Below are 461,373 nucleotides of genomic sequence, written 5' to 3'. Positions count from 1 at the left end.
CCTTAATAATAGGAACTAAGTTGACGGCTCGAGTATTGGGAACTAGAACCGTATAAACCTTACCATCACGCTTTAAAAGCCCAAATACTGGTACTTTTCCCAAAGCTCCTCATCCACGCTTCCCCTTGCGCCTTCCTCCAAAATAAGATTCGTCAGCCTCAACTTCACCTTCAAACATTTCCAAATGATCACTATGAAGATAAATCAGACAACGAAGGCGATGAAAATAATAAGCAGCTGTTGTTTTGTTAACACCAACTAAGGCAGCTGCTGTTCTCGCTGTTGAGCCAGCTATAAATAATTCTAGGGGCTGACACCTGACTTTATATAAGTTAGGGTCTCTTTATGTATGTAAAGCATTGTAAACTAACAAGAAATAAGCAGTTAGAGCTTATGAAATACTTCATTGAGGGTTCAACCGCTAGAACAGCTGCTGATTTGGCTGGTATTCATCGCAATACAGCTGTACGCTTTTTTCATAAATTGCGATGTTCAATTGCCGTAAAACAACAGGAACGTGCGGAACAATTTGCGGGTGAAATCGAATTAGATGAAAGTTATTTTGGAGGTCATAGCAAAGGCATGCGCGGTCGAGGAGCTAGCCAAGTAAAGTTGCTGTCTTTGGTATTCTTAAGCGAGGTGGTCAAGTTTATACACAAATCATCTTGGATGCTAAAACAGATACGCTTATGCCTATAATCCGCCAGAAAATCGTACCTGACAGCATTGTTTATACAGATTGTTGGCGAGGATATAATGCGCTTGATGTTTCAGAATTTAAACATTTCCGCATTAATCATTCAATCTTATTTGCGAATGAAAAGAACCATATTAATGGCATTGAAAATTTTTGGAACCAAGCCAAACGACATATGAGAAAGTTTAACGGAGTTCCAAAAGAGCATTTCAATCTTTTCTTGAAAGAATGTGAATGGCGCTTTAATATCGGTACACCTAAACAGTTGCTAGATGATCTTAAAATCATCCTTAAATCACAATCTTAGGTGTCAGCCCCTAATTCTATAAGCTTGCATTGCTTATACCAACTTAAACGACTTTTTCTCATGGGCTAACCTTAGATAATTTACGTTATCTAGGACAGCCCCTAATAAATTATATTGAACGCCTTTATGCCTATGTTAGATATGCCATAACAAACAGGTTATTGATTATCACGGCCTGCCTTATTTTTTGCCAAAGCGATGCGCGCAACAAGGTCAGGAAGATTATCAAGTTCACGTATAGCAAAATCATTTTGGTTCATTTTTTCCTTACCAGCCTTCGGCAAAGTTGCACGTTTAAAGCCAAGTTTTTCAGCTTCCTTCAAGCGTTGCAAGGCATGTGCAACAGGGCGAATTGCGCCAGAAAGACTAATTTCACCAAAATAAACGCAATCAGCTGGCAATGCGACACCGGCAATTGACGAAACAAGAGCGGCGGCAACAGCTAAATCTGCAGCAGGCTCGCTGATACGATAGCCACCTGCAACATTTAAGTAGACATCATGACTACCAAAACGTACACCGCAATGCGCTTCAAGAACGGCTAAAATCATAGCCAAGCGGCTACTATCCCAACCAACGACGGCGCGGCGCGGTGTACCCAGCGAAGATGGTGCAACAAGCGCTTGAATTTCTACAAGAACGGGTCGCGTTCCCTCCATACCAGCGAACACAACTGCACCAGGTGCTTTTTCGTTACGCTCGCCCAAGAATAATTCAGATGGATTAGCAACTTCCCGCAAGCCTTTATCTGACATCTCAAACACGCCAATTTCATCCGTTGCACCAAAACGATTTTTAACCGTGCGCAAAATACGATAATGATGGCCGCCCTCACCTTCAAAATAAAGTACGCCATCAACCATATGTTCTACAACACGCGGACCGGCAATCTGACCATCTTTGGTGACATGTCCAACTAAAACAACCGCAGCCCCCGTTTGTTTTGCATAACGTATCATGCTTTGTGCGCCTATGCGCACTTGAGTCACCGTACCAGGGGACGAATCTGCGCCATCCGACCAAAGTGTCTGTATAGAATCTATGATAACCAAATCAGGCCTACGCGCCGTACTAAGGGTTGCCAGAATATCTTCAACATTGGTTTCAGCTGCCAATTGCACAGCTGAATCGGCAACACCCAGCCGCTGCGCACGCAACCTTATTTGAGCAATCGCTTCTTCACCCGACACATAAACAATATTATGGCCTTGGCGTGACAAAGCAGCGGCAGCTTGAGTTAAAAGTGTTGATTTGCCAATACCCGGATCGCCGCCCACCAAAAGAGCCGAACCACGAACAAAACCGCCACCGGTAACGCGATCAAGCTCAGCAATGCCCGAGCAAATACGCGGCGCATCTTCAATTTCACCAGAAAGATCAGTTAGCTGTACAGCGCGCCCCTTACGCGCGCTTGCCTTTGCAGGGCCAGAACCGATACCACCATTGGTCCCCTCTTCGACCAATGTATTCCACTCACCGCAAGCATCACACTTACCTGACCAGCGCGAATAGACTGTACCGCAATTTTGACAAATGAACTGAACCTTTGAACGCGCCATAAATCTTTACTAAAATCCTTTTTAATATAGCCTAATAAAGAGCAAAATCATGAATATATTTTACCGATAGCCTGATAATTAGCACTATATAGGAACTTTCATCTCATATTTTCAAGATAAATCAAAAAGGGAAAGTCTTACCAACTTTCCCTCATTTAGTGCACGCGATTACCGCATATCAATTACCACTTTATTCAAAACGTTCTGGCAAACGATCTTCTTCTGCAAGGTCAGAAAAGCGGGTAAATTCTGATTGGAAAGCAAGCTTCACCGTACCTGTTGGACCGTGACGCTGTTTTGCAACAATAACTTCAGCCTTACCGAAGGCTTCTTCCATGTCGGTTTGCCATTTCATATGCTCTTCCGTACCAAGTTTTGGCTCACGGTTTTTAATATAATATTCTTCACGGAAAACGAACAATACAACGTCCGCATCCTGCTCAATCGAACCAGATTCACGAAGATCTGAAAGCTGTGGACGTTTATCTTCACGCGATTCCACCTGACGAGAAAGCTGGGAAAGTGCGATAATCGGCACATTCAACTCTTTGCCCAATGACTTTAAGCCGGTGGTGATTTCGGTAATTTCCTGCACGCGATTTTCTGATGAGCGCTTGGATGAGCCAGACATCAGCTGCACATAGTCTACGACCAAAACATCAAGGCCGCGCTGGCGCTTTAAGCGGCGTGAGCGTGCAGCAAGCTGAGCAATGGAAATACCACCGGTCTGATCGATATAAAGTGGTACTTGCTGCATGGTCTTGGTCGCGCGAAGTAATCTTGTATATTCTTCTTCTGAAATATCACCGCGTCTAATTTTTGATGACGAAATTTCTGCCTGTTCAGCAATAATACGGGTAGCGAGCTGTTCTGACGACATTTCCAGCGAGAAAAAGCCAACCACACCACCTTCATTGGTGCCATTATTTTCCTTGGCTTTTTCCGCATTATATGCAGCAGCAACATTAAACGCAATATTTGTTGCAAGCGAGGTTTTACCCATACCCGGACGACCAGCCAAAATGATAAGATCGGAGCGTTGCAAGCCACCCATACGCTCATCAAGTGTATGGATTTGTGTTGGAATACCTGATAATTTTGATGTACGTTTATGAGCAGCTGCAGCAAGCTCAACGGCCTTGGTTAATGCTTCACCAAAATTTTCAAAACCGCCACCATAGCGGCCTGTTTCAGCCAATTGGAAAAGGCGTTGCTCAGCTTCTTCAATTTGTTTACCTGGCGCATGGTCAACTGGTGCATCATAAGCATTATTAACCACATCCTCGCCAACGCTGATCAAGGCACGGCGAATATATAGATCATAGATAGAACGACCATAATCGGTAGCATTAATAACAGTCACTGCTTCAGTTACCAAGCGTATAACATAGTTAAATACCGTCATATCGCCAAGTTTTTCATCCGCTGGAATAAAAGGCTTTACCGTTACTGGATTTGCAGTTTTACCCATACCAACAAGACTGGAGATAACTTCAAAAAGCTTGGCGTGCAACGGCTCGTAAAAATGTATAGGTTTTAAAAAATCCGATACGCGATCGAAAGCATCATTATTAATCAACAATGCGCCAAGCAATGCCTGCTCAGCTTCAAGATTATGGGGAGCTTGACGATAACTATCACCTTGGCCCTTGGCTTTATTGATTGAATGGATTGTCGCTTCTGCCATAATGAATCACCTGAATTTGTCTAAGCTCATCAAATACGCCGATCATCAAGCGCAAGCAATAATATTAACCAAAAAACAAGATTAAATAAATTCATCCACACTTGATCCACACCCTAAAAAAAAGAACAGACATATAGCAGTTTGACGGTGTATTTAATCTATATCTAATTTAAATTGGTGGTAATAAAACGATTTTACTTTAAAGCCCATCAACACATTAAACATCTAATATAATACAGTAATATTAATTATTCTAATTAAAAATAAAAAATAAATAAAAACATGTATAATTAAAATTGCTTTATACATCGCTAGTAAAATTTAAAAAAATATATTATGGCGCTGACATTATTCCCCAACGAATGAACCTTTGTTGTCAAATTCACATTTTTGAATTTGTTTAAAGTCATTTTTAGCACAAATGGCTTTCTTAAAATCTTGCTGTTAAGGAAACATCAATGCGTAAAAATTGGAAACTTGCTATATTGTTTTTAGCGCTTCAACCATGCAGCATCAATTATATTTATGCGCAGAGCAATAGCAATGAGACCGATGATGAAACCTTAGATACAGTCATCGTTAATCGAGCAAATTTTCGCAGTTTAACGGAAGGGACAGGCAGCTATATTATTGATGATATAAGTTCTGCCACAGGCTTAACACTTACTGCGCGTGAAACACCGCAAAGCGTGTCAATTGTAAGCAATCAAAAACTAAAAGACCAAGCATCAAGCAATATTGCCGACGCCTTAAAAAATACCACTGGCATCAATGTGTTACGCGAATCTGGCATGTATCGCTTCCAATCGCGTGGTTTTTATATGGATCAAATTCAAGAGGATGGTGTTAATTCCTACGCGCCAGGCGCCCGAATAAATGCCTATAGAGATGCTGGTGATTATAGCGATCTTGCAATCTATGATCACATTGAAGTTTTACGTGGACCAACTGGCCTTATGCAAGGAACGGGAGAGCCTGGCGGTACGATAAATCTGGTTCGCAAACGTGCAAAAGATGAGTTTTCAGCAACCAATACATTTTCTGTTGGCACTTGGAGCAAAATCCAAGAAACTATAGATATAACCGGCCCACTCAATGCTGACAAGAGCCTACGTGGCCGCTTTGTTAGCAATTTTGATAAGGCTAATTCCTTTAAAGATAATGTCGACAGCAAAAATGGTATGATTTTTGGTGTTATTGAGGGCAACATTGGCGATAAAACCACTTGGCAATTAGGCGGTCTTTTCCAAAAACGCAATGAAGTACCCGATTTTTACGGTGTCCCCATGACACGCGATGGCAAAGATGCTGGACTATCACGTTCGACCTATCTTGGTGCTAAATGGAACCGTTTAGAAAAACAAAAAGCCAATGGATTTTTTGAAATTGATCATGAATTTTCCAGTAATTGGAAGTTGAATGCATCAGTTAATTACAACCAATTTAACTCACATAATGCATTTGCAGCTCTTATCGCTAGAAATGGTTTAGGAATTGACCGTCTCGCCAGCGTTAATAATGCTGTTCGCTATGATAATGACGGGCAACAATTTAGCGCGCAGGTTAAACTCAATGGTGATTTCGAGTTTTTAAATCGCAAACAGGAAATTTTTAGTGGTATTGATTATTCCTACAATGATTATGATTCACATATGCGCGTAGTACGTAATCAAACATCTTATAATATTGATAATTTTTCAGGTAACGAAATTATTGAGCCCAATTGGTCTAATAACAGCATCCTTTATACCGATGTTGAAATTAATACTAAATTTAAGGAAACGTCGGGGCGCCTTGGTGGTCGCTTCAACTTTATTGACAATTTATATGCAATTATTGGTACCCGCGTCACCAATTACCAATTTGATAGTACATCTACCTATTTCCGCTTTATGGGACGGCCAGATGATGATATTATACGCGACCATTATGAAAAAACAAAATTCATTCCCTATTATGGGCTAAACTATAATCTTAATGATAATGCTACACTTTACGCTAGCTACACAGAAATATTTCGGCCGCAATCAGCGCTTGATAAGAATGATAATTTTCTGCCTCCAGTCACTGGCACCAACAAAGAAATTGGCATAAAAAGCACTTTCTTTGACGGACGCGTTGATGCTTCCTTTGCATTATTTGAAATTATTCAAGCAAACCGCGCAATCTATAATAATATTGAAAGATATTATTATGCTGATGGAAAAGTGCAAAGCCGCGGCTTTGACATAGAACTTAGTGGCGAGATTACGAAAGGTTGGAATGTATTTACAGGCTATACCTATAATCGCAGTAAATATCTTGAATCAGAATCGACTTCAATTATAGCGGGAGACAATTACAGTCCTGCAACACCTCAACATATGTTTCGCCTAAACACCACTTATGTCTTACCCGTTGATAATGACAAATGGAAAATCGGCGGCGGTGTTCGTGCGCAAAGCAAGACTAAAAGCGTCTATAATATTGAACAAAAAGCCTATGCAGTTTGGGATTTGAGCCTACAATATAATTTCAAAGAGAATATTTATTTGCAAATTAATGCTAATAATATTTTTGATGAGCGTTATTATGAAAATAATCGCGTACGTGACAAAACCTTCAACAATTACTTTGCTGATCCAAGAAGTATCTTGGTTACCTTTAACGCGACATTTTAGTTTTTGCCCACCAAAAGATTTTATTGGCTGAGATATTTCAGCCAATATAAAATAGCTTACCTTAAAAAAAATCAAAGCTATAAAACTTGGATTAGCAATTTACCAATTTATTAATAAGGCTGAGATGAAATATTCCTATTATTTCAAACTATTTTTGGCACCTTTCAGCCTTAAAACATTTAACTGGCAAATCTGGGCTTCGCTTATCCTAACCATAAGCTGCCAATTCTTGTTTGTATATATGAGTGTTTTTATCAATGAATGGCAAAAGCTGTTTTACGATGCGCTTCAGCAATTTGATAGTGAAGCGGCATTTCACTTAATTTTTATTTATATATTTTATTTATCAATTGTTGTTTTAAGCATTGTTGTTGGCAGTGCATTCGGCAAAATTTTAGTGTTTTTATGGCGACGAGAACTGAACAATTATTTTAGTGACAAATGGCTAGATGACCATCGCCATTATATGTTGCGGTTCAATAAATATCCTGATAATCCAGATCAACGTATAGCCGAAGACATAAGATTATTCACGGCTGAAAGCGTTTTTTTATTCAAATCGCTACTAACCCATGCAACGCGATTGCTAACCTTTATTGTCATTTTGTGGAATCTTTCACCGCTCGTTGATATCACCTTAAAGGATGCACAATATACATTGCATGGCTATGTATTTTGGATAGCCCTAGCCTATGGCGTTATATCAACATTAATCATCCATTGGATCGGCAAAATATTACTTTCTCTCAATATAGATCGCCAACACAGGGAAGCTGATTATAGGGCCAAACTCATCCGACTGACTGAAAAAAGTGAAGAAGTTGCATTTTACAATGGTGAAGCATCCGAAAATAAACAGCAAAAGCAACTATTTGACGCCATTGGCGATAATTGGTTTCAAATTATCAAAGCTGAGATAAAATTAGAATCTATAACTGCATTCCAATTTCGCTTAACTAACTTTATTCCAATTATTGCGGTGTTACCATTTTTTTTAAATAAAACCATAACCTTTGGCGACGTGATGCAAATACAAAGTGCCTTTGCCATTGTTGCTGATGGCTTTGGCTGGATAGCCACTTATTATAAGCGTTTGATTGAATGGTCATCATTCATCAAACGCTTGGCCGAATTTGATACAGCGTTAAATATTTGCCCTATAGCCACAAAAAACACTCAAAGCGACAATGATCGATCCAAGCAACAAGGTAACCAGAAAAGCGCATTTCTTTCCTTCAAAAATGTTCAACTTTTTTATCCAGATAAGACACCATTGGGCTATTTTCCTGATATTAAACTTGAAAAAAGCGATTGGCTTTTGGTTGATGGTAAAAGCGGTGCAGGAAAAACAACATTTTTACGCTATTTAGCTGGACTCTGGCCGTTTTGCCAGGGAGATCGTACGCTTCACGGACGCATGCTCTTTTTACCACAAACGCCTTATTTGTTTAAAGGCTCGCTACGCACTGTCATTAGCTACCCAGAAAAGAATAACTACGATGATGAAATAATAAAGGATACACTGAAATTGCTAAGCCTAAGCTTAGGCGACAAAATAGACCATAATGACAATTGGCAACAAATATTATCAGGTGGAGAACAGCAGCGCCTCTCTATAGCCCGCGCTATACTTTACCAACCAGATATTCTTTTTCTTGATGAAGCAACCAATCAACTTGATCACAATAACGCATTTCAATCCATGTCTTTATTGAAAAAGCATTGTCCCGATACAATAGTTGTCTGCATCACGCATCAAGATGAAATCAAAACATTATTCAACCAAAAACTTATCAAAAACAATAAAAAATGGACGCTTCAAATAAGTAACTAGAGCTCACTTAACTGTATTTTTTTAAAATGGCTGCTTTGTACTATTTTTTAAAACAAACAAAGGCAAAGCAGCCGATTATTCAGAGATCAAGCCTTTTCAGACAAAATAACTTCAAAACCTTCAAAATGTGGAGGGCCTGCAAAAACATGGCGGCGTTCACCAGCACCCTTATGGGCATCGCGGAATTGCTCTGACTTTGTCCAACTGATAAAATCTTCACGATCTTTCCAAATAGCATGTGAAGAATAGAGGCTGGTATTTTCATCCTTATCAGTGTCGCATTTAAGTAAATGAAACTCTACAAAGCCCGGTAATTCTTTTAAACGGCTTTCACGCTCTCTCCAGATAGTTTCAAACTCGGCTTCATTACCTTTATTGACTTTGAAACGGTTCATTGCGATATACATAACTTATTATCCTTAAATATATAACGGATCATCACCCCTGTTATTAAACCAGTCCAAATGATAAAAATCAACTTTTTTCTTGACTGTTAGTATCATGTTTAATAGTGACTATTCATGATATGAAGCGTAGCCAGCCAATCTAATGTGGCAAGCCAAAGCTTTTCAAAAGAATTGAGAAGGATGGTATCTTAATGTATTGGTTACAATTAAAGCGTTTAAAACATTACGCAGCATTTGGCGTTATTGCCATTTGCGCAGCAAGCCCTGCATCAGCACAAACAACGAATCAGACTACAAATGCAACTTCTGATTCTCAAACGCTAGATACTGTCGTGGTTGAAGGTAAAAAAGAAAGACTTGACCGTAAAGCTACAGTATTAACAGATAGTATTTCAGGCGAGACAATTGCCAAAAAACAGGTTGATGATATTAATGATATCTCACGGCTTGATCCTGCTATTTCTTATAGCCGGGGCTCCGATAGTTTTACCATCCGCGGACTTGATCAAAACCGTGTTTTAACGACAATTGATGGCGTACCTATTACTTGGTTCCCTGATCCATCAAGCCGAAATTTAACAGGGGGCATTTCCTCATTTAACATCTCTTCGCTTTCAAGTCTTGATATTGTGCGCGGTTCAGATTCTAGCCTTTATGGTTCAGGTGCACTTGGCGGTGTTGTTATGCTCCGTACTCTTGACCCAGAAGACCTTTTGACTGGTGACAAAAACTGGGCCTCCCTTACTAAAGGAAGCTACGATTCATCTAATCGCAGCTGGCATATTGATGAAGCGTTTGCTGTCCGCGCCAACGATACTTATTTCTTATTGCAAGGCGGTTATGTTGGCGGCAAACAGCGCGAAAATAATGGCTCTGTTAGTGGTTATGGCGTTGATCGCTCAATCGCTAATCCAGCAGACTTTGATAATAATAATTTGCTTTTCAAAGTTTATCAGCATGTCGGTAAAGAGCATCGCTTTGGCTTCACGGCTGAACGATTTTATTTTGACGGCACCACACATGGCTTAAATCAAGCCGTACGCACTTATACGCCAGGTACATTCTATGAAGATCAAACGAAAAAACGTGAACGTTTTTCTGCATCTTATGATTACATGGGTAATGGTGATGGCTGGCTAGATGAAGCACATGCTAATATTTACTGGCAGCGCCAACGCCTAGAAACTAGCCAATATGGTAATCGTATTCCTGTACCAACAGGCTTTTACTTACGCGACGCGCAGACGGAAGAACGTGTATATGGCTTCAATGTCAATGGTTTTAAAACATTGCAATTGGGGGCAACAACCCACACCGTTCGTGTTGCAATTGACACTTCGTTTTCAAAATATCAGCAATATGCTGGTGGTGAAGATAGCTGCCCACCTCCACCCTACACACGCCCTTTCATGACCTGCCAATTCATGCACGTCAATCAAGCAGATTCACCTACAACAGAAAGTAAGAATTTTGGTTTTGCTTTTGAAGACGAAATTGCATTTTATGATGGCCGCGTAAGAATTACACCAGGTGGCCGGTTTGACTGGTATGAGCGTGATCCAAAACACAGTGCACGCTATGAACAAAATTCTGGCTTTACTGGCTATCCAGATTCGCAAAGCGATTCACGCTTTTCACCTAAGTTACGTGGTGAATGGGATGTTGCCAATAAGGTCACACTTTACGCACAATGGGCTCAGGCATTTCGCGCTCCAACTGCCTCTGAACTTTATTTCAACTACACTAACCCAGGGTTCTATTACACCCGCGGCAATCCAGATTTAAAACCAGAAACAAGCAATGGTTTTGATATTGGTGTTCAACTTGGCGACAAAGATTTAGGTGGCTCAATCAGTGTGTTTAGCAACCGTTACAAGAATTTCATCGACCAAGTTAGCTTAGCCGGCAATAGAGAATTCCCACTTGGTCGCTTTGAAAATATTAACCGTGCACGCGTTACTATTTCTGGCGTTGAAGCAAAAGGTCATTGGCAAATTGGTAATGGTTGGCACACAAATTTTGCCCTTGCCTATGCTGAAGGACGCGACACCGATAAGGATGAATATCTAAACTCTGTTCCACCTTTAAAGGGCATGGTTGGTTTAGGCTATGCACAAGAAATTTGGGGTGCAGATGTCAATTTAACAGCCGCTGGCAAACGTAATAAGGTAGCTAAAAATTCAGATTATGCACGCGCACCTGGTTATGCTGTTGTTGATTTAACTGGTTGGTGGGAACCAATGGGTGAAAAAGGTCCACGCTTACAAGCAGGTGTTTATAATCTTTTTGATAAAACCTATTGGAATGCTTTGAACCTACGTTCTTCAACATCCTATCCTAAAGAATTTTTTAGCGAACCAGGCCGTAGTTTCAAACTATCATTCATTCAAAAATTTTAAATCAATATAAAGAGGTAGGTCTATCCTACCTCTTTATACAACTTTGTTAATTTGGCGTATTAAGTAATTGATAGTTATCAAAAAATTCGTTTATTGCGTCTTCTAGACTATTACAATTTATCTTGTCTAACTAAGTTTAACAAAGCAACAAATACCAACCCTTAATGCGCTTTTCCCTTTTATAGCGCGGCTCTTAAAAAACGGAGAAATAAAATGGGAATGATCATGGGAGATGCGGTAAAAAATAAGTTAGCAGATGATGCAGATCTGTCTACTGCGACATTGCTTACACCGCCAATCATCGATAGCGCTCAACTTTTTAAAAATAGTCGTGAAGTTATTATCATTCACGAAAATACCACCTATCGCTTAAAGAAAACGCGCTTTGGCAAGCTAATATTAAACAAATAGGAATTTTCCATGTTGAACGCAAAAGCACAAGACATCATCACCAAACATAAAGCCGCAGTCGCTGAAAGTGGCGTGAAACTGCGCGAACGCGATTTTGTGAAGTCTATCGGCATCACTGAAGCTGAACTTATTTGCGCCTATGCCTGTAATAGTGAAGCCCGCCAATTAAAGGTAGATATTGCTGATCTTTTAGAAAAGGCTAAAACTTTTGGTAAAGTCTTATGCATCGTACGCAATGATTCAGCCGTACATGAAATGCGCGGACATTTTGAAAAAACCTTTTATGGTGAGGGGGCATCGCTCACATTAGGCGAAATTGACTTGCGCATTTTCAATAAAAACTGGGCTTTTGCGTTTGAAAAGCAAGTCGAGATCATGGGCAAAAAATATAATAGCATCCAATATTTTGACAAGTTTGGTACTGCTGTATTTAAGATTTATGAACATGAAGGCACCGATCATGAAGCATGGAAAGCTTTTGCTGACCAGAATTCACTTGGCACACCAACCGACATGATTAGCGTTGAGCCTTTTACGAAAGAAGCAGCAAAGCGTGAAGGCGATGTTGATATTGAAGAATTCCGTCGCCGCTGGAGTGAAATGAAAGATGTGCATCAATTGCATAATATTTTAAAAGATATGCAAGTTGAGCGCCATGAAGCAAACCATATTGTTGGCGATCGTTTTGCTTACGAATTGGATAAAAGTGCGATCAAAACTATGCTTGATAAATCTCATGAACAAGATTTACCAATTATGTGCTTTGTTGGTAATCGTGGTTGCATTCAAATCTTCACCGGTAAAATTGGCCCAGTCAAACCTTATGGTGAATGGACCAATATTATGGATGAGCAATTCCACCTCCATTTATTGGAACCTAATGTTGAAAAAATTTGGGCTGTAAAAAAGCCAACCAAAGACGGCGAAATCACCTCTATGGAAGTGTTTGATAAGGATAATAATCTTATCATTCAATTCTTTGGCAAACGTCAAGAAGGCGAAAAAGAACTAAGCGCATGGAGCGACCTGATGGCATCCCTACCACGCTTAGAGCAAAGCGCAGTTGCCTAAACATACATAATACGGTTTAGAGGAAAATTACCTATAAATTTTCCTCTAAGTAAAATCAGTTTGTATAGCGAATATTATTGCCCTTCATCATGCAGCTGAACCAAATTTAACTATCAAAAATATCATCAACATTAATCACAGGATAACACGATGTTTTATAAAACTATCAAAAAGCCATTTTCTCTTTGGCAAAAGATACTTATCCAAACAACTCTTATTCTGTGCTTATTTTCGGTTAGCCATACCGCACAAAGCGCGGAAACCGAAGTTTTACCTAAAGACTCCAAAATTATTGTCATTGGCGGCGCATTAACTGAGATTGTTTATGCACTTGACGCACAAGATAGGATCATTGGCCGCGATATGACCAGCATCTATCCCGAAGCCGCCAAAGCTTTACCAGATATTGGCTATATGCGCGCCCTTTCAGCTGAAAGCATTTTATCGCTGGCACCAAAGGGTATTTTGCTGGTTGAAGGTAGCGGCCCAAAGCCTACAATTGATATTTTAGAAAAAGCGTCGGTGCCAATGGTTGTTGTGCCAGAAAGCTTTAGTCGAGATGGTGTTATCACCAAAGTGCACAGTGTTGGTAAAGCCCTAATGCTTGAAGACAAAGCCGATGAGCTTATTACCAAACTTAATGAAGATTTTAATAAAACCGATGAGTTGACGAATAAGGTTACAGAAAAGAAAAAAATTCTTTTTGTACTTTCCGTACAAAATGGTCGCGTTATGGCGGCTGGTGGCAATACCGCTGCTGATGGCATCATTAAGCTTGCAGGTGCAGAAAACGCAATCACTGGATTTGATGGCTATAAACTCTTAAACGATGAAGCATTGCTAGCTGCAAAACCTGATATGATCTTGTCGATGTCACCATTTCCAGGCCGCCCTGTTACCACCCAACTTACCGATTTGCCTGCCGTTCTTGCAACCCCTGCAGCTAAAAATAATATGATTAAAGACATGGATGGGCTTTATTTGCTTGGCTTTGGCCCACGTACGGCCGCAGCAGCACGTGATGTTGCAGAATTGCTTTATGGCCAAAATCAATCGAAATAGGAAAAATAATGTCTTTGTCGAGCCACACTGCGCCTGTGCCAAAGAGCGAAACTCTTGCGGCAATGCGAAAAGGTGACAGAAGTCTTCGTGGTCAATTAGTATTAATTGCCCTTGTTCCAATTTTCATTGCTAGCGTGCTTTGCGGCCTTTTATTAGGGCAAACAGATGTTTCATTGCTAAGGTTGATTAGCCATTATTTTAGTGCCGAAAATTTTGAACAAGTGCAAGCAACACAAGATTATCTGGTACTGATCGATATTCGCTTACCAAGGGTTATTCTTGGCGTATTTGTTGGTAGTGCCCTTGCTGTTTGCGGCGTTTTAATGCAAGGCTTATTTCGCAACCCGTTGGCAGACCCTGGCATTGTTGGCGTATCAGCAGGTGCTGGCTTTGGTGCGGTGATATTCATCGTATTAGGTCACATTATTCCAATAAGTATCAGCCCAATTATAGGCTCGTTTGGCATTGTTTTTAGTGCTTTTCTATGTAGTTTGGTTATAACCTTATTACTTTATTCAATCGCCACGCACAATGGAAAGACATCTATTGCAACCATGCTTTTGGCAGGCATTGCCATTGCTGCGCTTATTGGTGCAATTATTGGCGTATTGGTCTTTAAAGCAAGTGATCAACAATTGCGTGACATTACCTTTTGGAGCCTAGGCTCTCTGGTAGGTACAACCATGCAAAAAGTAATCATTGCAGCACCATTTATTGTTCTTGGCCTATGCATAGCGCCATTTTTAGCTAATGGCTTAAATGCCTTGGCACTTGGTGAGGCAGTGGCAGGCCATTTAGGGTTTCCAGTACAAAGACTTAAAAACATTTCAATTGTTTTGGTGGCCTTAATGTGTGGCGCGGCAGTCGCGGTAAGTGGTGGCATTGGTTTTGTTGGTATTGTTATACCTCATATATTACGGCTAATTATCGGCCCCAACCATCGCTATCTTATTCCATGCTCCGCACTTCTTGGCGCTTGCCTTGTTATCTTTGCCGATTATATTGCCCGCATAGTGGTTTATCCGGCCGAATTGCCCATTGGCATAATAACAGCGCTTCTTGGTGCTCCCTTCTTTCTTTGGATTTTGCTGCGCCAACGCGGGATGATGTTATGATGATAAAAGTTGAAAACCTTAGCGTCAATCGCGGCAAAAAAACCATCATTGAAGACTTAGCTATTAATATTAAAGCGGGTGAATTAACTGTTATTATCGGTCCAAATGGTTCTGGCAAAACAACTTTACTCAGCGCACTTTGCGGAGAATTACAATATAGCGGTGATATTTACATCAATGGACAAAATACACGTCATATAAAAGCATGGCAACTTGCTTGCCGACGCGCTGTTTTGCCTCAAGCCAGTACCATGTCTTTTCCGTTTTTAGTTCGTGAAGTGGTGGCAATTGGCCTATCAGCAGGCAATGGCCGCTTATTAGCTAGTGATGACGAATTAATTTATGCCGCTTTAAGTAAAGTGGACTTAGTTGATTACCATGCAAAATTTTACCAAGAGCTTTCAGGTGGTGAACAAGCACGCGTTCAGCTTGCCCGTGTTTTATGCCAAATTTGGCAGCCAGAATATGAAGGCAAGCCTTGCTGGCTAATGCTTGATGAACCAGTTGCCGCCCTTGATATAGAACATCAATTAACGGTTATGAATATCGCCAAAGATTTTGTGAAACAAGGCGGTGGGGTCATTGCTATTTTGCATGACTTGAACCTTGCAGCCCGCTATGCTGATCATCTTATTTTAATGCAAAAAGGTAAGATTGCTGCCAAAGGCATACCGCAAGAGGTTATCACCGCGGAAAATCTACAAAATATTTATAATTGCTATCTACCAGTCAATGCCCTGCCCCCAGCCCATGTGCCATTCATTCTACCTCAAGCTGATATGGTTTAATTTTTTTGAGCCTCGCCCTTGAATTAAGTAAAAGGCGGCCCTATCTTGTTTGAATGGGCCGGGCCCCTCTGGTAGTTTAATTTGAAAAACTGCGATGTCGGACCACTTCGAGTTATCTTGAGGTCCGCCCGCTATTGTCTGTGGATCTCTTCCAATTAATTGAGGTCTTTATGGACATGTTTTTTATGCCTTTTCTAGGCACCCCAATTTGGCTTTGGCTATTTTTCCTTGTCATTGTTTTATTTCTTCTTGTGCTAGATCTTGGTCTGTTTAACCGTGGTGACCATGAAATTGAAATCGGTAAAAGTTTAAAATTATCCGCCTTTTATATAAGTCTTGGCGTTGCCTTTTCTGGTATTGTTTATTGGCAAATGGGCGCTACCGAAACAGCGCAATATTTAACCGCCTTTGTCGTTGAAAAAACCCTGTCGCTTGACAATATTTTTGTCATTGCGCTTATTTTCTCCATGCTGGCTATTCCTCGCCAATATCAACACCGCGTTTTATTCTGGGGTGTTTTAGGCGTTATCATATTGCGCGGTTTAATGATCGGCTTTGGCTCCGCTATCGTAGCCAATTATCATTTCGTTCTTTATCTTTTTGCAGCATTTCTTATCTTTACGGGTATTAAAATGCTTTTTTCCAAAGATGAAGCTGAGCCTGATATGAGCCGTAATCCGGTATTTCGCTTTGCTCGCAAATATTTGCGCGTTACGGATGATCTTCATGGCAATAAGTTTTTTGTTAAAAAGCAACAAAACGGCAAATTATTGCGTTTTGCAACACCGCTTTTCCTTGCACTCATAATGGTAGAATTTACCGATATTATTTTTGCAGTAGATTCAGTACCAGCAGTATTTACCATTACAACTGACCCATTTATTGTTTATACGTCGAATATTTTTGCGATATTAGGTCTTCGTGCGTTGTTTTTTGCGTTGGCCGCTGTGTTACACCGCTTTGCCTATTTGAAATATGCACTTTCAGTATTGCTTATTTTCATTGGCAGTAAAATGTTTATTGCGGACCTCATGAATTGGGATAAATTCCCCGCGATTTGGTCGTTAATTATTACTTTTGGTATTTTAACAATTGGTGTTGTTGTATCACTGTTGAAAACAAAAAATAATAACCACCATTCAACACATGATTAATACGTAATCCGTCTTTATTAAAATAATCAGCCTAAAATTATTCATTAATTTGGGCTGATTAGCTAAAAAGCTATCATTTACATAACACCTCATCACTTGTTTTACCAATGGTCTTCCATGGAATCGGACCGTTAAATATATATTTTGTTGAAACATTATCCTTAAAATTAGGATGTCTTTTTAATATAAACATCGCTAATTTTCTTTGATTTTCTTCGCGCTCTAAATCAGTCGCACCCAATGGCTTCAAATAAGTAATAATTTTTCGGATCTGCTCTTCTGTTGCATGATCATATGCACCATTGCAGATAATATCTTTGAGTAACTGATTACTTTCATCATCTCGACGAATTGCCAACATTGTTGGCCCACTAAGTCCTGTCCCTTCCATTTTTAAACGGTCGGCTCCAGCCTCGATTAGCATGCGTGCACCTTTAATATTACGCATTAATATTGCACTTACCAATAAATGCGTTTTTGAGGTCGATGGTAATTCATGGTTTGGATCACCGCCATTTTTTAAATATATCCGCATAAGTTCGGTGCGAAATTTCATGGTATCTTCATAGCTGCCGGGCGTGTTCATATCGGTGATATAGAATGTAAAATCATGCACCGATTTTTGAGATGGTCTATCAACCATATAGGGATCAGCGCCCGCTTGCAGTAAAATATCAATAGCTTGTAAATTATAGTGCCGAGCGGCAAAAAATAACAAAGTGATCTCAGCGTCATAACGCGCGTTAAGCGCACCTTCTGGTAATGCTTTTACTTCTGCAAGGGTAATATCTTGTTTGCGTTCAATTTTTTCGGCAAGCGTAAAAACACTTCTTGGAGCCTTATCAAAATAACTATAGGAGGACGGGGTGTCCCTTGCGCCAGCCTCAACCAAATTTTGAGCGGATAACCAACCAATCAAACAATAATGCGCAACAAAAAATGTGACGAGCAGACCAAGGATTTTTTTCATTGAAAGCCCCCTTTCGATCTATAGACGATAGACCCAAAATGCACACAGCGAAATAGTTAAAACCTTATCACCAAATAAAAACACCACCCAAATATTGTAATTTGGGCAGCGCATCTAATTTTTGATAAACTATAAAAACCTTAAGGCCAGCGCACGGCAGGCGGTAAAGAGGAAAGAATAGCATCAACATTGCCACCGGTTTTTAAACCAAAAAGCGTTCCGCGATCATAAAGTAGATTAAATTCGGCATAACGACCACGTTGAATAAGCTGCTCTTCGCGCTGTTCCTCTGTCCATGGTTTGTTAAAATTTTGCCTTACAATATAGGGATATACAACTGCAAAAGCGCGACCAATATCACGAGTAAAATCCAAATCGGCATCAAAGCCGCCCTGCTCTTCACTAGAGTGCAGCCAATCATAAAAAACACCGCCAATACCACGCGGTTCTTGGCGATGTTTTAAATAAAAATAATCATCGCACCATTTTTTAAGCTTGTCATAATCAGCAACATCCTTGTGCTTATCACAAACAAAGCGAAATGCTTTATGAAATGCAACGCTGTCGCTATCTTGCTGGGTGCGCCGCTCACTAAGCATTGGGGTTAAATCTGCACCACCACCAAACCACTGGCGCGTTGTTACAATAAGCCGCGTATTCATATGAACAGTTGGTACATGAGGGCTTTGAGGATGGGCGATTAAAGAAATAGCAGAAGACCAATAACGCGGATCTTCCTCGGCGCCGGGTATTGCCTTGCGCAATTCTGGTTCAATCTCGCCAAATACTGTCGAGGTCATAATCGCCGCTTTTTCAAAAACGCGGCCATGAAGAACAGATCTTACACCACCACCTTGCAAACCACCTTGCTTTTGCCAAGGGATACGCTCAAATTTTGCAGGCAAATATTCACTTAACGGCCCTTCAAGATCACGCTCAATTTGTTCAAAACTTAGGCAAATACGGTCGCGCAAATCTTCAAACCATTTTGAAACCTGAGTTTTTTTCTCGTCAATATCTGCCGGTATATCACTTGGAATCAATGGCATTTTCATAAGCGTTCTCTTAACAATTGGTTAAATTGATGGTGCTTAGCAATTGTTCTATGTCTAACCGCGAACTGCAATGCTCTATGTAAGCTTTACACAGCTTTATATGCAGATTACCTTAGTAAGCTAGAAACTTATTAACTTATATTACGTTTTCCTATCAACAACGAAATTTCATAAAACATAAAATCTGCCAATAATATCTAATTCAATGCTTAATCTGTTAACAATATTTGGCGCTTAGCTTCGCCTGCGGCCATAGCAACGCTCAAAGCCAAATTAAGCGAGCGCGCATGTGGGCTCATTGGAATCGTAACTCTTTCAAATGCAAAATTATGGACATATTCAGGAACGCCTGCGGATTCACGTCCAAAAAGCAAGCAATCATTAGCTTTAAACGAAAAATCATAATAGGCTTTATCAGAATGAGTGGTGAATAAAATGATGCGACGCTCTTCTTCAGCCATCAATCTCGTAAATTCTTGCCAATCTTGATGGCGGCGTAAATGGGCTAACTCCACATAATCCATGCCCGCTCTTTTTAAATTACGGTCAGAAATATCAAACCCCGCAGGTTCAATAATATTGATACCTATATCAAGACATGCACCAAGGCGAATGATAGTGCCAGTATTACCAGGGATATCGGGTTGGTATAAAGCGAGCTGTAACGTCATTGAATAAAAAACCATAGAAAATGAGAATATGATATAAGGCATTAAACGGATTTAGACAAAAAGTTCAACATAATTTACTTTTTGCATGCATCCCATTACCCAAACTATCTATATTCAGCTTTAAACGCCTAAAGGCCATGTTGTTAAGTTTTTAAAACTCGGCTTGTTGTAATAAACTGCTTACGATATAATCATTTCAATTAATTATTATATTGATGGAATTTAGCCTTTAATGGCAATTGTAATTCCCTATATCCTTAGCACCTATAAATAAAAACAGTGCAAAACCACTATTTATAACGGTAATTTGTGACCCGTTAAAAGGAGATAATACATGTTTGGATGGTTTGAGCGCAGGCTTGATGCTTTTCCTGCCGATCCACCAACAATGCCACCACGCGGCCTTGTTGCATTTTGCATTCATTATACAAAGGGCGTTTGGGGATGGCTTGCTTTAATGGCGGTGTTTACCGCGCTTATAGCTATAATGGAAGTTTCACTATTTGGATTTTTAGGCAATATTGTTAATTGGTTGTCATCGGAAAGCCCTCAAACATTTCTTGCCAACCAATCGGGCAAGCTAGGTTTTATTGCTTTTATTGTATTAGTGCTATTGCCGGTAACGGTTGGTATCCATTCCTTAATTATGCATCAGACTTTGCTTGGCAATTATCCGATGCGTATTCGTTGGCTTATTCATCGCTATTTATTAGGCCAATCAATTAGTTATTTCCAAAATGAATTTTCTGGACGGATTTCCGCAAAGGTTATGCAAACTGCATTATCAGTGCGTGAAACCATCATGAAACTATTTGATGTATTAAATTATGTCATTGTTTATTTTATCGGTACGTTAATTCTTGCCGCAAGCGCCGATTGGCGGTTAATGCTGCCTTTTATTGGTTGGTTATTAACCTATACCGCAATTCTTAGTTTTTTCATTCCAAAATTGCGCCGTGCTTCAGAAGCACAGGCGGACGCGCGTTCGCTGATGACGGGGCGCGTTGTTGATACCTATACCAATATAGCCACAGTCAAACTTTTTTCCCATGATCAACGCGAAGAAACTCATGCGCGTGATGCATTTATTGGCTTCCAAACAACTGTTCATAAACAGATGCGACTTATTTCGTTGGTTTCCTTTGGCGTTTATGCAAGTAATTGCCTACTTCTTTTTGTTGTTGGCGCATTAGGACTGTATCTTTGGGTTAACGGCGCAGTAATGGTTGGTGCCGTTGCTGTCGCCATTGGTCTTGTATTGCGTCTTAACGGCATGGCACAATGGATTATGTGGGAAATGTCGGCATTGTTTGAAAATATCGGCGTTGTTGCAGATGGCATTAATTCTATTGCGCGCCCACGCCTTATTGAAGATAAGCCTGATGCCAAGCCGCTTATTGTCACCAAAGGTGATATTCGTTTTGAAAATATTGGTTTTCATTATGGCAAAGGTAAAGGTGTTATCAGTAACTTGAACTTGAATATTTTGCCAGGGCAAAAAGTTGGTATTGTTGGCCGTTCTGGTGCGGGTAAATCAACCCTTGTTAATTTGCTTTTACGCTTTTTTGACGTTGAGACCGGTCGCATCCTAATTGACGGGCAAAATATCGCCAATGTCAGCCAAGAATCACTTAGAGCTAATATAGGGATGGTAACGCAAGATACTGCATTGCTGCACCGCTCATTGCGCGAAAACATCATATATGGTCGTCCTGATGCTAGCCATGATGACGTGATAGCTGCAGTAAGTGATGCAGAAGCTGCTGATTTTATCGACCAATTACGCGATCACTCCGGCAATACAGGTTTTGATGCGCAAGTTGGCGAGCGCGGTGCCAGACTTTCTGGTGGCCAACGCCAACGTATCGCCATTGCAAGGGTTATGCTCAAAGATGCACCGATTCTCATTCTTGATGAAGCAACATCGGCTCTCGATTCCGAAGCAGAGTTTGCTATTCAAGAAAATTTGATGAGATTGATGGAAGGCAAAACTGTACTTGCAATTGCCCATCGTCTTTCAACCATTGCCGCTATGGACCGCCTAATTATCATGGAAAAAGGTATAATCGTAGAAGATGGAACCCATGAGGAGCTTTTAGCACAAAATGGCATCTACGCAAAACTTTGGTCACGTCAAACCGGTGGTGTTTTAAGCCTAGATGAAGAAGATGAGTAGCTTTGTTTTAACAATGTATAAAACTTATATGGATTATATAAATTAGGCTATCCAAACAATAATATTTATTAAAATAAATTATTAGGTTTATATTTATTAAAAAGGTGACTGATAAAAATAATCAACCACCTTTTTATCCTTTAAAAATGCTAACACACACTTAAATAAAGAAACATTGTTAATATTTAAGCATTAAGAAACACTATCAATAAGAATTAATACTTTGTTGATCATAGCTTAACGCGTGACCATTCATACAAAATCTAAGGCCAGTAGGTGGAGGGCCATCAGGAAAAACATGGCCAAGATGTGCGTCACAATCAGCACAACGAATTTCAGTACGCTCCATTCCATAGGAATGATCATCAACACAAATAACTGCATCTTCTTTAATAGGTTGGCTAAAGCTTGGCCAACCAGTACCAGATTCATATTTATCAGATGAATCATACAGAGCATTGCCACAGCAAATACAACGGAATATGCCCGGATGAGACGTATCAAAATCTGGACTGGAAAACGCTCGCTCGGTACCATGCTGCCGCGTAATCTGATATTGAATAGGGGTAAGCTGTTCTTGCCACTCTTCATCAGTTTTAATAACTTTTAAGTGTGTATTATTTAATCTATTCACTTTTAATACCCATTGTCGAAATTTTAATTTTAAAATAGAGTAGCTCTACTACAATACAAGTGGAGAACTATATAAATTTCATTTGCAGTTTTTTTAAAATCACATATTTGCGATATAACCTTACATTTTTTTAATAAAAAATATCTGCTTCTTTATTATATAAAATATATTGTAATATAATTGAAAGACCGATATCGTTGCCTATATAAAAATTAATAGAATTTAGATATCACATCGATTGACAATTTTATATGTAATGATATTAGCAACACAAATAGCTAAATCCTTGTCAGATAGATTTATATAGGCTTTTTATTAAGCCATATTTTTGTATTTTGACTTGATAAAACAAGACCAAAAGGAAGAACTTATGGAAAGCTCTGATAATAATGAAACTGACCGGGCAATGTTGATCGCATTGACCGCTGATATCGTTGCTGCATATGTAAGCAATAATGATTGCCAAGCAGCTGAATTACCAACAATAATCACCAATGTACATGGTGCGCTATCCAGTATCGATGCAACTAATACTGTTGAAGTCGTTACTGAAAAACCCAAGCCTGCAGTTAATCCAAAGCGCTCTGTTGGTGAAGATTACATTATTTGCCTTGAAGATGGTAAAAAGTTTAAATCATTAAAACGCCATCTGATGACCCATTACGGCTTAACCCCAGAACAATACCGTGAAAAATGGGATCTAGATCCCAATTATCCAATGGTTGCTCCTAATTATGCCATGGCGCGTTCTGAACTCGCAAAAGAAATGGGACTAGGCCGCAAACGTAAAAAGCGGGCAGCCAAGCAATAATATAACTTTAACACCTGCGGGGGAGTTAAGTTATCTTTAATAATTTGATAATTAAAATATAAATTCTACCACCCACAAGGTGACACATAGTCTTTACACTTCATGTGAAAAAATGGCGTTAATGTTTAACTGAGTATATTTACTCTATAAACATCGCCATTTTATTTTTGTCTTTTTATAAATTTATTTGGCACCATTTATTTTACCAAACAATACAATATAAAACATTTCTATTTAAACTAATTTCGCTACCTTTTATTGATCTATCAAAAATTTGAACTCATCGTACAATTGCTTGTTTCAAATACATTTTAAATTAAATATTTTTCTCGAAATATTAAAAATCTATATATTTTCTTAAACAGCTCTGCCATTAACTGGCGTTTCACAAAATTTATTATGTAGCTATTTAATAAAGCCTTGAAGCAAAGCTTAGCTTCTTTAGTCGAGCTCACGAACAATCTGCTAATTGAAGCATATTTTCGGCAAAGAGGGCTTTAAAGTTGTAAATATTATCTTTATATCACCTATCATATGTGTTGATATAAATGCCATATATTCAAGCTATATTCAGCACCACATTCATAAAACCTGAAGCAAAATAGGATTCATACTGGTGAGTGAAACAACAACACAAACGCCTAAATCACTTTCTTATCCTAAGTTTGTCCATTTGCGCGTCCATTCTGCTTTTTCATTGCTTGAAGGAGCGCTTAAAACCGACAAAATCGTTGCTCATGCAGCAAGCGACCACGAAGCGGCAATTGCTATTACTGATACCAATAATCTATTTGGCGCATTGGAATTTACCCAAAAATGTTTTAAGGTGGGTATTCAACCCATTATTGGTTGTCAATTAGCTGTAGATTTTGAAGATGATGCGCGTGATAGCCGCATAGTTAAAATGCGCACCGCTGCAGATTTTCAATCAATGGTATTTCTTGCTGCCAATGATACAGGTTATAATAATCTTGTTGACCTTGTAAGCCGTGCCTATCTTGATAAATTAGATACAGATCCACCCCATATTAGAGCGCAATACCTTAATGAAATTGGTGATGGTATTATTGTTTTAACTGGTGGTTTAAATGGGCCTATTGCTGCTGCCTTTAAAGAAGATCGCCCTGACAAGGCTTTGAGCCGCATTGAGTTTTTGCAAAAGGCAATTAAAGATCGGCTTTATGTTGAACTTGAACGGCAAGGCGATTATGATCGTGCTCTTGAGGCAAAGCTGGTGGAACTTGCTTATGCACGCGAATTGCCCCTTGTTGCAACCAATGAAGGCTTTTTCTTAAAGCGTGAAGATTATGAAGCCCACGATGCATTGCTGGCTATTGCCGCTGGCCAAGTGGTGTCTAATGATGATCGCCGCCGCATAACGCCAGATCATTATATGAAAACGCAAGATGAAATGGTAGCGCTTTTTAAAGATCTTCCCGAAGCCATTGAAAATACCGTTGAAATCGCATTACGCTGCCACAGTTTTACCCCAACTAGAAAGCCGATCTTGCCGCGATTTACTGGCCAGTCGGATGACCCTGATGCAGCCCTTGCCGCAGAAGCTGCAGAACTTAGCCGCCAAGCGCGAGAAGGTTTGAAATGGCGACTTGAAACCGCAGGGCTTGCTGATGGCTATAATGTTGAAGACTATGAAAAGCGGTTGGAATATGAAATTGGCATTATTGAACGCATGCAGTTTCCTGGCTATTTTTTGATCGTTGCTGACTTTATCAAATGGGCAAAGAGTAAGGATATTCCCGTAGGACCAGGGCGTGGTTCTGGTGCTGGCTCGCTGGTTGCTTATGCGCTTACCATTACCGATGTTGATCCTTTGCGCTTTTCGCTGCTGTTTGAGCGTTTTTTGAATCCCGACCGCGTATCAATGCCAGACTTTGATATCGATTTTTGTCAGGATCGGCGCGAAGAAGTCATTCGTTATGTGCAAGGTAAATATGGCCGCGAACAAGTTGCGCAGATTATCACTTTTGGAACGCTGCAAGCGCGCGCCGTATTGCGCGATGTGGGGCGTGTGCTTGAAATACCCTATGGGCAGGTTGACCGCTTAAGTAAGCTTGTTCCATCAAATCCAGCTAATCCTGTTTCGCTGTCAAAAGCTATTCAAGATGAGCCAAAATTTGCAGAAGAAGTGCAAAAGGAGCCAGTTGTTGGCCGCTTGCTTGATGTGGCGCAAAAGCTCGAAGGGCTTTATCGCCACGCCTCCACCCATGCCGCCGGTATTGTTATTGGTGACCGCCCCTTGTGGCAATTGGTGCCGATGTATCGTGATCCGCGTTCGGATATGCCAGTCACTCAATTTAACATGAAATATGTTGAACAAGCAGGATTGGTGAAATTTGACTTTTTGGGGTTAAAAACTCTTACAGTTTTACAAACTGCGGTTAAATTTGTTGCGCGAAAAAACATAAAAATAGATCTTTCTCACATTCCCCTTGATGATGCGCTAACCTATGAAATGATGGCGCGCGGTGAAACTGTTGGCGTTTTTCAGGTGGAAAGTGCCGGCATGCGAAAAGCCTTGCTAGGCATGAAGCCGGATAGAATTGAGGATATTATTGCCCTTGTTGCGCTCTATCGCCCGGGGCCAATGGAAAATATTCCAACCTATAATGCCCGCAAACATGGCGAAGAAGAAATTGCATCGATCCATCCGCAAATTGATTATCTTGTCAAGGAAACGCAAGGCGTTATTGTTTACCAAGAACAGGTGATGCAGATTGCGCAGGTTTTATCTGGCTACTCCCTTGGTGAAGCCGATTTGCTCCGCCGCGCTATGGGTAAAAAAATCCGCGAGGAAATGGATAAGCAAAGATCGCGCTTTGTCGATGGCGCGATTGAAAATGGCGTATCTAAACAACAAGCCAATACGATTTTTGATCTTTTGGCAAAATTTGCCGATTATGGTTTCAATAAATCCCACGCTGCCGCCTATGCTATTGTTTCTTATCAAACCGCCTATATGAAGGCGCATTATCCGGTTGAATTTATCGCCGCGTCAATGACTTATGATATGAATAATACCGATAAGCTTAACGATTTTCGCCGTGAAGCCGAGCGTTTGGGCATCAAGGTGGTGCAGCCGTCGATCCAAACGTCTTATCGTATTTTTGAAGTAGGTGATAATTGCATTTATTATTCGCTTTCCGCCATTAAAGGCGTAGGTGAGCAGGCAGTTGATCATATTGTTGAAGTACGCGGCAATAAGCCATTTTCTTCCTTGGAAGATTTTTGCGAGCGTGTCGATACCCATATTGTTAATCGCCGCGCCCTTGAAAGCTTGATTAGTGCAGGCGCCCTTGATTGTTTTGGCATTGGCCGCGAAGTTTTGGTGGCGGGCATTGATACTATCCTAGCCCGTTCGCATCGCGTGCTTGAAGATCGCAATAGCGGTCAAATTGATATTTTTGGCCTTGCTGATACCCCAGCTGAAAAGCTCATGTTACCACAAGCAACCCCTTGGCTTAGCGCGCAAAAACTGCACCGCGAATTTCAAGCGGTTGGATTTTATTTATCGGCTCATCCGCTCGATGAATATAAAACCTACCTCGAAAAAATGCGCGTACAAGATTGGGCGGTATTTTCCAATGCAGTACGCAAAGGGGCCAGTGCCGGCCGCCTTGCTGGAACGGTCGCCACAAAGCAAATTCGCAAAACCCGTACTGGCAACAAAATGGGTATTATCCAATTTTCAGATTCAACCGGTCAATATGAAGCCATTCTCTTTTCTGAAGGTCTTGCCCAATTTGGTGACATGCTGGAACCAGGGCAATCGGTGGTGATTACTGTTGCTGCGGAAAACCGCCCAGAAGGGGTGAGCCTGCGCATCCAAAGCGTTAATTCTTTAGAAGATGAGGCGGCGCGCCTTCGTAAAATGCTGCGTTTATTTGTGCGTTCTGCCGATGTGGTGGAACATATCAAAACACAATTAACCACTATTGGTGATGGTGAAGTTAGCCTTATTTTATTAAAAGATGATGGCGAACGCGAGATTGAAATTTTATTACCGCGCCGTTATCGCTTAAGCCCGCAAATTGCCGCGGCAATGAAAGCGATCCAAGGTGTTGTGGATGTTGAAATGGTATAATTGGGCAAAAGTAACGATTATTTAGACCGTTTTCAAAAAAAATGTGAAGCGGTTTTCGGATAAAAAACGAAGGTAAACAATGGATTAGAGCGCCGATCTGATCCAATCAGATCGAAATGCGCTCTAATAGGTTAATTCTAGCAATAATGGGGTGTTTCATGCAGAATATAGGTAGAATTGATGCCTTGTTGGCGGATATGGTCAAAGCTGATAAATCCGTGCGCTCGCCAGAGATGCTGCCTATTTGGGTAAATTTTCAACAAGCTGTCAAGAAAATTGATGATCCCTCCCTATGGATTAAACAAGTAGGCGAGCAATTAGGGCATTTTGTTTTGCCCGAAAATGCTGCCACCCTTGCTTTGGCGTGTGGCGGCCTTATCGAACAAGGGGTGTAACCAGCGCAATTTTTTGACAATGCCTGCGCACTGTTATTGCACTATTTAGCAGAGTTTGAGCCTTTTATTGGCAATGAACCTAATGAGAGTCACAGTCGATATAATGAAAATAAAGCCGCATTTGAGCAAAATTTAAAAAATTGGCATCAGGTTAAAGAAAAGTTTGAAAACCTTGAAAGTGATGAAAAAGCGCGATTAGCAGATCTTACGGAGACGATTAATTGGCTCATTCTTCCCATCATGGCATGCATCATTCATCATGATGACTATTTAGAGGCTTTTAAAGCCAACCAACAATTTATCGAAAAAATTTACGAAATTTATTATAGCGATCTCATTGATATTAGCCATCTTTATTTTCTTACCCAAATGACGTCAATGAGCAATCCTGACATGGTTGTGCTACTACATTCCAGTAAAACTGGTTTTATTGTTCGTGGTCACCACATAAGAAACGGTTTTCATGCCATTGAGTTGTTGCAACCCTTTATTGCAGAGCGCTAAGAACATTTAAAAATTGGCAAGGCCAATCCAGCTATATTGGTGGATGAAGCCGTGCAAAAATCCATATATTCTTGGATTCCTTGGTCTAACTGGCAAGATGAAGGGCCGCAAATATTTCCGATTATTTTGGGCGAACCAGCGGTAGATATATGGCCCAAATGGCAAGGAAAAGTGGTTTTGGTTGCGGTTGAAGATCAATCCATGATTAAGCGCAGCTGGGAAAATATGACGGATCAAATCCATGTTGGGCAAACGACACGGCTTGATTTTATCCGTTATTTAACTGAAGATGAGGTGCTTGAACTGATGAAAGGTTACAAGGCCAATTAATTATTTTAAAAAACCATGGGCTACAGTTTAAATCAAGTCGTAGCCCATTTGATAGCTTATTGCTATTTTAGGTGTTAGCCCCTTAATATTAAAGTAAGATTAAGCTATTGCCGCTTGGGCTAGTGGCTGAAAATTTAATAGGAGTTGTTTTAATTCCTGCTCATCCACTCGCTTTGCAGCTTCTTGTGGGCTTACCCACTCATATTGACGCTGTTGTTTTTCTGGCCATTTTTTCTCTTGATGAGAAAATAGAATTGGAAAAACGTCAACTGTGAACAAGTTTTGTCCCTCTGGCAAGTCATATTTCTTATATTCATAAGAACCAATTGCATGAGCTTCAGCAGTGCCGCGCACACCTGCCTCTTCATAGGCTTCACGCAAGGCAGCCTGTGCCGAGCTGCGTCCTGGCATTGGCCAACCTTTTGGAAAAATCCAACGGCCGGTGCCACGGCTGGTTATTAATAAAACTTCTAAATTTTTGCCCTGATAGCGATAAACAAGGGCTGCTACCTGTAATAGATGGCCATCATTTAATAATACAATTTTTGATTTTGCTACGGCCGACATTACTATATCCTCTTCTTGTTATTTTTTTTGGGTCGTCGATTTATGATGATGATGCGACCGGTAAGAGTTGATATTAATATAATGAATCAAAATCCGTTTGGTTCAATTGCTCAGCACATATTTTTCGATAATTTGTTTTTTCGATAATTTGGTTTTTAATTGCTTAATAATTTGATTGATATAAAAATGTCAAAGAATAAAAACCTAAAACAGTTCCTTAAAAAAACACTGTCAACTATTTTATTACTTTTTTAAAAACAAGGTTAATATCTGAAATTTAGCACATTCTCAAAAGCCGGCGCAAATGATAGCATAAAAATAGCATTATGCCAAGCCTTATAGTATACAACACCTATAAGCTATAAAAAACGCTGCATTTAAGGAAATTATTTTCACTCATTATTAGAATACTGGCAAGGAAACTACGCCTAATCGAGTGGATACCTTGCCAAAAATATGAATTAGGCGCCGCCTTTTGCTATAGGTTCTTGATAAGCAAGCCCCATATCCCAAGGGAAATAAATCCAAGTGTCCTGACTAACTTCGGTTACAAAAGTATCAACCAGCGGGCGGCCCTGCGGCTTTGCGTAAACCGTTGCAAAATGCGCCTTTGGGATCATATTGCGGATAAGACCAGCTGTTTTGCCGGTATCGGTCAAATCATCAACCACCAATACGCCTTCGCCACCATTTTCTAACAGGTTTTCGCTGATACCTTTTAATACCGCCATTTCACCCTGCTTACTATAATCGTGATAAGAGGCAATACAAACGGTTTCAATAAGGCGGATATTTAATTCGCGGCAAATAATGGCGGCCGGCACCAAGCCACCGCGTGTAATAGCAACAATGGCTTTCCACTCAGTGCCCTGCCCTGCAATACGCCAAGCAAGTGCGCGTGCATCGCGATGAAATTGATCCCAGCTGACGGGAAATGCTTTTTCAGGAAGTGACATGATAACTCCAGACCAATATTCTATTTATTGCAAACACTATAAATTATGTAGATAAAATTATTAAGATAAAAACAGCCCCTTTATGGAAACTATGCAAAAAAGCGGTTAGTTATCCACTTTATAAGTGACATGCAACAATTCAAGCGATGGCAAAATTTAGTAGATAGGCCGATGGTATATAAAAATAATGTCAATGCAAAGTGCTTAACGACGTTACTCTATCACAATGAATCATTGCATTATTCACTAATTTACAAACATTCTTTACTGAAAAAATTAAATTTTTGTACCTATAATCACTTTATTAAAAATATATATCAAATTGATTTTAAATATAAAATTATATTTCTATATTTTCTCCAATTTGCTAAGCGCAAGTGTTTAACTTTGATAAAAACATTAAATACTTTTATAAAATCGATTAAATTATTTCGTTGACTTTTATATCTGAGAAGCTTAACTATTCTTAAATATTTATGTCTTGATGGTGTAATATTTATAGCTTTAAATCTTATTTGATGAAAAATAAACATCTTGCTTATTTTTACATCACACAGATAGATTATAAAAAAATCATCTAGATAGACTGCATAAAATAACTAGATTACAAAAATTATTATGACAAGCTTGATAGACAGCTATGGAAATACCGTTTGGCTTTATCAAGTAAGTTTGATAAGATTGAATAAAATTATATAATGCTTTTATTTTTTCTAATTTGCATTATATAGCTAATTAATTAGCGATCATTTGACGCATTTAAACAAAGATTAAAATTTGTCCTTAAAAATTGAAGAAAATATGTCCTCCTTAACATCTTTTGCAGAACTTGGTTTATCCCAAAAAGTAACGGCCGCAGTTGATGCAGCTGGCTATACAACTCCAACCGCAATTCAGGCTGGTGCAATACCATTTATTCTGCAACGGCGAGATGTTTTAGGTATCGCACAAACTGGCACAGGTAAAACGGCTTCTTTCGTACTGCCAATGTTGACCTTGCTTGAAAAAGGACGTGCACGCGCAAGAATGCCGCGCACTTTGATCCTTGAGCCTACCCGCGAACTTGCAGCGCAAGTAGCTGAAAATTTTGAAAAATATGGCATTAATCATCGCCTAAATGTCGCTTTACTGATTGGCGGTACATCTTTTGAAGATCAAGACCGCAAATTAGAGCGTGGCGCAGATGTATTAATTGCAACACCAGGGCGTATGCTCGACCATTTTGAACGCGGAAAACTTCTTTTAACTGGCGTTGAAATTTTGGTGATTGATGAAGCCGACCGCATGCTTGATATGGGTTTCATTCCTGATATTGAGCGCATTTGTAAGCTTATTCCGTTTACGCGGCAAACTTTGTTTTTCTCGGCAACTATGGCGCCAGAAATCACCACATTGACCGAGCAGTTTTTACATGCACCAGAGCGCGTGGAAGTTGCCAAAGAATCATCAACCGCACGCACAATCACCCAATATTTAGTAAAATCGCCGCCAAAATCTTGGGATAAACGCGCCGTATTGCGCGACCTTATTAAAGCACAGGGTGATGAGCTTAAAAACGCGATTATATTTTGTAACCGCAAAAAAGATGTGGCAGAGCTTTTCCGTTCGCTAACCCGCCATAATTTTAGCGTTGGTGCTTTGCATGGCGACATGGATCAACGCTCGCGCATGACGATGCTTGCCAATTTCAAAGAGGGTAAATTGCAACTTTTGGTTGCATCCGACGTTGCGGCACGCGGGCTTGATATTCCTGATGTCAGCCATGTTTTTAACTTTGACGTGCCTACTCATCCTGAAGACTATGTGCATCGCATTGGACGCACAGGCAGAGCCGGCCGCAAAGGCAGTGCCTTTACCATTGTTACCAAAGCCGACATGAAATATGTTGATGCTATTGAAAAAATGAACAAGGAAGAAATTGCTTGGCTTGATGGCGATCTTTCAACACTTGCCCCACAAAAAACTGAAGAAACCGAGCATAAGGGTAAAGCTGGCCGCAATAAAAAGAATACCAATAAAAAAGCAAAAGATCCAATTTTAACCAATGATACATTAGCCTCAATTGATGAGACCGTAGGCAAAGATGCGCCAAGCAAAGCGCTAAATAATCAAAGCAAAGCTCCAAATGGTCCAAGCAAAGAGCCCGTAATTGAAGCGGCAAAAGTTAAAGAAAATATGCCAGCAACAAAGTCACCCCATTCAAAAAATAATCATTCCGACCACAACCGCAAAAAGCATGATAACGCCCCAATTATTGGTTTTGGCGATGATATTCCAGCCTTTATGCTAACCTCAACACGGTTAAAAACTTAAAATTATAGTTTTATAAAAGCATTTTTTCAAAGGCGTTATTTTTTAATAACGCCTTTTTGCTTTAAGCGCCTTTTGATAATCAATTTTAAAACAAAACTTCTCTAATCGAAACAGCAAGATAATTATTAAGATCTTCCACTTTGGTTAAATCTAATTGGCTAATAAACTGATTTATATTACCACGCGCTTTAAATAGACTGTGATGATTAAGATATTTTTTTGCTGCTTCAAAACGACGGCAGCCAAAAATCTCCGTCTCTATTAACGAATAGCCGCCGTGGGGCTGGCCAAAATCATAGCCTGCAGCCTTTTCTAAATCATCTAATGACACTTCAATAAGGATTGGCTTTTTATATTTTGTCTCTAAAAATTGGCTATAGTTTTTTGCGTCAATAAGCGATGTGCAAACATTTATATAATAATTGCCTATATTGATATATTGCCAATTTTCACTTATTTTTTTGAAAATCGAATAATAGGCGGTATGATTATCCGCATTTCCTTGCGGCCATAGATCACCGCCAATACCAAGATAGCGGTGCTGAAAATGATGCTCGCACGTGCAATCATCATCCCAATTATATTTAACAATAAACCAGCTTTTGGCATTTCCCATAGCTACTCCCAAACTTATTTTCCAATTGAAGTAAAGTGGTCTTTATCAACAAAAAGAAAGTAAAGCTCTTGGCTTGGTTTAAAGTTTTTTGCGCGCATTTCAAATTGGGTTGGGCTTATCTTTTTTTCATTAGTTCCACAAAAGCTAACAAAGGCTTGCTTTAAATACTTAACTATTGAATTAATTTCATTTCCCCCTACTCAAACCTATAGATAACCAGACTTATCTCACCACCTTTTTTAAAGAATAAGAGCAGTTCACCTCTAAAAATGAGTTAAACTACTCTTCATCTCTTAATTAGGCTTTCGTACCACCAATTGTCATGCCATTCATGCGCAAATGTGGTTGCCCTACACCAACCGGCACACTTTGCCCTGCTTTTCCGCACATACCAATGCCATTATCGAGCTTTGGATCATTGCCAATCATCGAAATACGGTGCATCGCATCAGGTCCATTACCGATAAGTGTTGCACCCTTTATGGGCGCACCAACAACACCATTATGGATGCGATAGGCTTCGGTACATTCAAACACAAATTTACCCGATGTGATGTCCACTTGACCGCCGCCAAAAGAAACACAATAAATACCATCTTTGACCGAAGCTATAATATCTTCAGGCGTTGCATCGCCGCCAAGCATCATAGTGTTGGTCATACGTGGCATTGGTGCATAAGCATAGGATTCGCGCCGGCCATTACCGGTTGGCTGCATATTCATTAAACGAGCGTTTAGCCTATCTTGCATATAGCCAACAAGCTTACCATCATCGATTAATATATTGCGACCAGATGGCGTTCCCTCATCATCAATACTTAAGGAACCGCGCCGATCTGGAATTGTACCATCATCAACGACAGTTACCCCTTTTGCAGCCACTTGCTGACCTAAAAGCCCTGAAAAGGCAGAGGTTTTCTTGCGGTTAAAATCACCCTCAAGGCCATGCCCCACCGCTTCATGCAGCATAACACCAGGCCAACCATTTGCCAAAACCACATCATAGGTTCCAGCTGGTGCATCTTCCGCTTCAAGATTAATTAAGGCTTGGCGCAAGGCTTCATCAGCCGCCATTTTCCAATTATGTTCGGTAATAAAGCTTTCAAAAGCCTTTCGGCCACCGCAACCATAAAAGCCACTCTCAAGCCTATCGCCATGTGCTGCAACAACACCAATACCAAGGCGAACAAGCGGACGTGTATCGCGTAGCAATTGCCCATCTGCACGCAAAATTTCCACCTGTTGGATAGAGCCAGCAAGGGATACTGTAACCTGCCTAACATCACCGTTTTTATGACGCAAATAAGAATCAATTTTTTCAAGCAGAGCAACTTTTTCTTCAAAGCTTGGTGCGCCAAGCGGACTTTCATCACCATAAAGATGATGGTTAGTACCGCGCGGCGCGCTAGCAATAGTACCGCTATGATTGGCTGATACTGCTTTGGCCGCATCACCTGCCCGTTTTAATGCCGCTAACGAAAATTCGCCTGAGTGAGCATAACCCGTTGCTTCGCCAGCGACAGCCCGCAAACCAAAACCGCGATCTTGATTAAAAGAGCCAGTTTTTAACCGGCCATTGTCAAAAACTAAGGCTTCACTTTCGCGATACTCCATATAAAGCTCGCCGTCATCGGCATTTTCCAAGGTGTTTTTTACAACCTGCTCCACCGCCTCTTGTGAAACATCAAATTGATCAATTAACGGCTTCATAACAATACCCATTCTTTTTAAATCTTGAATCCTTATTTTAAAGACAGCAAGACCATATTACAATTTGTAAAATAAGCAAAATTTAACAATTTTTTTTCAAAGCAATAAAACTGTTGTCATTTCATGGAAATATCGCGCAGTTTTATAAAACTACGCGATAAAACGAAATAAATGTATAATAATTTTTTAGCACCATTGCGCACAAATCAATATCGCATCAAGACTTAGGGTCAGGACCTAATAATTTAAATGAAATGGCACAATAAACAGCAAAAATATACAAGGAGGAAAGCGAAAAGTGGGTGGTATACCCATTTGAGCTTTACGACGCTGTAGATTACAGCTGTTTTTGTGTCCTTTCAGGATACAAGTAAATTTTCGCGATAACTTTGTCGAACATCCTTGAAAATATTCATATTTCCTGCGGATATTCTCCTTGTTCTCACAAAAATTTTCTCATACCATTTCGTTCAAATTAATAGGTCCTAACCCTAATCATTAATGATACAATATTGCGCCGGAATATTGACCAATTTAGACAATTGCTGCAAACGACCAATTGGGCGATCAGACACCAAATCTTGATATTTTTGTGGGATATTGAGCGAAAGGCAGCCATCTTCCATAGACCAGAAGGTTTCAGGTAAAATACCACTATTGGATGCACAAAATAAATTACTAATGCGCATAAAAGCACCCAAAACCTTGGCACGGTAAATAATATCCGGCGTTGCAAGGCTAATAATTTCTGGGGCGTTTTTATCACCCACCAAGCCTTCATTGCGGTAAAAAACCGTTAAAGCGGCAAAAACTCGCCCTGGATGGTCGATACCGGAATAAACACCATAGGCAATTTGGTTGGCCGCTTGCATGCCGCGATAATCGGGGTGAATACGCCAAGCAATATCAGCAAGATAGCAAATGGCCTCGCGGTAACGCTTTTCATCTTCGCTTTCAGTTAGTTGCAAAGTTTCAAAGGCTTGCGAAGTCCAAACCATTAATTCCTTGGCATGACGCGGCGAACGAGCGCGCAAAACCGCCATTTCTTCCGTTGCTGATAATAATGGATCGTAATTGCGAACTGTTTTGTTTAGCAAGGAAAAGAGGAAGCCCTCACGCACACCAGAACCGGAGAAAATAATTTTTGCTGGCTTCATCACATGGATAATTTCAAGAAGCACCGCCGCACCATAAGGCAATAATTGGCGACGGTTTTTTGAAATTGTTTCAATCCCCTTGATGGTTTCAATATCGCCTTTGGCTATGCGATGAAGAAAATAATCAATCTCATCTGGAATAAGTTCATAGGCATGCATAACCGGCAAAGGATAGCCCTTAAAGCTCATATAGAGCTTGGCAAGGTTACGCCATGTACCGCCAACTGCATAAAAATTACGCCCACGCGCTTTGGTTAATAATGTGGCTTTTCGCACATAACGCCGCGCTATTTTTACCGCTTCGCTAAGATTATTATCCGACATATCCATAAGGCGCAATCCGCCCAAAGGTGTTGTTACGCCATCACCAATTTTGTTTTTATGAACATCAACCAATTCAACACTGCCGCCGCCCATATCACCAACAATACCAGAAGGCTGGTAAAAAGCCGATAAAATACCATAAGCAGAATAGGTTGCTTCTTCTTTGCCTGTTAAAACATGAATTTCACAGCCTAAAATTTCGCCCGCTTCTTCAATAAATTGTGGGCCATTTTCCGCTTCGCGTGCGGCGGCTGTTGCAAGCACATGAATATTATCAACATCAATCTGCTTACAAAGTGCTTTAAAACGCCGCAAGGTCGCCAGTGCAATTTTTACCGACTCGTCTTCCAATCGCCCTGTTTTTGCCAACCCCTTGCCAAGACCGCAGAGGATTTTTTCATTAAACAAAACCGTGGGCGAGCGTACCAACCCTTCATAGACCACAAGTCTTACCGAGTTTGAGCCAATATCAATAACCGCAATTGGTTTACGCCCTTTGAGACGACCTTGAGCATTTGCACGTGTCATAATCAATCAATCTTGTTGTTTTTCTTAGCGTTCACGGCTACGACGAGCTATAAGTTTAGGCGCTGAAGACCGTAATGACTTACCACGCCCTGAAAGGCTAGGATTGGTCATAAAGTATTCTTGGGCGTTAAACGCTTCCTCTTCAGCAAGACGCTGAATTTTCGTCGATGTGCCATCATTAAGGATTTCAAAGCTTTGCTGATTATCAATGATATTAGCAAGCATTATTTGTGAAAGAACTTGTTGATGCACGGTTTTATTGAAAACTGGCACCAATGTCTCAACTCTTCGGTCAAGATTACGCGGCATCATATCAGCCGAGCTGAAATAAATAATCGCATCTTCATTTGGCAAATCATTGCCATTACCAAAACAGAAAATACGACTATGTTCCAAAAACCGCCCGACAATAGATTTGGCGCGAATATTTTCTGAAAAACCTGGAAGCCCAGGACGCAAGCAGCAAATACCACGAACAATCAAATCAATTTTAACGCCAGCCTGCCCTGCCCGATAAAGCGCATCAATAATTTGCGGATCCACCAGCGAATTCATTTTCATCCAAATGGCAGCTTTTTTGCCCTGACGGGCATTTTGCATTTCATTTTCAATATGGTGCAACATGCGCGATCGCAATGTTAGTGGCGAAAAGGCAATTTTCATATCTTCATCAGGCCGTGCATAGCCTGTAATAAAGTTGAAAATGCCACCAACATCATGGCCAATATCTGGATCAGTAGTAAAGAACGATAAATCTGTATAAATTTTAGCGGTGATTGGGTGATAATTACCAGTTCCCAAATGCACATAAGTGCGAAGGCGCTGGTCTTCGCGGCGCACCACCAATGACATTTTAGCGTGGGTTTTAAGTTCGATAAATCCAAATACCACTTGTACGCCAGCCCGCTCTAAGTCACGCGCCCAACGAATATTGGCTTCTTCATCAAAGCGCGCTTTCAATTCCACCAGCGCCGTCACCGACTTGCCAGCCTCTGCCGCATCAACCAAAGCGCGAACAATCGGACTATTATTTGATGTGCGATATAGTGTTTGCTTAATTGCCACCACATCAGGGTCAGTTGCGGCTTGACGCAAAAACTGTACAACCACATCAAAAGATTCATAAGGGTGGTGAACAACAATGTCCTTTTCGCGAATTGCCGCAAAACAATCGCCGCCATGCTCACGGATACGCTCAGGAAAGCGCGGATTATAAGGCACAAATTTCAAATCAGGACGTGGAAGATCTACAACCTCAGAAATCATGGTTAAAGCCAGCAAACCATCAAGCACACTAATGCGATTTTCTGGTACTTCCAATTCACTTGCAACAAAAATCCGTAAATCTTCCGGCATTTCTGCATCAAATTCAATACGGATAACCTGACCGCGGCGGCGACGTTTTAACGCGCTTTCAAAAAGCCGTACAAGATCTTCAGCTTCTTCTTCAACTTCAATATCGCTATCACGAATAATACGGAAAGTACCAGCACCACTAACTTCATAGCCGGGGAATAAATGGCCAATAAATAGCCCAACCGTATCCTCAAGCGTGATAAAACGCGAACCGCGATCCTCATCCGGCAATAGAATAAACCGCTCTAGCGCTGTTGGTAAACGCAGCAAGGCAGTCATCGGATATTTGTCGGCTCGGCGCGACAATTGTAATGCGATGGAAAAGCCCAAATTAGGAATGAATGGAAATGGATGGGCAGGATCGATTGAAAGCGGTGTTAAAACTGGGAAAATACGTTGGCTAAAATGATCTTCAAGCCATGTCCTTTCCGTTTTGCTTAATTTATCAGGACGGACAATTTCAATTTTTTCTTTAACAAGGGCAGTGCGCAGCAAACGCAGTTGCATTTGTTGATTTTTTTGCAATCTATCGACTTCTGGCAAAATGAAATCAAGCTGTTCTTGCGGGGTGCGCCCATCTGCGCTGCGAGTTTGGATACCTGCACGAACTTGCCCAGCAAGTCCTGCGATACGCACCATAAAAAACTCATCAAGATTAGCTGCAGAAATAGAAAGAAAACGCACACGCTCCAATAATGGATGTTGCGCATTGGCACTTTCCATCAACACACGGTTATTAAATTGTAACCATGAAAATTCTCGGTTTACAAAACGTTCCACACTATCAAAAGTAATTGCTCCATCACCAGTTTTTACACTATCAACCTTATTATTGTCAGTATTTTTTACGGTATTCATAAAAGCCCCTTCCGCGATGATAGTCGTAATGGATCGCAAACAAATTTACACAAAATTATTTTTACTTTTAAAGTATATCTCAACGATTCGACCTTGCAATAATATTTTTACTCCAAAATTCCAAAAGCGCCACGAATATATCACCATAAGCTTGTATCTTTTTTATTTTTGAGCGCCTATAGCAAAAAGCTTGCAGCATTTGGCAGTTAATTATATTATTTGCTGATATTTTCTGATAACAGCAACAAATAACTTTTTTGCATTATCATCTCTTTTATTACAGATAAGTGATGGTATTACAGTTTTTGCCACGCTATCAACAGATCTATGATAGGATCGTAACAGCAATTAATGGAGCATTTAAATGGCTGATCATCATATACCACATTTCCAAAACGATGGCGGGTATAAAATGATTGAAATTGGAGCTAAGGAATTTATGTGCATTGGCGCCAATCCGCCATATGATCATCCGCATATTTTCCTTGATATGGGTGGCGATGTTGAAAAAATTTGCCCTTATTGCTCAACCCTATATCGCTATAACCCAGCCCTTGGCCCAACCCAATCAAAGCCTGAAAACTGTTTTTACCAACCATTGGCAACAGCAGTTTAAAATGATCAATCCTCAATAATCTTGATGGTTATTGAGGATTTTCAACATATTAGACTTTAATATTTAGACGGTGTTTGTCTCATTACATTTAAGTAATCTAGTTGCAAACACACATGTCCTTTATATGTGACGCCAAAACCATGCCAATCAAAATATATATTATTTAAAATTTCTATTTTGGATTGAACATCCAAATAGGAGTAATAATTGGCTATCTAAAATTTGGCGCAGATATGTAACAATAATAAAGATAGGTAAAATTATGTCCGACAAAGCCAAAATTATCATTTCAGGCGCAGGTGTAGCTGGCATGGCAAGCGCACTCGCATTGGCAAAAAACGGATATAAAATAGCAATTTATGAAAAAGTTGCCAAACTTGCAGAAGTTGGCGCAGGATTACAGCTTGCACCCAATGCCACAAGACTATTGCGTGACTTCGATATTTTGGACGACATTCAAAAATCTGGCGTTGAACCCGACACCATCATGATGAGAGATGGCCGCAAAGATGATCTTCTTAGCATGCTGCCAGTTAAAGAAGTATCGTTAAACCGGTGGAAAGCGCCTTACGTCACCATCCACCGCGCCAATTTGCAAAAAATCCTCTATGACGCCCTTTTAAAAAATCCTCTTATAGACATCTATTTAGATCATGAAATTGTCGATTATAGCGGCTCACTCGATCAAGGCTATAATGTCACACTAAAACAAGGCGAGACAACAACAACGGTCAATGGTGATCTTTTGGTCATAAGCGATGGTGTCTGGTCGCAGTTACGCCAAAAGCATTTAAAAGAAAAATCACAATTTTCTGGTTATATTTCTTGGCGTGCAACCCTGCCCTTTGACCAAGTACCCGCTGATTTTATGGCTGCAAATAAAAAGCCTACCATTGGCGTTTATATGCATGGCGATGGTCATTTCATTACCTATCCAGCAAGGCCAAATGAAGTGTATAATTTTGTTGCCATTACCGCTGGGGAGAATCCGGGCGAAAGCTGGAGCAAAACTGGCGACAAGGCCAAGCTTTTAAACCATTTTTCTAACTGGCATAAAAATATCAAAGATATTATGCAACAGGCTGATGATTGGACCTATTGGCCTTTGTTCAAAATGCCAAGCCTGCGTTTTCGTGGCCTTAACAATGAAATATTTGTTGGCGATTCCTCCCATGCCGTTACGCCATTTGCCGCGCAAGGTGCGGCCATGGCTATTGAAGATGCTGCAACCCTTGCAAGCGCACTTCTAAAACACAAGGATTTTGAGAGCGCTATTACAACTTATGAGACAGCCCGCAATGAAAGATTAACAAAGGTTGCCAAACGCGGTGATTTTAATCGCTTTGTTTATCATGCTAGCGGACCAATTGCGCTGGCACGCAACCTATTTATGAAAATGCGCCCGCAAGAAAAATTCTTAACTGACCTTGATTGGCTTTATAATTTTGATGCTAGAGATATCTAATACTTGCAACTGGGGGCCGTTAGCGATTGTAATAATGATCGGTAACGGCTCTCAAACGATTCATAAATGAGCAATTATTAATTAAGCGATTCACAAAAATAGCGCTTTAAAAGGCATAAAACGCGTTTTTTTACCTTAAAGCATCAAAAAGCAAACAAACTAAAGCAAATTCCACGATTTTTATACAGATACAACTTACTGTTTTTATTTTACTTTTTATTTTTTTTGATTTTTTTTCAAAAAAAAGTTCGTTTTGCCCTTTGCTAGTTAAAAATAGAGTGCTATAGGAACGTGCGCTGTGGTCATGTAGATTAAAGCATGTGCGGATGTGGCGAAATTGGTAGACGCACCAGATTTAGGTTCTGGCGGGAGACCGTGGGGGTTCGAGTCCCTCCATCCGCACCATTTTAAAAGACCACAAAAAGAATTTTGCGGTATTCCAACTTGTTGGGTACCGCAGTTTTGTATTTACAGGTACGATGCATTTATTGATACAAATTGCATTCCATAGCAAAGATTTCACTTAGATTTCATTGCAAATAGTTTTCATTGGATGCAAAATATCTACATTAATGCAGAATTTTGATTGAAATGAACAGCAATTAAAGCATGTTCTAAAAGAAGTGAAGGTTGTGTAATGCAGGTTACCGAGACGCTTAATGAGGGACTGAAGCGCGAAGTTAAAGTCGTGGTTCCAGCCAAGGATTTGAAAGCGAAGCTTGAAGAACGTCTTTTAGACGCCAAGGACAAGGTTCAGTTAAAGGGTTTTCGTCCAGGCAAAGTGCCTGCAGAGCATATTCGTAAAATGTATGGTCGTTCATTTATGGCAGAAGTTGTAAATGAAATTCTCAATCAAACACCACAAAACATCTTGGCAGAGCGCAATGAGCGTTCAGCAACTCAGCCTAAGGTCACGATGAGTGAAGATGAAAAGGACGCAGAAAACGTTCTTTCTGGTAAAGCTGATTTCGAATTCACCATCAATTATGAAATTCTACCAACAATTGATGTTAAAGATTTTTCTGGCATTTCAATCACTCGTGATGTTGTTGAAATTCCAGCTGAAGAAGTTGAACAGCAAATTGAACGCATTCTTTCTTCAACCCGCAATTTTGCAACAAAAGACGGCGCTGCTGAAGATGGCGATCGTGTAACTATCGATTTTCTAGGTAAAATTGATGGTGTTGCATTTGATGGTGGCGCGGCTGAAGATACTCAGCTTGTTCTTGGTTCAAAAAGCTTCATTCCTGGTTTTGAAGAACAATTAATCGGTATTAAAGCTGGTGAAGAAAAAGTTATTTCTGTAACTTTCCCAGAAGACTACAATGCAGCTCACCTTGCCGGTAAAGTTGCAACTTTTGATATTAAAGCAAAAGAAGTTGCTGCACCTGATGCGCTTGTTATTGATGACGAAGCTGCAAAAAAGCTGGGCATTGAATCACTTGATCGTTTACGTGAAATCGTACGCGAACAGCTTGAAGGCCAATATGGTGAAATTACCCGCCAAAAAGTAAAGCGTCAGATTCTTGATGCCTTGGATGGTGATTATAAGGTTGAAACACCTTCAACTTTGGTTGAAGCAGAATTCAACAATATTTGGTACCAAATCACAACAGAATTACAGCAAGCTGGCCGTAGTTTTGAAGATGAAGAAACAACAGAAGAAGAAGCCCGCGCTGAATATAGCAAGCTTGCTGAACGTCGCGTGCGTTTGGGTCTTGTACTTTCAGCAATTGGTGAAAAAGCTGAAGTTAAGGTATCTGAAGAAGAATTGCAGCGTGCTGTCTATGCACAATTGCAACAATATCCAGGTCAAGAAAAAGAGATCATGGAATTCTTCCGTCGTACCCCTGATGCAGTTGCTAATTTGCGTGCGCCTATTTTTGAAGAAAAAGTTATTGATCATCTTTTAAGTCAGATCAATGTGACCGACAAAAAAGTTTCTCCTGAGGAATTGGTTGCATCGGCTGAAGAAGAAGAAGAAAAAGCCGCAGCTAAGCCAAAAAAGAAAGCTGCAGCAAAGAAAAAAGACGCTGACGCAGATGCAAAGCCAGCAGCAAAGAAAGCTGCTAAAAGCGAAGAAGCTGATGGAGAAAAAGCTGAAAAAGCAAAAGCTCCTCGCAAGGCTCCTGCTAAAAAAGCAGCTCCTAAAAGCGAATAATAAAAAGCCCGGTTTTACCGGGCTTTTTTTAAGCAGTTAATTTGTGATTGGTTTATTCAATGTTGCGCTGAATTATAGCTTACCGATTAAACCCAGCATTAAAGTTGGATATTTGTATAACAATATTATCTGTTTTTAATGACTAAGGCATATTGAATACAGCAAAAAATAGCGTGTAAAAAAAGCCAGCAATTTCTTACTGGCTTTATTTTTATTTTAAATTTGCCTTATCCAAACCATATAAGTGGTCTAAGGAACCCGGCGTCATTTTGGACGCAATCATAAGTCGGTTCCAACTATTAATCACAGCTATTACAAAGATCAACTGGCCTATTTCATCGTCATTAAAGTGCAATTGCATTTTTGAATATAATTCGTCTTCAATACCATTTTTACCAAGCCTAGTGAGTTGCTCAGTCAACTCTAAGGCTATCTTTTCCCGCTCTGAAAACAGTGTAGATTCACGCCAAATTGGAATATGCAACAAACGCAATTCACGCTCGCCATCTATTTTAGCCTCTTTTACATGCATATCGAGACAGAATGCACAATGATTGAGCTGGGAACTATAGATGTAAACAAGATGCTTCAATGTATTATCAATGCTTGAACTACTTGTTTTATTGGAGAGCTCAGTCATTGCTTTTGCTAATGCTGGCTGGGTTTTGAATAAATTTACTCGATTTGACATAGTTACACCTCAAAAAAATGATCAATTTGCTTCAAGCCATTGGCTAAAGCCGTGTCACGTGTTTTTGCGTCTTGAGTACCCTCAATACGAAAATTCGTTAAATCTGTAATGCCTATATACTCCAAGGCAACCCGCACATATGGCGTAAACTGGTCATCATTTACAAAGGGGCCGGCTGAAAAAATACTTCCAGTTGAAAGAACGTAAAAGGCTTTTAAGTTATGAACCAACCCTGTTTTGGTACCATCCGATTTAAATGCAAAAGTGCGACCCGCCCGTGTTACATGATCAAACCATGCCTTTAACACCGATGGTAATCCAAGATTATAGATTGGCGAGGAAATAACCAAAATCTCATGGCTAAATAGCTGATCAACCAATTCATCTGATTTTTTTAGCAGCTCCCACTGCGCCTCGTTACGCAGTTCAGGTTTGGTAAAAATGGCAGTTATCATTGCACTATCTAAGTGCGGCAGTGGATTTTGGGCTAAATCAATAATTGTTTCCGAAATATCGGGGTGTAAAGCCTTTAGTTTATCCACCAAATACGCTGATGCTTTGCGAGATGAAGATCCTTCTAAATCTTGGCTCACCTTAATATGAAGTAATCTCATAATTTTTCCTTTAATATAAATCGCGATATAAATGATAACCAGTGGTTGTATAGCCCACCTGTTGGTAAAATTTTTGCGCTGTTTTATTTGTCAATCCAGTATCAAGCACCATGCGCTGACACCCTTTTTCAAAGGCCAGTTTACCCAAATAATCGAGTAGATTTTTTGCATATCCCTGCCCTCGTACAGTTGGATAGGTGATAAGATCATCGACATAACAAAATCGACCATGGATAAAATTTTCCATACAACGATATCCAGCTAATGCGAGCGGCATGGTAGCGTTAGTAACTCCCAGCAATGCATAGCCTTGCTGCTGTTGACGTTGCACCTGTACTATAAAAGCTTCTTTGCTTAATAGTTTTGGACGCAACATCGCCATTAGATCAAAGCACTGCAATATTTCGCGTGGTGTGCTGTAATGCGTTATTTCCATAATTTCTCCGGTTTAAGCTAAATTGAGTTGCACAATTTAAACTGCTAAGTCATATTAGAAAGAGCCAAAATAAACAAAAAAAGGTAGGACATGATTGTGGGCTACAAAAGCATTTATGAGCGGTACCGAAATGAAATCAGTATTGGCAATCTTAAAGCGGGCGATCGCGTACCATCGATTAGAGTTTTAGCAAGTGAATTGAATGTCGCGCGTAAAACTGTAGCATCAGCTTATGAAATACTTGTTGGGGAAGGCTATTTGGTAAGCCAAGGCGCTAAAGGCACCTTTGTGAACCCAGAACTTAACATTGAAGTTGCTTTAAATAGCAACACTAATGGCGCAAAGAGTGAATTTGCACAAAAAAGCAACTTACAGCCCAAGCATTTGCGCCTTGGTATTCCAGCCCTTGAAAGCTTTCCTTATAAAAAATGGCTTTTAACTTTGAAAAAAGCTGCCCGTAATATGGATGAAAATGATCTTATCATGCCACCTTTTATGGGCTATCAGCCATTAAGAGAGAATATTGCCAGCTATCTTAATATCTCTCGCGGGCTTAACTGCTCGCCCGAGCAAATTTTTATAACAAGTGGTTACCGCGCCAGCTTGCGGCTTATTTTTGCGGTACTATCCACACCTAATGATACGGTTCTTTTTGAAAATCCGGGATATTTTATTGCGGCTCAATTCCTCGAACTTATTATCCCAAAACTTCATTATATTCCAATAGATGATAAGGGGCTAAACACAGACTACCTGTTAAAACATCATAGTGATGCAAAATTTGCTATTGTTACACCGACCCATCAAAGCCCAACAACTGTTTCAATGTCTTTACCACGAAAACAGCGACTATTAGAATGGGCTTCTAATAATAAAAGTTGGATTATTGAAGATGACTATGATGGCGAATTTCACTTTAAACGAAAAGTAATTAGCGCATTAAAGAGTATCGATGCCCATGATAGAGTTATTTATACTGGTTCCTTTAGCAAAACCATAATGCCTGCCTTGCGAGCTGGTTATATCGTTATGCCGAAAGAAACAATGTAGCTATTTATGCAAATTGGTAACATCTATGAAAGTGGTATGCCGCTTTTTACCCAAAAAGCACTTTCTTTATTTATGAGTGAAGGCCATTTTTATCGCCATATTAAAAAAATGCGTACGCTTTATCAACAACGCCGCGTTATTATGGAGGCTGCATTAAAGCAAGTTTTAGGTGATATATTGAATATAGAATTAACCGATGGTGGCATGCACATAATTGCTTACCTTAAACGAGGCAGCAAAGATCAAGAGCTAGCACAATTATGGCAGCAACACGAGTTAAAGGTATCTCCCCTATCTCATTGGTATAAAGGTGAACCAGATAAATATGGCTTAATTATTGGTTACACCAATGTACTCAGTTTAGAACAAGCAATCAACCAATTGGCTAAAGTTGCAAATGAAAACCGTAAAATCGCCCAATAATTAAAACGCTGATAAGCGATAGAATTATTGAGGTAGAATGTTATTCTCTTTTGCTAGCTTCAGCATCGCACCATCAACTTCGTCAAGAATTTTAGTAAAATCGAGCTTATCCTCAAAATCATCTAAAGGATTACCATTTTCTAACTCGTTAGGAGAAAGTTTGTTTACCGTTTCAAATAAGGATTTTGCTTTTTGCAACTCAGCTTCAAGATTTTGTAAATTTGACCTTTTAAACGCTTCTAGCAATGCAGAAACTTCATTTGGATTATGATCAAAATATTGGTAAAATCCACCATTTGAAAATTGTGCCGAAAATAAATTGAGTGCAAAAATATCACGATAAACGCTTGGCCAATTTTCTCTTGTGCCAAATCGATCTTGAAGAAGAAATAAATTTTCAGCCAAAATATTCATGCGATCCTTTTCTGTCATCGATTGAACAATGTTTTTGTACCAATCGTGAAGCTGGTCATTTTGACAAATATCATCGCGCAATGCCTTATAAATAGCGATAGGCTTTGGAAAATCCCTTAACTTATCTTTTGCTTGTAAGACATCAGGATGCGTTGCATAAAGCGCTGCATAGCCTAATGTATCTTTTTCAGGGCCACCACCTAATAATTTTCTGTCTTGCTTACGTTGGTCTAAATGCATTTTTTTATAACCATCTGGGGCTTCCTCACCCATCATAGCATCTATTTTTTTTAAAAAGGCCTGATCAAGTTCAGCCTGTGTTGCCGGAATAATAAAATGCTTAATGGTTTTTTCTGATGGGTCAAATTTTTGATAACGGCTGCCAAAAGCGTCCATAGCAGACTGGAATTGGCGTGCTGCATCCTCCATATTTTGCCGCTGTAATGCGCGCCCAATATAGGGGGCAAAATCTGAATCATTACTTTGAAAATAATTGACCACGGTTTGATAACGCAAGAAAACAAACAACCAATAAAGATCTTGTACATCGTCAGGATAAGCCAATATTTTATCAACCGGCGAGGATTTGCTATCGTAAAAGCTAGGATTTACATGATAGCCATGCATGTCCCAGGTTAAAATGAGGAACTTAGAATTTAACACCTCATCAAGGCTAATATATTTTAAATCATCAAAGGTAATGGCATCGCCTTTGGGATCAAAATAAACGGTGCATTCTTTGGCTATTGCAGTGGAATTGCCGCCACTAGTAATGACTGCGCCAGCAAGCAAACTTGTTAATATTTTTAAAATTTTCAATGTGAACCTCTTTCGTCCTTACACGGAATTTTCAAATTTTCACGCAATACCAACCGCCCCCAACCAAAAAGCAAAGATATTGTCAATGTGGAAGAATATTATGGTTACGGGCAATGACTGTCATCGCATCTTTAAGCCTATTCACAAAGCCTTCAAAATCCATGTCTTCATCAAAATTAGAAAATGGTGGCGTCTTCATTAACTCGCTATAAAGCGATAAAGTATCATTGCCACGCCTTACATCAAAATTTCTTATTTTTTGACGTGATTGTTCATAAAACTCATCTGCCGCACCAATATAAGCCTTTAAGTCTACTAGCCCAGATTTTTCCAACGCATCATACATAGCCAATATATCTTCATTACTTTGATTAAAGAAATATTGTCCAAGGCCACCATTTAAAAATTCACCATTTAACATTTCTACCAAAAAAAGATAGCGATATGGTTCTGTCCAATCCTGCCAATCGCCTAAATCCTCTTCAAAATCAAATAGATTGGCAACGAGTATAAGGGCGCGTTGCTGATCCGGTATAGCTTTAATACGCTTTTCATACCAATTTTTTAACGCTTCATTTTCACATATATTATCGCGCAATGTCTGATAGAGTTGTTGAGGACGTGGAAATGCCCGCAAGGCGTCAGGCGCAATAGACTTTTGTATACCAGCTTTAATCAAATACTGCCCATTATCCTTATCATTAAAGAAGTGGGAAACATTTGATTTTTCTAAAGGAAAGCCGATGATTTTTCCACTTTTGGGGTCAAACTCACTATAGCGATTACCAAAAATATCCATAATATTTTTAAAAACATCAGCAGCTTCAGCCATATCTTGGCGCATTAGAGCTTGATGTATAAAGGGCGCAAAATCCGCATCTCGACGACGAAAAAAAGCAATAACACCATCAGACTGCGCTAAAGAATATAACCAAAATAAATCCTGCTCATTAGCTGGCCATTGTAAAATATCGCCGCTTATTTTTTGGTATTCGTCTAAAAGATCTTTGCGTGGTTTTTCAACGTCTTGAATTATTCCATATGCTAATAAAAACTCATCGCTTTTGTCTTTAAAAAAGATTTCGAAAGTTTCATCAAAATTCAAATGCTTCAAATCATCGAAAGTAACGCCTTTTTCGCGAGGTGCATAATAAATTTCGCATTTTTCTTGCGCATGAATTGGCATCATTCCTCCTAAAATCAAAAAAACTAATGTAAGCATGACAAGATGCAACTTGGTTTGAACCTTGCATTTGCGGCATATATCAAGCATTAAACGCTTACCTCTTAGTATGAAATAATTTTATTATCTAAGCCAAGCTTTAAAATGGCGCGATCAATTTTGTCATTTATGTCATAAATATCAATTTTAGCTTCAAATTGCTCGACCGACACATTAAGATATTCTTCGGCTTGTTCAAAGCCGTTAGGCGATGACAAATCAAATTTATCGTTTAAAGACTGCAGCTTTTCATGAAAGGCTTTCGTCTCCTTGGCAATTTGTAAAACGTCATCGAGATTTGAATTTTTTAACGCTTTCAATAAGCGATCAATATCTTCTGGCGAGGCACTATAAAAGTAGCTAAATATTCCCATATCCATCATCTCAACTTGGAATACAGTCAATGAATCAATATCTTGATAATAAATTGGCCAATTTTCATAAGGTCCAAATGCTTTTCTATTAGAACTTAGTGTCAATGCAACGCGCGATAAGAGCTGGTCTTGAGGTATGGCATTAAACTCTTGATAGTACCAATTTTTTAAATTTGGATTTTGACAAATTCGCGCATAAATCGCGCTGTAGATTTCGCTTTGGCTTGGAAATTCAGTCATTAATTTTTGTGCAGCTATTGTTTTTGGGGTCAGGGCATAAAGCATCTCATATTCTCGCTTATGTTCCCGTTCAAAAGATGTATCATCCATATCCACCGCTAGCGCCTTTTTATATTGTAGCAAAGCACGGTGTGCGGGGCCCCAATCATTGTCAGCTTCTTGTTCACTAATAGGAATTGAAAAGGCTTTTATTGACTTTTCCTCTGGATCAAAGCCTTGATAGCGCGTACCATAAGCTGCCATAGCAGTTGAAAGTTGATGGGCCATTTTATCCATATTTTGGCGTTTTAACGCCCTTACTATATAGGGGGCAAAATCAGAAAACTGGCTGGAAAAAAGATCTTTAGTATCTGGATATTCTGCAAGGGCAAAAAGCCAGAAAAGATCTTGAAGGCCATCACTATCCGATAAGAGCTCGCGGTCTATTTCCAACAGTCCGCTTCTTTTAACGTCTTCTGAAACATGGGAAAAATATTGAGCACTTAACCCTAATAGATCAAAATGAAACTCTGCCTGCATGGAATCATTAAAACTTATAATTTTTATATGGTTAAAATCAAATGGTTTGGATTTATCCCAATAGCGGATCTCGCATTGTTCTTGTGCATTGCTTGTCATAGTTCCACCAAGAACAAGAGCAATAATAGAAAAAGTCTGAAAAAATTTTAATAATTTAGGCATAATTATTTTTCACTTTATTAGTGTTACAGATGACATAAAATATGCTTTTGATTAAATTTTACGAACTCGTCTTTTGTTTAAAGTAAACGATATAGGCATAAAGGGAAGTTGTATATTAAAAAAAGTTTACTATTAACAATGCTTGATAGTGTTAAACTTAGCTATACTAGCATAACTATTTTGTGTCTTTTCAAGTGAAGTAATAGTGACAAAACATATTTTAAAACCCAAATGCGCGGCAACATTATTGATAGTAAAAGCTATAGATGGCAAGCCATTTGTATTGATGGGTAAACGCCATGAGGCGCATAAATTTATGCCAGATTTTTATGTCTTTCCCGGCGGTAAAATGGATCGTGCAGATTTTAGCCATTTTTACTCCACTTCACTTCAGGAGCGTGAAATAAAATTGATGCGCAGTGAGAAAAAACATTTTACAGAAAAACACGCAAATGCTTTGGCATTATGTGCCATTCGGGAAACACAAGAAGAAACAGGGCTTCTTATTGGCGTAAAATCCAAGGCTCCGTTAAGAAAAAGCATAAATTCTGCTTGGCGCATTTTTCAAAATCAACAACTTCAGCCTAACCCACCTGCGTTACATTATTTTGCAAGGGCAATTACCCCAACTGGGCATATTAGGCGGTTTGACACACGTTTTTTTCTCACCTTTGCAGAAAATATCAACAATATTGATGAAATGCAGCCATCAAGCGAATTATCCGATTTACAATGGGTTGATTTGTTTTCACCGCCAAACATCAAAATTCATGACATCACAAAACAAATCATGGAAGATACAAAAGATTGCATAACGCCCAACATGGCGTTAAAGCAATGTCATCCAGTTACGCTATATTATAGCGCGAGGGGAAGACATTATAGAAAGGTTCGATTTAGCTGATGACTTTTGAAACGGATAGCCAAAGCGAAAACCATGCCATGCGGGCAATCATTGCGGCGATAGCGACAATTGCTGCGGTAGGTATAGCAATTGGCCTTGGAACGCCCCTTATTTCAGCAATGATGTTGGATCATGGTATTTCTGAAAGTATTATTGGTTATAGCGGCACGATTGGCGGTCTGGCCACCATTATTGCTGCAGCTTGTACGTCAAGAATCGCGCTAAAGTTTGGCGTTATCAAACCGATTTTAGTCATGCTTATTGTTGGCGCTTTAAGCTTTTTAGGGTTTTATTGCTTTCAAGGCCTATGGGTTTGGTTTGTCTTACGTTTTACCTTGCACTTTGCTATGACGATTATGTTCATTCTATCAGAATTTTGGGTCAATAGTTCAGCACCGCCAGCAAGGCGTGGGGCGATTCTTGCCATTTACGCGGCGACTTTTGGTTTTGGTTTTTCACTGGGGCCAATTTTGTTTTCCTATGTTGGCAGCAAAGGCTTTTTACCATTTGGTATTGGGTGCGTGCTTATTGCCCTTGCCAGCATTCCCATTATGTCAGCATGGAAATTAAGCCCTAATTTCAAAGACAGCGAACACGTGCCATTTTTGCCATTTATTTTCAAAGTGCCAACATCAACCATGGCGGTGCTGGTTTACGGCGCTGTTCAGCTGGGTGCGGTTACCCTAATCGCGCCATTTTCATTAAATTTGGGCTATAGCGAAGCGCAGGCTGGACATTTTTTAACCTTGCTTGCTTTGGGCAATGTGCTGCTTTTGGTACCAATTGGCATGATTAGCGATCGGTTGCCCGACCGCCGCTATGCCTTAGCTGGTTGCGCAATCATTGGCCTTATTGGCACTTTACTCGTGCCATTCATCACGCAGCATTATTATTTACTTGGGGCGGTTTTATTTGTGTTAGGTGGTGTATCAGCTGGCCTTTATACCATTGGCCTTGCCCAATTGGGGGCAAGACTCAAAGGCAGCGATCTTGCGGCCGCCAATGCAGCTTTCATTTTTTGCTATGGTATTGGCATGTTAATTGGCCCATCGATCATTGGACAAGCTATGGAAATCTTTCCCGTAACCGGTTTTTCCATGGCAATGGCACTTTTTTTCGGTCTTTATGTCGCTTTAGTTGTAATAAGATTGGTTGTAAGGTTAACACGCTCTTGACTTTTTATCCTGAATGCTTATTGTCGCGACAAAATCGTCTTAGGCCACGGGTCATTCAGGCGGTGTGGTGATTCAAATAGACAGGATTCTCTATTATGGCTAAAGCTAATACAATCAAAATCAAGCTTTTGTCGACGGCAGAAACCGGCTTTTTCTATGTAACAACTAAGAACAGCCGTACAATGACCGATAAGATGACAAAGCGCAAATATGATCCAATCGTAAGAAAACACGTTGAGTTTCGCGAAACAAAGATCAAGTAATTTTTATAAATTATGTTTAAAAACACGGCTTTTAGCCGTGTTTTTTTATGTCTTAAATAAATCTTTAATTCTATAAAATGCTGCTGATTACAGTTATGAAACAATCAAACTGTCTTTATTAGAGCGTTTTTTGAAAAGTGTAAAGCGGTTTTCGGACAAAAAACGAAGGTAAACAATGCATTAGCGCGCGATCTAATCCAATCAGATCGAAATGCGCTCTAAAGCTACAAAGCGCATAAAGCCAACATGATACAGCTTTTGCCAAAGCTAAGAGGTTGGACTTAGCAATCAACCTCAAATTGTAATCCATTATAAGCTGGCTCGACATAATCTGGCGTTTCGCGCAAAACAGTGCGATAATCAAGATAAATATGCATATGGGTTAATATGGCACGTTTTGGCCGCAAATAATCAATCCAATCCAAAGCTTGCGAAAGTGAAAAATGGCTTGGATGTGGTTGATATTGCAAAGCACCTATAATAAGCACATCAAGATCAAATAGCTTACTTAAACTTTCTTCAGGAAAGGCACTCACATCGGTACAATAAGCGACATTCCCCATGCGGAAACCAAGCGAGTGAATATCGCCATGGGTTTGCAAATGGGTTTGAAACTCTAATTCACCCCCTGCCCCATTAATTTTAAAATGGTCATAGGGGCCAATTTGATGGGCGCGTAATATGGGCGGATAGTTTGACCCCGTGGGTGTTTTAAAACAATAGCCAAAGGCTTCATGCAAGCGATTTAACGTGGCAGCATCGCTATAAATATCAATTAGCTTATTTTGTCCAATGCCAAAAGTGCGTAAATCATCTATGCCATGAATATGATCTGCATGGGGATGGGTATAAACCACTCCATCAAGATTGGTGATGCCAGCATCAATGGCTTGGGAGCGAAAATCAGCCCCTGTATCAATGACAACGCTGGTTTTGCCCATTGCGCTAACACGCTCAACCAATAGCGAGGTACGATAGCGAAGGTTTTTAGGCTCTAAGGGATCGCAAGAACCCCAATCACCATTTGGTCGCGGCACCCCTGGCGAGGAACCGCAGCCTAAAATGGTAAATCGCAATTTATCTTTTACAGATATTTCAATCATCCTATTTTGTTTAACCAATCACTGCATTTTTGAAAAAAGTCGAAATGCATTATCAGTTGTAATTTTAGCCAAATCTTCATAGCTAAGAGAGCGCAGCTCTGCCAAAACTTCCGCCGTTTTCACCACATAAGAAGGCTCATTGCGCTTGCCACGATAAGGAACTGGTGCAAGATAGGGCGCATCGGTCTCTACCAATAATTGCTGCAACGGCACAATTTTTGCGACCTCGCGAATTTCTGGTGCGCCCTTAAAGGTCAATATTCCTGAAAAAGATAAATAGCCGCCAAGCTCAATGCCTGCCTTTGCCAATTGCATACCAGAAGAATAGCAATGCAAAATAAATTTAAATTTTCCCTTTGCCATTTCTTCACGCAAAATCTCTTCCATATCTTCATCGGCATTACGGGAATGAATGACCAATGGTAATTCACTGCGTCGCGCTGCATCAATATGATGAAGAAAGCTCGTTCTTTGTTGCTGCGGTGTTGCATAGTCATAATGATAATCAAGACCAGCTTCACCAATCGCCACCACCTTTTCATGGCTGGTTAATGCCAATAGGTCTTCTGCGGTAATATCGGGTTCTTCATGGGCGCTATTGGGATGCGTCCCTACTGAGCAAAAAACATGCTCATATTTTTCGGCAATGCGAATAATACGATCAAACTGGCGCACATGGGTTGAAATTGTCACCATGCGTTTAACACCAGCTTGATGAGCGCGTTCTACTACCTCATCAAGCTCGGGAACAAAATCATCAAAATCGAGATGACAATGGCTATCAATCAACATAACTTAACCCTCAAGCTCTTCAAGCTTATAACGTGGGAAAATACCGCTTGGACTTGGCAATACAGTTCCCGGCGCAATCCACTGGCTTGCAACATCGCTTAACATACGCTGATCTTCGCCAATATTTAAAAGTTCAAGCAATTTGTCGATTGATGCGGGCATAAAGGCCTGCAAAGGAATTGCCACACGGCGCAATATTTCAGCGGTTACATAAAGGACAGTATCAGCACGTGCTGGATCCGTTTTGCGCAAAGCCCAAGGCTCTTCACCCGCAAAATAGCGATTAGCATCAGAAATGACCGCAAAAATAGCCGTTAACGCCAAATGCGGCGCCTGCTTTGCCATTGCGTCACGTGCAGTGTTAACCACTTCAATAGCCTTATCCAAAATCTCATTATCTTGCGCCAATAACTCACCCTTATTTGGCACTTTTCCATCGCAATTTTTAGCAATCATTGATAAAGAGCGCTGGGCAAGATTGCCAAGGTCATTGGCAAGATCTGCATTAATGCGGTTGATAATTGCGGTATTGTTAATAACGCCATCTTGCCCAAAAGATATCTCACGCAGGAGGAAATAACGAATGGAATCAACGCCATATTGCGCAGTAATTGCAAAAGGATCAATGACATTACCCACCGTTTTTGAAATTTTTTCACCGCGCATGAGCAAAAAGCCATGGGCAAAAACCCGCTTCGGCAATTCAATACCAGCAGACATTAAAAAAGCTGGCCAATAAATAGCATGGAAGCGAACAATATCCTTGCCGATAATATGTGCATTGGCTGGCCAAAACCCAGAACGCGGCGCATTTGGATCTGGATAGCCTGTTGCGGTTAAATAATTGGTAAGCGCATCAAGCCAAACATACATGATATGTTTAGAATTACCCGGTACTGGAACACCCCAAGAAAAATTGGTCCGCGAAACTGATAAATCACGTAAACCAGAGCGCACAAAGCTCATAATTTCATTGCGCCGCTCATTTGGCCCAACAAATTCAGGGTGCTTTTCATAATAATCTAGCAATTTGTCTTGATATTTTGACAAGCGGAAGAAATAGCTTTCTTCCTCGTTCCATTCAACTGGTGAACCAACTTCAGTTTCGCGGCGAATACCATCTTCACCAACGATCGTATCTTTTTCATCATAATAGGCTTCTTGACGAACCGAGTACCAGCCAGCATAGGTATCAAGATAAATATCACCATTATCTTCCAAAATTTTCCATAAGGTCTGACAAGCGTCATAATGACGTTTTTGGGTGGTGCGGATAAAATCATCATTAGAAATATTTAATGATGCTAGCATTTCTTGGAAAACGGCTGAGTTTTTATCGGCCAATTCCTGCGGAGTAATGCCCAACTTTTCCGCTGTCTGCTGCATTTTCAAACCATGCTCATCCGTGCCCGACAGAAAAAAAACATCCTTGCCGTCAAGGCGCTGAAACCGCGCCATACTATCGGTTGCAATAGCATTATATGCATGGCCAATATGTGGCTCGCCATTAGGATAATAGATTGGTGTCGTTATATAATATTTTTCACGCATTTAACTTCAGTCTTCATTATCTTACGGCGCACGCTCAAATAGCGGCCCGAATGGTTGCAATATTAAAAAATGGTTACAAAAATTGGGTGAACAAGCCTTATTGCTGTTATCTTCCTATTGTTTTTGCAACCCTTGGCATAATCTTTTCAATCAATATTGAATAGTTTTTCAACTAAGGTCAGAGATGGTTTTATCATGATTATCTGACGAGACAAGATTAGAAACATTATCGCCTTTTCTTTAAAGACATAATGCTAGATTTTGCCTTTGTCACCTAAAAAGATAATATAATTCTTTGATTAGGGTCAGGACCCATCAATTTGAACGAAATGGTATAAGGAAATTTTGTGAGAACCCAAGGATTTAATGCGAGAAGATCTGCCGAGAAATATGAATATTTACAAGGATCTTCAACAAAGTTATCGCGAAAATTACCTTCTATCCTAAAAGGACTCAAAAACAGCTATAATCTACTGCGTCTAAAAGCTCAAATGGGTATACCACCCATTTATCGCTTTCCTTCTTGTATATTTTTGCTGTTTATTGAGCCATTCCATTTAAAATAATGAGTCCTGCCCCTAACCCAAACAATCGTTCAAATTTTGATGTAGTTTTTGCAAGAGAACAAGGATAGATTGCCTTTTATCGAGATTATAGGCAGTGGCATCACGTATTTGTTGCTCAATCTCATTCCAGAATTGTGATAGTTTTTCACCCGTTGGTAGATCGCCACCAATGGCTTTATCACGCGACAATTGCGCCACACGATCAAGCACATAATCAATAAAAAACGAAAATTGCACTTCGGCATCTTTGGCAGATAACACGCTGGTAAGCTTAAAAGCACCATCAACTGAAAATGCCTTATTATTTAAAATATCTTCAACCGCATGGATAATATCAAGCCCGCCATATGCTAGCATTAACGCTGCCTTACGAACACTTCCCTCAGAATTGGCAATTAACTCGTCATTATCTTGCATTTGGGCAGATCCATTATCAAAACCTGCAGCATGACCTAATGCCATTTGTAAATCATTATAATCCAATGGCTTAAACATTATTGCCTGACAACGCGAACGAATGGTGGGCAAAAGTCGCCCAGCATTATGGGAAATAAGCATAAAAATAGTGCGCTTTGGTGGTTCCTCCAAGGTTTTTAACAGCGCATTAGCGCCATTTCTATTCATATCATCCGCAGAGTCGATAATGACGATGCGCCAATCATTATTAGATGAGGTTTGCTGTAAAAAATGGGTAATTTTACGAATATCATCAATAGTGATTGCCCCACGAAATTTTTGTGTTTTAGGGTCAAACGCCCGTGATATATGCAAAAGATTAGGGTGAGCACCTTGGGCAATTTTGCGCCAAATATTTTCATTTTCAAAATTTATTGCAGCATCATCATTGATAATATCACGAATATCTTGCGCCATCATACTATTAGCAGCAATGTCTTTTGACAATAAAATATAGCCAAGGCGATAGGCAAGACTTGCCTTACCAATGCCCCTTGCGCCTTCGATTAATAGCGCGTGATGCAAGCGGTTTTCGTCAAGCATTTGCGCAAGAAACGCACGCTGCGCCTCATGGCCGACAAAGAAAGTATTTTGTGCAGGACTGATGATTCCATCAATATCATCATATTGTGGAATACTAACAATGTCGTTCATCTTAACCTCAAATGTCACGCGGCGAAAATGCCTTCAACGCTCACTATAATAGCTTTATACTTTTATGAAGCAAAAAGCCTATTTTAATCATTGTGTTTGATGTAATTTTTGTTCTACACAAGACAAAATTTCATTTGCAATTTGGTCTATATCGCCCTCTGCATCAATAATCACGCAGCGATCTGGCTCTTTTTGTGCAATATCAAGAAATGCCTGACGCCGATTTTCATGAATTAAAACATCATCTTTTTCAAACCGATCAACCGCACTATCTGCACTTCGGCGCAAATTTGCCCGTGCTAAGCCCACTTCTGCCGGCAAATCAAGAATAAAAGTAATATTGGGCCGTATGTTTTTTATTGCGGCCTGTTCAAGTGCATCAACCGTTGTGGCAAGTTGCGGTGAAGCGGCACCCTGATAAACACGGGTTGAATCAATAAAGCGGTCACATAGCACAATTTTACCAGATTTTAATGCTGGCTCGATCAAAACATCAATATGGTCAGCTCTTGCAGCAGCAAACAAGGCTGCCTCAAGCGAAGCACCATATTTTTCGCCATAACCACTTAACAATACGTAGCGCACCGCCTCTGCCCCTGCTGTGCCACCTGGCTCACGGGTCATGACCAAATCATAGCCCTTTTGTTCAAGTGCTTTTGCAAGGCGTTTTATTTGCGTTGATTTACCTGCACCTTCGCCACCTTCAAAAGAAATAAAAAAACCTTGCTGCAAAATACTATTCCTTCATTTCCTTAAAGACTTATGATGGATTAAACTTAAAATATAAAAGCGTAAGAACCAATTAATTCCAATAAGCCCTAATCCAACCAATGGAAAGCTCATAAAGCGAATTTTTTGCCTTTTGGGTTAGGCTTGCCTCTGTCGCAGTTTCCCCCGTAAATACTGGCCGTTCAAGAATACTATCGCCATTAAGCAAAATTTTAACCAAACCAACACGTTTATTGGCTTCCACCGGTGCGGTAATTGGCCCTTCATAGCTAATTTTAGCCTCTACTTGTTTTATCTTGGTTTTTGGTATCAAGACAGCAACGACTTCATTAACCTTTAGAGCAATGGTGGTATTGTCGCCGCCAAATAGTTTGGCTTGCCCAATGTTTTCTCCCTTATCAAAAACGAGACTACTTACAAATTCATTCATTGCCCAAGTGATAATACGTATTGCCTCTTCATTGCGCTCTTTTTCTTTGGGCACACCAGCAAGTGCAAGAAATAACTTACGGTCATTTTTTTCAACTGATAAGAAAATCGAATAGCCCTGCCCCTGCGTAAAGCCATTAGCCATACCAATAACGCCAATATTGGCCGCCACTAACGGATTGCGGTTACGCTGAAATATTTTGTTCCACTCAAATGCTGGTTGGCTATAAAGCGTTATCTGATCAGGATATTCTTTTTCTAAATAAGCAGCAAGCAAGGCCAAATCTTTAAGTGTGGTATATTGCCCGTCTTGCGGTAGGCCAGTTGCATTGACAAAATGGCTATTTTTAAGACCAATCTCCGCCGCTCTCTCATTCATTTTATTAACAAAAGCTTCTTCACTACCAAATGCCCCTTCAGCCAATGCAAGGGCCGCGTCATTGGCTTGTAGGACAATTAAGCCCTGCAACAAATTATTAACACTTACCTTGCTTTTTACCGCCGCAAACATTGTGGTTGTACGTGATGGTGCACCGCCGCGCCGCCACGTATCTTCGGAAATGATATATTCATCATCTAATGAAATTTTATTATGCTTAAGTGCATGTAAAATAACTTCTGCACTCATCAATTTGGCAAGTGAAGCAGGCGCTATGCGACTATTGGCTTGTTTTTCAAATAAAACACTTCCAGTTTCTTTATCTACCAATAATGCCTGCGCCGCACTTGTTTCAAAATCTTTGTCCGCTATAGCTGAAAAAGCTGGCATGCTTAAAAAAATAAGCCAAAAGCAAACCAAAAATAGCGAAATGGCGAAGAAAAATCGCTGATATAAATGATTGGTAAAATTTTTGCTTATTAATTTCATACCCCAATAGTCCCAATCATGTCGTATAATTTTATCTTAAAGTCGATATTTCACCATTCTTAACGAGGCATTATTAATATTTTTTAAATTCATACAATAATAAAGGCTGCGCGTCTTTAGACGCGCAGCCTTAAATAATTTTAGTAATTACTTAACATAAAACCAAGTTTGGTATTACAAAAACCTAATGATCTCTCACGATAAACGCATCATTTGCACCGGCTGACCATGCAGCATCAAGTGCTTCATCAAGATTGTTTTTTACCATGAGATTAGCAGAGTAAATTACATTGCCATTTTGGTCTTTATCTTCAACAAACTTAACATCACCAAAAGATTTGAGCTTTTGAGCAATTTCATTAACATCGTTTTTATTGGCAAAATTGCCCAAAGTAATAAATTCTTGTTTAGCGTGTGAATATGCACCTTCATCACGCAAAATTTGCGCAAAAATATCACTGTTGCGTCCTGATGCAATATATTCTTCAACATAGGCAGAGGTTAAACGCGGCGCTAAATTAAGAGCAGGCTTTGCTTCTGACAAATCAAAACTATCTTTTACCACAGCTTTAACGGCTTTTTCAGCTTCGTTATTCTTGTGGTTATCTTCAATAGCAACAAAGGCAGCCGCAGAGTTTGCGTTTTGATTTGGCCCACGATAGGAAGCCAATAAATAACCGTCTTTACGGGGTTGCGCAGGTGCTGGCCCGATATAATCAACCTTAACATCAGCAACACCGCGATCTGCAAAATGCAAAGTCTCAGCTGCTTTTTTAGAAAGATCAATCAAACGATTATGAGCAAAGGGCCCACGATCATTAACCCGTACAACGACAGATGCACCATTTTTTAAATTGGTAACCCTTGCATAGCTTGGCAAAGGCATAGTGGGATGAGCGGCAGTCAAATGGTTCATGTCAAAGATTTCGCCATTTGCGGTTTTACGGCCATGAAATCCCGCGCCATACCAAGAAGCGCGCCCTACTTTGCTATAACCAATTTCAGCTTTAGGGTAAAACCATTGACCATTAACTTTGTAAGGTTTTCCAACAAAAACGCGCCCTGCCTTACGAGCAATTTGGGCTTCGGCATTTTGAAAAATTTTTACACCAGGTAGCGGTGCACCATATTCAACATCTTTAACGGGCGTTGTACGTACTAATTCTTTCTCGCTTGGAAATAGCGGACCTGTAGAATTACAAGCTGTCAAACCAGCTACCAACACAACAAACCCTGTAAGCTTAACCGCTGTTGATGCGGAGCTTTGAGATAATTTTCGTAATTTTTGCTTCATGTTTCGTCCGCTCTGTAATGAAACCGCAACCAAATCGCAAACCCTAGCGATGAGGTTTTGTTGACGACCAACCAGAAACTAGCCGCATAGACACAAATTGTTTAAATCAAATAATGTTACAATTTGGTAACATATTGCGATTAGTGGTAGCAAGCACGCTTTCACGCTTATCAACAATGCTTTGACTGATACCTTTAAAATCCCAATATAAGCAATTGATTTTTAAGACAAATCAGCTAAAAAACTCTATTTTTGCTTTAAATTATAGTTAATATTTATCCCTTTGGAGCCTTAAGCTAAAATGTTATCATATAATTTAAAAAAGTTGAATAAATTGCCAAAATTTACCCACGAATACGAGTATTTTTTAAAATCACCTAAATGAATCATATAGTTGATCACGCAATGTAACAAATCAGTTTTATTGATATTTTACAAAACTAGGTGCAATTCAAAGTCAATATTATTCTATATGGCTGCCATTACTTTAGAGCGCATTTCGATCTGATTAGATCAGATCCGCGCTCTAAAGCATTGTTTACTTCGCGTTTTTTGTCCGAAAACCGCTTCACACTTTTCAAAAAACGCTCTAAAACTTCATCCTGCGCAAAAATGCTTATGATTTTGACCTAAGTCCAAATTTTGGGAAAAGCTGCAAAATAAAACCAATACCAAAAATATAAATACTGGTAATCATCAGACCTAACTTTGTCCAATAAGGCGCTTCAAGGTTATAAAACAATGCAACAACACCAAAGCCACACCAGGCTAAAAAGACGCTTAAATTTAACGGTCGCAGGCGCACAACCCGAACTGGGTGGAGAAAATATATCGGCACAAAGGATAGAACCGCCGCAAACACAACAACACCAAAAGCCACCCACTCACCGGGCGACAGCACAAAAAGCGTGAAAACCACCATATTCCAAACAACTGGAAAGCCTTTGAAGAAATTTTCTTTGGTTTTCATTGCGGTATCGGCGTAATAGATTGCACTGCTAATCACAATGATCGCACCTGATAAAAATGATAGCCCCTCACCCATGAATCCGCGTTGATAAAGCGCAAAGGCAGGAATAAGCACATAAGTGACGTAATCAATAATATTATCCAATAATTCGCCAGACCAAGTCGGCAAAACATATTTTACATCAAGTTTTCTTGCTATCGGGCCATCAATTCCATCAACAAATAAAGCAAGTCCCAACCAGCAAAACATGGCTGTCCACTGTTTTTCAGACGCTGCAACAAGCGATAAGAAAGCTAAAAATGATCCCGATGCAGTTAAAAGATGTACCGAAAAGGCTCGCGCCTGTGGCATAGTTACCTTTTTTGCCAATAGGCGTTCTTTGCCATCTTTTATCTTTTCAGAAAAACTATTTTTCACGCGAGCATCATCCCTGTTTAATCCATCCGCAAAAGCGGATCTTGCACTTTTAATAGTATTAAAGTGAAAGAGCTACAACAAAGAATTGTAATAAAGCAACCAATATTCATTTTTTCATCAAAGGCACCACCTTGTATAACAGCTTATCAAGTGCATAACTAAGGTTTTATAACACAATCAAATCAAATTAGTCTCAAATGGTGTGATTACGGCATTAGCGCGCTAATATAGGTGTTTATGATAAATGTGGCACAAAATATCTATATAAAATATGCCTATTGGACAAAAGCTCCGTCAATCTTTGCTTTTTATTGCAAAAAATAAATGATAGATTGCCAAAATAATGAAATGAAAAGGATGCTGTCATGCAAGATGCCGATATTTCTCCCAACACCAAAAGCAAAATCGCCATTGTTGGCGCGGGACCTGCTGGAATGTTTGCGGCACTTAAATTGGCGGGACATTTTGATAATATTTTACTCATTGGTCCAAGCACCGACCAAAATGACATGCGCACCACCGCACTTATGATGCCAGCCATCAAACAGCTTGATGAAATTGGCATTTGGCAAGATTTGGCAAGCAAAGCTGCGCCCCTTGCTACCATGCGGATCATTGATGGCACCAAGCGGCTCATTCGCTCGCCCTGTGTAACATTCCGTGCAAGTGAAATTAACGAGCAAGCTTTTGGCTTTAACATTCCTAATATTTCACTGAATGCTGCTTTAAAAACTGCGGTGGAGCAGTGCGAAAAAATAAAACAATTACCAAACCATGTCACCCACTATGAACATTTAGATAATGGTGTGCAGGTTACCCTTGATAATGGTGATGTGATTACCACCCAATTGCTAGTTGCAGCAGATGGAAGAAACTCAGCAGCAAGAGAAGCTGCCAGCATTGAAACACGGCAATGGGCCTATCCACAAACTGCCGTCATTTTAAGCTTTTCACACCCATTACCACACCTAAACACCTCAACCGAATTTCACACCAGTGAAGGGCCATTTACGCAAGTGCCATTACCTGGCAATAAGTCGAGCCTCGTTTGGGTGCAAAAGCCCGAAAAAGCTAATAGACTATTAGGCCTTGGGCCAGAGGCTTTAGCCAAAGAAATTGAAGAAAAAATGGGCTCAATGCTTGGTAAAGTAACCATTGAAACACCCGTGCAAGCATGGCCAATGGGCGGCGCAGTGCCTAAATATTTTGCCCGTAATAGAACAATCCTTATTGGTGAGGCTGCACACGTATTCCCGCCTATCGGCGCACAAGGTTTAAACCTTGGAATTCGCGATGTTGTTGATTTGACAAATGCCGCAGCAAAAAACCTCGAAGATCCCGGCTCGGACAATGCAATCAGCGATTATAACCGCCACCGCAAGCCCGACATTTGGGCGCGTACTGGCTTTGTGCACTTGCTTAACCGTGCTTTATTATCAGATTTCCTACCCGTGCAAATGGTGCGCAGTGGTGGCCTTGAGCTTTTGCGACAGTTTTCGCCCTTGCGTACGCTTTTCATGCATGAAGCTATGCAACCCGGCCAAGGTTTTTCATGCTTAAAACCAAAATTTTTAAAATAGTAGTCTTAGGGTGGTAGAACCAATAAAGTGAAAACGCGGCAGAAAAACAAACAACAGCTTAATAAAATCCTATATTTTCAATCAAGCCTTGTTTGATTCATGCCTAACCTACACCTTTAAGCGAGCCTAGAACTTTGGTGGATATGACACCAATAATAAGAATGCTATTTTTTTGGGTCTGCATCCAGAATATCAAAATGAACTATCATATAGTGCTTTATTCAACCCAATAGCCGCCCCAAAAAAGACACGGCCGTGAGAGGTACTCATAGATCTTAACGCATATGGCTAGTTAAGTTCTAATTCAATAATATATAAACAATTAAAAAGGGGAACCAATCTCAAGGAATGGTTCCCATTTTTTTCAATATAAAAAAATTTAAGCGTTTTGTACGCTAATGCCTTTATCTTCCAACAATGTTTTAAGTTCACCCTGTTGGAACATTTCACGCACAATGTCTGCACCGCCAACAAATTCGCCCTTAACATAAAGCTGAGGAATTGTTGGCCAATTGGAATATTCCTTAATGCCTTGGCGCAATTCGTCAGATGTGAGAATATTTACGCCCTTATAGGCAACACCAAGATAATCGAGAATTTGAACGACTTGGCCTGAAAAACCACATTGTGGAAAGCCGGGCGTACCTTTCATGAAAAGTACAATATCATTGCTCTTAACTTCATTATCAATGAAATCATTCATGCCGGTCATTCTATAATCCTTCCTGCGCAGCTTTGGGGCTAATAGCTGCATTATTTCAAGTGCTTTACCATTAAAAAGCAACCTTGCGTGATTTAATATTTAACTTTTTATATGGTAAGTTTCTTTTACTTAACCATAGTCATTTTTAAAAAATATGCGATTTAACTTAATAATAACGCAAATTATTCTGGCACACTGGTTTGCAATGCAAGGGCATGCAATACACCACCCATATTGCCTTGCAATGCATCATATACCATTTTATGCTGCGCAACACGGCTTTTGCCGCGAAAGCTTTCCGCAATAACTTCAGCAGCATAATGTTCACCATCGCCAGCAAGATCGCGAATAGTTACTTTGGCATCAGGTATGCCCTCGCGAATGAGCTTTTCAATCGCATGCGCGTCCATTGCCATGAGAAATTCTCCTATTTTGAATTGTTACAATAATATAATGGCTGTTAGTTAAATGTCAAATCACTATGGCAGTACCAACAACATTGCTTGTTTTAAAAAGCTATCTTAAAAAATAAAGCCTCAAATGAATATCTAATTCAATTGAGGCTTCAAAATGGCTTATTCTTGTCCCATAAAGTCAGGGAACCAACCTTCAAAGCAATTGTTTAATTGTTCAACCGACAGGCTGAAGCAATTAGCAATATCAAGCATCGATCCTTCAACTTGGCCAAGTTGGCGCAGTTCAATGCCGTTTAAATAAGCGCGGTTGGTAATATCATCAAGATTTTCAGGGTTAATTGCTATTACGTAGCGCGCTTGATCCTCACCAAATAACTCACTAACCCGCGTGCCATTGCCTAGCGTTACCTTTGCACCTTTTTCAGATTTGATGCACATTTCAGCAAGGCTAATTGCCAAGCCGCCATCGGATATATCGTGGCATGCTGTGACCAAGCTTTTTTCTATAAGCGAGCGAACAAAATCGCCATTTCGCTTTTCTACAGAAAGATCAACCTTAGGCGGTAAGCCTTCCGTGCGCCCTAAAATATCGCGCAAATAAATCGATTGGCCAAGATGGCGACCATCACCGCCAATGAGCAATAATATATCACCCTCTTGCATGCCGCCAATAGTAGCCATATGCCCCCAGTCAGCAATAATGCCGACGCCCGCCATGGTTGGTGTTGGCAAAATAGCCTCACCATTGGTTTCATTGTAAAGCGACACATTACCCGAAACGATTGGGAAATTAAGTGCCTTACAAGCTTCACCAATGCCTTTAATGGCAAAAACCAACTGCCCCATAATTTCAGGCTTTTCAGGATTGCCAAAATTCAAATTATCGGTTGAAGCAAGGGGCGTTGCTCCTGTTGCAGTAATATTGCGCCAGCATTCAGCAACGGCTTGCTTGCCCCCTTCATAGGGAGAGGCTTCACAATAGCGTGGGGTGACATCAGATGAAAATGCAAGTGCGCGTTTATCATTGCTGTCAACACGAATGACGCCGGCATCGCCGCCAGGGCAAACAAGGCTATTGCCTTGGATTAAGGTGTCATATTGTTCATAAACCCAGCGCCGTGACGATAAATCAGGTGAGCCTAACAATTTTAAAAGATCACTGCCCAAATCGCCTTGGTCAGCAATTTCGCTATCATTTAGCGCAACAGGAAGCTTTGGTTCAACCCAAGGGCGATCATATTCCGGCGCTTCATCACCAAGCTCTTTAATTGGCAAATTGGCAACTTCAACACCTTGATGAAGAACGCGGAAACGCAAATCATCCGTGGTTTTACCACAAATTGCAAAATCAAGACCCCATTTTTTGAAAATTGCTTCAGCTTCAGCTTCTTTTTCAGGCAGCAGCACCATGAGCATACGCTCTTGGCTTTCTGATAGCATCATTTCATAGGCGGTCATATTTGCTTCGCGTGCTGGCACAAGGTCAAGATTAAGCTCAATACCAAGATCGCCCTTAGCGCCCATCTCAACTGCCGAGCAGGTAAGGCCCGCCGCACCCATATCTTGAATAGCAATCACTGCGCCTGTTGCCATTAATTCAAGGCAGGCTTCAAGCAAGCATTTTTCAGTAAATGGATCGCCAACTTGTACTGTTGGTCGCTTTTCTTCAATCGAATCGTCAAATTCAGCAGATGCCATAGTGGCGCCGCCAACGCCATCACGACCAGTTTTGGCACCAAGATATACAACAGGTAGCCCAACGCCTTCAGCTTTGGAATAAAAAATCGCATTGGTTTTAGCAATACCGGCTGCAAAAGCATTGACCAAAATATTGCCATTATATCTTTTATCAAAATTCACTTCGCCGCCAACGGTTGGAACGCCAAAGGCATTACCATAGCCACCAACACCTGAAACAACGCCAGAAACGAGGTGTTTGGTGCGCGGATGGCTTGGCTCACCAAAACGCAGTGCATTCATGGCAGCTACTGGACGCGCCCCCATGGTGAAAACATCACGTAAAATACCACCAACGCCGGTTGCTGCGCCCTGATATGGCTCAATATAGGATGGGTGATTATGGCTTTCCATTTTGAAAACCACACAATCGCCCTCGCCAATGTCGACAACGCCAGCATTTTCACCCGGCCCTTGGATGACGCAATCACCATCAATAGGCAGGGTACGCAGCCATTTTTTTGATGATTTATATGAGCAATGCTCATTCCACATAGCGGAAAAAATGCCAAGTTCAGTAAAGCTTGGTTCACGGCCGATAAGCTCGATAATACGGGCATATTCATTAGGCTGCAATCCATGCGCTGCGATAAGTTCAGGGGTTATTGCAACATCATTGCCAAGGCTCATCAGGTTTGGGCTCCGTATTCCCTAAGTGATAATAAATAATTGTTAGTCTAGCCAATCAAAATATCTATTAATGTTTGTCCTTACAACAGCTTGCTATATTTTACCCTTTAAAGGGTATTTCATATAATCTGTTGGCTCTTGATCTATTTCAACCAAACCCATTTTATTTTTATAAGGCTTGGTTGATTTTATTCGTTCAACATTCGTTTTATTCGTTCAACATTTATTGTCGCCAGCAGTCCAGCGTTTGATATTATCTGTTATTCTGCTGCTTAAACTACTGTCCATTAGCGGACCATAATGCGCAACTTGTGCAGGGCTGCCCATGGCTTCCACCACCAAAAGTGGCCGATCAGTTGGTCTGTTATATGCAACAAGCAAAATACGAGGCTTGCCACTATAGGATTGCAATTCAGGTGCAAGGCGATAGGCCTTGAATGCATTATCCCCTGATTTAAACCAGCAGCGATTAGCGGTTAAAGCAATGTGCTCCATGGTTGGTAAAGCTGCATGTTGGCTGTTAAAAACCGGTGGCTCAACAGGTAGAGTAACCCTATAACAGGCTGAAACACCTAGCAAACACACTCCAAGTACTATGGTTTCCTTTATGAATTTCATGCTGCAATACCTAAAGCGCCAGCAAAAAAGGCGCGTCCATCATCGCCGCCATGGGCCTTTTCAATAAGATTTTCAGGATGCGGCATCATACCAAGCACATTACCTTGCTTATTGATGATCCCAGCAATATCGTTGAGTGAACCATTAGGATTAGTGTTTTGTGCATAGCGTAAAACTACCTGACCATTATCTTCAAGCTGCTTTAGGCTTTCACTATCGGTAAAGTAATTGCCGTCATGATGGGCAACGGGACAGCGAATAATTTGCCCTTGTTGGTAGCCGGTTGTAAAAGCTGTATTTGCATTGGCGATTTCAAGCTTTACTTCGCGACAAACAAATTTAAGCGATGTATTGCGCATTAAAGCACCCGGTAAAAGACCCGCCTCAAGCAAAATTTGAAAACCATTGCATACGCCGAGAACTTTAACGCCTTTAGCGGCTTTTTCCTTAATTGCTTGCATAACCGGCATGCGTGCAGCAATTGCACCACAGCGCAAATAGTCACCATAAGAAAAACCGCCCGGAATAACGATTAAATCAACATCAGGAATGGTTGTTTCTGTTTGCCAAACAGTGATTGGTTTGGTGCCTGAAATATCGCTCAAAGCGGTGATCATATCACGATCGCGATTTAAGCCTGGTAACTGGATAACAGCCGTTTTCATTTGCAAATCCTTGAAGATAACCAAGAGCACTTTTCTGGTATAAGCGGATTTTAAGCTAAAGTGCAGCACAAATTATGATCTTAAAATTGCCTATAATATAATAAACTGGCGGTCTAAGCAGCTTGCATTATAGGCAATTTGCTTTGAAATTATAAAATCTCGATGGAGAAATTTTCAATAACAGTATTGGCTAATAGTTTTTCGCACATGGCTTGCAATTCGCTTTGGGCAACGGCTTTGTCATTGGTTGCAAGTTCAATATCAAAGACTTTGCCTTGGCGAACAGAGTTAACACCACTAAAATCAAGTGCTTCCAAGGCACCAACAATGGCTTTCCCCTGTGGGTCAAGAACAGCGTTTTTAAGGGTAACGGTGACACGGGCTTTCATAACTTGTAATCTTTCTACTTGGCTGATTTATGGCTTGTTGACGCACATAAGAGATTTAATAACCAATGGAATTATTAGAATGGAATTATAAGAATAGCATTTATAGGCTATATTTTCACTAAAGGTGCAACAAATGCCATATAAAGGCAAATAAATGGCTCAATTAAGTGAAAATAAAAGCCTATAAATTCATGTCAGTAAGAGCTGGTGAGCTATTTCACCAATACCGGACCTTTAGGGCGCGGTGCTTCATTTTCGTTAATGATGCCAAGACGACGAGCAACTTCTTGATAAGCCTCAACGAGGCCACCCATGTCGCGGCGGAAACGATCCTTATCCAGTTTGTCATTGGTATTAACATCCCAAAGACGCGAAGAATCAGGGGAAATTTCGTCAGCAAGGACAATGCGCATCATATCGCCTTCCCAAAGGCGACCAAATTCCATTTTAAAATCAACAAGACGAATGCCTATGCCAATGAAAAGTCCGCTAAGGAAATCATTGATACGGCTTGCAATCGCCATAATTTCTTCGAGCTCAGAAGGGCTTGCCCAGCCAAGAGCAAAAATATGTTCTGCTGAAACCATTGGATCATCAAGTTCATCTTTTTTGAAATAAAACTCAATAATTGGGCTTGGTAATGGTGTGCCTTCCTCAATGCCTAAACGCTTAGAAATAGAACCCGCGGCAATATTGCGAACAACAACTTCAAGGGGAATTATTTCAACCGCGTGAATGAGCTGTTCACGCATATTAATACTTTTGATGAAATGGGTAGGAATACCTATTTCTTCTAGCAGTGTAAATATACGTTCAGAAATACGATTATTAAGAACGCCTTTACCATCAATCACTTCATGCTTTTTAGCATTAAATGCTGTTGCATCATCTTTGAAAAACTGGATGAGCGTACCTGGTTCTGGCCCTTCATAAAGAATTTTGGCCTTACCTTCATAAATGCGACGACGACGGTTCATGGCAACTCTCTTCACTATATTGAAATAAACTATTTAAGCTCACTATAGCAAATCGCAAAGAATCTCAATCATGCGCAGCCCTAGATTGTAGAAAAAACAACATTGACAACAGTTTTTAACAATTGCGCCTTGATTGTTACGCTTTTATACGGCAAGTAGTTAAAGAAGTTTCTTTGTTGCCATGAATTCGGAGGGTGCAATGAGTGGTATGAGTGAACGCGGTGAAGCGTTAGAGAATAAATTTTTTCATGATGCTGATTTGCGATTCAAAGCTGAAGCACGCCGCAATCGTCAGCTTGGCTTATGGGCAGCTGAAAAGCTTGGTAAAGCCGGTGCAGATGCAGATGCTTATGCTAAAGAAGTTGTTATTTCTGATTTGAAAGAGCCAGGCGATAATGATGTTGTTGAAAAAGTTATGGCAGATTTTAAAGCCGCAAATGTTGCTGTCAGCGAAGATGAATTGCGTGAAAAAATGTTTGTGCTTTTAGAAGAAGCCGTTAAGTCTCTTACTTAATATATTTATTTTAAACCAATCTATATTTAAAAAGCGCAATATCAATATTGGTATTGCGCTTTTTTTCATTTCTACTGGCGTTGTTGGCTTGTCGCAGTTCTTGGTCTTTATTCGCGGGTACTGCTTTCCCAATTGGCATGGTGTACATTGCGTTCTTTTTCAAGCAAGTTAACCACCGCTTCAATTTCATCCTTATCAATGGCGGTGCTTACCAGAGTTGCAATCAGCTCTACCCTATCGCCAGATAGATCATAAATTTCAACGTCACTTACTGGATATTGTGCCTTTTCCAACAGGTCTACCATTTTTTCACGCAGCTCTGGTGCTGCATCGCGATTAACCGTTAAGCGAATTTCATAGGTTGCTTCGCCTGTTTCCTCATTTAGTGGAATACGATTGATAAGATTAACAAGCCGCCTTAATACTGTATTGCCGAATATCACAAAAAAGGTCAGCAATGTTGCTTCTGCAAGCATATCACCGCCCGCACAAGAACCAACAGCCGCCGAACACCAAAGAGTTGCAGCGGTATTTAACCCGCGTACATTCATGCCTTCTTTCATGATGACACCAGCACCCAAAAAGCCGATACCAGAAACAACATAGGAAATGACCCTTACGGCTTCAGCATTGCCTGCCAAACGATGGCCAAGATCAACAAAAGCGGCTGCCCCTACTGCAACAAGCACATTGGTGCGTAAACCTGCAGTTCTTTGCCTATATTGGCGCTCTGCACCAATTAATGTACCAAGTACAAAAGCTGCTAACAGGCAAACAGCGGTGTCAAGAAATGGTAAGAGTGAAAAAGTTTCAGCAAATCTCATTAATCACCTATTGGTCAATTGCAAAGCAAAAAGCTAAAGCATAGTTTTGAGCATTCAATTAAATTGAAGCAATAAAACTTCATTGCATATCTATCTTTAGTGAAAATGTTATTTTTACTTTGATAAATGCTCACTTACTGCTGCATAGGCAAGTTATATGACAGGAAAATGACACCTTACGCCTTGTTCCCCCAGCTTTATCCATCTTAATTTTATTTACATCTAAAACTTCAAGTTTATCAGCATTAATCGCATGATTTTACCAACAAATCATTTGCGAATAGCAATCCGCAAATGATTTGCAATCAATGGAATTTTAATTATAGAACCTATGATGGTCGAATATTAACCAATCATCGAACGTCGTTGAACAAAGCTAATTGTTTCCTCAAGAGTAGAACTACCATCACGCACCTCAATCGCTTGCGCCTTAGCAAGTTCTGCCTCTGCTTCTTGCAAAGCAATAAGTGCTGCTGCTTTTTGTATGTTCAAATCATTAGCCGAGTTTAATAGGTTTTCACGCCTTTGCCGCGCTGCTGCCGCAAAAGTTGGATAGGCAAAATGGTTATGGTCGGTTATGCCCGCTTTGCGTTCTTCATTGGCGATTTGCGTTTCAAGCTCATTAGCCATGCGTTGAAACTCAAATGCCATGGTTTCAAGTTGGGTGATTTGTCGACGCTTTTCACGCACTTGGAATAGTTTTAGCCTAACAATCGTTTCACGCGGCTTCATACATAAACTCCCTCTATCATGAAGAAGCCTATGAAACTTCATCATGTGAAATACCCTCAAAATAAAAATGCTCAAATAAAAAGCTAAGCCTTACAGCAAAAGTTTTTGCAAAATATTTGATTGTGATGAATATAAAAGGCGAGACTTAAAGGGAGGTAAACAACCAAAAAAAATGTGGCAATGTTGTGAAATTATATAGGAGTGGTGTTATTGACGAATGAACGGGCTGACATGTCATTAATGAAACCCCATTTAGAATTGCGATATAATCGACATTTAAAGGGACAATGCAAAATTTTATTATCAAAATAGTATTTACTATAATTCATTGTTTTTTAATAAAGATATTAATTACTTAGTAAATGTCACTTTAGGAGTGATTTATTAGTTGTCACTTTAATTTATTGAAATATATGATTTTTTTTATTTATGTTTTTTTAAGGAAAGTTAATCGCAGATAATTTTTTTTAAGGACTTGCATTACTGGATAACAATTTGTTAACCATTTTTCGGCAAATTAACAAACAAGGCAACGACAGTTCCGCGTGCTGCCAAAAGTAGATAAAATAAGGGCAATAGTTGCTTGTATTTTATGGTTAATTTTTTCAATTGAGGGGTCATTTTAAAAATTGACCCAATGTTTTGTTCGAGGCGGCCGATTCGTGGTTGCGGAAAAGGGAAATTATTATGCGCGTATTGTTGATTGAAGATGACAATGCAACAGCCCATAGCATCGAGTTAATGTTGAAGTCAGAAAGCTTCAATATCTATACTACCGATCTGGGCGAAGAGGGCGTTGATCTCGGCAAATTATATGATTACGATATTATTTTGCTTGATTTGAATTTGCCAGATATGTCGGGTTATGAAGTATTGCGCACATTGCGCTTATCAAAAGTTAAGACACCAATTCTTATCCTTTCTGGCATGGGCGGCATTGAAGATAAGGTTCGTGGTCTTGGCTTTGGTGCAGATGATTACATGACCAAACCTTTCCATAAGGATGAGCTTATTGCACGCATTCATGCAATCGTACGCCGTTCTAAAGGCCACGCACAATCTGTGATTGCAACAGGCGACCTTATTGTTAACCTTGATGCAAAAACAGTTGAAATTTCTGGTCTTCCCGTTCACTTAACCGGTAAAGAATATCAAATGCTTGAGCTTTTGTCTTTGCGTAAAGGCACTACCCTTACCAAGGAAATGTTCTTGAATCATCTTTATGGTGGTATGGATGAGCCAGAATTAAAAATTATTGACGTTTTCATTTGTAAATTGCGCAAAAAACTTGATGCTGTTTCTGGTGGCCAAAATTATATTGAAACTGTTTGGGGGCGCGGTTATGTTTTGCGTGAACCTAATGGTGAAATCTTGCGTGAAACCGCTTAAATTTTAAGATTTGATTGCTGCATATAAAAGCCCTTACCTCCTATAAGAGGTAAGGGCTTTTTACGTTTGGGTATTAGATTCAATGAAAACCAGAATCTCACCTATATACTGCAAAGCATTTTGTAAGATAGTCTCCATCAACTCTTTTTCATGGTTGAAATCAGGCTGATTCAAAAGCTGGACTTCCAAAGCGCTATAGCGTGGCATCGTGCTATAATTTTGCATCCATGGGCTGGTTTTAAAAAGGCGCCAAAACTTCTTTTGTATCATCATATTTTGCCCCATCAGCCATAGCTCAAAGGCCATATTTTGATGATTGAGCACAATGCCAAAGCGCAAGCCATGCTGCTTTACCAAGGCGTTGTAAAAAGGAAAATAGCTATAGTCCATATAGCCAGGTGACACATTACCAAACGTAAAATTTTTACCTTCGGCCCTTATAAAAAGTCCTTTAAGGCGCATCATAAACTTTATTAGATATTGATATGCGGCTTTAATTTGCGGATTTTTTAATTGCTCACTATAGGCTGCAATTATTTTATTAATATCTGTCATTTTCTAAATCCTCAATTCATAAAGTCGCTGCAAGAATCATGATATTTAAAGCCCGATATAATGCAGCAACTATTATAAATAGTTGTCGATATTTTATTAAGGCGGTTTTCGCTCATAGGAAAATAGTCAATTGCCAAGTTAAAATTGCAGGGCATATTTTAAAATTTGGCCGATAATTTTCAAACAAGCGCATAATAGATTTTAATTTTTAGTTTTTTTGCCAACTTTTTTCCACAGCCACGGCAGAATTCAAAAAAAAATAAAAAAAAAAACATTTTTTTTAAAAAAACTAAAAAAAGGACTTGCACTTTCAAAGCAAACCTTTTAGACAGCAAACACGCTTGAGAGACACACCAACTCTCAAACAAAAGTCGGAGCGTAGCGCAGTCTGGTAGCGCATCTGGTTTGGGACCAGAGGGTCGTAGGTTCGAATCCTATCGCTCCGACCATTACTTTAAATAGTAATTTGATTAAATTAAATATCAAAAAAATATATCTTCAAAAAAACAATTCTTATTAGATGCTGGATATTGTGTCCAAAAAATTCTCCTATTTTTATTAATCCCCAAAATAATTTTTTATTATTCCCTATTTGATTATCTATGGGGCTAAAGCGTAAATGTTTCATTTCCAACCCATGTTAGAATTATTTTAATTGCAATAATTGATTGTGGGCTGTATCGCTTAACTAAAGTTGATAAGAATGCCATGGCCGTGATTAAGAATCAAAATTCTTAGCAATGGAAGTTATAAAATAATCTTGATGGTTATTTTATTCTTTTTTTGGCATAGTGTTCTATATAATATGCTTTCAATAATTGAATTGAAATTGAAGGGTAAGTGAATATGGTTGCGCGTATCTATAGTCCTGCAAAAAATGCAATGCAGTCGGGCCAAGCTAAAACAGGTTATTGGATTTTGCAGTATGAGCCAGAACAGGCCAAGATGATAGATCCTTTAATGGGATATACTTCATCTGCCGACATGAAAAGCCAATTGCGTGTGCAATTTGACACGTTAGAAGATGCTATTGCTTATGCAAAGGCTGAAGGAATTGCTTATCGGGTGGAACCTGCTCATAAGCCAAATAGAGCGAATGTTTCTTATTCTGATAATTTTAAGTCAGACAGAAAAGCGCCTTGGACCCATTGAGTTTATAAAAATCAGAGCTTAAAGATCATAAGTCTGGTGATCCCATTAGCCTAATACAGCTTTAATAACATTTGGGTGCAGTGTTGCACCCTTAATTCTGTTTATCTATTTTGCTTTTTAAATTAATTGATTAATTAAACGAATTGCATAGCTTAATCTAAAGTGCCGCCCTCCTTGGGCAAAATCATTTTAGAATATTTGATAAAATATAAAATTATTATCCCCTCCTATTTTTTGCCATGCCAAGTACAGATACACTATCAAGCAGTGTCATTTCAAAACATAAGAATAGCAAAAACCCTATTTCAACTTATGATTACCGTCAATTTTATCTTTATAGTATTTCAAAAGATAAGCACTACACCGTCTTGATAACATTAATACAAAGAAGCCCGTAAAAGATAATAAGCATTTATATCAATAGCATTTTTTGCAATGATAATCTCTACAAGCTAGCGACTTGCACCATACGGCGAAACCTTTTCATCAAAATATCTAAATCTGTTTTTAATCATCTTTTTGCCATTATCAACCCGATATCTAAATAGATATAGTCAAAGATGAATTAAGATATGCACTCGGCAGCAAAGTTTAATTTTAAAAATCAACAGATTATAGCGCATTGAACGAGCAGTATGAAAGGTTAACTATTTCCCACCTGCCCTACCAAATGCATAGGATTAACACCAATTGATGCAAGAATACGATGATATTGCCCATCAAGTGCACCATCAAAAATCAATGACTGAGAGCATGGCGCAATCAACCAGCTATTATCAATAATCTCATCTTCCAATTGCCCTTCTTTCCAACCTGCATAGCCAAGTGCCACCAAGGATTTTTTAGGACCGCGACCTTGAGCAATAGCATTTAAAATATCAACCGTTGCAGTCAAGCCAACATCTTCAGAGACCGGCATAGTACTATCACTACAATAATCATCAGAATGCAAAACAAAGCCATGCCCTCTATCAACGGGGCCACCTTGGCGAATTGGTAAATCCCATAAATATTTCGGCAAAAGACTAGCTGCCGCCTCATCAATCAGGCGAAGCTGTATCAGAAGGCTTGGAAAAGTATAATTTTGCGCCTGATTTAAAATAATACCCATTGCGCCTTCTCGTGAATGGGCGCAGATATAAATAACGGCGCGTGCAAACCGTTCATCGGCCATATGGGGCATAGCAACGATAAGTTTACCGTTAAGGTAATTATGTGAATGAGGATCAAGATTAATGTTTGCCATATAATTAAGGTTATGGCTTATTTTCAGAATAACAAGAGGAAATATTAAAATTACAGTAAATTAACAAACTTTCTTGTAATAATGATTGCAATGGAAATTATACATTCCATATAAATTTTGTAATAATAATGGTGGCGGCGGCTTTTAGGCCCATTGCAGTCACAGGGGAGGTTGCAGCCCTATGTGCAATTTCAACCAATAATAGGCGAGAAAAATTCCTTGCCACTTATTAGACCAGTTTTTCTTTTTTTAAATTAAATAAAAGCTATGCCTTTTTTATTAATTAAAAATACGTTTACCGCAGCGATAGGGACTTTCACTCTTCAATTCCTGCCCAGTATCGTCATTGATAATGCGCAAAATAGCATTGGGCTTTGTAGCGCAATAGGCATTACGAATAGTATAAATTCCTCTTCCCTGCGCAAAAAGATGCAACTTAGAAGGAACTTCATTGCCCTTGGCATCAATTTCGATAATATGATAATTTCCACTTAGGGTTAAACAACCCGTAAGCATCAAAACCCCAGCAAGCATAAGAATGCTTTTATACATGTGGACCCCCGTCCTAAAAAATCATCCCCTGATCATTGTCCCTGTTATTTAATGATAACAAAGACAATAATGCATAATTAATGGGCCTATTAATGGGCTTGAAACGTCACTGGATTATCAGGGTGGATTTCCACCGCCATCAAACCATGGCTACCATTGCCAAAGCGCACTAGCACCACTTGCCCTGGACGCAATTCAGCCAAGCCATAGCGGCGCAATGTTTCCATGTGGATAAAAATATCCTCGGTCCCCTCGCCGCGTGATAAAAAGCCAAAGCCTTTATTGCGATTAAACCACTTAACGATAGCGCGCTCCAAGCCACTGGTTGGAATAACAATTTCTCGCGTTCTTTGTGGTAATTCTGCAGGATGAACGGCCGTCGTCATATCAATAGAAATAATGGCTACACATTGCAACCCACGCTCGCCTTGTTTTACTGTACATTGAACAAGCGCTCCCTCAAGCGCTGTTTGAAAGCCACCTTCGCGTAAAACATTAACATGCAATAAAATATCTGATATTCCATCAATATCAGGCGTAATAAACCCATATCCTTTAGAAATATCAAACCATTTGATTTTCCCAGTAACTTGCGCAGTAGCCATTTCCCCCATCTCGTTTGAGATAGGCTCAATCTTATCTAGCAATTGCTTTAAGTCATCAGAATGTTGCTTTTCTTTCATCGCGTCATTTCCTGCCCGAGATCGCTTCATGAAAAATCAATTCAAGAAAATATGGCTCGATGCGTTTTGATTCTCTTATATTAAGATAACATCTATGTTAACCATTCAAGCAAGACCTCCCCTTGTATTTTCCCATTTAGATCACAACCTTTATAGGGTTGGCGCTATTTAACTCTGATTTTTTAAAAAAGATGAATAGTGGATGTCAACTTTCATCCATTTTGGATAAACCAACAATGTGATCTATTAAAGGAGCCGATTATGCGTTATCTTCATACAATGGTGCGCGTGCGCGATTTAGAACAATCTTTGCATTTTTATAAAAAATTATTCGGCTTATCTGAAACCCATAGAAAAGAAAACCAAGAAGGTCGTTTTACGCTAGTGTTTCTTGCCGCATTAGATGATCGTGAAGATGCTATGGCTGATAATTCGCCAGAATTGGAGCTTACCTATAATTGGGATGATCAAGAATATGATAGCGGACGCAATTTTGGCCACTTAGCTTATGAAGTTGACGATATTTATCAATTTTGTCAAAACCTAATGGATAATGGCATAACGATTAACCGCCCACCACGTGATGGCCACATGGCCTTTGTTAAATCCCCTGATAATATTTCAATTGAAATATTGCAAAAGGGTAAGAGCCTAGAACCCATGGAGCCTTGGCTTTCGATGAAAAACACTGGCACTTGGTGAAGATTATTGCAGGATAAAGCTTGTACCTTATAAAGAAAAAGGCCTTAAAAACTTAAGGCCTTTTTTAATCTCTTTATTACCACCACTTGGTTGGTAGAAAATGGCCCGTTGCCTGTTCAATCACATGCGAAAGCTGGAACAAGGTTTCTTCACCAAAAGGGCGACCAATCAATTGCAATGATAATGGCAAACCATCATTAGAAAGCCCAGCAGGTACAGTAATAGCTGGTAGACCGGCCATGTTAACCGTTACGGTGAAAATATCATTTAGATACATAGCAACCGGATCAGCCTTCAATTTTTCATCACCAATGGCAAAGGCTGCAGTTGGTGTTGCAGGTGCAAGGATTGCATCAATGCCTGCAGCAAATGAATCATCAAAATCTTTTTTGATAAGGCTACGTACTTTTTGAGCTTTAAGATAATAAGCATCATAATAGCCCGATGAAAGCACATAAGTGCCGATAAGGATACGGCGCTTTACTTCAGTACCAAAGCCAGCAGAACGGCTATTTTCATACATTTCCTGAATATCTTTGCCTGGCACGCGCAAACCATAACGCACACCATCATAACGAGCAAGATTGGAAGATGCCTCCGCTGGTGCTACAATATAATAGGCTGGCAAGGCATATTTGGTATGGGGTAGAGAAATGTCAACAATTTCTGCACCAGCAGCTTTAAGCCATTCCTTGCCCTTATTCCACAACTCAACAATTTCAGGCGACATGCCATCAACATAATATTCTTTTGGAATACCAATTCGCATACCTTTGACTGAACGGCCAAGCGCGGCCTCATAATCTGGCACTGCAATATTAACCGATGTTGAATCCTTAAGATCATAAGATGCCATGGATTTTAGCAAAATAGCGGCATCACGCACATCTTTTGCAATTGGGCCTGCCTGATCAAGTGACGAAGCATAAGCAACCACACCAAAGCGCGAGCAACGACCATAGGTTGGCTTAATGCCAACGGTACCGGTAAAGGCAGCAGGCTGACGAATAGAGCCGCCCGTATCGGTTGCAGTTGCACCAGCGCATAATTGAGCAGCAACACCGGTAGCAGAACCACCCGATGAACCGCCCGGCGCTAAAGCATCAGTTGAGCCATTTTTACGCCATGGATTAATTGCTGGGCCATAAAAGGATGTTTCATTTGACGAACCCATCGCAAACTCGTCCATATTAAGTTTGCCAAGCATTACCGCGCCATCATTCCAAAGATTGCTGGTGACCGTTGATTCATAACGCGGTTTAAAATCTTTAAGAATGTTGGAACACGCTTGTGTATGAATATCATAAGTGGCAAATAGGTCCTTAATACCAAGAGGAATACCCTCTAGCGCACGTCCCTCGCCTTTTTGCAAGCGTTCGTCACTTGCCTTTGCCATATTAAGCGCTTTATCAGCCGTAACGGTAACATAGGCATTAAATGTTTCATTTGCGGCTTCAATATTGCTAATATAAGCCTTTGTCAGCTCGCTTGGCAAAAAATCACCCGCCTTCATACGGTCGCGTGCTTCTGCAATGGTTAGAGCGGTTAAATCAGTCATAGTAAATCTCTCTTTTCGAGGTCTAACTATAAGGGATACAATCGTTTTACATCATATAAAATCAGATTGATCAGTTAGAAAAAATCCGGCGTTGATGTCTTTATTCAACAACTTTAGGAACAAGGAAAAAATTATCCTCGGTAAGTGGAGCATTGGCAACAATATCGCTCGCCTTATTACCATCGGTTACAACATCTTCACGCATAACAAGTGCCATTGGTGCGACCGATGTCATCGGTTCAACACCACTTACATCCACTTCATTTAATTGTTCAACAAATCCCAGAATGGAATTTAGACCTTCACTCATTGCTTGAGCTTCGTCTTCACTTAAAGCGATACGTGCCAAATTGGCTACCCGTTTCACTGTCGACAAATCGACCGACATGCCATATCTCCTGATATTCTGGTATTCTTCACTAAATTGATAAAGATAAATTTATTAGATCCTATACATGCCTATGGCAATAAGTGCAATATTTGTCATTGTTTATCGCCAATAAAAGCACAAATTCTTGGCAATATTTGACGTCATTGGCCATTTAAAACCTAATATGCCATTGGACATTTTCAAAAATATGTAAAATTTTAACGTGCAATAGCCAATAATTGGTCAATATTAACGGCCCTTTCAAGCTCTGCGGCAATATCATTTAAGGCATCATCAATAATGCTTTGTTGCGATACGCCTTGAGACAGCGCACCAAAACCGCTTAAAAATTTTGAGCGAAAAACACCTTGATTAAATATTCCATGCAAATAAGTACCCCAGATCTTTCCATCACGACTTGCGGCGCCATCTTGTTGTCCATCAAGATAAATAGAACTATTCAAGCAATCATTGCCTAAAGTCTCACCAAGATGAATTTCATAGCCTTGAACCGAGCAATTATAGGTGCTATGAATGCCGCTAACATTGCGTGTTTTTTTGGTTTTGGTCATTTTAGTGGCAATATCCAATAATTTTAAACCCGCAATTTTATCTGCTTTACCTTCCACGCCATCTGCGTCTTCAATAATTTGGCCAAGCATTTGCAAGCCACCACAAATACCAATGACATGACCGCCCCTTGCTGCGTGATCTTGTATAGATTTAGCCCAGCCGATTTCATGAAAAAATCGCATATCGGCAAGTGTTGCCTTGGATCCTAACAGCAAAATAATATCAGCTTCACTTGGTATTGGCGCACCGTTTTTAAGCAAAATAAGATCAACCCCATCCTCTGACTTTAAGGGATCAAGATCATCAAAATTGGCAATATGGCGGCCAATAGGTACCACAATTTTTATTTTTGTATGTTTTATTTTTGCATGAGATTTAGCAGCACTTGCTTGGTGAAAATCCCGATCTAAAATGACGGAATCTTCAGCTGGAAGATTGGCAACAGCCTTCAACCAAGGTACAACCCCAAAGGATTGCCAGCCAGTAAAATTTTGAATTGCTGCAATGCCCTTATCAAAAAGGCTCAAATCACCACGGAATTTATTGATTAAAAAACCAGCAATTAAATTGCGGTCTTTTGGGTCTAATATTGTATGGGTTCCAACAATGGAAGCAATAACCCCGCCGCGATCAATATCACCAACCAGAATCACCGGTACATTAGCAGCAGCGGCAAAGCCCATATTAGCGATATCATTTTGGCGCAAATTAATTTCCGCTGGTGATCCTGCCCCTTCAACAATGATAAAATCAGCGGTCTTTTGCAATTTTTGATAAGAATCTAAAACCGCATGCATTAATTGTTTTTTTAAAGCCTGATAATCACGCCCTTGTGCAGTTGTAGTTAACTTGCCTTGCACTATAACCTGCGAACCAGTTTCGCTTTGCGGCTTTAATAATACCGGATTCATATGAATTGACGGCTCAAGACCTGCGGCTATGGCTTGCAACCACTGCCCACGGCCAATTTCACCACCATCATTAGCAACAGCGGCATTATTTGACATATTTTGCGGCTTAAAAGGCGCAACTTTAATACCACGCAAGTAAAGTGCACGGCAAAGACCGGCAACCAGAACAGTTTTCCCCACATCTGATCCGGTGCCTTGTAACATGATTGCGCGTGTCAAATGTCATTCCTATTATCAATTTGAAAAACCACAAAAAAACTTTTCACCTATGAAATATGGCAAAAAAGTGCATTTCCCATGCAATAAAATGCAAAATTCATAAATATTTAAGCAATTGATAACTTCGAATTAACACAATTGCTTTATTTATCCTAATCGAAGGTTGCTTAAAGCTGCTTTCACACTCCGGATTTGGTACTGCGTACCGGAGTTTATTGCTTTCATAAGTGTTTGCGTATCATGAAAGCTTGTTGAGTATATGAAAACCGCGTTTATTCTTGTTTATTACAAGTATAGCGCGGTTTTATATTTATTATGATTATTTAAATTTCTTCTGTTATGAGTGAATCAATAAAATTTTGCATACCAGGACGGCGCGCGCGCTTTAATCGTTCAGCAACAATAATTGACTTTACTGCAGTAAGCGAAATGTTAAGATCTTCATTGACGATGATATAATCATATGAGTTCCAATGAGCTATCTCCTTGCGAGCATTTTCAAGCCGCATAGTGATAACATCTTCACTATCTTCAGCGCGCCGATGCAAACGCGCCATTAATTCTTTCATTGATGGTGGCAAAATGAAAATTGAAACAACATCATCAAGCATTTTTTCTTGTAATTGCGCTGCTCCTTGATAATCAATATCAAAAAGCATGTCATTACCTTGCGACAATACCTGTTCAACACTATCGCGTAATGTGCCATAATAATTGCCATGCACTTCTGCCCATTCGGCAAGCTCATTATTATCACGGCGGCGCTCAAAATCTTTTACACTAATAAAATGATAATGAATACCATCAGCTTCGCTTGGGCGGCGTTGACGCGTTGTAACACTGACAGATAGTGCCAAATTCATTTCAGGGTCTTCGCGCAAGAGACGCGTAATGGTTGATTTACCCGCACCTGATGGCGATGATAATACCAGCATTAAACCACGGCGTTTAATTGCTTTATCAACTTTGGTTGCTGTATCTTGAGGTAATGTCATTTTTTGCCTTTTCTTTTTGTTAGAGCACATTTATTTTTTGTTAAAGCAATATTGTGCTCTAAATTCTTTATTTTGGCGCATTTTCCCAACGCAAAATTTTGGCGCATTGTCCAAACGCAAAACTTGAATCAATCTTTGCTGGAAATGCCATAAGATTAGCCAATTTTTTCCCTAAAAAGCAAGCGTAACTGATATTTACACTGGCATTCTTAACAGGAACATCATAAATAAGAGCCATGACGCAAAATATACGCCCCAGTTTTCGTAACGATATTAAATACAGCTTTAAGCCACAAATTGACAATTCGCCGGTTGAATGGCGCATTGAAAGCGGCTTGACGGATTATCAATTCGCCTTAGACTTCATGCAAAAACGTGCAGAAGCTATTCGCAGCGATAATGCAAGAGAATTGATCTGGCTAGTGGAGCATCCACCGCTTTATACAGCCGGCACCAGCGCCAATATTAACGACTTGATTGCACCTGATCGTTTCCCTGTTTATGATGCAGGGCGCGGCGGTGAATATACGTATCATGGCCCCGGACAACGTATTGTCTATATTATGCTTGATTTGAAAAAGCGCCGCGAGGATATTCGAGCTTTTGTTGCAGCGATTGAGCAATGGATTATAGACACGTTAGTACAATTTAATATTAAGGGCGAAAGACGTGAAGATCGCGTTGGCGTTTGGGTTGTGCGGCCGGAGCGCCCATCAACAATTATAGGGGAGCCTGCGGAAGATAAAATTGCCGCGATTGGCATCAGATTAAAAAAATGGGTAAGTTTTCATGGCCTTGCCATTAATGTAGAACCTGATCTCACCCATTATTCAGGCATTGTCCCCTGCGGCATTGCCAATCATGGTGTAACCAGCCTTGTGGATTTAGGCTTACCTGTCACCATGGATGATGTTGATAATGCCCTTGCAAAAACTTTTGCCGAGATATTTGGTGATATTGATAAACAATAAACGCCAAAGCTATCGTAATTTTGTTTTAAAATTGCTAAGAGAATTGAGCTATTCAGCATGACAGAAGAAGCAGAAAGAATATGACCGATAAAAAAGACGATGACCTTTTCGCTACTTTCTCGCAAGATTTGAGTAAAAACAATATAAGAACTTTACAAGAACATAGAGAAAACGATACACTTGTTGCAACCAGCGAACCGACAACATCAAAATCAGTTATTTCTGCGACAGATAAATCTGAACCATCCAAATTGGAAACATCTATGAGTAGTTTACCGCTTTCTAACACCAATGATACCAAAGCAGAACAAGCCTATGATGCGTCAGCCATTCGTGTGCTTGAAGGTTTGGAGCCTGTGCGCCTGCGGCCCGGCATGTATATTGGTGGTACAGATTCCAAAGCCCTCCATCATCTTTTTGCTGAAGTTATTGATAATGCGATGGATGAAGCGGTTGCTGGGCACGCTAATTTTATCGATGTAACCCTTGATGCCAATGGCTATTTGTCAGTTACTGATAATGGTCGCGGTATTCCAATTGAAAATCACCCACAAGTACCAGGTAAATCAACCCTTGAAGTTATTATGACCAAACTTCATGCTGGCGGTAAGTTTGACGGCAAAGCCTATGAAACATCAGGCGGTTTGCATGGCGTTGGTATTTCGGTTGTTAATGCACTTTCCGATGATTGCGAGGTTGAAGTTGCTCGTGGTCGCCGCCTTTATCGCCAGCGTTTTTCGCGTGGGCTTCCCCTTGGTGGCTTGGAAGACCTTGGTGAAGTTCATAACCGCCGTGGTACGCGCGTCAGATTTCACCCCGACGCTGATATTTTTGGCCCCAAGGCTCATTTTGAACCAGAGCGCCTTTATCGCATGGCACGCTCGAAAGCCTATCTTTTTGGCGGTGTGGAAATTCGGTGGAATTGCGATGCAAGCCTTTTGGATCCGAATAAGGAAATACCTGAAAAAGCAGTATTTCATTTTCCCGGCGGTTTAAAAGATTTTCTTGGTAACTCGCTTGGTAAAGATTTTAAAGTAACCCAAGAAATATTTTCAGGAAAAACCGATCAACGCGGTGGCCATGGCTCGGTTGAATGGGCAGTGGCTTGGTATGGCGGGGACGCCTATGTCCATTCTTATTGTAATACTATTCCAACAGGCGAAGGCGGCACCCATGAAGCAGGCTTACGAATTGCCCTTTTGCGCGGCTTAAAAGGCTATGGGGAACTCATTGGCAATAAACGTGCTTCAATCATCACCACTGAAGATGTGATGATTTCAGCAGCAGCCATGCTTTCCGTCTTTATTCGCGAGCCAGAATTTGTAGGACAAACCAAAGATCGCCTAGCAACCACGGAAGCCCAGCGCATCGTTGAAAATGCCATACGCGATCCTTTCGACCATTGGCTTGCAAGCTCCCCACAAGAAGCGACCAAATTGCTTGAATGGGTGATTGAACGTGCCGATGAACGCTTGCGCCGCCGCCAAGAACGTGAAATCAATCGCAAAACCGCAGTGCGCAAATTACGACTACCCGGCAAACTTGCCGACTGCACCCAAAATTCTGCCCTTGGCGCTGAACTATTCCTAGTTGAAGGGGATTCGGCTGGCGGTTCTGCTAAGCAAGCACGCAACCGCGCCAATCAGGCAATTTTACCATTACGCGGAAAAATCTTGAATGTCGCAAGTGCCGGCCGTGATAAATTAACAGCTAACCAGCTTATTGCAGATTTGATACAAGCACTTGGCTGCGGTACGCGCTCTAAATATCGCGAAGAAGATTTGCGCTATGAACGCATCATTATTATGACCGATGCTGACGTTGATGGCGCCCATATTGCTTCTCTGCTTATGACATTTTTCTATCAAGAAATGCCCGCCCTTGTAACTGGCGGCCATCTCTATCTTGCGGTGCCGCCCCTTTACCGTATTAGCCAAGGCGGCAATGTTGCCTATGCACGCAATGATGCTCATAAGGATGAACTTATGAAAACTCAGTTTACTGGCCGTGGCAAAATTGAAATAGGTCGATTTAAAGGTCTTGGTGAAATGCGTGCCGAGCAGCTTAAAGAAACAACCATGAATCCAGCAAAACGCACACTTTTGCGGGTTTTAATTGATGATGAAAGTGTTGAAGCAACCAAAGAAACCGTAAGTGACCTTATGGGCACTAAGCCAGAAGCGCGTTTTCGCTTCATTCAAGAAAATGCTGCCTTTGCTGATACAGAAAGTCTTGACATTTAATAGGCAAGGCTACCCATAAATAATGGTCAAACCATCGCTATTTAATAAAGATGCGCAGCTGACAAAAGCAGCTGGCATCTTTCAATTAGTTCTAATCTCACCTATATCGATGCTATGGAAATATATGCAAAGCAATTATTGGATTGGTATGATAGGCACCATCGCGTGCTGCCTTGGCGTATTAGCCCCAAAGACGCACAAAATGGTTTAAAGCCTGATCCTTATAAGATTTGGCTATCGGAAGTGATGCTGCAACAAACAACCGTTGAAGCGGTAAAAGCATATTTTATCAAATTTATACAAAAATGGCCAAGGGTTGAAAATTTGGCAGCCGCATCACTTGATGATGTTTTAAAAGCTTGGGCAGGCCTTGGCTATTATTCTCGTGCGCGTAATTTAAAAGCTTGCGCCGATATGGTTGTTAAGGATTATAATGGCATATTTCCCAGCACTATAACTGATTTGAAAAAGCTACCCGGCATTGGCGATTATACCAGCGCTGCCATAGCCGCCATTGCCTTTAATCAAAATGAAGCTGTGGTTGATGGCAATATTGAGCGTATTATCAGCCGCCTTTTTTGCATATCAACACCGCTTCCTGCTGCTAAACCATTAATCCGTGAAAAAATGGCGCTTATTTCACCCAATGATAGGCCGGGGGATTTTGCTCAAGCGATGATGGATCTTGGTGCAAGCCTATGCAGCCCGAAGCGGCCAAGCTGTTTTTTGTGTCCTATCAACTCCCATTGCCAAGCTTTGACCCAAAGTGATCCCGAAACTTATCCGATTAAAGCTCCTAAAAAAGATAAGCCTTTACGGCAAGGAGCGGCCTTTATCTTATTGTCCAAAGAAGGTAATGTCTTTTTGCAAAAGCGGCATGAAAAAGGCTTGCTTGCGCAAATGAGCGAAGTGCCAAATTATTTTGGTTCATTAGAAGAAAAACACGATCTTAACCAAGCACCAAGCAAAGCCAATTGGCATTATAGTGGTGAAGCAACCCATATATTTACCCATTTCCGTCTTGAAATGTCGGTTTATCTTGCCAATGATATTGATGAACAAAATTTCAAAAACGGTTGGTGGGTTGCAATTGATGATTTGCATGATGAAGCTCTTCCAACGGTGATGAAAAAAATTATCGCAACTGCCCTGCCCGATGCTTTCAAAATAAAAAGAGCCGCATAGTTTGATAAGACGTTTTTACGGCTTCTTGCCCCAACAAAACGCATAAGCCAAATATAGATAAACATTGCCTACACTCAACTTACCACTTTTGATGAGCCTAGCATCCTTGTTATGCCCAATATACCAAAGATTGATTCAATATTGCCGCTGGTAATCATGCCTACTTTTTTCACGCCTCAATATAATTATATATGACCATGAATATTAAACACTGCAAATTTCTACTTTTGTAATGTTTTGAGCTTATAAGCGCGTTGTTTTTAAGCTATGATAGTTCATCAATTAATATAAGCACAATAAAATATAAACATAATGATAAAAAAATGGCTATTCACCCAGTTTATTAAAAGCGATATTTTTAATTAATATAAATAAATAACATTATAATAAATTAAATTTGCGTGACAATGTAAATGTATAATATTATTTTTAAGCAATATTGAAGGGAATTATATGAAATATATTTTTCTAATAGCAAGTATTTTAACAAGTTTTGTTGCATTGCAAACTTATAGCTTTGCAAATGGTGGCCCAGTTGAAAGAGTGGCTCCAGTGCCGCAATTAAGTCCTGAGTTGCAAAAAATAATCGATCATCATTATGATTATCCCTATTCAAAAAATTATACTTATCCTGATCAAATTTATGAGCGCAGAAAACGTATCGAAAATGATATTTACAGCAATTATATTCGGGAACGCATACCAGAAAGCGGATCTGGAATTGCTAAGCATTTTCAGGAAGATAGTCAAATATATGAATTGGCATTAAAGATTGGTCTTTGTCAAAAAATAACAGATGCAGAGGTTGAAGCAATCAAAGATCGCATTAATAAGAAGTATAGTGGAGATACCTTATTAGAATTAGCTGTTGCTCAAATGAATTTGGAAGCTATTGATTTACTTTTTAAATATGGCGCTGATCCTTTCATATCTTATGAGGAAGGAAATATATATGTCGACGGATCAGATTTAGCTTTTATGGATAAAATGAGCGATACTTTTAACCCAGGTTTTAGTGTAGATGTTATTCGTCTTTTTGTAAAATATAAGCTTAATCCCAATCACGTAAACAATCGAAAAATAGACCATGCAACTTCTAAAAACCATGACATGACGTTTCTTGCCTATATGGTTTTGGTTCACAATGAATTAGCTTGGGTGTCATTGATGGAAGGCGGTGGCAATCCATGGTTGCAATGGGAAATAGCAGGTGAACCCAAAAGTATTGTTAGTTATTCAGTAATGGGCCTTAATCTACCATTTTTAGATTATATCATAGAAAATGGCTATTTAGAAACTGCGAGTAAAGAAGACATTGATGAATTGATTGATGTCATGACAACTTTAGCACTCAGATCAGATTTATATACACAAAATAGACAACGCCAATTGCGTAGTATCGTTGAGAAGCGCGGTATTATACCTAGTCAAGAAATACTTGATTATATCAACTGGGTACCCTCACTAAATGATGTCAAGTGATCGTTTTTGAACCATTATTGATGATTATCTATCACTTTTCACTTAAAAGCAGCGTTAAAATAAATATGTATTTTTTCTATTTTACGCTTGACTTAGAGTATACTCTAAGCCGTAAATCTATATGCGTTGAAAGGATATGCAATGAAAATCGGTGAACTTGCACAACGCAGTGGTCTTTCCTGTCATACTATCCGCTATTATGAACGCATTGGGCTATTGCCTCATGCAGACCGTGATGGCGGTGGCCAGCGTGACTATGATAAGGCTATTTTAACTTGGGTTTGTTTTTTAAAAAATTTAAAAGCAACTGGTATGCCGCTAGCGCAAATGCTTGAATATGCGACTTTACGCGATAAAGGCGATGCTAGCATTACCGAGCGACGGCAAAAATTAGAACAGCATCGCAAAAAAGTTGCGCAAGATATCAAACAATTACAAGAAAATCTTCAATTGCTTGATAAAAAAATCATCGCTTACCAAACCATTGAGCAAGAAATAGAACAAGGCACAACCAATACAAATTTGGAGAGCCGCTTTAGACAACTTGCAAAATCCTGATCTTCCGGTGCTTCACAAGAAACACTGAGCGTAACTAATGGAAGAAAAATCATGCAAAAGAGAGATCTTGGTAATTCAAAAGCTGAAATCAATACCGCCTTGCAAGTAAGTGCCTTGGGGCTTGGTTGCATGGGGCTAACTTGGGCCTATGGCGTTGTAGATCGCCAACAAGGTATCAACACCATTCATAGCGCCATAGAAAAGGGCATTAATTTTTTTGATACTGCCGATGTTTATGGTCCTTATACCAATGAGGAGTTGGTGGCTGAAGCAATTGGCGGGAAGCGCGACAAGCTAATCATTGCCACCAAGTTCGGTCTTGTTAGAGGACTTGATAATAATAATGGCAATAAGACCGTGAATGGCAGTCCTAATTATGTAAAATCGGCCTGCGAAGCATCACTAAAACGCCTAAAAACCGATTATATTGATTTATATTATATGCACCGCCTTGATCGCGATGTCCCTATTGAAGACACTGTCGGCGCAATGAAAGACTTAGTCGATGAAGGGAAGGTCCGCCATATCGGCCTTTCTGAAGTATCGGCAGCCACGCTTCGCCGCGCCCATAAAGTTCACCCATTAACCGCACTGCAAAGCGAATATTCGCTTTGGACGCGCGATATTGAAACCAATGGGGTTATGGATATGTGCAAAGAACTTGGTATTGGTATCGTGCCTTATGCACCTTTAGGACGTGGTTTTTTAACCGGTAGTATTAAAACACCAGCTGACTTTGCTGAAAATGACTATCGTAAACATTCTCCCCGTTTCCAAGGGGAAAATTTTAACAAAAACTTACTTGTGGTTGAAAAACTTAAAGAATATGCAATTAAGCTAGGCATTACTCCGGCGCAATTGGCACTTGCTTGGGTTTTAGCCCAAGGCGACCACATTGTACCAATTTTCGGCACAACCAAACCAGAACGGCTTAATGAAAACTTACACGCCTTGGATATTCAACTTGACTCAACCATTTGGCAAGAAATTAGCGCAATTCTGCCTCCTGCCCAAGGCGCCCGTTATCCTGACTATTCAAGCCATGAAATAGATAGTTAAAACGAAGTTTCCATCAAAACATCTTGTAGAAGCATTTTATATTTTATCGCGCAGAGACCCAACCGATAAAACTTATGTAAAATCTACTTTTACAAGATGTTTTTGAGGCAATATTTTGCGCCGATAAGCAGTTCAACAATCAACCAAAGGTCTTGTTACGTTGTTGCCCATTGCCAAAATTTTTTTAAGCAAATTCTAATAATTACAAAAATACAAAGCAAAGCATTAATGAATTAATGGATGAAACAGTAAAAGAACTAGGCTGCTTAATTTTTAAACTATTCCAAAGAAGGGAAATAGCTGATCGATTTATTCTATGGGAGGTATTCAAGGATAAGGAAGCCTTTGATAGCCACATGTAAAAGGATTACATCCAAAATATTTTGCACTCGATTTAATGCAAGTTGTAAAAGTTTTAGATCACAAAGAAATATAAGAAGTTAACTTTATAGAGAATAAAGCGCTGTGCTAGATAAAAGGGAAAGTTTACTGGTATAAGCATGAGAAAGTATCAATCAGCGAAAGTTAAACAAGATCGATTGATGGAGCATTTTCTAGCAGTAAACTTTCTCAGTTATCTGGTGCAGCTTCAATATTTCTTTCTAAGGATGTAGTCTATGCTTTCTGTTTTGCTATCACCACGCCAATTAATATAATCAAGCATTTCTTTCGTTGGAACAATATCAGTTTGTTCAATTATTGATTGTAAAATACGTTGCCTACTTTCTGTGCCCGCATAATCAGCATATAATGGCATTTCCATTATTCTGGCGATAAGATCTTCAATATCTTCTTTATTAGCAGTTTTTAAATAGCCGTTTTCAATTACGTAATCTAAAAAAGCAATATTCTCGCTTGATGCAGCGTAAGCTGCAATATTCATTATTCTACCACCTATCTTAAATTTTGCCCAAGGATTACCCCCACCCTCCATCAATGAAACCCAAGCTAATTCATTTTTAACCAAAACCATGCCGGCTAGAAATGTCATGCCATTTTCTACAAAAGTTACACCGTCCAATTTTAAATCCATAACATGATTAGGATCAAACCCATTTTTTGTAAAAAGCCTAATAGCATCAACACTAAAGCCGGGGTTAAACGTATCGCGCATCTCATAGGCAAAATTAATAAAAGGCGGCTTACCACGCGGAAAATCTCCCGCATAAGACATAAAAGGATCAGCGCCATATTTAAAAAGCAAATCAATGGCCTCTAAGTTTCGTTGATCAACGGCTAATTCAAGTATCACTCGCCCATTATATCGCTTATTGATACGATCTTTAATGGCCTCCATCTCCGCATCAGTTATTTTTTGACAAAGACCAATCTTTAACGCCATTTCATGCATTTGCAGGTCTTCTTTATAATGTTCTGCAGTTCTATACACCCGTGAAGGCCTGCGTATATTGATATATTGGCTGTAAATATCGTCTTCTACTCGTTTTCTGCGCTCATAAATCTCATCGGGGTAAGTATAATTTTTAGAATAAGGATAATCATAATGATGATCGATTATTTTTTGTAACTCAGGACTTAATTCTGGCACTGGATCGGCTCTTTCAACTGGGCCACCATTTGCAAAGCTATGAGTTTGAAACGCAATAAAAATTGTTAAAATACTTGCTATTAGAAAAATATATTTCATAAATATTCCTAATTTATAATATAAAACTATTTAATTCTGGTTTTATTTAAATATTTAATTTTATATAAGTCAGCATTTATGGATTTATGTCAATGTAGAAACATAAATATTGGTCACCGTAATTTTAAGTACTATTTTAGCCCATATTAATAAGTAATTATTGTATTATTGACAGATGAATGATTTTACTGTCATAAATCAAACAATTGGGAAAATGTGGCTTTTTTGCTTTAAAATGAGCTACGGCATAAAATGGTAGGGGACATGATGCATAAAAAAATCAAGCTTAAAAGACTATTTTCTTCAGCTTTGCTGGCTACAGCTACGCTCTGCACTTCCAATCTAGGGGCTGCTGAGGCAAAAACATTAGTTTATTGCTCTGAAGCATCGCCCGATGGTTTTGATGCTGCACGCAATTTTTCTGGACCCAGTTATGACGCTTCCGCGTGGAATATTTTTGACAAACTTATCAATGTTGAAATTGGAACAACAAACACTAAGCCTGGCCTAGCAACAAGTTGGGAGGTTTCAGATGATGGTAAGGAATATGTTTTTCATTTGCGCCAAGGCGTGAAATTTCATACGACCAATTATTTTAAACCTACGCGCGATTTCAATGCTGATGATGTGATTTTTACACTAGACCGTCAAAGCAATAAGGAAAACCCGCTTTATGGTGATGGACTTTGGCCACAATATACATCTTATGGCTTTGATAAATTATTGCGGAAAATAGAAAAGATTGATGACCATACAGTTAAATTTATTTTAAATGAACCAAACGCAATTTTTATTCAGTCGCTTTCTTTGACCTTTACAGCAATTCAATCAAAAGAATATGCTGATCAACTGGTGCGAGAAGGAAAGTTAGATGGCTTAATCCAACAGCCAATTGGTACAGGTGCTTTTCAATTTGTTGCTTATCAGCGCGATACTGTTATTCGTTATAAAGCTCATCCCGATTACTGGGGTGGCAAGCAAAAGATTGATAATCTTATTTTTTCAATCACACCAGATGCATCGGTTCGATATCAAAAATTACTAACCGGTGATTGCCATGTAATTGCTTATCCAAACCCTGCTGACATTGAAAAAATGCGCAGCAATAAGGATATAACTATTTTAAAGCGTGATGGCTTAAATGTTGGTTATGGTGCTTATAACACCTTGCAACCACCTTTTGATGATAAGCGGGTGCGCCGTGCTATTAATATGGCTATAGACAAAAGGGCTATTATTGATGCAGTATTTTTAGGATCGGCTTTTCCTGCTATTAATGCGATGCCGCCTTCAATTCCAGGTTATAAGGATCTGCCCGTTGATGCTTATGATCCAGTAAAGGCAAAAGCTATGCTTGACGAGGCTGGGGTTAAAGATTTGCACATGAAGATTTGGGCAATGCCTGTTTCTCGCCCCTATATGCCCAATGCAAGACGTGCGGCAGAGTTAATGCAAGTTGATTTAGCTAAAGTTGGCATTACTGCTGATATTATTAGCTATGAATGGGCTGAATATATGAAGTTATCATTGGCCAAAGATCGTGATGGAATGGTGATTATTGGCTGGACACCAAGCATTGCAGATCCAGATAGTTATTTAGGTACTTTGCTTGGTTGTGATGCTATTGGCGCAGTTAATCGAGCAAATTGGTGCAATGAAGAATTTGATACGCTTATTAAAGAAGCTCGCATAACCGCCGACCAAGCAAAGCGTAATGAGCTTTATGGCAAAGCACAAGATATTTTCGCACAAGAAAATCCATGGCTGCCTATTGCTCATCAAATTATTGAGCAGCCTATTAGTAGCAAGGTTAAAAACTATAAAATAGATCCTTTCGGCTCTCATGCTTTTCTTAATGTTGATATTGAAGAATAGGTACAATTATGGACATTGTTGATCGATTTATTCAATATACCAAAATCAATACAACAGCTATTCCTGATGCAAGCACATTACCGTCAAGCCAAAACCAATGGCAGTTGGCAGAATTATTGGCTAAAGAAATGCGTGCATTTGGGCTAGACGTTGAAGAGCAAGACCATGCAATTACGATTGGTACTTTAAAAGCCAATAGTAGCACTGTTAAGCCTAGCATTGCCTTTGTTTGCCACATGGATACTAGTTCTGAATATGTTGGTGATACTAAGGCGCAGGTGGTTGATTATAAGGGGGGCGACATTGTTTTAAATCAGCAAAAAAATATTGTTTTAAAACAAAATGATTTTCCTGAAATTGCAAATTATATTGGAGACCAAATTATCGTAACCGATGGCACAAGTTTGCTAGGTGCCGATAATAAATCTGCAATTGCCGAAGTTATGGATGCTGTGCAGTTTCTTGTTGAAAACCCTGACATTGAACATGGCGTCGTAAAACTTGTTTTTGTTCCAGACGAAGAAATTGGTTTGCTTGGTGCAAAAGCACTTGATGTTAATGCTCTTGATGTAGATTTTGCCTACACGCTTGACTGTTGTGCTATTGGCGAAATCGTGCTTGAAAATTGGAATGCCGGTGAGTTTCATATTGATTTTTATGGGCAGGCAGCTCACCCTATGTCAGCTAAGGGAAAATTACGCAATTCACTGCTTTTTGCCCACCAATTTATTGCCATGTTGCCGGCTGGAGAAAGACCGGAATATACGCAAGGGCGCGAAGGATATTATTGGGTTAAAAATATTAATGGCAATGTCGCCAAAACTAGTTTGGTTTTGGATATACGTGATTTCGATGCCAATAATTTTGAAAAACGCCGGCTTTTTGTCAATGATTTAGTCGATAGTTTCAAAGCCCTATTTGGTGAAGAATGCGTAAGAATGCGCTATGAAGAAGTTTACCGAAATGTTGCTGAAGGCTTAACTGGCAAAAACGCTTATGCGGCCGATCTTGCTTTAAATGTTATGGCGTTAATGGGGCTCAATATCGATAAAAAACCGATGCGTGGTGGCTTTGATGGTACTATTTTAACTGAAAAAGGTGTACCATGCCCTAATCTTTTTTGCGGGGCCCATAATTTTCATTCTATTTTTGAATATTTGCCAGTTAACTCCTTAAAAAAAGCTTCTGAAATGGTTGTAGAGATTATCAAGCAGGCAAAAAAATAATAAACTTTAGCTATTGAATATCCCGATGTGGAAGATAACGTAAGATGGTAATAGCTTAAAGTTGCTAATATGTCTCTTCGCAAAGGAAAACTATGCCAGTTTGTGGCAAAAATAAACTAAAGTTCATCGGCATAGGTTTTGATATTTTTTTGCAATATTTCAAACAACTTTTCGCGGGCTGCGTCTCTGGTGTTTTTTAAAAATGCTACTGCAAGGGGCAGCCGCATTAAGTTTGCATTGTCTGTAAGGTGCAGTTCAACAAAACTAACCCCTTGCTGGGTTAATTTTGTTGTCCAAATTGGAACAATCGCAAGTCCTATATTCATAGCAACAAGATTAATGATGGTATTTTTTTCGCTGGCCATTTGCGCAATATTGATATTATAGCCTTTGCTTTTGAAAATATTGATGACAAGATCATGGCTATGGGGGCGATAGCGCCGCTCCGGTAATATCATTGGTTGGTCTTTAAGATCATCTATAGTTATTTTTTCTGCTGTGGCCAGTGGATGGCTGCTAGGCAGCGCAATAACCATATGTTCATCAAAAAGGTTGATTATTTGCAATAATGGATTTTTTTGTTCTGGTGGGCGGATAAACGCAATATCGAGCCGACCGGTAAGAATTTTCGGAATGAGATTAATTGTTTTATCTTCGTGCATGAAAAGTTTGATATTTTGATTTTCTTGATAAAAATCACGCATAAGCATTGGTAATAGACCAGACGCAGCACTATCCATTGCACCAATTTGCAATTCATTTTTCTCAGTTTTTTCCATTAAAGCGATATTCTGCGTAATTGTTTGTGCAAGTGTTAATAATTCTGGACCATGTTTAAAAAGATATTCGCCTTCTTTGGTAAGGACAATATTTCTAGTTGTACGAATAAAGAGTCGAACATTGAAAGATTGCTCAAGCATTCGAATATGCCGTGAGAGACTAGCGGGGGCAATATTCAATTTTTTTGCAGTGCGGCCAAAATGCATTTCTTTGCAAAGTAGCAAAAAATACTCAATATGGGCAAGATCCATTAAATTTCCCCTATTATTCCATTTTTTTATATAATCAATTTAACATTGTTTTTCCAACCTCGCGAGCGCTTTTATGGTGTGGGAGTTATTGCATGATGGGAGGAAGACATGCAGCAAGAGGTTAAAGCTGATCATATGGCCTATGGTAACGCGGTCATAAAAAAGGTTACTTGGCGCATAGTGCCATTTATTATGGTTTTATACTTCATCGCCTTTCTTGATCGGGTCAATATTGGTTTTGCCTCGCTTGAAATGAATAAGGATATCGGCCTTTCCAATACGGTTTATGGGTTAGGTGCAGGCATTTTTTTTCTTGGCTATTTTCTCTTTGAAGTACCCTCTAACCTTATTTTAAATAAGGTTGGCGCAAGAATTTGGATTGCGCGGGTGATGATCACATGGGGGGTGGTTTCAGGTGCAATGGCTTTTGTGCAAGGGCCAGTTAGTTTTTATGTTTTGCGTTTTTTACTTGGTGCAGCCGAAGCGGGGTTTTTCCCTGGCATCATTCTTTATTTGAGTTTTTGGTTTCCAATGCGTTCGCGCGCAGGTGTCACTGCATTATTTATGGCTGCTGCCCCGCTATCGACGGCATTTGGCTCACCAATATCTGGTGCGTTAATGCAGATGCATGGTTTAATGGGCTATGCCGGCTGGCAATGGATGTTTATTCTAGAGGCAATACCCGCCATTATATTGGGTGTGGTTGTATTATTCTATATGACAGACAAACCCGAAAAGGCAAACTGGTTAAGTAAAGATGAGCGTAATTGGCTTACTGAAACAATGGCGAATGAGCAGCGCAATAAACATGGTACTGCCAAGCATAGCATATTAGCAGGGCTTGCTGATATTCGCGTCTTAGCGCTTGCTATCATATATTTGGGCACATCTGCTGGGCTATATACGCTTGGGATTTGGGCGCCACAAATCATTAAAACAACAGGGCTTAATTCTTTGGAGATTGGCTTTGCTAATGCAATTCCTGCTATATTTGCGGTGGTTGCTATGTTCCTTTGGGCGCGTCATTCAGATAAATCCAATGAGCGTACTTGGCATGTAGTGATTGCATGTTTAGTTGCCGCTTGTGGTCTTGTGCTAGCTGCGATGGTCTCGTCCGTCATAGGTATAATTTTTACCCTTACCATCGTTAATATTGGCATATCTTGTTCAAAGCCACCAATGTGGAGCATGCCAACTATTTTCCTATCAGGTTCTGCCGCCGCAGCCGGCATTGCAACTATCAATTCAATCGGAAATCTAGGTGGTTTTTTGGGCCCAACAATGATTGGTTGGATAAAAGATCAAAGCGGTAGTTTTTCCGGCGGTTTATATTTTGTAGCGGGTTTGCTTGTTGTTTCAAGTGTTTTAACCATTATTTTAGCGTCGGCAACCAAGCCAGTAAAATAGAAGACAGTTTGATATAATATATTTAAGGATAAAAGAGGTTTATTATGCATAAATATAAAATAGCAGCTATTCCAGCCGATGGTATTGGTCCTGAGGTTATCGAAGCTGGCATTAGGGTTATCAAAGCAGTTGAAAAGCGGCTAAATGGCGTAGAATTTGACTTTACCACATTTGATTGGGGGTCGGATTATTACCGTAAAAATGGTGAAATGATGCCCAAAGACGGGTTAGAGCAATTAAAGCCATATGATGCGATCTATTTTGGTGCTGTAGGCGCGCCAGATATTCCTGACCATATCACTTTATGGGGCTTGCGCTTGCCCATATGTCAGGGGTTCGACCAATATGCCAATGTTCGTCCAACAAAAATATTAACCGGTATTGTACCGCCTTTGCGCAATTGCGGCGTAGGTACTCTTGATTGGGTTATTGTGCGTGAAAACTCTGAAGGGGAATATTCAGGAAATGGTGGGCGTACCCATAAAGGCTTGCCAGAGGAAGTTGGGACTGAAGTATCTATTTTTACCCGTACTGGAGTTGCTCGCATTATGCGCTATGCCTTTGCACTAGCTCAATCGCGACCACGAAAACTGTTAACAGTGGTGACGAAATCTAATGCACAACGCTTTGGTATGGTGATGTGGGATGAAATAGCTGAGGAAGTATCAAAGGAATTTCCAGATGTGACTTGGGATAAAATGTTGGTTGATGCAATGACTGTGCGGATGGTGTTGAAACCAGAAAGCTTAGATACAATTGTTGCCACCAATCTTCATGCCGATATCTTATCTGATCTTGCGGGGGCATTGGCAGGTAGCCTTGGTGTTGCCCCAACGGCCAATATTGATCCGCAGCGCCGTTTCCCTTCAATGTTTGAACCTATTCATGGTTCAGCTTTTGACATTACCGGTAAAGGAATAGCCAACCCTATTGCAGCCTTTTGGACAGCGGCGCAAATGCTTGACCATTTAGGTGAAACTGGCGGTGCTAACCGAATTATGAATGCTATTGAAATTGTTGGTGGTAAAAATATTAAAACGCCAGATATTGGTGGCAATGCGACAACAAAAGAGGTAACCGATGCAATGTTAGATGCCATTGCAAGCAGCAATATTTAAGTTTTTCAATATGATATAATTAAAAATAGCAGCGTCATGAATCATTGCTCTTTGCAAAGATAATGCGGCTCAAGAATATACGGTCAAGAGAGCTAAAGATAAGTATAGTCCCATCTTTAGCTCTCCAACACCCAAGGGTCAGAACCCATTAATTTGAACGAAATGGTATGAGGAAATTTTTGTGCTAACTTTGTCGAGGAAGCTTAAGAATATTCATACTTTTTAGCGTTTTTTCTCAATTAAATCCTTGGATTTTTACAAAAAAATTTCTCAGACCATTTCATTCCAATTAGCAGATTATGCTTCAATCCCTCCCCCAAAATCAATCAAAGATTATCATTTTTCATAATTCATGCGACTTAAAACAATGAATAAGATTGATATTGGGTAAGCGGTAAATGGTTGCAACCACATTAACTACATTTAACTGCTTATTTAAAATCAGCTAAACCAGATCCCCAAGGGCCGTGGTGAATATCCTTGCCATCGATACGATCAAAACCATGCGCGCCAAAGAAATCGCGTTGCGCCTGAATTAAATTGGCAGTACCGCGTTCTTGTTTATAACTATCAAAATAATTAAGGGCTGCTGACAAAGCTGGAACAGGCAAACCTGCTTGCAAGGCGGCGCAAGTGATACGGCGTAAAGATGGCAATGCCTCTTTAACCATGGCAGCAAATGTTGGCGTTACAATAAGATTAACTGCATCTGGTGCATCAACAAAGGCTTTAGCAATATCATCCAAAAATTGCGAACGGATAATGCAACCAGCACGCCAAATTTTTGCAATTTCAGGCATTGGCAACGACCAATTATAGTCGCGTGATGCTTCGGCCATAACAACAAAGCCCTGCGCATAGGCGGCAATTTTAGCGGCAAGCAATGCTTGTGCCAAATCATGATTAAGCGCATCATCATACGAAATTGAAAAATCGGTATTTTGCGCACCAAATAATTTAGCTGCAGCTTGACGTTGATCCTTAAGAGCCGAGATACAACGAGCAGCAACCGCTGCCTCAATCGAGGTTGCTGGCACATTCATATTTTGCGCTTCAATCACAGACCATTTGCCTGTGCCTTTTTGTCCAGCTTTATCGACAATCATGTCAACCATGGGCATACCAGATATTCGGTCTTTTGCTCCTAGAACGGTTGCAGTAATTTCGATAAGATAGGAGTTAAGGCGGCCTTTATTCCATTCACCAAAAATATTGGAAATATCGTGCGCGTCCTTTTTAAGACCATCGCGGAAAATGCCATAAATTTCGGCAATCATCTGCATGTCAGCATATTCAATACCATTATGAATGGTTTTAACAAAATGGCCAGCACCGTCATTGCCCATGCGTGCAACACAAGGTTCGCCATCATAGCGCGCAGCAATTGCAGTTAAGATAGGTTCAACCCGCTTCCATGAGGTTTCTGTACCACCAACCATAATTGATGGACCGTGACGCGCACCTTCTTCACCGCCTGAAACGCCAATGCCCATAAAGGTCAAGCCTGTGTCTTTATAGGTATTAAAGCGGCGGATTGTATCGCGGAAATTGGCATTACCTGCATCAATCATAATATCATTGTCTGATAGATGTGGTGCTAATTCTTGTAATTGTTCGTCAACTGGTTCACCAGCTTTAATCATGATAATAATTGGACGCGGTGGGCGAATGGCAGCCGCAAATTCTTCCAATGTTTTACATGGAATGATTTTATCCTGCAGATCGCCAGCATTTTTATAAAATTCTTCTGTCTTGGCATAAGTACGGTTATAAACGGCGACGCGATAACCTTTTTCCGCAATGTTAAGGGCAAGATTTGCCCCCATTACGGCAAGACCAATCAATCCAATTTCTGCTTGTTCCACGTTTTTCTCACTTTCAACTTAGTAAAAAAATTAGCATAAAGACGAATATTGAATGAAGCGAAAGACTGCCTCATCATTGATAAGTGCTGATGCTGCCCAATTGTCGAGATATTATTTGCCAAAGACTATATCAAATTGTGCAATTTAAAAACAAAAAAAGCCATAATTGATAAATTATTGATCATTTAAAAAATCGATCTGACTAAAGCTGCAAATTATATCATCATTCGTAAAGCTCAAGCCTGCAAATAAAAACGCCCCTATCATGCAATTGAAAGGGACGTTTGATAAACAGCTTTAAAACTTATTTTCCTGGCCGACCCGTTTTTCGCGCCCTGCCTTTTCGACTATTAGATTTTTCAGGTTCCTCATAAGACCCAACACCAATACGTCCTCGTTTAACCGGCGCCAACTCATCATTAACGGACGAATCTGGCATAGGTAGTCCTGTATCCATTGTTGGTCCCATATGATCCAAATCTGGCTTGGCAAAAAGGCTTTTACTAACCTTTTTGGCAGTTCCCTCAATTGTTCGTATTGTTTCACGGGTTAATGGATCATCGGCGATAGCAAGTTCGGTTTGGCGCAAACGCTTTACTTCATCGCGCAAGCGTGCGGCTTCCTCAAAGTCAAGATCGGCGGCAGCCTCCTGCATACGTTTTTCAAGATGCGCGATATGTGTGGCAAGATTATTACCTATCATCGCACCTTCATCGATAAATTGCGAAATATCGGCGCGAACATGATCTCGCTCATAAACAGAACCGAGAATATCGGATATATTCTTGCTGACACTTGCTGGCGTGATATTATGCTCAAGATTATAAGCAACCTGTTTTTCGCGCCGGCGATTGGTTTCGTTAATTGCGCGCTCCATCGAACCCGTCATCTTATCGGCGTAAAGAATAACGTGACCATTAACATTTCTCGCCGCACGACCAATGGTCTGAACAAGTGATGTTTCAGACCGCAAAAAGCCTTCCTTATCCGCATCAAGAATGGCAACAAAACTACATTCAGGAATATCCAAACCTTCACGCAAAAGGTTGATACCCACCAAAACGTCAAATGTACCAAGACGCAAGTCGCGAATAATTTCAATGCGTTCAAGCGTATCAATATCTGAGTGCATATAGCGCACCTTAATGCCTTGCTCGTGCAAATATTCAGTTAAATCTTCCGCCATGCGTTTGGTAAGTACCGTCACCAACGAGCGATAGCCTTGTTTACTGGTGGCTAATATTTCGCCCATCACGTCATCAACCTGCGTTTTTGCTGGCCTAATTTCAACGGGCGGATCGATAAGACCTGTTGGACGAATAACTTGCTCGGCAAAGACGCCGCCTGCTTCATTCATTTCCCATTGGGCAGGCGTTGCAGAAACGGCTATGGTTTGCGGGCGCATTGCATCCCATTCCTCGAAACGCAAGGGACGGTTATCCATACAAGATGGCAAGCGAAAACCATATTCTGCCAAGGTTGCTTTACGTCGAAAGTCACCACGATACATAGCGCCAATTTGCGGAATGGTAACATGGCTTTCATCAAGAAAGACCAAAGCATTGTCCGGAATATATTCAAACATGGTTGGTGGTGGTTCCCCCGGTTTACGTCCCGTGAGATAACGTGAATAATTTTCAATACCTGGGCAAGAACCTGTTGCTTCCAACATTTCAAGATCAAATTTAGTGCGTTGTTCAATTCTTTGCGCTTCTAATAAGCGCCCCGCATCATTAAGTTCGACAAGGCGGTTACGCAACTCAGTTTTGATGCTTTTTATCGCCTGATTTAAAGTAGGCCGCGGTGTCACATAGTGCGAATTTGCATAGATTTTAACCGATTTTAAATCGCCAGTTTTCTTACCAGTTAACGGGTCAAACTCAGTAATTGTATCAATCTCATCACCAAACAATGAAATGCGCCATGCCCTATCTTCTAAGTGGGCTGGAAAAATTTCAATTGTATCGCCGCGCACACGGAAAGAGCCGCGCACGAAATTAAACTCTTGCCGCTTATATTGCTGCGCAACAAGATCGGACAATAATTGTCGCTGATCTAACCTATCGCCAACCTTCATCTCAAAGGTCATTGCGGTATAAGTTTCAACCGACCCAATACCATAAATACAAGAAACAGATGCAACAATAATAACATCATCACGCTCAAGCACCGCACGGGTGGCAGCATGGCGCATGCGGTCTATCTGCTCATTAACCGATGATTCCTTTTCAATGTAAGTATCGGACCGCGCAACATAGGCTTCTGGTTGATAATAATCATAATAGGAAACAAAATATTCAACCGCATTATCAGGAAAGAATGATTTAAACTCGCCATAAAGCTGCGCAGCAAGGGTTTTATTCGGTGCAAGGATAAGCGCCGGCCTTTGAGTTTCCTCAATCACTTTAGCCATCGTAAAGGTTTTGCCTGACCCCGTCACACCTAAGAGAACCTGTGTGCGATCATCGCTGTTAAGACCTTCCACCAAATCCTTGATAGCCGTTGGCTGATCACCTGATGGTAAAAACGGTGTATGCATTTTAAACGGAATACCACCTTCGGACTTATGTGGCCGATCGGGTCGATGCGGTGTCCAAAGTTCACCATTTTTAAAAAGTGGATTGCCCGATGAAATAAGCGCAGATAATGCTTCAACCGTTGCTGTTGCACCGCTTTGAGGTAAATTATCAGCATCTTCTAGCGAAATATCCAAGCCTGAAACGGGATTAAGACCAGCACGGCTGCGCTCTTTAGCGGAAGCTTTACCACCAAGCAACGTGCCGCGCGATGTTTTCATCGGCTTTTCATCTTTAGCGTTTTTTTTGACTGATTTTTTAGCTGCACTGGTTGCTTTGGCTTTTACCGTTTTAGCTTTCACCTCAACAACATCTTTTTCAGCCGCATCACTCAATTCATTCGCCCAAGATGCTATGCTTGCTATACCTTCATCATTTTGACCGTCTTTAATGTGATTACTTTGATCAACTTTTTTTGAGCTTTTATTTTCGGCCATTTTACACTCGCTATATATGTTGAACTATATATAGTAACTTTTAGCACCAATAAAAGATATGTTTAATAAATTTAACAGCAATACAGAATAAGCGGTGCGCTTCATATCATATGTATCGCGTCATGCGCATTGCGAAGCATTTTACCTAAAACCCAACACAATAAATAATGCAAACTACCTCGGCGCCTCAACCTAAAATAACTATAATCGACATTACAAAAGGCTCAGATCATGAAGCTATTTTATTTGGATGATTTCAAGCTAAAAGCAAGCAATTTTAATTTTAGAAATACCGAACACCTATTGCGTATCATTTGTGGCTTATTTCTTTTGCCAGAAGCCTATGGCAAGTTTAGCCACTTTCCAACCCTTAATCCTGATACTGTTGGCTTTTTTGCCAAGGTTGGATTTTATCCAGCTGAATTTTGGGTTTATTTTGCCGCGCTTGGCGAGGTTACCTGCGGATTAGCTTTAATATTGGGTATTTGCTCACGCTATGCGGCTCTTGGCGCAATGACTATTCTTTTAAGCGCCTTGACCGCGTTAAATATCAATCGTGGCTATTTTGCTTGGACATGGAACCAAGGCGGCGACGAATATTTGGTCTTTTGGGTTATTTGCTGTCTTATTGTTGCGATTTATGAATTTCAACAAGCTGGTAAACCGCAACAAGCAGATTTTTAAGCAGATTTTTAAAAAGCTTTAGTCCTAACCATGATTAATCATGGTTGGGACGGTTTTTTGCTTGCCAAACAGGGCCAAGATCTCCCAATTGGCATTCAATACATTCAACGCTCAAACGCAAAGCGCAATCACCTGAAAACTGCAATTGAATTGTGCCTTGCGGATTATCGCCTTCTTCAAATTGAATAGCTAATAATGATAAAACCTCTTCGGCTTTATCACTACTAATATTGCGAGCTTGAATTTTTTCAACCCGATCAAATCGCAAAACCGCAAAATGCCGTTCTGGAATATTACGCCGCTTAAAAAATCCGCGTGGCTTTTCAATTTCCCAAGCAAAACGGTTAATGGCAATCACCAAACGCTTATCCTTGGGCTGCCAATCAATATCTTTTACTTTTAAAACAGCATCTTGCGCGTGAGCGGATATAATTGCTAAATCTTCACTATCAAGGGCTAATAATTTTAACAAGGCCATGATGCACTACTCACCCACGGATACGTTCAACAACGGCGCCACAATGAGATAATTTTTCTTCAAGGCGCTCAAAACCGCGATCAAGGTGATAAACACGACTAATCATCGTTTCACCTTGTGCTGCAAGACCTGCGATTACCAAAGAAACTGATGCCCGCAAATCGGTTGCCATGACTTGCGCCCCTTGCAAATTTTCGACACCCTCGACCGTTGCGGTTTGCCCAGAAAGCGAAATTTTTGCGCCGAGCCGTGCCAATTCTTGCACATGCATGAAACGATTTTCAAAAATAGTTTCAGTAATATGAGATGTGCCATTCGCCCGGGTCATAAGCCCCATAAATTGTGCCTGTAAGTCGGTTGGAAAACCGGGGAAAGGTTGTGTTTCAATATCAACCGGCTCAATCGCATGGCCATTGCGGCGAATACGGATTTGGTTGGCACTTTCTTCAATTTCAATACCCGTTTGACGCAATGTTTCAAGAACTGATGTTAATTGGCGCGGATCGGCGCCATCAAGCACCACATCGCCGCCCGTCATCGCAACAGCCATTGCATAGGTTCCAGTTTCAATACGGTCTGGAATAATCCGCACACGCGCGCCAGAAAGGCCAGAAACGCCCGAAATTTTAATGGTTGATGTACCAGCACCAGAGATTTTTGCCCCCATCTGGTTTAAACAATCAGCAAGATTAGCAACTTCTGGTTCAGCTGCAGCATTATGAATAATAGTATCACCCTTAGCTAGACTTGCCGCCATTAGCATGACATGGGTGCCCCCAACAGTTACTTTAGGGAATGTATATTCAGCACCAACTAAGCCATCGCCGACATTGGCATGGACATAACCATTTTCGATATGAATATTTGCGCCAAGCGCCTTAAGGCAATCCAAGATATAATCCACCGGGCGCGTACCAATGGCGCAACCACCAGGCAGTGAAACAATGGCTTCACCCATACGGGCAAGCAGCGGCCCAATTACCCAAAAACTCGCACGCATTGTCGAAACAAGATCATAGGGCGCAGTGGTATTAACGATATGACGGGCATTAAAATGCACAGTGCGCGAATAGCTGCCATTTTGATGTTCACGGCGGCCATTTACCGAATAATCAACACCATGATTGCCTAAAATACGAATCAAATGTTCTACATCTGCAAGATGGGGCACATTTTCTAAGGTCAACATATCATCGGTTAGCAAAGAAGCGATCATTAAAGGCAAAGCAGCATTTTTTGCGCCAGAAATCGGAATAACCCCATTAAGCCGGTTACCGCCGATAATTCTTATACGATCCATTCTAATTGCCTTCCTAAATGCTGATAGTCGATTGTCGCAATATCGTGTAAATGACAAAGCCTTGGTTAAATAAATGCTTTTACAACTATGTCATTTAGAGTTCACAGCTCTATAATAAGTTGCAACGCTTTAAAAGTGTTTTAATGGCGAACAAAAATTGATAAAAATATTTAACTACCAAATTATGGCAAATATTAAAATTTCTTAATGATATCTAGCCAAAAATTATTGCGCTAATTGCAATTAAACCGCTATTTATCTTTATCACCGCTTTCGATAGCATCACCATCAAGCACCTCATCCTCAGCACCATCTTCGGTTCTTTGTCGTGCTTGTGCTTTACGGCGCATTAAGTTGGTGCGCAACTGTTTTGCCAAGCGCTTTTTTTGATGTTCTTTTTTTTGGTCAATACTCATGCTTTGCCCGTTTAAGCATTTTTTGAAAAAAAGTTGATTTAACTTTCTCTTGTCAACAATGCGCCTCAATAAAAAACTTAGAGCTTGTTAGCGCCAACAAATAGACGCACTCTAAGCAGCAAATTTTAATAATATGTGCTGCCTATTTATATCGAAGCTAGTTTTTTTTCAAGATAGCATCAAGGCTTTGATGATCATCAATAGAGAGACATTTAAATAGGTACGCCACAAAAAACTAGCCGCTAACATGAAACATGCTAGCGGCCAATAAAGCGAAAATAATCGGCAGTGGAAATGCTTTTATTAACGCTTATATCAATAAGGCAGCCTTATTAAAGACTTTAAATTTAGATAGTTGCGGGCAACATATAATTTAATGCATTGTCCTTAACGCAAAACCGCTTTGCACTTTTGCGGGCAATGTGTAATTCAACGCATTGTCCTTAACGCAAAACTGCTTTGCGCTTTTGCGGGCAATGCTTAGTCAAACTTTTTAACCAAAGCTTCAAACGCAGTAAGAATACTAGCTAAGAATGCATGAGAAGATTCATTAGCAGGTTCTGCACTATCAGTAATGATATTTTGAATATGTGATAAATAGGCTTCAGGCTGCTGCATAGTTTGTACATCATTAAATACCAAACATTGACGCAAATGATGATTGGCACCAAAACCGCCAATAATTCCCTGAGAAAGCGATACAACCGCGCCTGGCTTACCATTCCAAACACTTTGTCCATAGGGGCGCGAACCAACGTCAATAGCGTTTTTAAGTACAGCTGGTACAGAACGGTTATATTCAGGTGTAATAAACAAGAAGCCGTCAACATGCTTTACGGCATGACGGAACGTTGACCATGAAGCTGGTGGTACGTCGGTTTCAAGATCTTCATTATACATGGGCATATCGCCAATCTCAATAATTTCAAGATTAAGACCTGCTGGAGCAATCTTCTTAAATGTATTAGCTAATTTACGGCTATAAGAAGCATTGCGTAATGAACCAACGAAAACACCGATATTATATACTTTTGACATTTTACACCTGTTTAAACGTCTTGAAGATTTGTCGTCCATTCTGCCATGTTTCAAGATAACCATCGCAGAAAAATTAAACTTAATGGCAATATATGGTTTATTGTTTAAAAGTAATGCCATTAATTGACAGTTTTATGATTTTATCCATCATTTTAATGTGAAATCTAACAAACTCAAAAACCAAGATTTAGCAGACCCATAATCGAATAATCACCACAAAACATGCAATTATTTAACTATGAGATTATTCCAAAACATCAATATAGGTAAGTGTTTTTAGTGCAACGCACTGTCAAAAAAATATTGACACTAATATGAAAATCTAAACCAAAGATGACAATCTAGCCTTAAGATTTTGTGGCATTGCAAATAACTCTCATAATGACAAAGCGCATATAAAAACCTAGCCACGGTAATTTGACAGTTCATCCATCATTTACCCATAATTTACCAAAAGTTTTAAACCCATTGAAACAGAATCGCTGTAAAAACCATTAGGTCAATTCAAATAATATTCGTTGAAAGTGCTCTAATGACTAAGCAAGTTCCTCTTGAAGTCTCGCCTCTACGCAGCAGTCATAATGTGATTATGAGCATTGTTGAATATGGATTTATAATCTGTATTACGTGCCTTTCCATTGCAGCCGCAACCCTTATCCTTATTGAGCAATTATCGATTATTTGGTGATTTCACATTTTTTTGTCTAATTATAATAAAATGGTTTCGCTACAGCTAATATCATTTTCAGCATTTAAAATTGTGTGGCGTGATAATCTATTTTGCCATTTGCCATTTTGCTTTTCAATTTCAAACACATTATAATTGGCCGGTGGTTTTTTGCCGCCAAAACCCTGCGAAGCTGATGCAACCCCCACGACAGGGATGTCGCCATCTCTACCCTTCATGCTATAAAGTGTTGGTAAATGAGTATGGCCATGCAAAACCAAATCTGCACCACACTCGGCGATAACTGTTTGAAAGCAATCAATATCTTTTAAGATTTTGTGGCGATGCGTCGCATTATGAATAGGCGGATGATGGATCATCACCACGCGAAAAAGTTGTTTTTCTGCAGCTATGTGCAATAATTTTTTAAGGCTGTCTGCTTGGCGCTTACCAAATTTACCTGTGGCCCGAAAAGGCATGGTTGCAATAGCCGACGAGCAACCAATGATTGCAACATCTTTTCTTATCCGCATATAGGGAAAAGGTGCGTTGACAGCCACGTCACTGCTAATCCATGGCGCAAATGTTTTTATAGCGGTTTTTAATGCAGTAGGTACATAGGCATCATGATTACCAAAAACAACAGATACATCCTGCGCATTTCCCAATTGCTCTAACCAAATACGGGCATTTTGAAACTCAATCGGCAATGCTAAATTAACCAAATCACCGCTAATCGCTATATGATCATGGGGTTGATTTTTAATATCATTGATAATGCACTGCAAGGTTTCATTGCCGATTTCGCCTTTTCTGTTCATCTTCCAATTAACCCAGCCAGTAATGCGCTTATTCAATAGCTGAAAAAGCTTTGGCTCAGGCATTGGCGTTAAATGAACATCAGAAATATGAATAAGGCGAAACATTAAAAACCTTAATTGAGTTTTAAATATACAATTTAAAATTAAAAGCATATGCCATAGATAGCCATGACATATGCCATAATTTATGAAACAAAATTTCTTAAACAGCAGCAGTAATAACAATCTCAACCAAATATTCAGGGGCTGCAAGCTTTGCTTCACCGGTTGCGCGGGCAGGAGCTGCATTTGGTGCAACCCATTCATCCCAAACGGCATTCATATCGGCAAAATATTTCATATCCGAAAGCCAGATCATTGCTTTCAAAATACGTGTCTTATCTGAACCTGCAAGAGCTAACAAACGATCCACTTCAGCCAAAATTTGCTTGGTTTGATCGCTTGCGCTAGCACCTGGTTCGCCGACTTGACCAGCAAGATAGACAACACCATTATGCACAACTGCATTGCTCATGCGTTTACCAGGCTCGATACGCTTTATATCAGACATGCTCATTCCTCCATTTAAATTGGGTTGATATGAATGTTTTAACAAGAAAAAAATAAAAAGGAATAAGTTTTTTTACCATTGCCGCAATTGTAACAATTTGTTATGTTTCGTGTTGTAACGTAATGTGAAGTTAAATTACAAACTTATAGGTGATCAAATGAATGATATCGTCAAAACGGCCATAACCTATTCAGCTATGATCCTTTCATTGAATGTTGGCGTTGCGCTTATGATTTTCTCAATGGGAGTAACTGGTTAGGATTTGAAGGCAATGACCTTAGCAAGTCAATTCATTATTCGATAATGAATGCGTGAGGGTTGTGCTTTAATCTAGCCCAACTCGTTTTCCTGTAAATATTTTTGTTTTTACAAACTCCCCTTCCCTTTTTTAAAAGCCTATTTTTATTTCCATTTTTAAAGCAAAAGCAATCTTTGCTATAAATTATATTGCTTTCATTAAAATTCTTCAATATTTATCGCAAATTAGCAATTTTAATAAATATGCTGCAAAAGTAGCATTTTAAAAGGAAATCCTATGCGCCGACTATTTTGGCCCTTGCTTACAACCATTATTTTCTTTTCAGTGATGGCATTATGGTTTTGCTTGGGTGCAATGACGACGCAACTTACCAATGAAGTTGAAAATCTCCTTACTGATAAGATTTGGGCGACTTATGATCTTGATGGCCGCGATCTTACTATACGCGGTATTGCCGCAACCGAAAATATTGAAAGCGATGTATTAGCCAAAGCTGCGGCCATATGGGGCATAGCATCGGTTACTGATGAGGTTATCGTTCCGCCGCTAAAAGCGCCTTTTGAATTTATTTTAGAAAAAAATGATGATACCATCACCATCAAAGGCGATTTCCCAGTCGAGTTTGATCGTTTCGCTATTTTAGATAATATGGATGGTGTTGTTGTCGATCAAGCTGGCAATGCGCGAGGTGCGGATGAAAAATTTGCTGAGTGGCTTCATTATGCGGCAGCACAGATTCAGCAGTTAAAAAGTGGCGAGATTATCCTTAGTGATGATGTCATTACAATTAATGGCATTGCCAAAAATGGCGATGCTGAAAAGGCAATAAAGGATCTCAGCATACCAAATGGGTTAAAATTGCAAAGCCTCACACTCAAAAGCGAATAAAATATTTCAGCTATCAACCACATAATTGCGACATGCATTTAACCTTATAGGACCTTAATTATGACTTTTCTCATATCATTTCTTTGGCCATGGATGCTTATTGCAGCAATTGTTAGCTTTTTTATCGGCTGGACAGTGAGCAAACGCAATGAAGGGGAAAAGTAAATCATGCTTCATCTTGCTTTTGAGATTATTTTATTAATTGCTCTATCTTCGCTGTTAGGCGCTTTAAGCGGTTATTTTGTGCGCAAGTTGTTTTATCGTGGCAACGCCCATGAGCGGGCTATTATTGCAGCGGCAAAATCCCAACCCTTTGAAGATAAAAAATAATGGCGTTCTTACAAGCGTAAACGCGGCAAAAGAAATGCCCCAAAGCAAATACAACTTTGGGTTCTTTTGCTAGTTTTTCATTTTTACTAATTTTTCATTGTGCGTCCTGCGATAAGGTCATTTTTAATTGTAAATGAACCCGTCAACCGCGCTTTATAGACCTGATAATTTTCCATCACGCGCTGCACATAATTGCGTGTTTCTGTGTAAGGAATGCGCTCAATCCAATCAACAATTGTATCCAAATCACGGCCGCGCGGATCTCCATAGCGATTAATCCATTCATTAGCACGAGTTGGACCAGCATTATAACCAACAAAGGTCAAAACATAAGAGCCATCAAAACGCTCTAGCTGATCACCTAGAAAATGTGCGCCCAAAGTAGCATTATAGGCAGGATCAGTCGTCAAGCGTTGCACATTATAAGCAATGCCACGTTTTGCCGCTACCGATTTTGCAGTTGCTGGCATTAATTGCAGCATTCCGCGTGCACCAGCGCTTGAAACTGCAGCTGGATTAAATTCACTTTCTTGGCGCGCAATAGCATAAGCAAGCGCTTTACCTGATGGTGAAATATTGGCCGATGATGGGATAGCACCCAAAGGATGCGAAAGCGCACCCACATTAATGCCACGCAAAACCGCCGTTTTTCCAATGCGCAAACTCATAACATGGTTGCTTTTGCGCTCTGCCATTACCGCTAGCAAGGCAAGTTCGCCGGGGCTTTTTAATTCACGGCTTAATTCGCGATAAAGTAAACCTGCTTTATCACTATAGCCTGCCGCCTCTAACCTTAATATGGCGCGAACAGCACCGCGTTTTTCAAAACGTTGTTTTTCGTCATTGCTTGGTTTTGGATAAGGCAATTCAAGCTTTGATGCGCCAAGGCGCGCCGCAGCTAATTGCCCGTAAAATGTCGTCCCAAAACGGGCGGATTGTTGATAATAACCTGTTGCTTGCGCAGGATTTTTTTGCGCTTCGCTTGCCCTACCCATCCAATAATAAGCGCGCGACAATGAAATTGGCCCTGATGAAAGTTTTGCTATCTGGCTAAAATGGCGCATTGCAGTTTTGGGATCATTCAAAAAACGCAACGCATACCAACCGGCATGGAATTCAGCATCTGCTGCGGCTGTTGGACTTTCTGCAGCATGTGCCGCTGCCAATTGATAAGCAAGTTTCGGATTATTAAGATCGAGCATTTCACGCGATAAAACACGCCGTTCATTCCACCACGCATCTGGATCAATTAATGAGGCTGCATCTTTTGGTGTTTTTAAAAGCACATTTGCAGCATCAGTATATTTTCCAGCCCGCCTTAAATATTGAATACGCGCATAACTATAAACAGGGTCCTTACGCCAAGATGGATCAACATTAGCAAGTCTTTGCCCTGCATCTTTTCTATTGCGCGCCACCGCTTCAAAAGCAAGATAGAACGAGCGTGCCTTGGCCGGCCCCGAAACGCGCTCAGCTGCATCAATACGATAGGCAAGCAACATGGCTTTCATGCGGATAAGATGGTCGTCAGAGGTTAAAACACCCTTTTGCTTTTCAAGAACATATTTTTCTTCTGCTGGGTTTAGCTTTTCGCGATGCCACCATGGCGCAATAACCGCCCGCGCTTGCGCAGTTTTGCCCGATGCGGCTAAAGCATTGGCAAGCGTTACCATGCCTTGTGCTGTTTCAGGACGGCGATTAGAAAAAAGACTAATGACATTTGCTGCGCTTAAATTTTCGCGCGAAATTGCCCGTTCAAAATTGCGCTGCATAATTGACTGGCCTGGCCAATCTGCCACCTCATGCATCGCCGATACGATAGAATTGCTGGACATTTCTGGCGCACCAGAGGTCGCTAGGCTCCATGTCAAAATTTGTCTATCAATGGAATTAACCGCCAATCCATTTCGAATAGCGATAGCACGATTTGCGTCATTTTTTTTATAAAGCGCATCAAGCCCATCTTTTAATTTGCCAACCATCTTACCAGTTGGCAATTTAGGAATACCTGAAGTGATAATATTATCTGCAGCAACTACACCGCTTCCCGCTTGCGGCGCTGAAGCAAAGGGCCGCGCCAATGGCACAGGGCCATCAGATGGCAGTTTTGGCGTTTGCGCAAAAGATTGAACAATTGCACTTAAAGATAGCCCACTCACTAATGCTACTCGGCCAAGATATAAACCAGATTTCATCATGTGCTTCCCGTCATAGTGCTTTGACATCTTAAATTTAATCTTCAAAAGTCATAAAGGCTAATGGTGAATCGTCTCTTAATTTTCAGGGTAGTTACGAATAGTAGTTAAAAAAGGGTTAAAAAACTAAAGCTATAGTTAACAGCATAAAACTTCAATAATATGAAAAATCGTTAAAACCAAGGCAAACACCTTTAGCTTTTGTGATTAGCTTTTTAATTTATGATTTGGCGCACAATTTTGTTACCACGAACCTATTTTATAATCATATTTGCCCCTGCCAAAATATTTTATAATTGCTATAAACGCGACAAAGCTTAAATTTTTAAATAGCCACGTGATGATGTCCCTAATGACCCGTTAAGGAACAGCGACATCATGCATAGGCAATAGGGAGGAGCAGTGGCTATGATAAAAGACCCAGCAGTAAAAACAGAAGATACGGTCATTGCCATTCTTCTTGCAATTAGTCTTAGTCATTTATTTAATGACGTCATGCAATCGATGTTGCCTGCTATTTATCCTATATTAAGTGATAATTATGGCCTTACATTTTTACAAATTGGCATTATCACCGCAACCTATCAAATAACTGGTTCAGTTTTACAGCCTCTTATCGGCTTTTATACCGATAAACGTCCGCTCCCCTACTCGCTACCCTTTGCCTCCCTATTTACCATGGTGGGCTTACTATTGCTTGCGAATGCACATCATTATTATGTGTTGCTCATTGGCGCTGCGAGTGTTGGGTTTGGCTCGGCCATATTCCATCCTGAAGCCTCACGGGTTACGCGACTTGCATCGGGCGGTCGCCATGGTTTTGCCCAAGCTATTTTTCAAGTTGGCGGCAATACTGGCGCAGCGCTTGGCCCGTTATTAGCGGCATTGTTTATCTCGCAGCAAAGCCGCATTGGATATTTCGCAATTATTGCCTTTATTGGCTTTTTATTGTTGATTTGGGTTAGCCGTTGGTATGCTGCCCAATTAAAATTTACCGCAAAGAAAAAAGCAGTTGTGCAAACCCAGCTTTTATCTAAAAAACAAATCGCTGGTACTTTATTTGTATTGCTTTTATTGATGTTAGCTAAATACATATATCTTGCCAGTATGAGCAATTTTTATATGTTTTATGCTATCGACAAATTTGGCGTTACCACCCATACAGCGCAAATTTTACTATTTCTTTATCTCGGCGGTATAGCTGTTGGCACAATTTTTGGTGGTCGCATTGGTGATCGCATTGGCGCACGCTCAGTTATCTGGGTATCCATTCTTGGCGTATTACCTTTTACTCTATTAATGCCGCATGTTAATTTGCCAATTATGGCTATTTTATCAGTTATTATTGGTATGATCTTAGCATCGGCATTTCCAGCAATTGTAGTTTTTGTGCAAGAATTATTGCCCGGCCGCGTCGGTACAGTGGCAGGTCTTTGCTTTGGACTTTCTTTTGGCATTGGCGCTATATCTGCGGCAGTGTTAGGCAAAGTTGCTGATATTTATGGCATCCAAACCCTATTTGATGTTTGCTCGTTTTTGCCATTCTTGGGACTTGTCGCAATATTTTTGCCAAAATTAAAAACTGGTGAAGTTAAAACACTCAAACGCTAGACTTAACTACGCTTTTCAATCCACAAAAAGACGCTGGTTTATAAATTAGACCAGCGTTTTATTGATTATCAAGATAAGCGCGCGCTTTTTCAAAAACGTCATGAAACATTGCATCGGTCAAAACACCTGTATTGGTGTTATAACGTGAGCAATGATAGCTTGATAAAACTTTCAAGCCATCAACATCACTCATAAGTCCATGCTTAAACGGATAACGACTTACCGGCTTTTTAAGCGCACGGATGGTTGATTGATGGGCAATAGCACCAAGGGTTATGATAATTTTCAAATTTGGAAGATTGTTAAATAATGGTGATAAGAATTGTCGACACATATTTATTTCTGCGCCCACTGGTTTATTTTGCGGCGGAACACAGCGCACAGCATTAGCAATTGCGCAATCAACTAATTGTAAACTATCATCAATACGTGCTTCAAATTGCCCTTGCGCAAAGCCAAACAGCTTCAATGTAGAATAAAGCAAATCGCCGGCATAATCGCCTGTAAATGGTCGGCCTGTGCGATTCGCCCCTCGTAAACCCGGTGCAAGGCCAATAATTAACAGCTTAACACTTTGCGCACCATCTTTTGGCCAAAAAGGCTTTACTGGACCATTATACCAATTAGGCTCGATTTGCCGCCATTCACTTAAAAATTCGTGGAGGCGGGGGCATAAAGGGCAGTCATAGCTGGGATCCGGACATGATTGCGCTACAGAAAAATTCATGACTGACAACAATGCAAACTATGCCCTTAAATAAAATAATAAAACGGCTAAAAGCCGCGGCAACATCAAAAAAGACCATAAAGTGGCGATATATATCGCCACTTCATTTAAAAAAAATCAATATTCGTCTTCTTCGTCTTCTTCATAAAAAGCTGGCGAGTCACTCGGCTTATCGCTTGGTGCTCTACCCACTTCATTTTTTAGCGAAACAAGATCAATGAAATGATCCGCTTGGCGGCGCAAATCATCCGAAATCATTGCTGGTTGCGTTGAAAGAGTGCTAACAACACTGACCTTACGACCCTTGCGTTGCAAGGCTTCCACCAAAGATCTAAAATCACCATCGCCAGAAAAAATAACAAAATGATCAACTGTTTCCGAAAGCTCCATTGCATCAATGGTAAGCTCAATATCCATATTGCCTTTTACCTTTCGGCGACCTGCCGCATCAGTAAATTCTTTGGCTGCCTTAGTAATGACACGATATCCATTATAATCTAGCCAGTCAATAAGTGGACGAATCGAGGAGTATTCTTGATCTTCAACCAAAGCAGTGTAATAATAAGCGCGTAAAAGATAACCGCGCTTTTGAAAAGCTTTTAAAAGTTTTTGATAGTCGATATCAAAACCTAATGTTTTGGAGGCGGCATATAAATTTGCGCCGTCAATAAAAAGAGCAATTTTCTCTCTTGGGTCAAACATATTTAAAACCATCTTTTTATAATATGCATTACTAATTGAATGCAGAGCTAAAATAACTGGAACAATACACCTAACTTAATGTAGTTGTGCAGTGATGCCAAGACAGAACTTTAGGAATTTTAACTCTTTGGTTGGTTTTTCTTGTTTTTTTTATAAAAACTGGTTATGTAAGCCTCAAATCCATTAAACCGCATATAATGAAAGGGGCATCTATGGCCCGCGTTACTGTTGAAGATTGCATTGATAAGGTTAACAACCGCTTTGAGCTTATTCTTCTGGCTAGCCACCGCGCCCGTCAGATTTCTCAAGGTGCGCAAATCACTATTGACCGCGACAATGATAAGAATCCTGTTGTTGCCTTGCGTGAGATTGCTGATGAGACCTTGTCACCAGCCGATTTGAAAGAAGATCTTATCCATTCCATGCAAAAGCATGTTGAAGTTGATGAGCCTGAAATTGCACCAGCACTTCTTACTCATGATGATGCAGGTTTGGGTGATTCGTTATTTAATGATGACGTTGCAGATCAACCTATAGTCTTTGATCAAATGTCTGAAGACGATCTTCTTGCTGGTATTGAGGGCTTGGTTGCCCCTGAAAAGAATGATGATTACTGATTCTAAACTATTGAATTAATCATTATTAATCGACTTTATATAAAACCGCCACTGTAACAGTTGGCGGTTTTTTTTGCATTTATAGGTCTAATTCAATTAGATGAGCCAAACAAGATTTCATTAAAACTATTTTTTACACAATAAGCGCATAAGCCTATAGAAGCGTTTTATGGCATTGAATAATCGCCAAACATATGCAAATTTAAGCGTATGAATTGGGATGATTTAAGAATATTTTTAAGCGTTGCGCGCAATAGTCAGTTGCTTAAAGCTGCCAAACAGCTTGGAGTTAATCATACAACTATTTCGCGGCGTCTAACTGCGCTTGAACACCAATTAAACACCAAATTAGTGACGCGCAGCACCACTGGAACGCAGCTCACCGATGCAGGTGAACGCCTTTTACACCATGCAGAACAAGTTGAAGCGCAAATGTTGCAAGCACAAGCGCAAATTGGTGGCGAAGATGTGCAGCTAAGCGGCACTATTCGTATTGCTGCACCTGATGGCTTTGGTGTTTCTTTCCTTGCCAAGCATTTACCGCAATTGTCAGAAAAGTTTCCAGATTTAACCCTGCAATTGGTACCGGTCTCACGCAATTTTTCGCTGTCCCAACGCGAAGCCGATATTGCGATAACCGTTGAGCGCCCCGCGCAAGGGCGGCTTATTGCCAAAAAGCTGACCGATTATAAATTGCGCCTTTATGCCCATAAGGATTATTTAAAGCGCCATGGCCACCCATTAGATATTCATGATATATTAGCACATCATCGCAAGATTGATTATGTTGACGATCTCATCTCCACCCCTGCTCTTGCTTATAGCCATGAGATAAGTGAAGATTGGCATTCCAATTTTCAAGTATCTAGCACGTTAGGGCAATTGGAAGCCATTTTAGCAGGTGGCGGTATTGGTATTTTGCATAGTTATATCGCTAGAACTTATCCTGATTTGGTGGTAGTGCTGCCAGAAAAAGCAATTATCCGCTCCTACTGGTTATCCTATCATGAGAATTTAAAAGGCATTCGCCGTATTCATGAAGTAGCAAACTTTATATCCCAATCTATCGAAACCAATCGCGCTGCTTTTCTGTAAAAAGCTGAGTTAACTAAATTCAATTTTGTCTGTTTATAATCTAACCATATATATTGACCAAAAATTCAAATAGACTACTATATCTAGTATTCAAGGTTATTTGATTCTGTTCAAATTTAAAGGGAATTTGGTAGATAGCTTAATAATCAATGCCTTACATTTGATTATTGATATTATTCCAAAGCTGCCCCCGCAACTGTGAACAAGGAGCAATAACGGTTTAACCACTGAGCAAAATTTTTAAAATCATAAGTAGCATCATTGCTAAGATGAAATTGAAATAATGCTTGGGAAGGTCGTTAATTGTGTTGAGCTGTGAGCCAGGAGACCTGCCTTGAATAAGTGTCAACAGACGGGGTGTCTGCACTGGCGAGGTTTAATCGGCGTATCTTTGCGCCCTTTTGGTTTAGGTCTATTGCCTGTGCCAATGCTTTAAACCCACCCGTGCAAATGCCTCTTTAGGCTTCGGGAAGGAAGTTTATAATGCTTTATCTAAAAATTTTTGATGTTAATTACATCAACGCACCACCATTGCAGCATTAACTAAAGCTATAGCGCCGTCGAGCTACAATAAGCAGCATTGAGCTTTGCTGCTTTAATACTTCTGACAGCGCCATCCTCCATGACAAAGCACGGATTTAACGCAGCATAAGGCTAAGCCCTTATTGCTCGGCGTTTATGCTTAACCAAAACTCTATAAAGTACCAAAGCCAGTTATCCTCAAAAGGAATTAATCTCATGCAAGTTACCATCTATTCAAAGCCCCAATGCGCTCAATGCACTGCTACTTACCGCGTTCTTGATACCAAGGGTATTGCTTACAATATTATTGATATTACTGAGAATGAAGATGGTTTTTCGCGGGTTCAATCGTTGGGCTATCGTCAAGTTCCTGTTGTCGTTGCAGGTGATCATCATTGGGCTGGGTTTCGCCCTGACATGATTGCGAAGATTGCATAATATGCTTTTGCTTGCCTATTACTCAAGCTCGACTGGCAATACTCATGCTTTTGTCGAGCGCTTGCAATTGCCGGCCTTTCGCATTGATCGCAAAGAACCTGCCAAACATATAAGTGATGACTATATTTTGGTGTTGCCAACCTATGCTGATGGCGAAGGAAATGGCGCTGTACCCAAAGCCATTATCCATTTTTTAAATGAAGAAGAAAATCGCCACCGCATTCGCGGTGTCATTGCTGGTGGCAATCGTAATTTTGGCAATACCTATGCCCTTGCTGGTGATATTATTGCACAAAAATGTAATGTGCCTTGCCTTTATCGCTTTGAACTGCGTGGCACGCAAGAAGATGCTGACAATGTTCATAAAATCTTAAAAAAATTTAAAAATCTTGGAAAAAACCAATGCTAGACCAGCCGCAATTGGATAAATCGCAAATAGCAAAATCAGCGCGCAGCGAGCCACAGCTTGATTTTCATGCCCTAAATGCCATGCTTAATATTTACGATGAAAATGGTGCAATCCAATTTGAAATGGATAAAATGGCAGCGCGGCAGTATTTTTTGCAGCATGTCAACCAAAACACCGTTTTCTTTCATAATTTAGAAGAAAAACTCGATTACCTTGTCGAAGAAGGTTTTTATGAAAAAAGCGTGTTAGATGCCTATGATAGCGATTTTATAAAAAGCCTTTTCCAACGCGCTTATGGTTATAGATTTCGCTTTCCAACTTTTCTTGGTGCATTTAAATATTATACCGCTTACACATTAAAAACACGTGATGGCACGCGTTATTTAGAACGCTATGAAGATCGCATTGTCATGGTTGCATTAAGCCTTGCACGCGGCAATCAAGAACTTGCAATAAAATTAGTTGATGAAATTATCACCGGTCGCTTCCAGCCTGCTACACCAACTTTTTTAAATGCTGGTAAACAGCAGCGCGGCGAACTTGTTTCATGCTTTTTATTGCGCCTTGAAGACAATATGGAATCAATCGGCCGTTCAATCAATTCTGCCCTACAATTATCAAAGCGTGGTGGCGGCGTTGCCCTTAGCCTTACCAATTTGCGTGAAGCAGGCGCACCGATTAAGCATATTGAAAACCAGTCATCAGGCATTGTACCAGTGATGAAAATGCTTGAAGATGCGTTTTCCTATGCCAACCAACTTGGTGCGCGCCAAGGGGCTGGTGCGGTGTATTTACATGCCCATCACCCAGATATTTTAACTTTTCTTGATACCAAGCGCGAAAATGCAGACGAAAAAATCCGCATCAAAACCTTATCCTTAGGGGTAATTATTCCTGATATTACGTTTGAGCTTGCCCGCCAAAATGAGGAAATGTATCTATTTTCTCCTTATGATATTGAGCGTGTCACCGGCAAATGCATGAGTGATATTGAAATAAGTAAGCATTATCGAGACTTTGTTGATAATCCTGATATTCGCAAAACCCGTATTAATGCCCGCAATTTTTTTCAACGCCTTGCAGAAATTCAGTTTGAATCAGGCTATCCTTATATTTTATTTGAAGATACCGCCAATAGACTTAATCCGCTTGCTGGCCGCATTTCAATGAGCAATCTTTGCTCTGAAATTTTGCAAGTAAATAGCGCCAGTGAATTTAATGCTGATCTTTCTTATAAAACGATTGGTAATGATATTTCCTGCAATCTTGGCTCACTGAATATTGCTAAAACGATGGATTCTCCTAATTTTGGCAATACGGTTGAAACAGCTATTCGCGCCCTTACCGCTGTTTCACAAATGAGCAATATGGAATGTGTTCCTTCAATTGCTAAAGGCAATCGTGAAAGCCATGCCATTGGTCTTGGGCAAATGAACCTTCATGGTTTTCTTGCTCGCGAACATATTTATTATGGCTCACCTGAAGCGCTTGATTTTACCAATATCTATTTTTACACCATCACCTATCATGCTCTTTGTGCCTCGAACAAATTGGCGAAGGAACATGGAAGTCACTTTTTAGGATTTGAAAACTCCGCCTATGCTGATAAGAGCTATTTTGCCAAATATATAAATGAAGAATGGCAGCCAAAAACTCCTAAAGTGATTGAGCTCTTTGCAAAAAATGCAATTGCTATCCCCACAAAAGATGATTGGCGTGAATTAGCCGATAGAGTTGCCGAATATGGACTTTATAACAGCTATTTACAGGCTGTGCCCCCAACCGGCTCTATTTCCTATATTAATCATGCCACCTCGTCCATTCATCCAATTGTGTCAAAAATCGAAATTCGTAAAGAAGGCAAAATTGGCCGCGTCTATTATCCGGCACCTTATATGACCAATGACAACCTTCAATATTTTGAAGACGCCTATAAAATTGGCCCTGAAAAAATCATCGACACTTATGCTGAGGCCACCCGCCATGTCGATCAAGGTCTATCGCTAACGCTATTTTTTCCTGACACTGCAACAACACGCGACATTAATCGCGCGCAAATCTATGCTTGGAAAAAAGGCATTAAAACTATTTATTATGTCCGAATTCGCCAAGATGCCCTAAGCGGCACCGAGGTTGAAGGCTGCGTATCATGCAGTCTTTAAGGAGCACATCAAATGAACCATTTAAAAGCAAAACCCGTACGCGCTATTAATTGGAACCGCGTTGAAGATGAAAAAGACCTTGAGGTTTGGAACCGCTTGACGGTTAATTTTTGGCTGCCAGAAAAAGTACCTCTTTCTAATGATATTGGCTCTTGGGCAAGCCTTACCCGTGAAGAGCAAATTTTAACCATACGCGTTTTCACTGGTCTTACTTTACTTGATACCGTTCAAAATTCCGTTGGCGCGATTTCACTTTTAGAAGACGCTGAAAACCAACATGAAGAAGCAGTGCTTACCAATATTGCCTTTATGGAAGCGGTACATGCACGCTCCTATTCTTCGATTTTTTCTACCCTTTGTCTTACCGTTGATGTTGATGAAGCATTTCGTTGGGCGGAAGAAAATCGCTATTTGCAAGAAAAAGCAAAGCTGGTGATTGAGCGTTATCAAGCTGATGATCTATTGAAGAAAAAAATCGCCTCGGTCTTTCTTGAAAGCTTTTTGTTCTATTCTGGTTTTTATCTGCCGATGTATTGGTCAAGCCGTGCTAAGCTTACCAATACTGCTGACCTTATCCGCCTTATCATTCGTGATGAAGCAGTGCATGGTTATTATATCGGCTATAAATTCCAAAAAGCCTTTAAAAAATGCAGCAGTGAAAAACAGCAAGAAATTAAAGATTTCACCATTGCATTTTTGCTCGACCTTTATGAAGTAGAAAGCAAATATACCGAGGACCTTTATGACGCGGTTGGCTTAAGTGAGGATGTGAAAATGTTTTTGCATTATAATGCAAATAAGGCGCTCATGAATTTGGGCTTTGATGCGCTTTTTCCAGCCGAAATTTGTGCCGTTAATCCAGCTATTTTATCAGCCCTATCACCCGCAGCTAATGAAAATCATGACTTTTTCTCAGGCTCTGGCTCATCTTATGTTATTGGTAAAGCCGTTGCCACGCAGGATGAAGATTGGGCTTTTTAAACATCAATAAATTAGCATAACCTATTTAAATATAAGAGATTATTGAAAACTCAAAAAAAATAATCTCTTATATAATCACGCAAGACATTGCGTTAATTGCTCATGCAACCAATCTTGATCAAGCCCGCGGCCAATAATAATAAATTTTGATAGTGCCTTTTCTTCATTCCAAGGTGAGCCATAATCAAAAGCCGCTACCTTATGCACTCCTTGCAAAATAAGCCGCTTTTCTTCATCAGCAATGGCAAAAACGCCCTTATAGCGCAGCATATCATTGCCAAAATCTTCAATCAATTTTTCCATAAAGCTGCCCAATCGGTCAATATCAAAAAGCGCCATTTCAAAATAGAGCGATTGGATAGTATCCCCCCAAGATTGCTGCTGCACGCCCTGCGCTGAAAAAGCACTAAAGCGCGGCTTTTGCGCTTCATCAAAGCCAAAACTTCCCTTAGTTATTTGCAGTTCATCACTTAATTCAAAAGCATTGACATTAAGCCAAAGTTCCTGTGGGCAAGCACCATTAACCACTTCAAAAAAGTCAGCTTTACAATTGATTTTACTTAATCTTTTTAAGATTGATTGTTTTTTTTCGCTGTCAATACGATCAGTTTTGGTTAAAAAAATACGATCGGCAAAGGCAATTTGCGCTACCGCCACATTATGCTCATCCAATTGGCGCTCAATATGCTCGCTATCAGCAAGGACAATGCAGGCATCAAGCATGGTTTTTTCGCGCAGATTATCATCAACAAAAAAAGTTTGCACGACAGGCGAAGGGTCAGCAAGTCCAGTGGTTTCAATTATGATGCGTTCAAAATCAACTAATCCCTTGTCGCGCTTTTCAAGCAATTGATTAATGCTAGTTGCAAATTCACCCCGAACACTACAGCACACGCAGCCATTGCTCATTTCTACAATTTCAAGCTTATCGCGCTTTTCAAGTAATATGCCATCAATGCCTGTTTCACCAAATTCATTTTCAATGATTGCAAATGGTGTCCATTGATCGTTGCGTAATAAATGATTGATTAAGGTTGTTTTACCAGAACCCAAAAAACCCGATAAAACGGTAACAGGAACAACCATAAGAAAACCCTTTAATAATTTAAAATCAAAACCTTAATATAAACTTGTTAGAAAAATTAACGCTTTTTTAACCATAACTTTAAATAAAGTTTTAACCACAAGTTAATTAATCAACACAACACACTGATTATAAAAGAAAATACAAATTAAAGAATTGAATAAAATGCCGTAAGAACTACATTTGGGAAAAATTTAACAAAGCTCTTAGAAATCTATGTAGAGCCAAAATATCATCGCCCTAATCTAGCAGCACTTAAAACCACCTTTGCCACCAAAACGAGCATCTTGCCTATCTTTAAAAAATTCAGGATAAGTCATGGGTGTTTGGTCTGGATGGGTCAATCGCATATGTTGAACATAATTATCATAGTCAGGCACGCCAATCATTAATTTAGCCGCCTGCCCCATATATTTGCCGGCCTTAGCAATTTTGTTAAACATGGCATTTCCTCCACCAATATTGAACGCTTAGTATCATTAAACGTTTGGCATAGATTTTTAAATTGTTAATATGGTCTGCCAATTTTTAAAATGAGCAGACCATATTCGTTTCAGCACATAGTCTTATGCCGTCTTAGCATCTCTATATTCTTCAGGAATATATTGGTCTGGCAATCTTTCATAAGGTAATTCGGCAGATGTAGGCTTATCGTTTTTAAGCGCAGCCATTGCTGTTTTGATTGAATAGATTGCGAGAGAAATAACAACCAACATAAAGAATGCAGTTAAAACGCCGTTCACTGTATTGCTAATTTTGCCCTGCATATTTGCGGCATTTGATGCAGCAACAAAAAAGCTCAATTTTGCATCAAATATTTTAATCCAGCCAGCAGTCATAGTGCAAATAAGCAACCAACATGCAGGAATAATGGCAACCCAAGCAAAACGTTGACGCTTCATCTTAAACAAGACCACAGCGCACAACATCAAAGCAATTGCAGCAAGCATCTGGTTTGCAATACCAAATAATGGCCATAACGTATAAATGCCGCCTTTACCTGTTTCATCGAGGGCACCGACCATAACAAAATAGCCCCAAAGCAAGACAACAATAAATGTCGCTAAAAGATTTGCTGGCAGGCTATCGGTTTTACGCAAGTCTGGATGCACAAGACCAAGAAGATCTTGCAGCATAAAGCGAGCAGAGCGGGTGCCTGCATCAACCGCAGTTAATATGAACAAGGCTTCGAACAAAATCGCAAAATGGTACCAAAACGACATACCAAGCCAGCCAGACATAGCATTATGCAAAATATGCGCCATACCAACAGCCAATGTTGGCGCACCGCCAGCACGGCCAAGAATACTTGGTTCACCAACATCTTTTGCGATTTGCTGCAAAAGTTCTGGCGTAACATGAAAGCCCCAGCTTGAAATAATTTGGGATGCAGATTGTAAAGCATCAACTGTTCCATTGGGAACCAACGTGCCTAAGGGGGTATTCATAGCAAAATAAACACCAGGATTAATGACACAAGCAGCCACCAAAGCCATAATAGCCACAAAAGATTCCATCAACATGCCACCATAGCCAATGTAGCAAGCCTGTGATTCATTGGCGAGCATCTTGGGCGTAGTACCTGATGAAATAAGCGCGTGGAAGCCCGACACTGCACCGCAGGCAATGGTAATGAACAAGAATGGGAAAAGCTGCCCAGCCCATACAGGCCCACCTTTTGCCGCAAAATCTGTCAATGCTGGCATTTCAAGCGTTGGTCGTAAAATAACGATACCAATAGCAAGACCAATAATGGTACCAATTTTTAAAAAGGTCGAAAGATAATCACGCGGTGCGAGCAAAAGCCAAACCGGTAAAACCGCAGCGATAAAGCCGTAAAAAATAATGATACTGGCAAGTGTTGGCTTATTGAAACTTAAATAATGCCCGATACTACTATCTGCGAACCAACCACCTGAAATAATAGCAAATATCAGGAAAGCGATGCCAATGATGGAAACTTCACCCACCCGACCTGGGCGAATATAGCGCAAATAAACACCCATAAACAGTGCTAAAGGAATGGTAAAGCCAACCGTATAGGTACCCCAAGGACTACCATCAAGAGCATTAACCACCACCATAGCCAAAACGCCGAGAATGATAAGCATAATCATAAAACAGCCAACAAGAGCGATGACGCCGGGTATTGTACCCATTTCTTCACGCACAAGCTCTCCCAGTGAACGACCATCGCGGCGAGTTGAAATGAAAAGAACCATAAAGTCTTGCACAGCACCAGCAAGCACACAGCCTGCCAAGATCCAAAGCATGCCAGGTAAATAACCCATTTGCGCGGCAAGAACTGGCCCAACCAATGGCCCAGCACCAGCGATCGCAGCAAAATGGTGGCCATACAATATATTCTTGTCAGTTGGCACATAATCAAGCCCATCATTATGGCGCACAGCTGGCGTCATACGGGTGGGATCAGCCTGTAAAACTTTATTCAAAATAAACATGCCATAAAGGCGATAAGCAATAAGATAAACACAAACTGCCGCAACAACAATCCAAACCGCATTGATCGCTTCGCCACGATTTAAAGCAATATAGCCTAAAGAAAATGCGCCAATAATTGCCAGCAAACTAAGAATAAGTTTGTGCGTAGCGCTTAAAGGCTTGGCTCTATATAACATAGGTAACCCTCCAATAAGGACAGAATCTGTCCGGCTCCTCGAAATGTGGCTATATTGCGACTAGGTGCAAAAATTTGCAAACATTTTTATAGAAGCTATAAATTAAATCGGGGATTAAAAGCTTAGAGTAAAAGTTAATTAGCCTATGATGCCCTGATGTATAGATGAAATATTTCCAGTTATTTATCTAATAGATATAAAAACCGGTAAAGAACTGCGGTGGCTATAAACCCGTCATCTATTTTCATAAATTAGCCTTTTGGGTAATAAACCTGATAAATTATCAATCAAATACGCCATTCAATTTTTAGATTTCAACAATCGCATTTTATAAGCAAAAAGTAATGTATAGGCATTGCTTCATCAAATTGTAATAAAAATACAATGTTGCTGTCATCAACACCGCATACCAAGCTTCGAATTAAATTGATTTGACAAAAGGGTAAGCGGGCTTTGGTCTTAAGCAATTTGCAAAGCATTGCGCCTTTTTTTGACTTTTACATCTAAAGGATATTTCCTTTTATCTAGGGAAGCAAACTATGCGCATATTGCAAATTAGCGACACTCATATGAGTCCAACAAAACCGCATTTTAATGCCAATTGGCAACCCGTCAAAGATTATATTTTAGACATCAAACCTGATATGATCATTCATACTGGCGACCTTGGCATTGACGGCGCTGATAAGGATGAGGATTTGCAATTTGGTATTGAACGCATGCGCTCGCTTAATATTCCTTTTGCAATCATACCCGGCAATCATGACGTTGGCCACCTTAATGGCGCGTTTCAACCGGTTGATGATATTCGTATTGCGCGCTGGCAAAATATTATAGGTCCTGACCATTGGTTTCATGATATAGATAACTGGCGGCTTATTGGCTTAAACAGCCTATTTATCGGACTTAATGATGCGCGTGATAATGCGCAGCAAAACTGGCTTAAAGAAACGCTTGAGGCCAGCAAAGATAAAAATATTGCAATTTTTGCCCATAAGCCACTTTTCATGGATAGCCCTTTTGAGGGGGAAACAGGATATTGGGGAATAGAACCCAAAAAGCGCCAAGAGCTATTGGATTTATTTGCGCAGTATCGGGTTAAGCTTCATGCAAGTGGCCACATCCATAAAAGCCATAAAGCCCATCATAACGGTATTGATTTTATTTGGACGGCACCAACATCCTATATCGTTGAATTTAACGAAACCGCCCTTCCTGGTGTAAATTGCCTTGGCGCTATTATGCATGAGTTTACAAAAGACAATGTAACAAGCACGCCAATATCTATTCCCGGGCTACAAAAATTCATCATTGATGACATTATCGGTGAAATCTATCCCATGCATTCAACAAGTGGGGATAAAAAATAATGAGCGCTTTTGCTTTACATAATATATCCAAATCTTTTGGCGATAATGTTATTTTAAAAAATGTTTCCATCGAGGCAAGCGAAAACGAATTTATTGCGCTTGTCGGCCCATCGGGCTGCGGTAAAAGCACATTATTACGCATAGCAGCAGGTCTTGAACATGCTGATAGTGGCAAAATCATTGTTGGAAAGCATGATATGACCCATGCGCGACCAAGCGAGCGTAATATTGCCATGGTCTTTCAATCCTATGCGCTATACCCGCATTTAACCGCAGGGCAAAATATAGCCGTTCCTTTAGCTATGCGCGATTTAACCGATACCCAGCGCTTGCCCATTATTGGCAGTTTTATGCCTGGCTATCGTGCAACTCGCCAAAAAATTGATCGCGCCGTAGCAGAAACGGCTGAAAGCCTAAAAATTGGCCCATTTTTAAATAGAAAGCCGGGGCAAATGTCGGGCGGGCAAAGGCAGCGTGTTGCCTTGGCCCGTGCATTGGTACGCCGGCCGAAAACCTTTTTGATGGATGAGCCTCTATCCAATCTTGATGCCAATTTGCGCGTGCATACGCGTGCTGAAATTGTGGATTTACACCGAAAGGCTGGCGTGCCGACATTATATGTTACCCATGACCAAACAGAAGCTTTGAGCATGGCAGACCGCGTTGCCGTTATGATGCATGGCAATTTATTGCAGATAGCAGCACCAACAGAGGTCTATAATAATCCAAGCCATATAGAGGTGGCGCGTTTCATCGGATCGCCGCGCATTAATATTATAACTGCCTTTTATAATGATGATGAGAAGCTCAATATTGCTGGAAAAATCATTAAGCCCAATGCAAGTCTTACCATTGGGCAAAAAGTGCAAATTGGTATCCGTCCCGAACATATCCGCATAAGTGATGAAACTTCACCAATAAAAGGCAATATTGCCCGTGTTGAATTTATCGGCAATGAAGTTTTAGCCGCAATCAACCTACCCAATGAAAGCGATGAATTAATTGCCCGTTTCACGCCAGAGGAAGCGATGTCGCTAAAAGTCGGCATGCCAATTCATCTTGATTTTGACGATGAAAAATTGCTGTTTTTTGATTCCGACGGATTGCGGATAAGATAAATCATCGCGTTTTATTTAAGCCTAAACACAAAGCGAACCGGGGAAGATCCAATGTCTGAGACCAGCATTTCAGCGCCTTACACGCCGACAATGCCTAATATTGCCAAATTACGAGCCAAGCGCGAAGAAAAATTAGCTTTTGCTTTGATGGCACCTGCACTTATTTTGGCACTATTACTGATTATATTACCGGTATTAGCTATCGCGATTTTAAGCTTCACGGATTTTGAACTTGGCTATCCAAATTTTGCCTTCACTGGCTTTAACAATTATATTGAATTATTTAATGACAAAAATTTTCGTATCTCCCTTCAAAATACAATAAAATATGTTTTAATTGTTACCCCAGCATCGCTTATTCTTGGCCTATTAAGTGCTTTGGCAATTAACAGCCTTAATAAGGGCAAAGCTTTTTTTAGGACTGTGTATTTTTTGCCTGTTGCCTCGCTCATTGTTGCAATGGCAACCGTTTGGCAATATCTATTTCACCCAACAGTCGGCCCAATCAACGGTTTTCTAGCAATATTTGGCATTGCAGGCCCCAATTGGCTTGGTTCAGCCAATAGTGCCCTTGGCAGCCTTGCAATTATTGGCATTTGGCAAACCATTGGCTTTAATATGGTTTTGTTTCTTGCTGGACTTACCGCTATTCCTAAAGATCTTTATGATGCGGCGGAAATTGATGGCGTGCGCTCACGCTTTGACAAATTCCGTTTAGTAACATGGCCATTACTTGGCCCCACGACGATTTTTGTTCTAACCATTTCCATCATTAACTCGGTTAAAGTTTTTGAAACCGTAAAAACCCTTACAGAAGGCGGCCCCAATAAATCGACTGAGGTTTTATTATGGACCATATATCAAGAGGGGTTCATCTATTTACGCGTTGGTTATGCATCTGCCATGACAATGGTATTTATCGCTATTTTACTCGTCATGATGTTGTTGCAACATCGCTTTGTTGAAAAACGTGTTCATTACCAGTGATAAAAACTATTCACAAATGCAATCGCCCATTCTTCCCCTTTCGACCTTAGGTAAAATAATGTCAATTTTTCGCATATCTCGTAATGGTTTTCTCGCACTTGGCACATTTATCTTTCTGTTGCCCTATATTTGGATGTTGAGCACTGCTGCAAAGCCACAAGACGAAATATTTACTTCTACTCTGTCGCTTATCCCGAAAAACTGGGCATTATTTGATAATATTGGCAAGGCCTTAACCCGCGTTCCTATGGCACAAATAATGCTAAATGGCATTTTTATTTGTCTGCTTATTTTGGTGGTACAAGTGGTCGTGGCTATTCCTTGTGCCTATGCGATGGCTAAACTTAAATTTCGCGGTGCGCGTTTTATGATCGCACTGGTTATGCTGGGATTATTAGTTCCTATTCACGCCACTGCCCTGCCCCTTTATGTCGCTTTTAGCAATTTAAGTATTTTAAATAGCTATACAGCAATGGGGCTACCGTTCTTCATTTCTGTATTTGGCATTTTTCTTTTTACGCAATTTTTTAAAGCTCTGCCTGACGACCTCTTACACGCCGCGCGACTTGATGGCATGTCAGAACTTGGCATCATAGCGCGGGTTGTTGTCCCTAATGCTTGGCCTGCAATAACTGCATTTTCAATCTTTTCTGTTGTTGCTCATTGGAATGACCTTTTTTGGCCATTAATCGTTATAACCGACATAAATAAAGCAACACCCCCATTGGGCTTACTTTATTTTCGCGCCGCTGAATCGGGCAGCGATTACGGTGTCTTGATGGCAGCAACATTAATCATCACCCTTCCCCTTGTTCTTGCATTCCTTTTTGCGCAACGCCGCTTCATTGAGGGAATAACCCTAACCGGCCTTAAAGGTTAAAACCATAACGGAGAGTACTTATGAAAAAAGTCTTAAAATCCATATGTGCCGCTATTGGCATATCGGTTGCACTTAGCGGTGCTGCTTTTTCGCAAACGACGTTAAAAGTCCATTATCCTATGCCGGGCTTTTTTAAAGACGTGATGGCAAAAATCTCACAAAAATATATGGAAGAAAATCCAAATGTTGTGATTAGCTTTGTTAATCCGTCAGATAATTATGAGCAAGGCATCCAGACGATTTTGCGCCAAGCTAATACGGCTGAACAACCAGATGTAACCTTTGTTGCCCTTAACCGTTTAAGAATGCTAAGTGAGCGCAATGTTGGCGTTGACCTTACCCCTTATTTAAAGGCCGAAAAGGATACGCTTGCCAAGCAAGGCTTTAGCGAAAATATCCTTAATCTTGCAAAAATTGGCGACAAGCAAGTAGGTCTTGCTTTTGCAACATCTAACCCAATTATGTATTATAATGCAGACCTTATGCGCGCCGTTGGTGAAAACCCCGATAATCCACCACAAAGTTGGGATGATGTTATTCGTATTGGCGCAAAAATTAAAGCGCTAGGCAATGGTGTATCAAGTATTCACTTACAATGGCAGGGAAATGATTGGATGTATTCCGCGCTGTTATTTGGTGCTGGCGGCACCATGCTATCGCAAGACGAAAAAACTGTTGCCTTTAATGGTCCAGAAGGCACCGCAGCATTTCACCTTATTGAGCGCTTGGTAAAAGAAGGCGGCATGCCAGAATTTACCGCAGACGCGGGATTGCAAGCCTTTGCCGCAGGTAAAGTTGGCTTTCAGTTTTATAGCAGCGCCGCATTACGCAACACAATCAATAGCGTTGGTGACAAGTTTGAATTAAGAACCGCAAAAATACCAGTTCTTAACCCTGAAAAAGCCAAACTGCCAACTGGTGGTAATGCGATTATTATTTTAACAACGGATCCTGAAAAGCAAAAAGCTGCTTGGGAATTTGCTAAATTTGCCGCAGGTCCTTATGGTGCCTCAGTCGTTGTTCCAGGAACTGGCTATGTGCCCAATAATGAACTTGCAGCCACATCACCTGAATATCTTGGCACATTTTATGAAGAAAATCCGCTTTTCAAGCCTTCACTTGAACAAATGCCATTAATGACACCATGGTATGCATTCCCTGGCAGCAATGGCGTGCGCATTACCCAAACTATTGTTGATAATATTGCCCGCATCGTTGGTGGCACAGCTGAAGCTGATACAGCCCGCGATGATGCCGCAGCCGAAGTACAAAAGCTACTACCGCGCCGTTAAAATTTTTGACAAAACTTAAAAAATGCCATGCAAATATTTAAACCATTTGCATGGTTTTTTTGGGGCTTTTTTTGGCGTTTATGCTATTAAACCGGTTTTTGGTTGACGCTCTAAAGCCGCCTTCAATTCTTGCAATTTTTTAGGATGTTTTGCAATCCATGCTTGATAGGCTTTAATATTGGCGATAAGTTTTTCCTTATCTTGCTTAGATAAAACACAGCGTGTCAGATTATAATCCAACAAATAGCCACCACCTGCTTGCTTAGCTTCAATAGCAACACCAATTGTTTGCTCTTTATCTAAAAATATAGGTTCTTGCCCTTTGCGTAGCCAAGTATATGCCATCATATTACGCATAGGGTTTGGCATAACGATATAATTTGGAGAAGGCAAATAGCGCAATCCGCTAGCGGCTATAGATTTGCTTAAACCATAATGATAATAAACTTTGCCGCGCCGTTTTGCATCATAAATACTAGCAATTTTTATAGCTTTTAAACAAACATCATTAGGAAAACGCCGCCAATAATAAACTTTCCACCATAGATATAGGCCGTAAAACCACACTGAAACAATTAAAAGTTGAAACGCTTTTGTTATCAACAGACTTAAAAAACGTATTTTAATTGTTTCAATACCAAATAAAAAACTAGTTCTACTTGGATTATCAACACTGCGAACCATTGGAGATGTGCCTTTCATCGTCAAGTTTTCTGGCGCTAGAAAAACTTGCCAACTATAAGGATAATTCTCAAAACCATCTCTTAAATCTTCTTCTTTATAACGATCGCCGGCATTAAATGTAACACCACAATTAACATAATCTAAAATACCCTCATATTTGTTACAGCCATATCCTGCATATGCATTTGGAATAACTTCATAATTTTTGGAAATCACCCAATCATTCCATAAACGCTTTATTGGATAGTAACTTGCGTAGAGCACAAGACCTGAAAAAAATAACGCAAAAAAAAGTGTCCAAAAAGACAATACTAATACAATGCCCCAATTAGCTCTATAGGTAAGACGAACTCTTTTAACTGGGATTTCTATAGGTAAAGTGTTATCTTTTATTTCTGTCATTAGGCACCACATTTTTAGCCAAAAAATTCAAGATATATAGAACGGTAATACCTCACTAAAAATCTTAATTTTATAAGTAGACACATTTAAAATCTATTTTATTTATATCAACATAGCTTTTGTTTTATTATAACTGGTTTTGACCATCTGCGTTTATTTCATGATGTCCAGATTTTTGATGATATAGAAGCTATTAAAATCCAAAGGAATATTACATGCTTAAAAAAGTTAATAATTAAAAATAATTGAAAATAATTGAAATTAATACTGTATTTATTACAGTATCAACATACTTTGCTAATTTTAAAACCCTGTTCACTTTATCACAAGAAGTGGTGCAGGTTATTATTGAAGCGGTAGGCTGTTCTAAACGCCTTATTTTAGCATATTATTGAAACGCCAAACTTGATTAAACTTTTTGTAAAAATCTGATAAGTTATTGCCCAAAAATTAGGCGATACCCCAATCTAATTCAAAATACTACTCATAAAAAAACATAGCTGTAAAAACATGCAATGAGGGCACTTCAATCCATTGATTTTGAAGTAAAGTGCCCAAGCATATAATGATTAATTGCCGCGCCCTAAAATTGTCTCCTATAAAACGTATTATCGCGCTTATAAATATCAGAAACCGGATCTTTTAAGCGTCCAAAAAACTTAAAATAGGGCAGCATTTCAGGTGTTTTTGTATTTTCTCCAACGAGAAAAGAAGTATTTTTATTGCTAAAACCAGCAAAATTTAAAATAGCAATATTCTGAAGATCTAGATTTTTCAATGTTTCAATCTTGGCCAGAATAGATAAATTTTGAAATTTAGTATTGTTTAAATTTAAGCTTTCCAAATTGCTTAAGCTACTTAAAATATCAAAATTTTCCACTGGTGTTGATGCAAGATCAAGCCCAAAGAGAGATCTAAGATCCTTAAGCGCTGAAATATCTTTTAATGGGGTATTTCGCAAAGAAAGAACTTCAAGCCCTTCAAAGTTTTTAATCATATTTAAATCATCAAAATTACTATTATCCAACATTAAGAGTTTAAGCTTTGGCTGCTTATTAAAAACACTATTTTGGACAAATTTCGCATTGGTAAGGTTAAGAAAAACCAATTGCGGCAATGGTGGAAGATCAGAAGCATTTACCTTTTCAAAATTTATCAATTGTAGCTTTTGTAAATTGGTGAATTTTGCCAATTTTGCAATGTCACCACTATTAAGAGGCTCATCAATAGAAATACCTAGATCCTTATGGGTTTGATTTACGCATAATTTTTGTGTTTCTTTATCCAATGTTGATGGCTTATAACAAATGGTAAGACCATATATATTGGGCCAAATTTCCTGCCCTAAAAATTCAACTTGTTTTTCCCCGCGTAATTTCCGAACAAGACTTTCAATTTGGGCTTCATCTAACAGGTAGGTCTCTTTTGCTAGATTCCGCTTATTGAAAAGATCCTTACGATCCACTCTATTATCGCTCGGTCCTTCACCAAGTAATAATTTGGATACCTTATTTGGAAGTTTTAAAAATATTTTTTCATTAAGCCCACGAATATCTAACTCACGCACGCCCGGCAGCATAGAAAGATCTTTTACTTTAGTATTGGATAAAAGAAGTTGGTAAATGTAACCTTTTTGAGCCAAAGAAGAAACATCAGAAATATTGGTGCCGCGTAAATCAATTTCACCAAGTGAGGCGGTTTCACGAAGAGGCTCAATATTTTGAATTTTCGTTTCATTAAGCGAAATCTCGCTCAAGTTTTCCAGTCCGCGAATTGGTTCAAGGTCAGGAATTGATGCACCAGTTAAAATAAGGGAATAAAGCATCTTGAGCTTAGAAAGTGAGCTGTAATCGGTGGCCTTGCTACCGGTTAAATTAAGTTTTGACAAATTTTCAAGGGACGTTAAAAATTTTAGGTCAGTAATATTGCTATTGGCAAGATTTAAATCATCAAGCTCAGTAAAACGAGCAATGATTGCTGAGCTATTTTCATCAAGGGTAAGACCGGCAAGCGATAAAGTATTAAGTGTTTTTAAGTTTTTTAATGGCTCAAGATTTGTGACATAGGTTTTGTCAAGAAACAGCTCCCTGATATCTTTTAAATCTTCTAAAAACGATAAATCTGAAATATTACTATTCGATAGGTCCAAAGTGCTAAGTTTGTTTAATGATACAAGGGATTTAATCGTATCTTTATCAAGTGTTAAGCCATTCAGTTTTAAGGTTTTAAGATTAGGCAATTTTTCAAGGGTGCTAAAATCAGTCACCTTGCTATTAGAAATATTAAGCTCAATAAGATTGTCAAGGTTCTCTAAAAGACTGAGGTCGGAAAAGTTGCTATCGGATAAGCTTAAGAATTCAAGTTTAGTTAATTTTGATAAAAAGCTATAATCTTGCAATTTGGTATGATGAATGGACAAAAACTCTAAATTAGCTAATTCTTCAAAACCTAAAATTTCTGTGTTTTTTACATTTTTTAAATATAAAATTGTGAGTTTTGGCGCGTTTTTCAAAGGCGAAATATCGGTAAATGTGGAACCATCAAAACTTATTTGATAAAGTTCAGGCAAAGTTGGAAAACCTACAAGTGAATTTAATCCTTCACCATGGATACAAAAGCAAGAAACACGGGTTAATTTACCAAGATTTTGCCAATCTTGCTGCGTATAGCCTTTGGCAGGTGGAGTTAAACAAAATCCATCTTGATTGACACCAACGCGCTGCTTGCCAATTTGCACTATCGTTGGCTCATCAACCTCTTGCACGATCACTTCGCTTAAGGCGAAGCTTGGCATTAAGCACAGAGCAAATAAAATGACTAACTTTTGTTTGATAAAATTTAACATTGACCCACCGCTATTTGCATTGTTTTACAAGTATAAAAAATTATGATCAATACAATCGATTTCTGATACAGAAACTAAGAGAATAAATGATCTTAAAAGACACAATCTGCTAATAAGTTGTTCAATCGAAAGATTATAGAAATTTATTAATTATAATTTGTGACTTTTTAATGGAGTTATACTAATACTATTTTTGGGTGGATTTCTTTTAACGCTTTACAGTAAATATTATTATCATTCTAAACAAATAAAAAAATATCAAAACTTAAGGTATATCGCTTTTTTTTGTTTTTGCCTGTACAAGCACCTTTATAGCTAAAAAAACGGGCTTTAAGCACCCGTTTTATTAAAATTATAGAGCACTACTCACCATGTGAGCTTGGGCCATCATAAAACTCAATTGTAGCGTCATCAAGGGTTACTTCATCGCTGTCGCAGGTTTTCATTATCCAACTAACCAATTGATTTTTAGCGCTGTTTAAAACCGCAAAATCCTTTTCCTCAATAATATGGGCACCTAGGCAGCGCATGACTTGATCTTCTGAAACAAGGCGTTGTTCTTGTATCATTGCAATAGCATTTGCAATATGCTCATCACATTCGCTGCCTTCACAGCCTGTTTTTTCAACTGCAATTTCAACAAATTGATCATAAGCAAGGGAATAGAGGTATTTGTCACCTCCCCACAAGGCGGCACCTATAAAAACAAGGATGCCAAGTGGTATTAAAAGCCATTTTTTCTTCATGCTTACGACCTTTTATTTTTTAAATTTTACTGAGCCTAATCAACTATATTAACTACATATCATTTAAAAAATCGCTTCAAATATTGTGTTGCAGCACGCACAATCGTGCGGCCAAGTGCATTAGCCGCAGATCGCGTTGCTGACTTAATTGCAGCTTCGCCAACGCTTTGCCGATTGCTTGCACGCGGTGCCCGCTGTGTTTGACGCGATTGCTGTTGTTGTTGCTGCTCGCCAGCTTGCATCATTTGATCCAACCTGCGCCTTGTTGTTTCATCGTGGCTTTCTTGTTCATATTGCCCATAGACAGGACTTTGCGAGATTAAATTTTGCCGTTCTTGAAGGCTTATTGGTCCAATTTGCGAAACTGGAGGACGCATTACAACCCGCTCCACCATAGAAGGCACGCCTTTTTCTTCCAAGGTTGAAACAAGAGCTTCACCAGTTGCAAGATTGGAAATGACGTTAAACGTGTCAAAGCGCGGATTTGGTCTAAAAGATTGCGCCGCTATTTTTACCGCTTTCATTTCATTAGGCGTATAAGCACGCAGGGCATGTTGAATGCGATTGCCAAGCTGCGCCAAAACACTTTCAGGAATATCTGCCGGACTTTGTGAGATGAAATAAATGCCAACGCCCTTGGAACGGATAAGCCGCACCACTTGCTCAATGCGATCAACCAGCGCTTTGGGTGCATTATCAAACAGTAAATGCGCTTCATCAAAGAAAAATACAAGGCGCGGCTTTTCCGGATCGCCGATTTCTGGCAATTTTTTAAATAATTCCGACATCAACCAAAGCAAAAATGTTGAATAAAGACGCGGATTATTCATCAATTTTTCAGCAGCCAACACATTGACAAAGCCACGTCCATCAATTTGACTGCGCATAATATCGGCAAGACGCAAAGCAGGTTCGCCAAAAAACAACTCGCCGCCTTGGGTTTCAAGCACCAGCAATTCACGTTGGATTGCACCAAGGGACGCCTTGGAAACATTGCCATAACGCGCAGAAACGTCTTTACTTTCCTGCGACAGGTAATTTAGCATGGCCCGTAAATCACTCAAATCTTTTAAAACAAGCCCTTCATCATCGGCAATTTTGAAAGCAATATTAAGTGCGCCTTCTTGTGCGGCGGTAAGATTTAGCAAGCGCGACAATAATAGCGCACCCATTTCACTAATTGTTGCGCGGATCGGGTGGCCTAACTCGCCAAATATATCCCAAAACACAACCGGGCTTGCTTGCATTACCATATCATCGAGACCAACATCGTTAGCGCGTTGCGTGATTTTTTCCGACTTTGTGCCAGCTTTTGCAATACCCGATAGATCACCTTTCACATCGGCACAAAAAACCGGTACGCCCTGCGCCGAAAATGATTCAGCCAATACTTGCAACGTAATGGTTTTACCCGTTCCTGTTGCTCCCGTCACAAGACCATGGCGATTGGCATATTTTAGCCAAAGATATTCACCATTTTTTTGGTTTTGATCCGCGCCATCATAAGCACCAAGAAAAATTTTGCCCTGCTCTACCATATTCATACTCCTGAATCTGATAAGCAATAGCACAAATTCGCTTAAATAAACCTAACAAAATGCAAACAATCATATCACTAAGTTGATTATTTAAACATCAGCTCAATAAAAAACTTATATTAGCAGATTGATTTTATTATCTAAATGAAAAATCGTTACATTTTTCCCAAATTTTAAAATTTGGCATCACCTTGTAAATAAAATTGATGACCGATAAATTTGCGTGCCGCCATTAGATCATAACCACCCGCAACCGATATCATATCATTCACTTTGACCTTTGCATTAATACCGATATTTGCTGATGAACGACCCGCATTTTCTCCTTCACTGATAAAGCTCATATTGCTTGCATCACTGAAACTTGAACGCAAACCAACTTTATTATCCAAAACTTCATAACGATAAAGCCCATAAGCATTGAGTTCAATATTGCCGCTAGTGACAACCATAATATCTGCTCCGATATGGGGCCGCATGGAATTAACATTTTTTGCATCAACACTAAGCGGAATTGCGCCGCCATGCTCTTTATAGCTACCAAGACGCACAAGGCTATAATCCAAACCAACTTTGGGTAGAAGACGCGCATTTACCCCAATATCATAGCTAAGCACCATTTGGGCGGTTAAACGACCACTATTAACATCAAGATCAGCCTGATTGCGGCCACCCAAAGTATCACTGCGGTTTTGATCATATCGACTAAAGCCATAAGCACCAATCAAGTTGAAACTTGGGGTAAAATTTTCTGTCAAAGCAATATTATCGGTTTTAAGTCCAGCAGTTAATAAAAAGCTATTGCTCTTTGCGTCATAACCATCGGCGCCCGATAAATCACCATGAAGATAACCAACACTTGCACCCAAAATGATTGTGTCAAGCCGGTGGGTAAAACCCGCAGATATACCACCATAATTTGCATCAAGTTTAGAATGAGATGTATCTACGGCACGATATCTATCCGCAGCTCCCATTGGCCTTGCCCAATAGGTCATTTGTGAAAGACCATTTTTAGTATTTCCATTCACCAACCGATCACGCGTTTTTGGCAGAGCTTGCAAAAACGGTGTTGAATCTTGTGATGATGATGCTTGCGGTTCAACATAGGCAAGCGGAGCTTGCAAAACGGGTACTTCTGTCTGCTGTGCAGCTTTATCAATTTCGCTTTGTAAGCTTAAGGTCATACGGTCATGCATTGCCATGGTTAGGCTTGGTAATCGTGTCGTATCATGGGCGGTTAAGCTACGCGCATGCTGCTCTAACTCTTTTTCGTTACGGCTATTATATAATTTATCAAATGCACGGTTTAAATTTGCATGTGAAGCATTTTTACTATCAAGCCGCAAAATATTTTCTAGTGAAAAACTAGCATTTTTATTGGCGCCAGATAATAAATGTGAAGGCAAAAGCAAATCACCGCCCGTATCATTGGATCCATTTGAACCATTATCGTTTGGTTGATTACCACCACTATTTACCCAACTATTGTCGTTATCATTAATATTGGTATTATTTCCAGGCTCGCTATTACCAGCCGTCGAGCCACTGCTTTCGCTTTCATGGCTACCATTGCCACCACTTTCATTACTGCCATTACCACCGGTTGAACCGCCGCTTTGATTTTCATTACTGCTATTTCCACCAGCTGAACCGCCACTATCGCTTTCACTGCCATTACCACCAGTTTCAGTTGGATTTTCACTGCTACCATTACCACCGGTTGAGCTACCATTTTCATTTTCGTCGCTGTTATCACCACCACCGGTATTTCCTGTACTTTTCGGTGTCATCACCAAGCGATAATCTTGGTTACCTTCACTTAATACAAGCTGATAATTATAAAAAAGGGTTTCACCGGCAACATTTTCTGGTGCGACATCAAACTGCCCTGCTATTGGATTGCTTCTACTTTCTAAAAAAGGAGAATTGATTGAGGACGTTGCGGCACTTCGTCCCATTCCATAATTAGATGACAAAACTGTAGCAGTATTGGCAAAACCAAGCTGAAGCTTGGCTCCATCCTCAATAGTAACAGTACCAAAACTCATTAAACCAGATTTTTGCTTCGCCGCATCAAGATCAATAATAGTTTCAACAACCGCATCCTTACCAAAAAAAGCCGAACTATTGTCATCACCATATACAGCCCAACCTTGAGCGGCTTCAGAATTTTGGCGTAAATAAAGATTGCCTGCCTGCATATTGAACTGGCCCGAACCTATATCAATCGCCCTGCCATTATCGCTAGCTAGAAGATCAAGGCTACCACCATTTATGGTAACCCTTTCACTTTTAAGACCAATACTATTGTCACCCCTAGCAACAATTTTAACGCTACCATCATCAAGCGTAAAACCCGATGTTGAGTCATTGCTATTCGCAATTTCGATGCCTGTACCTGCCTCACTTACATCAATAGAAAGATTGCCTTTAATGAGCTTAACCCCGCCTTGCTCAAGATATAGACCTTTACCGCCTGTTTTTGCGAGAATAGCTAAATCACCACCATTTTGCGTGAAAGCTTCACCAAAATCATTTTCCGCACCACTTGCCTTCGAAACACTTCTTAACCCAACACCATTTTTTTGCGCATTGATCCGAATTTGACTATCATCACCGAATAAAACATAGCGGGCATCTTTTTCAAGAAGAACACCTGTTGAGCCCAATCCATCAGCCAAAATTATATTACTACCGGCACTTTGTGAAAAACGCCCACTTACTACTGCACCCGTTGATTGACGTGCATTTTGAGGGTTTAACGCCGTAATACTAAGAGTACCACCATTTAAAATATATTCACTTCCACTAACACCAACACCACCTCTGTTAAAAATATTGAGATGTCCTCCTGCTTGACGCACACTACCTTGCCAGCCAATTGGTAATGCATTTTTTGCGCTTTGCCCAACGCTAGTCTCAATCGTCACTGCGCCATTTTCTAAGGTTAAATCGCCCTTTACTGCAGTGCCAGCTGTGGCCGAGGCACTAAGCCGACCAGTTAGCATATCGACAACGACATTATTGGCTTTCAAACCAACTTGACCGTTAACTTGTGAAGAAATCTCAGTATGCCCACCTTGCTGCAAAAACCTACCAACTTCGAAAGAAAGTCCAGGACCCGCATCAACTATTAAAGTGCCATCTTCAATTACAAATTGATTAACCTTAAAATTATCGCTACGTCCAGTGTTGTTATTTTGCCCATTTAAGTGCAATGCAATATCAGGATGATTGGTGTTTAGCCTATTTAAAGTCGGATAAGATGCGCTTTCTCCATGATCATACAAAACATAGCTTGTATTAGCTTCGCTTGGTATTTTTAAAAAATAATTGCCATCGCCATTGCTATTAACAAAGTTTGCAAAATTACTCGGAGCAATAGCCGTTTCATTTGCGTCAGCCGAAAAAGCAATACTGTAACCACCATCGATTAGCGCCAGAGATACAATGCCAGTTGCAACAAGTGCAAGCATAGCACAACCAGAATTGGCCTTACGCTGGAAAGATTGTAAAACATTACAAACGATCAAATTGTGATTAAATGCCATAAGTCCCTCTCTTCAACTTGCAGTTGAAGCATAGGCATAATAACGCCCCGCAACATAAAAGCATAAGAAAAATACCTAGCTTATGCTGGGTATAGAATAACAAATATTAAAAGTTAATACTATATTAAACTTTAGAACATTTAATGAACAAATTAAATATAACTTAATTTTTTATAAAAACTTTAAATAATAATAAACATTAAATTGCATAAATACAAAAAAAATACAACTAAAGATTGATTTATATTTTAATAATAAATATAAAAAATAATTTATAATTATATAAATTTCAACTTAATTATATTTGCTAAAATTTAAATACTAAATAAACTAATAATAATAGAATTTATCACCACAACAATAGCAAGCGATATCGCATAAAATTCTAAACCACTGAAATAAATGAGAGTTAAACAAGTTAAGAAAACTACCATTTCGGCCATAATTCGCGGTAAAAAGGCCAAGCGGTTAGGTGCTTTTGGCGCTATATAAGTTGCCCAAAAAACAATAATCATTATTGGCAAAATCAAACCACTACCAAATTTAAAAATGGCTTGATCAAATCGACTAAAGCCGCAATAGCATAGAGACGCGATTATTAATAATTCTAATAAAAATCTTAGACTATCATTAATAAGTTTAACAAAATTCAAAATATTAGCTTTCAAATGAATAAAAAAGCGCCGCTATTTTTAATAGCAGCGCTTAATCCTCTCTCTTTAATTGCAGTCTTCACATGTGTGGATGCAATTATTCCCACTCAATCGTACCAGGTGGCTTTGATGTCACATCATAGACAACGCGATTAATGCCGCGCACTTCATTGATAATGCGGGTTGCAGCACGGCCTAGGAAATCCATATCATAATGATAGAAATCAGCTGTCATACCATCAACCGAAGTTACGGCACGCAAAGCACAAACAAATTCATAAGTGCGACCATCACCCATAACACCAACAGTTTGCACAGGAAGCAATACAGCAAAAGCTTGCCAAATCACATCATAAAGGCCGGCTTTGCGAATTTCATCCAGATAGATTGCATCGGCTTCACGCAAAATATTAAGTTTTTCACGGGTAATGCCACCTGGACACCGAATAGCAAGACCAGGACCAGGGAAAGGATGGCGTCCGATAAAGTTAGCAGGCAAACCAAGCTCGCGACCAAGCGCACGCACTTCATCTTTGAACAATTCACGCAAAGGTTCAAGCAATTTCATATTCATGCGCTCAGGCAAGCCGCCTACATTATGATGGCTTTTAATGGTAACCGAAGGTCCGCCAGTAAAGGAAACGCTTTCAATAACGTCTGGGTAGAGTGTACCTTGCGCCAAAAATTCTGCACCGCCGATTTTTTTGGCTTCCGCTTCAAATACTTCAATAAACAAGCGACCAATGGTTTTGCGCTTTTCTTCCGGATCACTCATCCCTTCGAGGGCATCAATAAACATATCGGATGCGTCAACATGCACAAGCGGAATATTATAGGTCTCACGAAACATTGAAACAACTTCCGCGGCTTCATTTTTGCGCAACAAGCCGTGATCGACAAAAATACAAGTAAGCTGATCGCCAATTGCTTCATGAATAAGAACGGCAGCAACAGAAGAATCAACACCGCCGGATAGTCCACAAATAACTTTTGCGCCACCAACTTGTTGACGAATTGCCGCAATGGCTTGCTCACGATAGGCGGCCATTGTCCAATCGCCTTTAAGACCGGCAATTTTATGAACGAAATTTTGGATTAGCAAATGGCCATCAGGTGTATGGACAACTTCTGGATGAAATTGTACGGCATAAAAATGACGCTTCTCATCAGCAATGGCGGCAAAAGGTGCGCCTTGCGATGTTCCAATGACCTTAAAGCCTTCTGGCAAGGCAACCACACGATCGCCGTGGCTCATCCACACTTGATGACGCGAGCCTTTTTCCCAAACGCCGTCAAATAATGGGCTATCTTGGTCAACTTGCAAAAAAGCACGACCAAATTCGCGTTCATGGCCAGCCTCGACCTTGCCACCCAATTGCTCGCACATGGTTTGCTCACCATAGCAAATGCCAAGAACTGGAATACCAGCTTCAAATATTTCTTGTGGTGCACGCGGGCTACCAATATCTGTGGTAGAATGCGGGCTACCCGATAGGATAACGGCTTTTGGCTTTATGCGATGAAAGCCTTCGACTGCCGATTGAAAAGGAACGACTTCAGAATAAACGCCAGCTTCACGCACACGTCTTGCAATAAGCTGCGTTACTTGGCTGCCAAAATCGATAATAAGGATACTGTCAGGATGTTTTGTGCTCATGCATAGCAGATAATGAATTTCGGCAAAAAATGCAATTGTCTTAATCGTAATATCCTACCACATTTGTAGAAATCCACATCAAGACGATGTGTTTAACCTTGCTTAAACGCAGTACAAGAACTTTTATTACCCCAAAGGCATCAAAATAGCTTTGATAAAGGGTAAATAAAACTATGCTAACAGACCAAATGCGAGCTTTGATCAAGTAGCTAAGCTTATTTAAAAATCCTTACATAACGCTAATTCAATCACTTAATAATCAAGACTAGAATCAGGATTACAAACAAGATCACTGATGCTTTTGGCAGCTAAGGCCTGCCTCTTTTGTGCGTCATTTGCACATGGACGCAAATTGGTAATAACATCATAGCCTTTTTGCTTCAAACAGCCTTGTACATAACGCCAACGCAGATTTTCATTGCGATCAACTGTTGAATAGGTTGGTGGAATATAAACACCGCCAACCCTACGACAAAAAGCACCGCCGCCGCCAGTACCAACACAACTCACATAACCTGGGTCATAAAACCCACCATTGACAGTTGTGCTTAACTCTGCAGGTACTTGCTTGAATGATGCTATCTTACAGCGATCAAGGTCGCCTTGCTTTTGTGCAAGCGTTGCACCTGGCTTAAATAATGCCGTATGAGACATTGTCCCACAAGAAGCCAATAAAGCTGTCAAACCGAAAAATGATAGAAATAGTTTTTTCTTCATAGCACCACCCACATAATATTAAAATCATAAGCGATATTATTGATGCTGTCTATCATTATCAAACATTGTCTATTGGCTTTTCTCCAATTTATGCAAGTGGGCGGCGCATTTGATAGGCCTGTTAGCACCTATACACACTCAACACACAACCAATTAGAATAGCTTTAATAAAGACCAATAAAAAGAAGTTTACTTCACCGGCATGCGTAAGCTCACAATGGTCCCCTTGCCCTCCCGTGAGAAAATACGCAATGTACCCCCATGCAACTCAATCAATGAACGCGAAATAGCAAGGCCAAGACCAGAGCCGGTATGGGTTTTGGTAAATTGATTTTCCACCTGCTCAAATGGCTGCCCTAATTTGTTTAAAGCCGTCTTTGGAATACCCACGCCACTATCAGCTATCGTTACAAACAACATTTTGTTTTTAATGGAACTATGAACGGATACATGACCACCAGCTGGCGTAAACTTTACCGCATTGGATACTAAATTTAAGAAAATTTGCTTCAAAGCGCGACTATCGGCATACATGGGCATGGTTTGAGCAACTTTGGCTGCCAGTGCCACATGTTTTTCTTGTGCGGTAATTGCCATAATACGCAAAGTATCGCTCATTACGGTTGCAGCATCGAGCTGTTCACGATCAATGGAAAAACGACCAGCTTCGATTTTTGACATATCAAGAATATCATTAATCAATGTCAATAAATGCGTACCCGATTTAGTAATATCTTCCATATATTCATTATAGCGCTCATTGCCAAGCGGTCCAAAAGTTCCTGCGCTCATCATCTGTGAAAAACCGATAATTGCATTAAGTGGCGTACGCAATTCATGAGACATATTAGCCAAAAATTCAGATTTGGCGCGGTTTGCACTTTCAGCACGGTCTTTTTCTTCCTTCAACTGTTCATTAAGAAGTGAAACCTGCTCAGTCTTTTGTTTTTGTGCCGTGCGCGATGTACGCAACTCAGTCACGAAATTATACAAACGTTTTTGCACATCTATCGCTTTTTGCGCAGCCTCTTTAAGGGCAGAAATGTCCGTACCCACCGAAACAAAACCACCATCCTCAGTGCGCCGCTCATTTACTTTTAGCCATTTTCCATCAAGAAGTTTACGCTCATAAGTAGTATTACCTTCTTCGTCCCCCTCAAGCACGGTTTCAAGAAGCGGAGCACGCGCTTGTGCCTCAACATAGGTACGAGAAGCGCCGGGCACCAATAGATTGGCTGATAAGGCTGCATGTTCTCTATACTTGCTATTTGACATAACAAGACGTCCATCAGCATCCCAAAGCACAAATGCTTCTGAAATATTTTCAATAGCATCGCGAATACGTCGGTCAGCTTTAGCGGTTTGTTCTGCAAATTGATGCTGTTCGCTAACATCGAAAGAAATACCAACAAGATGCGGCTCATCACTACCTGCAACCTCAGCGCGAATACGCATCCAAACATTATGGCCATCGCTATGACGCATCGGCACATTAATATCAATATGATCAACTTCACCGTTCATCGCACGGCGCGCAACATCATAAAGATCAAAATCTTTCGGATCTACGACAGCGGCAACCTCAGATACTGAAAGCAACGCATCATAAGGACGATAGCCCAACATCTCATACATAGAACGCGACCAATAGATACGACCACGGGCCATATCCCAGTCCCATAAGCCGCAACGACCACGCACCATAGCCGTATCAATACGTTGCTGTATGCGATCGGCGATAGCATCGGCATCGCGCGCTCTTGTTGCTTGACTGAAATAGGCATAGAGAATGGCCAACATTACCCCAACAGTACCAGCAAAAAGCGTAATATTGAGCGATAAGGTTTTACGCCAATCAGCGAGCATTTTTTGCTGAGACAATGCAACAAAGATACGGTAACCAGCAGTTTCGCTCATAGCCGCATAGGCAGGATCATTATTAATCAGAACGTTCATAATACCTGCACCTGCCCCCATAACAAATAAAGCGGGTGTGTCACTTACCTGATCAGAAAGCAGCTTTCCAATCAGCGGTTCAAAACCAGATGCTGCAACAACAACGCCATTAGCATCGACAATAGCAATAACGGCGGCAGGATTTACTAAACTTGCACTACGAAAGCGCAACAAAATATCCTGCAGGGCTGCATTAGACAATCTACCTTTCGACCCGTCATTAACTGCCGCAACACGATCAATTGCTGAAGCTATATGGCCGGTTGAAAGCGTCAACGCCGCACGCGAACTGCTTTCAATACCCACACGCCACTCATAAAGAGAAAGACCGCGAACCAGTGCCAAAATAATAAGGAAAAAAGCTATAAGCAAAGGGATAGAGCGCCGCATCCAAGGCTCAATCCTCAACATTCTTTTATAAGCTGGACCTGAAATAAGGTTTACATGCGCAGACATATCCAACCGATGCTTTACCGGCTTTTTTTTGTCAGCAAATGCTCCTTTGGCCGCGTCCAACGCGTCCATTCTTGCCATAGGCGGCCCCTCTTCCAAAGATTAGAAATCACTGCAACTGATTCGCATATACAGCACTTGAATAGCTGCAATGAATCAAAACTGATTCGCTATGTCCAGCATTTTCTTAACTTTAGCTTAACTTTTATTCATAACGTATAAATACCATTAATAACCAGTCACTTAAGCGATAATAGTTTTTTCTTTTCAAAAATATCATATGCGATAAATGATCCTAACGGATATTTGAAAATATGTTTTGCAAACACATCTAAAATTAAAAAAGCAAAGACAACAAAATAAAAAATATAGCGCTGCAAACATTTTTAAAGGTTTCAATAACTAAAACTCACAAATAAGTGCATTTCAAAATCCATGTTAGCGCTCTATTAAAAAAGAATATTGAACAAATGCTGCATTTTTTTTTAATATGATAAAAGACCAATCAATATAGTTATCAATAGTGTAAAGGCATTTTTGGAGCAATAAGGGCAAAAACCTAAATCAACCTCTACTTATCGACCATGTACTAAAACCGAAAAATTAAGGCGCGCAACCACTTTTTCACTAAATGGATGCGCTTAAAACACCATGAGATTGTTGAGTTAACTAATACCCATCAATTTTGCCAATAAACCAATGACAACTTGATAGAGTAAACAATGCACGCAATTGAAATTTGGCTAGAAGCCTGTATTCAACACTATGGAATATTCGCCTATTTCTTTATTCTGTATTTTGAATCCTTGGGGTTACCTTTACCTGGCGAAAGCGGATTAGTGGTTGGATCATTGCTCGCCGCCGCTGGCAAGCTAAGCTTACCTGGCTTATTAGTAGCCTGTTTTTTGGGAAGTGTCCTTGGCGATTGTACCGGATATGCAATCGGTCATTTTGGAGGTAAAAAGCTTTTGCTGCGCTACGGCTATTTGATTAAACTAACACCCGAACGGCTAGATAAATTTGAAAACCAACTGAACCAAAAAGGTTTTTTCTTTGTTGCAACCGCAAGATTTATTGTAATTGCACGACAATTGAATGGCATCATTGCAGGATCAGGCGGTATGGCATTCCATAAGTTTTTTATTGCTAATATTATCGGATCTGCAGCTTGGACACTTGTTTGGGGAGCCGGCCCCTATATCGTGAAAGTTTTTTTCTCATAAAACAATAAAATTAAAAAATTCTTCAAACTTATAATAAAATATTATAATAAAATACTATATAAATATTTAAAATTTATTTTAAAATGCCACCACAATAAATAAGTGAAAGTATATTTTTGTTTACCACCATAGAACAAAAACACTTTTAAATATGATTGTGATATTGTAAACATAAAAAAGAATATGCGCTCTAGGTAAACCAATATTGTAATTATCACATAAATTACAATGTAAAAGGATGAATGATGAGGCCCGAGGATATTGCAGCCGTCCGGCAATTAGAATTATTTGCCAATGTGAAAGAAGAAACCTTTCAATCATTGATCAATGGGGGCTTTTTACAAAATTTTCCAGAAGGCGTTGTTTTAATCCATCAAAACCAACGAGCAGATTTTTTATATATTTTAATTGAAGGCAATATTGAGATGTTTTCCTATACAGAGGAAAAGCAAACCATCCTTGATATTGTTGAGCCAGTAGGCCTTTTCATTCTAGCGGCAGTTTTAAATGACGATGTATGCTTGCAATCAGCGCGGACTTTAAGCAACGCAACAGTGCTAATGATACCAGCAGAACAAGTTCGCCAAGCGATTGAAGAAGATATAACCTTCATGCGTGCCGTTGTCCGCGAATTGGCAAAACGTTATCGTCATACGGTTAAAGAACTCAAAAACCAAAAATTACGTTCATCATCTGAACGGTTGGCCAATTTTCTTATTAAATTTGCCAAACAGCAAAATCAAACCCATTTCATCGATTTACCATGTGAAAAGAGGTTAATTGCACGCTACCTTGGCATGACAGCCGAAAACCTTTCCCGCTCATTTTCGCAACTCGCCAAACATGGTATTAAAGTTGATGGCTCTCGCGTTGTCTTTGTTGACATGCATAAGCTTGAACTTTTCGCCCGACCCGACCCGCTAATTGATAAAATTGAGCCGCAATAATAGTAGTGAAAAAATAGAGCTAAAACATTATTTCTCTATTTCTTTATGCCTTACCACGTGGTGCTTGCTTCATAAAATTTGTGTACTGCAAAATAGCGCTTAATTAAAGGCCATCAACACATATATTTGAAGCATCATCTTCGTAAGTTAGTTTTTTAATTTTGATAAAAATTGGATTTACAGTCGTTTTATGAGCACACTTATAAAGCTTGAAATAGTCAAACATCCAATAACTTAAATAGTTTTGCTCAAGCATCATATCTCCACCTACTATCTTAACACTGCTCGCGTCCTTTTACCGCAGATCAAATGCAATTGATGAAGATAAATCCGTATCCCAAGATTACAACCAGCTAATATTTTTTCCTAAATAAGGTTAAGTTGTTCGCAATTTTTTGAAGAAAATTTTGCAGCGATCAGCATTTTCGTAAACTGAAAGTTGCACAGGCAAAATTGCGTAGCCGCCGCACTACTAAACTTAACAAATTTTCCTTTTAACGACACATAAAAGAAAAACTTACAACTATTGACAAGCTATACCTGATCATCATTGAGCCCACCTGCTTGAAGCTAACGATATATTAGGATTTTCACCGGATTAAATGCTTTATGACAATAGCGCGCTCTATTACCGACGTTAGCAAAGCTTCCTCCTGAAAGGAAAAATTGCCATATTGCGTCAATGCTGCTATCGACGTTAATTCCTTTACAGCTGCAACAGCCCGCTCGTCCTGAAGACTGATCTTGTCGTATTGACTTTGAAAATATTGAACTGTTTCAAAGCGGCTATTTTTCTGTAATTCACTTATCAAAATACCAATATCAACCAATAATTCCGCATACATAAAAAAACACCCTAATAAAACAAAAGCCCGCTTTTGCTGAACAAAAGCGGGCTTCATTTTTTTAAATCAATAAAACTTATTCCGCAGCAGATGCGTTTTCAGTCATATCTGTAAGCATTGCACTTGCTGTTTCCGCGCCAGTTGATTTACGACGCTCGTCAACGATAAGATCATCACGAGTTGTAGCAATGCGGCGGATTTGTGCCATACTACCACCAGTACCTGCAGGAATAAGGCGGCCAACAATGATGTTTTCCTTCAATCCTTGCAATGTATCAATCTTACCTGCAACTGAAGCCTCAGTAAGAACACGGGTTGTTTCCTGGAAGGAAGCAGCCGAGATAAACGAAGGTGTTTGCAAGGATGCCTTAGTAATACCAAGAAGTACTGGATTACCAAGTGCAGGTGCTTTACCTTCTTCGATCAAGCGTTCATTAACTTCTTCAAGTTCGATACGGTCAATATGATCACCAACGATGTAGCCAGATTCACCAGATTGAGTAATTTCAACCTTCTGCAACATTTGACGTACAATAACTTCAATATGCTTATCATTGATCAACACGCCTTGTAAGCGATAAACTTCCTGAACCTCATTAACGAGATAAGAAGCCAAAGCCTCAACACCCTTAATAGCAAGGATATCATGCGGTGCTGGATTACCATCAAGTACATAATCGCCTTTTTCAATCTGATCACCATCCTGGAAGTGGAAAGGCTTGCCTTTAGGGATCAAATATTCTGCTGGCTCTTCTGTATTATCATCTGGCTCAATAAGGATACGGCGTTTGTTTTTGTAGTCGCGTGCAAAACGGATAGTACCACTGATTTCAGCGATAACCGCATGGTCCTTTGGACGACGTGCTTCAAACAATTCAGCAACGCGTGGAAGACCACCGGTAATATCCTTAGTCTTGGTGCTTTCCATTGGCAGACGGGCAATAACATCACCTGCTTGTACGTGGGCACCAGGTTCAACTGATAAAATAGTTGCCATAGACACCATGTAACGAGCTTCACCACCACGAGCAAGCTTTGCAATTTTGCCTTTCTTATCGGTAAGGATAATAGCAGGCTTCAACTCTGCACCGCGTGGATTTGCACGCCAATCAATAACCTGACGCTTGGTAATACCTGTAGACTCATCGGCGGTTTCTGTCACAGAAAGACCATCGATCATGTCTTCAAAAGCAATATAACCTTCAACTTCAGTTAAGATTGGGCGGGTATATGGATCCCACTCGGCCAAACGTTGACCGCGTTTTACCACATCGCCATCATCGACAAACAGATGAGAACCGTAAGACACACGATGTGAAGCACGTTCTTTACCTGTTGCATCCTTAATAAGGATTGCCATATTACGGCCCATAACCACTAAATTACCTTCAGAGTTACGAACAACGTTGCGGTTACGCAACTCAACATGGCCTTCGTAAGAAGCTTCAAGATAAGAAGAATCCACAACCTGCGCTGTACCACCCAAGTGGAAGGTACGCATGGTTAGCTGAGTACCTGGTTCACCAATCGACTGCGCAGCGATAACACCAACAGCTTCACCTTGGTTAACTGGCGTACCACGTGCAAGATCGCGACCGTAACACTTAGCGCAAACACCATAACGTGTTTCACAGGTAAGAGCCGAGCGAATCTGAACCGTTTGAATACCAGCTTCTTCAATCTTTGCAACGTCAGCCTCTTCAATCATGCGACCAGCTTCAACAATGATTTCACCCGAAATTGGATGAAGAATGTCAAGCAAGGCTGTACGACCAAGCACGCGCTGACCGATTGATGCAACGATCTGACCCGCATCGACAATTGGCTGCATGGTGAGACCCTTAACCGTGCCGCAATCCACTTGCGAAATGATTGCATCTTGTGCAACATCCACAAGACGACGTGTCAAGTAACCAGAGTTAGCAGTTTTAAGCGCCGTATCAGCAAGACCTTTACGTGCACCGTGGGTTGAGTTGAAGTACTCATTCACGGTTAGGCCTTCTTTAAAGTTTGAAATAATCGGAGTTTCGATAATTTCGCCAGAAGGCTTAGCCATAAGACCGCGCATACCACCAAGCTGCTTCATTTGGTTTGCAGAACCACGAGCACCTGAATGCGACATCATATAAATCGAATTCATCTGTTTTTGACGACCCGTTTCTGGATCAAACTCAACAGCTTGAATGCGCTTCATCATTTCTTCAGCAACACGGTCGGTACATTTACCCCAAGCGTCAACAACTTTGTTGTATTTTTCGCCTTGAGTAATCAAACCGTCATTATATTGTTGCTCATATTCTTTTGCCAATGCTTCCGTTTCAGCAACAAGGCGAGCCTTGCTATCAGGAATGACCATGTCATCTTTACCAAACGAAATACCGGCGCGACAAGCATGAGCAAAACCAAGCTGCATGATACGGTCACAGAAAATCACTGTTTCCTTCTGTCCACAATGACGATAGACGTGGTCAATCATCTTTGAGATATTTTTCTTGGTCAATTCTTGGTTGACAATATCAAATTGGACATTTGGATTTTTGGGCAGCAATTCACCAACAATAAGACGACCTGGTGTCGTATCATAAACTTTTGATACCCAATTGCCATTTTCATCAAGATTCTTGTAGCGACCCTTGATCTTGGTGTGTAGCGTCACAGCTTTGGTTTCCAAAGCATGACTTAACTCACCTTGGTCAGCAAAAATCATGCCTTCACCTGGCTCGCGCTCGGCTTTAATCGAAAGATAATAAAGACCAAGAATCATATCCTGTGATGGCACAATAATTGGCGCACCATTTGCAGGGTGCAAGATATTATTGGTCGACATCATCAAGACGCGAGCTTCAAGCTGAGCTTCAAGCGATAATGGTACGTGAACAGCCATCTGATCGCCATCAAAGTCAGCATTAAATGCTGTACAAACAAGCGGATGAAGATGGATAGCCTTACCTTCAATCAAAACTGGTTCGAATGCTTGAATACCAAGACGGTGAAGAGTTGGCGCGCGGTTAAGCAACACTGGATGCTCACGAATAACTTCGTCAAGAATGTCCCAAACTTCTGGACGTTCTTTTTCCACCAATTTCTTGGCCTGTTTCACAGTAGAGGAGTAACCCTTGGCATCAAGACGCGCATAAATAAATGGCTTGAACAGTTCAAGCGCCATTTTTTTAGGCAAGCCACATTGATGCAATTTAAGTTCTGGACCGGTCACGATAACTGAACGACCTGAATAGTCAACGCGTTTACCGAGCAAGTTTTGACGGAAACGACCTTGCTTACCCTTAAGCATATCAGAAAGAGATTTCAACGGACGCTTATTAGCACCGGTGATAACGCGGCCACGACGACCATTATCAAACAAGGCATCAACCGCTTCTTGAAGCATACGCTTTTCGTTGCGAATAATGATACCAGGCGCGCGCAATTCGATCAAACGCTTTAAGCGATTGTTACGATTGATAACGCGGCGATAAAGATCATTCAAATCTGAAGTCGCAAAACGACCACCATCAAGTGGCACCAATGGGCGCAAATCAGGCGGAATAACCGGTACGATTTTCATAATCATCCATTCAGGACGATTACCAGATTCAAGGAAGTTTTCAACGATTTTCGAGCGCTTCAACAATTTCTTTTGTTTTAACTCAGAAGTTGTTTCGGCAAACTCAGCCCGTAAATCACCAGCAATTTTTTCAAGCTCCATTGAAGCCAAAAGCTCATAGATAGCTTCCGCACCAATTAAAGCTGTAAATTGGTCTTCACCAAATTCATCAACTGCCATCATATATTCTTCTTCAGAAAGCAATTGATGTTGCTTCAATGAAGTAAGACCGGTTTCGGTTACGATGTAGTTTTCAAAATAAAGTACGCGCTCAATATCCTTTAATGGCATATCAAGCAAAGTACCAATACGACTTGGCAGTGACTTTAAGAACCAAATATGAGCTACAGGTGCTGCAAGCTCAATATGGCCCATACGTTCACGACGAACGCGTGAAAGCGTTACTTCAACACCGCATTTTTCACAAATAATGCCCTTATATTTCATACGCTTATATTTGCCGCAAAGACATTCATAGTCCTTGATCGGGCCAAAAATACGGGCGCAGAAAAGACCGTCACGTTCTGGTTTAAACGTACGGTAATTAATGGTCTCTGGCTTCTTGATCTCGCCATAAGACCAGGACAGAATCTTCTCAGGACTAGCAATCGAAATTCGAATAGAATCGAATGTCTGAGCTGTCGTCTGAGGATTGAAAAGATTCATGACCTCTTGGTTCATGCCGTTCTCCTTAAGACTCTTCAAAATCGAGTCTGCTGTGATGAGCGATCCGTCATCTCAATAAAAATCGGTTTTAAACAGGAATAATTTAGATCAGAAAAATCCTGCTTTGCCCGTTTTAAGCTGCAACAGCTAGATAAGACAGGCAAAGATCACGCCAGAAATCTGGCATGATCTTTATTTTCGGCATTTTATTCGGCCGCATCCGGCAGAGCATTTTGCGCAGCAATCAACTCACTGGTATTATCAAGCTCTACATCAAGGCCGAGTGAACGCATTTCCTTAACAAGCACGTTAAAGCTTTCAGGAATACCGGCTTCAAACGTATCATCACCACGGACAATCGCTTCATAAACCTTGGTACGCCCAGCAACGTCATCGGACTTAACGGTGAGCATTTCCTGCAAGGTATAGGCGGCACCATAAGCTTCCAAAGCCCAGACCTCCATTTCACCGAAACGCTGACCACCAAACTGAGCTTTACCACCAAGCGGTTGCTGGGTAACAAGCGAGTAAGGTCCGATAGAACGAGCATGGATCTTATCATCAACCAAGTGGTGCAGTTTAAGCATATAAATATAGCCAACTGTTACCTGACGATCAAAAGATTCACCCGTACGACCATCATAAAGCGTAACCTGACCAGAGGTCGAAAGACCTGCTTGCTCAAGCGCATCATTGATGTCTGGCTCGTGAGCACCATCAAAGACCGGTGTTGCAATGCAAACACCATGCTTCATTTGATCTGCAAGACGCACAACGCTGTCTTCATCATAATGACGCACTGGCTCATTACGGTCATTATCCGGAATGATTGCCTCAATACGATGACGCAATGGCGTTACATCGCCTGATTGCTTATAGAGTTCTAGCATTTCACCAATCTGCTTGCCCATACCGGCACAAGCCCAACCAAGGTGGGTTTCTAGAATCTGTCCAACATTCATACGACTTGGTACGCCAAGTGGGTTAAGCACGATATCTACGTGGGTACCATCTTCCAAGAATGGCATATCTTCAACGGGAAGAATGCGTGATACCACACCCTTATTACCGTGACGACCAGCCATCTTATCACCTGGTTGGATTTTGCGCTTAACAGCCACAAAAACCTTAACCATTTTCATGACACCAGGCAGCATTTCATCGCCGCGCTGTACCTTCTCAACCTTATCCATGAAGCGCTGTTCAAGACGCTTTTTAGATTCGTCATATTGAGTGCGCATAGCTTCAAGTTCGCTTTGAAGTTTTTCATCTTCAACAGCAAATTGCCACCATTGCGAACGCGGATACTCGTTCATGATGTTGGCATCAAGGGTGGTACCCTTTTTGAAGCTCTTAGGACCAGCGATAGCAACACGACCGGTTAATAGATCAATAAGACGCGCATAAACGCTACGATCAAGAATTGATTGTTCGTCATCACGGTCTTTTGCTAGACTTTCAATTTCTTCTCGTTCAATGGCCATTGCACGTTCATCTTTTTCAACGCCATGGCGGTTGAAAACGCGTACTTCCACAACAGTACCAAAAGTCCCTGGCGACATACGCATTGAAGTATCACGAACGTCTGAAGCTTTTTCACCGAAAATCGCGCGAAGCAATTTTTCTTCCGGTGTCATCGGACTTTCACCCTTAGGCGTAATCTTACCAACAAGAATATCACCTGGCTGAACTTCGGCACCGATATAAACAATACCGGCTTCATCGAGATTCTTAAGCGCTTCTTCCGAAACATTTGGAATATCGCGAGTAATTTCTTCAGGTCCAAGCTTGGTATCACGAGCAGCGACTTCGAATTCTTCAATATGGATTGAAGTAAAGACGTCATCGGCAACAATACGCTCTGACAACAAAATCGAATCTTCGTAATTATAGCCATTCCAAGGCATAAACGCGACCAGCACGTTACGACCAAGAGCCAAGTCACCAAGATCAGTCGATGGACCATCGGCAATGATATCGCCTTTTTCAATGCGATCACCAACGGTTACCAATGGACGCTGATTGATACAGGTCGATTGGTTGGAACGCTGGAACTTTTGCAAGCGATAAATATCAACGCCAGATTTGGTTGGATCCAAGTCTTCCATCGCGCGGATAACCACACGAGTAGCATCTACTTGGTCAACAATACCTGTACGTTTTGCAACAATAGCCGCACCAGAATCACGAGCAACCACGGCTTCCATACCAGTACCAACAAAAGGTGCTTCAGAACGTACCAAAGGCACGGCCTGACGTTGCATGTTGGACCCCATCAAAGCTCGGTTCGCATCGTCGTTTTCCAAGAATGGAATAAGCGCCGCAGCAACAGAAACAAGCTGCTTTGGCGAAACGTCCATCAAATCAACATGGTCTTTAGGGGCCATGAGAACTTCGTTAGCGTGACGACAAACAACAAATTCTTCGGTAAAGCGACCTTCACCATCCAAAAGCGAATTAGCCTGAGCGATATAATGCTTAGACTCTTCCATTGCTGAAAGATAGATAACATCACTTGTTACCTTACCGTCGATAATTTTACGATATGGGCTTTCGATAAAGCCATATTTATTAACGCGGGCAAAAGTTGCAAGCGAATTGATAAGACCAATATTTGGACCTTCAGGTGTTTCAATCGGGCAAATACGACCATAATGGGTTGGATGCACGTCGCGTACTTCAAAGCCAGCACGTTCACGTGTTAAACCACCAGGTCCCAATGCTGACATACGACGCTTATGTGTAATTTCAGACAAGGGATTGGTCTGATCCATAAACTGTGAAAGCTGAGAAGAACCAAAGAATTCACGTACCGCAGCGGCAGCTGGCTTCGCATTGATCAAATCTTGCGGCATAACCGTATCGATTTCAACCGAAGACATACGCTCTTTAATAGCGCGCTCCATACGGAGCAAGCCGACGCGATATTGATTTTCCATCAACTCGCCGACGGAGCGAACACGTCTATTTCCGAGATTGTCGATATCATCAATCTCACCGCGACCATCGCGCAATTCGACCAACATCTTCAATACTGCAACAATATCTTCTTTACGCAAAACGCGAATAGTATCAGGACAGTCAAGCTCAAGACGCATATTCATCTTGACGCGACCAACAGCCGATAAATCATAACGCTCTGCATCAAAGAACAATGATTCAAACATTGCTTCGGCAGTATCTAATGTTGGCGGCTCACCAGGACGCATCACACGATAAATATCAAACAATGCTTCTTGACGGCTTTCATTTTTATCTGCAGCCAAAGTATTGCGAATATAGGCGCCAACATTAACGTGATCAATATCGAGAATATTGATTTCGTCTTCACCGGTATCGAGAAGAATCTTTAACGATTTTTCGTCCAGTTCATCGCCGGCTTCAAGGAAGATCTCACCAGTTGAATAATTAACAATATCTTCCGCAAGATAAGAACCTAAAAGATCGTCATTGGTTGCTTTAACGGCTTTAAGTCCATTTTCAACCAATTGCTTCGCAGCACGTGTTGTAAGCTTGCGACCAGCTTCAGCAACAACCTCACCGGTGTCAGCATCAATCAAATCTGCAACAAGCTTGACGCCTTTAAAGCGATCAACCGAAAACGGAATACGCCATTCTTCGCCATCACGAACATAATGTATCGTATTATAATAGGTAGAAAGGATTTCCTGCCCATCCATACCCAAAGCCATTAGCAAGCTAGTGACTGGCAATTTACGACGACGATCTATACGAGTGTAAATCACATCTTTGGCATCAAATTCAATATCGAGCCATGAACCACGATAAGGAATCACACGCGCGGCAAATAATAATTTGCCAGATGAATGGGATTTACCTTTATCATGGTCAAAAAACACACCGGGGGAACGGTGCATCTGCGATACAATAACGCGTTCTGTACCATTAACGATAAATGTACCGTTATCAGTCATAAGCGGCATATCGCCCATATATACATCTTGCTCTTTAATATCCTTAATGGATTTAGAGCCAGTATCTTCATCAATATCAAACACGATTAAACGCAACGTCACTTTAAGTGGCGCAGCGTAAGTCAAATCACGTTGACGACATTCTTCAACATCGAACTTGGGGGCTTCAAATTCATAACGAACGAATTCGAGCATTGAAGCGCCCGCAAAATCCGTCATTGGAAATACTGATTTGAATACCGCCTGCAAGCCTTCATCCGGACGCCCACCTTTTGGCTCATCAACCATAAGGAACTGATCATATGATGACTTTTGAACCTCAATAAGGTTCGGCATCTCAGCTACTTCTGGGATTCTACCAAAAAATTTGCGTACGCGCTTACGACCGTTGAATGATAGGGTCTGAGCCATCGTCGCTCCTCGATCTTTGCTCCATTGGCGGCCACACCTTTGGAGCTGCTTCCATTGCACCACATCACCAAGATTGTAGTGCTATACCGATCGGCATTTTCACCCATTCAACCGGTAAAATATGCCCAGAATATAAATCCAAATTTAAGCAATACTACCGCCCAATTGATTTGGATCCTTTAACGGGTTAAACCCGTTTCCTGACAGCCACCGAACTGTCAGGAAAAGGGTTCGTTCCAACTTAAATTAAACCGGCGAGTTTCCCCGCCGGAATAAATATATTACTTAAGCTCAACCTTAGCGCCAGCTGCTTCAAGAGTAGCTTTAACTTTTTCAGCTTCGTCTTTAGAAACACCTTCTTTAACAGGCTTAGGAGCACCGTCAACGAGGTCTTTCGCTTCTTTAAGACCAAGACCGGTAAGACCGCGAACTTCTTTAATAACGTTAATTTTCTGTGCGCCACCATCAACAAGAATTACGTCGAATTCTGTCTTTTCTTCTTCAGCAGCAGCTGCAGGACCAGCAGCAGCAGCTACAGCTACAGGAGCAGCAGCAGAAACGCCCCACTTTTCTTCAAGCATCTTTGAAAGCTCAGCAGCTTCCATAACAGTTAATGCTGAAAGTTCTTCAACGATCTTTGCGAGATCAGCCATATTATATTCCTAACTAATTAAAAGATTTGAACTATTGACAGCGAGAAACGGCCTTAAGCCGCCTCGTTCTTCCGAGCATATGCACCAACAACGCGAGCAAGTTGACCTGCAGGCGCCTGAGTGACCAATGCGATACGTGTAGCTGGGGTTGAAATCATACCAACCAACTTGCCACGAAGCTCGTCGAGTGAAGGCAAGGAAGCCAAAGACTTCACACCATCAGCATCGAGGGCAGTCGCACCCATTGCACCACCAAGAATAACCAATTTGGCATTCGTTTTAGCAAAATCTACAGCAACTTTAGGTGCTGTAATTGGATCAGCAGCATAAGCAATAACAGTTTGTCCGGTGAACAAACTAGCAATAGCTTCTGATTCAGTGCCCTGAAGAGCGATTTTGGCAAGGCGGTTTTTCGCGACTTTAACGGAACCACCTGCTGCGCGCATCTTCGTACGAAGATCATTAATCTGCGCAACAGTGAGACCGGAATAGTGGGCCACAACGACAGAACCGGACTCATTAAAGGTCCCATTGAGCCATGTGACAAATTCGCGTTTTTCCGCTTTTTCCACTGTCTCTCTCCAATTAACGGACTTGCACCTTTGCAAATCCATCGGGTTGCCTTTGCCACATGATAATCACGTGACTATCGAGGATCCTGTCCCCTTCTTCATGCATACACAATCAAAGGCAACTCTGGTTCAAACTTTCCAATTAGAAAAATCCATCAAAAAGCTCTACTAACCCAGTCTCATGCAGGCTTCACAGATTAAGATATAAGAAAAATCTTACACCACCCGCAATCTCGGACAGGATGTTCCGGAAGATTTCCGGTATTTTGCTTCTAGCAAAAAAGACCTCCTGATTCTAAAAATCAGGCGATCAACATTTCGCATGTATAACTTTCACAACTAAATTGCAAGCATAAGGTTATAAATTCATTAAAATAATTACAGTCAACCAATATCGACACCCGATGCAAACTACATAACGCCTTCAGTTAAAAAAAGACATGCTTATAAATATGACCTATGTCACACCGAGAAAATTTCAAGCTTGGGATTTTGCAAAGGGAAAAAAATTCTATAAAAAAGCACCCGGGAACAATTAAGTCCCCGAGTGCATTTTTTATATAACATAAATATTATTGAGCTGGACGAACCGAAGCTGGATCTACCTTTACACCAACGCCCATGGTTGATGAAACAGCAACGCGCTTCACATATTCACCCTTAGAACCTGCAGGCTTTGCTTTAATAACCGCATCAGCAAAAGCAAGAATGTTTTCAGCGATTTTTTGATCACCAAAAGATGCTTTACCAATACCAGCATGAACAATACCAGCTTTTTCAACACGGAATTCAACAGCGCCGCCCTTTGATGCTTTAACTGCACCAGCAACATCTGGAGTAACCGTACCAACCTTTGGATTTGGCATCATACCGCGTGGTCCAAGCACCTTACCAAGACGGCCAACGAGTGGCATCATGTCAGGAGTTGCGATACAACGGTCAAAATCAATATTACCAGCATTAATTGCTTCATAAAGATCTTCTGCACCAACAATATCTGCACCAGCAGCTTTTGCTTCTTCAGCCTTATCGCCACGAGCAAATACAGCAACGCGAACTGTACGGCCAGTACCATTTGGCAAGTTAACCACACCGCGAACCATTTGGTCAGCATGGCGAGGATCAACACCAAGATTCATCGAAACTTCAATTGTTTCGTCGAATTTAGCAACAGCACGTTCGCGAACAAGAGCAATAGCTTCGTTAAGCGCAAAAAGCTTATCTGTATTTAAACCCTCACGGATTTTTTTCATTCTTTTTGAAATCTTGGCCATCTTATGAACCCACCACTTCAATACCCATTGAACGGGCGGAACCTTCAACCATACGCATCGCTGCTTCGATATCATTTGCATTGAGGTCTTTCATTTTGGCCTCAGCAATAACACGAACCTTATCGCGACTAATCGTACCTGCAGAAATCTTACCTGGCTCTTTTGAACCAGACTTCAAATTAGCTTCTTTCTTGATGAAATAGCTAACTGGAGGAGTTTTCAATACGAATGTGAAAGACTTATCTTGATAATAGGTAATCAAAACAGGAATAGGTGAACCCTTTTCCATATCCTGTGTAGACGCGTTAAACGCCTTACAGAATTCCATAATATTAATACCACGCTGACCAAGAGCTGGACCGATTGGCGGCGAAGGATTCGCCGAGCCTGCTGGCACCTGCAACTTGAGCTGGCCTGCTACTTTTTTAGCCATACTACATCTGCCTTTATATAAAATTATCCGTATCTAACGGAACCAAAACCGAAACCATTCGGCACGCAGTTGGCGGTACAAAACAAAATGCCGGCTAAAGCATTTTCTTTCTTCCGCCCAAAACGCAAAATTGCGTTAATTTAAAACGCTCACGCGCTTTACCACCCTTTCGAGCGATTCTTCAATAGCTTTACTAAAACTTAAAGCTTTTCAACCTGATCATATTCAAGCTCGACAGGGGTTGCACGACCAAAAATCGACACTTCAACCTTTAAGCGTGAACGCTCTTCCTCAACTTCTTGAACAATACCATTAAACGAGGCGAAAGGACCATCAGAAACGCGAACCTGCTCACCCACTTCAAAGCGCAAGGCTGACTTCGGCTTTTCAACCCGTTCTTGAACCTGCATCAAAATTTGATCAGCTTCACGATCTGAAATCGGAACAGGCCGTGAATCCGACCCTAAAAACCCAGTTACTCGAGGCGTATTTTTAATCAAATGAAAAAGATCATCAGTCAAATGTGCACGTATAAGAACATAACCAGGAAAAAATTTGCGTTCTGACTCAACTTTGCGCCCACGACGAATTTCAACAATCTTTTCTGCGGGAACAGTAATATTCTCCACAAGATGCGTTAAGCCTTTAAGCTCCGCCTCTTTTTGAATTGCTTCGGCGACTTTTTTCTCAAAATTTGAATAAGCCTGAACAATATACCAACGCGCTGCAACAGCCATAGAACCTCACCATCAACCCATAAAAGACTTAATCAAATCACTAATGAAGCGCACACCTAGACTTACACCATTTGACATTAGAAAATCAGCCAACAAAAAGAACAGTGAAGCCACAACAACCATCACCAAAACCATGACGGTAGAAATAACTGTCTCACGACGACTTGGCCAGGTCACTTTAGCAATTTCAGCCCGAACTTGCTTAAAAAAAGTGATAGGGTTTGTCTTAGATGCCATTTATAGCCCTACTCAATAAAAGAGACTTAGAAAAAACCAAATTAAATACGAATCGGTAAACCTAACAGCACATTCAAAAAATATATGCTATATAGATTTAAGACGCGAAAAGCCAAACAGCCTTACGCGCCCGAACATTGGCGATATAATAATTAAAACTTCAGAAATTGCAAGAAAAAAACGTAATTTATCGAAACTAAGCACAATTGCATTAATTTTTCTCCATGCAGACAACACAACGTAGACACCATTTTATCAGCGCAAATTATAAATTTTATCGCCATTAATCTTCAATACTAGATAAATCAAGTTATTTAATATCGATGCCATTGAAACATTGTTACAGCTCCAAAACATAGTGAAGACAATAAATCTAGCTCCAACTATCACTAAACCAACCAAACTCTAAAGCAACAAGCCTAAACTATAAGCGTTACAAAACTGCTATCGCTAACTAAAGTAAACAATAACGATAAGCCCCAAACCTATTTTTACGTTTTTGATACCGCAATTACAGCTAAACTAAAATAAAGACATGCAGGCAATTAATAAATATCTAAGCGGAAAAAACTATTAGCAACACCTTAGAGATTAACCTCAAAGAAGAGACTGCAAATTAGATAAAAAAAGCCCAGACAAAATGTCTGGGCTTATCTGGCAGGGGCAGCAGGATTCGAACCCGCGGCCTACGGTTTTGGAGACCGTCGCTCTACCAACTGAGCTATACCCCTACGATCACTAAATGATCCAACCTGTAAACTGTGTGGAGGTCAATAGCTTGATTCTCTCCACATAGCAAATGTTTTTTTAATTATTCAATGATTTTCGCTACAACGCCCGCACCAACGGTACGACCACCTTCACGAATAGCGAAGCGGAGCTTCTCTTCCATTGCGATTGGAACGATCAAAGCTACATTCACAGAAATATTATCACCAGGCATAACCATTTCTGTACCTTCAGGAAGCGTAACAATACCTGTCACGTCTGTTGTACGGAAATAGAACTGAGGACGATAATTTGTGAAGAATGGAGTATGGCGACCGCCTTCTTCCTTGGTCAAGATGTAAGCCTCAGCTTGGAATTTTGTATGAGGTGTTACTGAACCTGGCTTTGCCAAGATCTGACCACGCTCGATACCTTCACGATCAACACCGCGAAGCAACGCACCAATGTTATCGCCAGCCAAACCTTGATCAAGAAGCTTGCGGAACATTTCAACGCCAGTAACAGTGGTTTTTGAAGTTGGACGAATACCAATGATTTCAACTTCTTCACCAACCTTAACAATACCACGCTCAACACGGCCAGTTACAACAGTACCACGACCTGAAATTGAGAACACGTCTTCAATTGGCATCAAGAAAGGCTGATCAATTGGACGCTCTGGAGTTGGAATATAAGCATCAACTTCGCTCATGAGAAGACGGATTGCGTCTTCACCAATCGTCTTGTTGCTGTCTTCAAGTGCTGCAAGAGCTGAACCCTTAACGATAGGAATTTCATCGCCTGGGAAATCATATTTTGAAAGAAGCTCACGAACTTCCAATTCAACAAGCTCAAGAAGCTCTTCATCATCAACCTGATCAACCTTATTAAGGAAAACCACGATTGCAGGAACACCAACCTGACGAGCAAGAAGAATGTGCTCGCGGGTCTGTGGCATTGGACCATCTGCTGCAGAAACAACAAGAATAGCACCATCCATCTGAGCCGCACCGGTGATCATGTTCTTAACATAGTCAGCGTGGCCTGGGCAGTCAACGTGAGCATAGTGACGGTTTTCTGTCTCATACTCTACGTGTGCAGTTGAAATGGTGATACCGCGTGCCTTTTCTTCAGGTGCAGCATCAATCTGGTCATAAGCGCGAAACTCACCAAAATACTTGGTGATCGCAGCTGTCAAACTGGTTTTACCATGGTCAACGTGACCAATTGTGCCGATATTAACATGCGGCTTATTACGTTCAAATTTGCTCTTAGCCATCGCCGTCGATCTCTCAATCTCGTTAGCACCCACTAGTGGGTGAACTTTCAAACACTACCAAACCTTGATATAAGTTCGGCCATCTGATTATTCAATAGCTTAACCTAAAGGGTAAAAGCGATTGAACTATGATGGATTTATCCTGCCAAAGCACGTAAGTCCACCAATAATGCCAACCTATATACATATTAATTTTCAATTGACAAGAAAAAATCTTAAGTCCTATAGCTCGCTTTACTTCAACATATTTGCGCTAAAATGAATTAGAAACCTACCTACAATTGCACCACCGCAAAAAAGTTAATTAAAACATAAACTTAAACAGACTACCCCCGTAATATGCAATTTGTACTAATTTAGCAGAAATTTAGATTATTTTAATTGCCATTCATGCCGCGATAAATATTCACACCAAGATCCCGTATTTTCTTGCGCAAAGTATTGCGGTTAAGCCCCAATAATTCAGCTGCTTTAATCTGATTACCGCGCGTTGCAGTGAGGCAAGCCAAAATTAATGGATATTCCATTTCGGCCAATACGCGGTGGTAAACACCTTCCGGTGGCAAATCATTACCAAAAGAGGCAAAATAGCGTTGCATATTAAATTCGACAGCTTGCGCAATTGATATTGTTTCAAGCACAGCGCTATCTGCGCCAACCATAGCATCTTTTTGGCGATCAGGTTTAATCTCAGCCTCGATCACATCGGCATTGATAGCTTCTTGGGGGTATAAAGCGGCTAAACGGCGCACTAAATTTTCAAGCTCTCTTACATTGCCCGGCCAGCTATAACTGCGCATAAGGTCCAATCCCTCGCTGGTGATATACTTAACCGGCAAACCATCTTCAGCAGCATTTTTGAAAAAATGCCGCACAAGATCGGGAATATCTTCCGCCCGCTCACGAAGGGCAGGCAAACGCAAGGGAACAACATTCAAGCGATAATAAAGATCTTCGCGAAATAGCCCTTGATTAATTAACAAACGCAAATCCTTATTGGTGGCAGCGACAATACGCACATCGGTTTTAATTGGCGTACGACCACCAACTGTCATATATTCGCCTTGCTGTAAAACACGCAAAAGACGAGTTTGCGCATCCATTGGCATATCACCAATTTCGTCCAAAAAAAGCGTTCCGCCATCAGCTTGCTCAAACCGACCGCTTGAACGGGTTTGCGCACCCGTAAATGCGCCTTTCTCATGGCCAAAAAGTTCAGATTCAATCAGATCTTTTGGAATTGCCGCCATATTGATTGCAACAAATGGACCTTTTTTGCGGCGACCATATTCGTGCAAAGCACGCGCAACTAATTCTTTACCGGTGCCAGATTCACCAGTAATCATAATGGTAAGATCTGTCTGCATCATACGCGCAAGAATGCGATAAATATCTTGCATGGCTGGTGAACGCCCAACCAATGGCATAGTATCGCCCACATCATCATTTTTTGCAGCATCAGCTTGTTTTTTTGGCTCTGCCATAGCGCGGCCAACAATTGCAATAAGTTCGCTTAAGTCAAAAGGCTTGGGTAGATAATCATAAGCCCCTGCTTCTGATGCTTTTATAGCCGTCATAAAGGTATTTTGGGCACTCATAACAATAATTGGCATATCGGGGCGGATTTTTTTGATACGCGGTAAAAAATCAAAGGCATTTTCATCAGGCATAACAACATCAGTGACAACAAGATCGCCCTCTCCTGCAGCAATCCACCGCCAAAGGGTTGCAGCATTGGGGCTTACTTTTACATCATATCCAGCACGTGATAAGGCCTGATTTAATACGGTACGAATAGCTGCATCATCATCAGCGACTAGAATTGTTCCCTTACTCATATCCCAATCTCCTGCTTAACACCTTGCGCATCTTCAACCTCTACATCTTGAATTTGCGCGTCTTGCGGTCGCCACATTGGCATTAAAATGCGAAACACCGTGCGCCCAACTTCTGAATCACATTCAATTACCCCGCCATGATCATTAACCACCTTAGCAACCAGAGCAAGACCAAGGCCGGAGCCATTCACCTTACTGGTAATAAAAGGATCAAAAAGATGCGGCATAATATCTTCAGATACACCAGAACCATTATCTTCCACACAAAATTCCATCGGTAAAGCAACCTTATGTCCCTGCACTTTTAAACGAATACCAGTACGATAGGCTGTGGAAAGTGTAATTACGCCATCTTCACGTCCTTGCAATGCTTCCGCAGCATTTTTGACCAAATTTAAAAAAATCTGGATAAGTTGATCACGATTAGCAAAGACCGGCGGCAAGGATGGGTCATAATGCTCAACAATTTGGATATTGCGCGCAAAGCCACTTTTAGCAATGGCTTTTACATGACTTAAAACAAGATGAATATTGACCGGAAAACGCTCAATGGGGCGATCATCAGAAAATACCTCCATACGATCAACCAGCGCGACAATACGGTCTGTTTCGTCTTGGATCAAACGGGCGAGCGAGCGATCCTCATCGCCCACCACCGCTTCTAGCAATTGAGCTGCCCCACGAATACCTGATAATGGATTTTTAATTTCATGAGCAAGCATTGATGCAAGACTGGTGACAGAACGCGCAGCGCCGCGATGGGTCATTTGCTTATCAAGTTTTTCTGCTCGCGATTTTTCTTGAAATAGAATAACCACAGCCCCTTGCGGCTCAAATACAGGATGCACAAATACGTCAACCAATTTATCGCGCCCAAGCTTGGGCGAAGAAATATCAACCCGATATTCAGTAATTGGAATTTTAGTTTGCCGCACTTGATCAACCAAGGTTAAAAGTGGACTACCAAAAGGTAAGAATTGCGCCAAACGACTTTTAGCTAAAGTGCTTGCACTTGTTTTTAAAAACTGCTCTGCATCGTTATTGGCATAGCAAATCAAACCGTCACTGGCGACCATTACTACAGGATGAGAAACGGCATCCAAGACCAAAGCAGCAAGATTATCTTTTTGGAGAAAATTTTGCGCCCCATAATTTGAATTATCCATCACGCCACCCTTTGCTTATTGTCATTTCTATCTATATGAGCACGTCCTAAAATATCCGCAAGTAGAATAGTTGCTTTTTCTGGCTCAAGCTCGGTGACTAACGCCATACGCTCATCGGCACTATAAAGCCCTGCACTATGGCGCGATATATACCAATCAAGATGTTTACGGGCATGACGTTTACCTGCAAAAACTCCATAATAGGATAGCATATCTTCATAATGGCTGATTGCATAAGCAGCAATATCATCAGGCATAAAACCATCAACCATAAGTCCAGCAAGCCAAGGCTGCCCATAACAAGCACGCCCCACCATGATAGCGTCAGCCCCTGAAATCTCCATCAGTTTCAACGCATCTTCTGCGCACGTAACATCACCATTAGCAACCAGTGGGATCTTTATGCGCTCACGCACTTTTTTAATTGCCTGCCAATCGGCATTACCTTTATAAAATTGCATTCTGGTGCGCCCATGAACGCTCACCATTGCAACGCCCACATTTTCGCAGCGTTGGGCAATTTCGGGCGCATTAATACTATCATCATCCCAACCAAGGCGCATTTTAACCGTCACCGGTACATCAACCGCACTAATAACCGCCTCAACAAGCTGCAAGGCAAAATCAGGTTCTCGCATTAAAGCTGAGCCGCAATAGCCACCTGTCACTTTTTTAGCAGGACAGCCAAAATTAATATCAATAATGTCGGCGCCTTCATTTTGGGCAATGCGAGCAGCCTCTGCCATGAGATAAGGATCACGGCCGGCTAATTGCACAACATGTTGATCAATACCATCTGATGATAACCGCAAATGACTTTCTTTGCGTGCGCTAACCAATTCACCACTTGCAACCATTTCAGATACAACTAGACCCGCGCCCGCTTGCCAAGCCCGCAACCGAAAAGGTAAATCAGACACACCCGACATCGGCGCAACCAAAACACGATTGCGAATGGTCACATCACCAACAGTGAAAGGGGTATTTAGTAGCGACACTAGCAAGCTCCTAATTTTTACAAGCCTAAGTTTTAACCATTTTTTTCAAAAGATCAATAAAGAGGCAAAAAATCACCTCAATTAAATTAAATATGCTCTAATAACACCATACAACATGCCGATTTTCTGTGCAAAGCCACATAAAACTTTCAACAAAAAAGCCAATAGTGCAAATACTAAGCCCAAGCTTTTGATCGCTATAATCATAATTTAAAAATCAATTTTACGAATTTTAGTACGATATAGGGTTCGGATTAGTTGATAAAAATGTAGTGAATTGATTATCAATGGGTAAAAGTTTAGCATCTTGACATTGTCAATAAAAATGCAACAATTTGTCGATATTAAGCTATCTTCTGGCTTAATTACTTTCATCTATATTCATAACTGTTAAAAGTTCAACTAAACCAACATCAAGGAATATGATCATGAAACTATATTTTTCCCCGTTCGCTTGTTCCCTATCTCCCCATATTGTAGCCAGTGAATTGGGTATTAAGCTTGATTTGGTCAAAGTTGATTTAGCAAGCAAAGCAACTTCCGATGGTCGCAATTACATCGACATCAATCCCAAAGGTTATGTGCCAGCATTGGAATTGGATGATGGGCGCATTATTACTGAAGGCCCAGCGATTACTCAATATTTAAATGATAATAGCCAAGCTAAAAACCTTGCCCCTGCATGTGGAACATTTGAGCGTGCAAAAGTGCAAGAATGGCTCAACTTCATCGGCACGGAATTGCATAAAGGCTTTGGCCCACTTTTTTACCCAGCTACGCCAGAAGAATACAAAAAGCAATCATTTGAAAAAATTCAAACTCGTTTAAAAACCGTTGAAATCGAGTTAGAAAAAGCACCATATTTAGCCAATAATACTTTTTCTCTTGCTGATATTTATCTTTTTGTCGTTTTAAATTGGGCACCACATTTGGGGCTAGATCTATCGGTTTTCCCTGCAATCCAAGCATTTCATCAGCGTATTGGCCAACGTCCAGCGGTAATTGAAGCAATCGCTGCCGAACAAAAACTTCAATAATCCTCACATATAATAAATTATTCGTATTATTCGTCTTTCACGTTATAATGGCCAGATAGCAGATATTAATTGGTTATCTGGCTTTTTATATATAGAGGGGTGAGTCATGCATAAAAAGTTTTTTCAAGACATTTTTAACATAGCCGTTGCTGCAGCAGATCCATATCTTGCTTTAAAAAAATATTTGCCTAAAAAACCACAAGGCAGAACAATTATTATTGGCGCTGGTAAAGGCGTTGCGCAAATGGCTGCCGCTCTTGAAAAACTTTGGCACGAAGCCGGCAATGGCGAAGTTGAGGGTTTAGTTGTTACCCGCTATGGTTATGCGACCCCATGCAACAATATTACCGTAGTTGAATCATCACACCCCGTGCCGGACGAAAATGGTCTTATTGCCGCCCAAAAACTGCTAGAAAGCGTCAACAATCTAAGTGAAGATGATCTTGTCATTGCCCTTATTTGTGGTGGGGGTTCAGCTCTGCTACCCTTACCGCCGCTAGGCATGTCACTTAATGATGATATTTTACTCAACAAAGCTTTACTGGCAAGCGGCGCACCGATTGACGTCATGAATGCCATACGCAAACATTTTTCCCAGATTAAGGGCGGACGGCTTGCCAAAGCTGCCTCTCCTGCCAAGGTGGTTTCGCTAATTGTTTCAGATATTCCAGGAGATGAACCGTCTTTTGTTTCATCAGGGCCAACTGTCGCAAATCATATTAGCAAAGAGCAGGCACGCGCCTATATTTCTCAATATAAAATAGCATTGCCAGACCATATCATCGCCTATTTTGCCAATGATGATGAAGACGCGCCCCTCCCCAATGATCCTGCATTTCAACGCAATGAAGTCCATGTTATTGCCTCGGCGCGTCAATCACTGCTTGCTGCCAAGCAATTTTGTGAAAATGCTGGTTTTAGCAGCTATATCCTATCAGATGCGATTGAAGGAGAAGCGCGCGAAATTGCCAAAATGCATGGCGCCATCGCTAAAGAAATCGCTCTATTCAATCAACCGTTTCAAAAGCCGGCAATATTATTATCTGGCGGTGAAACAACTGTAACCATTAGCCAAAGTGATATTGAGGCAGGTGCAAAAGGCGGCCGCAATAGCGAATTTTTGCTGTCACTTGCTTTAACCATAAAAGACATTGAGGGAATTTATGGTTTTGCAGCAGATACTGATGGTATTGATGGCTCAGAAAATAATGCTGGTGCTTTTTGTGATTTTAACACCATTGCAGCCATGCAAAAAGCTGGCATTGATGGTGCAAAATTCCTTGCACAGCATAATGCATGGTCAGCATTTAACGCAATTGACAATTTATTTGTCCCCGGCCCAACTGGTACCAATGTCAATGATTTACGAATTATCTTAATTAAATAGTAGTGCAAGGAACAACAAACATCACGCGCCACCAAAAGGCGCATGATGTTTTTATCTTAAACGACTATAATTTTTCTAACAAATCTTGGGTTGGCCAAGCATCAGCTGGCATATTTAGGCGCAATTGCTCGGCTCTTACAGCATCACGAGTTAAAGCACCGTAAACACCATCAATCTTGCCAATTTCATGGCCACGTGCCAATAATTTTTCTTGCAATGCCTTCATATCATCCGTTGATAGGCCCGCATCGGGATTGCCAAGATCGAAACTTGGCGCACCGTTCAATCGTGCAGCAAAATAAGCGACTGTTGTGGCATAGACGATGGATTTATTCCATTCAACAAAAACATCAAAATTATCATAGGAAAGGAAGGCTGGTCCTTTGCGCCCCATTGGCAACACCAATGATGCATCACCATCATCTGCACCGAGAGGTCCTTTTAAACCAGAAATACCCCAATCTGCCCATTGCGAATGGGGTTTGCGATTTTGGCGGGTTGCTTCTTGCCAAGGCACATTTTGTCCAGTAACCCGCACCTCTTCAAGCCAAGGCTGACCACGTTTCCAACCAAGTTCACTAATCATTCGCGCTGCAGTCATAATAGCGTCAGCAGTGCTGTTTCGTAAATCTACCTTACCATCGCCATCACCATCAACACCGCGCTCAAGATAATCTTTCGGCAAAAGTTGCATCTGGCCGATTTCACCTGCCCAAGCACCTTGAGTTTTTGAATCGACAACTCCGGTATCAAAAAGCTTAAGTAAAGCAATAACTTGTGGACGGAATAAATCAGGACGACGGCAATCATGAGCCAATGTCACTAAGGAATTTAAAGTATTAAAATTGCCCTGCACCGCACCAAAATCGGTTTCCAACCCCCAAAACGCTGCAATTACTGGACCGGGAACACCATAAGTTTCTTCCGCCTTATCAAAAATTGCTTTATATTTTACAAGGTTTTCGCGCCCTTTTTGTAGGCGATTATCAGAAATAACCCGCTTGGAAAAATCTGCAAAGGTAAGATTGAAAATAGCTTGTGAGCGATCGCGCCCCAATACTTTTTCATCAATTTGTGCATCATATAATTCTTGGATAGAATGATCACTCACCCCTTGTGCCTTAGCCTCTTTAGCAACACCATCGAGCCAGTCTTTTAAATTACTGCCACAGGTTGAACTTTGTGCCGCATTTGCAGCTTGCTCAGGAGTATTTTGAGCATTTGCATTTTGAATGAAACTAAAGCCCATCATAGCTGATAAAGCAATCAAAGATATCTTATTAAAAAGCATTTTCATCCTATTGGCTCTTTTACCAAGCCTTATCAAACATTGCACGAATGTTGGTAATTATAATAATTTTTTCAAAACAGTACTTAAACTATTTAGCCTAATCATAGCCAAAATAAAATAGAACTTTATCTAAGGAAATAAAAAATATTTGATAATTAGCAAGCCCCTTAAATAGGAACTTGCTAATTTTAGTGCTAGAATCTGCACAAGCTTTAGTTATCCCCAGTGATCTATTTTTGCGCACCATAATGTTTGTAATAATTCTAATAAAACAAACTGTTAAATTGACAAGCAAGAATAATCAAAACAAAATCATTATGAACATTGCCTGTGGCTTAAATATAAAAATTTATTACCTTCCCTTAAAACACAAGCTATGTAAAAGCATTTATTTTACATTTAACATTTTACAATATTTACTAATTTTCTTTAATGCCCAATCATAATGCGAACTTGTCGCGGAAATCACATAACTAGCCAAATTGGTTGATCCGGTAAATTTGTAAAATTTCTTGGTAAATAACTGCTCATCATTAAGCGGCTCAATAAGCTGCATTGCTTTATGATGGCTTTTTTTAAAATCAGCTCTCGCTGTCTCAAGTGGAGTTGATTGATGTTTTTGCCAAAATTCAACATTCATTTGCGGATAAGTTTTCCAATTAAAAGGCGCTGGTAAGAAAGCGACATCATGCCCCGCTAAATTATTTTCAACCCAATGTATCAATAATTGATGCCACTCATATAAATGAATGAGCACATCGCGAATATTTTTATCGCGATCATCAAAAGGAAATAGCCCTAATTGCTGCTCGGCCGATAGGCTATCTATCATATGGTATAGCTTTTGATAGTTTTGTTCAGCAAGGTGCTGTAAACTAGCTTTATCTGTTGGACGCGGCATTACTATTTCCTTTCAAAAACGCTTTATCAAAATTATTGCATTGACTTATTTAATCCATTTTGCCCATTGCTCACGATTGCCAGCAAAGACGTTAATATCGACATTGCCTTCAATCCCAGGAATGACACCCGTGCCGGTATATTGCCAGAAAGTGAAAGGATGGGCGCTGTATTTCTCATCGGGATGGCCAGCAACTGAACGCAGCCAGAAGGGATAGGCTTTAAACAATCGTAGATTATTTTCGTCAAAAAAATCAACCGTTGTATAGATAACTGGACGCTTACCATAATGGCGCTCAACAATATCAAGAAACACCTTCATTTCACGGCGCACGGTTTCAGGGTCAGGGCGCAGTTTACAGGTCGGTGATTTATCATTCCATTCCATATCAAGAACTGGTGGAAGTGCGCTTTTATCCTTGGGAACATTTGCAATAAACCAACGTGCTTGGTCTTTTGCTGGACGGCAGAAATAATAAAAATGGTAAGCACCGCGTGGCATACCTACATTTTTAGCACGCTGCCAATTCATCGCAAAATTATCGTCAATCCTATCACCGCCCTCAGTTGCCTTAATAAAGACAAAGGAAATATTAGCGCGCTTAACCGCATTCCAATCGATTTCGCGCTGATATTTTGAAATATCAGTACCATGGATAGGATAATGCCATGGCTTACGTGCTGCCCATTCATGGGGGTTACTATCGTCAAAACGCGGGCCTGCTCCACTACGCTCGCCTTTAAATTGGCTTTGTGATTTCAAGTCACCAAGATCGGAAAACATCGAGCCGCAAGCGCTCGGCAAAAGCAAAACACCGCAAGCCATGATCTTAGTAAAAATAGATAAAGGCTTAAAATCGTGTTTTAGCCATGTTTTCCATCTAAAAACTTTACTTCTAGCACAATCATGATTTGCAGCAGCTTCACAATTAGATAATTTTGCTTTAGTCATAGACTGTGCTTTTGAAGTAAACAAATTGGTAAATTTAAAATAATTGTTCGTTTTGACCACTTGAATTCTTTCCTATTTGGAACAAGTGCCTTTAAGCATTGCATAAAAAGGTAAAAGAATGGCATATATTAACAAATATTTTTTTATAGCGGTGATGGAATGAAAAGAATCCGGTGGGGAAGAGTTATTCTTGTCCTTATTTTGTTTATGATATTGGGTATTGGTGCCTATATCGGGCAAAAAATATTTTTAGGTGGCTCCCCCCTTATCCCAACCCAAGGGGAAACTTTACCTGATGGCTCACCGATAAATTTGCCAGAGCCGCCGAAAACCCCTGCAACCATGAGTGATGCAGAGCGCGAATCGGCAATTGAGCAAGCACGCCAAGACGCAGTTGCAGCTGCCAAAGCCACCGGCCAAAGCGATGACAATGCACAAAAGGCTGGTGAGGCAGCAGCAACAAGCGCACGCAAAGCTTTTTATCCAGCACAAACCACTGGAGGCCTTGGCGGGTGAGCGATAATAATTCCAACACTATTTGGTCATTGCTTGGTAGCATTTTACAACATGCAAGCGACGCTTTATCAACGGTGATTGAAAGTGTGCGCACTTATTTTGAAGGGGATGCTGAAAAACGCCGACAAGTAGCGTTTTCGGTAGCGATGATTGCTCTCTCAGCCAAAATGGCTAAAGCCGATGGTATCGTTACCGATAATGAAGTTAAGGCGTTTTACGAAATTTTCAGCGTGGAAGAAAAAGACTTAAACCACGTGGCACGTCTTTTCTCGTTGGCAAAAGGCGATATTGCTGGCTTTGATTATTACGCCAAGCGCATTGTTTTTCTTTGCAAAGATAGCGAATGCGAATCCTGCCTTTTAGAAGATGTTATTGATGGGCTATTCCATATTGCGAAAGCCGATGGTTACATTCATCAAGATGAAATGAACTTTCTACGCCAAGTAAGTGAAATATTTGGCATTACTGCAAGCCGTTTTGAAACGATCACCGCTTATCATTCCGTAAATGGCACGCAAGATCCGTGGACAGTTTTAGGTATTAACCGCAAGATGCCCTTTGCTGAAGCTCGTAAGCATTACCATAAACTTGTGCAAGAGCATCACCCCGATAAGCTGGCTGCACGTGGCATGCCACCTGAATTTTCTGCAATTGCTAATGAACGACTTGCCCGCATTAACAATGCTTGGGCTTCGATTAAAAAAGAATTGATATTAACATGACTGAAGTTTTGGATAGACCTGATTTTGAAGGCGCAATTCTACGCCCATCGCCTAATTTCAATGAAAGATCTGATAATATTAAGCCGCATATTCTGATTTTGCATTATACTGGCATGAATGATGCTGAAGCTGCCGAAAGTCTGTTACAAGATCCTGCCTCACAAGTATCCTGTCATTATGTGGTGCGTGAAGATGGTACTATTGTGCAAATGGTTGCCGAATCAAAGCGTGCTTGGCACGCTGGAAAAAGCATGTGGCAAGGGCAAGATGATATTAACTCAAAATCCATTGGTATTGAAATTGTCAATCAAGGACCACTTGGAAATTTTCCAGATTTTCCTTCGCTTCAAATCAAAGCAGTTGTTGAACTTTGCCAATCCATCATAAATCGCCATAATATTGGCGCACGCTATGTGTTAGCCCATAGCGACATTGCACCAGAGCGCAAAATTGACCCTGGCGAAAAATTTCCATGGAAAGACCTTGCTGACAATGGCATTGGCCAATTTGTCTCGCCAAGCCCACTTGGCGGCGGTAGGTTTATGAGCCTTGGTGAAAGCGGTCGGCCAGTTGAAGCATTTCAATCCATGCTGGCACTTTATGGCTATCCTATAGAAATCACTGGAAGTTTTGATGAAAATACTAAAATTGTAACCGAAGCATTCCAGCGTCATTTTAGGCCAGCACTTGTTGACGGTGTAGCGGATGCCTCCACCATTGATACATTACACCGCCTGCTCCAACGGCTTGAACGCCTTAGTTAAATTTTTACGACCAAGTTAAATCTATTTATTTTTAACATAAATCGATAAGACATATTTGCCGCATATTTTTATGCGAGGAAAATTAGGTTAGCACTCTATTTTAAATCTTTCGTTCGGCATTGATATAGAGTAGAACTATTGTAATAGACCTATATGACCTTGCAAGCGGCATGATAAAGAGGAAATACCATGGATGATTATGAAAAAGTCGCCACCGCATTATTAATTCTATTTGGCGCGTTAATCATTGGCGGCCTAATGGCTGTACATATTGCCGTTGGCAGTAAAGCAGGCTTTCTTTTCGCGCTTGGCGGTGGTATTGTTGGTTGGTTTTCAGCTTTTGCTATATTGTTTGATCGCCCCAAAATTTATCTTGGTCTCATTGTCTTAGCTGTCTTATGCGTTGCAATGTCGGTTGGGCTTTATGTGCGGTAATCATATTTGTCAATTGTTTTCAACTCATCAATTGAGGTAGCTGTGAAACATCAATATTGGCAAAGATTATTGTTGAAATTTCTTTGCCTATTGGTGTTTTTTACAGCAACATGCCAATGCGCTTTTGCCGAGCAAAAGGCTAATCAAGATGCAAGCACAATAGAACTTCCCCAATTACCTTTGAAGGGTGAAAAATTACAAGATTTCATTCCAGATTTCTGGATTGTTGAATTTCTTCAACAAGAAGACCTAAATGGCGATGGCGAGCTAGATACTGTTATGGTGCTCCGCAATCAAGATATCCAAAATATCAACCATATTGGTGATGATACTTCACCCCTAATAGATACTAATCCTAGAATATTGATTATTTTGTTCCGCCAAGGCAAAGAATGGCGGCTGATTAAACAAAATACCACTTTCATCCCTAAAACCGAAAATGATAATGGCTATATTCAAGATCCATTCAACGGTATCGTTTCTGGCGGAGTAACAACGTCAAAAGGTATTATCTCAATCCGCTTAGGTTATTTTAGCAGCGAATTAATCTATAAAATCTATACGTTTCGCTGGCAAAACAATGATTTTTATCTCATTGGTTATGATAGTTATTCACGTGGACGAGCGTCTGGGATTGAGACAACCAGCAGCTACAATTTTTTAACCAACCGCCGAAACACCAAAACCGAAACACCATTAGATGATGATAGCATTGAGACTAACTCAGATTGGCAACAGTTAAAGCCGCATAAATTGCTAAAACTTGACGAGATTATGAGCGGTGATATTGATGATTATCTTAAAGCAATAGCTCAGTAATTTTCCAGCTAAACTTACATGACCTTACAAATATACTATATGCCTTTGAGCTTACATTGGATATTCAATAATAGATCAAGACGGAGCGGATATATTATGTTGAAAAGAGCTTTTAAATACCCACTTAAATTAGGCTCAGGACTCATTAATTAAGATAGAATATTACGGTTGCGGCGATGCATATAGCCAAGAAGAAGGTGTGTGCACATCGGTCATAGCGTGTCGCGATGCGCCGCCAGTCTTTTAGCTTGGCAAAGAGGTTTTCGATTATGTGACGCAACCGATAAGTTTGCCTGTCATAAGCTATCTCGGTGGTTCTGCCCTTTCTGGGCGGAATGCAAGCCTTTATTTTTTTGTCAAGCAATGCCTGCCGGAACCAGTCAGCATCGTACCCCCGGTCTGCAATGAGTTCCTTGGCATCTGGCAGATGCGCTAGCAAAAGAGCGGCTCCTTTGTAGTCACTCATCTGCCCTTCAGTTAGTAGCAGACATATTGGCTTTCCATCTTGATCGCAGACCGTGTGCAGCTTTGAATTCAAGCCGCCTTTCGTGCGCCCGATACGGCGGGGAATATCCCCTTTTTTAACAGGCTAGCAGCCGTGCGATGCGCCTTGAGGTGTGTGGCGTCAATCATGATGCGTTGAGGTTTTGGGCCCTGTCCGGCCAACATTGCGAAGATGCGGTCAAATACACCCAACCTGCTCCAGCGGATAAAGCGATTATAGAGCGTTTTATGCGGACCATAACCGAGGGGCGCATCTTTCCATTGCAGACCATGTTTGATGACATAGACAATGCCGCTGATAACGCGCCTGTCATCGACACGAGCAACCCCATGAGACAGTGGAAAACAGGGCGATATTCGCGCCATCTGCTCTTCGCTCAATAAAAACAAATCACTCATTAGTTTCACCTCCACAAAACCAATAAATCACAAATCAACAAAAAAGGAATCCAAAAAATTAATAGGTCCTGACCCTAAGCATCATATTTACAATTTTTTTCAACATTTTTGCAGCAAATGCACAAACAGATAACACTGACGATTATTTTGAATTTCCCCAATTACCAACCAAAGGTGAAAAATTACAAGATTTTATACCCAATTCTTGGATTGTTGAATTTCTTCAACAAGACGATCTCAATAATGACGGTGAACTTGATACGGTTTTGGTTTTACGTAGCATTGGGCAAGCCAGAGACGAAAAAATGTCAGGTAGATTTGAAGTTGAAAATCCTAGAATGCTAATCGTGCTTTTCAAGCAAGGAAAATTTTGGCGTCTTGTCAAGCAAGATACAGATTTCATACCGCAATCGGTTATAATTAATGACGAAGTCGTTGATCCATTTCATGGCATTGTTTATGGTGGTGTTACAGCAAAAAATGGTACATTAAATATTCGCATTGGCTTTTTTGGCAGTCAAATGGGTTTCTACGTATATAGATTTCGTTGGCAAAATGGTGATTTTAATCTCGTTGGTTATGATTATTCCTCCACCCAAAGAACTACCGGAACAACAACCGAAGAAAGCTATAATTTTATTACAAATAAAAAAAAGACAACAATCGAAACGCTAATTATTGACCCTATTCTTGATGAAGCCACCGATAAGGTAACAACCAAAATAAAATGGACAAAATTAAAGCCACACCGACTTTTAAAAATAGGTGATATAGACGAAGACTTTTACAATCATATAGAAAATATAAATTTAGATAGACCAAGTAACACTGATTGATATAAAGACTAACAATATCGAAAAGCGTTTCATTTAACCAATCTATAATAAAAAACGCGCTAAGCACATTGCTTAGCGCGTTATAATCTCTCAAAATTTTTAAAATTTAAACAGCAGCTGAAAATTGCCCCTGCCCATACGAGCGATATGTATCAAACAAAGCCGCAAGTGTGCGTACAAATGGCAATCCTTCCTCGGTGATGGAAATGATTGAACCATCAATGGTTACAATATTATCTTTAACGAGTGATGCCATATTATTTATTTCACGCTGGAAATGTTCGATGCCACCATAATCGGCAAGATCGATTTTGAAACGGCACATGATTTCACGGATCAAATTGGCACGTAAACGATCCTCATCATCAAGACCAATACCACGCTTGGTTGCCATCGTGCCTTCATCGATTGCGCGGCGATATTGGCCAATATCAGCAATGGTTTGAGCGTAGCCATTATGGAACTCTGAAATCGATGAAACGCCAAAACCAATGAGTGTTGGACAATTATCATCGGTGTAGCCTTGGAAGTTGCGGTGTAAGCGATCTTCCATCATGGCAATTGTCATCGGATCATCAGGCTTAGCGTAATGATCTATACCGATTGCTACATAGCCAAGACTATCCAAGGTATTTGCTACAACTTCTGCCTGCTCAAAACGCTCAAAAGCACCCGGCAATGTTGCTGCATCAATAAGCCGTTGATTAGCACGCCTTTTCGGTAAATGAGCATAACCATAACAGGCAATACGGTTAGGCTCAAGCGCCCCCACCACGCGGCAGGTTTCTTCCAACGACGCTTTGGTTTGTAATGGCAAACCATAAATCAAATCAAAATTAATCCGCATAATGCCAACATTACGCAAGTTTTTAACCGCGTTTTCAACATCTTCAACTGGCTGAATACGGCCAATTAACTTTTGCACATCAGGATTAATATCTTGTACCCCAAGGCTAGCGCGATTAACGCCAATAGAGGCCATAAGACTTGCCAATTGCGGCGTGACAGTACGTGGATCAAGCTCTATCGCATGCTCGGCATCTTTATCAAAGTCAAAAACTTGTCTTAATGCTGCCATAACTTTTTTAAAACTTGCAGCTGATAGAATTGAAGGAGTGCCGCCGCCCCAATGCAAATGAACAAGCTTTGGCCGACCTTTTAAATAACCTGCTTGTAAATGGATATCCTTTACTAAGGTATCCGCATAATCCTGAATAATATTTTCACGGCGAATTGCCTTGGTAAAGCAACCACAATAGTGGCATAACTCAGTACAATATGGAACATGGATATAAACAGAAACAGCTTCGCCATTGGCAATTTCACCAAGCCACTGCTTTCGCTCGCTATCGCCGACAGCAACAAAATCTGCCGCTGTTGGATAGGAGGTATAGCGAGGTACCGCTTGGATTGCATAATGCAGCAAAGTTTCCTTATTCATCGCCAATTTAACTTTCCAGATCTTTATCTATCTCTATCATTACACCATTACATGCAAATGATGTATCTTTAAAGTAATTCTACCCATCACAATTAAGGCATATCGCCGCATCTTTAATAAATACGTTTGTTTTAGCATAACGTAATTTATTAGCTTTTCATAGCTTTCGCCTAGCATAATTTATTTAGGCAGGCTTATCGCGCATGCCAGAAAGATGTTGCAAGGTTGCCCTATCTAATAATTGCACCGTATGGGTATCAATTAATCTTATTACCCCTTGAGTCTTCAACTTTGAAAAACAACGGCTCACGGTTTCAATAGTAAGGCCTAAATGATCAGCTATATCGCTGCGATTCATTACCAGATTAACAGGATTATCGATTAGACCACTTTCAGTCGCACGCTTTGACGACATCAACAAAAAATTGGCCATTTTTTCAATGGGCGTTAATCGCCCCAATAAGAGCTGATTTTCACGCGATCTCGATAATGATTTTCTCGTCATCTCAAACAAACGCTCACGCATTTGCGGATAAAGCTCCATCATTTGATCAAGCTCGTGGCGTGGAAATACGCAAAGGGTTGATGGTATTACTGCCTCGATCGTTTGGGTATAATAATCTTCCGCAATCAACCCGATAAACTCACCGGGCATAATAAAGCCTGAGATCTGCCTGCGACCATCAAACAATGTTGAAACAAGCCGCAACATACCACTGCGCAAAGTGAATACATATTTCTTGATGTCACCTTCTTGAACAAGCTCCTGATTTGTATCAAGTTTTTTGTCAGAAGTAATACTGTCAAGCTCACGTAACATCGTCTCATCAAGTGATGCACATATGGCAATGCCATGCACTTGACAATTTTCGCATAAAGTTCCCTTCATGCTTTCACAACTTAAACTGTCATTAGGCTGAAACAGCATGCCCGATTGGAGCGTCGTTTTTTTCAATCTGTCCAACAATTGCTTTCCCTACACATAACCTAATCATTTTTTAATCTAAACGTTTACATATTAATCAAATAAGAATTAACGCTCATCAAACGATAGCTTCAAATGAGAGCATTTCAACTACAATAAATCGGCTTGATTATACATGCAAATATCAAACCCAAGTCTAAATGACTATAAAAAACATAGATATAAAATATTCTATCCATTTAAGAACCACAATCTAAGTCAGCATCAAACCAACTGGACTGCACTCGAAAGACACCCAAAAAATTGTCCATATTTTATATTGAATTAGCACAATACTAAAGATAAATAACAATTATTTCCTTAGCACATTTTAAGCATAAAAACAAATGATCTAATGGTAAAAGCGCAGATTTATCACAGCAATGATGTTGGCTTTAACCACACATCAAGTCATTCATATTTTATAAGCTTATAATGTTTTTAAAGCATATTATTATTGAGCGCCCTGCGTCTAAAACGCACAGTAATCATACTACTTAACGCTTAGCATGTAAAATAGTTCCGTTTAACATTATAAATTACACCATTTTTCGTATGAAATGATATTTGGTGAAAAAGCGGATATAAAAATCAATGATTTTTATTGAAAATTTTTGGTTTATATTTTTCTAACCTATCATAAGTTTCTTCTGTTAAAATCTCACCATCAATTTGAGCATTTAAAAAATCTTTCGTATTTGGGAAAATGAAAAATTGACAATACCTACTATCTGCTTGTTTTCGATAAAAATAAATATTTAACTGTACTGATGAAAGAGCAATTTGAAAGGGCTCATAAAGCTTCAACAATTGGTGATGAGCTTCACATACAGATGCTTCTGCTGAAATTAAAATCCACAAAGGCAATTCATTATATTGCAATTGTAACTCACCATAACTTGCAAGCCAATGCTGCTTTGTAAAAAGCTCTACATTGGCTAAAAAAAGTTCTGCCGCCTTTATGACCGCCATGAATCCTTCAGGATTTTCCATAACATACCTGCCCTTACTAGCCTCCCCTAATAAGAATTTACAAATAAATAGTTATTATATAAACAGATTTATCGTATTTATCTGTAAAAATGTAACAACAAATGCCATCTATAAATTTAATATATATTTTTATCAATAAAATTATAAAGTTATCTAACTTAATAAAAACAATTATATTTTAAATATTATTGTTAGAATATTTTTTCCTTTTAAGTATAGAAAACTTTTCTTTGTTTCCAATAAACAACCTATGCAACACTATATCAATAGCGATATTACCACATTGACATCCTACGTCTTCTTTCGGACAAGACGGTATAATACCTTCACAGATAAGGCATTTATAAAATATATCGTTATCAATGGAGGCTTCTGAATTATTTAAAACACCAACTTTGATAATTTCAAAAATATAGTTATTGTTCATTTTAATAATCCTGCATCAGGGGTAAAAATCCACCATCAAGTAACTGTTGAATAAATTTTTCTCCAGTATAACACTTAGGCACATCACTTGCTGCATTAAACTCTGGAACAGCTGAAGCTCTCCCATGCACCGTAGAAATAGGTTTTTGCACAAGGTAACGCGTATATATTTTAATTCTCAGAGCGCGGAACCATTCCGCGTTGACTTGGACTATATCCAAGCTATACTAAAAACCTGCCTTTAGGCACTCCAAATTTATCAACCTATTGTCCGGGCGTCAAAAAGCCTGCTTGACGAGTAACAAAACCACGTTTTTCAATGATAACATATCGACTTATAATGAATTTTCGGTTTGAAATACGAGCACTATCTGCAATTGTTATTTTTGCGTTAACCGGCTGCGAGCTAAAAGAACCGGATGAAAAAGAAATTTTTTCTTTACTACAAGAAAGTTTACCGCAAAAAGCGCTTATTTAACTGATGTTTTTATACAAAAAAACTGCGGACGCATTAGCGAATGCAAAAAACTCAATACGCTGCTATGTAAATGCAGTTTTGAAAACTCGTACAAATCAAAATGAAGAATGGCAAACAACGACAAAAGACAATCGGGAGCTTCAGTTCGGTCATTTTATTGAAAAAATGATTCATTACCCGCAGAAATAAACCAACAGATCGTAACTTCCCTTATTAGTTTTCAAAAATTTCCAACAAAAGCAATTTTTGCTTTTGTTGAAAATCAATAATTTTAGTTCATTGTTAAATATTGCGGCTTCCCGGCTTAATTGCAGGAATTTTTGCAAGTTCTTCAGGTAAATTATCTGCGTCATATGAAGGCACTTCATATTCAGCCAAAGCAATAAGTGGCACACCTACATCTACCTTGCCAGCGGAACGATCCACGATACAAGCGGCGGCAACAACATCAGCCCCCGCCTTGCGCATGCAATCGACAGTCTCACGAATAGAAAGACCGGTGGTTACAATATCTTCAACAATCACAACGCGTGCGCCTTTTTCAACATCAAAACGGCGTAGCTTGAACTCACCATTTTCACGCTCAACCCAAATGGCTGGCACATTTAAATGACGCGATGTTTCATAAGCAGGGATAAGACCACCAATAGCTGGCCCTACAACATAATCAATTTTTCCATCAACATTTTTGCGAATTTTTTCAGCAAGACCACGGCATAATTTTTCAGTCAAGTTAGCATGCATAAAAACATGGGCTTTTTGCATATAGGTGCCACTGCGCCGTCCTGATGTTAAAATAAAATGCCCTTCAAGAATGGCGCCTGCTTCGCGAAAAATATCAAGCACATCATCAGTTGTCATAAAAAATTCCTTCATTCTATTCGCGCGTTCTCTTAACTTTTACAAACTGATATCAAATTTCAGATACCATGCAAAAAATGAATAGTGAAACGCATTTCTTTAAACCATTACATTTTAACATCTTTGCTAACGGACAACATCAAAATGCAAAAACAAAACCGATTAGCCGCAACAATCGATAAGCCCATTATGAACCATATTTAATAGCGTTATTAACGTCATGCTAATATATATTCAAGCACCACATTGACCTTGCATCACGCATTAACCCGTTTTGCACCGCTAACCATATTTTCTTCCTTCAATTGCGAAATAATCTTGGTCAAATGTTTTAAATCCCAAACTTCAAGATCAATAATAATCTCGGTAAAATCTGGCGCAGTGCGCACCATTGATAAGTTTTGAATATTAGCATCATTTTTAGCCACAACTTGCGCCACTTCTGCTAAGGAGCCTGGCGAATTAATTGCTAAAACACTAACACGAGCAGGAAAACGCTCAGTCATTGCTGCATCAATATCCCAGCGCACATCAATCCAACGCTCAGGCTGATCATCATAGGCAGTAAGCGCTGGCGATTGGATCGGATAGATAACAATGCCTGCGCCCGGCTGTAAAATACCAACAATCCGATCACCGGGCACTGCGCCCTCTGGCGAAAACCGCACCGGCACGTCACCATGAATACCACGAATAGGCAATGGCGGCCGCTGAAGTTCATCCCCCTCTCGATCATCTGAATCGCCAGCAGTCTTTTCGCTTCCCGGTACTTTGAAAATCATACCGGATGCATTTTGAATGTTAAACCAACCTTCTTCGCCCGGCTTTGCTTTGCTTTTTGTTGTTGCACGGCTATCTTGATAATCAGGATAAACCGCCTTGATAACATCGCTTGATGGTAATTCACCACGGCCAACCGAGGCCAAAACATCATCAATGTCCTTGCGAGCAAGGCGCGAAAGCACTGGCTTTAACTCATCCTTATTAAATTTTTTGCCTGCGCGCTCAAAGCTACGTTCTAATATGCGCGTACCCAATCCTGAATATTGTTTACGTACAGCAACCCGAGTTGCACGGCGAATAGCCGCACGCGCTTTACCAGTCACCACCATAGATTCCCAAGCAGCTGGCGGCACTTGCGCTTTAGAGCGAATAATTTCTACTTCATCACCATTTTTTAAAACGGTCATCAATGGCATGATACGACCGTTAATCTTAACGCCCACGCAAGAATCGCCAACATTGGTATGCACGGCATAAGCAAAATCAATCGGCGTTGCGCCGCGTGGTAAAGCGATAAGCCGCCCTTTTGGCGTGAAACAGAAAACCTGATCTTGAAAAAGTTCAAGCTTGGTATGTTCCAAAAATTCTTCTGGATTATCGCCTTCCGACAGAGATTGAATAGTTTGGCGTAACCATGCATAGGCATTGGTTTCGCCAGTCAAATTTTGTGGACTATTGGCTGAACCACGATCTTTATATATAGAGTGCGCAGCAACACCAAATTCAGCGATTTCATCCATCTCATAGGTGCGAATTTGCAACTCTACACGCTGGCGCGATGGCCCAACAATCGTGGTATGGATTGAACGGTAATCATTTTGTTTTGGAATAGAAATATAATCTTTAAACCGCCCCGGCACCATTGGCCATGTAGTATGGATAACACCTAAGGAGCGATAGCAATCTGCCACCTTATGCACCATAACACGGAAGCCGTAAATATCTGATAATTGCTCAAAAGATAAAGCCTTGGTTTCCATTTTTTTAAAAACCGAATAGGCTTTTTTCTGCCGACTTTTTACTTTGGCATCAATACCATTTTCAGCAAAGAGGAAAGACAACTCATCTTCAATGGTGGTTAAAATATCGGCATTACGTTCTTGCAACTCTGCCAAACGATCTTTGACCGCGCGCCAACCTTCAGGATTAATATAGCGAAAAGCGAGCTCTTCAAGCTCTTCACGCATATCTTGCATACCCATGCGGCCAGCAAGCGGCGCATAAATATCCATGGTTTCTTCTGCGATACGGCGGCGTTTATCATCGCGCATAACATCCAAGGTGCGCATGTTATGCAAACGATCTGCAAGCTTTACCAACAGCACCCGCACATCTTCAGAAATTGCAATCAATAATTTGCGCAAATTTTCCGCTTGAATAGCTTTTTTAGAAACAAGATCAAGCTTTTTTAGCTTGGTAAGCCCTTCAACCAATTTGCCAATTTCTGGCCCAAAAAGTTGATCTATTTCTGCGCGTGTCGCAGTTGTATCTTCAATAGTGTCATGAAGAAGCGCAACGGCAATAGTTGCCTCATCAAGGCGCATATCAGTTAAAATTGCAGCAACTTCTAAAGGATGAGAAAAATAGGCTTCACCTGTTGCACGTTTTTGTGCTCCATGCTTTTGCATGGCGTAAATATAGGCTTTATTTAGCAATGCCTCGTTGACGTCCGGCTTGTACCGCTGTACGCGCTCAACAAGCTCATATTGACGCATCATGGGCATAGTCTCCTGATTCTTTTGGGTGGTCTATCATTGCAGCTATTTTATTGAAAAATATTATATTACAATAGCATATAAAGAAAAATTGCGGTATTTCAATTAAAATTACTGTAATTTTCAAAATTATAAAACAATTCTAGGGTCAGGACCTATTAATTTTTTGGATTCCTTTTTTTGTTGATTTGTGATTCATTGGTTTTGTGGAGGTGAAACTAATGAGTGATTTGTTTTTATTGAGCGAAGAGCAGATGGCGCGAATATCGCCCTGTTTTCCACTGTCTCATGGGGTTGCTCGTGTCGATGACAGGCGCTTTATCAGCGGCATTGTCTATGTCATCAAACATGGTCTGCAATGGAAAGATGCGCCCCTCGGTTATGGTCCGCATAAAACGCTCTATAATCGCTTTATCCGCTGGAGCAGGTTGGGTGTATTTGACCGCATCTTCGCAATGCTGGCCGGACAGGGCCCAAAACCTCAACGCATCATGATTGACGCCACACACCTCAAGGCGCATCGCACGGCTGCCAGCCTGTTAAAAAAGGGGATATTCCCCGCCGTATCGGGCGCACGAAAGGCGGCTTGAATTCAAAGCTGCACACGGTCTGCGATCAAGATGGAAAGCCAATATGTCTGCTACTAACTGAAGGGCAGATGAGTGACTACAAAGGAGCCGCTCTTTTGCTAGCGCATCTGCCAGATGCCAAGGAACTCATTGCAGACCGGGGGTACGATGCTGACTGGTTCCGGCAGGCATTGCTTGACAAAAAAATAAAGGCTTGCATTCCGCCCAGAAAGGGCAGAACCACCGAGATAGTTTATGACAGGCAAACTTATCGGTTGCGTCACATAATCGAAAACCTCTTTGCCAAGCTAAAAGACTGGCGGCGCATCGCGACACGCTATGACCGATGTGCACACACCTTCTTCTCGGCTATATGCATCGCCGCAACCGTAATATTCTATCTTAATTAATGAGTCCTGAGCCTAGATTAAGCAATAACAATAAAGTTTAAAATTAACATCATTGTATAAATTGATAAGTTAATTGCTCTTTCAATCCATATCACTTGTCTTTTCAATAGAAGTGAAACCAAAGCTTTTAAAAAATGAAAAAACAACCTCATATAAGTTTAATTAATATTGCCTTATAAACCCCAACAAATGAAAATTATCGGTAAGATCAGGAATGATAAAATGACAATTGTGTTTTCTACAGATATACACAGTTTTGAATAATTAATTCTGCTAACAGCCAAAAAATAAAATAGGGCAATGCAATGAAACATATCAAAATTATAACCACCGGCGGCACGATTGCGTCCACCAAAAATAAAAATTCTGATGGTGTCGTTGCTGAAATAAAAGGCAATAATCTTATTGCAACGATTAAAGACCGATTACCAAATATCCGACTAACAGTTGACGATTTTTGTACATTGGATAGTGCGGCATTCACTTTGCCCCTCGCCTTCTCGCTAGCCAAGCAAATTAACGAAACCTTGCAACAGGCTGATTGTGACGGAGTTGTTGTAACTCATGGCACCGACACAATGGAAGAAAGCGCTTTTTTAAGCGATCTTATTGTACAGTCAAATAAGCCAGTTATTTTTACTGGTGCACAGCGCAATGCTAGCGAAAGTGATAGTGATGGACCACGTAATATTGTCGAAGCGCTTATTGCGGCTCAAAGTGATGAAACACAAAATCTTGGGACATTAATCGCCTTTGAGCATGATTTGCATGCCGCACGCGAAGTGAGCAAAACCCATACCTATCGCGTTGACAGTTTTCGCTCAAGCAGCTTTGGTAAAATCGGCTCTATTGAATTTGGCAAGGTGAGCATATGGCGTAAACCCCTGATGCGCCGCCCTATCGCAACAACGAGAATTGAAGATAATATTGGTTTTATGAAATTAGCCATGGGTGTCAGCCCAGATTACCTAACCTTTTCAGCAAGCCAAGGTGTAAAAGGTTTTGTACTTGAAGCCTTTGGTCTTGGCAATGCGCCTGATGGATTTGCGGCAGCAATCAAGGTCTTAACCGACAAAAAAATTCCGGTTATCATATCCTCTCGTTGTATTGAAGGGCGCACAATGCCCATTTACGGCGGAGATAGTGGTGGCGTCTCACTCGCTAAAGCCGGTGCGATTTTTTCAGGCTCTTTATCAGGTGTTAAATCGCGCATTGCACTTGCATGCTTGATAGGCGCAGGTGCCACATATGCGACTATTCAACATTATTTTGACGCGCAATAGACTTTGAGATACTTTAAAAACTCAAGAATAACGGTAAGCTCATGGGATTTTTAGAAGCAAATTATATAACATTCATCAAAAAATATGCCAATTTTTCTGGTCGTGCTTCACGGGCTGAATTTTGGTGGTTTCGTCTTAGTTATTTGATACTCTCAAGGATATTAATATGGGGAATACCAAAACTAGTAGAAACAAGTTTAGGACCAGTGTTATTTTCCACCCTGATACGTTTTTATGCCTTCTGTATTACTCTTGATCTCATACTTGTTATACCATTCTTGGCAGTAACATCTCGCCGCTTGCACGATAGAAATATGTCTGGATTATGGTCGATCATTATTATCATCCAAGCAAGCTTACCCTATTACGAACTATTTGCGGAACCAGATCCACTTACATACAAAATGTTAAAAGGATTATTTGCCATAGCAATGATTATTTTACACGTTATATTGATGTTTAGAGGCACTATGGGTAGCAATAAATATGGTCCAGATCCATTAAGACCAAATACGAATGCTGATATATTTGCGTAACATAATTTTATGAAAGCTAACAAATAAGTTTTCGCATTGGATGCCTCGCCATAATCGTTACAAAACGATAATATAACATCGAATCAATAAAAACTTTTTGCCACATTGTGAAAGAGTTCAAATTGCAATAAAGATTACGCATTTCAATTTAACCTTGAAATGCTTGTTATAGTATAAGGAACCCGCTTATGAGCGATGAAAAGACAAAAGAAACAAAAGACGAAAATGCAGCTAAGCCGCTTGCAGGACGTATGGAAGAAAATCTATTTCGCTCACGCTTCGTTTTCATCATCGGCGGAATTGATGACAAAATGGCCAAGAATGTTGTGGCGCAGCTTATCGGGCTTGCGCAGGAATCTTCAGATCCTATCTATGTCGTTGTGTCCTCACCAGGTGGTCATGTAGAATCTGGCGATCTTATTCATGATATGGTTAAATTTATTCCTGCCCCAGTTACCATGATTGGCTCAGGCTGGGTTGCAAGTGCCGGTACCCATATTTTCTTAGCTGTTCCAAAAGAACGCCGTTTGTGCCTTGAAAATACGCGTTTTCTTATACATGAACCATCAGGCGGCATTGGCGGCTCAGCAACCGATGTAGAGATTCAAGCCCGAGAAATTTTACGTATGCGCGAGCGTTTGGCTAAAATCATCTCACGCGAAACCGGACAACCAGTTGAACGGGTGCGCGCTGATATTGACCGCGACCATTGGATGACCGTCGAGGAAGCCATGGAATATGGTATTGTTTCGCGCGCCATCAGCACAATGTCAGATCTTGGGGCAGATCTTGGGGCAGCTCCTAGCAGCAGCCAAAAATAAGTCTCTAAATTTTGCTATATTTTTAAACCTGCTATGTGCTGTGCATCTAGCAGGTTTTTTTATTGGTGTCTGCGCAACATTTAATATAAATATGGACTGTCAAAATTTAAAATGGTTTTCACAAGGCCACCTTTTTTATTGCCCTCATAAAAAAGACAAATATTCAGTGGGTTAACCGATAGAGATAAGTTTTTTTAAATTAATTTAACTAGCATATAGTCGCTTGATGTGCGAAACTAAATGAGATGCGTTGTAACTGGAGTGCCTGTCATGGAATTTAATAGAATCCGCAATATTGCAGAAAAAATTCTATCAGCCGGATGGACCAGATTATCCTGCTTTGATTTTGAGTTCCAGCGCCGCAGCGGTGAATGGAGCGAACAAAAACGTGAGGTTTATTGCCGTGGTCCCGCGAGTGCCATTGTCCCCTATGATCCTATCAGACAAACTGTTCTATTGACCCGTCAGCTGCGTTTTCCTGCCTTTTTGAATGGCGAAAACCCAATGATGTTGGAAGCTTGCGCTGGCATTATTGATGAAGGGGAAACGCCGGAAATAGCCATTATGCGTGAAGGCGAAGAAGAACTAGGCTATCGTTTCCATCAACTCACCCGAATTGGACGTGGCTTTTCTAGCCCAGGCTACTCATCAGAAGAATTATATCTTTTTATCGCCACCTATGATGCAGGCGACCGCATCGGTGCAGGCGGCGGCCTTTATAGTGAAGGCGAAGACATTGAAGTGGTAGAAATGCCATTAGAAAAAGCTTTAACCATGGTTGAAAATGAAGAAATTATCGATCTAAAAACAATCCTACTTTTGAATTTATGTAAACAAAAGTTTTGTTAGTCGCTTTTTCTCTTGCGGGCTTGAATAAAATATGTAGTATCGAACAGATGAAAACAATTGATCGCGCCATTTTCAGAAATAAAAGCTTTGCTGCCAAGCAAGGGTTTTGCGCGACTGCATATTTCAGCAGCTTTTCTTTAGTAAGCATTACAAATGCACTTCTACTCGGCCTTATTAGCGGTTGTCGGGTTCGCTGAGAGGCGCCCGGCAGCCGATTTATGCCAAAACGGCAAAATGCCTCTTTTTCCATTATTTTCTGTTTTAACATTAGTTCGTAATGAAGAGTGATATTATGACTTATACTGCTGCAAAAAAAGGCATGGTCAATGCTGACCAAAAATATCAAGCATATCCACAAGTTGGTTTAAAGGACCGTACTTGGCCTGATAAAACAATTGAACATGCTCCTATCTGGTGTTCGGTTGATTTGCGCGATGGCAATCAGGCTTTGATTGACCCAATGGGGCAAGATCGCAAAGAACGTATGTTCCGTTTGCTCGTTGATATGGGGTTTACTGAAATTGAAGTAGGTTTTCCATCAGCCTCGCAAACTGATTTTGAGTTTGCCCGCTGGTGTATTGAGCACGGCAACATGCCAGACTATCTCAGCATGCAAGTATTAGTGCAATGCCGACCAGAATTAATCACCCGTACCTTTGAAGCCTTGGAAGGCGCCAATCATCCGATTGTCCATTTTTATAATTCAACCAGCGAGTTGCAACGCCGCGTTGTTTTTGGCAAAGATGTTGCTGGCATCAAGCAAATTGCGACCGATGCTGCAAAAATGATTAGCGACATGGCAGCAAAAGCTGGCAATGACTTCCAATTTCAATATTCGCCAGAAAGCTTTACTGGCACAGAGCTTGAAGTTGCACTAGAAATATCCAATGCTGTTATTGAAATCATTAATCCGACACCTGAGAAGAAAATGATTTTGAACTTACCATCAACGGTTGAGATGTCTTCGCCCAATATTTACGCCGACCAGATTGAATGGATGTGCCGCAATATCGATCGCCGCGACAGTGTCATTATTTCATTGCATCCCCATAATGATCGCGGTTGCGGTATTGCAGCTGCAGAACTTGGCTTGATGGCTGGCGCAGACCGCGTTGAAGGTACTTTGTTTGGTAATGGTGAACGTACTGGCAATGTTGATATTGTTACCCTTGCCTTAAATATGTTTACTCAAGGCGTTGACCCAATGCTTGACTGCTCTAACATTGAGCGCATGAAGGAAGTTTACGAATATTCCAACCAATTGCGTATTCCTGAACGCCACCCTTATGTTGGTGAATTGGTTTACACCGCCTTTTCCGGTTCGCATCAAGATGCCATCAATAAAGGCATGAAAATAATAAAATCAGCCAACTCGCCAATCTGGGAAGTGCCTTATTTGCCAATTGATCCGCAAGACGTTGGCCGCTCTTATGAAGCAATTATACGTATCAACTCACAATCGGGCAAAGGTGGTATTGCTTATATTCTAAATCAAGATTACGGTTTAAACTTGCCACGCAAATTGCAGGTGGAATTCCGTGATGTTATTCAAAGAATTACGGATATTGAGGGTAAAGAGCTTCAATCGCAGCGTATTTATGATGAGTTTATTAAGACCTATACCTCAGGTGAAAATGCGCGCTTTGGATATATTGACCATGAAAGCCGCCCAGATCCGGTTGATCGCAACCGCCGCATTGTAACGGCCGATATAACCGATAATGGCGTTGTAAAAAGCATTGAAGGCAAAGGCAATGGTGTTGTTGATGGCTTTATCAATGCGCTATCCAACTATATTGGTAAGAAGCTTTCGGTTATTGATTATTCTGAGCATTCCATGCAGCAAGGCTCTGATGCAACCGCCATTTGCTATATGGAGATTGCCTATCCTGATGGTCATGTCTTTGGTGTTGCCATTGATGACAATATTACAAGTGCCTCACTAGCAGCCATTTTAGCCGCTGCAAACCGCATCGCATAGCTTCAACATATAACGTACAAATATCATATGCCCATTTAAGTCTTAAGATTTAAATGGGCATTTTTATTAAAGCGTTTTCCGAAAAGTGTGAAGCGGTTTTCGGACAAAAAACGCGGTGTAAACAATGAATTAGAGCGCCGATCTGATCTAATCAGACCGAAATGCGCTCTAGGAAAAAAACAAAAGGCTTTAATTCTTGGTTTCAGTAGTATGAAACTTGTTTTCACGTAATGTGCCAAATAGACGCAATTTTTCAAGATGCTCCCGTTGCACTTTATAAAACTCTGTAAGAAACAGACGTTCTTGCCCGGGTTGCAATATTTCTTGAAAATTAATTTTTTGCATAATGGTCTTTGCTACTAATTTTATCTGACTATCCATTTGCGATAAATTACCATCGCGCAAAATTGCTTCTAATGTTTGCAATTCATGGCGACCATAAATGTCTAATTGCTCGGGTAAAAAGCTAAATATAGAGCTTTTACTTTTTAAACCACCACTGCTTACGACAAGATCAGGCATTAAAACCGACGTCGGATTTTCAACGACCAATGTTCCTGCAATAATATCCCCTAATCTTTGACGGCGGCGATTAGACAATGGCACAATAACAATAATAGCAGTCCAAACTAATGTGAGAATTTTGCCCCAGACTGGTAAATGCCCAATATTAAGCATTAATATTACTGGCGTAAAAATCTCGACTTCTTTCATGAGATTTCGAGCGGTGATTTGGTGCGGTGTTAAACGTCGTCCATTGATATTGATAACCCTAATTTTTAAAAATCTTTTACCTAAAGTTCGACCATTCCAAATAAGTTCAGAAAAAATATAATAGGGTGTTCGTATTAAAAAAAATGTCAAGGTTATCAAAGTAGAAGCTGCCGTCCAACCAATAACATCGGTTAGCATTAAAACCCGAAACATGATAAAGATTAAAACATACGTCAATAATAAATCAATAGCTTGAGCGCCAAAACGGCTACCAATTGTTGCAACAGTAAAATGGATGGGTACGCCCTCAGGTGGTACAAATTTCCAAAGACGAGGATTAATTCGCTCTTTTTTACTCATCTCCTACTACCGCCTTTTATAGGCTTTTCACGCCCGCTCAATAATAACCAAGTAAACCAAAAGCCGCCCATTCCCCAACCAATTAATAATCGAATTTCCGCAGACTGGACCGTCTGACGCATAAATCCTTCTAAAAAGGCAGCAACTATGAGCATGATAGCTGCAAGAATAACTAACTTTACCGCATCACGTGATTGATGCTTTAATGCATCTTTGCGCGTACGCAATCCCGGTAATAAAACTGCTAATCCCAAGCGCGCACCACCAGCACAAGCAATTGCTATCGCAGCAAGTTCCGTAACGCCGTGAATAGAAAGCCAAGCAAAAATATCATAGCCTACTCCCTTTTGCACATGCATGCCAAAAAACGCACCAAGGATTAAACCATTATAAAATGTCAGCAAAAAACTTGGAACAGCTAAAAAAATACCCAATGCAAATATGAATATTGCAATTTGAGTATTATGAGAGAACAAATCTGCAGCAAAATCGGTTAACTTATCAACAAAATTTTCTTTATCGCTATAAATAGATTTAAGAAGCTGCTCTGCACTAGCTTCTGGCGTTCTATCGTCAAAGACGCTGGATGGAACCAAGCTATAAAACCAAGATGTGTCTTGATTAAAAAGCTGGAAACCAACCACAGCTCCCAATATAAGCGCCAAAAAGCCAACAAATAAAGGCAAGGCTGAACGCCTTACGGCTTGGGGAATACCAGAAACAAAAAGCCGACTGATAACACCTCGCAAGCTTTCTTGCGGTGCATAGACCACAAGGTAGGCACGAGAACAAAGACTTTCCAAATACTCAATCAAAGCTAAATCAAGAGAAATGTCACGCGCAACACTTAAAGAATTAACAGCTTGGCGATAGGTGTCGGTAAGTTCATTGGTTTCTTGATAGCTAAAGCTTGAAATACCATTTTTTTCAGCACGCTTTATCAATTCATCAAGCCGCAGCCAATATTTTTCACGCTCCAAGCGAAAGCGCGATGAACGCAAATTACCCTGCTCCGTGACAATAATTGCATCATCGCGGTTAACATTGCTTGAAAAAGTGAATTCATGACCGTAATTAGCCCCACTCATATCATTCCCCGCAATTTAATATCGATATAGCGTGATATCAAGTTAGTGGTCAGCAATTCAGGCGCACTATCAAGACACAACACCCCCATCCTATTTAACTTTTCCAAAACTGCGCGCCGTTCTTCAATAATATTATGAGCCGACACTGCTCGCGCAATCGGCTCTAATCCTAAAACCTCTGGCTTCGTCATTTTATCAAGAATTGGGTCCTTCATTGCTACATAAACAACCAGATGCTGACGGGTCAAAACCTGCATATTTTCAATCATTAATTCAGCAGTTATCGTATCAACAAAATCGGAAAAAATAATTACTAATGAGCGCTTTTTTAACTTTGTTGCCAATTGTGTGAGACCAAGGGTATGATTAGTTTCCTGTGTTTCATATTGCATTTGAGCACATGTTTTTTGAATGCGACTGAAGGCATTGCGCCCAGGAGTTGGCGGAATAAAAATACGCGGTCTGCTATCAAAACTATAAAATCCAACATTATCCCCCGCAATGCCCGATGCCCAACACATCGCCAAAGCTGAGTTTATAGCACAATCAAGTTTGGAAACAGTTGCCAATTGCTCGGCCATTAAGCGCCCACTATCAATGCATAAGACGATCTGATGATTTCGTTCAATCCGCGTTTCGCGTACAATGAGACTTCTCGTTCGTGCCGAACGTTTCCAATCAATACTACGAGGATCCATGCCCGCACTAAATTCACGCAACTGGTGAAATTCACTACCATCACCACGTGTTTTCATATCCTTTTGTCCCCCGGCTAAAGGATAGATTTGGGTATAGATTGCCCCTGACAAAACAGGAGAAATATCAGGAACAATATCTATTGTCTTATTGATTGGAAAGGAAATAAGAAACTCCAGCAAAGACAATTTTGACGACCACTTCAACCAAAGAGCAGGTATTTTAAACTCGCCACGTTTGGTAGGCAAAAGCTTGGCGCGCGATGCCGTTTCCTTTGCTCCTTGTTCATAAGCAAGGTTAAATTCTGGCTTACCAACCAGCACCAATGGCAGATCAAGGCGCATAACCAGATCCTTGGGCAACACATCTTTTTGCACAAAAATTTGCGCAACAAGCTCAATATCTTGCCCAACAAATCCCTGTTTAGGTAAATCCGCAATTAAACCAATACGCTTTGGTGGTAGCGATACCAACGCATCTATAACCAAAACACCCATTAAGACTGCCCAGAAAAACGGTAAAAGCCAGCTAAGACTTGAAAACCAAAAGGCAACGATAATAGTTGCAACAGTAAGACCTAAAACAAGGGTGATGAGGTGAATTGAAGGGCGCATCTATCGGGGGGCATCCACACGGTTAATAATATTAGTTAGAACATCTTCGGCTGCTTTCCCGTCAATTTCTGCCGCAGGTGAAAGCACAATACGATGGCGAAGCGCTGGAATAAACAAAGCTTGTACATCATCTGGAATTGCATAATTGCGTCCTTCAAATGCGGCACGGACACGAACAGCCGACGCAATAGCATCGGCGGCACGGGTTGACGCACCATATAATATATCACCATCCGAGCGCGTAGCACGAACAAGGTCAACAATATAAACAAGAATGGTCTCATCCAACCGAATATTATCAAGAAGGGCATAAGCGCTTTTTATAAGATCGGCAGTAAGAATTTGTTTTAATTGTGGTTTATTGGTATCTTCATGTATAGCTTTAGAGCTATGAGCGGTTAAAATGGCAATTTCTGTTTCACGATCTGGAAAATCAACAACCAACTTGAAAAGAAAGCGGTCAAGCTGCGCTTCTGGCAGGGGATATGTTCCATGTTGCTCAATAGGATTTTGGGTAGCTAGCACAAAGAAATTATCACCAAGGGAATAATCGCTACCATCAATGGTTACCACACGTTCGTTCATAGCTTGCAATAATGCTGACTGTGTCTTTGGCGGTGCACGGTTAATTTCATCAGCCAAAAGAATATCTGTAAAAATAGGTCCCTTGGTCAAATGAAACTTATTGGTTTCAAAATTAAACAAATTAATACCAAGCACATCGCTTGGCATCAAATCTGGCGTAAATTGAATACGTCTATATTGCATATCCATAACACTTGAAACACAACGCGCAAGCAAGGTTTTAGCTGTCCCAGGAGGCCCTTCAACAAGGCAGTGCCCCCGTGCAAAAATTGCCGTCAACACAAGATCAATCAGCGCATCTTGCCCCTGCACATATTTGTTGATTTCATCGCGTATAGACGCAACCAAATTATGGAGTTCATCGAGATTCAAGGTCTACTCTCCTTAGTAATTCGCGAAAATCTTCTAAATTTTTGTGTAACTCGTGATGCCTCATTATTGGTCCAAGCAGCATTAAAGAACGAGCCAAGGAAGCAAATTTTTCTGCCAAAATTTTATCCTTTTGAGCGAGCCGTTGTATGAAACGATCAATCCCCGCTTGATTACCACCACTTTCGCCAAAAGCTTGTACCGCCCTATCCAACAAACTATTTTGCACAAATTGTGCGACCATTTGTCCATCATTGCCCGAGAGGCGCAGCAATCTTGCCATAGCACTTACTGCTGCTGTTTTTGATATTTCAATATTGTCATTTGCATCTTTTAATGGCGGGCCAAAACGAAAAGCGCCGCGCCATAGGCAAATGATGGTAATCATTAAAATTGCAGCCCAAATAGTCGACAAGGGATATTCAAAAAGGCGAGCAAAATCGCTAGCATCGCGTTTGTATGGCTGAGGCTTAACCTCTTCATGGGCTTGGTTGGAAAATAGTCTTTCATTTACATCGAGAAAAACGGACTTTGCATCTAATTCAGCCAACATATCATTGATCATATCAACAGCTATGTCTCTATTATTACCAAGTGCAAGCCCATGATTATTGAATAAATCAGGATCTGATAGGAAGTAAGTGGAATAATCACCAGAACAATAAATTAATAATGCGCCAGCCTTTATGCCAAGCAATTCCTCACATTCATCAGGAAGAGTACCGCGGAAAAAAAACTGCGCATCATAAAGCTCAACTTTTCGCATTTGGCCGCTGATGGTTTTAATATTTTCGCGCGTAAAGCTATTCAAAGAACGATCCAATTGAATACCACCATAATCAAGCGTGTCCATGACCCACTTGACATTGGGTAACAACAGTAAAAAATTATTATCAGCTTTAAGGTTTTCGCTTACTCTTTTATCCCATTTAGGCAACACAACCATTGTATCTAATTCAATAACCTTGTTTTTTAAGGTTTGCGCTAGCTTACGGCGCGCATCAGTAAAATATGGAAGCTGATAATGACCATTTAAATATGGAAATATGATTGCATCAGTTGAAAGAATACGAAAATCAAATTGCGTGTCCAAATAGGTTTTATATTTATCAAAGCTTGTTGTTTGGATATCCTTTGCTTTTAACACAAGCTCAAGCCCTTTATTTCCTAAAGCTGAAAGCTCATAAGGCTTATTGCGCCATTGTGATGTAAACAAAAATAAAGCCAATAAAAATAAAGCAATGAGAATGACTACAACGAAAATTTTACGCATTAGCCATCTTCCTTATATTTAAAAAAATTCTGGCTTTGCTGATCAACTCGTCAAATTGGTCTGACGTTATTTCTTGCCCACCATAATGCACAAGTTCCGTTGTTTTCAACAAAAGCTCCAACTCATCACGTTGCGGCAATAATTGGGGAAGACGGCGAAAGATGGTCCGCTCAGTGTCAGAGCGTGCAAGCCGTGTAGAACTAAGACCAGCTCCATGCAAAAGGCACATCCGCAATAATTCTATCATCGCTACGCGTTTGTCATCAATAGCTAAAATTCCTGATAGAATATCATTAGGCGCGCTTGAAACAATATTGCTTGCATTTCCCCAACTTTCAGGTATCTCGCCTTGCGGCTTTATATCTTTAGGGGAATTATTCAACAAAACACCGGAGCCGCCAAAGCGTAGCCAAAGCAGAATAACAACAACAATAATCACCAAAACAGTAAAAACTGAAGTTGGACCGATTAAAATTGGCGTTGACGAACGGTTGCTTACTGTTCGACTTTTTTGCTCCGGTTGCGATTGTGTCTGCTGTTCTTCGGGCTTTATCTCATCATGTCCATAACTTATTTTGCAATCAAATTTATATTTTTCACACTCTTCAATATATTGACGTTGATTAACTTGATTTTCAGTACTTATGCCTTGCGATGGATTAGAAGAAGTATGTGAACGGGCAACATTCTGTCCTTTGGCAATTGTGATACCAATTACCAAAACACACAAAATAAGAAAACCTAATGCCTTTTCAGTCTTTATCATTAATAATCACACTTATATGTCTTGTAAATTATATGGTCCAGTTGGATATTCACCATAATTATTGACACTTTTGGTCCCCTTCAAAATAAGCATGCCAAACAAAACAATAAGAAAAATAAGACCCGCAGCACTTGTATTTACAAGTGATAATATTTCTTCAATGCGTTAAAAACAAATGAAACAATATTATAAAATAATATCACCACCAAAATTCTGATAGATATGAGCGACTAGAAAAATTGGCATATCTTTCAAACAACACCGCCTTTATTGCTCCCCCCCATTTATATCCCTTACATTTAAATGACAGCTATTTATAGGAAGCCAATTGGATTAAATAATATTAATTCTATACTATTGACATTATTACCAAATATTACAACTAAAACACTTATTCCATAGCGCATTTATTATCGTAAAACAGCCTATATCCATAGAAAAAACTTATTTATTCACATATATAAATATATTAATCCTACATTTTCTATCATTATCATGAGAATACACTTAGATCGACCTTTACGCGAACAGGATTTTCTCCATATTTATTAGGACCACTGTCCCCTTTTTTAATTAAAACAATAAGCAGAATAAAGGTCAATATACTAAAAGCAACTTTATAGATATTTATAAAATCGGTTACTCTATACAAATCTAAAAAATCTGGAGTGAATAGCTCGGTCAAAAACCGCATCCATATGGTTATAGCTAGTCCAACTAATATAAGGCTCCACCAACCAGAAAAATTAAGATCGTGCAAACGCCGTACAGTTATTCCAATACGGGGGAAAAATAACACAAGCAAAAATACATTATTTACTATAAACCAACCTAAACCAATGAAATCGCTATGAGCGAATTCCAACCATGAAGCTAAGCATTGTAAGGCAAAAATAAAAATATAGCATAGTACATAAAACAACATGAACCACCAAAATTCAGACCGTGATGCACGCCCAGAAAATTTTAGATATTTTTTAAAAATTGCTGTCCTCACGGCTTGCCAAAACCCCATTAGCCCCCCCTTTTTTTACAGCAACTCATCCCACCAGTTTTCATATTTTTTATAATAGTCAATATTTGGCAGCCCCTCTTTAATCGCGAAGTTGGATTGGTAATCAAGTTTTTTTAAAAAATTACCAAAATTTTCAGCCAAAAAATATTTTTCAAAATCTTCAATGTCCTCACCAACATCTGTTGGAGTATAAAATACCTGTCCTGTATTTGAATCAATGTAAATTGGATTTCCTCCACTATCTTGAGAAATAATAATGGCATTTACTAAAAACTGTTGACCTATAGCATCACTCTTAAAAAAATTTGTTTTTGTTTGAATAGTGAAGTGTAATTTATCAAAAGGTTTTTTAACATAAAAAAAATACCTTAGAGTTATCGGAAAATCTACGTAAATAGTCTGTTTATTTGCATATCCTCCGTTATAAGTTTTATAAAATTCATAAAACAAATCTGATCCATTAAATGTGCAATTTATTTCGTTAAAAATATCACTATCATCAACAGGAACACCACATTGCTTTAATCTGACACCGTAAAATTTTTCAATTTTCATTTTATGATCCTGTTACTTATATTTTTATCGAATATATTCATTTTTAAATTTATATTTATTTTCAAGAAAATACTTCGGTATCTATTTTAAGCGGCGCAGGATCAGATCCAAACCGATTAGGTCCTTTGGTCCCATTTTTAGCTAAAGTATTAAATAATAGGTAAGCACTAATAGAAAACATTATAACATTCACTGCAGAAATCCAGTGGTCTTCTGGTAAATATAAAGAAGGCAGAAATGCAGAAAAAAAAGGAATGTTAAGGCGTAAATAAACAGCAACAAATAATAAACCCCACCAACCAGTCATATTTCTATCATGTAAACGCCGCACTGTTACCGACAAAAAGGGGATTATTAACATCACTCCTAAAATAAAACCGCTAAGATCGTTAAGGCTAAGCTCTGGTTTTAACCAATCTGCGCGCGCCAATGGCTCCCCCCCTAATTGGTGAAGAGAACATAGATCGATCGATTTTTTTATATAGCCAAACAATGAGTAAAACAAACAGGATATACCACCAAAATTCTGCACGCGACGCACGACCAGAATAATTAAAAAGCTTTGTAACCAAAACCGTTTTAATTGCAGCAAAGGGATTCATTCATAGTTACCTTATTTCCATTCTAATAATGACATTGTTCATGCACTATAATTTAGATTTATTACAGAATAGAATAATAATAAAATTCAATATTTTCTGTGTGTTACACATAAAAACAAAATAATATATTTCCTTAAAGCTTGTAAATCCTTTACCATAAAAATCATCAACACAAATATATGTGTTTTGAATTAATTGACACTTTATTTTAGATAGATGACCTCATATTGGTCCAATCCCTTAAAATTTTAACGGTGAGATTTTAATGCTTCATAATTATAAAACACTGGGCACATTACCCAGAATACTGATTTATTGTCTCAGTATTCTGGTATTGTTGGCTGGTATTTACTTCACCATAGCCGGTAGTTACCTTCTTTTTTTAGGAAGCACCACTGGTTATTATCTTGCTCTTGGCATTGCGCTTTTAGTAAGCGGGCTATTAATGATAAAGCTTCGCCCCCTTAGCGTTTGGATATTTGTCCTTATCTTTATTGCAACCGCCATCTGGTCTTATTTAGAATCAGGCCTTAATTATTGGCAGAATTTTCCAGACCTATTCCCGCTTGGTGTTGCTTTATTTCTTGTATTGCTGGCCTATCGCCCGCTCATGCGCGCGCAGGGTCGTGTTGCAAGTAAAGGTTCTTATTTCTTTGCCTTGCTAACGCTTCTTGGCCTAAGTGCAACAATTTATGCATCTTTCAGCCCTAAAAATGTTATTTATAATACCCAAGTTGCGCCTGCCCCTGTACCTGTTACAGCAGAAAACCAGCAAAAGGATTGGAAACATTGGGGTAATGATGATTATGGTAGCCGCTTTGCTGCGCTTGACCAAATCACTCCGGAAAATGTTAACCGTTTAGAAGTTGCATGGACAGCCCATACTGGTGACATTGCCATAAGCACCGGTGCTGGCGCAGAAGACCAGAACACACCATTACAAATTGGTGTAAACCTTTATGTTTGCACACCTTATGGTAAGGTTTTAGCTTTTGACATTGATACAGGTAAAGAAAAATGGACGTTTGACCCCAAAGGTTCCGCGCCGACATGGCAACGGTGCCGTGGTCTTGCCTATTTTGAAGAAACCGATGCCAATATAGTGGCAGCAGATGAAAATGGCGATAAATGTTTACGCCGCCTATTTTTACCAACTGGTGACGCGCGTCTTATCGGCATTAATGCCGACACAGGTAAAGCCTGCGAACCATTTGGCGACAAAGGTATTGTTGATTTAAAAATTGGCATGGGCGAGGTAAAGCCTGGCTATTATCAGCAAACATCAACCCCACTTCTAGCCGGCGATCTTGTTATTGTTGGTGGCCGCGTTGCTGATAACTTCTCAACTGACGAACCACCAGGGGTTGTTCGTGCTTATTCTGTACATGATGGCAAGCTTGTTTGGGCTTGGGATCCAGGTAATCCTGAAATCACTACAGTGCCACCAGAAGGTCAAACCTATACACGCGGTACGCCAAATGTGTGGGCAGCAATGTCCTATGATCCAAAGCTTGGCCTTGTTTATTTGCCAACCGGCAATTCAACTCCTGACTTTTGGGCAGGATATCGTAATGAGCTTGATGATAAATACTCATCTTCAGTTGTAGCACTTGACGTAAAAACCGGTAAAGTGCGTTGGCATTATCAATTTGTGCATCACGACATTTGGGATTTTGATACGCCAGCCCAGCCCGTATTGCTTGATGCACCTGATGATAAAGGCAATATTGTCCCTGCCCTATTTCAAGTAACCAAGCAAGGCATGATTTTCTTACTTAACCGCGAGACTGGCGAGCCAATTTCAAAGGTTGAAGAAAAGCCTGTACCACAAGGCGTGGTTAAGGGTGAACGCTATTCGCCAACACAGCCCTATTCTGTCGGCATGCCGGCTTTTGGTAATGATACACTAACCGAAGCCGACATGTGGGGTGCAACCCCATTTGATAAGGTACTTTGCCGCATCAAATTTAAATCATTGCGCCATGAAGGTGTATTCACACCACCTGGTCTTGATTTATCCTTGCAAATGCCAGGCTCTTTGGGTGGCATGAATTGGGGATCAGTTTCTTACGACCCAACCCTTGGCTATGTGTTTATCAATGATATGCGCCTAGGACTTGCTAATTACCTTGTTGAGCGCAAAGACATTCCAGCCAATGCTTCAGGCATTGAAATGGGTATTGTGCCAATGGACGGCACACCTTTTGGTGCAATGCGCATGCGCTTCTTGTCACCCTTAGGTGTTCCATGCCAAAAGCCACCTTTTGGAACAATGTCTGCCGTTGACTTGAAAACCCGCAAAATCGTTTGGCAAGTTCCAGTTGGCACAGTGCAAGACACCGGCCCAATGAATATGGCACTTGGTGTTCCCGTACCAATTGGTATGCCGACCCTTGGGCCATCATTATCAACCCAATCTGGCCTTGTTTTCTTTGCTGGCACCCAAGATTTCTATTTGCGCGCCTTTGATAGCCGCACCGGTAAAGAGGTATGGAAAGATCGTTTGCCAGTTGGTAGCCAAGGTGGGCCAATGACTTATGTTTCGCCTAAAACAGGTAAGCAATATATTGTTATTACTGCTGGTGGCGCTCGCCAAAATGCCAAACGCGGCGATTATGTCATTGCCTATAAGCTAAAAGACTAAGTTTATAGCAAATACTTAACAATGAAAGGCTGCTAACGCGGCCTTTTTTTTTATTTACAATATAGTAAAAATAGAAATTATTTACTTTTAAAACCCCATGCAATAATTTAATAAAATTATTGCATGGGGAACATTTAAAATGGCAATTTTCAACTTATTTTCAAAAAGGCAAAAAGCTTTAAGAGGCGAGGTTAGTGATGTTTATCAATATGATGAACTGCCTGAAAAAATGCGAGTGCAAATTTGCCATATCTTAAATGATCTTTTGTCTTTGAGCAATGTGAATTCTCGATACAAATATGAAGCGAAACAAATTTTTATATTGATCGTCAAACAGCTTAGCCGTGAATATGGGCTTACACAGCTTGTTGGTGGCATCTATCACAATGATAATGATGATACGCTAATTAAATTTATTAGCACTGAAAAAGATATAGAAAAATGCCTTGATGCCATTGAGCTGGTGTTTGGCTTTTTTACAAAATGTTTTGATAATAAAGAATTTGGCTGGCATGAGCAAATCCTAGAATCCAATTTTAAAGATCTCATCGTTGAGCTAAACCATCGCTTCAAAGAAAACAGCGTCGGTTATCAATTTATAAATGGTCGTATAATTCGCGTAGACTCTGAATTATTACATCAAGAAGCAGTCAAACCTGCTTTAAACCTTTTAAGTGACACAGATTATAGCGGTGCAAACAATGAATTTCTTGCAGCCTTTGAACATTATAAAAATAACGAATATTCCGCAACTTTAATTGAATGTTTAAAAGCATTTGAAAGCACCATGAAGATAATTTGCACCAAACACCAATGGTCATTTGATAAAAATGATGCTTCCAGACAGCTTATCGATATTTGTTTAAAAATGGACTGATCCCTAATTTTTGGCAAAATAGTATGAGCCACTTACAAGGATTATTAGAAAGTAGCGTACCAACTGGCCGCAATAAATTAGCAGGCCATGGTCAAGGTGCAAATCCAATTGAAATTCCAGATTATATTGCAAGCTACATATTACATATGACTGCATCGACCATTGTTTTTCTTATCAATGCAGAAAAGGCCATTGGTAACTGATTTGTGCATAATCCATGCTTTAAAACTTTAGTCATGCAGAATTATTATTCTTTTTTGAAAAACAAAATTTTTAAGGCAATAAAATAATAACCCACAACAAAACAAAATAGCTGAAGCATAATAAAGCGTCATTGCTTGCTCGCTATAAATATCAGCCAATGCGCGCAAAAAAACCGCAAAGGTAAGCAAAATAAATGGCGCAAAAACCAGTCGATTGACTGATGCTTTTTTAAACTGGTATCGCAAGCAAAGGCGTATCATCACCGCTAGCATCGATATTGCCATAGCGCCTATAGTGATAATGTGAATTGGAAAGAGTGATGGTAAAATTGCAAATCCCGCCAATGTTATAGACAAAAATGCAATGATTATAAATGCGTAACCAAGCACTAATAAGAAGACTAAAATTGGGTAAGGTGGTCTTAAAATTTGCCACCGCACGAGGCGTATAATATTAAGCATAGCAGCAGCCAAACCAAAATAAAATTGCGCTAAAAAGCAATAATCACTGACCCAAAGCCCTAGAGCTATTACGCTTACAAAAATGGTGGCACTATCGATTAAACCATGTTTGGGTGGCCCCTCGCCCCTGCCGCAGCCTTGAAATGCAAGACGCATATAAGCAGGGATCATGCGACCACCCACAATAATAATCAACACCGTAAAAGCTGCCACAGCAAGCTTGCAAAAAACGAGAACATCACCATTTTTTATTATTTGATAATGAAAGGTAATATTGGCAATCATAATTATAAATAGCCCGATAAGGACTTTGAAATCTCGCCACTTTTTTGCTTTAATAACTGGAATTGTTAAGCACATAGCAACGCTTGGTAAAAATATACTATCTAATAGACTGACCAAAAATGCAGGTAAAACACTTGCCAAAATCATAGCAACGCGCCCTAGCAACCAAAGGGTAAATAGCAATCTTATAAGCCTTGACGAAAAAGGCAATTCACCGGTCCAATTGGGAACAACCGTTAGCAAAAAACCAGCTAGAATAGCGGCGCCAAATCCAAAAAGCATTTCATGGGCATGCCAAAAAAAAGGAGTATAACTGCCAGTTAAATCCACTTCACTGCCAAGAAATGGTAGCCAGAACAGAAAATGCAACGCTCCCCAAAGTACGCCAAAGGTAAAAAAAGGCTGGTAGGCAAAGGATTTTTTCATAAAACCTTCATCCCAAAAGATTTGTCATAAAGCTATCAGCACCGCTTCAATAGCTATGCTGATAACCAGTTTTAATCTTTAAATCTTAACTAATATTGTTATAAAACAATAGCGCGCTCAACAAATCGCGCACCTTCCAAACCATGAATAAAGCCATTAGCCAAAGGCATATCACCACAGTGATCTGCAATTTTTTGTGTTGCTTCCTCAGCCGATAATTGCCCAGCAATGAGATCATTAAACAAATGCGCGATTGCAACCATATCACAATCTTGTGGCGACAAGCGAAAATGACGAACGCCAATATCAATAAGCGATTGCATTTCATAAGTTAAAGCTTGGCAATTATGTGACATGGTTTGAATACCATTAAGGCTTAAAAAATCTTTGCCATCAAGGGTGCGGATTGGCAATCCATTGGGATCTTCACCGCAGACAAATTGACAATTGTCCTTAATATGACCTTTCGAGCGGGCATGAGCGCAACGGGCAGAGATAGCCAAAGGAAGCCGGCCAAAAGCAAAAACTTCAATATCAGTGACATCTTTGGTTTTTTCAACAATCGTTTTTATTGATTGAAAGGGCAATTCTGGCGGCAAACAAATGCGTTTTGCTCCGCGGCTTGCTAAAAAGCGAGCTGTGGGCGCATTATAAACATTAAGCAATGGGCTAATAATATGCTGATGATCATTTAATAAATTAACCGTTCCAAGGTCATTGACTTCAAAAACACAATCATTACGAGCAAGCACTTTTTTAACGTCTTTGCGTTCACGCTCAAGCGTTACCATAGCAAGGGTGCTGTAAATCACTTTTTTTCCAGCTTTTTGAAGCCGATCAGCGACTTTATCAATAAGCTTATCGGTAAAATGCAAACGTTTAGAACAAATGCTTTCGCCAATACTCACCGAAGTGATTGGCGCTTCATCGGCGATACGATAATAAAAATCGCACCATTTATCAGCATCCCATAAATAATAAACTGGTCCCATGGATAATGATATTTGTCTATTTTTCATCATTTATCTCCACCGTTTTTCATAAGCACCTGAGGTGGTTTGTTGCCCCTCACTTAATGCACGTAATTTTGATAAATATTGACCACGACTATCGCTATCGGTTTGCAATGCGGCTTTTAATGTAGCAACGACTTGCGCCACATAGGCTTTGCCGCGTTGGCGTCCTTCAATTTTTAACGCACTGACGCCAGCATCGCGCAAAGCGTCAAGATGATCCATCACATCTAATGAAATCGGGTCTTCAAAGGCATAGCCTGGTTCATTGGCAATGGCGAAACGCCCTTTGCAAAGCGTTGGGTAGCCAGCAGCTTCGCCACGTTCAAAACGGTTTATTGTGTAGTCCCCTAAAATAGATAGCATTGCATCACCATCTCGCTCATAACGCACATGACTTGCAGGTGAACAAACACCATTCATATTGGGTGATTTTCCTGCGGCGTAAGATGACAATGAACAACGTCCTTCCGCCATCACGCAAAGACCGCCAAAGGCAAAAACTTCAATTTCGCAATCAATTTGTTTAGCAAGTTTGGCAATATCGCTAATTGTCAAGGTGCGTGGCAAAACAACACGCTTAGCGTTAAATGATGAAACAAGGAAAGCAATAGCATCAACATTGGAGGCGGAAGCCTGCACCGAAACATGGAGGCGTTGTTGTGGATGCTCACGTGTTGCATAATCAAGCAGGCCAATATCAGCTAATATTAATGCATTAGCACCAATTTCTACTGCATCATCAACGCCGCTAAACCAAATATCTTCGCTGCCAGCACGCATAAAAGTGTTTAAAGCCACAAATGTTTGAACATTTTTCTTACGTGCATAAGCGATTGCATCAGATAATTCTTCACGAGAAAAATTTAAACCCGGAAAATTACGGGCATTAGTTTCATCGCGAAAGCCACAATAAACGCAATCGGCACCCGCATCTACCGCTTCAATAAAGGCAGATGGCGTACCTGCAGGACATATTAATTCCATTGCTTTGGCTCCTCTTTTAAAAAATGGCGGCGTAAATGCTTAGCCACTTTTTCGGTAATTGGGGCCAAAGGGCCACTTAATAGTGACAAATCATGCGGTAAATCTATTTCATTGTCATCAAGGGCATTACGCAAAGCAAGCATTGCTTCCATATCGCCAGTAATCATTACATCGCGCGAAAAAAACAACGCGTCAGCATCAAGCCGCCCTTCGGCCAAAGCAAGCAACAGGCCAAGCGGCCCCTCAACTTCAGCGTCGGCCTTAATATCTTTGCGGTCTTTGAAAAGTTTAATCGATTTTTGTTGCGGGTTGACCACAAACACCAAAGGCATATCGGTTAAAATGAAAGCAAAATTTTTGCTGGCATGTTCGCCAAGGCGATCAAATAATTTGGGGTGGACAAGCAAAATTTGCGAAAAAGCTAAACGCGCTGGCAGGCTTAAAAGCGGTAATGGCAGATGTGAAATGGCATTTTTAAGTGGTGGTGCAAGCTGCATAGCAAACCTCTTTTCGCAAATCATTTGACATGTGGCGCTTCGCGACATAGTGTCGCACAAAATTGCGTCATTATGTCGCAGATACCATGAATATATCTCAAGCGCCAGTGCAAGAAGTGGATTTTTTTTGATGAAAACCGTTTCAAATTTAAAAGTTTTTCTAAAGCAGCAACTTAAGCGAATTATTTTTCTAATGCCTATATTGGTGCCGTTTATGTTTATGCAGCTAATTTTGCCCCATCAGGAAAAAGCCCGTGCATGACTTAAACGCCTTTATAAAGCTTCTTGAGTCGCGCAATTTGTTAAAACGCATCAAGCGTCCAGTTTCAATTCGACATGAAATGACCGAAATCCATAAACGTGTTTTGGAAAAGCATGGCCCTGCTCTATTGTTTGAAAAACCAATAAATGAACATGGTGTCATTTCAAAAATCCCAGTCCTCACCAACCTATTTGGCACGGTAGAGCGCGTGGCACTAGGCCTTGGCATTGAAGAAAAATCCCTACCTGATCTTGGTCAAAGCCTATCGGATTTGCGCGAGCCTAGTGGTATTTCTTCACTTTCCGATCTTTGGAAAAAATTGCCAATGGCGCGTTCTGTCCTTTCCATGCGCACCAAAACCAAGCGAAGTGCTCCCTGCCAAGAAATTATATTAACTGGTGATGATGTTAATTTGGGAGTTTTGCCAATTCAGACCTGCTGGCCAGATGAGCCCGCCCCTTTGGTAACTTGGCCTTTGGTAATGACTGTTGATCCTGATAATCGCAATGATGTTAATCTTGGAGTTTATCGCCTACAAAAACTCGACAATAGCCATCTTATCATGCGTTGGCTTGCGCATCGCGGCGGCGCCAAGCACCATCACAAATGGCAAAAGCGACAACGCGATATGCCGGTTGCCATTATCATTGGCGCTGACCCTGCGCTTATTTTATCTGCGGTTATGCCCTTACCTGAAACCATGAGTGAGGTTGCATTTTCCGGACTTTTACGCAAAAGCCCAACGGATCTTGTGCAAGCTAAAACTGTACCCTTAATGGTACCAGCGCAAGCTGAGATTATTATTGAAGGTTATGTATCGCATAAGAATACCGCAAATGAAGGGCCTTATGGCGATCATACTGGTTACTATAATGCAGTTGAACCTTTTCCTATTATGGAAATTACCGCCATTACCATGCGCGAAAGCCCCATTTACCTTTCCACCTATACAGGCAGACCGCCCGATGAACCCTCGCGCATAGGTGAAGCCCTCAACCAATTATTCGTTCCATTGGTAAAAAAGCAATTTCCTGAAATTACCGATATTTGGCTACCACCAGAAGCCTGCTCCTATCGCGCAATTATTGTTGCCATTGATAAACGTTATGCAGGCCAAGCCAAACGTGTAATGCTTGGGCTTTGGGGCATGTTGCCGCAATTTAATTACACCAAGCTGATGATTGCCGTTGATCCTGATATTGATATTCGCAATTGGGATGATGTAATTTGGGCTTTATCCACCCGATTTGATCCAAGCCGTGATACCACTATTTTAGACAATATGCCGATTGATTATTTGGACTTTGCGTCACCAATGGAAGGGCTTGGCGGCAAAATGGCCTTAGATGCCACCAATAAGGTTAAAGGCGAAACCACCCGCGAATGGGGCAAAGTTTTAAAAATGCCCGATGAGGTAAAGTCAAAAGTTGATGCCTATTGGAAAGATCTTGGTCTATGATGAATGAACCTCAAAACATCCGCATTGTCGTTGCAATCACTGGTGCATCAGGTGCCGCTATTGGTTTAAAAATTATTGATTATCTTCATGCCGAAAAGCATATTGATTTGCACGTCGTTGTTTCTCCATCTGCACAAAGAACAATAAAAACCGAAGTTTCAAAAGAAAATTTGCAAAAATATAAGCAATTACAAACCAATTGTAAGAGCAATATAATTTTTCATGAGTACCACAATATTGGGGCAAGCATCGCTAGCGGCTCATTTAAAACTGCCGCAATGATCATTGCTCCCTGCTCGATGCACAGCCTAGCGGCTATCGCCAATGGTCTCGCAGACAATCTCATTATTCGGGCGGCAGATGTTCATTTAAAAGAACGGCGGCGGCTCATCTTATTGGCGCGCGAAACGCCGCTTCATCTTGGTCATTTGCGCAATATGGTGCAAGTGACTGAAATGGGTGGAATTGTCATGCCACCAGTACCAGCTTTTTACCACAAGCCACAAACCATTGATGATATTGTTAATGACCTTGCCTTACGCGCAATAAGTCTTACCAATATATCAATCCATGCAAAGGCAAAAGAATGGTTTGATGAATAAGATTTAAACCATCACCATGCGCAGCTATTTTGGCTAAAAAACACCAATGCGGCGATATTGTAATTCGTCATTGCTTTGCGATGCTTTTAGACCCAACTCTACCATTTGTTGATGTAAAGGCGAGCGAATACAGGCTGGATCAATCTCATTAGCATTACCAGCAAGGGCAAGGGCTTGGCAGCGACAGCCGCCATAATCTAACTCTTTGCGTTCGCAAGAGCGGCAAGGCTCGCTCATCCAATCATCGCCGCGATAAGCATTAAAAGCGGATGAATGAAGCCAAATATCGTTTAAAGACTTTTCGCCAAATTGATCAAATTGCAAGGTCTTAATCGTCATTGCCGCATGGCAAGGCAAAATAGTACAATCAGGCGTTGCCACAAAAGCATCTCTTGCCCAACCGCCCATGCAGGGCTTGGGATAATCGGCAAAATAATCAGGAATAACATAATCTATATTTAAAATACCACGCAAAGCCTCACGTAAATGAGCGACCATATCCATTTGTCGTTCAAAATCTTCGCGTTTTGGCATTAATGCACCACGATTAAGCAGCGCCCAACCGGAATATTGTACATTGGCAATTTCCAGCCGTTCCGCACCAAGTCTTAAAGCAAGTTTTACATAATCATCTAATTGATCGATATTATGGCGATGAATGGGAGCATTGATAGTTAAAGGCAATTGCAATTTGCGCACTTTTTGTGCCGTTTTCATTTTTTGCTCAAAACCACCTTTTAAATGGCCGATGAGCTCGGTGGTTGCGCTATCGGTGCCTTGTACCGAAAGCTGAACATGGTCAAGCCCAGCTTCAACTAAGGCTGGCAATTGCTTTTCTGCACCGCCTACCCCAGCAGTTATCAAATTGCTATAAATATCGCGAGCTTTGAGTGCTGCCACCAATTGCGGTAAATCCTTACGCAAGGTTGGCTCACCACCAGAAAGATGCACTTGTAATAACCCCATATCGGCTGCTTCATTAAATAACGCAGTCCAACGATCTGTATCGCATTCACGATCAGCTTTCATCAATTCTAAAGGGTTGGAACAATAAGGGCATTGTAGCGGACAACGATAGGTCAACTCCGCCAACATGCTGATCGGTGGTAAAATTGTCTGATTCATAATTTCAATAATAACTGATCCGACCAGCTTTGTAAAAATTCTATGACATCGGCTATTACTTCATCCAATGGCGCTTCATATTGATTTGCCAATTTGGTTGTAATGTCAGACACGGTATTTTTACCATTGCACAGATTTAAAATTTCTAAAGCAATTTCATCAGGCCAAAGGATTTTTTCTGGTGACAACAAGGCCAGCGCCTCCCTTACGGGATCATAGCGCATGCGAACATGTGCCATTAATTGCGGCTTACTCATTGCATTTACAACTTGCCTTGACTTTTTAACTTCCGCTAGAACATGTAACATTTATATGCCTAAAGTTCCCCAGTAAACACACCTGTAAAAGCACCGGGCGGAATATGGCCTTTTTCACCATAGGCATGTTGTAATGCATCTAACATCGCCCATAGGATATCAGTTTTAAACAACAATGCGTCAATTACTTGCTGCTGTTTTTCTGGCGTATTGGCATGCTTTTTTACATAAGCTAAAGCAAAATCAGAATCTTTTGGCGCTTGTGTCAAACGCGGCTTAAAATAGGCCAAGGTTTCTTCACTGATGAAAGAATATTTGGCGAGCATGCCAGGAACGCGCTCTGATATAATCAATGGCGAGAAAAGCTCGGTTAAGGAAGACGCTACCGCTTCAAGCAGGGTTTTATCACGGCAAAACTCAATATATGCACCAACGGCAAATTTCGTGGCAGCTAAAGCCTGCCTTTGGCTTTTAACCACCTCTTCGTCAAGACCAAGACCAGTTGCTAATTTTAACCAGCGTGATATGCCACCATCTTTACCATTCGTACCATCGTGATCTTCAATGCGACTACGCCATTCGGCACGAAACTCAGGATCATTAGAACGCATTAAAATAGCTGCATCTTTGCGCGGAATAGCGGCCTGATAGCAATAGCGATTTAAGGCCCAAGCTTGCAATTCAAGTTTAGACATATTTCCCGCCATCATATAATGGTGATGTGGGTGATTAATGTGATAACGCTCATGGCCAATTTGGCGTAAAACCGCTTCTAATTCACTCTCGCTAAGGCCGTTTTGTGCAATATCATGATAATCAGTCATAGGGCTAACTCCATTCCGTCAAAAGCAATTTCCCAACCGGCCTTTTCTACCAAAGCACGCTCAGGCGATGATGCATCTAGCACCGGATTACTATTATTAATATGAACAAAAATTTTGCGCTTTATTGCAACATCCTGCCACACAGCAATAGAGCCCAATTCACCACTCATAGAAATATGACCCATTCTTGCACCTGTTTTAGGCCCAAGCCCTGCCTTTACCATTTCATCATCTTGATAAAGCGTGCCATCAAACAGTAAAATATCAGCTTTACCAGCCTTCATCTTCATAAGATTGGTGACACTTGCCGCCCCTGGAATATATAAAAGACTGTTATCACTGTCCTTCTCATAGATTTTCAAAGCAACCGTATCACCCTCTTGCGAGCCAAAATTGAGCTGCATTGGGTCTTCCATAAACAGTGCTACTTTTCCAGGAACCGAAAATATTTCAATTTCTACGTTAAGGGATTTTCCCTCACAATCATGCAACGTAACTAGACCACTATTGGGTAAAACTTTTCTCTGTACAATATCACGATCCAGCACATTAAAGATCGGGTTTTCGTTTAAAACAGTCATAACCCGTTTTGTCGCATAAAGCACAAAAGGCTGGCGTTCACGCAAGGTTAACAAGCCAGCAATATGATCAACATCGGCATTGGTTAAAACAACCGCAGCAATAGGCGAATTGCGTAATTCACCATCAGCATGGGGATGTAATTCTGGTGTTTGATTAATTTGTTGGCGCAAATCTGGGGAAGCATTAAACAGCACCCACCGCTTTTGATCACTAGATGCGATAAGGCTTGATTGAGTACGCGGCAAATAATTGGCATTTTTTGTGCGAGCATTGCGGCTTAATGGATAATTACAATTCCATTGCGGAAAACCGCCGCCAGCAGCCGAGCCAATAATTTTAAAAAACATTAAAAAATCCAATTAAACATAAATAACGTATAAACTATTAAAAAAAATGTTGGCGCGTCCACAAAATTTAAGAGAAAGCGCCAACATCCATATCACTATAAAATACAAAGCAATTAGCGCTTTGTTGCTACCTGTGCAGGTAAATAACGCGAAATTTCCATACCGGCTGCAACTTGGCACATAGTTGGCTTTGCCCATGCTTTTTTCATAAAAATCTCCTTTTCTGGTGGAAAATATTGATCATCAGCATGAATGCCGCAAATCGCGGCATCTGCCATTCGCAAGGAATATGACAGTTTTTTATTATCGCGTCATTAAAAATATCTCGTTTCAACTTAATTTTACTATTAGTTTTAAAGAGTTATAAAAAGGCGCTATTTTTTAACAATACAAATGAATAAGATCCTACAATGAAACACACTGTATGGCAGCTATAAAATAGCATTAAAAAGCCATCATTATGCTATTGCTAAGATATAAATCATTGTTCGCATGATGACATATGGCGTAAGGAGCAAATATCTATGTTAAATAAGGCCATATTAATATCAGCTTGACTATTTAGCTTCAATGACCATGTAGTCGAATTAGGCCATATTGACGTTTTAGAGATGCTCTTTCAACCTTGGCATCAAATCCACAAAATTACTTGGCTTTTGGCGGCTATCAAGCTGGCCTTGCAATATGCCTTTCCACGCATCTTTACAAGCACCGGGTGAGCCGGGCAAACAAAAAACAAAAGTTGCATTAATTAAACCAGCAACAGCTCGTGACTGCACGGTAACACTGCCAATAGTACCAAAAGAAACCATATGAAAAAGGGTTGAAAAACCATCCATTCGCTTATCGAATAAAGGCTCGATTGCTTCTGGTGTTATATCACGGCCTGTAAAACCTGTACCGCCAGTTGTGATGATGATTTGAATGGAATCATCCATCGCCCATTTTGTAACCTGCGCTCTAATATCATCAATTTCATCGCGAACAATTGCCCGCTCTGCCAAAACATGACCAGATTTTTGCAAATTTTCCACTAAGATATCACCAGAGCGGTCATCTAACGGTTTGCGTGTATCAGAAATAGTGAGGACTGCAATAGTAAGGGGCGTAAAGCTTAAGGTTTCATCTATCCAAGTACTCATGATGAGGCTTTCTAAAATTTAACAACACATATAAATATCGCTTAAATAGCAGTTCTTTCATAAAATGTCTAAATGACACATTCTCATCATCTATCCATCTATCGCGCCTTAAGCTTAAGATTTCTACCAATTGTAATTTTAATCTTATAATCTATATATTCAAAGGGCATTATAAATGTGTTCATAGAACTGAAAAATCGAGCTATTATAAAACCTCTTATAAAAGACCAAACTTTATGCTAGTGAAGCATTACTTACAATATGTTCGACTCGCATAACCGCCTTGCTACCAATAATTTGAGCTAACTTTGTCTATTGGCTACAAAATTGACAATTCGTATTAAAGGTTAATTTTGGTATAAAAGGTTATTTAAAAATGTCGCACTTCATTGTTTTAAAAATTGAAAAATTGGATTTAAATTGTTTATAATTTCAAACCACAAATTTGGTGAAGAATAAAGAAGATGCTGTTTCGCCGTCGTTATCCAGCAAATCTTCGTGAACGAGTGCGCCTATCCGTTTGGCCGCGCCGCTCATTTAACCGTTCTTTTCGTTATTTTGGCAAACGCATTTTGCGTTTCTCAGGTTCACCCCACGCAATTGCATTGGGATTTGCAATCGGTATTTACTCCTCATGCACACCATTTATCGGCTTGCATATTTTTATTGCTATAATTTTTGCATGGATATTAAAAGCGAATATTCCAGCCGCAGCTATTGGTACAGCCTTTGCAACACCTTTTATTCCTGCTTTTTTTGCGTCAACCTATGCTGTAGGACGCATGGTAATGCAAGCAAGCGGCAATGATGTTGCACTGTCTTTTGAAGAATTTTCACACCATTTAAGAACATGGAATTTCATCGAATTATGGGATGTTTTTATCCAGCTTTTGGTAGGCTCGGCATTAATTGGTGCTATTTGTGCAACATTAAGTTATACTGCGGTTTATTGGCTAACATTTCGTTTCCGTAAAAGACAAGCAGAGCGCCGTGCTGATAAAATACGTGCAAAGCAAATGACAGGCTTTGATGAGATAAAGGCGTTTCCAGAGGATTACTTGCCATGATTATCGGTATCGGGAATGATATTATTGACATAAGACGGGTGGAAAAAGTTTTAGAACGCCATGGACAGCGTTTTATAAACCGTGTTTTCACCGATATTGAGCAGAAAAAATCTGAAGGGCGTAAACAACGCATTGCATCATATGCCAAGCGCTTTGCCGCCAAGGAAGCCTGCGCCAAAGCCCTTGGTACTGGCATATCACGCGGAGTGTGGTGGAAAGACATGTGTGTTATTAACCTGCCATCTGGTAAGCCAACAATTAACTTAACTGGAAATGCAACAAATTTTTTACAAAAACTTCTACCAGCAGGCCATGAAGCGGTGATACACCTTACTATAACCGACGACTTCCCTTGGGCTCAAGCATTTGTAATAATTGAGGCGGTTCCTTTGACTGATAGCAATATAAAAAGTTAAAAAAATTTATAACTTTTTTAACTTAATTTACTCTGCATTACATGCTAAACCAACAAAAATAACATTAGTTGAAAATAAAATTATTTTATTAAAAATCATGTGTGATTGACAGCTAAGCATTCGACTTTTTCAAGGTATATGAAATGCTTTATTGGTATAAACAAGAGCGGATAGGCGAGATATGACGCAAAAACAAGTGCCGGTAAATCCAGATGAAAAAGCATCTGGCGGCTTTTTTGAAATTTTAAGTATTGTGGTGCAAGCTGTTCTAATAGCTCTTGTCATCAGAACATTCTTGTTTCAACCATTTACCATTCCATCTGGCTCCATGCGCCCAACACTGCTTGTTGGGGACTATCTCTTTGTTTCTAAATATTCCTATGGATATTCCAAATATTCACTGCCATTTTCCCCCAATCTTTTTTCTGGGCGTATTTGGGGTAGTGAACCAAAGCGCGGTGACGTATTGGTATTTCGTCTTCCTAGCAATACATCATATGATTATATCAAGCGCGTTGTTGGTTTACCCGGCGACCGCATTCAAGTGTTAAATGGCCAACTAATTATCAATGGAAAACCAGTCGAGCGCACAAAAATTGGTGAAACAACCGATGTTGATGTGATTGGTGATATGCCTAACACGGCTTTTAAAGAAAGTCATTTATACGACCCTAACTCGGATCTACCAGTAAGCGTTTATCGCGAGAAAATGGACAATGGTGTTCAATATAATACATTTGATCTGGGCTCTCCTTATTGGCGCGATACGGATAGAGTATTTACCATCCAACCTGGACATTATTTTATGATGGGTGATAATCGTAATAACTCAGAAGATAGCCGCTTTTCAGTAGGACAAGTGCCATATGAAAATCTTGTAGGGCGGGCAAATATTATCTTCTTCTCTATTGGTAATGGTGCATCAGCATGGCAAATTTGGAATTGGCCATTTGATGTGCGCTGGAGCCGAATGTTTAGCTTTGTTCAAACAATAAAGAATGTGCCTACGGGTCAAAAATAGGTACATTTTCGGATAACCAAAATGAATAAAAAAGAAATTGCTGCCCTAGAGGCAGCTACTGGACATAAATTTACTGATATGGAGCGCTTAACCAAGGCGCTCACCCATTCCAGTGTACAAAGCAGTGAAATTGGCAATTACGAGCGCTTAGAATTTTTGGGCGATCGCGTTTTAGGACTTGTTATTGCAGAAATGCTCTGTCAAACTTTTCCCAAAGCAGTCGAGGGAGAATTGTCAGTGCGGTTAAACTCGCTGGTTAACGCCGAAACCTGCTGTGAAATTGCCTTTGAGCTTAACCTACCCGATATTATCCATATGGGGGCAGAGATGAAAGTGCTTGAGGGTCGCCGCCTTACCAATATGTATGCCGATGTGGTAGAAGCTTTGATTGCAAGTATTTATCTTGATGGTGGTCTTGACAGCGTACGGATTTTCGTTGACCGTTATTGGGGTGAGCGCATGCGCCAAAGCGAAACGCAAAGACGCGATGCCAAAACCGAATTGCAAGAATGGGCGCACCAACAAAATGGTGCGCAACCCCTTTACCGTGTATTAAAGCGTAAAGGGCCTGACCACGATCCTATATTTGAGGTAGAAGTACGTATATCAGGCTTTGCACCAGCAAGTGGCAAGGGTGGCTCGAAACGATTAGCGGAACGAGCAGCAGCTGAAAGCTTATTATGCCGTGAAGGCGTGTGGACCAATAAAAACGATGAAGAATAGAGTAAAAAATGGATAATATGGATAAGGGCGTGACACGTTCGGGGTTTATCGCCTTAGTTGGTGCGCCGAATGCAGGAAAATCGACACTTTTAAACCAGCTTGTCGGAACAAAGGTTTCAATTGTTACCCATAAGGTGCAAACAACCCGTGCTATGGTGCGCGGCATTGTTATCCATAATAATGCACAAATTGTTTTTATTGATACGCCAGGTATTTTTAAACCAAAAAAACGCTTAGATCGCGCAATGGTCACCACCGCTTGGGGCGGCGCCAAAGACGCTGACATGACCTTTGTTTTAATTGACGCGCAAGCGGGCCTTAATGAAAATAATGAAGCTTTGATTGATAGTCTTGCAAATTTTCATCGCCCAAAAATTCTTATTCTCAATAAAGTTGATTGTGTACCGCCGCCAAGATTGTTGGAGCTAACCGCACAAATTAATGAGCGAGTAAAATTTGAACGTACTTTTATGATTTCAGCGCTTAAAGGCTATGGCTGTAAGGATATTTTGAATTATTTAGCAGAATCTTTGCCCGAGGGTCCTTGGTATTATCCTGAAGATCAAATTTCTGATATGCCAATGCGTCAACTTGCGGCTGAAATTACCCGCGAAAAGCTATATTTGCGCCTACATGACGAGATCCCTTATTCTTCCACCGTTGAAACTGAACGCTGGGAAGAGCGGAAAGATGGCTCGGTAAAAATCGAGCAGGTTATCTTTGTTGAGCGTGAAAGCCAAAAGAAAATTGTGCTTGGCGCAAAGGGGGAAACCATCAAATCCATCGGCCAGTCGGCACGCAAGGAAATTGGACAAATTTTAGAACAAAATGTCCATCTTTTCCTTTTTGTTAAGGTGCGTGAAAATTGGGGTGATGATCCTGAACGTTACCGTGAAATGGGTCTTGATTTTTCAAAATAATAAAGGCTCGTTAGTTGGAAAATCATTTTCAAATCTTTATATAATGGAATAAAGGGGCGTGATGTTAATTACGCCTTTTTTATATAAAATCTAGCTTGATATTTTTTAAAAGCTTCAAGATTAGCAAGATCAAAGTCGCAATGACGAAAGTTAAATGACCAATGGAATGGCATGACGAAGCAATTATTTTGGGCTTGCGTCAACATGGTGAAACCAGCGCCATTGTTGAAGTCATGACACCGCATCATGGTCGCCATTTGGGCGTAGTTAAAGGCGGCCGCTCCAAACGTATGCAGCCAATGCTACAACCGGGCAATAAAGTACGTGTGCAATGGTGGGCGCGCCTTAATGAGCATATGGGTAGTTTTCGGATAGAAACATTGGATTTTTCCGCTGCTCGTTTAATTGATTTGCCGCTTGCCCTTTATGGCTTACAAACTGTGTCTTCACATTTACGGCTTTTGCCCGAACGCGATCCCCATGCCGGTCTTTATGAAGCCTTGCAACTTCTATTATCCTATGCTGATGATCCCTTAATGCTCGCTGAAATATTATTGCGTTTTGAGTTGCGCTTACTTGAAGATGTTGGCTTCGGGCTCGATCTTTTATCCTGTGCAGCTACCGGACAAAAAGAAGATCTCATTTATGTATCCCCCAAATCTGCGCGTGCTGTTTGCCGCGAGGCAGGCTTACCATGGCATGATAAACTGCTGCTTTTACCAGATTTTTTATGCTCCTTGCAAAAGCGTCCTTCACAATTAGCCGATTTCAAAAGTGGTTTTGCTTTAACTGGCTTTTTTTTAACCCGTCATGTTTGGGAACCACGCAGCATAGCACCGCCAATTGTGCGCGAAAAATTCCAAACCCATTTGCACCGTTTTTTCGAAAAATAAAGTATTACCAAGGCTTGAACGCATTTAACTGATGAATACAGTACTAAATGCGCCATAATTTTAATTTCTAGAACAAAGTACAAATATGCAAATTATTACAACAATCATGCAATTACGCGAAATCTTACAACAAAATCGCAATGCATTTGAAACTATCGGCTTAGTGCCAACAATGGGTGCACTGCATATTGGCCACCTAACCCTTGCGCGGCAATCGCTCGCACAATGCGATAAAACTGTTGTGTCAATTTTTGTTAATCCCAAACAGTTTGGGCCGGAAGAAGATTTTGATGCCTATCCTCGTGATTTGGCCAAGGACGCAACTTTACTCGAGGCAGAAGGCGTTGATTATTGCTTTGCACCAAGTGTTGAGGAAATGTGGCCAAGTGGCAATTGCAGCCATGTGGAGGTGGAAGGATTATCTGATATGCTTATGGGAGCTTTGCGCCCTTTGCATTTTCGCGGTGTAACCACTGTAGTTGCTAAATTATTTAACATTATCCAACCCGATTATGCTTATTTTGGTGAAAAGGATTATCAACAAATCACCATCATCAAACGCATGGTGCGAGATCTTGCTTTTCCAGTTAAAATTATCGGCGTTCCTACCTTGCGTGATAGCGATATGGTGGCAAGTTCGTCACGCAATACATTATTAACCCCAGAAGACCGTATTGCCGCAGCTATCATCCCACAATCTTGGCAAGCGGCTGATATGGCCTTTAAAAATGGCGAGCGTAGTGCCCAAAAGCTTAAAGAAATAACCCGTGAGATATTGCAAAGAGAACCACGTGGTATCATTGAAGCGATTGATTTACGCGATTGCGAATCGTTAAGTGATGTTGAAGGGAATGTGACTGGTGCAGCTGTTTTGTTGCTAACCGTTCGTTTCGGATCAGTGCGCCTCATTGATCAACATATCCTCACCCTATAGCGTGTTTTTTTGTCGCATTGCTTAAGTGTGTTTATTTCGCTTAAAGAGAGATAGGGCTGACAAGCTTGATTTAAGTTGAATTTTAAGACTTGCCATTTTTATTATGGCAAAAGCTTGCGAGGAATAAAAGGCTGCCTACTAACAGCACACCAAAGCCGAGATTTAATATGAAACAGCAGCACCATTTTTTGCTATCTATGGTGCTAGTGCTGTCGGTTTTATTGCAAGCTATTTTTATGGCCTACGGAGCACTTGGTCATAGAAGCCAACTTGATCGCCTAGAATTTTTGGCAACCAGCATTTGCAGCCAAGATATAGACCAAAATACAGCAACGCATATTCATTCGCCACAAAGTCATAAACAGCAAAGTCAATCTGATCATTGTTTGCAGGGCTGCTTTTTATGTGCATTTTGCCTAAGCTATCAAAATGTCAAAGGCAGTTGCGCCCATGACAGTCTTGATGGCCATCTCATTACATGGCTGCCTATTACAGCAAATAGCGTAGAAGTACATTATGCCAGCAATCAAGCCCGTGCACCGCCCGTCTTCATAAATATAAGCACTTAAATTAAATAAACTATTTATGGAGAATATAATGACATTTTTATGTAAGGCTAGCGCCAACAAAACCACGCTATTTAGTAGCATTGCTGCAATTATTTTAGGCCTTTTTACAATTGTATCGGCGCAAGCACATGAATACAAAGCTGGTAATCTTGAAATAATCCATCCATGGTCACGCGCTACAGTACCAACGGCCAAGGTTGCAGGTGGTTATTTTAAAATTATCAATAAGGGTGATGTTGCAGATAAGCTAGTTAAAGTAACCGCCGACCTATCTGATGATGTGCAAATTCATGAAATGGCTATGGTAGATGGCGTTATGAAAATGCGCCATTTAACCGATGGAATTGATATCCCAATTGGCGGCGATATTGAGTTTAAGCCTGGCAGCTATCATATCATGTTCATGGATTTAAAAAATGGTTTGAAAGAGGGCGAAAAATTTAAAGGCAAACTCTATTTTGAAAAAGCTGGTGAAGTGGAAGTCGATTTTAAAGTGGAAGCAATGGACACGAAAAGCATGAACCACGATCACCCTACCCCAAATAACGATCAGACTGAACAAGCTCACGATCATAAGCATTAATAATTTTTGCTTTTATCACCTTGTAAAAACGCGCCAATGGAAAAATCCATTCGGCGCGTTTTTTCATAATAGGTCTATTTATTCCCGCACAATATTTTTTGAAATTTCATTTAATTCAGCTTCAGAAAATGAAATATTGCTGACTTCACCTGTATCGGCATTAATTTTTTGTGCAATTAATGCAACGGCTGGCTGTAGATAATTAAAATGATCAGCATTGGGAACTTTATTAATGAAGAATGGAATTTGTTTGTTTTGGGCATAACGCGCCACTTCTTCAAATTCTTCCCACCAGCCTTCGCTGCCTTCAAAATAAAAAGTTGGTGACTTTATATCATTTATAAACAGACGCGGCGAGCGAATGGCCAAGGCTTCATCTGTTTTAACAAATGGCAAGCCAACACTGATGCGGCCATATTGTAAACGAAGTTTCAAGTCTGGAATGCCGCCCAATGAGAATGCTGCACGAAAACCATCAATATATTCGCTACCAAGCAAAGTATTTGTACCGCCAGTACTGTGGCCGATAAGATAAATACGATCTGTATCGACATAGGGTTGGCTTTTTAAATAATCAAGCGCTGATTGCAGATCATCCAATTCACCCATGAACATTTCAAATTTTCCAGGATTATGATTTTCGCCGCGAAATGATGGTACCATCATAATAATCCCAGCATCGCGCAAGCCTTTACCACTTTGATCATTGCTTGCTTCAATATCTTCCCAGAAAAAATCACCAATACCACCATAGCCACCATGCAACCAAATAGCTGCGGGATGTTTTTTACCATCCTTAGGATCAGGACTAAGAAAAGCGGCAAGATTACCATCTTTGGCAGGGTAATTAATTAGATTAAAAATATCTGCTGGAGGTGTTCCAGTATCTTCTGGTTGAAACACTTTTTTATAAGTTGTTGCAGGATAATTCTTATGAGCATCACGCAAACTAACTGGCGATAATTTATAAGACAAATGATCTGCCGAGACAATCTGGGTTACATAATCCAGCGCTTGGTTTAAAAATGGTATTTCATCGCGTGTTGGCAATGAGTAATCGCCATGAGCTATTTTTTGCCCATAAGCAGCACCATAAATGGCAGCACAAATTACCAAGATTATAGAAAATATTTTTTTTATAATTTTCATAAAAAAATCCCTCAAGTTTAAAGCTTGAGAGATTTTTAATAGCTTATTTTATATGATGCAATAGATAGGCTAATTACATTACAATATTATTGATGTATTAACAAAACTACTTTTTTTATTTTAAACTGGATTTAATAATTTACAACTATTCCAGTTTATATTTTACTATTTTCTGCATTACAGCATTTATTAAGCAACAACCAATTTGCTAAAATCAGCAAGTTGAGCGGTTAATTTTTGAATGCACTCAAGCAAGGCAAGGCGATTAGCGCGAATGGCAATGTTTTCATCATTGACCAAAACATCGTCAAAGAACGCATCAACTGGCGCACGGAGTTGAGCAAGACTTGCCAAAGACATGACATAGTTATTCTCACTCATGAAGCGGGCAACCTCTTGTTCACATTTTTGCACCGCTTGATAAAGTGCCTTTTCTTGGCTCTCAATCAACAAGCTTGGGTCCACATGATCAGCAATTTGAGTATTCTTTTTCTTTTCAGCTTCAAGAATATTAACTGCACGCTTGGTACCTGCTAGCAAATTGCCACCGTCATCAGTATTAATAAATACAATCAATGACTCAATACGGCGTGCAACCTGTAATAAGTCATCAGCAAGCGGAGTTAACACGGCATCAATTGCATCATACCGTGCGCCTTCATCCTTGATGTGGACTTTAAAACGCTCATGCATGAAGCTAAGTAGATCAACAATGATTGGCTCAATTTTGGCATTTAAATCTTGGGTGATGCGATCTTCTTCCATTCGCAACGCATTGTCAAAGTCTTGGTTACCATCAACCTCACCAGATTTTTCGCCGCGCAAATTGGCTTCATAGGCAAAAAGAGCATTTTCAATATGGGAGCGCATATGCAGGTTAAAAGCAAAGCGTAGCAAAGGTAACAGATTGATTTGCTTTTCTTTAGCTAAAACTAAACGGATCACACCAATTGCTGCACGACGCAATGAATATGGATCTTTTGAGCCTGTTGGCTTTTCATCAATGAACCAAAAGCCGCAAAGCGTGTCAATTTTGTCAGCAAGCGCTACCGCAATAGATATAAGCGAGTGGGGAACGCTATCTGTTGGACCAATAGGCTTATAATGTTCTTCAATAGCGCGGGCAACTTCTTCGCTCTCACCTTGCAAGGTTGCATATTTACGCCCCATAACGCCTTGTAATTCTGGAAATTCGCCAACGGCTTCGGTTTGCAAATCTGCTTTCGCTAGCAAAGCAGCCCGGCGAGCGGTTTGCGGATCAGCCGACAATAATGGTGCAATTTCCTGTGCAAGCGCGGCAATGCGCGTAACACGGTTGCCTTGCGTGCCAAGTTTTGCATGGAAAGTCACATGTAAATGGTCAAGACGCGCCATTCTTTGATCTAGCGGCTTTTGAAGGTCGAGCCCTAAGCGGTTGGCTGATAAGCTAAGCTTATTTAAATCTGGCAAATCAGCTTGATCCGTGTGCCAGAAATAAAGCGCATCGGAAAGGCGAGCGCGCACAACACGTGCATTACCCTTAACGATTTCTTGGCCATTATCAGTCGCTTCAATATTGGACACAAGAATAAAATGGTTAGACAAAGCTTCGGTTTCGCCGCGTGGACGGGTCACAAAGCATTTTTGATTGGTACGGATAGTAAGCCGAACAATCTCTGGCGGAATAGCCAAAAATTCAGGCTCAAACTCACTCATCAAAACAACTGGCCACTCAACAAGACCTGCAACCTCATCAGCAAGTTGCTCATCTTCAACTAGCTCAAGCCCCTTAGCAAAGCAAAGATTACGAGCATCTGCCAAAACAATTTCGCGGCGGCGCTCGGCATCAAGAATAACCTTAGCGTTTTCAAGCTTGGTGACGTAATCTTCAAAGCGGCGCACGGTAATGGGTTCACCGTTACTTAAGAAACGGTGGCCATAGGTGAAGTTGCTACTTGTAATACCATCAACTTCAAAATCGACTATTTCTGTTTCGCCAATTTCAGGGCCAAACAAACAAATAATCGAATGTAAAGGCCGCACCCAACGCAAATTGCCATTACCCCAACGCATAGATTTGGGCCAAGGAAAATTGCGAATAATATCAGGCATTATTTCAGCAATAATATCCTCAGCTTTACGGCCAGGCTTGTTTATTTTGGCTACATAAAAGTCGCCTTTTTTAGGATCATTAACAATTTCAGCTTGTGAAATATCATCAAGACCACTTGAGCGTAAAAAGCCAGCAATGGCGGCCTCTGGTGCTTTAACCGATGGGCCTTTACGCTCTTCAGCAATATCTCGTGATTTTGCAGTAAGGCCGCGCAAATCCAAAGCAAGGCGGCGCGGCGTATAATATTCACGCGCGGCTTCATAGGTAAGACCCGCATCAACCAAACGGTCAGTCACCATTTTTTTCAAATCTGCTGCTGCTTTTTTTTGCATGCGCGCAGGAATTTCTTCAGAAAATAATTCAATTAATAAGTCGGGCATTATAGATCTCCACGATTATAATTGGCGCCACCAGCTTCGGTTTGCAAAAATGCTTCGCCACACCGGCGAGCAAGATCACGTACACGCAAAATATAGCTTTGTCGCTCGGTTACAGAAATGACTCCGCGCGCCTGTAAGAGATTAAAAATATGGCTGGCTTTGATACATTGATCATAGGCTGGGAAAACACAACGATGTAAACCGCCCTCTTCCAAAGGCTTACTGGCGTCAAGAATAGCCGCGCATTCCTTTTCGGCATCAATAAAATGGCGATGCAATATTTCAGTATCGGCTATTTCAAAATTAAACTTTGAAAACTCTCTTTCCGATTGCAAGAATACATCACCATAAGTGATTTTCTCATCGCCTTCACGACCATTAAAATTAAGGTCATAAACATTTTCAACCCCTTGCAGATACATAGCAAGACGCTCCAAACCATAGGTGAGCTCACCTGAAACCGGCGAACACTCAACGCCACATACTTGCTGAAAGTAAGTAAATTGCGATACTTCCATACCATCGCACCAGCATTCCCAACCAAGTCCCCATGCGCCAAGCGTTGGGCTTTCCCAATCATCCTCGGCAAAGCGCACATCATGCAAATTGGTGTTAAGACCAATAGCATTTAGGGAACCAAGATATAGCTCTTGCAAATCTGGTGGTGATGGCTTTAACAAAACCTGAAATTGATAATAATGCTGTAAGCGGTTGGGATTTTCGCCATAGCGCCCATCGGTTGGACGGCGTGATGGTTGCACATAAGCAGCTTTCCAAGGGCGCGGCCCCAAAGAGCGCAAAGTTGTTGCGGGATGAAATGTACCAGCACCTACTTCCATGTCGTAGGGTTGCATAATCGCACAACCATATTTTGCCCAATAGTTTTGGAGCGTTAAGATAAGTCCCTGAAAGGACCGGCTTGGATCAAGATAATTTTGATCCTGATGACTTGGTTCAAGACTTTTGGGCAGGCTCACAACAAAACCCCTTTTAAAAACTGCTATAAAATTCGCATTAATGTTTTTGGCATAATGCAATTATAGAAGCAATACAATATCAAAGACAAATGGGACTTTAGATATTTCAAAAAAGAGCGATTACGAAACAAAAAAGCCCCTTATTTTGAAAATAAGAGGCTTTATATTCTGTAATAATTTCCTTTGCCCGTCTCAATCTATCAAATTGAACAAAAGCAAATTTGCCGGCAATTATTCACCTGCATCAGGTTTAGAAGGCTCTTGTGAAGGCGCATCTTCGCCTTGGCTTTGAGCCGGCGCGGTACCTTGCGTTGAGGTTGCATCTGCAGGCTCGTCTTTCGGCTTATCGCTGGACGCATGTTCTTCATCTGGCTTTTCATTAATGCTACCATCAGCCTTTAAGCCGTGCTTTAATTTTTGTTCAACTTTTTTTAGCTCATCTGGCTCAATCTTACTATTATCGGCCGCATGATGCCATTGGAAGGTAGCCTCAAGCTTGCGCCCAGCCATCCAATAGGCATCCCCCAAATGGTCATTAATTGCTGAATCTTCCGGACGCAATTTTACTGCCCGTTCTAACTCACGCACAGCATCATCAAAGCGACCAAGCTTATAATAAGCCCAGCCAAGAGAATCAATAATTGCACCGTCTTGCGGGCGCAACTCAGCTGCTTTTTTGAGCATTTTTAAAGCTTCATCAAGCTTCATATCACGATCAACAAGCGAATAGCCAAGATAGTTTAAGACTTGTGGCTGATTGGGTTGCAATTCCAATGCTTTATTAAAATCCAGTTCGGCCTTATCCCAAAGCTTTAAACGTTCATAGGCAATAGCACGTTGATAAAATAATGGCCAGTTTTCAGGGCGTGTTGTGGTGAGCTGATTTAAATATCGATCCAATATTTGCACAGTATTGGCAAAATCTTGCTTTTGCATATAAATACTAGCAAGACCAGTATAGACCCGTTCATCTGCCCCAAACTGTTTGACCAAACTATTTAAAAGCTCAACAGCTTTATCTTCCTGTCCTGAATCGGCAAGATTTAACGCCAAGCGTAATTGGCTATCGCGATAATAAGGTGAGCCTTGCTTGATCTGTCCATAATATTCAATGGCCTTTTTATGATCCTCGGTCTTCGCAGATAAGTCACCAAGTTGAAATAATGTTGCTTCACTATTAGGACGCATAGCGAGCGAAATTTGCAAGTAAAGAGCTGCAACATTTTCAGCATTAGCGCGGTTAAGAGCAGTGCCAATATTATAAATAATTTCACTTGCACCATCATTAGCAGACTGAACAATAACTGTGGGCTGCTGACCATTTTGCGCCGCTATACGCATATTAGTAAGAGTATCACGGCCAGATAATAGCTTTTCACCATTAGATAAGGTTTCAATCGCACCTCGTATATTTTTATTGCGCCATTGAAAATTTGCATAGGCAATAATAACCCGCTCATAAGTATCTGGAAAGGCAGCACCACTTTCCTGATCTTTTAATGCAGCAGCAAATGCCTTTTCAGCTTCAGCCTTTTGCCCGTTTAAACTATACATTAAAGCCAAATGGTAATTCTTGAAAAAAGGAAACCATTCTTGTCCTTGAAACCCAACAATATCATTAATTGCAGCGCGGCGCTGACCTTGACCAAATTTTGCCCAAGCAACAAAAGTGCCACAAGTAATGGTATCAAGCGAATCAGGATTTGAATATTTCATCACACTAATTGCTTGCTTAAAATGTTTGCGGTTCATAGCATCAGCCGCAATAACTGGCTTTGTAAAACGTTCTAATTCTTTATTATTGCGCAATAAAATAGCAATAGGAACAGCTTCATTAAATTTACCATTTGCCATCAAGGTGAGAAATAAATCGCGTTGCACCATTACACTATTACGATCAAAATCAAGCGCTTGATTTAGGTAGCTAATGGCAATATCCGGCTGACGATCACTTATTGCAATGCGTCCGGCCAAATAAGCACCAGAAAAAGATCTTGCAGGGGGGAGCCGCGTTGCTGCCAAAGCAGGAAGTGAAAGGCTAGACAAGAATGCACTAACTAAAACCGCCTTGTAGGAGCGAGAAAGGATGTTGCGCCGCATAGAATTTTCCCTGTTTCCCAATATTGATAATTAAAGCTTTATCAATTTTTAAACTGCTGCAAAATATACAAACTCAAATATTCAACTATGCAAATAAAAACTTATCAAAAAGATAATTAAATTTGGCATTTTGAACTATTTTATTCAAATCAATTTCATCAAGGCTAACTAAAATGGGTTGAATTTACGAAATAAAATCCCAAAATTCACAAATATTGCTGTTCGCCTTTTCATTTACGTTTAAAATCGAATACGCGAACAATTTAATCAATAATAAAGACCAAGTTCCATTAACCATATCAAAATCATATAAGCTATCATTAAGTAATGATTAAGCCCTTTTAACGGCAAATATTAATTAACCCGCGATATACAAAAATCGATCACTTCAATCAAAGCTTGACGTTCGCTATTTTCAGCTATGGTTTCAAGATCCTGCCTTGCTTTTTCACCCAATTCGCGGGCTTTAACGATAGTATCGTGCAAACTGTCATGCTTTTTCATGAGTAGGATTGCTTTTTCAAGGGATTTATCATCATTTGCGCCCTCTTCCATTGCAGTTTTCCAAAATTGCTTTTCTTCCGCATCACCACGAGCATAGCTTAAAATGACAGGCAAAGTAATTTTTCCTTCACGGAAATCATCACCAACATTTTTCCCAAGATCTTTAGAGTTGCCACCATAATCCAGCGCATCATCAATCAATTGGAAAGCAAGACCTAGATTAGTACCATAAGAGGCAAGCACTCTGCGGCAATTATCGTCTTGGCCAGCAATAATCGGCCCCACTTCGGCAGCTGCAGAAAAAAGCGCTGCAGTCTTGGCATTGATAACCGCAAGATATTCATTTTCCGTGGTACCAATATGCTTTGCCGCCGCAAGCTGCATGACTTCACCTTCTGCAATGACAGCAGCGGCTTGCGCAAGAACATCCAATGCCGGCAATGAACCAACATCAACCATCATCTTAAAAGCTTGTCCTAAAAGAAAATCACCAACAAGCACACTTGCCTGATTGCCCCAAATCATTCGAGCTGTAGATTTACCACGGCGCAAATCACTTTCATCAACCACATCATCATGAAGAAGTGTTGCCGTGTGCATAAATTCAACTGCGGTTGCCAAAGCCACATGATGGTTACCTTCATAACCAAACATACGAGCACTTGCCAAGGTAATCATAGGCCGCAATCTTTTACCACCTGAAGAAATCAAATGATTAGCAACTTCGGGAATCATTTCAACATCTGAACCAGCTTTCGATAGAATAAGCTGATTAACTGCTTCCATATCGGAGCGAGTAAGGTCGATAAGCGGCTGAATAGAAGCTTGCATGTTATTTTTCCCGGTTGACGCCAATTGGCACTTTAGCCAAGCATATTTTGCGCCACCATAAGGGAGGCTTTGGACTTGCTCAAGCGCGAAATAGCTATTTCTGCATTTATTAAATTATTTTTTTGAAAAAAAGCAGATAAATTTCGCCATTTTCCTTTGCAAGACGTAAATTTCATGTAATTATTTGCCATGATAGAAATTATACGCACCAATGATGCAGTTATTATATCGGTTATCGAAGTTTTATTAAAAGAAGCTGGTATTTATTACATGGTTACAGACACCCATATGAGCGTGTTGGAAGGATCGCTTGGCTTTCTCCAAAAACGCATATTGGTGGAATCAGATCAGGTGCAAGAAGCTCGTAAATTAATTATCGATGCCGATCTTGGCAATGAATTACGCAATTAAACGAACCAGATAATTAAATATAGTGAATGACGCAGTGCAATATTTTTTGCAATGAGGTCAAAACATAATTAATTTAATCGTGACAACACATAAATCAATTGAACACTAGCCAATTGCACATCAACCACCTGAATATAAATACCTGCATTTTATTAAAGCAAGAATTGCATCTGAAATACTATCCCCTAAAAACAAATCTTCTAAATTTTAAATTAGCTATCGTTTTAAGATATATAAGCGCCTATAATTAAAGCTTTTTCTCCTGTTTTATCTATAACCCCCACCAGTTGCTGTCTCTCTTATGGCGAGGCAGCACAATTATTTTAAACAATAGTGGTTAACTTGCTTTTTGTTCCTCTAACTGCAGGAATATGGTTTTTGAGGGAAATAAGTGCGATAAATACGCCAAACATCGCAAATCCTAGCAGCCAGATATAACTCGTAAGCCCAGCAATAAATCCACCACAAATACCTGCTAAAATAGCGCCACAACGCCCAAAAGCAGCAGCGGTTGCAGTTCCGGTGGCACGCATTTGAGTTGGATATAAAAATGCTGCCAAAGCATAAAGTGGTGACTGAACAGCATTAACAAAAAAGCCATGAACAGTTAATAAAATTAACAATAAGCTGATATGCTCGCTAACATTAAACAACAAAAGGGCAAGTATCGACAGCGCGCCACCAATAGCGCAGGTTCCAAGCGCCTTGAATGATCCGAAACGGGAAATAGCAAAAGCGCAAAGCAGCGATCCGATAATACCGCCAATATTATAAGCAGTGAGACCATCACCTGCTATGCTTGCATCTATATTATGAGAGGCGAGAATAGCTGGTAACCAACCAAAAACCGAATATACCGCACTCATACAGAAGAAAAACGCAAACCAGATAGCAACTGTATTACGCGCAAACCCATGTGATAATAAAGCACCAAAACTGGTTTTTGCTAATGGTGAACCAGCGTCATTTTTTTCAACAAATTCGACATCGTAAACTGTTGGCCGCTTTAATCTTAATAAGAGTTTTTGAAGCTCTTGCCAACGCACTTTATGGCGAGCCATATATTTAGGTGACTCTGGCAACGTAAACCAAAGAAGAATCAATAAGACAAGCGGCAAGAAGCCACCAATAAAAAAGGTCTTTTGCCAGCCCATTTCAACAAGAACCATCTTCGAATAAAAACCTGCAAGCATACCGCCAAGCGGCACACAAACTATAGAAGCGGTAATAATCATCGTACGATAACGCAGTGGCGAAAACTCAGCCGACAAAGTTGTACAAACAGGTAGAGCACCACCAATGCCAATACCAGCAAAAAAGCGAAATATCATCACATGATGAACATTGCCTGCTAGACCTATAAGCATAGTGGAAAGACCACATAGTGTTAATGTTATCAAAATAAGGCGGCGGCGACCAATTTTATCGGCTAAATAGCCAGCAACAAGACTACCTATAACCATGCCAACCGAGCTTGCAACAACAGCAAAAGTAAACACACTGCGCTCGCTATACCCCCAATCTTTCATCATTGTTGGGATGGCATAGGCAAGTAGCTGACTATCAAAACCATCAAGAATAATTGCAAGAGCAATAATAACCACAATAAAAACCTGCAATGGTGTAAAGGATCCATTATCAAGAATTTCACCAATATCAACCTGTTTGCTACGGCTCAATTGTACCTGTAAGCTTTTATCACTCACCATTTATTTCCTCACTCCCATGCCATTGATATTCTATCAATAATGCCCCATTGCCATTTGCGAAGCACAGTCTTGCAATGGAAGCACAAGAATAACAACAGCGAACGAGAATTATTTAAAACTATTCCACAATCTAAAACCCGCTCAATATTGCGCACCAATTAAGCGACATTATTTGCCGGATAAGTTAAATTACGATAATCTATTGCCACATATTCATTGACTAAATCGACTTAATCATTACAAATTTGAAACAAAGTAAGTAATAGAATTAATTATTGAAAAGATTTAATTATAAAGGGTGTCCGATGGGATTTGTTGAAGCAGTTCGCAGTGCATTCATCACGAAATATGCAACATTTAGCGGGCGCGCTTGCCGATCAGAATTTTGGTGGTTTAGACTGGCAAATTTAATCGCATATTATATCGCCACTCAAGCTTCAAAAGCTTTTATACTGCATTTTACAAGTTCATCATCATTTACTGGTTCGCAAAACCGCATTGCTCTTAGTATCATTATAGCTTTTATTATTGAGATAATACTATTTACTCCATTTTTAGCTGCAGCGTCTCGTCGCCTCCATGATCGCAATATATCATCAATATGGGCAAGCCCCTTCATCATAACAATGTTAATTCCTTATTTTCTAATTTTTTTAGTCATAAATAGGATTATTTACAACGATGACATGTATATCTTACTGGGACTTAATATCATTTTGCAGCTTCTTTTACACATTCCATTTTTATTCAAAGGCACAGATGGCTTGAATCAATATGGACCCAACCCGCTTAGTAAAGACGTTGATACGGATGTTTTTTCGTGAAATTTCTATATAGACTAACTACATAAATCACTATCAAATCAGGTGATAAAAAACTTTCACAACAAGCTAATAAAAAGGCTTGAATCCATTCAAGAGATCCAAGCCTTTGATTATTCTATAAATTAAAAAACTATAAAACCTAACCGCGATCACGCAACAATCTTGATTTTTCGCGGTTCCAATCGCGCTTCTTTTCAGTTTCACGCTTATCATGGTTCTTCTTACCACGTGCCACAGCAATCTCTATTTTAACGCGACCACGTAAGTTGAAGTAAAGTCGCAATGGCACAACTGTCATACCATCACGCGATACAGCCTGAAAAAGCTTGGACATTTCACGTTTACTGACAAGCAGTTTGCGCAAACGCCTCGGCTCGTGATTAAAGCGATTACCCTGCTTATATTCAGGAATATAAGAATTAATAAGCCAAAATTCACCATTTTCAAAGCTAGCATAGCTTTCCGCAATATTGGCATGATTAGCGCGCAAAGATTTTACTTCAGTGCCGCTAAGCACTAAACCCGCCTCTAATGTATCCAATATCTCAAAATTAAAGCGTGCCTTGCGATTTTCGGCAATAATCTTACGCTCTGGCTTATCTTTTTTTGTCATAAATCTTAAATACTATATTTTTAGCGTTTTACAAGCCCTGCATGGGCAATTGCCGCATCAATTTTATGGGCAGTCTCAGCTTCGATTGCAACCAAAGGCAAACGCAAATGCGCCTCACAAAGCCCTAATTGCTGTGCCGCATATTTAACACCAGTTGGATTTGGCTCAAGAAATAAAGTCTTATGCAATGGCATTAACTTTTCATGAATTTCTCTTGCCTTTTGATAATTACCTGTCTGGCAAGCTTCTTGAAAGAGAGATGAAAGGCGTGGCGCAATATTGGATGTAACCGAAATACAACCAACACCACCTTGCGCATTAAAACCAAGGGCAGTTGCATCTTCACCCGATAATTGGATAAAACCATCACCACAAGTCATGCGTTGCTCTGATACGCGCTCTACTTTGCCAGTTGCATCCTTTACACCAATAATATTATCAAAATCATTGGCAAGACGTCCCATGGTTTCTGATGTCATATCAATAACCGAGCGACCGGGAATATTATAAATAACAATTGGCAAAATCGTTGCTTTGGCAATAGCGGCAAAATGCGCATAAAGACCACGTTGATTTGGCTTGTTATAATATGGTGTCACAACAAGCGCAGCATCTGCACCCGCAGTCTCAGCAAATTGAACGAGCTCAATGGCTTCAGCCGTACTATTTGAACCAGCACCAGCAATAACAGGCACACGCCCCTTCGTTTGCTCAATTGTTAATTCAACAACACGCTTATGCTCTTCATGGGTTAAAGTGGGCGATTCACCTGTAGTGCCAACTGGCACAAGCCCATGTATACCTTCGGTAATTTGCCACTCCACAAGGTCACGCAACGCTTTTTCATCAACCTCTCCAGTTTCAGAAAATGGCGTAATAAGTGCGGTAATGGCTCCCTTGAGCATGGTAAACTCCGTAAATTAAGTTTTAATATTGCTATTATTTTAGCGACTAACTAGCCATATATTTGCGGCAATCAATATCTGAATAACCCCATTGGCAATCTAGCCTAATTTTACCAACATAATCCTGTCATTAAAGCATAGCAAGATAAATATAATAAACGCATTTAATTTTCTGATAGAATAAAACTTCTAATAGCAAAAAGCAAAATTTAGAAACTATAAGATGTTTAAATAGTCGCTTCCCTGTTATATAACAGTCAATTTTTCAAATTACCTATTTATTAGGCTTGCTAAATTCACTTAAAATAAAAATTGAAAGATCTTTTTTAGGAACATAATTTTTTTTGCGCATTTCAAATTCGGTTGGGCTTATTTTTTGAACACCATCACCGCAAAATGTTATTAATGCATCCGGTTTTCCTTTATCAATAATAAGACGAAAATCTTCAATAACACCGCCTGCCCAATTGGCTCCGGAAGTTAAAATATAGTCAATCCCATGATAACCACTATCGTAATTAGCTTTTTCATATTTGTTTAATGCTGCTATGAAGTTTTTATCTGGGCAATAAGTGTCGTTATTTAAATAATTTTCTTTTATCCAATTTACCGATTGTGGAATGCCAGTAGTTGTACTCGGCGTGTAAGAATGGCGAACCTTAATTTTTTTTCCCGCAGGAAAAGTTTGTTGCCAATAAAACGTGACATAAAGTGTAGCTTCAGATGGGAAATCTCCGCTATCCCTCACCACTTTACGGGTGCTTTTTGTTGCGACAGCTTTACCGTCAACAAAACTATGAAAATCTAAATAATTATCGAGTTGCTCATCATCGATGTGGGGCCTATTATATTGATCGTCAAAAGGTTCACCGTTTGCATCAAATTCAAAAGGAGGCATTGGAAAAGCAACAATAGTCGTAATATCTTTATTACTGCGATTTTCAAATATATAATTCACTTCAATTTTATCAACTGAAATATATAACTCTTCTGATACCATTGCTATATCTTCTAACTTTTGAAGAACAAGCCCACCTGCAGCTAATCCTGCACTACTATCATTAGCCAAAGTTATTTCGCAAGTCATGGCTAAACTAAAGCATAGCAAAAAGCTTTTACCAATATTACGCCAGCATGTATTGTTTAAAAACTCAATTTGCATAATATCTCCAATATTTTTAAAAATACTGTAGCCTTTTTTTAGATAAAAACCATTAAGTACACAACTTTAATCTAGAAAAATAGATTTTATTTCGTTAAATAAAAATAGAAACAAATAAAGACACAAAAATGAATTTCAAAACTTCACTCCATACATGTTTTACGCATAAATATGCATCTACCACTGGCAGAGCATCACGCTCAGAATATTGGTGGTTTGCACTTGTCTTCAATATAATATATTTAATTCTCTTTCTGACATTAACATATTTTATAGAGCCAATGGATCCGCAAAAGCCAATTTATTGGTTAAGCCTGCCATTATTGCTTATCCCTTTTGTTATCTTCTTTATTCCTTTTGCAAGTGTATCCATACGCCGTTTTCACGATATCGGCATGGCTGGTTGGCACTTTTGGTTTGTTTTAATTGCGTTACAAATGCCGTATGTTGGTGAAGCTCCGTGGCTTTATTATATTTATCTACTTTGCAAAGAAGGATCACCTGATTCAAATCGCTATGGTAAAAATCCATTTGCTAAAATGGAATATCAAAAAATATTTGAATAATTTTTTAAATCTACATCATAAATGGTATCGTAGAACTCGTTGAAAAAAGCCCAAAAAGCTATAAATAATAGTCAGCAACGCAATATGCTAACAAAGCATATTTATCAGATATGTGCATTAGACGCCGTAGCTTTTTCCAGCCATGAGAAAATAATTGGGGTAGATTTTCTGCGCTTCCAAATAGGCCTGCTGCAACGCTTGGCCATTGGGAAATATACCAAAACATGTCGCGCCAGAACCTGACATTGCAGCAAAATCGGCGCCAAGGTCTTGTAATGTATGCAATATGGTTTTCAATGCTGGATATTGATGTAATGCAGGCTGATAAAGATCATTACGCATGGTCTTCAATTTTTCAATCAACCCCTTATATTGCGCCCCTGCACCATCAGTCCAGCTAAATTCTAGATTATTTTTGTTCTCTAACTTGGCAAATATTTGCGGGGTTGAAACTGCCACGCCTGAATTGATTAATAAAATATCCAAAGGAATGAATTCATCAAGCGGCTTTAATATTTCGCCTATACCGGTAGCGATCAGGGGTGAGCGATAGAGCACCCCATGCAAACACATTGGCACATCTGCGCCAAGGCTTTGCACCTTATTGGTTAATAATTGCAATTCAGCTTCTCGATCATCGGCATCGGGTATTAAATTCCAATGTCGGATTAATGCCACCAATGTAGCTGCTGCATCAGAAGAACCGCCACCTATCCCCGATGCAATTGGCAAGTTTTTTTCCAAATGAATGGCAACTGGCGGACAGCGCTCTTGCCCAATAAGATCACGTAAAAAATTGCGCGCTTTAACAACCAGATTATCTGCGCCAAAATCTTCACCGCCACCAAAACGGCCAGAAATAGCAAAACTATCGCTATCTGCCGCTTGTACCTTTATCATGTCGCCATTATTCATGAAGACAACAAGGCTTTGCAACAAATGATAATTATCACTGCGCTGTCCAATGACATGTAGCGACAAATTAAGTTTTGCCGGCGCAATCTCTTCTATAATCTCGTGAGGTTGCTCACTCACTAAACTGTCTTTTAAAGCCAAATTTTCATTTAAAGAATATGGAGCCATAACCAATCGATACATTAGATTTACACAGAAAGTACATAATCTGCTTTTTAAAGCATCTACTGGCTATAAGGCTGAGACAGCCAGAAAGCAACCAACATTTGCGATCAAGGGAATAAATCAAAATTGATTAGTTTCTACCCGATATTCACCAGTCTTAGGATCTTGAACCAAAGTGCCTTTGGAGCCATTCTTGCGCTCTTGCTCAGCTCTTTTTACCCGCACAGCAACGCGATTAGATTCACGCTTTAAAACCTTGTAAAAATATACAAGACCAGCCACAACAATTGCCAAAAAGATAAAACGAGACATATTTAAAACCCTTTTCTTCGCAGCATTCAAATTACATTAGCAAACAAGTTCGCCGACTTCCACAATAGAACACTTATCCCTAAATAACAGCGCCATACCATAAAAAAAGTGAAATTAGCGCATTTCCGAGCGGAATTTGTGCCTTATATATTATAATATAGAATTAAATCGAAACGAAAATAGGGCATAGTGCCATTTATTTACAAAATAAATAATATTTAATATTTTTAATAGCAATCGTCCCAATTTAAAAAATCGAGCAAAACAATATAGAACTAAAAACCTTGTTATATTTTAGCATGAAACTAAGGGTTAAAGAGGATTGGTTATCTGATGGGAAGAGCCTGATTGCCACGCTGAAGGGCATTTATGTGGTGATAATATTGCTGCCTGCATAATATTTGATGGTAAAATGGGCTAAATCACCTTTTAACAATCCTTCCCAATATCTCTATAGCTGTCATTACGCGAAACTCCCCCGCATTATCTTTCGATAAAGCTATACCAACTCAATAAGTATTTCTGATACGTGTAATGATTATAAGTGGCGTTTTAAACACGCAATAATTAAAAACGGACCCGAAAAGGGCTTGCAATTTACAGTTGGAATTAAGGATAATCAGATCCCAAACATAACTCTTGCGGACGCAAATGCTGTATACCCAGAGCGACCTTATAAAATGGGGGGTGTTATGGACTACCACCAACTATAGATGCCGATCAGTACCCTCTATGGAAAACAGTTGAGCCACGCCTTTCCGCTATAACTACCAGAGCAATACCGCAAGCAAGGGCTAGAACTCGTTGCCATAAACTTTTTTGTTGATGATATGTTTAATGAGGCACTGCCTTTCTTTGGATTGGATAGTTTGCCAGTTACTGATGAAAACTGGTTTAATATAGAATTTTTGGGTTGCCAATACTCTCTTTTTTGGCTTACCGAAGAAGAATTCAATGGCCCCCATACGCACATTACCAGTGCTAGCCAACGAAAATGCCCTCGCTTTGCTAGTTAAAGAAATCACCAATTGATTATTTCGGCGAGGAAAATCTACCCTCAGCAGCACCCAATACAAATGGAATATTACAACCTAAGCAACAAAAATATATGCATGGCGTTTTCAATTTTGGGTATGGTAACGCACAGCTTGACTTAAAAAAATGTTAATAGATTGGGCTACATAAATTTTGACCTGTTATTTGCCTAACCATTAATAATAGCATTATATTGTGTCATTTAAGAATTGGCAGTAAAAAAAAAGGCGGCATTGCTGCCGCCCTTTTATGTAATAGGTTTAAAGCCCATAGCGTGACCATAAGGCACGCTCTTCAGCAACATCAACAATATTGCCAATTGCTTGACCAGCAATATCAGCATAAATTCCCGATGGCGATTTACGTCCAAGCAAGCCTTTTGATGCATTGATTAACCGCATTTGCATTTTGCTGCCATAGCGGTCTTTTAACACGCTTTGAATATCATTAAGCCCATCAACTAAGCCTAATTCTTTACCTTTAATACCAGTCCAGAACATACCGGTGAACAGATCTTCATTGTCGCTCAATTTGGTTTTACGACTATTTTTTACCAAATTAATAAAAGTTTCATGAATTTCCAACTGCAACTCTTTTAAATGATTAATATCACTTTCTTTTTCTGGAGAAAAAGGATCCAAAGTCGCCTTATTCTTACCTGCAGTATAAACACGGCGCTCAACTCCAATTTTCTTCATTAATTCAGGAAAACCAAATGAGGAAGAAACAACGCCTATCGAGCCAACCACTGATGAAGGATCAGCAAAGATTTCATCGCCTGCACAAGCAATCATATAACCGCCTGATGCCGCCACATCTTCAACAAAGACAAGCACACGCTTGTTTTTTTCGCTAGCAAGGTCACGAATACGCTTATAAATAAGCCGCGACTGCACTGGCGAACCACCGGGCGAATTAATAACAATAGCAACGGCAGGTGCTTCTTTCATATTGAAAGCGCGCTCAAGCTGCTCTGCACAATTTGCAAGCGACAAATTGCTTTTAAGTGCCGATGATGAAGAACTAATGACACCTTGTAACCGCACAACTGGAATAGTTACGCCTTCAGAACGAAATTTACGAGGAATTAGTTTTTTAATCCAGTTAGCCAAGCTACATCTCCATTTTCAAAATTATATTGACTTATTTAATAGGTTTTTGGATAGGCTCTCGCAAGTAGCGACGCAATTATTCTGCGACTATTCATCATAATTATCCCAAACACTCAATATTCCGTTGCAAATTGCATCGGCTCGCGGTGAAAATTTATTATCATTAGCATTATGCAATAATATTGGGCTAGCAAAAGACAATGCAGCGCGGCTACCCTTTTTTGCATAAACCAAAATACGAATTGCTGCTTGGTCGGGGCGTGGATAAATAGGAATAATAACCACACCACCAAAGCGCCCCTGCAAGGCAGACAATAAATCTTCAAGCGAAGTTGGGCGCGCAATTAACCCTACAAAACCACTCGGGCGCAAAAGTGCGGCGGCAGTGCGAAGCCAAGCATCAAACATGCCTTCTGTCATCACATGCGCAACGGCCTTTTCCTTATCTGGCGTTGCACGATCAGATTGTTCATTAAATGGTGGGTTCATAATTGCAAAATCAAAGCTATTATCAATAAGCCCTGCTTCTAAACGAGCCTTTCCACGCAATGTTACATCAGCATTTAGCAATGATGTCCGGGATTTAAATTTAATATTTTCTGATAAATGCAATGTCTTTTTTGCGTATTGCGCCATAAGGCGTGAGCGCTCCACCAAAGTTATTCTGGCATTATCGCAGCGCGAGGCAACAGCAAGACCTGCCGCGCCTGCACCGGCACCAAGATCAACCAATTGGCCGCTAAAATCCGTTGGTACTAAAGCCGCAAGCATCATGGCATCCATGCCGGAGCGATGCCCAAAATTACGGGGCTGCACAAGAGCAAAACGACCACGATGAAAAACGTCAATCGTTTCGTCAGTATTATCAAGTGATAGTGGCATTGTCGGCATTCATGAAACGGAGTTACAGCTTTTTAAATTGTTTAAAACACTTTTAGGCTTTAAAGTAAAATTAAAACGCTTTTACAACACCAAAGATAATCCTTACCCTGCACTTTTTTTCGAAGATTTGTGCATAAGAATACCAATAATAAGGGCAGAAACTGTCATAGCAAAAATTAAAGTTACAGCAATAATACGCCCAATAAAGTGATCCATCATTAATAAAGTATCGGTGAAAAAGAACTTATTTAGCACATAAGAAAGACATGCAGCAGCAATACCCCAAATAATGACCATCAAAATAATTGACTTATTTTTTTGATATATAAAGGAATAAAGGGCAGAAAAAACTGCAATAGGAATAGCGACCAAAATGTAACTTATGACAAGCCGAATAGGAAGTTGCATATAAGCGTCAGTTATCGTTCGCCAAAAAAACTTGTCATATGTGAGTGTACTTAAATTTGTTGGCACCTCCATATCAGCTTTAGCGTAGATTTCGCTTAACTCCTTCAACCTTTCATTTGTAAATTGCCACATTTCATTAATAAACAAAAACGGCGAGATTGTTAGGCCAATTGCCACCAATAATGGTGTAAATATTACCGCCATCCAAATAAGTTTTTTTTGCTCAGCCGTTAGCGCCATTGGTTAATTTCCTTTTAAATAGACTTAGTTTTGCATTCAATATTTTATCAAATCTCTTTAATATAAGCAGCCAACTAAACTCTATTGGCGAAATTTAAAAATGAATAAAAGAGCAAAATTTTTAATCAAGCTGAAAATAGACATAAGTTTATAGCTATATTGGGGTTGTGACCCAAGCTAACAATCGCAAATTAATCACACAATATTTATATAAGTTGTCAAATCATCAATATTTTCAACTTCAACAAGCCAAATATCAGGATCAAAACGAAGCTCTTTTTCTAGCTTTTCAACCGCATTTACTTCTTCTGCATCAGTTAAAATTTTTATAAACAACCTACCACCGTCATTTTCTGCTTCTTCGTAAAAGCTTTGGGGTGCCGGTCCAAATAAGTCAACTTGGTTATTTTTAAGACGCTGCATGATAAAAATTGTACCAGCCTCTATTGCGCCGCGTCGCACAAGATAAGCAAAGCCATTAGCACCATTAATCTTGCGTATCAATTGCGCCACATAAAAATCAGATGTCAGCCGCAATCCCATAAAATAACTCCAATATTATAATAACTATAAATGCGATATTAATCTTTAACGCATGTTTTAATATCTAGCACAAAAATACCAATAAAAAAGGCGGACTTATAGCCCGCCTTAAAAATTAACTTATAACATGCTTATTCCATAGTCGGAATAGAAAATTCTGCCCCTTCACGAATGCCGGAAGGCCAACGTGATGTAATAGTTTTTGTGCGTGTATAAAAGCGGAATGCATCAGGCCCATGCTGATTAAGATCACCAAATACCGAGGCTTTCCAGCCGCCAAATGTATAATAAGCAACCGGTGTTGGAATAGGCACATTTATGCCAATCATGCCAACTTCAACGCGGGCGGCAAAATCACGAGCCGTATCGCCATCGCGGGTAAATATTGCAACGCCATTGCCATAAAGATGGTCATTAGGCAAGCTAAGTGCTTCTTCATAATTAGCAGCACGCACAATTGATAAAACTGGGCCGAAAATTTCTTCCTTATAAATGCGCATATCGCGCGTCACATTATCAAAGAGACATGGGCCAACATAATAACCGTTTTCATAGCCTTGCAGATTAAAACCACGACCATCAATTACAAGATTTGCACCTTCCTTAACGCCAATATCGACATAATCCAAAATGCGAGCCTTGGCCTCTTTGGTAACCACCGGGCCGTAATCGGCCTGCTTGTCAAGTGACGAGCCAACTTTAAGCGCTTTAATGCGTGGGATAAGCTTTTCAAGCAAACGTTCAGCTGTTTCTTCGCCAATTGGCACAGCCACAGAAATGGCCATGCAACGCTCACCGGCAGAACCAAAGCCCGCACCAATCAAAGCATCAACTACTTGATCCATATCAGCATCTGGCATGATGAGCATGTGGTTTTTGGCACCACCAAAAGCTTGAACCCGTTTACCATTTGCGGCGGCGCGGCCATAAATATATTGTGCAATAGCAGTTGAGCCAACAAAGCTTATCGCTTTAATATCCGGTGCATCTAGCAAGGCATCTACTGCTTCTTTTCCACCATTTACAACATTAAAAATTCCTTTTGGACCACCTGCCTCTATAAATAATTCAGCAAGGCGCATAGGAACACCAGGATCACGCTCTGATGGCTTTAAAATAAACGCATTGCCGCAAGCAATAGCGGGTCCGCACATCCAAAGCGGAATCATTGCCGGAAAATTAAATGGCGTAATACCTGCCACAACTCCCAAGGCTTGGCGCATGGAATATGTATCAATGCTAGGTCCTGCCCCATCTGTGTATTCACCTTTTTGCATATGGGGAACGCCAAGGCTTACCTCAACCACTTCCAAGCCGCGCTGAATATCACCAATAGCATCAGCAATTGTCTTGCCGTGCTCTTTTGCCAATAATTCTGCAAGGCTGTCAATTTCTTCTTCAATAAGAGATAAAAACTTACGCATCACGCGCGCGCGCCGCTGTGGATTTACAGCTGCCCATGCTGGCTGAGCTTGCTTTGCGTTTTCTACCGCCTCATTTATTTCAGCACTATTTGCTAAGGCAACCTTGCCAATGACTGAGCCATCAAACGGTTGGAATACATCAGCCTCTTGGCCGCTTTTACCTGCCACATTTTTACCACCAATAAAATGCCCAATATTTCGCATGTTTTTCCTCCACTAAAAATGTCGTTAATGCACAATAATGCCTTTACACCGTTTAAGGAACAAGCATTTTTCCTTATCTGTTGTGCAAATTTATGCATAGCTTAAAAATAGAAAATATTGACTACCCATTACAATAAATTATAGTTAAGTTATTTTTACTTGGGAGCAAAAATTGCAACAGCAGGCATCAAATGATATAGTAGAACATAATCATGATGACAGGCTGATAAAGCGTGGTCTTTTAGCGCGCATTTTACATGCCACAATTTTTGAAGTCATCGCCATTATTCTTACTGCACTTTTTCTTGTATTTGTAGAAGGAAAAAGCTTGGTAAGTATGGGCGTATTATCAATAATCATTTCACTTATAGCAACAGCTTGGAATGGTATTTTTAATTTTGCATTCGACCAATTACAAAAAAAATATCGCTTTTCACGCAGCAAAATGGTTCGCTTTTTACATGCATTGGGCTTTGAAGGCGGTTTATTGCTCTTTACATTGCCATGTATTGCATTCTATCTCAATATAAGTCTTTGGCATGCATTTGTCCTAGATATAGGGCTTTTACTATTCTTTCTCCCCTATTCCATAATTTTCAATTATATCTATGATAAGATTTATCTTCACTTTACTGCCAAAAGTTAAATCTTCAACTTCTAAGATTATCTCTTGATAATCAAAATTTCTATGGCATGGTGCATTTAAACTATATATCGTGCAATTATCAATCAGTTGGATTAATTGGCTCTTTAATTTTCAAGGAATATTCGGTTGCAAGCAGAAAACAGCAAATTAAAAACCAGTGACAATTATTTCTTCAGTGATCCTATCCTGTTTCAAACAGCGTCACAGCTTGATATTTCACTGCTACCATCCTTTTCTGATCTTGGCGATTATACCGCAAGCATAGAGGCCGATGAGCGAGCGCGCCTCGCCCATCGTCACTTGCCAATGCTTAACCTTTATAATCAATGGGGCGAACTGCTTGAAGATGTTGATATCCACCCAGCCTATCATAGCCTATTAACGAGGTCTCGCGCGGCGGGCATTGCAGGTTCGCTTTATGAGGAAAATCCTGAAGAAGAAGGAAAACGTGCCCAAACACGTATGATGAGGTTGTTTTTGCTTGGCGGCTTGGAAACTGGCCATTTACAAGAATTATGCATATCAAGTGCTGGCCTTGGCGCACTTCGCCATTGCGAAGAGCTTTATGAACAATGGCAGCCACAACTTGCAAGTCCGATGCATGACCCTGCCCGTATTGCCTTTCCACGCAAGGAGGGGGCAAGTATTTCCCTTGCTATCCAAGAATTAGCATCAGGCAAAAGCACCATATCAGCTTGCACAGCAAAAGCTGAAGCCATGTATGAAGACGGCGAAGGCGCAGATAGCGTTTTTCGCATCAGCGGCGAAAAAATAAGGGTTATAAATCCAGTTGCAGATGGTTTTTTGGTAAGCGCTGTCATTAAGGACAAGCCATGCCTTTTCCTTGTTCCACGTTTGCTTGGTTCTGGTCAATTAAATGGCATTAGTTTGCGCCCTGCCATTCAAGATGCATCAATCCTTACTGCACCTTTTGCCAGTATGATCTTTGAGCAGAGTGCCGGTTGGCTTGTTGCCAAGGAAGATCAGTTTACAACAATCATCAACGAAGTATTTGACAATCTTGGCAATGATAATGCCGTGATAAGTGCCAGCATAGCTCGCAGTGCCATGCGGGTTGCAGTTGACTTATTGCGCATGGAAAAAGAAAACGGCAAAGAAAATATATTTTATGGCCGCATGTTGGCCGATGCCGCACTCGACTGCGCCGCTTTAACAGTTTTGACCCTGCGGCTTGGCCAATCCATCGACATTGCTGCACAAAATGAAGTTCAGGCAGTTTGGGCAGAGCTTCTACGCCCGGTTGTTGCCTATTGGAGTGAACAACTCGCCCGCCAAATTACCGATTGCGCCATCACAACCCGAACTAATTTCCCACTTCAAAAGGGTGAACGTACCCATCGCGGCTTACGTTTTTTTGCGCGCAATCGCAGTTTTGAAAAAACGCCCAATGATCATATTCAAGATTTTATAAAAGCTGTAAAAAAATACCCCGATCATTTTGAAAATATTATTATTGGTCTTGCTGGCAATATTGGATCCGCCGGGCCAAGAACTGCCGAAGTCTTGCAAGTGGCGGCTAAAATGGCCGTTAATGATAGCGGATCGGCCTTTTTGCTGATGGAACAATTTGCCTATACTGCTGCTGCTGCCGCTTTAAGCCGCCTAGATATTGACATGGTAGCCAACGCCTTTGTTGAAAGCCGATTAGGTGGGCAATGGCGCTCGACTTATGGCATGATGAGTCCACGTTTTAATGCGACCTTTATTTTAGAAGCCCTATATCCATCCGCATAAGTGAAAATTTAAGCCTATCAGAAGATTTTCTCTGATAGGCTTTAATTTAATCAATTAAATGGCTTCATGTGATACCAACACTCATACATTTTCTAACTAACAAAAGAATAGAAAATAATTCGATCTACAACGTTTCCATAATCTCACTTAACAACGTGAACGATTTTTTGCGCGCCTCATGATCATGAACCGTTGTTGTAACAATCAGCTCGTCAGCCTTAGTGCGCGCCAATAATTTAGTAAGGCCTTCGCGTACAGTTTGCGGTGAACCAATAACCGAGCATGAAAGCGTTTGCTCAAGGATCATCTGGAATTGCTCTGGCAAAGTTTTAGCAAAACTATCCTGCGGGCGCGGTAATGGGCCTGCGCGGCCAGTGCGCAAATTAACAAAGGATTGTTGCAACGAAGTAAAGAGATATTGGGCTTCTTCATCACTATCGGCAACAATGGCATTAAGCGCCACCATTGCATGTGGTTTTGCTAAAGTCTCTGAAGGCTCAAACCGTTCCCGATAGATTTTTAACGCATTGTCAAGCTCAGCTGGCGCAAAATGCGAAGCAAAAGCATAAGGAAGCCCCAAAATTGCAGCCAATTGCGCGCCAAAAAGGCTGGAGCCTAAAATCCAAATTGGCACATTTTCTCCAGCTCCTGGAACTGCACGAACTTGCTGTCCTTGCGATGCCTCTTTAAAATAACCAAGCAGTTCCACCACATCTTGGGGAAAAGAATTGGCATCAAGATCGTGGCGATGGCGCAAAGCGCGCGCTGTGAGCTGGTCCGTGCCAGGAGCGCGTCCTAAACCTAATTCGATACGCCCTGGATAAAGCGCCGATAGCGTTCCAAATTGCTCTGCAATGACCAAAGGGGAATGGTTAGGCAGCATAATGCCACCTGATCCTAAAATAATTTTATTGGTGACTGCCGCTACTTGACCAATTAAAACCGCAGTGGCGGCACTGGCAATACCTGTCATATTATGGTGTTCAGCATACCAAATACGCTTAAAACCAAGGTTCTCGACATGGCGTGCAAGGTCTATAGAATTGCGCAAAGCATCTTTAGGCGCGCTCCCTTCAGGAACATTGGATAAATCAAGAACGGAAAATTTCATTTGCCCTATCTTTTCACGCGTCAACGCGCCATTGGTGGTTCAACTTAATTTATAAGTTATTTGGGTTTGCGAGGGCACAAATTCAAGAGTGAAAATATACAAGAAGGAAAGCGAAAAGTGGGTGGTATACCCATTTGAGCTTTACAACGCTGTAGATTACTGCTGTTTTTGTTTCCTTTCAGGATATGTTAAATTTTCGTGATAACTTTGTCGAATAGCTTTGAAAACATTCATACTTCTCGGCAACTCTTCTAGTATTTAATCTTTGGGTTCACACAAAAATTTCCTCATACCATTTCGTTCAAATTAATGGGTGCTGCCCCTAAAGCTTTTACATGTGAAATAAAACTAATGAAAAAATAGCCTTACAATGATTTACAGTGATTTATATTGTTGGAAAATAGTATTTTAAGCTAAATTAAAGTTGTAAACGTCGCCAAAATGTTCAGAATATTGTAAAGTTTTAAATTAGATTTGGGGTGTCATGAAAAATATTATTGCTTTTATTATTTTTGTATTTTTAATTTTTGCTAGTCATCTTGCGGTAGCACAAAATACAAACGAACGTTGTCCCGCTGACACTGAGCAGGCCTATAAAACCGTTTTACAGTTAAAAGAAATTAGCAAGTTTGACGATATTTTGACTTGTCTAAAAGATAAAGCCCTATTGCTAAAAGTGTTAGAGACAGCACAAAACAACGATTTAGATGCGATTGAAATTGCGGGCACAGCATATATTGCTGGGGTAGAAGGCATCCTTACACCTAATTATCTAATCGGTAATGATTATTACAAACGATTCAAAAAACAAACCGATGGTCAAGTATCTAATATCGAGGAACTTGATATGGTCATTAAGAATACAAAATTCCTTGTCCAAACGGCAAAAGGTGAAAAACAACTGCTTTATGCAACAATGCAAATTGAAGAACAATTGGGCTGGAATGAATGCGATGAAGCGGTATTTAGCATTTCACCCACCATTCTCATGCAAACCAGCAAACAAACCGAAGATGTAGAAAAACTCAATAATGCATTAAATCTTTGTGTAAAAAACGCTAAGATTTTTGAATTTAATTTACGTAGCCCTATCTATTTAACACAGTTATATCGGCTTTTAGGTGACGATCAGTCCGCCCAAGAAGTACATGAAGCGGCACTTTTGCAAAATGGCATCCGCATCAGTGGCGATCATTTAAAAGCACTAGGTGATAAAGAATTTTATAAAAAGAAACAGGATGCCCAAGCCAACTATCTTGCTGCCGCAATTGCGGGCAACAAAAAGTCAATATGCTTACTTGGACATAGTTATCTTTATCCTGATTTGGCACCCAAAATGCTACAAAAACCACAAGATTATCAAGAGGAATACACCAAAATTATTGCTTGGTATGATCTAGGGATTAGCAAAGGCGAAAGTGACTGCAAAGATTTTCGCGATGATTTGGTAAAATTGCTTGGTAAAAACAAATAAAAACCACGCAAAAACAACGAAGACGAGCTTTGTGATATTTATACAAACCTTATATAAAACAATCAGTTAAACAATCACTATCTATTTAATTTTTACTTTAATAGGATATCTAGCAAATATTGAAAAACTGCTAGATATCCTAATCCTTAATTATTTTTTGACAATAGCATCAATACCAGCTTGGGCGCATTCGGCATCAATAGCACCGCTTGGCGCGCCACCAACACCAATACCACCAACCAATGCATCGCCAATTTTAATTGGCAAACCACCGCCTTGGATAACAAAACGCGCATCCATATCACGAAGGCCTGCATTTTCTGGATTTTTGGCAATAAATTCCGCAAGACTAGCGCTATCGCGTCCCATAGCAGCCGATGTAAATGCCTTGCCTTGCGCGCTACCTGCCGTATGAGGACCAGACTGATCAGCTTTTAACAACACTTTGGTTGAACCGTCTCTTGAGACAATGGCAACGCTGACATTATGCCCCTTAGCCGCACATGCATCAAGGGCAGCATGAGCCGCCTTTCCCGCAAGGCTTAATGGTAAATAGGGTGCTGTTGGCAAATCTTGTGCAAAAGCAAAACTAGGCAAAAGACCAAGAGATAAAATCATCAATATGCGTTTCATAATAGCTATCCTTTTTAAGGGTAATCGATTATATGCAGTAAACTGCAAATGATATTTTTAAATTGTCACTTTTAGTACGATACTACTATGACATTACCGTTTCTCGCTTTCAAGAAACAATAATGCTTTGATTGTTTATCCCTTGCACCTAAAGCGGTGCCATATCACCTTTGGCCCAAGCTTCGCTGGTTTCACCACAAAAATCATCATATCGGCCAGCTTCAATCGCTGCCCTTATGCCTGCCATTAAGTCTTGATAATAGCTAAGATTATTCCACGTTAACAACATTGAACCTAAAGCCTCATTGGATTTTATCAAATGATGTAAATATGCGCGGCTATAATCACGCGCGGCAGGGCAAGAAGATTGAGGGTCTAGTGGGCGGTGGTCTTCATTATGTCGGGCATTGCGTAGATTGACCTTACCAAAACGCGTGAAAGCCAAACCATGGCGCCCAGCGCGCGTGGGCATCACGCAATCAAACATATCAATACCGCGTGCAACAGCTTTAATAATGTCGTCAGGCGTGCCAACCCCCATCAAATAGCGTGGCTTTTCACGCGGTAAAATTGGACAAGTAACATCCAGCATATCCATCATCACTTGTTGCGGTTCACCAACAGCAAGGCCGCCAACGGCATAACCTTTAAGATCCAGTTCCTTTAATGCTTCTGCAGAGCGTTCACGCAAAGGCACATTATCGCCGCCCTGCACAATACCGAACATCGCCTTGCCAGCCTGCATCCCAAAGGCATCCTTACAACGCTGTGCCCAACGCAAGGATAATTCCATGGCTTTTTCCATTTCATTAAAGGTCGCTGGCAATGCCACACATTGATCAAGCTGCATTTGGATATCTGAATCAAGTAAGCCCTGAATTTCAATCGAACGTTCAGGCGACATTTCATAGCGCCGGCCATCAATATGCGATTGGAAGGTGACACCTTTTTCATCTAATTTACGTAAACCCGCCAAGGACATTACCTGAAAACCGCCTGAATCGGTAAGAATTGGCCCTTGCCAACGGGCAAATTCATGCAAGCCACCAAGCTTTGCAACCCGCTCTGCCCCCGGGCGCAGCATCAAATGATAGGTGTTACCAAGAATGATATCTGCACCAAGGTCTTTAACCTGATCCATATACATGGCTTTTACCGTACCGCCCGTGCCAACAGGCATAAAGGCCGGCGTGCGAACGGTGCCGCGTGGCATGGTGATTTCGCCGCGCCGTGCTTTTTTATCTTCTGCAATCAATTTAAAGGTAAAATTTTCGCTCATTTTATTTATCCTGCAGTTTTAAAGCATCATCATTGCGCGTTAATAAGCTACTATCGCCATAAGAATAAAAACGATAGCCATTATCAATTGCATGCCTATAGGTATTTTTCATCGTATCTAACCCAGCAAAAGCTGAAACCAGCATAAACAGCGTTGAACGCGGCAAATGGAAGTTGGTAATCAACTGATCAACAATTTTAAAACGATAACCGGGCGTTATAAAAATATCGGTAGCACCAGACCATGCTGCTAAGCTACCATCATCTTTTGCCGCACTTTCAAGCAAACGCAATGCAGTTGTACCAACGGCGACGATACGCCCACCGCGTGCACGCACAGCATTTAAATGATCTGCTACCTCTTGGGTAATGTGACCGATTTCTGAGTGCATTTTGTGGTCAACCGTATCATCCACCTTAACCGGTAAAAATGTACCCGCACCAACATGTAAAGTTACAAAATACTGTTCGAGCCCTTTTTCTTTCAAACTATCAAGCAGGCTATTGGTAAAATGCAAGCCCGCAGTTGGTGCAGCAACAGCGCCCTCTTCACGGGCAAAAACCGTTTGATAATCCTTGGTATCCTGTGCATCTTCACCGCGCCTTGCAGCAATATAAGGTGGTAAAGGCATATGCCCAATAAAGGCTATTGCACTATCAAGCTCTGCGCCAGACTTATCAAAAGTAAGCAGCATTTCTCCAGCTTCACCCTTTTCACTAACCTGCGCTTCCAATCTTTGATCTGCCTTGCTAAAGACAATAATCTCGCCCTCGTTTAACCGTTTGGCTGGGCGCACAAAAGCTTTCCAACTATTAGGCGACATGCGCATATGCAGGGTTGCACCAATATGGGCGACAGCTTCACCGCGTGTTCGTGTGCCTTCAAGCCGCGCTGGGATAACCTTAGTATCATTAAAAACCAATGCGTCCCCTGCCCGCAAAAGCTGCGGTAAATCGCCAATATGGAAATCACTTGGAATATGGCTTTCATCAACGACCAATAATTTTGCAGCCTCGCGCGGCACTAAAGGGCGCAAAGCAATATGGCTTTCCGGCAATTCAAAATCAAAAAGGTCTACATTCATGGAAATAACTAACTATTGGAACATGGATAAAAAGGGTAAAACTTAGCATAAGGTTTTGTGTTCGTGATTGATAGTCATATTTTAAACTTACTATGCAAGTTTATGACATAAAAAAGCGGAGCATATTGCTATGCCCCGCTTTATTCGACTAATCAAATATTTACTCAGCGTCAGAGGCAACATATGCCTTCAAGATAACATCTGGATCACGCACAGGCTCACCGCGCTTGATCTTATCGACATTTTCCATGCCTTCAATCACTTGACCCCAAACGGTATATTGGCGATCAAGAAATGATGCATCTTCAAAACAGATAAAAAATTGTGAATTCGCTGAATTTGGATTTTGGCTACGCGCCATTGAAGCTGCACCACGAACGTGCTTAGCATTAGAGAATTCTGCCTTAAGGTCTGGCTTTGAAGAGCCACCCATGCCAGCACGCGCTGCATTAAACTTAGCTGAATCGGTTTTACCATATTCAACATCGCCAGTTTGCGCCATAAAACCATCAATCACGCGGTGGAACACAACATTATCATAGGCGCCCTCGCGAGCGAGTTCCTTAATACGCTCTACGTGACCAGGAGCAAGATCAGGAAATAGCTCAATTGCTACATTTCCCTTGGTTGTTTCAAGGATGAGGGTATTTTCCGGATCTTTATAAGCCATTCGACATTACTCCTGTTGTTTTTTCCCTTTTTATGCAAAGGGCCAATTATGTCAATAAGCAGATAGAGTTTTAATAAAATTAAAAATAAGCTATCCGCTTAAAAATGAAAAAGCACCCAGTCATGAGCGCGTATTAAATTATTTGGGTTATTTTACTGAAGATACAAGGCTTGCCTTGATAATATGGTCAGGATTTTCAACTTTACCATTATCGCTGCTTGAGCCCTTTTTAATTTTATCGACCACATTCATACCTTTGATAACCTTGCCAACAACAGTATATTGACCATTTAGGCTTGATGCTGAATCAAAACAAATGAAGAATTGTGAATTGGCTGAATTTGGATTTTGGCTCCGCGCCATACCAACAGTACCACGCACAAATGGTTCTTTTGAAAATTCTGCATTAATATTTGGATAGTTTGAGCCACCCATACCCGCAGAATTGGCATCAAAGCCTTTTTTCAAATTACCAAATTGCACATCACCAGTTTGCGCCATAAAACCATCAATCACACGGTGAAAAACCACATCATTATAGGCGCCATCGCGTACAAGCTTTTTAATTTGCTCAACATGCTTTGGTGCAAGATCAGGGCGCAATTGGATAGCAACATCGCCATCTTTTAATGTAAGAACAAGAATATTGTCGTTATCTGCAGCCGACGAAGGTGCAATAAAGGCTAAACTCGCGGCAATAAACAGCATAATTGCTGCAATTTTTTTAAACAAAGTCATAGTGATTAAAACTCCAATAGTGTTTGACTACATTTAATTCTCTATTGAAAATCAAATGGAAAGCCGAAGCTTGGCTAAAACTTAAATACTATGCAAATTTATAATATGAAATAAGCAAAGCATATTAAGATTGAAACTTGTTTTTTAAAGCATGGGCGACAATTTCTGGCACAAAGTGCGAAACATTGCCGCCCATAGATGCAATCTGCCGCACCAATGTGGCAGTAATAGCACGAACTGAAATACTTGCTGGTAAAAATACCGTTTGTATATCGGGCGACATAGTTGCATTCATACCGGCAAGCTGCATTTCATAATCAAGATCGCTGCCATCGCGCAAACCACGAATGAGCAAAGATGCGTCTAATTCTCGTGCTTTATCAACAACCAGATTATCAAAGGCAATAACCTCGATACGTTTTGCGTCGCACTTAAATTCATCATTCGCAACAGCATGAATAAGATCTTTACGCTCAACAAAGGAAAACAGCGGCTGTTTACCTGGATGAATACCAATAGCAACAATCACCCTATCGGCAATTTTCAAGCTGCCGCGTAAAACGTCAAGATGACCATTGGTAATTGGATCAAACGACCCCGCATAAATGCCAATTGGCTTCATGGCTTAACTTTCATTTAGAGCGTTTTTCCGAAAAGTGTAAAGCGGTTTTCGAATAAAAAACGCAGTTAAACAATGGATTAGAGCGCCAATCTGATCCAACCAGATTGAAATGTGCTCTAACGCAATGATTTTCAATAATATTAGGAACCATATACCATAAAAAAAATCCTGCAAAAACCTTTATCATTTTTGCAGGACTTTTATTGTATTTTTTTAGCTATTTAAACTTTAAAACCGTCAAAATAGCAAAATCCTTATTCTGCGTTTGGCTCGCTAGCTTCCACTACAGTGGCGGCTGCATCAGGTGAAGCATTATCTTCCCCCTCGTCGCCAACCTCGTCTTCAGGGTCAGAAATACGCTCAACCGACACAACTTTTTCACCGCCAGAAACGTTGAAAATTGTAACGCCCTTGGTTGAACGGCCAGCAATGCGGATACCATCAATCGGCACACGAATAAGCTGTCCACCATCGGACACCAACATAATTTGATCGGAACTTTCAACTGGGAAAGTTGCAACCAATGAACCAATTTCGTTGGTTTTTGATGTATCTGTTGCCTTAATACCCTTACCACCACGATTGGAGGTACGGAAATCATAGGAAGATGCCCGTTTGCCGTAACCAAATTCAGAAACGGTAAGCACCATTTGTTCAGCACGTTGCAACTCATGATAACGCTCATCATTAAGATCAACGTTTTCTGTTACTTCTTCATCACTGTCAATAACATCTTCCGCATCACTACCTAAGGCGCGGCGCTCAGCAATGGCACGTTTGATATAGGCTGCACGTTCTGCGGGTGTTGCTTCAACATGGCCTAAAATAGCCATGGAGATTACCGTATCTTCTTCAGCCAAGTTAATACCACGTACACCAACCGAGTTTCGGCCAGCAAAAACACGCACATCAGTCACCGCAAAACGGATACATTGACCTTTAGCAGTGGTAAGCAAGACATCATCATTTTCGGTACAAGTGGCAACAGAAAGGATCTCGTCTTGTTCCTCGTCCAACTTCATGGCGATTTTACCACCACGATTGACCTGAACAAAATCTGATAGCTTATTACGGCGCACCGTGCCACGGGTTGTTGCGAACATTACATCAAGTTCTGCCCAGCTTGCTTCATCTTCAGGCAATGGCATAATGGTGGTAATACGTTCATTAGGCTGCAATGGCAGCATATTTATCAAGGCCTTACCACGCGATTGCGGGGTACCTGCCGGCAACCGCCAAACCTTTTCTTTATAAACAATGCCGCGCGATGAGAAGAACAAGATTGGCGTATGCGTATTTGCCACAAAGAGCCGCGTTACGAAATCTTCATCTTTGGTCGCCATGCCAGAACGCCCCTTACCACCACGGCGCTGTGCGCGATAGGTTGATAATGGAACGCGCTTAATATAGCCGGTATGACTTACTGTCACCACCATATCTTCACGGGCGATAAGATCTTCATCATCAACATCAGAGCCACCAAGCCCAAAAGTTGTGCGGCGTTTGGCAAGCTTATCATCCATATTACCAAACTCATCACGAACGGCTAAAAGCTCATCCTTGACAATGGTCATAATACGAATACGCGAAGATAAAATATCAAGATAATCGGCAATTTCTACGCCAATTTCATTGAGCTCATTGGCAATTTCATCGCGGCCAAGGGCAGTCAAACGCTGCAACCGCAATTCAAGAATTGCACGCGCCTGCTCTTCCGATAAATTATAGGTATTATCATCATGCACAATATGACGCGGATCATCAATCAATTTAATCAATGACGTCACATCTTCTGCTGGCCAGCGGCGTTCCATTAACTGTTCACGCGCAGTCGCCGGATCTGGAGCTTTACGAATAAGCGCAATAATTTCATCGATATTAGCAACAGCAATAGCAAGACCAACGAGAACATGGGCGCGTTCGCGTGCTTTGCGCAGCAAATATTTTGTACGCCTGCTTACAACTTCTTCTCTAAAAGTAATAAAGGCACGTAAAATATCCATCAAGCCCATCAAAATAGGCTTACCACCATTAAGTGCTACCATATTGCAACCAAAAGAGGTCTGCAAAGGTGTATATCGATAAAGCTGATTTAGCACCACATCGGCAACAGCATCGCGTTTTAACTCAATAACCACACGATAACCATCGCGATCAGATTCATCGCGCAAATCTGAAATGCCTTCAATGCGCTTATCACGCACTAACTCGGCCATTTTTTCAATCATGGTCGCTTTATTGACCTGATAGGGAACCTCCGTCACAATAATCGCTTCACGATCATTGCGAATAGACTCAATTTCTACCTTGGCGCGCATAACAACCGAGCCACGGCCAGTTTCATAAGCGGAGCGAATGCCAGCACGACCTAAAATAATGCCGCCGGTTGGAAAATCTGGGCCTGGAATAATTTCCATCACTTCTTCCAAAGTAATGGCAGGATTATCGATTAAGGCAACACAGCCATCAATTACTTCACCAAGATTATGAGGTGGAATATTGGTAGCCATACCAACAGCAATACCACCAGAACCATTGACCAATAGATTAGGAAATCGTGCTGGAAGAACAACGGGCTCTTGCTTTGAACCATCATAATTGTCTTGAAAATCAACAGTTTCCTTATCAATATCGCCAAGCAAAGTATCGGAAAGCTTTTCCAAGCGACACTCAGTATAACGCATAGCGGCTGGTGGATCACCATCGATCGAGCCGAAATTGCCCTGCCCATCAATCAACGGATCGCGCAATGACCAATCTTGCGCCATACGCACCAAAGCATCGTAGATTGAAGCATCACCATGAGGGTGATATTTACCCATAACCTCACCGATAACAGCGGCAGATTTACGGTATGGTTTATTATAAGCCAATCCCATTTCGTTCATGGCGTAAAGAATACGTCTATGTACAGGCTTAAAACCATCCCGCACATCGGGCAAAGCGCGCGACACGATAACGCTCATTGCGTAATCGAGATAGGAGCGCTGCATCTCCTCGATAATGTTTACTGGTTCAATACCTTGTACGTCACCGCTATCGGGTGGCAATATCTGATCGTTCACGTGTTTAACCATTCTGTTAAATTACGACTCAAAATTCTATTTGTTATAGCCGAAAGCGTTATAAAAAGCCAATTTGGGCGCCTGTTTTTTTGAATAAATAAATCTATAAATTCAGCAACTTAAATAAATCAACTGAAAAATCAGTGGATGAATAATTATAAAGCATAAAACAAAGCTTATATTTTATCGAAAACACATAAATACAGACTAAAATACGGCAAAATTATAATAATGAGCATATGTTTGCTCATTGGATGATAAATTTATTATCATTTTAAAACATCACCATGAAACGATTTAACCGCCCCATATTGGCAACATTAAAAGACCCTGCAAGCCTCAAGCAACAAACAAAATCACTTGAGCCCCCAATATTCGCGCCTATATACAACTAAAGCGGAACCGCTACTTTCTGCTGCGCATGGGCATCCTTTAATATTTCCATTGGTATATTATAAATTTCTTGCAAAGTTTCTGGCGTCATAATATCAAGAGCACTTGCTTGCTTAATTAGTTTTCCGCCCTTTAAAGCAAAAATATAATCGCAAAAGCGCGCAGCCATATTAATATCATGTAAAACCATAAAAACGCTTAAATTATGCTCAAGCGATAAGCTTCGTACCAAACTCAATATTTCAATTTGATGCCCAACATCTAAGGCAGAGGTTGGTTCATCAAGTAACAAACAACGGGCATCCTGTGCAATCAGCATTGCAATCCACACTCGCTGACGCTCGCCGCCTGATAAGGTTTCCACCAAGCGATCTTTAAAAGGTAAAACACCTGTCGCCTCCATGGCCTTTGCTACTTTTTTCGCATCATCCTCACCAAAACGCCCCAGCGCACCATGCCAAGGATAGCGCCCCAAGGCCACCAATTCATGCACCAACATGCCAGAAGCAACTGCAGGCTGTTGCGGCAAATAAGCGAGGTGACGGGCAAAATCGCGACCACTCCATTGATCAAGAGGGCGGCCACAAAAAATAATATTTCCATTGGTCACGGTCTGCTGACGTGCCAAAATTTTTAACAAAGTTGACTTGCCAGAACCATTGTGACCGATTAACGCCGTGACTTTACCCGCCGCTATCTCCATATCAAGCGGCGCTAAAAGATCACGATCATGCACTGTAAAACGCACCTTTTCTAATTTAAATAGTAAGTCTGTCATAAAGATCCTTCAAAAAAGGTTATTTGCAATTGCCCATTTGCAGGCTTAGTAAAACAAACTCATCTAAATAAAGAAAGATTAAACATTGCATAGTAAACATGACTGTTATAAACAAGTTAAAAGAGTTTAGGATATAGATCATGCGATTGCAATGGCTATTTTACACCTAAATCAAACACATCAGCAAATATCATTTCGAGCATGAACAACTAGGGTCATATGCAAGGTGGTGCTTAAGTTTATATCTTTTACGAAGTTAAAAGTTAATAAGCCTTAAAACTAAAGGAGCAAGCTTTTTGAGCTTTCATCCCCAAATGGAATGCCAAATTGACGGCATTAAGTTAATTGATAAACTAAAATATCGCATTTTAGAAGGCGCAATTATTGATGTATGGACGGTTGAATGCAGCCCTAACATGCAAGGACATTATCTTTCACAAGCACCACGTTTATTTTTTGTTTTGGAAAATAGTGCAGAGATTAGCTTTTTTAATCATCATGACAATAAACCAAACCAACCATTGACTGCCTCGGATTTATGTTACATTCCTGCTAATTTCCCAGTATCAAGTCATCTTACAAAATCTGGCTTTCTAAAACATCTTGATATTCATTTCGACATTGATCTTTTACAGCAACATTTTGAAGGTTGCATCGATATCCAACTCATCAATCAGCCTAATTTATTTTTTCAAAACCCACGCATTGCACAAATTGCAAATCTATTAGCGCAAGAATGCAACACCCAAACACCATTGCACAATTTATTTAGTGAAGGCTTACTCCATGCGCTCGTTGCAGAACTTTTTCAAATAACCCATAGCCCTTTAAAGCGCTCTGGCACCCTTAGCCAACGCCAATTAAAACAAGTAACTCAATTTATTGAAAATAATTACGATCGTATCATAAGGATTGAAGAACTTGCCAACATTTGCGGTCTTTCTAAATCCTATTTTTGTACAGCCTTTAAAATGACTACAGGTATTTCGCCATTAAGTTTTCAAATGCAGCGCCGCATAAAAAAAGCTAAACTATTATTAGAGCGCGAACAACGTCCCTTATCTGATATAGCAACAACAATCGGCTTTTCTGACCAAGCTCATTTTACACGCGTGTTTAAAAAAATAAATGGTACAACACCAAAGGAATGGGTAAAAATATTTAACTGAAAGATGAAGAAATTGAGACAAGGGAAATAATCGAACCTTTTATTTATAGATTCGCATTTTCCCATGATCTTTGACGCTTTTTTTAATTCAATTTGATTTTTGCGTTTAGTTTTTTAAGCAATATCATTCAAAAATTCAAAATATCAGACAAGCTTTTTATTAAAATATGAATTAAAAAATCATATTTCTCATATTGCCATTTAGTTCGGTCTAGCAATCAGTTGCAACCATACTAGTTATAGCACCTAAATCGGCTTTATACACTCAAATCAACAATTGTTATTTTATAGCCTAAAGGGTTTCAATCAATGGCATCATCACGTCTGTTTACATTTTTACTTGCTTTAGCAGCAAGTACATCGCTTAGCCACACTTATGCAAATGCCCAACAAAATTCCAATACTACTCTAGAAACCGTAGTTATAAATAATGATGATACAGCCGTAAGCCCAGTCGATGGTTTTGTGCCCCAAGTAACCGCTACAGGCTCAAAGGCGTCTGTGAATATTAGTAAAATTCCTCAATCAGTTTCGGTTGTTGGCCGCGACCAAATGGATGCGACTGGCGCACAAAAGCTTGACGAGGCGCTACGCTATACAGCCGGGGTGTTTGCCCAACCTTTTGGCGTCGATAATGATACCAATTGGATATATATCCGTGGTTTTGATGCAACCCAGACTGGAACCTATCTTGATGGTTTGCAAAACTTTAGCTACGGTTTTGGTGGCTTTTTAATTGATAGTTATAATATCGAGCGCATTGAAGTATTAAAAGGACCTGTAGCAGCCCTTTATGGCGGCGCAAACCCTGGCGGCATTGTCAACTACATTAGCAAGCGCCCGACATTTGACCGTATCCGCGAAACTGAAATTGGCGTAAACAGCTATGGTAACGCCTATATTGGTTTTGACATGGGTGACAAAGTTACCGATACTTTAAGCTATCGTGTTAATGGCAAAATTCAAGGTGGCAATAATTACACCGACCATGCGGAAGAATTTCGCGGTGTCATTTCTCCAAGCATTGAATTTAAACCCGATGAAGCAACGCGGCTTACAATTTTAGGCAATTACACCCATTTAGACTTAACCCATGATGGCGGTGGCTTCTTACCTTATTATGGCACGGTGGTGCCAACACAATTTGGCAAAATTCCGCGGACTATCAACTATACCGAGCCCTCTGTCGATTCTTATGACCGAGAGCAGGCTAGTATTGGCTATGAATTTGAGCACCGCTTTGACAATGATTGGACTGTCCGCCAAAATGTACGTTATGGCTATGCCCATGTTAAAGAACATAGCCTTTACGCATATGGCTATGAGGGGTTTTTATCACAGCCTAGTTTAAATAATCCCAATGTTGCACGTATAAATTTTAAACATGATACGGAAGTAAACACTTTTGTTGCCGACAATATGCTTGAAGGCAGTGTAAATACTGGAGCGATTACTCATAATTTATTATTTGGGGCTGAATACCGGTATTTTTTAATCAACCAAATGCAACAAACCGGTAGCGCAACTGTTATTGACGGTTATAATCCTGTTTATGGCGCAGCACAGGGCCCAATGTGGGATCCTTATATTGATCAAAAATTAACTCGCAACCAGTTTGGTATTTATGCCCAAGACCGCATGGAATTTGGCGAAGGTTGGATTTTAACCTTAAATGGCCGTTATGACCATGTTTGGACCAAAGCCAAAGGCTTACCTGAATATGAGTATAATACGGGACGCTGGTCTGGTCGTGCTGGTCTTGGTTATGAATTTGACAACGGGCTAACACCCTATGCTAGCGTTGCAACATTTTTTAATCCAATCATTGATACGCTTTTTGACAACAGCTATGCCAAGCCTGAAACCGGAACGCAATATGAAATCGGTATGAAGTACCGTCCGCAAATCTTTGATGGCTTAATCACTGCATCATTGTTCGACCTAACCAAGGAAAATTCCTTAACTGGGTCAAGTTTTGCGCGCACCCAGCTTGGCAAAGTCAATTCACGCGGCTTTGAATTAGAAGTACAAGCCAATATTACGCAATCATGGAAACTCATTGGCAATTTCACCACCTCCAAGATCAAAATCAAGGACGATGAAACAACACCGAGCCTGATTGGCAACCGTCCTTACCTTATTCCAGAACAACAAGCAGCCTTATTTACAGAATATCGCATTAGCAGTGGCAAGCTTGAAGGTCTAACCCTAGGCGGGGGTGTGCGCTATGTTGGCTCAACTTTTGCCGATGAAGAAAACACCCTTAAAGTACCAGCAGTTACTCTTGCCGACTTAAAACTTGGTTATGAAAAAGATAATTGGGGCGTCGATATTAATGTCACCAACTTGTTCAACAAGGGCTATGTATCAGGTTGCCAAGGCATTTTTGTTTGCAGCTATGGCGAGGGTCGTAAAACCCTTTTACGCATGCATACGAAATGGTAAGATAATATAAGCGCTTTATTGACTACAAAAAAAGCGCTTTTACCTCAACACGATGATATGGAAACACAATATGGAATTAAGCCGCCGACACTTTTTATCGCTGTCTTGCGCGGCTTTCTTTTCGAGCCATTTTAATATGACCCATAGCATTGCAGAAAATGCTGCATTGCAATATTGCCTTTGCGATATTGCAATAATCGACTGGGCTATGCTTGAAACCGCCTTAGCCATTGGCACAATACCTCTAGCAGCAACGGAATTGCGCCAATATAAAAAAATGCAAATTCAACCGCCTATGCCAGACAGCGTAGCGGATATTGGTTTGCGTGGCAGTCCTAATTATGAGCTCCTGCGTATTTTAGCCCCCAAACTCATTATCGCATCTAATTTTTATGAATATCAGCGCCCTACATTGGAAAAAATTGCACCAGTTTGGGCGCCTATTGTCTTTGGGCAGGGTCTTTCACCCCGTCCAACCCTTACCAAAGCAACCTTAGAGTTAGGGCAACACCTTGGCTGTTTTGAAAAGGCACAACATTTTATAAAGAACTATGACGCATTTATTCAACAAAAGCGCATTCAATTTGCAAAATTATTACGGCGTGACTATTTCATTATCAATCTTGGCAATGGTCGCAATTTTCGTGCATTTGGTAATGATAGTATTTTTGGTGCAGCTTTCAAGGATATTGGTTTGAATAATGCTTGGGGCAGCGATACAAGCTATTCAGCCTATGCCCATATTGGCATTGAAAAATTAGCTCAAAAGCCTGATGCTGGAATTATCATCATTGGCCCCACGGAAGAGCAAACCCTCCAAGCACTGCCTGACAATAAATTATGGAATGAATTACCAGCGATCAAACAAGGTCATTTTCTATTTTTGCCACCACTTAATCATTTTGGCGCCCTGCCAACAGCACAACATTTTATCTCGCTTTTAGCAAAACACTGGTTCGAGGCCGATGGTGAAAAATAGAAAAATCATAATATTTTGGTCTGCATTAGGTATTTTTGCAGCGATCGTTACCTTAGTGCAATTTTTAAATGCCTGGAATAGCGCAACCGGCAATATAGATATGCAAAAACTACAGCATATAATTGCGCTTAATATGATTTTGCCCCGCAGCGCTATGGCTTTAATTTGCGGGGCTGGCCTTGCATTATCGGGGCTGCTTTTGCAACAAATATTGCGCAACCCCCTTGCTGAGCCAACTACTCTTGGCATCGCATCAGGTGCGCAGCTTGCCATGACGCTAGGTATTTTATATATTCCTGCCACTTGGTTAAGCCGCGAATGGCTAGCACTTATTGGTGCATTTAGTGCTATTTTATTGGTCTTATTGCTGAACCATAAAAGACGACTTGAGCCTGCATCGGTTATTTTAAGTGGAATGATTATTTCATTAACCGCGACAGCTGCTTCAACTGCGCTTATTCTTGCCAATGGTGATTATGTTTTTTCTCTGTTTGTTTGGGGTGGCGGCTCACTGGAACAATTAAGTTGGACACCGTTTCTTTGGCTATCGGTGAAGGTTATAATCGGCGCTATTATTGCGAGTTTTCTATTACGCCCTTTGACATTATTTAATGTTGATGATGCTAATATGCGAAGCCTTGGCGTTTCCTTTTTAGCTATTCGATTGCTTGTGATTATGATTAGCGTGTCGATAGCCGCCTTTATTATCGCAGAAGTTGGCATATTAGGCTTTGTCGGCTTGGTCGGACCTGCGTTGGCGCGACTTTCGGGAGCAAGATCACTCAAACAAATGATGATTGCATCTCCAATCATTGGCGCAATTCTTTTATGGGCAACCGACAGCGTAACATATTTAATTCAAACCCTTACTCATACAGATATTCCCGTTGGCGCAGCCACGGCGTTACTGGGCGGCCCACTTTTATTATGGATGCTACCCAAATTAAGAATGTTTGAATGGCCAAACAGTCAAACTGGCGACATTGTTAGGCGCGCCCGTCATCCTTTCAGCTTTATTGCTATACTTGTAATTATTTTGATGTTGGTCACCCTCATTGCTTTGACTTTAGGGCGTGGGACACAAGGCATATTTGTGGCAACCTGCACGCTTTTTTATGATTTTATTGATCTGCGCTTTGAGCGGCTACTTTTTACGATGATTTCGGGAGCATGTCTTGCGCTAGCAGGTGCATTATTGCAGCGTCTCACTGCTAATCCACTCGCCAGCCCTGAAATATTAGGAACTGGTCTTGGCGCAGGCGTCGGTCTTGCCCTTGTTTTATTAACTATTGCAAGCCCAAGCCTTGCCCAACAATGGATGGGTGCTGCCGTTGGTGCATTTATTTCAATCCTATTTATTATGCTGTTGGCAATGCGTGGGCAATTCGGCTCTGAAAAATTACTTTTAGCGGGCGTTGGTTTTGGCGCTATGGCAAGCTCTGTCTTAACCGCATTAATTGCGACAGGCACACCACAAGGTTATGCTTTGTTAGGCTGGTTAAGTGGTACAACGACGCAAGCAACTAGCTGGGGAATTGCCTTTGCCACCGTTATACTTGTTGTAGCTCTTTTCATTATATTTGCCCTATCCCGTTGGATAACCATTTTGCCGCTAGGTGATGTTGCAATGCGTAGCTTAGGCCTTCCAAATGGTTTGATACGCGCGATAATTGTTCTCACCGCCACAAGCTTAACAGCGATAGGCTCTTTAATGATTGGGCCATTAAGCTTTGTTGGGCTAATTGCTCCGCATATTGCGCGCTATTATGGTATTAATGAAACACGCAGTTTTATGATTGCCTCAGCTTTATTAGGTGCAGTCATTATGGCAATTACTGATTGGCTATCACGCATAATAGCGTTTCCTTATAATTTACCGCCCGGGCTTTTTGCTTCGCTGATTGGTGGATTTTGTCTTATCTTGATTTTATCGCAACGCTCTAAAAATGCTAAACTGTAAAAATTATTTCTGCGAGTGCATATAATTAAAATTTCAACTAGATGCATTATGCATTTTAGTGCATAACAAAAACCACAAAGCATTTAAGCGAAGTAGCAATGATTGAGATTCTAAATACATTAATTACCCTATTGGTAACGATCGATCCGCCCGGTCTTATTCCAATCTTTTTGTCGCTTAGTGTCGGCATGAATGGTAAGGAACAAAAGCAAACGGCTATCATTGCTGCAACAATTGCCTTTGTGATATTGGCATTTTTTGCCCTTGTTGGTACGCAAATCATCACAACCTTAGGTATATCGCTTGGTGCTTTTAGAATAGCTGGTGGTATTTTGCTGTTTTTCATCGCCTTTGAAATGATTTTTGAAAAACGCACCGAACGTAAGGAAAAAACCGCCGCAATCATTATTACCAAGGATCACATTACCAATATTGCTGCATTTCCCCTTGCTATGCCAATGATTGCTGGCCCTGGCGTTATTTCAGCAACCATTTTGATGGCTGGCAATAATCCTGGCTGGAGCGGCAAGGCAATCACCCTTGGCGTGCTTTTTATCGCAGTTCTATGCTGCTATTTTTTCATGCGCCTTTCACCAGCAATTGACCGTTTAATTGGTGTTGCTGGTCGCTCTATCGTTACACGCTTGTTTGGACTACTCCTCGCAGCCCTTGCGGTACAATTAGTGGCCGATGGTATAAAATCACTGTTTTTTCAATGACTTTATAAATCCTATTGCTTTTCATAGCATAAATTTTTGCCATCTTTTTGCTTAAAGATATTACAATAAGGCGCGACTTTTAATCAAGCCAACCAACCTTACTATTAAAAGTCGGCCAATCATCATTCTTAAATAAGACAGAAAAACAATATAAATTATTAGAATATTCAAAAAAAATTTATTAAGCTTAATATACAAAAAATCTGAAACAATAGAAATATCAAAATAAAATCTGTAAACTTAATTTCTTAAATAATATATAGCAAAAATATAAATTAATCTTCTACAAAATCAATAATTAGATTATAATAATTATATCCATATATTGATATTGATGTAATGCTATTTTATAAAACAACACATTAAAAATATGGAATCTAGCATTGATATGTTAACTTATACTGGAGGACGCTGATGAACTTAACGTCAGAACAAATTAGGTTCACCTTGTGGAATACATTTTTTTCGCCAATTTCTATGGCAATTATTTGGGCGTTTTTTCCCGTTCTTTCAAGCCACGACTTGTGGGAGTTGGCTGGAAAACAAGGCGATTATGGGGACTTTTTACAAACCATCGCTATCAATGCGTTATATCTACTTCCAAGATATTTAGTGCTTTGCTATGCTATAATGATTTTACCCGTTGGTATTATAAGCTTTTTGATATCATTTGCTTGTAATGGCCATCCCACACGGCTTATAAAAAAACGCTTCATCAATGTCTTAATATTTTTAGTTTTGACTATTATATTTTTTGGCCTTGCAATATTAATCGTGCAATTTTATCAAATGCATTATGTAGCAGCCACTCATTTGGCTTTTGGGCTAGGGTTCGGTGCTGGCTTTTCTTATGTTACGGTACTCTACATTATGGCACTTAAAAATAAAGAAGACTCGACCTCGACTTCTTAGAGCTTTAAAATATTAATATGCAAGCATGGTTAGCCATAGTTAACTTTGCTTGCATATTAATATCTGCAAAAACCTATTTAAACATAAAATATTTTACAGATAAAAATAGATAATAATATAATCAGCTCAAAAATAAATAGTTTATCTGCTATTTGCGCTTCAGTTAAATCGGCACAAATATATAGTGGCATAAATTGACATGAATAACGTTCATATAATGGAATTGCCTTCATCACGATATAATTACCAATATTTATTATTTAATTTTTAAATGAGTGTAGAATGTCAACAGATTACTTTTTACATATAAAAACATCTAACCCTTCGATTGAAGATTATTATAACTATACATTAAATACATTAAGAAAATATAAAGTATTTAATGTAGAATTTACTTTTTATAAATATCAACAAAAAAGAAGAACTAAAGCTACGGTCACAATAGAATATCCAAATAATTTAAGTGAATTGAATAAGGATGTTTTTATGAAAAATATCATGGATTGTGAGCTTGATTTTTATATTAATTATAATTTATCATATTGTAATGATGTAATTTATTTATCATTTCAAGAGTATTATGGAATAAATATAGGAGATATTAATAATGACTTTGATTATACGGTAGCAGGTGGAAATATACGCACTACTGATATTTTTAGCTTTATTGATGTATCAAGCTCAATTTTCGTGGATGAAAAATTTATCTGGGGTTGTCTTTCCTACGAAATTGCTCCGCGGCTCGAAGATTATTATATCGTTTTTCTTAAAAAAGATATAGCGATTGATTTACCGTTAAGGTTAGCGTCAAATATATTTGATGAAGATAAATACATAAATTTAGGTGATTTTTTAAGCGATGGCATAAATATGTATGTTCATAAGAATTATAGCAAGTTTTTAGATGGATAAAACGGGCATTGATAGATTAACTTTTCTTTTTTTGATAATTTACATTTTTATTTAATTCTTTTTCAGTTCTTTTACACTCGCATTTTTATTTTAAGCGATGTATGAGCTCATTGCGTTCTAATATGATTATTTTCCATACGGATAACTAATGATAGATAAATCAACATAAGTGTAATTGATGCATAATCCTTAATGCATTATTCTCCTTATATACGGTGTCATCAAAAATATTATTCTTAAAGCTGTATTGCCGAAAAAATCGTAAAAGACATATAAGCCTTTGTACGTTGTAATATTCCGAGTTGTCAATTCCAACAAGCTTAAGGGTCTGCTTCTTCCGCGGAAGCAAACAAACTAAACGGCAGTGAAAGCAAAAATCTTAATCTTAAAGGCTTATTAAAAACTATTGATAATACTCATCCCAATATTGGTGGACTTATCCATCGACACCAAAGCATCAATACCTTGTTCCAAGGTGATAAACTGACCAATGAGTTGTTGTGGCTTGATCGTTCCAGCCAAAATCATATCTAGCATAGCATCATAGCGCCAAGCCTGCATACCATGGCTACCGTAAATTTCAAGCTCATGAGCAATGACTGCAGCCATTGGGATTTTAGGGGTTGAATGGTCGGCAAGCATTAAGCCAACTTGCACGTGGCGACCACGGCGGCGCAAATTTTTAATTGAATTAAAACAAGTTACAGGATTGCCTAAGGCATCAATTGACACATGAGCACCACCTTTGGTTATATCCTTTACTGCTTCACTCACATCGGCAACTTTGGTGCTATTAATCGTTGCAATGGCACCGCATTGCTTGGCAAATTCTAGCTTATCATCGCTAATATCAATAGCAATTGGCAGCGCGCCTAAACTTGCTGCAATCATGATAGCTGAAAGGCCAACACCGCCAGCACCATGAATGGCAATCCACTCACCCGGCTTTAAGCGCGCCTGATCAACAACGGCGCGAAATGATGTGGCAAAGCGGCAGCCAAGGCTAGCTGCAGTGCTATAATCAACCGAGTCTGGTAAATGGACAAGATTGGTTTGCGCATAATCAATTTCAACAAATTGCGCGAACGAGCCCCAATGGGTAAAGCCGGGTTGAAACTGGTTTGGGCAAACTTGCTGATTGCCCGAATTGCACTCACTGCAATGACCACAGCCTGATACAAAAGGCACGGTTACACGGTCGCCCTCTTTAAAACTAGTGATATTTTTGCCAACTGCAACAATATCACCAGCAAATTCATGCCCTGGCACATGGGGTAATTTAATATCGCTATCATGCCCCATCCAACCATGCCAATCACTGCGACAAACCCCCGTTGCTTTAACGGCGATAACCACACTATTATCATGTGGTGTTGGATCAGGTAAATTGGCTATTTGTGGCCTTTGCATAAAAGCATCATAAAAAATAGCTTTCATAAATTTCTCCCCCCAAAACTTATTGAACTTTTAAAATTAGAGCGCATTTCGATCTGATTAGATCAGATCGGCGCTCTAATCCATTGTTTACACCGCGTTTTTGGCCGAAAACCGCTTCACACTTTTCTAAAAAAAGCTCTAATACAAAAGGTCCCTAAAGTCAGATTTTATTTTAATGCCGTAAGCACTGCAGATGCAGCATAAAATTCGGCTTCTCGGTTAGAGCGCCGCATCATCGCTTCTTCATCCTTACCCCATTGCTCATTGGTCCAATCTTCATCTAGATGTGCAATCCTCCAACCATCTTCGACAGTTAAATGACCATCATTTACCGCGAAAGCAATCAATGCCGAGCCAGACAAGGTTGTTAACATATGAAGAGCCGCCAATTCGAAAGGCTTAGCAAAATAATTTTGTAAATAGCTGCGAATTGCCCAACTTGAATTATCAGACTGGGGAATAAACATCACCCCCTCGCCTAAGGTAAAGCGCGTTGTTAAGCGTGTTTCAGCCCAATCAAGTATAGGATCCCATAATTTTTGTTGCCGCTCCACCAATTCTACTGGCGCAGATGCACGGTAAAAAAGTAAATCAGAAAGACCAAAACGTAATAGATCTTCAACGACTGGCTCACTATCTTCGGCTATGCCATCGATAACCGTATTGGCAAGACGAGTGATTGGCATTTTTGCTGGATCGATCACATCAACCTGCGCATTAAATTCTTGCGCAATTAAATCTGCTAATGCTTGGTTTGGAAGCTCTAAAATTTTACGGGCGGGCGTTTTCACCGAACGACCGTCAAGACGTATTTCAACGCCATTTTCGCTTGCCAAGCTTTCAGCTTTTTCATAAAAACGCTTGGGTAATTTATGTTTCATTTTTTCCTGAGCTGATACCATCGGGTCTTTTTCATCATCCCAAGGCTCTATGTCGGTGAAAACATTACGCATAATTTTATTCCTATATTTTGGTCATCTAGCTCATAAGCACTTTATATCAAAAGTACTATTTTTATGATAGCAATTTCAGCAAGTCCAATGGTTGCTTCAACAATGAATCTGCACCAGCCTTTAACAATTGCTCAGCCTTGTGATAGCCCCAGTCAACACCTATAGCTTTGGCGCCTGCTGCCTTTGCCATTTGCATATCATAAATTGCATCGCCAACAACAAGGGTGCAATCTGGTGTAACACCAGTTTCATCGCAACATTCAAGCACCATCGCAGGATGCGGCTTTGACGGACATTCATCGGCGCAGCGGCTAGCAACAAAGCAATCAAATCCTTGCTCAGCCATCACCATATCAACGCCGCGCCGTGATTTGCCAGTTACCATGCCAAGGATAATATTATCCATTGATGACAGTTGTTTTAGCAAATCACCAATACCTGCATATAGGGGTTCATATACCCGATTGTCATCGCGCAAGCGACTAAAATGCTGTTTGTAACAAGCCGTCATCTCATCGGCTGGAACTGTTACATTACTAGACAAATCAACCCCTTGCGCCAATCTTGTAATAGCAATTGGCAGCGACAGACCAATGATCGATTTTATTGCTGCATCACTTGGTACAGGAAAATTAAAATCCTCAAAAGCATTCACCATGCAATTTTTGATGGTTGAGAAACTGTCAATTAAAGTGCCATCACAATCAAAAAGCACAAGGCGTAAATCATTTGGCATTATTCATTACCATCTTCTTCATCAAGCCCAAGAAGATTGAATGTCTGTACCATATGGGGTGGCAATGGCGCGCTAACGTCAATCATGCCACCAGCAGGATTTGGAATACGAATACGGCGCGCATGAAGATGCAACCGGTTTTGAATACCACCTGGGAAAACCCAATTTTGATCCGCATAAAAATATTTTGAATCGCCTAAAATCGGATTATCCATAAAAGCTGCATGCACCCGCAATTGGTGCGTACGCCCCGTAAACGGCTCCATCTCCAACCATGAAATATCGCGGCCTACCGTTTCAATAACTCGGTAATAAGAAACCGCGTGATCGGAATCAGGCTCGCCATGTTCGCAAACCCGCATACGGTCGCCATCGGGAGTTGTTTCACGCACCAGCCAAGTTGAAATTTTATCTTGGCGGCGGCGTGGCACACCACGCACAATCGCCCAATAGGTCTTCTTAGTTTCACGCTCACGAAAAGCCGCCGTTAAGCTTTGAGCGGCACTACGTGTACGGGCAACAACCAAAACCCCAGAGGTATCACGGTCAATACGGTGAACAAGGCGTGGCTTTTCACCCTTTTTATTGCGCCAAGCCTCAAGCATGCCATCAATATGGCGTGCAACACCTGAGCCGCCCTGCACTGCAAGTCCAGATGGTTTATTAAATACATAAACCTTTGGATCTTCATAAATGAGCATTTGCGCTAAAACATCGCCATCATTTTGGCCGCGTATGGTTTTACCAGTTAACGGGCCAGAGGCTTTTTCGTCAACACTTAATGGCGGCACACGCATGGTTTGCCCAGCATTAAGACGGGTGTCAGATTTAACCCGCCCGCCATCCAAGCGGATTTGCCCAGAACGCAAAAGCTTTTGCAACGCACCAAAACCCAAGCCAGGATAATGAACCTTAAACCAACGATCAAGCCGCATGCCCGCTTCATCATTTTCAACAGTTTTTAACTCAACCGTTTTCTGTCCGGTCATGCGCTTATCTCCTTGCCCAATGGCAGTCGTATCTTCTTTGCACCTTAATGCAATATTACCACTATCAAATGCAATATATATTTGCTTTTCCGCATCTTTTAGCTAAATTTTCTAGAATCACCATCATCAAAGTAACGCCTATCCATCAAAAAGCACCGTCATCCTGATAGTTTGGTGAAAACTTATAAATCACATTTTGTTTTTAATTGTATCCATGCCTTACCGATTTCAAGAACAAAACCGTACTTTTCATCTAGCTAAATTTGCATTTAAATCGATTAGTTAAGCACATTAGCACGCGACTAAAACAATAAAAATCACTAAATAACAATATGTTATCAAAATGATAAAGTTTCATCATCCCACTAATTTTAAAAATTCGAGAACTTTCTGTTCGATCGATAGTTTTTTTTAAATAAATTTTAACATTTTAAAAAAAACTAATTATCACGACTGGTTACAATGCGATTCCAAAAGTGGCTTTCCCTGACACATATTAGTCATTAGGGCATGAAATAAGGCAAAGAGAATTTAATTTCTAGCTATATTTTATGGAGCACGAATACCGTGTCAATATTTCAAACTTATATGCGTGCGCTTTCCTATCTTGGCGGAGAAAAAAAATCGGCTATATCGATTTGTCTAGCCAATGTGATTTTGTCGATAATTGTTATCGCCGAACCTATTTTGTTTGGCCGCATCATCGGTGCTATTGCTGATAAGGGTGATGTTTTCACCAATCTTAGCCTATGGGTTGGCTTTGGTATTTTTAATATTGTTGCTTATGTACTCGTTGCGCGCGGAGCCGACCGCTTGGCTCATCGCTTACGCCTTGATACTTTAACCAAATCCTATGAGCGCATCATTGCTATGCCGCTATCTTGGCATCAGGGGCGCGGTACCTCTAGCGCTTTGCATACACTTATTCGCGCAACAGATTCACTTTCTGCCATTTGGCTTGAATTTATGCGCCAACATCTTTCAACTATTGTTGTTCTAGTTATGTTGGTACCAACTGCGTTATCAATGGATTGGCGTTTGACTATGGTGCTTGCTGTGCTCGGCGTTGTATATGTGATGATTGCGCGCTTGGTTATGAAAAAGACCAAGGATGGCCAAGAAGCTATTGAACATCACCACCATACATTATTTGAACATGTTTCAGATTCAATCTCCAACGTATCGGTTGTTCAGGGCTATAACCGCATTCAAGCAGAATCTAAAGCATTGCGTCAGCATACTGAGAGTTTACTTGGCGCCCAATATCCCGTTTTAAATTGGTGGGCTTTAGCAAGTGGCTTAAATCGTATGGCGTCCACTATTTCTATGGTAGTTGTACTTCTACTTGGCGCAGTACTTGTATCACGCGGCCAAATGGTTGTTGGCAATGTTGTTGCCTTTGTTGGCTTTGCACAATTGATGATTGGTCGTCTTGACCAAATCACTGCCTTTATCAACCTTGCGGTATCTTCACGCGCTAAGCTTGATGAATTCTATGAAATGGAAGATTCAACTATTGCACAAGCTGAACCACAAAATTTGCCAGCATTGGAAAATGTAAAAGGCTTCGTTAAGTTTGATCATGTAACCTTCGAATTTGCGAATTCAGGCCAGGGCGTTTATGATGTTTGCTTTGAAGCAAAAGCTGGACAGACCGTTGCCATCGTTGGTCCAACAGGGGCAGGTAAAACCACTTTGATCAACCTTTTACAACGGGTATATGATCCAGCTGTTGGTAATATTTCTATCGATGGTACTGATACGCGTAAAATATCACGCGATTCATTGCGTAAATGTCTTGCCACTGTTTTCCAAGATGCTGGGCTATTTAATCGTTCAATCCTTGAAAACATCGGTATTGGTAAGCAAGGTGCTAGCGTTAAAGAAATTGAAGATGCCGCTAAAAGCGCTGCTGCCCATGATTTTATTTTGGTAAAGGGCAATGGCTATCAGGCTAAAGTTGGTGAGCGTGGCTCACGTCTTTCAGGTGGTGAACGTCAACGCCTTGCAATTGCCCGCGCTGTTTTAAAGAATGCACCTATTTTGGTACTTGATGAAGCAACAAGTGCCTTAGACGTTGAAACCGAAGCTAAAGTTAAAGATGCAATTGATCAGGTTAGCCGTGACCGCACAACTTTTGTGATTGCTCACCGCCTATCAACTGTACGCAATGCTGATCTTGTTCTTTTCATGGATCAGGGACGCATTATTGAACAAGGCTCGTTCCGCGAGCTTTCACTAAAAGGTGGTCGCTTCACCCAATTACTACGTGCGGGCGGCTTGACTATAGAACAAGAAATGCCAGATAATTATTCGGGCAATGTTACAAAGTTTCCAAACCGCGAAGTTGCTTAAAATTTTTCCCCTCAAGCAAATTAAAGCCGACATTCAAAATTATTTCAAAAAAGGGAGCCTCAGAGCTCCCTTTTTTGTAGAGCTATTTAAATGATTCAGTTCAAAATTTTTAATTTAACTGGCATTAAATTTCCTTATTACAAGGCTAAAAATTTCTTTCAATCAAAAATTCTGTAATTTAATATTTTATTATATACATATATATCAATAAGTGTAATTGTTCGGCATTATTCAGTTAGGTCGAGCTGCATTATGCGTCTTTTTCTCTGTTCATTATTTTTACTGTTAAGTTCCCCAACATTTGCAGATGATATTATAACTGGACGCGCATTTGTCATTGATGGCGACACCATTATTATTCACAACACGCGCATTCGCATATGGGGAATTGATGCCCCTGAAAGCAAGCAATTATGTATAGATAATAAAGGCCAAAATTACCGTTGTGGGCAAAAGGCATCCTTTGCTTTAGCTGATTGGCTTGATAAATCGCAACCTATACAATGTAATGTACAATATAAGGATAGATATAAGCGTTTTGTTGCTAAATGTGTGAGAGCTGACAATAGAGATCTTGGCGACTACATGGTTTCCAATGGCCATGCGCTTGATTGGCCCCGCTACTCACAAGGATATTATAGCAATGCCCAAGAAAAAGCCAAACAGAAAAAATCAGGAATATGGGCAGGAAGTTTTTTAGAGCCTTGGCAGTGGCGATGGAATAAAAAATCTAATAAAATCAATTAAAAGAAACCAAAACTTAATAAAATAATAATTTACTTTAACATTATTTTAACCATTAATAAAATATCTTAAAATAAGATATTGTTTTAAAAGCAAAAAAGCTCTTTCTTTAATTGGAAAAACACTAAAATCTTTAAGGGGTAAATACAAACTTATAAATAATGTAAAAACGACTTTACTCAAAATTGAACAAAGTCGTTTTATAAAAGACATTAGCCTATTAGAAACAATTTACTCGCCTGTTTCATTTGCATCCTCAAGGCACGCAATTGGCTTTTTCTGCTCTGGATCATCAATGATATTATAAAGGCTCACTTCGCCTTGATCTTCCCACCAGATAAATTGATCCCCAGCATATTTAGCACCACTGGCAGCAAGGACATTAGCAGCAACAATCGTTTTATCGCTAAAATCAAGCTGCACAAGGGAGATATCATTCGCATTGATATAAGTTGCTACCACATCTTGATCGCCGCACTTATATTTTACTTTTTCCGACGAAAAGTCATCGCTTCCAGTCACAGAAATGGCAAAACCAGATGGTGCGCCCACTGAAACATTTGCAGCCGCATCATCAGCAGGGACAGATACTGATATCCCGGGCATAGTAACTGACACACTTTCAGCCAAAGCGCTTCCTGTTAAAGAAAATAAAGCTATTGCTACAATGGAATGTAATTTCATAAACTTTCCTCGCGGTTGATAAAAGGGTTACACAAAAAAACTATGACATATTTAATTGCAAAAACAATCAAAACACATATCAATTAATCTAAACAATCCACGATATGACTTTAATCAACCAGCTCGCTTTTTTTATCGACTATTATTTTAACCCTACAAGATAATTGTAAATGGATTCACGAATACTATCATAAGCAATATCACCAGCAAGACCAGTAAAATACTCACTTGCTTTTGAAATACCACCCCTTAAACTATGATAATAAAGAACATAAGTTTTGTCCTTGTAGCCAATAACGGAAACAAAAAACAATGTTGGATGGTCGGGATTATTTTTATCGATAATCTTATATTGATAGGAGCGCGCCATAATCCCTGCCTCAGCAAAACCAGGAATAGAATTACGCCCAATAAATTCATATTTTACGTTTTCTGCAACATTATTTGCTTCGGCTGCAGGTGTTATTGCTGCATCATTTGAAGTTGCTTCGCCATTTTGCTCTGTACTATTAATTTGCCCCTTATTTACACGCAATTGCGATGAGAGGTAAATTTCTGCAAAAATATCCGCTTGGCGCCGAAAACTTTCTTCGCTTTCAGGTTCACTGGCTTTATTAATCCATAGCAATAAATGGCTAAACATCTCGTCATTTTGCAATTTTTGGATAAGATGTACCTCGTAAGGTAATATCTTACGCTTAGAATTATCCACTACCAATGTAAAACCTTTAGGGTAGGTCAATACTAAGGTTTCTCCATCAAGATCAACTGCCAAACTCTGCATTAAATCTTCGTCAATAGAGTTTGGCCTGCCATCAGCCATTAGGATATTTGACGCAAAATAAGAAACAACCTTGCGCAAACTAACAATTGATGCGCTTTGTTGCTGAACACTTCCAACTAGCGGTGTCGAGAAAAAATGGGCAATTAAAACATCGCCACGCGCATAGCAATAACCAAATTCTGCCTTGGTTGGTACTTTTTTCTCACCTTTAAACTGTACACCAAAAAGTTCAGCTTCGGCTAACTTATCCTTAGCCACCGAGTGAAAAATGAAATACTCATCATTCTGCATCTGCCACTGGCATGTGCGTAAGGCAGCAGGTGCATAGCGTAGTTTATAGGAAAATATATTATCTTCAATTTCCACGCCGTCTAGGTTAAAAATAGCCTTACCAAGCGGAAGAACACGACCGATTTGCCCCTCCTCTACAACTTGATCCTCGTAAGGGTTAAGGGTTATTTGAGCACCTTTTGGCACAATCGTTTCAAAATTGAGCTTTGGGCTTTTAAAATCAAAAACCTTGCGCTCTAAACCAAAAATTTCGGTCTGCTGCGGTGACAACCGAAGGGTTTCAAACAAATGTTCGCTTTTTTGTGCAATTGCTGTTTGGGCCGCAAGACCTAGCCCTATAACTAATACTGCTTGAACGATAAAGCGCTTCGCTGCAAAAAAACTCTTAAACCTAGAATCAACCATTGTAATTGAGCCATGCCCCATCTAATTAAAAATATGAATTCCCTATAGGTGCAGGTTTTATGTTAAAACTGCCTTAACCGATCAGCATTTATATAAAAATAAATGCTAATATCCTGCTTTTAGTCTTTAAAAGATAAAAACGCCTTCTTTATGATGACCGAAATCATAGAATTTTTTAAAAAAAATTAACCGCAATTACAAAAGACTTTACTTCATCCCATAAAAAAGCGCCGGACGAGAACCTCAACCAGCGCTAAAATTATCGAAATAGTAAAATCTTAAACATCAAGATTTGCAACATTAAGGGCATTTTCTTGAATAAAATCGCGGCGCGGTTCTACCTCATCGCCCATCAAACGCGAAAATAGTGAATCTGCTTCAGTCGCATCACTCACCTTAACTTGCAATAAAGTGCGTGCATCAGGATCAAGGGTTGTTTCCCATAATTGCTCGGCATTCATTTCACCAAGTCCTTTATAGCGCTGCAAGGAAAGCCCTTTGCGACCACTTGCAAAAATACTTTCAAGCAAATTATTAGCACTCGTAACAGTTTCAACCTTATCTTTACGCGAAAGCTTTGCTGGTTCGCCATAAACTTCATTCAATTGGGTTGAAAAGCGATTAATCTGACGTGCATCAGCCGAGCCAATAAGCGCCATATCAACAAAGGCGACATCCTTAACACCGCGCAAGGTACGCTCAAAGCGCAAGCCACCATCATCCATAACATGGCCGCTCCAACCGCGCTCCATATCTTCAGCAATAAGATCAAGACGGCTTGCTACCTTATCGGCGGCAATTTGTGCAAGCTCATTATTGGCAACCGCATCAGGATTAAGAACCCCGGCAATGGCTGCTTGCTCAACAACAGAGCGGTCATAGCGCGTATGTAAACCATTTAAATATTGACGCAATTGACGGGCTTCTTCAGCCAATTGACGCAAATCTTGGCCTCGGCGCACTTCACCGGAATGCAATTCCAATGAACATTCATCGAGTCCTGAATCAATCAAAAATTCTTCAAATGCTGACTCATTTTTGATGTATTGTGATGATTTACCGCGCGTTACCTTATAAAGCGGCGGCTGCGCGATATAAATATTACCACGTTCAATAAGTTCAGGCATCTGCCTGAAGAAAAACGTCAGCAACAAAGTACGAATATGCGCACCATCAACGTCCGCATCGGTCATGATAATGATTTTGTGATAGCGTAATTTATCGGCGTTAAATTCGTCCTTACCAATAGACGTACCAAGGGCAGTGATTAGCGTTCCAATCATATCTGATGACAACATACGGTCAAACCGTGCGCGTTCAACGTTCAAAATCTTACCACGCAATGGTAAAATAGCCTGATTTTTACGCGAACGACCGCTTTTAGCAGAACCACCAGCTGAGTCACCCTCAACAATGAAGATTTCAGATTTGGCTGGATCACGTTCTTGGCAATCGGCAAGCTTACCAGGCAATGACGAAATATCGAGCGCACCTTTACGGCGGGTTAGCTCACGTGCTTTACGAGCAGCTTCACGTGCTGCCGCAGCCTCAACCACCTTACCGATTAATATTTTGGCTTCGGTTGGATGTTCTTCAAGCCAACTTGCCAAAGCCTCATTAACAAGGCTTTCAACAACAGGACGAACTTCTGACGAAACCAACTTATCCTTGGTTTGCGATGAAAACTTAGGATCTGGTACCTTAACCGACAAAACAGCCGTTAAGCCTTCGCGGCAATCATCACCAGTAAGCTGCACTTTTTCTCGTTTAGCAATGCCAGAACTTTCGGCATAGCCATTCACCTGACGGGTTAAAGCACCACGGAAACCAGCCAAATGGGTACCACCATCACGCTGAGGAATATTATTGGTAAAGCACAAAACCTTTTCGTGGTAAGAATTATTCCACCACATAGCAACTTCCACGGTCATACCGTCTTTTTCACTGCTAATATAAATTGGCTCGCTAATCAAAGGTGTTTTTGTCTGATCGATATACTTTACAAACTCAATCAAACCACCATCATAATGCAATTCCTCTTCACGATGATCCGCGTGTCGGCGGTCTGCAAGGAAAATACGTACACCTGAATTCAAAAATGCAAGTTCGCGCAACCGGCGCTCAAGCGTATCAAAATCAAACTCAACTTTGGTAAAAGTTTCAGTACTTGGTAAAAAAGTTACAGCCGTACCAGTAGCTTCGCCCGCGTCCCCTACAATTGCCAATGGCCCATCTGCAACGCCGTGGGTAAAGGTCATTTCATGAATTTTACCTGCACGCTTAATGCTTAGCTTCAAATAAACCGACAAAGCATTAACAACGGAAACACCAACACCATGCAAACCACCAGAAACCTTATAGGAATTTTGGTCAAATTTACCACCGGCATGCAATTGCGTCATAATAACTTCAGCAGCAGAAACACCTTCACCAGTGTGAATATCGGTTGGAATACCGCGTCCATTGTCGGTTACGGTACAAGAACCATCGGCGTTAAGCGTTACAGTCACCAAGTCTGCATAACCAGCCAAGGCCTCATCAATCGCATTATCAACAACTTCATACACCATATGGTGTAAACCCGAACCATCATCGGTATCACCAATATACATGCCGGGGCGTTTACGCACCGCATCAAGGCCTTTTAAAACCTTGATTGAATCCGCGCCATATTCGGCGTTATTCTCTGGCATTGTTGCGTCACTCATGAACTGATCCATTTTAAAAACCGCAGATTGGAATGTGTAAGTTTGTCAACAAAATACAAGATAAACAATTACCTTTGCTATTTTTGCCGCACACCAAAAATGCAAGAGCTTCCCCTTGCAAATAAATACACTTTCCAAACGCGTAAAGTTGAGGATTAAATATCAATCATTGAAATTTATAATCAATCACATATTTAAATCCGAATCGAGAAAATCTAATCTAATATATATAAGGCAAATGCGTTGATTTTCCAAATAAATGCCGTTTTTTTTACGTGGATATTGCCTAAATTTAACAAAAAACATTAAATTAGCAGAGCAATATTTTTTTATACATTTTGAAATCGAGCAAAGAGCGGTAAAAGCTTTAAAGAACATTCCCACCATACTTTCCAACTTTAGAAAAAGGGGTGGCAAAATATTTATATCTTGCTTTTTGGAAAATAGAATTCCTCAGTACGAGGATCTACGTAGCGGTAATCTTCAAGCAAGATATGAACGCCGCAATTCAATAATGCAAGTTCTCGCAGGTGCCGCTTAAGCCTATCAAAATCAAAATCAACCTTGGTAAAAACTTCAGCGCTTGGCAAAAAACGAATTGTTATTCCAGTTTCATCCCCAGCATCGCCAACAACTGCCAATGGCGCATCCGCCACACCATTGGTGAAAGTCATTTCATGAATTTTACCAGCGCTCTTAATGCTTAGTTTTAAATAGGCAGATAACGCGTTAATGACATTAAAATTTAAACCATGCCAACGACCAGCTGACTCGTCAATACCATCGGTCTGTATATTGTAATCCGGCCTACGACCTGCATGCATTTGCGTCATAATAATCTCTGCTTTAGACACGCCTTGTCCCGCATCTATATCTGTAGGAATAGCACGACCATTATCCGTAATGGTGCATGAACCATCGCCATTAAGCGTCACGGTCAATAAGTCAACATAACCAATAAAGGCTTCCTCCATTGCATTATCAACGACTTCGTAAATCATTTGATGCAGCCCCGAACCATCATGAATATCACCAATATACATGCTGGAGCGTCCACGTACAGCATCACCGGCATTTAAAAGCTTAATGGAATCTGCGGCATATTTGGTTTTATCGTTTGACATCGTGGCCTCACTCATGACCTGATAGAGCATATAAGTTCAACTTGTACATATAAAACGAGCTTTAATTGCGTTAAATGCCAATTATAACCGCATCGCCTTTGGCTTATTTATTTAGCTGCGTATCGTTGCAAAACCTTTACACAAAAATACTGCCATAGTCGTTAAAACGAAGATTATGGCAGTAAAATATCCGCATAGACTATTTCTTGCGTTTCATGGCATCAAGGAGTGCTGCACCAAATGCGCCGCCGCTAGCACTTTCTTGCGGCTTAGCGCGATTTGCTTTAGCTTTGCCTTGGTTATTCGCATTGGCTTGACGTGGCGCAGCTTGGTTGCTTTGGCTATGATTATTACGCGATTGCGCAGCACCGCTACCTGGATTTTCTTTACGCATAGAAAGCGAAATGCGCTTGCGTGGTGCATCCACTTCCAAAACCTTGACCTTAACAATATCGCCAGCCTTAACCACTTCATGAGGGTCTTTAACAAACCGATCGGCAATTTCAGAAATATGCACGAGGCCATCTTGATGTACGCCAATATCAACAAAAGCACCAAAGGCAGCGACATTGGTAACCGTACCTTCAAGCTCCATACCAACTTTTAAATCCTTGATATCTTCAATACCATCGGTAAAGCTTGCGGTTTTAAACTCTGGGCGCGGATCGCGTCCCGGTTTTTCTAGTTCTGACAAGATATCGCGAATAGTTGGCAAACCAAAACGCCCTGACACAAATTCACGCGGATCAATATTTTTTAACGCTGCACTATCGCCCATAAGATCACGGACATCACGCCCACAAGATGCTACAATTTTACGTGCCACATCATAGGCTTCGGGGTGCACGCTAGATGCATCAAGCGGTTCACTGCCATCACGAATACGCAAAAAACCAGCGCATTGTTCGAATGCTTTTGCACCAAGGCGCGCTACATCCAACAAGCCTTTGCGGCTTTTAAATGGGCCGTTTTGATCGCGGTGGGCAACGACCGCTTCCGCCAAGGATTTGCCAAGACCTGAAACCCGTGAAAGAAGTGGAGCTGATGCGGTATTTAGATCAACACCAACACCATTCACCGCATCTTCAACCACCCCGTCAAGCGAATGCGCCAATTGGAATTGGTCAACATCATGCTGATACTGACCAACACCGATGGATTTTGGTTCAATTTTTACAAGCTCTGCCAATGGGTCTTGCAAACGCCGTGCGATAGAGACTGCACCGCGCAATGACACATCAAGCTCTGGAAATTCACGCGCAGCAAGTTCAGATGCGGAATAAACCGATGCACCAGCTTCTGACACAATAACCTTAATTGGCTTAGGCTCTGGTACATCTTTAAGAAGGTCATTAACCAGCTTTTCTGTTTCCCGGCTTCCAGTGCCGTTGCCAATGGCAATCAGTTCCGCCTTATGACGCATAATCAATGCGCCTAACACTGCTTTTGAACCATTAATGTCGTTACGAGGCTGGAAAGGATAAATAGTTGCCGTTTCAAGCAATTTGCCCGTTTTGTCAATAACGGCAACCTTAACGCCTGTACGGATACCCGGATCAAGCCCAATTGTGGTGCGCGAACCGGCAGGAGCTGCCAAAAGCAAATCTTTTAAATTACGGGCAAAAACATCAATCGCTTCTTGGTCTGCACGTTCACGCATTTCGCGCATAAGATCTAGCCCTAAGGATAGTGACAGTTTTACCCGCCAAGCCCAACCTGCAACATCCATCAGGAATAAATCACCCGGCAGGTTTGAACCGATTTCATAGGCTTTTGCAATTAGTTTTTGTGCTGGCTTTATTGGTGCTAGATCATCAATATCAAGTTCTAAATCAAGAGCTAGAATATCTTCATTGCGGCCGCGCAACATTGCCAAAGCACGGTGGCCTGGCACAGTTGCCCAGCGTTCACTATGGTCAAAATAATCGGCAAATTTTGCACCGTCACTCTGCTTACCATCAACAACACGGGCATGAAGAACACTATGATCTTTCATATATTGGCGTAAGATTCCTAATAGATCAGCATTTTCTGACATATTTTCCGCAATAATATCGCGCGCACCTTCAAGAGCAGATTTAATATCTGCAACCTTATCATTAATATAGGACTTCGCTAAAACTTCTGGTGATTTATCGCGGTTATTAAAAATATCATCAACTAGGGGCGCCAAACCATTTTCGCGGGCAATTTGCGCCCTAGTGCGGCGTTTTGGCTTATAGGGCAGATAGACATCTTCAAGCTCTGATTTAGTGGTGATGGCAGCAATCTTATTGCGCAAATCATCCGTTAGCTTTCCTTGTGTCTCTATGCTTTGTAAAATAGTCGATCGGCGACTTTCAAGCTCTCGCAAATAGGTTAATCGCTCACCAAGCAAACGCAATTGCGTATCATCAAGGCCACCAGTTACTTCCTTACGATAGCGCGCAATAAAGGGAATTGTTGCTCCTTCATCAATCAATGCAATAGCAGCATCCACTTGCTCACGGCGGGCATTAACTTCGGTGGAAATAATTTTAGCGATATCAAATACTTGACTCATAGCTGGGTTATTATTTTGCGAAACACTCATTGTCATCAAACACTAATTCACTTTTTAAATCTTATTTCGAAATTGTTTTTAACTTCTAATACCTTTTAACACTTAAGGAAAGCATTAGACTTGAATTTTTCGTTCATTGTTAAAAACCTACTCAATATCTTTTATTACTAATATGGCGCAATCGTGATCAAGAAAGCCATTTAAATTATCTCTCCCTTCTTTTTAAACTGCCTATTAAGCCCTATCTCTTTATTATAGTCACTAAGGATAGGCAGAATGAGCAAATTATTTCAACCCTTTAAATCTAATGCATTAAATTTAAAAAACCACATTGTTATGGCGCCGCTCACGCGTAATCGCTCGCCCAACAACATTGCTAATGAGTTAAACCGCATTTATTATAGCCAACGCGCTAGTGCAGGTCTCATCATTTCTGAAGGCACTGCCATTAGCCAAGAAGGACAAGGTTATATTGATGTTCCCGGCCTTTACAGCAAAGAACAATTAGCTGGCTGGAAACAAGTAACCGATGCAGTTCATGAAAAAGGTAGCAAGATATTTGCTCAAATTTGGCATGTTGGTCGTATTTCCCATACGAGCTTACAACCAAATGGCGGTGCACCTGTTGCCCCATCAGCGATTAAAGCCGATGCCCACACATATATTCGCAATGATAAGGGTGAAGGGGAATTTGCGTCAACGTCTGAGCCGCGCGCGCTTCGTCTTGACGAGATTAGCCGAGTTATTGAAGACTATAAGCGCGCAGCCAAAGGCGCGGTAGAAGAAGGCGGCTTTGACGGCGTAGAGATCCACGCCGCTAATGGTTATTTGCTTGATTCCTTTATGCGTGAAAACTCCAATCAGCGCGATGATGAATATGGTGGTTCTATTGAAAACCGCATTCGCCTAACTTTGGAAGTTGTTGAAGCGATCATTAGTGAAATTGGCGCCCATCGCACCGCCATTCGCATCTCGCCGGTAACTCCAGTTAACGATGCTCATGATAATGATCCACAACCATTATTTGATGCACTGATTGATGAATTAGCCGCTTATGACCTTGCCTATATTCATATTATTGAAGGTGCTACGGGAGCAAGCCGTGATTATCAAGAGGCTCCCTATCCCTTTGACTATCACCGTTTACGCCAACATTATCGCGATGCAGGAGGTAAAGCTGCGTGGATTGCCAATAATGGCTATGATCGCGCCATGGCAGAAGAAGCCATTGATAGCGGCTATGCTGATCTCGTCGCCTTTGGCCGACCTTTCATTGCTAATCCTGACTTTGTTGAACGATTAAAGCAAAATGGGCCATTTAATGAGTTAAAAGCCGACAAGCTTTATGGCAAAGGAGCAGAAGGCTATACCGACTATCCAACTCTTGATAAGGCTTAAGAATTAAAAAATCGCATAAACAAAAGGCATTTTCAATTTTTAAAAAACTGAAAATGCCTTTTAAATCTTAAACAACTGGTAGAAAATTACCCAGTTATATCAATTATACCGCAATCACCAGCTTCTGAACCAAAAGCCAGTCTTTCACCCCTTTTATCCCAAGCCAATGAGCTGATAGCCCCTTGCCCTGGGCGACGTAACAATGCTTCCTTTTGGTCAGCAAAACGCACAAAAAGCACCATGCCATCTTCATAGCCGACGGCCACCATTTCTTCAGTTGGATGGCAAGCAACACATGTCACCAATATATTGGCTCTCGTGCCAAGCTCTAATGGGGCTTTACCCATTGGGCCATCCTTGCCTAAAAACGGCCAAACTACGGCTGCAGGCGCACCAGACGTCGCAAGATAACGCCCCTTGCTACTCCATGACCAACTTTTAACTTTAGCAGGATAACCAGACATGCGTAAATGTTGATTGTCAGCAAGCCGCCAACCATGCAAGGCATTTTCCTGCATAGCCGTGACAAGAAAACGCCCATCGGGTGAAAAATTCACCATTGTATGGGCGCCTTTCCATTCAAGCGACACAGGTTTGCTTTCCGTACCAAGCCAATGCAAAGTAACACCATTATAATGAGCAAGCGCCAGACGAAGACCTTTTGGCGCAAAAGCCAAATCTTCGATGCTCCGCTCATGGGGCATTTCTTGGCTTTTGCCCTGTACATTACCATAGGCGACGCGCCCAGTACCATAAGCAAAGGCATCATCAGGACCAATTGCCACGGCTGTAAGCCATTTATTACCAATTTTTTCCAATTCGATAACGGAAAAATCGGCATTCACCTTACATAAACGGCCATCCTCACCGCCAGTAAGCACAAAACGACCGTTTTCGGCAATTTTGGCGCTAGCAATACCATTGCCGATCTCAATTTGCTTTTCGCCTTCGCCTAAATGATGCAGAACACCATCAGCCGAAATAAAAAATGGCTTATCATCAAGAAAGCCAGCTAACAGGCAATGGCTTTGAATATCAATTGGAGCTATTGTCGGCATAAAACCTCTCACGCACAGGCTTCAAAGCCAGATTTTAATTTTTCAGCGTCCAATTGGCGACCGATAAAGACAAGACGGCTTTCACGTTTCTCACCGTCTTTCCATGGCCGTTGATGATCGCCTTCAATAATCATATGGACCCCTTGCACCACATAACGGTCTTCATCACCTTTAAAAGCAATGATACCTTTAAGGCGCAAAATATTTGGCCCTTGGGCTTGCGTTACATTTTGCAACCATGGGAAAAATTTTGCTGGATCTAATTCGCCACTACGCAGTGACACCGATTGCACGGTAACGTCATGAATGGCCGCACCATGCTCATGATGGTGACCGTGATCGTGTTGATGGCTATGCTCATGGCTGTGGCTATGATCGTGATTATGCTCATGGCTGTGGTCATGGCCGCAATCGGGGCCGCAAATGTGACCTTCTTCACCATGCTCTAAGAAGTAAGGATCATTATCAAGGGCGCGTTTTAAATCAAATGCGCCACGGTCGAGCACCTTAGCAAGATCAATCGAGGCACGCTCGGTGCGGTGAATGACAGCAGTTGGATTAATAGCCCTAATTGTTGCTTCAACCGATGCAAGCTCATCAGCATTAACAAGATCAGTCTTGTTTAATAAGACAATATCAGCAAAAGCGATTTGATCTTCAGCTTCACGGCTATCTTTAAGGCGAAGCGGCAAGTGCTTGGCATCAACCAATGCGACAACCGCATCAAGCATTGTTTTAGAACGAACATCTTCATCCATAAAAAATGTTTGCGCAACAGGAACGGGATCAGCAAGACCAGTGGTCTCAACCAAAATAGCATCAAAACGACCAGGCCGCCGCATTAAGCCTTCTACAACGCGGATAAGATCACCGCGAACAGTGCAGCAAATGCAGCCATTATTCATTTCATAAATTTCTTCGTCTGATTCCACAATGAGATCATTATCAATGCCGATTTCACCAAATTCATTGACAATCACCGCATAGCGTTTGCCATGATTTTCACTCAAAATCCGATTGAGCAATGTGGTCTTTCCTGATCCAAGATAGCCGGTTAAAACGGTTACCGGAATTTTCTTGATTTCACTTACTGCCTCGCTCATGGCTTAAACCTCTTTTTAAAAAGACAAGATATGGTATGATATAAGCGTGTTTTGTTTAAATTGAAATAGTATAACAAATATCATTTGTAATTTTTGTAGAAGATAGCTCACAAACATAATTGCGGATTTTTTAATCATCCGGCAATGACTATGTCGATTGAGGAAAGAGCTCATCAATTTTTTGAAAGTGCTCGGTATCAAAACGATGAACATCTTCAAGCAAACTAATAAAGCCTTTTGCCGCATGATCTAAAATTGCTTTTCCAACCGCAGCACTGGCACGGCTTGCGTCACCTGCAGCCCCCTCACAGTTAAGATCCTGCATCAACCAACCAAAGCTATGGCGACCATAAGCACGCAAATAGCTAAAATCGCAATGACAACGTGCTTGAAAATTGCTAAAATTCTTAGCCTTTTCCATTGCAACCAAATGCGGAGCGATGTGAAGCATGACCGATGTTTCAATAAAACCAGCATGAATATCAAGCGCTTTTTCACCTTCACTCATAAGTCCAATTGGCAAACCAAAGCGCGTCCAACTGGTTGTAACGCAAAGCATCGGATAGCGCGCGCGCAGTTCTGTCGCAACAATAGTCATTAAAGGCGAGTTTCCACCATGAGCATTCAGCAACACAAATTTATCAATACCTTTTTTAAATTGTTCCTCACCAATTTTGATCCAACGTGCCACTGCTTCATCAAAGCTAAGTGTCTTGGTACCACTTACCCTTTTATGTTCAATAGAATAACCAATTGGTTCAACATTTAAAAAACTGACATTAAGATGGAGAGGTAAAATAGCCGCAACATGATCAACAACAGCCTGCGCAATCAATGCATCGGTTTCAAAAGGCAAATGGGGACCATGAGCCTCATAGGCACCAAGAGGCAGAACTGCAATGCGCGATGTTTGATCAATATTATTACATAACGTTTCCATAAGCCTATCTGTCATCGTAATCTATTCATTGTCAAATATTATTCAATATTTTGACAATTATGCCAAACAATATTGCATGATATCGATCATTGCCAAAGCTATAAGGCTTAGGTATTGCAAACTAAACATACCATAAATAAGCGAGCGAAACTTTCTTATGATAAAAATAACTATATCAAAAAGATTAATCCTTCAGAATCAGGCAAAGTTATCCTTGTAGAACTATGATGGAATTGCAAAAGCACAACTGAAAACATTAAGCATTATAGCCGATATTCAAAATTGAATTAGTACAGCTTTGATAAAATTAATAAACTCTAGCACAAGCGTTCACAATTAGTTTGCTTAAAAATCCACCTTTTATGTTGAAATTTTAGTATAACCTCCTAATTTACTAAAATAGACATTGATAATATCTACCAAGTTTGGAATAATAGATTATTATTATATTTGCATGTATTAATAATTAAGTTTAAGAATGCAAAATTGCCACTATCAATGAATAGTCACTTAAAACACGAGCACCTTAATTGCATTATGTTTGGTATATAATTTTGTGAATAAGGTGCTTTTTTAGCGAGCCCAATAATGCCTGACAGACAAGGTCTTTTAAAAAAACTTCAAACAACATCACGTTTTTTGCGCACCGCTTTAGCTCAAGAACTGCAAAAGGAAGGCCTTTACCCTGGGCAAGACAATGTTTTGCTAGCCCTTTCATTGAAAGGTGAGTTGACACTTGGACAGCTTGCTCATGAACTAGATGTCCGCCCACCAACAATCACAAAAACAATTTTACGTCTAGCCAATCAAGGCTTTGTTGAAAAAAACACGTCAACGGAAGATCAACGCCAAAGCTTTGTTTCCCTCACGTCAAAAGGGTTAAATATCGTCAATAGGTTACAAACCCATCTTAACGCTATAGAAAAGACGGCATTAAATGATGTTAGCAATGATGAGATTACTATTTTAACTGAATTATTGCAGCGCATTGAACGTAATTTGGCATAATAATTTTTATTAAACCTACATTTACAGTAAAATTCTTGCAAATAGAAGTGGTAGATATGTTTGCCAATATAATTGGAATGGCAAACAAGCTTTGATTAGGGTCAGGGCCCACTAATTAAAATGAAATGGCACAATAAACAGCAAAAATTTACATTTTTAATACAAATGGAAAAAAGCGAAAAATGGATGGTATACCCATTTGAGCTTTACGACACATTAGATTACGGCTGTTTTTATATCCTTTCAGGATATGTTAAATTTTAATGCTAACTTGTTAAAGAACCTTGAAAATATTCATATTTCCGGCTAACTCTTCTTACATTTAATATTTGCGTTCTCACAAAAATTTCCTCGTACCTTTTCATTTAAATTAATGGATCCTGCCCCTAAAGCAATCATAGCCATTCATATTTGAGACACAGCCACTTAAAGCCAATTCCTCAATAAAGCACAAAACCAAACTTATCATCTCACTAAAATAAAATCATAACCAATATAATAATAGGCTTGAAATTTTTTCATAGCTGATATTTTAAGCCCAATTTCTTTACATTAATTTGCCTGAGAAGTTATTGTGAAATAACACTGAAGCGTTTCTTAATGTGATTGCCTTTTTCTGCTTCATCAATCATTACAATGGCATAATCGGCATAGCTGATTTCACTTTTACCGTTACTATCAACGATAAACTCTTCACCACCTTCTTGATATTTTCCAGTGCGAACACCGTCCGCAATGAAGTCAGCAGCAGGACTTAAAAACGTCCAATTCACATCATGACGTTTTTTAAGCGCATCAAGCGCGGTCGCCATAGAAAGCGCTAAAGGCTTATATTCTTCAAGCGAAGTTTGATATTGGTCTAATGTATCGGGGGTAAAAACGCCAAATGCATCAATAATAACATCAAAATCAGCCAAATCTTGGTAGTTCAAGTCCAATAGATCCTTGATAAAAGTTTTTGCACGTGGATCAGCTGCATTGCCTTTGCGGATAATCGCTGTGACATCATGGCCGCGATCGAGAGCTTCTTTAGTTATTAATTGACCTGCACGGCCATTGGCCGCAATAATTGCTATTTTCATGATAATTACTCCTTATTTTGCAAACCATAACATGATAGGCGCTATTGTAAAGTAGGCACCTTTTTGTTATATAGGTTACTAAAAGATACTAATGTTGAATAATCGAGTATTAAGGGTATAAAATGCTTAAGCTACCACCATGTCCTGTTGAAATTACCTTGCTTATTATAGGCAATCGTTGGAAACCATTGATTATTCGCGACTTGCTTAATGGCACCAAACGATTTGGCGAATTGCGCAAAAGCATTGGCGATATTTCGCAAAAAGTGCTAACAGCCAATTTACGTGAATTGGAAGAGCAAGGCATAGTCACGAGACAAATCTTTGCGCAAGTGCCGCCACGGGTTGATTATAGCTTAACCAAACGCGGTAAAACTCTTGAACCCATATTAAGCGCTATGGCAAATTGGGGCGAAGATCACCGTCAAGCATTAGCAATAGCATAAAGATTTAAATTGTTTTCAAGCTATTTGAGATATAAAATGCCATTTATCCAGTATAATCTGATATCTTTGTTTTAATATCACCACAAATACCACCATCGGCAGTTCTTTCATCAATGACAACTTTTACATAATTCACTATAGCAATAAGATAACATATTGTAATGATATGGGTAAAATCTGGATTTAATTGGGTTTTGGTTGATATCTAGTGATATTCAAAATAACCATAGTCTGTGATCAAGATGGAAAACCTATATGCCTATTATTGTCAGAAGGTGAGAGGAGTGATTAAATAGGTGCTGCTCTTTTACTATCTGTTTTGCTTGATGCGCAAAAACTCGTTGCGGACAAAGGTTACAATACTAAATAAAATTGAGAACTTGTTTGCAAAACTTGAAATTTGGCGACACATCGCTACAAGACACAACAGATGCGCTCATATCTTTTTCTCAGCGATATACATCGCAGCAGCTGTCATCTTTTATTACAATTAATGAGTCCTGCCTCTAAAATAATTAAGCATATAATACTGGTAAAATAAGCTTTTATAACTAGATAATTTTTTGTCCTGCAGTTGAACCAGAGCGAAGACTAAACACCGCTTCAATATGAATAAGAACCGCACATTTAGGTGCTTTCATTCCTCTTTCATCTGCATAGATCTTTGCTTGCTCCCATATTTCACCATCATCAATAATTTGCGCACTACCTATAAAGCGATAACCGTCTAAGGCTTCCCTATCAATAACTGCAACCGCTATTTTTGAACCATCGATCAAATTTTGCAATGTTTGACCGCCCGTATTTTCATTATAAATTAGAGTATTATCATCAAATACACGCAATGATCGCTTAGGACCAATATCTGGTATTCCCAATTTGCTCGTTGTAGCTTGAATTGGCAATTGCTTGGCCAATAAACTTTTCATGTCATCATTAAGCATGGATATCCTATCCTTATATTTAAATTATCTATCTATTCTCACTGCAACAAACTTTCTAAACTTGAACATTTTAGCAATATGCGCACGCATAACACCAAGGTGACGATCAAGCCTAATGGGGCGAGCAATGGGGACAATCCTGCTTGGCCTTAAGCATATGCTCAGCCATATGATAAACATTTAACGCAACCTTTGCCGCATCCTGCTTAAGTTGTATAATATGATCCTTGTCGATTTGATGTTTTACCAAATGATCTACCAAAGCTATTAATGAAAATTTTAGATGCTGAACACAAGCCAGCCGTAAATTTGGAAAAGTATCAACCGCAGAAGCTATATCAAGAAGTTGATGATAGGCTTTGTAATAATAATAATCAGCTTCTAACCGATTATTACGCCACATTTCTAAAGCTGCTAAATTATGACAAGAGATATTGTAAAGCATAGGTGCAGTATCGCGCCCCTCACCGGCTATGGCTGCATGAAATAATATTTCTGCTTCACCAAATGCTTGGCTATAAAAATGCACTGCTTGCTCTATCTCGCCATGCTTAAAAGCTTCATTGGCCAATTTTGTATAATTTTGCCAATTTTGGTCGCCGCCATTAATTACACGCAGCCCGTCAGACCCCGTGTTTTTGCACTCTTGTTTAAAATTTTCCTTAATATTACCAGTATAGAACCCCATAATTTCATCTCTTTAATTGATTGTCATTAAAATTAAGAAATAATTTATCCATCACAACGGCCTTTCTTCCCGAAATTACCTCTGCCCTTTGCAATCCTTTTGTTTTAAATGAATAATGATATCCACCTTATCTAGGTAAAATCCATCGGGGATATCCGGCTGGCCAACAAGTGAAAGTGTAGGTACCGCAAGTGGCAAAATGGCATCACTATCACTGCAATAAAAAAAGCGGTGGCCATCAACATTGGTATCGAAATAAGTCTTATCGCCGGTAATGCTATATTTGCGCAAAAGACCAACGCTCGCAAATAAGTTAAGACAATTATAGACGGTTGCAAGTGAGATAAACAGCCGCCCATCAGTCACTTCACGATATAGCTCATCAGGGGTAACTCGCCTATTTTTTTCGCGAAAAAGACAATGGGCAACGATGAGCCTTGGTCGCGTTGGGCGCACATCGACCGACCGCAACATGTTCGCAATTGCTTGTTTTTGTTTCGGGGTTAAGACTTGCTGAGAGAGCAAACCTTTTCTTATTTCTTCAGGAATATATAACATTGGATACCAAACCATTCATTTCATAAATTAATATAAAAGGAGCTTGCTTTTGATCCCAAAGGCACAAATGAAACATTTGAAATCAGCTTCATTTTATTTTTGGCATTATTGCAAATGATTTGCAATAGCAATAATGAATTTTTACAGATTTTCTATACGCCGTAAAAAATGGGGGTTCATTGTTATTTATTACTCAAGGTATGGATTTGATAATTTGAGCGCAATAATGGGATGATAATTATTGCTAAACCTAAAAGAGCTTCAAAAACGAATTTAATGAAGATAAGTTATAATTCATCCATAAATATAGCAAAAATCTTGGGCACTGCACTTTGAATATTGTTGGTATCAATTTAGCTAATTTAAATAAGATCGCGACCTATTGGCACCTGCTTCATAAAACTATAAGCATAAAATCCGTTTGTATTTCATGCTTGCATAAAACAAAAAGTCTTAAAAAAACGCGGCTAGCATCAGTCTCACAACCCATTACGCCATACAATCATCGCTAAAAATTTAGCATCGCCAAAAATTTAGCTAAAAAAGCGATAATGACCCGTTTGGGGAAACTCTAACAAGCGGTCTTCCTCTTGTGTGCCACGGCCGATATTATGAATGACCAAAGGAATGCCATTAGCATTTTTTCTGTTTGATATAATAACGATATGCGGCAGCTTTTCATTGACCATTTGAGTGACAATATCGCCTGCTTGCAAATTAGCCATATCAAGCTTTGAATGAATACGCGCGTTTTTTCTTGCAAAAAATGTTTGTAAATTAGGCACACGGCGGTGGTCAATATTGCGATCGGTCGTCTTTAAACCCCAAATTTTAGGATATTGTCCAAAATTACCTGCCATATCTTCATGCACATGCTTTTGTAAATCATATTGAAAAGCATCACGATAAGCCCTAATCACCACATCGGTGCAAACGCCTATGCTACGGTCAATATCACCATTGGGAAAGGATATTTTTTGGTAAGCTCCACTATAAAACCTTGTAACACCAATTTGCGCGCGCGCCGCGTCTATCAGCATTAATGCACGCCGCTCATTTTGTTGTGGATTAGCCTTTGCACTATTCCCCGATAAAAAGAATGGTACAAAACTTAATCCCAAACCAGCCCGCAAGCCAAATGTTAATAAATCACGGCGTTTCAAGGTCATATATTTATCTTTCAGTTTACAAGATTCATATTAGGCAATGTACTTGCTACTTTTGAAACATTTGCAAAAAACTTATCCGCAATTTTTCGTGCAACACCTGCCAAAAGAGCGGAACCCAATTTGGCAATTTTCCCTTCAGCTGACCCATACATCACATAGCTCAATATGGTACCATCACCATCAGCCACAAGGCTAACGTCAGTTTTGCCAGTTGCAAGACCTGACACAGACCCCTCGCCCTCGCCAGCAATTGTATAAGAATAGGGTGGATTTAAATTAGACAAAATTAACCGCCCGTGAAAGCGCAATTTAATTAGGCTTAAATGAACCACGATCGTTGCCTCGATCAAATGTTCAGATATCCGCTCTAATTTTTCACAACCAGGAATACAATCAATCAGTAAAGTTGTATCATTCAAAGTACGCCAAACCGCGTCCGGGCTAGCTGCAATGTGCTCTTCACCTCGTATTTCCATGCAAATCCACAATCTTTTCTAAATAATATCAAAATTGTGTTTATTACGGAAAACTGGCACAAAAATGTCATTTATCTTTTAATCGATTACTATAAACTATTTTATCGCGACATTTACTGATAGAGTTTCGACAAAAATTTTATTTAATTGTTTTAACAATAAATCCTATGAACGGGAGTGGATAATATGGCACGTGATGCAGCTCAGTTTGACAAAGCATTGACCGCATTAAAAGCATACGCAGAAAATGACGCGTCCTTTGATATACGCGCCTCATTTCAAAATGATCCGCAACGTTTTGAAAAATTCTCGCTCAATTTTGAAGACCTATTATTTGACTATTCAAAAACTGCATTAAGCCAAAAAGCCCTTTGTCTGCTTGATGACCTTGCCCATGCGGCAGATATTGTTGGCCAACGTGATGCCATGTATCGCGGTGACCAGATCAATATTACGGAAAAGCGCGCGGTCCTTCACATCGCACTGCGCATGCCAGAAGACAGCGAAATTATCCTGGGCGACAAAAATATTGTTGAAGATGTCCATGACGTATTAAATCATATGGCTAAATTTTCAACAGCAGTGCGCGATGGCGATATTAATGGCACCGGTGGCAAAGCTTTTACTGATATTGTCAATATCGGCATTGGTGGCTCTGACCTTGGGCCACGTATGGCAACGGCCGCGTTAAAACCTTATCATGATGGCCCAAGATGTCATTTTGTCTCCAATGTGGATGGCGCAAATATTGCCGATGTCTTAAAACCGCTTGATCCTGCGGCAACATTAATCATCATATCGTCCAAAACCTTTACCACGGCTGAAACTATGACCAATGCCCGCGTGGCACGGCAATGGATTTGCAACGCCCTTGGCGAAGAAGCGGTTGCCAAGCATTTTGCTGCGGTATCAACTGCCCTTGATAAAGTATCAGAATTTGGCATTGACCATGAGCGAACCTTTGGTTTTTGGAACTGGGTTGGCGGTCGCTATTCCATTTGGTCGGCCATTGGCCTTTCGTTAATGCTAGCAATTGGCGCCCAACAATTTAAAAAATTCCTTGCTGGTGCCCATGCCATGGATATGCATTTTAAAGATGCTCCGCTTAATACCAATTTGCCAATGATGCTTGGTTTGGTTGGCTATTGGCATCGTGTTATTTGTAATTATCCTGCACGTGCTATCATTCCCTATGAAGAGCGTTTACAGCGTTTCCCAGCCTATTTGCAACAGCTTGACATGGAATCAAATGGCAAACATATCGACCTTAACGGTATGCCGGTAACCACACCAACTGGTCCTCTGGTTTGGGGCGAACCTGGCACAAATGCCCAGCATGCATTTTTCCAGCTTTTACATCAGGGCACAGATATTATTCCGATTGAATTTATCGTTGCAGTGAATGGCCATGAGCCAAAACTACAACGCCAGCATGATATGCTGCTTGCCAATTGCTTGGCGCAATCAGAAGCCTTAATGGTTGGCAAAAATGAAAAATCCGTTTGTGACGAGCTTGAACAGCAAGGCATGAGCAAAAATGATGCGAAAAACCTTTGCCCACATAAGGAATTTGACGGCAACCGCCCCACACTAACCTTGATGCAAGATTTGCTCACCCCTTACGCCCTTGGCCGCTTAATCGCTTTATACGAACATCGGGTTTTTGTTGAAGGCGTGTTAATGAATATTAATTCCTTTGACCAATGGGGGGTTGAACTGGGCAAAGCTTTAGCAACTGAATTATTACCGATGGTAAGCGGCGAGAAAAAAGCAGAAAATCGCGACAGCTCTACCCTTGGACTTTTGGCGCATATTAAGACCAAACGCAATAAATAAACTAAAGGAAACAAGTGCTGCACCCTAGGAATGCAGCACCATTAACCTAAATGGATTAAACACGCTATGTGTTTAAAAAAATGATTTTGGATGTATTTGGGTAATGATATGCCTATTTTAAAAGCTAAAAAAATTCGTGGCCTACTATTTGACAAGGATGGTACATTAATCGACTTTGAAAAGACATGGTTTGCTATTGCCTATGAGCAAGCCTTAATGGCAGCCAATGGCAATGATGATAAAGCGCGCTACCTTTTAGAATTAGGTGGTTATGATTTTACAACAGAACGTTTTAAGGGCGACAGTCCAATGGCATCTGGTTCATTGCTTGACCTTGTCAAATTATGGCATCCTGAACTTGAGGGCATAGCACTTGATAATAAAGTGCTTGAATACCGCAATCATGGAGCAGAAAGATCTATGCTCTATGTCTGCGAAATTGATGGTATTAGCCAAAGTTTAAAAGCACTAAAACAACAAGGTTATATCCTTGGCATTGCCACGAATGATTCTGAATTAAGTGCAAAAAAATGCGTCGAAAAATTTGGCTGGCAAGAATATTTTAGCGAAATTATCGGTTGGGACTCAGTTGAAAATGCCAAGCCGGCAGGCGATCAAATTATGCTTTTTAGCAAAACAACGCGACTTAATCTTGATGAAATTGCCATGATTGGCGACAATAATCACGACATAAGCGCCGCACGCAACGCCAATGCAGGTCTTGCAATTGGCGTATTATCCGGCACGGGCAGCAAAGAGCAGTTGCAAAACAATTGTGACTTATTATTTCCATCGGTGGTCGAATTATCCGATTGGCTGATAAACACCATAGATCATAACTAAAGCAAATTTTACAGATTAAAAGGAAATTTTATAGTGAAACTATGGAGCATAAAATCTTATTTTATCATTATATGCCTTTGTCTGTTTAGCTTAAGTGCAACGGCTTTTGCACAAGTCAACAAGCCACAAATTGAAAAAAGCTTTCAGCAATGGCTGGAAAACGATTTTTGGCCCATTGCCAAAGTCAATGGTATCAGCCGTCAAACTTTTGACAGCGCATTGAAAAACGTCAAAATCAATTGGAAACTGCCTGATCTTGTTATACCGGGCGCTGCACCTAAGCCGCAAAAGCCACAAACTCAGGCAGAGTTTTCCTCCCCTGCCCGCTATTTTGATGAGCAAAAAATTAAAATTATTGTCGATGGTGGTAAGAAACGTAAAAGCCAATATGGGCAATTATTATCACAAATTAAGACACGCTATGGCGTGCCAGAAAATATTATACTTGCAATTTGGGGAAGAGAAACAGCCTATGGCAGTGTAAAAATTCCCTACGATGCTTTTGAGGTTTTAGCAACCAAAGCCTTTATGGCAACCCGTAAAGAGATGTTTCAAAGTGAGTTGTTAAGCGCACTCATTATTGTTGAAAAAAATTATATAAATGCCAATGAATTAAAAAGCTCTTGGGCGGGTGCGTTAGGACAACCACAATTCATGCCAAGTTCCTATTTGAAACATGCGGTTGATTTTGATGGTGATGGCCATCGCGATATTTGGCAAAGCGTTCCTGATAGCCTTGCATCCATTGCCAATTATCTAAAGCTGGAAGGTTGGGATAGTAAATTTAACTGGGGGTATGAGGTGATTTTGCCGCAAAGCGTTTCTTGCGCATTGGAAGGGCCAGACCAGCGAAAAAGCCTTGCTGAGTGGCAGCAACTTGGCGTCAAGCGTGCCGATAGGCGCAATTTTTCAAATACGGATCTAAAAACGCCAGCTTCTTTATTAATGCCAGCGGGTCGCTTTGGGCCTGCCTTTTTGGTGACACCCAATTTCTATGTCATTAAAAGCTATAATATGAGCGATCTTTATGCCGTTTATATTGGCCATGTCGCTGATGGCATTGGTGGCACGCCGCAATTTTTCACAAAATGGCAAAATGTTGATGTTACGCTGCGATCAGACGTTTTAAAAATCCAACAATATTTGCAAAAACAAGGCTATGACATCGGCAAGGCTGATGGTTTGGCAGGATTTAAAACACGCCGCTCCATAGGTGAATGGCAGCAAAAAAACGGCTTAGCTGCAGATTGCTATCCAAGCCAAAAGACATTGAAAGCTCTTTAGTTAAAGGCAACAATCCATTTCTGCCATAGTGTAAGGAAATCCGATAATGGCGACACCAAAAGGCTCAAGAACTGTAGTTTATGCGGCGCTTGCTGGTAATTTCTTTATAGCGATGACCAAATTTTTTGCGGCCTTTTTTACTGGCTCGTCAGCGATGATGTCCGAAGGAGTACACTCACTTACCGATACTGGCAATGAATTATTATTGCTTTATGGCTTAAAGCGCGCCGCCCTTACTGCCGACCGCACCCATCCTTTTGGTTATGGCAGAGAGCTATATTTTTGGAGTTTCATTGTAGCTCTATTGGTTTTTGCGCTTGGCGCCGGTGTTTCCTTTTATCAAGGCATTATCCATGTCTTAAACCCTGAACCCATACGCGATGTTTTTGTGAACTATATTGTTATTGGTGCTTCTATTATTTTTGAAGGGGCATCATGGTTTGTTGCTCTACGCGCCTTTCGCATGCAAAAAGGGCAACTCGGCTACTTTGCGGCAGTAAGGCAATCAAAGGATCCTACCGTTTTTTCAGTGTTGTTTGAAGATAGCGCAGCCTTACTAGGTCTATTTATAGCGGGCATAGGAATTACCGCAAGTGTTGTGACCCATAATCCTATTTATGATGGCATAGCTTCTATGGGCATCGGTTTAGTATTGGCTTTAACAGCCATATTTTTAGCACGAGAATGTAAGGGGCTTTTAGTGGGTGAGCAGGCCTTGCCTGAAATGCAGGCAACAATTATCAATATTGCTTCAAAAGATAAAGACGTGCAAAAAGTCAACGGCGTTTTAACAGCACAACTTGGACCACATCAGATTCTTGTTAATCTAAGTCTTGAATTTGAAGATCATTTGACCGCACCGGAAATTGAAAATTGTGTTGAGCGATTGGAAGTTGAACTAAAACAAGCCATTCCTGAAATAGTGCGATTTTTTGTGAAACCACAAACGGCTGGTGCGTGGAAAAAACAAGAAGATAATATGAATGCCGCAGAAATTGCCAATAATAGTTAAAAGCGGTTTATTATTTTGCATAATATAATAATTGGGTTAATCACTGAAAGAAGCAAAGTTTTCATCCATTTTTGTTCTATCATAATCTAACAACCAACCATTAAAATCTTGGTAAAGTCTAACTAAACTTTGTTTTTGGGCAGCAATTACATCCATTCCTCGATCATCATAGGGATGAATTAAAATAGCATTTTTGCGATCATAAATGTAAAGATCTGCAAGTAATATTGGCTTAAATCCCATTTCTGCACTTACAGGAAACCATAAAAATCCATCGATATCTTCCAGACTTTTTAATTTAACCGCATACCAATAGCAGCATAAACTATCATCATCATTGTTAAATCCATCAGGCATTTCAGCGATGCCTAAATTTATAAAATCGTCTGCCTTAATATTTAGATAATCCAACATAGTTTCAAAAAATCGCTGTTTATTGAATGATCTTCGCTTTTCATCGATAATGCGAAAAACAGCATAGATTTCATCTATCTGCATCTCTAAAATATGATTACAAATCGCTCTTGCGCGATCAAATGCAGATACCATCCGCTTTATTCTATTTTCACCAATACCCAGTTCAAATCTTAAAGCATGGGGAAAATTGTAAAAAGCTCCAAAAGGAATGTTTTTAACACCCAAGGGTGCAATAAAATCCTGAAATTTTTCTTTCATGGCAATTATGCTACCCTGTATGGCAGTAATTAAGTAAAAAATCTGCCCCAAGGTTTAATCTCGTTGGGGCAGAATATTTTTATAAAAAATTACAAAATGAAGCGCGATAAATCAGTATTGGCAGCAAGGTCACCAACTGACTTTTTCACATAATCAGCGTCAATGGTAAGACTAGTATTGGCGCGATCTGGGGCTGCAAAGGAAATTTCATCCAAAACACGTTCCATAACCGTTTGCAAACGCCTTGCACCAATATTCTCGATCGTAGAATTTAGATCGACAGCAATATCAGCCAAAGCATCAATACCATCTTCGGCAAATTCTAACGTCACACCTTCAGTTTTCATCAAAGCAATATATTGCTTGATAAGGCTTGCCTCTGGCTCGGTCAAAATTGCACGGAAGTCCTCACGGGTTAGCGCATTTAATTCAACACGAATAGGCAAACGCCCTTGCAACTCTGGCAATAGATCTGATGGCTTTGAAATATGGAAAGCACCCGATGCAATAAACAAAATATGATCAGTTTTTACTTGCCCATGCTTGGTTGAAACGGTTGTTCCTTCAATCAATGGCAGAAGATCACGCTGCACGCCTTCACGCGGCGTGTTGGTAGACGAAGAGTTCTTTACTGCAATTTTGTCGATCTCATCGATAAACACAATGCCTTCATTTTCGGTAAGGCGCAATGCTTCTTGAATGACTTGTTCTTCATCCAATAATTTATCTGACTCATCGGTCATTAATGGTTTGAAAGATTCTTCAACCGTCATTTTTCGTGTTTTGGTACGACCACCCATTTTGCCAAAAATGTCAGCAATATTCATTACGCCCATTTGGGCACCGGGCATACCCGGAATATCAAAAGTTGGCGCACCAGAATTGCTATTATCACTTACTTCAACTTCGATCTCGCGGTCATTAAGCTCACCTTCGCGCAACTTTTTGCGGAATGAATCGCGCGTTGAAGGGCTTGCGGTTTTACCAACCAGCGCATCAAGAACGCGTTCCTCAGCATTAACTTCGGCTTTAGCACGAACTTCTTCACGCTTTTTTTCACGTACGAGATTAATTGCTACTTCAACAAGATCACGGATAATTTGTTCAACATCACGGCCGACAAAACCAATTTCAGTAAATTTAGTTGCTTCAACTTTTACAAAAGGTGCACCAGCAAGACGCGCTAAACGGCGAGAAATTTCGGTTTTACCAACGCCTGTCGGTCCAATCATCAAGATGTTTTTTGGCATAACTTCTTCGCGCATTGGGCTTTCCAATTGCAAACGGCGCCAACGGTTACGAAGAGCAATAGCAACGGCACGCTTTGCGTCCTTTTGACCAATAATATAGCGATCAAGTTCCGATACGATTTCACGGGGAGAAAAATTATTACTCATTAATAATACTTTCAGCTTTTATAATTTAAATAAGATAAATGGTTTTCTACTAGAATTTACCAAGATGATGCCTATTCAGCGTCCAATGTTTCAACGGTGAAATTACTATTGGTATAAACACAAATATCGCTAGCAATTTTCATTGCTTTGCGTGCAATGGTTTCAGCATCAATATCGGTATCAGCAAGGGCGCGTGCTGCAGCAAGGGCGTAATTACCACCCGATCCAATAGCCATAATACCATCTTCAGGCTCTAGCACATCACCAAGGCCGGTTAAAGCAAGGGTTACATTCTTATCGGCAACCAACATCATAGCCTCAAGACGGCGCAAATACCGGTCAGTGCGCCAATCTTTGGCAAGTTCGACACTCGCACGCATTAATTGACCTGGATATTGTTCAAGCTTTGCTTCAAGGCGTTCAAGCAAAGTAAAAGCATCAGCGGTTGCACCAGCAAAACCGGCAATAACATGGCCACCTAAACCAATACGGCGTACCTTGCGGGCATTTCCCTTCATAATGGTTTGCCCAAGCGATACCTGACCATCACCAGCAATAACCACCTTGCCACCTTTTCTTACTGTAACAATGGTTGTGCCGTAAATTGTATCTGGTTTGTGATCTATCATATAATGAACTCCTAATCTGCCGCCGTCATCCTTCTTTAGCAATTAACGACGCAATTATAAGTCTATTTAGGAAGCCTTTTTATAAAACACAACCACTTCTAGGCCGATTGTTCCATCTTTTGGTATATTTTAAGTGAAAACGGTATAGACCCTAAATGGATTAAACCACAAAATGTGGCCTAATTGCGCTGTTTGGTATTATTAATAAGCCACTTTTCAAGATTGGCAAATGTAAATGCTTTTGCATCATATTGCTTAATAATAAAATCAAATATGTCATCAGCATTCGCGGTCATTTCAATGTTATTAATAGCTAAAAATGTATAGGTAACGGCAAAAGCCGTACGCTTATTACCATCAATAAAGGGGTGGTTTTGCCCCAAACTTTCCCAAAGGGCTGCCGCTTCTTGTAAAAGGCTAGAATAATACCCCTGTTGCGGCCGATAAAGGGCCGCTTCAAACAAGCCATAATCACGAATACCATCACCGCCGCCATAACGTGCGATTTGGTCTTTATGAATGGCTTCCGCTTCAATTGGCCGTAAATATAAAGTCATTGGGCAAGCCTTTCATAAAGGCTGGCATATTTTTTATGGCTTTCTTGATAAGCACGCATGATGCTTTCTCTTGAACCTTCTGCTTCAATATTGGGAGCAATAAACGCACTTAGCGCATCATAAACAAGCTCATCAACTGAACAATTTTTGATTGCGGCCATTTCCTCAATCTTTTGCATAAGCTCAACATCAATACTAATATTGTTAACGGGGCTATTTTTCATAACAAACTTTCAAAGTATAATCAGCGACACTAAAATATATTGTATCTCTTTTATTAAAATAATATCTTATAAATCAACCAGCAACAAGGTCACTATTTTATCTATTGCGCAGGTAAATAAAAATAGTAACCCTATAACAAATATGAATATTTTGACAAATAGTTTAAATCATTATTTTAAAAACCTATTTTCCAAGTAACTTGCCCCATATGATCGGAAACATTGGAGCCTAATTTGTAAAATCAATAAAGTTTTTATTATTCTGACAAAATTCTAAATAACTGCATCGGATTGATAATTTAGCTGCGGCTCAAGAAAAGCAAAAATGCCAAGCGCCTTATGAGCCCTTGGCATTTCATTGATGATTTAGTCTAGAGATTGAAGATAGCTAGTCGAACAATATTAAAACTGGTATTTCACTTTTAACGAGCCAGCACCACCTTCACGCTTACCAAAGAAACCTTGGCCACCAATATTAACTGACAAATTTGGTGCTGTGGTAATCGGACGAACCATAAATCCGGCTTCAACAATACCTGAATCACCCTTCAATGATGGCTCCCCAAGAGCAAGGCCATAGGCATTAGCAGAAATTGTTCCTTTAAACTCATGCTCATAGGCCAAACCTACATAGGGTATAAATTGCTGGCTATAGCTATAGTTATAACGTCCACCAAGCTGTACACGCGAACTATTGCTGCGATCAAAATGCAATGTATCTTTACCAATCACCACATTATCGCCATTTACTCTCGTCCATAAATAACGACCGTAAATATCAAGCGCTTGCTTTTCGTCAAAGTTGAAAACATAACCAAGTGTGCCATGTGCACCAATATAGCTAGCTTTACTATTATAATGACCGCGATAGCCGTCACCATCATAAAGATCGTTAGTATCAAATGCTAACTTGGTTTTACCACCACGCAATGATGCGTCAAGGTAAAGCCCATCCGTTTGGGTGCTAGCAAGATTTACAACACGTCCTAAACCCGTTCCAGCAAATTCAATGCGTCCTAAAATACCGCCGCCATTGTAATCTGTATCACCATCGCCACGAACAGATGCCAACCTGTCAAAGCTATTATAAGTTTTATAATTGCCATGACCGTATTCATAGAAAGCCCCGAACATAATTTTATGTCCAGCCTCAACTTGAGCTGCACCAGCAAGGCCAATTGCCATATTGAAACCATCAATATCGACATGGCTACCTGTGTTAAATCGTTGTGATGAACCACTTAAAATCATGAAAGGCGCAACAGTGAAGCGCTGAGCGCTGCCACTTTCAGCGTTAATTGCAGTCAGAGCGGATTGTATACCACTGCCCGCAATTAAGTCACCGCCTTGATTGACAAAGGCAAGGGCACCCGCACGTCCTTCAGAATAAGCCTTTGTACGCGGATTGATGCGCCCTGCGGGTGTAACACTTGGGCGACTAGCTTCATTAATAATAGTGCTTACATTGTTATCTTGAGTTTCACCATTACCAGTATTAGCACTCGTTTCATTGTTAGTATTGCTGCCAGTTTCACCATTATCAGCATTGCCTTCAGTTGGCGTTTCATCCTTCTGATTGGCTACACTCAACACAAATTTATTGTCAGCATTGACAGCCATATTTACTTCATAAATAATAAATTGTCCTTGCTGAGCTTCGGTTGGCGTAGTTAAAGGTGCGCCGGTCGCCTTATCAATCATGACAATTTGATCACCAGCATTCAACCTATTACCGTCATTTTCAATGGCAACAGTATGGTTGGTATTATTTAGGTCAACAGCATCGCCTGTTACATGAACCAATACATCATTATTCACAACATCTTTAGGCAGCACCCAATTATAATTTTGCACGTTATAGATACTTGCAACGCTACCACGATAACCGTTGAGATTTAATGTATTGCCAGTAAATTGATCGCCGGATTGATCAACACTAAAGCCACCATAAACAAAACCAGCAATATTAACATTGGTACCGTTTAAAGTAACCGTATTGTTAATTGCATCACCATTGGCTGACCAACCACCATAAACATTTTGAGATATTGTAGCGTCTGTAACTGAAACGCTATTTCCGGTTGCATTGCCGCTAGCAGTATATCCACCGATAGCCATTTCGGTGACAATTGTATTATTGGTCAATGTAACACTATTTTGTTCTGCATTGCCAGCGCCTACACCAACATAACCGCCAACAGCACTTTTCGATAATATTGAATTCGACACAGTTACATTATTGAGCTGTACTAAACCAGCATCAGCCCAACCGCCAACTGCATCTCTTGCAATGCTGCTTCCAGTAATTGTCAATTTATTTGCAATAACATCCCCACTACCGATTATGGTATTATTACTGCCAGTAATTTCGCCTGCAGAAACTCTTCCCGATATAGTACTATTAGTAATCACCACACTATTATTATTCGCATAGCTATTATTAAGTGTGCCATCATCAACACGGCCGCCAAACACCGATTGCGCGATATTACTGTCAGATATATTCACTGTATTTTTTGAAACTTTACCAAATTGACTAAAACCACCCGCAATTGTTTCTGCAGCAATTGTACCATTAGAAATAATGACGCTATTTCCTTCTGCACTGCTAGAGGCTTCAAAAGTACGCCCGCCAATAACTAAATTACTTACGACAGCATTTGACAAGGTCACACTATTTTCAGCGGCTAAACTAAGCCCCACGCCGCCGTTAATTTGCCCCTCAACCGCTGCATTTACAATGCTAACGGCATTATTATTAGCTTCGCCCCTCTCACTTGAACCGCCATAGATACTACCCTTTGACAGACCACCTGTCATAGAGACACTATTTAAGCGTGCAGTTCCAGCAAAAGCCGCGCCTCCATGAATTTCACCAAAGACTGTGCCGCTACTCATGTCCACAAGGTTATTTGCGGCATTGCCTCCTCCTGTTTCACTAATTGCACCATATACCGAACCAGTAATCTGAGCCCCCCCAGCAATTGTCACCTTATTATCATTAACATTGCCAAGCCTAGAAGAATAACCACCAACCACGTGATTTTCTATTGTACCGCTTAAAATGGAAACACTATTTTTGTTTGCATCACCTTCGACAGACCAACCACCGAAAATTTCACCTACAGAAGTACTATCAGCAAACACCACACTATTTGATGAAACTGTTCCATTGCTGTTTGAAAAGCCGCCGTAAACATGATTAATCGTTGATCCATTTTCAACGATAACCTTATTGTTACTGATGGCACTTGTACCATCTCCATAACCGCCATAAACCCGCGCTTCAGTTTTTGCCTTGTTTATATTAACAGTGTTACTATCTACAAGACCAGAACCATAACTCACCCCACCATGAACCTTATCTGAAGATGTGCTATTTGTAAGCGTAACAATATTGGACGAAACAGCTCCGCTGCCATTGGAAAAACCACCAAAAACTTGATTAACAGTTGACTCATTTTCAACATTCACGCGATTATTGCTGACCGCACCAACATCATCACCATAGCCGCCATAAATTTCATCGCTAACGCTCGCTTTATTAACGCTAACAGAATTACCCGATACAAGTCCTGAACCATAAGTTGCACCACCGTAAACAGCTTCAGCTGTTGCACCTGTTGCAATCGTGACATTATTATTTGTTACGATACCCGTCGTGCTATTTGCACCACCAAACACACGGCCTGTCTTAGCACCATCATTAATTACAACGCTATTACCTGAAACATTAACTTCACCCTCACCCATGCCTTCAGCACCAACAACAAACCAAGCTTCAGTGCTTGCACCTGAAACTGATACCTTATTGCCTGAAACATATGCTATGCCATCGCTAGCTGCAAAGGCACCATAAACAGAACCATTAACTTGGCCACCTGTCATGCTGACACTATTATTAGAAGAGTTAATAGTAGCGTCACTCCAGCCACCATAAATTGAGCCCAACACCCAACCGCCGCTAAAATCAACACTATTTCCAGTAACAACATCCTTACCACGGCCAGCACGAACATCGCTAGAAATCAGTCCGCCCGACACAAAAACTTTATTATCTGTAATTGCAACGCCAATTGCATCAGTATAGCCACCATACACACTATGAGGGGCATTATAATAAGCTGAATCAGGCAAGGGATTTAAAGGATCATGATCAATTACAAGACCAGTTGTATTGGTTACGTTAATAATATTTCCTGTATTTCCTGGTGCATTTAAGGTTCCAGGATACAAACTATACCAAGTTGTATTGGGATCATTATCCTGAATAAACTCTTCTTGCAAAAGAGATTGGTCTGCAGGCGTTCCGTCATAATCAATTGAACCGGCAAAACTTGCAGCCATTGGCATTAGTGCAATAGCAGCAGTAGAAAGAGCCAATACCGAAACCGCAGATTTCAAAATTTTCTTTTGCATTATAGTCCCTCGCCAATAATACTTTAAAAAACAAGTTTTTATAAAATATATCAGTTAAAATTCGCGAATAATATTTCCCAAATTATTCACCCCTAAAGTTTAGCAAACATATAGTGGCCGAGAAAACCAAGCAACAAGTAAACATAATATAAAAAAATTTAATTATAACATGTGTATTTTTGCAACAGATTAAATAAAATTAAAATCCCCTTAAAACAATCGCAATTCAGTAATTTTTAGAATTATTGAAAAATAAAAGAAATTTCTACTCAATTGATATCAAATCTATTATATATTTTTCCTTCGCTTCTTCCAAAAGAAAAAAAATTATTGGACGCGACGCTTGGCATAAGGGTTTAAATAAAGCCCCTTCAACAATGAGAGCTATTAAGAAACTAAAGAGTAAACATGTATGACAGCCAAAATACAAAAAATAAATTTTAAGCAGTATAGTTAGCGACTATGATAAAACTCAATATTTAAGTATATTTAATTGGCTTCCATGATTTATAAAAAATATAAAAATATAACAGAATGATGACGCTTTTTGATCCCCAAAACTACGACATCATACAACTCAAAAATAAGATAGAGTGCCTTTCTTAAAAGCTGCAAACAGATCGAAACACTAAAAATAAAAAAAACGGCAGCTGCTTTACGCAGCTGCCGTTTGCATCTCAATTGCATGCAATCAATTAATAACCAAATAACCTAGTATTAAATGATAATATTAGCATAACAAACTTATAAAATTATTCGGCTACATCTGCACTACCAGCATTAAGCTGAATGTACTTAGCTTCACCCATTTTATTCAAAAGTTCGAGCTGAGTTTCAAGAAAGTCAATATGACCCTCTTCATCAGCAAGAAGCTCATCAAAAAGCTGCTTTGATACATGGTCGGAAAGTTCTGCGCAAATTTCACGTGACTTACGGTAGGATTCACGAGCTTCATATTCGCCAGCTAGATCACATTCCAATACTTCTTTAACTGTTTGACCAATGCGCAATGGCGCAAGGGTCTGCATGTTTGGATGACCTTCAAGGAAAATAATGCGTTTAACTAGCTTATCAGCATGGTTCATTTCTTCAATGGATTCTTCGCGCTCTTTTTTGGCAAGCTTGGTTAAGCCCCAATCTTCAGTCAAGCGATAATGCATCCAATATTGGTTTACTGCGCCCAATTCTAAAAAGAGTGCTTCATTAAGCCGCTCTATAACTCTTGCGTCGCCTTTCATGGTATTCCATACTCCCGAACTTGGTTCTCAGCGCGCGAACTCTGTCAAGAAAATCAATAACTTTCTCTTCATCGCGAACATGAGCGAGGTGGTAAGCCTCTGTTACTTTGATAATTGTCTCTACTATGTTCGGGAAACAACCGCAACAGCGTCCAAGCTTTTTTGCAGCATTAAATACACGACCGGGCACCACAAGGGTCCAACAATCGTCTTCAAGAAATTGCCAAATAATGCCTTCAATTTCTTTATCGCTAAGGACATTACATTGGCAAACAATCATGTTAGTCAACTCTCTTACCAGGATTTTGACCAGCCATTAAAAGACAACCAGAAGGTGACGCCAAACTGATTTCAATAATGGAAACAATGAGTTTGACCCATTGAATTTTGTCAATATATTAAACATGACATTAAAACACAAGTTTAAGCGTTAATTTTTAAGTTATAGCGATGGATTTTTTTTATCTAGTTTAGAGGGAGTCTAAACTGTAAAGAGAAATGACGCATTTTGAAGTTTATTTCCAAAAATAATTAAGATATGTATATACTTAATAATTAGGTTTAGCTGTGGATAACGTTCCAATCTTACTTAAACTAGGAGAGCAAGGAAGGGTTAACAGAATTACAAATATGCTATATTAATGGAAAACACGTATTTAGGGAAAGAATCATCATGCAAGACGCTCATCAATTAAAAATTGCCGCTGCAGCAAAAGCACTTGAATATGTATCAGACGGCATGCGTCTTGGTATAGGTACTGGTTCAACAGCAAATGAATTCATCAAACTTCTTGCAACAAGGGTAAATGATGGCTTACGTGTATGCGGTGTGCCTACGTCACAGCGCAGTGCGGATTTATGCCGCGAACTTGGTGTTCCTTTGGCAACACTTGAAGAAATGCCTGAACTTGATTTAACCATTGATGGCGCTGACGAAATTGGCCCAAACTTAAGCCTTATTAAAGGTGGCGGCGGCGCCTTACTCCGTGAAAAAATTGTTGCCGCAGCTTCAAAGCAGATGCTTGTAATTGCTGACAGTTCTAAAATTGTGGAAAAGTTGGGTGCATTTCCTTTACCTATAGAAGTAAATCAGTTTGGCTTGGCGGCAACAAAACACGCCATCGAAAAAGCAGCCCTTACTCTTGGGCTAAGCGGTGCAGTGAGCTTACGACATGATGGCAACAAACCATATGTAACTGACGGCGGCCACTTTATTCTTGACGCGAGCTTTGACGTTATCATACAACCTAAGGCTTTAGCCGATAGCTTGGTATCCATTCCAGGCGTAGTTGAACATGGCATGTTTCTTGGTCTTGCAGGCATTGCCATTATCGCGGATAAGCAAGGTGAAATTTTGGTTTTATCCCGTTAAGCACGTCCCGATAATGCTTTTCAAAATAAAGTTGTACCATCAGGTAAATATTGCCCTATCCAAATAACAGGTAAAAAATGATAATTTGATCAAATATCTAACCAGTATTAGCGCCTCATGGGGCAAAACTATCTGGAAAGAGAAAAAATTGATATTGAATTAGATTGAAATATCTGATTTTTGTCAAAATGTAAGAATTTTTTATTGTACAAAGCATCAATTTATCAAAAATCTTTTTAAAGTGATCTTGCCTAAATTTTGGCAGATGGACAATATAATAAAATATATCATTTTATCGTTACATTGGTTTTAAAAATGTAGACAGATGATAATTTGGCTTGGTAAAACCTTACCAGAAGAAAATGCTACTCCCCTATTAAGGGGTTTAAATTGGAGAAATTAGTTTATGACTATTGCAAAAAATGTTCGCCGTATTGCGCACAAGATTACCATGCCTTTATCTGTGGCGGCTATCCTAGGTTTTGGCCTATTGCCAAGCTTTGCGCAATCCGTAACGGAAGGCCATTTGCAGGCCGCTAGAAAAGCTATTTCTGCAATTCATGCGACAGATCAATTTGATTCATTTTTACCAGACACGGCCCGCGAGTTAAAAAATGAATTAATGCGCCGTGATCCCAATTTGCAAAAAGACATTTCAGAGATTGTAAATGAGCAAGCGCTAGCTTTGGTTTCTCGCCGTGCCGATCTTGAGCGTGAAGCTGCCTATGCCTATGCGAAATATTTTTCAGAACAAGAATTAAATGATATTGCAGCATTTTATAATTCGGAAGCAGGAAAAAAACTTTTAAGCAAAGGACCTGAAGCCGTTGGCGAAACAATCAAGGCTTTTGATGTATGGCGTCAAGCAATTGCGCAGGACTTAGCTGCCAATGTTGGCAAAGAGTTAAATGCCAAATTTGTTCAAAATAATGTTATTGTTGATCCAAATGCACCAAAAACAGAAAGCGAAGAAGCCAAGCCTGCAACTGAAGAAGCAAAGCCTGTAACCGAAGAAGCTAAACCTGCAACCGAAGAAACAAAGCCTGCAACTGAAGAAGCTAAGCCTGCAACTGAAGAAGCAAAGCCTGCAACCGAAGAAGCAAAGCCTGCAACTGAAGAAACAAAGCCTGCAACTGAAGAAGCTAAGCCTGCAACCGAAGAAGCAAAGCCTGCAACTGAAGAAACAAAGCCTGCAACTGAAGAAGCTAAGCCTGCAAATTAATAAAATTGACGAGATTTATTTCGTTTTATCATACCGACCTTAGCTATACTGGCTAAGGTCTTTTTGCTTTTAATAGGATCCTTAATTCCACTATGTGTTTCATCCACGTGGCTCAATATTTAATAAGACAGATTTATTAAGCGCACAGCACTAAAAGCCGCATTCATCACTTCCTATATAATTTTATTAAACATGACGAAAACAAGCCTAAAACAATTGCCTATTATTGTTTTATGCAATAGTCATTATTTTAATAGAAATTGCCGATTGTGCATAGATTTTGGAGTTGATTGTGTCTTCTTTTGATTTTGACTTATTTGTCATTGGTGGTGGTTCTGGCGGTGTGCGCGCTGCGCGTCTTGCAGGCGCCTTGGGTAAAAAAGTTGGTCTTGCGGAAGAATATCGCATGGGGGGAACCTGCGTTATTCGTGGCTGTGTTCCTAAAAAGCTTTATGTCTATGCCTCTCATTATCGCGAAACCATTCATGATGCAAAGGGCTTTGGCTGGACAATTAATGAGCCCAAATTTGATTGGCGCTATCTTGTTGACCAAAAAAACACCGAGATCACCCGCCTTGAAGGTCTTTATCGTATGGGCCTTGAAAATAGTAATGTTACTATTTTTGAAAGCCGCGTTGAGTTTCTTGATGAGCATACCCTTATACTTAAAAATACCGGTGAAAAAATAACCGCCGAAAAAATTCTCGTTGCCACGGGTGGCCGCCCACAGGGGGCCGAGCAAATCAACGGTGGCGAATATTGCATATCTTCCAATGAAGTCTTTGACCTACCGCAATTACCAAAATCTGTTGTCATTGCAGGTGGGGGTTATATAGCCGTTGAATTTGCCAATATTTTTCATGGCCTTGGTGTTGATACAACATTGGTTTATCGTGGTGATTTAATCTTACGCCGCTTTGACCATGATTTGCGCCAATTATTGCATGATGCAATGAGCCAAAAAGGCATTAAAATTATTTATAATGCTTCCATCAAGCAAGTCGCTAAAACCGGCGAAGATTATAGCGTTATCTTATCAAATGGTGAATTGCTTGAAGCAGGGCAAGTTATGCTAGCACTTGGACGTGTTCCCCATACATCAGGGCTTGGCCTTGAAAAGGCTGGCGTTAAAACCGACAAGCGTGGCGCGATTATTGTGGATCAATATCTTACCACTAGCAATCCCCATATTTGGGCTGTTGGCGATGTCACCGACCGTGTGCAATTAACCCCCGTTGCTATTCATGAAGCAATGTGTTTCTTGCAAACTGCTTTTAACAGTAATCCAACGGCGCCCGATCATGATCTTATTGCAACCGCAGTATTCTCACAGCCAGAAATTGGCACTGTAGGCCTATCAGAAGAAGAAGCAGCCCTTCAATATGCAAATGTCGAGGTTTACCGCGCATTATTTCGCCCAATGCGCAATACAATTTCGGGAAATAGCGAACGCATGTTGACTAAACTTATTGTTGATGGCGATAGCCGTATTGTGATTGGCGCCCATATTATGGGACCTGATGCTGGCGAGCTTGCTCAAGTTCTTGGCATTTGCCTCAAAGGCAAACTAACCAAGGATATTTTTGATGCAACTATGGCAGTACACCCAACCGCAGCTGAAGAATTGGTCACCATGTATAAGCCAAGCTATATTTATAAAAGCGGCGTGCGTATTGATAGTTAATCTTTAATCTAAATAAATCTAACAAAACAAATGGCAGCATTTGCTGCCATTATTATATTGGGGACTAGAAGTTTCTATTTATATGTCTTATAAGTTTCACTATCTTCTGGGGAGAGACCTCACGCAGATTTTGAATTAAGGTAAGTGAGTTAAGAGCCATGACAAAAAACTGGACACCGCACAGCTGGAGATCAATGCCGATTAAACAGGTTCCAGCCTATCCTGATGCCGCCGCTTTGGCCGATGTAGAAAGCCGTTTAAGCCGTTTCCCACCGCTTGTTTTTGCTGGGGAAGCAAGAGACCTTAAAAGCGAGCTTGCTGATGTTGCTGAAGGTAAGGCGTTTTTGCTGCAAGGCGGAGATTGCGCGGAAAGCTTTGCTGAGCATGAGGCTGATACGATCCGCGATTTTTTCCGTGTGTTTTTGCAAATGGCGGTTGTGCTAACTTTTGGTTCTTCAAAGCCAGTGGTTAAAATTGGGCGTATTGCCGGCCAATTTGCCAAGCCACGTTCCAGTGATTTTGAAACAATTAATGGTATTGAACTACCATCCTATCGCGGTGACATTATCAATGGCATCGAGTTTGACGAAAAGTCGCGCATTCCAGATCCTCAACGCATGGCCATGGTCTATCGTCAATCGGCTGCAACTCTCAATCTTTTACGTGCTTTTGCTCAGGGCGGTTATGCCAATCTTGAAAATGTCCATAAATGGATGCTTGGCTTTGTGTCCAATAGTCCACAAGGTGAACGTTATGAGGCACTAGCCCAGCGCATATCCGAAACAATGGATTTCATGCGCGCCATTGGCATCACTGCCAAAACCAACCACATGCTGCGTGAAACAGAATTCTTCACCAGCCATGAGGCCTTGCTGCTTGGTTATGAAGAAGCCATGACAAGGGTGGATTCCACCAGTGGTGATTGGTATGCAACTTCTGGCCATATGCTTTGGATTGGCGACCGCACGCGTCAGGCCGACCATGCTCACCTTGAATATTGCCGTGGCATTAAAAACCCAATCGGCTTAAAATGTGGTCCATCCTTAGAACCAGATGATCTTTTGCGCCTTATTGATATTTTAAATCCAGAAAATGAAGCAGGTCGTTTGACCCTTATTGCACGTTTTGGTCATGATAAGGTTGAAGATCATTTGCCGCAACTTATTCGTGCTGTTGAGCGTGAAGGTCGTAAGGTTGTTTGGTCATGCGATCCTATGCATGGTAACACCATTACGGCTGCTGGCTATAAGACCCGCCCATTTGATCGTATATTGAAAGAGGTTGAAACTTTCTTCAATGTGCATCGTGCGGAAGGCACCCATCCAGGCGGCATCCATATTGAAATGACCGGCAAAAACGTCACTGAATGTATTGGTGGTGCACAAGCTATTTCCGGTGATGATTTATCAAGCCGCTATCACACCCATTGTGATCCTCGTCTTAATGCCGACCAGGCTCTTGAACTAGCCTTTTTGGTGGCGGAGCTATTAAAGCGTGACCGCGATGCTGAAAGCGCGGGCAAGGCTGCGGCTAGTTAAAAAATTAGGGCCATTTGGTTTACCAAGTGGCCCTTTTTCTATCCATTTAATAAAACATTAAAGCATATCTGAATAATTAGAGCGCATTTCGATCTGATTGGATCAGATCGGCGCTCCAATCCATTGTTTACACCGCGTTTTTTGTCCGAAAACCGCTTCACACTTTTTGGAAAACGCTCTAATTCTTCTGCCACATATGTAAAAAAATAAAGATTTATAGGTAACTTGATGACCAAAACTGAGATCAATGAAAATCATAATCGAATTTTGCGCATTGCCATTGCACAATTAAATCCCGTTATGGGCGACGTTGAAAAAAACTTGCAACTAGCCCGCAATGCGCGACTGCAAGCAAAAGCACAAAACGCGGATCTCATTGTTTTTTCCGAGCTTTTTATCAGTGGCTACCCACCAGAAGATCTTGTGCTAAAACCGGCTTTCACCAAGGCTTGCGAAAAAGCCGTGATGGAATTAGCCAAAGACACATTAGATGGTGGACCAGGCGTTATCATTGGCACACCGCTGCATAGAGATGATGCAATCTATAATAGTGTCATGGTTCTCGATCACGGTACCTGCATCGGCGAGCGCTATAAGGTCGATTTACCTAATTATGGCGAATTTGATGAAAAGCGTGTCTTTAACTGTGGCCCAATGCCGGAGCCGATCGAATATCGTGGTATAAGTCTTGGATTGCCCATTTGCGAAGACATCTGGAATGATGAAGAATTTTGCAAATATCTAGCCGACCAAGGGGCACGAATGATGATTGTCATCAACGGTTCCCCCTATACACGCAACAAGCCTGCGCGCAGACCACTTGTTGCTGCGGTTCAAGCGCAAAATTGTCAATTGCCTTTAATTTATGTCAACCAATTTGGCGGTCAAGATGAGTTGGTTTTTGATGGCGGATCCTTTGGTGTTGATGGCGGCGGCAATCTTGCCTTTCAAATGAAACATTTCCAATCGGATCTTAGCATAACCGAATGGGAAGAAAACCAATTTGGCTGGAATTTCTTAAACGGCCCAAATGAAGAATTGTTGGAAGGCCTTGCAGCGGACTATTGTGCTTGTATGGTTGGTTTTGGCGATTATGTGAATAAAAATGGCTTTAAAGATGTCGTTTTGGGTCTATCTGGCGGCATTGATTCTGCTATTTGCGCCGCAATTGCTGTTGATGCGCTCGGCGCTGAACGCGTTAGGGCAATTATGTTGCCTTATAAATATACATCGCAAGAATCTTTTTCTGATGCAGAAGAATGTGCCAAATTATTGACCTGCAAATATGAAACTGTGCCGATCTTTGCCCCTGTTGAGGGCTTTTTATCTGCTCTTGATGGAGTTTTTGCAGGTACGGATAGCGGCATCACCGAAGAAAATTTACAAAGCCGTACACGCGGCACAATTCTTATGGCTATTTCTAATAAATTTGGTTCAATGGTGGTAACCACAGGCAATAAGTCAGAAATGTCGGTTGGCTATGCAACGCTTTACGGCGATATGAATGGCGGCTTTAATCCAATTAAAGATCTTTATAAAATGCAAGTCTATGCTATGTCCGACTGGCGTAATCATCATCGCCCAGAAAGTGCCCTAGGTCCTAAAGGCATGGTTATTCCGCAAAACATTATTGAAAAAGCACCCTCCGCAGAGTTGCGGGAAAACCAAACAGATCAAGATAGCTTGCCTCCTTATCCCGTGCTTGACGATATTCTTGAATGTTTGATTGAGCAAGAAATGGGTGTTGAACAGATTGTAGAGCGTGGCTTTGATCGTGAAACCGTAAAGCGCATTGAAAATCTTCTTTACATTGCTGAATATAAAAGGCGCCAATCGGCACCGGGTGTAAAAATTACGCCTAAGAATTTTGGTCGTGATAGACGCTATCCGATTACCAATCGCTTCCGCGATAAGTAAATGGTGATTAATATTCAATAAAATTGTGATAATTATCGCGACAATTATCAATTGGCAGTATAAAAGAAATAATAAAAGCATTTTACCTCTTAAAGGCATAAACTGCTTTAGAACTTACAACAAGAATAAAGATAAGTGAGAACCATGGTACGCGTTCGTTTTGCGCCCTCACCAACGGGCTATATTCATATTGGTAATGCACGTATTGCACTTTTTAATTGGTTATATTCGCTAACCAATAAAGGGCAATATATCTTACGTTTCGACGATACAGATATTGAACGGTCCAAACAAGAATATATTGATGGCATCGGACAAGACCTTGATTGGCTTGGCATTACGCCCGATGAAATTTGGTACCAGTCAAAACGCTTTGATGTTTATGATGCGGCAGTTGAAAAACTAAAAGCTGCAGGTTTGCTTTATGCTTGTTATGAAACAGCAGAAGAATTAGACCGCCGCCGTAAAATTTTATTATCGCGTAAATTGCCACCAATTTATGAACGCGATGCACTAAAATTAACTGACGCCGAAAAGCAAGCTTTTGAGCAAGAGGGACGCAAACCCCATTGGCGCTTTTTGCTTCCTAATTTTGCGTCCTCACCGTTTGAACGCCAGCGCAGTGAAGTACGTTGGAATGACATCGTACGCGGCCCACAAGTTATCGACTTATCATCAATGTCGGATCCCGTTCTCGTGCGTGAAGATGGCACTTATCTTTATACCTTACCATCGGTTGTCGATGATATTGAAATGAAGATCAGCCACATTATTCGTGGTGACGATCACGTTACCAATACCGGCGTTCAAATTGCCATTTTTGAAGCCTTGGGTGGTGATGTGCCAAATTTTGGTCATATCAATCTCTTAACGACAGCTTCAGGCGAAGGCCTATCCAAGCGTAAAGGTGATTTATCATTACGCAGCCTTCGCGAAGATGGTTTAGAACCAATGGCGATCAGCTCGCTTGCCACCCTTACTGGCACGGCTGAAAATGTCATTTCCTGTTTTGATATGAATGAGCTTGCTAGCCATTTCAACCTTCAATCAGTTTCAAAATCATCAGCTAAATTTGATCCTGCTGATCTTAATGCATTGAATATGCAAATCGTCCATAAATATAGCTATGATGATGTTAAAGATCGTTTAGCTAAACTTGGTATCAATGGCGATAAGGCTGAAGATTTTTGGAATGTAGTCCATGAAAATTTGACCAAAGTTTGCGATGCAACACATTGGTGGGATATTGCCAATAATAGCGACCTCACCTTTGCTGAGCCAGAAGAAAAAGAATTCCTAAGCGAAGCTGCTAAACTATTGCCAGAAAGCCCATGGGATAAAACCACATGGAAAAATTGGACTGTAGCGATTAAAGATAAAACAGGCCGCAAGGGCAAAGATCTCTTTCATCCTTTGCGCGTTGCTTTGACTGGTGAACAATCAGGGCCAGAGCTTGCAAGCTTCTTGCTTCTGCTTGATCGTGATCTCGTATTAAAGCGTCTAACGGCTTAAAAAATATTGCTTTAGCCTTATTGGTTAGGTTTTTTGCACCTTAAAAATTTAAAAGCAGCTTTTTAAAAAGCTGCTTTTAAAGACAAAAATTTTAATGAAATAAAGCTGGCCAATAGTCTGAATCTTTTGTAGGACGCGGCCCAAATATAGCTTGTCCAACGCGAACAATATCTGCTCCCTCTTCAATCGCCATTTCAAAATCCCCAGACATTCCCATCGAGAGTTTTTCAATTTCTGGATATTTGGTTCGGGCAGCATCGCGCAATTGCTTTAAAAGTTTAAAGCAAGGACGTATTAGCACAGGATCATCGGATAAAATAGCTAAAGTCATCAATCCTTTAGGCTTCAAACGTGGATATTTTTTCAAGCCTTCTAAAAATGGCAGCAAGTCATCAGGATGAAGTCCATATTTACTTTCTTCGCCGGATGTATTGACCTGCACAAATACATCAAGATCGCGTCCCATATTATCGAGGCGACGGTTTAATTCTTCTGCGAGTGTAAGGCTATCAAGAGCATGGAACTCAGAGGCAAACCGCACAAGATATTTAACCTTATTGCTTTGCAAATGGCCAATCATACTCCAACGGATATTTAAATCAGCTAGGATTTCGGACTTTTCCTTTGCTTCTTGTATTTTATTCTCACCAAAATTATCAATGCCCAGATCATGAATAAAACGCAAAATATGGGCAGGCACTGTCTTTGTGACTACCAGTAACCGAATATCGCTCGCTAGGCGGCCACTTGCGGCGGCCGCAATTGCAATACGCTTATGGACAGCTTTTAAATTATCGGCAAATAAATTCTTTGGATCATTACCAAAACGCCTTTTATCCTCATCTAAATCAACCATAATTGCATTCTCCATTATCGGATTGCTCGTCATATGTTTGCGCCATTAAAGCCATAATACGCAAATCACATATTAATGATCTTTAAAAGTAAGCGATATAGTCAAATTTTGAAAAATAAAGACAGCTATATGCCTATGAGCGTAAACGCTCAATCCAAAAATATTTATGGCCGGATCAGATCCGGCCATAATGTCTTGTAATTCCATTTTAAAAATAAAATGTGAAATTGCCTAATGGCGATATTGCTGGATACGCGTTGTGCGTAATCCTGCCAAGCCATGCTCGTCAATTGAGGTTTGCCATGACAAAAACTCCTCAACTGTGAGTGTATAACGTTGACATGCTTCATCAAGGCTTAATAATCCGCCGCGAACGGCTGCAACAACTTCCGCCTTGCGTCGTATAACCCAACGCCTTGTATTTTTTGGTGGTAGGTCAGACATCGTCAAAGGACTTCCATCTGGACCAATTACATATTTTATTCTCTGTCTAACAAGATCGGTCATTGTACTCTCTACTCTTCTCAAGGACCCAATCACAGACTCAAAAATACTCTATTAGCTTTAAGATTTAACTAAACTCTGTGTAACGAATAATTAACATTTAAACATCAATTTTCTCTATTTATCGTTTAAAAACAATACATTAAATTAAATATTACATTTTTCTAAAGTATTTTATTTTTTCAAGCACTTTATTTTTTTTTAAAAGTTTCATATATACGACGCTACAGCTATTAATTTTTTTTATAATTGTGAGTGCAATCTTCCAGTTTTCATTTTACAATGAGCTGTATTTTGCGATATAGCCGCAAAATTCGACATTTCCTTTGTTGGACTTAGTCTATGGCTTTTATACCAGCCTTGATCGGTATATATTTCCATAATGTCTGAAAGGTGACATTGATGTCTTTAAATAGTCTCGATCTACCACGCTCTCCTGCGGAGACCCGGGTAGTAGTTGCCATGTCCGGGGGCGTTGATTCGTCCGTTGTGGCAGGTATATTAAAGCAAGAGGGCTATGATGTTTTAGGAGTAACATTACAGCTTTATGATCATGGTGCCGCCGTACACCGCGTTGGTGCCTGTTGTGCAGGTCAAGATATTGAGGATGCGCGCAGAGTTTGTGAAACTTTGGGCATTCCTCATTATGTTTTGGATTATGAGCAGCGCTTTCGTGAAGCGGTAATCAACCCCTTTGCAGAAAGTTACGCCCATGGTGAAACACCTATTCCATGCGTTGCATGCAACCAAACAGTAAAATTTGCTGATTTGTTAGCAACCGCCCAAGAATTAGGTGCAGATGCACTTGCTACTGGTCATTATATCCGCAGCAAACAAAAGGGTGCTCACCGCGCACTCTATCGGCCCATTGATGCAGAACGTGACCAAAGCTACTTCCTTTTTGCAACCACACAGGAGCAAATTGATTATTTGCGCTTTCCGTTAGGTGGGTTGCCAAAAGCAGATGTGCGAAAACTTGCTGAAGAAATGGGCCTTACGGTTGCGCAAAAGCATGATAGTCAAGATATCTGCTTTGTACCACAGGGTCGATATAGTGATGTTATCAGCAAGTTAAAACCTGATGCAGCAAATCCAGGTGATATTGTCCATATTGATGGCCGGGTTTTGGGACGTCATGAAGGTATTATGAATTATACCATTGGGCAGCGCCGCGGTATTGGCATTGCAACAGGTGAAGCACTTTATGTTGTGCATCTTGATGCTGAGGGCGCGCGCGTTATCGTCGGCCAAAGGGAAGCCTTACATACCCACCGCATTTATTTACGCAATGCCAATTGGCTTGGCGATCATGATCTTAATAATTTTCCAGTGGAAGGAATTGAGGTTGCCGCCAAAGTACGTTCGACACGCCCTCCACGCCAAGCGATTCTTCGTTATGAGGATGGCGAATTTAATGTGGAATTATTAGAAGGTGAAAGCGGAGTTGCACCAGGTCAAGCTTGTGTTGTTTATGAAAGTGAAGATAATGGTTCACGCGTTTTAGGTGGCGGTTTCATTGCTCGTTCACAGCGCGAAGCCCAAGCTGAACAAATGTTGCAAAAACTTATTTTTGAAAACAACACTGCTGCATAATAATTCTACGAATCATTAAAAAACTTTAAAACCCCGCGCTGGCGGGGTTTTTCGCATTTATATTATTAAAATAGATTGTGTCTGCCAATATACGCCATAATTAAATCAAAAAGCAGCAGGTCAATTTTAATTTTGGTAAGCTTTCAACTTCAAGCCACAATAATTTAAGCAACATATAATAAAAATCCCACATTTTTAAAATGTGGGATTTAACGGCATAAACAATAGTAATGTATTTAGCTCTTGTTGGGGCTAGTAATAATAGGTGCTTTGGGCTGCGATGGCTCTGGATCAGCAGCTTGCTCTTTTTTACCCACTGCTTCGTTTAACAAAGAAGCAACCGCATCCTTGTCATCAAAGCCTGCAGTCTTTAAAAGCTCATTAAGCACCGGCATTTGCGCATTATAAGAAAGTAACTGGCCAGCCAAGCCCTCCCCCATGCCAACACCACTTGATTTACCATCGCCGCCACGCCCCAGCATACCACCGGTATCAAAAATACGAATATCAGAAATTTTTTCAATTGGTTTAACGATTTCAGCCAATGCGTTTGGAATGATTCGAATACGCTCACGAGTAATTTCATACTCAATAACCTGCGCGCTTAATTTATTGCGTGCTTCATTGCGGGCAGCTTCAGCTTCAGCTTCGGCGCGGCCAATTTCCAAAATACCACGCGCGCGTTCAGCTGCGGCATCTGCTTCAGCTTTTGCAAGCGTTAATACAGCGGTTGCCTTATCATTAGCCGCATTGCGTTCAGCTTCTGCAGAAACAAGAACCGAAGTTGCCTCTTGTTCTGCCTGACGGCGTGCATCAATAACTGCGATGCGACGATCACGCTCTGCAATTTCAACGGCTCGCGCAGTCGCAACTTTTTCTTCCGCTGAAATTGCATCAGCACGGGCTTCTTCAGCACGGGCCTTAGCCTCGGATTCTTGACGACTACGATCGGCAACCGCAATCGAGCTATCTTGTGCAATCAGTTGCAAATCACGTTGTGCTTCGGTTTCACGCCGTTGCACATTCAATTTTGATTCAATATTAGCGGTTTCACGCGCTTGACGCGCCGTTGCCTCACGCTCTGCCACGGCTTGCTCGCGGCCAATGCGCGCTTCTTCCTCAGCGCGTTGGGCTTCTTGCTCTTGACGAGCGGTCTCAGCGCGAGTAGATGCAGCAATATTCGCAATATCTCTCTCTTGACTAAGTTCGGTTTGACGCTGGGTGCGTTCAATTTCTAATTGCTGTTGACGAGCATCAAGATCTTTTTGTGCAATAGCAACCTCAGTATCACGAACAATTTCGTTACGCTCTTTTTTCCGTTGCTCGGTAATACGTGTAAGCGTGGCAAGACCATCAGCATCAAAAAAGTTATTAGCATTAAAATGCTTAATGTCTGTTTGATCAAGACGTGTCAGTGATACGGATTCCAACTCCAAACCGTTGGATTGTAAATCGGCGCCCACCGCTTCTTGCACGGCTTTAACAAAATCAGCGCGCTGTTCTTGCAATTCATCCAAATTCATGGTGGCGGCAACAGAGCGAAGACCATCGACGAATTTTGCTTCAATCAATAGACGCAATTCTTCAGCATTATTGGTTCTATCACCTAAGGTTTGCGCCGCAAGGGCAATAGAAGATGCATCTGGTTTTACACGTACATAAAATTCAGCACCAATATCGACGCGCATACGATCTTTCGTGATAAGTGCATCATTTTCACCGCGCCGTACTTCAAGGCGCAAAGTTTTTAAATTAACAAAAGCGGTGGAATGGAAAATCGGCAGAACAATAGAACCGCCATCAAGTACAACCTTTTGACCGCCAAGTCCGGTACGAACATAGGCTTGGTCACGCGATGAACGCTTATAAAGCGATCCCAACACAAAGCCTACACCAATAATGGCAATAAGAATAATTCCAACCGGTAGTAAAATATCCATATTTTCCCTCTTTTAAGTCAAATATTAAGCACCGCCACAGCTGCGCTTATTTTCAATATGCTCATCTGTAATAGGTAAAGTTCTACTTAAATGGCTATTCATCTGCAGAAAATGGAATTGCGATAAATATATGATTTTGCATATCTGCTAATAAAACCTCTTCACCAACAACCATTTTACCCACATTAGGCGCTGCTCGCGCACGCAATTTGTGGTAATTGCCATGCTTGTCTTTAACCCGTACCAAACCCGGCAAGCCTTCATCCAAAGGCCCAACTGTTACTTTAGCGATATGACCAATAAAATCATCAACCTCTACTGCATAGGTCTCATCCTGTGGAACAAAACGTGCAACCAAACGGCTGCTTTCCCGTACCGCAGGAATAGTCAAGAACAAGGCGCCAATGACCGCTAATGATTGCGGTATCGGATGATAAAATCCACTAGCAACACCTTGAATACAAAACCCCAATGCCGAGAACCAAGCAAAAATTAAGATAAGTAAAATAATCAGCGGTACGCCACCAATATTAAACCAATTGATAACACCAACTGAAGAAAAATCGAAACTATTATCAACAATATCGCTTAGCGAAGCACCGGTAAATAATGCCATAACTTCAATAGCTACCAAGCAAAGCATAACAACCAATGCGATAAGAAAAAATCGACATTCAGGGGCAAATAATAATGCCATTTTAACCTCAATTGGTAGTTTTAAATCGGGCTAACCTCTCGGCAATAGCATGATCACGGTGCAAACGATCTAATTCATCAAGTTCACTAGATTGGTTCTTTTCGCCCTTTGGTACGCCAGTCACACGAGAAACAGCACTCGCAGCGCGGTCTGCTTGCGCGCTAGCATTATCGCGGGGATTAATGCCATTAATACCATCACCTTTACTAGATGCTGCAAAAGAACGTTTTAATTCTGCTAATCTTTCTTCAGCTTCACGGCGGGTCGCCAAAATTGCTTGAAGAGCTTGCTGCCCTTCTGTCATATCTTCATTGATATTGCTTAATGCCTTATCAAGCGCTGTAATTTGAGATTCCAGATCAATTTGCCGAGCAATGGCAGCTTTGGCTAAATCATCGCGATTTTCATTAACAGCAAGTCTAATTTTTTCATCAAGACTAGTGCGTTCTGTTTCCAATGCACCACGACGCGTTTTAATGCGATATTCTTCAGCTTTAGATTGGCCAAGTACAAGGCGGGCTTCTTCTGCTGCATCATCTATTTCCCGAATAGCTTGCTCAACGATTGCTACGGGATTTGTTCCTTCAGCTTTGTCAATTGCAGCATTTGTAATACCTGCAATCAAACGGCCCATACGGGCAAGAACGCCTTCTCTAGCCATGTAAAACTCCCTTTTAAATCCAAAGTTATCATAAAGCTTTTCGCAATAATTTACAAATACATCATTGAATAAAATTAAAATTTCCGCAAGTGCATTTATTGTATTTTATACAAGATATATCGATAATCTTTTATCTATTTATAAAAGACTTCGTACATTATATTATCTTATTTTTTTTCATATTTTATTGCAATAAAATGACGATAATTATATAAATTATTCAATAAATAAATAGATCTATTCCAAACTATCATATTTTTTATTATGCTAATAAATGCTATCTGAAAAAGTTCTAATATCTAAAGATTTTTTTAAATTTCAAAGCCAACAAAACAAACATTACCTTAAAACTGGCTGTAGATTTGAAAATGATGATATTTTAGAAAAAACTATTAAGAAGATAAAAATATTAGCGCTTAGACATGCAGCTAGATTATATTTTCGCTAAAATAAAAGTCAGATGATATCTGCTTGATAAATAACCATCTACTATTATGAAATGGCTCCCCGGGCCGGATTCGAACCAGCGACCAACCGGTTAACAGCCGGTTGCTCTACCACTGAGCTACCGGGGAACAGTGCTCAATCACTTGGTGATGAATGCCTATACAAAAGAAGAACTGATTTGCCAAGAGAAAAAATTAAAAAAATGCAAAATTAGATCAAAAAAGTAAAAAATGGGGATAACTTCACCATCAATTCTCATAAAGCCAAAGCGATTTCAGATACCTAACTTTAATTAAAGGTGAATAGCTCGATTATCAGGAGTCATGAATTAAATTTGAAAACTCTATGAGCACCCAGTCATCACAAAAGCATTGCAAGAGTAAGAAATATAGTCATTTATTGGATTTTTAAAAGTGGCTCCCCGGGCCGGATTCGAACCAGCGACCAACCGGTTAACAGCCGGTTGCTCTACCACTGAGCTACCGGGGAACAGTGCTCAATTGAATAAGTGCTGAACGCCCTATAGCAAAAGAAAAAGTGATTTGCCAAGAGGGAAAAACACATTTTCATCAAATTTTTCTAATAATCGTGATATTAACTTGTTTCTTTGCAGAAATTATCTAAATTAGTGGATAAATTCACCAACATTTTATAAATTTTTAAAGTGAAAGAAGAAAATTTTGAAAAATGCTTCCAAAAGACATGAGATTCGTATTTTCAATCAAAAAATACCGATTCCGCAATCACGTCTTATGCGGAAAATATTGGGATATAGTTTAGTTGTTGGAGGCATGCTAGGCTTTTTACCAATTCTTGGATATTGGATGATTCCTGTAGGCTTGTTTGTTCTATCGCAGGACTCACCTAAAATAAGAAGGTGGCGCCGTGAACAAGAAGTCCGCATTATGCGATGGTGGCATTCTACTCGCTTTTCAAAAACACCTGAAAAAGGTAAGAATTCACGAAAATGTTCAAAAAAAATCGTAAAGCCGCTTAGAATTACTTGACGGAATGATTTTGATCACTTAATGAGCTGCTACTGACTTAATTCACTTCAATTTAAAAGTGTGATTCAGTTTTAGTATTTGAAGAATATTTTAAATATTCTTTGTGAGGCCTCGTGGCGGAATGGTTACGCAGAGGACTGCAAATCCTTGTATCCCGGTTCGATTCCGGGCGAGGCCTCCATCATAATTTCATCTTAGATCATTTCAACTGCCAATAATAAGCCTGCACTTTCTTGCAGCTGACACTGTGTATTTTAAACCTTATGAGTAAAGCGTTTAAATTACTTATACTAGATGCAAAATGATAGAAGTGATTATGAATAGATCACCCAATCAAGGTTACCCTTTTGTCTGTATAATTAACGATAATATCTTTATGCGCCAATAGATTGAATTTCAGCTTTGAGAAAACAATTCTTCATAAACTTCCGCAATAGCATTAGCTTCTCTGCTTAAAGGAAAGGCTTCACAGACATGCTGCAAGGCAAGCTGCCCAGCTGCCTTTGTATCTTCTATATTGGCGAGCCAAGGTGCAATTGCTTTCGTTAATGCTTCACCATCACCTGCAGCAACGACGCTACCTGTTTGTGGTGTAATTAACTCTGCATAAGCACCTGCATCACTGGCAACCACAGCTGTTTGCGATGCCATTGCCTCCAATGGCGTTAAACCAAATCCTTCATTGCGCGATGGCGCTACATAAAGGCTGACACGGCGGTACCAAACACGAACATCGGGCACTTCGCCTAAAATAAAAATACGGTCTTCCAAGCCAGCAGCGGCAATTTTTTTGCGAAGATTTTCTTCAAAATCAGCATGCTCTGCAGTGGTCCGTCCGGTGATAACCGCTGTCCAATCAGGATAATTTGGCAAAAGCGCAACCATAGCATCCACAAAAAGATCTGTTCCTTTTTGGTGGCGCACCCGCCCAAAACAGCCAATTGCATATTTTCCCGGCAATCCACTAGCGCTAAAATCATCTTCGGCATCGCGTGGCGGATGAAAACGCTCCAAGTCTACACCATGCATGATCACCTTATGCGGCACTTCCAAATAGGAGCCTGAGCGCGCACTGGTAGCAATAACCCGATCCATACGCCGAATAAGAAATTTGGTAAAAGACTTGTGATCGCGTTGGGCAGCAGAGGTAAAAATAAGCTTTATCTTCATACGCAAAATATCGCGCATCAATATGCCTGCAATCATTTCAACATTGCGGCGTGCATGCCAAATACGAAACCGACGATCTTTAGGCTTTTTCCAAAGCCCAAAAAGCGAAAAATATGATAATGAGGGAAGGTCTTCTGGCAATCCTGGCCCAAGTGTCGAAATGCGTATACCGCTTTTCCTTTGCAATGGAATAAGCTGGACAATGGTTGATGTTACCCCCGATAAACGTTTTTTAAAATTCGGGGCAATAACTTCTGTTTCACTTAACGATATACGCATTGCTTTATCAAATAAATCTTACATTTATAATTTCATAAGAACGAGCACCACCGGGCGCATTCACTTCAATTGTATCGCCGATAGATTTACCAATTAGCGCGCGAGCAATGGGCGAGGAAATAGAAATGCGCCCTTTTTTCACATCAGCTTCTTGATCGCCAACAATCTGATAGGAGCGTTCTTCTTCGGATTCTTCATCAATAAGCGTTACAGTCGCACCAAAAACAATTTTATCGCCTGAAAGCTTTGCGATATCAATCACATTAGCACGCGCAATCCAATCCTCAAGCTCGTGAATGCGCCCTTCGTTCAAACTTTGTGCTTCTTTCGCCGCATGATATTCGGCATTTTCAGAAAGGTCGCCATGAGCACGTGCCTCAGCAATTGCCTCAATAATTTTTGGCCTGCCATCTTGTTGGCGCTCACGCAATTCTTCTTTAAGCTGTTGAAAACCAGCCTTGGTCATTGGGACGTTATCCATGTCCTGTCCTTTCTTACACTTGCAAACACAAAGTATGCAAAAAAGAAACGGCCTCCAGAATGCCTCCTAGAGCCCGTCACATTTAACAATTTTTACATTATAGCACAGTTAATTTCTTTTTAAAACAATATATATGTGATCATGGTTTTAGTTTAATACTTTAAAGCATTTACAATAAAAATGATATATTCACACAATCAATACCTAACAAGCCACCAAAAATCTGCAAAATTTAATTAACTAAATAATAAAGCCGGCAATCTAAAAGCTTTTCTTAAAGCTAAAAATTACCGGCTCGACATAATATTAATATTGATTAAAAGTTCATAAAGTACTTTTAATTATTTTTCACTAATTTTCTTCAAATATTCGTTATTTTTAAACGCCAAAATTGTGAGCTCAACATTTATACGAATAATTATTGTATAAATTATTAAAATAAAAAAAGCGACAACTAAATAAACTAAACCAGAGCCAATCGCTCCAGAAAAAATAAACAAAATTGCACTAGCTATCATAGCTAAAAATAATAAGCCAATGCCAATTAGGCAGATTATATAAAAGATATGTATAATTTTGGGAGTGACGAAACTATCTAAACTTAGTAATTTCTTCATAAAACCTTTAGCTTCTTCAGGATTTACATTAAAATTGTTTTGCATAAAATTTTCCCATACATTAAACGATCAACAATATAAAAAGTAATTAATGTAATAAATTTTATAAATCAACAAAAAAAATCCCAATTTAAGAATAAATCTTACAGATAAAACTATAAGCTTTATTTATTCTAAATATAATATTAGATATTACTAATTAAATGATTTTTTATTATTGTGGAGTATTAATACCAATCCACTTTTTTTGCACTGCATCATAATGTTTCATAGGGTCATATTTATCCACATCAAGCCCTAAGTAATCAGCTGTCATGCGCCCCAAAGCCGATTGCACATTATAACTCGCAATCACCGTATCACGCTCTGATTGCGCAAGAGCAATTTGCGCATTGATCAGCACTGAACGTGATTCTAAAACATCAAGAGTAGTTGCTTGGCCAACTTGATATTCTTCACTGCGACCATTTAGTGCAATTCGTGCTGCCTTAACACTATCATTATAAGCAGATACAGCAGAACGGGCCCCCTCAAGCTGAGACCAAGCAGACGTTAAAGCACTGCGTACGGTATCGCGTGATACTTCCACTTCAACCGTTGCCTGGCTGACTTGTTCTTTAGATTGACGAACTTGCGCCGACAAGCGCCCACCTTGATAGACCGGAACAGTAACTGAAACGCCAGCGCTATTGGCACGGCCTTCACCAATAGGGAGACCTTTATAAATATGATTATAGGAACTGCTAGCAGAAAGGTCAGCCTGTGGTAATAAAGCACCTTCTTTCGACTTAACATTAAATTGCTGCGCATCAAGTGCATATTTTGAAGCAACAATTGCTGGATGCTCTGTATCTGCAATTGTATAACCAGCATTCAAATTAGCAGCGAGCGCCTTTGCTAGCGCGGGACGCTCCAACTGGCCTGGTTCAACACCGATAATTTGGCGATAATAGGCCTGTGCAGATTTAACCGCAGCTTCTGCTTGGGCTAATTCTGATAAGGCTTGCGAGCGAGCTGCGCGCGACTGCGCCAAATTGGTTTGCGTACCTTCACCAACATCAAGGCGCGACTGATCAACGCGCACTTGCTCATCCAAGGCTGCAAGATTTTGACGACGCAAACCAACGATCTGTTGCTTTGCAAAAAGATCAGCATAGGCTGATACGGCATTGGTTAGCTGATTTTGCTCTTCATTTCGCAAAGCCTCACGCTGAGCTGCTGCCTGAGCTTGTGCAGCACGTACATTATTAGCGGTCTGGAAACCATCAAACAATGACTGGCTAACTTGAATAGCCAAAGACCCACTATTGGTGTACAACCCCGTTTGAGCCGAGCGAGAACGTGATAGGCTACCTGTTCCCTGAATAATTGGTCTCATACCTGAGCGGGCAATAGCAACATCTTCATCGGTAATACGAGCATTAGCACGCGCAGAGTTAAGCGTTGGATTATTTTTATATGTCTGCGCCCATGCATCTTTTAAACTATCTGCTGATGCCGGTGTCATAGCAAAGGCAACAGATGCACCCAAGGCAAACAAGCAGGAAAGTAAAGTTTTCTTTTGCATCTATTTTCCCTAATTCAATCCAACGTGGTTTTGGCCAAAAATTTGGCATTCATTCAATTATGTGCAGCATGATCTTTAATATAAATGCAACTCAAGGTCAAACCCACATTTATGTAATCACCTATCTATTGATTTGATCAACAGCAAGCTTACCAAATATAGATCATATATTATCTAGTGCGTGTCATACCATCACGGGCAGCTTGATATTTAGGATCAAGAAGCGAGGCGCGTTGATAGGACTGAAAGGCTTGAGGCTTATTGCCCTGACGCTCTAATACCGTTGCTTGATTATACCAGCTTTCAGCATTTTGCTTATCCAACCTTACCGCCGCCGTAAAATCATCCTGCGCATTTTCCAAATCATTTAGTGCGACATAGGAAACACCGCGACCATTATAGGGCGCAGGTTGACTTGGCTGACGCGAGATTGCGGCACCAAAATCTGCAATTGCTTGTGTATGTTGGCCACGTGCTTGCTCAACCAAACCACGGCCATACCAAGCACGACCATCAGTGGTACCAAGTGAAATTGCCTGTGAAAAATCATTATAGGCAAGATCAAGCTGGTTATTTTCACGATAAACATTACCCCGCCCAACAAGCGCGGACGTATAACCTGGATCCATCTCCAAGGCACGCGAATAATCAGCCACTGCTGCCTGATCGTTTTTCATATGACGATTAATCAAAGCACGGTTAGCATAAGCTGCAGCAAATTGCGGATTAAGCTTTAATGCTGTATTAAAGTCATTAATCGCTTCCCTATATTTACCTGCACGCCCATAGGCTGAACCACGCACATTATAAGCAGTAGCGTCATTAGGATTATTGCGAATAACCGCGCTGAGCGAAGAAATATTCTCGATGGACCCCTGCGCAAGATCCTCAGCAGTACCAACAAAATTTGTTGTAGTGCAGCCTACAAGCAACAAAACAGCACATAGGCTCAAACGAAATTTACCCATATTAAATCCCAAGAATTAAAGAAGCCCGACCACACCAAAATGCATATCAAAATTTTTCCATTATAAAATAACATGCAAATAATGTCGCATTTTTAGATAATGACAGGCTAAAAACAGAGTTACAACTTGTGCCACCCCTTATTTAAATTGCCGTTAATGATTATTATGGCAAGATCAAGGCAGAATCACTACAAACAATTATGAATGGCATAATTGGCTGCAAATATAGTCATAATTTATTTAAATATGATTTACACTATAGCCAAATCACCATTAGTGCTTCATCTCATCACACACTGCAAATAGTGGGTCATGTGTATTTTGGAGCAGGTTAAATGTAATTATAGACCCATTAATATTTAATGGAATCACACTATTTCCCATTAAAGCATATCATTTCAATGAAGATCATATTGGTGTTGACCATGCTTATAAAACTTAAGCAAACGCCAGATAAAAGCTGATTCTATAAATAAATTTAGTCTAAAAATAGATTAGGCAGACGTAAACGCCTGCCCTCAATAATTGTATTTTTGATTCTTGCAACGCAGAAATTAGCGAGCAGCGCGACCTGAAACCAAACCTTCACGCTGTGCGCGCTTACGAGCGAGCTTACGAGCGCGACGAACAGCTTCAGCCTTTTCACGGGCGCGCTTTTCAGAAGGCTTTTCATAATGGCCACGCATTTTCATTTCGCGGAAGATACCTTCACGCTGCATTTTTTTCTTAAGCGCGCGCAGCGCTTGGTCAACATTGTTATCGCGAACGAGTACCTGCACTTGTAATCCTGCTTTTCTCCATAAAAGATGCACTTACATGCAATCTTTATATTGGTTAAACTTTCACACGATTGCTATCAATTAAGCAGCACATAAGCACTACAATAGAACCGGTGATCTTATTAAAATAAAGTCAAAACTTCTGCTCTTGATTACCTATCAAGAAGAATGTGAAGAGCCGATAGCACAAAAACCTAGCATTTGTCTATAAGCTTATGACATTTTGTAGCATTTTATCGTGTAAAGCATAGGTAAAAATCAAAATTAACACGCCATTACCAATAATAATGGCAAGCAAGGTTTTTAATTATCAATCAGCCAAACAAAACGAGATAATTGGAATCAACGGGCGATAAACCATGTTTTATGTTAATTGCTGTTAAAGCCAAATATTTAACAAAAATAAGAAAAATCTATTTTCCTAGCTAATCTAGCACGATCCATATTTAAAATCCATTGGGGGAAACAATACAGTTGGCGCACCATGTTTTATGGAACATGCTTTACTAAGAAAAACTTAAATAACATTTATTTGTGCCGTTCCTTGTTAAACTTGCTATATACTTGTTTTATAGCCTTTAGCTTAGGGAGAGTTTTTATGCTACCATCGTGCCTAATTCTTGATAACAGCTTGCCAGCAAAAATTATCGCTGGTATCGAAGCAGTTACAACACCAATATTCGCCAAGGATAATCCTAGCGATGATGTTCTAAAAAGCGTTCAATATGCTGTCGTTTCGCCAATGACGGGATTTGATGAGAGCTGGTTTGATCGCCTAGCCAATTTAAAGCTCATAGCGGTTTTTGGTGTCGGCTTTGACAAAATTAATATTAAAGAGGCGCGCCGCCGCAATATTGATGTCACGACCACTCTTGGCATTTTAACCGAAGATGTAACTGATATGGCCTTAGCGCTTTTATTGGCACTTACCCGCCAAATTGTTAAGGGCGATGAATTCATTCGAGCTGGCACTTGGGCGAAGGGGGAAAAATTCCCGCTAGGCACATCTATTCGCGGCAAAAAAGTTGGGATTGTTGGGCTTGGTGCCATTGGCTTGGACATTGCGGAGCGCACGCAAGCCTTTGGCATGCTGCCACGCTATTATAATCGTAGCCCAAAGGCAAATTTAACTTGGCCGCATTATCCCAATGTTGTGGAACTTGCCAAGGATAGCGATGCATTAATCGTTGCAATATCCGCTAATGGCGAAACAGAAAAAATTATTAATAAGGATGTGTTAGAGGCACTTGGATCATCAGGCGTGCTTATCAATATTGCTCGCGGCTCAGTCATTGATGAAGATGCTTTAATCACGGCTTTACAAAGCAAGCTTATTGCTGGCGCAGGGCTTGATGTATTTTTAAATGAGCCTAAAATTAACCCTGCTTTTTTAACCCTTGATAATGTGGTACTGGCACCGCACCAAGGCAGCGCTACCAATGAAACCCGTGAATCTATGGGACAATGTGTCATTGATAATATAAAAGCGGTTATTGACGGCAAACCCGCCCTCACCCTTATTAATTAATCTTGAAAATAAAAGGGGCAAAAAGCCCCTTTTTTAAAGGCAGTTTTTTAAAAATGCGATTTCAATAAAATTCACAATTTCAATAAAAGCCAATTGGAAAATAACGTAAATATAATTCTTGCAACTTACCACTTTGCTCCAATCGGCTAAGTGAATAGTCAAAGGCTTTGGCAAGACTTTCATCCTGCTCACGCACAGCAATTTGCATGCCACCGCCAAGCAATGCTTTATTCAAATAAGGACCACCAACAAATTGCGCTTTACCGCCATTATCAGGTTGCGAAAGCCAAAGCGAAAAGCGCATGCCATCACCAAAACCAAGTACAACATCACCGGTTAACACTGCACTATAAAGCGTGTCATAATCCTTAAAGCGGATGATTTCAGCTTTTGGAAAGTAACTCTGCACCATAATTTCATGGCCAGTCTTTGCAACAACACCAATTTTTGTGCCATTAAGTTTATCACTCAGTGGCTCCGACATAATATTGCTAGCAAGACCAATAAAACGGGCGGGGAATGCGATATAGACATGAGAAAATCTTAAATATTGGCGGTTATCCATTGTTGGACTTAGGCCGGCAATAATAGCTTCCCCCCCCTTATCCAAAAGGCGTTTTTGCAGCTCATCAAACGGCAAAGCTTCAACCTGACAGCGCGCAACAATATCAAGGTCTTCGCAAATAGCTCTGATAAGATCAACATTATAGCCCGATAGCACACCATCATTATTGAGATAATTAAAGGGTGGAAAATCAACTATAGTTAAAAACCGCACCCTTTCATATTGGCTCAAGTCAGGCTTTACTGGTTTTATTTTGCTGTAAAAAAAATGTGGTAAGTCACGCTGCTGGGCGTGACTTGACCATGGTAGCAACAAAGCCAAAATCGTAATAAGGCTTAAAAGCAGTCTGAGACTACGGAAGGTATAAGTCGAACATAATCTCATATCAAAGCTTTAAATCTCACGCTGGTTAGGATTTATCATCAGAGGTAAAATTCTTTTCAAATCCATCCCCTTCGCGTAGGAACGATGGACCATGACCAATAATATTACCATCTTCCACACCAATGGCATTAATATCGCGATCTGTATAGGGAATTGATAATAAAATTCTCTGAATAACCGCCAAACGAGCCCGACGTTTGTCATTAGAGCGCACAATCGTCCAAGGCGCCATAGCACTATGCGAAACAGTTACCATCCGCTCTGTTGCTTTGGAATAGTCATCCCACTTGGAAATGCCCGCCTCATCCATTGTTGAAAATTTCCAATGTTTTAGGTCACTATGGCGGCGTTCATGGAAACGTTTCAACTGCATTTCTTGCCCAATATCAAGCCAAAATTTAAAGAAACGAATACCATCAGAAACAATCAAGCGCTCAAATGAAGGAACTTCGGATAAGAATAGATCCACTTGCGCAGGACTTGCAAAACCCATAACCGATTCAACTCCTGCACGATTGTACCAAGAACGGTCAAAGGTTACAAATTCACCACGAGTTGGAAAATGCTGTACATAGCGTTGGAAATACCACTGCCCATTTTCAGTTTCGTCCGGTTTTGGTAGCGCCACATTTCGTGCAGAACGCGGATTTAAATATTGACGTAATACATCAATTGTACCGCCTTTTCCTGCTGCATCGCGTCCTTCAAACAAGATAACGACCCTACCACCTTGATCTTGCAGCCAACCTTGTAATTTCACTAGCTCGATCTGTAAAGCCAAAAGCATTTTTTCATATTCATCACGGTTCATCTTTTGCGTATAGGGATAACCGCCTGATGTCATTGCCTGCTTTTCAATCCAATCGGGCAATTTGGGATCACTAATATTAAATACCCGCTTTTTGCCATTTAGAGTAAGCTCGATCCCGTCAACTTTAGGCTTTTTACCATTTTTTTTTGGCTTTTCACTCACGATTGGCTCCTTTTTGCTATTTTTGATATTGTATCTGTATAAAATCACAATTTAAATAGTTTTTAAGTCAAATAGATTTCAGCTATCACTAATAAGTTTTAAGCAATTACAATGACCAACCCTAGTCTAATGTAGCACAATTTTTAATGCTTTTAAATTTAAACTATTCTTAGGACCATAATTTATAAAATCTAGAAAAGCTAAGTTGTAAAATTGGCCTTATTTTGTTGTCCATTCTATTTAACTACCCCCGATATAGATATTAAATATTCTAGCAAAATTTTACCTTTATTCGAATCAATCTTAAAAAAACTCGCGTTCCAAATTTCAGGTATTTTTTCGGCTACCAAATAGGCCACAATTTTAGATATTTTCCATACAATATTATTAGCTGCGGCAATATGCCCTGCTCGTTCGACATTGATGCATATGGATACAGTGCCCTTAGCTTAAAAAACAAGATAGCGTAATTAAAATGGGGATTATCAACGGATGTAATATATTACTTGTCATAGTGACATATTATTGATTCCGATTTTAATTAACTTTTTTGCAGCTAAATGAAAGAGGAGCGGAAGATATTAGCAAGTTCGATATTACTTATAAAATAAATTCAGTAACATGAGATTTTTAATGGGGCATTTTGCAAATATATTGATTTAGTTTTATGTAAACCAATACATCAGATAAATATATTACTTAAGCGACTTAACTTACCAACCCAATGCCCTATGTGACTTACTAATTGGAGTAAAACGAATAATGAGAAGCCTTGGAATAATTGCTACACTTATAGGGCTTAGCCTTTTGCCAGCCATTTGGTTTTTCCCAAGCAATATAGTTTTTATCTGGTGTATCATTGTTTTAGGTTTTGAAATATTTTATTTTCGCCGTTTGATATTGCTGATAAAACGTTTGATCCGTTTATCTGAACGCATAAGTTTGGAAAAACGACCCGCAAACATAATGCAATTTGATGCAGAAAAACTGGCTAATGCCCTTAATGATCCCTTGGTATTTTTCGACCATTCAGGCAATATCAGCTTTATTAATCATGCAGCCTATCAAACATTTTCTGGTCTCAGCCGTGACCAAAGCCTCTTTGCCCGCTTCCGCGCTCCCGAATTATCAAACCTTTTTCGCAATGTTACAGCAAGCGGCGTTGCGCGTAGCATCGAATATGGTGAAAAAGGCGCAGAAAGACGATGGTTTAATCTTGCAATTATTCCAATCACCAAAGACCTTTTTGTTTGCCATTTTCGTGACCATTCAGAAATGCATCGCTTGGCGCGTATGCGTACGGATTTCGTTGCCAATGCTAGCCATGAATTGCGCACGCCACTAACATCGCTACGCGGTTTTATTGAAACCCTGCGTGGACCTGCGCAAAATGATAGCGAAGCTCGGGCGCGATTTCTTATCATCATGCAAGAACAGGCAGAGCGCATGTCGCGCTTAATTGATGACTTACTATCACTTTCACGCCTTGAAACTCAAACAGGCCCAGGAATGGTTGAACGGCTTGATACCGCCAAATTACTACGCCACGTGACCGAAACATTAACACCGCTTGCCCGCAAAAATGATGTTAATATTGAACTTAACCTTGAAGAGGATATGCCTGCCCTTGCCGCCAATCGTGACAGTTTGATCCAACTTTTTCAAAACCTTGTTGAAAATGGTTTAAAATATGCGGCCTCAGGCAAAAAAATTGTGGTTTCAGCTAAATCTGTCGGCACACAAATTCATATTGCCATTCGCGATTATGGTATGGGCATTGAGGCAGAACATTTACCGCGCCTCACTGAGCGTTTTTATCGTGTAAGCGTCGATATAAGCCGAGCGCATAAAGGGACTGGTCTTGGGCTTGCCATTGTTAAGCATATCATTACTCAACATCGCGGCAAATTGGAAATCACTTCAAAACTTGGCGAAGGATCGACTTTCACCGTCATTTTGCCGGCCTCTAACAACAAAGAAACCCTTTTAACCAATCCTGCCGACGATCTTCACTAAAAGATATAGCAACGTTTCAAGCAAATGATTAGGAAACTGTTCACTTCATTGCTTTATAACCAAGCCAAATAGTCCATATGCATTTTTCAAAAGCGGAGTTACCATGCCCCTCGCCATCACTCTATCAGCCCAAGATCTTGCCGCGCTGCTTGCAAGCCGCATTTGCCATGATCTCATTTCTCCAATTGGCGCTATTAATAATGCAATGGAATTATATGATGAAGGCGGCGCCGAGGAAGATGCCCTTGAACTTATCCGTATGTCGGCAACCAATGCATCGGCTCGCCTGCAATTTGCCCGGATTGCTTATGGTGCGGCAGGTTCTGCCGGTATGGAAATTGATACAGGCGACGCTGAATCAGTTGCACAAAAATATATGGCAAATGAAAAGGCGCAATTATCTTGGCAGGGCACACGCATGCTTTTGCCAAAAAATGAAGTAAAATTGCTGCTCAATCTTTTACTCATTGCAAATGGCTCCATTCCGCGCGGTGGCGAAATCAAAGTCAATCTTAGCCGCGACAATGATAAAACCATTTTCACCATTGCGGTGAGTGGCAAAATGTTACGAATTCCGCCGCGCTTTGTTGAATTATTTAATGGCGACTTACCGGGTGAACCGGTGGATGGTCATGCCGTGCAATCCTATTATACCTTATTACTTGCAGAACTAGCCCATATGAAAATTGATATTCGTGTTTTACCAACTGAAATTATTTTTTCAGCAAGTTAAAATTTTCTCGGTATAGTTCACCACAAAGCGGTTAAAGCAAAATTGTTCTTTAACCGCTTTATTTTTTTAAAAGTGCTTTAAACTGTTATAAAATGCTATCGTCTCTTATAAATTAAGTGTTTTAATGTTGATTTTGTGGCGAGAAAAATAGATAGTCACGCTAACTTAATCAAGCATTTCACTATAGGCTTGGCAAGCTATAGTGGCGCAACGATAAATAAGAGGGAACAGACTATGGCACGTAAAGCCTCGTTAAGCCGTAAAACCAATGAAACTGATATTACTGTTAAAATTGACCTTGATGGCACAGGGCAATTTAATATCAATACTGGCATCGGCTTTTTCGATCATATGCTTGAACAATTATCCCGCCATTCATTGATTGATATGGAAATTACTGCCAATGGTGATTTACATATTGATGACCACCATACTGTTGAAGATTGCGGCATTACCCTTGGTCAAGCCATTGATAAGGCTTTGGGTACGCGCAAGGGCATTATTCGTTATGCATCACTTGATCTTTGCATGGATGAAACCGAAACCCGCGCAGCCATTGATGTTTCTGGCCGCCCATTTCTTGTGTGGAATGTTAACTTTAATGCTGCAAAAATCGGTAGCTTTGACACTGAATTGGTACGCGAATTTTTTCAAGCCTTAAGTCAACACGCAGGCATTACCCTTCATGTAACCAATCACTATGGTGTTAATAATCACCATATTTCTGAAACCTGTTTTAAAGCCGTTGCCCGTGTCCTTCGTACAGCCATGGAAAGCGATCCGCGCCAACCCGAAGCTATCCCATCAACCAAGGGTTCACTACAGGGTTGATAAAACTGTTTCTTAGCTCTTTAAAAGCTTGAAATAAAGCATTCATAAAAGGCAACAAGGAAGATTAAATGCGTGTTGCAATTATAGATTATGGTTCTGGTAATTTACGCTCGGTTCAGCAAGCATTTGAGCGCGCTGCCCATGATCACGCAATTAAGGCTGAAATAATATTAACCGATAAGGCCGAAGACTTAGCGCAGGCTGATCGCATTGTTTTGCCTGGCGTTGGCGCTTTTGGCGATTGTAAACAAGGCCTTCAAGATTTAAGCGGCATGATTACTGCCCTTAATGAAGAAGTGATTGCTGGCGGCAAACCATTTCTTGGAATTTGCGTTGGCATGCAACTTTTGGCGCGGCGCGGCTTAGAAAAAGGCGAAACCGCGGGACTTGATTGGATTGGCGGCAATGTTGTGCCTATCAAACCAAAATCAAGCGATTATAAAATTCCGCAAATTGGCTGGAACACTTTGAGCGTTCATAATAATCACCCATTATTATCGCAAATTCCAACCGGCAGTGATGGGCTCCATGCCTATTTTGTTCACTCTTATCATTTTGAATGTGAAAAGCCGCAAGAGCTAATAGCCACAACCGATTATGGTAGCCCTATCACCGCAATGATTGGTCGCGATAATATTGTTGGTACGCAGTTTCATCCTGAAAAAAGCCAACGCCTCGGTTTACAATTAATTGCCAATTTTCTGGAGTGGATGCCTTGATACTTTATCCTGCTATCGATTTAAAACAAGGTCAATGCGTGCGTCTTGTCAAAGGTGATATGAATGCAGCTACCCTTTATAATGAAGACCCTGCCGCGCAAGCTTTAAGCTTTGAACAACAAGGCTTTGAATGGTTGCACGTCGTGGATCTAGATGGCGCTTTTGCTGGTAAATCCATGAATGGTGATGCGGTTGACGCAATTTTAAAAGCGACTAAAAATCCCGTGCAACTTGGCGGTGGTATCCGCACAATTGAGCATATTGAAAATTGGCTTAGCAAGGGGCTTGCCCGTGTTATCCTTGGCACTGTTACTGTGCGTGATCCTGCCCTTGTGCGGGAAGCTTGCCGATTATTTCCAGGCCATATTGCTGTTGGCATTGATGCGCGCAAGGGCAAGGTAGCTGTTGAAGGCTGGGCGGAAGAATCAGAACTTGACGTAATTGACCTTGCCAAACAATTTGAAGGCGCTGGCGTTGCCGCTATCATCTACACTGATATTGATCGCGATGGCATTTTGAGCGGTATTAATTTTGATGAAACCTTGCGACTTGCCAATGCGGTTACCATTCCCGTCATTGCCTCGGGTGGGCTTGCTTCCATTGATGATGTTAAACGCCTAACCCAAAGCGATGCGGCGATTTTAAACGGTGCTATTTCTGGTCGCGCTTTATATGACGGGCGTATTAATCCACATGAGGCATTACAATTGCTTAAAAATGGCAATGCGACAAGCAATTCTTGAAAGGGCATAAAATGAGCTTGAAAGCACGGGTTATTCCTTGTCTTGATGTAAAAGATGGCCGCGTTGTCAAAGGCGTCAATTTTGTTGACTTAATTGACGCTGGTGATCCAGTTGAAGCTGCCCGCGCTTATGATGCGGCTGGGGCTGATGAATTATGTTTTCTTGATATTACCGCATCGTCCGATAATCGCGAAACTATATTTGATGTTGTCGCCCGCACCGCAGAACATTGCTTTATGCCTGTAACCGTTGGTGGCGGCGTGAGACGAGTTGAAGATATGCGCAATTTATTATTGGCAGGTGCCGACAAGGTCGCGATCAACACCGCTGCGGTACAAAATCCTGATCTTGTCTCACAAGGTGCGGATAAATTTGGCAATCAATGTATTGTTGTGGCGATCGATGCCAAATGCGTAAACCCGCAAGACGAAAACCCGCGCTGGGAAATTTTTACCCATGGTGGACGTACAGCAACCGGCATTGATGCCATCGCCTTTGCACAAGACATGGTAAAACGCGGTGCTGGCGAAATCTTGCTAACCTCAATGGATCGTGATGGTACCAAATCAGGCTATGATATTGCACTTACCCGGACGATCGCCGATGCGGTATCGGTACCAGTAATTGCATCTGGCGGCGTTGGCACATTAGAGCACATGGTTGAAGGCATTCGTGATGGCCATGCAACAGCGGTGCTTGCGGCTTCGATCTTCCATTTTGGCACCTATTCAATTCGTGAAGCCAAACATTATATGGCAAAAGCAGGGTTGCCTATGCGACTTGACCCCGTTGGCGACAATAATTGAGATAATGATATGAGTGAATTTACCTTAAAGACTTTAACCAATATTGTTGGTACGCGCGCCAAAGTTACCGATGGCAGCTCCTATACGGCAAGTCTTGTTGAAAAGGGCATGACCAAAGCCACTAAAAAGCTTGGAGAAGAAGCAGTTGAAACGGTGATTGCAGCCCTTGCCGAAGATAAGCATCATTTAATTGGCGAGAGCGCTGACCTTCTTTATCATCTTGCTGTTGTTTGGGAGATTGCGGGCATTAATGTTGATGATGTTATGGCCGAATTAAACAAACGAACGGCGCAAACTGGCTTGCAAGAAAAGGCGGCACGTCAGCCATGAATAATAATGCCCTTGCAATCGAAATGCCTGATTTAAGCTATGATGTATTAAACGGTCAATATTCTCCTTATAGTCTTTTTTCGGCAGAAGAATGGGCAAAATTTCGCGCTGATACGCCATTAACCCTGACATTTGATGAAGTTAAGCGGTTACGTTCTATTGGCGATCCAATCGACCTTGACGAAGTGCAACGCATTTATCTATCACTATCGCGCTTGCTTTATGCCCATGTAGAATCTTCGCAGCGGCTTTTTAGGCAACGCAGCGATTTTTTACGCATGCAGAATATTCCTAAAACGCCTTTTATTATTGGCATTGCGGGATCTGTTGCGGTTGGCAAATCAACCACTGCACGTATTTTGCAAGAACTGCTTAAGCGCTGGCCCACGAGCCCTAAGGTTGACCTTGTAACCACAGATGGATTTCTATATCCTAATGACGTGCTACGCGCTGAAAACCGCATGGAACGCAAAGGCTTTCCAGATAGCTACGACACAGGTAAAATTTTACGTTTTTTAAATGACATTAAAGCTGGCCGCCACATGGTACCGGCTCCTCTTTATTCACATTTAAGCTATGACGTTTTGGAGGGTGAATATATCACCATTGACCAACCGGACATTCTTATTTTTGAAGGTATCAATGTTTTGCAAGTACGCGACTTGCCAAGCGGTGGGCGGGCTATTCCCTTTGTTTCAGATTTTTTTGATTTTTCCATTTATATTGATGCTGATACAGCCATGATTAATAAATGGTATTTAGAGCGTTTTAAACGCCTACGCGAAACCGCTTTTCAAAACCCTCAATCATTTTTTCATCGCTATGCAAGCCTAAGTGATGATGCGGCAGGTGCAATGGCACAAGGCTTATGGGATAATATCAACCTAAAAAACTTAGAAGAAAATATTTTACCCACCAGGCCAAGAGCAAGTCTCATTTTGCGCAAAGGTCAAAATCATTTGGTTGAAAAAGTTGCGCTTAGAAAGCTGTAAAGACATATTCTTTTAAATTGAATAAAAAGCAAGATTGTTTTGCATTCCATATATTTTAGTTCTTTTTCATTTGCTTGTCGCAACCGTAATGCTGGCACAATCAAAATATTGATTGAACATGGTGCAATTAATCACCATATTAATAAGCCTTATTGTAATGACTAAAACTTAAACATTTTAAAGTTTTTTAACCACAAAGGCTCTGGTCTTTGTGGTTTTTTGTTTTCAACACCACATAAATAAAAGCATGTTTTTTAAAACCTGTGCAATGAGCATGTCACTTAAAATAGACAATAAATCAAGTATTTTAGGATTCACATTTATGATAATATGTGTTTTACTAGTCTACTACGGGATAAAAAACATTCCTTACGCCATTGAACAATTTATGCTTTAGTCTGGCAAATATCGATGGTCTTAAAAACAGGCAAAAAAGCCCAGGCTTTAATATTTCAATGTTAAGGCACATTAATAATAATAATTTCGACAAGGCTGAAAACCATTAATAAAGGTCAATGAGATGATTTTTCTTCCTTTTTCAACAAAAAATAGTCAACTCATTGCAGAATTATCAGAATGTTATCTACAAAAATGGGTATATGAAAACCAAAATTTGGACATTTATATTGAGAGTGAGAATTTTAACATTCAATTGCAAACTACTTGCGAATTCTTACAAGCTGAAAGATTGAGCGAATTTAGGAGTAAGAATATATGTCGATTGCAAATTATTAATATAAAAGATATATTTAATACAATTAATGGTTACTATGTTCCTCCCATTGATTTTCATACATTGATGAAATACAAAAAATATTCCTATATATACGGAACAAAAAATGATAAAAATTATATATTTGAACTAATTGGATATAGAGATTTATTATCATTTACAATTAATAATTTAAATGACATCAAATATATATTAAAATAATGATCTTAACCCATGTATTATTCTTGTGAAAGGATCTATTAAATTTTCAAAGCAGAAACACTTTATGGTAGATGTTACTTCCCTTAAACCTCATCCTACAACTGGGCTCAGAATTAATATCAATAAGCCTCATATGTCTATTGAAAATTTACCCTATAAGAATGTTGTATTGATTGGGTTACAACAAAACCAATTACCGGAAAGCCTTATTTTAAATCTTGCTAAAAATGGTAATCAGAATTTCTTTATCTATGGTAGCGATGCCAATAAAATTGAAGATTACATTGATGACATTTTAATTGATAATAATCTATTTTGCACAACAAGCGCTAATGATGAGCTTGATGAGTGCATCTTGCTATTTTCCAATGAATTTTATCAATATGGTGAGGGCGCGCTAGCAAATAGCAGCCATCTTATTATTTATGATGAAAAATATACTGATATTGCCATCATTTTTAAAAACTTAAAAAAATATAACTTGTTCACATCAATATCTAAAGGACAAGAACAAAGTTAGTTTTTCAATTTTATCTTTTAACTTGATTTTTTTCAAAAAATAGGCGGATTATCATATATTAATCCGACTTAAGTTTAAGCAAATAATACGTCACAGATTATAGCAAGATTATTTTTGAAATTAAAAGGTGCTTTATGAATATTCATTTAAATATTACTTTCACCACCAATCTAGCAGCCACAAGTTTACCCATATTTTTTACAAATGAGCGCGATTTTGCAACGCTGCCGCTATCAAATTTCAGCGCAAATTGGCTAAAAGCACAAAATTTTAAAGCAAAATCAGGGGCATTTGCATTATTACCTAACGAACAAGGCGATCTTTGTGGCGCAGTACTCATAAACTGTCCAGACAATGGCGCTTTTATTACTGGAAAATTAGCAGACGCCTTACCCGATGGTGATTGGCATTTTCATGATGACCAAAATTTGCAGCACTTACACTATTTAGGGCTTGCCTTAGGTGCTTATAAATTTAATCGCTATTTGAAACAACCAAGTGAAAAGGCTTTACGCTTTTTTGTGCCAAGCCACATTGATAATAAAGCGCTATTAAGCCAAGCTGAAAGCACAATACTTGTACGCAATCTCATCAATACCCCAACCAATGATATGGGGCCTGACCAGCTTGAAAACATTGTCCGCATGCTTGGCAATCAATTTGGCGCGTCAGTCCATGCCGTTATTGGTGATGATTTGCTGTCACAAAATTTTCCGCTTATTCATGCGGTTGGCCGTGCAAGCGCTATTGCGCCGCGTTTGATTGAACTTAACTGGGGGCGGCAAGATGCGCCCAAAATAACTCTTGTTGGTAAGGGTGTTTGTTTTGATACTGGTGGTCTTGATATTAAACCAGCAAGCGGCATGTTATTAATGAAAAAAGACATGGGCGGCGCTGCAAATGTTATTGGTCTTGCCCAAATGATTATGGAGCAAAGGCTCGATGTGCGCTTAAAACTACTCATCCCTGCAGTGGAAAACTCAATTGCTGGCAATGCATTTCGCCCAAGCGATATTTTAATCAGCCGCAAAGGCTTAACTATTGAAATTGGCAATACCGACGCAGAAGGAAGACTGGTACTCGCCGATGCGCTTGCCTATGGCGATGAAGATGCACCCGATTTAATCATTGACATGGCAACATTAACCGGCGCCGCGCGTGTTGCCTTAGGGCCTGATTTGCCACCATTTTATAGCCATGACCAAAATTTGGTTAACGCAATTAACGCGCAAAGCCTTGCTCAACATGACCCAGTTTGGCAATTGCCACTTTGGCCTGCTTATAAGAAACATCTCGATTCACCGATTGCCGATTTAAACAATGTCACAAGCGGTGGATTTGCTGGATCAATCACTGCAGCCTTGTTTTTAAACCAGTTTGTAGAACAAGCAAAATCTTGGGCGCATTTTGATATTTACGGTTGGACACCAACAGCACGCCCAAGTTTTCCAAAAGGTGGTGAAGCACAAGGCATAAGAGCACTTTTTGCTGCGATTAAGCTATTATATTGTAAATAATCTTTGCAAATTAGAAGGCCAAATAAATGGAAAAACTTGATCCTCGCCTTAATGCCTATCGTGATGACCTTGCAGATATCACCTTAAAAGGACGCGTTAATGCACAAAAATTCGTTGAAGGTGTTAAACATCGTATTATTGCGCCAGTAAGCGATATTAAAAAAGCCGCTAACTTTTCTAGTTCTACTTTAAGCCAAATGTTACTTGGTGATGAAGCACTCGTTTTTGAAAATCACAATGATTTTTGCTTTATCCGTTCATTGCAAGATGGCTATGTCGGATATGTCGCCAGTAGTCATATCAGCGTTGACAAACGTCCCCTCACCCACCGCGTTAAAGTACCGCGCAGTTTTATTTACCCAATGGCAGATTTAAAAACGCCACCAATTGACGCCATTTCGATGAATTCCAAACTAACCATTGATGGTTTTGAAGAAACACGCGGCACGCGCTATGCTATGCTTGAAGATGGCAAAGCAATCATTGCCGCGCATATTGAGCCAATTGATGTGCGTGCCCTTGATTTTGTTTGTATTGCAGAAAGCCTCATCCATACGCCCTATTTATGGGGGGGCACATCAGCCTTTGGTATTGATTGCTCCGGCCTTGTGCAATTATCCTTTGCAATGGCTGGTCGTAATGTCATGCGCGATAGTGATATGCAACAACATTCCATCGGCCATGAAATACCAGAAGGCTTGCCAAGCGAGCGTGGTGATCTTGTCTTTTGGCAAGGACATGTTGCTATTATGATTGATAAGGATAACCTCATTCATGCCAATGGTGCTTCCATGGATGTACGGATTGAGCCATTAAATGAGGCTATCTCGCGTATTGCCAAGCTTTATGGCCGCCCAACCTGCTATCGCAGGCCTGAAAGCCTGTAAGCGACAATTCTACGTGTCTTTTTAGGCAACAAATCCAACAGATAAGCGCCTACATTCGGCGCTTACTTTTTTGGTTTTTGCAACTTCAATCTTGCCGATTTCACTGGTGTTGTTAACATGGGTTCCGCCACAGGGCTGAATATCAATATCGGCAATTTTTACCAATCGCACCTTATCATTATTTTGCGGTGGCGCCGCGTTTAATGTGCGTACAAGCTGAGGATTTTGCGCCAGCTCATTATTGGTGATGAAATCTTGACTTATTTCCAAAGCATATTCAATATATTGGCTTAACTTGCCATTGATAAGATCCTTATCAAAAGCATCGGTTGTTACAAAATCAAGCCGCGCAGCAGTATCGCTAATTTGGCAACCATTAACTGGGTAGGGTAAAATCGCGCATAAAAGATGGGCTGCGCTATGCATCTTCATGATATTATAGCGATATGCCCAATCAATATTACAGATAACAGGCAAATTTAATAAGCTACCGCGATCAAGTGGCGTATCGCACGCAATAATATGAAAAACCCCTTGTTCATTGCTGATTGGATGAGATTTTATAACTTTTTCAACTTTAAAAACTGTTCCATTAGATAAGACAATTTCGCCTCTATCACTTAATTGGCCGCCACTCTCTGCATAGAAAATTGTTTGATCGAGCACCACGATATTATCAAAAACATCAATAATTTTTGCCTCGCATTGTTTAAGATAGGCATCATTAATATGTAGTTTTAACGTATCAACCATGAGGCTATTTCCTTTTAACGAGATAAATTCCAACCAAAACGATAAACATTGCCAGTACTTCCATCCATGTCAAACTTTCATGGAAAAACAAAAACGCATAAATTGCCGAAATAACCGGCTGAGTTAAAACAAGAATAGAGGCAAAAGAGGCAGAAATACGCCCCAAACTGTAACTTAAGCCACCTTGCCCTAAAATTTGAGAAAAAACCGTTAGTCCAAGAATTGGGAAAAAAGCATGCCATGTATTGGGAAATTGAATGCCTTCAGTCATCAAGCATATGAAAAATAGTGTCACAATTGAACCAAGGCCACTATAAAACATGATTTGCACAGCACTAGTACGGTTACGCAATTTATAAACCATCAACAAAAATAGCGCGTAAAATATTGAGGTTAAAAAGGCAAGACTATCACCAAGCAGATTAACTGATGTAATTGTGGATTTACCGCTAACTAGCAAGACTACGCCAATTAGAATAACAATCGCCCCCAAAAAGAAATTGGGCGATGTTGGTTCTTTATAAATAAAATAACATACTGGAATAATAATTAAAGGCACAAAATTGGCTAAAAGATTGGCATTAGCAACAGTTGTATAATGAAAAGAAATATTCCAAATTGCTAAATCACCGGCCAAAAAGCCACCGGCAATTGCCAAAAGGATAAAATCCTTGCCCGATAGTGGCTTATAGCTTGTTGTTGATTTTTCATAAAGTAAAAATGGCAGTAAAATTGGAATACTAAATACAATGCGCCATAGGCCAGTATTAATCGGCCCTAGATCACTCATTCGCACAAAAATACCACCTGATGCCAAGCAGCTAACAAATAGCAGAACAAGCAAAACATCACGGCTATTATTGGTTCTATTATTTGTCACTCTTTTCCCACACTTATAAATGATTAATATTTTTGACAGATCATCATTATGAGAAAAATTTGCTATAAATCTATAATAAAAATAAAATATTATTATTTTTAAAATCTATACATGGGTTTTAAATGACAAAGCCACTATATAAAATAAAAACGTATAAAACAAAAGCAAAGTGCAAAAACACAATCCTAACAAAGAAAATTATGCACGTTTCCAGTCGATATGGTGAGCAAGGACACTTACTGCTAAATCGATATTATTTTTGCGTAAAGCATCTAAAATGGCACGGTGATCGCGGTCACTTGGTGCTTCCCATTCGGCTCGCCAGCCAGAAAAAACAAAGCGTGCGCTAGCAATATGCAATTCATCAATCGTGCTCATTAATCGCGGCATGTTGCAAGGCGCAAGGATAGAGCGGTGAAATTGCCGATTAGCATCTTCCCAAGTAGCAACATCGCGGGCCGCCTCTCCCAAACTTGTTAATTCTTCAGCCTTTTCTAAAATGGCAGGCGTTAAATGTGGAGCTGCATGGCGCAAAGCCAAAGCCTCTAATGATGCGCGCATTTGCGCCACTTCGCGCATGTCATCCTTAGTAAAGGAAGAAACCCTAACGCCGCGCCTTGGTAAGCTTACCACCAAGCCCATAGCTTCTAAACGGCGAAACGCTTCACGCACCGGCACATGGCTGGTTGAAAACTCAATTGCGATATGGTCTTGCCGCAATTTTTCATCAGCTTGCATCTCGCCGCGAATAATCCGCTCGGCAAGGATTTTAGCAATATTATCAGCGATTGGTTCTTGAAGCGTTTTTTCCATGATCCAATAGATAATTCATTATTTTATGAAGTCGATTGTTAATTTGCCTTTTTAACAGTTAAATCAACCATGCTTGTTTAAATATATTTTGGCAAGATGGCTTGTTATACAGCCAAATTGATCATTTAGTGTGATAGCCGTAGACGTTTCACTATGGCTCATCAACCAAGCGGTTAGCTGCATGCGCCGCATCATGATGAGATGAGGCAAGGATTCAATCATATCTTTATCGGGCTCACTTACCTTTGAATAGCCACTCAACCATTGATCTTGCAACAAGGGCACGATCGGCTCATTTTCGATAAAACTGATAGCATTGGCAAAATCCAAACCAAGCCAAGAAAAGCCGCAATCGTCAAAATCAATAATCGCTAATTCATTCCCATGCATAAGCAAATTGGCAAGGCGCAAATCGGCGTGTAAAAGCGAAAATTTTGTGCCTTTATTTGTTAGCGCTTCACAGGCATTTTTTAATTGCGCATCGCAAATTTCAAGTAGGGCTTTATTTTGTTCGTCAAGCCTTGCTGCTCGCCAATTACCCCAATAGGCATTTTTACCAATCATGGTTTCATAGGCCCAGCTTTTGCGGGTAAAAATATTTTTACTATTAGCAGCTTGAGATGGCCAGTCTCGTGTTATGCTATGTAACTGCGCCGCTAATCCGCCTAATTTATTAAACCATTGTGGTAAATTATCAGATATTTTAGGCTCAATACCTTCGATAAATGAAAAACAGGCAATTCGCCAATCAATGCCTTCTGCACGAATCGTTAAAAAATATTGATTATCTTTGGTTTTATAAATATGGGGCAAAATAATATTGCCTTGTTGTTCAACCTTTTGCATGAATTGCAATTCGCTTAATATCTCTGCATTGCTATGATAATGCGGTCGATAAACACGAAGCACACGTTTTTGCCCCTTATCTTGAATAATGAAGGTGGCATTTTCTGAATAGGTAAGCAAAGCAACTTCAGCATTGGAGTGAAAGCCCCAATGCCTAATATTATCCTTAACAAGGGCGGCTAAAAACGCTAATCTGTGACGGGTATAAAACATGGTTTAACGGCGCAACAGAAACACAGCTTGTTGCCCAAACATATTAAGGGCAGCTTCTGGCAGCCGAAAACTCACGCGCTCGCCAGAGCGTTTAAGCACCACTCTTTCCTCAATGTTCCCATTTAACTCACGCACCGTATCCAAAAAATCCTCAATCGTACAAAAATGGATATTGGGCGTGTCATACCAACTATAAGGTAATTCTTTGGTAACCGGCATTCTACCGCGAAATAACAGTGAAGCGCGCACTCGCCAATAGCCAAAATTGGGAATCGACACAATGACATGTTTGCCAATACGCAGGAGATTATCGAGTACATTTTTAGGATTGCGTGTTGCCTGCAAAGTTTGGGATAATATCACATAATCAAAGGCTTGATCGGGATAATAGATAAGGTCACTATCGGCATCACCTTGAATAACCGATAGGCCGCGTGCCATGCAAAGATCGACGCCCTCTTGTGATAATTCAACACCGCGCCCATCAATTTTTTTTCGCTCAATCAACAATTCAAGCAATGAGCCATTACCGCAGCCAACATCAAGGACGCGTGTTTGTGGCTGCACTAGCGAGGCAATGACGTCAAAATCCACACGCGAAAGACTGGCACTAAGATTTGCTATGTCACTCATCTTTTAGCCCTCTTGCTTTAGCAGCCGATGCAACAAAACCATTAATTGCCGAAAACATTATTGGTTCATCCAGTAAAAATGCGTCATGTCCTTTATCGGTTTCAATTTCAACAAAGGAAACCGCTGCCCCCGCAGCATTTAGCGCGTGAACAAAACTGCGGCTTTCTTTGGTAGAAAACAACCAATCAGATGAAAAAGAAGCAACAAACACCCGCGATTTAATGCCGGCAAAGGCTTTTGACAATTGGCCATCATGCTCGCTAGCAAGATCAAAATAGTCCATAGCGCGGGTGAGATAGAGATAGGAATTGGCGTCAAAACGTTCAACAAAAGAACTTCCTTGGTGGCGTAAATAGCTTTCGATCTGGAAATCCGCATCAAATCCATAGGTGATATTACTACGATTTTGCAAATTGCGACCAAATTTGCGATGTAAGGCATCTTCTGACAAATAGGTGACATGCGCAGTCATACGCGCGACACTTAAACCTTTGCGTGGCACAGTGCCTTTTTCTAAATAGCGACCTTCATGAAAATTGGGGTCAGCCATAATCGCTTGCCGGCCAATTTCATCAAAGGCAATATTTTGCGCTGAATGGCGTGCGCCACTTGCCAAAATAATCGCCGAGAACATACGACTATGATAGCTTGATGCCCATTGCAACACTTGCATGCCTCCCATGGAGCCACCAATAACCGCAAATAATGTATCAATACCCATATGATCAATAAGCATGGCTTGCGCCCGTACCATATCACCAATGGTAATTACCGGAAAATCAAGTGCGTAAGGAAGTCCTGTTTGCGGATTAAGTGATGCTGGGCCAGATGAGCCTAAACATGAACCAATAACATTGGAGCAAATAACATAATATTTGTTTGTATCGATTATTTTGCCAGGGCCAACCAATGATTCCCACCAACCTGGTTTACCGGTAACCGGATGATCATTAGCAACATGTTGATCGCCGGTTAAAGCATGGCAAATAAGAATAGCATTGCTTTTATCTGCATTTAAAGTGCCATAATCTTGATAGGCAATTTGAAAGGGTGACAATGTCACGCCGCTATCAAGAATAAGGGGATTATCGGGGCCAAACTTGACAATTTTGCTGTCAGGCTGCACCGCTTGGGCAAGCATAATGCCACCCGCAGGATTGGGTATTGAATTGTTCATTTCGGTTGCACCGTCTAGAAAGAGTTAATGCGGTGATATTAGCCATAACTCAATCAATTTTACAATGTATTTTTGCATAAGTATTAGTTTTGCTAAATACGAAATAAAAAGCTGTTCGCCCCGCTTTAGGGCGCACAGCTTCTTAATGACTTAATTTTGATAGATTTAACCAAGCACTTTTTTAGTCGCAATGGTTGAATCAGCATTTAAGGTATAAACAATTGGCACACCAGTCGCTAGCTCAAGCTTTACCACCTCATCAGGGGTTAAGCCTTCAAGTGCCATAATTAATGCTCGTAATGAATTACCATGGGCCGCAACAAGCACTGATTCACCGCGCAAAACATGCGGTTGAATTTTATGGATATAATAAGGCCAAACACGCGCGCCAGTATCACGTAAACTTTCACCTGCTGGTGGTGCAATATCATAGGAACGGCGCCAAATATGAACTTGATCTTCACCCCATTTTTGACGAGCATCATCTTTGTTAAGACCTGATAAATCACCATAATCGCGCTCGTTCAAAGCTTGGTCGCGGATGGTTTGCAAATTCGGCTCGCCAATCTCGTCTAAAATATGTTGGCAGGTCACCTGTGCGCGGCTTAAAGCTGAAGTAAAGGCAATATTAAACTGAAGTCTTTCTGCCTTTAATTTTTGGCCTGCGCTAATAGCCTCTTGATGACCTTGCTCGGTCAATCCTGGATCACGCCAGCCAGTAAAAAGATTTTTAAGATTCCATTCGCTTTGACCATGACGGACAAGTACAAGTGTGCGTTGCATATCTGTTTCTTCCTTTTGCGAGATTGGATTTTATAAAATAGTTAAACTAATTACTTGTGCTAAGCTTCAAGCCCCAACACATCAGCCATAGAATAAAGGCCATGCGGCTTGTCTTGCGCCCAAAGTGCAGCTTTTATTGCCCCACGAGCAAAAATTGAGCGATTTTCGGCAATATGCGATAAAACAATGCGTTCGTTTTCACCCGCAAATATAACTGAATGTTCACCAATTACTGTGCCACCACGCAAGGCGGCAAAACCAATTGTGCCCGCTTCACGCGCACCAGTAATACCATCGCGGCCACGCACACTTACTTCGTTTAAGTTTTGCTCGCGTCCTTTTGCTGCGGCATCACCCAATAAAAGCGCGGTACCTGATGGCGCATCAACCTTTTTACGGTGATGCATCTCCACCACTTCAATATCAAAGTCATCTATATCTAAGGCTTTTGCTGCTTGCTTGACAAGGCTTGCCAAAAGATTGACCCCAAGGCTCATATTACCGGATTTAACAATCTTTGCATGGCGAGAAGCCGCTAAAATAGCCGCTTCGTCTTTTTGTTCAAATCCCGTTGTGCCAATAACATGGACAATGCGCGCTTGTGCTGCAAAGCCAGCATAAACAAGACTAGAAACAGGTGATGTAAAATCGATAACGCCATCAACTGCTGCAAAAGCTGCCAATGCATCATCGGTTATTTTTATGCCATTTTCTTCCAGTCCAGCAAGAAGCCCTGCATCTTTGCCAATAAGGTCGGAACCACTACGCTCAATTGCAGCGCCAAGCTCTGCGCCGTCAATTTCGTTAATTGTGCGAATTAATTCGCGCCCCATACGCCCACCGGCACCAACAACTGCAAGCCGCATTAAAATCTCCTTTAACTCATCTATTCTATAATGGACTTTAGCCAGAAAGAACGCAACTATCAAAAGAGAAAACATGCAAATTTATTTTAAGAAAAATAATCAATATTCACTAAATAATCCTTTGGATTTTTAGCCAAACCTGCCATGCCTGTTAAAGCAGAATTTGAATCCTTTATGATAAAAATTGGCATATCCTGCATCAACCATTGATGGGGAGCTTTGTTTTCAAATTCATCACGAAATATACTTTCATCAAGCAAAGGCAAAAGCCGTGGTACAATGCCACCGCCAATATAAACGCCGCCCTTTGCCTTAAAAATAAGTGCAATATTGCCAGCAATACGCGCCAACCACTTTAAAAACAAATCTATCGCTTGCCGTGCCAAATGATTATTATCATGTAAAGCTGCATGGCTGACCTTGTCGGCAGATGTAAAACCAATCACAACACCATTCTTTTTGCAAAATGCATGATATATGGCTAAAAGCCCACGCCCACTTAAAACTTCTTCTGCGGTTAAGCGCCCTTCAAGTAATGGTAGATATTTAAAAAGCGCAAATTCATCTTCACCCTTTAAAGGAAAATCGATATGCCCACCTTCACCAGCAATTGGTAAATATTGCCCTTTAAATGAAATAAGCCCAGCAACACCAAGGCCTGTACCTGGACCTAAAATTGCCCGCGATGCATTGCTTCCATGTATTTTACCGCCAATTTGCTGCAATTGTGCAGCTGGTAAAACTGTTGTGGCTAAAGCCTGTGCCTCAAAATCATTTAGCAAACATATGGCTTTTAAATCCAAACTTTTGGCCAAGGCTTGTTTATCAATAAACCACGTGGAATTAGTGAGCTTTGGTGCCACCCCATCAATTGGCCCTGCCCAAGCAATGATGAGTGTTTTAGGAGATTTTTTAAGATGAGGTAAAATATTACGCTTAATCGCCTGATCTATATTATCAAAATCAGCAGTTTTTAAACTATCAAACAACAAAAGTTCACTTGCACTATCTGTTAGATAAGCAAAGCGCGCATTAGTGCCGCCAATATCGGCAATTAAAACAGGAAAGATAATTGATTTTTCCTCGTGCATTTTACCTCACTCAGTATGTTATTTATCTATTCATTAAGCAGGGCAGCGCAAGCTTTTGGTAAGTCAGATACCATCATTTCTTTTGGTTGCTCTTCTTCCTCTGTCGGCTTTTTAGGTGTTTTGGGTACCCAAGGCTCATCAGTAAACCACCATGCTAAAGCAGAACCACAGCCATCACCCTTGGGTACTGGCGGCTGCGAAACACAAGCAGGAGATCCAGGTTGGCATTTTAACCGAACATGGAAATGCCAAATATGCCCCCAATAAGGGCGCACTTTGCCAAGCCATGCACGGTCGCCCGTTGCTGTTTCACAAAGCTGCTTTTTAATGCCAGGATGCACAAAAATACGATCGACTAGTGGGCTAGAGGCGGCATCCCGAATGAGAAAACCATGGGCAGGTGTCCATTTTTTGGGGTCAACATAAAGGCTTTTACCTTTAAGCATAGATACGCCTTGCATATTTTCACGTTCTTTAGCGCTTAATTTACGCGCTGGCATTGGCATCAACCAAATATCGGCATCCATACCAATTTGATGCGAGGCATGGCCTTGCGGCATTGGCCCACCACGTGGCTGTGAAATATCGCCAATTAATAAACCGCGCCAACCATCTTTGGCGGCGTCACGTGATAATTGCTGCAAAAATGCAATTGTCGTTGGATGTCCCCAATTGCGATTGCGCGACAAACGCATAACTTGCCAATTGGGGCCATCAATGGGCATCTGCATTGCACCTGATAAACAGCCTTTGGAATAAAACCCAATCGCCTTTGGCTCACCGCCTGTTGGCGTTTTTTGGGCGCTGAAAGCTTGTTTTGCAGGCTGATCAGCTTGTGCAATACCTGCATAAGAAAGACCAAACAGACTTAGGCTACATAAAGCCAGATAAAATTTAAAACTCTTTTTCATGCTGCCGCCTTTCTTAATTAACCGCATCATTTGCAACAAGCTATACCGCTTTTTTGTTGCAAATCTATTTTTACCTAGCGCATTTTGCGAACACAAAACCGCTTACGCACTTTTGTTGCAAATGTATTTTTAATTAACGCATTTTGCGAACACAAAACCGCTTACGCACTTTTGTTGCAAATGCTTATTCCCTTTCCCAACTATTATCACGCCACATGCCATTAAGCGCATCGCGATAGTTTGGATATTTGAAATCATAACCACTTTGTCTTAATTTTTTATTGGAGACAACCTTGTTATCGCCATAAAAAGAGCGTGCCATGGGTGACAAATCTGCTTTTTCAAAGGGTACTTCAACCGGCGGCTCAACCCCCATAATTTGAGCTGCATAAGTAATGACATCTTGCGGTGGTGAAGGCTCATCATCTGCAACATTAAAAATGCCGCCTAAATGATGTTGTGCAAAATAGTGTAAAACACCGGCAATATCATTACTATGGATGCGGCTAAATTTTTGCCCAGGCTTAATAATCCGGTTAGCTGTGCCATTTTTAAGCTTATTAAAGGCATTGCGGCCAGCACCGTAAATGCCGCCCAAACGTAAAATTGCAACCTTGGCATTAAGTTTTTTGCCCAAGTCAAGCCAATTTTGCTCAACTATAACCCGCATTTCATTGCGTTCCGTCGTTGGCTTGCAACTGCTTTCTTCATCAACCACATTGCCTTGATGGTCACCATAAACGCCAACGGTTGATAAATAGCCAATCCATTGCAATTTTGGTAACAACACATCAATGTCTTTAACTTGTAATACTGGGTCGCCTGTTTCATTGGGCGCCGCAGACACGATAAGATGGGTGGTGTCGGATAATTCTGCGATAATTTCCGCGCTTAAATTGACGCCATCAAAAATATAGGGCTTTACGTTAGCATCTTCCAAAAGCTCGAATTTACCAAATTTGCGCGTTGTACCTGCTACCGCTTCTTTATTTAGCTTTGCAAAAGCTCGTGCGCTAAATCCTGCACCAAAAATAAAAAACTTCATGACATTATTCCCCATTCAATTTTAACCATATCATCATTTTCTTGGCGCATGTGCAATTGACGAAGGCCATCAAATTCGTTTGATGACATAAGTTCCTTTAATGCCCAAACAGCCATAGAGCGGACAAGAACATCACCATCATTTAAATGCGCCTTAATATCCTCAATAAATGTTCTATCATTGCTATTACCAGCTGCCAATAAAACATTGCGAATGAACCTATTTCGCCCAATGCGTTTTATTGGTGAGCCCGAAAAAAACTGGCGAAAATTCGCATCATCAAAACCAAGTAAAAACCGCAAATCTGGTTCCATAAGTTCTGGCCGTGCTTGCAATTTAATCTCATTGGTGTGTTGGGCAAACTTATTCCATGGGCAGGCCGCTAAACATTCATCGCAACCATAAATACGGTTACCAATGGCTTTACGAAATTCATGCGGGATTTGCTCTTTAAGCTCAATCGTCAGATAAGATATGCAACGGCGTGCATCTAATTGATAGGGAGCTGGAAAAGCATTGGTCGGGCAAGAATTAAGACAGGCTTTGCAGGAGCCGCAGCGGTCAATTTCGGCTTCATCAACGGGCAGCTCAAGGGTTGTAAAAATAGAGCCTAAAAACAACCAAGCACCAAATTCGCGGCTAACAAGATTGGTGTGCTTTCCCTGCCAGCCCAGTCCTGCAGCAACAGCCAAAGGCTTTTCCATCACTGGTGCGGTATCTACAAAAACCTTAACCTCACCACCAGCGCGTGACGCGAAACGCGACGCTAGTTGTTTAAGCCGTCCTTTGATCAAATCATGATAATCACGATGGCGAGCATAAACGGATATATTTCCCTTATCTTTGCTATTTGCATCCAAGCGTGGATCATGCTCTGGTCCATAATTAACCCCCAGCATAATGACAGAACGCACTTCTGGCCAAAGATTTTGTGGGGATTGACGCCGTTCCAGTGTCTCTCTCATCCAATCCATATCGCCATGATAGCCACGCTCAACCGCTATCTTTAAACGATCACCGGCATCAAGTACCGATTTTGGATTAGCAATGGCAAAAAGGTCAAAACCATGCGCCTTTGCTTCGCTAGCAATAAATTGTTTAAGCTTTACAGCCTTATCAAAAGTCAAGGTCTGCATAATGAGCGACCGGCATAAGACCACGAATGCGATCATTTAACAATGGACGGAAAGACGGGCGAGACTTTAAGCGAGCATACCAATCACGCGCGGCGGGATAATGGCTCCAATCAATTTCGCCCATATAATCAAGCACCGATATAGAAGCAGCTGCAGCAAGATCACCATAGGTTAGCGTATAGCCACCAATCCAATCACGCGTCGCGGCAAGCCAATCCAAATATTGCATATGGGGGCGAATATTATTACGTGCGTTGCGCAAAATGGTCGAATCAGGTGCACCACCACCTTGGGCAGTGGTCATTTCACCCTTATAAACTCGTTCACGAACAATATGGATAGTGGCCTCATTTTCAAACTTATTTAAAAACCAGTCAATGACGCGGCGCACTTCGGCGCGTTCTAATGGATTTTGCGGAAAAAATGGTGCGCCACGATTAAAAGTACCGCGCGTTTCATCAAGATATTCGCAAATGACTGTTGCACCACAAATAGCAACTTCGCCTTCTGCAAGCAATACAGGTACAGTACCAGCCAAGTTTAATGCTTTGAATTCACGGCGATTTGCCCATTCATATTCTTCAATTAAATTGGTAGCAACCCCATATTCATTAAGAATAAGGCGGATAAAGCGCGAGGCAGAAGACATGGGATGTTGAAAAAGCGTCAGCATATGCGGCACATTTCGTTCAATTGCAAAAACCTGATTTCAAATTATAGGAAATAAAGCAAATTACATAAAATATTATTTACTTTATTTTGTACTTCATTAACATATTTCAATAGACCAAGCCAAACATGGCTTTGAATTGATCAAGCCAAACATGGTTTTTTATAAGCAAAGCCAAACAGTACCAACAAAGGCATTGCCGCAAAAATTACATTACCCAAAAATACATTGCCAAAAAAATACATTACTTGTGCATAATGACTTTTAGCGAAAACGTCTAGCCAAACCAGTTATAATAAATTAGTTACTAAATAAATATTTTTTAACGCCTTGTTTTATTTTAATGTCTTATAAAGCCAATATATAGCTTTTACCAACCAACGTCATTTAACATTTTACCTTTGCACCAATAGGCTCACTATGGATCTTTATCAAATTTTTAATTCGTTTTTCCTAGGACTTATTGAAGGATTAACTGAATTTATTCCCGTTTCTTCAACTGGCCACCTTATTTTAATTGGCCATTTTTTAGGATTTAACTCTCCACAAAAAACCTTTGAGATTCTCATTCAACTTGGCGCTATTTTAGCAATTTTAACCGTTTATTTTGGCAAGCTTGCATTTATTGCCCGCAATTTTACTAGCGATGCTAGCGTGCGCCGGTTTGTCCTTGGTGTTTTATTAGCCTTTTTACCAGCTGTTTTTATCGGCTTTGCTTTACATAGCGTTATTAAAACTTATCTTTTAGCCTCGCCTTTATTGGTTTGTATTTCGCTGATTATTGGTGGCGTAATTCTTTTGGCTGTTGATAAAATGGACCTTAAGCCCCGTTATGATGATGCAACAAAATATCCCCTTGGCATGTGTCTTGCAATTGGCTTTTGCCAGTGCCTTGCAATGATACCGGGCGTGTCGCGTTCTGGCTCGACAATTGTAGCCGCGCTGTTAATGGGAGCCAATAAGCGCTCAGCTGCCGAATTTTCATTCTTTTTAGCCTTGCCTACCATGGCAGGAGCTTTTGCGCTTGAGCTATTTAAAAGCTATCGCGATCTCACATTTAATGACGGGCTATATATTATAATTGGCTTTGTTGTCGCCTTTATTTCCGGCGTTTTTGTTGTCCGCCATCTCCTTGATTATGTATCACGCAAAGGCTTTACGCTTTTTGGCTGGTGGCGCATTATTGTTGGTGTTTTAGGGCTTGCCGCGCTTATGATTTGGTCTTAGACTAAAAGAACATCCTATTTTTAGTTTTTTTTACTAAATGACAGTTTATCGCGGGGGCTTTAGCATCATTAACCATTCATCTAAAATCTGCTAATAGGATAGCATTGTTACAAATATCAACGCGCTGTTGTGAAATAAAATATTGTAATAGCAAATCATAATGGCGTAATTTTTTTGGCCATCAAGGTCATTATCAGCTGCTTTTGCAGCTTAGGATGGTGTATCATGAAAAGGTTTTTAAGTTCATTATTAGTAAGTATTTTCTGCCTTAGTGCTGGCACTGCACTTGCTGCTGATGCCATTACGACTGGAAATGTGAATTTGCGCAATGGCCCAAGTACACGTTACCGCGTGCAAGCAACGCTACCAGCTGGTTATCCAATTAATATTAGTCAATGTCGGGCTAATTGGTGCTTGATCAATGCGGGTGGCTATAGTGGCTGGATTTCAGCCCGTTATATTGCTTATCGGGAAGCAAGACAACCGGTGAGACCTTATGTGCAAAGCCCGGCTCCTGCAGTTGCAATGCCGTTTATTATTGGTGGCTATGATAATTATTACTATCGCAATCGCCACCGCAATTATTATCGCCATCATTATCATCGGCCACCACCGCCTCCAGTCTATCAACGCCCACCTGCAAATTTCCATCGGCCACCTCCTGGATTTCATCGGCCTCCACCAGGGTTTAATAGGCCTCCGCCACCGCGCCCCGGTGTTCAAAGACCACCACAGGGTTACCAAAGACCGCCGGTAAACTATCAACCGCCACAAAGTTACAAACGGCCTATACCAACCTACCAAAGACCACAGCCAAGCTTCAGAAGGGCTCCAAGTCTGTATCAGCAGTAGAGGCGTCAATCAGGCTGTTTTAATCTCAACGAAATCTTACCTAGCCGCATAACAATTCTATATTATAAACTAGGTAAGGTTTTAAATAATTATAAAGCACTTAGCTTAATTACGGAAAATAAGCATTGGCTGCATTTTAGGTTTTGCAATAATTATTTTTAAAAAAGCAAAAGTAATTGAGAATTTTAACAATAAAAAAACTGGCCACTAGAGGACAAGCATGATTTTCCTAACTGATGATACACTGCTATCCTTACTTAATGATGATTGTCCTTATGGTGATATTACCACCCATGGCTTAGGTGTAAGTAATGTTAAAGCACAAATAACTATGTCAGCACGACATGCTATGACCTTATGCGGCATAGAAGAAGCTGCGCGTATGTTTTCGTTGAAAAATATTGAAACAACTTTGTTTTATAAAAGCGGGGATGAGTTAGCAGCTGGTGACGTGATATTAACGGCTAGTGGTCTAGCCGGTGCTATTCACGAAGTATATAAGGTTGCACAAACTTTTATGGAAATTTTATCTGGCATAGCGAGCGCAACAGCAAATATTGTTAAAGAAGCCAAAGCCGGCAATGCTGATTGTCACGTGACATGTACACGCAAACATATGCCGGGCGTTAAGAAAGCGGCATTAAAAGCTATTATTTGTGGCGGCGCAAGTCCACACCGTTTGGGACTCTCTGATTTCGTTCTTATTTTTTCAGAACATCGCAATCTTATGCTGCCAAATATTAGCCTTGAACAATACATTGCTGATTTACGCAATGCCGCACCAGAGCGTAAAATCGCTATTGAAAGCAACAATGTTGAAGAAGCGTTGGAATTTGCAAAAGCTGGCGCGGATATTATCCAGATGGATAAGGTAAGCCTTGAAGATATCACCCAATTAAAAACAGCTTTTTTAAGCTTTAAAACCCCTCCTCTACTATCTGCTGCAGGCGGCATAAATACGCAAAATGCGAAAAGTTTTGCGCAGGCAGGAGCAGATATTATTGTAACCTCACAGCCTTATTATGCACCTCCAAAAGATGTGAAGGTAGCAATCCATAAAGCCTTGTGAAATATTGGGAAACATAATATTAAATTTAATGTTTTTGCAAATCACTGCGTGTGAAAATGCGCATTAATATAAATATCAGCATGGAAATAACTGCAAGTAGAAGCGACAATGCCAAGGCGCGATCATAGTCTGTATTGAAAACGGCATTATAAATTTCTAATGATATTGTATTGGTACGGCCTAAAATATTACCGCCAAGCATGAGGGTTATGCCAACCTCACCCATTGCGCGGGCGGTTGCAAGGATGAGGCCTGCGATAAATGCACCTTTTATATTGGGTAAAATTACGAAGAAAAACGTGGCCAAGCGGCTATGTCCAAGCGTGTAGGATGCTTCGCATAGGCTTTTTGGTAGATTTCGGATTGCAGCCTCAACCGGTTTTACGACCAATGGCAGACCAGCAATGACGGAAGCTAAGATCACGGCCTCAATCGAAAATATCAAATTGATAGAAAATACATTGTTTAAAAATTTGCCGATATAACCATTGCGCCCTAGCAATAAAAGAAGAAAAAAACCAAGAGCCATAGGCGGAAAAATAAGCGGCAGCGTAATGATGATATCAAGCAGAGTGCGCCCAAACCACTTTTTTTGTGCCAATGCCCAGCCAAGGAGCGCCCCTAAAATAAGGTGACAAAAAAACGTAGCTATAACGACGCGTAAGGTTAAAATTGCCGATTGAATGACGCTTGGATCGGCAATTTCATTGATTAGATTAATTAGCAATATCTTAAAGCCCGTAGCGTTTTAAAATAGATTGGGCAGCTTGGGTTTCTAAAAACGACGAGAACTCTTTAACTACTTTTGTTTCTGCATGGTCTTTGGTTACTGCGCAGCTTATCTTGATTGGTGTATAAAGTTTTTGGTCAACTTCGATAAAACCGCCAATTTTATCGCCAGCGCCTAATGCATCGGTAGCATTGATAAAACCTGCATCAACATCACCGCTCACAATATAGCTGGTAACTTGCGGAACACTAGCAACAGGCAGGATTTTATCATCTACTTGCTTATCTAGCATAGAGTTTTGTAAAAATTCTCGTGCTGCCATACCATAAATTGCACTTTTTTGATCTGCAACGCCAATTTTTGTTATGTCGGCTGCTACAATATCCTTAGTATCTTCAATTTTAAGCCCCTTGCGGAAAGCCAAAACTAATTTACCATCACCAAGCGGTAGCATTTTTGAAAATTCAACATTCTTGGCGGCTTTTAATACGCTTTCATCGCCACAAGCCAATGCAACATCTTTATTTTCTGATGCTTGCGTAATAATCTGCCCCATATGTCCATAAACTTGGTCCAATTTTATGCCGCTTTGCTGCTGAAATTGGGCTGCAAGTTCAGTTATTGGCTTGCGAAAGCCACCGGCTGAAGCGATAATGGCATTATCTGCAAGCGCAGCGCTGCCAAAGCCGATGATGGTGGTCATTGCAATAATAGAGGTCAAAAGTTTACGCATATTAATTTCCTTCATTCGTATTTTAGCTCTATAACATCGTCAAATATCGTTGTATAGTTAAACCTATGAACGCTTTTAAAAAATTTATTGATATTAGTCTAGTTAAGCCGCTGATGGGTGCCGAAGGCGCATTTGACCTTAATGTGGATATTGCCATTTTTGAGCGACAATTTGTTGCTTTATGTGGGCCATCAGGAGCAGGAAAAACCAGTCTTTTACGGCTGATTGCCGGCTTGGATAAACCGCAGATTGGCCAGATTGACGCCCAAGATGATATTTGGTTTTCAAGTCAGCGGCAGATTAATAAGCGGGTACAAAATCGCCATATTGGCTTTGTTTTTCAAGACTATGCGTTGTTTCCCAATATGAGCGTACAAAAAAACCTTTATTACGCCATTAAGGAAAAGCATAAAAAGAAAATTGCCTTAGATTATCTAGCCTTAGTGGGCTTGGAAAATTTGGCTCACGTCTATCCGTCACAATTATCAGGTGGGCAACAACAACGCCTTGCACTTATCCGTGCCTTAGCCAGCAAACCAAAACTCTTATTACTTGATGAGCCTTTGTCGGCGCTTGATCCACATATGCGTCTATTTTTACAAAGTGAAATACGGCGCTTACATGATTTATTTGAAACGACAACCATTATGATTAGCCATGATAAACAAGATATTATTTCAATGGCTGATCGCATTGTGGAATTAAAAGCTGGAAAAATTGTCACGGATCAAGATTTAAAGGATTATCGCCAAAACAAGGTACATAACAAGCTGGAAATGATAGGTGAAATTTTAAGTCTTGCTGATGAAGATGGATTTGTTATTGTTAAAACATTGGGGCAAACTATCAAACAAAAAATTGATAATTTGCCCCAAGGCTTTAAAAAAGGTGATGTGGTTCAACTGTGCTGTGATCAATTAAAGTTCAACGCAGCTGAATAAATATTAGTAGGGCCGCTATCGTGCTATTGATCCCCTATTGTTTAACACCACCAATTTTGCCCAAATGCGTATCTTGAAAGCCTGTTGGATATTTCAAACCATAGCCAAGGACACGATCAAATTCGATATGAGCCGCCCATATTAAGCCGATGGATAATAAATTTTGATTATCTATTGCTAGTCCAATGACAACCAATATAACCGCAAAAATTGTGGTATGAAATAGGTTATAGATAGTACTGCCGATCCCGCGCGAAACTTTATAAGCAATAATCGAAATATCGGGTACAAAAAATAAAATAGCGAAAAGCAGCCATGAACCTTGCATTTTCCAATAGATAAATATCACTGCGACTAAGAAAAATAATGCCTCGATGCGTAAAATATGATTAGGCTTGTTAAATGAAAACATGGATAAATACCGAATGTGAGAAATATATTAAATTTACCGATATTATTAAAAAATTAAAAAATAATGACAGCTTGAGCCATGTCTTCGTTAAAAACCTATTTGATATTTATTGTTTGGGTACAAGAAGAAAGCTATATTTTGCATAAATTGGGTTAGAGACAAATTTTATCGCCGCATTTATGCTACGCTCAAAATATTCTTGATCACCTTCACCAACTTGGCGATCGACCGACCAACTATCGCCATTGGGATTTATCTGACCGTTAAGATAAGTATCACCACCCAATATGGCTATATTATTTTGTTGAATCTCTTCAATCGCAGTGAGGCACTGGATTTTGGTGAAAACCCAATTATTTATACCTTTATCGTGCAGAGAAAGCCCTTTTTCAAGAATGGTGGTTATTATTTCACGATGTGAAAAATCCATCTTTTGTCTTTCTAGTGCAATTTAATTTACAATGACATTACGAATCTTGTTAAATTATTGTTTATATTTATTTTAATGGTGTCTTTTATGTTTTTTTAACGAAAAAATATATGTGCAAATCATATTTTTATGATCGTTTAATTGTAAAACTTAGCTACTCAATACCATTGAATAGTTTATAAATGCCCAAAATGGCGATTAACGCCAAAAGGAATAAACTCTCATGACGCATCAGCAAATTTTTGCCTTTTCAATTATCGGTTTGATGATGTTCTTTTTCATTCTCGACCGATTTCGTTTTGATGTTGTGGCAGTTTGCACATTACTTATTGCGGTAGCCGTTGGAATTGTACCTGTCAGCGGTGAAAATGGTGCTTTTTCTGGGTTTAGCGACGATATTGTTATTATTGTCGGCAGTGCTTTATTGGTAAGTGCTGGTGTTGCGCGATCGGGCATTATGGAAAACCTCATCCAACGTTATTGGCATGATACCGGATCTGTAAGGATGCAATTGGCTTTTTTGGTCATTGTTGTTACCATTCTTTCAGCTTTTGTTAAAAATATTGGTGCTTTGGCAATTATGCTGCCGGTAGCTTTCCAATTTGCGCGTCGCTCAAACGTATCACCGTCAATATTTTTAATGCCAATGTCTTTTGGCGCTTTGATGGGCGGCCTTATGACGCAAATTGGTACATCGCCCAATGTGGTTGTTTCGCGTATTCGTGAAAATATGACTGGCCAGTCATTTTCTATGTTTGATTTTACGCCTGTTGGCGCAACCATCGCACTTGGTGGCTTTATTTATCTTGTGCTTTTTTATTGGATTTTGCCGGTGCGTGGTCGTAGCGAAGTTCCAAATAGCGAAGCCATTGAAATTCGTGATTATGTTTCTGAAGCAGAAATTGTTACGGGCTCGCCCTATATTGGTAAAACCGTTTCTGAGGTTTTGCGTCCCGTTACCGGCAGTTTGATGTTGTTACAAATCATTAGAGGCGGAAAAAATATTGCACCACTTCCTGATACGGTCTTAGCTGAAAGTGACATTATCATCGTTGAAGGCAGTCCCAAAGCCCTTGATATTTTGATTAATACCGGCAAACTGTCATTATCTACGGGGCGGCCTATTCCAGAAGGCGATAAAAAACAAGAACTCGATGTTATTGAGGCGGTGATTACTGATAACTCGCCGCTTATCGGTATTTCTGCCAAGCGCCTTGCACTATTTGACCGCTATGATGCCAATCTTCTTGCGGTAAGTCGCCAGCGCGAGCGTATTCGTGCCCGCCTTGGTGAAATATCTTTTCGCCTTGGTGATGTTATTGTCTTGCAAGGACGAGAACACCTATTACCTGGCCTTTTACGTGATTTAAAAGTTTTGCCGCTTGCCAAGCGTAATATTAATATAGGTAGCTTGCGCCGTGGGCTTATTCCATTGCTTATCTTACTATTGGCAATTATGGTTACAGCTTTGCAGCTTGTGCCAGTCGCTATCACTTTTTTTGCCGCGGCAACCGCCATGGTTGTTTTTAGGGTTATTCCAGGTCGCGATATTTATAAAAGTTTAGATGGGCAAATATTAATAATGCTTGCCGCGCTTATTCCAGTCAGCCAAGCGCTAGAAACCACGGGCTGCACCAAATTGATTGGTGATTGGCTTTCTTATTCTGCAGCCTCGTTACCACCTTTTGGTGCGCTTGCATTAATTTTGGTTGCTGCCATGTTGGTGACACCTTTCTTGAATAATGCAGCAACGGTAATGGTAATGGCACCAATTGCATCAAGCTTTGCAACGTCACTCCATTATAAACCGGAGGCTTTTTTAATGGCAGTTGCTATTGGTGCAGGGTGTGATTTTTTAACCCCCATAGGTCATCAATGCAATATGCTGGTTATGGCACCAGGAGGATATAAATTTAGTGATTATCCGCGTCTTGGGCTACCATTGTCATTTTTAATCCTCTTGATTTCAGTACCGATGCTAATGTGGGTTTGGCCATTACAATGATTGGACTTGAACATTTAAATCGCCGTCTAAAGCTGGCTTGGTCGCAGGCACGCGCCAATTGGGTAGACGCTGCGCTTGCTGGTATTGCTGCGGGTATATCTTGGTATATTTCACAGCATTGGCTTGGGCACTCTCATCCTATTTTTGCGTCAATGTCGGCACTTATTTGTATTGCTCCAGGGCTTACCAACCATGGCAAACAAGCTATTTATGTATTGATTGGTGTTCTAACTGGCGTTTTTGTTGGTGAAATGACCCTTTTATTACCGCCAATGGCAATTGAATTGCGCATCACTATTGTAGCCTTTTTGGGATTGCTTATTGGTTCTGCCTATGCAGTTGTTCCCGCTATTATTATCCAAGCGGGCGTTTCCTCGGTTATGGTGCTCGCAATGGGTGCGGAAGTTGCGGGTTTTACGCGCGTTATTGATGTGATGGTTGGAACTGGAATTGGTTTATTATTTAGCCAAGTGCTTTTTACGCCCGACCCCATTAAAGCCCTTCGCGCCTCGGTTGAACGCTTTTTTCGAGAGCTTGCCAATAATTATACTTTAGCCGCCAATGCCCTGGATGAAGGCAATGTTGCGGCAGCCGTAAGCGCTTTAAAAAGCTGTTCACGCACCCATATCGCTTTGGTTGCCTTAACTGGCGCTATTGATGTAGCGCGCGATAGTGCACGCTGGACATTGCGTGGCCGTATTGCATCGAAACAAGTTACCGCTTTATCGGTGCGTTATGACCAAGCGGCCATTCGTCTTTATGCTGTAACGCTGTTATTTTCTGAAGCTCTTGTCAATGCACTGCGCAAACAAGCCGAGCCACCTCCAGAATGGCTAAGTGATGCTATTCGAGCTGTTGCAGATAATTGTCGGGTATTTTCTGGCGAAGGTGGACATTACACCGATTTTTCAAAGCCTGATCGCTCTATCCGTAGTGAAGTGCCTATTTCTTGGCGCAATTGCGTCAACGATATTGAAATGACCGAAAACACGATTGCACGCTTTTATAAAAGCCGCACACGAAAAGCGCGATTGCAAGCCCATAAGCGCAAGCAAATCCTTGATGCTGTTCGTGCTGAAGTAGAACAAAGCAAAAAAGAAAAATTAATTGCCCTGCAAGGAAAAGCGGAAAAATAGACCTTATATTTTTTAGCATATCACTTTATAATTCAAAATACTTGCGATTGGCGATTATTTAATGACAATATAATTGATAGAAAACCGCATTGTTTTTAAAGGAGTTAATGATGACTGTGATACAAGAACTCCCTGTCAAAATTGAACAGCAAGTTACCGACTTTTTAAGTAAAGCTGGGGAATTGGCGCGTAGTGGAAATATCGCTTTAAGCATAGAATATGGCCTTAAGGCTTGGGATCTTATTCCTGAGCCTAAAGAGACGTGGATGATGTATCCGCAAATAATGTCAATCAATATGGCTAATAAATATGCCAATATCGGTAACTCTGAAGAATTTGCCAAGTGGATTGATATTGCTTTTAAAATGTATCACTCCCCAGAAAAAACAGAACTATATGTTTTAAGTACTGCAGGTGAAGGCTATCTCAAGCTTGAAGATTATGAAAAAGCCTACCAAGCATTTCATCGCACATATGAAATATACGGCAAAGGTGCTTTTAGAGGTGCAGATTTAAATCACTATAAATTTATGATTTATTATGAAGGTGAAAAGCAAAAAGCGACTTTGGATAAAAATGCAATAAAAGCCTATCTTATTGAAAACGGCTTAACATCAAGCGCAAAAACTCCAGAAGTGGTTGATGAATTGGACGAGGACGAGTTGCCTGATGATATTTATGAAGAAGTAGAAAATCTATCAGGGCAAGGGCAAGAGTTATTTGATAACAAGCAAATAGATGCAGCTATTGAAAAGTGGCAGCAGGCATTGAGTTTATTACCAGAGCCGCGCCAAAAATGGGAAGCAAGCCTATGGCTTTACGCAGCATTGGGTGACGCTTATCAAAGTAAAGGCGATCATCAGGAGGCACTATCATATTTTGAACGCGGCTATCAGTCAGCGGAGGGCTATTTAAATCCCTATATTCTTTATTCAATAGGTACGAACCTATATGATTTAAACCGCAAGGATGAAGCAACCGATTATTTGCTGCGCGCTTATATGTTAGAAGGCGATGATATTTTTGACGAAGATGGCGAAATATATTTAAACCATCTTAAGGAAAAAAAGCTTATAAAATAGTGCGTTACAAACAGTATACTCGCTAGTGTTTAGCTCATGTACTGTATCATTGCTTTTAGTTTATTAGCCGACATGATTAAAATTGTGCGATTATTTTTAGTTAAAAAAACGCTAAAAAATACAAAAGGGAGTGTTTCAAAGAAACACTCCCATTACTAACTTGATGATTAGCCCCCACATTTCATCAAGCTATAATGCAATATTGCAAAGCAATAATTAGAAGCGATAGGTGACACCAGCGCCAATCAACCATGGGTCAAGCTTGGCTTTACCACTAATATGTGGATCAAGACCAAGTGCGCCAGCTGTTGCTGCATTTAAGCGGCCGTTCCAATCAGGACGCAAATAAAGTTTTTTGACATCCATGTTGAAGCCCCAATGCTTGTCGATCATATAGTCGAAACCAACTTGCAAGGCTGCGCCCCAAGTATTTTTAACATTGAAGTCAGAAAGACCAATACCAGCATCATTTGCATAGCCTTTTTCTTTATAGAAGAAGGTGTAATTTACACCAGCACCAACATAAGGCTTAAAGTTGCCAAAATTGGTGAAGTGATATTGCAATGTAAGTGTTGGAGGCAAAATCCATGTCTTACCAAGACGACCCGCACCAGCTTCTTTTAACGAACGACGGCTATCTACTTTAGAAAATGTTGTACCAAGAATAAGCTCGGCAGCAAAATTATCTGTAAAGTAATAAGTGATGTCAAGTTCAGGAATTACTGTATTAGAAAAACCAAGGCCTGAGTTGTCAATCTGGCTAACGTGACCTTTGTTTTGTGGAACAACACCCAAAGCGCGAACGCGGATCTGCCATGGGCTTAAAGCCTCTTGCACAACCGGAGCTGCATCATATTGTGTTGGTTGTTGACTTACAACATCGGCAGCAGATGCCGAGGTAGAAAAAGCCGCTGTAGCTGCTATGGCCAGAACACTAGCACCAATCCACTTTTTCATTTTTCTCTCCGTAAAAGTGCAATTAACATGATTAATCAATGCACCCTTTACGCCCTTAGTTCATTGATTGAAATCAAATTATTTGGAAAGCTAACGTTATCATCGTTAGATATTGGGGCTTGTTGCTTACTTGCAACATATTAGCTTTACCTCAATATTTGTAAATATTTTATACCTTGCTTTTTTTATGGCTATTTGAATTTTTTTTGCTAATAATAACTTTATTGGGTTTTCACTCTATTTGCATTGGAAAAATTTTTGACTGGTTTTATGATTCTTAACCGACGAAGAACAGTGGTTCGCCTTTAAAGGCAGGTTTTGTCGCGTTTTTTATTTACCAGTGGAATTTTCAATGACATTTGCAGAGCTTACCTATGCGCAGGAAAATGCCGCGCATCAAGATATAATCGAACAATTGAATGCAGAAGCTTTTGGTCCTTCGCGTTTTACACGTGCAGCCCATCTCATTCGCGAATCTGGTGGGCATGATTATTCTCTTTCCTTCGTGGCATTAAAAGATAATGAAGTTGTCGGTACAATACGGCAAACACCTATTTATATTGGCCAAAATTTAAGCCTTTTATTAGGGCCGATTGTTATTTCTCCAAGTCTTAAAAGTGCAGGCATTGGCAAGTATTTGATGAATTTGGCAATTGATGCTGCGCGATACGCTGACTTTCCATCAATTCTATTGGTGGGTGATGAACCTTACTATGGTCGCTTCGGCTTTAAAAAAATACCTCAAGGGCGCGTTATTATGCCAGCCCCAGTTAATCCGGATCGTTTATTGGGATTAGAGCTTGCCCCCAGCAGCCTTGTAGATATTGCCGGTATTGTTCGCCACAAAAATTGCTTGAAACTCATTTAGCAATATTAAAAGGGCGTTGTTAGGAAAAATTTAAGCTCATTAATGATGCGTCCTTTGTTTATCCAAACTATATAAATCACACTATTAATGAATTAAAAAGCTAGACAAGACATAAACATATCTTTATATCTATTTTATCACTCATACTGGGTGACATTTTAATTGGAAATAAAAATATGTCGAATCTTGATCTTGCTGCAATGGTTGAAATGCTAAAAGCTGCGTCTGAAGCAACGCGCCTGCGCATTTTGGCGGTTTTATGCCAAGGTGATTTAACAGTTTCTGATTTGACACGTATTCTTAGTCAATCGCAGCCTCGGGTATCACGACATTTAAAGCTGTTGCAAGAAGCTGGGCTTATCATTCGTTATCAAGAGGGCGCATGGGCTTATTTTCGCCTTGCTGATGATCAAATGCGCATGACAATTACTCATGCAATTCTCAATCATCTTAACCATGGTGATCATATGTTAGAAAGCGATCAGCATCGGTTAAATCAGGTTAAAGAAGAACGCAACTCCTATGCTGCTTCTTATTTTTCTGCAAATGCTGCCCTGTGGGATAAGCTGCGCCTGCTTCATGTGCCGGATAATGCCGTTGAAGCAGCGATGAGAGAAATAGTTGGCGGCAAGACATTTCAATCCATGCTTGATATCGGTACTGGCACTGGATCAATGTTGAAATTATTTGCTGACTTATACCTGCGCGGTGTCGGTGTTGATAATAATCGTGACATGCTTGCTATTGCGCGTTCTAATCTTGATTTGGCGGGCATTACGAATGCGCAAGTACGACAAGGCGATATTGCTGCCTTACCCGTTGATAAGGAAAGTTTTGATCTTGTTACCATTCATCAAGTCTTACATTTTTTGGATGATCCACAAGCTGCAATTCGGGAAGCTGCAAGAGTTATGCGCCCCAATGGTCGGTTAATTATTGTGGACTTTGCTGCCCATGATTTGGAATTTTTGCGCACCGATTATGCGCATTTAAGACTTGGATTTTCTGATGAGCAAATGAAAACATGGATCGACAAAGCAGGATTAGAATTTGTTGATAGTGTAGAGTTTGAGCCTAAGGATCGCCAAAAAGGCCTAACGGTTAAATTATGGCTTGCAAAGGATCCGCGACTTTTGATGGCTGAAACGGTTTCAACATTAACCGCATGATAGGCAAATATATTTTTTAATGCGGATTTATTTTAATTTCAAATGGCCCAAAGGCCTTAACATTGTAGGAGAGTAGGCTATGGCATCTTATGGGTTGTCCCGCCGTAATAATATTGGCGAGAATCTCAAAGTTTCTTTCGAATTTTTTCCACCCAAAAGCGAAAAAATGGAAGAAATGCTATGGCAAACAGTTGAGCGGCTTGCCCCATTGCTGCCAGAATTTGTATCAGTAACCTATGGTGCAGGTGGTTCAACCCGTGAGCGTACGGCGCGCACTGTTGAGCGGATTATTAACGAAACGGGTCTTACAACTGCGGCGCATTTAACCTGTGTTGACGCTACGCGTGACGAGGTAGATCAGGTAGTACGTGAATTTGCTGCCCTTGGCATTCGACGCTTTGTGGCGTTGCGGGGCGATCCAGCTAATGGTATTGGCGGCACTTATGAGCCAACCAAAGGCGGATATTTTAATGCCGCTGATTTGGTTGGTGGTTTAAAGGCCATTGATCCAGATTTTGATATTTCGGTGTCTGCCTATCCAGAAAAACATCCAGAAAGTCCAGATTTTGCAACCGATATTGAATTATTAAAACGCAAAATCGATAATGGCGCGACCCGCGCGATTACGCAGGCATTTTTTGACAATAATTTATATGAAAGCTATGTTGAAAGAGTGAGACGTGCTGGAATTTATATCCCAATTTTACCCGGCATCTTACCTATTCATAATTTTTGGCAGGTGAGGAATTTTTGTTCACGCAATGGCACTCATGTGCCAGATTGGCTTGCTCAGCGCTTTGAAGGATTGGAAAATGACCCAAAAACTCATGGCCTTGTTGCAGCCGCAGTCGCCGCTGAGCAGGTGGTTGACCTTGTTGAGCGTGGTATTACCGATTTTCATTTTTATACACTAAACCGTGCCGATCTTGTTTATGCTATTTGCCACCTTATCGGCATTCGCCCCAAGGTTAAAAAAGAGATTTAATATCTTCATTTAAGTGCCCATCTTAAAGGTGGGCACATTAAAGTGATTGCATTTCCTATTAAAAACCATGCTATAAATATTTATCTGGTTGTTTTTTGCGGTTAAATCTATAATCTTTCAAAAAACTTTTGTACAATTTTAATATGGTTTTATAGTATGACGAAATTATCGGTTAATCTTAATGCCATTGCTCTATTACGCAATCGGCGGGATTTGCCTTGGCCAGACCTTTTGCACTTTGCCCGCATTGTTTTAGATGCTGGCGCTGTTGGCATTACGGTTCATCCGCGTCCCGATGAGCGTCACGTGCGATTTAGCGACCTTAAAGACATCCGTAAATTATTGGATAATGACTATAAAGGCCGTGAATTTAATATTGAAGGCTACCCAACTGATCATTTTTTAGGTTTAGTTGAAGAAAATGGTGCAGACCAAGTAACTCTTGTGCCTGATGCGCCACAGCAATCAACATCAGATCACGGTTGGGACTTTGAGGCAAATGCCGATCGTCTTGCACCCATTATTGCGCGACTCAAAAAGAATAAAATTCGTATATCACTTTTTGCCGATCCTGAACCCAAAGGACTCGATATAGCCGCTAAATTAGGGGCAGATCGGGTCGAGTTTTTCACAGGCCCATATGGTGCAACTTTTAACGATGAAAAACAGCAAAAAATAGAGTTGCAACGTTTACAGCAAGCATCTGAAACTGCTAAACAAAATGGTCTTGCAATTAATGCTGGCCATGATCTCACCGTTGCTAATTTACCACCATTGATAAAGGCAGTACCTTACATTGCGGAAGTATCAATTGGGCATGCCCTTATTGCAGATGCGCTAGAATATGGTATGAATATGACTGTGAAGCGCTTTATTGACGCTATGTCACAGCAATAAATTGAGGCATGGTGATTATTATTCAAACGAATTTTGCCTCGGCGTAAATGTTTATAGATGCCGAGACATTGGAAAATAAAAAATAATTTTGGAAAATGAAAAATGGTTGCGGAATTTAGATACCGCATTTATTGTTAAATTAAAAAGAGTTTAGTTTTTTTAGCAAAAGATTGCTATTTTTAAAGATCAACAAAGGTAGTTTAGGCATAGCCTGATATTGAGAACTATCGGAAAAGAGATAAGGCGATGCAAGTAAGCTTGGCAAATATGTCTAGTAGAGCTTGAAGAGGCTTTTTAAAAATGGGCTTAGCCTGTGAAATTTTATTTCCCCCTATATTCAAAGTAAACCTTAATGGCGTTTATGCCTCATAAGGTGTTGAAAGGAATCCAGCAATGGCTGATCTGCAAACGGCAGATGTGTCTTCTGATGACTTGACTGAAGAAACAAACGACCATTCGAAAGAGAGTTTTCGTCTCTTGCTGCTTGGCGCAATTGGTGTTGTTTATGGCGATATCGGTACCAGTCCGATTTATGCTTTCCGTGAAGCGCTCCATGCCGGCGCCGGAGGCAAGGCAATTGCCAGCGAAGATATTTTTGGGGTTATCTCCCTTATTTTTTGGGCGTTAGCCCTTATTGTCACGGTTAAATATGTTATTTTCGTTTTAAGAGCTGATAATAATGGCGAAGGTGGTATTTTATCATTGATGGCCTTGGCGCGTACTGGATTTAAACATCATGGTGGCTGGGCGCTTGGTATTGGTATCATAGGTGCGTCATTGTTTTTTGGCGATGCGGTAATTACGCCGGCAGTGTCGGTGCTTTCAGCGATTGAAGGCATGGAAATTGTCGCACCAGATCTTGAGCCAATTATTGTGCCGTTGACCGTTGTGGTATTGTTGGCACTTTTTGCCGTGCAGCGTTTTGGTACGGGGCGGGTTGCGGTTATTTTTGGCCCTATTACCCTTGTATGGTTTTTGGCCCTTGGTTTCTTTGGCCTTATTCATATTGTTGATGATTTATCTATTTTGCAAGCTTTATTACCTTGGCATGGTGTTGCTTATATTTTTAATAATCCGGCAACATCTTTTGCCGCGGTTGGCGCGGTATTTTTGGCGGTAACGGGTGCGGAAGCCCTTTATGCTGACCTTGGCCACTTTGGTAGAAAGCCAATTGTTGCGGCTTGGCTCTGGGTGGTTTTCCCATGCCTTATCCTTAATTATTTAGGGCAAGGTGCATTTATTTTAAGCCATGGGCAAGCCGCTGCCAATCCATTTTATCAAATGTTACCAAGTTGGGCATTAGTACCAATGATTTTAATGGCGACAATGGCAACTGTTATTGCTAGCCAAGCTGTCATTACTGGTGCTTTTTCTATGGCGCGCCAAGCTGTACAATTAAATATTTTGCCACGTTTGGAAATTTTGCACACATCTGAAAAAACCCTTGGCCAAATTTATATGCCAAGGATCAACTTCATTTTGGCAATTGTTGTGATCGCATTGGTTATCGGTTTCCAAAAATCCACCAATTTGGCAGCCGCCTATGGCATTGCCGTTACCGGTAACATGCTTGTAACGACCGCCCTTCTTTTCATTGTAATGACCCGTATTTGGAAATGGAGCCTGCCAGCTTGTGTCGCGTTAACAGCTTGTTTCTTGACAATAGATATTTTGTTTTTCTCGGCTAATATTATTAAAATCCATGATGGTGGCTGGGTATCAATCGGTCTTGCGCTGATTGTTTGTGTGGTTATGTGGACTTGGGTGCGTGGTACGCGCAACTTAATGAAGAAGACACGCAAAAATGAAGTAGAACTTGAGGTTATTATTGATAGTCTTGCAAAAAGCCAGCCAACTATAGTCTCAGGTACTGCAGTTTTCTTGACCGGTGATCCCAAAACCGTGCCCACCGCGCTTATGCATAGCTTGAAGCATTATAAGGTCTTGCATGAAAATAATGTTATTCTTACCGTTAAAACTGCTTCAACGCCGCGAGTTAGCCGAGTTGATCGCGCAAGGGTTTCGCAATTTAACGAACGTTTCATGCTAGTAGAACTAACCTTTGGTTATATGGAGCAGCCTAATATTCCACGCGCTTTAGCATTATGCCGTAAGCTTGGTTGGAAGTTTGATATTATGACAACATCATTCTTTGTATCACGTCGTTCTATCAAAACAGGTAGCAAGCCTGAAATGCCGCGTTGGCAAGAAAAATTATTTATCAAGCTTGCTCGTGGTGCCTCTGATGCAACAGAATATTTTCAAATTCCGACCGGCCGTGTTGTTGAAATTGGTACGCAAATTACAGTGTAACCTTTAAAAATCAAAGGCGTTTTAGCAAATTGCTAAAACGCCTTTTCGTGAATGCTAATTTTAATTTTGGCTTTATTTCCAGCTATTTTTCTTTGTTGCCAAAAAGCCTTTTAAGCATATCGGCCATGGGGCCAGATGCTTTTTGCACATGATGATCGTCACGTGCTTGCCTTATGTGGCTTTGTTGCTTAGGTTTTTCGGTTGCGCCTTCATCAGTTTTAGCTTTATCAACTTTGGGCTTTTTTGTTTTAGCGTTGTTATCTTGCTGCCCAGATATTTTATTCATAAATTGGCTATCTTTATTATCAGCGATTTCGCCAATATTATCAGAAATATTCTTCAATAATTGTTCTAGCCAGTCATTATCCACCTTGGCAAAATCACCAAGAACATGATTATGGACGAGTTCTTTTTGCCCGGGATGGCCAATGCCTAAGCGTAACCGCCGATAGTTTGCTCCACAATGGGCATCTATTGATTTAATGCCGTTGTGACCACCAGAGCCGCCACCTGTTTTAATCCGTACTTTGCCTGCGGGTAAATCCAATTCATCATGAATTACAATAAGGTTTTCTAGCGGCACTTTATAAAAGCGCATTGCTTCACCAACTGATTGACCCGATAGGTTCATATAGGTTTGTGGTTTGATCAATAGAATTTTACGATCATTTATTTTTCCCTCACTAATAAGGGCATGGAATTTTTTGCTCCAAGGGGAAAAATTGTGGCGCTGTTGAATGTCATCCACCGCCATAAAGCCGATATTATGACGATTATGCGCATATTGTGCGCCAGGATTACCTAAACCAGCAATAAGCAGCATGATGCCTCGCAGTATAATACAAATATTTGAATATTGATTTAAAGAATTGGGGTAACAATTGCCATAAAAAACATAAAGCATTTTACGCATAAACAAAATGTTTAAGCCTAAAATGCTTTAATTTATGTCAGATTGAGAAAAAGGGGAGTAAACTCCCCTTAAAATATTATTCGCTTGCAGCAGCTTCTTCAGCAGCTTCTTCAGATGTAAGAGCAGCAGGAGCTACGATTGTTGCAATGGTGAAATCGCGATCTTGGATAACGGTTTCAACTTTTGCAGGCAATTTAACTGCAGAAATATGGATAGAATCACCAATTTCATAACCAGTAAGGTCAACCGTAATTGCTTCTGGAATTGCATTTGCTGGAGCCAAAAGTTCAACATCGTGACGAACAACATTGAGAACGCCGCCGCGCTTAATACCAGGGGCAGCTTCTTCATTGATGAAATGCACAGGAACGTTTACTTCAACAACTGACTTTGCGGAAACGCGCAAGAAATCAACATGAAGAGGCGCGTCGCTTACTGGATTAAGTTGATAATCCTTAGGCAATACTTGAATTTTTTTACCATCAAGATCGATAGTTGCAACAGTTGTACGGAAACCGCCACCGTGAATCTTGTAGAAAACTTCCTTATAGGGAACGGAAATTGCAATTGGTTCTTGCTTGTCACCATAGATGACTGCAGGAATAAGACCGTTGCGGCGAAGTTCGCGGGAGGACCCCTTACCAACCCGATCGCGCTTCTCGGCCTTGAGTGTATAGCCCTTACTCATGGCTGTATCCTTTCAAGTGTTATGGAGATTTTCAACATTAGTTGAAAATATGCAGCAGATCATGCCTATTTATTTGATTTTTCAAAAAAGAGGGTAATGCTTGCATTCCGCGTTGCCTCCAAGGGTGTCTACGCGGATGGCTTGCTATAAAGCAATCTTGCCTCACTTGCAAGAGTTGTGGTTTTTTTATTGAAAAATTCACAATTTGTGCCAAAAAAATGCTAAGTGTCTGTCAGAATCATTTACCACTACGGCCTATTGATCTTAAGGCCGCATTATGATTGCCCTTAGATAGCCGTTAATAGGCCTGTGGTCTGGAGTTTTAATGAAAGTTGATATCAATATGGGTGTGGCGACCAAGGATGTTGCTTTGGGGAAAGCAGCACCAGCAACGCTTGATCTTGAAGAGCTTTTGGCAACCCGCCTTTTGGTGCAGGGTAACTCTGGCTCAGGCAAGTCACATCTTTTACGCCGTCTTCTTGAGCAAAGCGCTGATTGGGTACAACAATGTATCATTGATCCTGAAGGTGATTTTGTAACTCTTGCCGATCGATTCGGCCATGTGGTGGTGGAAGCCACGCGCACGGAAAATGAATTGACCCGCATTGCGGGTCGTATCCGCCAACACCGTGTATCAGTTGTGTTAAACCTTGAAGGATTAGATGCCGAGCAACAAATGCGTGCTGCTGCTGCCTTTTTGGGCGGTCTTTTTGATGCCGAACGCGATTATTGGTATCCGATGTTGGTGGTGGTGGATGAAGCGCAGCTTTTTGCCCCTGCCGCTGCCGGCGAAGTGTCTGATGAAGCCCGTAAAGTTTCACTTGGCGCGATGACCAATTTAATGTGTCGCGGCCGTAAACGCGGCCTTGCTGGTGTTATTGCAACGCAGCGCCTTGCAAAACTTGCAAAAAATGTTGCGGCGGAAGCCTCCAACTTTTTGATGGGGCGAACCTTTCTTGATATTGATATGGCACGCGCTGCCGATCTTCTTGGCATGGAACGCCGACAAGCCGAAATGTTCCGAGATCTTGAGCGTGGGCATTTTATTGCCCTTGGCCCTGCTCTATCGCGCCGACCATTTCCAATTAAAATTGGGGATGTGGAAACCTCGGCTCGTTCATCTAGTCCTAAATTAATGCCACTGCCTGATGCACCTGTTGATGCACAGGAATTAATCTTTACACCTTTGCCAAGTGAAATTCGCATAGCCCCGCGCCGGCCTGCGCCAGTGCCACCTCCAAAGCCTACTTCTGAAATATTAGAAGAAGTTGTACGGATGCGCCAAGAAGAGCCAGAGGACGAAGCTCCCCTCTTTCCAGAAATTGGTAAAGCAGAAAAAGAAGCGCAGTTCGAAAGTGTCATGCGCGACATTGTTAATGATCCTGATGCGGCCTACCGCTCGGTTGCGGTACTTTATCAAGATTTTCTTGTCCGCTGCCGCATCCACCGTGTACCCGGGGAGCCGCTTGATCTTGCACAGTTTCGTCGCAAATTAGCGGTTGCGCAAGCTAGTATTGATGATGAGACCGCATCAGGAGAAGGCTGGCAACAGGCGCTTGAATTATCCAAAACCTTGACCGATGATGTGCAAGGCGTATTTTTAACCGTAGCGCAAGCCGCTGTTACAGGCGCCCCCTGCCCCGGCGACGCAACACTTGCTCGTATTTATGGCACTTATTCCCATTCTCGCGCGCGCCGTTTGCTTACCTATTTTGAAGAGCGCGGTCTTGTGGTCGTACGTACCGATTTTTCAGGTAAGCGCATTGTTGTTTTTCCAGACCTTGGCTTAGAAACTGCAGCAGGTGATCCAGAGCAGCCTGATGATGTGACATCTGGCCAACCAACTGCGGCTGAATAAAGATGCAGATCATCTCACAACATATGACTACATATAGTTTTTACATTTTGACGTGAAGAGACAGATGTGAGGAGGCTTTGATTATACCACCTCACATCTAAACAATATGAATTAAAATCTTACCTTCCATTCAGCTGTTGCAGCATGGGCCTTTGTTTTTGATCCCAATTGCCCATTATAGCCAAGCGAAATAGTGTTATTTTCATTAAGCCTAACATTAAAGCCAGTTGATATAATGGCCATATCTTCATCTATACCTACGCCTTTGATTGCAAAGCTGGTGCTCGTATTTTGGAAATTATTGATAATCTTGCCACCGATATCACCAAAAGCATGTTGCCAACCAATATCACCATAAAGAGCAACAGGCAGTAACGTAGCAATTTGTAATTCACTACGAATACCTAAAGTTGTGAAAGTGATATTATCTCTATCACCATGACTATGAAGTGCCGCGTTACTGTTACGCTCCTTTATATCATCAAGGTTTAACCAAATATGGGCAATATTGGCATAAGGGGATAAAACTGCGTTATCAGATAATTTAAAATCCTTTGACATATCGGCAAATAATTGAACTTGCCAACCATTAATATCGCTTTTGGCTTCACTTCTTAAACCAGGAACCCAGATATTACGGCTTGCTTCCCCATCAATATAGCTATAAGAAACGCCACTTCGTAATTTAATCGTATTAAATTCAGTTGCGCCATAACCGCTGACATGGAATGAATCTGCTTCACTTTTAGAATTTCTTCCACCATCAAATTCACCACGGTCATACCCTAAAGCAATACCAGCAAAAAGATTATCATTCACTTCGCCATCAAATCCTAAAGCGAGACCCCACCCCTTATTGTTTATCGATGCAGCATTATGGTTACCATCTATTTTACCACCATGGCCCCACATGGAGAACCATATTGGTTCTGTAGAAGGGAGACGGCTTTCAGATAGCATACGTTTATTTAATGCATCGCGCAGATAGCGATTGTTTAAAATAAGCCCAGAACGGGTAGAGCTATAAATCTCACCAGATAAATTATCATAAGCGGTGCGCGCTTGATGTTCATCGGTAAATTTAAGCATTGCCTGTAAAATAGCATGCTGATCATTAAGCTTTGCTATGCCATATCCGGTATTTTTTTGGTTATGGGTTGTACCAACATTTATAAATGCCTGATTATCACGAACAATGCCAAATTGTAGTTTTTGTGGGTCAGTGTAAATAAGCCTTGCAGTAAGGAACAAGGATGCGGCATCAATCGTATCAAAACTACCTGATATACCACCATCTGCATCAATGAACGTGTATATTTTATTAAAATCCCAATCGGAAGCACTGCTTAAAATTTCAATTTTTCCGCCATTAATTGTGGCGCGTCCCATTACCTTTATGAGATCGCTATTACCTGATGCATTCATTTCAACGCCATAGGTTGATCCTTTATCAAAGGTAATCGAACCAACTGTTAAAGTGCCGATAGAGTTACCAGGTGATATAATACCACCATCAAGAACCTGAACATGACCAAGAACCCGACCATGTCCAGCAAGTGTCGCGCCAGAGCTAATATTAACATTACCAGCAATTTGTGCACTATTTGCAAACTCTTTGCTTGCACCTAAAATTAACTTGCCGGCATTAATATCTGTGGGTCCTGCATAGCTATTGGTTGCCGAGAATATGGTTGTGCCATTGCCAATGAGTTTCACATTTCCAGAACCAGAAATTGCCTGGCTTATTATCAAATTTTCATCATTGCGATTAATTGCTAAGGTGCCATTATTGATAATCTCACCAATTACCGAGCCACTATTAGCACCATTACCCAATTGCAATGTACCAGCATTAATGATTGTTTGGCCGCTATAAGTATTATCCTGATTAAGAATAAGTGTCCCCTGCCCCATTTTAGTTAAGCTTTTACCATCCCAATTACCATTATTGGAAATGACATCGCTCAAAACGGTATCAAGCGTAAAATGGTTTTCACTATTGGCAAGGGTAAATGTACCATGGGTTGAGGAAGTATTAGCATACCAACTCAAATCATATGTGGCATAGTACTTTGTGCCATCATTAGATTTTTTGACATGGAGATTTAAATAATCTACCTCACCATTAAAACCACCAATATTGATTGTTTTAAATTCGCCATCAATGCCTTCATTGGCGCTAAATAATACCCGATTAAATGCAGAATTTTCATTTATTCCAGACAAATTAAATGTAACATTATCCTGTATTACAATGTTTTGAGCTGTCAAATTACCAAAGTCCGATGATCCCATACGGCTGTCTGATATTTCTAAAATTGAATTCTCAAACAATGATATTGTTTTATCAACATGAACAGTGCTAGGGGAAAAAATTGCTAAGGTTGCTGCGGCATTGACATTGATATTTCCACCAATATCGCTGATATTTTCATGAGAACCATTGCCATATTGCACTTTGCCAGCAAAAATATTGGTATCACCTTTATAAGAATTGCTACCATTTAAAATAATAGTACCCTGACTTGCCTTATTGAGGCCTCCTGTACCGGTTATATTGCCATAAAACTCAGTATCAATATCTTGATTAATTGTTAAATTCGCTGATCCAAGCAAAACATCACCACCAAGGCCAGCTAAAGAGCTTACCATAAGGTCATAATCATTTAAATCTAACGTACCATTATTGATAAAATAAGCCTGATTTTGCACAAAGGAATTTGCTGAGCCTGCCCTTAAAATACCCGCCTCAATAGTGGTGTTTCCTTTATAAACATTGGCGGCATTTAAAACTAAGGTACCATCACCACGTTTTATAAAATTGCCTTCTCCTGAAATGATACCATTGGCCGTAACAACATCATCAATATCAGTTATGTTGATCCAACCATTACCATTAAGAGTTATTGCACGCGTTATTGTATCAATCGCTGGCTTATTTATTGCCCAAAGATCATCACTGCCTTTGGTTCTAAGCCCACCGTCATTTAAGGTGATTACTCCATCAATATCACCAAGGGCTGCCTCCTCATCATAAACCACCGTTTGCCCATCTTTAATGTCGATTGCTTTGAAGCGACTATGGTCATCGGTACAATAAGCACTTGCTCCGCTTAATGATAAGTGCCCAGTGTCAGAACAGTCAAGTTGGATTTTAAAGACGGCATTAGCATCATTATCAAAATTCAAGCCGGTTTTTAGGGCTAATTGCTGACGAATTTCTGGATCGTCTAAATTTAATGCATTCGTAATATCTGCTTGGGTTAAAGTTGGCTTACCATTTTCATCAGAAATTTGGCCAAGATAAACATCGCTACGATTATTGGTACGCGATAGATAAAATTCCTTCTTTTCTCCATTATACCAAGGTGCCTTATCACCGGCTATAGCTGATTGTTCTTGGAGTTTTATATCAAATGTAAGACCAATGCCGGCGGCAGAATTACCACTTTCAATTTCTTTAGAAACCGGCATAACCCAACCCATTTTCGCCGAACTATGGCTATGATCAGATAAAACCCCACCACGATTTATTTCACGCAAAGCTAAATCTGCGGCTAGATCCTCCTCGCTTTTATTGTCAAAAAACCACTTAGCATAAGGCCTATTAATGACAAAATGATCAATCCTTACACGATCCCAACGCTGGGAAGAGCCCCAACATCCAGCTGCGGCAGTACAGTTAGCTCCAACATTGGGCCATGTGTAAGATCCATCACTATCTTGCAAATATCGAAAAGGTTCTCTTTGACTTTCCGATTGAAATAATTGCGCGCCTTTTTTGATAATATTCATTGTTATTGGATAATTATCGGCAGAAGGATAAGTCTGGTTTGGACGTAAGCCTGTAGCAGACACATCACCAGCGTTAAAATCCCCCGTCAACACCATTGGAATTGGCATGCCATTAATCATATTATTGATTTCACGTGCATCTGCTGCAATATTACGTTGCGCATTATTACCAACTGAACGATCATCCCCTTTGAAATGAGCGGTCAAAACATCTATTTCTTGGTCGCCTCGCATTGTTACGCGCACTGTCGGTACTGCGCCTTGTACTTTATTTAAGGACCAATATCCTTGCCAAGGCCAAAAGCCACTTTGGACCCAAGCAGGTTCATAATTAATTAATGGTGTAAGACGAGCAACACCGCCGATTAATGATCGTAATCTTTGATCACCGCGCCCTTGCCCCACAACATTATTTGTTTGATTATTTTGCGCCACTAAATATTGGGCAAATAACTCGGCCATTTCTTGGGTGTCTTCTTGAAACAGTAAAGCATCAGGCTTAAAGTCTATAAGCCAACGCCCAAAATCACTGTCTGTGGAATAGCTTTTTTTTTCGACATTAAAATTAAATAGATTAAGCTGATACGCATCTTTATTAATTTCTGACGCTAGTGTAGCGGTGGTGCTAAAAAGCGTTGGAATAAGTAATGCACCAATGGCGTAAGATGTTTTTAGAATTAATTTTTTTCGCATTTTTCCCTCGTAAAAAGATTAATGCGATTTTTCTATTGTTGGTGTATTTCAGGATTATTTCATTTTGGTGTATTTAAAATGAAGAAAAAATTTAAATTTGTAGATAAAACTATTATTAAATACTTATAAAATTATTATTTAAAATACGTTGAAATTATTCATTTATTATGATTCAATCTCATTATTAATTCCGTTTTGGCAAGATGTATATTTTTAAAAATTGTTAGAATTTTATGCAGGCAAGCCATGATCCTAACAAGAATACTGACAAAGAAAAATAAGCTAAGCAGCTTAAGAGTTAATCATTACCACGGAAAATTTTTAAAATTGGAAGCTACATAGCGTAAAGGCATATTCTTGAATAGAAAAGCTTAGCTCAAATTTCAAGTTGGATGGTTCTTTCCAAAACTTAAAAAATAAGATCATGAACCGTTCTGTAAAACTATCATTACTGCTTCAACTTTACCAATTGCTGTAATTGGCATCGCTCCTTCAGCGCAAGCAACCACACTTTCAGCCCTTGCCTTATCATTGCAAAATACTCGCAAAAGGAGCTGCATTAACAAGCACAATTGCTAAGGGGACTAAAGTTAATGTTGGTGTTTGTAATTCTGCTTGGTGCTATATTACTATTGGTAACCAAAAGGGATGGGTTACAACCAACAAGCTTTCAAGACCAATTGACTGCAGCAAATAGCCATACTCGCTCAATGGCAGCTCGTGGTGTGCAACTGGTAGTGCTGGCGCAACAGGTAGCCGTACTGCTTTTGCTAGCTTAAACATCTCAATCACTAAAGTTCATGAACAATCAGAAGCAAAGGCTATCAATCACAAACGCATCAATGTTGCTAAAATTGCACCACAGCATTTGCATTAAGAATTTCTCAAATCCCCGTCACCTAAATTTAAGCTTACACTTGGCCTATCTGATTTCATGATTGGTCAGATAGGTTTTTTTTACAATTATAGTATTTTAAATACCAAAATCAGATAGTTTTATTTCTTTAAGTGTTTGTTGTTTAAGCCGCTATTTACTCAACAAGCAACGCAAGGCTGCAAGAGTTTTTAAACATCTTATTTCAATCTCAATATCTGATAATTCCGCGTGTTGATTGATGATCCGCAGTGTTTGCAGTTCTCCAACAAGTAAGCTTATAAACCAATCTGTTACCTCAATCTCATTATGACTTACATCCGTGCAGATGCGTTTTATAAGTTGATTTAATAAGACTTTAATTTCAGTGCGACCACTGGTAGATATTGCTAGACCCAAAGCACCACTAGGATCAGCAGCTGCTGCGCGGTTTAACAATATTGCTTTCTCACTTAAGATCATACGTAATAGCATTGGTGCTATATTTACTAAAGTTTGCCAAGCGTCTTGATGCTGATCTACAGCTTCTTTTAAAGTGTGATAAGTTTGTGCAGCGTTCTCTTTAACCATCGCTTTAAACAGACCATCCTTATCGCCAAACCAACGATAAAGCGTTTCGTTGGAGGCTTTTGCAGCATTTGCAATACGAAGCATCGATGCACCACCATAACCATACAGCTTTAATTGCTCATAGGCAGCTTCAAATATTGAAATTTCTCGGCTACGCCGTACCGTTTCTTTCATTTGGTTAAGCCCCCTTTACATTTAGCGTAAAGATTTGTACGGAATACAAGGCGTACAAATGTTTACGCTTATTGAAAGGAATAAATATGCGCAAATTCGCATTTTTCATGGTTATGGTTTCTCTACTGTTGAGTGCGGCCATATTTGGATTTTTTTATGCTTGGCTTTGTTCGACGATGTGGGGACTAGATAAAATAGATCCCCGGGTTGCAATAAATGCAATGCAAGCTATGAATAGTTCCGTCCGCAACGCTGTATTTGCTCCGGCGTTTTTTGGCACACCTATCGCTTTATGTTGTACAGCAATTGTATTATTCTATATGCGCCATAAAAAGAGTGCCTTAATGGTTGCAATTGCAAGTATCATTTATATTTGCTTTTGCTTCATTCTAACAGCCGTCATAAATGTGCCTATGAATGTAGCTTTAGCTGCTGTGATAATACCCGAAGATATCCAAAAAGCTGACTTAATTTGGAAAAACTTTTCACAACCATGGCAGTTTTGGAATTTAATACGGTTTATTGCTTCTGGTATTGTTTTTACATTAACCGTCCTCGCAGTCTTTTCTCTGCCGCGCACACAGCTCCAAGAATGCTCAAAAAAGTCTTAACAAGCAATATTATAAGACTTAAATCAATGGAATGGTAAAGAGCTGATCGCATGACCAGCTCTTTTATCGAATTTTAAATAATTATTTTGCACTTGGATAATTCGGGCTTTCACGAGTAATTGCCACATTATGGGTATGGCTTTCATGAAGACCGGCATTAGTAATGCGCACAAAAGTTGCTTTTTCTTGAAATTCAGGAATAGTTTTGGCGCCAACATAACCCATAGAAGCGCGCAAACCACCAGCAAGCTGATGAAGAACTGATGAAATTGGCCCCTTATAAGCAACTTGCCCTTCGATACCTTCTGGCACAAGCTTGAGTTCATCACGAACCTCAGCTTGGAAATAACGATCTGCCGATCCACGCGCCATCGCGCCCACTGAACCCATGCCACGATAGGCCTTGAATGAGCGACCTTGATGAAGATAAACTTCACCTGGGCTTTCTTCAGTACCGGCAAGCAGCGAACCTGCCATTGCAGCAGAAGCACCAGCTGCAATAGCCTTGGCAAAATCACCTGAATATTTAATGCCACCATCAGCAATAACTGGAATACCTGCCTTATGGGCAACTTCGACTGCGCCCATAATCGCTGCAAGCTGTGGCACACCAACACCGGCAACAATACGCGTTGTGCAGATAGAGCCAGGTCCAATGCCAACCTTAACTGCGTCGGCACCAGCATCAATCAAAGCACGGGTTGCGTCACCTGTTGCAACATTACCAGCAATAATTGCGGTATTGGATGCCATTTTGCGAATTTCAGCAACGGAATCAAGGACACGCTGTGAATGACCATGGGCGGTATCAATAACAATAATATCAACACCGGCATCGATCAAACGTTCGGCGCGTTCCATACCATCCTTGCCAACTGTTGATGCAGCAGCAGCACGTAAGCTGCCATTTTCATCTTTGGATGCATGGGGATTTAACTGTGATTTTTCAATATCCTTAACCGTAACAAGACCAACACAGCGGCCCTGATCATCAACCACCAATAGCTTTTCAATGCGATGATGATGCAATAAACGCTTGGCTTCCTCTTGGGTGACATTTTCACGCACCGTTACAAGATTTTCGCGAGTCATCAATTCATAGATTTTTTGGTTAGGATTTGAAGCAAAGCGCACATCACGATTTGTCAAAATACCGACGAGCCGACCTGGTCCCTTGGCTTCGCCCTTATGTTCCACGACTGGAATGCCTGAAATTCCATAAGCTTTCATGATTTGGCGCGCCTCAGAAAGTGGCGCATCAGGATGGATAGTTACAGGATTAACCACCATGCCAGATTCGAATTTTTTAACTTGGCGTACTTGTTCAGCCTGTTCATCAGGTGTCATATTACGGTGAATAACACCAATACCGCCGGCTTGTGCCATTGCAATGGCAAGACGCGCTTCGGTAACAGTGTCCATAGCAGCGGATAAAAGCGGTAAATTAAGCTCAATGTCGCGGGCAATACGTGTTCTAATATCGACTTGACCGGGCATAACCTCTGAGTGACCTGGCTGAATAAGCACGTCATCAAATGTAAGAGCTAAAAGCCCTGTAGCGGTTTCAACGATTTTTGCCATTGTCAATTCCCTTTTAAATGCACAAATACCGCACTCTTTTAAAGATGCGGCTAACGCTTGGCTAATGATATGAATTGACAACGGTGCGTACCATGCTTTAACGCTAATGAAAAGCTATTTTTAAAAAAATATTAATCTTTAATGCCGTAAATCACTTCAATTATATTTTATAGAGCTATTTTTACAGTTTTATGGAGGTAATCCTCTCAATTTTTGTAAGAATGCTTTAAACGATAGCTTGCAGCTTTGGAAATGATGTATTGATTATGATCCTATATTTCAGCTGTTTTGTATTATTGATCATGAAATGCGAAGGATGGCCATGCATTCGTCAATAGCAATAGAAAATCGTAAAACCTGTTTCATTGTTGGAAATGGCGATTTATCACGAGATTTTTCAGCCGAGATTAATAATGCTGATTATGTTTTACGCTTTAACGAACCACGTATGCTAGGCGGTTGGGCAGGCCTAAAGACTGATTGTTTAATGTTGGCAAATTCTGGTAAGCCAATGCAAACCAAGCTTTATGATAGTGCTTTCATTGTTTCACCGTTTTTTGAAGCAGCAAGAGAGCTTATTTTTGTCTATCACCCCAATATTATGCGCCGTTATTTTAAACGCCCATTAATCACATCGCGATTGTTAAAAGGTCGTAAAGTTGATTGGACGGCTGAAGCAATCAAAATTTTAGGTGAAGCTGGTAAACCGATTACAATTATGCCACCGCAATTTTACCTATCTGCTTGCCGCGATATTGGTATTGAGGGTGAAGGTCTCTACAAGCAATTTCCCTCCACCGGATATCTTGGCATGTGGCGTACTTTAAAGCGGTTTTGGCCGGCTGAATGGCAAATAAATATTATAGGTTTTGGCTTTGAAGGCTGGAAACGCCATAATTGGGATGCAGAACGCCAATGGGTTGAAACTCGTATGGAAGAAGGTGTTTTAACTTTGTTTAATTAACAATTATACACTTAATACTTCTTTACAATAGGCAATTACCATTAATAATGCCGCATTGATATTGGCTTTAAACTATAACCAAGTAAGATATGCCATAAAAATTGCCAAAATCGCACAAAGTGGCGACCAATAGCGTGTATCAAAAAAAGCAAACTCACTATTTTTAATTTCTTTAAAAAAGCCAACAAGTTTGAAATCACCAATTGCTCTTAGTAAAAAAATAAATGTTAAAAGACTACCGGCGATTTGATAAAAAGGATTTAATAAGGAACTTTGCCAATGTAATGACATAATGGCGACAAAAGCCGTTAAAATAATAAAAACGATACCAACAAATACAGTAATCGCTTTAGACGGTATAAATGCCGGCTTACCATCAATATGCGGAATAACTTTCGGTGAAATTATTTTTGCAAAAAAAGCCCAATAAAAATGCGCCAAAGCAATTGTAAAAAATATAACTGCCATTGCCAAAGCAATCAAATCTTTAATCATAAAGCTACCTTTTAATATCTTTTATATTTAGTTGAATTAAAGTATTTTTATTTTCTTTTTAAATTTTCTCAACCGCTTTATATGAACTCTTATCATTTTAGCTGAATATTATTGGCATGCAAACCTCAAGAATTATCTGAAAATTATCTGGCAATTGAAAGATAAGTTAATTTGCGTTATCTAAATGACGCGTCTTAATATTTGAAACATATATAGGTCAATTTAAGTGAATTCATTTCAATCAACCATAAATGCACCGATTTTTTTTAATGGAATTGGCGTGCATAGCGCCAAGCCTAGCAATATAGTATTAAAGCCCGCGCCGGTTGACAGCGGCATTATTTTTAACCGCAGTAGCAATGATAATAAGCCAATTGACCTAAAAGCCAGCCACCAATTTGCCGGACCTGCACAATTATGCACAACATTGCATAAGGATGGTGCTAAGGTTGAAACAATTGAACATTTGATGGCGGCAATTAGTGCTTTTGCAATAGATAATCTGATTATTGAAGCTGATAATGATGAAATGCCAATTCTCGATGGTAGTGCTTTGATATTTGCAAACGGAATTAAAGATATAGGCTTAAAAACCCAAGATAAGCCACGCCAATATATCAAAATCATTAAGCCATTGCGGGTTGAAAGCGCCAATGGTTTTGCAGAATTTTTGCCAGATGAAGCAACAATATTTGATATTGCAATAGATTTTGCCTCACCAGCAATAGGCAAACAACATATTGAGTTTGCGCTTGAGGCAGATTTTTTTCATAAAAATATTGCCCCTGCCCGCACTTTTGGTTTTCTAAAAGATGCCGAAATTTTACAAAAGCAAGGCTTAGCCCTTGGTTCATCACTTGATAATTCATTGGTTATTGGCCATGATGAAGAAATATTAAACCCGCAAGGCAAATTATTTGAAGATGAATTTGTACGCCACAAAGCCCTTGACGCGATTGGCGACACTGCTTTGTTAGGATTGCCTTTTATTGGACGCTTTAAATCACTGCGCGGTGGCCATGCGTTAAATGGTGCCGCAGTAAAAACACTTTTATCAACCTCTGATGCTTATAAAATCACATCATTTTTGTGAAAAACCCGATTTAAATTACCAGTTTTCAACAATTGCCTTAATTGAGCCTAGATAGAATGATTGACGATAAGCATTAAAAAAAGTTATGCCTTTATAAGCTGCTTAAATATTTTGTATTTTTTGCAAAATGCTTTATTAAGAATAACAAGATTTGAATTGCCTTTGATTTTTTGTTGAATCATTCAGACAAATCAAATTCGTGAATTGATTTAAAAGCTAAAATGCTATTTTAATTGAGACACAAATCAAAAATTTGAAAATGTGATATTTATATATCACTAAACTATTGGTAAAAAGACTAGTTTTGGTTAAAAGGGTGTGGACTTAGCGCAGTTTTTCTGTGATACCCACTTCATTCAACCAGCGTGCCAAGAGGGCCAGAGATAGCATGACAATGTTAAAATCGTATTTCAGTATTCGGGGATTTAAACCACTTAGCTTAGCCCGAGGTCTACTGATTACCAGCATGGTTGCCACAACGGCACTTATAGCAGGCTGTGCAGACAAAGACAAAGCGCTTGATCTTAACGCTTATGTTGACACTATTGAGTCGCCAGACGTGCTTTATAACCAAGCCCTTGCCAATCTTGAAGCAGGTCGCCTTAATGAGGCCGCTAAGAAATTTGAAGCAATTGACCGCCAACACCCTTACACTGAATGGGCACGTAAGTCTCTTGTTATGGGCGCTTTTACGAATTATCGCCAATCCAAATATGATGAAGCGGTTAATATGGCGCGCCGTTATATCTCGCTATATCCAACCTCTCAAGAAGCAGCTTACGCCTATTATATTATCGGTCTTGCCTATTTCCGCCAAATTCCTGACGTAACCCGCGATCAAAAAGATACAAAACGCGCAGTTGCTGCTATGCAAGAACTGGTCGATCGTTATCCAAACTCTGAATATGTTACGGATGCCAAAGATAAGATTCGTTTCGGGCGCGAGCAGCTTGCCGGTAAGGAAATGCAAGTTGGCCGTTATTATCTAGAACGCCGCCAATATCTTGCCGCTATCAATCGCTTTAAAGCTGTTGTGCAAGAATATTCAAACACTAATCAGATTGAAGAAGCACTTTATCGCCTAGTTGAAGCTAATTTTGCTCTTGGTATTATTCCTGAAGCGCAAACAGCTGCGGCAGTATTGGCGCAAAATTACCCTGATAGTAAATGGTATGCTGATGCCTATAAGCTTTTGCAAAAGGCTGGCCATTCACCACAAGAAAATAGCGGCTCTTGGATTTCCCGCGCCTTTAAGGGCGGGTCTTCCAATAATGCCAACCAAGCGAACAGAACACAATAAACCATGCTCATTCAACTTTCGATCCGCGACATTGTTCTGATCGAAAAATTGGACATCAATTTTGATGTCGGTCTTTCTGTACTTACCGGCGAAACAGGCGCCGGTAAGTCTATTTTGCTTGATTCTCTTTCCCTTGCGCTCGGTGCAAGGGGCGATGCTTCGCTTGTGCGCCACGGCGCACAACAAGGCCAAGTAACTGCCGTTTTTGATGTACCGATTAATCATCCGGCACGTTTATTAATTCGCGAAAATGGTCTTGAAGATGACGGCGATATTATATTGCGGCGCGTACAGTCAAGCGATGGACGCTCGCGCGTATTTATCAATGACCAAGTTGCAAGCGTTGGGCTCATACGTGATATTGGACGCCATTTAGTTGAAATTCATGGTCAACACGCCGACCGCGCTTTAATCGACATTAATGCCCATCGTGATTTGCTTGATGCCTTTGGTGGTCTTGGCAGTGAAGTTACTGCATTAAAACAACAATATCAAATTTGGCGCAGCCTTGAAAAAGGGCTTGCTCGCCACCGCGCCCATGTTGAGGCGGCGGCTAAAGAAGCTGATTATTTACGCGCATCAGTTGAAGAATTATCGCTGCTTGATCCGCAATTTGGCGAGGAAGAATCCTTGGCCGAGCGGCGTGGCACAATGATGAAGTCCGAAAAAATTGCCAGCGATATTAACGAAGCAGGTGAAATATTATCTGGCCCAACATCAGCCATTCCAATATTAGCCAATCTTGTCCGCCGTCTGGAGCGCAAGATGAGCGAAGCACAAGACATTGTAGAGCCGATCATCCAACAAGTTGACCAAGCCCTTGATGCGCTTGGCCTTGCACAAGATGCTGTAGAAAATGCCATGCGCATTATAGATTTTGATCCGCGCGAATTAGAAACCGTGGAAGAACGGCTGTTTGCGCTGCGGGCAGCAGCACGTAAATATTCGGTTGCGGTAGAAAACTTACCCGAACTGCGCGACAAGCTCGACGCAAATCTTGCCGATCTTGATGCTGGCGAAACCACTTTAACGCAGATGGAAGCTGAAACTTTGGCAGCGCGTGATGCATTTGATGTTTTAGCGCAAGAATTGTCGCAAAAGCGCAAAGCGGCTGCTCATCAACTTGAAGCTGCCGTCATGGCAGAATTGCCTGCCTTAAAATTAGAGCGTGCAAAGTTTATCATTGAATTTACCAGTAACTTGAATGAGCGGCAGGCTGAGGGTATCGATACGGTAGAATTTTATGTGCAAACAAATCCCGGTACCAAACCCGGCCCAATGATGAAAGTTGCTTCAGGCGGTGAATTATCTCGCTTTTTGCTAGCATTAAAAGTCGCACTCGCTGATCGCGGCTCTGCCCCTACTCTCGTTTTTGACGAAATAGATACCGGCGTTGGCGGTGCAGTGGCGGATGCCATTGGTCAAAGATTAAAACGCCTTGCGCAAAATGTGCAAGTTTTATCGGTCACCCATGCACCGCAAGTGGCAGCGCGTGCTGATGGACATTTCCTTATTGCCAAGGCTGAAACTGGCGACAGCAATCGCGTTAGTTCACGCATCCATTTGATGGATAAAAAAGAACGACAAGAAGAAATTGCCCGTATGCTGGCTGGTGCTGAAGTAACCAGCGAGGCTCGTGCTGCCGCTAAAAAGCTATTAGCCAGCAAAGACTAATTTGCGTTTTTTTAGCATCGCAATGGGCAAACATATATTTGACTGTTTGTATTCTTAAAGGAAATTTTATGCATATTATTCGTGAAAACGGCTATGACATAGCATTTCTTTCTACCTTTGACGATAGAAGACGTTATGAAACGCAATGCAAAGGATATCTTTTTGATTTATATGTCATTATTGAAAAAAAATCATATAATATAATTTTTTATGACAAGATGCGTTTAGAACAAGATATAGACGCTGAAAATGAACGATATGGATATGGGTTTTTCTATTCCAAAAATATTGTTGTTGTAAAAGAAATAACCTATGATGAAATTGTAAAAGCAATAAATCATTTAATAAAAATTGATTTTTTCTCGACCTTAAAAGAAGATAAATTAGAGATCGATTTAAATGATTGATATTTATCTATAAAAGATATTAATCGATTTATACCTTCATTCGTTTTAAAACTGAAAATTTTTGATAATCTCCAATATATAAGCGATGCATATCAACATTGATTACAACATTCCTACATTGACAACGAATACTATAATCAGGCCTTGATGGTATCATGCCCTCACAAATAAGGCATTTATAAAACAGATCTTCTGCAATCGGTGCTTAAGACGTGTTTCGAACTACGATTTCAACAACTTCAAATCTGTATCGACTGGTCAATGTCTTTCATCCTTTGGATAGAAAAAAATTTATACAAGATCTACATTTGTGATGAAGCTTAAGTGGGGATATATTTCCCCACTCATTGCAATTCTTATTTAAAATTAAAGCTATTTGGGTGGTTATCAAGACTACCCGTCAATGCTGCAAATAGAATTGTTTTGCCGTCAATCGACAATTCATCAGGAATATTGAGCCATTGTAGTTTTTGACTACCATCTTTATCATCGTTTGACGAGAAAACACCTGCTAATTTTTTAGCTTCAGTTGAATAAAGCAGAGCTATTTGCTGCGCATCACAATCATGGGGTTTGCACGCGCTCAATACAAGATATTTTTTGCCTTCAATGATAACTTCTTTAGCCTGAGATTCCGTCCCGCCTTCACTTATCCATTTAGGTAAATTCTGACCTTTCATTAATTTTTGAAATTCTACTTTCGTGTCGGTGTTTTTTTCTAAACTACTGATCGTAATATCGCCTTGCGCATAGGCGTAAGTTGATAGGCTTGATAAAGATATTAATAATGCCACAAGTAATTTTTTCATACATAAAACTCCTATATTATCGATCCATTAAATATATAAGATATCAATTTAACCTATCGACATTGTAAGAGACAAATCACGCCTTGTTGATTCATTTAAAAGCTTGCACAATGCTGGCAAGCTTATAATTTAGGTTTTGGATCTTTATTTTATCGTAATAATATCATCTACTCAACTAGTGTTAAATATTTTTCAAATAATTTTATGCAATGCTTCATCAAGTCGGTTATGAAAATCAAGCGAAAAAACAATAGGAAATGGAACATATGAGCGAGAATGAATTAAGACAGATTGCTGTTGAAAATTTAAGCGAAGAGCAAGCTGCAAAGGAATTGGCGGCTCTTGCTAGCGAAATGGCCCATAATGATCAACTCTATTATTTGGAAGATAATCCTGCCCTATCTGATGCTGATTACGATGCATTGCGGCAACGCAATCATGCGATTGAACAACGTTTCCCAACCTTAATTCGCGAAGATTCTCCGTCCTTAAAAGTGGGCGCCAAGGTTTCAGAAAAGTTTGAAAAGCTACGCCATAATGTTCCAATGCTGTCACTTGATAATGCTTTCAATGACGAAGATGTTAATGATTTTATCGACCGCATACATCGCTTTTTACGTCTTGATACGACAACGCCACTTGGCATTAGTGCTGAACCTAAGATTGACGGATTATCATTATCGCTGCGCTATGAACAAGGCAAACTAGTAAGTGCCGCAACGCGCGGCGATGGTACAATTGGTGAAAATGTTACTGCGAACGCTCTTACACTAAAAGATATTCCTCGCCAACTTAAAGGTAACTATCCTGATATTATTGAAGTGCGCGGCGAATGCTATATGGCACGTGATGATTTTCAAAAACTAAATCAACGTCAGGAAGAAGCAGGCAAACAGCGCCTTGCCAATCCGCGTAATGCCGCGGCTGGCGCACTTCGCCAACTAGATCCTTCAATCACCGCACAGCGGCCATTGCGATTTTTTGCCTATGCTTGGGGTGAAGTTAGCGAAATGCCGGCAACAACTCAAATGGGAATGATGGATTGCTTTGCTGAATATGGTTTTGTCGTCAACCCCCTCACCAAGCTGTTTACCAGCGCCAAGGATGTTATTAATCATTATCATATGATTGAGGAACAAAGAGCAAACCTTGATTATGATATTGATGGCGTAGTCTATAAGGTCAATGAATTGAGCTTGCAAAGCCGCCTTGGTTTTGTATCTCGCTCACCGCGTTGGGCTATTGCCCACAAATTTCCAGCCGAGCGTGCTTTTACGCTGTTAAAGGGAATTGATATTCAAGTCGGCAGAACTGGTGCTTTAACACCAGTTGCGCGCCTTGAGCCAATTACCGTTGGCGGTGTCGTGGTGACCAATGCCACCCTTCATAATGAAGATTATATTGCTGGAATTGATTCCAATGGTGGCAAATTGCGTGATGGCCGCGACATTCGTATTGGTGACACAGTTATCATACAACGTGCTGGCGATGTTATTCCGCAAATTGTTGATGTGGTTTTAGAAAAACGCCCCAGTGATGCGTTGCCTTATCAATTTCCTACCATCTGCCCTGTATGTGGCAGCCATGCAGTGCGCGAAGAAGGAGAAGCGGTGCGCCGTTGCACCGGCGGCCTTATCTGCCCTGCTCAGGTGGTTGAACGCATTCGCCATTTTGTCTCACGCAACGCTTTTGATATTGAGGGTTTGGGCGAAAAGCAGGTTGAATTTTTCTTTCATGCTGAAGATCCATCATTGAGCATTAAAACTCCCGCCGATATTTTTACCTTAAAAAAACGGCAGGAAAATTCGCTTACCAAGCTTGAAAATATTGAAGGGTTTGGCAGTCGTTCTGCAGCAAAGCTTTATGATGCCATTGATGCAAGACGTGAAATTGCACTAAGCCGCTTTTTGTTTGGCCTTGGTATGCGCCATATTGGGGAGGTTAACGCCAAACGCTTAGCACGAGCTTATATTTCCTATGCTGCTTTTGAAAAAGCCGCTAAGGATGCCAAAATGCCAGAAAGCAAAGCCGACAAGGGCAATGATACGTGGCAAGAACTTATCAATATTGAAGGCATAGGCCAAATTGTTGCCGAGGCTGTGGTTGATTTTTATAGTGAGCCCCATAACCAAGAAGCCGTCCATGCGCTTTTGGCTGAAGTTACCCCTTTAGACGAAGAAGTGGTGGTTGCAAGTCATTCGCCCGTTGCTGGCAAGACCATTGTTTTCACTGGCTCGCTTGAACGCATGTCGCGTGATGAAGCAAAAGCCATGGCAGAGCGATTTGGTGCAAAAACGGCAGGTTCAGTATCTAAAAAAACCGATCTTGTCGTAGCGGGTCCCAAAGCTGGCTCTAAGCTTGATAAAGCACGTGAACTTGGTATTGAGGTTATTGATGAGGATGCATGGTTCGATCTAGTTGGCGCTTAACAGCTAAATAGCTCTGCCAATATTTATCTATAACCTTATTAAAAACAACATATTAAGGCACATATCTTATTGGATAGATATGTGCTTTTAGCATTTTATATAGGGCTTTACAGGTTATTTTCATCTAGGTAGTGAAACATCACGATTTATTTTTTCAACACCCATAGTATTGCTGTTGCAAGATTTTAAATGCACAGTATTACTAGAATTATAAGCATAGATTTTGCATACTAAGCATAAAGCTATAAATAATTAAAAAAGGGAAGGCAATAAATGTCCAATGAAAGCGAAAGCCAAAAGCCTAATTATTGGCCAGGTATTTTGATTGCCATTTTAGCGACCCTTATTTTTGCTTTTCAAGATGCCATAACCAAAACTCTTGTAAGTAACTATCCAATTACCTTTATTGTCATGGTACGCTATTGGGTATTTTTGGCGGTTGGCATGCTGATGGCGAAACAATCAAAAGGCGGTTTTCGCAAAAACAGCAAAAGCGGTCACATTTACTTACAAATTTTACGTGGTGTGTTGCTATTGGTGGAGCTTATACTGATTGGCTTAGCCTTTCGTCATATGGGGCTTGCTGAAACCACGGCGCTTTTTCAAGCCTATCCACTTTTCGGCACACTCCTTGCAATTTTAATCTTGAAAGAAGCGGTCGGTTGGCGGCGTATCACTGCTTTGATTATCGGCTTTTTAGGCATTTTAATCATGGTTCGCCCCGGTTCGGGTGTGTTTTCCGTTGGCGCTATTTTTGCCTTAAGCGGCTCTTTTTGTTTTGCACTTTATGCAACGATAACCCGTTTGGTAGGCGATCGCGATAGCGCGATTACCTCATTTTTCTATATTGGCCTTGTTGGAGCTATTATCACGACTGGCTGCATTTATTATTTCTGGGTGGATATGGATCCTCACCATGTTTGGCTGTTGGTTCTCCTATGTCTTATGTCGGTAAGCGGCCACTTTGCAATGATTAAAGCGCTCACCATGGCTCCAGTTAGTATTATTCAGCCTTTCAATTATTTACAGCTTGTTTGGTCGATTTTTGTAGGTCTCATCATATTTAATGATTTTCCAGACTTTTGGACATTGGTCGGCGCAACAATTGTTGTTGGCAGTGGATTATTTGTGTTTTACCGCGAACAAGTACGAAAACCAAAAATTAAATTGGAAGATGCGCAGTAAAACCTTTATTTTGCTGCATTATTCGCTAAGCGAAAGTCGATTTAATTTTTGCAGAAAATGCTATAGCGTTTTGGACCCTAGCATGCTATTGCACTGCAAAGTCAGTCGGCCGGGCAGCCGCGCTAGTCCAATACCGAAAGGTGGCTAGTGAGGAAAGTCCGGGCTCCAGCGAGACACGGTGCCGGGTAACGCCCGGCGAGGGTGACCTTAGGGAAAGTGCCACAGAAAGCAAACCGCCTATATTTTATAGGTAAGGGTGAAAGGGTGAGGTAAGAGCTCACCGCATTATCAGTAATGATAATGGCAGGGTAAACCCCACCGGGAGCAAGACCGAATAGGGATGATGCGTGGTTTAACCACAGGCCTGTCTCCAGCCAATCATCCGGGTGGGTTGCATGAGGCGCATGGCAACATTGCGTCCAAGATGAATGGCTGCCACGTAAAGCGTTAAGCTTTGCCATACAAAACCCGGCTTACAGGCCGACTGACTTTTATTTTTCAAACTTCTGTGCTTAACTGCTTTTTAATAAAACTGAAGTGGCTTAACAAAACCGCGAGCTACACTCCATAATTACTATTCTTTCTTATAAATATTTACACATTAACTTAAAAGGTGTTCAATGAAATCTTTTATGAATGATCGTCAAACATTGGTAAGTGATGCAATAGATGGCTTACTCCTTTCATCCGCAGGCACAAATCTAACGCGGCTTGATGCTTTTCCAGAAATAAAGGTTGTGATCCGTGCCGATTGGCAAAAGGATAAAGTTGCCGTGATTTCTGGCGGCGGCTCAGGCCATGAACCTGCCCATGCTGGTTTTGTTGGCAAAGCTATGCTAACAGCTGCCATATGCGGCGAAATTTTTGCTTCCCCGAGCGTTGATGCTGTTTTAGCCGCAATTACCAGTGTTTGCGGACAAGCTGGTTGCTTGCTTATTGTTAAAAACTACACGGGAGATCGCCTCAATTTTGGTCTAGCGCGTGAGCAAGCGATTAGCCTTGGCTATAAGGTTGAAATGGTGATTGTTGCTGATGACATAGCCCTACCCGACCATAAGCAACCGCGCGGCATTGCTGGCACGCTTTTTGTGCATAAATTAGCAGGAGCACTGGCCGAACAAGGTGCAAGTCTTGAAAAAGTTCATGAAATGGCGATAAAGGCTGCCCAAGCTACCCATTCCCTTGGTCTATCCCTTAATCATTGCAATATACCAGGCGCCAAGCAAGCGGAACAATCTCTTAATGATAATCAAGCCGAATTAGGGCTTGGTATTCATGGCGAACCTGGAGCTGCTATCATTCCCATGCAATCGGCCGATGATCTTGTTGCCCTTACTGCAGTTAAACTTTGCGAAAAATTATCAAGTACAGATAAAATCGCCATCATGCTCAACTCCCTTGGTGGCGTATCGCCATTAGAATTATCTATTTTGATGAATTCGCTTGCCAAGACGCCACTTTATAGCCATGCGAAATATATTATAGGACCTGCACCTTTAATGACATCGCTTGATATGCGTGGTTTTTCAATAAGTATTTTAATATTGGATGATGATAAAGAAGCGGCTTTAACCCAAGCTGTGAGTGTTGCAGATTGGCCAATTGTACGCGATACAAGCATTAAACACGCATTAATTTCCTTGCCTCAACCAACGCTACAAGAAACACAGGCCATTACCTGCGATGAAAACATTGCTATAATACTTGCAACCATTATTAACACAATTATTAAAAATGCCGATGAGATTGATGAAATTGATGCCAAAATTGGTGATGGTGATACAGGCTCAACCTTAAGCACTGCAGCAAAAAGCATTAGAGATATGAAAGATCAGCTTGCAACTGGAAATCCACCCCGATTTTTAAAGCAAATCGGTGAGCGTTTAATGCGCAGTGCTGGCGGCTCTAGCGGTGTCTTGCTGGCTATTTTATTTACCAGTGCCGCCCATAATTATAATGAACAGCAAGGTTGGGCAGAAGCACTTAAAATCGGCTTACAAAAAATGATGGAATATGGCGGTGCCAAGTCTGGTGATCGCACCATGATTGATGCTTTACAACCGGCATTTGATGCGCTTATCGCGGGTGGCAACTTACAAGAAGCTGCAAAGGCCGCGCGTGAGGGCGCAGATGAAACAGGAAAAATGTTAACGGCTCATGCTGGTCGTGCTAGCTATGTTTCAGCTAATCAATTAGAAAATGTAAAGGATCCCGGCGCTGAAATGGCGGCCCGCATTTTTGAAGCGCTTGCTGCAGCAAAACAATAAATTTACATTTTTTATAAACTCTATTAGACATTACAAAATATACGCGTATCCGATGTCATAGCCATTGGATACGCGTTAGTTACCTAGCTTATTTTACCCGTTTGATGGCATCAGCCAATTTACTGATAATCTCATCAATTTCGCTTTTCTCCACAATTAAAGGGGGCGAAAGTGCAATAATATCACCGGTTTGACGCACCAATGCACCATGATTAAAGCAATCGACAAAAACATCATAACCACGCTGAGATGGGGCGCCATCACGGCTAGCAAGTTCAATACCGGCCACAAGCCCAATTGTGCGAATATCAATAACATGGGGCAAGTCTTGCAGCGAGAAAACACTATCTTGCCAATATTGTGCAAGACCCGCAGTACGAGCAAATAGATCGTCTTTGGCATAGATGTCTAATGTGGCAAGCCCTGCCGCACAAGCAAGTGGGTGACCAGAATAGGTATAGCCGTGGAAAAGCTCAATTTGGCTTTCCGGACCGTTCATCATGCCATCATATAATTTTTGCTGCACAAATACAGCCCCCATTGGAACAACACCATTGGTTAGCCCCTTGGCGCAAGTCACCATATCTGGTACAACGCCGAAATAATCTACGGCAAAAGGTGTACCCAAACGCCCAAAACCAGTAATAACCTCATCAAAAATCAGCAATATGCCATGTTTTTGCGTTATTTCACGTAGGCGCTCTAAATAGCCTTTAGGAGGCAAAATTACACCTGCTGAACCGGACATTGGCTCAACAATAACTGCTGCAATAGTTTCGGCACCATTAAGCTCGATAATGCGTACCAAATCTTCCGCCAGTTCCACCCCATGCTTTGGAAGCCCCCGCGAAAATGCATTTTTTTCAATATTCAAAGTATGGCGCATATGGCTTGCGGGAATTTTGGGGAAAACACGTCGATTATTAACTAGGCCACCAACGGAAATGCCGCCAAAGCCAACACCATGATAGCCTTTTTCCCGACCAATAACATGGGTGCGAGTACCCTGCCCGATAGAGCGTTGATAGGCAATAGCAATTTTTAAAGCTGTATCAACCGATTCAGATCCTGAATTAGTAAAAAATACATGGTTTAAACCTGATTCTTTGCCGCCAGGGGCCATGTCTATTAAGCGATTAGCAAATTCATGTACAATAGGATGCGATATCTGAAAACCAGGGGCATAATCAAGAGTTAATAATTGTTGCTCAACCGCACTTGCTATTTCAGCCCGACCGTGGCCTGCATTGACACACCACAGACCTGCTGTACCATCAATAATCTTATTGCCATCAATATCATTATAATACATGCCTTTGGCGGATGCCAATATTCTAGGATTTGCCTTAAATTGGCGATTTGCCGTGAACGGCATCCAATAGCTTTCCAATGATATAGAATTAGATTTTGCAGTCATAGTTTACTCCTCCGGCTTTCAATATTCAAAACTCCCGATGATGATAGAAAACCACGTTTTTAAATTTAAACAAGTCCTTTTTTAATTTTGCATGCTTACTTGTTAGAGCCCAATACCACGAAATAAGCCGTTATTCACAACAATAATTAAGTATTATTTCTATGCACTTAGAGTTTAGTTGATCGCATTGTTTTTACTCTAAATATTTTTGTGTTAAATGGCTAAATATTTTTTTAAAACATCATACAAAACTTTTTTTTAATTCACTCGCAATTATATCTAATTGAACCTAAACAAGCAAAAATTTTAAAAATCAACTATTAAATAATTATCTTCAAAAAAACTATTTAATTTTAATAATAGAAAAAATCTTAATTTATAATTTTATTAATTAAAATTTTATTTTAGACTTTAAAAAATTTCTAAAAAACAAATTTTTATTGTAAATTATATTTTTTATAATATATTCAAAACTAATGTTTTAATTGCGTAAAAAAGCAATGATTTGAATATTTCGATTAGGCAAACCGTTTGAATACGACGTAACGTGACATAATACGTTTACTGTTTTTTGCATCCTATCATGTTGTATAGGAAAAAACTTATCATGAGTTCTTTGAATAATTATTTTTGCCTTAAAGGCTCAATTTCACGTTTTTCTATTATAATTGCGCTTAGTGCAACTGGGCTAAGCTGCATGGGTATACCAAATGCTGTTGCCGAAGATATTATATATACAGGAACAAGCGCATCAACCAGCTTTAAAAAAGACCCAACTGCTATCTCAGATAATAGTGAAAAATATAAAAGTCTTTTTTCACAAAGTAATTATACTGGAAATATGATTACGATAGGTGATGTTGATGCTACAGTTCAGGCAAATTGGAATACACAACCTAACATAGGCGACATCATTGCTCCTTATATTATTTATGGTGGTGTAAATATAGGAGATGCTGGGACACCCCTTACAACGGGCACTCAAAATGGCATCTCCGGTAATCGTATCGAAAATAATAAAGTTTTGATGCATCACATCGCATACGATTGGAGTGGGGTAACGAATAATGCAGTGGAAGGTGCAAATAGAGAAAGTTTCGACGGCGGCGTTTCAGGAGGCTTTGGTGGTGGAAGTATTTATGGTGGTTTAAGTATAGGCGGTGCAGGCGCTTCTGGGGGTAATGGTGGCTTTGGTGGTGAAGTAACTAATAATTCAGTTTCACTAAAAGATGTAACCCTTACAGGAGCCAATGGTGGCGGTGGCGGCTCATCGATGGGCGGTGGCGGTGGTATGGGCGGCATTGGTGGCGCAAGTATTTTGGGTGGCCTAAGTATTGGTGGTACAGGGGGCTTTTCGCGTGCGGGAGGCTCTGGTGGTCTCGTAAGCTATAACACAGTTACCTTGATAGATGTAGCTCTTATAGGAGCAAATGGCGGTTCGGGTGGCTTTGCAAGTAATAGCGCCGGGGGCTTTGGGGGCTTTGGCGGCGGTAGCGTTTATGGTGGTTTAAGTATGGGCGGGAATAGTGGCGATCAAAGCAACGCCGGATCTGGCAGCCAGGTAAATAATAATATGGTGATATTAACCAACACAGCCCTTAAGGGTGGTAATGGTAGCGCTGGTGGTTCTGGTAGTATTTATGGTACTGGAGGTTTGGGAGGTGGCAGTGTTTATGGTGGGTTAAGTATCGGCAACAATGCTCATGATATAATTGGTGGTTTGGGTGGGGATGTAAACAATAACACAGTTATATTAACAGATGTAGCGCTTCAGGGTGGTAGCGGTGGCATAGGAAGCAACGCAAGCACTGGCGGAATTGGAGGTGGAGGCGTTTATGGTGGCTTAAGTATGGGGGGCATAGGAGGTGCTTACATGGGCACGGGGGGGTCTGGAGGAACGGTAAGCGATAACAAAGTTTCACTAACAAATGTTACTATCATCGGCGGCGAAGGAGGTTCTTCAAACATCAGCGGCTCAGAAGGCATGGAGGGAGGGAGTATCTTTGGTGGCTTAAGCATCGGTGGCGGCGCTACTAGCAATGATGGCATAAAAGGTTCTGGCGGTGCAGTTATCAATAATGAAGTATCGATTTCAGGGTCATCGGCCATCTGGGGCGACATTTTTGGCGGTTATAGTACTGGCAATGTAGCTATAAATAATATAGTAACATTGAAAGGAAAGCAAATTGTTATAGGTCACAATATTTCTGATGTCATGCAATATGGCGCGATTTGGGGCGGTAAAAGTGTAGATGACACTGGGCTTAGTTTTAATGATTCAAATGCCAACTCTCAAGATATTTTTAATAAAGTAATTTCCGGCAATACACTAAATTTGATAGGTTATAGCGGTACAGTATCTGGAATTTATAATTTTGAAAATTATAATTGGACTTTGCCAAGCGATGTAACAAATGAAGATAGACTTATAACAATTTCTAGTAATGGCCAAGCTGTTGATTTGACAAACACCAAACATACAATTGCAAATATGCAGATGAGTGATAATCGTCTTTATAATGGTGATAAAATTATTTTTATTACAAAGACCCAAGGTACTTGGACTGCATTGAATAATTATGTCATTCAACAAGGCCAATTTATTATCTATCAAGCAAGTTTAGAACAACAGTTAATTGATGATAATAAAGCACTTGTTTTAACTATTAACAATAAAGCAGATATAACACCTCAACCAGCAGAGCCTACTCCAGAGAATCCTAAACAACCAACAGAGCCTATTCCGGAGAATCCTAATCAACCAGCAGAGCCTACTCCAGAGAATCCTAAGCCGTCTAATCCTAACAATAATCAATCTGCAGCTCAAATAAATCCCCAATCAAAATCATATTCGGAAGGTCGAGCAGCAATGTTAGGATTTCTCAATCAAGGGAGTGATCTTATTTCAACAGCCGGAATTGATAAAATACGTATTATGGTGCGCGCAAATGATGATAATATAAATCGTCCAGCTTTTATACCTTTTATGATCGCCAATGGTTCATCACAAATATATAATACAGGTAGCCATGTTGATATTAAAGGTTTTAATATGGCAGTTGGCGTTGCTACTGGCTTTGATTTTAACGCCGGCCACAAAGCCACCATTGGCCTATTTTTTGAATATGGTCATGGCACTTATGACACCTATAACAATTTTACCAATTTTTCTTCCGTTTATGGTGATGGGAATGGCAATTATAAAGGTGCCGGCATTTTTGGCCGCATTGACTTAGAGGGAACCGGTCTTGGCCGCGTTGTCAATTTTACACCTGATCAAGCCGATGGTATTTATCTAGAAGTTTCAATACGCGCTGGACAAATAAATAATAGTTTTGATGTCGGCAACACTTTAAGTGCTCTTAAAGAATCATCAATTAGCTATCACGGTTCTTATGATAGCAAAGGTAAATATGTTGGAGGTCATGCCGCTATTGGTTATGTTTTTAATTTTGATGAAAAGCAGGCGCTTGATGTTTATGGGCGCTATTTATGGACGCGCATGGATAGCGATACGATTTCAATTGGCTATGAAAAGTTACACTTTGATAGCGCGACCAGCTCTCGCTTACAGCTAGGTGGGCGATACAGCTATATCTATAGCGAACAATTTAAACCCTATATTGGTGCGGCCTATGAACATGAATTTAATGGCACAATTGCAGCAACTGCTTATGAATTTAAACTTGATAAGCCATCATTAAAGGGAGATTCAGGTATATTTGAAGCTGGTTTCAATCTCCAGCCTATAGCCAATAATGAGGCTTTCAACATTAATGTTAACGGCCAAGCTTTTGTTGGTCAACGTCATGGTGGTGGTGGCGGTATCAAAATAAAATATCAGTTTTAACCATCAAAAAAATAGGGCATATTTGAAATAGAATTATATTTCTAATATGCCCTAATTATTGAATAAGTTAAAGAATGAAATGCTGCATCAACTTGCTTTGACTTTTAGTCTTGCCACATTTTTCAACGCAAAATCATAAAAATTATCAGGAATAATAAATAGCAATACGATTGCCATTTATCTCTCGCACATTAATATCCATATCATAAATTGCTTTTAAACAATCGGTTTCAATGATTTCGCTTGGCGATCCTTTCGCAATAAGTTTGCCATCACGCATAGCGACAATGGTATCTGAATAGCAAGATGCAAAATTAATATCATGAACAACAATAACAATAGTTTTGCCAAGCTCATCAGCAGCGCGGCGCAATTGCTTCATCATCGAAACAGAATGGTTCATATCAAGATTGTTAAGTGGCTCGTCTAGCAGGACATAATCAGTATCTTGACAAATAACCATGGCAACAAATGCGCGTTGACGCTGGCCGCCCGATAATTGATCAAGAAAGCGATTTTGCAAATCTTCAAGGCCAAGATAACGGATTGCGGAATCGACAAATTGCCTATCTTCCAAGGTTGGCCGCCCCTTACTATAGGGGTAGCGACCAAAAGTCACCAATTCACGCACGGTTAAACGTGATGTTAAGACATTTTCTTGTCGCAAAATTGAAAGCCGTTTAGCAAGCTCATCACTCGGGGTTTTTAAAATATCAAGACCCCCAACCGAAATTTCGCCTTTATCCATCGGTGTTAAACGGCTTGCCATCGTTAGCAATGTTGACTTACCTGCGCCATTAGGCCCAATAATCGAGGTAATGCCTTGCGCTGGTATTGTAAGATGGACATCATCAACCACTAAGCGGTCATTATAGGCTTTCGACACACCTTTAATTTCAATCATCGCAAGGATCCCCTCAAAAGCAGGCAGATAAAGACAATACCACCAATAAATTCTATAATTACCGCAAGCGGCACGCCAAGGTTAAAGACATGTGTCATAATGAATTGACCGCCAACTAAGCATATTATGGCCAAAAGCGCAGCAATTGGTAAAATAAAAATATGTCGATAGCTGCCTGCAAGCTGGTAGGCAAGACTTGCAACCAATAATCCGAAAAAGAGAACTGGCCCAACCAGTGCTGTTGAGACAGATACAAGAATAGTTACTAGCATTAAAATGAACGTGACATTTTTCTTATAATCAACACCAAGGTTAATTGAGATTTCACGCCCTAATGCCAAAGTATCAAGGCAATTACGCTTGGCAAAAACAAAAATACTCACAACCAGAATAATGCAAAAGGCTGGTAAAAGCGCATCGGAGTTAACGCTATTGAAATTGGCAAAGAAACGCTCTTGTAACCCTACAAATGAATCTGGATCAATTTTTCTTTGCAAGAGAACATTTAAGCTGCGGAAAAATGTGCCAAGTACAATACCTACTAATAAAACAAGATGCAGGCTTTTATTCTCACCAGCAAATAGCCACCTGAATAATGTCGTAGCAAAAACAACCAAAATAAGTGTTTGGATAATAAAGCCAGTAACACTGCTTACCAACGCAAGCCCTGAGACACCAACCGAATAAACAACCACTGTTTGCGCCAAAAGGTATAATTGGTCAAAGCCCATGATAGACGGTGTCAAAATACGATTATTGGTAACTGTTTGAAAAAGCACTGTTGAAATAGCAATCGCATAGCCAACAATGACAAGTGAAATAAGCGATTTACCACGTAGTGTTAATGCAAAGGACATATTGCCAAGCAAGTTCCACGACATAAAAAATATGCTAAAAACGACAGCAATTACGACTAATAGTGCAATAATATAAGCAGGTCTATTGATAGATTTAAGCAAAACGGTTCCCCTTTCGCAGCAAGAGGAAAAGGAAAATACCGCTACCAACAACACCCAAAATGGTACTGATTGGAATTTCAAAAGGATAATTGATTAAGCGGCTCATTATATCACAAGATAACACCGCTGATGCGCCCAAAAGTGCGACCCAAGGCACGGCGCGCCGCATATTATCACCAATGAATAGCGCAACAATATTGGGTACAATAAGGCCCAAAAATGGAATTTGCCCAACAGTTACCACAACCAGTGCTGTGGTCATTGCAACAATTATAAGCCCCATCATAACAATACGCCGATAATTAACCCCAAGATTAGTGGTAAAATCTTCACCAAGGCCTGCAACAGTAAAACGGTCTGCGGCAATATAGGCAAGCAATACAAGTGGCGCCGCAATCCACAAAAGTTCATACTGTCCTTGCATCACACTTGAAAAATCGCCGGACATCCATGCTTGCAGAGATTGGATCTTATCGTGTTTATAGGCAAAAAATGTACTAATTGACCCGATAACCCCGCCAAGCATAATACCAACCAATGGCACCAATAAAGCTGACCGCAATGGTATACGGCGTAAAATTGCCATAAAGATTAATGTGCCAATGAGCGCAAATAAAGCTGCGACAGCAGCTTTTAAGATAACAGGCAAATCAGGTGCTAATAATAAAACGGTTAAAATTCCTAAGGATGCAGAATCTACCGTACCAGCAGTAGACGGCTCAACAAAACGATTACGGGACAAAAGCTGCATGATTGTGCCAGAAATAGTCATGGCAACGCCAACAAGAATAAGCGCAGCAGTTCGTGGAATACGTGTTGCCCAAAAAACATTCCAAGCATAAGGGTCAAGCGCCCAAAGCCTTGATGGCGTAACATCGCTAACACCAACAAATATACTGCAAAGGGCGAGAATGCAGACAATTAATAATCCGCCAATTAGCTTTCCCAAGAAATTATTCCCAGCATGTTGTTATATAATAAGCAGGTTTTGCCCCAACTGCTTATTCTTAAATGATAAAGTGAAATCTAGTTTGAATGATTAGTCATATAAAACAAGTATATTTTAATCAACTTTTTAAAATTGCCTTTATTCGTTTTACTCGTCTTTTTAACAGGGATTTTATGGCACCGTGTGATAAACACAAAAAAGGAATTCGCATGCTAACCAATTATCTAAAAGAAAAGCGGGCCTTTATGGTGCCCGCTTTAAAAAACTCAAAATTGAATATTGTAATAAAGTCTATCAACAAAAACGATAAATGATAGATTCTGCCAATAACAATTTATTTTGCATCAGCAGCTTTAAAGGCTTTCATCAATTGGTCTGCTGTTTCGTGAAGACCACTTAAACCACCGCCAACGAGGTACCAGTTTTGTGGATCAAGATAAACAATATGCTTTTTTTGTGCAACTTTTGATTCATTAACAACTGGATTATCAAGCATTTGAGCGGCAGACTGACCTTCACGACCAATAGCAGCATCACGGTCAATAACGAAAAGCCAATCAGGATTTTTTTCCAAAATATATTCAGATGAAATTGGCTGGCCATGGCGACCAACGGGTAGATCTGCAACAGCTGGAGAAACGCCAAAGCCTGAATAAAGTAGACCAAAGCGTGAGCCTGGGCCAAATGCACTCATTTTACCGCCAGTTGTTAAAATAAGCAGACCATTGCCCTTGCCATCTGCTTCTTTTTTCACTTCAGCAAGAGTTGCGGCAAGCTTTTCGATTTCGGCCTTAGCTTCCGCTTCCTTGCCAAAAATCTTACCTAAAATTTCAACATTACGATCAACATCGCCAAGATAATTATCTGTTGATACAGTTGTATCAATTGTAGGCGCAATAGCTGCTAATTCTTTAAGCTTTGGCTGTGAACGACCGCCAGCAATAATAAGGTCGGGTTTAAGCGAAGCGATAAGCTCATAATTTGGCTCGAAAAGTGTGCCAACTTTGGTAATTTTTTCATCGCTAAAGGCTTCAAGATATTTAGGCAAACCAATTTCTGGTAAAGCAATGACCGTATCACCCGCACCAAGGCGCTGAAGATTATCAAGGCTTGCAAGATCAAAGACCACAACTTTTTTAGGTTGAAGCGGCACTTCGCTTTCACCTGATGCATGGGTAATCTTAATATTTTCTGCAAATGATGGTGTGCTAAAGCCTGCCATTGCCAAAATAGTGCTAAAAACAGCACCAATAAGGAATTTACGTTTCGTTACCATTTAATCATCCTTGCTTTCATTGTTAGAAAACTACATTTATAATTAGGCATCACCTAATCACCTAAAGCAAACTTAGTTTCTTTATAAAATCCTAATTGCTCTAAATCTCTCATAAGCCAATCTTCAATTCCCTGAACTGACTTAGATCCCCCAAATTACAGCCTATGAAACTATACACTGAAATTCATCTTTATATTTATTTCAAAAGCCTTATGCAATTTTACTGAAGCCTTTTACCCAGTTTAAAATCGACCTTTAATCATTATTGAGCTTGATTTTGGCAAATTTCAAACAATCATGAACCGATGGCTCAACCATGGTGCCATGACTATCATTTTCATAAAGCTGATAATTTTCTTCTATAAATGGATATTGTTTCAATAAATCAAACACATATTTGCCATTGGGACCACCACGGGTTTCTGCAAGTTTTTTGGCTTCCTCGGGCGATAGTTGCGCTCGTTGCGCACGCTTACCCGAAGCAGAAATAAGCAGATAAGTTTTTTGATTATTATTCGTATCAGCAAATAATGGTTCCGCTTTAAAACGTTCTAATATGCCATGCTTACTCCACCAAATGGACGGATCTGCGGCGCAATAAATATTATAACGCTGGCGACCATCTAGCATTTCATGTAAAACGAATAATCCACCCAAGGAATGGCCATATAAAATTTGTTGATTATCATTTATATTATATTGCTTTTTTATTAATGGACGTAAGTCATCCATAATAAAACGGCTAAATGCAGCGCGCCCACCTGTATTGGGTGGAGTTTTTCCCTCCCTATGTGGGAAATTTTCAGGCCCTGCCTTTTCGGTGAGGTCATAATAGCGCCGCGTTACGATTTCGTCTCTATTGTCTAATGGGTAACCAATAGCAACAATAATCGCCTCTGGTTTATTTTTGACCGCATAATCAAACGTCATATTGCCATCAAGCAACCAAACGACTGGCCAACCATCTTGCGGCGCTGACTGTTTGGGAGTAGCGACAAAGATGCGATAGCTTTCCAGATCAGCTTTTTCCGTATCTATCGAACGCGATGCATTATTGGTTGGCGTAATTTTTATATCAAAATGACGAATATCCATATTCAATGCTTCGCTGTGATTAGCTGTTACCTTTTCACTTTGCGCAAAACATGGTTGCATGACCAATGTCGTCAGCATGCATGAGCCAAACAGTGTTAAAATTTTACGCAATTAAGTTTAACCTATATTTTTAACATTTACGGACAAAGGGTTCATTATTTTTTTGATTTACGGGTAAATTAGCAAAGTATTGCAGTATATTTACCAATTTACCCGCTATTTAATTTAAAAGTTGGACGTCATTGACACCCAAAGGCGCCGGCCTTCAACCACATTATTAAATTCGTCAACACTGACGCGTTTATCAAAAAGATTATAAACTGCTGCATTTAATGAAACATAGTCACTAAACTTATAACTGCCACCAATATCAAAGGTGAAATAATCCTTATATTCACGGGCAACCACTTGGCCATTACGAAGAACAGCCGTTCCAGCTGCACCAATACGCAAACCAGCATTGGTTTCCTTACCATGATAATTACCGCCAGCCCAAGCATCTAACCCGTCAACCGGTGTATGCCAATCGGCACGTATACTACCCATGTGTTCTGGTGTACGAGCAAGTGGTAAGCCCTTATAATCACCAGTTTTTTGCTCTGAATGGGTGTAGGTATAATTTCCACGCAAAGAAACAGCTTCAATTGGCGACCAAGTTCCAGTTAATTCCACACCTTGCATAACCGCATCGTCAATATTGATAAATTCCCACAAGACATAATTTGGATCTACCGACCATTCAGCAAGATTACCATTTGCATCAACAACCTGTTGGTTGCTTATCTTATCCTTAAAATCTGTATAGAAATAAGTTGCACCAAGCTGTAAGTTTTCAAGATTGTCATATAGGGCTGCAAATTCATAAGATGTGCTCTTTTCTGGTTGCAAACCGCTTGAACCGATAATAACACCGCAACGACCGCGGCCACTTGGCGGCTTTTGCCCATAAAAACAATTGCCGCCACCTGTCGTATAAGCATAACCAGGGGCAATTTGACGTATTTCAGGAGCACGGAAACCAGTTGAGATACCACCCTTTAAAGTAATATTATCAGTTGCATGCCAAACTGCATAACCACGTGGACTCCAATGGGTGCCATAAATTTCATGGTGATCCATACGCAAACCACCGGTTATTGAAAATGAATTGCTAATCCACCATTCATCTTCACCAAACAATGCCCATTGTGTCACGTCAAATTTTTCATCTTGCGCAGTGCGTAAGCCTGGGTTTTGATCGGTTAAATCATTGCGAATGTACTGAGCGCCGGTAACAAGTGTATGGTTACCCGCTAGGCTGAACGGTGTGGTGAATTTGCCATCAATAATAGTATTGCGAATAGTTGGCGCACGTAAATTAGCAACGAAATCTTGCGTATTATTATTCCAAGTATAGCTTTCACGCTTAGCCGTTTCTTGAAGCACTGAAAACTCTGCAGTTGTCCAACCAAGGCGCCCAGTGTAACCAAAAGATAAATGGTCACGCGTATTTAGATTGTAGGTATCAACAGCGGCGCGATTATTATTGACCGAGCGTTCAATATTATTGCCAACTGTGCTAAAGCGCTTCAGCTTTGTTGTACCAGCTTCAAAGGTTAAGTCGTGATCCTTATTGGGAGTAACCGTGACGCGGCCAGTAATATCAATTTCTTTTTTCTTTGGTGTACCAGAGACAATTGCGTCTTCCTCGCGGCCCATGCCACGCCCCCATAATTGCAAGCCTATTACATCAGGCTGCAAGGGACCAGCAGCATAATAACTTACCTGCGCACTATTACCATATTCGCTATGCTGGTTAGCCGTACCATCAACCGTTATTGTTCCGGTCCATTTTTCTGGAACTTTACGGGTTATAATATTGATAACGCCGCCCATGGCATCTGAGCCGTAAAGCGAGGACATAGGCCCGCGCACGACTTCGATCCGCTCAATAGCGCCAGCTGGTGGAACAAAGCTTTGCTCAAAACCAGAATTACCATTGGTGCGAGCATCACGAGTGCTTTGTCTTTTACCATCAACCAAAATGAGTGTATAGGCCCCTGGAAGACCACGGATAAAGATATCCTGCTCAGCAGCCGACCCAGTCACGGCAACGCCTTGAACATTACGCAACGCATCACCTAGATCGCGGAATGATCCTTTTTCAAGCTCTTCTCGCGGAATAACCGTGATGCTTGCAGGGGCATCATTAACCGTCTGCTCAAAACCGGTTGCAGTTACAACAACGGTTTGCAAACGCGTTGAAGCATTTTCATCGCTTGCTTCTTCACTTGTTGCTGTTTGTGTTGTTTCGCCCTGTGTTGCTACAGTTTCGGCAACTTGCTGTGCATTGGTATGGCGTGTGGTACGGCTTTGTGCTGGTGTGGTTTGCGCAATTGCTGGGCTTGCTAATACGATTGCTGAAGTAGAAATAGTTAGAACAGACAAAATAGACGCCAATCTACGCCGACAGCTCGTTCCGCTTAACATTGCTTTCAATTTCATAGCTTTCCAATACCTCTGCCAAGATAACATGATTTAATTTATCATCTTTTACAAAAGTAAAAACATTGTCATGTCAATAGCGTTATTTTTAACCCCTCTAAACAAGGTGAAATTTTGTCAAAATTTGTTCAAAATAAAGTAAACATTACAAATAATTTAGAAAACACATGTGTATTACTCAATAAATATAGAATTGTTCAACGCGCGAATTTACTGTAATATCAAAGAATTAATTTAAGTGTTTTCGAAAATAGTGTAGGATTATTTTATTTGAAGTATAAAAATGAATAGGGCATGATATTGCCTTAATTTGAAAAAGAGTTCTATAGGGAGTGGGTATGAAAAAAATTGCATTTTTAGGGCTTGGTGTCATGGGCTTTCCTATGGCCGGGCATTTGGCAAAAGCTGGTTATGAGGTGACTGTTTATAATCGCACGAAAACCAAAGCTGACCATTGGGTCACCACCTATCAAGGTAAGAGTGCTGATACACCGTCTGAGGCCGCCAAAGGACAAGATATTGTTTTTTCTTGCGTTGGCAATGATAAGGATCTTATTGAAATTACCCTTGGTGACAATGGGGCTTTTAAAGCAATGAACAAAGGGGCCATTTTTGTTGATCATACCACCGCCTCTGCAGAGGTTGCGCGCAAGCTTTATGAGGAAGCGCAAAAATGTGAGCTTAACTTTATAGATGCACCAGTTTCTGGTGGCCAAGCTGGCGCAGAAAATGGCAAACTTACTGTAATGTGTGGCGGTGACCAAGCAATATATGAAAAGATTGAAAAGGCAATTGACAGCTATGCGGTTTCAGTGCGGCTTATGGGGCCGGCCGGATCTGGTCAATTGTGCAAAATGGTCAACCAAATTTGTCTTGCGGGCATTGTACAAGGCCTATCGGAAGGCTTACAATTTGGCGTAAATGCCGGACTTGACATGAAATCGGTGATCGAAGTCTTATCAAAGGGTGCTGCTGGTTCATGGCAAATGGAAAACCGTGGCAATACCATGGTCGACAATAAATTTGATTTTGGCTTTGCGGTTGATCTTATGCGCAAAGACCTAGGCATCTGTCTTAATGAAGCAAGAAATAATGGCTCAACCTTGCCAATCACTGCTTTGATTGATCAATTTTATGCTGACATCCAGCGCGCCGGCAATAACCGTTTTGATACATCAAGCCTTATTACCCGCTTGCGTGACTAGGGTCAAAACTAATATAGGGAGCTACTAATTTTTAGCTCCCTATAGTTTAACTATCCATTGGTTCATCATCAAGGCGATTAACCGCCAATGGAAAAACAATTTCGGCAACGGTGCCTTTACCAGTTTCAGAATAAAGATTAAAACGCGCATTATTAGCATCTGCTAATGCCTTAGTTAGCGGTAAACCAAGGCCTGTGCCACGATCAATATTATCATCGATACTATCATTTTGTAAGGGGCGTGAAATTTGATGGAAGGGCAGCATTGCTTCTTCCATTTCGTTTTCACTCATACCAATACCACTATCACGAACGCGCAATAATACACCGGCATTTTCATGACGCAAGGCTGAAATAATAATTTGACCACCTGGCGGTGTAAACCGAATAGCATTGGACAAGAGATTAAGAATTATCTGCTTTACAGAACGTTTATCAGCAGCAATATCGGGCAAGTCATGAGCTATATTTGAGCGCATAATGATGCGACCCGTATTGGCTTGCGGCGCCATTAGCCCCAAAACCTCTTTTAAAATAGGCACAATTGAAACATTACGAATATCAATTGTGGTACGCCCTTCAGCAATTTTAGCTGCATCAAGCAAATCATTGATAAGTGTCATGATATGGCCACCAGAATTGACAATATCACGCAAATAACCGCGATAGCGATCATTATTAAGAGAGCCGAATTTTTCTTCCAAAATAAGTTCAGAAAGACCTATTATCGCGTTAAGCGGCGTGCGAATTTCATGACTTACCAAGGCAAGATAACGCGATTTACGCAAAGATTCCTCCTCTGCTTGATGGCGTGCGACCACCAACTCAGATGCAGCGGAATGGATAACACTTAAATCACGCAGCATAAGGAAATAGCCCTCATCGAGCTCCATTTTTCCAAAACTTACAAATAGGCTTATGGCGTCGCCATCACTGCGCTTTGCCTCAAACTCGTAGCCCTCACCAAAAGGGGGCTTATCATTACTTTGCTTAACCGTATCGAAATATTGGTTGACCATATCAACACTTTTAGGACTAAAGAACTGGACAAAATTGCGCCCTTTAATTTCATCAGCATCAAAACCAAGCATGCGTTGCGCCGCTTCATTGACCGAATGAATAAGTCCAGTATCGTCAACAATAAGAACGCCATCTGAAATTAAATTCAATAATATTGATAATTCCACTGCTTTACGCTGCAAAGCCTCAAAATCTTCCCGATCAATAGAATCTTGTTTTTCAAGATTACCAAAAGAAATCATTGAAGCTTCACGGCCATCTGCCCAAGTAACACCACGCATTTGCGGACGTACTGACCAGATCTGATCATTACTACCAATGAGAATATTACGCGGCAACCATTCCCGTAAGATAACTGATAAAATCCCGTGTGCCCTAAATGAATCAAGGGTTGGAAAACCGGTTAAGCGCAATAATTCGTCACTTGCAAATAGAACCCGATTATCACGATAAATAAGAATGGGTAAAGGTAAATGCTGTAGCAATGTAAATTCGATACGCGGAGAAGGTATAATAGGCAAAGCTGTATCATGGGGAGACTGTGAAGTCTTACCAGCATCCAATGCACCCGCACCAAATATTTCGAGCTTTTCGGCAGGACGTAGATTTAAGCGGCTGCGATGTCCGTCTGGTATATCGCTCTCTTCAGTTTCAAGCGCTAATGGGCTGCTGTCATGCTCTGGATATTGATATGGGCTTTCCCCTGCCCTTTCATCCAATCCAATATCTTCGCCCAATATCGGTAAAGAAGAGGAATTTGATTGATTGTCTTCATCTAAGAAAGTTGCTTGTCGCATTAGCTCATCAATATTGGGGGAAATATCTTCAACAAAGGCATTGCTTTTCGACTGATCATCAAGCTCGATTTCTTCAATAGCACTGTCATCCCAAAAATTAAGGTCTTGCTCTTCACGCGGTTCTATTGCTTCAATACCATTTGCTTCCAGCGAGCGACGTAAAGCTGCCAAGGCCTCCTCAATAGTTTGCGGCGCTTCCTCTTCATCGCTTTCGTCTATAGTGCCCAATTCCTCCTCATTGTGATCCTTTGCTTCAACCACGACATTAAGATCACCATCATCGTCACTATCAACCAAGTCAGTGCTCTTCTGTCCTGTAACTTGGTTTTCTGTATCTTGGCTTTTTGTATCGTGATCGTTGATTTCAGCTTTTTGCTCTACAAGGTTTTTGGCTTCTGGAAGATCGGATGTTTGTTTGGCATCTGGTGATTTTTCGGCCAGAATTTCCCCATCTTCATCGCCTTCTATATCTTCCAATTTTTTTACATCAAGCCTGTCTTTTGATGTTTCAGTAATCAAATCATCATCAGCCCATTCTTGCTCCAATGCTGTTTCAAGATCATCATCGGGCAATGTCGCCATCACCAAATCATCTTCGCTAGACATTTGAGACGTTTTGGGCGAGTTGTTTTTTTGCGGATTGATTACCCTTTCAGGCAATTTTGGCAACACATCAGTACTTTTTAACTGTATAGAGCTAGCCCCTGATAATATATTACTATCATAATGATTAAGTAAGGCGTCAATGGCCAAATCACTGTTTTGCGTGTCTGGCTCGTCATCATTTGAAAAACCATACTCTTCATCAAGCGTTGGCAAAGTTGAAAGAGCTGGCAAAACTTTATCTTCTTGCTCAATAGCTTCAGGCAAGTTTAATGGCTGATCATCAAGGGCAATTTCACTGTCCTCAACATCATGATGTGTATTGCTATCACTTTCTTCTCTATCTTCTAGACCATCAACATCTAACTTTGATGGCGCAACAATTTTTTCTTCAATATTTACCGGCAAATTATCTATAACTTTGTCAGTACCAATTAAAGCAACCTCTTGCTGGTCGTTATTATTGTCTTGCTTATTGCTAATTTGAATATTGTCAATAATAGCATTCGTCTGTTTAGCCTGCGATGGTTGGAAGACTATGGGCTGATTATTTTCGTCAGCGATAATCCCCTCATCAGCACCCAGTTCTTTTTCGCTAGAGCGTGGTTTAGCCGAAGATACTTTTAAATATTCATCATTTTTGGCTTGGCGCAGATTTCTTGGTAATTCAACGGCAAGAATATCAGCCTTCAATTTACGGGCTATTATTGTAAATGCTTCATGCTCTTGCGCGGTTAAACCTTTTGGGCCACGATTGCGTGCAAGGTTCAATCCTTCTTCTTTTACTGTCATTTTTGCTTCATTTATTATACCAAAACCACGATAGCCACTAAATTCACGATCCCGCGAATAAATTGGCAAGGCTGAAAATTCAATTTCAACCCGACTTTCACCGCCTTCAACAGGCCAATATATCTTACGTTCCGACCAGGCTTTATGGCTTTTTAATAAAGCCCGCATCGCTCCATTGCTATCCATATTCCATTCTTTGGCGAGGCTTGTAAAACATTTATCAATAACATCTCCAAAGCGGGGACCAACAGCAGTTTCCAACTCCGGAGAAACATCAATAAAAAAATTATTTTCATCAAGCTGCCACGCAAATTGCAATGGAAAGCGCGTTACATCAAAAACAAATTCCTGTTTTACTTCATCTTTGTCAGCATTGTCATTATCACCATTGGGCTTTGCCGCAATGAGTAAAAAAATTGCGGGCTGTTTGTTGAGTTCCAATACCCCGACAGGCATATCTGAATAATTTTTAAGCAAACGCTTCTTTACACCACCGCCCGATTGCGCTTCATGCAGCAGTGCCATCAAATCTTCATCAACAACAAAATCGGGTCGAAAACCTTTGGTTGCACTCAAAATATTGCCCGAAACATCTAAAACTGCAGCCTCAGTAAATTCATCTCCCAAACCATTGGTTAAATCTACAAAACCTGCATCAGAGGCAACGGCTGCGATTGAACGCAAGAAGACCACTTGCCCTAAATGCTCCATGTCTATTGCATTAATTAAAAAAGACTGTGCGGCAGGGATACCACCAATTTTTACACCACGTTTTGTGGCTAAACCGTTTTCAATTTGCAAACGAGTTAAATTATCAAAACCACTATCAACACCAATTGAATCTGCAACGGTACGAAAACCTAAAAAATGAGCACCAGCTCCATTTGCCCAAAGAATAGTTTCAAAATCGCTTGATAAAATAATAGAAATGCGGCCGGCAAGATATGCATCACGCACTTGCGGATTTGCTAAAATATCCAAAAAAGCATGCGGAGCTGCCATAGTGATCATTCCTGGTTCAAAAATTGTTTTACCAGTTTACAGCCTTAATCAAACTTATGCATGTATTTTAAAAGGAAAAATGGATTTTTAGTTAACGCGCTGATATAGCAACAAATAAAATAGAATTTACTATTTAATTTCAATATATTAGACAGCTAGCCTTTTACAAAGGCACAATGGAAAATTAATAAGATAATTTATAATATATCTATTTTGGATAATTCCATTAAATATTTACTTGTTTTGAAAGCGTGTAAATCTAAGTGTAGCAAAGAAAAACATGCTTCAACGCCTCAAAATTCACTCAAAAGAAGCTAGAATGAAAGCTTCAGCGAAAGGGATTCGCACCTCTCGCTGAAATATCTCATGAATATTTAAACCGCAACAGTTACAAATTTCAAATCAAGATAGGCGTTTATAGCCTCCGAGCCACCTTCTGTGCCATAGCCGGAATCGCGTATACCGCCAAATGGAACTTCTTGCAGGGCAAGGCCATTATGGTTGATACTGGTCATACCTGCATTAACCAAACTGCCCAGCGCATGGACACGTGCTGCGGATTTGGTAAAGGCATAAGATGCAAGCCCATAACGCAGGCGATTGGCCTCGTTAAACATATCATCATCCGTTTTATAGCGATTAATGATTGCTATCGGGCCAAAAGGTTCTTCATTCATGATTTCGGCAGAAGTTGGCACATCGGTAATGATCGTTGGCTCGAAAAAATAGCCCTTATTACCAATACGCTTACCACCTAAAATAACCTTACCACCCTTTGAAGTTGCATCCTGCAACATATTTTCCATAGCTGGAATACGCCGGTCATTGGCAAGCGGTCCCATATCGACACCTTGTTCTAAACCGTTGCCGACATTCATCATTTTTGCAGCCAAGGTGAATTTTTCAACATATTCATCATAGACGTTATCTTGCACGATAAAACGAGTTGGCGATGCACATACTTGACCTGCATTGCGGAATTTGGACGCCGCCATTGTACTTACAGCAATATCAATATCAGCATCATCAAAAATAAGAACCGGCGCATGTCCACCTAGCTCCATCGTCGCTTTTTTCATATGTTGCCCAGCAAGGCTTGCAAGATGTTTGCCAACCGCAGTTGAACCAGTGAATGATATTTTTTCAATAGCTGGATGAGCGATAAAGAACTCTGATATTTGCGCAGGCACACCAAAAACAAGTGCGATAACACCTGCTGGCACACCAGCATCAATAAAACAATTGATCATGGCAGCAGGAGAAGCCGGCGTTTCTTCTGGTGCTTTAATAACAATACTACAACCTGCAGCTAAGGCGGCGGATAATTTGCGTACAACTTGGTTAATTGGAAAATTCCAAGGCGTAAAAGCTGCAACGGGTCCAACAGGGCGTTTAATCACCATTTGGGTTACATTGGTGCTGCGTGCAGGTATAATCTGTCCATAGGTACGGCGCGCTTCTTCAGCAAACCAATCGATAGTATCGGCAGCGCCCATTACTTCCATCTTGGCTTGCGCGGTAGGCTTGCCTTGTTCGCGGGTCATAAACCAAGCAATAAGTTGGCTGCGCTCGCGCAATAATTGCGCCGCCTTACGCATAATTTTAGCGCGCTCAAAAGGTGAAACATTCTTCCAAATTTCGAACCCCTTAGCGATAGATTGTGCAGCAGCTTCAAGGTCATTATTCGATGCGACACTTACTTGGCCAATAATTTCTTCTGTTGCCGGATCAATAACCGGCATTTTCTTATTACCTTCGCTTTCGCGCCACGTATTGTCAATTAACAGAAGTGTATCGGGATATGGACCTTGCATGATTTCCTCCACTATGAAAGTCAAATTTCTATGCCCAGCTTGTCATGGATAAAATGGCAATGTCAATATTAGAAATCATCATTTATAAATACTGTAATAATGTTACAGATAATAAACAACTGGCCACCATTTTATTGAATACTAAATGCTAATAGACGAAAGGCATTTTTAATAAAAGAACACTATCCTTTATCAAAAATGCCCTTATATGATCTATTTCAATTGACTATCTTTGCTACCACGGCGGTTATAAGTACTTTGTATTTTGCTTGTTTTTTCATGTTCGCTCTGACAGGCAACACAAAGCTTTACCCCCTTTAACGCAAGCCTGCGCTTTTCGGGAATAGGTTCATCACACTCAACGCAAAAATACTCACTTTCACCACTTGGCAAACGCTGTCGTGCAAGCTGTAAAGCATCATCAAGGCTTGCATCAACTTGCTCTTGAACTGCACCATCTGCGGTCCATCCACCAGCCATTTAACACTCCTTTTATATTATTAATAATTTAAAAATATATAAGTATTGCAAGGGCCTAATTCAAGTTTGCAAAGACTATAGGTCGCGTTACCAAAGGCTAAAAAAATCAACAAAAAGTGATGCGGTTTTGGAAGAAAAACTCAAAAAATTAACTCCAATGAGCAAAAGGGTCATTTAATTTTTGCCATTGTGCAAAATTAAGACTTTCTTCTTCAATAAGACAATCATCAAGACAGATCCGCAACATTTTTTCATCCATTGGATCACAACCGATAAAAACAATTTCTTGCCGCCTATCTCCCCATATTGGGTCCATTTTTTGTGCCATCATCTCACGCCATTGATCATTTTCGGGCCATTTATTTTTCGGCACTGACGACCACCAACGCCCATATCTTTGGGTCCGCATTTGCGCACCGGCTTGGCTGATTTCTCCGACAAAATCAGGCCGTGTTGCCAACCAGAAAAACCCCTTAGCACGCACAACACCTGGCCAAGAACTATTAAGAAAATTTTGTAGCTTTTGGGGATGAAATGGACGACGCGCACGATAAACAAATGAGCGAATACCATATTCTTCGGTTTCTGGAATATGATCTTTAAAGCCATAAAGCTCTTTGGCCCAAAGTGGGTGATCTGCTACCTTTTCAAAATCAAATAAACCGGTATTTAATAACTGATCTGGTGCAACTTCACCAAAGTTTGCTTCAATAATTTTAGCATCAGCATTTAACGAGCGGATAATGGTTTTAGCAAATTGAAGATTTTCTGGGCTGGCGCTATCAATTTTGTTCAAAATAATAATATTTGCAAATTCGATTTGATCAACCAATAAATCAATCAAAGTACGTTCATCATTATCGCCAGCAGTTTCACCTAAATCCGCAAGACGCTGACTGTTAGAGTAATAATGCAATAAATTTGCAGTATCGACAACTGTCACCATTGTATCCAAGCGTACAAGGTCGGAAAGACTTTTACCATCTTCATCACGCCAATCAAAAGTTGCCGCAACCGGCATAGGCTCCGATATCCCAGTCGATTCGATCAACAAATAATCGAAACGGTTTTGCTTAGCTAAACGCTCGACTTCAACTAATAAATCTTCACGCAAGGTGCAACAAATACAACCATTAGTAAGCTCTACTAATTGCGCATCAAGACGTGAAAGGCTGCTTGCCTCATCGCCGCTTAAATCGGCGCGGATAAGCTCAGCGTCAATATTAATCTCACTCATATCATTAACAATAATGGCTACTTTCATATTTTTTTGATTATTTAAAATATGATTGAGCAAGGTGGTCTTACCAGCCCCCAAAAAACCCGACAAAACTGTAACTGGTAAGCGGCAATCTTGGTTCATTATTTACTCCAATGCAAAACAATTTAAAAACCGGAATTAGAAGAAAAAGTACAAAAGCATCCGTTGCCAACCATCAAAGATGGCAGCTTCATAACCATTATCGCCTTTGGATATTTGCTTTTATTCAATTTAACTGCTTAAGTAATGTAATAACATTACATTGTCTAGTATTTTTTTATAATTCTAAACTGCTTTGTGAGTTTATAAATTATCCTTGGATTTATGCTGTGATGAATCGACTTACAAACAGTACTCCAATCTAATCATCAATGGACCTCACCAAATAATCGACAGGTTTTATAGAGCCGCCTTAATTAAATCATAATCCAATAATATCAGTCAAAGTACTTTGTAATACAAAGTCCACTTTAATAAAAAGTTACCATAGCTTATGAGTTGCTAACATCGACTTTTTAAAAAACAGGCTTTGCAATAAGGCATAGACAAACTTAGTATAATAGTTTTTGACGGGGTAAACATGGGCGATCTTGATAAGGCACTTGCCGATATTTCCTTTATTCGCCAACAAATGGCAACGACAAAGGAATTTCGCGGGCTTGGACCGATGACAATGGCGTTGACTGCTATTTTGGCTTTTATCACCGGCGGCTTGCAATATATATTTCCGCAACTTGCGGCCACACCCTTTGCCTTTTTTAGCTCGTGGATTGTTACAGCAATCATAGCAACGCTTTTAGTTGGCGGCGAAATGATTGCGCGCTCAAGACGCCACCATCAAGGCATGGCAGATGAAATGGTGCTAGCCGCCATGAGCCATTTATTGCCAGCTGGTATCATCGGTGCCTTGCTTTTAACAGCCTTTGCCTTTTATGCGCCAGACCTATATTGGTTGTTACCACCATTATGGTTGATGTTGGTTGGTTGCTGCCTTTTTGCAGCATTGCGAATTTTACCGCCATCGCTTGCCATTGGTGCTGCTGCCTATGTTGTTTTGGGCTTTGCAACTTTTATTTTCACCGTGCAATCGCGTGATTTATCACCACTTGCTATGGCTTTACCCTTTGGCTGCGCCCAAAGTCTTATGGCCTTTTTACTTTATACAGCAAAGGGTAAAAAAAATGCCTAACTCATCATCTGCTCCGTTTTCTTATGAAAATCTTGATAAAATCATTCACGAGCGCGCGCGCCTTGCCATTCTAACCTCTCTAAGTGCCCATGATAGCGCCATGAAATTTGCCGATCTTAAGAACTCTTGTGGTCTTAGTGATGGCAATCTAAGCCGCCATTTACAAGTATTGCAAGAAGCAGGCCTGGTTGAGATTGATAAATATTTTGATAAATTACGCCCTGTTACCACCTGCAAGATGACGAGCGAAGGGCAACAACGTTTTTTAGATTACATCAATATACTCGAACAAATTATTCGCGATGCCGCCCTTGCCCGTGAAACCATTCCAAAAAGCTTAAAACCCGCCCCCACTTAATCTCCTATAAGCCGCATAAAATAACTAAAATTATCATCTCTTGGTTCATACACCGAGCAGATCTTGCATATTCTTTTTTTGAAAATATCATTAAACACTCATTGTTAGGTAAATATCATGCATCATGACTTAATTGATTTTAAAAACAAAAAACCACTCCACGTTGCAATTATCATGGATGGCAATGGTCGCTTTGCATCACGACAAGGTCTACCGCGTTCCTATGGGCATTATCAGGGAGCAGAAGCAGTTCGCAAAGCATTTATCCATGCAAAATATCTTAATATCAAAACATTAACGCTTTTTGGTATGTCAACGGATAATTTTAAGCGCCCGGCCCAAGAAGTTGAAACCATGATGGAGATTTTCACATTGTTTCTATTGGCTGAGACAGAAAACCTTATCAACCATAATGTCAAACTTACTGTCATTGGCATGAGGGAGCGCCTTCCAGAAAAATTGCTTTTGGCAATTGATTATGCCGAAAGCCAAACCGCCCATTGCACCGGTGTGCACATGCGCATAGCAATTGATTATTCATCACGAGACCAAATTTTAAAAGCCATAAAATCCCTTGATAAGAACCAAGATATTGACCGCGACCTTTTTCACCAAGCATTAACCGGAAGCCGAGAAATTGGCGATGTTGATCTTGTCATACGCACCAGCGGCGAACAAAGATTATCCGATTTTTTACTATGGGAAAGCGCCTATGCTGAATTATGGTTTACTCAAAAAATGTGGCCCGAGTTTGAACCTGAAGATCTTGTTGCAGCTGTGACTTTCTTCCACAATCGCGAACGCCGCTTTGGGCTAGTTGGTAAAAGCCCTACCAGCGCGCCGGTAAATTACCAACGTTTAACTGCATAATTTGATACATGTATAATCTATAAAGAGTTTTATCATTTTTTTGAAAATAAAAACCAAAACATGCAAAAAACAAAAAATCCTAAGCAAGCAAGGCAAGCCTAGGATTTTCATTTTCAAAAGCTAATTTAAGCTATTTACATTTGCCCATTAGCGGAATGTGGTAATGCGACCAAAGGTGCTCTTAGTGCCCCAAATACCACGGCGCAAACATTCAAGCTGCACAATTTGGCTGTGATCGATAAACAAATTGACATCAATACCATAATTTTTAATGTACCATGAGAAGACTTCAGGGTCAGCAGCTTCAAACATGACATTTTCCATACCAACATTTTTCATGATTTTTGCTGCAACATCGGTGCGCCATGGATCAGCATTTTCGGTAATGCCTTCCGATTCAATCATGATAATCGAAGCGCCAGCATTAAGACAATCATTAGCAGTATCAATCAAGATTTGCGGATCGCGCGTGCCTTCCGCCTCTAGCTCGGCTTTAGACGTATCACCCCCTGCCCCAAACTGAATGCCAATTTCAGGCTTTGGTTTCAACCCCGCTTTCTTCACCTTATCAATCAACCGGATAAGATCGGGCGTTGGTAACTGGATAAAACCTGTTGACAGCTCAATCATATCAAATTCTAACCGCACGCATTCTTCAATATAGGCATCAATTTGCGTTGGTGCGCGGGCAAGAACATTTTCAATCCAGCCACCAGTTGAAACATAAACACCATGATCATGACAAATGCGATTGATCTTGCGAACATAATCTGCCGGCATGAGCGAGAAAGAACCACCGGCATATTTATAGCCATCGACATGCTCCCCCATACCTTGTAATAATTCCTTAGTATAGGTTGGGGTAACCATGGCATAATAAGGCCCACGAATTTCAGTAATTGACTTGTTACGCGGCTTTGGGTCGCGATCATTCATTGGTACAAACGGAAATGAACGATTTTTCCAAACATCAGATTGCGGCTTGTCACTCATATTAAACTCCATTGTTTAAAGAAAATAATTATAAATTAGTCGCGCACAGGCCATAGATAGATAAAACTCAATCTTAAATATGGGCCACCAACGCAGTTAAGTTAGGAATTTTGTCTAGAGCACGCCCACTTATCGTTTGGGCAATGGCGTGCTCTAGATTCTTTGGTTCGTGCATTTTAATGAAAACCACTGCGCGGTTTTTAAAAATGCTTTAAACTTTGAGATGCGCCAAAATCTCAGTAAATTCACGAACCTTTATTTTTTCAATATTTTGCACAGCATCAATGATTGCTTTGCGCGCCCTTTCAGATGTAAATGGCGTTGCAAGACCGTTAAATTTCGCAATAACTGTCTCCCAACTCATTGGACGGGTACGAAAGCCCTCATAATCAGTTTTATCAATTGAAAATTTCTTGCCATCTTTTAAGCTAATAGTAAGCGTTGTTGCTACCTCTTGCGGGAAGCGATCGGTATATTCTTTGCTTGGTCGCACAACAAAGCGCTTTAACAAGGATTGAATATCATCTCGAATAATACGGGCATCATCATATTGGGCAGGCAAAACATTACCATCAATTAAGGCGACACCAACCATATATTGCAAGGAATGGTCTGCCTCTTCCTTGGTTCTAATAATCGTCTTATCGCCTTCTTCGCCGCCGCCGATAATGTGAAAGGCAACATCAAAAATGTCGATTTCGATTTTGTCAATTTGATCCCAGGTAAAGCCTTCACGAGCTTGCAACTCAAGGGCACCTTCGATGGAAGATTGCGAATGTATTTCGGCATTATATTTTTTGATAATTGACTGAACGACATTTTCAAGATTTTCCTTTTGCCAATCAATGGTAAAAGGTCCAGCAATTGCGTCCTTAAAGCCTTTGTTGCCCTCAAACACTTCTTCAGGGCCGGTTATACCGCGCATCGCTAAAAACGCGCTATGCGTGCCGATAAAGGCAGTATTGGGATAGGCTAGCCCTTTCCAATGGGATAAAGCCCCAGTGCGGGTAACGCGCAGGGCATTATTACAAGTGCCTGATATTGCAATGGCATTGGCGGTTTTTTCATCATCAAGCTTTAAGGCTTTAGCAACACCTGCGGCAACTGCATAGGCGCCTTGAACCGTGTGGTCAAAACCTTTGGCACGCACTGGCGCCACATCACAAAGGCGACCCTGCACCTGATAGGCAACCGCCATAGCGGTTAAAAAATCTGCTCCGCTCGCATCACTATATTCAGCCGCAGCAAGCACCGCCCCAAGATTATCCGACTGGTGGCAGGTTTCCCCCTTAGCAAGATAGCTGTCCATAAAATCAAGATAGCGAACGAGTGCGCCATTATAAAAAGCTGCACGATCCGGCGCGGTTTTACCACCACCAATCAAGGTTGATAGGGGGCGACCACCAAAATCCTCCAATTGCTCACGGATCATATGGATAGGTTCACCATCCAATGCACCAATCGCAACGCCAACCGAGTCAAGGATACGCTTTTTTAATTCGTCCTTGGCTGTATCTGACATCATATCAATATTGGCATGGGTTACAAAACGCGCCAATTGGCGCACTTCTGTATCTTTATGCGCTGTTTCCTGCCGTGTATTATGATTTGCCATAGTGTATCCTCCAAATTTTACACAATTATTAATTTTCAAAAGCGTAAGATCTTTTGAATTAAGTGAAATGGATATACATTTTAATTGTAATAAATATCAATATAATTACCACAAAATGTAATAATTATAACTATTCCAATAATCTATTTTGTATTTCTAGAATCTTTTAAAAAGATTTTCTATTTAAAATTTACATTTTTTAATATATAAATAGTTTTTATTTCGTCAAATGGTTTTTATTATAAAATGATATAGATTTTTATTATAATAATTAAAATTTTTAATTATTATAATTAAACTACTTCTTTTAAAACAAATAAAAGCCTTCATTGATAAACCAAATAAATAAAGCAAGCCGTTATGTTGGCGCATTTAATATAGGAGAAAAAAATGCCGAGTGTCTTTGTGCACGATCTTTATTACTGGGAACAGATTATTATTGAAGCCTATCGCATTTGGCGACAAGGCAAACCAACACAAGCCATTATCGAGCATCGCTTGGCAGCCAATCTGCGGCAGGAGCGAATTTATCCCTTTATCAATGCCCTATTCGACCTCTTTACCCATGCTGATAAAATTAATGAAATCAAGGCTGGGCAAGAAGGGGACTATCTAACACCAACGGAACTACTGATAATTGATCTTATTGCAGGCACAACAGACACCGCGCCATACCATGGCGACCTAACTAGCAAAGTTGCCTTTGTGGAAGTTGAGCAACAAGCAAAACAAATTTTGGAATTATTTGCGCAAGCAGGCATTGTCATCCGCCCAAGCCTTAGCATTACCGCATCAGAAGAAGAGCAACTGGTGCGCCTTGCCGCCAACTCCTACCAACATGTTTTCCGCATGGAATAACAAAAGCATAAATTAAAAATAAAACCAATGTTACCTAGCTTAAAAAACATCAATCGGCAAACACTTTTAAATTTTACTTTAAATGTTTGCCAAAAGAATTAATGAATTAATAGAATAAGCGATTGATTACCACAAATATACGGACCAATCGTTTTTAATTATATTAATCTACAGCAACCCAAGTTCCAGCAGCATTTTTTTGCAATACAGCTACAAAATCCTTACTGCTCCCGTCTGATAAACTAATATTAACGGCACAAGCAAATTTGCTATCCATTTTATTGCAGATACCCTTTGGCGTAATTTTAGCTGTTGCCACGAGAGCCTTTTTTTCTTCACTACCTGATGTGGCAATCATAACTGTTTTTGTCACCTCTATAATATCGCTATTTTTAGGACCACCAAAAAAAATATTTGGCCCCCAAGTAAAGTAAACAGCCCCAACACCAACAATAATTAATAATATTACGAAGTTTATCACTTTTTTCATAAACCAACACCTTTATCTAATCATAAAATTACGCAGTTCTATTACATTAAAACATTTTATATTAAAACAAAAAAAATCCAGCAAGCCTTTTATAAAAGACATACTGGATCTATTGCTATTTTGATAAAATTTACTTTTAAAAGCGTTTAAATTTTATGCTTTGGGTGCTGCACCACGCACTTCTTCATCAACGTGGCTTGCAAATTTGCCAAAGTTTTCAACAAACATGCCAGCAAGCTTTTTAGCCTGTGCATCATAGGCAGATTTATCTTCCCATGTAGAACGCGGATCAAGGATAGTAGTATCCACACCATTAACTGCTGTTGGCACTTCAAAGCCAAAATTTTCGTCGTGGCGGAAAGTTACATTTTTCAACGAACCGTCAAGAGCCGCAGTTAAAAGCGCACGAGTTGCCTTAATGGGCATGCGGCTACCAGTACCATAAGCACCACCGGTCCAACCGGTATTAACCAACCAGCAATCCACCTTATGCTCAGCAATAAGAGCACGGAGCAAATTACCATATTCCGATGGGTGGCGCGGCATAAACGGCGCACCAAAACAGGTTGAGAATGTTGCTTCTGGCTCTGTTACACCTTTTTCAGTACCGGCAACCTTGGCTGTATAACCAGATAAGAAGTGATACATGGCCTGTGCTGGGGTAAGTTTAGCAATTGGCGGCATAACACCAAAAGCATCCGCAGTCAGCATGATGATATTTTTAGGTTGACCACCACGACCAGTTGGGCTTGCATTGGGAATAAAATGCAATGGATAAGCGCAACGGGTGTTTTCAGTCAGTGAACCATCATCGAAATCTGGTTCGCGACGCTCATTTAACACAACATTTTCAAGCACGGTGCCAAAACGTTGCGTTGTTGCATAAATTTCAGGCTCTGCTTCGGCAGAAAGACGAATGGTTTTAGCATAGCAGCCACCTTCAAAATTGAAGACGCCGTCCTTGCCCCAACCATGTTCATCATCACCAATAAGGGTGCGTGATGGATCAGCTGACAGTGTAGTTTTACCAGTGCCGGACAAACCGAAGAACACAGCAGTATCGCCATGTGGACCTTCATTAGCCGAGCAATGCATTGGCATAACGCCCTTAGCTGGCAAGAGATAATTCAAGGCAGTAAATACTGACTTTTTCATTTCACCGGCATAAGATGTACCACCAATAAGCACAATCATACGGGTAAGATCACAAGCAATAACCGTTTCACTGCGGCAACCATGGCGCACAGGATCTGCACGGAAAGAAGGCAGATTGATAATGGTCATTTGTGGCACAAAATTTTTCAATTCGCTTTCATAAGGACGAATAAGCAAATTGCGGATAAAAAGAGCATGCCAAGCATATTCACTGGTAACACGAGCGCGAATTGAGTTCTGCTCATCAGCGCCACCAATTAAATCCTCAACAAAAAGATCACGGCCCTTAGCGTGCTCGATAAAGTCAGCATGAAGCGTATCAAAATGCTCTTGCGACATTGGTTTGTTGTTTTCCCACCAGATATGAGACTCTGTCTCACTGGTGCGGACAACAAACTTATCCTTAGCTGAACGCCCGGTGTGTTGACCGGTATAGGCAACAAGTGCACCTTGAGCGGTTATCTTTGCTTCTTGACGTCTAATTGCTTCTTCATAAAGCAAAGCTGGGGTAAGATTGTAATAAACATTACCAAGATCTTTAAGTCCCGCTGTAGTGATAGACGCGGACGGGTTGAAAATGCCAGTCTCTTTCATAATAACTCCGCATGATTCATCATTAAAAACGCATTTTTAAAAAAGGCGTAACGCTTTAAGACAGAAAAAATCAAATAGATCAAACTTTTAATCGATTTAAAAGAAATTTAAATTTTTTAAATTGCTATTTATCCCATTAATTATTATTTTCTAATAAACAATTTTTTGGCTAAAATTTGTGAAATATATCTGAAAAATCAACTATTTTTACCCATTGCCACAATTTGTACCTAATTTGTCCCCCAAAAAGGGTAATAGAAAAAAAGGCGAAAATTTATGCGTTACCCTTCAACTAATTACAAATTGTTCTAAGGTGAGTCGGAGGAAAAACAGAATTTGCTCAAATAAACCTAAATCATGAGCAAAGCAGAGAACGGTTTTAACGCTGCTAATTTATGAAATGATGTATGTTAAATTTGGCATAATGGATCAATAAATTAGCAAGATAATAATCGCGTAAAATTTGGATAGCTACTTTAAGCCTATAGTAGATGTCCTAAATGCCGCTATAATGCTAATTTAAATTTGACTGGTTTTTTGCAGTTATATTTAGGTAGTATGACAATAAATACAAAACATCCCAATCTATTCAACTGTGGTTAGATAGTTTGGTATTTAAATAAAGATGGTATCTAATTTAAAGCGAGGCCTTATGAAGGATGCAACAACCACAACCCAGACTATTGCACTTGTTGATGATGACCGCAATATTCTGACTTCTGTATCGATTGCGCTTGAAGCTGAGGGTTATAAGGTCGAAACCTATACTGACGGCGCTTCAGCACTTGAAGGTTTGATGGCCCGCCCGCCTAATCTTGCTATTTTCGACATTAAAATGCCGCGCATGGACGGCATGGAACTTTTACGGCGTTTGCGTCAAAAATCTGATTTACCTGTAATGTTCCTGACTTCAAAAGATGATGAGATCGACGAGCTTTTTGGGCTTAAGATGGGCGCTGACGACTTTATAACCAAGCCTTTTTCACAGCGCTTATTGGTTGAACGCGTAAAAGCTATTTTGCGTCGTACAGCCGCAAGGGAAGCTGCTAAAGTAAGCGGCCAACCAAGCTCATCGATTGAGCGTGGTTCGCTTGTAATGGATCAGGAACGTCACACCTGTACGTGGAAAGGCGAACCGGTTATTTTAACGGTTACCGAATTTCTTATCTTGCAATCGCTAGCGCAACGGCCAGGCGTTGTTAAAAGCCGTGATGCATTGATGGATGCTGCCTATGATGATCAAGTCTATGTGGATGACCGCACCATTGACAGTCATATTAAACGCTTGCGCAAAAAATTTAAAAGCGTTGATGATAATTTTGAAATGATTGAAACACTTTATGGCGTTGGCTATCGTTTCCGCGAAGGTTGATTAAAACCGGCAATAGTGTCAAATAACATAAAATAAACTTTTATTTTGACACTATGGCCTATCATATTTTAAGGCCCATAGGCTATGGCTTCCATGTCACCAACGAGATAGCTAGAACCCTACGCTTTGGTTACTTCGTGTTAAAAGCTATTTAAGCCGAATTTAATTTTAAAAACTGGTTAGCAACCTGCATAAACTGGTTTAAACCCAATAGGATCATTCTTGCTATATGAGTGAGGACGCAAAAATAGGCGATGGCAATAACGCCGCCCAAACGACAAAGCGTACAAAAAAATCGCCAATCATGCGATTTTTGCGCCGCATAAAGCGTTTTTTTGAGCTTGTCCTATTTTCAAATCTTACAATGCTAATTGTGATTTTAAACATTGCGGCTCTGGTTGGGTTAATGTTTGGCATCATGCTACTCAATCAAACCCGCGATGTGGTGGTAGATGCGCGTCTTGATAGTTTAACAACGCAAGGAAAAATTATTGCGGGTGCTATTGCGGCATCTGCAACCGTGGATACTAATTCAATCCTTATTGATCCAGAAAAACTTATGGAGTTGCAAGCAGGCGAAAGTTTATTTGCCCATGGCGACAGTAGCGATAATTGGGATTTTCCAATTAATCCAGAACGTGTATCACCCCTATTAAGACGAGTTATTTCGCCAGCAACCACAAGAGCACGCATTTATGACCGTGATGCAAATCTCTTGCTTGATTCACGCCAACTATATTCAAGTGGGCAGGTTTTAAGCTACAGCCTACCCAATATTTCTAACAATGACCAAACTTGGTACGAGCGTTTTTCAAATTGGCTATCAGGAATATTTTTCGGTAATGATATTCCACAAGATAGTGAAATGTCAGGCGGCAATGGCATGGCATATCCTGAGGTTTTAAAAGCAATTGATGGAACACCCGCAACCGCACAGCGACGCAGCCGCCAAGGTGAGTTAATTGTTTCAGTAGCTGTGCCCATTCAGCGTTCTCATACGGTTGTTGGGGTGTTATTACTATCAACTGTTGGCTCGGATATTGATAATATTGTCCGTGCCGAGCGCATGGGAATATTAAAGATTTTTGCGGTGATTGCGGCTGTCATGCTAGTTCTTTCACTCTTCTTAGCATCCACCATAGCTACACCTTTGCGCAAATTAGCAGCCGCTGCTGATAGGGTACGTAATGGTACCAATAAGCGGGTCGAAATTCCTGATTTTTCCTCACGCCAAGACGAAGTTGGACATTTATCGACCTCTATTCGCGATATGACGGAAGCACTTTATATGCGCATTGAAGCAATTGAGCGTTTTGCCGCCGATGTCAGTCATGAATTAAAAAATCCGCTAACCTCGCTGCGTAGTGCCGTTGAAACCTTACCTTTGGCAAAAACCGATGAAACACGCGGTCGGCTCTTAGAGGTTATCCAACATGATGTGCGCCGTCTTGACCGCTTAATTACTGACATTTCTGATGCTTCCCGACTTGATGCAGAATTGGCACGTGAAGCATCACAAGAGGTAAATATTCAAACTTTGCTTGATAGTATTGTGTTAGCAGCACGAGAAGTGCGCAAAAATAAAACGCAAGCAAAAATCGAGTTTGATGTTGAACCATTAAGCGGCAATAAACGCTATATTGTTGCTGGCCATGATTTGCGCCTTGGTCAGGTGGTATCAAATTTAATCGAAAATGCGCGTTCATTTATTCCAGTTGAAAATGGTATTATCCGCATCAAAATGAAAATGTCTGGTCATAATATTATTCTGACAGTTGAAGATAATGGTCCTGGCATTGGCGCGGAAAATATTGAGCGCATTTTTGAGCGTTTTTATACTGATCGACCTGGTGCAGAATCCTTTGGACAAAATTCAGGACTTGGCTTATCTATCAGCCGACAAATTATCGAAGCCCATGAGGGCACTCTTACGGCTGAAAATATTATCGACCCTAACAGTAAAGACCACCTGCTCGGCGCGCGCTTTATCATTAAGCTGCCAGTTGCCGGCTATCACGGAAAGCCACACCATGAACGAGACGACGAATAACCCCAATTTAATGCATGCCTGCGCTTTGCGCCTTGGCAGTTATGGCGTCATTATCAAAGGCCAATCAGGCTCGGGAAAATCGACCATCGCACTTGCCTTAATTGAATGGGCGGAATCTATCAACCGCAGTGCGGCGCTTGTAAGCGATGATTATGTGCTATTAAGTCGCGACGAACAAACGGTGGTTGCAACTGCACCTGATACCATCAAAGGACTAATTGAGGTGCGCGGTGCTGGAGTTTTTAGAATTGAGCATCAAAACAAAGCCCGCATTGACCTTGTTGTCCAATTAGAAGGTAAGGGTGAACGCTACCCATCAAGTGAAGGCTATGAGATTTTAGGAATTAAATTGCCTTTTTTACGCTTGCCTAGTCTTGAAAATGCTAATCCAATTACTATTTGTCAAGCTATTGAAGCCACCTTGTTCAAGCGGGCCTATAAGCTTTAAATAATGTACATTATTTCATTGAAGCGGATTGTAATGCTAGCAATCCGATTCTTTGTTATAAGTAGATATGCAAATAAACTGCCGTTTTTAGAGAATATTTGCATCGCTTTTTCAAATTGGGTGAAAAAGTGGCGAAATTTGGCAAAAAAGTCACATTTATTGGTTAAAGAAGCGGAAATATTGTAATTATTTGAAGTTTCCCCTTGCACTCCGCGTTAAGACTGAGACAATAGATAATTCGTCCTTGAAGAAGAACTCAAGCAAGCTTGGACGAGATGTGTTTTTAACGGGAGCATATATATGATCGGACTCGTGCTTGTGACGCACGGTAGGCTAGCTGAAGAATTCTTACATGCAGTGGTGCATGTGGTTGGCCCACAGGAAAAATTTGCAACTGTTTGTATCGGTCCAGATGATGATCTGGATCAGCGGCGTGATGATATTTTGGCCGCAGTTCAATCAGTTGATGAAGATGATGGTGTCATTATTTTAACTGACATGTTTGGTGGCACTCCCTCCAATATGGCTATATCAGTTATGGTAGAAGGCCAAATTGAAGTTATTGCTGGCGTCAACCTACCAATGCTGATAAAATTAGCGAGCGTTAGGCATGTTGAGAGTTTGCAAGGGGCGCTACGCGCCGCACAAGATGCTGGACGGCGTTATATTACCGTACCAAGCATGGTTCTTGCAGACGAATAGGAGGCAAAATGTCACAAACGCAACTATCATCACAACCATCCCTTGCAGAACAGGTGCTAACACGTGATATTGGCATTTGTAATAAGCGCGGCTTACATGCGCGCGCCTCTGCTAAATTCGTTAAACTGGTTGGTTCTTTCAATGCTGATGTACACGTTGAAAAAGATGGCATGAGCGTTGGTGGCACATCTATCATGGGACTTATGATGCTTGCCGCTTCGCCAGGGTGCAAAATTAAAGTCATTGCATCAGGTGACGATGCCAATGCCGTGCTTGATGCGATTGAGGAACTGGTTAATGAGCGTTTTGGTGAAGAGTGCTGATATAAGTTATTGTAAAGCAACAATAAAGAATGACAATCAGCTGATAAACTATCTGATCAATCTGCTCATATTTGCCTCTATTATAAAGTTAAATTAGGCGCAGGCAAAAATCCCTTTAAACATCATAATATTTATTAAAAATATCAAATAAATTAACAATATTCACATTTTGCTTTTTGTCTAAATACTATTATCTCTTTTCCAATATATTTTTTAAAAAAGCTTTAAAACAATTTATCATGAGCCTCCTTGCAAAGCTGCTCATCATCGCCAGCTGTTGTTTCAATATTTTCATTCATCGCGATTTCAACAAGTACAAGAAAAAGCCAAACACCTCATCATTCGTTTTATTTTCATGCCTTCTGAAGTTGCGTATTGGCAACTTTTAAATGGGCTAAAAATTCGCGTTAATTATTCTTCATAATTTTAGATTATTTTATCATTCATATGCCTTATCTTTTAAAGAAAGATGATGAATTCAATTGTGATGAGACGACTATATCTTGAAACATTTATTCCAAGCTATAGATAAAATGCCTATTGCAAATGCGCGCAATTTACACCGCCATTCATGCACTCTTGCTTAAACAACAGGAATCACCTTTAATTGAGTACCCCGATTATTGTCTGATGGTTTGCTTTTTTTGCAATTGGCAGTATAAGCAAACAATTAAATATTGATCTGGTTATCGCCAGTTTGAAAATCGAGTTGTAAAATTTGCCATGACGCTATTAATCATCGACACAGCCACACGCCTTAGTGCTACCGCCCTTTTTGATGGTGACACGTGTCTTACATTTGATACAAATCCGCTTGAAAAAAGTCCTGCAGAGCATTTGATGCAGCAGATTTCAACAATCATGCAAAAGGCAAATAAAAGTTTTTCGGATATAGATCGCATCATTGTAAATACTGGTCCAGGTTCCTTTACCGGAATTCGCATTGGAGTTTCCGCAGCACGAGGCTTTGGCCTTGCCCTAGATAAACCAGTTATTGGCATATCATTATTGGAAGCCAAGGCATTTGCATTGCGCAATGAACAATATGCGATCTCTATCATTGAAGAAGGTCATGGCGGCACTTTAATGGCGCAACATTTTAATGCCGCAGGCAATATATTGACGCCTGCTTATACAGCAAATGCCGATGATATTCGCAAAAATCTTATGGGTGAAATATTGTTGAGTGGCTCAGGCGCCGCCAATATCAAAAGCCCGTTAATTGCGGCTCGCAAATCACCACCATATTTTGAAATTTTACAATCCTTAGCAGTATTAGGGGCAAATAAGTCACCTGAAAACGCTTTACCTACCCCTGTCTATATGCGTCCGCCTGATGCAAAACCGCAAATTGGCTTCGCCCTTCCCCGTATATAAAACATATTGGTTCTTGCATTTGATGCAAATGGCAATGCTCTTAAATGGGTAATAATTGGCATAGATTAATATTATTACCCTTATATCATAGGTAAGCATTTAATTAGTTGAATTGTTAATAGAATAATTTTAATTATCTCATTGAGCTGCGAATTTTAACATTCATTTTTAAGAATAGTCATTTTTTAAGAACAGCCAATTTATGGAATTAGCATGACCAGATTACCCTTTATGCGACGCAATATGGACATAGCACCTTTAACCCTTGACGACGTAGAGGCATTGCATCGCTTACATGCTGGTGCATTTTTTGAAACTTGGGATGAAAATGCATTTCATAATTTTTTGCAAGATAGCACGATTTTTGGTCTATCTGCCCGCCCCATAAAGGAACCTAACAATATGGTTGCTTTTGTATTGGCGCGCCTTGTTGCCGATGAAGCTGAAATCTTATCTATCGCAGTGGATAAAGAGCACCGTGGTGACGGCATCGGGCAAAAACTTATGCATGCATTACTACGCCATTTTTATCATCATCGTGTCGAAAGTGCTTTTTTAGAAGTTGATGAAAACAACATTGCAGCAATCACGCTTTACAAAAAATTTGGCTTTGAAGAAGTTGGCAGACGCGCAGGCTATTATCGCTCCCCCGATGGGCGAAGTGACGCGCTCATTTTACGCCGGCAATTAATCTATTCACCATCGGCAATAAAAGAAAAAGCTTAAATATTGGCAATAACCACTTTAAACCGGGTGCGGATATTTCCGTCACCCGGTTTTCCCCTCTGATGCGGTGAAAGAAAAAATCCTCTCACCTTCAGATTTTCAAATTAGAATAAAACTTAAAACGGCGTTGATAATAATACGCTAAATAAGAAGTTCGCCTTTCAAGATAGGCTTGAAAACAACTCTCATCACCAATATATAGTGTCGCAGTTTTTTTCTTTCGACAAGTATTTTTTAATATTTTTTTTGGCTTTTATGTTTTTTTCGCTAAAATTCACAATTTCAAAAAAATCTATATCAGATACTCAACTCTTTGTTTATAAAAGTTATAATATTTTGCCACAAGGATTTAAACCGCAAATAATATGGATGAGCTTAAACAATTAGACGTTAAACATACAACGCTTCTCATACCCTATGGTGTAAAAATTCCATATTTGCTAAGCAACTTTTTAACGTTTTTTTACACGTTAACAAATGGTGAAATTTCTTGTGAAGATCTGCCTGCCGATCATGATATTTGCATTTATGCACCAGGCCTTATCGGTATATGGTTAAATTCAAAGCCCAATTGCAAAATTCAACGAGATGCTAAACTTATCATGGATAAAGTAGCTACTATCAGTAAGTTGGACAAAGGCTTAATAAAATACCGGCTTTTATATGAAAAATTTCGCTTAGGTTCAGATGTGCCAAGCCCCTTTATAACCCACTTGGCGCACCGACAAGGATACTATAATGTGATCAAAGATATTACTATTGGCGATTGGCTGCCATGCTTCACAAGACAAACAACCTGTGATGATCACATAATTATTATATGATATTTGACTATTTTATTGGCTCATCCTTGAAAAAATGCTGAAAAATCCAATTAGAGTTAAAAATACTTTACAAATTGAAAAAATGCTGAAAAAAGACGGCTATAGCGAAGATGAACGTTTTTTGCCAATGCGCACTGGTTAGCGACAATTTAAAAATATGATTATTGTTAAAATATTAAAGTGCAAAGCTATCTTAGTATAAAGATAATTGCCATCGCCATGAGATTGGATTAAAAGATATTCTTTAGCTAACTGCGCTAATAAACGCTTATAGACTTTATTTAACCCAATGCATAAAGCCAGATCGATTTCAAGGCTGCATGCTGTAACGTCAAGGATTATATCTTTGCCAGATAAAAAAATTTCTGTTGTCATACCTTGCCGTAATGAAGCTGAAAACTTAGGTTTTTTATTAGACGAAATTGACAATGCAATGACTGGGCGCAATTATGAAGTGCTAGTAGTTGACGATGGCTCAACCGACACAACTGCCAAACTTTTAGCTACCCGTATGGAAGCAGGCAAACCTTTGCGCCATATTCGTCATGATCGCTCTTCGGGCCAAAGCTGCGCACTACGTTCGGGTGTTTATGCAGCATCGGGGAGCATAATCGTTAGTCTTGATGGTGATGGTCAAAATGACCCAGCCTATTTACCACAACTTGCCGATAAATTAATTGCAGGCGGTGAAGATATGGGCTTAGTCGCAGGTCAAAGACTGAAACGTACCGACACGAAATTGAAGCAATTTTCATCGCGCATGGCCAATGGTTTGCGCCAAGCGATATTGAAAGATAATACGCGCGATTCTGGCTGCGGATTAAAAGCTGTACGCGCCGATATTTTTAAAAAACTACCTTACTTTAATGGTTGGCACCGTTATTTACCTGCCCTTGTTTTACGTGAAGGATATCAAGTTGGCCATCTTGATGTTATTGACCGCGAGCGCGTACACGGCAAATCCAATTATGGTATCTTAGATCGCGCCTTAGTCGGCGTTCTTGATCTATTTGGAGTATGGTGGCTTCGCCGCCGATTTAAAATTGTACCAAAGGTTAGCGAATTAAAGTTAAACCCAACCACAAATTTAGACGAAACAACAGGAAATACCGAAAATGTTTGATGCACTAGGCGCATGGTTCCATGAAGTGTTTGTGGCGCAAATGGATTGGTGGGCGGTTATTGGCTATTGTGGGCAGCTCATGTTTACTATGCGTTTTGTCGTTCAATGGCTAGCGTCAGAGCGTGCAAAACGTTCAATCGTGCCCGTTGCCTTCTGGTTTTTTTCCCTTGGCGGCGGTTTAATTCTATTTGTTTATGCAATTAGCCGTAAAGAACCCGTGTTTATTTTGGGTCAAGGTGCAGGCTTATTTATTTATATTCGTAATCTTTGGCTCATTTTTAATGAGCGGCGCGATGACAAGACGCAAGCCCTAAAAAGCTAATTTTGATCGGAACTCATAAGCATAAAAACTTCAAAAAAAGAGCACAGAGGATATAATCTTATCCAAATCCTCTGGACGTTGAAGGTAGATAAATCTTAAATTATTGAAGGCAATTAGAATTTAAAGCTATGCTTTTGAAATTTCGCCGTAATATTCCGCAACACAAGGCTCTATATATTGCCAATTATTGAGATTCAAATTAAGTAAATCAAAAATAAAACAAGGAATAAGCATGTATAGTTCTTCCCCCTTCATTTCAATTGCAACCTTTTCACTAAATAACGGATAGATTATAGGTCTACCCTCTTTATATAACTGACTGTTCGGGTCTTTACCCATCTTTTTCCATAGACTCACTCTTTTTTCCTCAAGAAACTTTTCATCTCCTACATGTGGTCCATAATAAAATTCTTTAGCATATTCTATATATTTAAAAAAATCATGATTAACTTGATTTGTTAGATTTTCTAAAATTTTAATAAATATTTTTATAACGTCAACGTAATTCAAATCTTCAGTCTTCGCGTAATACTCAAATATTTCAACCGTTACGTTATTTTCTAATATATCTTGTTGCGTAAAAAACCTATTCATCAAATTACGTTCCTTTTGTGGATGCAACTTTAATTGGTTATCCCATAAATTTATTAATATTAAAGCAAAAAGTACAAAATCTTATATAAAACCATGACTTACACTACCAAAAGGTAAATATATCAGTTTATCAATAAGCTCATATTTATTTTTACTCAAAAACCAACGCTTCTAAAAATTTACAACCTTTATCTAATTCAAGGCAGCTTTTATGGAATAGACTTCTTTGACTATGGGGAAGCTATCGTAAATTAATCCCCCAATTAGCCTATTTTACTTTTTTCTCAGTGTCTGTTTTTGGTTAAATATCGGAAGACGATCTTCATCAATTGATGGAAAAAATGTGATGCGATCTTGGTTGTGTTGGCATATTTCCAATCGCCAACATTGCAAATCAATCTTGCCCGCCAACGCATTTATAGATATTTGAAAACCTTCTTGATGCCTATGGAATAGGATTTCCTGCGCGTCCAATAATGCCAAAGGTCCCTTATAATGCAACCATTCAAACACCCAAATATCCTTCGCGCCTTTTTCACTAAAGCAACCATTTTCCATACTTGCATCTCGAAACAATAATTTTGAAAAATGATTAATGACATAATAAAGATTTAAAATTTTCACCGTATCAAAAACATATATATTCTTCTTGATCTTGATTTATATCGTCGGTTGAAAAAACAATATCATACATATTTTTAACAAGCTAATTTATAGTATCTTGCCCTTTTCTATCAAATATAGGGAGACGATCTTTATCAATTGATGGAAAAAATGTGATGCGATCTTGGTTATGCTGATATATTTCTAAGCGCCAACATTGCAGATCAATTTTGTCAGATGCAGATTTGATGTTGACCGCAAATCGATTATCACACCTATTGAGATGTATTTCTTGTACATCTTTTAACGCCATCGGCCCATTATATAATGAGCATTGGGTAATCCAAATATCTAAACCGCTATTACCACCTAAATCTTCACTATAATAATTGTTTTCCTTATAAACGTCTCTAAACATTATTTTGGAAAAATAATTATTTGCATAATATAGATTTAAATATATCTTCAGATTAAACAGATAGGTATATTCTTCTACCTTTTCATTTATATCTGCTGTGGAAAATATCAATTTATACATTATTTAACTCTATTTAAAATATAGGCAATATTGTGGCACGTAAACCGCTTAGCAGCTATCATCCTATTTTATATAAAATATCAGTATTTTTACGCCGTTCATGGCGGCAATGCTTGTGGTATTGCGATGGCAAGCACTATGCGAAGCATCAAAAAAGTGAACTTTTACCCTACCGCGTCAAAAAACACCAATCGGTTTTGTTAAAAAAGCTTGGTGAAAGCGATATGCAATTGCAACGCAATAAGGTAACCAATTTAAAAATTGCTATTCAAACAATTGATGGTCTAATCATTAAACCGGGGGAAACCTTTTCCTTTTGTCGTCGTGTTGGTAAACCAACTGAAAAACGCGGATTTTTAGAAGGTATGGAAATATCCTTTGGTAAGCCGCGTGCCGGTATTGGTGGTGGCATTTGCCAAATTTCCAACCTTATTCATTGGCTGGTTATCCATTCTCCCCTCACTGTTACCGAACGTTATCATCATTCTTATGATCCCTTTCCTGATGATGGACGTGTGTTACCTTTTGGTAGCGGTGCAACGGTATTTTATAATTACCGAGATTACCAATTTAAAAATAATACCAACCATACGTTTCAAATTCGCTTATGGTTTTCTGAAAAATGTTTAGAAGGCGAATTGCGTTGCTCAGATGACCTACCCTACCGCTATCATGTTATAGAAGAAAACCATGCCTTTATTCGTGAAACCAATGGCATGTTTTTTCGCCGCAACGAAATTTGGCGCACCTGCAATGAAAAAGGGCAGATAGGACGAGAATTATCAAGGGAGTTGGTAACCAAAAATTACGCCCGTGTTGCTTATGTCCCACAAGGGTTTGAAGAGCAAGGGTTTGAAGAGCAAGCTGATAAATAGGTTTATTTTTGTTGTAATTTATCGATATTCGTTGTTCACCACTTTCATTTATTGTCCTTATTTTGGCGTGACTGTTTTTTCGTTTCCCTTTTGTTCACTTATTACAATTACCATGCTAAAAGAGTATCAAATAAGGGCATAGGTTAAAAATGATTCGAATTGTTGGCATAGATCCAGGATTGCGCAATACTGGTTGGGGTATAATTGAAAGCGAAGGCAATAAACTTAGCTTCATTGGTGCTGGCACAGTTAAATCAGATGATAAATGTGATCTTGCTACCCGTCTTTGCCAATTGCATGATGGTTTATTTAAGGTACTACGCGAATTTGCGCCAAGTGAAGCAGCGGTTGAGCATACTTTTGTTAATAAGGATGCAACCGCTACCCTTAAACTTGGTCAAGCACGGGGCATTGCCATGCTAGTACCTGCGCTTTATGGCTTGCCTGTTAGTGAATATGCGCCTAATGCTGTTAAAAAGGCGGTGATTGGCGTTGGTCATGGCGAAAAGCAACAAATTCATATGATGGTAAAGGTTTTAATGCCACGCGCAACCTTTGATTCAAACGATGCAGCAGATGCTTTGGCTATTGCTATTTGTCATTCGCATAATCGCCAAACATTGTCATTAAAAGCCCGCATGCGGGTAAGTGCATAAAGGTGAATATATGATTGGTAAGCTCAAGGGTATTATTGACGAAATTGGCGATGATCATATCATTCTTGATGTCCATGGTGTGGGCTATGTCGTATTTTTGTCCAACCGCACGCTAGCGACCTTAGGTTCAATCGGTGAAGCGGTAACACTTTTTATTGAAACCCATGTACGTGAAGATTTTATCCGTCTTTATGGCTTTACCACCAAGCTTGATCAAGAATGGTTTAAAATTTTGCAAAATGTGCAAGGCGTTGGTGCAAAAGTTGCCCTTGCAGTGATTGCAACCTTGAGTGCTGGCGAACTTGCCAATGCCATTGCCTTGCGTGATGTTGCGATGATTTCACGCGCACCAGGCGTTGGCAAAAAAGTGGCAGAGCGTATGATTACGGAGTTGCAAGGCAAGGCCCCTGCTTTTTCGACCATTAGCAATGAAAATTTTGGCATGCTTGAAGATATTGGCAGTGCAAACGCCCCCTCTTCAGTCTCCGATGCTGTTTCTGCGCTTACTAATCTTGGCTATTCACGCGAACAGGCCGCCAATGCCGTAGCAAGTGCCTTGAAGCAAGCTGGCGATGAAGCAGAATCTGCCACTCTTATTCGGCTTGGGCTTAAAGAATTATCAAGGTAAATAAACATGGAAAAGCCCGATAGATTAATTGCAGCTGATAAGCGCGGGGAAGATACCGACACAAGTTTACGACCCCAAACCCTTGATGATTTTGTTGGCCAAGCAGCCGCACGCGCTAATCTTAAAATTTTTATTGAAGCCGCAAAAGTACGCAATGAAGCATTAGACCATGTTTTATTTGTTGGTCCTCCCGGGCTTGGTAAAACCACCCTTGCTCAAATCATGGCAAAAGAATTGGGGGTTAATTTCCGTTCAACCTCCGGTCCTGTTATCGCTAAAGCTGGTGATCTTGCATCGCTGTTAACCAACTTGGAAGAACGCGATGTATTGTTTATTGATGAAATCCATCGTTTAAGCCCAGCAGTTGAAGAAATTCTTTATCCGGCAATGGAAGATTTTCAGCTTGATCTTATCATTGGTGAAGGACCAGCTGCACGCTCGGTTAAAATTGACTTAGCCCGCTTTACCCTCGTTGCTGCTACCACCCGTCTTGGGTTGCTCACTACACCGCTGCGTGACCGTTTTGGTATTCCGGTACGGCTTAATTTTTATACGGTGGATGAGTTGGAACTCATTGTGCGGCGCGGCGCCCGCATCATGCATATGCAGATCACCGATGATGGGGCGCGTGAAATTGCCCGCCGCGCGCGTGGTACACCACGTATTGCTGGCCGCTTATTGCGCCGCGTGCGTGATTTTGCCTTGGTTGCCAAAACAAATATAATCGACCGTAAAATTGCTGATGAATCCTTATCGCGGCTTGAGGTTGATAGCCTTGGACTAGACCAACTTGACCGCCGCTATTTATTCATGATTGCGCAAAACTTCGCCGGCGGCCCTGTCGGTATTGAAACCATTGCCGCAGGATTATCAGAACCGCGTGATGCTATTGAAGATATTATCGAGCCTTACCTAATTCAACAAGGCTTTATCCAGCGTACACCGCGTGGACGAGTATTGACGCAAAATGCATGGCGGCATTTGGGTCTGCGTGCGCCTGAAAATATGGTAGGGGCTGCTCAAATTGGCCTTTTTGATGATGAGGAAAGCGACTAAGCCTGCTTTACTTTAACCGTTAAAAACGCAATAAAGCCGCAAAAACAAAAAGAGAAATGATTATGATAGATATAAGCGACAATCAAAAAAATATTGCCTTTTGCGGTGAAATTAAAGATGGTATTCATCAGCTGATGGTGCGCGTTTATTATGCAGACACTGATTTTTCAGGCGTCGTCTATCACGGTCGCTATCTTGAGTTTTTCGAGCGTGGCCGCACGGAATTTTTACGCCTTTCTGATATTCATCATCATATTATGGCGGAAGCTGGCCCCAATGAGGCAGTGGCTTGGATTGTGCGCCGCATGTCGCTTGATTTTGCGTCTCCTGCTAAAATCGACGACGTTTTATGTGTTGAAACAACCATTAGCCATGTAAGTGCAGCACGGGTTAAAATGCAGCAGAAAATTTTACGCGGTGATAAATTATTGGTTGGCGCCGAGGTAGAGGCAGCAATTATCAATGCTAATGGCCGCCCCCGCCGCTTACCCCTTGCATGGATCGAACGCTTTCAATAGATGCCACGAATTGATTGACTCCTTTGGATAAATCTATGGCTAAATTTAAGTTAAATATAACCAATGATGCATCATTCATGGCCTTTATTGAGATAAATAATCTGAATAAAGAAGGCGAAATCGTTCCAAAAAATTTAGGTGATGGCTTTTTTCTCAGTAATTTTCTTAAAAAATTCACTGGAGAAAAATATTCATTAGGAAAAGTCGATATAATTTTTGATTTTGATGAAAATGGCGAAGTTTCAGCATTGGAAATTTATCAATAAATGGCTTTGTTTAACTGTTTGTTAAATTGAAACAAATTTTAAATGCAGTTCATCAGCAAGCTATATAACCCAAGACACGCAATCTCAATTTGAGGATCAGCTTGATGTCCAATTTCAGCTTTAGCATAATAAATGGTGAGCCATTTTCAGGCATAATTAGTCTTGATAAACATGATGCAGAATCCGAAATTATTTCAAGAGAAATTGTGGAAACACTCTGTTTAAATGATATTATATCGCAAAATAGCGATGGTAGACTTTCGCTTGGTGATTTTAAAATATTTTTGGATTTTGATATTAATGGCGAACTTATGAATATCCAAATAAAGTCCTAAAGGTGGTACTAAAACCAACTTTTGAAATAACCAAGAAAGCTCAATATCATATCTAACGTTGCCGTTTTTTAAACAGCAAGCTACACTGTTAAATGTCATGACGAATGGCATAAAAGGTGCCGAGAGATAAAAGGATTCTGTGATGTTACCAGAAACGATGACTGCAATTGAAATCAGTACTTTTGGCGATCCATCGGTATTGAAGCCTTGTGAAGTTCCCATCCCGAAACCTAAGGCCAATGAAATATTGGTAAAGATTCATGCAGCCGGCGTAAATCGCCCTGATGTTGCGCAGCGTATGGGTGTTTACCCCGCTCCTGATGGTGCTTCGCCATTGCCTGGTCTTGAAATTGCGGGCGAAGTGGTCGCTTTAGGTGATGGCGCAAAGCGCTTTAAACTGGGGGCGCGCGTTTTTGCACTTATTGCCGGTGGTGGCTATGCTCAATATGCTATCGTCGATGAAAGCATTGCCTTGCCAATGGCGGACGATATGGACTATGTCACAGCCGCAGCAATACCCGAAACTTTCTTCACCGTGTGGAGCAATGTATTTGATCGCGGTGGTCTAAAAAGCGGCGAAATTTTGCTTATCCATGGTGGCAGTTCAGGCATCGGCACTACAGCTATTCAACTTGGTAAAGCTTTTGGTGCAACAGTCATTATAACTGCTGGGTCAAAACAAAAATGTGATGCTTGCCTTGCGCTTGGTGCAGACCATGCGATAAATTATAAAGAACAAGATTTTGTCACGGAAATAAATCGCATTACGGAAAAAAAGGGTGTTAATCTTATTCTTGATATGGTTGGCGGCGATTATACCGAACGGAATTATAAGATTGCCGCCATTGAGGGGCGCATTGTCCAGATCGCATTTTTAAATGGCCATAAGGCAACAGTAAACCTTAATGATCTCATGCGTAAGCGGTTAGTTCATACAGGTTCAACCTTGCGTGCGCGCGAAATACCCTTCAAAGCTTTGATCGCTAAGGCGTTAGAAACCCATGTTCTACCTTTATTGGCAGCAGGGACAATAAAACCATTAATTGACGCAGTATTTCCGCTTACTGAAGCAGAAAATGCCCATCGCCTTATGGAAGAAAGCAGCCATATCGGCAAGATTATACTAAAGGTTATAGAAGAATAATAGAAATTAAAAAACGCCAATTTAAAAGTGCAAATTGGCGTTTTAATATGGTTGAAAGAAATATTTCAATAAATTTTACTCAATTTTATTGCCATTCTTATCGGTGAAGTTACCGGTTACAATAAAGATGAAATCTATAACGGCCCAAATAAGAGTAATAGCTGCGCCATATCCAGTGCAAGTGGATAACAACATAAGTATCCCCGTACCTATTTTACCAACAGCAAATCGATGCACCCCAAAAATACCCAAGAAGAGACAAATCAACGCTAAAATAAGTTTTGAATAATCGCGCTCGATTTTAAGTGGAAATATATTTTTAGCGTTGGTGCCTTGATCGAGAAAGTCGACTTGCGTACCAGCTTGTGGGGTTCCCCTGCCCGACCAATCAAGATGACTGAAACCATAACGCCGGCCATCATCACCCGAAATCATACCACGATTACGACTAAAACTGATAACTATTCCACGCATAAATAAAACCAATCCCAAAGCACATCCACATCAATCAAGTCCCATGGCATGCGCTATTTTTGCTTTACAGATTTAACGCAAAACCACTCAACAGGCTTTTGCAAAAAATAATAATATTTATTACAATCTTTATGGAAGATTATATAGGAAGCAGATAATAAAAATGCAAAATATTAAATATGGCTTTTAAGATTAAGCCGCGTTGTCAATGAAAACATGCTACTATTTAAAGACAGGTTTCCGCAGCTTCCTCAACTTGCTCCATATCCTTATCGGATAATCCAAAATGATTACCAATCTCATAGATAAGAATTTGTGTAAGAATATCGCCTAAAGTTTCTGGATTTTCCGACCAATAATCAAGTATAGCACGGCGAAAAATAGTCATGCGATTTTGCTTTTCGCCAGTGGGAAAACTAAAGCGCTCACCAATACCATTACCTTCAAAAAGACCAAGCAATTCAAAAGGTGAATCCAACCCCATATCTTCAATAATTTGATCTTCAGGAAAATCGGTAACACTAATAATCAAATCCCCACATAAAGCACGAAACTTTTCAGGCAATTGAGCATAAGCTTCAACTGTAAGAGAATCTAATTCGCCAAGAGAAGGTGCAAGCTTTGCTTTCCAATCTCGGCTTTGGTCCATACGCGCCATATAATACTTACTTTCAAGCCCATCAGGTATTTTTGTTTGATATATCGTGTCTATTTTAAATTACCAAGTGTTTTAAACAAAATTAATGAAAATCATGAGAGATAACACAAGTTTCAAAATTATTTGTGCTTTATGACTTTAGCGCTTTGGCATTTTTTGTAAAACACAACCATATCTGAATACCTATTTTCGATAATGATAGGTCATCTATTACAAATTTAAGACAAAGCTAAACAAAATCAAGGTACAGAACAGCAATATGTTCTGTACCTTAAAATCAATTCAACTTTTAGCGTTATTTAAGCCCAAGGATGGGTTTGCGCTTCACTTTTTTCAAATGTATCAATTTCTGATACTTTTTGTAAAGTTAAGCCAATATCATCTAAACCATTGAGCATACAATGACGGCGGAATTCATCAATCGAAAACTTTATAATACCACCATCAGGACGACGAATTTCTTGCGTTTCAAGGTCAACGCTTAAAGTAGCATTTGCGCCAAGAGTTGCATCATCAAGCAAAGACTCTAGCTCTTCTTGCGTTACTTTAATCGGCAAAATACCGTTTTTAAAACAGTTATTATAGAAAATATCGGCAAAGGATGTTGAAATAACACAACGAATACCAAAATCTGCTAGCGCCCAAGGAGCATGCTCACGCGAGGAACCACAACCAAAATTATCGCCAGTAACCAAAATTTGCGCATGCTGATAGGCTGGTTGGTTGAGCACAAAATCAGGATTGTCTGAACCATCCTCATTATAGCGAAGCTCTGCGAAAAGACCTTTTCCAAGCCCAGTGCGTTTAATCGTTTTAAGATAATCCTTTGGAATGATCATATCTGTATCGATATTGACAATTGGCAAGGCAGCAGCAACGCCAGTGAGCTTTGTAAATTTTTCCATATGTCTACCCTCAATGGCTGGAATTTTTAACTCTTTTACTACTCTTGCAGTAACAAGTCAAAATTCTTTGTCAAACAAATGGGGTTTTTAGAACAATTCGCAAGAAGTATAAACCCTTTTTTGCAAATTATTTTTAACTACCCCATTTATTAAAGAAGAGTATGAGCAGATTTCTAATCCGTAACTCAAATATCATCAACAGCAAAATCAAGCGACAAATTAGGTTGGCTTTTAGCAATAGGTGATAAACGTTGAAATGCCCAATAAACTTCATTGGCATTGGCAATATCACATGAAATAACGATTTGACGTGTCTTTGTTGGCCCTTTAAGGCCACAAAAATAGATGGAATCTTCTAAATGCAAGGGTGCATCAGTGTTAAAACTCCAACTATCTGCGCCCATTACTTCCAAACGTAAAGCACCGCTTTCACTGCGACTAACCTCTACGTCAGGGTGCAAATGAAAGCGAATTGTTGCAATATTTTTTGCAGCCTTGAAGGGGTGTGCTTTATTAGCTTTAAGAAATGAATCCGCACCTTCCAAAACCATGCCATCATCAGATAGCATCATCGTGCGCTGATGCAACACATTAAAGCTACGTGCATAACCATCGTGAAGAGCTATAAATCCAGATTGACCATCTTGTTCAAGACGTTTTACCACAACCTTAGACGGCCCCGCTGTAATGGCGCTATCTACCCGACCATTTTTACGAAAACGGCATGATGAAGTATCATTTATGGTTGCCGTAGAATGAGCCGCAGTCAAGCGACCAGAAAAACGAAATTCTTCTGGTCCATATGGATCAACACCACAATTTACCACAAATTTTTTAATACCAGACGACATTTCAAAGGATAAGCAACCTGCATTGGCAGTTTTTGAAATTGCGCCGCTTGGTGCCTTGCCCGTATCAGCAAGGACGGTTGTGCCACCCGCAGCCAAACGCTGATAACCAGAATGCGGTGCATGACTAAAAGGATTGCCAGCAGTTTCGTCCGATTGCAAAATAATATCAAGGCGATCAGATAGCGTGGGGCCAACACCATTAAAATTGCCAAGACTTTGGTCACGATGCTGAAAAAAACGCAAGGCAGGCAACATGCGTTCAACGGCTGCATGTAAAACCTCTGGCACCTCAATATCGCTTTGGGCAAAGCAGTGACGCAGCGCAATAAGATGCGATAGAAGCATTAGTAAAATAGCTGGATTGCGTGAAATATGACCACCATCGGGCAATATTTGCTTTTGCAATTCGCGCTCCAAATTGCGCGTCGTGCGCTTTGCAACTCGTTGTGATACAGGTAAAGCTAAAGCCGCAAAAGTAAGGGCAATATGGGCGAGCAAGCGATGCTCATTTAGATCCATAGTTTTGACCGCGGTGCGCAAATAGCGTACCTGCAGGCCAAGTGACCTTAAAAACCGCTTTTTAAACGCGGTATTGCCACTTTCATATAAAATATCTGAATGTGTGAGCCATGAAATAATCCGACCAGCAGTAACTGCACCATCCCAAACATTGCCGTGAATACGCTTACCGCAAATATCAATCCAATCACCCAATAATGAACGCGCATGAGCATTTGCAAGCTCCGTTTCAGCCGCTGCCATATGGCGTAGCCAGCTAAAATCATGCAAGGCGTTTTGCCACTCTCTGGTTGGAGGGACAACCACAAAGGGTGAAATAGATCCGGTCTGGACAATACGGCCAGCAAGAGGAAACCGCCCATGATAAAATTCATGAGCAAGATAGGGATCAGCTAAATGTAAATCAATGGGACGATTTAAAATCTGTTGCGGACTAAAGCCGCTAAAACGCCACCGAAAAAAAGGCCCAACACTTAGACGGCGTGCCCAACGCTGCACAGCAATGGATGCAGTCGATGTTTTAAAATCCAAATTATCCGCGAGCATGGATGTCACAGCTGGATCTCCCGTCATTGGCTAGCCCAAAATGGCAAGCAGATTATTATATCAAATCAATGAACCAATAGATCGGTCCTCTTTCGTTTATAATATTTATAGACTTATGGTGAATGAATAGTTAACAATCTTAATTTTTAAGCAAATTGATGTTTCTCATTAAGTTCGAAGCTAATAAATCATCGCTCTTAATATAAGATATTTAGACATTATCGATCAATGTTGTAATTTTGCTAATCAAAATTACAACATTGAAAGTACGTTTATTTAATGTTTTGCTCTTGAAGGCTTGGTAAGCCCTTTTTTAAAAAGAAGGCTTTGCAACTGGAACGGGCACTTTCCAATCTGGCACTTGCCCAGCTTTTAAAACTGGAGGCGCAGCCAATAAACGAACCGGAATAGCAGCTATGTTATTTATATCCAATGCCGACATGAACGGCGAAGAAAATTGAATTTTTCCATTTTCATCACGATATTGCAAACGCTCCTGCCAAGCAGTTTCTGTGCAAATTGTTTGACGTAAATCAGTTGCTTGCGATAATTTACTGCCATATGGACGCAATGTCACTAAGGTTAATTGTTGTGAACCAGCGCTTTTAAAACCATCATTTAATAATTGCGCTGATAGGCCTTCACGCTGATCAATGCGTTCTGCACCCAAGACGACAGCAACGATAATGCGCCCTTTTCTCGTTGCTGAAGCGGCAAGATTAAAGCCTGAAGAACAAATGAAGCCGGTTTTCATGCCATCGGCACCATTGAAGCGACCAATCAAATTATTAGTGTTAGGAACCAACTTGGCCCCATTGCCATAATCAATAGCTGGAATATTGAAATAATGCGCATATTGAGGAAACTCGCGACGAATTTGCGCTGCTAAAACAGCTAAATCACGGGCAGTTGAATAATTAGAAGGATCGGGTAGTCCGCTTGCATTAGCAAAATGGCTACCCACCATACCAATCCTAGTCGCCTCGGAGTTCATACGCGCAACAAATGCATCATCAGAACCGCCAACCGCAGTAGCAATAGATGTTGCTATATCATTGGCCGACTTAACCATCATAATCTTTAAAGCTGTATCAAGGGTCAATGTGGAGCCAGCCTTGTAGCCAGATTTGCTTGGCGGTAATTGCGCAGCAGTCGTGGTAATACGGATAGGTGTTTCTAGGCTAATTTCACCACGCTGTAATGCACGAAATGTGACATAAGCGGTCATAAGTTTAGTAAGAGAGGCAGGATACCAACGATCAAAAGCTTCGTTATGGGCAAGCACGCGACCTGATTGCACATCAACAACAATATAGGGATTAGCAAAAGCGGAGGAAAAAGAAAAAACAGTTATACTAAGCGACAAAATTAAAGCTAAAAATCTAAACATTACACTATTTCCAATTTCCTTAAACATCTTGATCAAAGATTGAATAATCAAAATGCCTTGACCTTCACCTTAAACATATTTTGCCTAAAAGTACTTTTTTAGGTTTCAATAATACGCTTTATATTAATATTCATACAAAAATGCATAACACCTCAACTTTTAGGTGAATTTACAACATTTACACCCCAATAAAATCCATATTAAGTTGAAGCCTAAACTTACAAGACAACATTTCGTTGCGCAACAAAACTTTACTTCATTGCCCTATAAATCAAATGTGTCAATTATCTAACCATCAGGTAGCAATAATGCATATTTGTTAATTTTCTGCCATAATTTATATTTTGATAGATATAAGCAAATAACTCACCCAAAACTATTAAAATCTATAATATCAAATTGATTATAATCAATGATTTGCCCCCTCAATTAGATTAGCTCTAAAAATAGTTTAAAAAGATCTTAAAAGCTGCGAAATAATACGAAATTTTTGGCAAAATTGGTTGTTTTTTTGATGAAACATGCCAATATCTATTATGTGAGGACAGAAAAACTACAATAGCATTTTTATCAAATTCGTATGATGAATAATTAGGCATCACGATTAATTGAAAATGCTAAAGGCGGAAGATCTGACCATTATTGGCAAGCAAGTAAGGAGTTTTGCAAATGTATGAGAAAATTTTAGTTGCAACAGACGGGTCAGAGCTTGCTGAAAAAGGCGTTGATGCAGCAATTGAACTGGCTGTAAAAACAGGTGGCGAGCTATTTATTGTAACAGTCACCAGTATGATGCCTTCTTACGGTATTGTTATGGGTGCAGAATGGGCATCAAGCCCTGGTGCATTTGAAGATTTTCGTAAGGAAATGGAATCAAGTGCAAAAAGAATTCTTGAATCTGCTTTAAATAAAGCTCATCAATTTAATGTAAAAGCGCAAGGTATCCATGCGGAAAATCAGTTGGCAGCAGCTGGTATTGTGGATGCAGCTAATGAGCATGATGCCGATCTCATTATTGTCGCATCACATGGTCGCCGTGGCGTTAACCGTCTTATTCTGGGTAGCCAAGCATCAGAAGTAATGGCGATGAGTGAACGCCCTGTTATGGTGATTAAATAAAGCTATTTAGTCTAAATAATCGATTTTTAAAGCGCTGCTATTTTGCTATAGCAGCGTTTTTTATTGGGGTGAATAATGTATCAAACCAAATGCATCACAAATTTAAATATAAAAAAGCAGCGTTGCATGGAGCAAACGCTGCTTTAATATTGTCAACTATTATAGATTATTAGTTGCAAGGTGCTTGATATACGCGGCCATAAGCATCGCGATAGTTACAATATTGAACGCCATTACGTGTTTGAGCAACACCAAGAAGAGTACCTGCAGCGCCGCCAATAGCAGCACCTGCAAGGGCACCGCGACCAGAACCAGTAATTGCACCACCAGCAAGCGCACCAAGCGCTGCACCACCAACACCATAACCAGCTGTGCGCTGTTCTTGTTGGGTGCAACCAACGGCTGCAAAACCCATAATTGCGGTAACAGCAATAACTGAAATACGTTTCAACATAATAAATACCTCTCTCAAATCAATATCTGATTTCACTATCATGTGTTGATAATACGGCTAAAAAAAGTCAGAATAAATAGCCTATCAGTCAACTTTTTTGTTACCATGAAATCATGCTTTATCGTTAACTTATTCTATAACTGATGAACAAGTGATGAATAATTGTGATATCTTACAAAGATTGACTGCTAAAAGCTATATTTAATCAATTATTCTTTCAAATTTGCAATAAGAATGCCAGAACCGTTTTCAAATGACACAAAAAGCGTACCTTGCACCCTATTTGATAAGGTAAGCGAAGAGCCAAAATCCAATTGGGCATTTTGCAATTGCCAATGCGCACCTTGAATAGATAATTCTGACATTTGCGAAAATGCAATGATGCTAAACAGCGTATCATCAGGCAAATCAAATACATGATCGCCAGGCGCAAGAGGGGTTGCCTCCTCGCCACCGCTTGTCAATAAAAGCTTCACACCCTTTTGTGCTAACGCGGCCGCCATGGTCATATGCAATAAGGCATGATCGCTACGGCTACCACCAAAAGCCCCACATAAAATGATCTCATCAGCTCCTTCAGCCAATGCTACATGAACGGCAATTTCACCATCCGTCATGTCTTTTTCAACAGGGTAGGATTGGCGACGAATATCGCTATAGCGGGCAATATCTGCTTCTTGGGTCGAATCAAAATCACCTAACCATAAGAAAGGTTCAACACCCAACGTTTCAGCATGTCGAATACCACTATCAGCAGCAATAACAGTACTCCCAGCAATTTGCCCCATCAATCGCGGCGTTACTTCTAACTGCCCACCAAGAAGGATTGTAATTTTTTTCATTTTTAGCCTTGATTGAAATTTGCGTTGCAGTCTTAAATTGAATAAACTATTTAATCTTATAAAGACAAAAAACCACTGCGCAAATAAAAAAACAAAGTATTTTAAAATCTTACATATAATTGCAAATGAAAAAGATGGTGTCGCTATCTGTATCCCAAAAAGCAACTAAGCATTTTTAAAAACAAATTGGATAAGCAAAAGCTAGATCAAAAACTGGGTAATAATTTTCCTTGGGAATTTAGTTATATAAATAGCCAAAAATCTATACCCATCATTTTCGAACGTCGCGATCAAAATATTGGTAAATGGTTAAGTAACATAAGAAAAAGCTTAATTATTTATGGCTATGTTTATTTAACTAGGCGAGCTGCAAGAAGATTACTTTGGTGGTGATTGCTATGCTATCATGAAGGAACTTCAAGAGCATTTTAATAATGCTTACCGCATTTGGTTAACAGACCGAGATTTCAATTGGTGTTTAGAATTTCGGTTAAATATATGTCGGTTTTATATGAGCCCATATAAAGACATCGTCAACAAAATCAAAATTTTTTACCAATGCTAATTAATAGGTCCTGGCCCTAAAGCCAATATTTTTGATAGAGCAGTTTAACTATCACTATTGAATTTTTAAACAAAAAAAGCGCGCCAGAATAGGTGTGATAAATTGGAGCTTATACATAAACATTCTGGCGCGCGCCGATCATGGGAATGATCATGATCGGAAAACTTTTAAATCAGCTTAACAATTTTAGTGGGCAAGCATTTCATCAGCAATTTGCTTGGCATTTAATGACGAGCGATAATAGGTTGGCCAATGGTCCATTTCCTTTAGCAATTCAGCGCGGTCATTACCCATGTAAAGATGATAATGTTCGGCCTTAGCTGGGAAAATACCATGATCACTAAATTGGATGAATTGTGGTGCATCAGCATCGCCAGATATCTTTTTGAAGATGAACCTTACACCACGATTGCCTTTTTTATAGGTGAGTATTTCATGACCATCGCTAGCATATTCGCCGCTATAAGGTTTGTCGTTTTTATAATAAGTGACTTTACTGCCATCAATGACAATGCGATTAATATCGGTATTATAACCAGTTTTATAATAATCCCGATATTCCTCAATCGTTTGCGGACCTTTTTTTGCTTTAGCTTCTAAAACAGATTCAAGCGAGCCATCCATTAAATATGGATAAACGGACTGCCAATCACCATCCCAATCGGTAAGCTCGCGCGCCTTTACTTGGTCGTCTTTAAAATAGCCCTTATAAATTGGATCACTGTGGCCGTGCTCTTCATCATGGGCGTGGGCGTGCGAATGTTCATGGGCGTGATCATGTTCTGCGGCGGCAACCTGCTGCGCGCCACTATTTGCAAAACTAGCAACTGGAGTTAAAAGAAGTGCTGTTGCACCAAATGCACCCACGCATTTTGAAATAATATCAGACATAAACCAAGCCTCTTTCATGAACAAAATTTTATGAAAAACTAAATGTTATAAAATAACATAACGTTTTTATGTCATGAATTTTCTTTTGGCAAGAGGGAAAAAGACATTTTTTTAACCAGCGCATATTTTGTTGCATTTATAAACAATGGAAGAAACGCAGCACACACAAGCACAAAACAGGCAATGATCAACAACATGAATTATGATTGACTATGTTGTTTTGAGCCAAAATGATTTAACGACTAGCGATTGGCTCGCCATTGCGATAATCATAAAAGCCAATGCCGCTCTTACGCCCTAGCCACCCTGCTTCAACATATTTCACCAATAATGGACATGGACGGTATTTTGAATCGACAAAGCCTTGCGACAAAACATTCATAATGGCAAGGCAAGTATCAAGGCCAATAAAATCAGCAAGTTCTAATGGCCCCATCGGCTGGTTTGCGCCAAGCTTCATGGCATTATCAATATCGGTAACATTGCCAACACTCTCATAAAGAACATAGATTGCTTCATTAATCATCGGAATTAATATCCGATTGACGATAAAGGCTGGATAATCTGCCGATTTGATAGCAACTTTTCCGATTTTATTTACCACATCGAGCACAGCATTAAAACTATCATCATCAGTTGCAATACCGCGAATAACTTCAACCAATTGCATCACTGGGGCTGGATTCATAAAATGAATACCCAAAAATTGGGCAGGGTTTTGATTATAGCCGGCAAGACGCGTTATCGATATTGAAGACGTATTAGAAGCGATAATGGTTTTGTCGCTTACATGGGGTTTTAAATTATCAAAAATTTGCTTCTTAATCACTTCTTGCTCGGTAGCTGCTTCGATAATAAGATCACATCTACCAATATCACCAAGACTTAAACTCGTGGTAATATTCGCCAAGGCTTTATCCTTGTCGCTTTGGCTTGCTTTAGCGCGTGAGATTTGCCGATCATAAGTGGCAGCAATTTTTGTAATCCCTGCTTTAAGGCTTTCCTCGCTTAAATCGTTGAGTAAAACCGAATAATCGACAGCAGCAAAAGTTTGCGCAATACCGCTACCCATCTGCCCTGCCCCAATAATACCTATGGTTTTAATCGCCATTTTATTCCTCTTTATTACATTCGATCTTAAGATTATTAATTTCTTCACGGCATAACATTGGGGTGACTGTTGCTGCATTTGGCCATTTTGCGCTTTGCCAATTTATGCTACCAAGAACAGGTGGCGCTTTTTCATAAACCATGGGACTACGCGAAAATATAATAGGGCTACGCAATAATGGGAAACCTTCCACTTCAATTTTTAAATTGCGTGCTTTTATTTGCTGATCATTAATTGCGTCTTCCACTGTGTTGATTGGCCCACATGGAACGCCAACCTTGCCCATTAAATCGATAAGTTCAGCCCGTGTTTTTTGGGCCGTCTTTTCGCTTAAGCTTTCGGTAAGCTTCTTGCTATTTTCTAATCTTTTACCATTATTTTCATAAAGTGGATCGCCAACCAATTGATTAAGCTGCAAACTTTGGCACAGACTAGCAAACTGACGATCATTGCCGCAAGTAATAATAACAAAGCCGTCTTTTGCAGGAAAAACCTGATAAGGCATGATATTGGGATGAGTATTGCCTAAACGATGGGGTACTTTTCCACTATAAAGATAGTTACTTGCCTGATTAGCCAACATTGCCACTGCAACATCAAATAATGCAAGATCAATGTGTTGGCCTTTACCCGATGTTAGCCGTTCATATAAAGCCGCTTGTATGGCGATCACACCATAAAGACCGGTAAAAATATCAATCCATGCCACACCAACTTTTTGCGGCTCACCTTTGGGATCGCCGGTTAAATCCATAATCCCACTCATGCCTTGGATCAAAAAATCATAGCCTGGTTGGTTAGCGCGTGGGCCGTTTTGACCAAATCCGGTTACAGAAGCATAAATAAGCCGCGGATTGTTAACGCTAAGGCTTGCATGATCCAGCCCATATTTTTTAAGACCATCATGCTTAAAGTTTTCAACGAGGATATCAGCATCATTTATGAGCTCTTTTAATTTTGCCAATTGCTGATCATCATTAAAATCACATAAAATAGATTCCTTGCCGCGATTGGCAGAGTAAAAATAAGCTGCTGTCTTATCGATATCACCGTTTATATTTTGGCGTTCAACAAAGGGCGGCCCCCATTTTCGCGTATCATCTCCCTCTAGGCTTTCAACCTTAATAACACAAGCACCAAGGTCAGCAAGGGTTTGCCCAATCCAAGGACCAGCTAAAACCCGTGCCAATTCAACCACTCTTATGCCGTCTAATGGCGCCTTATTATCCTCTCCCATAGCATCCCCCTAATTTTAAAAAAATGCTTGAATATCTGTTTGTGCTCGCCCTAAAATTAAAGCATGAATATCATGGGTGCCTTCATAGGTATTTACCGTTTCAAGATTTTGTGCATGACGCATCACATGATATTCGATCTGAATACCATTGCCACCATGCATATCACGCGCTTGGCGCGCAATATCCAAAGCCTTGCCCGCATTATTGCGCTTGATAATCGAAATCATTTCAGGCGCCATTTTACCTTCATTCATTAACCGCCCAACCCTTAGTGATGCCTGCAAACCAAGGGCAATTTCTGTTTGCATATCGGCAAGCTTTTTTTGGTAAAGCTGATTGGCGGCAAGCGGTCGTTTGAACTGAATACGCTCTAAGCCATATTGCCGTGCACGAAGCCAGCAATCTTCTGCCGCCCCCATTGTCCCCCATGAAATACCATAGCGCGCGCGGTTCAAGCAGCCAAAAGGCCCACTTAAGCCCTGCACATTGGGCAGCATTGCATCATCGCCCACTTCAACCCCATCCATCACTATTTCACCAGTGATTGATGCACGCAAAGATAATTTGCCGCTAATTTTAGGGGCGCTAAGACCTTTCATGCCCTTTTCAAGAATAAAGCCGCAAATAGCATTATTATGGGCGGCAGATTTTGCCCAAACCACAAAAACATCAGCAATAGGGGCATTGGAAATCCACATTTTTGTGCCATGCAGCCGATAGCCACCGTCTATTTTTTCAGCCCTTGTGGTCATGCCACTTGGATCAGAACCAGCATCAGGTTCAGTCAAACCAAAACAACCAATGAGATCACCAGCAACAAGACCGGGCAAATATTTATCACGCTGCACTTCTGAGCCAAAGGCATAAATCGGGTAAATTACCAAGGACGATTGGACACTCATCATCGAGCGATACCCTGAATCAATTCGCTCTACTTCTCTTGCAACAAGACCATAAGCGACATAGCCTGCATTCGCTGCCCCATATTTTTCTGGCAAGGTGACACCAAGCAGCCCCGCCTGCCCCATTTTTTTAAATAATTGTGGATCTGTTTCCTCATCAAGATAAGCTTCTTCAATGCGCGGCAATAATTCCGCCTTCGCAAAAGCGGCAGCCGTTTCCTTAATCATCCGTTCTTCATCGCTAAGCTGATCATTTAAAAAAAATGGATCCTGCCAATTAAATGCAACCCCCTTGGGTGAATGGGAAGCCAATCCACTAGACATTTTATTCCTCCTAATATCCCAACTTTTTCTGTCTTTAAGATAAGCATTGCACTTTGATAATGATAACGCTATTTTACTTTAAGGTAATGTATAAAATGCATAGGGGAACATGCGCTCACGCCGATTAATGCCATCAATCAGCCAATTAACTGCGTTTGAAGCGGTTTTAAAAACCGGCTCAACTGCGGCCGCAGCGCGTGCGCTTAACCTGACGCAAAGCACGGTAAGCCGTTTGGTACAAAACCTTGAAACGCAATTAGGACAACAACTTTTCCATCGCCGATTACAAAAACTCGTCGCAACCAAAGATGCACTCACCTATGCCGACCACATTGCCAAGGCTTTAAACCTTATTGAAAATGCTAGTGTACAGTTAACAAGCCATAGCGACACGCTGTCACTTTCGGTTTTACCGGCTTTTAGTAGTGATTGGCTTGTGCCACGCCTCGCCAATTTCAATAAAGCACATCCGCAAATTTTTGTTAAACTTGCCACAAGATTAAAACACTTTAATTTTGACAAGGAAAATTTTGATGCAGCCATCCACTTCGGTGAGCCTGATTGGCACAATGCCAATCATATGAAATTATTTGAGGAAAAATTAACGGCTTATATTTCAACAGCGCTTTTAAATGAAAAACCAATTAAAACTATCAAAGATATGGAAGGGCTAGCATTATTGCAATTAGAAACCCGCCCCAAGGCTTGGGAAAACTGGTTTACACACCAAGGCGGCCAACCACCAAGTTTTAAAACCGCAATGATTTTTGATCATTTTGAACCAATGATGAAAGCAGCAATGGCTGGTCTTGGCGTTGCACTTTTACCGCAATATTTAGCCCATGGCGCAATGGAAAGTGGTCAGCTTATACCTATATTAAAGCCTAATATTGACGGTTTAGGCAGCTATTGGTTGGTTTGGCCAGAAAAGCAGGCAAACCACCCACCACTTATTGCTTTTCAACAATGGTTAAAAACCATTGTTGAAAAGCGCTCAATAGTGGAAAAAAGGCATCAATAGCCGAATAATACGCCTAAAGATGCCCCTTATTTTTAAATAGTCCACCAAGAATTAAAACAAGTCGTTTAGCTTTGGTACAATATCAAATAAATCGCCCACTAAAGCATAGTCAGCAATTTGCATGATCGGTGCTTCTTCGTCCTTGTTAATAGCAACAATAATGCCTGAATCTTTCATGCCAGCCAAATGCTGAATTGCGCCAGAAATGCCAATGGCAATATAAAGTGCTGGCGCAACCACCTTACCAGTTTGGCCAACCTGCCAATCATTAGGGGCATAGCCTGCATCAACCGCCGCACGACTTGCACCAATCGCAGCGCCTAATTTATCAGCAAGCGGCAATAAAAGCTGCATGAAATGTTTTTCTGAACCAAAGGCACGTCCACCTGATACAATCACTTTCGCAGAGGTGAGTTCAGGCCGCTCATTGGCAGTAACATCAGCCTTGATAAACTGCGATAAGCCTTTATCTTCCGGTACGCCAACGGCTTCAATTCTGGCATTACCGTTTTCTTCTACAGCACCACTAAACGCCGTTGTGCGCACAGTGATAACCTTTTTATCCTCACTGCTTTTTACCGTCTCAATAGCGTTACCAGCATAGATGGGGCGCTTAAATGTGTTGTTATCAACCACTTCTACAATGTCTGAAATCTGCATCACATCAAGCAGGGCGGCAACGCGCGGCAATATATTTTTACCCCGAGATGTTGCAGGACTTAGCAAATAATCATAAAAATTACTGCGTGATAGCATGAGATCGGCAACAGGCTCTGCCAATTGGTGCTCAAGATGGGGAGCATCCCCTACCAATACAGCTCTAACCCCAGATAGCTTTGCAGCAGCAGCGGCAATATTACCAACATTA

Annotated in this window: 406 protein-coding genes, 6 tRNA genes, 1 other RNA gene, 6 pseudogenes and 1 riboswitch (2 of these 420 only partly in view); of the genes and pseudogenes, 182 read left to right on the top strand and 237 right to left on the bottom strand. The window is 40.4% G+C overall.

All coding sequences use genetic code 11. The features are described from left to right. Window positions 1–295 (bottom strand): annotated as a pseudogene (locus N6A79_RS04615) (IS1595 family transposase) (it extends 299 nt beyond the left edge of the window). A 50-nt stretch (window positions 296–345) separates the two neighbouring features. On the opposite strand from N6A79_RS04615, the pseudogene N6A79_RS04610 reads away from it, so the two are divergent. Next, a pseudogene (locus N6A79_RS04610) lies at window positions 346–1,004 on the top strand (IS1595 family transposase). Window positions 1,005–1,162: 158 nt separating this feature from the next. Here N6A79_RS04610 and radA read toward each other — a convergent pair. Next, window positions 1,163–2,563 (bottom strand): DNA repair protein RadA, encoded by a 1,401-nt coding sequence (gene radA, locus N6A79_RS04605; protein WP_182419120.1) that lies wholly within the window; start codon window positions 2,561–2,563, stop codon window positions 1,163–1,165. A gap of 190 nt (window positions 2,564–2,753) precedes the next feature. After that, on the bottom strand, window positions 2,754–4,250 hold the full coding sequence (locus tag N6A79_RS04600) for a replicative DNA helicase (RefSeq protein ID WP_182419119.1): 1,497 nt from the start codon (window positions 4,248–4,250) through the stop codon (window positions 2,754–2,756). A 458-nt stretch (window positions 4,251–4,708) separates the two neighbouring features. Here N6A79_RS04600 and N6A79_RS04595 point away from each other — a divergent pair, with 458 nt between their 5' ends. Together N6A79_RS04595 and N6A79_RS04590 are read left to right on the top strand one after the other, a co-directional pair. Then, on the top strand, window positions 4,709–6,910 hold the full coding sequence (locus N6A79_RS04595) for a TonB-dependent siderophore receptor (protein WP_268547191.1): 2,202 nt from the start codon (window positions 4,709–4,711) through the stop codon (window positions 6,908–6,910). A gap of 124 nt (window positions 6,911–7,034) precedes the next feature. Next, a complete protein-coding gene (locus tag N6A79_RS04590) occupies window positions 7,035–8,744 on the top strand; it encodes an ABC transporter ATP-binding protein/permease (protein WP_268547190.1) in 1,710 nt (569 codons plus the stop codon). Window positions 8,745–8,830: 86 nt separating this feature from the next. Here the strand turns inward: N6A79_RS04590 and N6A79_RS04585 are convergent, their stop codons facing one another. Beyond that, window positions 8,831–9,151, bottom strand: coding sequence for an antibiotic biosynthesis monooxygenase family protein (locus N6A79_RS04585; RefSeq protein WP_182419116.1), 321 nt, complete (start codon window positions 9,149–9,151; stop codon window positions 8,831–8,833). Window positions 9,152–9,342: 191 nt separating this feature from the next. On the opposite strand from N6A79_RS04585, the gene N6A79_RS04580 reads away from it, so the two are divergent. From N6A79_RS04580 to N6A79_RS04550, 7 genes are all read left to right on the top strand, one after another. Next, window positions 9,343–11,550 carry a TonB-dependent hemoglobin/transferrin/lactoferrin family receptor gene (locus N6A79_RS04580; RefSeq protein WP_268547189.1) on the top strand — a complete coding sequence of 736 codons (2,208 nt, stop codon included), beginning with the start codon at window positions 9,343–9,345 and terminating at the stop codon, window positions 11,548–11,550. A gap of 213 nt (window positions 11,551–11,763) precedes the next feature. Beyond that, window positions 11,764–11,961 carry a hemin uptake protein HemP gene (gene hemP / locus N6A79_RS04575; protein WP_246708140.1) on the top strand — a complete coding sequence of 66 codons (198 nt, stop codon included), beginning with the start codon at window positions 11,764–11,766 and terminating at the stop codon, window positions 11,959–11,961. Between the two features lie 9 nt (window positions 11,962–11,970). Continuing rightward, window positions 11,971–13,032 (top strand): hemin-degrading factor, encoded by a 1,062-nt coding sequence (locus N6A79_RS04570; RefSeq protein ID WP_182419114.1) that lies wholly within the window; start codon window positions 11,971–11,973, stop codon window positions 13,030–13,032. 150 nt (window positions 13,033–13,182) lie between these two features. Beyond that, entirely contained in the window at window positions 13,183–14,094 is a 912-nt protein-coding gene (locus N6A79_RS04565; RefSeq protein ID WP_268547188.1) for a heme/hemin ABC transporter substrate-binding protein, read from the top strand. An 8-nt stretch (window positions 14,095–14,102) separates the two neighbouring features. Then, complete coding sequence (locus N6A79_RS04560) at window positions 14,103–15,209, top strand: FecCD family ABC transporter permease (RefSeq protein ID WP_442784251.1); 1,107 nt, start codon at window positions 14,103–14,105, stop codon at window positions 15,207–15,209. Continuing rightward, on the top strand, window positions 15,209–15,997 hold the full coding sequence (locus tag N6A79_RS04555; RefSeq protein ID WP_268547538.1) for a heme ABC transporter ATP-binding protein: 789 nt from the start codon (window positions 15,209–15,211) through the stop codon (window positions 15,995–15,997). The genes N6A79_RS04560 and N6A79_RS04555 overlap by 1 nt, the downstream gene beginning before the upstream one ends. A gap of 170 nt (window positions 15,998–16,167) precedes the next feature. Next, window positions 16,168–17,151 (top strand): TerC family protein, encoded by a 984-nt coding sequence (locus N6A79_RS04550; RefSeq protein WP_268547187.1) that lies wholly within the window; start codon window positions 16,168–16,170, stop codon window positions 17,149–17,151. A 73-nt stretch (window positions 17,152–17,224) separates the two neighbouring features. On the opposite strand, the gene N6A79_RS04545 is transcribed toward N6A79_RS04550, so the two are convergent. The 3 genes from N6A79_RS04545 to N6A79_RS04535 all read right to left on the bottom strand — a co-directional run bounded on the left by N6A79_RS04545 (window position 17,225) and on the right by N6A79_RS04535 (window position 19,847). Beyond that, complete coding sequence (locus N6A79_RS04545; protein WP_268547186.1) at window positions 17,225–18,121, bottom strand: hypothetical protein; 897 nt, start codon at window positions 18,119–18,121, stop codon at window positions 17,225–17,227. A 140-nt stretch (window positions 18,122–18,261) separates the two neighbouring features. After that, complete coding sequence (gene hemF / locus N6A79_RS04540) at window positions 18,262–19,176, bottom strand: oxygen-dependent coproporphyrinogen oxidase (RefSeq protein WP_182419109.1); 915 nt, start codon at window positions 19,174–19,176, stop codon at window positions 18,262–18,264. Between the two features lie 209 nt (window positions 19,177–19,385). Further along, the gene (locus tag N6A79_RS04535) at window positions 19,386–19,847 is read right to left on the bottom strand and encodes a tRNA (cytidine(34)-2'-O)-methyltransferase (RefSeq protein WP_268547185.1); all 462 of its coding nucleotides are present in this window, start codon (window positions 19,845–19,847) and stop codon (window positions 19,386–19,388) included. 334 nt (window positions 19,848–20,181) lie between these two features. Here N6A79_RS04535 and N6A79_RS04530 point away from each other — a divergent pair, with 334 nt between their 5' ends. After that, window positions 20,182–22,023, top strand: a complete 1,842-nt coding sequence (locus tag N6A79_RS04530; RefSeq protein ID WP_268547184.1) for an ABC transporter ATP-binding protein — start codon at window positions 20,182–20,184, stop codon at window positions 22,021–22,023. Window positions 22,024–22,228: 205 nt separating this feature from the next. Here the strand turns inward: N6A79_RS04530 and msrB are convergent, their stop codons facing one another. Next, window positions 22,229–22,657: a peptide-methionine (R)-S-oxide reductase MsrB gene (msrB, locus tag N6A79_RS04525; protein ID WP_262080108.1), complete on the bottom strand. Its 429-nt coding sequence runs from the start codon at window positions 22,655–22,657 to the stop codon at window positions 22,229–22,231. Between the two features lie 370 nt (window positions 22,658–23,027). Between msrB and N6A79_RS04520 the strand changes: the two genes are divergently transcribed. The 5 genes from N6A79_RS04520 to N6A79_RS04500 all read left to right on the top strand — a co-directional run bounded on the left by N6A79_RS04520 (window position 23,028) and on the right by N6A79_RS04500 (window position 28,799). Next, complete coding sequence (locus N6A79_RS04520; protein WP_182419105.1) at window positions 23,028–23,468, top strand: MucR family transcriptional regulator; 441 nt, start codon at window positions 23,028–23,030, stop codon at window positions 23,466–23,468. A gap of 616 nt (window positions 23,469–24,084) precedes the next feature. Continuing rightward, a complete protein-coding gene (gene dnaE, locus N6A79_RS04515) occupies window positions 24,085–27,570 on the top strand; it encodes a DNA polymerase III subunit alpha (RefSeq protein WP_268547183.1) in 3,486 nt (1,161 codons plus the stop codon). A 158-nt stretch (window positions 27,571–27,728) separates the two neighbouring features. After that, window positions 27,729–27,965: a hypothetical protein gene (locus tag N6A79_RS04510; RefSeq protein ID WP_268547182.1), complete on the top strand. Its 237-nt coding sequence runs from the start codon at window positions 27,729–27,731 to the stop codon at window positions 27,963–27,965. Window positions 27,966–28,001: 36 nt separating this feature from the next. Then, complete coding sequence (locus N6A79_RS04505; RefSeq protein ID WP_268547181.1) at window positions 28,002–28,469, top strand: hypothetical protein; 468 nt, start codon at window positions 28,002–28,004, stop codon at window positions 28,467–28,469. A gap of 51 nt (window positions 28,470–28,520) precedes the next feature. Next, a complete protein-coding gene (locus tag N6A79_RS04500) occupies window positions 28,521–28,799 on the top strand; it encodes a hypothetical protein (RefSeq protein ID WP_268547180.1) in 279 nt (92 codons plus the stop codon). A gap of 99 nt (window positions 28,800–28,898) precedes the next feature. Here the strand turns inward: N6A79_RS04500 and N6A79_RS04495 are convergent, their stop codons facing one another. Beyond that, complete coding sequence (locus tag N6A79_RS04495; protein ID WP_182419103.1) at window positions 28,899–29,366, bottom strand: NUDIX hydrolase; 468 nt, start codon at window positions 29,364–29,366, stop codon at window positions 28,899–28,901. 461 nt (window positions 29,367–29,827) lie between these two features. Then, window positions 29,828–30,322 (bottom strand): xanthine phosphoribosyltransferase, encoded by a 495-nt coding sequence (gene gpt, locus N6A79_RS04490; RefSeq protein WP_262099517.1) that lies wholly within the window; start codon window positions 30,320–30,322, stop codon window positions 29,828–29,830. 801 nt (window positions 30,323–31,123) lie between these two features. Here gpt and N6A79_RS04485 point away from each other — a divergent pair. After that, window positions 31,124–32,359 (top strand): annotated as a pseudogene (locus N6A79_RS04485) (DEAD/DEAH box helicase); the annotation flags it as partial. A gap of 361 nt (window positions 32,360–32,720) precedes the next feature. On the opposite strand, the gene N6A79_RS04480 reads toward N6A79_RS04485, so the two are convergent. The 5 genes from N6A79_RS04480 to N6A79_RS04465 form a co-directional block, all read right to left on the bottom strand. Continuing rightward, window positions 32,721–33,251, bottom strand: coding sequence for a hypothetical protein (locus N6A79_RS04480; protein ID WP_268547178.1), 531 nt, complete (start codon window positions 33,249–33,251; stop codon window positions 32,721–32,723). Between the two features lie 14 nt (window positions 33,252–33,265). Next, entirely contained in the window at window positions 33,266–33,427 is a 162-nt protein-coding gene (locus N6A79_RS15870) for a DUF4424 family protein (RefSeq protein ID WP_442784274.1), read from the bottom strand. Between the two features lie 121 nt (window positions 33,428–33,548). Next, on the bottom strand, window positions 33,549–34,961 hold the full coding sequence (tldD, locus tag N6A79_RS04475) for a metalloprotease TldD (RefSeq protein WP_268547177.1): 1,413 nt from the start codon (window positions 34,959–34,961) through the stop codon (window positions 33,549–33,551). A gap of 491 nt (window positions 34,962–35,452) precedes the next feature. Further along, complete coding sequence (gene ppx, locus N6A79_RS04470) at window positions 35,453–36,970, bottom strand: exopolyphosphatase (protein WP_268547176.1); 1,518 nt, start codon at window positions 36,968–36,970, stop codon at window positions 35,453–35,455. Between the two features lie 24 nt (window positions 36,971–36,994). Then, complete coding sequence (locus tag N6A79_RS04465; RefSeq protein WP_182419098.1) at window positions 36,995–39,184, bottom strand: RNA degradosome polyphosphate kinase; 2,190 nt, start codon at window positions 39,182–39,184, stop codon at window positions 36,995–36,997. A gap of 364 nt (window positions 39,185–39,548) precedes the next feature. Between N6A79_RS04465 and N6A79_RS04460 the strand changes: the two genes are divergently transcribed. The 4 genes from N6A79_RS04460 (at window position 39,549) to tig (ending at window position 43,426) form a co-directional block, all read left to right on the top strand. Continuing rightward, window positions 39,549–39,800 (top strand): zinc-finger domain-containing protein, encoded by a 252-nt coding sequence (locus tag N6A79_RS04460; protein WP_182419097.1) that lies wholly within the window; start codon window positions 39,549–39,551, stop codon window positions 39,798–39,800. Window positions 39,801–40,062: 262 nt separating this feature from the next. Next, entirely contained in the window at window positions 40,063–41,265 is a 1,203-nt protein-coding gene (locus N6A79_RS04455) for an FAD-dependent monooxygenase (protein WP_268547175.1), read from the top strand. 322 nt (window positions 41,266–41,587) lie between these two features. After that, window positions 41,588–41,670: transfer RNA gene (locus N6A79_RS04450), tRNA-Leu, on the top strand. Window positions 41,671–41,902: 232 nt separating this feature from the next. Next, a complete protein-coding gene (gene tig / locus N6A79_RS04445; RefSeq protein WP_268547174.1) occupies window positions 41,903–43,426 on the top strand; it encodes a trigger factor in 1,524 nt (507 codons plus the stop codon). A gap of 211 nt (window positions 43,427–43,637) precedes the next feature. On the opposite strand, the gene N6A79_RS04440 is transcribed toward tig, so the two are convergent. The 3 genes from N6A79_RS04440 to N6A79_RS04430 are packed head-to-tail and all read right to left on the bottom strand — an operon-like array spanning window position 43,638 to window position 45,167. Next, the gene (locus N6A79_RS04440; RefSeq protein WP_268547173.1) at window positions 43,638–44,117 is read right to left on the bottom strand and encodes a carboxymuconolactone decarboxylase family protein; all 480 of its coding nucleotides are present in this window, start codon (window positions 44,115–44,117) and stop codon (window positions 43,638–43,640) included. A gap of 2 nt (window positions 44,118–44,119) precedes the next feature. Then, complete coding sequence (locus N6A79_RS04435) at window positions 44,120–44,731, bottom strand: FMN-dependent NADH-azoreductase (RefSeq protein WP_268547172.1); 612 nt, start codon at window positions 44,729–44,731, stop codon at window positions 44,120–44,122. A 10-nt stretch (window positions 44,732–44,741) separates the two neighbouring features. Then, entirely contained in the window at window positions 44,742–45,167 is a 426-nt protein-coding gene (locus N6A79_RS04430) for a GNAT family N-acetyltransferase (protein ID WP_268547171.1), read from the bottom strand. A 96-nt stretch (window positions 45,168–45,263) separates the two neighbouring features. Between N6A79_RS04430 and N6A79_RS04425 the strand changes: the two genes are divergently transcribed. After that, entirely contained in the window at window positions 45,264–46,217 is a 954-nt protein-coding gene (locus N6A79_RS04425) for an aminotransferase-like domain-containing protein (RefSeq protein ID WP_268547170.1), read from the top strand. A 6-nt stretch (window positions 46,218–46,223) separates the two neighbouring features. After that, window positions 46,224–46,640, top strand: a complete 417-nt coding sequence (locus N6A79_RS04420) for a hypothetical protein (protein ID WP_268547169.1) — start codon at window positions 46,224–46,226, stop codon at window positions 46,638–46,640. A gap of 24 nt (window positions 46,641–46,664) precedes the next feature. Here N6A79_RS04420 and N6A79_RS04415 read toward each other — a convergent pair whose 3' ends face one another. From N6A79_RS04415 to N6A79_RS04405, 3 genes are all read right to left on the bottom strand, one after another. Next, window positions 46,665–47,873, bottom strand: coding sequence for a DMP19 family protein (locus tag N6A79_RS04415; protein ID WP_268547168.1), 1,209 nt, complete (start codon window positions 47,871–47,873; stop codon window positions 46,665–46,667). 82 nt (window positions 47,874–47,955) lie between these two features. Next, window positions 47,956–49,062: a DMP19 family protein gene (locus tag N6A79_RS04410; RefSeq protein ID WP_268547167.1), complete on the bottom strand. Its 1,107-nt coding sequence runs from the start codon at window positions 49,060–49,062 to the stop codon at window positions 47,956–47,958. A gap of 98 nt (window positions 49,063–49,160) precedes the next feature. Beyond that, complete coding sequence (locus N6A79_RS04405) at window positions 49,161–50,327, bottom strand: hypothetical protein (protein WP_268547166.1); 1,167 nt, start codon at window positions 50,325–50,327, stop codon at window positions 49,161–49,163. Between the two features lie 268 nt (window positions 50,328–50,595). Between N6A79_RS04405 and N6A79_RS04400 the strand changes: the two genes are divergently transcribed. The 3 genes from N6A79_RS04400 (at window position 50,596) to rpmG (ending at window position 52,732) form a co-directional block, all read left to right on the top strand. Continuing rightward, entirely contained in the window at window positions 50,596–51,294 is a 699-nt protein-coding gene (locus N6A79_RS04400; RefSeq protein ID WP_268547165.1) for an NUDIX hydrolase, read from the top strand. Then, entirely contained in the window at window positions 51,294–52,469 is a 1,176-nt protein-coding gene (locus tag N6A79_RS04395) for an MFS transporter (protein WP_262080088.1), read from the top strand. Before N6A79_RS04400 ends, N6A79_RS04395 begins: the two co-directional genes overlap by 1 nt. A 95-nt stretch (window positions 52,470–52,564) precedes the next feature. Continuing rightward, the gene (gene rpmG, locus N6A79_RS04390) at window positions 52,565–52,732 is read left to right on the top strand and encodes a 50S ribosomal protein L33 (RefSeq protein WP_182419087.1); all 168 of its coding nucleotides are present in this window, start codon (window positions 52,565–52,567) and stop codon (window positions 52,730–52,732) included. A gap of 281 nt (window positions 52,733–53,013) precedes the next feature. On the opposite strand, the gene N6A79_RS04385 is transcribed toward rpmG, so the two are convergent. The 8 genes from N6A79_RS04385 to pcsA form a co-directional block, all read right to left on the bottom strand. Beyond that, on the bottom strand, window positions 53,014–53,835 hold the full coding sequence (locus N6A79_RS04385) for an MBL fold metallo-hydrolase (RefSeq protein WP_268547164.1): 822 nt from the start codon (window positions 53,833–53,835) through the stop codon (window positions 53,014–53,016). 18 nt (window positions 53,836–53,853) lie between these two features. After that, on the bottom strand, window positions 53,854–54,627 hold the full coding sequence (locus N6A79_RS04380) for a TatD family hydrolase (protein ID WP_268547163.1): 774 nt from the start codon (window positions 54,625–54,627) through the stop codon (window positions 53,854–53,856). Between the two features lie 3 nt (window positions 54,628–54,630). After that, a complete protein-coding gene (metG, locus tag N6A79_RS04375; RefSeq protein ID WP_268547162.1) occupies window positions 54,631–56,178 on the bottom strand; it encodes a methionine--tRNA ligase in 1,548 nt (515 codons plus the stop codon). A 578-nt stretch (window positions 56,179–56,756) separates the two neighbouring features. After that, the gene (locus tag N6A79_RS04370; RefSeq protein ID WP_268547161.1) at window positions 56,757–57,854 is read right to left on the bottom strand and encodes a DNA polymerase III subunit delta'; all 1,098 of its coding nucleotides are present in this window, start codon (window positions 57,852–57,854) and stop codon (window positions 56,757–56,759) included. Between the two features lie 87 nt (window positions 57,855–57,941). Then, window positions 57,942–58,586, bottom strand: coding sequence for a dTMP kinase (gene tmk, locus N6A79_RS04365; RefSeq protein ID WP_268547160.1), 645 nt, complete (start codon window positions 58,584–58,586; stop codon window positions 57,942–57,944). A gap of 70 nt (window positions 58,587–58,656) precedes the next feature. Continuing rightward, window positions 58,657–59,781 carry a D-alanyl-D-alanine carboxypeptidase family protein gene (locus N6A79_RS04360; RefSeq protein ID WP_268547159.1) on the bottom strand — a complete coding sequence of 375 codons (1,125 nt, stop codon included), beginning with the start codon at window positions 59,779–59,781 and terminating at the stop codon, window positions 58,657–58,659. A 283-nt stretch (window positions 59,782–60,064) separates the two neighbouring features. Next, window positions 60,065–61,174: a septal ring lytic transglycosylase RlpA family protein gene (locus N6A79_RS04355; protein ID WP_268547158.1), complete on the bottom strand. Its 1,110-nt coding sequence runs from the start codon at window positions 61,172–61,174 to the stop codon at window positions 60,065–60,067. Between the two features lie 616 nt (window positions 61,175–61,790). After that, window positions 61,791–62,561, bottom strand: coding sequence for a phosphatidylcholine synthase (gene pcsA, locus N6A79_RS04350; RefSeq protein WP_315973322.1), 771 nt, complete (start codon window positions 62,559–62,561; stop codon window positions 61,791–61,793). 365 nt (window positions 62,562–62,926) lie between these two features. Between pcsA and N6A79_RS04345 the strand changes: the two genes are divergently transcribed. Next, complete coding sequence (locus N6A79_RS04345; protein ID WP_182419079.1) at window positions 62,927–64,141, top strand: UbiH/UbiF family hydroxylase; 1,215 nt, start codon at window positions 62,927–62,929, stop codon at window positions 64,139–64,141. Window positions 64,142–64,520: 379 nt separating this feature from the next. Here the strand turns inward: N6A79_RS04345 and grxD are convergent, their stop codons facing one another. From grxD to purC, 7 genes are all read right to left on the bottom strand, one after another. Continuing rightward, window positions 64,521–64,853 carry a Grx4 family monothiol glutaredoxin gene (gene grxD / locus N6A79_RS04340; protein WP_182419078.1) on the bottom strand — a complete coding sequence of 111 codons (333 nt, stop codon included), beginning with the start codon at window positions 64,851–64,853 and terminating at the stop codon, window positions 64,521–64,523. Between the two features lie 173 nt (window positions 64,854–65,026). Next, window positions 65,027–65,260 carry a BolA/IbaG family iron-sulfur metabolism protein gene (locus N6A79_RS04335; RefSeq protein WP_182419077.1) on the bottom strand — a complete coding sequence of 78 codons (234 nt, stop codon included), beginning with the start codon at window positions 65,258–65,260 and terminating at the stop codon, window positions 65,027–65,029. Between the two features lie 159 nt (window positions 65,261–65,419). Beyond that, complete coding sequence (gene purL, locus N6A79_RS04330; protein ID WP_268547157.1) at window positions 65,420–67,627, bottom strand: phosphoribosylformylglycinamidine synthase subunit PurL; 2,208 nt, start codon at window positions 67,625–67,627, stop codon at window positions 65,420–65,422. Between the two features lie 216 nt (window positions 67,628–67,843). Beyond that, window positions 67,844–68,245, bottom strand: a complete 402-nt coding sequence (locus N6A79_RS04325) for a hypothetical protein (RefSeq protein WP_262080074.1) — start codon at window positions 68,243–68,245, stop codon at window positions 67,844–67,846. Then, window positions 68,242–68,910 (bottom strand): phosphoribosylformylglycinamidine synthase subunit PurQ, encoded by a 669-nt coding sequence (gene purQ, locus N6A79_RS04320; RefSeq protein ID WP_182419074.1) that lies wholly within the window; start codon window positions 68,908–68,910, stop codon window positions 68,242–68,244. The genes N6A79_RS04325 and purQ overlap by 4 nt, the downstream gene beginning before the upstream one ends. Window positions 68,911–69,059: 149 nt before the next feature. After that, on the bottom strand, window positions 69,060–69,299 hold the full coding sequence (gene purS, locus N6A79_RS04315) for a phosphoribosylformylglycinamidine synthase subunit PurS (protein WP_268547156.1): 240 nt from the start codon (window positions 69,297–69,299) through the stop codon (window positions 69,060–69,062). A 212-nt stretch (window positions 69,300–69,511) separates the two neighbouring features. Continuing rightward, window positions 69,512–70,276 carry a phosphoribosylaminoimidazolesuccinocarboxamide synthase gene (purC, locus tag N6A79_RS04310; RefSeq protein ID WP_262080072.1) on the bottom strand — a complete coding sequence of 255 codons (765 nt, stop codon included), beginning with the start codon at window positions 70,274–70,276 and terminating at the stop codon, window positions 69,512–69,514. Between the two features lie 199 nt (window positions 70,277–70,475). Between purC and N6A79_RS04305 the strand changes: the two genes are divergently transcribed. Next, window positions 70,476–70,790, top strand: coding sequence for a DUF1476 domain-containing protein (locus tag N6A79_RS04305; RefSeq protein ID WP_182419071.1), 315 nt, complete (start codon window positions 70,476–70,478; stop codon window positions 70,788–70,790). 107 nt (window positions 70,791–70,897) lie between these two features. Here N6A79_RS04305 and N6A79_RS04300 read toward each other — a convergent pair whose 3' ends face one another. Both N6A79_RS04300 and N6A79_RS04295 read right to left on the bottom strand, forming a co-directional pair. Further along, on the bottom strand, window positions 70,898–71,614 hold the full coding sequence (locus N6A79_RS04300; protein ID WP_268547155.1) for an MgtC/SapB family protein: 717 nt from the start codon (window positions 71,612–71,614) through the stop codon (window positions 70,898–70,900). Window positions 71,615–71,959: 345 nt separating this feature from the next. Continuing rightward, window positions 71,960–72,346, bottom strand: coding sequence for a flagellar export protein FliJ (locus N6A79_RS04295; RefSeq protein ID WP_182419069.1), 387 nt, complete (start codon window positions 72,344–72,346; stop codon window positions 71,960–71,962). 687 nt (window positions 72,347–73,033) lie between these two features. Between N6A79_RS04295 and ctrA the strand changes: the two genes are divergently transcribed. Next, complete coding sequence (ctrA, locus tag N6A79_RS04290; protein WP_182419068.1) at window positions 73,034–73,735, top strand: response regulator transcription factor CtrA; 702 nt, start codon at window positions 73,034–73,036, stop codon at window positions 73,733–73,735. A gap of 60 nt (window positions 73,736–73,795) precedes the next feature. Here ctrA and N6A79_RS04285 read toward each other — a convergent pair whose 3' ends face one another. Further along, a complete protein-coding gene (locus tag N6A79_RS04285) occupies window positions 73,796–74,290 on the bottom strand; it encodes a DUF7000 family protein (protein ID WP_268547154.1) in 495 nt (164 codons plus the stop codon). A 372-nt stretch (window positions 74,291–74,662) separates the two neighbouring features. Here N6A79_RS04285 and N6A79_RS04280 point away from each other — a divergent pair. Together N6A79_RS04280 and N6A79_RS04275 are read left to right on the top strand one after the other, a co-directional pair. Further along, window positions 74,663–74,739: transfer RNA gene (locus tag N6A79_RS04280), tRNA-Pro, on the top strand. Window positions 74,740–75,136: 397 nt separating this feature from the next. Beyond that, on the top strand, window positions 75,137–75,442 hold the full coding sequence (locus N6A79_RS04275; RefSeq protein ID WP_182419066.1) for an ETC complex I subunit: 306 nt from the start codon (window positions 75,137–75,139) through the stop codon (window positions 75,440–75,442). A gap of 643 nt (window positions 75,443–76,085) precedes the next feature. Here N6A79_RS04275 and N6A79_RS04270 read toward each other — a convergent pair. The 3 genes from N6A79_RS04270 to N6A79_RS04260 all read right to left on the bottom strand — a co-directional run bounded on the left by N6A79_RS04270 (window position 76,086) and on the right by N6A79_RS04260 (window position 77,923). Further along, window positions 76,086–76,688, bottom strand: a complete 603-nt coding sequence (locus N6A79_RS04270; RefSeq protein ID WP_268547153.1) for a YqgE/AlgH family protein — start codon at window positions 76,686–76,688, stop codon at window positions 76,086–76,088. Between the two features lie 279 nt (window positions 76,689–76,967). Then, a complete protein-coding gene (locus tag N6A79_RS04265) occupies window positions 76,968–77,240 on the bottom strand; it encodes a hypothetical protein (RefSeq protein ID WP_182419064.1) in 273 nt (90 codons plus the stop codon). A gap of 89 nt (window positions 77,241–77,329) precedes the next feature. Further along, window positions 77,330–77,923, bottom strand: a complete 594-nt coding sequence (locus tag N6A79_RS04260) for a cold-shock protein (protein WP_410007230.1) — start codon at window positions 77,921–77,923, stop codon at window positions 77,330–77,332. 261 nt (window positions 77,924–78,184) lie between these two features. Here N6A79_RS04260 and N6A79_RS04255 point away from each other — a divergent pair, with 261 nt between their 5' ends. Next, window positions 78,185–78,625, top strand: a complete 441-nt coding sequence (locus N6A79_RS04255) for a VOC family protein (RefSeq protein ID WP_182419063.1) — start codon at window positions 78,185–78,187, stop codon at window positions 78,623–78,625. Between the two features lie 76 nt (window positions 78,626–78,701). Here the strand turns inward: N6A79_RS04255 and gatA are convergent, their stop codons facing one another. From gatA to gmk, 4 genes are all read right to left on the bottom strand, one after another. Then, window positions 78,702–80,183 carry an Asp-tRNA(Asn)/Glu-tRNA(Gln) amidotransferase subunit GatA gene (gene gatA / locus N6A79_RS04250; protein WP_268547152.1) on the bottom strand — a complete coding sequence of 494 codons (1,482 nt, stop codon included), beginning with the start codon at window positions 80,181–80,183 and terminating at the stop codon, window positions 78,702–78,704. A 100-nt stretch (window positions 80,184–80,283) separates the two neighbouring features. After that, on the bottom strand, window positions 80,284–80,571 hold the full coding sequence (gene gatC, locus N6A79_RS04245; RefSeq protein ID WP_268547151.1) for an Asp-tRNA(Asn)/Glu-tRNA(Gln) amidotransferase subunit GatC: 288 nt from the start codon (window positions 80,569–80,571) through the stop codon (window positions 80,284–80,286). A gap of 200 nt (window positions 80,572–80,771) precedes the next feature. Beyond that, on the bottom strand, window positions 80,772–82,256 hold the full coding sequence (locus N6A79_RS04240; protein ID WP_268547150.1) for a cobyric acid synthase: 1,485 nt from the start codon (window positions 82,254–82,256) through the stop codon (window positions 80,772–80,774). 323 nt (window positions 82,257–82,579) lie between these two features. Next, complete coding sequence (gmk, locus tag N6A79_RS04235; protein WP_268547149.1) at window positions 82,580–83,251, bottom strand: guanylate kinase; 672 nt, start codon at window positions 83,249–83,251, stop codon at window positions 82,580–82,582. A 236-nt stretch (window positions 83,252–83,487) separates the two neighbouring features. On the opposite strand from gmk, the gene lipB reads away from it, so the two are divergent. The 7 genes and pseudogenes from lipB to N6A79_RS15865 all read left to right on the top strand — a co-directional run bounded on the left by lipB (window position 83,488) and on the right by N6A79_RS15865 (window position 91,111). After that, window positions 83,488–84,222: a lipoyl(octanoyl) transferase LipB gene (lipB, locus tag N6A79_RS04230; RefSeq protein WP_442784250.1), complete on the top strand. Its 735-nt coding sequence runs from the start codon at window positions 83,488–83,490 to the stop codon at window positions 84,220–84,222. 314 nt (window positions 84,223–84,536) lie between these two features. Further along, a pseudogene (gene parE / locus N6A79_RS04225) lies at window positions 84,537–86,465 on the top strand (DNA topoisomerase IV subunit B); the annotation flags it as partial. 114 nt (window positions 86,466–86,579) lie between these two features. Beyond that, window positions 86,580–87,650 (top strand): A/G-specific adenine glycosylase, encoded by a 1,071-nt coding sequence (mutY, locus tag N6A79_RS04220; protein ID WP_268547148.1) that lies wholly within the window; start codon window positions 86,580–86,582, stop codon window positions 87,648–87,650. Window positions 87,651–88,103: 453 nt separating this feature from the next. Beyond that, window positions 88,104–89,132 carry a hypothetical protein gene (locus N6A79_RS04215; RefSeq protein ID WP_268547146.1) on the top strand — a complete coding sequence of 343 codons (1,029 nt, stop codon included), beginning with the start codon at window positions 88,104–88,106 and terminating at the stop codon, window positions 89,130–89,132. Between the two features lie 141 nt (window positions 89,133–89,273). Further along, on the top strand, window positions 89,274–89,690 hold the full coding sequence (locus N6A79_RS04210; RefSeq protein ID WP_268547144.1) for a MerR family transcriptional regulator: 417 nt from the start codon (window positions 89,274–89,276) through the stop codon (window positions 89,688–89,690). A gap of 51 nt (window positions 89,691–89,741) precedes the next feature. Further along, entirely contained in the window at window positions 89,742–90,749 is a 1,008-nt protein-coding gene (locus N6A79_RS04205) for an aldo/keto reductase (RefSeq protein ID WP_268547142.1), read from the top strand. Between the two features lie 236 nt (window positions 90,750–90,985). Beyond that, the gene (locus N6A79_RS15865; RefSeq protein ID WP_442784249.1) at window positions 90,986–91,111 is read left to right on the top strand and encodes a putative quinol monooxygenase; all 126 of its coding nucleotides are present in this window, start codon (window positions 90,986–90,988) and stop codon (window positions 91,109–91,111) included. Between the two features lie 227 nt (window positions 91,112–91,338). On the opposite strand, the gene N6A79_RS04200 is transcribed toward N6A79_RS15865, so the two are convergent. Then, window positions 91,339–92,397, bottom strand: coding sequence for a hypothetical protein (locus N6A79_RS04200; RefSeq protein WP_268547140.1), 1,059 nt, complete (start codon window positions 92,395–92,397; stop codon window positions 91,339–91,341). Between the two features lie 264 nt (window positions 92,398–92,661). Between N6A79_RS04200 and N6A79_RS04195 the strand changes: the two genes are divergently transcribed. Together N6A79_RS04195 and pepT are read left to right on the top strand one after the other, a co-directional pair. Further along, the gene (locus N6A79_RS04195) at window positions 92,662–94,272 is read left to right on the top strand and encodes an ABC transporter substrate-binding protein (RefSeq protein WP_268547138.1); all 1,611 of its coding nucleotides are present in this window, start codon (window positions 92,662–92,664) and stop codon (window positions 94,270–94,272) included. An 8-nt stretch (window positions 94,273–94,280) separates the two neighbouring features. Then, window positions 94,281–95,498: a peptidase T gene (gene pepT, locus N6A79_RS04190; RefSeq protein WP_268547136.1), complete on the top strand. Its 1,218-nt coding sequence runs from the start codon at window positions 94,281–94,283 to the stop codon at window positions 95,496–95,498. A gap of 116 nt (window positions 95,499–95,614) precedes the next feature. Here pepT and N6A79_RS04185 read toward each other — a convergent pair whose 3' ends face one another. Then, on the bottom strand, window positions 95,615–96,529 hold the full coding sequence (locus N6A79_RS04185; RefSeq protein ID WP_268547135.1) for a LysR family transcriptional regulator: 915 nt from the start codon (window positions 96,527–96,529) through the stop codon (window positions 95,615–95,617). Window positions 96,530–96,637: 108 nt separating this feature from the next. Here N6A79_RS04185 and N6A79_RS04180 point away from each other — a divergent pair, with 108 nt between their 5' ends. Then, entirely contained in the window at window positions 96,638–97,936 is a 1,299-nt protein-coding gene (locus tag N6A79_RS04180; RefSeq protein ID WP_268547133.1) for an MFS transporter, read from the top strand. Window positions 97,937–97,980: 44 nt separating this feature from the next. Further along, window positions 97,981–99,054, top strand: coding sequence for a tartrate dehydrogenase (locus tag N6A79_RS04175; RefSeq protein ID WP_268547131.1), 1,074 nt, complete (start codon window positions 97,981–97,983; stop codon window positions 99,052–99,054). Between the two features lie 431 nt (window positions 99,055–99,485). Here the strand turns inward: N6A79_RS04175 and gndA are convergent, their stop codons facing one another. Together gndA and uvrB are read right to left on the bottom strand one after the other, a co-directional pair. After that, the gene (gene gndA / locus N6A79_RS04170; protein ID WP_268547129.1) at window positions 99,486–100,919 is read right to left on the bottom strand and encodes an NADP-dependent phosphogluconate dehydrogenase; all 1,434 of its coding nucleotides are present in this window, start codon (window positions 100,917–100,919) and stop codon (window positions 99,486–99,488) included. Between the two features lie 304 nt (window positions 100,920–101,223). Next, a complete protein-coding gene (gene uvrB, locus N6A79_RS04165; RefSeq protein WP_442784273.1) occupies window positions 101,224–103,797 on the bottom strand; it encodes an excinuclease ABC subunit UvrB in 2,574 nt (857 codons plus the stop codon). A 366-nt stretch (window positions 103,798–104,163) separates the two neighbouring features. Here uvrB and N6A79_RS04160 point away from each other — a divergent pair, with 366 nt between their 5' ends. Next, window positions 104,164–104,616, top strand: coding sequence for a DoxX family protein (locus tag N6A79_RS04160; protein WP_268547127.1), 453 nt, complete (start codon window positions 104,164–104,166; stop codon window positions 104,614–104,616). Window positions 104,617–104,650: 34 nt separating this feature from the next. On the opposite strand, the gene N6A79_RS04155 is transcribed toward N6A79_RS04160, so the two are convergent. From N6A79_RS04155 to N6A79_RS04140, 4 genes are all read right to left on the bottom strand, one after another. Continuing rightward, window positions 104,651–105,094 carry a DUF2948 family protein gene (locus N6A79_RS04155; RefSeq protein ID WP_268547126.1) on the bottom strand — a complete coding sequence of 148 codons (444 nt, stop codon included), beginning with the start codon at window positions 105,092–105,094 and terminating at the stop codon, window positions 104,651–104,653. A gap of 10 nt (window positions 105,095–105,104) precedes the next feature. Continuing rightward, window positions 105,105–106,394, bottom strand: coding sequence for a UDP-N-acetylglucosamine 1-carboxyvinyltransferase (gene murA / locus N6A79_RS04150; protein ID WP_262080048.1), 1,290 nt, complete (start codon window positions 106,392–106,394; stop codon window positions 105,105–105,107). Between the two features lie 251 nt (window positions 106,395–106,645). Further along, on the bottom strand, window positions 106,646–106,810 hold the full coding sequence (locus N6A79_RS04145; RefSeq protein ID WP_182419043.1) for a hypothetical protein: 165 nt from the start codon (window positions 106,808–106,810) through the stop codon (window positions 106,646–106,648). A gap of 480 nt (window positions 106,811–107,290) precedes the next feature. After that, window positions 107,291–107,848 carry an NADPH-dependent FMN reductase gene (locus tag N6A79_RS04140; protein ID WP_268547123.1) on the bottom strand — a complete coding sequence of 186 codons (558 nt, stop codon included), beginning with the start codon at window positions 107,846–107,848 and terminating at the stop codon, window positions 107,291–107,293. Window positions 107,849–108,380: 532 nt separating this feature from the next. Between N6A79_RS04140 and N6A79_RS04135 the strand changes: the two genes are divergently transcribed. Further along, window positions 108,381–108,536: a hypothetical protein gene (locus N6A79_RS04135; protein ID WP_182419041.1), complete on the top strand. Its 156-nt coding sequence runs from the start codon at window positions 108,381–108,383 to the stop codon at window positions 108,534–108,536. Window positions 108,537–108,556: 20 nt separating this feature from the next. Here the strand turns inward: N6A79_RS04135 and N6A79_RS04130 are convergent, their stop codons facing one another. Beyond that, window positions 108,557–109,441, bottom strand: coding sequence for a metallophosphoesterase family protein (locus N6A79_RS04130; protein WP_268547121.1), 885 nt, complete (start codon window positions 109,439–109,441; stop codon window positions 108,557–108,559). A gap of 97 nt (window positions 109,442–109,538) precedes the next feature. Next, window positions 109,539–109,886 carry a RidA family protein gene (locus N6A79_RS04125; RefSeq protein WP_182419039.1) on the bottom strand — a complete coding sequence of 116 codons (348 nt, stop codon included), beginning with the start codon at window positions 109,884–109,886 and terminating at the stop codon, window positions 109,539–109,541. A gap of 535 nt (window positions 109,887–110,421) precedes the next feature. Between N6A79_RS04125 and N6A79_RS04120 the strand changes: the two genes are divergently transcribed. Further along, entirely contained in the window at window positions 110,422–111,033 is a 612-nt protein-coding gene (locus N6A79_RS04120) for a hypothetical protein (protein ID WP_268547119.1), read from the top strand. Between the two features lie 168 nt (window positions 111,034–111,201). Further along, window positions 111,202–111,363: a hypothetical protein gene (locus N6A79_RS04115; RefSeq protein WP_262080043.1), complete on the top strand. Its 162-nt coding sequence runs from the start codon at window positions 111,202–111,204 to the stop codon at window positions 111,361–111,363. 86 nt (window positions 111,364–111,449) lie between these two features. Here N6A79_RS04115 and N6A79_RS04110 read toward each other — a convergent pair whose 3' ends face one another. After that, the gene (locus N6A79_RS04110) at window positions 111,450–113,561 is read right to left on the bottom strand and encodes a lytic transglycosylase domain-containing protein (protein WP_268547118.1); all 2,112 of its coding nucleotides are present in this window, start codon (window positions 113,559–113,561) and stop codon (window positions 111,450–111,452) included. 405 nt (window positions 113,562–113,966) lie between these two features. On the opposite strand from N6A79_RS04110, the gene N6A79_RS04105 reads away from it, so the two are divergent. Continuing rightward, complete coding sequence (locus N6A79_RS04105; protein WP_268547116.1) at window positions 113,967–115,169, top strand: MFS transporter; 1,203 nt, start codon at window positions 113,967–113,969, stop codon at window positions 115,167–115,169. A gap of 58 nt (window positions 115,170–115,227) precedes the next feature. Here the strand turns inward: N6A79_RS04105 and N6A79_RS04100 are convergent, their stop codons facing one another. Then, a complete protein-coding gene (locus N6A79_RS04100) occupies window positions 115,228–115,896 on the bottom strand; it encodes a uracil-DNA glycosylase (RefSeq protein ID WP_268547114.1) in 669 nt (222 codons plus the stop codon). 117 nt (window positions 115,897–116,013) lie between these two features. Then, window positions 116,014–116,598 carry a LabA-like NYN domain-containing protein gene (locus N6A79_RS04095; protein WP_268547112.1) on the bottom strand — a complete coding sequence of 195 codons (585 nt, stop codon included), beginning with the start codon at window positions 116,596–116,598 and terminating at the stop codon, window positions 116,014–116,016. 212 nt (window positions 116,599–116,810) lie between these two features. Here N6A79_RS04095 and rpoZ point away from each other — a divergent pair, with 212 nt between their 5' ends. From rpoZ to nrdF, 6 genes are all read left to right on the top strand, one after another. Continuing rightward, window positions 116,811–117,215, top strand: coding sequence for a DNA-directed RNA polymerase subunit omega (rpoZ, locus tag N6A79_RS04090; protein ID WP_182419033.1), 405 nt, complete (start codon window positions 116,811–116,813; stop codon window positions 117,213–117,215). Window positions 117,216–117,425: 210 nt separating this feature from the next. Further along, window positions 117,426–118,310: a LysR family transcriptional regulator gene (locus N6A79_RS04085; protein ID WP_268547109.1), complete on the top strand. Its 885-nt coding sequence runs from the start codon at window positions 117,426–117,428 to the stop codon at window positions 118,308–118,310. A gap of 76 nt (window positions 118,311–118,386) precedes the next feature. Then, a riboswitch (cobalamin riboswitch) is annotated at window positions 118,387–118,661 on the top strand. A 387-nt stretch (window positions 118,662–119,048) separates the two neighbouring features. Next, entirely contained in the window at window positions 119,049–119,270 is a 222-nt protein-coding gene (nrdH, locus tag N6A79_RS04080; RefSeq protein ID WP_182419031.1) for a glutaredoxin-like protein NrdH, read from the top strand. A 1-nt stretch (window position 119,271) separates the two neighbouring features. Continuing rightward, window positions 119,272–119,679: a class Ib ribonucleoside-diphosphate reductase assembly flavoprotein NrdI gene (gene nrdI / locus N6A79_RS04075; protein ID WP_268547107.1), complete on the top strand. Its 408-nt coding sequence runs from the start codon at window positions 119,272–119,274 to the stop codon at window positions 119,677–119,679. Then, window positions 119,673–121,841 carry a class 1b ribonucleoside-diphosphate reductase subunit alpha gene (gene nrdE, locus N6A79_RS04070; RefSeq protein WP_268547105.1) on the top strand — a complete coding sequence of 723 codons (2,169 nt, stop codon included), beginning with the start codon at window positions 119,673–119,675 and terminating at the stop codon, window positions 121,839–121,841. The genes nrdI and nrdE overlap by 7 nt, the downstream gene beginning before the upstream one ends. Window positions 121,842–121,853: 12 nt before the next feature. Further along, window positions 121,854–122,822 carry a class 1b ribonucleoside-diphosphate reductase subunit beta gene (gene nrdF / locus N6A79_RS04065; protein ID WP_268547103.1) on the top strand — a complete coding sequence of 323 codons (969 nt, stop codon included), beginning with the start codon at window positions 121,854–121,856 and terminating at the stop codon, window positions 122,820–122,822. A gap of 75 nt (window positions 122,823–122,897) precedes the next feature. Here nrdF and N6A79_RS04060 read toward each other — a convergent pair whose 3' ends face one another. The 3 genes from N6A79_RS04060 to N6A79_RS04050 form a co-directional block, all read right to left on the bottom strand. Then, a complete protein-coding gene (locus tag N6A79_RS04060; protein ID WP_268547102.1) occupies window positions 122,898–123,908 on the bottom strand; it encodes a CobW family GTP-binding protein in 1,011 nt (336 codons plus the stop codon). 243 nt (window positions 123,909–124,151) lie between these two features. After that, window positions 124,152–124,349: a YbdD/YjiX family protein gene (locus tag N6A79_RS04055; RefSeq protein ID WP_182419026.1), complete on the bottom strand. Its 198-nt coding sequence runs from the start codon at window positions 124,347–124,349 to the stop codon at window positions 124,152–124,154. 123 nt (window positions 124,350–124,472) lie between these two features. Next, complete coding sequence (locus N6A79_RS04050) at window positions 124,473–126,545, bottom strand: carbon starvation CstA family protein (RefSeq protein WP_268547099.1); 2,073 nt, start codon at window positions 126,543–126,545, stop codon at window positions 124,473–124,475. 539 nt (window positions 126,546–127,084) lie between these two features. Between N6A79_RS04050 and N6A79_RS04045 the strand changes: the two genes are divergently transcribed. The 5 genes from N6A79_RS04045 to N6A79_RS04025 are packed head-to-tail and all read left to right on the top strand — an operon-like array spanning window position 127,085 to window position 132,192. After that, window positions 127,085–127,915 (top strand): metallophosphoesterase family protein, encoded by an 831-nt coding sequence (locus N6A79_RS04045; protein ID WP_268547098.1) that lies wholly within the window; start codon window positions 127,085–127,087, stop codon window positions 127,913–127,915. Continuing rightward, window positions 127,915–129,033 (top strand): ABC transporter ATP-binding protein, encoded by a 1,119-nt coding sequence (locus tag N6A79_RS04040; RefSeq protein ID WP_268547096.1) that lies wholly within the window; start codon window positions 127,915–127,917, stop codon window positions 129,031–129,033. Before N6A79_RS04045 ends, N6A79_RS04040 begins: the two co-directional genes overlap by 1 nt. Window positions 129,034–129,084: 51 nt before the next feature. Next, on the top strand, window positions 129,085–130,020 hold the full coding sequence (locus tag N6A79_RS04035) for a carbohydrate ABC transporter permease (RefSeq protein ID WP_410007226.1): 936 nt from the start codon (window positions 129,085–129,087) through the stop codon (window positions 130,018–130,020). A gap of 58 nt (window positions 130,021–130,078) precedes the next feature. Further along, window positions 130,079–130,900 (top strand): carbohydrate ABC transporter permease, encoded by an 822-nt coding sequence (locus N6A79_RS04030; RefSeq protein WP_268547094.1) that lies wholly within the window; start codon window positions 130,079–130,081, stop codon window positions 130,898–130,900. A 20-nt stretch (window positions 130,901–130,920) separates the two neighbouring features. Beyond that, the gene (locus N6A79_RS04025; RefSeq protein WP_268547092.1) at window positions 130,921–132,192 is read left to right on the top strand and encodes an ABC transporter substrate-binding protein; all 1,272 of its coding nucleotides are present in this window, start codon (window positions 130,921–130,923) and stop codon (window positions 132,190–132,192) included. 78 nt (window positions 132,193–132,270) lie between these two features. Here N6A79_RS04025 and N6A79_RS04020 read toward each other — a convergent pair whose 3' ends face one another. The 9 genes from N6A79_RS04020 to N6A79_RS03985 form a co-directional block, all read right to left on the bottom strand. Then, window positions 132,271–133,278, bottom strand: coding sequence for a hypothetical protein (locus N6A79_RS04020; protein ID WP_268547090.1), 1,008 nt, complete (start codon window positions 133,276–133,278; stop codon window positions 132,271–132,273). Window positions 133,279–133,861: 583 nt separating this feature from the next. Then, window positions 133,862–136,123 carry a leucine-rich repeat domain-containing protein gene (locus N6A79_RS04015; RefSeq protein WP_268547088.1) on the bottom strand — a complete coding sequence of 754 codons (2,262 nt, stop codon included), beginning with the start codon at window positions 136,121–136,123 and terminating at the stop codon, window positions 133,862–133,864. A 362-nt stretch (window positions 136,124–136,485) separates the two neighbouring features. Next, window positions 136,486–136,869 carry a hypothetical protein gene (locus tag N6A79_RS04010; protein WP_268547087.1) on the bottom strand — a complete coding sequence of 128 codons (384 nt, stop codon included), beginning with the start codon at window positions 136,867–136,869 and terminating at the stop codon, window positions 136,486–136,488. A gap of 59 nt (window positions 136,870–136,928) precedes the next feature. Continuing rightward, window positions 136,929–138,407, bottom strand: coding sequence for a helicase HerA-like domain-containing protein (locus N6A79_RS04005; RefSeq protein ID WP_268547085.1), 1,479 nt, complete (start codon window positions 138,405–138,407; stop codon window positions 136,929–136,931). A gap of 173 nt (window positions 138,408–138,580) precedes the next feature. Then, window positions 138,581–141,961, bottom strand: coding sequence for an autotransporter family protein (locus N6A79_RS04000; protein WP_268547083.1), 3,381 nt, complete (start codon window positions 141,959–141,961; stop codon window positions 138,581–138,583). A 314-nt stretch (window positions 141,962–142,275) separates the two neighbouring features. Next, window positions 142,276–142,614 carry a YrdB family protein gene (locus N6A79_RS15860; RefSeq protein ID WP_442784248.1) on the bottom strand — a complete coding sequence of 113 codons (339 nt, stop codon included), beginning with the start codon at window positions 142,612–142,614 and terminating at the stop codon, window positions 142,276–142,278. 97 nt (window positions 142,615–142,711) lie between these two features. After that, complete coding sequence (gene guaA, locus N6A79_RS03995) at window positions 142,712–144,271, bottom strand: glutamine-hydrolyzing GMP synthase (RefSeq protein WP_182419013.1); 1,560 nt, start codon at window positions 144,269–144,271, stop codon at window positions 142,712–142,714. Window positions 144,272–144,523: 252 nt separating this feature from the next. Continuing rightward, complete coding sequence (locus tag N6A79_RS03990) at window positions 144,524–144,988, bottom strand: hypothetical protein (protein WP_182419012.1); 465 nt, start codon at window positions 144,986–144,988, stop codon at window positions 144,524–144,526. A 189-nt stretch (window positions 144,989–145,177) separates the two neighbouring features. Further along, on the bottom strand, window positions 145,178–147,478 hold the full coding sequence (locus tag N6A79_RS03985) for a sensor histidine kinase (protein ID WP_268547080.1): 2,301 nt from the start codon (window positions 147,476–147,478) through the stop codon (window positions 145,178–145,180). Between the two features lie 641 nt (window positions 147,479–148,119). On the opposite strand from N6A79_RS03985, the gene N6A79_RS03980 reads away from it, so the two are divergent. Together N6A79_RS03980 and N6A79_RS03975 are read left to right on the top strand one after the other, a co-directional pair. Beyond that, on the top strand, window positions 148,120–148,620 hold the full coding sequence (locus N6A79_RS03980) for a DedA family protein (protein ID WP_268547078.1): 501 nt from the start codon (window positions 148,120–148,122) through the stop codon (window positions 148,618–148,620). A gap of 242 nt (window positions 148,621–148,862) precedes the next feature. Next, entirely contained in the window at window positions 148,863–149,567 is a 705-nt protein-coding gene (locus tag N6A79_RS03975) for a cyclic nucleotide-binding domain-containing protein (RefSeq protein WP_246708136.1), read from the top strand. 103 nt (window positions 149,568–149,670) lie between these two features. Here N6A79_RS03975 and N6A79_RS03970 read toward each other — a convergent pair whose 3' ends face one another. The 15 genes from N6A79_RS03970 to dusB form a co-directional block, all read right to left on the bottom strand. Next, on the bottom strand, window positions 149,671–149,826 hold the full coding sequence (locus N6A79_RS03970) for a hypothetical protein (RefSeq protein WP_268547076.1): 156 nt from the start codon (window positions 149,824–149,826) through the stop codon (window positions 149,671–149,673). A gap of 331 nt (window positions 149,827–150,157) precedes the next feature. Then, window positions 150,158–150,412 carry a hypothetical protein gene (locus N6A79_RS03965; protein ID WP_268547074.1) on the bottom strand — a complete coding sequence of 85 codons (255 nt, stop codon included), beginning with the start codon at window positions 150,410–150,412 and terminating at the stop codon, window positions 150,158–150,160. 76 nt (window positions 150,413–150,488) lie between these two features. After that, entirely contained in the window at window positions 150,489–154,697 is a 4,209-nt protein-coding gene (gene rpoC / locus N6A79_RS03960) for a DNA-directed RNA polymerase subunit beta' (RefSeq protein ID WP_182419008.1), read from the bottom strand. Between the two features lie 191 nt (window positions 154,698–154,888). Then, complete coding sequence (rpoB, locus tag N6A79_RS03955) at window positions 154,889–159,028, bottom strand: DNA-directed RNA polymerase subunit beta (protein ID WP_182419007.1); 4,140 nt, start codon at window positions 159,026–159,028, stop codon at window positions 154,889–154,891. Between the two features lie 281 nt (window positions 159,029–159,309). Beyond that, complete coding sequence (gene rplL / locus N6A79_RS03950) at window positions 159,310–159,681, bottom strand: 50S ribosomal protein L7/L12 (protein WP_182419005.1); 372 nt, start codon at window positions 159,679–159,681, stop codon at window positions 159,310–159,312. A 53-nt stretch (window positions 159,682–159,734) separates the two neighbouring features. After that, window positions 159,735–160,253 carry a 50S ribosomal protein L10 gene (rplJ, locus tag N6A79_RS03945; protein WP_182419630.1) on the bottom strand — a complete coding sequence of 173 codons (519 nt, stop codon included), beginning with the start codon at window positions 160,251–160,253 and terminating at the stop codon, window positions 159,735–159,737. A 572-nt stretch (window positions 160,254–160,825) separates the two neighbouring features. Next, on the bottom strand, window positions 160,826–161,527 hold the full coding sequence (gene rplA / locus N6A79_RS03940) for a 50S ribosomal protein L1 (protein WP_182419004.1): 702 nt from the start codon (window positions 161,525–161,527) through the stop codon (window positions 160,826–160,828). Window position 161,528: 1 nt separating this feature from the next. Beyond that, on the bottom strand, window positions 161,529–161,960 hold the full coding sequence (gene rplK / locus N6A79_RS03935) for a 50S ribosomal protein L11 (RefSeq protein ID WP_182419003.1): 432 nt from the start codon (window positions 161,958–161,960) through the stop codon (window positions 161,529–161,531). Between the two features lie 200 nt (window positions 161,961–162,160). Beyond that, window positions 162,161–162,697, bottom strand: a complete 537-nt coding sequence (gene nusG, locus N6A79_RS03930; RefSeq protein ID WP_268547072.1) for a transcription termination/antitermination protein NusG — start codon at window positions 162,695–162,697, stop codon at window positions 162,161–162,163. 12 nt (window positions 162,698–162,709) lie between these two features. Continuing rightward, a complete protein-coding gene (gene secE / locus N6A79_RS03925; protein WP_182419001.1) occupies window positions 162,710–162,934 on the bottom strand; it encodes a preprotein translocase subunit SecE in 225 nt (74 codons plus the stop codon). Between the two features lie 655 nt (window positions 162,935–163,589). Continuing rightward, window positions 163,590–163,665: transfer RNA gene (locus N6A79_RS03920), tRNA-Trp, on the bottom strand. 80 nt (window positions 163,666–163,745) lie between these two features. Then, on the bottom strand, window positions 163,746–164,921 hold the full coding sequence (gene tuf, locus N6A79_RS03915) for an elongation factor Tu (RefSeq protein WP_182419000.1): 1,176 nt from the start codon (window positions 164,919–164,921) through the stop codon (window positions 163,746–163,748). Window positions 164,922–165,298: 377 nt separating this feature from the next. Beyond that, complete coding sequence (gene ntrC / locus N6A79_RS03910) at window positions 165,299–166,759, bottom strand: nitrogen regulation protein NR(I) (protein ID WP_262080008.1); 1,461 nt, start codon at window positions 166,757–166,759, stop codon at window positions 165,299–165,301. Next, window positions 166,756–167,925 carry a two-component system sensor histidine kinase NtrB gene (locus N6A79_RS03905; protein WP_268547071.1) on the bottom strand — a complete coding sequence of 390 codons (1,170 nt, stop codon included), beginning with the start codon at window positions 167,923–167,925 and terminating at the stop codon, window positions 166,756–166,758. The genes ntrC and N6A79_RS03905 overlap by 4 nt, the downstream gene beginning before the upstream one ends. Further along, window positions 167,925–168,929, bottom strand: a complete 1,005-nt coding sequence (gene dusB / locus N6A79_RS03900) for a tRNA dihydrouridine synthase DusB (protein ID WP_268547070.1) — start codon at window positions 168,927–168,929, stop codon at window positions 167,925–167,927. The genes N6A79_RS03905 and dusB overlap by 1 nt, the downstream gene beginning before the upstream one ends. Before the next feature lie 422 nt (window positions 168,930–169,351). Between dusB and gstA the strand changes: the two genes are divergently transcribed. Together gstA and N6A79_RS03890 are read left to right on the top strand one after the other, a co-directional pair. After that, window positions 169,352–169,960 carry a glutathione transferase GstA gene (gene gstA, locus N6A79_RS03895; RefSeq protein WP_268547068.1) on the top strand — a complete coding sequence of 203 codons (609 nt, stop codon included), beginning with the start codon at window positions 169,352–169,354 and terminating at the stop codon, window positions 169,958–169,960. A gap of 106 nt (window positions 169,961–170,066) precedes the next feature. Then, window positions 170,067–171,347: a glycerate kinase type-2 family protein gene (locus N6A79_RS03890; RefSeq protein ID WP_262080004.1), complete on the top strand. Its 1,281-nt coding sequence runs from the start codon at window positions 170,067–170,069 to the stop codon at window positions 171,345–171,347. Between the two features lie 64 nt (window positions 171,348–171,411). Here N6A79_RS03890 and N6A79_RS03885 read toward each other — a convergent pair whose 3' ends face one another. The 3 genes from N6A79_RS03885 to N6A79_RS03875 all read right to left on the bottom strand — a co-directional run bounded on the left by N6A79_RS03885 (window position 171,412) and on the right by N6A79_RS03875 (window position 174,364). Continuing rightward, the gene (locus N6A79_RS03885; protein ID WP_268547066.1) at window positions 171,412–172,644 is read right to left on the bottom strand and encodes a lytic murein transglycosylase; all 1,233 of its coding nucleotides are present in this window, start codon (window positions 172,642–172,644) and stop codon (window positions 171,412–171,414) included. A gap of 382 nt (window positions 172,645–173,026) precedes the next feature. Continuing rightward, on the bottom strand, window positions 173,027–173,539 hold the full coding sequence (locus tag N6A79_RS03880; RefSeq protein WP_268547065.1) for a ClbS/DfsB family four-helix bundle protein: 513 nt from the start codon (window positions 173,537–173,539) through the stop codon (window positions 173,027–173,029). Between the two features lie 45 nt (window positions 173,540–173,584). Then, window positions 173,585–174,364, bottom strand: coding sequence for a glycoside hydrolase family 25 protein (locus tag N6A79_RS03875; RefSeq protein WP_262080564.1), 780 nt, complete (start codon window positions 174,362–174,364; stop codon window positions 173,585–173,587). Window positions 174,365–174,649: 285 nt separating this feature from the next. Between N6A79_RS03875 and N6A79_RS03870 the strand changes: the two genes are divergently transcribed. The 5 genes from N6A79_RS03870 to N6A79_RS03850 all read left to right on the top strand — a co-directional run bounded on the left by N6A79_RS03870 (window position 174,650) and on the right by N6A79_RS03850 (window position 177,746). After that, window positions 174,650–175,006 (top strand): hypothetical protein, encoded by a 357-nt coding sequence (locus N6A79_RS03870; RefSeq protein ID WP_182418991.1) that lies wholly within the window; start codon window positions 174,650–174,652, stop codon window positions 175,004–175,006. Beyond that, complete coding sequence (locus N6A79_RS03865) at window positions 175,003–175,728, top strand: J domain-containing protein (RefSeq protein ID WP_268547064.1); 726 nt, start codon at window positions 175,003–175,005, stop codon at window positions 175,726–175,728. Before N6A79_RS03870 ends, N6A79_RS03865 begins: the two co-directional genes overlap by 4 nt. Then, a complete protein-coding gene (locus N6A79_RS03860) occupies window positions 175,725–176,492 on the top strand; it encodes an N-acetylmuramoyl-L-alanine amidase (protein WP_268547063.1) in 768 nt (255 codons plus the stop codon). The genes N6A79_RS03865 and N6A79_RS03860 overlap by 4 nt, the downstream gene beginning before the upstream one ends. A gap of 189 nt (window positions 176,493–176,681) precedes the next feature. Further along, window positions 176,682–176,927 carry a hypothetical protein gene (locus tag N6A79_RS03855; protein ID WP_182418989.1) on the top strand — a complete coding sequence of 82 codons (246 nt, stop codon included), beginning with the start codon at window positions 176,682–176,684 and terminating at the stop codon, window positions 176,925–176,927. Window positions 176,928–176,969: 42 nt separating this feature from the next. Next, complete coding sequence (locus tag N6A79_RS03850) at window positions 176,970–177,746, top strand: hypothetical protein (RefSeq protein ID WP_268547062.1); 777 nt, start codon at window positions 176,970–176,972, stop codon at window positions 177,744–177,746. 145 nt (window positions 177,747–177,891) lie between these two features. On the opposite strand, the gene N6A79_RS03845 is transcribed toward N6A79_RS03850, so the two are convergent. Beyond that, window positions 177,892–178,649 (bottom strand): IS5 family transposase gene (locus tag N6A79_RS03845; protein WP_442784247.1). Its coding sequence is split into 2 segments (ribosomal slippage): window positions 177,892–178,316 and window positions 178,316–178,649, totalling 759 coding nucleotides; the frame shifts between segments, so codons are not numbered across the junction. 305 nt (window positions 178,650–178,954) lie between these two features. Here N6A79_RS03845 and N6A79_RS03840 point away from each other — a divergent pair. Further along, window positions 178,955–179,485: a hypothetical protein gene (locus tag N6A79_RS03840; protein WP_268547061.1), complete on the top strand. Its 531-nt coding sequence runs from the start codon at window positions 178,955–178,957 to the stop codon at window positions 179,483–179,485. A gap of 106 nt (window positions 179,486–179,591) precedes the next feature. On the opposite strand, the gene hemN is transcribed toward N6A79_RS03840, so the two are convergent. The 6 genes from hemN to N6A79_RS03810 all read right to left on the bottom strand — a co-directional run bounded on the left by hemN (window position 179,592) and on the right by N6A79_RS03810 (window position 187,149). Beyond that, window positions 179,592–180,926, bottom strand: a complete 1,335-nt coding sequence (gene hemN, locus N6A79_RS03835; RefSeq protein ID WP_268547536.1) for an oxygen-independent coproporphyrinogen III oxidase — start codon at window positions 180,924–180,926, stop codon at window positions 179,592–179,594. Between the two features lie 184 nt (window positions 180,927–181,110). Beyond that, window positions 181,111–181,890 carry a helix-turn-helix domain-containing protein gene (locus N6A79_RS03830; protein ID WP_262079996.1) on the bottom strand — a complete coding sequence of 260 codons (780 nt, stop codon included), beginning with the start codon at window positions 181,888–181,890 and terminating at the stop codon, window positions 181,111–181,113. 591 nt (window positions 181,891–182,481) lie between these two features. Beyond that, a complete protein-coding gene (locus N6A79_RS03825; RefSeq protein ID WP_268547060.1) occupies window positions 182,482–182,883 on the bottom strand; it encodes a hypothetical protein in 402 nt (133 codons plus the stop codon). 178 nt (window positions 182,884–183,061) lie between these two features. Beyond that, complete coding sequence (locus N6A79_RS03820; protein WP_268547059.1) at window positions 183,062–183,310, bottom strand: hypothetical protein; 249 nt, start codon at window positions 183,308–183,310, stop codon at window positions 183,062–183,064. A gap of 759 nt (window positions 183,311–184,069) precedes the next feature. Beyond that, on the bottom strand, window positions 184,070–184,648 hold the full coding sequence (gene pyrE / locus N6A79_RS03815) for an orotate phosphoribosyltransferase (protein WP_182418984.1): 579 nt from the start codon (window positions 184,646–184,648) through the stop codon (window positions 184,070–184,072). A 257-nt stretch (window positions 184,649–184,905) separates the two neighbouring features. Then, entirely contained in the window at window positions 184,906–187,149 is a 2,244-nt protein-coding gene (locus N6A79_RS03810; RefSeq protein WP_182418983.1) for a RelA/SpoT family protein, read from the bottom strand. Window positions 187,150–187,367: 218 nt separating this feature from the next. Here N6A79_RS03810 and N6A79_RS03805 point away from each other — a divergent pair. The 6 genes from N6A79_RS03805 (at window position 187,368) to leuA (ending at window position 193,595) form a co-directional block, all read left to right on the top strand. Then, window positions 187,368–188,125 (top strand): IS5 family transposase gene (locus tag N6A79_RS03805; RefSeq protein WP_268545646.1). Its coding sequence is split into 2 segments (ribosomal slippage): window positions 187,368–187,701 and window positions 187,701–188,125, totalling 759 coding nucleotides; the frame shifts between segments, so codons are not numbered across the junction. A gap of 305 nt (window positions 188,126–188,430) precedes the next feature. After that, window positions 188,431–189,408 (top strand): asparaginase, encoded by a 978-nt coding sequence (locus tag N6A79_RS03800; protein WP_268547058.1) that lies wholly within the window; start codon window positions 188,431–188,433, stop codon window positions 189,406–189,408. 41 nt (window positions 189,409–189,449) lie between these two features. Next, window positions 189,450–189,944 (top strand): DUF805 domain-containing protein, encoded by a 495-nt coding sequence (locus N6A79_RS03795; RefSeq protein ID WP_268547057.1) that lies wholly within the window; start codon window positions 189,450–189,452, stop codon window positions 189,942–189,944. Between the two features lie 188 nt (window positions 189,945–190,132). Then, complete coding sequence (locus N6A79_RS03790; protein WP_262079989.1) at window positions 190,133–190,765, top strand: ATP-dependent Clp protease proteolytic subunit; 633 nt, start codon at window positions 190,133–190,135, stop codon at window positions 190,763–190,765. A 270-nt stretch (window positions 190,766–191,035) separates the two neighbouring features. Next, on the top strand, window positions 191,036–191,614 hold the full coding sequence (locus tag N6A79_RS03785) for an NUDIX domain-containing protein (RefSeq protein WP_262079988.1): 579 nt from the start codon (window positions 191,036–191,038) through the stop codon (window positions 191,612–191,614). A gap of 292 nt (window positions 191,615–191,906) precedes the next feature. Continuing rightward, window positions 191,907–193,595, top strand: a complete 1,689-nt coding sequence (gene leuA, locus N6A79_RS03780) for a 2-isopropylmalate synthase (protein ID WP_182418978.1) — start codon at window positions 191,907–191,909, stop codon at window positions 193,593–193,595. Window positions 193,596–193,784: 189 nt separating this feature from the next. Here leuA and N6A79_RS03775 read toward each other — a convergent pair whose 3' ends face one another. From N6A79_RS03775 to N6A79_RS15855, 10 genes are all read right to left on the bottom strand, one after another. After that, window positions 193,785–194,669, bottom strand: a complete 885-nt coding sequence (locus N6A79_RS03775) for an RDD family protein (RefSeq protein WP_268547056.1) — start codon at window positions 194,667–194,669, stop codon at window positions 193,785–193,787. Then, complete coding sequence (locus tag N6A79_RS03770) at window positions 194,666–195,757, bottom strand: stage II sporulation protein M (protein WP_268547055.1); 1,092 nt, start codon at window positions 195,755–195,757, stop codon at window positions 194,666–194,668. The genes N6A79_RS03775 and N6A79_RS03770 overlap by 4 nt, the downstream gene beginning before the upstream one ends. Next, window positions 195,754–197,067, bottom strand: a complete 1,314-nt coding sequence (locus N6A79_RS03765) for a DUF58 domain-containing protein (protein ID WP_268547054.1) — start codon at window positions 197,065–197,067, stop codon at window positions 195,754–195,756. The genes N6A79_RS03770 and N6A79_RS03765 overlap by 4 nt, the downstream gene beginning before the upstream one ends. Continuing rightward, window positions 197,068–198,024 carry an AAA family ATPase gene (locus tag N6A79_RS03760; protein ID WP_268547053.1) on the bottom strand — a complete coding sequence of 319 codons (957 nt, stop codon included), beginning with the start codon at window positions 198,022–198,024 and terminating at the stop codon, window positions 197,068–197,070. It abuts the gene before it with no gap. Then, complete coding sequence (locus tag N6A79_RS03755; protein WP_268547052.1) at window positions 198,011–199,294, bottom strand: hypothetical protein; 1,284 nt, start codon at window positions 199,292–199,294, stop codon at window positions 198,011–198,013. Before N6A79_RS03755 ends, N6A79_RS03760 begins: the two co-directional genes overlap by 14 nt. Next, on the bottom strand, window positions 199,287–200,060 hold the full coding sequence (locus N6A79_RS03750) for a hypothetical protein (protein WP_268547051.1): 774 nt from the start codon (window positions 200,058–200,060) through the stop codon (window positions 199,287–199,289). The genes N6A79_RS03755 and N6A79_RS03750 overlap by 8 nt, the downstream gene beginning before the upstream one ends. Window positions 200,061–200,553: 493 nt before the next feature. Beyond that, window positions 200,554–201,075 (bottom strand): DUF805 domain-containing protein, encoded by a 522-nt coding sequence (locus tag N6A79_RS03745; RefSeq protein ID WP_268547050.1) that lies wholly within the window; start codon window positions 201,073–201,075, stop codon window positions 200,554–200,556. 15 nt (window positions 201,076–201,090) lie between these two features. Beyond that, window positions 201,091–201,630 carry an SMI1/KNR4 family protein gene (locus tag N6A79_RS03740; RefSeq protein WP_268547049.1) on the bottom strand — a complete coding sequence of 180 codons (540 nt, stop codon included), beginning with the start codon at window positions 201,628–201,630 and terminating at the stop codon, window positions 201,091–201,093. Between the two features lie 61 nt (window positions 201,631–201,691). After that, on the bottom strand, window positions 201,692–202,060 hold the full coding sequence (locus N6A79_RS03735; RefSeq protein WP_442784246.1) for a DUF805 domain-containing protein: 369 nt from the start codon (window positions 202,058–202,060) through the stop codon (window positions 201,692–201,694). Beyond that, on the bottom strand, window positions 202,026–202,232 hold the full coding sequence (locus tag N6A79_RS15855; RefSeq protein WP_442784245.1) for a DUF805 domain-containing protein: 207 nt from the start codon (window positions 202,230–202,232) through the stop codon (window positions 202,026–202,028). Before N6A79_RS15855 ends, N6A79_RS03735 begins: the two co-directional genes overlap by 35 nt. 265 nt (window positions 202,233–202,497) lie before the next feature. Between N6A79_RS15855 and N6A79_RS03730 the strand changes: the two genes are divergently transcribed. Together N6A79_RS03730 and N6A79_RS03725 are read left to right on the top strand one after the other, a co-directional pair. Beyond that, a complete protein-coding gene (locus N6A79_RS03730; protein ID WP_268547047.1) occupies window positions 202,498–204,876 on the top strand; it encodes a membrane-bound PQQ-dependent dehydrogenase, glucose/quinate/shikimate family in 2,379 nt (792 codons plus the stop codon). 139 nt (window positions 204,877–205,015) lie between these two features. Further along, window positions 205,016–205,956 (top strand): annotated as a pseudogene (locus tag N6A79_RS03725) (STM4504/CBY_0614 family protein). A 27-nt stretch (window positions 205,957–205,983) separates the two neighbouring features. Here N6A79_RS03725 and N6A79_RS03715 read toward each other — a convergent pair. The 4 genes from N6A79_RS03715 to ubiT form a co-directional block, all read right to left on the bottom strand. Continuing rightward, a complete protein-coding gene (locus N6A79_RS03715; RefSeq protein WP_268547044.1) occupies window positions 205,984–207,129 on the bottom strand; it encodes an NnrS family protein in 1,146 nt (381 codons plus the stop codon). Between the two features lie 98 nt (window positions 207,130–207,227). Next, window positions 207,228–208,151, bottom strand: a complete 924-nt coding sequence (gene ubiV, locus N6A79_RS03710) for a ubiquinone anaerobic biosynthesis protein UbiV (protein ID WP_442784244.1) — start codon at window positions 208,149–208,151, stop codon at window positions 207,228–207,230. Further along, window positions 208,152–209,129, bottom strand: a complete 978-nt coding sequence (gene ubiU, locus N6A79_RS03705; protein ID WP_268547043.1) for a ubiquinone anaerobic biosynthesis protein UbiU — start codon at window positions 209,127–209,129, stop codon at window positions 208,152–208,154. Next, entirely contained in the window at window positions 209,120–209,626 is a 507-nt protein-coding gene (gene ubiT / locus N6A79_RS03700; protein ID WP_268547042.1) for a ubiquinone anaerobic biosynthesis accessory factor UbiT, read from the bottom strand. The genes ubiU and ubiT overlap by 10 nt, the downstream gene beginning before the upstream one ends. Window positions 209,627–209,880: 254 nt before the next feature. Between ubiT and N6A79_RS03695 the strand changes: the two genes are divergently transcribed. Continuing rightward, a complete protein-coding gene (locus tag N6A79_RS03695; RefSeq protein WP_268547041.1) occupies window positions 209,881–211,347 on the top strand; it encodes a UbiD family decarboxylase in 1,467 nt (488 codons plus the stop codon). After that, on the top strand, window positions 211,344–211,949 hold the full coding sequence (locus N6A79_RS03690; protein ID WP_268547040.1) for a UbiX family flavin prenyltransferase: 606 nt from the start codon (window positions 211,344–211,346) through the stop codon (window positions 211,947–211,949). Before N6A79_RS03695 ends, N6A79_RS03690 begins: the two co-directional genes overlap by 4 nt. A 33-nt stretch (window positions 211,950–211,982) precedes the next feature. On the opposite strand, the gene pqqE is transcribed toward N6A79_RS03690, so the two are convergent. The 5 genes from pqqE to moaB all read right to left on the bottom strand — a co-directional run bounded on the left by pqqE (window position 211,983) and on the right by moaB (window position 216,226). Beyond that, on the bottom strand, window positions 211,983–213,083 hold the full coding sequence (gene pqqE / locus N6A79_RS03685; RefSeq protein WP_442784272.1) for a pyrroloquinoline quinone biosynthesis protein PqqE: 1,101 nt from the start codon (window positions 213,081–213,083) through the stop codon (window positions 211,983–211,985). Beyond that, window positions 213,071–213,382 carry a pyrroloquinoline quinone biosynthesis peptide chaperone PqqD gene (gene pqqD, locus N6A79_RS03680; protein ID WP_268547038.1) on the bottom strand — a complete coding sequence of 104 codons (312 nt, stop codon included), beginning with the start codon at window positions 213,380–213,382 and terminating at the stop codon, window positions 213,071–213,073. The genes pqqE and pqqD overlap by 13 nt, the downstream gene beginning before the upstream one ends. 8 nt (window positions 213,383–213,390) lie before the next feature. Continuing rightward, complete coding sequence (gene pqqC / locus N6A79_RS03675; protein WP_262079964.1) at window positions 213,391–214,155, bottom strand: pyrroloquinoline-quinone synthase PqqC; 765 nt, start codon at window positions 214,153–214,155, stop codon at window positions 213,391–213,393. Next, entirely contained in the window at window positions 214,152–215,084 is a 933-nt protein-coding gene (gene pqqB / locus N6A79_RS03670) for a pyrroloquinoline quinone biosynthesis protein PqqB (protein ID WP_262099326.1), read from the bottom strand. Before pqqB ends, pqqC begins: the two co-directional genes overlap by 4 nt. 605 nt (window positions 215,085–215,689) lie before the next feature. After that, the gene (moaB, locus tag N6A79_RS03665) at window positions 215,690–216,226 is read right to left on the bottom strand and encodes a molybdenum cofactor biosynthesis protein B (RefSeq protein WP_262079962.1); all 537 of its coding nucleotides are present in this window, start codon (window positions 216,224–216,226) and stop codon (window positions 215,690–215,692) included. A 464-nt stretch (window positions 216,227–216,690) separates the two neighbouring features. Here moaB and N6A79_RS03660 point away from each other — a divergent pair, with 464 nt between their 5' ends. The 9 genes from N6A79_RS03660 (at window position 216,691) to N6A79_RS03620 (ending at window position 223,352) form a co-directional block, all read left to right on the top strand. Beyond that, window positions 216,691–217,293 (top strand): DUF2062 domain-containing protein, encoded by a 603-nt coding sequence (locus tag N6A79_RS03660; RefSeq protein ID WP_262079961.1) that lies wholly within the window; start codon window positions 216,691–216,693, stop codon window positions 217,291–217,293. Then, on the top strand, window positions 217,290–217,709 hold the full coding sequence (acpS, locus tag N6A79_RS03655) for a holo-ACP synthase (protein ID WP_268547037.1): 420 nt from the start codon (window positions 217,290–217,292) through the stop codon (window positions 217,707–217,709). Before N6A79_RS03660 ends, acpS begins: the two co-directional genes overlap by 4 nt. A 181-nt stretch (window positions 217,710–217,890) precedes the next feature. After that, complete coding sequence (gene lepB / locus N6A79_RS03650; RefSeq protein WP_268547036.1) at window positions 217,891–218,730, top strand: signal peptidase I; 840 nt, start codon at window positions 217,891–217,893, stop codon at window positions 218,728–218,730. A gap of 21 nt (window positions 218,731–218,751) precedes the next feature. Then, window positions 218,752–219,453: a ribonuclease III gene (gene rnc, locus N6A79_RS03645; protein ID WP_268547035.1), complete on the top strand. Its 702-nt coding sequence runs from the start codon at window positions 218,752–218,754 to the stop codon at window positions 219,451–219,453. Window positions 219,454–219,461: 8 nt separating this feature from the next. Continuing rightward, complete coding sequence (gene era, locus N6A79_RS03640) at window positions 219,462–220,373, top strand: GTPase Era (RefSeq protein WP_268547034.1); 912 nt, start codon at window positions 219,462–219,464, stop codon at window positions 220,371–220,373. A gap of 161 nt (window positions 220,374–220,534) precedes the next feature. Further along, complete coding sequence (gene recO / locus N6A79_RS03635; protein WP_182418953.1) at window positions 220,535–221,266, top strand: DNA repair protein RecO; 732 nt, start codon at window positions 220,535–220,537, stop codon at window positions 221,264–221,266. Between the two features lie 85 nt (window positions 221,267–221,351). Beyond that, on the top strand, window positions 221,352–222,200 hold the full coding sequence (panC, locus tag N6A79_RS03630; protein ID WP_268547033.1) for a pantoate--beta-alanine ligase: 849 nt from the start codon (window positions 221,352–221,354) through the stop codon (window positions 222,198–222,200). Window positions 222,201–222,367: 167 nt separating this feature from the next. After that, window positions 222,368–222,769, top strand: coding sequence for a hypothetical protein (locus N6A79_RS03625; protein WP_268547032.1), 402 nt, complete (start codon window positions 222,368–222,370; stop codon window positions 222,767–222,769). A gap of 28 nt (window positions 222,770–222,797) precedes the next feature. After that, window positions 222,798–223,352: a copper chaperone PCu(A)C gene (locus N6A79_RS03620; protein ID WP_268547031.1), complete on the top strand. Its 555-nt coding sequence runs from the start codon at window positions 222,798–222,800 to the stop codon at window positions 223,350–223,352. 78 nt (window positions 223,353–223,430) lie between these two features. On the opposite strand, the gene N6A79_RS03615 is transcribed toward N6A79_RS03620, so the two are convergent. The 5 genes from N6A79_RS03615 to N6A79_RS03595 form a co-directional block, all read right to left on the bottom strand. Further along, window positions 223,431–224,501, bottom strand: a complete 1,071-nt coding sequence (locus tag N6A79_RS03615; protein WP_268547030.1) for an alpha/beta hydrolase family protein — start codon at window positions 224,499–224,501, stop codon at window positions 223,431–223,433. A 189-nt stretch (window positions 224,502–224,690) separates the two neighbouring features. After that, a complete protein-coding gene (gene glyS / locus N6A79_RS03610; protein ID WP_268547028.1) occupies window positions 224,691–226,973 on the bottom strand; it encodes a glycine--tRNA ligase subunit beta in 2,283 nt (760 codons plus the stop codon). After that, window positions 226,973–227,944 (bottom strand): glycine--tRNA ligase subunit alpha, encoded by a 972-nt coding sequence (locus N6A79_RS03605; RefSeq protein ID WP_268547534.1) that lies wholly within the window; start codon window positions 227,942–227,944, stop codon window positions 226,973–226,975. The genes glyS and N6A79_RS03605 overlap by 1 nt, the downstream gene beginning before the upstream one ends. Window positions 227,945–228,181: 237 nt before the next feature. Continuing rightward, the gene (locus N6A79_RS03600; RefSeq protein WP_268547027.1) at window positions 228,182–230,050 is read right to left on the bottom strand and encodes a tetratricopeptide repeat protein; all 1,869 of its coding nucleotides are present in this window, start codon (window positions 230,048–230,050) and stop codon (window positions 228,182–228,184) included. Between the two features lie 354 nt (window positions 230,051–230,404). Beyond that, window positions 230,405–231,385 carry a polyprenyl synthetase family protein gene (locus tag N6A79_RS03595; RefSeq protein ID WP_262079950.1) on the bottom strand — a complete coding sequence of 327 codons (981 nt, stop codon included), beginning with the start codon at window positions 231,383–231,385 and terminating at the stop codon, window positions 230,405–230,407. A gap of 189 nt (window positions 231,386–231,574) precedes the next feature. Here N6A79_RS03595 and N6A79_RS03590 point away from each other — a divergent pair, with 189 nt between their 5' ends. Further along, complete coding sequence (locus N6A79_RS03590) at window positions 231,575–231,796, top strand: putative signal transducing protein (RefSeq protein ID WP_268547026.1); 222 nt, start codon at window positions 231,575–231,577, stop codon at window positions 231,794–231,796. Between the two features lie 323 nt (window positions 231,797–232,119). Here N6A79_RS03590 and N6A79_RS03585 read toward each other — a convergent pair whose 3' ends face one another. Continuing rightward, window positions 232,120–233,505: an MFS transporter gene (locus N6A79_RS03585; RefSeq protein WP_268547025.1), complete on the bottom strand. Its 1,386-nt coding sequence runs from the start codon at window positions 233,503–233,505 to the stop codon at window positions 232,120–232,122. 305 nt (window positions 233,506–233,810) lie between these two features. On the opposite strand from N6A79_RS03585, the gene N6A79_RS03580 reads away from it, so the two are divergent. Beyond that, a complete protein-coding gene (locus tag N6A79_RS03580) occupies window positions 233,811–234,329 on the top strand; it encodes a DUF805 domain-containing protein (protein WP_182418943.1) in 519 nt (172 codons plus the stop codon). Between the two features lie 139 nt (window positions 234,330–234,468). Here N6A79_RS03580 and smpB read toward each other — a convergent pair whose 3' ends face one another. The 3 genes from smpB to N6A79_RS03565 form a co-directional block, all read right to left on the bottom strand. Beyond that, on the bottom strand, window positions 234,469–234,942 hold the full coding sequence (gene smpB, locus N6A79_RS03575) for an SsrA-binding protein SmpB (RefSeq protein ID WP_182418942.1): 474 nt from the start codon (window positions 234,940–234,942) through the stop codon (window positions 234,469–234,471). 20 nt (window positions 234,943–234,962) lie between these two features. Next, window positions 234,963–235,847, bottom strand: a complete 885-nt coding sequence (gene dapA / locus N6A79_RS03570; protein WP_268547023.1) for a 4-hydroxy-tetrahydrodipicolinate synthase — start codon at window positions 235,845–235,847, stop codon at window positions 234,963–234,965. A gap of 274 nt (window positions 235,848–236,121) precedes the next feature. Further along, on the bottom strand, window positions 236,122–237,009 hold the full coding sequence (locus N6A79_RS03565) for a DUF4424 family protein (protein WP_268547022.1): 888 nt from the start codon (window positions 237,007–237,009) through the stop codon (window positions 236,122–236,124). A gap of 128 nt (window positions 237,010–237,137) precedes the next feature. Between N6A79_RS03565 and N6A79_RS03560 the strand changes: the two genes are divergently transcribed. Beyond that, window positions 237,138–237,575 (top strand): DUF805 domain-containing protein, encoded by a 438-nt coding sequence (locus N6A79_RS03560; protein ID WP_268547021.1) that lies wholly within the window; start codon window positions 237,138–237,140, stop codon window positions 237,573–237,575. 117 nt (window positions 237,576–237,692) lie between these two features. On the opposite strand, the gene N6A79_RS03555 is transcribed toward N6A79_RS03560, so the two are convergent. The 7 genes from N6A79_RS03555 to N6A79_RS03525 form a co-directional block, all read right to left on the bottom strand. Beyond that, a complete protein-coding gene (locus N6A79_RS03555) occupies window positions 237,693–238,610 on the bottom strand; it encodes a 4-(cytidine 5'-diphospho)-2-C-methyl-D-erythritol kinase (protein ID WP_268547020.1) in 918 nt (305 codons plus the stop codon). 165 nt (window positions 238,611–238,775) lie between these two features. After that, window positions 238,776–238,967 (bottom strand): hypothetical protein, encoded by a 192-nt coding sequence (locus tag N6A79_RS03550; RefSeq protein ID WP_182418936.1) that lies wholly within the window; start codon window positions 238,965–238,967, stop codon window positions 238,776–238,778. A gap of 1,295 nt (window positions 238,968–240,262) precedes the next feature. After that, window positions 240,263–241,114, bottom strand: coding sequence for a S49 family peptidase (locus tag N6A79_RS03545; protein WP_182418934.1), 852 nt, complete (start codon window positions 241,112–241,114; stop codon window positions 240,263–240,265). An 87-nt stretch (window positions 241,115–241,201) separates the two neighbouring features. Then, on the bottom strand, window positions 241,202–241,996 hold the full coding sequence (locus N6A79_RS03540) for a tRNA1(Val) (adenine(37)-N6)-methyltransferase (RefSeq protein WP_268547019.1): 795 nt from the start codon (window positions 241,994–241,996) through the stop codon (window positions 241,202–241,204). Window positions 241,997–242,098: 102 nt separating this feature from the next. Then, window positions 242,099–242,644 (bottom strand): hypothetical protein, encoded by a 546-nt coding sequence (locus N6A79_RS03535; RefSeq protein ID WP_268547018.1) that lies wholly within the window; start codon window positions 242,642–242,644, stop codon window positions 242,099–242,101. A gap of 195 nt (window positions 242,645–242,839) precedes the next feature. Next, entirely contained in the window at window positions 242,840–243,181 is a 342-nt protein-coding gene (locus N6A79_RS03530) for a DUF1491 family protein (protein ID WP_315973329.1), read from the bottom strand. Window positions 243,182–243,318: 137 nt separating this feature from the next. Next, entirely contained in the window at window positions 243,319–244,815 is a 1,497-nt protein-coding gene (locus tag N6A79_RS03525) for a CoA-acylating methylmalonate-semialdehyde dehydrogenase (RefSeq protein WP_268547017.1), read from the bottom strand. 172 nt (window positions 244,816–244,987) lie between these two features. On the opposite strand from N6A79_RS03525, the gene N6A79_RS03520 reads away from it, so the two are divergent. Next, window positions 244,988–245,461 (top strand): PACE efflux transporter, encoded by a 474-nt coding sequence (locus N6A79_RS03520; RefSeq protein ID WP_268547016.1) that lies wholly within the window; start codon window positions 244,988–244,990, stop codon window positions 245,459–245,461. Window positions 245,462–245,587: 126 nt separating this feature from the next. Beyond that, window positions 245,588–247,216, top strand: coding sequence for a hypothetical protein (locus N6A79_RS03515; RefSeq protein WP_268547015.1), 1,629 nt, complete (start codon window positions 245,588–245,590; stop codon window positions 247,214–247,216). Between the two features lie 124 nt (window positions 247,217–247,340). On the opposite strand, the gene N6A79_RS03510 is transcribed toward N6A79_RS03515, so the two are convergent. Beyond that, a complete protein-coding gene (locus N6A79_RS03510) occupies window positions 247,341–248,327 on the bottom strand; it encodes an LLM class flavin-dependent oxidoreductase (RefSeq protein ID WP_268547014.1) in 987 nt (328 codons plus the stop codon). Window positions 248,328–248,811: 484 nt separating this feature from the next. Between N6A79_RS03510 and N6A79_RS03505 the strand changes: the two genes are divergently transcribed. Then, the gene (locus N6A79_RS03505) at window positions 248,812–249,801 is read left to right on the top strand and encodes a hypothetical protein (protein ID WP_268547013.1); all 990 of its coding nucleotides are present in this window, start codon (window positions 248,812–248,814) and stop codon (window positions 249,799–249,801) included. Window positions 249,802–249,951: 150 nt separating this feature from the next. Here the strand turns inward: N6A79_RS03505 and N6A79_RS03500 are convergent, their stop codons facing one another. From N6A79_RS03500 to N6A79_RS03465, 8 genes are all read right to left on the bottom strand, one after another. Continuing rightward, the gene (locus N6A79_RS03500; protein ID WP_268547012.1) at window positions 249,952–250,434 is read right to left on the bottom strand and encodes a GlcG/HbpS family heme-binding protein; all 483 of its coding nucleotides are present in this window, start codon (window positions 250,432–250,434) and stop codon (window positions 249,952–249,954) included. Between the two features lie 148 nt (window positions 250,435–250,582). Then, window positions 250,583–251,713: a tRNA guanosine(34) transglycosylase Tgt gene (gene tgt / locus N6A79_RS03495; protein WP_268547011.1), complete on the bottom strand. Its 1,131-nt coding sequence runs from the start codon at window positions 251,711–251,713 to the stop codon at window positions 250,583–250,585. A 1-nt stretch (window position 251,714) separates the two neighbouring features. After that, window positions 251,715–252,797 (bottom strand): tRNA preQ1(34) S-adenosylmethionine ribosyltransferase-isomerase QueA, encoded by a 1,083-nt coding sequence (gene queA / locus N6A79_RS03490; protein ID WP_268547010.1) that lies wholly within the window; start codon window positions 252,795–252,797, stop codon window positions 251,715–251,717. Window positions 252,798–252,957: 160 nt separating this feature from the next. After that, a complete protein-coding gene (locus N6A79_RS03485; RefSeq protein ID WP_182418924.1) occupies window positions 252,958–253,467 on the bottom strand; it encodes a peptidylprolyl isomerase in 510 nt (169 codons plus the stop codon). A 147-nt stretch (window positions 253,468–253,614) separates the two neighbouring features. Then, window positions 253,615–254,175, bottom strand: a complete 561-nt coding sequence (locus tag N6A79_RS03480) for a peptidylprolyl isomerase (protein ID WP_268547533.1) — start codon at window positions 254,173–254,175, stop codon at window positions 253,615–253,617. A 154-nt stretch (window positions 254,176–254,329) separates the two neighbouring features. Beyond that, window positions 254,330–254,827: a pantetheine-phosphate adenylyltransferase gene (coaD, locus tag N6A79_RS03475; RefSeq protein ID WP_182418922.1), complete on the bottom strand. Its 498-nt coding sequence runs from the start codon at window positions 254,825–254,827 to the stop codon at window positions 254,330–254,332. A gap of 254 nt (window positions 254,828–255,081) precedes the next feature. Further along, window positions 255,082–257,820 (bottom strand): DNA gyrase subunit A, encoded by a 2,739-nt coding sequence (gene gyrA, locus N6A79_RS03470; protein ID WP_442784271.1) that lies wholly within the window; start codon window positions 257,818–257,820, stop codon window positions 255,082–255,084. 463 nt (window positions 257,821–258,283) lie between these two features. Then, window positions 258,284–259,063 (bottom strand): ATP-binding cassette domain-containing protein, encoded by a 780-nt coding sequence (locus tag N6A79_RS03465; RefSeq protein WP_268547008.1) that lies wholly within the window; start codon window positions 259,061–259,063, stop codon window positions 258,284–258,286. A 296-nt stretch (window positions 259,064–259,359) separates the two neighbouring features. Here N6A79_RS03465 and N6A79_RS03460 point away from each other — a divergent pair, with 296 nt between their 5' ends. From N6A79_RS03460 to N6A79_RS03430, 7 genes are all read left to right on the top strand, one after another. Then, window positions 259,360–260,232: a helix-turn-helix transcriptional regulator gene (locus tag N6A79_RS03460; RefSeq protein WP_268547006.1), complete on the top strand. Its 873-nt coding sequence runs from the start codon at window positions 259,360–259,362 to the stop codon at window positions 260,230–260,232. 308 nt (window positions 260,233–260,540) lie between these two features. Then, a complete protein-coding gene (locus N6A79_RS03455; protein ID WP_268547005.1) occupies window positions 260,541–262,676 on the top strand; it encodes a TonB-dependent siderophore receptor in 2,136 nt (711 codons plus the stop codon). A gap of 70 nt (window positions 262,677–262,746) precedes the next feature. Beyond that, window positions 262,747–263,655, top strand: coding sequence for an ABC transporter substrate-binding protein (locus tag N6A79_RS03450; protein ID WP_268547003.1), 909 nt, complete (start codon window positions 262,747–262,749; stop codon window positions 263,653–263,655). Continuing rightward, the gene (gene fhuB / locus N6A79_RS03445; RefSeq protein ID WP_268547002.1) at window positions 263,642–265,615 is read left to right on the top strand and encodes a Fe(3+)-hydroxamate ABC transporter permease FhuB; all 1,974 of its coding nucleotides are present in this window, start codon (window positions 263,642–263,644) and stop codon (window positions 265,613–265,615) included. Before N6A79_RS03450 ends, fhuB begins: the two co-directional genes overlap by 14 nt. A gap of 98 nt (window positions 265,616–265,713) precedes the next feature. After that, window positions 265,714–266,334 carry a MarC family protein gene (locus N6A79_RS03440; RefSeq protein ID WP_268547001.1) on the top strand — a complete coding sequence of 207 codons (621 nt, stop codon included), beginning with the start codon at window positions 265,714–265,716 and terminating at the stop codon, window positions 266,332–266,334. Window positions 266,335–266,811: 477 nt separating this feature from the next. Further along, entirely contained in the window at window positions 266,812–267,246 is a 435-nt protein-coding gene (locus N6A79_RS03435) for a hypothetical protein (RefSeq protein ID WP_268547000.1), read from the top strand. 282 nt (window positions 267,247–267,528) lie between these two features. Further along, complete coding sequence (locus N6A79_RS03430; protein WP_268546999.1) at window positions 267,529–268,158, top strand: hypothetical protein; 630 nt, start codon at window positions 267,529–267,531, stop codon at window positions 268,156–268,158. Window positions 268,159–268,554: 396 nt separating this feature from the next. On the opposite strand, the gene N6A79_RS03425 is transcribed toward N6A79_RS03430, so the two are convergent. From N6A79_RS03425 to N6A79_RS03410, 4 genes are all read right to left on the bottom strand, one after another. Further along, window positions 268,555–269,595: a zinc-dependent alcohol dehydrogenase family protein gene (locus tag N6A79_RS03425; RefSeq protein ID WP_268546997.1), complete on the bottom strand. Its 1,041-nt coding sequence runs from the start codon at window positions 269,593–269,595 to the stop codon at window positions 268,555–268,557. A 167-nt stretch (window positions 269,596–269,762) separates the two neighbouring features. Continuing rightward, a complete protein-coding gene (locus tag N6A79_RS03420; RefSeq protein ID WP_268546996.1) occupies window positions 269,763–270,548 on the bottom strand; it encodes an ATP12 family chaperone protein in 786 nt (261 codons plus the stop codon). A 61-nt stretch (window positions 270,549–270,609) separates the two neighbouring features. Beyond that, window positions 270,610–271,284, bottom strand: coding sequence for an HAD-IA family hydrolase (locus N6A79_RS03415; RefSeq protein WP_268546995.1), 675 nt, complete (start codon window positions 271,282–271,284; stop codon window positions 270,610–270,612). After that, window positions 271,284–272,273, bottom strand: coding sequence for an RluA family pseudouridine synthase (locus N6A79_RS03410; RefSeq protein WP_268546994.1), 990 nt, complete (start codon window positions 272,271–272,273; stop codon window positions 271,284–271,286). Before N6A79_RS03410 ends, N6A79_RS03415 begins: the two co-directional genes overlap by 1 nt. A 567-nt stretch (window positions 272,274–272,840) precedes the next feature. Between N6A79_RS03410 and N6A79_RS03405 the strand changes: the two genes are divergently transcribed. Further along, window positions 272,841–274,628, top strand: coding sequence for a glucan ABC transporter ATP-binding protein/ permease (locus tag N6A79_RS03405; RefSeq protein WP_262099273.1), 1,788 nt, complete (start codon window positions 272,841–272,843; stop codon window positions 274,626–274,628). Window positions 274,629–274,880: 252 nt separating this feature from the next. After that, on the top strand, window positions 274,881–275,375 hold the full coding sequence (locus N6A79_RS03400; RefSeq protein ID WP_268546992.1) for a thermonuclease family protein: 495 nt from the start codon (window positions 274,881–274,883) through the stop codon (window positions 275,373–275,375). A 228-nt stretch (window positions 275,376–275,603) separates the two neighbouring features. Here N6A79_RS03400 and N6A79_RS03395 read toward each other — a convergent pair whose 3' ends face one another. The 5 genes from N6A79_RS03395 to N6A79_RS03375 form a co-directional block, all read right to left on the bottom strand. Then, window positions 275,604–276,056, bottom strand: a complete 453-nt coding sequence (locus N6A79_RS03395) for an MliC family protein (RefSeq protein WP_262079904.1) — start codon at window positions 276,054–276,056, stop codon at window positions 275,604–275,606. Between the two features lie 142 nt (window positions 276,057–276,198). Next, the gene (locus N6A79_RS03390) at window positions 276,199–277,536 is read right to left on the bottom strand and encodes a hypothetical protein (RefSeq protein ID WP_182418906.1); all 1,338 of its coding nucleotides are present in this window, start codon (window positions 277,534–277,536) and stop codon (window positions 276,199–276,201) included. A gap of 278 nt (window positions 277,537–277,814) precedes the next feature. Further along, window positions 277,815–280,229 carry a DNA topoisomerase (ATP-hydrolyzing) subunit B gene (gene gyrB / locus N6A79_RS03385; protein ID WP_410007250.1) on the bottom strand — a complete coding sequence of 805 codons (2,415 nt, stop codon included), beginning with the start codon at window positions 280,227–280,229 and terminating at the stop codon, window positions 277,815–277,817. A gap of 437 nt (window positions 280,230–280,666) precedes the next feature. After that, window positions 280,667–281,368, bottom strand: a complete 702-nt coding sequence (locus tag N6A79_RS03380; protein WP_268546990.1) for an ATP-binding protein — start codon at window positions 281,366–281,368, stop codon at window positions 280,667–280,669. A gap of 199 nt (window positions 281,369–281,567) precedes the next feature. Next, window positions 281,568–283,910, bottom strand: coding sequence for a Tex family protein (locus N6A79_RS03375; RefSeq protein WP_326848766.1), 2,343 nt, complete (start codon window positions 283,908–283,910; stop codon window positions 281,568–281,570). Window positions 283,911–284,186: 276 nt separating this feature from the next. Between N6A79_RS03375 and N6A79_RS03370 the strand changes: the two genes are divergently transcribed. After that, complete coding sequence (locus N6A79_RS03370) at window positions 284,187–285,308, top strand: alkene reductase (RefSeq protein ID WP_268546988.1); 1,122 nt, start codon at window positions 284,187–284,189, stop codon at window positions 285,306–285,308. Between the two features lie 86 nt (window positions 285,309–285,394). Here the strand turns inward: N6A79_RS03370 and N6A79_RS03365 are convergent, their stop codons facing one another. The 3 genes from N6A79_RS03365 to N6A79_RS03355 all read right to left on the bottom strand — a co-directional run bounded on the left by N6A79_RS03365 (window position 285,395) and on the right by N6A79_RS03355 (window position 288,409). Next, entirely contained in the window at window positions 285,395–286,366 is a 972-nt protein-coding gene (locus N6A79_RS03365; protein WP_268546987.1) for a WD40 repeat domain-containing protein, read from the bottom strand. An 8-nt stretch (window positions 286,367–286,374) separates the two neighbouring features. Continuing rightward, entirely contained in the window at window positions 286,375–287,469 is a 1,095-nt protein-coding gene (locus N6A79_RS03360; RefSeq protein WP_182418901.1) for a CobW family GTP-binding protein, read from the bottom strand. Window positions 287,470–287,617: 148 nt separating this feature from the next. Then, entirely contained in the window at window positions 287,618–288,409 is a 792-nt protein-coding gene (locus tag N6A79_RS03355) for a creatininase family protein (RefSeq protein WP_268546986.1), read from the bottom strand. Between the two features lie 588 nt (window positions 288,410–288,997). On the opposite strand from N6A79_RS03355, the gene N6A79_RS03350 reads away from it, so the two are divergent. After that, window positions 288,998–289,417 carry a MarR family winged helix-turn-helix transcriptional regulator gene (locus N6A79_RS03350; RefSeq protein ID WP_268546985.1) on the top strand — a complete coding sequence of 140 codons (420 nt, stop codon included), beginning with the start codon at window positions 288,998–289,000 and terminating at the stop codon, window positions 289,415–289,417. 569 nt (window positions 289,418–289,986) lie between these two features. On the opposite strand, the gene N6A79_RS03345 is transcribed toward N6A79_RS03350, so the two are convergent. Continuing rightward, the gene (locus N6A79_RS03345; RefSeq protein WP_268546984.1) at window positions 289,987–290,499 is read right to left on the bottom strand and encodes an NAD(P)-dependent oxidoreductase; all 513 of its coding nucleotides are present in this window, start codon (window positions 290,497–290,499) and stop codon (window positions 289,987–289,989) included. Window positions 290,500–290,621: 122 nt separating this feature from the next. Here N6A79_RS03345 and N6A79_RS03340 point away from each other — a divergent pair, with 122 nt between their 5' ends. Next, entirely contained in the window at window positions 290,622–290,945 is a 324-nt protein-coding gene (locus N6A79_RS03340; RefSeq protein WP_268546983.1) for a winged helix-turn-helix transcriptional regulator, read from the top strand. A gap of 551 nt (window positions 290,946–291,496) precedes the next feature. Here the strand turns inward: N6A79_RS03340 and N6A79_RS03335 are convergent. From N6A79_RS03335 to N6A79_RS03315, 5 genes are all read right to left on the bottom strand, one after another. After that, window positions 291,497–291,889 (bottom strand): pyridoxamine 5'-phosphate oxidase family protein, encoded by a 393-nt coding sequence (locus N6A79_RS03335; protein ID WP_268546982.1) that lies wholly within the window; start codon window positions 291,887–291,889, stop codon window positions 291,497–291,499. Between the two features lie 112 nt (window positions 291,890–292,001). After that, the gene (locus tag N6A79_RS03330) at window positions 292,002–292,577 is read right to left on the bottom strand and encodes a DUF2753 family protein (RefSeq protein WP_268546981.1); all 576 of its coding nucleotides are present in this window, start codon (window positions 292,575–292,577) and stop codon (window positions 292,002–292,004) included. A 75-nt stretch (window positions 292,578–292,652) separates the two neighbouring features. Next, window positions 292,653–293,135, bottom strand: coding sequence for a Fur family transcriptional regulator (locus N6A79_RS03325; RefSeq protein ID WP_268546980.1), 483 nt, complete (start codon window positions 293,133–293,135; stop codon window positions 292,653–292,655). A 533-nt stretch (window positions 293,136–293,668) separates the two neighbouring features. Next, the gene (locus tag N6A79_RS03320; protein ID WP_268546979.1) at window positions 293,669–294,304 is read right to left on the bottom strand and encodes a DUF1287 domain-containing protein; all 636 of its coding nucleotides are present in this window, start codon (window positions 294,302–294,304) and stop codon (window positions 293,669–293,671) included. Window positions 294,305–294,315: 11 nt separating this feature from the next. Next, the gene (locus tag N6A79_RS03315) at window positions 294,316–294,780 is read right to left on the bottom strand and encodes a CoxG family protein (protein ID WP_182418894.1); all 465 of its coding nucleotides are present in this window, start codon (window positions 294,778–294,780) and stop codon (window positions 294,316–294,318) included. A 186-nt stretch (window positions 294,781–294,966) separates the two neighbouring features. On the opposite strand from N6A79_RS03315, the gene pgi reads away from it, so the two are divergent. From pgi to N6A79_RS03295, 4 genes are all read left to right on the top strand, one after another. After that, the gene (gene pgi / locus N6A79_RS03310) at window positions 294,967–296,616 is read left to right on the top strand and encodes a glucose-6-phosphate isomerase (RefSeq protein ID WP_268546969.1); all 1,650 of its coding nucleotides are present in this window, start codon (window positions 294,967–294,969) and stop codon (window positions 296,614–296,616) included. A 108-nt stretch (window positions 296,617–296,724) separates the two neighbouring features. After that, entirely contained in the window at window positions 296,725–297,459 is a 735-nt protein-coding gene (locus N6A79_RS03305; RefSeq protein WP_268546968.1) for an HAD family hydrolase, read from the top strand. Between the two features lie 30 nt (window positions 297,460–297,489). After that, the gene (locus tag N6A79_RS03300) at window positions 297,490–298,743 is read left to right on the top strand and encodes a lytic murein transglycosylase (protein WP_442784270.1); all 1,254 of its coding nucleotides are present in this window, start codon (window positions 297,490–297,492) and stop codon (window positions 298,741–298,743) included. Between the two features lie 46 nt (window positions 298,744–298,789). Further along, window positions 298,790–299,755 (top strand): cation diffusion facilitator family transporter, encoded by a 966-nt coding sequence (locus tag N6A79_RS03295; RefSeq protein WP_268546966.1) that lies wholly within the window; start codon window positions 298,790–298,792, stop codon window positions 299,753–299,755. Window positions 299,756–299,791: 36 nt separating this feature from the next. Here the strand turns inward: N6A79_RS03295 and N6A79_RS03290 are convergent, their stop codons facing one another. The 8 genes from N6A79_RS03290 to N6A79_RS03255 all read right to left on the bottom strand — a co-directional run bounded on the left by N6A79_RS03290 (window position 299,792) and on the right by N6A79_RS03255 (window position 309,174). After that, window positions 299,792–300,430: a DUF3885 domain-containing protein gene (locus N6A79_RS03290; protein ID WP_268546965.1), complete on the bottom strand. Its 639-nt coding sequence runs from the start codon at window positions 300,428–300,430 to the stop codon at window positions 299,792–299,794. A gap of 89 nt (window positions 300,431–300,519) precedes the next feature. Next, window positions 300,520–301,827 (bottom strand): ATP-dependent protease ATPase subunit HslU, encoded by a 1,308-nt coding sequence (gene hslU, locus N6A79_RS03285; protein WP_262099247.1) that lies wholly within the window; start codon window positions 301,825–301,827, stop codon window positions 300,520–300,522. A 71-nt stretch (window positions 301,828–301,898) separates the two neighbouring features. Continuing rightward, a complete protein-coding gene (gene hslV / locus N6A79_RS03280) occupies window positions 301,899–302,456 on the bottom strand; it encodes an ATP-dependent protease subunit HslV (protein ID WP_268546964.1) in 558 nt (185 codons plus the stop codon). Window positions 302,457–302,635: 179 nt separating this feature from the next. Next, on the bottom strand, window positions 302,636–303,013 hold the full coding sequence (locus N6A79_RS03275) for a type II toxin-antitoxin system death-on-curing family toxin (RefSeq protein WP_182418886.1): 378 nt from the start codon (window positions 303,011–303,013) through the stop codon (window positions 302,636–302,638). Beyond that, a complete protein-coding gene (locus N6A79_RS03270) occupies window positions 303,010–303,237 on the bottom strand; it encodes a hypothetical protein (RefSeq protein WP_268546963.1) in 228 nt (75 codons plus the stop codon). The genes N6A79_RS03275 and N6A79_RS03270 overlap by 4 nt, the downstream gene beginning before the upstream one ends. 402 nt (window positions 303,238–303,639) lie before the next feature. Beyond that, window positions 303,640–307,656, bottom strand: a complete 4,017-nt coding sequence (locus N6A79_RS03265) for an autotransporter outer membrane beta-barrel domain-containing protein (protein WP_268546962.1) — start codon at window positions 307,654–307,656, stop codon at window positions 303,640–303,642. Window positions 307,657–308,408: 752 nt separating this feature from the next. Beyond that, on the bottom strand, window positions 308,409–308,894 hold the full coding sequence (bfr, locus tag N6A79_RS03260) for a bacterioferritin (RefSeq protein ID WP_182418883.1): 486 nt from the start codon (window positions 308,892–308,894) through the stop codon (window positions 308,409–308,411). Continuing rightward, window positions 308,860–309,174, bottom strand: a complete 315-nt coding sequence (locus tag N6A79_RS03255; RefSeq protein WP_246708195.1) for a (2Fe-2S)-binding protein — start codon at window positions 309,172–309,174, stop codon at window positions 308,860–308,862. Before N6A79_RS03255 ends, bfr begins: the two co-directional genes overlap by 35 nt. 393 nt (window positions 309,175–309,567) lie before the next feature. Here N6A79_RS03255 and rpiA point away from each other — a divergent pair, with 393 nt between their 5' ends. From rpiA to gltX, 6 genes are all read left to right on the top strand, one after another. Continuing rightward, window positions 309,568–310,266, top strand: a complete 699-nt coding sequence (gene rpiA, locus N6A79_RS03250; RefSeq protein ID WP_268546961.1) for a ribose-5-phosphate isomerase RpiA — start codon at window positions 309,568–309,570, stop codon at window positions 310,264–310,266. A gap of 406 nt (window positions 310,267–310,672) precedes the next feature. After that, the gene (locus N6A79_RS03245; protein WP_268546960.1) at window positions 310,673–311,488 is read left to right on the top strand and encodes a DUF2059 domain-containing protein; all 816 of its coding nucleotides are present in this window, start codon (window positions 310,673–310,675) and stop codon (window positions 311,486–311,488) included. A gap of 292 nt (window positions 311,489–311,780) precedes the next feature. Continuing rightward, a complete protein-coding gene (gor, locus tag N6A79_RS03240) occupies window positions 311,781–313,172 on the top strand; it encodes a glutathione-disulfide reductase (protein WP_268546958.1) in 1,392 nt (463 codons plus the stop codon). Between the two features lie 158 nt (window positions 313,173–313,330). After that, window positions 313,331–314,710, top strand: a complete 1,380-nt coding sequence (locus N6A79_RS03235; RefSeq protein WP_262079871.1) for a class II 3-deoxy-7-phosphoheptulonate synthase — start codon at window positions 313,331–313,333, stop codon at window positions 314,708–314,710. A gap of 228 nt (window positions 314,711–314,938) precedes the next feature. After that, window positions 314,939–316,627: an NAD+ synthase gene (locus N6A79_RS03230; protein ID WP_268546957.1), complete on the top strand. Its 1,689-nt coding sequence runs from the start codon at window positions 314,939–314,941 to the stop codon at window positions 316,625–316,627. A 144-nt stretch (window positions 316,628–316,771) separates the two neighbouring features. Beyond that, window positions 316,772–318,139 (top strand): glutamate--tRNA ligase, encoded by a 1,368-nt coding sequence (gene gltX / locus N6A79_RS03225; protein ID WP_262079869.1) that lies wholly within the window; start codon window positions 316,772–316,774, stop codon window positions 318,137–318,139. Between the two features lie 91 nt (window positions 318,140–318,230). Here the strand turns inward: gltX and N6A79_RS03220 are convergent, their stop codons facing one another. Both N6A79_RS03220 and sciP read right to left on the bottom strand, forming a co-directional pair. After that, the gene (locus N6A79_RS03220; RefSeq protein WP_268546955.1) at window positions 318,231–318,995 is read right to left on the bottom strand and encodes a YggS family pyridoxal phosphate-dependent enzyme; all 765 of its coding nucleotides are present in this window, start codon (window positions 318,993–318,995) and stop codon (window positions 318,231–318,233) included. 231 nt (window positions 318,996–319,226) lie between these two features. After that, a complete protein-coding gene (gene sciP / locus N6A79_RS03215) occupies window positions 319,227–319,502 on the bottom strand; it encodes a CtrA inhibitor SciP (protein WP_182418876.1) in 276 nt (91 codons plus the stop codon). A gap of 399 nt (window positions 319,503–319,901) precedes the next feature. Here sciP and mnmA point away from each other — a divergent pair, with 399 nt between their 5' ends. Beyond that, window positions 319,902–321,092, top strand: coding sequence for a tRNA 2-thiouridine(34) synthase MnmA (gene mnmA / locus N6A79_RS03210; protein WP_262079865.1), 1,191 nt, complete (start codon window positions 319,902–319,904; stop codon window positions 321,090–321,092). 236 nt (window positions 321,093–321,328) lie between these two features. Here the strand turns inward: mnmA and N6A79_RS03205 are convergent, their stop codons facing one another. The 5 genes and pseudogenes from N6A79_RS03205 to N6A79_RS03185 form a co-directional block, all read right to left on the bottom strand. Next, the gene (locus N6A79_RS03205) at window positions 321,329–323,032 is read right to left on the bottom strand and encodes a flotillin family protein (protein ID WP_268546954.1); all 1,704 of its coding nucleotides are present in this window, start codon (window positions 323,030–323,032) and stop codon (window positions 321,329–321,331) included. Between the two features lie 94 nt (window positions 323,033–323,126). Beyond that, window positions 323,127–323,729: an OB-fold-containig protein gene (locus tag N6A79_RS03200; RefSeq protein ID WP_268546953.1), complete on the bottom strand. Its 603-nt coding sequence runs from the start codon at window positions 323,727–323,729 to the stop codon at window positions 323,127–323,129. A gap of 7 nt (window positions 323,730–323,736) precedes the next feature. Beyond that, window positions 323,737–324,405 (bottom strand): annotated as a pseudogene (locus tag N6A79_RS03195) (PspA/IM30 family protein); the annotation flags it as partial. Window positions 324,406–324,890: 485 nt separating this feature from the next. Then, a tRNA-Asn gene (locus tag N6A79_RS03190) sits at window positions 324,891–324,965 on the bottom strand. Window positions 324,966–325,251: 286 nt separating this feature from the next. Then, a tRNA-Asn gene (locus N6A79_RS03185) sits at window positions 325,252–325,326 on the bottom strand. A gap of 263 nt (window positions 325,327–325,589) precedes the next feature. On the opposite strand from N6A79_RS03185, the gene N6A79_RS03180 reads away from it, so the two are divergent. Continuing rightward, on the top strand, window positions 325,590–325,844 hold the full coding sequence (locus tag N6A79_RS03180) for a hypothetical protein (RefSeq protein ID WP_262080558.1): 255 nt from the start codon (window positions 325,590–325,592) through the stop codon (window positions 325,842–325,844). Window positions 325,845–325,951: 107 nt separating this feature from the next. After that, a tRNA-Cys gene (locus N6A79_RS03175) sits at window positions 325,952–326,025 on the top strand. Window positions 326,026–326,240: 215 nt separating this feature from the next. On the opposite strand, the gene N6A79_RS03170 is transcribed toward N6A79_RS03175, so the two are convergent. The 6 genes from N6A79_RS03170 to rpsU form a co-directional block, all read right to left on the bottom strand. Further along, window positions 326,241–327,293, bottom strand: coding sequence for a glycosyltransferase family 4 protein (locus tag N6A79_RS03170; RefSeq protein ID WP_268546952.1), 1,053 nt, complete (start codon window positions 327,291–327,293; stop codon window positions 326,241–326,243). Between the two features lie 7 nt (window positions 327,294–327,300). Beyond that, a complete protein-coding gene (gene greA / locus N6A79_RS03165; RefSeq protein WP_182418871.1) occupies window positions 327,301–327,774 on the bottom strand; it encodes a transcription elongation factor GreA in 474 nt (157 codons plus the stop codon). A 341-nt stretch (window positions 327,775–328,115) separates the two neighbouring features. Further along, a complete protein-coding gene (locus N6A79_RS03160; RefSeq protein WP_268546951.1) occupies window positions 328,116–328,436 on the bottom strand; it encodes a DUF4282 domain-containing protein in 321 nt (106 codons plus the stop codon). Window positions 328,437–328,605: 169 nt separating this feature from the next. Next, window positions 328,606–329,958: a TolC family outer membrane protein gene (locus N6A79_RS03155; RefSeq protein ID WP_268546949.1), complete on the bottom strand. Its 1,353-nt coding sequence runs from the start codon at window positions 329,956–329,958 to the stop codon at window positions 328,606–328,608. 170 nt (window positions 329,959–330,128) lie between these two features. Further along, window positions 330,129–330,926 carry a tetratricopeptide repeat protein gene (locus tag N6A79_RS03150; RefSeq protein WP_268546948.1) on the bottom strand — a complete coding sequence of 266 codons (798 nt, stop codon included), beginning with the start codon at window positions 330,924–330,926 and terminating at the stop codon, window positions 330,129–330,131. A gap of 554 nt (window positions 330,927–331,480) precedes the next feature. After that, window positions 331,481–331,705 (bottom strand): 30S ribosomal protein S21, encoded by a 225-nt coding sequence (gene rpsU / locus N6A79_RS03145; protein WP_182418867.1) that lies wholly within the window; start codon window positions 331,703–331,705, stop codon window positions 331,481–331,483. 598 nt (window positions 331,706–332,303) lie between these two features. Here rpsU and N6A79_RS03140 point away from each other — a divergent pair. Next, on the top strand, window positions 332,304–333,233 hold the full coding sequence (locus N6A79_RS03140; protein ID WP_268546947.1) for a 2-hydroxyacid dehydrogenase: 930 nt from the start codon (window positions 332,304–332,306) through the stop codon (window positions 333,231–333,233). 79 nt (window positions 333,234–333,312) lie between these two features. Here N6A79_RS03140 and N6A79_RS03135 read toward each other — a convergent pair whose 3' ends face one another. Next, window positions 333,313–334,182, bottom strand: a complete 870-nt coding sequence (locus tag N6A79_RS03135; RefSeq protein WP_268546946.1) for a transporter substrate-binding domain-containing protein — start codon at window positions 334,180–334,182, stop codon at window positions 333,313–333,315. A 25-nt stretch (window positions 334,183–334,207) separates the two neighbouring features. Further along, window positions 334,208–335,155 (bottom strand): polyphosphate kinase 2, encoded by a 948-nt coding sequence (gene ppk2, locus N6A79_RS03130; protein WP_246708124.1) that lies wholly within the window; start codon window positions 335,153–335,155, stop codon window positions 334,208–334,210. 762 nt (window positions 335,156–335,917) lie between these two features. Between ppk2 and phoR the strand changes: the two genes are divergently transcribed. The 12 genes from phoR to N6A79_RS03070 all read left to right on the top strand — a co-directional run bounded on the left by phoR (window position 335,918) and on the right by N6A79_RS03070 (window position 346,183). Beyond that, window positions 335,918–337,171, top strand: coding sequence for a phosphate regulon sensor histidine kinase PhoR (phoR, locus tag N6A79_RS03125; RefSeq protein WP_182418863.1), 1,254 nt, complete (start codon window positions 335,918–335,920; stop codon window positions 337,169–337,171). Between the two features lie 103 nt (window positions 337,172–337,274). Further along, window positions 337,275–337,904, top strand: coding sequence for a histidine phosphotransferase ChpT (gene chpT, locus N6A79_RS03120; protein ID WP_182418862.1), 630 nt, complete (start codon window positions 337,275–337,277; stop codon window positions 337,902–337,904). Between the two features lie 234 nt (window positions 337,905–338,138). Further along, window positions 338,139–338,735, top strand: a complete 597-nt coding sequence (gene hisB / locus N6A79_RS03115; RefSeq protein WP_268546945.1) for an imidazoleglycerol-phosphate dehydratase HisB — start codon at window positions 338,139–338,141, stop codon at window positions 338,733–338,735. A gap of 68 nt (window positions 338,736–338,803) precedes the next feature. Beyond that, window positions 338,804–339,454: an imidazole glycerol phosphate synthase subunit HisH gene (hisH, locus tag N6A79_RS03110; RefSeq protein WP_262097974.1), complete on the top strand. Its 651-nt coding sequence runs from the start codon at window positions 338,804–338,806 to the stop codon at window positions 339,452–339,454. Then, window positions 339,451–340,197 (top strand): 1-(5-phosphoribosyl)-5-[(5-phosphoribosylamino)methylideneamino]imidazole-4-carboxamide isomerase, encoded by a 747-nt coding sequence (gene hisA / locus N6A79_RS03105; protein ID WP_268546944.1) that lies wholly within the window; start codon window positions 339,451–339,453, stop codon window positions 340,195–340,197. The genes hisH and hisA overlap by 4 nt, the downstream gene beginning before the upstream one ends. An 11-nt stretch (window positions 340,198–340,208) precedes the next feature. Continuing rightward, complete coding sequence (gene hisF / locus N6A79_RS03100; protein WP_182418858.1) at window positions 340,209–341,003, top strand: imidazole glycerol phosphate synthase subunit HisF; 795 nt, start codon at window positions 340,209–340,211, stop codon at window positions 341,001–341,003. Window positions 341,004–341,012: 9 nt separating this feature from the next. Continuing rightward, complete coding sequence (locus N6A79_RS03095) at window positions 341,013–341,333, top strand: phosphoribosyl-ATP diphosphatase (protein WP_268546943.1); 321 nt, start codon at window positions 341,013–341,015, stop codon at window positions 341,331–341,333. 23 nt (window positions 341,334–341,356) lie between these two features. Continuing rightward, the gene (coaA, locus tag N6A79_RS03090; protein ID WP_268547531.1) at window positions 341,357–342,325 is read left to right on the top strand and encodes a type I pantothenate kinase; all 969 of its coding nucleotides are present in this window, start codon (window positions 341,357–341,359) and stop codon (window positions 342,323–342,325) included. A gap of 520 nt (window positions 342,326–342,845) precedes the next feature. Further along, a complete protein-coding gene (locus N6A79_RS03085) occupies window positions 342,846–343,259 on the top strand; it encodes a hypothetical protein (protein ID WP_268546942.1) in 414 nt (137 codons plus the stop codon). Window positions 343,260–343,323: 64 nt separating this feature from the next. Further along, complete coding sequence (locus tag N6A79_RS03080; protein WP_268546941.1) at window positions 343,324–343,779, top strand: hypothetical protein; 456 nt, start codon at window positions 343,324–343,326, stop codon at window positions 343,777–343,779. A gap of 134 nt (window positions 343,780–343,913) precedes the next feature. Continuing rightward, a complete protein-coding gene (locus N6A79_RS03075) occupies window positions 343,914–345,296 on the top strand; it encodes a leucyl aminopeptidase family protein (RefSeq protein ID WP_268546939.1) in 1,383 nt (460 codons plus the stop codon). A 26-nt stretch (window positions 345,297–345,322) separates the two neighbouring features. Further along, complete coding sequence (locus N6A79_RS03070; protein WP_268546938.1) at window positions 345,323–346,183, top strand: C40 family peptidase; 861 nt, start codon at window positions 345,323–345,325, stop codon at window positions 346,181–346,183. 21 nt (window positions 346,184–346,204) lie between these two features. On the opposite strand, the gene N6A79_RS03065 is transcribed toward N6A79_RS03070, so the two are convergent. The 13 genes from N6A79_RS03065 to N6A79_RS03005 form a co-directional block, all read right to left on the bottom strand. Then, entirely contained in the window at window positions 346,205–346,936 is a 732-nt protein-coding gene (locus tag N6A79_RS03065; RefSeq protein WP_268546937.1) for an alanyl-tRNA editing protein, read from the bottom strand. 4 nt (window positions 346,937–346,940) lie between these two features. Continuing rightward, complete coding sequence (locus N6A79_RS03060; protein ID WP_268546936.1) at window positions 346,941–347,816, bottom strand: DMT family transporter; 876 nt, start codon at window positions 347,814–347,816, stop codon at window positions 346,941–346,943. Between the two features lie 198 nt (window positions 347,817–348,014). Then, a complete protein-coding gene (locus tag N6A79_RS03055; RefSeq protein ID WP_262079844.1) occupies window positions 348,015–348,629 on the bottom strand; it encodes a GntR family transcriptional regulator in 615 nt (204 codons plus the stop codon). A gap of 63 nt (window positions 348,630–348,692) precedes the next feature. Next, window positions 348,693–349,688 carry a phosphotransferase enzyme family protein gene (locus N6A79_RS03050; RefSeq protein ID WP_268546935.1) on the bottom strand — a complete coding sequence of 332 codons (996 nt, stop codon included), beginning with the start codon at window positions 349,686–349,688 and terminating at the stop codon, window positions 348,693–348,695. Window positions 349,689–349,691: 3 nt separating this feature from the next. Then, window positions 349,692–350,321: a methionine biosynthesis protein MetW gene (gene metW / locus N6A79_RS03045; protein ID WP_182418850.1), complete on the bottom strand. Its 630-nt coding sequence runs from the start codon at window positions 350,319–350,321 to the stop codon at window positions 349,692–349,694. Continuing rightward, window positions 350,314–351,462: a homoserine O-acetyltransferase MetX gene (gene metX, locus N6A79_RS03040; protein WP_442784269.1), complete on the bottom strand. Its 1,149-nt coding sequence runs from the start codon at window positions 351,460–351,462 to the stop codon at window positions 350,314–350,316. Before metX ends, metW begins: the two co-directional genes overlap by 8 nt. A 201-nt stretch (window positions 351,463–351,663) precedes the next feature. Then, window positions 351,664–352,281, bottom strand: coding sequence for a 2,3-bisphosphoglycerate-dependent phosphoglycerate mutase (locus N6A79_RS03035; RefSeq protein ID WP_268546933.1), 618 nt, complete (start codon window positions 352,279–352,281; stop codon window positions 351,664–351,666). A 59-nt stretch (window positions 352,282–352,340) separates the two neighbouring features. Then, entirely contained in the window at window positions 352,341–353,147 is an 807-nt protein-coding gene (dapB, locus tag N6A79_RS03030) for a 4-hydroxy-tetrahydrodipicolinate reductase (RefSeq protein ID WP_182418847.1), read from the bottom strand. An 86-nt stretch (window positions 353,148–353,233) separates the two neighbouring features. After that, window positions 353,234–354,238: a glucokinase gene (gene glk, locus N6A79_RS03025; protein WP_268546932.1), complete on the bottom strand. Its 1,005-nt coding sequence runs from the start codon at window positions 354,236–354,238 to the stop codon at window positions 353,234–353,236. Between the two features lie 26 nt (window positions 354,239–354,264). Further along, complete coding sequence (gene mepA, locus N6A79_RS03020) at window positions 354,265–355,176, bottom strand: penicillin-insensitive murein endopeptidase (RefSeq protein ID WP_442784268.1); 912 nt, start codon at window positions 355,174–355,176, stop codon at window positions 354,265–354,267. A 157-nt stretch (window positions 355,177–355,333) separates the two neighbouring features. Continuing rightward, a complete protein-coding gene (locus N6A79_RS03015; protein ID WP_268546930.1) occupies window positions 355,334–356,194 on the bottom strand; it encodes an SDR family oxidoreductase in 861 nt (286 codons plus the stop codon). Next, entirely contained in the window at window positions 356,191–357,330 is a 1,140-nt protein-coding gene (gene queG / locus N6A79_RS03010) for a tRNA epoxyqueuosine(34) reductase QueG (RefSeq protein WP_268546929.1), read from the bottom strand. Before queG ends, N6A79_RS03015 begins: the two co-directional genes overlap by 4 nt. Beyond that, complete coding sequence (locus N6A79_RS03005; RefSeq protein WP_268546928.1) at window positions 357,311–358,003, bottom strand: glutathione S-transferase family protein; 693 nt, start codon at window positions 358,001–358,003, stop codon at window positions 357,311–357,313. The genes queG and N6A79_RS03005 overlap by 20 nt, the downstream gene beginning before the upstream one ends. Before the next feature lie 417 nt (window positions 358,004–358,420). On the opposite strand from N6A79_RS03005, the gene N6A79_RS03000 reads away from it, so the two are divergent. The 3 genes from N6A79_RS03000 (at window position 358,421) to modD (ending at window position 361,148) form a co-directional block, all read left to right on the top strand. After that, entirely contained in the window at window positions 358,421–359,227 is an 807-nt protein-coding gene (locus N6A79_RS03000) for an undecaprenyl-diphosphate phosphatase (protein ID WP_268546926.1), read from the top strand. Between the two features lie 225 nt (window positions 359,228–359,452). Continuing rightward, window positions 359,453–360,079: an SH3 domain-containing protein gene (locus N6A79_RS02995; protein ID WP_182418840.1), complete on the top strand. Its 627-nt coding sequence runs from the start codon at window positions 359,453–359,455 to the stop codon at window positions 360,077–360,079. Between the two features lie 220 nt (window positions 360,080–360,299). Then, entirely contained in the window at window positions 360,300–361,148 is an 849-nt protein-coding gene (gene modD / locus N6A79_RS02990) for a ModD protein (RefSeq protein ID WP_268546925.1), read from the top strand. Window positions 361,149–361,173: 25 nt separating this feature from the next. Here modD and modB read toward each other — a convergent pair whose 3' ends face one another. Further along, window positions 361,174–361,875: a molybdate ABC transporter permease subunit gene (modB, locus tag N6A79_RS02985; protein WP_268546924.1), complete on the bottom strand. Its 702-nt coding sequence runs from the start codon at window positions 361,873–361,875 to the stop codon at window positions 361,174–361,176. Window positions 361,876–361,879: 4 nt separating this feature from the next. Then, window positions 361,880–362,611 carry a molybdate ABC transporter substrate-binding protein gene (gene modA / locus N6A79_RS02980; protein WP_268546923.1) on the bottom strand — a complete coding sequence of 244 codons (732 nt, stop codon included), beginning with the start codon at window positions 362,609–362,611 and terminating at the stop codon, window positions 361,880–361,882. Between the two features lie 65 nt (window positions 362,612–362,676). Here modA and N6A79_RS02975 point away from each other — a divergent pair, with 65 nt between their 5' ends. Further along, window positions 362,677–363,552 (top strand): sulfate/molybdate ABC transporter ATP-binding protein, encoded by an 876-nt coding sequence (locus N6A79_RS02975; protein WP_268546922.1) that lies wholly within the window; start codon window positions 362,677–362,679, stop codon window positions 363,550–363,552. A gap of 34 nt (window positions 363,553–363,586) precedes the next feature. Here N6A79_RS02975 and N6A79_RS02970 read toward each other — a convergent pair whose 3' ends face one another. Next, a complete protein-coding gene (locus tag N6A79_RS02970; RefSeq protein ID WP_268546921.1) occupies window positions 363,587–363,964 on the bottom strand; it encodes a DUF4260 domain-containing protein in 378 nt (125 codons plus the stop codon). A 106-nt stretch (window positions 363,965–364,070) separates the two neighbouring features. Further along, on the bottom strand, window positions 364,071–364,394 hold the full coding sequence (gene imm40, locus N6A79_RS02965; RefSeq protein WP_268546920.1) for an Imm40 family immunity protein: 324 nt from the start codon (window positions 364,392–364,394) through the stop codon (window positions 364,071–364,073). Between the two features lie 223 nt (window positions 364,395–364,617). On the opposite strand from imm40, the gene N6A79_RS02960 reads away from it, so the two are divergent. The 3 genes from N6A79_RS02960 to N6A79_RS02950 all read left to right on the top strand — a co-directional run bounded on the left by N6A79_RS02960 (window position 364,618) and on the right by N6A79_RS02950 (window position 368,617). Next, on the top strand, window positions 364,618–366,399 hold the full coding sequence (locus tag N6A79_RS02960) for an SLC13 family permease (RefSeq protein ID WP_268546919.1): 1,782 nt from the start codon (window positions 364,618–364,620) through the stop codon (window positions 366,397–366,399). Next, entirely contained in the window at window positions 366,396–367,535 is a 1,140-nt protein-coding gene (locus N6A79_RS02955; protein WP_268546918.1) for an FUSC family protein, read from the top strand. The genes N6A79_RS02960 and N6A79_RS02955 overlap by 4 nt, the downstream gene beginning before the upstream one ends. Window positions 367,536–367,642: 107 nt before the next feature. Then, complete coding sequence (locus N6A79_RS02950) at window positions 367,643–368,617, top strand: tetratricopeptide repeat protein (RefSeq protein WP_268546917.1); 975 nt, start codon at window positions 367,643–367,645, stop codon at window positions 368,615–368,617. Between the two features lie 216 nt (window positions 368,618–368,833). On the opposite strand, the gene N6A79_RS02945 is transcribed toward N6A79_RS02950, so the two are convergent. Next, entirely contained in the window at window positions 368,834–369,574 is a 741-nt protein-coding gene (locus N6A79_RS02945) for an OmpW/AlkL family protein (RefSeq protein ID WP_182418830.1), read from the bottom strand. Window positions 369,575–369,926: 352 nt separating this feature from the next. Between N6A79_RS02945 and N6A79_RS02940 the strand changes: the two genes are divergently transcribed. From N6A79_RS02940 to N6A79_RS02920, 5 genes are all read left to right on the top strand, one after another. Next, complete coding sequence (locus tag N6A79_RS02940; RefSeq protein WP_268546916.1) at window positions 369,927–370,442, top strand: GNAT family N-acetyltransferase; 516 nt, start codon at window positions 369,927–369,929, stop codon at window positions 370,440–370,442. 176 nt (window positions 370,443–370,618) lie between these two features. After that, window positions 370,619–371,611, top strand: coding sequence for an ArsR/SmtB family transcription factor (locus tag N6A79_RS02935; RefSeq protein WP_268546915.1), 993 nt, complete (start codon window positions 370,619–370,621; stop codon window positions 371,609–371,611). Between the two features lie 79 nt (window positions 371,612–371,690). Then, on the top strand, window positions 371,691–372,596 hold the full coding sequence (metF, locus tag N6A79_RS02930; protein WP_268546914.1) for a methylenetetrahydrofolate reductase [NAD(P)H]: 906 nt from the start codon (window positions 371,691–371,693) through the stop codon (window positions 372,594–372,596). 156 nt (window positions 372,597–372,752) lie between these two features. Beyond that, a complete protein-coding gene (locus tag N6A79_RS02925) occupies window positions 372,753–373,493 on the top strand; it encodes a pyridoxine 5'-phosphate synthase (RefSeq protein WP_268546913.1) in 741 nt (246 codons plus the stop codon). A 393-nt stretch (window positions 373,494–373,886) separates the two neighbouring features. After that, window positions 373,887–375,806 carry a potassium transporter Kup gene (locus N6A79_RS02920; protein WP_262079823.1) on the top strand — a complete coding sequence of 640 codons (1,920 nt, stop codon included), beginning with the start codon at window positions 373,887–373,889 and terminating at the stop codon, window positions 375,804–375,806. An 82-nt stretch (window positions 375,807–375,888) separates the two neighbouring features. On the opposite strand, the gene pth is transcribed toward N6A79_RS02920, so the two are convergent. Together pth and N6A79_RS02910 are read right to left on the bottom strand one after the other, a co-directional pair. Continuing rightward, window positions 375,889–376,629, bottom strand: coding sequence for an aminoacyl-tRNA hydrolase (pth, locus tag N6A79_RS02915; RefSeq protein ID WP_268546912.1), 741 nt, complete (start codon window positions 376,627–376,629; stop codon window positions 375,889–375,891). Window positions 376,630–376,795: 166 nt separating this feature from the next. After that, window positions 376,796–377,407, bottom strand: coding sequence for a 50S ribosomal protein L25/general stress protein Ctc (locus N6A79_RS02910; protein WP_182418824.1), 612 nt, complete (start codon window positions 377,405–377,407; stop codon window positions 376,796–376,798). A gap of 325 nt (window positions 377,408–377,732) precedes the next feature. Between N6A79_RS02910 and N6A79_RS02905 the strand changes: the two genes are divergently transcribed. After that, window positions 377,733–379,265, top strand: a complete 1,533-nt coding sequence (locus N6A79_RS02905) for an ATP-binding protein (protein ID WP_182418823.1) — start codon at window positions 377,733–377,735, stop codon at window positions 379,263–379,265. 111 nt (window positions 379,266–379,376) lie between these two features. Here the strand turns inward: N6A79_RS02905 and N6A79_RS02900 are convergent, their stop codons facing one another. Together N6A79_RS02900 and N6A79_RS02895 are read right to left on the bottom strand one after the other, a co-directional pair. Further along, entirely contained in the window at window positions 379,377–383,753 is a 4,377-nt protein-coding gene (locus N6A79_RS02900) for an autotransporter domain-containing protein (RefSeq protein ID WP_268546911.1), read from the bottom strand. Between the two features lie 422 nt (window positions 383,754–384,175). Beyond that, window positions 384,176–384,301 carry a hypothetical protein gene (locus N6A79_RS02895; protein ID WP_268546909.1) on the bottom strand — a complete coding sequence of 42 codons (126 nt, stop codon included), beginning with the start codon at window positions 384,299–384,301 and terminating at the stop codon, window positions 384,176–384,178. Between the two features lie 45 nt (window positions 384,302–384,346). On the opposite strand from N6A79_RS02895, the gene N6A79_RS02890 reads away from it, so the two are divergent. After that, window positions 384,347–384,532 (top strand): hypothetical protein, encoded by a 186-nt coding sequence (locus N6A79_RS02890; protein WP_268546907.1) that lies wholly within the window; start codon window positions 384,347–384,349, stop codon window positions 384,530–384,532. A 248-nt stretch (window positions 384,533–384,780) separates the two neighbouring features. Here N6A79_RS02890 and N6A79_RS02885 read toward each other — a convergent pair whose 3' ends face one another. After that, a complete protein-coding gene (locus N6A79_RS02885; protein ID WP_268546906.1) occupies window positions 384,781–385,371 on the bottom strand; it encodes a TetR/AcrR family transcriptional regulator in 591 nt (196 codons plus the stop codon). An 86-nt stretch (window positions 385,372–385,457) separates the two neighbouring features. Here N6A79_RS02885 and N6A79_RS02880 point away from each other — a divergent pair, with 86 nt between their 5' ends. Then, window positions 385,458–385,982: an anthrone oxygenase family protein gene (locus N6A79_RS02880; protein WP_268546905.1), complete on the top strand. Its 525-nt coding sequence runs from the start codon at window positions 385,458–385,460 to the stop codon at window positions 385,980–385,982. A gap of 81 nt (window positions 385,983–386,063) precedes the next feature. Here the strand turns inward: N6A79_RS02880 and guaB are convergent, their stop codons facing one another. Further along, window positions 386,064–387,563, bottom strand: a complete 1,500-nt coding sequence (gene guaB / locus N6A79_RS02875; protein WP_182418817.1) for an IMP dehydrogenase — start codon at window positions 387,561–387,563, stop codon at window positions 386,064–386,066. 322 nt (window positions 387,564–387,885) lie between these two features. Between guaB and N6A79_RS02870 the strand changes: the two genes are divergently transcribed. After that, window positions 387,886–388,527 carry a glycosyltransferase family 29 protein gene (locus tag N6A79_RS02870; protein WP_246708122.1) on the top strand — a complete coding sequence of 214 codons (642 nt, stop codon included), beginning with the start codon at window positions 387,886–387,888 and terminating at the stop codon, window positions 388,525–388,527. A 72-nt stretch (window positions 388,528–388,599) separates the two neighbouring features. Here the strand turns inward: N6A79_RS02870 and N6A79_RS02865 are convergent, their stop codons facing one another. Then, window positions 388,600–389,022 carry a DUF3995 domain-containing protein gene (locus tag N6A79_RS02865; RefSeq protein ID WP_268546904.1) on the bottom strand — a complete coding sequence of 141 codons (423 nt, stop codon included), beginning with the start codon at window positions 389,020–389,022 and terminating at the stop codon, window positions 388,600–388,602. A 226-nt stretch (window positions 389,023–389,248) separates the two neighbouring features. Here N6A79_RS02865 and lpxC point away from each other — a divergent pair, with 226 nt between their 5' ends. The 4 genes from lpxC to N6A79_RS02845 all read left to right on the top strand — a co-directional run bounded on the left by lpxC (window position 389,249) and on the right by N6A79_RS02845 (window position 393,496). After that, the gene (lpxC, locus tag N6A79_RS02860; protein ID WP_268546903.1) at window positions 389,249–390,115 is read left to right on the top strand and encodes a UDP-3-O-acyl-N-acetylglucosamine deacetylase; all 867 of its coding nucleotides are present in this window, start codon (window positions 389,249–389,251) and stop codon (window positions 390,113–390,115) included. 415 nt (window positions 390,116–390,530) lie between these two features. Continuing rightward, the gene (locus N6A79_RS02855) at window positions 390,531–391,415 is read left to right on the top strand and encodes an outer membrane protein assembly factor BamD (RefSeq protein WP_371739826.1); all 885 of its coding nucleotides are present in this window, start codon (window positions 390,531–390,533) and stop codon (window positions 391,413–391,415) included. A gap of 3 nt (window positions 391,416–391,418) precedes the next feature. Then, a complete protein-coding gene (gene recN / locus N6A79_RS02850) occupies window positions 391,419–393,089 on the top strand; it encodes a DNA repair protein RecN (RefSeq protein ID WP_268546902.1) in 1,671 nt (556 codons plus the stop codon). A 68-nt stretch (window positions 393,090–393,157) separates the two neighbouring features. Beyond that, the gene (locus N6A79_RS02845) at window positions 393,158–393,496 is read left to right on the top strand and encodes a hypothetical protein (RefSeq protein ID WP_268546901.1); all 339 of its coding nucleotides are present in this window, start codon (window positions 393,158–393,160) and stop codon (window positions 393,494–393,496) included. Window positions 393,497–393,852: 356 nt separating this feature from the next. On the opposite strand, the gene ivy is transcribed toward N6A79_RS02845, so the two are convergent. Then, window positions 393,853–394,305: an Ivy family C-type lysozyme inhibitor gene (ivy, locus tag N6A79_RS02840; protein WP_268546900.1), complete on the bottom strand. Its 453-nt coding sequence runs from the start codon at window positions 394,303–394,305 to the stop codon at window positions 393,853–393,855. 266 nt (window positions 394,306–394,571) lie between these two features. On the opposite strand from ivy, the gene ligA reads away from it, so the two are divergent. The 4 genes from ligA (at window position 394,572) to N6A79_RS02820 (ending at window position 400,186) form a co-directional block, all read left to right on the top strand. After that, a complete protein-coding gene (gene ligA / locus N6A79_RS02835; protein WP_268546899.1) occupies window positions 394,572–396,734 on the top strand; it encodes an NAD-dependent DNA ligase LigA in 2,163 nt (720 codons plus the stop codon). Window positions 396,735–397,007: 273 nt separating this feature from the next. Continuing rightward, on the top strand, window positions 397,008–397,919 hold the full coding sequence (locus tag N6A79_RS02830; RefSeq protein WP_268546898.1) for a DMT family transporter: 912 nt from the start codon (window positions 397,008–397,010) through the stop codon (window positions 397,917–397,919). A gap of 101 nt (window positions 397,920–398,020) precedes the next feature. Beyond that, window positions 398,021–398,411, top strand: an RNA gene (gene rnpB, locus N6A79_RS02825) — RNase P RNA component class A. 128 nt (window positions 398,412–398,539) lie between these two features. Continuing rightward, a complete protein-coding gene (locus N6A79_RS02820; RefSeq protein ID WP_268546897.1) occupies window positions 398,540–400,186 on the top strand; it encodes a dihydroxyacetone kinase subunit DhaK in 1,647 nt (548 codons plus the stop codon). 88 nt (window positions 400,187–400,274) lie between these two features. Here the strand turns inward: N6A79_RS02820 and N6A79_RS02815 are convergent, their stop codons facing one another. Beyond that, on the bottom strand, window positions 400,275–401,603 hold the full coding sequence (locus tag N6A79_RS02815) for an aspartate aminotransferase family protein (RefSeq protein WP_262079811.1): 1,329 nt from the start codon (window positions 401,601–401,603) through the stop codon (window positions 400,275–400,277). Window positions 401,604–402,210: 607 nt separating this feature from the next. Between N6A79_RS02815 and N6A79_RS02810 the strand changes: the two genes are divergently transcribed. After that, a complete protein-coding gene (locus N6A79_RS02810) occupies window positions 402,211–405,453 on the top strand; it encodes a hypothetical protein (RefSeq protein WP_268546896.1) in 3,243 nt (1,080 codons plus the stop codon). 145 nt (window positions 405,454–405,598) lie between these two features. Here the strand turns inward: N6A79_RS02810 and N6A79_RS02805 are convergent, their stop codons facing one another. From N6A79_RS02805 to N6A79_RS02780, 6 genes are all read right to left on the bottom strand, one after another. Then, a complete protein-coding gene (locus N6A79_RS02805; RefSeq protein WP_182418805.1) occupies window positions 405,599–406,357 on the bottom strand; it encodes an iron ABC transporter ATP-binding protein in 759 nt (252 codons plus the stop codon). Further along, window positions 406,354–407,316: an iron chelate uptake ABC transporter family permease subunit gene (locus N6A79_RS02800; protein WP_268546895.1), complete on the bottom strand. Its 963-nt coding sequence runs from the start codon at window positions 407,314–407,316 to the stop codon at window positions 406,354–406,356. The genes N6A79_RS02805 and N6A79_RS02800 overlap by 4 nt, the downstream gene beginning before the upstream one ends. After that, window positions 407,309–408,265, bottom strand: coding sequence for an ABC transporter permease (locus N6A79_RS02795; protein ID WP_268546894.1), 957 nt, complete (start codon window positions 408,263–408,265; stop codon window positions 407,309–407,311). The genes N6A79_RS02800 and N6A79_RS02795 overlap by 8 nt, the downstream gene beginning before the upstream one ends. 334 nt (window positions 408,266–408,599) lie before the next feature. Further along, window positions 408,600–409,541: a siderophore ABC transporter substrate-binding protein gene (locus N6A79_RS02790; RefSeq protein ID WP_268546893.1), complete on the bottom strand. Its 942-nt coding sequence runs from the start codon at window positions 409,539–409,541 to the stop codon at window positions 408,600–408,602. Window positions 409,542–409,796: 255 nt separating this feature from the next. After that, on the bottom strand, window positions 409,797–410,714 hold the full coding sequence (locus N6A79_RS02785) for an alpha/beta hydrolase (RefSeq protein WP_268546892.1): 918 nt from the start codon (window positions 410,712–410,714) through the stop codon (window positions 409,797–409,799). A gap of 147 nt (window positions 410,715–410,861) precedes the next feature. Continuing rightward, window positions 410,862–413,105, bottom strand: a complete 2,244-nt coding sequence (locus N6A79_RS02780) for a TonB-dependent receptor domain-containing protein (protein ID WP_268547530.1) — start codon at window positions 413,103–413,105, stop codon at window positions 410,862–410,864. 353 nt (window positions 413,106–413,458) lie between these two features. Here N6A79_RS02780 and N6A79_RS02775 point away from each other — a divergent pair, with 353 nt between their 5' ends. Next, window positions 413,459–414,325, top strand: coding sequence for an NAD(P)-dependent oxidoreductase (locus N6A79_RS02775; RefSeq protein WP_262079805.1), 867 nt, complete (start codon window positions 413,459–413,461; stop codon window positions 414,323–414,325). 46 nt (window positions 414,326–414,371) lie between these two features. Here the strand turns inward: N6A79_RS02775 and N6A79_RS02770 are convergent, their stop codons facing one another. From N6A79_RS02770 to N6A79_RS02755, 4 genes are all read right to left on the bottom strand, one after another. After that, on the bottom strand, window positions 414,372–418,538 hold the full coding sequence (locus tag N6A79_RS02770; RefSeq protein WP_268546890.1) for an ATP-binding protein: 4,167 nt from the start codon (window positions 418,536–418,538) through the stop codon (window positions 414,372–414,374). 374 nt (window positions 418,539–418,912) lie between these two features. Further along, window positions 418,913–420,352, bottom strand: a complete 1,440-nt coding sequence (locus N6A79_RS02765) for an NAD-dependent succinate-semialdehyde dehydrogenase (RefSeq protein WP_268546889.1) — start codon at window positions 420,350–420,352, stop codon at window positions 418,913–418,915. A 213-nt stretch (window positions 420,353–420,565) separates the two neighbouring features. Beyond that, complete coding sequence (locus N6A79_RS02760) at window positions 420,566–420,832, bottom strand: DksA/TraR family C4-type zinc finger protein (RefSeq protein WP_268546888.1); 267 nt, start codon at window positions 420,830–420,832, stop codon at window positions 420,566–420,568. A 148-nt stretch (window positions 420,833–420,980) separates the two neighbouring features. Then, the gene (locus tag N6A79_RS02755; RefSeq protein ID WP_182418797.1) at window positions 420,981–422,195 is read right to left on the bottom strand and encodes a GTP-binding protein; all 1,215 of its coding nucleotides are present in this window, start codon (window positions 422,193–422,195) and stop codon (window positions 420,981–420,983) included. A gap of 478 nt (window positions 422,196–422,673) precedes the next feature. Between N6A79_RS02755 and N6A79_RS02750 the strand changes: the two genes are divergently transcribed. From N6A79_RS02750 to uppS, 3 genes are all read left to right on the top strand, one after another. After that, complete coding sequence (locus tag N6A79_RS02750) at window positions 422,674–423,282, top strand: hypothetical protein (RefSeq protein ID WP_182418796.1); 609 nt, start codon at window positions 422,674–422,676, stop codon at window positions 423,280–423,282. Continuing rightward, window positions 423,275–423,640: a winged helix-turn-helix domain-containing protein gene (locus N6A79_RS02745; RefSeq protein WP_182418795.1), complete on the top strand. Its 366-nt coding sequence runs from the start codon at window positions 423,275–423,277 to the stop codon at window positions 423,638–423,640. The genes N6A79_RS02750 and N6A79_RS02745 overlap by 8 nt, the downstream gene beginning before the upstream one ends. 117 nt (window positions 423,641–423,757) lie before the next feature. Beyond that, window positions 423,758–424,510 carry a polyprenyl diphosphate synthase gene (uppS, locus tag N6A79_RS02740; protein WP_268546887.1) on the top strand — a complete coding sequence of 251 codons (753 nt, stop codon included), beginning with the start codon at window positions 423,758–423,760 and terminating at the stop codon, window positions 424,508–424,510. A gap of 147 nt (window positions 424,511–424,657) precedes the next feature. Here the strand turns inward: uppS and N6A79_RS02735 are convergent, their stop codons facing one another. Both N6A79_RS02735 and N6A79_RS02730 read right to left on the bottom strand, forming a co-directional pair. Further along, window positions 424,658–425,503: a phosphosulfolactate synthase gene (locus N6A79_RS02735; RefSeq protein ID WP_268546886.1), complete on the bottom strand. Its 846-nt coding sequence runs from the start codon at window positions 425,501–425,503 to the stop codon at window positions 424,658–424,660. Window positions 425,504–425,714: 211 nt separating this feature from the next. Next, complete coding sequence (locus N6A79_RS02730) at window positions 425,715–427,118, bottom strand: MmgE/PrpD family protein (protein ID WP_268546885.1); 1,404 nt, start codon at window positions 427,116–427,118, stop codon at window positions 425,715–425,717. Between the two features lie 390 nt (window positions 427,119–427,508). On the opposite strand from N6A79_RS02730, the gene N6A79_RS02725 reads away from it, so the two are divergent. Next, window positions 427,509–427,976 (top strand): hypothetical protein, encoded by a 468-nt coding sequence (locus N6A79_RS02725; RefSeq protein WP_268546884.1) that lies wholly within the window; start codon window positions 427,509–427,511, stop codon window positions 427,974–427,976. Window positions 427,977–428,139: 163 nt separating this feature from the next. On the opposite strand, the gene N6A79_RS02720 is transcribed toward N6A79_RS02725, so the two are convergent. Both N6A79_RS02720 and N6A79_RS02715 read right to left on the bottom strand, forming a co-directional pair. After that, on the bottom strand, window positions 428,140–428,466 hold the full coding sequence (locus N6A79_RS02720; RefSeq protein WP_268546883.1) for a hypothetical protein: 327 nt from the start codon (window positions 428,464–428,466) through the stop codon (window positions 428,140–428,142). 153 nt (window positions 428,467–428,619) lie between these two features. Further along, window positions 428,620–430,215, bottom strand: a complete 1,596-nt coding sequence (locus tag N6A79_RS02715; RefSeq protein ID WP_268546882.1) for a phosphoenolpyruvate carboxykinase — start codon at window positions 430,213–430,215, stop codon at window positions 428,620–428,622. A gap of 652 nt (window positions 430,216–430,867) precedes the next feature. Between N6A79_RS02715 and N6A79_RS02710 the strand changes: the two genes are divergently transcribed. The 10 genes from N6A79_RS02710 to N6A79_RS02665 all read left to right on the top strand — a co-directional run bounded on the left by N6A79_RS02710 (window position 430,868) and on the right by N6A79_RS02665 (window position 439,482). After that, the gene (locus N6A79_RS02710) at window positions 430,868–431,587 is read left to right on the top strand and encodes a response regulator transcription factor (protein ID WP_182418788.1); all 720 of its coding nucleotides are present in this window, start codon (window positions 430,868–430,870) and stop codon (window positions 431,585–431,587) included. Between the two features lie 229 nt (window positions 431,588–431,816). Further along, complete coding sequence (locus N6A79_RS02705) at window positions 431,817–433,637, top strand: stimulus-sensing domain-containing protein (protein ID WP_442784243.1); 1,821 nt, start codon at window positions 431,817–431,819, stop codon at window positions 433,635–433,637. After that, complete coding sequence (locus N6A79_RS02700) at window positions 433,618–434,085, top strand: HPr kinase/phosphorylase (RefSeq protein ID WP_268546881.1); 468 nt, start codon at window positions 433,618–433,620, stop codon at window positions 434,083–434,085. The genes N6A79_RS02705 and N6A79_RS02700 overlap by 20 nt, the downstream gene beginning before the upstream one ends. Before the next feature lie 300 nt (window positions 434,086–434,385). Further along, the gene (locus N6A79_RS02695) at window positions 434,386–434,787 is read left to right on the top strand and encodes a PTS sugar transporter subunit IIA (protein ID WP_182418785.1); all 402 of its coding nucleotides are present in this window, start codon (window positions 434,386–434,388) and stop codon (window positions 434,785–434,787) included. Between the two features lie 8 nt (window positions 434,788–434,795). Continuing rightward, on the top strand, window positions 434,796–435,110 hold the full coding sequence (locus N6A79_RS02690) for an HPr family phosphocarrier protein (RefSeq protein ID WP_268546880.1): 315 nt from the start codon (window positions 434,796–434,798) through the stop codon (window positions 435,108–435,110). Between the two features lie 723 nt (window positions 435,111–435,833). Beyond that, entirely contained in the window at window positions 435,834–436,487 is a 654-nt protein-coding gene (tsaB, locus tag N6A79_RS02685) for a tRNA (adenosine(37)-N6)-threonylcarbamoyltransferase complex dimerization subunit type 1 TsaB (RefSeq protein ID WP_182418782.1), read from the top strand. Between the two features lie 213 nt (window positions 436,488–436,700). Next, a complete protein-coding gene (gene rimI / locus N6A79_RS02680) occupies window positions 436,701–437,213 on the top strand; it encodes a ribosomal protein S18-alanine N-acetyltransferase (RefSeq protein ID WP_182418781.1) in 513 nt (170 codons plus the stop codon). 365 nt (window positions 437,214–437,578) lie between these two features. Continuing rightward, entirely contained in the window at window positions 437,579–438,037 is a 459-nt protein-coding gene (locus tag N6A79_RS02675) for a hypothetical protein (protein WP_268546879.1), read from the top strand. A 346-nt stretch (window positions 438,038–438,383) separates the two neighbouring features. Next, window positions 438,384–439,160, top strand: a complete 777-nt coding sequence (locus N6A79_RS02670; RefSeq protein ID WP_268546878.1) for a glycosyltransferase family 2 protein — start codon at window positions 438,384–438,386, stop codon at window positions 439,158–439,160. Then, window positions 439,153–439,482 (top strand): lipid-A-disaccharide synthase N-terminal domain-containing protein, encoded by a 330-nt coding sequence (locus tag N6A79_RS02665; protein WP_268546877.1) that lies wholly within the window; start codon window positions 439,153–439,155, stop codon window positions 439,480–439,482. Before N6A79_RS02670 ends, N6A79_RS02665 begins: the two co-directional genes overlap by 8 nt. A 126-nt stretch (window positions 439,483–439,608) precedes the next feature. Here N6A79_RS02665 and N6A79_RS02660 read toward each other — a convergent pair whose 3' ends face one another. The 3 genes from N6A79_RS02660 to N6A79_RS02650 form a co-directional block, all read right to left on the bottom strand. Then, window positions 439,609–440,076: a hypothetical protein gene (locus tag N6A79_RS02660; protein WP_268546876.1), complete on the bottom strand. Its 468-nt coding sequence runs from the start codon at window positions 440,074–440,076 to the stop codon at window positions 439,609–439,611. 273 nt (window positions 440,077–440,349) lie between these two features. Next, window positions 440,350–440,634, bottom strand: coding sequence for a hypothetical protein (locus N6A79_RS02655; RefSeq protein ID WP_268546875.1), 285 nt, complete (start codon window positions 440,632–440,634; stop codon window positions 440,350–440,352). Between the two features lie 148 nt (window positions 440,635–440,782). Beyond that, window positions 440,783–441,217 (bottom strand): hypothetical protein, encoded by a 435-nt coding sequence (locus N6A79_RS02650; RefSeq protein WP_268546874.1) that lies wholly within the window; start codon window positions 441,215–441,217, stop codon window positions 440,783–440,785. Window positions 441,218–441,249: 32 nt separating this feature from the next. Here N6A79_RS02650 and N6A79_RS02645 point away from each other — a divergent pair, with 32 nt between their 5' ends. The 8 genes from N6A79_RS02645 to N6A79_RS02610 all read left to right on the top strand — a co-directional run bounded on the left by N6A79_RS02645 (window position 441,250) and on the right by N6A79_RS02610 (window position 446,695). Then, entirely contained in the window at window positions 441,250–442,092 is an 843-nt protein-coding gene (locus N6A79_RS02645; RefSeq protein WP_268546873.1) for a VanW family protein, read from the top strand. Window positions 442,093–442,241: 149 nt separating this feature from the next. Beyond that, a complete protein-coding gene (ruvC, locus tag N6A79_RS02640; RefSeq protein WP_182418774.1) occupies window positions 442,242–442,748 on the top strand; it encodes a crossover junction endodeoxyribonuclease RuvC in 507 nt (168 codons plus the stop codon). Between the two features lie 10 nt (window positions 442,749–442,758). Beyond that, window positions 442,759–443,376 carry a Holliday junction branch migration protein RuvA gene (ruvA, locus tag N6A79_RS02635; RefSeq protein WP_182418773.1) on the top strand — a complete coding sequence of 206 codons (618 nt, stop codon included), beginning with the start codon at window positions 442,759–442,761 and terminating at the stop codon, window positions 443,374–443,376. A gap of 6 nt (window positions 443,377–443,382) precedes the next feature. Next, the gene (gene ruvB, locus N6A79_RS02630) at window positions 443,383–444,432 is read left to right on the top strand and encodes a Holliday junction branch migration DNA helicase RuvB (protein WP_268546872.1); all 1,050 of its coding nucleotides are present in this window, start codon (window positions 443,383–443,385) and stop codon (window positions 444,430–444,432) included. Window positions 444,433–444,494: 62 nt separating this feature from the next. Continuing rightward, window positions 444,495–444,950 carry a tol-pal system-associated acyl-CoA thioesterase gene (gene ybgC / locus N6A79_RS02625; protein WP_268546871.1) on the top strand — a complete coding sequence of 152 codons (456 nt, stop codon included), beginning with the start codon at window positions 444,495–444,497 and terminating at the stop codon, window positions 444,948–444,950. Window positions 444,951–444,985: 35 nt separating this feature from the next. Beyond that, complete coding sequence (locus N6A79_RS02620; RefSeq protein WP_268546870.1) at window positions 444,986–445,216, top strand: hypothetical protein; 231 nt, start codon at window positions 444,986–444,988, stop codon at window positions 445,214–445,216. 104 nt (window positions 445,217–445,320) lie between these two features. Continuing rightward, window positions 445,321–445,551, top strand: a complete 231-nt coding sequence (locus tag N6A79_RS02615) for a hypothetical protein (protein WP_268546869.1) — start codon at window positions 445,321–445,323, stop codon at window positions 445,549–445,551. A 142-nt stretch (window positions 445,552–445,693) separates the two neighbouring features. Further along, on the top strand, window positions 445,694–446,695 hold the full coding sequence (locus tag N6A79_RS02610) for an NAD(P)H-quinone oxidoreductase (protein WP_268546868.1): 1,002 nt from the start codon (window positions 445,694–445,696) through the stop codon (window positions 446,693–446,695). A gap of 75 nt (window positions 446,696–446,770) precedes the next feature. Here N6A79_RS02610 and N6A79_RS02605 read toward each other — a convergent pair whose 3' ends face one another. The 5 genes from N6A79_RS02605 to N6A79_RS02585 all read right to left on the bottom strand — a co-directional run bounded on the left by N6A79_RS02605 (window position 446,771) and on the right by N6A79_RS02585 (window position 452,038). Continuing rightward, the gene (locus tag N6A79_RS02605; protein WP_268546867.1) at window positions 446,771–447,169 is read right to left on the bottom strand and encodes a TM2 domain-containing protein; all 399 of its coding nucleotides are present in this window, start codon (window positions 447,167–447,169) and stop codon (window positions 446,771–446,773) included. A 226-nt stretch (window positions 447,170–447,395) separates the two neighbouring features. Further along, window positions 447,396–447,827, bottom strand: coding sequence for a metallopeptidase family protein (locus N6A79_RS02600; protein ID WP_182418767.1), 432 nt, complete (start codon window positions 447,825–447,827; stop codon window positions 447,396–447,398). Between the two features lie 299 nt (window positions 447,828–448,126). Next, window positions 448,127–448,732, bottom strand: coding sequence for a 3-isopropylmalate dehydratase small subunit (gene leuD / locus N6A79_RS02595; RefSeq protein WP_182418766.1), 606 nt, complete (start codon window positions 448,730–448,732; stop codon window positions 448,127–448,129). 185 nt (window positions 448,733–448,917) lie between these two features. After that, window positions 448,918–450,648, bottom strand: coding sequence for a heparinase II/III family protein (locus N6A79_RS02590; protein ID WP_326848764.1), 1,731 nt, complete (start codon window positions 450,646–450,648; stop codon window positions 448,918–448,920). Window positions 450,649–450,961: 313 nt separating this feature from the next. Beyond that, window positions 450,962–452,038: a D-alanyl-D-alanine carboxypeptidase family protein gene (locus tag N6A79_RS02585; protein WP_268546864.1), complete on the bottom strand. Its 1,077-nt coding sequence runs from the start codon at window positions 452,036–452,038 to the stop codon at window positions 450,962–450,964. Window positions 452,039–452,707: 669 nt separating this feature from the next. Between N6A79_RS02585 and N6A79_RS02580 the strand changes: the two genes are divergently transcribed. After that, on the top strand, window positions 452,708–453,157 hold the full coding sequence (locus tag N6A79_RS02580; protein ID WP_182418764.1) for a universal stress protein: 450 nt from the start codon (window positions 452,708–452,710) through the stop codon (window positions 453,155–453,157). Between the two features lie 169 nt (window positions 453,158–453,326). Here N6A79_RS02580 and N6A79_RS02575 read toward each other — a convergent pair whose 3' ends face one another. The 6 genes from N6A79_RS02575 to N6A79_RS02550 all read right to left on the bottom strand — a co-directional run bounded on the left by N6A79_RS02575 (window position 453,327) and on the right by N6A79_RS02550 (window position 459,484). Continuing rightward, window positions 453,327–453,611, bottom strand: coding sequence for a hypothetical protein (locus N6A79_RS02575; protein ID WP_182418763.1), 285 nt, complete (start codon window positions 453,609–453,611; stop codon window positions 453,327–453,329). A 209-nt stretch (window positions 453,612–453,820) separates the two neighbouring features. Beyond that, entirely contained in the window at window positions 453,821–454,453 is a 633-nt protein-coding gene (locus N6A79_RS02570; RefSeq protein ID WP_268546862.1) for a thiamine diphosphokinase, read from the bottom strand. 751 nt (window positions 454,454–455,204) lie between these two features. After that, window positions 455,205–455,909, bottom strand: coding sequence for a ZinT family metal-binding protein (locus N6A79_RS02565; protein WP_182418761.1), 705 nt, complete (start codon window positions 455,907–455,909; stop codon window positions 455,205–455,207). Window positions 455,910–456,144: 235 nt separating this feature from the next. Beyond that, complete coding sequence (locus N6A79_RS02560; protein ID WP_268546861.1) at window positions 456,145–457,020, bottom strand: 3-hydroxybutyryl-CoA dehydrogenase; 876 nt, start codon at window positions 457,018–457,020, stop codon at window positions 456,145–456,147. A 1-nt stretch (window position 457,021) separates the two neighbouring features. Then, window positions 457,022–458,257: a CaiB/BaiF CoA transferase family protein gene (locus tag N6A79_RS02555; RefSeq protein WP_268546860.1), complete on the bottom strand. Its 1,236-nt coding sequence runs from the start codon at window positions 458,255–458,257 to the stop codon at window positions 457,022–457,024. Window positions 458,258–458,272: 15 nt separating this feature from the next. Further along, a complete protein-coding gene (locus N6A79_RS02550) occupies window positions 458,273–459,484 on the bottom strand; it encodes an acyl-CoA dehydrogenase (RefSeq protein WP_268546859.1) in 1,212 nt (403 codons plus the stop codon). Window positions 459,485–459,593: 109 nt separating this feature from the next. On the opposite strand from N6A79_RS02550, the gene N6A79_RS02545 reads away from it, so the two are divergent. Further along, on the top strand, window positions 459,594–460,505 hold the full coding sequence (locus N6A79_RS02545; protein WP_268546858.1) for a LysR family transcriptional regulator: 912 nt from the start codon (window positions 459,594–459,596) through the stop codon (window positions 460,503–460,505). Window positions 460,506–460,556: 51 nt separating this feature from the next. Here N6A79_RS02545 and N6A79_RS02540 read toward each other — a convergent pair whose 3' ends face one another. Then, window positions 460,557–461,373, bottom strand: partial view of an electron transfer flavoprotein subunit alpha/FixB family protein gene (locus N6A79_RS02540; protein WP_268546857.1) — the 3' portion only. The gene runs 116 nt beyond the window's last position; the window shows 817 of its 933 coding nt (coding positions 117–933); the start codon falls outside the window, past its right edge; it ends in the stop codon at window positions 460,557–460,559.

Origin of the sequence: Bartonella sp. HY761, assembly GCF_026743145.1 — a bacterium.
Taxonomy (GTDB): Bacteria; Pseudomonadota; Alphaproteobacteria; order Rhizobiales; family Rhizobiaceae; genus HY038.
Note: the sequence above shows the minus strand (reverse complement) of the source record. Positions and strands in the feature narration are given on the sequence as shown.

What these genes read in the sequence shown, in the direction of transcription:
- N6A79_RS15855 (WP_442784245.1), bottom strand. Translation starts at nt 202,232, where the DNA reads ATGAATCCCTTTGCTGCAATTAAAACGGTTTTGGTTACAAAGCTTTTT.
- N6A79_RS03770 (WP_268547055.1), bottom strand. Translation starts at nt 195,757, where the DNA reads ATGAGTGGGGCTAATTACGGTCATGAATTCACTTTTTCAAGCAATGTT.
- pgi (WP_268546969.1), top strand. Translation starts at nt 294,967, where the DNA reads ATGGCACGTGATGCAGCTCAGTTTGACAAAGCATTGACCGCATTAAAA.
- modA (WP_268546923.1), bottom strand. Translation starts at nt 362,611, where the DNA reads ATGCGTAAACTTTTGACCTCTATTATTGCAATGACCACCATCATCGGC.
- leuA (WP_182418978.1), top strand. Translation starts at nt 191,907, where the DNA reads ATGACTTATACTGCTGCAAAAAAAGGCATGGTCAATGCTGACCAAAAA.
- N6A79_RS04405 (WP_268547166.1), bottom strand. Translation starts at nt 50,327, where the DNA reads ATGACAAGCAATGCACAAGAACAATGCGAGATCCGCTATTGGGATAAA.
- N6A79_RS04025 (WP_268547092.1), top strand. Translation starts at nt 130,921, where the DNA reads ATGAAAAAAGTCTTAAAATCCATATGTGCCGCTATTGGCATATCGGTT.
- phoR (WP_182418863.1), top strand. Translation starts at nt 335,918, where the DNA reads ATGAGAAGCCTTGGAATAATTGCTACACTTATAGGGCTTAGCCTTTTG.
- N6A79_RS03420 (WP_268546996.1), bottom strand. Translation starts at nt 270,548, where the DNA reads ATGCGTAATGTTTTCACCGACATAGAGCCTTGGGATGATGAAAAAGAC.
- N6A79_RS03350 (WP_268546985.1), top strand. Translation starts at nt 288,998, where the DNA reads ATGCCTGACAGACAAGGTCTTTTAAAAAAACTTCAAACAACATCACGT.
- N6A79_RS04600 (WP_182419119.1), bottom strand. Translation starts at nt 4,250, where the DNA reads ATGGCAGAAGCGACAATCCATTCAATCAATAAAGCCAAGGGCCAAGGT.
- ruvA (WP_182418773.1), top strand. Translation starts at nt 442,759, where the DNA reads ATGATTGGTAAGCTCAAGGGTATTATTGACGAAATTGGCGATGATCAT.
- N6A79_RS04325 (WP_262080074.1), bottom strand. Translation starts at nt 68,245, where the DNA reads ATGAAATTCATAAAGGAAACCATAGTACTTGGAGTGTGTTTGCTAGGT.
- ruvC (WP_182418774.1), top strand. Translation starts at nt 442,242, where the DNA reads ATGATTCGAATTGTTGGCATAGATCCAGGATTGCGCAATACTGGTTGG.
- N6A79_RS03690 (WP_268547040.1), top strand. Translation starts at nt 211,344, where the DNA reads ATGATGAATGAACCTCAAAACATCCGCATTGTCGTTGCAATCACTGGT.
- N6A79_RS03980 (WP_268547078.1), top strand. Translation starts at nt 148,120, where the DNA reads ATGCACGCAATTGAAATTTGGCTAGAAGCCTGTATTCAACACTATGGA.
- N6A79_RS02655 (WP_268546875.1), bottom strand. Translation starts at nt 440,634, where the DNA reads ATGGAAAATGGTTGCTTTAGTGAAAAAGGCGCGAAGGATATTTGGGTG.
- N6A79_RS04465 (WP_182419098.1), bottom strand. Translation starts at nt 39,184, where the DNA reads ATGAATACCGTAAAAAATACTGACAATAATAAGGTTGATAGTGTAAAA.
- N6A79_RS03135 (WP_268546946.1), bottom strand. Translation starts at nt 334,182, where the DNA reads ATGAGATTATGTTCGACTTATACCTTCCGTAGTCTCAGACTGCTTTTA.
- N6A79_RS04130 (WP_268547121.1), bottom strand. Translation starts at nt 109,441, where the DNA reads ATGTTTCGCCTTATTCATATTTCTGATGTTCATTTAACGCCAATGCCT.
- ligA (WP_268546899.1), top strand. Translation starts at nt 394,572, where the DNA reads ATGAGCGAGAATGAATTAAGACAGATTGCTGTTGAAAATTTAAGCGAA.
- N6A79_RS03005 (WP_268546928.1), bottom strand. Translation starts at nt 358,003, where the DNA reads ATGCTGACGCTTTTTCAACATCCCATGTCTTCTGCCTCGCGCTTTATC.
- N6A79_RS03050 (WP_268546935.1), bottom strand. Translation starts at nt 349,688, where the DNA reads ATGTTTTATACCCGTCACAGATTAGCGTTTTTAGCCGCCCTTGTTAAG.
- N6A79_RS02845 (WP_268546901.1), top strand. Translation starts at nt 393,158, where the DNA reads ATGCATATTATTCGTGAAAACGGCTATGACATAGCATTTCTTTCTACC.
- N6A79_RS03730 (WP_268547047.1), top strand. Translation starts at nt 202,498, where the DNA reads ATGCTTCATAATTATAAAACACTGGGCACATTACCCAGAATACTGATT.
- N6A79_RS04260 (WP_410007230.1), bottom strand. Translation starts at nt 77,923, where the DNA reads ATGAAAGAAAAGCAACATTCTGATGACTTAAAGCAATTGCTAGATAAG.
- N6A79_RS02770 (WP_268546890.1), bottom strand. Translation starts at nt 418,538, where the DNA reads ATGGCAGCTCCGCATGCTTTTTTGGATATTTTAGCAAATCCGCAAGTG.
- gyrB (WP_410007250.1), bottom strand. Translation starts at nt 280,229, where the DNA reads ATGCCAGAGAATAACGCCGAATATGGCGCGGATTCAATCAAGGTTTTA.
- N6A79_RS04555 (WP_268547538.1), top strand. Translation starts at nt 15,209, where the DNA reads ATGATAAAAGTTGAAAACCTTAGCGTCAATCGCGGCAAAAAAACCATC.
- N6A79_RS04020 (WP_268547090.1), bottom strand. Translation starts at nt 133,278, where the DNA reads ATGACAGAAATAAAAGATAACACTTTACCTATAGAAATCCCAGTTAAA.
- gpt (WP_262099517.1), bottom strand. Translation starts at nt 30,322, where the DNA reads ATGTCACTTCCTGAAAAAGCATTTCCCGTCAGCTGGGATCAATTTCAT.
- N6A79_RS04285 (WP_268547154.1), bottom strand. Translation starts at nt 74,290, where the DNA reads ATGACAGATATTAATAAAATAATTGCAGCCTATAGTGAGCAATTAAAA.
- N6A79_RS04210 (WP_268547144.1), top strand. Translation starts at nt 89,274, where the DNA reads ATGAAAATCGGTGAACTTGCACAACGCAGTGGTCTTTCCTGTCATACT.
- dapA (WP_268547023.1), bottom strand. Translation starts at nt 235,847, where the DNA reads ATGCTCAAGGGAGCCATTACCGCACTTATTACGCCATTTTCTGAAACT.
- N6A79_RS03035 (WP_268546933.1), bottom strand. Translation starts at nt 352,281, where the DNA reads ATGCAACGCACACTTGTACTTGTCCGTCATGGTCAAAGCGAATGGAAT.
- N6A79_RS03540 (WP_268547019.1), bottom strand. Translation starts at nt 241,996, where the DNA reads ATGCCACTATCACTTGATAATACTGACGAAACGATTGACGTTTTTCAT.
- N6A79_RS03860 (WP_268547063.1), top strand. Translation starts at nt 175,725, where the DNA reads ATGACTGAAGTTTTGGATAGACCTGATTTTGAAGGCGCAATTCTACGC.
- N6A79_RS03390 (WP_182418906.1), bottom strand. Translation starts at nt 277,536, where the DNA reads ATGGTTGATTCTAGGTTTAAGAGTTTTTTTGCAGCGAAGCGCTTTATC.
- N6A79_RS02585 (WP_268546864.1), bottom strand. Translation starts at nt 452,038, where the DNA reads ATGTTTAGATTTTTAGCTTTAATTTTGTCGCTTAGTATAACTGTTTTT.
- N6A79_RS04205 (WP_268547142.1), top strand. Translation starts at nt 89,742, where the DNA reads ATGCAAAAGAGAGATCTTGGTAATTCAAAAGCTGAAATCAATACCGCC.
- N6A79_RS03330 (WP_268546981.1), bottom strand. Translation starts at nt 292,577, where the DNA reads ATGGGGTTCTATACTGGTAATATTAAGGAAAATTTTAAACAAGAGTGC.
- N6A79_RS03620 (WP_268547031.1), top strand. Translation starts at nt 222,798, where the DNA reads ATGACATTTTTATGTAAGGCTAGCGCCAACAAAACCACGCTATTTAGT.
- N6A79_RS02690 (WP_268546880.1), top strand. Translation starts at nt 434,796, where the DNA reads ATGTCACAAACGCAACTATCATCACAACCATCCCTTGCAGAACAGGTG.
- N6A79_RS02575 (WP_182418763.1), bottom strand. Translation starts at nt 453,611, where the DNA reads ATGTTGAAACGTATTTCAGTTATTGCTGTTACCGCAATTATGGGTTTT.
- N6A79_RS03180 (WP_262080558.1), top strand. Translation starts at nt 325,590, where the DNA reads ATGCGGAAAATATTGGGATATAGTTTAGTTGTTGGAGGCATGCTAGGC.
- hemP (WP_246708140.1), top strand. Translation starts at nt 11,764, where the DNA reads ATGGGAATGATCATGGGAGATGCGGTAAAAAATAAGTTAGCAGATGAT.
- nrdF (WP_268547103.1), top strand. Translation starts at nt 121,854, where the DNA reads ATGAACCATTTAAAAGCAAAACCCGTACGCGCTATTAATTGGAACCGC.
- N6A79_RS04145 (WP_182419043.1), bottom strand. Translation starts at nt 106,810, where the DNA reads ATGAGTATTGACCAAAAAAAAGAACATCAAAAAAAGCGCTTGGCAAAA.
- N6A79_RS04570 (WP_182419114.1), top strand. Translation starts at nt 11,971, where the DNA reads ATGTTGAACGCAAAAGCACAAGACATCATCACCAAACATAAAGCCGCA.
- N6A79_RS03315 (WP_182418894.1), bottom strand. Translation starts at nt 294,780, where the DNA reads ATGGAAATACGAGGTGAAGAGCACATTGCAGCTAGCCCGGACGCGGTT.
- N6A79_RS03325 (WP_268546980.1), bottom strand. Translation starts at nt 293,135, where the DNA reads ATGTTATATATTCCTGAAGAAATAAGAAAAGGTTTGCTCTCTCAGCAA.
- N6A79_RS03660 (WP_262079961.1), top strand. Translation starts at nt 216,691, where the DNA reads ATGCTGTTTCGCCGTCGTTATCCAGCAAATCTTCGTGAACGAGTGCGC.
- N6A79_RS03870 (WP_182418991.1), top strand. Translation starts at nt 174,650, where the DNA reads ATGAAAAGAATCCGGTGGGGAAGAGTTATTCTTGTCCTTATTTTGTTT.
- N6A79_RS04055 (WP_182419026.1), bottom strand. Translation starts at nt 124,349, where the DNA reads ATGTTTAACAAAATTGCTAAGGCCGGCAAATATATGGGGCAGGCGGCT.
- ctrA (WP_182419068.1), top strand. Translation starts at nt 73,034, where the DNA reads ATGCGCGTATTGTTGATTGAAGATGACAATGCAACAGCCCATAGCATC.
- N6A79_RS04010 (WP_268547087.1), bottom strand. Translation starts at nt 136,869, where the DNA reads ATGAAGAAAAAATGGCTTTTAATACCACTTGGCATCCTTGTTTTTATA.
- N6A79_RS02600 (WP_182418767.1), bottom strand. Translation starts at nt 447,827, where the DNA reads ATGGCGCGTATGGACCAAAGCCGAGATTGGAAAGCAAAGCTTGCACCT.
- N6A79_RS02695 (WP_182418785.1), top strand. Translation starts at nt 434,386, where the DNA reads ATGATCGGACTCGTGCTTGTGACGCACGGTAGGCTAGCTGAAGAATTC.
- queG (WP_268546929.1), bottom strand. Translation starts at nt 357,330, where the DNA reads ATGCAGACCTTGACTTTTGATAAGGCTGTAAAGCTTAAACAATTTATT.
- N6A79_RS03150 (WP_268546948.1), bottom strand. Translation starts at nt 330,926, where the DNA reads ATGGGTAAATTTCGTTTGAGCCTATGTGCTGTTTTGTTGCTTGTAGGC.
- N6A79_RS03295 (WP_268546966.1), top strand. Translation starts at nt 298,790, where the DNA reads ATGGCGACACCAAAAGGCTCAAGAACTGTAGTTTATGCGGCGCTTGCT.
- acpS (WP_268547037.1), top strand. Translation starts at nt 217,290, where the DNA reads ATGATTATCGGTATCGGGAATGATATTATTGACATAAGACGGGTGGAA.
- N6A79_RS03795 (WP_268547057.1), top strand. Translation starts at nt 189,450, where the DNA reads ATGGGATTTTTAGAAGCAAATTATATAACATTCATCAAAAAATATGCC.
- N6A79_RS04455 (WP_268547175.1), top strand. Translation starts at nt 40,063, where the DNA reads ATGTCCGACAAAGCCAAAATTATCATTTCAGGCGCAGGTGTAGCTGGC.
- N6A79_RS02565 (WP_182418761.1), bottom strand. Translation starts at nt 455,909, where the DNA reads ATGTCTGATATTATTTCAAAATGCGTGGGTGCATTTGGTGCAACAGCA.
- N6A79_RS03750 (WP_268547051.1), bottom strand. Translation starts at nt 200,060, where the DNA reads ATGATAAAGACTGAAAAGGCATTAGGTTTTCTTATTTTGTGTGTTTTG.
- N6A79_RS04015 (WP_268547088.1), bottom strand. Translation starts at nt 136,123, where the DNA reads ATGTTAAATTTTATCAAACAAAAGTTAGTCATTTTATTTGCTCTGTGC.
- N6A79_RS03075 (WP_268546939.1), top strand. Translation starts at nt 343,914, where the DNA reads ATGAATATTCATTTAAATATTACTTTCACCACCAATCTAGCAGCCACA.
- N6A79_RS04135 (WP_182419041.1), top strand. Translation starts at nt 108,381, where the DNA reads ATGACTAAGCAAGTTCCTCTTGAAGTCTCGCCTCTACGCAGCAGTCAT.
- N6A79_RS03425 (WP_268546997.1), bottom strand. Translation starts at nt 269,595, where the DNA reads ATGAAAGCTATTTTTTATGATGCTTTTATGCAAAGGCCACAAATAGCC.
- grxD (WP_182419078.1), bottom strand. Translation starts at nt 64,853, where the DNA reads ATGACCGGCATGAATGATTTCATTGATAATGAAGTTAAGAGCAATGAT.
- radA (WP_182419120.1), bottom strand. Translation starts at nt 2,563, where the DNA reads ATGGCGCGTTCAAAGGTTCAGTTCATTTGTCAAAATTGCGGTACAGTC.
- metG (WP_268547162.1), bottom strand. Translation starts at nt 56,178, where the DNA reads ATGCGTGAAAAATATTATATAACGACACCAATCTATTATCCTAATGGC.
- N6A79_RS03590 (WP_268547026.1), top strand. Translation starts at nt 231,575, where the DNA reads ATGATAGAAATTATACGCACCAATGATGCAGTTATTATATCGGTTATC.
- N6A79_RS03510 (WP_268547014.1), bottom strand. Translation starts at nt 248,327, where the DNA reads ATGAAATTTTCCGTTCTTGATTTATCCAATGTTCCTGAAGGGAGCGCG.
- pqqB (WP_262099326.1), bottom strand. Translation starts at nt 215,084, where the DNA reads ATGTTTTTTAAAATTATTGGCTCGGCTGCTGGCGGCGGTTTTCCGCAA.
- coaA (WP_268547531.1), top strand. Translation starts at nt 341,357, where the DNA reads ATGCCTGATTTAAGCTATGATGTATTAAACGGTCAATATTCTCCTTAT.
- N6A79_RS03600 (WP_268547027.1), bottom strand. Translation starts at nt 230,050, where the DNA reads ATGCGGCGCAACATCCTTTCTCGCTCCTACAAGGCGGTTTTAGTTAGT.
- rpoZ (WP_182419033.1), top strand. Translation starts at nt 116,811, where the DNA reads ATGGCCCGCGTTACTGTTGAAGATTGCATTGATAAGGTTAACAACCGC.
- N6A79_RS04480 (WP_268547178.1), bottom strand. Translation starts at nt 33,251, where the DNA reads ATGGGAAATGCCAAAAGCTGGTTTATTGTTAAATATAATTGGGATGAT.
- N6A79_RS04590 (WP_268547190.1), top strand. Translation starts at nt 7,035, where the DNA reads ATGAAATATTCCTATTATTTCAAACTATTTTTGGCACCTTTCAGCCTT.
- N6A79_RS02665 (WP_268546877.1), top strand. Translation starts at nt 439,153, where the DNA reads ATGTTTGATGCACTAGGCGCATGGTTCCATGAAGTGTTTGTGGCGCAA.
- N6A79_RS03715 (WP_268547044.1), bottom strand. Translation starts at nt 207,129, where the DNA reads ATGAAAAAATCCTTTGCCTACCAGCCTTTTTTTACCTTTGGCGTACTT.
- N6A79_RS03550 (WP_182418936.1), bottom strand. Translation starts at nt 238,967, where the DNA reads ATGTCTCGTTTTATCTTTTTGGCAATTGTTGTGGCTGGTCTTGTATAT.
- dapB (WP_182418847.1), bottom strand. Translation starts at nt 353,147, where the DNA reads ATGCGGCTTGCAGTTGTTGGTGCCGGTGGGCGTATGGGGCGCGAATTA.
- N6A79_RS03345 (WP_268546984.1), bottom strand. Translation starts at nt 290,499, where the DNA reads ATGAAAATAGCAATTATTGCGGCCAATGGCCGTGCAGGTCAATTAATA.
- N6A79_RS04270 (WP_268547153.1), bottom strand. Translation starts at nt 76,688, where the DNA reads ATGGCAAACATTAATCTTGATCCTCATTCACATAATTACCTTAACGGT.
- N6A79_RS02955 (WP_268546918.1), top strand. Translation starts at nt 366,396, where the DNA reads ATGATTGGACTTGAACATTTAAATCGCCGTCTAAAGCTGGCTTGGTCG.
- N6A79_RS04045 (WP_268547098.1), top strand. Translation starts at nt 127,085, where the DNA reads ATGCGCATATTGCAAATTAGCGACACTCATATGAGTCCAACAAAACCG.
- N6A79_RS03440 (WP_268547001.1), top strand. Translation starts at nt 265,714, where the DNA reads ATGATTGAGATTCTAAATACATTAATTACCCTATTGGTAACGATCGAT.
- N6A79_RS04000 (WP_268547083.1), bottom strand. Translation starts at nt 141,961, where the DNA reads ATGGCATTTAATCACAATTTGATCGTTTGTAATGTTTTACAATCTTTC.
- N6A79_RS03095 (WP_268546943.1), top strand. Translation starts at nt 341,013, where the DNA reads ATGAGTGAATTTACCTTAAAGACTTTAACCAATATTGTTGGTACGCGC.
- N6A79_RS03615 (WP_268547030.1), bottom strand. Translation starts at nt 224,501, where the DNA reads ATGAAAATTATAAAAAAAATATTTTCTATAATCTTGGTAATTTGTGCT.
- N6A79_RS02775 (WP_262079805.1), top strand. Translation starts at nt 413,459, where the DNA reads ATGAAAAAAATTGCATTTTTAGGGCTTGGTGTCATGGGCTTTCCTATG.
- N6A79_RS04595 (WP_268547191.1), top strand. Translation starts at nt 4,709, where the DNA reads ATGCGTAAAAATTGGAAACTTGCTATATTGTTTTTAGCGCTTCAACCA.
- N6A79_RS04200 (WP_268547140.1), bottom strand. Translation starts at nt 92,397, where the DNA reads ATGAAATATATTTTTCTAATAGCAAGTATTTTAACAATTTTTATTGCG.
- N6A79_RS03355 (WP_268546986.1), bottom strand. Translation starts at nt 288,409, where the DNA reads ATGGAAACGTTATGTAATAATATTGATCAAACATCGCGCATTGCAGTT.
- N6A79_RS02725 (WP_268546884.1), top strand. Translation starts at nt 427,509, where the DNA reads ATGCCGAGTGTCTTTGTGCACGATCTTTATTACTGGGAACAGATTATT.
- tuf (WP_182419000.1), bottom strand. Translation starts at nt 164,921, where the DNA reads ATGGCTAAGAGCAAATTTGAACGTAATAAGCCGCATGTTAATATCGGC.
- metF (WP_268546914.1), top strand. Translation starts at nt 371,691, where the DNA reads ATGGCATCTTATGGGTTGTCCCGCCGTAATAATATTGGCGAGAATCTC.
- N6A79_RS02885 (WP_268546906.1), bottom strand. Translation starts at nt 385,371, where the DNA reads ATGAAAGAAACGGTACGGCGTAGCCGAGAAATTTCAATATTTGAAGCT.
- N6A79_RS02820 (WP_268546897.1), top strand. Translation starts at nt 398,540, where the DNA reads ATGAAATCTTTTATGAATGATCGTCAAACATTGGTAAGTGATGCAATA.
- N6A79_RS04440 (WP_268547173.1), bottom strand. Translation starts at nt 44,117, where the DNA reads ATGTCAAATCGAGTAAATTTATTCAAAACCCAGCCAGCATTAGCAAAA.
- N6A79_RS03985 (WP_268547080.1), bottom strand. Translation starts at nt 147,478, where the DNA reads ATGGCAAGAATGGACGCGTTGGACGCGGCCAAAGGAGCATTTGCTGAC.
- tldD (WP_268547177.1), bottom strand. Translation starts at nt 34,961, where the DNA reads ATGAAGCCGTTAATTGATCAATTTGATGTTTCACAAGAGGCGGTGGAG.
- N6A79_RS02865 (WP_268546904.1), bottom strand. Translation starts at nt 389,022, where the DNA reads ATGATTAAAGATTTGATTGCTTTGGCAATGGCAGTTATATTTTTTACA.
- N6A79_RS03070 (WP_268546938.1), top strand. Translation starts at nt 345,323, where the DNA reads ATGGAAAAACTTGATCCTCGCCTTAATGCCTATCGTGATGACCTTGCA.
- N6A79_RS04275 (WP_182419066.1), top strand. Translation starts at nt 75,137, where the DNA reads ATGGTTGCGCGTATCTATAGTCCTGCAAAAAATGCAATGCAGTCGGGC.
- rpoB (WP_182419007.1), bottom strand. Translation starts at nt 159,028, where the DNA reads ATGGCTCAGACCCTATCATTCAACGGTCGTAAGCGCGTACGCAAATTT.
- N6A79_RS04430 (WP_268547171.1), bottom strand. Translation starts at nt 45,167, where the DNA reads ATGGAAATAACGCATTACAGCACACCACGCGAAATATTGCAGTGCTTT.
- tgt (WP_268547011.1), bottom strand. Translation starts at nt 251,713, where the DNA reads ATGAGCGAAAATTTTACCTTTAAATTGATTGCAGAAGATAAAAAAGCA.
- fhuB (WP_268547002.1), top strand. Translation starts at nt 263,642, where the DNA reads ATGGTGAAAAATAGAAAAATCATAATATTTTGGTCTGCATTAGGTATT.
- N6A79_RS02815 (WP_262079811.1), bottom strand. Translation starts at nt 401,603, where the DNA reads ATGACTGCAAAATCTAATTCTATATCATTGGAAAGCTATTGGATGCCG.
- N6A79_RS03595 (WP_262079950.1), bottom strand. Translation starts at nt 231,385, where the DNA reads ATGCAAGCTTCTATTCAGCCGCTTATCGACCTTACTCGCTCCGATATG.
- N6A79_RS03485 (WP_182418924.1), bottom strand. Translation starts at nt 253,467, where the DNA reads ATGGCTTATAAAGATCCGGAAAATACCCTCATCCTTGAAACAACCAAG.
- N6A79_RS03585 (WP_268547025.1), bottom strand. Translation starts at nt 233,505, where the DNA reads ATGGTGAGTGATAAAAGCTTACAGGTACAATTGAGCCGTAGCAAACAG.
- purC (WP_262080072.1), bottom strand. Translation starts at nt 70,276, where the DNA reads ATGAACCGTCGTCGTCGCATTTATGAAGGTAAGGCCAAAATTCTTTAT.
- N6A79_RS03235 (WP_262079871.1), top strand. Translation starts at nt 313,331, where the DNA reads ATGACAAAAAACTGGACACCGCACAGCTGGAGATCAATGCCGATTAAA.
- N6A79_RS02650 (WP_268546874.1), bottom strand. Translation starts at nt 441,217, where the DNA reads ATGTATAAATTGATATTTTCCACAGCAGATATAAATGAAAAGGTAGAA.
- N6A79_RS03270 (WP_268546963.1), bottom strand. Translation starts at nt 303,237, where the DNA reads ATGAAAAATAGCCCCGTTAACAATATTAGTATTGATGTTGAGCTTATG.
- N6A79_RS03360 (WP_182418901.1), bottom strand. Translation starts at nt 287,469, where the DNA reads ATGAGCGAGGCAGTAAGTGAAATCAAGAAAATTCCGGTAACCGTTTTA.
- N6A79_RS02620 (WP_268546870.1), top strand. Translation starts at nt 444,986, where the DNA reads ATGGCTAAATTTAAGTTAAATATAACCAATGATGCATCATTCATGGCC.
- N6A79_RS03205 (WP_268546954.1), bottom strand. Translation starts at nt 323,032, where the DNA reads ATGGATATTTTACTACCGGTTGGAATTATTCTTATTGCCATTATTGGT.
- N6A79_RS02950 (WP_268546917.1), top strand. Translation starts at nt 367,643, where the DNA reads ATGATGACTGTGATACAAGAACTCCCTGTCAAAATTGAACAGCAAGTT.
- N6A79_RS02560 (WP_268546861.1), bottom strand. Translation starts at nt 457,020, where the DNA reads ATGGCGATTAAAACCATAGGTATTATTGGGGCAGGGCAGATGGGTAGC.
- N6A79_RS03740 (WP_268547049.1), bottom strand. Translation starts at nt 201,630, where the DNA reads ATGAAAATTGAAAAATTTTACGGTGTCAGATTAAAGCAATGTGGTGTT.
- N6A79_RS04345 (WP_182419079.1), top strand. Translation starts at nt 62,927, where the DNA reads ATGCAAGATGCCGATATTTCTCCCAACACCAAAAGCAAAATCGCCATT.
- nrdH (WP_182419031.1), top strand. Translation starts at nt 119,049, where the DNA reads ATGCAAGTTACCATCTATTCAAAGCCCCAATGCGCTCAATGCACTGCT.
- N6A79_RS03450 (WP_268547003.1), top strand. Translation starts at nt 262,747, where the DNA reads ATGGAATTAAGCCGCCGACACTTTTTATCGCTGTCTTGCGCGGCTTTC.
- N6A79_RS04265 (WP_182419064.1), bottom strand. Translation starts at nt 77,240, where the DNA reads ATGTATAAAAGCATTCTTATGCTTGCTGGGGTTTTGATGCTTACGGGT.
- N6A79_RS02610 (WP_268546868.1), top strand. Translation starts at nt 445,694, where the DNA reads ATGTTACCAGAAACGATGACTGCAATTGAAATCAGTACTTTTGGCGAT.
- lipB (WP_442784250.1), top strand. Translation starts at nt 83,488, where the DNA reads ATGACGCAAAATATACGCCCCAGTTTTCGTAACGATATTAAATACAGC.
- N6A79_RS03305 (WP_268546968.1), top strand. Translation starts at nt 296,725, where the DNA reads ATGCCTATTTTAAAAGCTAAAAAAATTCGTGGCCTACTATTTGACAAG.
- N6A79_RS15865 (WP_442784249.1), top strand. Translation starts at nt 90,986, where the DNA reads ATGGATGAAACAGTAAAAGAACTAGGCTGCTTAATTTTTAAACTATTC.
- N6A79_RS03340 (WP_268546983.1), top strand. Translation starts at nt 290,622, where the DNA reads ATGCTTAAGCTACCACCATGTCCTGTTGAAATTACCTTGCTTATTATA.
- hisF (WP_182418858.1), top strand. Translation starts at nt 340,209, where the DNA reads ATGAGCTTGAAAGCACGGGTTATTCCTTGTCTTGATGTAAAAGATGGC.
- N6A79_RS02605 (WP_268546867.1), bottom strand. Translation starts at nt 447,169, where the DNA reads ATGCGTGGAATAGTTATCAGTTTTAGTCGTAATCGTGGTATGATTTCG.
- N6A79_RS03380 (WP_268546990.1), bottom strand. Translation starts at nt 281,368, where the DNA reads ATGTCAAACGATAAAACCAAATATGCCGCAGATTCCATTAAGCTTTTA.
- N6A79_RS02805 (WP_182418805.1), bottom strand. Translation starts at nt 406,357, where the DNA reads ATGATTGAAATTAAAGGTGTGTCGAAAGCCTATAATGACCGCTTAGTG.
- ubiT (WP_268547042.1), bottom strand. Translation starts at nt 209,626, where the DNA reads ATGCAGCTTGCACCACCACTTAAAAATGCCATTTCACATCTGCCATTA.
- purQ (WP_182419074.1), bottom strand. Translation starts at nt 68,910, where the DNA reads ATGAAAACGGCTGTTATCCAGTTACCAGGCTTAAATCGCGATCGTGAT.
- N6A79_RS02660 (WP_268546876.1), bottom strand. Translation starts at nt 440,076, where the DNA reads ATGAATAGGTTTTTTACGCAACAAGATATATTAGAAAATAACGTAACG.
- mutY (WP_268547148.1), top strand. Translation starts at nt 86,580, where the DNA reads ATGGAAATATATGCAAAGCAATTATTGGATTGGTATGATAGGCACCAT.
- N6A79_RS03370 (WP_268546988.1), top strand. Translation starts at nt 284,187, where the DNA reads ATGAGCAAATTATTTCAACCCTTTAAATCTAATGCATTAAATTTAAAA.
- smpB (WP_182418942.1), bottom strand. Translation starts at nt 234,942, where the DNA reads ATGACAAAAAAAGATAAGCCAGAGCGTAAGATTATTGCCGAAAATCGC.
- N6A79_RS03015 (WP_268546930.1), bottom strand. Translation starts at nt 356,194, where the DNA reads ATGAAGTTTTTTATTTTTGGTGCAGGATTTAGCGCACGAGCTTTTGCA.
- nrdI (WP_268547107.1), top strand. Translation starts at nt 119,272, where the DNA reads ATGCTTTTGCTTGCCTATTACTCAAGCTCGACTGGCAATACTCATGCT.
- N6A79_RS02995 (WP_182418840.1), top strand. Translation starts at nt 359,453, where the DNA reads ATGAAAAGGTTTTTAAGTTCATTATTAGTAAGTATTTTCTGCCTTAGT.
- N6A79_RS04030 (WP_268547094.1), top strand. Translation starts at nt 130,079, where the DNA reads ATGTCAATTTTTCGCATATCTCGTAATGGTTTTCTCGCACTTGGCACA.
- N6A79_RS04035 (WP_410007226.1), top strand. Translation starts at nt 129,085, where the DNA reads ATGTCTGAGACCAGCATTTCAGCGCCTTACACGCCGACAATGCCTAAT.
- panC (WP_268547033.1), top strand. Translation starts at nt 221,352, where the DNA reads ATGCAAATTATTACAACAATCATGCAATTACGCGAAATCTTACAACAA.
- recN (WP_268546902.1), top strand. Translation starts at nt 391,419, where the DNA reads ATGCTCATTCAACTTTCGATCCGCGACATTGTTCTGATCGAAAAATTG.
- gstA (WP_268547068.1), top strand. Translation starts at nt 169,352, where the DNA reads ATGAAACTATATTTTTCCCCGTTCGCTTGTTCCCTATCTCCCCATATT.
- N6A79_RS04585 (WP_182419116.1), bottom strand. Translation starts at nt 9,151, where the DNA reads ATGTATATCGCAATGAACCGTTTCAAAGTCAATAAAGGTAATGAAGCC.
- ubiV (WP_442784244.1), bottom strand. Translation starts at nt 208,151, where the DNA reads ATGATGAAAAATAGACAAATATCATTATCCATGGGACCAGTTTATTAT.
- N6A79_RS04005 (WP_268547085.1), bottom strand. Translation starts at nt 138,407, where the DNA reads ATGGTAGAGCAGGGCAAAATTTTTCTTGGTGCTTATGATGGCGCGGAT.
- N6A79_RS03965 (WP_268547074.1), bottom strand. Translation starts at nt 150,412, where the DNA reads ATGTATGCGGAATTATTGGTTGATATTGGTATTTTGATAAGTGAATTA.
- hisH (WP_262097974.1), top strand. Translation starts at nt 338,804, where the DNA reads ATGCGTGTTGCAATTATAGATTATGGTTCTGGTAATTTACGCTCGGTT.
- N6A79_RS03765 (WP_268547054.1), bottom strand. Translation starts at nt 197,067, where the DNA reads ATGCGCCCTTCAATTCACCTCATCACCCTTGTTTTAGGTCTTACTGTT.
- N6A79_RS04195 (WP_268547138.1), top strand. Translation starts at nt 92,662, where the DNA reads ATGATGCATAAAAAAATCAAGCTTAAAAGACTATTTTCTTCAGCTTTG.
- leuD (WP_182418766.1), bottom strand. Translation starts at nt 448,732, where the DNA reads ATGGAAAAATTTACAAAGCTCACTGGCGTTGCTGCTGCCTTGCCAATT.
- rpoC (WP_182419008.1), bottom strand. Translation starts at nt 154,697, where the DNA reads ATGAACCAAGAGGTCATGAATCTTTTCAATCCTCAGACGACAGCTCAG.
- N6A79_RS02755 (WP_182418797.1), bottom strand. Translation starts at nt 422,195, where the DNA reads ATGAACCAAGATTGCCGCTTACCAGTTACAGTTTTGTCGGGTTTTTTG.
- N6A79_RS03810 (WP_182418983.1), bottom strand. Translation starts at nt 187,149, where the DNA reads ATGATGCGTCAATATGAGCTTGTTGAGCGCGTACAGCGGTACAAGCCG.
- N6A79_RS04110 (WP_268547118.1), bottom strand. Translation starts at nt 113,561, where the DNA reads ATGATGAAATCTGGTTTATATCTTGGCCGAGTAGCATTAGTGAGTGGG.
- modD (WP_268546925.1), top strand. Translation starts at nt 360,300, where the DNA reads ATGATTTTCCTAACTGATGATACACTGCTATCCTTACTTAATGATGAT.
- N6A79_RS03000 (WP_268546926.1), top strand. Translation starts at nt 358,421, where the DNA reads ATGGATCTTTATCAAATTTTTAATTCGTTTTTCCTAGGACTTATTGAA.
- N6A79_RS03410 (WP_268546994.1), bottom strand. Translation starts at nt 272,273, where the DNA reads ATGACCGGACAGAAAACGGTTGAGTTAAAAACTGTTGAAAATGATGAA.
- N6A79_RS04115 (WP_262080043.1), top strand. Translation starts at nt 111,202, where the DNA reads ATGCTTCATCTTGCTTTTGAGATTATTTTATTAATTGCTCTATCTTCG.
- ubiU (WP_268547043.1), bottom strand. Translation starts at nt 209,129, where the DNA reads ATGGAATTAATATGTCCTGCAGGTACGCCATCTGCCTTTATTGAAGCG.
- N6A79_RS04095 (WP_268547112.1), bottom strand. Translation starts at nt 116,598, where the DNA reads ATGTTTGACCCAAGAGAGAAAATTGCTCTTTTTATTGACGGCGCAAAT.
- N6A79_RS04560 (WP_442784251.1), top strand. Translation starts at nt 14,103, where the DNA reads ATGTCTTTGTCGAGCCACACTGCGCCTGTGCCAAAGAGCGAAACTCTT.
- ruvB (WP_268546872.1), top strand. Translation starts at nt 443,383, where the DNA reads ATGGAAAAGCCCGATAGATTAATTGCAGCTGATAAGCGCGGGGAAGAT.
- ppx (WP_268547176.1), bottom strand. Translation starts at nt 36,970, where the DNA reads ATGACACGTGCAAATGCTCAAGGTCGTCTCAAAGGGCGTAAACCAATT.
- N6A79_RS03220 (WP_268546955.1), bottom strand. Translation starts at nt 318,995, where the DNA reads ATGGTTGATTTAGATGAGGATAAAAGGCGTTTTGGTAATGATCCAAAG.
- rpmG (WP_182419087.1), top strand. Translation starts at nt 52,565, where the DNA reads ATGGCTAAAGCTAATACAATCAAAATCAAGCTTTTGTCGACGGCAGAA.
- N6A79_RS04100 (WP_268547114.1), bottom strand. Translation starts at nt 115,896, where the DNA reads ATGAATTTTTCTGTAGCGCAATCATGTCCGGATCCCAGCTATGACTGC.
- metX (WP_442784269.1), bottom strand. Translation starts at nt 351,462, where the DNA reads ATGCTTGCCCAAGCGGTGCAGCCTGACAGCAAAATTGTCAAGTTTGGC.
- N6A79_RS02615 (WP_268546869.1), top strand. Translation starts at nt 445,321, where the DNA reads ATGTCCAATTTCAGCTTTAGCATAATAAATGGTGAGCCATTTTCAGGC.
- N6A79_RS03970 (WP_268547076.1), bottom strand. Translation starts at nt 149,826, where the DNA reads ATGATGCTTGAGCAAAACTATTTAAGTTATTGGATGTTTGACTATTTC.
- N6A79_RS03625 (WP_268547032.1), top strand. Translation starts at nt 222,368, where the DNA reads ATGAAACAGCAGCACCATTTTTTGCTATCTATGGTGCTAGTGCTGTCG.
- N6A79_RS03565 (WP_268547022.1), bottom strand. Translation starts at nt 237,009, where the DNA reads ATGCAAATTGAGTTTTTAAACAATACATGCTGGCGTAATATTGGTAAA.
- hemN (WP_268547536.1), bottom strand. Translation starts at nt 180,926, where the DNA reads ATGAATAAGGAAACTTTGCTGCATTATGCAATCCAAGCGGTACCTCGC.
- N6A79_RS03825 (WP_268547060.1), bottom strand. Translation starts at nt 182,883, where the DNA reads ATGGAAAATCCTGAAGGATTCATGGCGGTCATAAAGGCGGCAGAACTT.
- N6A79_RS02570 (WP_268546862.1), bottom strand. Translation starts at nt 454,453, where the DNA reads ATGAAAAAAATTACAATCCTTCTTGGTGGGCAGTTAGAAGTAACGCCG.
- N6A79_RS03140 (WP_268546947.1), top strand. Translation starts at nt 332,304, where the DNA reads ATGCTACCATCGTGCCTAATTCTTGATAACAGCTTGCCAGCAAAAATT.
- N6A79_RS04535 (WP_268547185.1), bottom strand. Translation starts at nt 19,847, where the DNA reads ATGACGTTACAGCTCGCTTTATACCAACCCGATATCCCTGGTAATACT.
- recO (WP_182418953.1), top strand. Translation starts at nt 220,535, where the DNA reads ATGGAATGGCATGACGAAGCAATTATTTTGGGCTTGCGTCAACATGGT.
- N6A79_RS04380 (WP_268547163.1), bottom strand. Translation starts at nt 54,627, where the DNA reads ATGTTGATTGATAGCCATTGTCATCTCGATTTTGATGATTTTGTTCCC.
- gatC (WP_268547151.1), bottom strand. Translation starts at nt 80,571, where the DNA reads ATGTCGGTCGATTTGTCGACAGTGAAACGGGTAGCCAATTTGGCACGT.
- imm40 (WP_268546920.1), bottom strand. Translation starts at nt 364,394, where the DNA reads ATGGATTTTTCACATCGTGAAATAATAACCACCATTCTTGAAAAAGGG.
- N6A79_RS02765 (WP_268546889.1), bottom strand. Translation starts at nt 420,352, where the DNA reads ATGCAAGGTCCATATCCCGATACACTTCTGTTAATTGACAATACGTGG.
- N6A79_RS03245 (WP_268546960.1), top strand. Translation starts at nt 310,673, where the DNA reads ATGACTATTGCAAAAAATGTTCGCCGTATTGCGCACAAGATTACCATG.
- N6A79_RS02910 (WP_182418824.1), bottom strand. Translation starts at nt 377,407, where the DNA reads ATGAGTAAGGGCTATACACTCAAGGCCGAGAAGCGCGATCGGGTTGGT.
- N6A79_RS04140 (WP_268547123.1), bottom strand. Translation starts at nt 107,848, where the DNA reads ATGTCAAAAGTATATAATATCGGTGTTTTCGTTGGTTCATTACGCAAT.
- N6A79_RS02790 (WP_268546893.1), bottom strand. Translation starts at nt 409,541, where the DNA reads ATGGTAACGAAACGTAAATTCCTTATTGGTGCTGTTTTTAGCACTATT.
- N6A79_RS02720 (WP_268546883.1), bottom strand. Translation starts at nt 428,466, where the DNA reads ATGAAAAAAGTGATAAACTTCGTAATATTATTAATTATTGTTGGTGTT.
- N6A79_RS04335 (WP_182419077.1), bottom strand. Translation starts at nt 65,260, where the DNA reads ATGGCAATGGACGCGCATGCGATTGAAAAGCTCATTCGCGAGGGCATA.
- hslV (WP_268546964.1), bottom strand. Translation starts at nt 302,456, where the DNA reads ATGATAGATCACAAACCAGATACAATTTACGGCACAACCATTGTTACA.
- N6A79_RS02880 (WP_268546905.1), top strand. Translation starts at nt 385,458, where the DNA reads ATGCGCAAATTCGCATTTTTCATGGTTATGGTTTCTCTACTGTTGAGT.
- sciP (WP_182418876.1), bottom strand. Translation starts at nt 319,502, where the DNA reads ATGACCGATCTTGTTAGACAGAGAATAAAATATGTAATTGGTCCAGAT.
- nusG (WP_268547072.1), bottom strand. Translation starts at nt 162,697, where the DNA reads ATGGCTGTTGCAGCGCGTTGGTATATTGTTCAGGCTTATTCAAATTTT.
- N6A79_RS03400 (WP_268546992.1), top strand. Translation starts at nt 274,881, where the DNA reads ATGCGTCTTTTTCTCTGTTCATTATTTTTACTGTTAAGTTCCCCAACA.
- N6A79_RS02580 (WP_182418764.1), top strand. Translation starts at nt 452,708, where the DNA reads ATGTATGAGAAAATTTTAGTTGCAACAGACGGGTCAGAGCTTGCTGAA.
- N6A79_RS03290 (WP_268546965.1), bottom strand. Translation starts at nt 300,430, where the DNA reads ATGAAAGAAAAATTTCAGGATTTTATTGCACCCTTGGGTGTTAAAAAC.
- N6A79_RS03275 (WP_182418886.1), bottom strand. Translation starts at nt 303,013, where the DNA reads ATGACTTTATATTTACGGCCAATTGAAGCGGAAGCCATTCATAAAGAC.
- pyrE (WP_182418984.1), bottom strand. Translation starts at nt 184,648, where the DNA reads ATGACAACTGATGATGTGCTTGATATTTTTCGCGAAGCAGGCGCCATT.
- N6A79_RS03465 (WP_268547008.1), bottom strand. Translation starts at nt 259,063, where the DNA reads ATGACAGACTTACTATTTAAATTAGAAAAGGTGCGTTTTACAGTGCAT.
- N6A79_RS03875 (WP_262080564.1), bottom strand. Translation starts at nt 174,364, where the DNA reads ATGGCTTGCGGTGTTTTGCTTTTGCCGAGCGCTTGCGGCTCGATGTTT.
- N6A79_RS03430 (WP_268546999.1), top strand. Translation starts at nt 267,529, where the DNA reads ATGTCAACAGATTACTTTTTACATATAAAAACATCTAACCCTTCGATT.
- N6A79_RS03480 (WP_268547533.1), bottom strand. Translation starts at nt 254,175, where the DNA reads ATGCTGTTTATTGCCGCGAGTTTAGCCTTTATTGCACCTTCGTCGGCT.
- gmk (WP_268547149.1), bottom strand. Translation starts at nt 83,251, where the DNA reads ATGACATTACCTCAAGATACAGCAACCAAAGTTGATAAAGCAATTAAA.
- N6A79_RS03560 (WP_268547021.1), top strand. Translation starts at nt 237,138, where the DNA reads ATGAATTTCAAAACTTCACTCCATACATGTTTTACGCATAAATATGCA.
- N6A79_RS04180 (WP_268547133.1), top strand. Translation starts at nt 96,638, where the DNA reads ATGCAGCAAGAGGTTAAAGCTGATCATATGGCCTATGGTAACGCGGTC.
- N6A79_RS04530 (WP_268547184.1), top strand. Translation starts at nt 20,182, where the DNA reads ATGTTTGGATGGTTTGAGCGCAGGCTTGATGCTTTTCCTGCCGATCCA.
- N6A79_RS03435 (WP_268547000.1), top strand. Translation starts at nt 266,812, where the DNA reads ATGGCAATTATTTGGGCGTTTTTTCCCGTTCTTTCAAGCCACGACTTG.
- murA (WP_262080048.1), bottom strand. Translation starts at nt 106,394, where the DNA reads ATGGATCGTATAAGAATTATCGGCGGTAACCGGCTTAATGGGGTTATT.
- N6A79_RS02545 (WP_268546858.1), top strand. Translation starts at nt 459,594, where the DNA reads ATGCGCTCACGCCGATTAATGCCATCAATCAGCCAATTAACTGCGTTT.
- N6A79_RS04155 (WP_268547126.1), bottom strand. Translation starts at nt 105,094, where the DNA reads ATGGCCTTGTTAAAATTATTAGCCCTTGATAGTGAAGATTTAGCAATT.
- N6A79_RS03160 (WP_268546951.1), bottom strand. Translation starts at nt 328,436, where the DNA reads ATGCAAAACAATTTTAATGTAAATCCTGAAGAAGCTAAAGGTTTTATG.
- glk (WP_268546932.1), bottom strand. Translation starts at nt 354,238, where the DNA reads ATGCACGAGGAAAAATCAATTATCTTTCCTGTTTTAATTGCCGATATT.
- N6A79_RS02925 (WP_268546913.1), top strand. Translation starts at nt 372,753, where the DNA reads ATGACGAAATTATCGGTTAATCTTAATGCCATTGCTCTATTACGCAAT.
- N6A79_RS03775 (WP_268547056.1), bottom strand. Translation starts at nt 194,669, where the DNA reads ATGAGTAAAAAAGAGCGAATTAATCCTCGTCTTTGGAAATTTGTACCA.
- gyrA (WP_442784271.1), bottom strand. Translation starts at nt 257,820, where the DNA reads ATGCAGCGCTCCTATCTCGATTACGCAATGAGCGTTATCGTGTCGCGC.
- tig (WP_268547174.1), top strand. Translation starts at nt 41,903, where the DNA reads ATGCAGGTTACCGAGACGCTTAATGAGGGACTGAAGCGCGAAGTTAAA.
- N6A79_RS03365 (WP_268546987.1), bottom strand. Translation starts at nt 286,366, where the DNA reads ATGCCGACAATAGCTCCAATTGATATTCAAAGCCATTGCCTGTTAGCT.
- era (WP_268547034.1), top strand. Translation starts at nt 219,462, where the DNA reads ATGGATAATATGGATAAGGGCGTGACACGTTCGGGGTTTATCGCCTTA.
- hisB (WP_268546945.1), top strand. Translation starts at nt 338,139, where the DNA reads ATGGCACGTAAAGCCTCGTTAAGCCGTAAAACCAATGAAACTGATATT.
- ntrC (WP_262080008.1), bottom strand. Translation starts at nt 166,759, where the DNA reads ATGAGTAAGGGAACAATTCTAGTCGCTGATGATGATGCAGCTATTCGT.
- N6A79_RS02750 (WP_182418796.1), top strand. Translation starts at nt 422,674, where the DNA reads ATGGGCGATCTTGATAAGGCACTTGCCGATATTTCCTTTATTCGCCAA.
- ivy (WP_268546900.1), bottom strand. Translation starts at nt 394,305, where the DNA reads ATGAAAAAATTACTTGTGGCATTATTAATATCTTTATCAAGCCTATCA.
- N6A79_RS02905 (WP_182418823.1), top strand. Translation starts at nt 377,733, where the DNA reads ATGAAAGTTGATATCAATATGGGTGTGGCGACCAAGGATGTTGCTTTG.
- guaA (WP_182419013.1), bottom strand. Translation starts at nt 144,271, where the DNA reads ATGAGCACAAAACATCCTGACAGTATCCTTATTATCGATTTTGGCAGC.
- N6A79_RS02555 (WP_268546860.1), bottom strand. Translation starts at nt 458,257, where the DNA reads ATGGGAGAGGATAATAAGGCGCCATTAGACGGCATAAGAGTGGTTGAA.
- N6A79_RS03375 (WP_326848766.1), bottom strand. Translation starts at nt 283,910, where the DNA reads ATGAGTCAAGTATTTGATATCGCTAAAATTATTTCCACCGAAGTTAAT.
- N6A79_RS03990 (WP_182419012.1), bottom strand. Translation starts at nt 144,988, where the DNA reads ATGAAGAAAAAACTATTTCTATCATTTTTCGGTTTGACAGCTTTATTG.
- gatA (WP_268547152.1), bottom strand. Translation starts at nt 80,183, where the DNA reads ATGACTGATTTAACCGCTCTAACCATTGCAGAAGCACGCGACCGTATG.
- N6A79_RS03580 (WP_182418943.1), top strand. Translation starts at nt 233,811, where the DNA reads ATGGGATTTGTTGAAGCAGTTCGCAGTGCATTCATCACGAAATATGCA.
- N6A79_RS03265 (WP_268546962.1), bottom strand. Translation starts at nt 307,656, where the DNA reads ATGCAAAAGAAAATTTTGAAATCTGCGGTTTCGGTATTGGCTCTTTCT.
- N6A79_RS03055 (WP_262079844.1), bottom strand. Translation starts at nt 348,629, where the DNA reads ATGGAAAAAACGCTTCAAGAACCAATCGCTGATAATATTGCTAAAATC.
- N6A79_RS03785 (WP_262079988.1), top strand. Translation starts at nt 191,036, where the DNA reads ATGGAATTTAATAGAATCCGCAATATTGCAGAAAAAATTCTATCAGCC.
- N6A79_RS03085 (WP_268546942.1), top strand. Translation starts at nt 342,846, where the DNA reads ATGATTTTTCTTCCTTTTTCAACAAAAAATAGTCAACTCATTGCAGAA.
- N6A79_RS04385 (WP_268547164.1), bottom strand. Translation starts at nt 53,835, where the DNA reads ATGATTGAAATATCTGTAAAAGATAAATTGCGATTTACCATTTTAGGC.
- rplA (WP_182419004.1), bottom strand. Translation starts at nt 161,527, where the DNA reads ATGGCCAAGATTTCAAAAAGAATGAAAAAAATCCGTGAGGGTTTAAAT.
- N6A79_RS02550 (WP_268546859.1), bottom strand. Translation starts at nt 459,484, where the DNA reads ATGTCTAGTGGATTGGCTTCCCATTCACCCAAGGGGGTTGCATTTAAT.
- N6A79_RS03255 (WP_246708195.1), bottom strand. Translation starts at nt 309,174, where the DNA reads ATGATTGTTTGCCAATGTAATGTCCTTAGCGATAAAGAAATTGAAGGC.
- uppS (WP_268546887.1), top strand. Translation starts at nt 423,758, where the DNA reads ATGCATCATGACTTAATTGATTTTAAAAACAAAAAACCACTCCACGTT.
- greA (WP_182418871.1), bottom strand. Translation starts at nt 327,774, where the DNA reads ATGGATAACGTCCCAATGACCAAGGCTGGTTTTCAACAGCTTAAAGAA.
- N6A79_RS04565 (WP_268547188.1), top strand. Translation starts at nt 13,183, where the DNA reads ATGTTTTATAAAACTATCAAAAAGCCATTTTCTCTTTGGCAAAAGATA.
- pepT (WP_268547136.1), top strand. Translation starts at nt 94,281, where the DNA reads ATGGACATTGTTGATCGATTTATTCAATATACCAAAATCAATACAACA.
- N6A79_RS02760 (WP_268546888.1), bottom strand. Translation starts at nt 420,832, where the DNA reads ATGGCTGGTGGATGGACCGCAGATGGTGCAGTTCAAGAGCAAGTTGAT.
- N6A79_RS04120 (WP_268547119.1), top strand. Translation starts at nt 110,422, where the DNA reads ATGCGCCGACTATTTTGGCCCTTGCTTACAACCATTATTTTCTTTTCA.
- N6A79_RS04360 (WP_268547159.1), bottom strand. Translation starts at nt 59,781, where the DNA reads ATGCCAGCTTTTTCAGCTATAGCGGACAAAGATTTTGAAACAAGTGCG.
- N6A79_RS03880 (WP_268547065.1), bottom strand. Translation starts at nt 173,539, where the DNA reads ATGCCGCGTCCAACAGATAAAGCTAGTTTACAGCACCTTGCTGAACAA.
- moaB (WP_262079962.1), bottom strand. Translation starts at nt 216,226, where the DNA reads ATGAGTACTTGGATAGATGAAACCTTAAGCTTTACGCCCCTTACTATT.
- N6A79_RS03415 (WP_268546995.1), bottom strand. Translation starts at nt 271,284, where the DNA reads ATGCCAAATGATTTACGCCTTGTGCTTTTTGATTGTGATGGCACTTTA.
- N6A79_RS04460 (WP_182419097.1), top strand. Translation starts at nt 39,549, where the DNA reads ATGGCTGATCATCATATACCACATTTCCAAAACGATGGCGGGTATAAA.
- N6A79_RS03525 (WP_268547017.1), bottom strand. Translation starts at nt 244,815, where the DNA reads ATGCGAAATATTGGGCATTTTATTGGTGGTAAAAATGTGGCAGGTAAA.
- N6A79_RS02590 (WP_326848764.1), bottom strand. Translation starts at nt 450,648, where the DNA reads ATGCTCGCGGATAATTTGGATTTTAAAACATCGACTGCATCCATTGCT.
- N6A79_RS04040 (WP_268547096.1), top strand. Translation starts at nt 127,915, where the DNA reads ATGAGCGCTTTTGCTTTACATAATATATCCAAATCTTTTGGCGATAAT.
- rplK (WP_182419003.1), bottom strand. Translation starts at nt 161,960, where the DNA reads ATGGCTAAAAAAGTAGCAGGCCAGCTCAAGTTGCAGGTGCCAGCAGGC.
- N6A79_RS02730 (WP_268546885.1), bottom strand. Translation starts at nt 427,118, where the DNA reads ATGGCAAATCATAATACACGGCAGGAAACAGCGCATAAAGATACAGAA.
- N6A79_RS02945 (WP_182418830.1), bottom strand. Translation starts at nt 369,574, where the DNA reads ATGAAAAAGTGGATTGGTGCTAGTGTTCTGGCCATAGCAGCTACAGCG.
- N6A79_RS03790 (WP_262079989.1), top strand. Translation starts at nt 190,133, where the DNA reads ATGAGCGATGAAAAGACAAAAGAAACAAAAGACGAAAATGCAGCTAAG.
- N6A79_RS04085 (WP_268547109.1), top strand. Translation starts at nt 117,426, where the DNA reads ATGAATTGGGATGATTTAAGAATATTTTTAAGCGTTGCGCGCAATAGT.
- hemF (WP_182419109.1), bottom strand. Translation starts at nt 19,176, where the DNA reads ATGAAAATGCCATTGATTCCAAGTGATATACCGGCAGATATTGACGAG.
- N6A79_RS02960 (WP_268546919.1), top strand. Translation starts at nt 364,618, where the DNA reads ATGACGCATCAGCAAATTTTTGCCTTTTCAATTATCGGTTTGATGATG.
- chpT (WP_182418862.1), top strand. Translation starts at nt 337,275, where the DNA reads ATGCCCCTCGCCATCACTCTATCAGCCCAAGATCTTGCCGCGCTGCTT.
- nrdE (WP_268547105.1), top strand. Translation starts at nt 119,673, where the DNA reads ATGCTAGACCAGCCGCAATTGGATAAATCGCAAATAGCAAAATCAGCG.
- N6A79_RS02780 (WP_268547530.1), bottom strand. Translation starts at nt 413,105, where the DNA reads ATGTTAAGCGGAACGAGCTGTCGGCGTAGATTGGCGTCTATTTTGTCT.
- N6A79_RS03505 (WP_268547013.1), top strand. Translation starts at nt 248,812, where the DNA reads ATGAAAAATATTATTGCTTTTATTATTTTTGTATTTTTAATTTTTGCT.
- N6A79_RS04300 (WP_268547155.1), bottom strand. Translation starts at nt 71,614, where the DNA reads ATGAGATTTGCTGAAACTTTTTCACTCTTACCATTTCTTGACACCGCT.
- purL (WP_268547157.1), bottom strand. Translation starts at nt 67,627, where the DNA reads ATGAGCCTTGGCAATGATGTTGCAATAACCCCTGAACTTATCGCAGCG.
- N6A79_RS04495 (WP_182419103.1), bottom strand. Translation starts at nt 29,366, where the DNA reads ATGTCGGCCGTAGCAAAATCAAAAATTGTATTATTAAATGATGGCCAT.
- N6A79_RS02745 (WP_182418795.1), top strand. Translation starts at nt 423,275, where the DNA reads ATGCCTAACTCATCATCTGCTCCGTTTTCTTATGAAAATCTTGATAAA.
- N6A79_RS03755 (WP_268547052.1), bottom strand. Translation starts at nt 199,294, where the DNA reads ATGCGTAAAATTTTCGTTGTAGTCATTCTCATTGCTTTATTTTTATTG.
- mnmA (WP_262079865.1), top strand. Translation starts at nt 319,902, where the DNA reads ATGTCTTTAAATAGTCTCGATCTACCACGCTCTCCTGCGGAGACCCGG.
- N6A79_RS03155 (WP_268546949.1), bottom strand. Translation starts at nt 329,958, where the DNA reads ATGCAAAAGAAAACTTTACTTTCCTGCTTGTTTGCCTTGGGTGCATCT.
- N6A79_RS02935 (WP_268546915.1), top strand. Translation starts at nt 370,619, where the DNA reads ATGTCGAATCTTGATCTTGCTGCAATGGTTGAAATGCTAAAAGCTGCG.
- N6A79_RS03905 (WP_268547071.1), bottom strand. Translation starts at nt 167,925, where the DNA reads ATGGATAATTCAAATTATGGGGCGCAAAATTTTCTCCAAAAAGATAAT.
- N6A79_RS03455 (WP_268547005.1), top strand. Translation starts at nt 260,541, where the DNA reads ATGGCATCATCACGTCTGTTTACATTTTTACTTGCTTTAGCAGCAAGT.
- N6A79_RS04520 (WP_182419105.1), top strand. Translation starts at nt 23,028, where the DNA reads ATGGAAAGCTCTGATAATAATGAAACTGACCGGGCAATGTTGATCGCA.
- N6A79_RS02900 (WP_268546911.1), bottom strand. Translation starts at nt 383,753, where the DNA reads ATGCGAAAAAAATTAATTCTAAAAACATCTTACGCCATTGGTGCATTA.
- N6A79_RS04295 (WP_182419069.1), bottom strand. Translation starts at nt 72,346, where the DNA reads ATGAAGCCGCGTGAAACGATTGTTAGGCTAAAACTATTCCAAGTGCGT.
- N6A79_RS02830 (WP_268546898.1), top strand. Translation starts at nt 397,008, where the DNA reads ATGTCCAATGAAAGCGAAAGCCAAAAGCCTAATTATTGGCCAGGTATT.
- N6A79_RS02970 (WP_268546921.1), bottom strand. Translation starts at nt 363,964, where the DNA reads ATGTTTTCATTTAACAAGCCTAATCATATTTTACGCATCGAGGCATTA.
- pqqD (WP_268547038.1), bottom strand. Translation starts at nt 213,382, where the DNA reads ATGTTACATGTTCTAGCGGAAGTTAAAAAGTCAAGGCAAGTTGTAAAT.
- N6A79_RS02975 (WP_268546922.1), top strand. Translation starts at nt 362,677, where the DNA reads ATGAACGCTTTTAAAAAATTTATTGATATTAGTCTAGTTAAGCCGCTG.
- N6A79_RS04420 (WP_268547169.1), top strand. Translation starts at nt 46,224, where the DNA reads ATGCAAATTGGTAACATCTATGAAAGTGGTATGCCGCTTTTTACCCAA.
- N6A79_RS03745 (WP_268547050.1), bottom strand. Translation starts at nt 201,075, where the DNA reads ATGGGGTTTTGGCAAGCCGTGAGGACAGCAATTTTTAAAAAATATCTA.
- N6A79_RS04395 (WP_262080088.1), top strand. Translation starts at nt 51,294, where the DNA reads ATGACTTTTGAAACGGATAGCCAAAGCGAAAACCATGCCATGCGGGCA.
- N6A79_RS04510 (WP_268547182.1), top strand. Translation starts at nt 27,729, where the DNA reads ATGCAGAATATAGGTAGAATTGATGCCTTGTTGGCGGATATGGTCAAA.
- N6A79_RS02810 (WP_268546896.1), top strand. Translation starts at nt 402,211, where the DNA reads ATGAGTTCTTTGAATAATTATTTTTGCCTTAAAGGCTCAATTTCACGT.
- N6A79_RS02700 (WP_268546881.1), top strand. Translation starts at nt 433,618, where the DNA reads ATGAACGAGACGACGAATAACCCCAATTTAATGCATGCCTGCGCTTTG.
- metW (WP_182418850.1), bottom strand. Translation starts at nt 350,321, where the DNA reads ATGAGTGACATAGCAAATCTTAGTGCCAGTCTTTCGCGTGTGGATTTT.
- pqqC (WP_262079964.1), bottom strand. Translation starts at nt 214,155, where the DNA reads ATGACTGATTATCATGATATTGCACAAAACGGCCTTAGCGAGAGTGAA.
- N6A79_RS04435 (WP_268547172.1), bottom strand. Translation starts at nt 44,731, where the DNA reads ATGAGATTACTTCATATTAAGGTGAGCCAAGATTTAGAAGGATCTTCA.
- N6A79_RS03840 (WP_268547061.1), top strand. Translation starts at nt 178,955, where the DNA reads ATGTCAGGTAGATTTGAAGTTGAAAATCCTAGAATGCTAATCGTGCTT.
- pth (WP_268546912.1), bottom strand. Translation starts at nt 376,629, where the DNA reads ATGCTGCTTATTGCTGGTTTAGGTAATCCTGGCGCACAATATGCGCAT.
- N6A79_RS04160 (WP_268547127.1), top strand. Translation starts at nt 104,164, where the DNA reads ATGAAGCTATTTTATTTGGATGATTTCAAGCTAAAAGCAAGCAATTTT.
- N6A79_RS03500 (WP_268547012.1), bottom strand. Translation starts at nt 250,434, where the DNA reads ATGAAACGCATATTGATGATTTTATCTCTTGGTCTTTTGCCTAGTTTT.
- N6A79_RS03320 (WP_268546979.1), bottom strand. Translation starts at nt 294,304, where the DNA reads ATGACCTTGAAACGCCGTGATTTATTAACATTTGGCTTGCGGGCTGGT.
- N6A79_RS02715 (WP_268546882.1), bottom strand. Translation starts at nt 430,215, where the DNA reads ATGAAAGAGACTGGCATTTTCAACCCGTCCGCGTCTATCACTACAGCG.
- N6A79_RS04050 (WP_268547099.1), bottom strand. Translation starts at nt 126,545, where the DNA reads ATGTTATATAGAGCCAAGCCTTTAAGCGCTACGCACAAACTTATTCTT.
- N6A79_RS04580 (WP_268547189.1), top strand. Translation starts at nt 9,343, where the DNA reads ATGTATTGGTTACAATTAAAGCGTTTAAAACATTACGCAGCATTTGGC.
- guaB (WP_182418817.1), bottom strand. Translation starts at nt 387,563, where the DNA reads ATGGCAAAAATCGTTGAAACCGCTACAGGGCTTTTAGCTCTTACATTT.
- rnc (WP_268547035.1), top strand. Translation starts at nt 218,752, where the DNA reads ATGAATAAAAAAGAAATTGCTGCCCTAGAGGCAGCTACTGGACATAAA.
- N6A79_RS02735 (WP_268546886.1), bottom strand. Translation starts at nt 425,503, where the DNA reads ATGAGTGACAAGCCGCAATCTGATGTTTGGAAAAATCGTTCATTTCCG.
- N6A79_RS03170 (WP_268546952.1), bottom strand. Translation starts at nt 327,293, where the DNA reads ATGCGTATATCGTTAAGTGAAACAGAAGTTATTGCCCCGAATTTTAAA.
- N6A79_RS04105 (WP_268547116.1), top strand. Translation starts at nt 113,967, where the DNA reads ATGATAAAAGACCCAGCAGTAAAAACAGAAGATACGGTCATTGCCATT.
- N6A79_RS03890 (WP_262080004.1), top strand. Translation starts at nt 170,067, where the DNA reads ATGCATAAAAAGTTTTTTCAAGACATTTTTAACATAGCCGTTGCTGCA.
- N6A79_RS02675 (WP_268546879.1), top strand. Translation starts at nt 437,579, where the DNA reads ATGGATGAGCTTAAACAATTAGACGTTAAACATACAACGCTTCTCATA.
- N6A79_RS04185 (WP_268547135.1), bottom strand. Translation starts at nt 96,529, where the DNA reads ATGGATCTTGCCCATATTGAGTATTTTTTGCTACTTTGCAAAGAAATG.
- N6A79_RS04255 (WP_182419063.1), top strand. Translation starts at nt 78,185, where the DNA reads ATGCGTTATCTTCATACAATGGTGCGCGTGCGCGATTTAGAACAATCT.
- N6A79_RS04060 (WP_268547102.1), bottom strand. Translation starts at nt 123,908, where the DNA reads ATGGTTGTTCCTGTTACCGTTTTATCGGGTTTTTTGGGTTCTGGTAAA.
- N6A79_RS03975 (WP_246708136.1), top strand. Translation starts at nt 148,863, where the DNA reads ATGATGAGGCCCGAGGATATTGCAGCCGTCCGGCAATTAGAATTATTT.
- hslU (WP_262099247.1), bottom strand. Translation starts at nt 301,827, where the DNA reads ATGAGTAATAATTTTTCTCCCCGTGAAATCGTATCGGAACTTGATCGC.
- N6A79_RS02890 (WP_268546907.1), top strand. Translation starts at nt 384,347, where the DNA reads ATGTTGGTGTTTGTAATTCTGCTTGGTGCTATATTACTATTGGTAACC.
- glyS (WP_268547028.1), bottom strand. Translation starts at nt 226,973, where the DNA reads ATGCCCGACTTATTAATTGAATTATTTTCTGAAGAAATTCCTGCGCGC.
- tsaB (WP_182418782.1), top strand. Translation starts at nt 435,834, where the DNA reads ATGACGCTATTAATCATCGACACAGCCACACGCCTTAGTGCTACCGCC.
- gltX (WP_262079869.1), top strand. Translation starts at nt 316,772, where the DNA reads ATGGTACGCGTTCGTTTTGCGCCCTCACCAACGGGCTATATTCATATT.
- N6A79_RS04410 (WP_268547167.1), bottom strand. Translation starts at nt 49,062, where the DNA reads ATGATGCCAATTCATGCGCAAGAAAAATGCGAAATTTATTATGCACCT.
- purS (WP_268547156.1), bottom strand. Translation starts at nt 69,299, where the DNA reads ATGAAAGCCCGTGTCACCGTTACCCTTAAAAACGCTGTTCTTGACCCA.
- N6A79_RS02705 (WP_442784243.1), top strand. Translation starts at nt 431,817, where the DNA reads ATGAGTGAGGACGCAAAAATAGGCGATGGCAATAACGCCGCCCAAACG.
- N6A79_RS03230 (WP_268546957.1), top strand. Translation starts at nt 314,939, where the DNA reads ATGACCAAAACTGAGATCAATGAAAATCATAATCGAATTTTGCGCATT.
- queA (WP_268547010.1), bottom strand. Translation starts at nt 252,797, where the DNA reads ATGAATGTAGACCTTTTTGATTTTGAATTGCCGGAAAGCCATATTGCT.
- N6A79_RS02940 (WP_268546916.1), top strand. Translation starts at nt 369,927, where the DNA reads ATGACATTTGCAGAGCTTACCTATGCGCAGGAAAATGCCGCGCATCAA.
- N6A79_RS04125 (WP_182419039.1), bottom strand. Translation starts at nt 109,886, where the DNA reads ATGTCTGATATAAAGCGTATCGAGCCTGGTAAACGCATGAGCAATGCA.
- N6A79_RS02920 (WP_262079823.1), top strand. Translation starts at nt 373,887, where the DNA reads ATGGCTGATCTGCAAACGGCAGATGTGTCTTCTGATGACTTGACTGAA.
- N6A79_RS04355 (WP_268547158.1), bottom strand. Translation starts at nt 61,174, where the DNA reads ATGAAGCAAAAATTACGAAAATTATCTCAAAGCTCCGCATCAACAGCG.
- N6A79_RS04175 (WP_268547131.1), top strand. Translation starts at nt 97,981, where the DNA reads ATGCATAAATATAAAATAGCAGCTATTCCAGCCGATGGTATTGGTCCT.
- N6A79_RS03535 (WP_268547018.1), bottom strand. Translation starts at nt 242,644, where the DNA reads ATGGCGCTAACGGCTGAGCAAAAAAAACTTATTTGGATGGCGGTAATA.
- N6A79_RS03855 (WP_182418989.1), top strand. Translation starts at nt 176,682, where the DNA reads ATGGATGATTATGAAAAAGTCGCCACCGCATTATTAATTCTATTTGGC.
- N6A79_RS04215 (WP_268547146.1), top strand. Translation starts at nt 88,104, where the DNA reads ATGAAATATATTTTTCTAATAGCAAGTATTTTAACAAGTTTTGTTGCA.
- N6A79_RS04305 (WP_182419071.1), top strand. Translation starts at nt 70,476, where the DNA reads ATGAGTGGTATGAGTGAACGCGGTGAAGCGTTAGAGAATAAATTTTTT.
- bfr (WP_182418883.1), bottom strand. Translation starts at nt 308,894, where the DNA reads ATGAAAGGCGACGCAAGAGTTATAGAGCGGCTTAATGAAGCACTCTTT.
- coaD (WP_182418922.1), bottom strand. Translation starts at nt 254,827, where the DNA reads ATGAAGCCAATTGGCATTTATGCGGGGTCGTTTGATCCAATTACCAAT.
- N6A79_RS03065 (WP_268546937.1), bottom strand. Translation starts at nt 346,936, where the DNA reads ATGGTTGATACGTTAAAACTACATATTAATGATGCCTATCTTAAACAA.
- N6A79_RS03800 (WP_268547058.1), top strand. Translation starts at nt 188,431, where the DNA reads ATGAAACATATCAAAATTATAACCACCGGCGGCACGATTGCGTCCACC.
- secE (WP_182419001.1), bottom strand. Translation starts at nt 162,934, where the DNA reads ATGGCATCTAAGACAAACCCTATCACTTTTTTTAAGCAAGTTCGGGCT.
- N6A79_RS03200 (WP_268546953.1), bottom strand. Translation starts at nt 323,729, where the DNA reads ATGGCATTATTATTTGCCCCTGAATGTCGATTTTTTCTTATCGCATTG.
- N6A79_RS02710 (WP_182418788.1), top strand. Translation starts at nt 430,868, where the DNA reads ATGAAGGATGCAACAACCACAACCCAGACTATTGCACTTGTTGATGAT.
- mepA (WP_442784268.1), bottom strand. Translation starts at nt 355,176, where the DNA reads ATGCGGTTAATTAAGAAAGGCGGCAGCATGAAAAAGAGTTTTAAATTT.
- rpiA (WP_268546961.1), top strand. Translation starts at nt 309,568, where the DNA reads ATGCAAGACGCTCATCAATTAAAAATTGCCGCTGCAGCAAAAGCACTT.
- N6A79_RS02870 (WP_246708122.1), top strand. Translation starts at nt 387,886, where the DNA reads ATGCATTCGTCAATAGCAATAGAAAATCGTAAAACCTGTTTCATTGTT.
- N6A79_RS04550 (WP_268547187.1), top strand. Translation starts at nt 16,168, where the DNA reads ATGGACATGTTTTTTATGCCTTTTCTAGGCACCCCAATTTGGCTTTGG.
- ybgC (WP_268546871.1), top strand. Translation starts at nt 444,495, where the DNA reads ATGATAGATATAAGCGACAATCAAAAAAATATTGCCTTTTGCGGTGAA.
- rimI (WP_182418781.1), top strand. Translation starts at nt 436,701, where the DNA reads ATGACCAGATTACCCTTTATGCGACGCAATATGGACATAGCACCTTTA.
- lepB (WP_268547036.1), top strand. Translation starts at nt 217,891, where the DNA reads ATGACGCAAAAACAAGTGCCGGTAAATCCAGATGAAAAAGCATCTGGC.
- N6A79_RS03885 (WP_268547066.1), bottom strand. Translation starts at nt 172,644, where the DNA reads ATGAAAATGCTTTTTAATAAGATATCTTTGATTGCTTTATCAGCTATG.
- N6A79_RS04370 (WP_268547161.1), bottom strand. Translation starts at nt 57,854, where the DNA reads ATGAACGACATTGTTAGTATTCCACAATATGATGATATTGATGGAATC.
- rplL (WP_182419005.1), bottom strand. Translation starts at nt 159,681, where the DNA reads ATGGCTGATCTCGCAAAGATCGTTGAAGAACTTTCAGCATTAACTGTT.
- N6A79_RS03395 (WP_262079904.1), bottom strand. Translation starts at nt 276,056, where the DNA reads ATGAAATTACATTCCATTGTAGCAATAGCTTTATTTTCTTTAACAGGA.
- N6A79_RS03820 (WP_268547059.1), bottom strand. Translation starts at nt 183,310, where the DNA reads ATGAACAATAACTATATTTTTGAAATTATCAAAGTTGGTGTTTTAAAT.
- N6A79_RS03335 (WP_268546982.1), bottom strand. Translation starts at nt 291,889, where the DNA reads ATGCTTAATGATGACATGAAAAGTTTATTGGCCAAGCAATTGCCAATT.
- N6A79_RS03080 (WP_268546941.1), top strand. Translation starts at nt 343,324, where the DNA reads ATGGTAGATGTTACTTCCCTTAAACCTCATCCTACAACTGGGCTCAGA.
- N6A79_RS04545 (WP_268547186.1), bottom strand. Translation starts at nt 18,121, where the DNA reads ATGAAAAAAATCCTTGGTCTGCTCGTCACATTTTTTGTTGCGCATTAT.
- N6A79_RS02785 (WP_268546892.1), bottom strand. Translation starts at nt 410,714, where the DNA reads ATGCTGACGACATTGGTCATGCAACCATGTTTTGCGCAAAGTGAAAAG.